A 461,373-nucleotide genomic window follows, 5' to 3' on the forward strand; every position below is an offset into this window, starting at 1 on the left:
ATGTAAAGAAAGATGGCAACGGCCATTGTTGTTCAACGGCAAAAATGGTCACAAAAAAAGCAAAGCCTAATGTATAGGCTGGTGCCATCCACCTTATCTTCGTAGTCAAGCTCCATAAAAAAGTAAAGGCTGCTGTAAAAAGAATCGTCTCAATGGGAATGACTAAACCAGCAACAATAGAAATGAATGACAAGCATAGTCCAATGATCATACCTAGTGGAAGAAGTTGTCGAAGTTCAAAATAAGCATTCTCAGCACGCACATGGAAATTCTTTCTCTCCCGTTTCACACGAGAAACCCCTAATATCGCAGCAATAATAAAATAATAATAAAATAAAGGATGGAGAAAAAGCTTACCTGTCCCTTTTAAAAATTCAATTAACCACTCTTGAGCCACCCTTGTCACCAACCTTACTAAAATGTCTATCAATTTGTATGCTTTTCAACAATTTCAGAAATGTCATACTGCAGTGATTGAAAAAAATTCGATCCCATTTAAATCCAATCATGATCTATTACTCTTTATTCTATCAAAATGTTAGTCCAAATAATATGGCTATGTAATTGAAAAGCAAAAATAGCAGGGAGATTTCTCTCCCTGCTACTAATAGTTATTTTTTAAATGCTGAGTTCTAACTTTTAAATTTGTTAGGTATATACCCTATTGGATAGTTCTTCGAATGGTATTACTTTTTTGTTCAATAGACGAGCTCTATCGGCTGGTTTCCCAGATGAAATCACTTTTTTTGACATTAGCCAATCTCTATCGGCTAGTTTCTACAGATGAAAAAGAAAATCATTCTCAACAAATGAGTACACTTCTCCCCACAACAAGCAGCTTTATCAAGCCCTCGATTTAGCAAGTAAATAGAGAAAATAAGGTGCCCCAATGACCGAAACAACAATCCCTGCTGGAATTTCAGATGGTTGAACGATCCATCGTCCAATCGTGTCCGAAAGTAATAATAGCAACCCACCAGTTAATGCTGCAGCCGGAATGAGAATCTGGTGCTTGCCTCCTACTAATTGACGGGCTAAATGTGGAGCGATGAGACCAATAAAACCAATTCCTCCACTTACAGACACGCTCGCACCTGCTAGTCCTACTGCTGCAGCCAGCAAAATTAACCGCTCCTTTTCAATTGCTACTCCAAGACCTGTTGCAGATATTTCCCCAAGATTCAACGTATTTAAAACACGAGCTTTCGATAACACAATGGGTAATAGTATAAGAAGCCAAGGCAATAAGGAGAGTACAAATTTCCAATTTGATCCCCAAATACTACCCGCTAACCAAACAGCAACAAATTGATAGTTTTCTGGTGACAAACGCAATGTCAAAACAATCATTGCAGCACTAATTCCTGCAGCCACTGCAACACCTGTCAATAATAGCCTTGTTGGTGAAATGCCCTCTCCTCGCTTATAGGCAAACAAATATATAATGACCGCCGTTATTCCCGCTCCTAAAAACGCTAAAAATGGCAGAAAGAAAACCGGGACTGCTGTCGTCGATGGAAAGAAAGAAATAAACAAGATAACCGCCAATCCTGCACCTGCATTAATCCCTAAAATTCCGGGGTCTGCTAAAGCATTCCGAGAAACACCTTGCAAAATGCAGCCTGCCACAGCAAGAGCCATCCCAACTAAAATCGATAAAACAATTCTTGGCAAACGAAACTCAAATAATATTAAACTTTGTTTTTCTGTTCCCATTCCAAACAAAGTATGTAATAATTCCCATGGTGTTAGCCTAATATATCCCGTATTCATGCTAATAATAAATACACCGATAATGAACAAGAAGATGATTAATAAAATCATGTAACGTCTTTGATTGCTTTTTTTATAATGAGCTTCGATATTCTGTTTTTCAATCACAGTTCTTTTCCTCCTTTCCTCGCGAGATAAAGGAAGAAAGGGACGCCGATTAATGAAATAAGTGCGCCGATTGGTGTTTCATATGGGGGATTTACTATCCTTGCTGCAAAATCGGCTAACACAACTAATAAACTTCCGAAAATGGCCGAACATGGAATCACCCAGCGATAATCGTTGCCAACTAAAAATCGTGTTAAATGCGGCACAATTAATCCGACAAACCCGACAGCCCCTACAACTGATACTGCTGTCCCTGCCAAAACGAGTACAATGATTGCACCAAAAAACTTAATTCGTCCTGTATTCTGCCCCAGTCCAGTAGCAACCTCATCTCCAAGACTCAGTAATGTGATTGATTTTGATAGAAAAATAGCACCAATTAAAGCTACCGCTACTAATGGAAACATAATCTCTAAGTTTTCCCACTTTGTACCCGACACACCACCTGCATACCAAAAGGCCAAGTCTTGCCCAATCCGAAAGTAAATGGCAATTCCTTCACTGAGCGCAGCTAACAATGCACTAACAGCTGCTCCTGCTAGCACAAGTCGCATCGGTGTTAAACCACCCTTTGCCATTGATCCTATTCCATATACAAGAATGGCACCAATTGCAGCTCCTACAAATGAAAACAAAATAATATACATATATGGCAAACCTGGGAAAAAGGCAAAACTAATAGCAAGCATAAAAGCTGCTCCTGCATTTAATCCAAGCAAGCCTGAATCGGCTAATGGATTTCGAGTCATTCCTTGCATAATAGAGCCAGCCACCGCAAAGCAAGCACCTACCATTGCAGCACCTAATACCCGGGGCAAGCGTATTTCTTGAATAATTTGATGAGGTGTTAAATCAGCATTAAATGTAAATACTGCCTCCCAAACAGTTTTTAATTCAATATCAGCTGCACCGAAAGAAATAGAGAATCCAATCGACAATATAAGTCCTACCACTCCACTAATAAGAAGGAAGCTTGCCTTAAGATGGCGTAAACTTTTGGAAGTCTTTTGGATGTTTTCTGAGTTGGTTTCTACAACAGTCATCGTTTGTTCTCCTTTACAATGAATCTGCTGATTGTAAACACTCGGATTCTTTTGTTAATTGATAAGAAAGACAGATTGGATTTCTACTAAACGGACAAGCCATTAACTTCGCATTAATATTAAACACGGCTTGTAAATTCTCGCATGTCATCACTTTTTCAGGTGAACCCTTTGTAATAATGCTTCCATCTTTCATCGCAATCATATAATGAGAAAAACGAGAGGCATGGTTTAAATCATGAAGAACCATGACAATGGTTCGCCCTTCAACCTCATTTAATCTTTTAAGGAGTAAAAGAATATCTAATTGATGGGCCAAATCTAAATACGTTGTTGGCTCATCAAGGATTAATATTTCAGTATCCTGGGCTAAAGCCATTGCGATCCATACACGCTGACGTTGTCCACCTGATAATGCTTCAACAGGACGATCTTTTAAATCAGTTAAGCCTGTCACTTCAATTGCCCAATGAATATGATCGAAATCTTCTTTTTTCAAAGTTCCGAACCCTCGTTGATGAGGAAATCTTCCATATGAAACAAGCTCAAAAATCGTCAGGCCTGGCGGTGCTTCCGCAGTCTGTGGCAAAATTGCCATTTTCTTCGCAATCTCTTTCGTATGTAGCTGCTGAATCGCACGACCATCTAAATAAACAGCACCTTTTTGGGTTTTAAGTATTCTCGAGATCGCCTTAAGTAAAGTGGATTTTCCACAACCATTCGGACCAATAATTGTCGTAATTTGCCTTTCAGGAATTGTAACGCTTAACCCGTCAATAATCATTGCATTTGGATAACCTACTGCTACTTGATCAACGGTAAGAATGGACATAATTAGCTTCACCCTTTCACATAAAATGAAATTGATAATCATTATCAATACTAGCCTATTATAGTCCAATATTACCCTTTCAGCAACTACTTTTTCCATTTCCAACACAAACGGTGCCAGGCACCGCCCGTGGACAAAATCGGTGATTTGTCCATGAGTGGTGCCTGGCACCTTGATTTTGGCACCTTGATTTTGGCACCTTGATTTTTAGCGGGATACTATGCGCAGGGCCGTTTGGAGTTGGGTGTCGTTTTCTTCTTTTTTCATTTCGGTGAGAACTGCTTGTTCTAGTGCTATGGCTGTATTTTGATTGATTTCTCCATTTACTTCAAGTCCCGTTTGCTGTTGGAATGCTCTAACGGCGGTCACAGTAGTATCACTGAAATAGCCATCCTCCCTTCCTGGTGAGTATCCGAGGGCTGCTAATGTTTCCTGGGCATTTTTCACCTGCTCATTGTTCATATCCTTCACTAATGCTTCTCCTAGTTGAAGAGGATGCGTATTAAAGATAGCAGCCTGCTTCACTTCTAGCGTTGGCTTAATTCCCTCTCTATGAATCCAATTTCCATTTGGTGTGAGCCATTTAAATAATGTTAACTTTATATTGCTGCCATCCCCCATCGACACCGGCTGCTGAACCGTCCCTTTTCCATATGTTGTCTCGCCAATAATCATATACCCTTGTGCTTCACTCATAGCTCCAGCTAAAATCTCAGAAGCAGATGCACTCCCCTTATCAACAAGTACAACGATCGGATATTCTTTAGCCTTTGTTAAACTTGAAAAATATCGTTTCTTTTCGCCTTTTCGTCCTTCAATTTGGATATATGGTTTATCATTTGTGACAAACTCCTTTAAAATATCTCGGACTGATTCTAAAAATCCTCCTGGGTTCCCACGTACATCAATAATGAGTCCGTCTATTTTCTTTTTTTCTAATGTATTTAATTCTTTCATAAATTCTTTTGCGGTATTTTCGGCAAAGGAAGTAATCTCGATATAGCCAATTTCCTTCCCATTTTGCTTTTTCAAATTAGAATGAACCGTAATTTGCGGAATTTCATCACGTTTCACCTCAATAATTAGAGGGGCGCTTAATCCTTGGCGGGCTATTGCTAATTTAACCTTTGTACCCTTCTTCCCTCTAATTTTTAGAGTGGCTTCAAATAAATCTAAGCCTTCAACACTTTCACCATCAACCATCAATATTCGATCCCGCGGCTTTAAACCAGCTTTTTCAGCAGGCGAATCTTTGAACGGAGAGACAATAATTATTTTCCCGTCCTCCTTGCTGACCTCAGCCCCAATCCCTTCAAATGAAGGCTCTAAAGACTCATTAAATTGTCTTACTGTTTCCTGATCCATATAGACAGAATTAGGATCATCAAGGGTTGCCAGCATCCCTTGAATCGCTCCTTCGATAAGTTGATTTTCCGCCACTTCTTCGACATAGCTATTTAAAATTAAACTATACGCCCTTTGGATTTTCTCTATTTTTTCCTTACTAACTGCGGCTGTCTCTTGCTGATTATTTAATCCTCCAACATCTAATGGCTTGACCTCTTGCTGATTAAACCACTGCAGCCCAAGAAAGGTGCCAAAAGCGCCGGTTAATAACGAGCCAATCATGCAAAGCATGAGCCATTTCTTCTTCAAACCTTATCCCCCTTCCTAACTAAAAAATAGGACTATTTTTTTGTTCGCTACATGCAGCTAGAATCCTCTTTAAAAAATAAAAAACATCCCACAAAGGAAATGGGATGTCTTTGCTAATAAAATATATGAATGAAATGGACGAGTTATGAAGGCAGATTTATAAAAAGTACTAGTTAAAATGAAAATCCTTTCCTTGACATATTTATGTATTTGATCGAATTGCGAAAAGTTCGAACACCTCCACCTTCCTGAACACAGCGAAGGACTCTATCCTCTTCTTCCACAATCAATCCGCTAATAATATCAACGCCCATATCAAATAAGACTGGTGAAAACGGAGTACTCGGACCTATCATAATCGTCACCGCATTTTTCGATAATTCAAGTAGTCTAGGTGCTGTTTTATTAATAAGTGTCGACGAAGTGAGCAGCACTACATCCTGCTCTGGAAGTATGTATTCCGCTGCAGGATCAGGTAAGTCGCCAGCAGTAGGCTTTCTTTCTAATATGGTTAATTCACATTGCTCCGCAAGCTTACCCATATTTCGAAAATGTCCGATAACTGCTACTTTTTTTCCTTTTGCATTTTCAGCAATTAGATCAAAGGCACTTCCTGCAGGTAATTGGCGGAAGCCGCTTTGTTCCATTTTTAAAATATGTTCATCATTGTTTAAAACAGAGTTAATCGCACTCAATCCGATGGAAGCTTCGAAAAACTCCCATGATTTAATCCGTTTTGCTAATTCCTTCACTGTTTTTCCTTGACAGTTTCCTGACAGAGGGGATGGCGATAGCGGTCGGCGCGAGCTCATTGCTAAACCTATTGATTTAGAACGGGCTGCCGTCCAAGCTAATCCGACGATCATTTCAGACACAACTACATCATCTTCAACTTGATCGATGAGTGAATCATATAACTTCCACATATTATCCTCCTATTAAAAAACACAATCAGGCTTAGCGTATTAAGATCTCTCTAAAGGCTTCAGCCTTTAGAGAGATCCAATAAGTCAGCGTTACTAAGTCCTTTGTTTAACACAGCCTCTTTAAAAAAAGCCTCAAAGAGAATAAATCTCTTCAAGGCCACAGCGTTAAAATTGCCTTTATATATATTACACCTTTAAGAACTTCCTAACTGACATTAAACTACCCCAAACTCCTATTAGTGCACCTATTATAATTAGCAAGCCTGATAATTGATAAACAAAAGGGTTAAACTGGAGCAATTCAATATCTATTCCCTTTAACTTGAGTGCCAAGAAATCGAATGTATACCGATAGGATGTGGTGATTAGTACGATCGGCAATACTGCACCGAGAATCCCAAGCCAAAATCCTTCAAGAAAGAAGGGCCACCTAATAAAGGTGTTTGTCGCTCCAACTAATCGCATGATTTCGATTTCTCTTCTTCTAGCCATAATCGTAATTTTGATTGTATTTGAAATTAAAAACATAGCTGTAAACAACAAGCCGACAATGAGCACAAGTCCAATATTTCGGCTTAGCTTAATAAAGGAAAAGAGCTTTTCTATTTTCCCTTGACCATATTTAACTTTTGCTGCGTATTCCAATTTTTCAATTTTTTCGGCAGTTTTTATCGTATCTGTCGGATTTTTCGTTTTTACTACCAATACATCATTCAATGGATTATCCTGTTCAAACAATTTATAGGCTTCTCCATCTTCCCCAAAACTTTTAATTAAATTATCCAGTTCCTCTTCCTTTGGAGAAAAGCGAACTGTTTTTACTTCTGGGATTTTTTCAATCTTTTGTTGTAAACTTTTCTGATCTTGTTCATTTGCCGTAACATCGATGTGAACGCGAATCTCTACTTGCTCCTCGAGATCTACTGCGACTTTATTAAGATTCATCATAATGACGAAAAACACACCTACTAAAATGAGCGTTACAGTGACGGCACTCACAGAGGCAAAGGTCATCCATCCATTTCTAGCAAGGCTTTTGAGACTTTCACGAAAATGACGGCGCAAGGTTCTAGCTTTCATAGCCATATTCCCCTCTCTGCTCATCACGAACGATTTTTCCGCTTTCAATCGCAATAACACGATGTTTAATCGTATTTACGATTTCCTTATTATGTGTGGCCATCACGACTGTCGTTCCCCTTGTGTTAATTTCATCAAAGATGTTCATAATTTCCCATGATGTTTCCGGATCAAGGTTTCCTGTTGGCTCATCGGCAATAACAACCTTTGGTGCGTTTACAATTGAGCGAGCAATTGAAACACGCTGTTGTTCTCCCCCTGACAGCTCTGTTGGCAACATCCGTGCTTTATGCTTCAAATTAACAAGATCTAACGTTTCCATCACTTGTTTTTTAATATATTTCGGTTGTTCTTCTGTCACTTCGAGTGCAAAAGCTACGTTTTCATAGACTGATAAAGTCGGTAGTAATTTAAAATCTTGAAAAACAACGCCAATATTACGACGAAGAAGAGGTACTTTACTATTTTTTAATTTTGCAAGGTTTACACCATTAATCATAATCGTTCCACTTGTTGGCTTTTCTTCTCTGTACATCATTTTGATAAAAGTAGATTTTCCCGCACCACTAGGTCCTACGACATAGACAAATTCTCCTGGTTTAATGTGTACATCAATTCCATTCGCAGCAATTACACCGTTCGGATATTTCTTATATACATCTTGCATTTCGATCATTTATTATACCACCCAATATCTATTGTCTTCATAAATGTTTTAGAAATAACTTAAAGCTAATGTATGATAAATCGAATTATTTTTTCGACAAAATTCTTCTTTCATTCTTGTACATAAATAATTATAACATCATATTTTGTCAAAAACGCTGAAATAATATTACATTTTCTTTTCAAAGAAGCTGTTACATGGCATAATTACCTACCAATGGACTATTTTACCAAAACCACAATGACTATATGGAAATATTTATAAAGGTTGGATTTAATAACTACATCAGTGCCGAAAGACATGTAAATGGGATTCGATGAAGGGCTTTTAGGATTACTCATAAAAACATATGTGGTGCAAATGATCTGAGGGATTTCTACTATATAAAAAATAGGGTGATTCCATAAAAATAAAAGGATGAAACCAATAGATTTCATCCCAAAATGTACTTCAATTTGGTTTATATGTAAATAAAACCAAATTCATTTTTAATTACTTTTTAGCAGCTAACCATTCAGCCACTTGTGATGCTTCATCGCCTTTTAATAGGCCTGCTGGCATTGCACCTTGACCATTAGCAATGATGTTTTCAATATCTTCTTTTGAGTAAGTTGAGCCAGCTTTATCAAGAGCAGGTCCCACACCACCTTCAAGATTTCCGCCGTGGCAGCTAGAACATTTTTGATCATAAAACTTTTGAGCGTCGCCAGCATTAGCTGTTGTTTCGCCGCCAGTCGTTGTACCTGTATCTTTCTCTTTTGAAGTGTCAGTACCGCCACCACAGGCAGCAAGAACAAGAGAAGTACCCATAAGAAATGCTAGAAGCTTTTTCTTCACTGTAAAACCTCCTATTGGAAAAATTACATACTACAGCTACATTATACCAATTTTAAACCCGTTTGAAACCCTCTCCAAGTACCTCGGATGCATCGGTAACAATAACAAATGCTGTAGAATCAATACTCTTGACTAATTGTGTCAATTTCGTGAACTCGGTTTGATCTACGACACACATGAGGATTGGACGTTCATTATCAGTATAACCACCGTATGCTGTTAGTTTTGTCACACCTCTATCAATTTTATGCAAGATTCCATCTCGAACTTCACATTGTTTCTCTGTAATGATAAAAATCAATTTCGAACGGTTGAAACCGACCTGAACAAGATCGATTGTTTTACTCGTAACATAAAGACCAATTAAGGCATAAAGTCCTCTTTCAATATCAAATACAATGGCTGCCGTAAGGACAATTAACCCATCAATTAGCGCGACACAAGTTCCTAAAGTTAATCCCGTATACTTATTAATAATTTGTGCAGCTAGATCTGTCCCTCCTGTCGAGGCTTTTCCTCGAAAAACAATGCCAATTCCAATCCCAACTCCGATTCCGCCAAATAGGGCAGCTAGCAACGGCTCATGTGTCCAGGCTCCAAATCCCTTTGTTAAATAAACAATAAACGGCAAAAAAACAGTTCCAACAAGCGTTTTTGCACCAAATTGTTTCCCTAATAGAACGACACCTGCTATAAAAAGCGGAATATTAAAAGCCCATTGTACATAAGCAGGCTCCCAATTCACGACAGCAGCTAATATAGTACTAATTCCACTTACTCCACCTGAAGCAATTTGATTCGGAAGCAAGAACACATTAAACGTAATCCCTACAATAGTAGAACCAATAAGTACAGATAAGTATTCCTGCAGAGTAAGAAACTTCGAATTATCTACTATATTATTTTTCCCCATATATTATCCCCTTATTTGAGCGTTCATTCCTATTTATGATTGAGGGAAATCTTCTATCATGTGCCTAGTTTCCCCAAAGTTACCAGCGTGAGTATAGCATGGTACCGTTATTGTGTAAATGCCATTGGACTACTGTGTTAAAGGGTAAAAAACTCTTTTCAAGATGATTGAAGGAAACATGTTTAAGTATTATCTTCTAAACAGAACCTATTTACAAATCTGTGCTATAATGTCGAAAAGAGGAGGTGAAATAATGGAGAAGATATTAAATGAAATTTTGTCCCAACTAAAAGATCATACACGAAGATTCGACTCCATTGATGAGCGATTGGATGCAGTTGATAAACGATTTGATGCTATTGACGAGCGATTCATAGCTGTCGATGAACGATTCAATGCTATTGACGAACAATTCATAGCTGTCGATGAACGATTCAATGCTATTGACGAACAATTCATAGCTGTCGATGAACGATTCAATGCTATTGAAGAACAATTCTTGGCTGTCGATGAACAATTCATTGGTATAAATGAAAGACTTTATGTGGTTGAAAATGAAATGACTGAGATAAAAGGAAGACTTTCTGTGATTGAAAATGAGATGACTGAGGTAAAAGAAAGGTTAGGGAATGTCGAGGTCGGACTTCACAACCTTCAAGAAACAGTCGAAAATCATGCCACCGAGTTTAGAAGTCACTTTAAGCATATAGAAACAAAGTTGGAACAACAGGAAAAAACTTTCCGAGTTATAGTAAGAGAATTAATTGGGACAAAAATCGATATTGAATACTTAAGTAGAAAAAGTGGAATCCACGAAACACAAATTAATCAGCTTCAGAAAAAAATCTGCGTCTAAAATTCACCTCGTCCCTACCACATCTTAGGCAAACGCCCATTATTTCAAAATTTAAAAGCCTTTGCCGATTTTCAAATGATCCTCAGCAAAGGCTTTTCTTTATATCATCATACAATTGTTTAACTTAATTTCGAACGAAGGAACGCATCAATGAAGAGGTCAATCTCTCCATCCATGACTGATTGGGTATTCCCAACCTCGGTATTTGTTCGATGATCTTTAACCATTGAATATGGATGGAAAACGTATGAGCGAATTTGACTTCCCCAGCCGATTTCCTTTTGTTCGCCGCGAATGTCTGCTAATTGCTGCTCCTGCTCTTCAATTTTTCTTTGATAAAGCTTCGACTTTAGCATTTTCATTGCGTGTTCACGGTTTTTAATTTGTGAGCGTTCTGTTTGGCATGTTACGACAATCCCGGTGGGCAAGTGTGTAATCCGTACTGCTGAATCTGTCGTATTGACGTGCTGTCCACCTGCACCACTTGAGCGATACGTATCAATTTTCAAGTCCTCTGTGCGAACATCAATATCAATCTCATCATTAAATTCAGGCATCACGTCACATGAAACGAAGGATGTGTGGCGGCGACCCGAAGAATCGAATGGTGAAATTCTTACAAGGCGATGAACTCCTTTTTCCGCTTTTAAATAACCATACGCATTATGACCTTTAATGCTGAGTGTGACGCTTTTTATTCCGGCCTCATCACCAGGTAAATAATCAAGAGTTTCAACTTTAAAGCCTTTCTTTTCAGCCCAGCGGGTATACATCCTTAAGAGCAAGGATCCCCAATCCTGTGATTCAGTTCCACCAGCACCCGGATGAAGTTCTAAAATTGCATTATTTTTATCATATGGCTCACTAAGAAGAAGCTGAAGCTCAAACTCATTGAGGCGTTTCGTCATTTCCTTCAATTCCTGTTGAAGCTCGTCTTGCAGTTCCTTGTCTTCTTCCTCTTTTACAAGCTCATATGTTAATTCCAAATTTTCATATGTTTCATTTAAATCATACAGCTCATTGACTTGATCCTTTAGTCCATTTAATTCACCGATAACAACCTGCGCCTTCTGTTGATCATCCCAAAAGCCAGGTTGAAGCATCGTATCATCGAGCTCTGCAATTCTTGCCTCTTTGTTTTCTAAGTCAAAGAGACCCCCTAAAGTCCGCCAATCGCTTAGCTGTTTTTTCTAATTCATTTCGAATATCTGCTAATTCCATTTCATCACCTCTAAAAAATTTGATGTTAATTATTTATATGGCCTTTTGTTAAACATACCTGCTGATTTCCGCTCCAATCAACAAAATGGCAAAATTACTTTAATACAGCCTTTAGTAATAAAACAATAATAAAAAAACAAAATGAAAGCTGGCTCAGCCAACTTAAACAGCTTTGCCAGCCTTTAAAAGCTAGGTTCTGTCCTAAAAAAATCTTCTCGCTAAAGTTAATTAGCACCACAGCAGTTTTTATATTTTTTCCCGCTTCCACAAATACATGGATCGTTGCGCCCAACATTAATTTGCTTAACAACGGGCTTTTTCTTAACCTTTTCTCCTTCTTCCTTCGGGTTAACAGCTTGACCTTTTGCGACTTCCTGACGCTCAAGGTTATTGCGAATTTCAGCCTTCATAATATATTTAGCAACATCTTCTTCCACAGCTGCAATCATATGCTCAAACATCGCAAAGCCTTCCTGCTGATACTCGCGAAGCGGATCGATTTGGCCATATGCGCGAAGGTGAATACCTTGGCGCAGCTGATCCATCGCATCAATATGATCAATCCATTTTGAATCAACTGCACGAAGAACGATAACCTTTTCGAACTCACGCATTTGTTCAGATTGGAGGATTTCTTCTTTTTCATTATAACGTTCTTTTACTTTCGTAAAAATCATTTCTGTTATTTCTTCTGGATCTTTGCCACGAAGACTATCTAACGTAATGTCTCCTTCATGTAAAAGGTTGCCGTTTACATAATCAATAAGGCCCGGCAAATTCCATTCTTCCTCATCGGTGCCAGCAGAAGCAAATGCTGCGACATTACGTTCAAGCGATGTTGAAATCATCGTTTCGACGATATCACGAAGATTCTCAGATTCTAATACTTCATTACGCTGTGAATAAATAATTTCACGTTGTTGACGAAGTACATCATCGTAAGAAAGAAGCTGTTTACGTGCATCAAAGTTATTGCCTTCCACGCGCTTCTGAGCAGATTCAACCGCTTTTGAAACCATTTTACTTTGAATTGGCTGAGAATCATCCATTCCGAGACGCTCCATCATCGATTTCATGTTGTCAGAGCCGAAACGACGCATTAATTCATCTTCCATTGATAGATAGAATTGCGTAACCCCTGGGTCACCTTGACGTCCAGAACGTCCGCGCAGCTGGTTATCAATCCGTCTGCTCTCATGTCTTTCTGTGCCAATTACAGCTAAACCGCCTAATTCTTTAACTCCCTCACCGAGCTTAATGTCGGTACCACGTCCAGCCATGTTTGTCGCAATCGTTACTGAGCCTTGTTCACCTGCATCAAGTATAATTTCGGCTTCACGCCCATGATTTTTCGCATTCAACACATTATGACGAATTCCCTTTTTCGTTAAATATTTCGAAATCAATTCAGAAGTTTCAATTGCAACTGTCCCTACAAGAACAGGCTGTCCTTTTTTGTTCCTATCTGCAATATCTTCTACAACTGCTCGGAACTTTCCATCGACAGAAGAATAGATTAAATCTGCACGATCATCACGGGTAATCGGACGATTCGTCGGGATGACAACAACATTCATATTATAAATATTGCGGAATTCCTCTTCCTCTGTTTTGGCAGTACCTGTCATACCAGCTAGCTTTTCATACATCCGGAAATAGTTTTGGAATGTAATCGTTGCTAACGTCATACTTTCATTTTGAATTTCAAGCCCTTCTTTTGCCTCAATGGCTTGGTGAAGGCCGTCACTATAACGGCGGCCTTTCATAAGGCGGCCTGTAAACTGGTCTACAATGACGATTTCTCCTTCTTGCACAACATAGTCAACATCAAGATGCATGCTTGAATGAGCTTTCAATGCCTGTGTAATATGATGATTCAATGTTACATGCGAAATATCAAATAAATTCTCAATTCCGAAAGCACGTTCAGCCTTCGTCATTCCTTCTTCAGTCAGCTGAACTCCTTTTGTTTTTTCATCATATGTGTAATCTTCTTCTTTTTTCAACGTACGGACAAACCCATTTGCTTGAATATAAAGAGCCGTCGATTTTTGGGCTGTTCCGGAAATAATTAAAGGTGTACGAGCCTCATCAATTAAAATCGAGTCAACCTCGTCAATGACTGCATAATAAAGTGGACGCTGTACCTTTTGTTCTTTATAAAGGACCATATTGTCACGCAAGTAATCGAAACCAAGCTCATTATTGGTGCTGTACGTAATATCAGCGGCATAGGCTGCTTGTTTCTCTTCTTTTGTAAGACCGTTTAAGTTAAGGCCCACTGTCATTCCTAGAAATTCGTAAAGCTGACCCATTTCATTCGCATCACGACTAGCAAGGTATTCGTTTACTGTCACAACGTGAACACCTTTGCCTGATAAAGCATTTAAATAAACAGGCATCGTTGAAGTTAATGTTTTTCCTTCCCCTGTTTTCATTTCCGAAATATTTCCGTCATGAAGAGAAGCGCCCCCCATTAACTGAACAGGATAAGGATAGAGGCCAAGTACACGTCTCGCCCCTTCACGAACTACGGCGAAAGCCTCGACAAGCAAGTCATCAAGTGTTTCACCTTTTTGATAACGTGCTTTAAATTCCTCCGTCTTTCCACGAAGTTCATCATCAGATAGCTTTTCCATCTCTGAAGCAAGCGCTTCAACCTGCTCAGCGGTTTTCGTAAGTCGTTTAATTTCGCGTTTATTTTGGTCGAATACTTTATTTAAAATCCCAAGCATTTAAAACGCTCCTTTATATTAAATATGAGGTCGATAATCCCCAACTTAGTAATATTTTTTGCAATTAGGTTTGTGCTTCTGAAATGATAACAAGCTCTCCTATTAGAAAAACTTGGCATTCGCCAAGTCCTTTCGGCGAATGCCTTAGCTTTTCTTATGCGGTGTGATTAGCAGTAATTTATTTGAATGTAATCTTACTTTAGCATATTAATAAGCTTAAACTTTCCTACTAGCCGAAAAAAAGATTCGCTTCTATCCAGCAGAATCCTCTCAAGAAAATTCGTATTATTCCTTATTAATATTACCACTTTCAGTTTTGAGTGACAACTAATGCGAGGTTAAGTGTAATATTTAGGAAATTTTTGGGTGGGCAAGCCATGACATGATTTGAAACATTTATATTTTTTTAAGGCTTTTTTGGTTTTATCAGCGACTTTTCGGTTTTATCAGCGACTTTTCGGTTTTATCAGTGACTTCCCATTTTATCTGCTGCTATCATCGTTTATTGCTTTTGTTTTTTCATATGTGCAAGTAAATCTAGATCCATTTTTCCGCGAGTCTGTTCACGTGCTTCGAAATTTTCTTTATGTATATAAGCTGTTAATCCATTCAAGAGTTGTTCTTCATTATAGTCTGATTCTATATATTGTAGACGAATTAATTCTCTAGCAAGCTCTGTTTTCACTTCCCCTTCAATCTGCACGATGTTTTTGGCCTTGGCTGGGGCAAAATAAAGCTGCTGTAGCTGATAAATTCGCATAAGCTCCTTGATTGGCTCAGGATGATCGTCGACACGCAAATCAATATAACGATCATTAAATCCACCATAGCCACCTTTTTCTTTTACAATTAATAAAGCTGAAGATTGTTGGCCTCGACTATCGCCACCAGCCTGTTGGCCTGCATCTAAGGCAGCAAGAAGCCGATCAGCTAAAGCTCCTTTCGAACTTTCAAAGGTTTTGGCCATAGCCTGAACTGTTCGTTCATCAACTAATATATTTCCTTGTGCTGCAAAATAAGGACCCACTATTCCGCCGGCCCACTCATAACAGCTTGCCCCGGTAAAAGTAGCTGGATTGCCGTTTACGTCAATGATACCAACTTGACGCAGCCCTTTCTGCTGATCATCTTTTGTTATGAGCTCCAACGCTTCCTGTGCTGTTTTTCCTTGCTCGATTAACTGGAGCGCCATCGGACCATATGATGTATTGGCAAACGACTGAGTTGCGACTGCACCGACTCCAGCTTTTGCAAACGGAACGACCGCACCGACTCCAAGAAATTTAGACTGGACGGCAATGCCCCATTCTTTTTCATTTGGATCAAACCCAACAATCGAAAACGTCATTTACATTCAGCTCCCTATTTTGATTAAAAACGGGGTCACTCACAATAACCTGAAACTCAAGCCCATTAAATGCGGGATAAAGTAAAAACCCCGCACTCGATGAATACGGGGTTGTCACTTCCATTACTGTGCTTCAATTAAGCCATAACGGCCGTCTTTTCGCTTATATACTACGTTAGTTAAGCTTGTTTCTGCATTTGTAAATACATAGAAGCTATGACCTAACATATTCATTTGTAAAATGGCTTCTTCACTATCCATTGGCTTTAAGTCAAAGCTCTTTTGGCGAACGACTTCAAGCTCATGCTCCTCTTCGATTGGAGTTCTTTCTGATTCATCCAGTGTTACGAACATCGCTGGAATATTCCCTTTTTCACGGAATTTACGGTTTACTTTTGTTTTATGCTTGCGGATTTGACGCTCTAATTTATCAGAAATTAAGTCAATCGCTGCATACATATCATCGTGAATTTCCTCTGCACGAAGAACTAAATTCGGCATTGGAATCGTTACTTCTACTTTAGAAGTCTTATCTTGATACGTTTTTAAGTTTACATGAACAGTTGCTTCAGGAGATTCTGTAAAGTACCGTTCCAACTTCATCACTTTCTTCTCAACGTATTCTCTAATTGCTGGAGTTACCTCAATGTTTTCACCACGAATGTTAAAATTCATATGTGAACTCCTCCTTTTCATTATGCAAATACTGAGCGCCTCTTTCAGGCCTGCCAATGTCGTCTTGGGGGTTCCTTTCCAACAACGCTTAGCCTTAACTTAATAAGACTATATGAATATATTTCTATTTTACCCCATAAATCTCCTGCTAGTACTCGAAAAAAATTTGAGGAATTTGTCGTTTTTGTGTAGGGCTTAACTTAAAGGGATATAGCTAATTATTTCACATAGGCACAATTATCTATTATAAAAATCCAACCGTTACTTTTAGCATAAATGTGGTTCTGAATAAGATAATTCGTTTTACCCATTTTTGCTAATATGCTTTATTTAAGTATATTTATTATTTGGAAAATGGTAAATTTGATGTGGGTATATTTATATAAGTTGGAAATATTTATTCGAAACATACAATTAATAAATGATTATCTTTATATACAGAATGGGAAATTAATTGGAGTGATTTTAATATGGAAAAAGTAAATATATCATTTGATTTAGTAGGTCACCCACTTGGTGAAGACATCTATTCGGAACAAGGAATCCTTTTATTAAAAAAAGGAATCATTTTAAAAGAAATCCATATTCTACTGCTTCAAAGATATCGCTTCGGGACGAAGGTAGCTGTAGATCTTGATACGTTAAGCTCAACCTTCCATTGGAAAAAGTCACCTAGTGTCGAACCTTATAAGTCTTTTCATTCTTTTGTAAAAAATACTTTCGAAGCACTATTAATAGATAAAAATATTGATCTTACACCGTTGAAAAAACGCTATCATAAGCTAATTGATTTATCACTTTGTGACTTATCCATTTTAAAGGTTCTTAAATCGGAAGTAGAAACAGAAGAGAAATTTTATCAACATTGTATTAATGTCGGTATATTTTCGGCCATTATGGGGAAACTGCTTGGCTATAATCGAAAAGACTGCCTTTTACTAGCAGAAATGGGACTATTCCATGATATCGGAATGATACGCTTGACAGACGACGTAAACAGCATGGATTTTGGGCAAAATGATGACGATTTAAAAAGAATTCAAGAGCATACAGAAATGGGTTATCAATTGCTAAAGTCAATCCCTGATTTAGAGCCGATCGTTCCGATCGCTGCTCTGTATCACCATGAACGATTAAATGGAAGCGGATACCCGAGTCAGCTGAAGGAAAAGGATATTCCGTTATTTATCCAAATTATTTCCACTGCTGACTACTTCAATCGGATGAGGATGAAACATCGTACAAGTGAGAAAGATTCGCTTGTTCTCGGTGCATATGAGCTTGTTGACGCAGCCCATAATCATTTATTAAATCCAGGAATTGTCACTCCGTTTGTTAAGTATATCATGAGGCAAAATCTTCTTGAAAAAGTAACATTAAATAATGGAGAAGAAGCCCAAATTCTCTTTATTCACGAAAACGAACCACACCAGCCTTTAATAAAAATTCATGATGAATATTTCGATTTACGGAAGGACTCATCAATACGAATAAAAGGTGTTGCGGGAAGTGAAGATTTTAAAGAGCTTATCCATTAGGAAAATCGAAAAAGTCAATGTTTAATATCTTTTCGAGGGCTCATGTTAAAAATAAACATGAGCCCTCTATCTTGATAGAGAATGAATATAGTGTTTAATGCTCTAGTAGACACCGTGCTGTCTATACTAAAGTTGAAATTCCGTTTGAACATTCCATGAATATCTATAACATAAAGTATTCTTTTCTAATGCATCAAAAAAGAAGCAACCAGTTATGGGTGCTCCTTTAGTTCTACTATAATTTTAAATCAATATTGCCGCCTAAATGTGGCTGTGCTGCATGCTGCAGAGCTTGTACATCTACTTCGGAAAGCATTTTATTAAGCAATTCTGCATTTCCTTCCCCTTGATCCATTGCTTTTTTCAAGATGGAAATAGAGGCTTGCTGCTGGAATTGATTTTGGCTTAAAGCCATTGACATGAGAGCTACATCCATATGAGAACCTCCCTAAAATACATTTACCTTTACACTTGTCCGTCTTAGAATAATCCCATTATCATGAATATATCAGACAACACAAGAGTTCTACTTTTTCTTATCTAAATACATTCCATCAAAGGATATGTCACCATAAGGATCCACATATTTACTTGTTTTCTTCTTCTGTAATTGAAGAATCTGCAAATCTTTTTTTATTTCATTTTGCCGATTTTCCAATAGCGACTGAATTTTCGTCTCAAGCTTAATGAGCTCATCTTTTGAACTATCTTTGAGTGAATGCAAATCTGGCATATGACTAAGCAGCTGCCCTCTTTCATCAAGCAGTTGCTGGACTTTTTCAATATAGGCTTCTCTCTCATCTGTTGAAAATTCAGATTGCAAATGGGCTAGTAGATCCTTCGTTTTCTTAATAAAAGCTACTAAATTTTCCATTAAGCTTGTCCGCTTTCAACTAACTGTGGCTTTTTAGCCAATTGAACAGCCTGCTTCCAAGTATCACGGAATTCAACGACATACCCTTCAACTTCATTTAGAATATCCACACTGTTCTTCGTATTCGCCTCAATTAATCTTCGATACAAGTAATCATACATTTGTAAAAGGCTAGTGGAAAGCTCAACCTTCATATCTAATGTAACCATTAATTCTTGAATAATATCTTGTGCTTTTATGAGATTCGTATTACGCTGCTCTACATTATTTTCATCGATCGCCATTTTTGCAAGCTTAATAAATTTTAAACAGCCATTAAAAAGCAGTACCGTTAACTCTCCTGGTGAAGCCGTATTGACCGAATTTTGCTTATAAGCTTGATATGGTTTATTCGCTACCAATGTTTTCACCCTTTTTCATTTTTTTACGCATGGCTGTGTTGTATGAACTAAATCAGAGTGAATTATTTTTGATTACCCAGTCCTAATTGCGCCAAAAGCTGACTAGATTGGTTATTTAGCTGTTGCATTGCTTTTTCCATTGAGTTAAATTGATTCCAATAGCGTGCTTCCTTCTGTTTTAAGCGCTCTTCCCAAGCAGCAATACTGCTATTCATTCTTAATATATCTTTACCCATTGAATAGTTATGTTCGGTTTTGAATGTATTACCAGCTTTTTCTTCTATTTTCTTCATTGTATCAGAAATCGAATCACGAAGTCTACGGGCAAGCCCTTTTTCACTATGCTTGTCAGATCCCTCTGCCATAAACAGCTGGTATACAGCATCAGGATTATCCTCTATTGCTGCTTTTAATTTCGTTTCATCAATTTCTAATTTACCGCGTTCGAGATAATCTTTTGTCGTTTTAATCCCAATTTCCGTTAACTGGTTGTATTTATTATCTGTTAACGTTCTTTCATTGGCGGTTACTTCGGCATATAGGTCTGTCCGCATTTTTGAAAGACCGGAAGATAAAAGTGAATCACGGCGAAGTAAGCCACTCTTCGCTTTTTCCTCCCACTTATCAATGTCTTTCTCATTCATTGCCGCTTTTTGCTCATCCGTTAAAGGTGAAAATGCACGGTAGCGCTCTTCTGTTAATTTTCCATTTATTTTTCCAATAACCTCATTATATTTGTCAACGAACTCTTTAATTGTTTTATAGATTGCCTCTGTGTCAGTTTTGACGTTAATAGAGGAGGATTCATCACCAACTGAATTCTTTTTTAGTATAAATGTTACATCATTCATTGTGAAGGTGTTGGATTTACGAGTTGTTTCTAGACCGTTAATCGTAAATTTAGCATCTGTTCCATGGCTTTGTGCTGATAGTTGTAAAACATCCGTGAAAAATGAAGCCGAATCTCCCGTAAAGTTAATGGACTTATTATCTTTCACTAGTTCTCCAGTTTCTTTACGCTGGGCAACAACTCTATCAGAGCCGCTATCATAAAACATGTTAACGCCAACATTCGATTTATTTATTTCGTTAAATACACTATTTAAAGATGTTGTAGCTGAATATTTAAAATTAGATTCACGTTTATTTACAGAACCATCTTCGTTATATGTTTCAATATTAAATTCTAAATAATTTTGCTTAAAGGATATATCGAAAGTCTTCTCTTCTTCTAATTTTTCTCCAAAAGAAACTCTTCCAGTTTCATCGTTAATGAATACTTCATTAGCTTGAAGATCTTCAGGCTTTGCATTGCCTACTCGAACAGTGTAATCCTTACCATCAACAGTAATCGTCGAAGGTAAATCGGAAATGGCTCCTAAAGTTAATTGAAACTCAGTAGTTCCACCTTTTGGGACTGTGAATTTATTTACTAATTCTTCACTTTGTTTAAAATCTAAACCAGTCAATTTATCTCTTTGTGACCATAAACTCTTTGTTGGATCAATTTTTCCTTTATCATTGCTAATCACATTTGTACTTTGTACTCTTGCAGCTGTTGCCAGCTGCACATTTTTAATATCATACGATACATTCCCAGCATCAGCCCCAGCTGTTGCAGACACAAAGTCTGAGTTGGAGCTTGTCACCGCTCTTGTCAACATTTTTGATTGACGATAAATTCCATCAAAAATAAAATCATGAAATTCTTTTAGCAATTTATTCATGTCTCGAAAATCGTCACGCTGCCATTCCAATACTTGCTTTTGTTGTTTAACTCGATCTAACGGCATTCGCTCTGCTCTCATCATCGAATCAACGATCTCTTGCGTATTCATACCACTAGCCAAACCTGTAAAACGAATTGATTCCATTATTTAAACACTCCTCACTTATAGCTTCTTGTCAATAAACAATCCTAAAAACTCTGTCATTTTTGCATACATATCTAATAACTCTTTAGAGGGAATTTCCCTAACCACTTTTTGTGTATCTTGGTCAACGACTTCAACATAGTAGCGTTCCAATTCCTCGTGCATTTTGAACTTTAACGATGTAAACTTTGGTTTTAAAAATTCATTCATGCCGTTCACAACGTGCTCGGCTTCTTCTTTCGTTAATTCTTTTTTCTTTTCATTATTGTTTTGTGCACTTAGCTGCTTATCTTGTTGTTCTTTAATTGTTGCTCCTTCTATTTTGTTTACGTCCGCGTGAATCGAACTTGAAACATAACCTGCGGAACGAGTAGAAGTAGACAAACCTTCAACTTTCATCATGAACAACTCCCTATACCAATAGATATCCTAATGTTTATATCGGCTAGATATGGAAAGATGTTAAATAAAAGGAAGGGAGTTTTTAAAAAACTCCCTTCCTTTTGAGAAAAGTTAACTTATTATTCTATTTTTACTATTGTTCAGAAAAATAAAGCTTAGTTCTCTATTACTACCATTGTTATATATATTTGGATGTCCCGGCCACATAAGCTCGTAATCTTTTGCCATAGATATTCACCTTTTCAATTCCTCAAAATTAAGGGAACGTCTTTAATATTTCACCGAAGATGATATTAATAGATTTTGTCCCAAAACTCACTTTAAATAAAATTCTATCACCTTTTTAACACCGGCCACTACGGATTCAACATCATCATTACTCATCTTTGGAAAGAGAGGAATCGTTATCGCAGCTTCATACCAACTTTCCGCAATGGAACATAAACCTTTTTTATAACCTAGATTTTGATAGTATGGATGCAGATAAACAGGAATGTAATGAACTTGGACTCCGATGTTTTCTGCACGCAGAGCCTCGAAAATCTCTCTTCTGCCGACATTAAGCTTGTCTAGCTCTAATGACAGGGAATAAAGATGCCAGCTTGAATCTGTAGTTATAAGCTGAGAAGGGATTTTCACACCTTCTAAGTCAGAGAATGCTTGATTATAATATTGTGCAATTTCTCTTCTTTTCTTAATGAAGCCCTCTAATTTCTTCATCTGTGAAATGCCTAATGATGCTTGCAAATCAGTTATCCGATAGTTATACCCTAGAGTCACCATCTCATGATACCATGGCCCTTCATCTTTTGATAAATGCTCATGTGTGATCCCATGGGAGCGAAATAAGCGCAGCTTTTCTGCATATTCATCTGAATCTGTAACGATCATTCCACCTTCTGCGGTCGTAATATGTTTGACAGGGTGAAAACTGAACATCGTCATATGTGCTTGCGTTCCAATCCTTTTCCCGTTGAAAGTAGCCCCTAAAGAATGAGCAGCATCTTCAATGATGACTAAATGATGTTTATCAGCAATTTTGCGAATTTCCTCCATATCAGCCGGCTGACCAGTAAAATCAACTGGAATAATAGCTTTCGTCTTAGATGTTATGGCTTTCTTAATCTCTTCTGGATCAATATTGTACGTTTCAGCATGAATATCAGCAAATACAGGTGTTCCACCACAATATAAAATACAATTCCCACTTGCAGCAAACGTAATAGGAGACGTAATAACTTCGTCACCACTGCTAATCCCTGCAGCAAAGGCCGCTCCATGCAATGCAGCTGTTCCATTCGCAAATGCCACCGCATGCTTTGCACCGACAAATTTGGCTATCGATCCTTCAAATTCATCAATTGTTGAACCTTGCGTAATAAAGGGACTTTTCAAAGTTTCAACAACAGCTTGAATATCTTCTTCATCAATCCATTGCTGGCCATATGATATATATGTATCACGTACTGGTTTTCCGCCTAAAATCGCTAGTGTCATGATGTTCCCTCCAAAAAGTCATGTTATCCGATTCACCATAGAGAATTTGCACCCAGATTTTCAATGAACAAATTGATCATTTCTCCCAAAAATCTAATGCATTCTTCTGGAGGCTTTAATTTCATTTCGTCAGATTTCGTCCACTTTAGAAATATACAACTCGTCATATATCAGAACGCTTCCATTATATGAGGTGACTCGTTTTAATCCATTCTTCCGTTCTACTAATACCCTCCTCCAAAGTTACCTTTGGCTCCCAACCTAAAAGACGTTTCGCCTTATCATAATTGCATAATAGTTTTTGAATTTCACTTTGTGGATGTATATGCTCCACATGCTTAATTCGCTTTTGATCGCCAACAATAAGATTCGCTAAATCATTAACAGAAATATCTCGCCCTAACCCTGCGTTTACAATTTCACCGTTCACTTGATCAGAATAACCAGCTTGCACAACAAAGCTTGCACAATCATCTACGAATAGAAGATCGCGTGTTTGAGTACCATCACCATAAATGTTTAAATCTTTACCCGCAAGTTTATTTTTAATAAAAATGGCAACGACTCCGCCTTCTCCACCTGTTTTTTGATATGGACCATACGTATTAAACGGACGGATGACAACGGTTGGTAGGCCATAAGCATAGTAGTAAGATAAAACCATATTTTCTGCAGCAATTTTCGAACCTGCATAAGGGGATGCTGGTTTAATTGGATGTAACTCCGTAATCCCTGTTTCATCCGTACAGCGATCATAAACCATACATGTACTCATAAAAACGACCTTCACATTATGCTTGCGACATTGTTCAAGAAGATAAAATGTCCCAAGCGTATCATTATTAAAGGTTGTTCTAGGATCATCTATTGAATCTTGAACATTGATAGAAGCACCTAAATGATAGCAAATATCAAATCTTGTATGTTCAAACTGCTTTTCTAGCAAAGTTTCATCCTTTATATCACCTATTATAAAGTCTTGAAGCCCCATCCTAAACTCTGCGATATTCTCTTCTCTGCCATTTGATAGATCATCTAATATCCAAACCTTATGTCCATCTGAAAGCAGTCTTTTTGCAACAGCACGACCTATGAAGCCTGCTCCACCTGTTAATAATATATTCATTGTGCACCTACCCATTAAGGTTTAATAATCTATAATAACTCCCAAGATAATGGAGTACCTTTTTTAATTTCTTTTTTTGCAACCTTTCCTAAAACACTTTTCAGATGTTTAGGAGGCAAACCAAAGCCCGGCCGGATTGCCCGAATGTTTTCCTTCGTGAAAGCTTCACCTGCTTTAATATCTTCAGCAACATATAAAGATCTCCGGTCTTTTAATGAAGGAAGTTCCGCTTTCGTTGGGCCGTAGCTAATTTTCCCTAAACTTTGCCATGCTCTTTCTGTTTCTACAACAAGAGCTTTCATTTCGTCAGGCTCCATCGAAAAAGCAGCATCCGTACCCCCTTCTGCTCTTGATAATGTAAAATGTTTTTCAATTACGGTTGCACCTAAAACAACACTTGCTACACTAACCCCAGTTCCCATCGTATGATCAGACAAGCCCACCTCACATTGGAACATATCACGCATATGTGGCAATGTTAGTAGATTTGTATTCTCTGGAGAAGCTGGATAAGTGCTCGTACATTTTAAGAGAATAATATCCTTGCAGCCCGCATTCCTTGCCGCTCTAATCGTCTCATCCAATTCTGCAACAGATGCCATCCCAGTTGAAATAATTAATGGCTTGCCTGTTGACGCTGCTTTCTCAATCAAAGGAATATCTGTATTCTCAAAAGATGCAATCTTATAGCAAGGAACATCAAGACTTTCTAAAAAATCAATCGCTGTTTCATCAAATGGGGAACTAAACGCAATTAATCCAAGTTCCTTACATCTTTTAAAAATCGGTTCATGCCATTCCCAAGGCGTATATGCCTCTTGATAAAGTTCATAGTATGATTGACCCTTCCAAAGACTGTCAGGATTATTAATAAAAAACTCGCCTTCATTTATATTTAAAGTCATTGTATCAGCGGTATATGTTTGTAGCTTTAATGCGTCTACTCCTGCTTTAGCCGCAGCTTCTACAATTTGCAATGCTCGCTCCAATGACTGATTGTGGTTGCCAGACATTTCTGCGATAATAAACGGCTTATGATTTTGGCCGATTAGCCTCCCTGCAATATTAACCGTGTTCATTGTCATGTTAAAACCTCCATAATTGCTTCTACAACAGGATGTGTTTGCAGCTTTTCCTCAGATTGCATTAACAGCTTTGCTTTCTGTCCAATTTCCGCCAATTTTTCAGGGTGTGCTAATGCTCCATTCATAATATCGACAAGTTTCGCTATATTTACATGCTCATGCCAGCCCATATTCCAAACGGCTCCAAACTCAGCAGCAGCTTCTGTTGAACCCAATTGATTATCAGCTACGATAGTGACAATTGATGGCAATCCGAGAAAACAACGCTCCCACATTGTTACACCGCCTGCCCCAAGAGCTAAATCTGCACGTGCCATAAGTTGGGCAAGATAATCGATCTGTATGTAAAAATGATAATTGTTTTTTTGACAAATTTTTTCTATATGCTGATGATTTACATTCGATAAGCCAACAACAACATGAATATTCAGTTTCGAAGTATCGATGTAGTCAAGAGCTTTTAATGCTTTCATTGTTTCATTTGTTGGATCTGATCCGCCATAGAAAATGAGAATATCCATTCTTTCTGTCAAATCATTTTCAACTTTGCTCGTTTTATAAAACTCCGGTCGTAGTAAAAGATATTTCGGTCCAAGAAGTTTTTTGCAATGAACTGGAACTAAAGCATTATAGCGGTTTTCAAATTCTTTAAAATAGTTTTGATCTAGAAGCACATCACAATCATGTTCTCTATTTGCCAAATCATCAACGATTAGAAGTTTTATCTGATTAATTGATTCTTTTATTGCCCTTTCCCATCGTGCATCAATTTTGTAGTGATCAACTATGACCAAGTCAACTTTATTTTTTTGTAAAATAGCAATTGTCAATTCTGCATCCTCTATAAAGTCACTAAATTCGAGAATTGGATAAACATTAAACTCCTTCTCTCGAATATATTCAATTAAATTTCCACTTACCTCAGTACAAATAAAGGAAATCTCAGCCCCTTTTTCCTTTAGAAAATGGGCGAGCGTAATACAACGCATAACATGGCCTGTACCTATTTCCGTTGAGGCATCAACTCTAAAAATAATATTCATAATGTGGCACATCCTAACCCACTAGTAAATGTTTTTTTAACGAAAAACTCCTCCTACGCCTATTATAACCGAAAGTGAGTAGAAGGAGATTATCCATGATATAATGATTTTTGCAAAAACAGTAAACAGCTAACAACATACTAACTATTCTACTGGCTTCTGCTCAATATGGGCATTAATAGCAGCAATCTTAGGATTATCAAGTAAAAAACGCACCACTTCACGACTTGTAATAAATAGATCACCTACAAAATGATCGGCAATTTTCTTACATAGATCGTAATCCTCTACAGTGTCTAATGTTATCCGTAGCTCCGGAAAAGTAATTGCTGCACTTGCTTTAATTGTTGACCATGAAAATTCCGTTGGGTATTCATAGGCATAATACGTGACATGCTCAAGATGACGTGACTCATGTCCACGCTCAGCAATTTTTAATAAAGCCTCTCGCGTAAAAAGTTCTACAGCAAGTCCTCTTGGAAGTGCCCCATCGATTTTCATAAAATCAGCTGGAACCATTTTCATCATTGAAATCATCTCGCTAGCCAGCTCGTAATCAACAAAAGGACAATCTGCCGTTACACGAATAACGTAATCAGCATGAAAAGGCTTTGCCGCCTGTACATAACGGTCAAGTACATCCTCTTCAGAACCTCGATAATAAGCAACACTTCTCTCCTTGCACCATTCCTCAACAACATCATCCTGAGGCGATGACGAAGTTGCGACAATAACTTCATCGACATCAACAATCTTTCTACAGCGCTCAACAACATATGTTAATACATCTGCATTCCCAAGTGCCTTCAAAATCTTTCCTCGAAGGCGAGAGGAACCGATGCGAGCTTGGATTATTAGAATGGGTTTCATTTAAACAACTCCAATGTATTAATATTCTTTTCTAATTATTTTCCTGATTTCAGGAAAAAGCGAATGAAAAGTGTTACTTTTTTAAACTTCATTCAAAAGACAATGGAGGTTTATCTACAACTCTAAAAAAGTAAAGAATCGCTTTTACAATTCTATTTGATGCAAATCCATCTCCGTAAGGATTGGAGGCTCTAGCCATTGATAAATATTTTTTTCGATCATTAAGCAACTCATTTGCTAATTGAAAAATTGTTTCTTCATCAGTACCTGCTAGCTTCAGTGTACCTGCTTCGACTCCTTCTGGTCTTTCGGTTGTATCTCGCAAAACTAATACTGGTTTTCCAAGTGATGGAGCTTCCTCTTGCACTCCTCCGGAATCAGTTAGTATTAAATAAGACTTTGCAATAAAATTGTGGAAATCTACTACACCTAAAGGCTCTATTAAATGAATCCTAGGATTATTACCTAATATTTCAATAGCAGCTTCTTGTACAACCGGGTTTAAATGAACCGGATAGACAACTTGAACATCTTTATTTACTTCTAATAATTTTCTTATAGCATTGAACATATTTCTAATTGGTAAACCTAAATTCTCTCTACGATGAGCAGTCAGTAATATCATACGATCATGACCGATTTTTTCTAGCACTTCATGATGGTACGAACTTTTGATAGTCGTTTTTAATGCATCAATTGCAGTATTCCCAGTAATAAAAATAGATTCTATATTTTTGTTTTCCTTTAATAGATTGTTGCATGATTTTTTAGTAGGTGTGAAATGTAAATCGGCTATTACACCTGTTAATAGTCGATTCATTTCTTCAGGATAAGGAGAAAACTTATTCATTGTTCTCAAGCCCGCTTCAACATGTCCTACTGCAGCCTGATTGTAAAATGCCACTAGACTTGCTGCAAAAGTGGTACTCGTGTCACCGTGAACTAGTACTAAGTCTGGTTTCACCTTTTTTATTATATTATCAAGACCTTCTAGCACTTTTGTTGTAATATCTACTAAAGTTTGGCTTTCTTTCATAATATTTAAGTCATAATCTGGAGTAATATTGAATGCTGAAAGTACTTGATCTAGCATTTCCCTATGTTGAGCAGTCACAGTTACAATTGAATCAATTTGCTCTGGATATTTTTGAAGCTCCAAAATTAATGGTGCCATTTTTATGGCTTCTGGTCGGGTGCCAAATATCGTCATTACTTTAATTTTATTAATCATAGCAATGCCCCCCATTTTATTTACCTAACTATTTCAAATTCATTATATGGCAAAATATAAATACCTTTATATTCCTTTTTAATTTCATTTAATGGTACTTTTTTTAATTGATTAATTGGGTTAATAATTTTTGTTAAATAATAATGATAACCTAGATCACTTCCCCAACTTTTCTTATATTTAAAGATTGGAGAGCCGATTTTATCACATGACTGCCAGTTATAATATAATAGCTCGTTTTCTCTTGCATATTGGATACTCCAATAATCAAGCAATACACCAGCCTTTGTATCCATATACTCGGTCCCAATCACCCTCATAAAATTATCCAGTGACTGCATTTGTTTTAGAAAGAATCCAGCCCCAATAATTTTATTATTTTGAAAAGCATATTGAATTATAACCCTATTACTACCAAAATTACTTCGTAATTCATTGAAAACTGGGAATGGATAAATTGTGCAGTTCGTTTCTGTCATTCTTGGTATATAGATTGTCTCATACCAGAATTCAAGTATAGACTTATCATAATTCTCATTTAAATAAATGCCATTATCCTCAGCCCTTTTTAGATTTCTTTTTAGATTATTTCTATTCTTACTAGTCATAACCGAAAATGGATCTATTGTTAAATCAATATATTGATAAAAATTTTCGTATATAAAATCTGGTTCCATTATATTTTTGTAAATATTCCCCTCTATAAAAGGTGGTGTACAAATCGTGACAAGTAATACATTGGATTGTTTAGCGAAGTCGTATAATTCATCAACCATTGATTTCAAAATTCGCAAGTCATTATTTAAAAAGCTTGCCCCTCCATAACCGACGAAAGGCATTGAATGTATTACATCTCCTAAATAAGAGTGATAATGGATAAATGGGAGTACTCCAATAATTTGATTTGAAGCTGATTTACAGCATATGTATTTAAACTCAAACTTTTCACCTATAGTTGCATACAAATGTTTCAATTCAATCGAATGTTGCACCAATCCAAAATTTCTTACAAAATCAATCACCTGGAAATTTTTATTGTGAATAATTTTTGAATAGATCATGAAATCACCTTATTTACTTTAAAAATTTGCTCATTAAAAATAAATCAAAAAATTCCCCATTTCGATATACTTCTTGTTTTAGACAACCTTCTTCTACATAACCATTTTTTCGAAAAAGTGACAACGAAGGATGATTAAAACTTAAAATTTGTACAGTCACCTTTCTGATATTAAACTCATTTACTAATAATCCTTCTATTAATTGTAGTGCCTGAGAGGCTAAGCCCTTTCCCCTATATTCACACTCTCCCATCACGATTGATAACATCGCTTTCTGATTACGATAATCTAAATTTGAAAATGATACAACGCCTATCGGAGATAATGTTTGAATATACTCAATGATAAAGATTCTACTATTGGAGTCAGTAAGTTTGTTAACGTACCAACGCTTCTCTTCCTCAAGATTACGCGGAATGAATGAAGTCAAAGTTGTATTTTTTGTCGTTTCATAATCATTATGCCATTTTTGAATATAGTGAACGTCTTGCTCTTCTATCGTTCTTAATCTAATTATCTTATTATCAAGCATTTTCTGATCACCATCTTTATTAATTTTGATAGTTTAATAATTGTTTGCGCAGTTCTATACTTGTAAAATGACAATTTAAATCATTATGTTTTGATGTCTCAAGATTATAGTGTGCATCTAAATAATTTGAACGATAAAATAGTGCTTTTTCGAAGCAAATATGTGCTAAACTAAATTTCCTTAACATCATTAAGCAGCAGCCCATATTATTATGAGCTTCAGCCAAACTTTGGTCTATTTCGATTGCATTATCATAATATTTATAAGCATTTTCATATTCCTGCCTCAAAAATGCTAGGTTACCTAAATAAAAAAAGACATATGGATTATCTATATGGACTAATGAATGAAATAGCTCTCGAGCTTGTTCGTATTCCTCTATTTTTATTAAAATTTTCGCCAACATCATTACTTGTTCATCTTCATGGTATGAAGATGAATAGACAATACATTTAATTTGGTCAATACCGATTTTCTTAACAATTTTCTTTTCAGCCGTTACTTGCTTCATATGGTTATTTGTTAAATTCTTGTCATGTCTTCTACAAATATAATATGAACCACTTTCATACCCAAATGTGAAGTTTTTTGCTAAATTAATTAGAAAATCATAGTCTTCAGCATGGATTAGTTCTTCATTATACTGAACTTGCTCAAAACATTTTTTTCTGAGCATCATACTGGCAGGTGCAGGAACTATTTGGCGAAAAAATAGATTTGTTAAAAATGTTTCTTTGTCAGAAAAATTCCCAATCGATTGAAGAACATTTAACTTTTTCAGTTGAGCATCAACAACTTGCACATCATTATACACAATATCTACTTCTGGATTATGTTCTAAAAACTCTACTTGGCATTTAACTTTATCTAAATAATACAAGTCATCAGCATCAAGAAAAGCAATGTATTTTCCCTTTGCTTTCTCAACCCCAAAATTTCTTGCAGCTGATGGACCACGATTTTCTTGAAAATAATAATAATAAGTAGGTATAGTTCCTTTTATTTCAATAAATTTCCTTTCTATTATTTCTCTTGATCGATCTGAAGAAGCGTCATCTACAACTATTAATTCAATATTCTTATATGATTGCCGAAATACACTGTCTATTGCTTCTTCAATAAATTTTTCTGTGTTATAAACTGGTATGATTATTGAAACTAAAGGGTTCTTAACTATCTCCATGAATTTTTTTATCCCTCTAATACACTGTAGTATAAATTTTTTAATTTATTCTTCTGATTTCTCCAAGAATAGAAATCTTCTGCTTTATAAAAATGTTCGTCTTTAAAAAAATTATTTTCTATTTTTTTTACAATATCATTAGCGATTTCTTCTTGTCTCATACCAATTGGATAAACAGCGCCTATATTATATTGCTTTACATATTTCGAAAAGGCAAATCCATCAAATGTAAAAAATGGAATACGAGAAAAAATAGCATCAAACAGTTTATTAGGTATAGTATATAAATAGTTTTTCATAAGATTTTCACCATAGTGCTCAGGAAAATAAAAGTAAGCATCACTAGCATGGATGTATTTTATTAACGTTTGGTATTCCTGTCTTCCTAAGAAAATTATTTTATTTGTTTTTAACTGATCATTAGTCACAGCGTTCGATGATAATCCATCACCAATAATAATAAGTCGATAGTTTTTAGGCATTATATTTACTAGGTTTATAATATTTTCAATTCCACGATCTGGCATAACATTCCCAGCAAACACCATATATTTTATGTTTTCTTCCAATCCTAACTTATTTCTAAGTATTTGTTTATTTATCTTTATTATGTCCGTCTCAAAACGAGTATTGAAAATTACTGTACGAGGACAATTTAATTGATATTCACTACTTAATGCTCCTAAAGTTTCTTCACTGACAGCTATAACCCCATCTGCGTAGCGAAAATAGCTTCCTCGATTTTTAGACAAAAGAACTGTGGTTTCATATTTTACTATATCATCCCCATAATATTTCTTTTCTATATAATCCAGAAAAAATTCATGACTATCTGCAATCCATTTAGCATTTTGTAGTTTTGCTAAAGTATATCCTATCGGCCAAGTTTCAGGATCGTGACAATGAAAAACATCAAAATTGCTATTCTCGTGATTGATAGCGTCATATAGATGGAAATGTGCCATCAAATATTTATCGATCAGTACAGTTGTCCCTAGTTTATAATCAAAAACCCTTTTGACATGTACTCCATCTTTGTATTCATATTCTTGTTCATGAGGTTCCTTCTGACAAAACAAATTGACCTCATAACCTAATTCTGCCATAGTTATTGCTGTTCTCCAAATACGAGGATTGCTTCCATCAGGATGATCGGAAAGCATTGCAATCTTTTTCATTTAATTTCCACCTCGTTTTTATTTAATCTAATTTACGCTAACAAAGATAAAATCAATATTTTCTGAAAGCCCAAAGGATTTTAAAGTTTTTATTACTTCGTCCTTACATGTTGATATTGTTATTATTATTTTTCCTTTATATATAGGTTCTTTGACTACTATACCGTCAATTTTGATTCCCTGCTTGTTTGTATCTGAGTCGTAAAAGCACTCAATATCATACCCTTCTTTTTTCATCCAAGTATAAACGATTTTTCCTAATTCTCCTGCGCCCCATATTACTATTTTTTGCCCAATATTATTATTGATAAATTCACGAATATTTTCCTTAGGATCATTTTGTAATTTTTTTTCACTAGATGAGTTTTCCTTTAAAATAGTTTTTATCGCTGTTACCGCACGTTTAGGAGCTAGTTCATCAACATAACTATATAAATCATTTATTAATTTTTCATATGGTAGATTTTTATTATTTAACTCTCTTTTTAGCAACTCTACAATTTCATTAGGAGTAGGTGCATGTGGAAGTATCTCTCTTATCAATAAATCTAAACTTTCTTGTGTTTTGCTTCCTTTGGAATCTAGCGAATCTATCAATATTATTGGTTTTCTGAACAACATTGCGTCGAAAATTGCACCACTATAATCACTTAAAACAAGATCACAATGATACAACAAATCAAACAAATCAGTAAACTCATCAAAAATAAATAAATTATTAGATTTTTTTATTGAATTGAGTTCAAAATTATTATCTATCATTATACTTCCATGGTGAAGCTTAACTACAACAACAAAATTTTCAGTAAAGATTGATAAATTTTCTATAAAATGATCCAAAGAGGATAATTCTTCCCAAGTTGGACAGTAAAGTAATATCGGCTTTCCAAACTCTCGCGGGAAATATTTTCCATTTAAATCAATTAATTGATTTTTATATGTGCTCTTTATCCGAGGGTGCCCAATATTTATTATCTTTGAATATTTTTGTAGTTTATTTTCAGCATAAGGTCCATAACTCAGCACTATGTCAAACTTTTTGTTCCATTCAGCATAATTCCAATAATCTTTTGCATATCCATATAACATTCTTACTAATTTTATCTTAGGATTAATAAAAGAAAATGCTGGCATAAAAAAAGGAGAGAGTATGGCTTCGAACTTTTCAGTTTCCACTAATAATTGTTCAAGTTTACAATGTTTCAAATTTTTACACTTAAAAAAATTTAAAAGTTCCTCATAACTACTTTTGTTCAAATTATTAATTGGAATACAAATAATATACTTTACGCTAAATCCGTTATTTTCGAGTTCTTGAGCAATATGCCGAAAATGTATATAATGAAAAATACTTGTACAAGCTATACCAATTTGGTGCATTTTAGATCCCCTTATCTTATACTCAAATCTTTTTTGATCTTTGAAGAAGATATTTCTTTTGTCCTAGGGAGATAAATTACTTTACAATAAGGATTTAAAAAGTCAAATTCCCCTTTCCAATCATCTCCCATGACAAACATTGATATCTCTTCTCTAATCACATCAGCAATTTTTTGTTCCCAGTTACACTCAGGAATAACTTTATCTACATATTTTAAAGACTCGAGTAAATATTTTCTATGTTCGTAAGAATGGTAAGCTTTTTTTCTTTTTAGTTTATTAAAATCATCTGTAGATAAGGCAACCGTTAAATGATCTCCAAATCCTCTTGCCCTTTCCAATAATCTTACATGTCCCCAATGTAATAGGTCGAACGTCCCGTAAGTAATAACTTTTTTCATTTTATTCATCCCTTATTCCATCAAGTGATTTTTTATTCAGTAGTTTTTCTATATTTTAAAACAATTATTTCTTATAATCCTAATATATTGTTAGGCCTTTAAAAGTTTTAGAAAAGTTCAATATCTAGTATTCCAATTTTACTATAAATAATGGAAAGACATTTATAATTGAATTATCGGCTATTTCCACAAAAACTTCAGTTCTAGCCTTATACCATTATTTCATTATTCTATGGAAAACCTAGAGGATAAAATAAATGTTACATATTATTTTTGGTATGGTGTATACTTTTAGAAGTAATTTGGATAGAGGTGTGATAAAGAGTTGAAATATTTTATACTAGGCAGCTGTGTAACTAGAGATATCTTTCGTTTCATTTCGACTGACTATCATGTTTCAGACTACTACGCTAGGACATCTTTAAGAAGTATTGTTTCTGAACCATTAATCTATAAAGAGAATGATGTTAAATTAACTTCTAGTTTCCAAAAGCGAACAGTTATTAAAGATTTAGAGAAAACTTTTTTTTATGATATACAGAATACCGACTTTGATTATTTATTAATTGATCTTATTGATGAGCGTTTTGAACTTTTACAAGTTGGTAATTCTATTGTTACACGCTCTACTGAGTTTATAAATTCAGGTTTAGATAGTTCACTTAATGGTACAGGTATTGTTAAAGTAATTGATGATTGGAAAAAAGATTGTTATATCTTTGCAAACCGACTACTCTCCATCGTTCCATCAGAAAAAATAATTATTCATGAAGCATATTGGGCAAAGCAATATTTTGAGGATGGAGTTCTTAAAGATTATCGGAATCAGGAAAAAATTGATGCAAACAACAACATTTTGAAAGAATATTATAATGAATTATACCAATTCACTTCAGCAAAGATGGTAAGGATTGAAAACAGATTTGGAGATTCTAAGCATATGTGGGGACTAGCACCTTTTCATTACACTAAGGAGTACTATAAAGAAGTGTATAAACTAATCATAGAAAAAAAGTATGGGACGGCTAAATAGTTTTATCCAGCCGAATGGAAAAATTAACGAAAAATCTTACAAATCCAGATATAAGGGGCTTATGGAAGCAGCTCATATTTGGCTTTGTAAGATAAAGAAGAGAGAGTCTGTTCCTTATAGAACAGATTTCTGTGGTTTGAAATATTTTGTAAAATATACCCATAAGTAAGGTATCTATTTGGTTTCAATCTCAAAAAGTAAAAAAAGTCGCATATATATAAGGGCTTGTCAACTAAAGTGTGTAAGTTATTCTAAATACTTTAACACACGATCTTTGAGATGGTCATGAAGGAGTAGTTGATTCATCACCATAGCCCACTGTTGAATATGGCCACCATTCCATTTATTTTCTAATTCTTTTGTCCGTAAATATAAGACTTTTAGTAGGGCATTCTCATGGGGGAATGCCCCTTTTTTGGTCACTTTCCGAAAGCTTGAGTGAATGCTTTCAACGGCATTGGTTGTGTACATGATTTTACGTATGTTACTACCATAATCATATAGTTGTTCCACGTGATGAAAGTTTCGTTTCCACACGTCTACAGCACCGGAGTATGTGGACCACTGCTTTTCAAAGGATTCGAACGCACTGTGACATGCTTTAAGGCTTGGGGCTCCATACACTTTTCTTAAGGCAGATGTAAAAGGCTTGTAGTCTTTACTCGGTATATACTTTATGGAATTTCGAATCAAGTGAACCATACAACGTTGAACAATCAGGGAAAATCGCACGTGCTCCTTCTTCCAAACCGCTAACGCCATCCATCGAAATAAAGAAGATATCTTCTACACCACGTGATTTGATTTCATCAAAAATTTGCATCCATTTATGCTTGCTTTCCGTTTCATTTAACCACAGACCAAGAATCTCCTTCTTGCCTTCCATTGTATAACCTAAAATCGTATAGACAGCGTATTTCTTTACTTCATAGTCGTTACGAATCGTTGTATAAAGACAATCTACAAACACAAAAGGATAACAGTTGCTTAACGGACGACTTTGCCATTCTTCTAATTCAGGAAGAACTGTATCCGTAATATCAGAAACCATTTCATGAGACACGGAGAAACCATAGATCTCTTCTATAGTTGAAGAAATATCTCGCTGGGACATTCCTCTGGCATACATAGAAATAACCTTATCCTCAATCGCGGATACGTCTCTTTTACGCTTTGGAATAAGTTGCGGTTCGAAAGAACCATCACGATCACGTGGTACAGTAATTTCAACTTCTCCTGTAGTGGTTTTAACTGATTTTCTCCCATACCCATTTCTTCTATTGCTTGTTTCTTTTTCTCCCTTATCATTTGATTCATAGCCTAAATGATGGTTCAACTCACCTTTTATCATCGACTCAAACATAGGACCAAATATGTCTTTTAATGCATTCTGCATATCCTCTACAGATTTAGGTTGATACTGTTCAATAATCTTGTTAGCTAATTCTATGGAGTTAGGATCTCTTTTCAATTTCCCCATCAAGAAACACTCCTTTAGATTTATACTTATTATTCTATCAAATAAAAAACTGTGTGAGTAAGGAACCGTACGCATTCCTTACTTACACAGTTTATATTACACTCCCATATATAATCATAATAGCCTGTATTTCTTCGCATTCTCAAGTTCTTCAATTGTTCCGATATCAAACCAATATCCACTTAACTCATATAGAGATACTTTATTACCTATCGAAAGACTGTCATTAATTAGCATTGGTATATCTTTTTTTTCATTTACATTCAATAATTGAAGTACTTCTCGATTTATCACATATATCCCTGAACTAACTAGATGCTCATAACTTGGTTTTTCGATAATTCCTTCTAGATGTAAGTTTTCATGTTGTAATACCCCAAAAGGCACGTTTATAATATACTTCCTAGCACAAACAGTGATACTTGCCTTATTATTTAAATGATATTTTAATAACGCAATAAAATCTACTTGCGCTAATATATCTCCATTCATAACGATAAACTGACTACATTTCGATAAACTACTATCCATCAAAGAAAGCGAGCCCGCCGTTCCTAAAGGTATCTCTTCTTCTATGTAATCAATAGTTGCACCAAAATCCCTGCCATCCTTAAAATAATCCATAATTATTTCTTTTTTATAATTTACAGATAAAATTATTTGGGTGAACCCTTGACTGACTAAATTTTGAATAATTTCTTCAAGAATTGGCTTTTTCCCAACTTTAATCATTGGTTTAGGTATTTCTTTTGTAAGTGGATATAATCTTCTTCCTAAACCTCCGACCATTAACACGACAGGAGTTTTTTGAGTTTCAAAATCATTAAGGAGTAATATATCAACTAATTTCTTACCCGATAATACAGGTAAATGCCTCTTCCTATTTGTAATGAGAATGCGTTTACCTTCTTCAAGAGGTATGTTGTTTTGGATTGAAATAAAGTTCTTATTCATCCATTTTCCAACAGGATCTGTTAAAATGCCACCATTTATGATCGCTCTTCTAAAATCCCCGTCTGTAAATATTCCTTTTAAGATCTTTCCATTATCCACTATACAAACCATTCCATGCCCATTTTGATTCATTTTTTCTACGACCGATGATAGACATAAATTTTCTTCTATCATAAATTTATCAAGCATATTTTAAAACCACCGTTTCATTACTTAATCAGTAATTTGTATTTTAAAAATGGGCATATTTTTTTTAATATCCTCTGTTGCATAGAAAGTTCCATTCAAGTATTTATTAAAGTAAATACTATCTCTTTCCTCTTCAATTACTTTTAAAACTGTATTTGTTTGTGTAAGCTTCTCACCTTTTAAAATTTTTCTACTAGCTACTAGTTTTTTTTGCCGTTCTCTATATTTTTCTTCATCAGGGAAGAGATTAAAAACATTCGAATCTAGTGTAATTATATTTAATTTTTCTAATTGATTTTTAATAATGAGCATCTTATCCAAACCTACAGCGGCTGAATAATCTATTCTTTCTACACCTTCATCAAGAGTGATATGCTTCTCAAAAACACGTGCACCTAATAAATAAGCATATTCTATCCCTTTAATCGCATCCCTATTATCATATGGTGAATGATCTGCATAACCGATTAAAATATTTGGATATCTATCTATTAGAGCAGAGATTCTTAAAAGTCTAGCATTTATTAAGTCTGTAGGGAAAGCTTGAAAACCATGCATTAATATTTTTAATTGTTCTCCAAAGAATTCGACTGCCTCTTCTATTTCATCCTCAGTTCTTCCACCAATCCCGAGAATAATCGGTTTTTGAGAATCTTTAATTCTCTGTAATAATGGCTGATCATAAAATGAAACAGAGTGTATGTCTATAAAATCGACCAATTCTGAATGCTTGATAACCCAATCTATTGCTAGCATATCCAACGGCATCAAAATCACTTTTAAACCTAGTGATTTAGCAAATCGAATAATCTTTGTCCATTCACTTAGCTTTAGTACCATTTTATTAATGGCATCAAATTGGCTATGATTATCGACCATATATGTGGACAAATCTCCTATAACTTGAAATTTAACACCTTCAAAGTTTCCCTTTTTAGTCAACTCTACTAATTTTAATAAGTAATTTATGTCTCCTTCATGATGAAATGCTGTTTCTGAATAAAGAAAATATGACATCTATTTAACCCCGTTAAAATTAATTATTTGACATTTTTTTAATCTTTCATTCATATCATATCGAAATTCGCTATAACTTATCAGCCTATTTTGTGGTAATTTTACAAATGTTGCTTCCAACATTTCACTATTTTGAATATTATTTTTTAGAACACAATCGATAATGCCTTCTGTAGAAATAAATTTATTTTTTGTATAATATAATATTTCCCGAGTTCTCTGTAAATCTATTGGGGTATCTACTGTTAGTGAGTATTTATTTAACTGTTTTCTTTCATCATATAAAATGACTCCTGCTTTATATAAATCTGGGTTATATAAATACAGCATCATATACTCACTTTCATTTTGGTTAATTCTACTAGCACAATCTATTAGAGTTTCTATGTTTATTACTTCAGCAGTACTTCCAACTGGTAGCCCTTCAATTCGTGAGTACTCCCATTCATGCTCCAAATGCAACTTAATCTGATAATCTAATAAATTTTGATCTGTAAAAACATTATCTCCTGTTATACGTACTAAATGAGTAGCTTTCTCAAGCGTACCAATCTCAATCATTCTTGAGATTACATTTTCTGCAGATCCTCTATATATTTTTATTTTATGGTCTGATGCGAAATCTTCTAAGATATCATCAACACTTTCATTAGAAGTTGCAATATATATATCATCTATACAAGATACAGTCTTCATTCTTTCTATTAATACATCTAGTATTACTTCTTTTTCAAGTACTCTTCTCAGAATTTTATGAGGAAGTCTTGTTGAAGTTGTCCTAGCAATAATACACCCTACGACTTTGCTCATTTAACTTCTATCCTTTCTATTTCGCAGGAATACCTTTTACTACTGTATTAGGTGCTACATTCTTCACAACAACCGCTCCAGCACCAACAATTGAATTCTTACCAACAATCAATTTAGTCCCTAAAGATTTACCTTGAAGAATTGTTGAGCCAGTTCCAATATAACACCCTTCACTAAGTTTCACATTTCCCGAGATATTTGCACCAGGGGATATTGTTACAAAATCTTCAATAATACAATCGTGCCCCACTGTAACATTTAAGTTGAATATACAAAAATTACCTATTTTAATATTATTAGTAAACCTAGACCCTGCACAAAATACATTCCCAATTTTATACTTTAATTTTTCTCTTTGTTTATAACCAAATGTTACTGAAGGATGAATTAAGTTAACATAATTTAAATCTAGAAACTTTCGATAGATTTTTTCCCTTATATTAGCTTCGCCAACACCGATTAAAAAATCAATTTCTTCATGTTTTATTTGTTTTAATTTTTCTTCAGAAATAATTTCTAATCCACTGACCGAGTCTACTGCATCGAAGTTATCTATTAAAAATATTGTTTCATAGCCTACTTCATGGGCAATGTCGGCAAATTCTCTTGCTAATCCTGAAGAACCAAATATCCCTAAAGTTTTCATAATAGAATATCCCTTTCATTTTAAAAATCTTCATGGGTTAAAAGTTGATCATATACTATGTGTCTCTTTGCCTTTTTTCCAACTATAAAATTTATGTATTTAGGTTCTATACCTGTTCCCGGTCTTTTAAAATCTAAATCATCAATTTCGATAATTTTATCTTTCAGAATATCTTTAGCCGCTACAATGCTTCTTCTAAATGCTGGAATTTTTTCCTCATCATATTTTGTTAAGTGACGTCTATAGCTTCCTAATGCTTCACTTATTCTTTGACTACCCTCAACTATTTGTACTAAATCATTATAATCTGCTGATACCTTATGATCCCAGCCAAACATTTCCTTATCAAGAGTAAAGTGTTTTTCAATAATCGAGGCGCCTAAAGCGACAGAAGCTAATGGTATTTCAACCCCGATTGTATGATCAGAAAAACCAACACTATATGGTTTATAATAGTCTTGAAGCATAGTTATATTTCGCAAATTAACATCTTCATCTCTTGGTGGGTAGTTAGAAACACAGTGCAATAACACGATTTTATTATGATATTTTTCAATACAGCGGATTGCTTCATCAATTTCTGATATCTCAGATAGACCAGTAGCTAATACAATTGGAACTTCTTTAGCTGCAAGATACTCTAGAAAAGGGTAATTATTCAAGTCCATTGATGCAACTTTAATAAATGGAATTTTCAATTCATCTACAAGAAAATTTGCTTCCTCTTTCGAAAAAGGTGTACAACCAAAATCTATATTTTTCTCATCACAATATTGTTTTAATTTTTTAAAATCATCCTTGTCAAAACTAAATTCTTCAACTATTTCTTCTAATGTATAATCATTCCTATTACGATAATCATCTCCTAAAAAATAATTATCTTCGTAAACTTTCTTAGAAAACACACTATCTTTCGTCCAAGATTGAAACTTCGCGCAATTTGCCCCCGCACTAACAGCCTGATCTATTAATTTTTTTGCTAAATTTAAATCTCCATTGTGATTAGCTCCGATTTCAGCGATTATATACGGTTTACTGAAATTCTTAATATCTTCAAAAATAAATCTCACTTTCTAGCTCCTCACTATTTTTTATTTGTGTCCACCATGGATAGTATATTTTTTTTTGTTTATTCATATATGATTGAAAGCGTTTTGCAACCCTCAAATCATTTTCAATGTTTAATTTGAGCTTTTCCAGTCTTTTAAGTTCTTTTGAATACCATGCATCGAAATCTGTAATGTGCGAATACTGGATTATTTTTGTATCTAATATAAACATATAAGTCTCAATAGAATCCTCATCATTTAATCCAATATTATTCTCATGTAGAACATAGTTTGTAAACGTTCTATTTTCAAAGAACGCATTAGTATCTATTAATAGGTAACTTGCAAATAGCCAATCAACAATTTTTAGGTTTTCATCAATATAAATATTTCTAAGGACATTTAAGGTTTTTTTATGAACTGCCAAATGAGAGAATCCAATTAAATTACATTCCCTAATCATTGATTTATTTATGACCTTTTTTTTATATAAATATGTCTCCACAAGGTTTCTTTGGATTACTTTATTTTTATGATTAATCAAGTGTAATTCGTTTATTACTATAGGATGTTTTTTCAAGGTCTCCATCAACACTTCTACTCTATTATGTGCGAATGTATCATCTATATCACCAAATATAATGAAATCGTAATTACTTTCATATAACCAATCTATCGCTTTAAGTCTATTTTGCGCAATACTTGAACAATTGTTCTCTTCAATATGAATATCTAAGCCTGATAGGTGAAATAATTTAAGTTCCTCTGTAGAGCAGCCATCATTAAAAAGTATTAACTTAAATTTTTTTACTGATTGAGACTCAATAGATTTAATAAAATTATTAAAAAACCTCTTTGCTCTAGGGTAAACAAATGTAACGAATGCGCTATTCATTTTCTTCAACCGTTATAGGAGTACTTGGTATGTTTAAAGTTTTTTTATATAGTGACTCACACACTGATAAATCTGATTTAGGACAATCCTTGTACATTGGTAAATGGTGCAACGGAGTCCAAATAGGACGACTCATAATACCTTGCTCGTTTAAAAATTCAAGTACTTTTTCTAACTCATACTGTTCATCAATTATTATTGTCTGTAGCCAATAATTACTTCTGGAGTGTAAAGGCTCCTTAAATAATTTTACACCTGTGAGTTGCTTTACAAGTTTTTCATATATATCTGCTAATCCGCGTTTTTGTTCAATAAAATGTGGTAGCTGTTCCATTTGTGCACAACCAAGAGCCGCATTAATATTTGGCATTCGATAATTGTAGCCAATTTCGTCGTGCTCATATTGCCAACGATGATGTAATTTAGCGGTAGTAGTTAAGTGTTTAGCGTAATCTGCAAGTTCATCATCATTAGTTACAATTGCTCCACCGCCACCGGTAGTTATAATTTTATTGCCATTAAAACTGATAGCATTTATTTTTCCGAAACTAGCCGTATGCTTACCTTTATAATATGTTCCAAGCGACTCCGCTGCATCTTCAATTAACATTAAGTTATATCTGTCACAGACATTAAGAATGCCATCTATATCCATTGAATGTCCAAATGTATGCATCGGCACGACTGCTGAAATATGACGTCCAGTTAGTTTGTTAAATAAATGGCCACCATGCATTTCTCCGATTTTTTTAAGATGATCATCAAGTTTTAAAGGATCAATTCCCATTGTTTCATTAGATACATCAATAAAATGAGGTATTGCATTTAAGTATGAAACTGCATTAGCGGTTGCAACAAAAGTAAGTGAAGGTATCAGTACTTCGTCATTTGCCTTTACCCCTGCCACTTTCAGTGCAATATGAAGGGCTGCTGTACCATTTACAACTGCAACTGCACGTTTTACACCAATAAACTTTGCTAACTCTTCTTCAAACTTGTTAACGTAAGAGCCTACTGAAGAAACCCAGCCAGACTCAATACAATCTGTAACATATTCAATCTCCTTGTGATTGAATGTAGGTTCATGTAGAGGTATAAATTTACTATCATAAATTATCTTTATTTTTTTTACAAATTGAAGCCATTCTTCTTGATTCATATATTATATACATCTACCTTATATTGAGATAAATTAACTGGATTTGTAAACCAATCTACTGTTTCTTTTAAACCAAGCTTAAATCCATCAATGCCACCATATGATGGCTCCCAACCAATCAATTTTTTTGCCTTTTGGTTATCTGCCCAAAGTCGTTCTACTTCACTTTTTTCTGGACGGAGACGAATTTCATCAGTTTCAATTTCAATTTTTTTTCCCATAACCTCAGCTATTGCATTTGCTGTGTCACCAATCGAAATTTCATAATTGCTGCCGATATTTATTACTTCTCCGATTGCTTTCTCGCTATTCATAATTGAAATAAATCCACTCACAGTATCTTTTACATAGTTAAAATCTCTCGTCGGACTTAACGCACCTAATTTAATTTTTTCTTTCCCTGACGCCAGTTGTGTAATAATCGTCGGAATTACTGCTCGCGCTGATTGGCGTGGTCCATATGTATTAAATGGACGAATTACAGTCACTGGTGTTTCAAAGGAACGATAAAAAGACAGAGCCATTTGATCGGCACCAATTTTCGATGCAGAATAAGGAGACTGGCCATGTAGTGGATGTTCTTCGTTTATAGGAACATATTGTGCCGTACCGTATACTTCGCTTGTGGATGTATGAACAACTTTCGAAACACCCAAATCACGAGCTGCTTGTAATACGTTTAATGTGCCTTTAATATTTGTTTCCACATATGTATCTGGAGAATGATATGAATATGGGATCGCAATTAGAGAAGCTAAATGAAGAACAGTATCGAAGCCTCTCATCGCTTCTCTCACACCATGCGGGTCACGAATATCTCCCACAAATATATCTAAGTTTTCTTTAATTTCTTTCGGTGAGTGATCTAACCAACCCCATGAATTAAATGAATTATAGTAAGCAAATGCTCGAACAGTGTAACCTTTCCGGATTAATGCTTCTGTTAAATGTGAGCCGATGAAACCATCAGCACCTGTTATTAAAATTTTCATCATATATCCCCTCCTCTAATCGACTTATTAGAAGATATTGGTTATTTATAATACTATCTAATAATTGTTTTACTGGTTTTTCTTTTAGTAGAACATCTAATGTAGATTTACTCCAAACGTGAACATCTTTGAACCAGTGCCCAAATGTCGAACTCGTTTCATTTAACATCGTTAAAACGAAATAAACTTTAGCCTTTTCTATTTCTTTATTCTTTAAAGATTTATTAGTAGATAGTCCCTTTTTTATTAACGTAAAGTATTCATCTTTAGAATTAGCTTTTTTTACAAATCCAGAATCAGAATAGTAGACATTATTTTTTACAATCACTTGTTTTCCAATCATTGCTGCTTCAATACCGACAGTAGATGTGTTAGGTAGAACTAATTGTGCATTTTTTATGATACTATAAGTACTAAAATCTGAATCAGCTTCAATAAATCTAAATAAAGGTGAGTGACCGAAGCTACTAATTAATAATTCAGCCAAATCTTTTCCAGTACCAAATCTCCGCTCGTAGGGATGTTGACGAACATATACATTTACCTTACATTTATTAATTAAGAAATTTATTGTTTCCAAGAGCCATTCATCAAAATAAATAAAACAATCTTCGTCGGAAAAGGAGGCACTATCCCAAAAAACATTTAATGGGATTACCACTAGTGGCTTATTTAATTTATCCTCAGTCTTCTGAGAAAAGTACGTTTCAATATGTGTTTCTGCAATTCTCAAAAGCTTATTTTCCTGTGTCTCGTTTAGATTTGTTGCAACTAATTTAATATCCCTTTGGTAAATAGTAGGTCCTTCTATTGAATAAGAATATCCTGAACGAATGTATTCTGAGGAATAAACTTTTATTTTTAGAGACTTTGCTAAAACATACAATGACGCCCAATCACCATGGACTCCAGTCCAAGTGTATACTTTTTCAAAATTATTTTTTTGCAAGAAACCTTTTATCAATTTTGCATTTTCTAACCATTGCGATTTTCTAATATTCAATTTCTCATCATTTTTATCTAAAATGACATTCCTAGAATACCAAACCTGGTTATAATAAATATACTGGTGGATATTCCTTTTTTCCTCTTCCGATAATTCAATAGCTCTTTGTTCACTAATTTTTTCAAATTCTATACCATATTTTTCAGATACCTTACTTAATAAATTTTCTATTAGTATATTTTGAATTTTAGTAAAGCCTGCTCCCTTGCTTAAATCTCCATCATTCGATAAATCATTAAATAAAAACTCTACATACATACCCTTCAATCGAAGTAGTACTCCAAGTGTTATGAAATAATAAGGGTGTGGTTGACCTACTCTTTCTCCCACCATAATGGCAATTGAGCTAACTTTTTTCTCAGAAATGATCATATTCGTGTTCAAAAGCAGATTTTGAATATCTTTATTAGTTGATAAAATTGGGGTTTCCTCCCAATCAATTACCCAACTAAAGTCCTCATAAGGAACATAAAATAGGTCACTATTTAATACATCTGTACAAATCACTTTTTTTATACTATTCCAAGCACTCGTACAAACTAATACTATCGCATGCTTATTTATAGGAAATTGACTCAAGAATCCATCTGCATTAATCACATTTTTCCCTTCAAAAGATTCTTTTTCACCAGCACTCTCCACAAAAAATAAAACATCTTCTTTAACATTAATTTCAAAGAAATCTTTTAATTTCCTGTATAATCCTCCAGTTCCCCATACAATAATTTTTTTATCAGCAACCTTTTCTCTAAACTCTTTTCTCAATTGAGATTTAAAGACACTTATATTCATAGAGAGATTTTCCCTTCCTGTCATTATATAAGAATTACTGGTCTAAACCCCCATAGTTTATCCTGCTCATTACTAGCCACCTCAACATATTTGTTAATATTTAATTCTCCAGTTTTTAATTGATGGAATTTACTATAAACAATTGCTTTACTGTTATCGCAGTGAACAAAACTGTATAATCCCTGTCTACTTTCTGTAATTCTATGATGATTCCACACAAATTCATCATCAGGGTTTACCGTTTCATTTAAATCTGAGTTCGCAATATATTCTAGCCATTCATCTTTGTTTTTTTCTCTGTTTAACTGTAACAAACCTACATTCACATCAGAAATTCCACCAATTTCAAATTGGTTCTTTAAACCTTTAACTAAATTTGTAAAACTAATATAGTTTTGTATATTTCTATCTGCAATTAGCTTTTTATGATTATCAATTTTATCAACCATAATAAAATAAAAATCCCCATCAGGATTTCCTTCTGATTCAAGATGTATAAAGTTCTTTGTCTCTGTTCCTAAACCACTTATAAAACCAACTTTATTTATATTAGCTTGATAGTGACAACGGATTCTTTTTCCTTTTTCTAGTTCTTCTAAACTTAACACTTCATCAATATGCAGTAACCTGCCACTTTCTTCAATTTCAATACCGTAAAATAAAAAAGAAGAATTATTCATTAACAGGATTTCTACTATGTGTTCACATTCAGACAATCCTTCTACTTCATAAATAATTGATCCTAAGTTACGTGATTTATTTACACTTTTTTTAATTTCTCCATCAATAATAACCTTAAATATATTAAAATTATCCACTATCTGCCCAATTACTTTGAACTTAGTACCTGTAAATCTAAATGAAACTGAAGTTGTTTCATCAACTGTTTGATTTTTACTAATAAAAAAGCATATTTCTTTTTCTATTAATTTTCTATTCCAACTACCTCGAAAACTAAATGCCCCGCAAGTACTTGAATAAAATTTATAATGTCTATTATTTATCAATCTTTCAAAATCAAAATGAATCTTAAAAACTATGGCAGCTATTTCTTCCATTATAGATTTACATCTTTGTAAGTATGGAACAAATGAATCGATAATGTATTTTGCTCTCTCAATTTCATTCGTTTGTCTACGTATATTTGCGGTTCTAATACTTAATGCTTGAAATTCAGAACGATTAATAGGCTGTACGAAAGAAGAATAACTCTCATTTGTAATTATTTTCCTTATTATTTTGTCAAATTTCAATACTAACTTCGAAAGTTTATTTATGTTTTTTAGTGAAATATTCTTATTCATTGCGTCAATTAATGAGCGTATTTCCTTGTACAAACTCCAAAAGTCGAATATAGACTTCTCTGTTCGTTCAATTCTATTTAGTAAACTCTTTTTATCATACTGATTATTTTTTTGTAAATACCAATCATCATCAACAACAGGTTTCGTAAGACTTTCATGAATCAGTTGCTCAAGCATTTTAAATGTAGTTCCAGATATTGCTGCTCCACCTTTTGTTGAATTAATTGTCTCAATGTGAGGGAATTTTTTTATTTGAATTTCAAGAAATATACGCATGTTATTAAAGGAATGATTTGTTTCAACTGCATTTCCTACTACATCTTCTACTAACAAAACTTCTTTTTTATCTTCAGCGTTCAAATCTATTGGACGGTTTGTTTTTTTGTAATTAACATCTTTTGCATAAAATTGTTCATTTTTAAACGCTAAGTTCTGCCCTACAAATATTATAGGATTACATCCTAATTTAGCAGCCAATTGAAATGTTACCGCAGCAATTGTTGGAGCGTCATCAACAAAATCAAGCTTACTTCCATCAACATTCTTTAAGTAATAGGGTGAAATTGTATCTTGGCTAGTAATCATATGTAGTTTTGGCCCAGGATACATATTTAAGGTTTCATAGCCTACACTCGTTCCATAAATCATTGGTACAGTTTTAATTCCTTGTTCTATTATAGTAGCAAAGACATTATAATTATAATCCTGAGGGTCATATGTGCAAACTGCATCAGGCATTATATTTTTAGCGATTAAAGCCTTATTTGCTGATCCAACTGCAAAAATATAAGCCAGCTTATTCTCCTTTATATTTCTTAAATTATCATATTCTTCTTCTAAAGATGGTCCAGCCGATACGATAATTAACGGCCTATCTTTAAAATATTCTTTATATTTCCCATTCAATATATTCGGAGTTTGTATCGTCTTAGGAAAATTAATTAAGCTATTTAATGTCCACCGGACACTAAATGCTCGATCAACATAATATTCTTTTCTTTTACTAGCAACTGCCTCTTTAAAATCTTCAAAAAATGCCCGATATTCCTCTTTAAATATTTGTTTATAGCTTGGTAAAACAATTAATAATACTCTCTCTTGAATCTCATGAATAAAACGATTGAGAAACCTCTTTCCCTGTTCACGTGATTGTTCAACAACAAGATCCTTCAATCGGTGAACTGGGAATTGATTTATACTACTCGTATTCGTAAACATTTGAAATATTTCTATTTTGGGCTCATATATTGAAAAAAGATACTCTGGATGGCGCTTCATAAATTCTTCAATATGGTAACCAAGACCAATACCATAAAACAAAACGTGTTCATAGTTTTTTACTTCTTCAGAAAAACTATCAATAAACTTTATTGCTTCCTTCTCTGGATCGTATTTACTATGAACTAGTAGTGCTCCTCCCTCAATATAATATTGAATAGTTGATTGTCCAGTTTTAGATTCTATTAGTTTAACATGCAAAGTATCTACATTATTTTCTATTAGCGACTGATATAAATTAGGAAAGTTTCGCTTTAAATATATTTCATTTTCAAGAATCATATATATCCCTCTTTTAAGTTGTTAATCAATTAATCGTTCGTTGAGAAACCAATCGTACAACGTCTCTTTATTAATCGCCAATTTTTCAGTTACAACTGGTGGTTCTTTTATTGGATTTGCATCTCTATATCGTCTATTCTGAGCATAAGAAGGTAGTATAATATACATGTTTTCTCGTTCCAAAGCGATGCGAATTTCATCCTCTGTCATTAACTCTTCAAACATTTTTTCTCCAGGACGGAGCCCAATTTCTTTTATTTTAATTGGATTTTGTATAGCTCGTTTTTTAGTTACTTGTTCAACTAACACTTCAACTAATTCACTTAGCCTGATAATTGGCATTTTCAGAACAAACACTTCACCACCTCTAGCTAATTCGTTTGCTTCAAGCATTAACGAGATCGCTTGTGATGGAGTCATCATGTAACGAAGCATATGCTTATCTGTTACAGTAACTACATTTTTCTCCATAATTTGTTTCTTGAAAAGCGGAATAACAGAACCTCTCGATCCCATAACATTACCAAATCGTACAGAACTAAAAATCGTCTGTTTCGGACCTTTTTGATAGTCTGCTGCTGAAATAAGTCTTTCAGCTGTTAGCTTTGTTGCTCCATAAGTATTTGTTGGTGAGATTGCTTTATCTGTACTTGTAAACAATACCTTTTTTACTTTAGCCGATAGTGCACATTGAATCACATTCTGTGTCCCAATAACATTCGTTTGAACCGCTTCGAACGGATTATATTCACAAGAAGGGACATGCTTCATAGCGGCAAGATGAAATACATAATCAATATCCTCCATTGCACGCAACAAGCGTTTTTCATCACGAACATCTCCGATTAAATATCTAATATTTCTGTATTCGGAATATTCTTGTTGCATTTCGAATTGCTTATATTCATCTCTACTGAAAATTCTGATTACACTTGGATTGTATAGAAGAAGCTCTTCTAATAAGTAACGCCCTATCGTTCCTGTTCCACCAATAATTAGGATCTTTTTCTCTGAATACATACTTACCCTCATTGCCATTACCTACTTAGCTGAATTTTGTTGTTGAAAAAGTTTTTCTGTCCCTTTGTGAATGACTTGAAATTGCGGTAAAATTTCATATTGAATAATATCTGCAATTAGAATAGAATCTTTATTTTCAAGCGCTTCTAATAAATTGGGCAATTCCACTTCAAAAGTTGCTACAATTTTAATAAACTCATCCCAACCATTAATCTCTTGTTGAGCATTATCAATACCTTTAATCGTTTCATAAATCCAATTGATTCCATCCAATAGCTGATGTAGTGTTAGCCAGCTTTGCTCAGTAGGATTTTGATAAAATTCATTGATGAGACGTTCAATTTCAGGAATCGCTCGCTGTGTATATGTATTTAAAGAAACTAATAGATTGCCAATAAATTCTTCAATAGTTTGTACGACCACTTTAATATCTTTTACATTATCAATATGAGCTAATATATACTCCTCGTGGTCTTCAAAAACCTCTACCCCATCAATAACTAAATGACTAAAAAAGCGACTTTCAGTTGAAAGCTCACTATTAATTTTTTCAATTAATGCCTGAATACCTAGTTGGTTACGATCAAATGAATATGTTTTATCCAATAGAGTTAGGTTCATGCCGTTATTCCTCCGAACTAAATGATATACCTATTTTATCGACAAAATTCAGCAAAACTTAAGAAATTTCACCAAGGGAATAATTGGAAGAGGATATAAAAGAACCCTAGCAACAGCCAGGGTTCTAAAATATAAATTATTGAAGTAATTGTAATACTGATTGTGGACGTTGGTTAGCTTGAGCAAGCATAGCTTGAGAAGCTTGAGAAAGGATATTGTTCTTCGTGAACGCCATCATTTCGTTAGCCATGTCTACGTCACGGATACGAGATTCAGCTGCTTGTAGGTTCTCAGAAGAGTTGCCTAAGTTACTGATTGTGTGCTCTAAGCGGTTTTGGAACGCACCCATCTTAGAACGCTCTGCAGATACTTGGTTAATAGCTGCATCGATAACAGAGATTGCTGCAGTAGCTGCTTTATGAGATGTAATATCTAATGCGTGAACTGTGGAGCCACCAGCATTACCTACATCTGTCATAGCATTATTACTACCCTTTGCAAATGAAGCTCCAGAAGATTTAGCCACAAGTTCAGCTGATACTACAGTACCATTTTCTGTTGTAAACTCGTTTCCATCTTTCTTTAAGGATCCATCAGCTGCAAAGTATTCTTTATCATCTGTATCTGTAAGTGATGCATTTTTGATTCCAGTTGCGCCTTCTTTTGCATAAGATGCAGAACCTACTTGAGCACTAGTACCACCTGAACCAGCTATTCCTAATGCTTCTGCACGCATATCAAAAATATCTACTGTGAAGTTTTGTGCAGAGTTAGCTCCCACTTGCATTTTTAATCCGCCACCGCTTGTTGTACCCGCTTTGGAAACAAAACCATCATCTAAACGTTGTGAACCATTCAACAATTTCTTCTGGTTAAACTCAGTATTGTTACCAATACGGTTGATTTCAGAAGTTAATTGAGTAAGTTCTTTTTGCAATTCTGCACGGTCTTGATCTGTGTTTGTATCATTAGAAGCTTGATTAGCTAGTTCACGCATACGTTGAAGGATTGCGTGTGTTTCGTTTAATGCACCTTCAGCTGTTTGAATTAAAGAAATAGCGTCTTGAGAGTTACGTTGAGCTTGGTTTAAGCCACGTACTTGTCCACGCATTTTTTCAGAGATTGCTAGGCCAGCTGCGTCATCCCCAGCACGGTTAATACGAAGTCCTGAAGAAAGCTTCTCCATAGATTTTGTGCCGCCAAGTTGGTTTGCACCCATTTGACGGTAAGCGTTCATAGCTGGTAAGTTGTGATTGATAATCATTGATTGTTTCCTCCTTGAAATATGTTTGTCCCACATCCATGTGGTTTTAGTTATAAAAAGAAACTCTACTAGGTCGGCCGCCCTAGTTTGAATTTCTAGTATACGTTTTTAATATCGGCAATGGCTTATAGTTGTTTAGCATTTTTCAAATAAAAAAATTTATTTTTTTATTTGAGTATTGAATTTCGTTAATAGGTCTAAAGATACAGTTGTTGCTTTTGTGTTTTCTTCTTGGATGGCGAGATAAATTTCTTTTCGATAGATGTCAATATTTTTGGGCGCTTCAATGCCGATTTTGATTTGTTCGCCCTCTATAGCCAGAATTTTGATTTCAATATTATCCCCGATTTGAAGAGCTTGGTTTAGCTTTCTAGTTAATACGAGCATTTCTACTCCTCCTTGCCTTGAGAGGATTGGCGTTGCAGCAATAAATGCTTTGTTTGATATGGCGAGTCGCTTAAAATAACTTGCTTTCCAAATTTTTTTGCTTCATTAATGACGATTGGTCCTTGCAAATTGGCTGTTGTATTCTGGAATGGCTCAGCAATCGTTAATATGGCAAAGACGACAACATCTTCCTGTTTTTCAATTTCTAAAGCCTCTATAATTGGATCAGATAGATTAATGGAATAGTTCTGGAAGAAATCAAATGGACTAACAACAACAAATGCAAGTGCTGGTGTTTTCACCGATTGCATTATAAAGAATGAGCTGTCATCCGCAAACGGCATGATGTAAAATTGTTGTTCATCTAAGAAGCTTGGAATTCCCTGAGGGAAATGGACAATTTCTGTTTCATTAATTTCTACTTCCCCATGATATTTCGTTTTGATTTTCATTAAATTCACCACGATTATTGTAATTTTTTTGTTGAATGGTAGTTCGGTACTATTGATAGAGTTTAAAAACTGTTCATTTTAGCACAGCAATTTTTCAAATTAATTGATTAAAATACTTGGTCAACCGTTGCACCAACGGCTTGAATTTGTAAGTTTGCCTTTTGTTTTAAATAGATTTGCAAATCACCTTGATTGAACTTAATGATTGGCTTATGAGGTTTTACTCGTAATTTAAAGTTTTCTAGATTCACATCTATTTTATTATCTGATGGTTTGTAATGAATTTTCACTTTGGACATTGATGATGGCACAAATCCGATATTGAATTCTTTTTGTGATGGTTCGCTTTTGTTTTTGGCAATTTGCGGGATAACACTTGAGTTTTGATTTTCGATTTTCATTAACTGATCGCCTTCAGCCGCTTTAGCTGCAAGTGCTTGTAGCACCTTCTGCTTCGATTTAAAAAACTGCTCCTTCGTCATTCGAAATGGATGCTTTAACCCTGCATCTGCAAAGGCCTCCGTTTGATCAATGGTTAATTTACCTTTTGTTTTATGCACTTTCACTTCTGGCTGTGGTTGATTATAAGTTAGTTCCGCCTGCGGCTGCCTAATTTGAATCGTCGCATTTCGTTTTTCAATTCCAAGTTTTGCAAATGTATTATGTAATTCTAGGCGAGGTAGCTGCATCTTATTAAGTCGCCTCCCTTCTCAACAGAATATTTATTTATCTATTAATCAGTATATATGTGTAGATTAACTGCATACGGATCGAATGTGTTGTGAATCGATCATACACTTGTCTTACTTTTCTCATCGACATCAAATGAGGAATTTTAATGGGTGATAATATTAAATTTATATTAGCCCAATTCATTCTTTATTTTATCGAAGTTGCTAGAAGCAAACAAATAATTCTATGCTTATCATCGTGAAAGAATAAAAAAACAGCCAACTATTCGTTCAGTTAGCTGCCTTTCCAACATCCAATTCTATTTTTAATTCCGATTAATTAATGCTTCAACCTATCTTAAGAAATCCATTAATGTTGGCTGAATAATTTTAGCACCGGTTGCTAAGGAAGCACGATGTAAGCTTTCCTGTGTCTTGAGATCGATAATGACTCTTTCAAAATCGATGTTTTCATTATCAGACATTGTTTTGGTGGCGATCACTTCTTGTTGAAGAAGACGATTCTCAACCATTTCCATCCTGTTTACTTGAGCACCGAGTTCAGCCCGAGTAGAGACGATATCGTCTAAAAATCCGCCGATTAAATCAATGGCCTTTGTAATTTCGGCACCTTTAGCATTCGGATCATTTAATAGCTTTTTAACAGATTCTAAGCCTGAAAACAACTCAACCGAAAAGGCGTTTGACGATTTTGTATTAATTGGGATAGTAACACCTTTCATTATCTCAATCTTTACATCCTGTGTATTTGAAGAGACAGCCGTTTTCTTAGAAAGAACGAGATTATTCACATCTGTTAATTCCTTCTTCATTTCCCGCTTTTCTCCGTCACGATCATTAAATGTCTCTAACTTCATATATTCAATGTTCCCATTTGCATTGATTGTAATGCTTTCACTTGGACTATTAAGAAATTCTGGTGATGTAGGATTTGCTGGATCATAGTCAGGATTTTTGTAATTAACGATCGGCTTTACTACGAATGAACCAAAATTCGAATCATATACATATGACTGTCCTTTATAACCGATTACATATCCTTCTGGATCAACAGGTGGTGTTGCATTTAAGTCCGCGATAAATTTATTAATATCCATATCGACTTCACTTAAGTTAATCGGTGGATTCGTTGTGTCTGTTCCATTAAAAATATAGTTATCGCCAACTTTCGTATTCGCTAAAGCAACAATATGCTCTTGAAGTCTTTCGATCTCTTTCGCAATATTTTGGCGTTCACCTTCTCCATAGTTATCAGTCGATGCTTGCACCGATAGCTCGCGAATACGCTGCAACACTTGTCCAGCTTCCTCTAAAGCGGCGTCTGAGTTTTCCATCCAGTTAAACCCTTCATTTAAGTTGCGCTGGAATTGTTTAACTTCAATTACCTCTGTGCGATAACGCATACCTTTCATTGCCACAACTGGATCATCAGATGGTCTTGTGATTTTCTTCCCCGAATTGATTTGATCCATAATTTTTGAATAGCGGTTATAGTTTTGATTAATATAATTCATATTGCTGTTTGTCAGCATTGTTTGAGTTACACGCATATTTTCACCTACTCCTATCTACCGACAATACCCATGCCATTAATGATTTTATCAAGCATTTCATCAATCATTGTAATATTTCTTGCAGAAGCATTATAAGCATGCTGGAATTTAACTAGATTTGTCATTTCTTCATCAAGTGATACATTACTAATGGACATTCTTCGGAATTCGACCGAATCCCTCATAATCGTCGCAGTATCCTCCATGCGAATTGCTTCAGACGTGTTATCCCCTAGTTTTCCAATAACCCCTTGATAGAAAGAATGAACATTTGTCATATTTCCACCATAGCTTAGAATAGCGTCTTTCACTTCAGCAAGCTTTAAAGCATTCGAGCCATTTCCGATAAAAGCTTCGTCACTTGCAGACATTCCGTTTGCAGAGAAAGTTGTAGTCCAAGTGTCTCCGGCAGATTGCTTAGAGACATTGGAATAGTCTAGCTTCACCCCAAGTATTGTCTCAGGATTCTCTGTAAATTCAGTATACCCTGTCGCTGGGACACTAGAGATATCATTCCCATCCTTATCTTTCGCTGTTAACTTATACTGCCACTTTCCATTTGTATATTGAATGCTTACTTCAATGTCCTTTGCATCTTTCCATTCCTGTGGAGCGTTTTCTTTATCATAAATTCCAGTAAATATCGGATTCCCTAATGTCTCCTTGTTAACTGAAGAGTTGCGATTAAATGTACCTGAAAGAACATTACCTTCCGCAGCAGCGGCAATATTTTGGACATCCTTTAAAATTTCGTCAGACACTTTGATTTTTCCAGCAATTCCTTTGAAGTTAGTGTCTGTTGCATCTGGTAATGTAAAGAAATCAAGGGCTTTATTTTCTCCATCACGAATTTCATTTAAGCTCCATCCCGCACTATGGACAAGGTTGAAATGTGTAGCAAATGTATAAACCATTTGGTCCAAATCAGCTAACATATCATTATATGTACCTTTTAGATTGCCATCCTTGTCTTTGTAACCATAGCCATCGATAAAGCCCTTTAGACGCCCATTTGTATTAAATGAAGTAAAATTATCAAGCTCGTATCTGACTGCTGATGTATTGTTATCAGCTTCTGTATTTGTACCTACTCCTTTAAAGCCTGTGCCATTTTCATTTAGTTCAAAAAACTTAATTCCTGTTACAGGACTGTCTAATTCTAATCGACTTTCGTATTGAATATGAATCCCGACTGCGGTATGTGTTTGAGAATCAATTAGCTTGATTGGTCTTCCATTTACGTCTTTTAGAACATCGCCTTGAGGAGTCGTTATGTATATATCGACTAAGCCCTCTGCTTCTGAAGAAGCCATGCCACCACTTGTTCTTCTTTCGACTTTAATATTCATGGTACTAGACAGTTCATCAATTAATTTATCTCGCTGATCGTATAAATCATTAGGCAGATAGCCATGGGGTTCGATCGAACCAATTTGTTTATTTATTTGATTAATTTGTCTTAATATCGAATTTGCGCGCTGCTGGGTAACATCAATTTCATTTCGATAATCCTTTTGTACAGATTGCAGCGAGTCGTATATATAATTAAACGTATTTGCTAAAGCAATCCCACGTTCACGAACAACCCGTCTTGCACCATCATTTTGTGGCTGAACAGATAAATCTTGCAGGGCATTCCAAAACTCATCCATTGTGTGGGCCAAACCTGTATCAGTTGGCTCATTCATAATATTTTCTACTTGAGTAAGGACTTCGGATTTAGCCTGCCAATAGCCTAATTTGCTGCTTTCAGACCGGTATTGTGTATCAATGAAACTATCACGCAGTCTTTGGATACTTTTTGCCATAACCCCAGTTCCCAGCTGGCCCGGAATTTGTGGTCGATTGATCCCAGGTGTTGGAAATGGATTTGTTTGGGCAAAATTAACACGCTGTCTAGAATACCCTGGTGTATTCACATTCGAAATATTGTGCCCTGTTACATATAGAGCAGCTTGCTGGGTCTGCATTCCACGTCTGGCAACCTCTAGCCCATGAAAAGTTGAAATCATAATTCGTACCTCCGTTAAGCTTTTGAGTCGAAAAGAGAATGAATTTCTTTCTGTTCATCCTGTACTGTTGGATTGTAATTGAAGGATTCCATATCCGGAATTAACAAATCTAATGATAAATTTACAAATTGCAAGGATTGTTCAAGCATATCTTGATTCAATTGGTTACGCTGCTGCAAACTCAATAATTGAGCTGCCAAGCTTTCCTTTAATTCATAAAGGCACTCTCTTTGTTCATTAGGGAAATACTCAATCATTGTAGATAATGTAAGATTTGCATCAATGATCCCTTTTTTCTCTGAAATTTCTTTGCCTAATTTAAAAATTTCAGCTTCAAGTTTTTGAATAATCTGGATATGCTTATTCTCTTGCTTTAAGATTGTTTGAAGTGTTTCTATATCATTTCTAATAATAATATCCGTCTTCTCAACGGCAATTTTATATAAATCTTTTTGGTGTTCAATGAGTTTTTCTAAATTTCGTTTCATTTTTTCAAGAGGCATTTAGTTCCCTCCTAAAACTCGTTATTCCAAAAAGAATACATTTTCTCTGCAATCTTTTTTGGTTCAATTTCGTACTGGCCAGAATCAACTTTATTTTTCAATTCTTCGACGAATTGTTTCCGTTCTAGTTCAATTGGATTGCCTTTTTGCAATTCTTTCGCTTCTGTTGAAATTTCAAGTTTATCACGCTTACTAGCTTTCGCAATGCCTTCCATTTTTTCCATTTGTCTATTATATGGATTTAAATTGACTTGTCCGATATTATTTATTTTCATCTTTATGTCACCCCTTTTTTCGAGTATCTTTCAAGTTCATATTCTGAGGTAGATGAATACATGTTGTTTATTATGAAATAGAATTTTGTCATTTGATCGATTTATATTTGCAACTAAAAAAAACGATTGTATTCAACATGACTTCTTAGTTGGAGTCTGTCTTTTATATCGGTTATTTAATGCAATTGTTAAAGGGTTTTGCATATTTATTTTAATCGTAGGCTCTGTTAACATTGGCTGTTGATTTCCACTCCAGGTTGCTCGCTTTCCGCGGGCGGTCCGGAAGCCTCCTCGGTGCTATCACACCTACGGGGTCTTCCCTGTCCCTTCCTCCCGCAGGAGTCTCGCACCTTCCGCTCCAATCAACAGGTGCATAAATCAACAATTCCCTTTAACAGAGCCTAATCGTAAAAAAACTATTAGCAGACTCACTAATAGTTTTTTACGTGTAAATATTAATAAGTAAACCTTTTATCTCTCCAACCATACTTAAAATGTCCATTGACTTTTTCTCTTTATCAAGAACTGTATTTGTTAAGTCAATTAATTTTTTATCGACTTCTTTAACAATTTTATAAATCTTTGTCCGGCCACGGCGGTTGAATCCTCGTTGTTCTTCGAGCTGTAATCCATTTTGTACCGCTTCTTCCATAAAGCCTTTAATCATTTTTTTGTATTTACGCAGTTGGTCAACAGTACGGTTTTCGACAAGGACCTTTCCTTGTTCTTCAATCTCCTGCACCATTTTTGTCATCTTATCATAAACGGTTTGCTGTCGGTTTTTTGACATAACCTCTTGAAAAGTGACACTTTCAGCTGGTATATTATTTTTTCCTTGAACTTTACTTACATCGATTTTACCTACTTTTTGGACTTCCATCTGCTAGCCGCCCCTTTTTATAACAATAATCAAGTTCTCATAGACGTATTTTACCATAAAGATATTATTCAATCAGTGGAAAACTGTAAATTATAGAAGCTTGCTACCAATTGAAAAATTAAGTTCCAAGTAAACTAGCCTCTCTTACACTATTGAATCGGTAATGTTCCTTGAACCAGATACTCATCTAACTCAAAATATTATACTTTATCATTAAACAAAGGCAAGCCCTGAATAATAGGACTTGCCTCTTCTGTTTAAATTATCCTTGAAGCAATTGAAGAACTCCTTGTGGCAATTGGTTTGCTTGCGCAAGCATCGCTTGAGCTGCTTGGTTAAGAATGTTATTCTTTGTGAACTCTGTCATTTCAAGCGCCATATCTGCATCACGAATGCGAGATTCAGCAGAGCTTAAGTTTTCGTGAGTCACTTGTAGGTTGTTAATAGAGTGCTCTAAGCGGTTTTGAGTCGCCCCTAATTTCGCACGTGTTGATGAAATTTGGTTAATTGCTTTTTCTAATCTGAAAAGAGCATCATTTGCATCTTTATGGTTAAGTAGGCTGATTGTATTAATTCCAAGCTTGACCGTACTTAGTTGTGGAACATCTATATTTAAAGTTTGGTTCGTATTTGCACCAATTTGGAATGTAAGAGCTTTATTCGTTAAATCAAATTTTGTTGTACCATTTTTAACATCTGTTCCAAACTTCATTTCCATTCCACCATGTTTCACAACGCCATTGCTTGTTGTAATTTCCTTTGAGAATGTAATTGGAACAGTACCACCGCTGCTGTTTTGCATGGAAACAGAAACTGTTAGCTTTTTCTCTACTTGAATCTTAGCTGTACCATCACCATTAATTTCCTTTGTATTAATGGATATTTGATTCGGTTCTTGTCCAATTTTTACTGTTGAACCTGATGACTGTCCTACCTTGAATGCACTTGAGCCAAGACTGAATCCATTTGGATCAAAGATTTCAATTGTAGCATTTCCATTTACACCATCACCTTGATAGTTTGTAACTACAATAGAATACTCTCCAAGTGGTAACTTTTGATCATTACCTATAGATAAAACATCACTATTGCTAATACCAGCACCTGGCTGATTGATCGTATACACTTCTTCAACTTTTTCAACATCAATTTGATATTTACCTGTTACTAATGTTGGGTCTGTTACAGTCGGTACTTGTAGCATATTCGTAGCTGAATTTGTTCCAGAAAGGAATTGTGTATCCACTGCACTTGAACCATCTAATAATTTACGTGTGTTAAACTCTGTTTTATTAGCGATGCTATCAATTTCTTTAAGTAATTGGTCAATTTCCAATTGAATAGCTTCACGATCAGAAGTCGTATTCGTATCATTCGCTGCTTGTACAGCAAGCTCACGCATACGTTGTAACATAGAGTGTACTTCTGTCATTGCGCCTTCAGCTACTTGCATTAAAGACACGCCGTCAAGCGAGTTTCTTTCCGCTTGCTTTAAGCCGCGGATTTGAGAGCGCATTTTTTCAGAGATGGCTAGACCTGCTGCATCATCAGCAGCACGGTTAATGCGTAGACCAGAAGATAATCTCTCTAGGTTTTTTGATGTATTAAATTGGTTTTGGTAAAGATTGCGGTAAGCATTTAGCGCTTGAATATTATTATTAATTCTCATTTTTTCTTACTCCTTTGAAGTTGAATTTCTATTATAAATTAATTTAGTTATCTTCCATAAAGACGTTTTTTTCATAGGCTAAAGCTTTTTGCCTAATAGCTGCTTTAGGGTCTGCATGTTTGTTCTGCATGGCTTGATTCCATGAAGATGAAAGATCCTCTACTATTTGGAGAACTTCTTTAATGATTGAGACATCTTTATGTAAATTAGCCTCAACTACTTTATCAGCCATATAATTGTAAAGTACATCTAGCTGGTCTGCGATAATGCCTGCTTCATAGTTAAGACCGGCACCAAGGCGATGAAGAATGTCGTTTGCTTTTTGTAATTTCTTATTGGCAAAAACATAGTCTTTGTTCGTAATATCTTCGATGGCTTCCTCTAAGTTTGTTAAACAGGCTTCATAAAGCAGCGCTGTAATTTCTTGAGGTGATTTCTGATGGATGGCTGACTCTGTGAAAATACCAGTCACGTATTTGCACCTCCAAATTGGTTATCTGTTACTTTTATCGACAGTTTTTTCAAGTGTTTAATAGTTTTTTTCCATTTCTTCAATTAGGACTAGAATTTCTGCCATAACCGAGTAAAGCTGAGGGGGAATATTATCCCCCAAGTCCATATCTAATAGGTTTGCGACGAGTGAAGAGTCTTCTTGCATATGGATATTATTTTGACGAGCTAACGCGATAATTTGCTGGGCAACCTGGCCTTTTCCTTGAGCAACGACGATAGGTGATTTTCCGGTTTCTTCATCATACTTAATAACAGCAGCCGACGGACCGTTGATTTCTCTTCGCTTTTTTTGGTTATAAAAATGGGAAACTCTCATATTTTAAAATCCATTCCCTTCTCAGTGAAGACAGGTCTTGTCGGTTTCACTTCATGATCTTGCTTTTCATGAGAGACCGGCTTGCTCGGAGCCGCATTCATTCTAGTAAAATGAATACTATTTACGTTGTAGCCAACTTCTTGAAGCTTCTCCTTTGTTAAAGCAGCAAGCGGCTCCATCCGCTCTTTAAACCTTGGCATGTCATTTTTTATCGTGATGGATAAATTTCGGTCTGTTGAATTCAGAAGTATCCCGACATCGCCAAGTTTTCTTGTTTCTAGTAAAAAGTAAAGATTACAGTTTTCCCAATCAACCTGCTGTCCTTCATTTTTAGAATTAATAAAAACTTGGAGGTTTTCCGGCTTCCCACCTAATAGCATTGGCAGGTTAAAGAACATACTTTGTAAAGTGCCGCTGGCATCAGACTTACTTAACAGCTGCTGTCCAGTAAGATTCGTGAGCGCCTGTTCTGCTTGCTGGGCAACTTTTGAGTTTGCTTCTTCCCCTTGCGTTAATTTCAATAAAGCCGCTTTTAAATTTTGTTGTTGGTGCTGCTCCTGCTGTGACTCCCCGTTTTTCTGGAAAACAAGTGAATTCGCAATATCACTATCATGGTTTAATCCTAACGAGCGAACCATTTCGAACATTTGTCGTGCTGACGGCTCTTGATTCGCTGTTGCCTGTCCATATTGAGCTAGTAAATTTTGCGATGGCGAACGGTTTTCGAGTGCCATACTTTCTTTATTTACGAAGTGCATGATTTTTTGCTCTGTCGGTTTGAAAATAAGTTTATCAACCAATGTTTTCACTTCGTTAATTATTTTATTCGCTTGAGTGTGGTCTCCTTTAGCAAGAAGTTTTTTTGCTTCTGCTAATTGAGAACTTGCTTGCATAAGCTGTTTTTCCGTTTTCATATCGGTAAAAAGCATCATTTCACTTTTTAAAATCGCATTATCCAGCTTGCTAATCGCCGTTTCCAGCATTTGTTTCGCCTGTGGATAGGCATTGTTTTTAAAAGTATCAACAAGACGATTGACATTGTCTAAGTTTCTTACGATTTCTCGCTTTAATTCACGGAAATCATGTGTTGCCTGTGCTAGTTTTTGCGTTACTTTTGTAACTAGAATGTCCTTTGATTGAATTTGCATCGATTGCAGTTGCTCATTTATATCGTACTGATCTTGAGTTAGTGGTTGCTGTTGAGTTTGTTTCGGCTCTGTTTTTACAAGTTCCTGTTGGATTTCCGTTAATTCTTTTGAAAGATGTTGACGTGCAGCAATTTCCCTGCCCTTGTCATGGAGCTGGGTCGCATGCTGAAGTGCTTTTTCAGCTTTGTCGATTGTTTTCATATCGATATTCGGGTTGCTCGTAATTTCTTTTCTCATCTGGTTTAATGCCTGTTCAAGATTTGACTCTTTTTGTAATTGCTGTAAAGCCTGTTTGATCGTTTCAGAAGGTTTCGTTTCAGCTAGCTTTACTTGCTGCTCTAACGTTTCATCGGCATCTAGGGCGCTGTTTTGCTGCTGATTTGCTAATGCTTGTTGTTCTTTTGTATTCGTGCTTGAACTCGATTCAGTTATTTTTGCTTGTGCATTTTGCTTCAATGCTGATTCTACTTGCTGCAGCATTTTAATGAGCCGCTCTCGACCTGCTTGGTCAAGTTGGTTCGCCTGGTTGGCAAGACGTTCAATATTGCGCGAAACTTCTGGATCGATGTTTTTATTATTAACGATATGTTCCTGAACTTTTTGAAGGACCTTTTTCGGGTCAGGCTCAGTTTGAAGCTGCTCACGTATTTGTTTAAGAGAGTCTTTTAATTCGGATTCTTTCGTTGCAAGCTGGGCGTCTGCCTTTACGACCTCGCTTTTATGTTCGATTGTACCTCGATCAAGTTGTGATCCTTGTGTCGATTGAACTGGCTGCCTTGGTGGCTCAGACGGAGTTGATGGTTGACGGGCTTCTATTTGCTTCAGTTCCACTTCCGCTTTCGCTAATGCTTGCTGCAACCGCTCTCGACCTGCTGATTCTTCACCTATTTGCTTTAGTTGAGCTGTTTCTCTTAACGCTTGTTCAATTTTTTGGGCAACTTCTCGATCTATTTTTGAATGGTTGACAACTTGGTCACGCACTTTTTCGATTGCTCGCTCAAGATTTGGTTCTCGCTGAATATCTGCTTTCACTTCTTTTACAACTTCACTTAAGCGTGCTTCTACTGGCTGTCGATTTGCTTGTGATTCAATTTTGCCGTTGCTTGCCGTTTCACTTGGGCGTTGGTCAATCGCATTACGATCTGGTTGTGGCGCTTGTGATCCTTGTGTCGATTGAGCTGGCTGCCTTGGTGGCTCAGTCGGTGTTGATGGTTGACGCGCTTCTACTTGCTTCAGCTCCACTTCCGCTTTCGCTAATGCTTGCTGCAACCGCTCTCGACCTGCTGATTCTTGGCCCATTTGCTTTAATTGAGCTGTTTCTCTTAACGCTTGTTCGATTTTTTGGGCGACTTCTCGCTCGATTTTTGGATGATTGACAACTTGGTCACGCACTTTTTCGATTGCTCGCTCAAGATTTGGTTCTCGCTGAATCTCTGCTTTTACTTCTTTCACAATTTCACTTAAACGTACCTCTACTGGCTGACGGTTTGCTTGTGATTCAATTTTACCGCTATTTGCCGTTTCACTTGGGCGTTGATCATTCGCATTTCGATCTGGTTGTGGCGCTTGTGAGCCTTGTGTCGATTGAGCTGGTTGCCTCGGTGGCTCAGTCGGTGTTGATGGTTGACGCGCTTCTACTTGCTTCAGCTCCACTTCCGCTTTCGCTAATGCTTGCTGCAACCGCTCTCGACCTGCTGATTCTTGGCCCATTTGCTTAAGCTGTGCTGTTTCTCTTAACGCTTGTTCAATTTTTTGGGCAACTTCTTGAGTGATTTTTGGATTGTTTACAATTTGATCGCGCACTTTTTCGATTGCTCTTTCAAGATTTGGTTCTTGCTGTACCTGAGCTTTAACTTCACGCACAAAATCACTCATGCGAACTTCTGCTTGCGCACGATTTGCTTCCATTGCCTGCACAGGTTGGGATGTCTGCACCCGCTGACTAGACTCTGTCATGCCGCCAATTGGCTGAGCTGGCTGCTGTCCTCTTCCTTCTACTTTCTCAACTTCAGCTTGAACTTCAGATAAAGCACTCGTTAAAACATCTTTTCCTGCTGTCATTCGACCTTGTCTCGCTAAAGCAGTTGCTTCTTCTATCGCCCGACTTACCTTTTCAACAACCTCTTTAGGAAAACGAGAATTCTCGCTCATTTGATTTCTTATCTTTTCTATTGACCGCAAAATATTTGGGTCCTTTGAAACTTCTGTTTGCAATCCTTTTACGAGATTAGCTAACGAGCCTTCTTGATTACTGACTGTAGCCGTTCCCCTTGTTTGATTCGTTCCTATATTTGATTGTGCTGAAGTCAGTTCTTTTTTCAAAAATTGAGCTTCGACCTCTTTTAATGCTTGAAGAAGACGTTCCTTTCCAATCGATTGCAGCTTCTCGGCTTCAGCAGCCACCTTTTCAATTTGCTGTGCGAGCTCGCGATCGATTTTAGGATTATTAACAACAGCCTCTCTAATTTGCTGAATTGCTTTTTTTAAGTCAGGCTCATTCTCAATTAATTCTCTGCTTTTTCGAACAAGCTCACTCGCTTCATTCGCCGTTTTCGCTTGTTGAATTTGTTTAGTTCCTTCATTTGCGATGGTTTCTTTACTATTTATATTTTGTTGTTCAACTATTTTAACCGTTTCTGTTTCCTTCGAAGGCATTTTAGGAACTGCTTGCTCTTGTTGTCTTCCAGAAACCCGTTCATTGCTTTCAAGCTTAAATTCGGGATCAATTTCTTTTGCTAAATCGGTTAGTACTTCATTTAATGGTTTCCCATGCAAAGCTTCATGAATGGCTCGGAGTTGATTATGAGTAGCTTCTAATCGTTTATTCGCAAGTGCTTTCACTGTTTCAATTTTTGATTCTAACGGTCCTTCTGCTTGATCGATAAATGCCTTCAAATCATTTACAATTTCTTTTGATAATGGCGAACCTTTATCTAATAAAATTTGGACAGCCTGCTTTAAGCCTGCGCTCTCTTTTCCAGTTAATCCAACACTTTTTAAGATTTTTTCTTCGCTTGAAATTTGGGTCTCTAATTTGGCATTTTCCGTTGCAATTGTTTTAACTTGGACAACTTGATCCTTTTGTCCATTAACTTGAACCGTTACACGATTTTCGGATGGCACTCCATCCTCAAACATCGCAACCTGATCTCTTCCGCGAATTTGGATCATTGCTTCGTTTTCAGATAATTTTTCTTTTATCGTAGCTTGATAGACTTCCCCTTGCCTTAACTCAATGGATTGATCTGAAATCGGTATTTGATTATAAGTAGGATAATTGCTGACTTGCATATGTTCCACTCCCGTACAAATACTTTCTGTAAAATTAATATCGGTGGAAACGGAATATTATTAAATTCAATCTAACTTTGGAGTAAAAGAAAAATGGTTGAAAATTAATAAATGGTTTTCTTTTTTTTGCTGGCCGCTAAGCGAAAACACAATAAAAAATCTTTATCTACTTTCTTTAACATGCATTTATTTTATAGCCCGATAGAAATGAGCTATTGACCACTCATATATTGCGCTTTTTAATAGACTATTGGCCATTTTTCTCCTTTTGCAACCATTCATTGGCTGATAGAAATGGCTTATTGACAATATTTATGTATTTTCTCGCGCTTTTTGACCGATAGAAGCACTCTATCGACCATTTTCTTCCTCATCCATCCTTTCTTTAGTCGTTAGAAGCAAGCTTTTGACCTTTTTCAAGTAAAATCTCTTCATTTTTGTCCAATAAAAAAAGAATATCCAGTTGGATATCCTTTAATTCCCTCGTCTTCTGAATTTCTCATCGACCGCAAAATAGGTTGTATGTTTCTCTCTTTTTTCGATTTCTTTTCTTCTCTCTTCTTCCATCGTGTGTGTACTAAGATCTTTGCGAAATTCATCTGTGCATGAAGCGCAAAGTTTGCCTTCACGAATGTTCGTTCCACATTTGTCGCAAGGATAACCTAAGTTCGGGAATTGGGCTAATTTTAGGCGGCCACTTTTAATGAATTTTAGCAATAATGCTTCTTCAACCTCAGTTGCCTCAACGACTTGAGCCATTGTCGCGGTTCTATTTTCACGTTTACGAATGAATTGATATACTCTCTCATACGATTTTTCTTCTTCCTTCCAGCAATTCTGGCAAATATCGCGAAACTGATTTCGCACGAAAATCTCTCCACAATTTGGGCAATTTGTCAGTTCAGCCAATTTCTGCTCCCCCTTAAGATCAATTCACCTTGACGAATAGGCAGGCACATTCCTTGAAAAAATAGGAAGTATTCGCCAAAGGCATTACTTTATTCAGTTCGTTTTCAAACGTTTTGGGTAGATCTCACAATTCAAACTGGATACTCTCTTATTTTCTTCATTATATCGCTAGTTACCTAATTTAAAAATGACAGATTACTGAAAATTTTTCAACCGCGGGCAAATGTCAGCGAACTAACGGAGTGTACTCCGGCTTCCTTCAGAACTTTTGCCGCATGTCTAAGAGTTGAACCAGTTGTATAAATATCATCGATAAGCAGAATATGTCCTGCACGAATGTCTCCTTCCGTCTGAAAAACTTGCGGAAGACGAATCCGCTCAGAACGGGATTTCTTCGATTGCTTCTCAGCGTGTGTCCTTTTAAGGAACATACTCGGTTTATGGCCGCAAGCAAGAATGATGGCTTCTGACTGGTTAAAGCTACGTTCATAAAGGCGATTTTCACTTAATGGAATAGGACAGATAGCATCAAATTCAATTGTATTGAGCTTTTCTTTAATAAAAAAGGCAAGGACATTAGCAAGAATATAATCTCCGCGGTATTTATATCTTGCGATCACCTCTTGGGCAAAATCATTGTATATGACAGAAGAATAATTTTTTACCAAAATTCCAGCCCACTTTCGATCCTCTTCCCAACGAATGCAATCTAAACAATGACCATTCTTTTTAAATTTGTCATTTACGTTTGTGAATGGTCTGTCACATTTTTTGCATGTTTCTCCGCTAATTTTAGAGAATCGCCCTTCACATATGGCACATAATGGCTTAGGCGTTTTTTTCAAAAATACTGCTGACCAACCAACTTGAGGGATTAACTCGTTAAAACAAAAAAGACAAAGTTCAATTATCTATCATCCCTTTCTTTCTTGCTTCTATATTCATCCTAATAATTTGTTTTTTAGCTGAAAGCATTGCCTCTGTTTTTCCATAATGAAAAAAGACAATATCTCCTCCTGGAGCCTGTGCACTTCTCCCTACTCGACCTGCTATTTGCACAAGTGCACTTTCAGTAAATATCCGATCCTCTGCCCCGAGAACAGCCACATCTAGATTAGGAAATGTAACACCCCTTTCTAAAATGGTAGTCGTGATGAGCAATCGAATTTCCTTATTTCGCATTGCAAGGACCTTTTGTTTACGGTTCGGATCTTCCGCGTGGACCGCTTCTATATTTGGATGAAGCTTGCGGAGAATAGGAAGCATTTTTTCCATTTTTTTAATTTTTGGAACGAATAAGAGACATTGTTTTTTGGCGGCAAGACGAAGTTTTATCCATTGAAGAATATTGCGAGGGAGCTGATTTTTTTGGAGTGCCTTTTCCCAATTGCCACACCAGCGAAGCTCAGGCACTGGAAGGGGGTGACGGTGAAAACGTGCAGGAATCGTAATAAACTTTCTCCTGCCAATACGGCATTCAGCCTGCCATTTAGGATTTGGTGTTGCCGTAAGATAAATGATGGAAGATTTCGACTTTCTCGCTTGCTGAACAGCATATTGAAGAGATTCATCGACTGAATAAGGAAAGGCATCAACTTCATCAACAATAATCGTATCGAAAGCTTGATAGAAACGAAGAAGCTGATGAGTAGTCGAAATCGTCAATGGAGTATTAAGAAAGCGATCCTCACTGCCACCGTACAATGAAGCTACTTTTATGTTCGGAAAAACCTTTTGAAGTCGTGGGGTAAGCTCAAGCACAACGTCTGTCCTTGGTGTTGCAATACAAACCCTTTTACCGGAAGTAAGGGCTTCATCAATTCCCTCGAAAAGCACTTCTGTTTTACCAGCTCCACACACAGCCCAAACTAAAAACTCCTCATTCTGATTAATAGCTGCTACTACTTGTTCCGACGCTATGTTTTGGCCTTTTGAGAGAGTACCATTCCAAGTAAGATAGGAATTACAATTCTTTTCTTTAGTTGATAGGCTTTCTTTCAAAAAAGGCCACGGACCCGTCCAACTTAATAATGGGGAACAAGAGCTTATCCTTCCCATCATAATACATTTGCGACAATATAAGCATTCTTCCTCCCCACATTTTGCACAAGGAAATTTAGCAAAATAACGCTTGTCTTTATTACCACACCTTACACAGGACGGTTTGTTTTTTTTATAAGCAATCCCTTTTCTGTAAATGAGATACCCGTTTTCATAATGTAATTGGATGTCAGCTATAGGACAGTGCAAATCATCTAGAAGAAGCTGTCTTCCTGATAATTGTTGTTGAAGTTCTTGATTATATTGAAAATCAAGGTTTAATGGCTGCAAAGGGATCTGTTCAATCGAACTAATAGGGGATGTTTTTACAGGGGATAGTAGGAGTTTATTTGGAACAAGTTTTGTTTGATGGACGGCAAATCGCAAACAATCACCTCCTTATGATTTCATTAGACAGATGTAATGCGAACATAATACATCAACTTGGTTAGTAAAGTAGAATTAAACACACCCTTTCATCTGAATTTTCAATACTTGCAGAACCGTATAAGCATTTTGATTCCCAAGCACATAGCCATTCAGTTGGCTTGGGAATCATTTGCATTGTTTAAGATACTATAGCGGAAACAATGGCAGCTAATATCATAATAGATTTTTATTTTTGTACCCACCCGAGCCCCATTGAACCCTCACCAAGATGAGTGCCAATTACTGGGCCGAAATAGCTGATCATAAACTCAACATACGGGAATTGGACTTGGAGTTCGTCTCTCCATTCTAAAGCTTCTTGTTCGCGGTTTGCATGAATAATGACCGCTTTATAACACTCTCCAGATTTAACTTCCTCGCCAAGCAATTCGACAATTCTCTTCATTGCCTTTTTTCGTGTACGAATTTTTTCAAATGGAACGATTTTTTTATCTTGAAAATGGAGGAGTGGTTTAACTTGTAGAAGGCTGCCGATTAATGCCTGCGCACTTGATAGGCGACCACCTCTTTGTAAATGCGACAAATCATCTGCCATAAAATAAGCGCATAACGTTTGCTTCATTTCTTCAAAACGGGAAATAATTTCTTGCGGCGTTTTTCCAGCTAAGGCCATTTCAGCTGCTTCGATTACATAAAACCCTTGTACCATACAGCTTATTTCGGAATCAAACGGGTAGACTTTAATACCTTCAACCATACTACCTGCAGATACAGCCCCCTGATAAGTACCACTAATCCCACTCGAAAGATGAATACTTATGACCGCGTCATAATCCTTTGCTAAACTTTCAAAGAGCTCGACAAATTGTCCGACTGATGGCTGAGATGTAGTTGGAAGCTCTTTATGTTTTATTTGTTCATAAAAATCGACCGTACTAATCTCAACTTCTTCCTCATATGTTTCATTTCCGAAAATTACGTTGAGTGGAATCATATGTATATTTAGTTTTTTCCGTATTTCTATCGGGATATAGGCTGTACTATCCGTAACAACTGCCGTTTTCATCATTAAATTACCTTCCTTATTCTTCTACTAATATCTAGCTTCCATTCTATATGAATTCAAATAGGAATGCATTAAATTTGGTGGAAAAGAAGGGGTTAATAATATAGGGGAAAATTTACAAAATGGAAATTAGAAGGATATAGACATTAACAGAAGAAAGTACACTAGATTTATTACTTCTTGTACAAGGGGGCAAGTAAAGCTGCTGAAATAGATAGTGATTCACCTATATTTTCGTAGAGTAGAAGATTATAACTAGATTACGATTAAATCTTACATGCCCTGTATTTATATGTTACTGAATTTTCAATATGGATATTCCTTCTTCTTCAATAACTTCAATACCTCGTCTTTGAAGTTCATTCAAAAGAATATTAATAAAACTAGAATCAAGTTCGATGTTAATCGCCTTTTCATATGCTTCAATAAGTAGTGGATCAGGCAAAATGGTTAGACTAGACATTTCTTCACCTCCCATAATACCTATTTTGAGCTAAAATGTTTAATTTTGTAAATAGTTTATCATCAAATGTCACTATTTTTACATTTTCGACAAAATTAGAGGTTTTTCTATGAGCAATTTTTCACAATACTTCTAGTATATGGGCCTTAAGAAGGAATCATTTTTTTCATGAAAAAGGTAAAATATTATAGTGCCTGTATATTTACGGTTTAATTATTTTTATATTGGCTATCTTCATATTTATTAATTTGCTTATGATGAAAAAGATTATTTTAGGAGGGGAGTAATCATTAAAAATAGTAAAACTGTTTCAATTGCAAATATGCGAATGCTTAACGCTGAAACAGCTCATGAAATAGTATCAAGACAATTAACAAACGAATTAAAGCGAATTAAACGAATTAAAGTTCCAAATATTGATTATTCTATTTCCGGAGAAGAATTAGCTGATTGGCTCATCGACATTTCAACGCCAGAAGAAATTGAAGAAACTTTATTGATGATTCAAAATGCAAAGAAGAGGGGATCAAATATTAATTCTCTTTTACAAACCATTGCTGTGGCATTGTTGTATTGATTGCTTGCATTCGATATTATCACGTTGTTTTCGAAAGCCTACACCATCTAAGCAAATTTTTTTCAAGCCAAATTAATGAATCCTCAAGAAATCGCAGTCTCCGGATATTTCCGCAAAAGTAAAATTTGGATGATTGACAAATCTTATCCCCTCAAATTAATCTGCGATAAAGTGAAACTTAAATCAGTGGGAAGCCTTTACCCCACTGGTTTTTAGTTGAGCCAATCACGCTCAAAGAGCCATGTCCTGTGGCTTCGCACCTGGGCTAGGACATCCTGTCCATCGTCGGGCCTTAACGGGCTGTTAAATCCACCCTCTTGAATTTTATATTCCCTACTTCTTAATATGGGGGTTCTACAGCCCGTTAACCTGCGAAAAAAAGGGAATATGCCATAGCTCGATTACTCGAGGATGACACATTCCCTTTTCTAATCATCAAATTTTACTATCTTACTTCAACCCAGCCATTTTTAATAGCTACGACAACCGCTTGTGTGCGATCATTAACATTCATTTTCTGTAAAATATTACTTACGTGATTCTTAACTGTCTTTTCACTAATAAAAATCGCTTCTCCAATGCCACGATTACTTTTTCCATCTGCTAGAAGCTGTAATACTTCGCATTCGCGGCGAGTAAGTAAATGTAATGGACGGCGAATTTCAACCTGCTGTGTATATCCCTGACCAGATTCCTCAGCAGCAAGGCGGCGATATTCGTTAACAAGATTATGGGTTACTTTCGGATGTAAATAAGAGCCGCCGTCTGCAACAACCTTGACAGCCTCAACTAAAGCATCCGCATCCATTTCTTTTAACAGATAGCCGCTAGCACCTGTTTTTAGTGCATGTGAAACATAGTTTTCATCGTCATGAATGGATAAAATAATGACCTTTGATTCCGGATATTTCTCGATTAATTGGCGTGTCGCCTCAACACCGTTAATATTCGGCATATTAATATCCATAATAATGACATCAGGGTGATGTTCCTCTACAAGTGAAATCGCTTCACTTCCGTCATCCCCTTCTGCAACAACAGCAAATGATTTTTCAAAATCTAATATCCTTTTTACACCTTCTCTAAATAATTGGTGATCATCAATTATGACAATCTTTGTAGTCAATTGCTTCCCCTCCGATATGATCGATATTTTTTCACTATATTATGTAATACTACTTAAATCATGGTTCACTACAAATTTAAAGGTATTTGTATAATGACAACTGTTCCTTTTCCAACCTTTGAATCAACAATTAATTGTCCCTCTAACATTTCTACCCTTTCTCTCATGCCGATAAGACCAAACGAATCTTTTTTCTTTTCTTGAATATCAAAGCCAACTCCATCATCTTTAATAACAGCAATAACCTTCGAATGATCAATTTCCAATTTAACGATTATCTCTGCTGCATCAGCATGTTTTAATGCATTTTGGACAGATTCTTGGATAAGGCGGAAGAGAGCAACTTCGTATTTTGTTTGAAGACGTTTTTCCTCCTTTAAATTCAGGAAATGAATTTTTATCGTTTTGTGATATTCTTCGGTTGTTTGCAAGTATTTTTTGAGGGTCGGAACTAACCCTAAATCATCAAGAGCCATCGGACGCAGGTCATAAATAATCCTTCTAACCTCATAAAGGGCATTCCGGACCATTTTTTTCAAATCCCGAATTTCCTTTATCGCTTCTACTCCGCCTTGCTCATTAAAGACACGTTCTATTAAATCTGAACGCATCATGACATTTGCCATCATTTGGGCTGGACCATCATGAATTTCGCGTGAAAGCCTTTTCCTTTCTTCTTCCTGTGCCTCAATTATTTTCAACCCAAATTCCTGCTTCATCCTTGCGTCTTCGAGCATCTCCCCTACTTGCTGAAGATCGCTCATTAAATAATTCATCACAATGGTAATTTGGGAGATGAGATGTTCTGCTCGTTCGATAGTTTCGTGAAGCCCAACAAGCCTTCTTTCAATATCATCACGCCTGTCACGAAGTTGTTTCTCCAATTGCATATTCATCGAATATTCCATTTGCAGTCGATGTGCTTTCTCATATGCTTCACGAACTTCAGCTTCTGTATGATCATTGAAATGTGCGCTAACTTCAGAAAGGCGATTTCTAGCCAACCGTGTTTGGCTTTCCAGCTTGTCTCCTACGATAATAGATTTCTTGACAAGCTCCTTTACTTCCTTCAATTCATCACTTAAAGTTAAATGATCCTTTCGACATTGTTCGCCAATACGAAATATTTCATCCTTGCTAGTTCCAACTGTATCAATCATCTTTGATAAAATAAGATCAAGCGATTTCGTATTTAATTTTTTTTTGTTCATAAAGAAATCCTCCAAAAGGAAAAGCAGAGGCGGCTTTCTCGGGGCCGCCGAAGCTAAACTTTGAAAAACGGAAGGCACCCACACATAATATGGAATCATTCATCACGCTCAATACACCACGTCCTGTGGCTTCGCCTAACTAGGACATCATGTCCGTCGTCGAGGATTTACGGGCCATTTGATTCCTCACTTCCATTTTTAGTTCTCTCAAACTTGAAACGAGGATTAGACAGCACGTTAATCAGCGGTAATTTGTCCTATGACTTTTACAATTCTTTGCCTATCATTATTTTAGCTTGAAACGGCTAGATATACCATCTCTGACGTATGTTAATTATGCCCAAATAGCTAAAATTCCGTAAAAAGGCACAGAATTAGGTTGCTCATATAAGTCTTATCGCCTATATTATGAACATGTATTATTACTTTTTCCTATTTCCTTTTTAATAACACATTTGCACCAAATGAGTTTTCACCATCTAAATATTGTTATTATATCACGGACATCAATTACAAATATTAAAGTTTGGTTACATTTAGAAAAGCGCAAGCGCCTTGGTCAGCGACGTACGAACTGGACTGCCCCCGATGAGATAAAGGAAACACGACGAGTGGAACGAGTCGATGTTGACTTATCGTAGGGAGGGGAAAGGAAGTTCGCTAGGCGCTAGGCGCTGGAGCTAGACAGTTCTCTAACTTCAAAAATTTTAAACTTTAGCGCATGTACCATTACACTCAACAAAGCAGGACAAACCTCACTAAGATGTTCTGCACCTTTCTAGGAGGATTGGCTTGAGACATTGAGACGATGGCATTTGAAGCAAATAAAATATTTTTCGATAATATTGCTACATATAGAGTAAGTGAAGGAAATCCAATGACAGCTAGACACTTATCTAAATTGAAAATCTCTTCTTCTCTTATTAACATTTGCGAGATGTTTCAATGTCGAATTATAATGTATAAAGACGATTTTGCTGAAGTAATTAAATTTGCCTAGTTTAAGTTACGTGTACGAAGGCGTTTACTAATTTCAACGTTTTATCTTATGACGAAAGGAGCGATTGCATGCTACCCCGTTACTATACGGTTAAAGGTTACGGAGAACATGAAATTGTCATCCAAAAATCCCGTTTCATCTCCTATGTTTCAAGAGCAGAATCTGAAGCAGAAGCACAGGAATTTATCCAGCTTATCAAAAAGAAACATTGGGATGCGACTCATAACTGTTCAGCTTATATGATTGGAGAAAACGACCAAATTCAGAAAGCGAATGATGATGGTGAACCAAGTGGTACGGCTGGCGTTCCCATTCTTGAAGTTTTGAAAAAAAAGCACTTAAAAGATACTGTTGTGGTCATTACGAGATACTTCGGCGGCATAAAATTAGGAGCAGGTGGCCTTATTCGAGCTTACGGGAAAGCAACCTCTGACGGCATTAATGCAACTGGTATTGTCGAACGTAAATTAATGAAAGTCATGCACACTAAAATGGACTACACATGGCTCGGAAAAGTCGAAAATGAACTCCGCTCATCCATTTACAACATAAAAGACATCCACTATTTAGACCTCGTCGAAATTGAAACTTTCGTTGAAGAAGAGCAATCTCAAAACTTTTCCTCTTGGATGACCGAGCTTACAAATGGGCAAGGCATCATTTCAGAAGGAGAATTGCTGTATTTGGAGGAGGTAGTGTAGAACTGCTAAAAATATGTTGTTTACGATTAGGTGTAAATTCGTTAAAATAAACTATTGATTGCACATTTAAAAAACTTTTGAAAAAAGTAGGGATAGAATGGCAAAATCAAGAGAAATTAGGAGGAAAAGTAAGAAAAAACGTTTTTGGCGTAATTTTGTACTTGTTTTCTTCCTTTTATTAATAGGTGGCGGAACGTATTTTGCTTTTAATCTTGTCTATCAGGCCAAAATGGCTACAGATAATATTTACCAAGAAATAGATCGCAATAAAGTGAAAGACCATCGGACCGAAGAAATAAAAATTACAAAAGATGCTTTTAATATATTATTATTAGGAATTGAGGAACAAGGTGGAGGCCAACGATCAGATGTCGTTATGCTATTAACCGTTAACCCTCAAACCGAAGAAGTATTATGGTTAAGTATTCCTCGGGATACAAGGACATATGTACCTGCTGCTGGCAGAGAAATAAAATTGACAGAATCCTTCAGCTACGGAGGGGTCGAATCAACAATTGAAGCTGTTAATAAGCTGCTTGATGTTCCGATTGATTATTATATTACAACGAACTTTGAAGGTTTTGAGGATATCGTCGATACACTTGACGGCGTACAAGTAAACGTTCCGTTCACATTTAAATCACAATTAACAGGAAGCCTTAAATGGAAAACGTTCCAGGAAGGACCTATGTATTTAAATGGGAATGAAGCACTTGCCTATGTTAGAATGCGCAAGGGAGATCCCCTTGGTGACAAAGGAAGAAATGATCGTCAAAAAGAAGTCCTGAAAGCCATCGTTGATAAAGGCACCTCACTCGGAGCGATTTCAAAAATTGATGATATTATGAGGGATTTAGGTGAAAATGTAAAAACGAATATTCCACCTTCACAATTCGTAAGTTTTATTAAACTTTATTCAAAAATAAAAGATTCAACATTTGAAAACTTAACATTAGAAGGCGACGATCAATACATTAATAGTATATATTTCTATATACCAAGAAAAGAATCTATTACAGAAATAAGCACAATCTTAAATAATACTTTAGATGGTTCTCAACAAACCTATACTTCAGATAATCAAACCTCTCAAACGAACCAAGATGAGTCGAATGATAATAAATGGTAATATTCCATTTATATAAGGAATACGTATTTCCAGTTAGATTGATAGTTTATCATAATAATAACGAAAGAGCAGCTGCTTACATTGGCTGCTCTTTTTCTTCGTAATAAAAAGGAATTTGGACAGTGCATAAATCCGACAGTTATTTACATTTTTGGTTGAGTTTAAACACTCATCATTTTTTTTCTAATAATAATGTCCTATATTTACTCTTACGGGTTGGAACATTTGACATTATTCGCTAGAATAAGAGAAGTGAACTATATTTATGTCGATGGAGGGAAAAATATGAAAAAACTTATCGCTTCCTCAGTTTTAGCAACTGCTGCCCTCTTTCCTACCTTCGCACAAGCTGAAGGCTTAAATCCTCCAGCAAGTATGATATTAGAACAAAAAGTGGAGATTGGAAAAGAAGCTGTTATTACAGGAAGCTTGGTAAATGTTCGTAAAGGAGCTACTACTTCTTATGATGTAGTCGTCAAACTATCTAATGGAAAAGTCGTCAAGGTGATTGATAGTTTTAAAAATAGTATTGGGGAAATTTGGTATCGGATTGAAACAGGATCCATTCGAGGATGGGTCATTCAAGATTATTTAAAATCTAATGCAACGATTAATCCTCCACCACCTATTACAGAAGTAAAAACGATTCAAGTGGATAAGACTCCTGTTCGAAAAGGAGCGACTGACTCTTATGCGATCGTTACGTATGTGAACAAGAGTCAAAAGATTACAATTATTGATAAATTTACAAATGCTAAAGGTGAAATTTGGTATCGAGCTGACTTAGGAAAAATTAAAGGATGGATACATGAGAAAGCTTTTGAGGCAACAACAAATCTACCTAGTCCACCTTCTACTACTGATCCTTCAACCTTACCAGAGGTAAACAGCTATGTTTATAGCTATCAAAATGGGTTAGATGTTAGAAAAGGGGCAACTGAGTCTTATGCTTCAGTTTCTAAGCTTTCAGTCAACCAAAAAGTGAGAGTCCTTGACCATTTTACTCCATCAAATGGTGCACCATGGCTACGAGTTGAAGTAAACTCCTCATTAATGGGCTGGGTGCCAGCGAGCAGTGTAGGCTCCACTCAAGCTTTAGGCAATTTATTATATGTAAATGTCGATGTAGCTAACTTAAGAAGCGGTCCGTCTTTAAATGATGCAGTCGTTGATCAAGCTTCTAAAGGAGCTCGGTTAACTGCTATTACAAGTGAATATGATTCGAATGGTGATCTATGGTACAAAGCACTGACAAATACTAATAAAATTGTATGGATAAGTTCATCTGTCGTAACAGATAAGCCAACTAATACTGAAACGACACAATATGTTGGAACAAAAAATGCTGTCATATATGCTGAAGCCTCCTTCCAATCCGCAATAATTGAACGACTTACATACAACAGCAAAGTAACCGTATTAGATGAAAATCCTAACGTGAATGGGCTTCATTGGGTACAAATTAAAAGTGCTTCCGGAAAAACAGGCTGGACCCCTAATTATGAAGTGACGGTCTCTCAAAGTGCTTACACCTATGTTAGTGCTAATAAAGGGGCTGTTATCCGAAAAGGAGCAGGAACAAACTATGCAGTCACGGTTAATCTTACTGCAAATGAATCATTAAAAGTGCTTAACACTCTTAATGGATGGCTAAATGTTGAAAATAGTAGTGGAAAAAGAGGATGGGTGCTAGAATCTCAAACGACGAAGCAGGCACCGAAACAACTAATTGCTCCAACGTTCACTACTGTGCAAAATGATCATTTTTTAAATTGGGAAAAGACAAGCAAATTTTCAATCTCCTATACAACATTATCATCAAATCGCTTAAAGCTTACTGGAGGATTAACTGATATTGAAATTCCATCGGGAAAAATCCAAGGAATTCAATCGATTGAAACATTTGCAACTGGTGCAGATAAATCTGTTGTTATTACTTTTGAGCCAGGCTATTCTTTTACATTAAGAGATTACACAGACAAGGTGTCTATTAAAGTTGTCCAATATGGACTTAGTGGCAAACGTATTATTATCGATCCTGGCCATGGCGGAAAAGATGCTGGTACTGTTGGTCCGACTGGATTGCGAGAAAAAGATGTAAATTTAGGAACTGCATTGCTGCTAAAAGAAGAACTTGAGCGCTATGGTGCGATTGTTACTTTAACAAGAAGCACAGATATTTTCCTTGAACTATATGAAAGAACGGATATTGCTAATGCCTCAACAGCTGATGCTTTTATTAGTATTCATGGGGATTCCTTCTCCGCTACGTCTAATGGAACGACTACATACTATAATTCAACTGTTAATTTTAACGGTCCAAGAAGCAAAACATTAGGAAATGCGATCCAAAAAAGCTTAATTTCTTCTTTAGGCACCTATAATAGAGGGGTAAAAGAACAAGAGTTTTATGTGAATCGGATGAATGAGCTTCCTAGTGTGTTAGTTGAGCTAGCGTTCTTATCAAATCCGAAGGAAGAAGCATTGCTGAAAACAACTGAATTCCGTAAAAAAGCAGCAGTAGGTATTACAAAAGGCCTAGAGGAATACTTTAACAATTTTTAAAAACTCTAGCAATCTATTTCCTACTTATAAAAAATATGTTAATCTTCTAATTGAAAGTAAAATTGGATATAAACCTATTTATATCCAATTTTTTTCTTTTAGCTAGTAGGAAAATTTAAGTTTATTAACGTCCAAAAGTAAAATAAGCTCAAATACTATTAGCGTTTATAATACCGCGTAAGGAAAGCTAGGACATTCGCCGATAGGACTTGGCGAACGCCAAGTTTTTCTAAAAAAATACATAGGGGGCATTTAAAAAATGAACCGTTCTAAAAAACTAATTGCTGCTGGAGCACTGACACTTAGCATAGGAGTAGGCGCTGTTATCGCAACTCCCCAAGCAATGAAAGCTTCTAGCAATGTTGTTCTAGCAAGTGTCGATTGGGTCACTTCCCAGTTAAACCCAATGAAAACGAAATTAACTGAGCTCGAAACGAAAATTGCAGCACAGCAACAAGAAATTAATAGTTTAAAAGCTCAAATTTCTCAAGGCGGCACACCACCAGTTACTCCACCACCGACAACAACTCAACCACCAACAAACGGTGAACTTCCTTCTGCTGTATATGCAAAAGGAACAGTAAACATTCGTTCAGGTGCATCAAAAGATTATAAAGTGGTTGCGACTCGAACAAATGGAACTTCATTAAAAGTAATTGATTCCTTCAAAGCTGCTACTGGTCTCTGGTATCGAGTAGATTTATCTGCGACATTAAAAGGCTGGGTATTTTCAGGTGATGTGACAGCAGAAAAATCAGGAGAAACGGCAGCAAAACAAGTTGTGACAACTGGTGAAGTCTATTTACGAAAAGGGGCAACAACAGACTATGCTGTTTTACAAACCCTTCCGAAAGGAACATCATTAAAATATATCTCAACATTCACGAATGCTAAAAATGAAGTTTGGTACAATGTTGAAACATCCGCTGGAGTTAGAGGATGGGTATCTGCTACTCTTAGCGAGGTGAAGTAACTTGAAAAAGCTTTTTTCACTTATTAGTAGTTTAATCATTATATTTACTTGTTTACCTGCAAGCACAAAAGCTGCTGAACTAGTAAATTATCCAAATATGGTAAATGTATCTATCCAACTAGCGAACAGTGTCACGATGACTTTAAACGGAAGCTATCAGCTTAGCAATAAAGATACCGGAGCCGTAACACCTCTTGCTCAAGGTACAGCTATTTCTGTAAAAAAAGATAGTTCAGGTGTTGTCGTCAGCTATAATGGTACTAGTGTAAATTCCGTTAAAGGCTTTGATTTACAGGAGCTAGCATCTGGAAGTGTATCTCTCGTTCGCTCAAGCAATGGTGTCACCTATCGAGGAAGCTTCTTTTTAAAGCCGAATGGTAGCCAAATTGAAGTCATAAACTTTCTTGATATAGAGGAATATTTAAAAGGTGTTATCCCGAGTGAAATGCCTGCTTCATTTCCTAAGGAAGCATTAAAGGCACAAGCCATTGCCTCTAGAAGCTATGCAACAAGATATATGGTGCTTGCAAGTACAACAGCAAGCCAAGTTTATCGAGGGTATTCAGCTGAAGATTCAAGAACAAATGCTGCGATAAAGGAAACAGAAGGAATTTTAGTTAAATATAACGGCAGGCCTATCGATGCTGTTTTCTTTTCAACAAGTGGTGGTCGTACAGCAAATGTAAGCGATGTATGGAATTCAAAGCAATCAGATTTTCCATATTTAGTATCTGTAGATGATCCATATGAAAAATCACCATACAGCAATTGGAGTGAAACTTTCCCAGCAGCGACCTTGCTGAAATCATTTGGTATTACCGATTTAAATGCACAAATCTATGATATTTCTATCGAAAAAACAGGTGCAAATGGAGAAGTTCGTGGGGCAACCATTAAAACCTCTGCTGGGGATAAAACAGTAACTGGAGTTGGATCGGTCATCCAAAAGCTCTTCCCACTTAATAATCCTTCCGTTTACAACCAATTATATTCAAATTGGTTTGATATTCAGAAGAATGGTACAGTGAAGCAAGATCTGTCTGTGCAAACACCAAGCGGTACTACTGCTGTTGGGGATATGAAGGGACAAAAAGTGCTGACAGCAAGTGGAGAAGTGACGCTTACCGATTCTAAAGTTTCAATCCAAACGGCAAATGGTGTTATTAGCAACGAAGGAGAAGGTAGTGTAACTACTGTTACGGTTACTGGAAAAGGCTGGGGACACCGAATTGGGATGAGCCAATATGGTGCAAAAGGATTTGCCGAGAACGGCTGGACTGCCGAACAAATACTGACGCATTACTATCAAGGAACGACTGTATCGAGATAAGGGAAATTTTATCGTGAGAAATCGGCTAAATTAGCCGGTTTCTTTTATGTTTATAAAAAACAGTCGTAAGCATTGCTCTCAATCCTCAATGTAAAATGTCGTCGGTTTCATTTCACTGCGCTTGGCGACTACTTCGTTCACGTCGAGGCTTGCTCAATGAATCCGACGACGATTTTGTTTTAACACAGAAAAAAGCTAATTCGCTTAAGAATTAGCTTTCTCCTTTTGCTTCACATCAATATTAATAAGAATTTCATCAACAATGCTTTTCCACGAATATTGCTCAATGGCCAGCTTTCTGCCATTTTCACTCATCATTTTATATTGTTCTTCTGATACGCTCATTAATTCGCTAATCGCATTCGCAATCCCTTCAGGATTTTCTGGAGGTGCAATTTTGCCACATTGATATTCCTCGAGAATGGCTGCACTTTCTCCATCCCCACAATATAAAACGGGTACACCTGAAGAAATCGCAGGAAAGATTTTCGAAGGTCTTGCTCCCTTGAAAAGCTCTATATTTCTTAATGATACGACACTATAATCAGCAATTGAGAACATCTTCGGCATTTCTGCTACTGGTACTGCCCCATAAAACGTAACATTATCCAATTTCATATCCTCTTTCATGGTTAGCAGCTTCTCCCGCTCCTGCCCATCTCCAACAAAGAGAAAATGCACATCTGGAAGCTTGTCCTTTAATAGCTGTGCCGCTTCAAGAACAGAATCAAGCCCTTGGGCATAGCCTAGCGCCCCAGCATACATAAATACTTTTTTCCCCTGAATGCCAATTTGTTTTAATAGCTCTTCATTTTTTGGAATTGGTTTGAATGTATCGGTATTTACTCCATTCGGAAGAAGAAAAACATCTTCCTTCTTCTTTCCTTTTCGCACCATATAATCCAAGATTCCTTCCGTAGCAGTCGCAATTTTCCATGACTTTTTATAAAGAAACTTCTCCAACCATTCTGCTAAACGAATAAAGGATTTATTCTTTACAATGCCTAATTCGACTGCTGACTCTGGCCAAATATCAGCGACATTGAATACAAACTTAGCCCGCTTCATTTTCGCACCAATATAACCAGTAATTCCTAGAAAAAGCGGTGGTGAATTACAAATGATTACATCAGTTGGTTTCGACTTGATAATGGAATAGAATGCACTGAAGGTAAAGGAAAAGTAAGAAGCTAGCCGCTTCCAAAAGCTCCCCTTTGGAGATGGATAAATCCAAGAACGATGAACGGGAATCCCATCCCAGTTTTCAAACATATAAAATCTTCCTCGATACTCCTCTGGAATAATCCCATGAGGATGATGAGGAAACGCAGTAATTACTTCCACCTGATGTCCTCTGCTCATTAGCTCTTTACTTACTTCGTACACACGAATTTGCGGAGCACCTGTTTCAGGGGGAAAATGCTGGCATAAATAAATCACTCTCATTTTCCCATCTCCAATTAGTTCACTTTTATTTGTTTAATATACGCTTCTAGCTTGTCTTTTAAATCTGGTCGCTTCAAAGCATAATCGATTGAAGCTTGTAAAAAACCAAATTTATCTCCTACATCATAACGATTTCCCTTAATAATATAAGAATAAATCGATTCTCTGCCTAATAAACGATCAATTGCATCAGTAAGCTGAATTTCACCTTTTTTGTCAGGTGCAACTTCTTCAAGCAGCTCAAAAATCGCAGGTGATAAAATATATCGTCCCACAATGGCCTGAGTAGATGGAGCCTCTTCAATCTCTGGCTTTTCAACAAGGCTATCCACTTTAAAAAGCTCACCTGTTTTTTCTGAATAATTCACAATTCCATACTTATTCACTTCTGAACGTGGTACTTCATTACAGCCTAATATGCTTGATTGAACATGATTATATTGATCAATCATTTGTTTTAGCGCTGGTACTTCACTATCTACAATATCATCACCTAATAAAACAGCGAATGGCTCATTGCCAATGAATTTTTTAGCACATAATACGGCATGGCCTAATCCTAATGGTTCTTTTTGACGCACATAGTGAATATCAACGAGATTCGAAATATTCTCAACGATTTCGAGCATTTCATGCTTTCCCGTTCTTTCAAGCAGCATTTCTAATTCAACCGATTTATCAAAATGATCCTCGATTGCCCGTTTGCTTCTTCCCGTTACAATGATGATATCCTCAATTCCAGACTGTACTGCTTCTTCAATAATATATTGAATCGTGGGCTTATCGACAATCGGGAGCATTTCCTTCGGCTGTGCTTTCGTAGCAGGCAAAAATCTTGTCCCCAAACCAGCAGCAGGAATAACCGCCTTTTTTATCATGATTTCATCCCCTCTTTCAAAGTCTGTTCATAAAGAGCTAGCATGCCATTCGCATTATCGATCCAATTATAATTGGCTTTCACATGCTCGATACCAGCTAGCCCCATTTCTTTACTCTTTGCTTTGTTTTCAATTAAGCTTTGAATGGCTTTCGCTAATTCTTGCGGGCTTTCTTTCGGAATAACATACCCTGTCTTTCCTTCTAATACAACCTCTGGCAAGCCGCCTACATTAGAAACAACGACTGGAACTCCACAAGCCATTGATTCAACTGCAGCGACACCAAAGCTTTCACTATCTTCTGTAGACGGAACCCCAAACACATCCATTTTATTGATGTATTCTGGAACTAAATCATTGGGAACCCTACCTGTAAAAGTCGTCACATCATCTATATTTAATTCTCGCGTTAACTGCTCATACTCTTGTCTTTGCTTTCCATCACCAACAATGAGAAGCTGCGAGTTTTTATTTGTAGAATGAATAGACGCAAACGCATGAATTAAATCTGCAATCCCATACTTATCTTCTAATGCCTTTACTGTTCCAATTGTAATATGGTCTTTTGATTTTACATTCGGAATCGGTTTAAATTTAGTCATATCCACACCAAATGGTGTAACAAATACTCGTTTACTCGTATACTTATTCGTCTCTTTAGCCATGATATGACTTGTAGAACATATAACATCTGCTTTCGATAGTGTAAATTCAACGATTTTCCGATTAACGCTACCTTGCTGAGGAAATTGAAAAATATCTCTCCCCCATACCGAAACATAAAAGGGCTGATAATTTGCTAACGCCCCAATAAAACCATAGCTCGAAACGTAGTGGGCGTGAAGAATATCAGGCTGAAATTGCTTTAAAATTTTCTTTAAAGCAAAAACACTTGATATATACGATAATTTCCCTGGTAAAAGTTTCGGAAGAGTAATCGTATCAATTTCCTTCGCATTTTCAGGTGAAAAATGGTCGGAAAATGTCACAACTTTAACATCGATCCCTTTATCTTTATAAAACAAGGCCCACTTATGTGTATGAATGGATTTGCTTGGAGCCAAAATTAAAACTTTCATTTCTTCAACCTCATTTTTTGTCCTTTAGCTATGTTAAATTTGACTGTTGATTTCCGCTCCAGGTTGCTCGCTTTCCGCGGATGGTCCGGGAGCCTCCTCAGTGCTAGCGCACCTGCGGGGTCTCTCCCTTGTCCCTTCCTCCCGCAGGAGTCTCGCACCTTTCGCTCCAATCAACAGGTGCAAAAATCAACAATTCCCTTTAACAAAGCCTATTCGTTATTAAGGCTTCCTTAACTTTTTCAACTCTTGCTAGCCATGAATGCTTCTGTACAAAAGTTTTTTGAATGTTTTCTCGATATGTTATTGAATTGTGAGCCATTCCTTCTATTGCACGTGCCATACTTTCTGGCTTATCCTCACATATTATTCCATATCCATCTGCTTCTATTATTTCTTTTTGCGCCTGACAATATGTCGCAATAACAGGCAACTCATTTGATAGATACTCAACAAGCTTGACAGGGACAGCAAAATCATTGTACGTACTTCTGAATCGCGGAATAAAGGCAAAGTCCATTCTACGATAAAGCTCATTCAGCGCTTCACCACTTACATGCTTTACAGAAACATTCATCTCGTTTAGGCGAGCCCTTTTCTCTTCGGACAACTGTTTAAACTCATCCTCACGACAAACAACTGTCAGCTCGCAAACTCGTTCATTTTTATTGGCCAATTCCAATGCATCAAGAAGCAGAAATAAACCATAATCCTCGTTATTAATGCCACCTACATAAAGACCTTGTGGGGTTTTAGACTGATTTTCTGCCCGAACAATATCCATCTTTTTTCCGCCTGGTGGAAGGGAAACCATTGTCTGCTGAATGTCAACATATTTCCCCATCGCATCACTTGGTAAAAAAATGACATGACAATATTTATTGTAAAACTTTTCTTCCATCCGATAAATCGTTTTCATGATCGTTTTCTTCATCCCTTTTAGAGGATAAAGCTCTTCAAATTTCCAATATACGTCACGATAGAAAACGCCAACTGGTATGTTGCGGCTCTTTAGAAATTTCATCACCTTTTGATCTACAAACGGCTTCTTAGGAATATGCCCCTTATCTGTCAGCCAAAACGGAATCGTCTGGTTCTCCATATAGCAAAACCATAAGTTCTCTAGCTTTCCTTCCGCTTTCCACTGTTCAAAAAGCGAATCCCTCTCAGTTGAGCTTCCTGAAAGCAAAAGAATGTCCACATTTTCATGGCTTCCCCATTCTTGAAAAGCTTTATATATTTCCTTTGGACGAAGCTTCGATCCACTATTCGCATTCTCAGCTATTTCAAACGGATAATAAAGCAAAACTGATTTCATTCTATTTTCTCCTTTTGTCCAGCTTTTCCCCTATTCATTACTTAACAGCTTTCTTTTTGAGAAAGTAAGAAAACAGATCAATGCGAAAACGAATGAATAAGAGAATTCCAGCGAACAAGCAAGTAATAAAAATCCACACAGGGTTAAAGAGAAAATCAGTAAACCCACCTACTAATGTCCGTGGAATATTGATAGCAAAATAAACGAACAAGCACAAAAATACTGGGTTTTTTGGCAGTCTAATAAAAATAATATAAATGAGCTGCACGAGAACTCCAACATACATCGTGCCTAAAATAATTCCTAAATAACCGAAGTTCGCATATGCTTCCGCAATAAACAATGTATTTAAAACCCCACCTGTTCCATCCTCAATTCGATTCGGAAAGGCATTCGCCATCACAAGTCTTGCTGAACGAACTTGATCGATATCAAACCAGCGAGTAATAATCGACGGGAGACTACTTCCATCTAAGAACGGAAGTGCATTCCCAAATATATCTAAATGCAAGAACGTAGGCGAAATTTGTGCAAGGATTATCCGTCCTATCGGTCCTGAGTTATAAGAGAAAAACGCACCAAGGTCTTTCACATCTTGGATGAAAACATACATCAACACAATCGCTGCAACACCAGCTATCGATAAAGCAGTGATTTTCCTGCCATTTAACACTGTCTTCCCAATATAAATTCGTACAAAAATAAACATAATAATGTAGAAGAATATTGGCGATTTTGACAAATCATAAATACTAATCACGATAGAACAGCCAAATAAAGCTAAAAATAAGAAAAACCATTTTAATTGCTTTGTTTTAACTGTATACACATACGCTATTAGTGATAGTAAAGGTGTTAATGCAAGCGCAAAGATATTTCTAATGATCACTTTTCCACCAAAGTTCCTAGCTGCTTCAATTCTCATCTTCCCGATTTCAGAAAAATTCCCTTTCAAAAGTTCAAAAATCGGTACATGGTGAGTCTTCAAAAGTGTATAGGCAACAGCAAGCATACACACAAGGGAAAGACCAAGAAATAAAAAGTAAAATTCACTTCTCTGTTCAAACGCCTTTTCAACTGGCTTCTGCAAATAAGCATTATATTCTTTTTTCGCATCAAAGCCTGCTAATTTGCTTACACCTAACATCGTAAGCGGCAAAACGACCATCACAAATGAAACAGCAGCAAAGCCGATGTAACGATAGATTTCATGGTCAAGCTTATTAATCATATAATAATGATCAATATTGAGCGCAATTAATAAGCTGCCAATAAAGCTTGAAACGAGCAAGGAATAATAAAAGACTAAAGAAACTAAATTCGGTCTAAATAGTGAAAGACTACCTGAAACACTTTTAAAAAGCTTAACCGAAATGATTAGCACAATCACCCAAACAATTATAGCCAACATATGTCAGCACCTACTTTTTAGCGAATATTATTATTTAAACTACTTCTTTATCAATTCAACAATCTTTTCTGAAGCATGTCCATCCCCAAATACTTCTTTGTATTGCGGATTTACCTCTTTTTGTACGGCAGCTAGAATTTTCTCGGCATCTGTACCTGTTAATATATTTGCTTCACCTTCTAGTGTCTCAACCCATTCTGTTTGCTCACGAATGGTTACACATGGCACCTTCATAAAATAGGCTTCTTTCTGAACACCACCCGAATCAGTAACAATTTTCTTCGCATTAGCCTCAAGTGTCAGCATATCTAAATAACCAACAGGATCAATCACCTTTAAATTGGGAACATCATCAAGATTTAGCCCATAATCTGCTAGCTTATGCTTCGTTCTTGGATGAATAGGCCAAACCTTCGTCTCTTCTATTTTTGAAAAAGCTTCAAGAATATTTTTCATCTTTTCAACATCATCCGTATTTTCAGCGCGGTGAATCGTAATTAAATGATAGTCTTTCGGTGTTAAGCCAGTATCTTGCAAAATGGTTGACTTTTCTTTTGCAAGCTCACGATTATAAAGAACGGCATCATACATTACATCACCAATATTAAACACATTGTTTGTAATATTCTCATTCGTTAAATTCGTGATAGCTGTATCGGTTGGACAAAATAAATACTCAGAAACGTGATCTGTCATAATCCGATTAATTTCTTCAGGCATTTTTTTATTAAAGCTTCTTAAACCCGCTTCAATATGGATGACTGGAACATGAAGCTTAGCTGCTACAAGAGCACCTGCTAACGTTGAATTCGTATCACCATATACCATTAAATAATCAGGCTGCTCACTTAAAACGATGTCTTCAATCTTAGCCATCATTTCACCTGTTTGCTTCCCATGACTTCCTGACCCGACACCAAGATGGTAATCTGGCTTAGGAATATGGAGCTCCTCGAAGAAAATATCTGACATATTTGCATCATAATGCTGGCCTGTATGAATAATTTTTTCATCTATATGTTTTCTTAACACTCTTGAAACAGGTGCTGCTTTAATAAATTGAGGTCTCGCCCCAATGATCGTTACTATTTTCATTCATCATTCACCTTCCAAGCTTTTGAATATAGTCTTTTGCTAAAAATGAATTAATATTATATGGCTGCTTATACTTCAAACGATCATACTTAAAAGAAAGTGCCTTTAAATACTCAGGATAGCTTTTGTAAATTCCATACCATTCCATTGGCTCTGTATAATATTGCTGATACAGTTTCTTCTTATTATAAAGCTTCTTCGCAGTCTTATAAAAAACCCCATATTTTTCTTTTAACGAAGCTTCTTTCGCTACCGGTTTTTCAGGCTTCGTGAAAAACTCAGGATACATCTCGTGTAAGGTATAATCATATAAATATTTTTTGAAACGCAGCTCAACAGGGACGGTTTTGAAAAATTCCATTAATCGATCATCCCAAAGCGGAATTTCCCAGCCTTTTTCATAAAATTCATATACGCGGATCGAGTTAATAATAAATTTCGCTTGTCTTTCTCGCCAATCCCAATACTCAAATAATGCACTAGCCTGTTCATTTGTCGTAAATGGCAAGTCCCCAAATGATCGCCGGATTTCTTCCAGTACATCTTCACCAGATACATAAATTCCCTCTTCTATTTCCCATAGCTTATGATGTTTTTGAAGCGTAAAATCAACGACATCATCTACCGTAAACTCCCGGTCAACTGTTATCTCATAGGCTAAATGGCTTCCGGCCACGAAATCACCTGAATGACCAGGAATAAAGACATAATCCTTATTTTGCTTTGCAATAATCTCACGAACAGCTGGCCAATCCTGAATATGTGCCATGGAAGAGCCATTCACAGCATAGTTTACATATTCTTTCCATTCATTTGAATGGTACCAGCGATGCCAGTCATCCTTCTTATATTCAATGAAATCCCAATGTAATCCGAGTCGATTCGCAATATCTTGACTAATTAAAGCTTCTCGATTTTCCTTTTTCCCATATGTAAAAGCAAAAATATCTTCTACCCCATACTCTTTTAATAATAAGGCAATAATACGGGAATCGTAGCCACCACTGAGAGGAATGATTGGAGTTTTGTTTTTTAATCTTTTTATGAGATCTTCAAATACAGCGATGAATACTGACTTCAGCTCTGCACTAAATTGCTCAACATCCTTTTCAACAGGGTGATGATAAAATTGAAAATACTCATTATTTATCACTTTCCCATCTTCAAGAATCCGAACATATGAAGCAGCTTCAACCTGATAGACACCTTCATAAAGTGTCTTTTCATTTGCAGTAAAGCCCGTCAGTAAAAACTCTTTTGCTGCCGTCTGATTAACTTTCTTATCAGTCATATGGGGAATTTTATCTGTAACAATCCAGCGAGATCCCTCTTTATAGTAAAAAAGAGGAATACTTCGCTTCCGATCGACAATCGCGGTAATTTCATTCTTCGTTACCTTTATTACGGCAAACTCACCAATTAATTCATCTAAATGGTTTTCAAAAAAACCTTCCTGATAAATTTCTTGAAGATTGTCCGCACAATAATGCTTTCCATTATAAATCATATAGCCACTAAAAAAGAGTTGGCCCAATGGAACATTAATTTCTTTTACGAGTCTGCTGTCTTTAATTCGTACTTCATTCATTAACAAACATATCACCTATTTTACGATAAAGTGCTTTTTTGGCTTTTCTTCAATAGATCTTTGTCGATCCGTGATAATAGGACAATAACGATATAGCCTAACCAAGCAAAAAGAATGTTGTAATTTGGAATGCTGCTCTCTTGAATATAAACGATTACACTTACAGCTAGCAAAGAGGATAGGAATATTAATGTCATTTTTCCAAATGATACAGGTACATGGTAAAGCTTTTGGCTTTTAAAGAAAATATACGTTATGGCCACGATATAAGAGATCAAATATGCAACAACACTTCCCCAAATCGCAAATGGAGGGATTAACAGCACATTTAAAATAATGTTAACAACGGCTGCCATACCAAACGCATACGAAATAATCTTTGTTTGCTTCGAGAAAAAGATTCCTACTGAAATAATCATATAGAAAAAATTCAAGAAGGTAACCGCTGATAAAATCGCAATATATTGGTAAGCTTCATGATAACCTTTGCCTAAAATCGGAATAATCCACGGCATGATCGTAGCGACCATTAATATACCTAACGTTCCTATTAATAGAATACCATAATACAGCTTTGCAAATAAATTATGGCTATCCTTTTTATCCTTTAGTGACATAGAGAAAGGTCTCCATGCCATTTGTACACCGCTTGTAAGGAGGGTAATTAGCGAGGCAAACTTTACAGCTACTCCATAAATGCCTACTTCGTGTAAAGAAGTAAATATTTTTAAGAGAAATGAGTTAGCATTAACAATTACCCAAAAGGCCAATGATGCAGGTACTAATGGAATGGCATATGACAAAATTTCCTTTAATAGCGTTTTATTAAAGGTAAATTTAATGTATTTCAATAAAGGCTTAATTAAGAGTAATGCTACAATAACAACACTTATTAGCCTACCATACAAAATGCTATCAATAGTTGGGGCAATATAGGCTAAAAATCCGTAAGAAAAAACAGCAATTAAGAACATTTTTAAAATAGTAAAAGTTACGACCTTTTTTGTAAAAAAATCATAACGAAGAACCGTTAAGATCATGGCGATGATTGTATCCAAGGCCAAAACCCCAATGGCAACATAGAATAAATAGTATAGCTTTGCATCATCTAACAAGAGCTGGGTCAACCATTGACCACCGATAAGAAAGATGATGGCAATAATTAAAACAATTAGCAATCTAAAAGTCATGACCGAACGGACATAATCAAGCCTTTTCTTCTTATCTTCAGTATCGAAGTAGTAAAAGGCAAGAGCTGAGTCAGTTCCAAAAATAACAACAAAGGTGAGCATTGATGTATAACGATCTAAAAGATCTATTACCCCATATTGCTCAGGATCAGGAAGAAAAGATGTATATATCGGAAGCATGATAAACGCTATCAGCTTCGTACCAACGTTCATAAATGCGTAAAGGAGCGAATCCGCTCCTAAACGCTTAATTTGGGCGAACACACCCTATAACAGTTCCCGCTCGTCAACCATTTTGACAAATTTAGCAGGAACCCCTTTAACTAACGTCTTTTGTTCTGTATCCTTTGTGACTAAAGCACCTGCAGCAACAAAGGTTTCTTCCTCAATGGTTATCCCAGGAAGAATGATAGAAGCGCCGCCAACACGTGCTCCTTTTTTAACATACGCTCCTTTAATCTTATCGAAGCGCTCTTCTGTTCTACCCATGAAATTATCATTCGTCGTTGTGACACATGGAGCGATAAATACATGATCCTCAAGCGTCGTATAAGCCGTAATATACGAATTGGATTGGATTTTTGTCCGTTCTCCAATTTTTACATAGTTTTCAACAGTCACACCGCGGCCAACAATAACATAGTCGCCAATCTCAACGTTTTCTCGTACACTTGCTAAGTCAGCAATTAATGTATTCGAGCCGATTTTTGCGCCTCGATAAATCACACAGTTCGCACCAATGGTAACATCTGCACCGATTTCCAATGCTGGAATTGAATCGGACAGCTTAACTGTGCTTGTTTTTGCTGGCTTCGGTGGCTTTCCTACAACAGCACCATCGGCAATTGTTGTATGATCCCCAATAATTGTTCCTTCTTGAATGGTTACTCGGTTGCCAATCACAACATTTTTGCCAATTCGCGCATCCTTTTCAATAACAGAAAAATAGCCTATTTTCGCGGTTGAATCTACTTGAGCAGAAGGATCAATATAATTCATATATGAAAATCTCCCTTTATTTAAAAATGATATGTCTCACCAATTTGATTGAATTGATCAATTTCGTTTTACTGGCTGAAATATATTTAAACTGACCGATATATTGCGAAATTGACCGATATATCTGGTATTTGGCCGATATATTGCGAAACTGACTGATATATCTGGTATTTGGCCGATATATTGCGAAACTGACCGATATATCTAGTATTTGGCCGATATATTGCGAAATTGACCGATATATCTGGTATTTGACCGATATATTGCGTAATTGACCGATATATCTGGTATTTGGCCGATATACAGCGAAACTGACCGATATATCTAGTTTTAGGCCGATATATTGCGAAACTGACCGATATATCTGGTATTTGGCCGATATATGACAAGACTGACCGATATATTTAAATATGTGCTCGACATTTACCGAAAAATAATCGATCGAGTTAAAAATATCCCGTAATGTCTTATTCGCAACTACAATTTAATATATTTATTTGGTTTTTCAACGTCTTTAAGGGCGTTGCGTGTATCAAAAATTAATTGGCTTTCTTTCGCGATCATTTCATAATCAAAGTCAGTATGATCGGTTGTTACTAATACAAGGTCTGCTTCATGAATAAGCTCTTTCGTTAATTCAACAGTCTCGATTACTCGGTCACAAGATCTAAAAGAAGCTACATATGGATCAACGACTTTAAAATCAGCTCCATGGTGATCTAATAGTTCAACAATTTTAAGTACTGGGGATTCGCGAACATCATCAATATCTTTTTTATAAGCGACACCTAGAACAGCAATTTTTGCGCCACGAAGTGCTTTACCATCTTCATTTAATACTTGCATAGAGCGAGTGATGACATATTCTGGCATGCTGTTGTTAATTTCGCCAGCTAACTCAATTAACTTCGTATGATAATTGTATTCACGCGCTTTCCAAGTTAAGTAGAAAGGATCGATCGGAATACAGTGACCTCCAAGACCTGGCCCTGGATAGAAGGCCATGAATCCGTATGGCTTTGTTTTAGCAGCATCAATGACTTCCCAAACATCAATGCCCATTTTGTCGCATAAAATCGCCATTTCATTTGCTAATGCAATGTTAATGTGACGGAATGTGTTTTCAAAGATTTTTTCCATTTCCGCAACTGCTGGAGAAGATACTTCAAATACATTTCCTTCAAGAACGTTTCGGTAAAGTGCAGCTGCAACCTTCGTACACTTTTCAGAAATCCCACCGACAACCTTTGGTGTATTTTTCGTTTTGAATTGTTTATTACCTGGGTCAACACGTTCAGGTGAATAAGCGATAAAGACTGTTTCCCCTGTTTTTAGACCTTTTTCTTCAAGAGCCGGCTTAACGATTTCTTCAGTTGTGCCTGGGTAAGTTGTTGATTCTAAAACAACGAGCATCCCTTCATGAGCATATTTCGCAATTTCTTGTGAAGAACTTTTCACATATGAAGTGTCAGGTTGTTGATATATATCAAGTGGTGTTGGAACACAAATAGCTACTGCATCAACTTCTGCAATTCTTGCATAATCAGTTGTAGCTTCTAAATGTCCTTCCTTTATCATGTCGGCTAAATCCTGGTCGACAACATCACCAATATAATTGATTCCCATATTTACTTGTTCAACACGAGAAGCCTGTACATCAAAGCCGATTACTTTATAACCAGCTTTTGCTTTTTCAACTGCTAACGGTAGACCAACATAGCCTAGTCCTACAACACCAATGACAGCTTCTTTATTTTCAATTTTATTGATTAATGATGTATATACGTCCATCTTTGTTTTCTCCTTTTTATCATTAAATTCGCCTTTTGATTTCCATTACACGCACTAGATTTCTGTAAGGCTCACCAAAGGCTTTAACTTCGTTCAGTAGAAAAATCTATTGAATTAAGTTAACTTTTTTTCCTGTTTCGGCAGATTCTAAAATGGCCAGTATCAATTTTACAGGAGCAATCCCATCTTCGCCAGTTACAATTGGATTACGATTTTCTTGGATGGCTTGAACCATATCCTCGATAATACATTGATGCCCCGGCTTTCCGAATGGATCTTCTTTTATTTCATTTTTTAGTTTGTCCGCTTCATCTTCAGAAACACCTTCAATATCCCATGTTTCAATGAAATTTGCATTTCTTCCGCTAATTTTCACAGAAGCTGTTTCGCCAAATATGGCAATGGATTCCTCAAGATTTTTCGGGTAAATTGTTGTAGCCGCCTCAATGACTCCAAGTGCGCCATTTTGAAATTGAACAACAGCTGCTGCAACATCTTCCGTTTCAATCTTCCGCAGGCGTGTTGCTGCCATTGCTTGAACCGATTCAACAGGGCCCATTAACCAAAGCATTAAATCAAGATCATGAATCGCTTGGTTCATTAAGACGCCACCATCAAATTCCTTCGTTCCTCTCCATTCAGCCTGATCATAATAAGCTTGATTTCGATTCCAACGAACAGTAGCATTTGCATGGCTTAGCTTTCCAAAAGCCCCTTTATCCATTTGTTCTTTTAATTTTTGAACTGCTGGACGGAAGCGGTTCGGGTGAACAACAGCTAATTTCACATTATTTTCTTTCGCATAGCGCATCATTTCTTCAGCTTCTTGAAGCTTTAATGACATCGGCTTTTCAACAATAATGTGACGACCATGCTCTGCAACGATTTTTGTTAATGGTGCATGTAGACCTGACGGTACACAAATATTTACAACATGTATATCAGGATTTTCTTTTAACATATTATGAAGGTCTGTATATTTTTTCACATTTGGATTATCAATTTCTAATCTCGCAGGGTTTGTATCACAAATGGCATATACATTTGCATTTTCAGCCTTATCTATCGCTTCTATATGTTTATTTGCAATATGGCCCATGCCAACAATCGCAAAATTAATCATGTGAGTTGTACCTCCTAGCTTCATTTACATATTTCCAAAGCATTAAAATGAGGAATGCTGCAAAGACTCCAAAAATAAGTCCTGCTGCTGTCAGTTCTGTTTTATATGTGCTAACAACATTCACATCTTGACGATTAACGGAAGGCTTTTCAAAAAAAGCTAAATCGCCTTTCACTCTGGAAATTCTCGCTTCAGTATCGGCAATTTCCATTTCTGTCCACTCTATTGTACTTACTATATCTTTCGTTTCTTCAATCCCTAATTTACCATTTTCAAGCTTATCAACAGCCGTATTCAATACATTATGTAATGCCTCTAATTTTGATTCTGCTGTCTTTACTTGATCTGTTGTAATTTCAAATCTTAAACCATAATTATCAAGTAAACTCTTCTCAACTGCTGAAGCCATTTTCTCCAGATCTTTTTCTAATTGTTCTTTATTGTCATTGTATATCTTCAGCTTCACATAACTTTCACTTGTTACTGTTGCATCAATTTCTCCATTAATATCAGTGCCAAATTGGGCAATAATATTAGATGGATTCGTTAGTGCCTTTAATTTAATTGAGCCCGTAAAAATCGTTGCATTTCCAACATACTTTCCATCCTTTGGAACTAAATAAGATGCGCCAAAGCCTAATAATGCGAAAATAAGTGGAATGATAAGAAAGAATACTTTCTTCTTCCAAAAGAAAACTAAATATTCATAAAGAACAAACTTTTTCGTTTCTGCCAACAAGACCACCATACCTTTAACTTTTTTCTTCTCTTTAAAAACTTCATTTTACTTTTGCATACTACTTTTCTATTAGCTTAGAAAAACTAGTCGTTCGCCAAGTTCTTTCGGCAAATAACCTTAGCTTTTCTTATGCGATATTGCTTTAGTACCTTAATAAAAGTAAACTTCCCTACAAGCCAAGTAAAGAAACGCCCCCTTGCGGCGACGTTCCGTTCAGTTTTTTACTTATTGTAAAACTCTTTGATTTTTGCGACTACATATTCCTGTTGCTCTTGTTTAAGCTCAGGGAACATCGGTAATGACAATGCTTCTTTAGCCGCCTTTTCAGATTCAGGAAGATCTCCCTCTTTATAGCCTAAATCTTTAAATACAGGCTGAATATGAAGAGGAAGCGGATAGTAAATCATTGTTTGTACTCCCTGCTCTTTTAAATAAGCTTGAAGCTCGTCACGCTTTTCGACACGAATTGTATATTGGTGGAATACGTGATAATTTCCCTCTTTTTCGATAGGAGTTTTTACTAAATCCCCTAATTGCTCATGAAGAAGCTTCGTGTATAAAGCAGCTTTTTCTCTTCTTAGTTCACCCCATTTATTTAAATGAGGAAACTTTACATTCAGAACAGCGGCTTGCATCTCATCTAGTCGACTATTATAACCTAGTACATGATGATAATATTTTGGCTTACTTCCATGAACACGGATAACACGGCTGTTTTCTGCAACTTGATCATCATTTGTCACGACCATTCCTGCATCACCATATGCTCCTAAGTTCTTTGTTGGAAAGAAGCTATATGTTGCTGCAGTTCCATATTCTGCAACTGTTTTGCCATGATGCTTCGCACCGATTGCCTGTGCAGCATCCCCGATCACGGCTAATTGATGTTTATCAGCAATTCGGCAAATCTCATCCATATCAGCTGTTTGACCGTATAGATGAACTGGAATAATCGCTTTTGTTTTATCTGTTATGGCCTCTTCTATTTTCGAAGGATCAATATTAAATGTTACAGGATCGATATCTACATATACAGGTGTTGCTCCTGCTCGAACAATGGAACCTCCAGTAGCGAAAAATGTAAAAGGAGTTGTAATAACCTCATCTCCAGAACCTACACCAGCAGCTTGTAAAGCAATATGTATGGCATCACTACCATTTCCACAACCAATTCCATGAGCAACATTACTATACTTGGCTACATCTGTTTCAAGTTTTTTTACGTTATCTCCCAGAATAAAATGGGAAGAACTCATTACTTGATCTAAAGCAATCAGCATTTCGTCCTTTAGTGCTTGATACTGTTCACTTAAATCTAACATTGGAATTTTCATGCTAATTCCCTCCAACTTTTCAGATGAAATACTCAATTATTTTAACATAAAAAAAGCGATTTATAGACTAAATTTCATTTCTTATTCATGACACTTTCAAAAACTTTACCGTAAAAAAACAATATTTCTCACATTATACTTTCAAAAAAGTCGTTTGCGTAACATCCACAAACGACCATATTAGGCGCTTATCTTATCCTTATTGTTTTCCAGTTACTTTCCTGTATATTTTTAACACAGGCTGATATTTCTCATGAACTAATCCGATCGTCTCCGCTAATATTTCAAGAATTAATAGGAGCCCAAAGATGATAAAAATACTCACCCATAGTGTTGCTGTTGAGAATAGTATGGCACTAATGCTAAAAACAATTCCAAAGCCATAAATGCATAGTACTGTTTTCCGATGTGACAAACCTAGCGCAAGAAGTCGATGATGCAAATGCGATTTATCAGGAGCTGAAATCGGCTTTTTATTTACAATCCTTCTAATTATGGCATAAGTTGTGTCAAAAACAGGAACACCTAATATGATAATTGGAACGATAAAACTAAATAGCGTCACACTCTTATACAAGCCGAGTAATGAAAGTATGGAAATTGAATATCCTAAAAACAAAGCACCAGTATCACCCATAAATATTTTCGCCGGATAAAAATTGTGGAATAGAAAGCCTAAAGTACTTCCTAATAAGATTAACGAAATCATTAATATGAGCGGTTTTCCAGCTACTCCAGCCATAAAAGCAATGGTTGCAATCACAATCGCTGATATTCCAGCCGATAGACCGTCAAGACCATCAATTAAATTAATCGCATTTGTAATCGCTACAATCCAAAACACTGTTACAGGATATGTCCATAAACCAAGATCGAATGTACCAACAAATGGAATAGTCAAATGGTCAACTGTTAAACCACTACCTACAACAGCAGCAGCAGCGAGAAGCTGTCCCAATAGTTTATATTTTGCCGACAACTCATATTTATCATCTAGAATACCTGTAATGATAATAATAATCGCCCCGACGGAAATGCCGGTAATTTTTTCATTATAAAGACCGCCAACAAAGTATCCAGCAAGCACACCGATAAAAATGGCCAAACCGCCAAGTCTCGGCATTACTTTCGAATGCACTTTTCTTGCGTTCGGCTTATCAACAGCACCAAACTTAATGGCAAACTTTATAACAAGGGGCGTTATCAGCAAGGATGTAACTAAAGCAGCAATAAATGCCACTAACAATTTTATATCCAATAGTATCACCTTAGATTTTTGTATTTAACGTAATCAGATCAATCCTAACATAAGTTAGAAAGAATTCAATTAATTTCATTTTTGTAAAAATTTTTTTATTGTGTTGTGGCATACGAAGACCCGTTCAACAGATCCAGTGCTGAACAGTTGCCTCAGCATCTAATAGTATCACCTCTTTTTGCAAAAAGTCTTTATAATAATTCGACCTTAAATGGTAGTATCCTCTAAAATTGACGTTTATTATCGAAAAAGGTTTCAAGAAGTTACAAAGATTAATAGATTTTGTAAAAAATTAACTGCATTTAACCACACAAAATATATTATACTACATTATATGTTATAATTTAGCTAGAAAAAAAGTTTTAGGAGAGAACAACATGCTATCTTTGATGAAGCGGATATTTAATGAGGATTCGGCAGAACTAAAACGTCTATATAAACATGTAGAAAATATGAATGAATTGGAAGAAAAAGTATCAGCCTTAAGTGATCAAGAGCTTAAAGACTCTACACCATATTTTAAAGAGAAGCTTGCAGAAGGAGCTTCCATTTTTGATTTAAAAGAGGAAGCATTTGCTATTGTGAGGGAAGCTTCGAAACGGGTACTTGGTCTTCGCCACTACGATGTTCAATTAATCGGTGGACTTACCCTACTAGAAGGTGGAATTGCCCAAATGCAAACGGGCGAAGGAAAAACGCTTGTTGCTACCCTTCCGAGCTACTTAAAAGCATTAGAAGGAAAAGGTGTACATATTATTACCGCGAATGAATATTTAGCTAAACGGGACTTTGAGCAAATGGGACAAGTATTCCAGTTTCTCGGTCTAAATGTCGGCTTAAATATTTCACAAATCTCCGAACAGGAGAAAAAAGACGCCTATAATGCAGATATTACGTATGGAACCGGTACCGAATTTGGGTTTGATTATTTGCGCGATAATATGGTCATGCAAACTGAAGACCAAGTTCAAAGACCACTGCATTATGCCATTGTCGATGAAATAGATAGTATTTTAATAGATGAAGCAAGAACACCACTGATTATTGCTAGTAAATCGGATATCGCAACAGAACTTTTCCAAATTACTTCTGAAATTGTGAAAGATTTTAAAGATGACGAGCATTATGAGTTTTTCCCTGAAACGAAGCAAATTGTATTAGCCGAGAATGGGGCAGTTGAGTTTGAGAAGGCTTTCGGACTTGCCAATCTTTATGATGCGGAGCATCGGGAGCTTCTCCATAATATTATGCAATCATTAAGAGCTCATGTCGTCATGCGCAAAGATGTTGATTATATCGTAAAAAAAGATGCCATTATGCTTGTTGATCAATTTACAGGAAGAATTATGGAAGGCCGTACATTTAGTGACGGACTTCATCAAGCCATCGAAGCTAAAGAAGGCGTAACAATAAAAGAAGAAAATCAAACACAAGCATCGATTACCGTGCAGAATTATTTCAGAATGTACAAAACACTTTCAGGGATGACAGGTAGTGCTCTTCCTGCTAAACAAGAATTTTGGGAAACGTATAATTTAAGAGTCGTCGCCATTCCGACAAACAAGCCTAATGCTAGATTGGATGAAGAACCTCTTGTTTACCAAGACTATGAGTCTAAAGTGAAGAAAATTGTTGCGGAAGTTAGTAAGCTGAATAAAATGGGGCGACCCGTTTTAATTGGAACGACATCAATTGAACAATCAGAGCGTCTATCAACTTATTTAACAAAAGCTGACATTACCCATCAAATTCTTAATGCAAAAACAGAAGAAGATGAAGCACTCATCATATCTCAAGCAGGCCAAAAAAATAAGGTGATGCTATCCACTAATATGGCTGGCCGTGGCACAGACATTTTATTAGGCGATGGTGTACCAGAACTAGGCGGCTTGCAAATAATCGGCACAGAATTACATGAAAGTGCGCGAATTGATATGCAGCTTAAAGGGCGTTCTGGCAGACAAGGCGACCCTGGTTCAACTCAATTTATTATTTCTATTAAAGATGATATTTTCAATAGTTATGATAAAGAAGAGATGGATAAATGGAAGAAAAAAATGAAAGTGGATGAAGATGGCTTAATTACAGCTCCAAACCCAGTTAAGTTCGTCAAAAAAGTCCAAGAAATTGTTGAAGGCGCTCATTTTTCTTCTCGCAACCATCTATTAAAGCTAGATGACATTGCTGATCAGCAAAGAAAAATTATTTATAAAAAACGCAATGAGCTTCTGATCACTACGAATTTTAATGAGCTGTTAAAAGAAGCATTAAGCAAGCATTTACAAAAGTTGCTTGAAGTGTATTGTCCTGAGAATGTACTAATGGAGGATTGGCCAACTGATAGTCTTTGTGAAGAGTTGACATTAATTTTTGGTGCTCTTCCTTTCACAGGTAAAGATTTAAAAGGGGCTGACTTAAAAGTCATTCAAGAAAAAATCGATGAGCTTCATAATAAACACTTGCTTCATTTAGAAACGCTAGAAGAAAATGAAGACTTTCAACATCAAATAAGAAATATGTATTTACAAACGCTTGATCATTCTTGGGTTGTCCATATGGATTTATTATTCCAAATGAGAGAAGGAATTGGCATTCGAGGCTATGGGCAAGAAGATCCTTATCGTTTATACGAGCGTGAAGCGTTTGACGAATTTGTGCATTTTCTAGCTGAGCTAGATGCGCAAATTTGTAAGCAAGTTAAAACATATATTCAGTATTTCTTAGCAAATTAACGACTACTTTAACAAAGGTGGCTTTCTTAATGAGTAATAAAAATGGAATGAAAGAAAAAGGCATAAAGACGATCCTATCCTATCATCCGGATTGGGATTTATCTGCTCAGGAAAAATATGTATTTCAGTATAATCACCAAAAACTTCCACTACTTCAACCGAATCAGATTCAAGTTAACGGGATTAAGTTGTACGAATATGATGATGGATTCGTTATAACAGCGTTTTTAAGAAGCTCTTTGCCGCAAGCAATTAATTTCGAAGTCATCGATCTTTTACTAGTCGACTCTGAAAATAAGCCGTTAGCTAGAAAAAGCTTTGAAATGGATCTTTTCGGAGAGCTTCCTTCTAAAGGATGTAGACCTTGGCGGTTTCTTTTTGAAAATGAGCATAAACTCGTTGAGGAGCTTCCGAAAAAAGGCTGGCAGCTTGTATTTGAAATGAAGAAAAAGACGTTTGACCAACTTCCACTTGATTTAGAGGAAAGCTGGAAAGAGTCTTTAACTGAAGAACAGTTAATACATCTTGAAAATATCGTAAAAAATCTCCCGCCACTAAGTGAGGGCGAAGTTAACTTCATGGGATTAGAAGCTAATTTAGTAGAAGGAAAAGGTTTAGCAGCAACACTATTAATCCGTAATGCGAGCGACCGCAGCATCTTTATTGAAAATCTTCCACTCGTGTTTGAAGATGCTTCAGGGGAAATTATTGCTCAAGGAGGTTTTCAGTTAGATAATCTTGAAATTAAAAGCCAAACATGCAAGCCTTGGACTTTTGTCTTCCCAGAAACAACCATTACAAAGGAACAGGTTGATCTATCAAAATGGAAGACGTATGTTCCGCAATCAGCAAATGTTGATGTGAAACAATCATAGGTTTCTACTAAAAAAACAGGGGTGCTCAAGGTCATTTATTTGACTAAGAGGCACCCCTGTTATATTGAAAGAAAGATGATAAAAAACGAAGCACTCCGAAAGGAATTGGTGAATGCTTCGTTTATCTTTTACGACATTTCTAGCTTGAATCTAACAAAACAAAAAACGGGACCTTTAAAAAGTCCCGTTTTGTTTTGAATAGATTATTTACTAGCAACATTTTCTAGTGTATGAAAAGCAATATGTGTTTTCATATTCGTAATATAAAGGCCGGCTCCTAAACCGTATTGGCCGCCATGATCTGAATCATATGTATAAACTCGATATTTTTCTCCTGGATTGAGAACTCTTTCTACAACTAAATTATTGTTACTATCACGTTTCCAAAGATTAATAGATTTAGTAACTTCAATGACACCTAATTGTCCTTCTTTTACATCAAGTCCATGGAATGTACCTTCTTCTTCTATAGGAGCATCGATGTAACGTTTAGCACCGTAATAGGCATTTTTCCAATAACGATCTTCTTCTATACTATTAATCTTTACACCCTGCGTTGAATCTGAATGGATAAACTTATGATCGCCGATGTAAATGCCTGAATGAGATATTCGGCCATTACCTGCTGTGATAAAAAAGACAAGATCTCCTGGAAGTAATTCTCCCTTTTCAACCGCTTTTCCGCCTGCAGTATATTGATCCGATGAAATTCTAGCCACATCAATATTAAACTTATCATACACATATTTTACAAACCCTGAGCAATCAAATCCACTTGGCGTATTCCCTCCACCAAGATAAGGAGTTCCAATTAATGTTCGACTAAAATCAATCATATCATTATGTATACTTGAAGCACTTGCTTTGTCCGCCCCGAAAAAAGCTGGTAATAACAATGAAGCAGTTAGGACAACTTTCGCTATTCTCTTCATTCTTTACCTCCTGAAAATAAAAAGATTGTCATAATTTATCAGTATAGAAGTAATTTTACATTATTTTCAGGTAATTTTTCATTTCAATTTGATTAAATCGGACTAGTAATATTACAGGAGTGTTACAAAAGAACCAATTCATGACTCCAGTTATACTTTTATTTATGGAAAGTTACACCATTTGTTAAAAAACAAAAAACCTGTAAGGTATGCACTTAGAATGTAATCCAGTAAATGGTTTCACAAACTAATCACATAGCTCACAGGCAATGTAAAGGTTAAGAAAAGTCCGGCCAATTTTTTTGGAATTGGTCTCCTTTAATTTTTCCTAGTGTTCTGTATCGAAATGGCATTAAGTCATTCGCTTCTTTATCAATGAACTCTAGAGCTAACTCTAAAGGAATAAGATTAAATTGATCTTGCGTTTCCGAAAGGAAAAACGCATCTTTAATTTTCCCACTTTTCTTCGTATCAATTAATAAAAATGCCGGATAATAACTACCATCATTTGCTTCAAGAATAGCCTTCGCAGTTACAAATCCTTTTGGCTCTTGCTCAATATCAGCATTTTCTATTTTATCCAAAGTCTTTTGAGCCCAGCCTTGTCTTTTATAGCCTCCAATAATTTTTGGGGGTTCTTTTTCAAACTGTTTCTTAATATGATCGAATTTCGAACTAAATGACATTCTTTTCCCTCCAACGAAAAGGGTCTCATAATTTCAAAATAATAGGCACTTTCATAAATCAGCTTTTTATAGCGTACCATATCAGAAATGACAAATCAAACCAATAGTTATAACAATTTTTAGCATTTTAAAAAGAACAAGGGTCAAGTTCCCCATTTTTTGCAGGGAATTGCCCCTTCCATTAACGATAAAATATGAACAATCTATTTAAGTTACTAAACGAACTTATCTGAAAATAAGTCTTACATCTAGGCTTGCGAATCCCTTACGTTGCTGATGTAAGGAAGCTCCTTCAAATAATTATTTCACTTCACGATCAATTTTGATTTTAATATACAGCTTGAATTTGATCGATGTAAATCTCGCCACTGTTCTTATTAGAATCATTTGTCTCCATATAACGAACTGGCGCTTCAATTCTTAGTGGAGTTGTCACGCTTTCTGGTACAACTGCCTCCACATACTTCCATCCAGTCCAATTCAAATTCTTCGTGAAATCAAGCTGGATCTCTGTGTTTTTTCCGTCTTTGAGCTGCATTCTTAGCCAATGTCCTTGACCATCACCATAAACCCACATCCCGATTTTCTTCGGCTTGCCTTTAATCGCGATCGGATTAACTGCATCTACATAAGCACCTGAAGTTCCAGCTGTACCAGTGAAATCATACGCAAGCTTAATTGACTTTTTACCTGTTTTACTAACTGTACTGCTTTCTTCAATTTTCACATTTTTATATCTTGCACCTGAAGCCTTGTAATTAGCAATACCATTTTCAAAGCCTTCAAGTAAGATAGGAGCTGGCGTACCAACCGTTACATTAATAGTTGTTGATACTTTTCCATGAGAGACTGTGATCGTACCTGTTCCTTTAGAAGCACCAGCTTTAAATTCACCTTTATTATTAATCGTTCCAATATTAGGGGTTACACTCCATTTAAATAATGTAGGATCCGAAATGACTGTTTTTCCTTTATAAATTCCTTTTGGTTGAATTTTGTAAATCGTATTATTCTCAACAATAATGTCTTTCTCGTCGATTTGAATACTTTCAAGCGTGTTAATGACATTCAGTTTAATCTTACTAGAAATATTCCCAGAAGAAACAACAATTTCACCATTGCTTACGTTCGTTGCTACTGTATAGCTTCCATCTGCATTCTTCTTTAGAGCAGGGGAGCTGAAAGCAATCGGCTGAGAAACTGGAACCGCATTATAGAACGCATCCATGCCTTTAACCGTGATACCTAAATCCTTATATGTAGCTCCTGCAAAAAGGGTTACTTCCGCTGGATTTACAACCAACTGATGAAGAGGTCCTTTCATCCAATGGCTAATAAATAATAATGCGTTTGCAACAGAACGTTCACTACCATCTGATGGTCGGTTAATTAAAGAAGGATTTTCATCCCCATGATTTCTTGTAACCATCGCTGACGAGCCCCCGCCATCAAATGTGAAGGCTTGAACAGCACCTAAATCCTTCATAACGGTTGCCATCTCCGCTAACGTTACACCAACACTAGTCGAATTATTACGGCCATCTACGACAACGGTAATAATTCCACCGTCTGCTTTTATCCCAATTGCCGATCTCGGATGCACACCTGCGACATCTTGTTTCACAATGGAACCATTTCTTACTAAATGATAGCGACCACTAATAGCTTCGACGACTTGATTCCAATCTGCTGAAGTAAATTCAGCTTTAACTTCTACTTTATCGCCTTCATTTACAGTCTGTAAAAAGTCGCTTGCGAAATGGTGACCAGATAGAATAAACTCACCACTATTTAATTTCTCATCTCCAGCATTTTTGACCACTCTTACTACTGTACCCGTTAGTACACTATGTCCATTTAACTGGCCAGAATCGATCTTTACAACGACTTCCGTACCAAGTTCATTTGTCCTTGTAGAGCTTGCAAATGCAGGAGTGTAAAGCACAAGATGATTGCCTGCTCTCGAACGATTGACTGAATTAATCGCATATGGATTTTGACCGTTTATTTGTACAGATAATTTCAGCTCTGGGCTGCCAATTATCGGCTTGCCATCTTTTGTTATTCCAAAAACCGCTAGTTGATTTAATGGGGTCTGGCTTGTAGAAACAATATTCCCTTTTTGAATCATTAAATCAATAGGTTGACCATTTTTATCAAAATAATCACCATTAATTCCAGCAACAACATGGTTGTCAGAAGTTTGTGCATTTTTTGCTTGACTTGTTACGGTTTCAAAACCGAATAACTGTCCTTTTGCTAAAGCAGTTTCTAAACTTATTTTATCTGTTTTTCCATCGTATTCTACTGTATAAATCTTCTGTTTCCCTCGATTGCTATCAACAGAAAGCTGCCTCTCCGTAACTCCAGGTGCTAATTGCTTAGATTGCTGCTGTGTTACTTTTCCAATTGTAAGATTGCCAACTGGTTTTGCTGGACTGCCGCCGCCACCAGCATATGCAGCTTCAAGCTCAGCAAGCTTTTTCTTCGAAGGGGTGCGATAATCTACATAGCCTGCCATTTTCGTAATATAATAGCCGCCACCTAGTCCATACTGTCCCCCGTGTAAATTATCATATCGATACACTCGATATTGTTCACCTGGTTTTAGAACTCTCGTAAAAATAAGTTTATCCCCGTCTCTTTTCCAAAGATTAATCGGTTTAATTACTTTTATTTTTCCGACTTGTCCTTTAACCATCAAGAGGCCATCCCAATATACTTTTGGCTCACTCGCTTGAGCCGGTGTGTTCAATCCCAAAATCAAAGCTGCAATAACTACTAAATTAACAATCCACTTTTTCCGCATTTGTCCTCTCCTTCATTATACTATTCTATTATTATATGACACTTTCACTATAATTTGGACAATTTACTTCATAAAACGACTATTGGACTAATAGAATTTACATGATCTAGTAAATTTCTATTTTTATTTAAAAAAACTTGGCATACTTAGTCCTTTAAATGTCAGTAAGGGGCTTCAACGAGGCAGGAGCTTTCAAGTGGTGCTGACCATTAGAGTCGAATTTTTTTTACATTTTACTTTAGTACGTTCAATTGCTTGAACTTTTCGATTAGCCATAAAAAAAAGCTGTCCCTTTATCGGAAATCCGACTGAAAGGACAGCTCCTTTTTTATTTAATGCTTTCAATAAACTGATATGTTAAGGGTGCTAATTTTTTCAATCTATTTCGTGATTCCTGATCACGGTAATACAGGGCAAATGCTTCAGCAAAATACTCCTCGGAATAACGGAGAAAATAGGATTCTCCCGAAAACAGCTTTTCTTTTTCACTATTCCAAATGGTTTGAAAAGCAGCTGAGGTTGATACATGGTTTTTTATAATCCCGTCGATGGAATGGGCAAGTTCATGTAATTCTAAATTAACAGAGCCATGCCCTTTTCCTTTCTCACTATAACCAATTCGAACGACAACTGACTTACTACCACCAATACCAGGAACATCATCCCACGTTTTATTCGTACCCTCCCAGCCCCTTGGAACTGCCCCTTTTAAATAGGAAAATTCCTCAACACCGGTAATCGGACCATTCACTAAAATCAGCTGGATTTTATGATTTATAATCTCAACCAATAAAGATTCAGGCAGCGATTTTAAACGCTCTTTTATTTCATTTGTATTGTCTACATCATATTTTTCTTGAGGTAAAATCAGCATCATTTCAACTAAACAATTTTGATCACAATCGAGCAGTTTTCGTTTTGAAACGGATGGAGTCTCATAGATTACATAATCACTCATATTCGTAATATAGTAATTTCCTCCAACCCCAAATTGACCTCCATAAAGATCATCCATCCGGTAAACTCTAAATCTTTCACCTTCTTGAAGTAATCTTTCAAATTGAAGACCACTTTCAGTTCTCTTCCATAAATTAACTGGCTTCGTTATTGTTACACGCCCAATTTGGCCCTTTTTTAGCTCAACCCCGTCCCAATAAACGGTGGCAGCTTTTGATTTCTCTGGGGTCATGGATAGAAATAGAATAAATGCTATCATCATAAATAAATATTTTTTCAACGTGATTCCCCCTTAATATCAATATATTACCATTAATTATTGTGTTTTGGGGATAGTATAGGGGTTGCGATTGGAGATTTTCTTAGGGGGATACTGTCGATTTTGGTGTTTGGCGTTGCTAATGGCGATATTTTTGGGGATAGAATAGATTATGGTCGTTTGGGGGGACTTCTATCGGATTAATTCGCCTCTGATTTCAGTGATTGTGGTTATTAGTGGATTGCTATCGGGCTTTTTCTATTGCCATTCCACAGATTATGGTCATTAGATGATTCCTATCGACCTATTTGCTTGAGATTCCACAGATTTTGGCATTAGAGGAATCCTATTGGACTTATTTTACTGAGATTCCACCAATTGTGGTCATTAGAAGATTGCTATTGGGCTTTTTCTATTGCTATTTCATCAATTATCGCCATTAGATGATTGCTATCGGACTGATTTTCTTGCAATTCCACCGATTTTGGTCATTAGATGATTGCAATCGTAGAATACATAGACCTTTTCTAATCTCCAATAATGAGCAAATTTTTTATAAAAAAAGTCACCATTTCAAACCGTAAAAATATTGTTAAATCAATGTTTTCACAAAGCAAAAAAGGGCTATCTCTGCCGATAAATCGACAGATAAGATAGCCCTTTTCAAGAAAAATTTATTTATAAACGTTTAATGTGTATGGCTCTAAAGTGGAATTACCATTAATATCTCGAACTTTAATATGATAGGTTCCTTTCGTTAAATCAAATGGGAGAATCTCACTGTCACCATTTAAGTAATAGTCAGCGGTTGCAATGTGTTTTCCGTCTTTGTATAAAGAAATGACCCCATCTACTTCAATACCTGTTTGGAGCTCGATTTTTCCTTTCGTATTTTTGTCGAGCTTCAGCACATACCAATCCTCATCACCATATGGCACACCAGCATTTAAATGACCTACTGCTTGTAAATGATTAGCTGATTTTGTTTTTAGTGTAAGTGGTTTTGATGGAATATTATTTTTGACAACTGAGTTTTTATCTTCATCCACTTTATTTACTGGCTTAACCGTTAATTTAAACGGTAAGAGAGAAAATGAATTTGGCCATTCAAAATTTGCTGAAACAATAATAATATAGTTTTTATTTTTCTCCATTTTATAGGAGCCAAATGTTTTACCCATCTCTCCGCCTCTATAAATAGAATGGATATTTCTCATTTCTTCCGTATCGAGCTTACGGTTTTTATTTTTATCCTCGACAATGACGACTTCTCCACTGAAATTACTTAGCAGTTCTTTCGGATATTGAGATTTAAATTGATCACTAACTTGCTTTCTCTCTAGCGTTATTCCATAAAGGTCGTCTTGTTTATTTTCATAATAGAAGACTTTAGGAGAATTAGGCATAGCAAAATTGCCTTCAATGACATTAGCAGGGAGGTTTTTAATCCCCTCTAATTTATCATAATCTATATATTTATCATGTGGATTTTTGACAAATAATTTAGAAGTAAATTTATAAGGATCAAATGAAATATTTCCATTATAATAGTTTGTATTTAATTTAATGTAATATGTTTCATCTTTCTTAAGTCCTACATAAACGACTTCTTGGAATTCTCCAGTTTGCCAAAATGAAAATTGATTTGAAGCAAGTTCCTCAAAATAAGTATAGGTTTTTTCTTCTGAATTTGAATCTGTATTTTTCTCTTCTTTCACTTGGTAAATACTAAACATCGGAACTGTCGCTTCATTTTTCGAAAGGGTAAATTGATAAATCCCCATTTCCTTCGGTGTTACCGCAAACCAATCCTCATCATCCAATGTTTGTAAATAACCTGTCGCAGATTCACCAATTCCATAAGGAAGGGAGCCATCCTTCACCAATTGGACGTAATCAAGTTCTTCCTCTTCTGTCTCTTGTAAAAGAAGTTCTTTTTTCTTGTCAACATCGCTCATTTCCTCATCATCTATTCGAGAGAAAACTGGCAAGGAATCTTCATCTGGAGGAAGTACTTTTCCTTGAACACTAAGTTGATAAGGGATAGCAGAGGATTCTGGCTTCTGCTCGTCCTCCATTAAGCCCATATTAAAGAAAAAGTCAAAAATCCCAAAATAATTTCCATCTTTATTCGAAACTTTAATTAAATACTCAACCTCAGGCTGTGCAATAAAGGTTAATAGTTCTCCTTCGCTCTTCCCTTTATTATTTGCGTAATATAACGGAGAAAGATCTTCTTCTTTTAAGACTAGCTCTTCCATTGTACTATAATCGCCTGTTTCCCCATCTTCTAATGGTGGCATCACATATTTCTCGTAAACACTTAAGCTCGTATCAACCCCTGGAATACCAGAAAGCTCTACCTTTACTGCTTGCTCATCATCTACTGTAAAACTGAAATAATCATCGTCTCCTTCTTCGCCAATTAATCGATATTCTTCCTTCGACTTATATGGAAGCTCAATTTTAACCGGCTCTTCGAAAGTTGACTCATCCTTAGGAAGATCAACGTATTTTTTTACCGAAAGTGTATATTTTGATAATTGTTTTTTCGAATCATCATAGTTTCCATTTACATCTTTCACACCAAATGCTAGTTTCCCAGTGTATGGGGCTTTATAAAGCTTGCCTTCCACTTGACCAGCCAACACTTTATTAATATCCAGTTTATCCTTTCCTTCTGGAGATTGAAGATTAAGCATTAATTTATAGTCAAATTGTGCTGAACCTTCAAGAGCAAACTGAACATACTCTCCTTTTTTCACATCTGCATAATACCATTTCTCTTCAAATGGTTTTGTAATTGAACCTTTAACCTCTGACGTTTTTGCTAAATCTACTACTTGGGCTTTTTCAGCAATCTCCGCATCCGTCCAAGGCTTACTTGTTAAAGCCGGAAGCTTCTTCACATCAAACTTGAGCGCGGCTACTGGATTGACAAGCCCGTTTCCATACTTAATATCATAGCCTGGTTCACCAAGATCATCTGCAGTATGCTCCAAAATATACTCAATTTGGGATGGTGTTAAATTCGGGTGTTTTGATAAAAGTAAGGAGGCAACCCCAGCAACCATCGGAGAAGCCATCGATGTACCACTCATCTCTAGGAAGCTTGATTTCTGCCCATATTGATAGAAAGTGCTATACACATCGACACCTGGTGCAACGATATCTATCGACGGTCCGTATGTAGAATCAACGGCTAGTTTTTTATTTTTATCGACAGAACCGACACTGATTACACCTTCGTAAGCAGCTGGATAACCTGTTGTCTGATCTCCAGTATTACCTGCAGCAGCAACGACTGTAATATTTTTCTCTAAAGCCTTTTTCACTGCATCTTCGATTAATGGTGATTTCATTGGACCAGTGAGACTCATATTAATCACTTTAGCGTTTTTCTCGATTGCGTGTAAAATCCCTTGTGCGATTGAATAGTCAAAAGCACCCCAGCTTTGATCAAAAACATCAATTGGGAGAATTTTTACATTAGGATTTACTCCAAAGCCACCAATTCCATTGTTTTTGTTACCTGCAATAATTCCAGCAACATGTGTTCCATGGAAATCAGGTGTACCTTGGTTCATAGGATTTACGGCATTATAACTTGGTAAAAGCTTTCCTTTAAGCTCTGGGTGATTTCCATCTACTCCCTGATCAATGACAGCAACAGTAACTGTATTTTTACCAGCAAGCTTATGTGCATCATTTAGTTTAAGCATATCAATAAAGTATTGTTCCTTTACTTTCGGATCTGATAGATTACTTGAAGGCTTATAAAGGGCACTTGGGTTAACTGAGTTTACATGCTTAAAACCTTTGTAATTGCTCATCACCTTTTGAAAATCTTTTTTGTTTTTAACTTTAACAACTGCATATTTAAGATCTGGAAAATTTGTTATTACGGTGCCACCCGCTCTATTATGCTCTGCCTGTGTCAAAGGCTTCACATATTTAATAACAAGTGTGTCTTCACTTAAAGACTTCTCATTTAATTGCTCCAACTTTTTCTGCAGCTGAGGCTGTTTTACATCTGTTACAGAAACATTCTGCAAATTTTTAAATGAACTTGCTGATACTGACATGGAAGGACTTAAATTACTAGCTACTAAACCAAGTCCAACTGTTACCGCCAACGCACTCCTAACCCATTTCTTCATAATATCCTCCTTTTACATTTTACATTTGGCTCAGCCATTCGGATGTATCCCTTTAGGCGGTGCCTGGCACCGCTCGTGGACAGTTTAATCAATTTTGTATTCCTCACATGGACATTATAGTAAATTTATGTATGTTCCTAACCAAACCAACTACTTGTCCACTCCAAAAATACAAATCTATATACTTTGTCCACGAATAGTGCCAGGCACCGCATGTCTTTATCTTATTAATATTCCTTTGAGTATATCTTTCGAAATTTGCTTTTTTCTCATTTGTTTTAGTTCAGAGATTTCTAGTTTTGCAAAATTTAGAGGTGAAATAAAAGTTGGCCCCTCACCTTTTTGAATAGATTTCGGTTCACTGACGATAAGCTCGTTTTTTTCTGCACCTGATTTTATTTGCACTTTCCCTTTAGATGATAGCCCCGTTTTGATTTCTCTTTTTTCAAGCAAACCACTTTCTGTTATAACCCAAATAAAGGAATCTTTCTTTTTTTTCACTATCGTTTCCTTCGGAACCATTAAAGCACCATCAATCTCTTTTGTAATAAATGAAAGTTCAACATGAGTACCGTTAAGCAGCTCCGTTTCTACCTCGTCATCCATTTGCACAATAAATGAATATTCGCTCCCATTTTGAGCATTTTCTGAATGTGAATTGGATGGTAGTTTGCTAACACTCTGAAGGGTGCCGGTTAATTTTTTCTTTATATGCTTAGATGAGATAACCACACTAATTCCATCCTCGATCTGATAACGTTCATCTTCATTAAAATGTCCTGTTATAACTGGAATGGTTGAGCTAATCGTAATAAGCGGACTTCCTAAGTTTTCATTCACATTTTTTACGATTCCATCGAAATCGCTAATGACTGTCAGCTTATTTTCTCGAGTACTCATCATTTGTAGTTGTTGCTCATATTTTTCTGCTTCCTGTCTTAACATGTCAACTTGCAATTCATTATGATAAATATCTCTTTCAACGCTATGTATGATCGAACGTTCTGTGTGCTTCTCCTCCTCAGCAAAAGATAATGAATTTTTATAGAGAGTAAGCTCTTTAATATGATCTTGTAAAGCGATAATTTGGTTTTCGATCTTTTCTTTCTCAGCTTCTACTCTCGCAACCTCCGACTCTATTTCAGTAGAGAAATACTCATATAAAGGGGTTCCACCGACCACATCCTCTCCTTCTTTAACAAGAAACTGTTTAAAAGCACCGTTTTGAGGATCGTAATAATAATGATAATCCTCTTCGGGAGCAACTATTCCATTTTTATGAAGAGTTTTCTTAATATTCTCTTCGGTAATGTTTGTCCATTCTTTAACATATGCGGAGCGATTAATTTTTGAACCATCTTTCAAAATTAAATATAGATTCCCAGCGACAAAAATAACACTTACTGTAAATATGATGAGCTTGACCCATTTCTTCATCCTTTTCACCTGCCTTTAGATTAACCTTTCAATTTTTAGATAGGATAATAATGCAGACGTAAGCCAAAAGAATAGATTCACTAAAATAATTAGTAGTAAAACCAATTTTGGGTTTCTATCACTTAACCCTTTCAGCCCTTTATATTGAAAAAAAATCGCCCCAATTTTAAAAATAGAAGCTTGTGAAAAAATATAAATGATAATCGAATTTGTCGTTACATATTGAGCGATTACACCCAGTGAAAATGGGGAGGATTCAGGTCCAATTCCAAATGAAACTCGTATCGGTAGTAAAATCGCTTTTTCTACTAATAAAATGCTTAAAACAAACAATTGAATGACGACAATTTTCATATATGGCATGTCTAATATTGCCCATAGAACTAGCGCCATTCCGAAAATAACGAGCGCTGCATAAGCAAAGCCCCAAATCATCTGTCCAATCCAAATTAATAGCTTTTTCGTTTCAAATGCTTGATTACTAATTTCCGCTATTTCTTTTGTCAAAAAATCTGTTCCAAGTCCAAAAAAACTGCTTAATGAAAACAATAGAACACTTAGAAAAACTAAGAAAGCGGCTCTCTTCCATAGCCCCCGAATCTCCTCCGCCTTTCCTAATTGGAAGAATAAAATATGAGGGGCAACAAATCCTCTAACTAGATGCATGTAGTATACCATAAGCCACCTCCAAATATAGCCTACATTATCATTTTAACTCATTGATAGAAATATTTACCACTATTACCCTATAGAATAAAAAAATTAGGTACTATTTCTTATTACCTCTTATGGTGCCATCTTCTGGTGCCAGGCACCATGCGTGGACATTTCAGGGGTTTTGTCTTTTTCGGGTGCCAGGCACCGCTTGTGGACATTTTGATGGGTTTTGTATTTCTATGGTGGACAGATTTCTTGATTTGCGAAAATAAAAAAGAGATTAAGGTGTTTATGATACCTAAATCTCTTTTTAGTTATTCTTTTTCTATAAACTAATTAATTTTATGAAATTGTCCTTCATATACGAACAAAACTGGGCATTTGTCCACGGAAGGTGCCAGGCACAACTTTATGGTATCTCTTTAGTTGTTGCTATAGCTTTGTTTTGTTTTATCATAGTTTACGTAGAAGCCGCCACCAAGGTCGAGCTGGTTACCCTTTATAGCATAAACTCTGAATGTTTGACCCTTTTTCAATGTTTTAGACACATTGCCATTTGAATCGTATAAAGGACTGTCTCCAATTATTTGGATATTTCCTTTATAAAAAGAAACATCTCCACTGCGTTGAATATAATAGCCTCCACCTACATAGTAAGCATTTCCATCAAAACTAAAAACACGTACAAGATCACCTTGCGCTAGTTTCCGATGAACTTTCCCATCAAGTCGATAGAGATTAAGATCTTTACTTTTTATATGTAGTCTACCAATATATACACTCATCTTGCTGCTATTAGCGGCAATGTAATAGTTTCCACCCATATTATAATTATTGCCTATCGTTCCAAACACTTTGTATGAATACCCTTTTTTCAGTACTTTCGTAACCTTCCCATCGGGGCTTATCAATGGCATATCCGCTTTTAAATGTACAGCAGCTGCTGGCAGCTTTGATGACCAATCACTGCTTACATTTGGAATCGCCAAATTTATTGCCTTCATCTCTGAAAAAATAGCTAATATCCGCTCACCGTAATTTTCTCCCGGCACAGCCCAACGATTGTTTAAATCTGTCCAATTAGGGGCGATGCCACGCTTCACATAATCAAATCGAGGATCTATTTTTTCTGTAACTAGTGGCTCATAATTCGCATAAGCCTTCAAATGCTGAATTTGCGCTCGTACTCCCTCTTCAGGTGTATTAAAATAAGCTCCTTGAGCTCCACCACCTACAGCACCGATACCAGAATAATTATTCTGCTCTGGCAGAACATCCTTCCCATATTGAAAATATCCTGTTTCTAATATTGCCTGTGCAAAAGCAATATCCCCTCGAATTCCTTCCTGTCTGCCTAATGACAAATATAAATCTGCCAATCTATAAATATCGACAGTTGTTAATTTCGGATCTGGATACTTTAATAAAACAAAGTCCCCCATCTGTTTAGCACTCAAAATCGAACTTCCCTCAATTCTTTCATCTGAGGCCTTCACCGTCGTTAAAGTCACAAAGCTTAAACAAAAAGCAAAAACAATCACAAATAATTTCCTCATCATCTTCTCCCTTTAAAACTAGCTTTTTTAGTCTACTTTTCTATTTTACATAGTTGCGACGATTTACGGAAGGATTGTCTTGCTTTTCATAAAAAAAGAAGAGCCCATCAGGACTCTCCTTCTTATAGCACTTCTATTTGTTCAACTCCGCCAATTTTTTCTTAGACGGTGTTTCATATTTAATGTAATCCTTTATGTTTGTTACGTAATAACCGCCACCAACTCCATATTGACCTGAGTGGAGATTATCGTAAAGATAAACGCGGTATTTTTCACCAGGATTTAATACGCGTACAAATGTAAGTTTATTGTTTGCATCGCGCTTCCATAGATTAATAGGCTTTTCGATAATGACACGGCCGATTTGGCCTTTTTTCATTAGTAAGCCATCCCAATAAACAGCTGGTGTAGGTTTAACTTCTTCTTTCGGCTCTTCTTTAGGATCTTCTTTTGGCACTTCTTTTTCAATTGGTTTCGCAACAATGCGATCTTCTACTTTCACATTGACAGTACCAATTTTTTGAATATAAGCAATTAGTGCCTCTTCTAAAGCAGGGAACTCATTAACGATTGGGCTATCTTCAAATGAAGTATATTCATCTCCACCTGCAGCCATAAAATCATTTGTTGCAACTAAGTATTCCTTCTTCATATCAACTGGCTGTCCTTTAATTTTCATTGAATGAACACGATTTCCTACTTTTTGAGCAGTATCAATCGCAAAGGTTAAACCAGAAACATGTGGGAAAGCCCCTTTTGATTCGGGATAGGAATTAACTCCATTTTCCAATCCTGCTTTAATTTGAGCACCCGTTAACTTTTTCGTAACGATATAGTTGCCGAATGGTAATACGGTTATGACATTACCTTTTGTAATATCACCTTCATTAATAGATGCACGAATACCGCCGCCATTTGTAACAGCCATGTCTGCTCCTGTCATATCAACCATCGCATCCGTAATAAGGTTTCCGAGATTCGTTTCCCCTACACGAACTTGTTCACGTTCTCCATCTAATTTTACTCCTGTTTTTCCAATTACTTCTTTTAAAATTTTCTCTTGTGCAGTTTGAATATCTTTAATTACCTTTTCGACTTCCGCGTCAGGCTTTACATCAGCAGTCTCACTTTTCTTGATTAATCTTGCTGTTTTTTTCGTTAATTTCTTATCTTCAAAAGTTAACTCAACAACACCAAGATTTTTCGTATATTCACCAGAGCTTACGATTAATGTATCATTTTCACCTTTTAACCCTTCAACTAGAGTAGAGTGACTATGTCCATCAACGATAAGGTCGATACCTGGTGCACCCTTTGCTACTTTAATCGATGTCTCTGTACTAGATTCATCAATTCCAAGGTGAGTAACCGCAATGATCATATCAACATTTTGAGCCTTTAATTCTTTTACCATTGCTTGCGCTTCTTTTACAGGGTCCGTAAACGTTAATCCTTCTACATTTTTCGGATGTGTTTTGTAATGTGTCTCAGGAGTTGATAAGCCAAAGATGCCAAGTTTAAGTCCGTCTACTTCCTTAATAAAATAAGGCTTTAATAAAAGTGAGTTGTCCTGTTGACGAACATTTGCACTTAATACTGGGAATTGAGTCTTTTTTTCCAGCTCAAGCAGTCTTTCATACCCATAGTTAAAATCATGGTTGCCAGCTGCCATTCCGTCATAGCCGACTTTGTTCATGACTTCAACGATACTATCACCTTTGCTAACTGTGGCAAAAGTTGTTCCATGGAATGTATCTCCAGCATCTAATAGTAAAGTATTAGGGTTTTCAGCTTGAAATTGCTTCACTAAAGTTGATAGTTTCGCAAATCCCATTCCATCATTTTGACTTTCTTCAATTCGACCATGTGAATCGTTTGTGTGCAAAATAGTAATCTTTTTCGTTCCTGTACTTGCTGTAGTACTTTCGGCTTGGACTGAGAAATGCCCACCAAAACCTGACCATACTATTACTGTTGAGACGAGTGCAATAAAACTCTTCTTAAACAATTGCATGGCTGACCTCCTAGTATTTTTTACTATAACATCCATATTATATAGTAAATATCTTTCACTTTGGTAAATAAATTGTAAATTTTCAATTAATAGTGAGTTATAACCACTTTTATAACAAAAAAAGTAAATATTCAATAGTCACTTTAATTGTATCCCCCAACTGTCCGCCCCATATGTACAGAATGACCTAATCTGTCCACAAGCGGTGCCAGGCACCGAAAAAGAAATGCTTCTATTATTATTCCACTTTCCACAATTCATCTTTATTCGTGAAGTAAATAACCCCATCGGCTCCCTTTGTTAGCCTGTTTGCGCCGCTATCTCTCAATTTTTCCAATTTAAATGTGCCAGAATGAACTCTAAATAATGTACCTTCGACTGTCCCGTAAATATATTTGTCATTTCCGATAACTAAGGACCCGTTTTGGAAACGGCCGCTCGTATTTTTGACGACATTGACCGATTGTGTTTTTTTCGTATGTGGATCATAGGCAAAGAAATTCCCATCAGATAAGCCATAAACTTTTCCTTTGTCGTCGGCAGTTAAAGCATGGATCATCCGGGGCTTGCTAACTCCTAATGGAAGAATTTCAATTTTTCCATTAGGTGCTGTGCCTTTTATTCTGAAAAAGACAGCATTTTGTTTACCTTCGATATTTTTCCCACTAAATATCGATGTTCCTCCGTACACATAGCCTTGATGGGTTGTAAGTGAAATAATGCTTTGATCCTTCACAATATTTCTTCTTACGGAATGAGTCTTTTTAGCCGTATCATAAATGGTTAAACTGCCACCGATTTCACCATTTTTAGGATGAGTACCAATGAATAATTGATTCGTCCCTTTTACGCCAGTCATGGCAACTGGTCGATCTTGTCCATTCCCAATCTTAAAAAGTTCTTGCACATAAGGACTCTTATAAGAAAAATTCATTTCAGAAACGATACCACCAGGATAAATGCCTAAATAGAAACGATTATTGGCGACAGCAAATCCTTCAACTTGTCCAACTTTCTCAACTGTCGAGAATGTCTCTGTTGCTGGATGATAGACACCCATTTTTTCTGAAACATAGCTGCTAATGTAAATATTACCGTCTGGTCCTGTTCCTAAATTATAAATAGGTACTCCTAAAGCAGGAAGAGGAAAACGATCGACTAGTAAATCTTCAGTTGCGACATCATAGGTAAAAAATGTCCCTGTATTGCCTAACAAACCTGTTAAATATGTCTTTCCTTCATGCTGAATAAAATCAAGTGATACCGCTTCAGTTCCTTGCAATGCTTTTTTGGTAGGCGTCACTTTTCCAGTTTGTATTTCTAGTTTTTGCAATTGGAAATCAGTCGTAAAGTACACGTCTTTTCCATTTGGAGCTAGCTTAGAAACGCCTCTTGATTTTGCCTTTATCTCACCTTTAAATTTATAAGTTGCCGCATCAAACATGAGAATCGTATTGTGTTTTTCTAGCTTTGCAAACAATACGCCACCAGCTTGATCTAAGTCATAAACAGAAGTCATATTTTTTTTATATTTTTCTGGCAAAATCGATTTCTTCACGTTCGTTTTCAAATTCCAAGCAATTAAATCCGCATTGGCTCCAACACCGATAAACATCGTATTTGTCTTTGGCTCATAAGCTAAGCTCCGCCCAATCGTTTTCCCTTTTGAGGCCTGTCCTAAGTTTTGGAACTTACCATTACTATACTTAAAAAGCCCACCTTCATATGATGTGCTTCCATAAATATTCCCGTCCTTATCCACTTCAATATCATGGATAGAGGTGCTTCCACTTGTCGCTTTGCCGCGATCTGTCAGCTTCTTTTGATCGGGGTTATAGTGGTATAGCTTATTAGATGGAGTGCCTCCGATCCAAACCTCCCTTTTATGATCTAACTTAATTGCCCAACCACTTGAAGATCCTGCTAATGCTTTTTGATCAACAATTGTCTTTTTAAAAATATCATAAACAACAAGCTGGGCAGGCTCACCTTGTAAAATAATATACATATACGCATTTCCTTTTGAATCATTGCCTGAAGTGGCTGTAATGGCCGTGCTATTTGTAATTGGTTTTCCGATTTTCGAAATTTTATTAGTACTTGCAGAAGCTATTCCATTTTGGTTATAAATGATGATCAGAAAAAAACAGAGAATAAAACTTAACACTCGAGACCTTTTCACTACTAACACCCCACAAAATTATAATTGATGGTCTTATTTTACTGTAATTATTTCCGCATTTGGGCTATTTTTCCCAAAAATTAAAATACTCTTTATCTCGTTAAAAAAAGGAGACATTTCCACTTTTTCGGGCAATTTTTAAAACCTTTTTCATCTTTCATCCGTCTCATTTTAGAGAAGAAAATCATACGAATTAAAGGAGATTTTTACATGAAAAAATTAATAAGTTTGTTAGTGGTAGCGGTGCTTATTATCTTCCTTCAGCCTAATCCATCAGCACATGCAAGTGTCATGTGGGGAAAAACAGAGCTGAAAAAAGGGCAAATTGGAAAGGTAACATTATTACAAAATTCTCAGCTATGGAAATTAAGTGAGGACAACAAAAGTTTAGTAGAGGTTCGAAAGTTAAAACAAGGGGAAGAATATCGCGTTTACACATACAAAAATCAGTTCGGCGGTCTGTATGGAGTTGGTGGAGGAGCATTTATTAAGAAGTCTGCAGCCATCAATTACCAAACTCCAGCAAAATCAAAACTTCAGACACTTGGGGTAAAAATTGTAGATTCTAAATATAAAGATACATTTAACTACCCACAGGTAGAAGGTTTAATTAACAATACAGCCCAAAAGAAAATAAATGAAGTATTACAAAAGCACATTGCTTCATCTTATACAAACGCATTAGAACTTAAAAAACTAGAAGCCGAGCATGGGGCTCCACAAAATCAATATACCCATGAAGTTAAATATGAAATTAAATATAATCAAAACAATTTATTAAGCATACTTTTCTTTGATTACGAATATACTGGCGGTGCTCATGGAATGACAGCCGCTACTTCTTATAACTTTGATGCTAACACTGGAAATGAAATTTCTCTAACGAAAGTAGTCGAAAATAATAACGCTGTTACGAAAGTAAAAAAATTCGCAAAAATAGACTTATTGAATCAAGGCAATAAGCTTGGGATGACATATGTGAGTGATCCGGCTAGTATAACAATTAATGATAACCGCCCTTTTTACTTTTATGATAAAGGAATCGTCCTTAAATTCCAGCAATACGAAGTTGCACCATATGCAGCAGGTATGCCAGAGGTTATCATTCCCTACTCTGTATTTAAGTAATGAAGCATTTTTCTAAATAAAACCCAAAAAATAAATTTACTAATCTTATAAATTAGCTACTCCCCTTTTTATTTTTAGTACAATTAATCGATTGATTAAAGGAAATTCCATTTTCGTTAATCAATCGATTGATTGAACAAATGAAATGCTAATGAACTTTCATTTCTTAATCCAAGATTCCTTTACCAACACATATTCCAGTTTTGAGATTAATACACTTCAATGTCCATCTCACACGCACAAAACCATCAAAAATGTCCACGACCGGTGCCTGGCACCGTAAAAAGACAGAGGCACTGATCTGTCCACGGATGGTGCCTGGCACCCTTTGGGCGCTCCTTTTGGCACCGCTTTTTACGCCAATACTCATGCCTTTTGTTCTATTTAATTCCTTAGTATAATCTTTTAAAATAAAAATATCTGTATGCTATTTATTCCCATATATTCCAGCTGTTTAATGGAGAGGAGATTTTTTATGCGTAAAAAGAAAGCAATTAAGATCTTAAGTACCTTTGCAATTGCCGGTTCTGCATTTGTCGCAGGTAGTCCATCTGAAGCTGCTTCTGTAAGTGAAGTCGAAAAACTTTTGAAGGACGCAAAAGAAGCTGGAACAGTATTAAAATGGGCCATTTCGATCGAAGGCACTGCTGATGGAAAGACGCGTCCATGGGCTGCCTACAATCAAGCCAAAACTGCCTATGATCAAGCAGTGAAGGCCGTCAATACATTGCCTACTGCTCAAAGGAATCGATACTTAGCTGAACTTGATGAACATGTTAAGCTTCACATCTCTCGTACGATGCATTACATCGATGCGATAACCGCTGGAGAAAAAATAAAAGTGAAGCAGCAAGCATTAACTACTCAACTAAATCGAAACTTAATCAATGATGACACTGAGAAAGCCTATCATGAGCTTTCAAGGGAAATTCGCAAGCAAACCATTATGTTAGACCGAGTTTACGGGAAGTCGACACGCGATCTCATCCGCTCCCATTACAAACAAGCTTCAGAAAGAGTTCGGGATAGTGCCTTATACGCTGTTACTGTAAAAATCGAACTGGATTTAGCACAACGAGCAATTGCCGTAAACAATTTTGCTAAAGCTGAAACACATCTATCTGAAGCGCGAAAATACCTTATATATGTAGATAACGCTGCTATTAAGAAAGTATTAACTGACCGCTTGCAAGCAATTGGCGCAAACTTCTTTCCTAAAGTTAATAAAGTCAGTGCAGCTGAACCGAAACGCGTTAAAGTAGAATTTAGTAAAGCGATGTTAGCTGGAAGCAATACAAACTGTGCCGAAAACATCGCAAATTACGCTGTCTCTAGCCGCACAATAAAAAGCGTGGCCTTGTCCTCCGACAAAAAGATGGCCATTATCGAACTTTACGATTCCCTTAGTCAAAACACCACTTACACTGTTACAGTGAAAAGAAATATTCAAACAGCTAATTACGAAACATTAGGCAATAATGATTATGTCTCATCCTTCACTTTTTCAGATAATATTAAGCCAACTGTTACGGCTGTCCAAACAAACCGAAATGGAAATGTAGAAATTAGTTTTTCTGAGCTCATCGACAGAAATTCACCAATTGCTGTCACGATTGATGGAAAATCGGTTAAAATCAGCCCATTAAACAGTGACTCAGACAAGGTAGTTGTTCTAAAATCTGAGCTTGATCGGATTGGATTACGGAAAGGAAGATCTTATTCCATTGTTCTATCCGGAGCTCGGGATTTAGTTGATTATAATCCTAATATAATGAACACTTATCGTAGCAATTTTGTTTATAATCCAGCAGCAGATACGATTGCGCCAGAAGTAAAATCCCTTCAAGTCAAAGATGAGAGAACGATTACGATTGATTTTAGTGAAACTTTAGCTAGTTTTACTGCCTCCAGTAATCTTTCCATCACAAAAGGAAACACGACAGTTCACCCAACATCTGTGAAAGATATTTCAGATGGCAGCAAAACAAAATTTGAGATCGTGCTACCTACATCCGTTTATAGCTCTAATGAAGTCACTGCTCGCTTGAATGTACAAGTAAAGAACTACAAAGACCTTGAAGGGAATACCGGTCGAACGACAGATAGAACCGTTACAATTAATAAAGACGTAACCCCTCCTCGTTTTGTAAATGCTAGCTATCATCTAAACACGAATGAAATTCAAATTACCTTTGATAAGCCATTAAAAGTTGCTCAACCTGATAGAAATAAAATTGCACTCTACTATCAAGGAAACGCGATTACTCCGAGCTTAAAATCAACTGTAGATAATAAATTAATTATTAATGCGAATGGTTTAAAGGATGGGCTTTATACGATTGAAGTGGCTGCAGGAGCCGTACAAGATCGCAGCATTTCGGAGAATAAAAATTCAAAATTCACCACCTCAGTCACGAAAAAAGCTGATAATGTGAAACCAACCGTTTCATTTCGCGAAACAAATGAAAATGGCCAGTTTATAGCTTTGTTTAGTAAAGAAGTCACTCTTGAATCTGCAACGGCTCCAGCAAACTATTTTATTAATGGGCGGGCCATACCAAGAGATTCAGTATTATCAATTGACAATAACCGAAAAATTGTCACCATTACATTACCTGAAGGAACAATTCAAACTACTCAGAGATACACAATAACAGCACAAAGAGTAAAGGATCTGTCCGACAACATCATGGACACCTACAGTAATGCAATTACACTGACAGACAATACACAGCCTATCCTAGATTGGGCTGGTGTGGAAGGAAATAATCTTAAACTCATTTTCTCTGAAAATATTTATTTGCTAAATGATGAATATTCCAATTTCACGATTGAAGTAAACGGCAAAAATCTAACCTCTAATCAATACCGCATTGAAACGAAAGCAAATACTAAAGAATTAACCATCATTCCACTGGATGACATTACCTTTACATCAGGAAAAATTTCAATTACAACGAGGGACAAAGCAACCATTCATGATGGGGCTGGGAATATTCTTAAAGCCGGGACAAAGATTACTGTGAGGTAGAGTTCGTTTTTAAGGTTACTATATTTTTTTGAGGGAAATCTCTGAGTAGAAAACTTATTCAAGAGATTTTCCCTTTTTAATTTAATTCCGCAAATTTCTTCAAACAATTTATCGTTTTGAAAAAATCCATCTGTCAAAAATATTTATATGCACTCTATTTAATGCCATTAGAAGCTTGCCATCAACCATTATGACCTGAATACTCATGAATTTTGACCATTAGCTGAATGCTATCGACCGCTTTCAACTATCCTTCTGCATTTTTTGACCGATAGAAACGTTCTATTGACTAAAATCACCTAGGAGTAGATAGTTTTTAGTTATTAGAAGAGTGCTATTGGTCTATGTCACTTATATTTTCGTATTTTTTTACCGTTAGAAACATTCTATTGACTAAAAACTAGCTGATCACACATTGTTTTAGTCTTTAGGAAAGGACTATCTGTCAAAAGCAACTGTCCACTCACATCTTTTAGCAATAGAAATATTCTTTCCTCTAAAATTATCCTAAACAAAGTAACCTTATCTAATTATACAAATTTATAACTTCAATTTATTTTATAAAATGATAAAATGGGCCTGAAAGGAGAATATTGATAAGGAGATGTTATCATTGAAGATTATGAAACCACGCTTTGAGCCAGATGAATTGAAAATTTTTAGAATTTTAAACGTAAGAATGAGTTTATCAGATAGGGACAAAAAGAAATATGAAAATCTTGAGAAAGGATTTAGAGGAGAACAAGCTTTTGATGAATGGCTACTGGCGCTTACTTGTGATTGCATTATTCTAAATAATTTATTACTCGAAGCGAATAACACTGTTTTTCAAATTGATAGCTTGCTCATTACGAGAGAGAAAATTTACTTGTTTGAAGTAAAAAATTACGAAGGTGATCTTTATATTAGAACAACAAATGGTACACAATATCTAGTAAAAAAATTAATAGTCCGCTTCTGCAATTAGAACGATGTGATTCACTTTTCCAACAATTTATGGAGAATGTAAGCTTCAACCTTCCTCTTGAAAGTTACCTCGTCTTTGTAAATCCGGAGTTCAGCCTATATCAAGCCTCATTAAATTTACCCATTATTTTTCCAACTCAACTGAATCGATTTATGAAAAAATTAGCGATTCATTCCGCAAAGCTTAGTGATACCCATAAAAGTTTAGCTAAACAAACATTATCACTACATTTGGAAAAATCACCTTTTAAACGTTTTCCTAACTATTCATACGAACAGCTTAAAAAAGGAATAATTTGTCTATCCTGCTTATCATTTAAGAATTATATTTATCGTGGGAATATAATTTGTCAAAAATGTAGCCATAGTGAGAAGGTCGTAGACGCCATTCTACGTAGTATTTATGAATATAAAATTCTCTTTCCTGAGCACAAAATTATAACAAGCACCATTTATCAATGACGTCATTAAGAATGAAAGGAAAATCAGAAATGTTCTTTTAAAGCACTTTAAAAGTGTCGGTACTAGAAGGCATCGTTATTATGTCGACTTGTGTTTGGGGGAAAATTTGATTGATGAGGAGGTAAAAAGTTAAAAGCTTGGTTCGTAGAAAGTGAGTGGAACGAATACCTCGTACCACTCATATTTTATTCAACCGTTCTAAAAACATTTTCATAATTTCGTTTGCTAAAATAGCGATTAAGCAATTGATGAATGAATTCCGATATAAGACATAAACTCTCAACGATTTTTTAGCAATCGATTTACAATATCAATCTTAAAATCCTCATAACGCTGCATCTTACCCCATTCAACACTATGTTTATAGTCTGGATGATTCGGATTAGCTACTATTTCAAGAAATTCCTCATAGCCATGAATTCCTCCAACATCCTCTGGCGGTGTAATCCCCTCACCTTCAACGCAAATTGGATGATTAGAAGGATAATCACTAATCACTTTTTCAATTTCAATATCATGCTGCCAATTATCGCCAAGATCATAAATATACTTCATTTTCCAATAACTCGGGATATATTCTGACAGCAATACTTTTGTATCAAGCTTCATTTCAACATCATTTCGATAAGAGAAGGCTTCCTCGTCACAGACGAGATTCATAATTGGTTTGTGCTCTCTTTTATTTTTAGCAGTAAGATTATTGGGTATGTCAAGTTCAGTTGCTGCAACATCATAAATGTAAAACTCATGCAAATGATTATTTTCCCATCCGAATACAGCCTGGAGAATTTCATGCAGCTCGTCAAATGTCCTATTAAGCGGAACCACGACCCGACGCCAGACATCATGCTTACCAAGTTTCAGCTTAGCTTTAAGTTGAACAGCTTTCACACTAAAAATAGGTTCACCCGCAAAAGCCTCGAGATTTTTATACATCTCCTCATTCGGTCGAATATAATCATTCTTCCCATTACCTACTAAAAACTGGCCAACTTTTGCACTTAACTTTGTATTAAAAATTGTATCAGCATTTAATAGATCACCATAAAAATAAACATTTTCACAAGCCTTATTCATTCTCGCCACTGAAATCCGATCCTTTGTTTTTGTAAAGGAGATATCACCAACTCCAAGGAGGAATTTCTCAATCACCTCATCCTTTATCCCCTCTTGTCTGAAAGTCTCCCGAATTCCTTGTAAAAATAGTTCGTCTATTTTTTTGAAATCTTTTGCTTTCAGTCCGTACAGCACAATCACATACCGATTTTGGTCATTCATAAACACTACCGTTTTTCTACGATTCATCATGATCAAATGGGCATGCCAAGAAAAGATTGGTTCTGTTTCAATTCGTGGTTCCAGCTTAACATCTAGTAGTTCTAAAAGTTTTTTTGTACATTGAATGAGCATATTTTTATAGTTCCTTTTCATTCGTCGTTAGTTTGTTAGCTTAATTTTGTTTGCTTGAACTGTTCTATTGATAGTGACTTTCAAGAGTTACTGTTTGTGTCCATTATAATCATTCTATCAAACAGATGATACGATGATTGAAACATTTTTAGCTATTAGAACCTTTTTATCGTATGGGTAATATGATGCTTGCAAGATTATTTTGCCATTAGAAATCTTCTATCAGACAGATTACATCATGATTGCAAGATTTTTTGCCATTAGAAATCTTCTATCGGACTGATTACTTGATGATCGCAAAGTTTTTCGCCATTAGAAACCTTCTATCGGACAGATGATAAGGAAATTGCACATTTTTTAGCCGATGGAAACACTCCGTAGTTCAAGCTTTTTCATCAATCGATTGATGAAAACGGTAAATACTATTCCTTTCTCAAGAATCCCCTAAACGTTGTCTCGCTTCGAAAATCCCCTTTTTATTCCTTGATCATTTCTCCCCATTAACTAAATATTTGTTCCATTCAACCGTTCGCCATCATTGCACATTCTCGCTATGTTAAAGATACCCGGGAATACAATGGCAAGCGCGCTTTCCTAAAAGGGATTAATAGAATGGAGAGCTTTGAGCAATTAGTAAAACAGTATGAAAATATGATTCACAAAATTATGCATACGCTTCATATTTACAAAAATCAAGAGGAGTTTTTTCAGCTCGGATTGATAGCGTTATGGGAGGCAAATGAACGATTTGATCCAGAAAAAGGCATCTTCTCAAACTTTGCTTATTCCTATATAAAGGGAAGATTCATGTCTGAAATGACGAAAAATAACAAGGATAAGGAGCGGATCGTATACAAAACGGAAGAATTTTGGAATGTCATTGAAGACCCTTCAATTGAACAGCCATTTGAAGTGAAGTTCTTACTATCTTATTGTGAAGCATTAACAGACAAGCAAACAAAATGGGTTTTGTACACTTGTATCGATGATTTATCTGTAGCAGAAATTGCTGGAAAGGAAGGAGTATCCATTTCTGCAGTGAAAGCCTGGCGAAAAGGAGCGAAAGATAAGCTTAAGGGGATTTTAGACATTCACGATTAGTTACATGAACACTTAAAACAAATATGATTCTATTTAATCAAACGATTGATTTAAAACGTTAATCAATCGTTTGATTCCGTTAAAAGTAAACATCGTCTATTTTTCAACACATAAAACGAATTCTGAATCATGTCAAAAACCCAATTACCTATTATTAACAAAATATCCATAATATTATAAGTAAAGTGACATATTAGTTTGTTATATTAATAGTAGTTCTTAATGACTACTTCTATTGACCTTGTACATAATTTGTCTTTTTCATAGATGAACCAATATTAAATGATAATGGGGTGGGAGACATTTTTATCGTTCAGAGTCATATCGTTAATCAGGGCACGATTATGTTAATGGGAGAGTATGCATTCGGAGGAAAGCTGTGCACAAGGTTTATGGAAAAGGAGGCTTGTTTTCTCGTTGATAAGTCACCTTTACTCGTTTTAGATGAGTCTATTCATTATTACGGGTTTAATTTAATGGGGGCAATGAAAAGTTCGAGGTTAGCTCTAGGAAAAAAAAGCATGGTTCCAATCATGATAAATCCAGCTCAAAAGGTTTGCGTTTTCCCAACTAAATCACCTTTTAAACACGACTGCATATGGTTCAATCCTGAACATATTGTAAACACAACTTCCGATGGCAATAAAACGATCGTACACTTTAACAATCGCTGCAATATTGCTGTTGATATGAGATTATTTACGTTTAATAATAAATTGCAGATTGCGAGACAGCAGTGTGACCTCTTTTCAGGCAGGGCACTCAATACAATAACTTCACTTTCCTCCAAACCGATAATGAATCGACAAATTATTAAAGAAAAATCAGGGAAGTATAATTTTGACATCTTAATAAAGGATAAGGATGAATTGTAAAAGTGAAGCTGCCCATAATCCAGTAAAAAGAAATTATGGGCAGCATTTTTGTTAATCACTAAAAGTCATGGTTGTTCTGGTCATGGAGGTCGGTTCACTTCATCTTTCATTCTAGCCTCGTTATTACCATCCGTATCCCCTTGTTGCTCCTCATTTCCAGTTTCCTCTTTTTGCATATCATCCTGAGACTCTGTATTGTCTTGTTTTGTATTTTCCTGTTGCTGCGTATTAGCTTCTTGCCCGCAGTAATCGCGTCGATGTAAGCGACTGCTCTTCCCACTTTGCCTTGTGACATACTTAAATAGAGCGCCACTCGTTCATCTAATCTCGCTTCATAGATACTTCTCTCATAGGAAGATAAAAATATTTTTTTATGACTCGAATAGGGAGGATATTTTTTACAATCTATATATTTTTCCATAAAGCTTATAAAATCGCTAGTCAAAGCCATTCTTTCAGATAACAATATTACTTTAAAAAACAAAAAAGCCCTGCAGAGATTTCATATCTCCACAGAGCTTTCCTCATCCTGTATAAATCTATCAAAAACTTTAAAAGTGATGTTTAAGTCACTATTAGCGAGTAGCTGTTACAAAAGTACCTGTTGTAAGAACGTTCGCATCACTATCAGCTGCAGTTGCAGTCGCATTAACTTTTACAGTAATCGTTCCTGTTGCAAAGCTGTATCCAGCAGGAGCTGTGATAGTGTATTCACCAGGCTTACCTGCAACAGCAACAGCCGTATAGCCTGTAATTACTGTTCCATTAATCGCTACTTCAAGATCAGTAGTTGCTACAGGAGCAGCAGCTAATCCTTCGCTAAACTTAACATTTAGAACATTAGAAGCATCTACTTTTGCAGATTGAAGAACTGGAGCAGTATCATCTACAAATGTTTCTGCGCGTGTCACTTCATCCATATCGACGCCATTCGTACCAGAAATACCTTTTACAGTTAATAATTTAACACCAGATGTAGCAACAGAGCCAGCTGGTAATTTAATTGTCAATTGTTGTTTAGTAGCATCAAGATATAATGAGCTAGTTGATGGAATAACGACGCCATTAATTGAATAGTTTGCGTAGTTAGTAGCAGAACCAGCAACATTTCCACCCTTTAATGGTGTATTGAAGTTCAGAACAATTTGCCCTTTCGAGATAACAGCACTTTGAACTTCTGGTTTTGTAGTAGCTACACTATCCGTTACAGAGAAGTTCACATTTGCAACTTTATTTTTATTTTGTGCAATTGCTTGGTCAGTGAATGTATCTCCTAAAACAGTAAGTGTATAAGTACCGTTTGGAAGCTCAGATGTGTTTAGTGTTAAAGTATCAGTACCAGCAGCAATATCAGAAACTGTTAATACTTCAACTTTAGCAGGATCATTTGTAGTTGATACATTATAACGCACACCATTGCTGTCTGTTACATACAGATTTGGAGCGTATGTTGCAGCTGTAACGGCTGAAAGTGTTTCATCAAACTTAACTGTTAATCTATCAGCTGCTGCATCATATTTCGTTTCTTTAACTGCAGGAGCAACTACATCTTTAGTAAGAGAAACATTTTGAACAAATTTAGTACCCACATGACCTTCTGGATCTTTATATCCTTCTAAAGTAATGGCTACATTAACTGAAGTTTCACCAGTTTCATAGATAGAAGCTGGAAGTGCAACTTCAAATTTGTTATTGCCGTCAACCGCAGTCACGACACCTGTTACCGTATTTCCATTTTTAGTTACCTTTACAGTTGTTCCATCTACTAATGCAGTAGAAAGATCTTCACTAAATTGAACAACTAATGTTTTTTCACCTTTAGCTGTTACAGATTTAACGACTGGTGCTTCACTTACTACACTGTACACAAATGTTCCAGAGTATAAGCTCATCACATTCGGAGTAGATGCGATATCTTGTGCACCTGTCACGATAATTTGATAGGAAGATCCTTTTGTTAATGTAAGATCTGATGGATCAACCGTTGCAAATAGACCGCTTGCATCAACAGTAATCTTTCCAGCTACAATTGCTGTACCATTAATCACGACAGATGGTTTAGTAGCTGTATCAATTCTTTCAGAGAATTTAACTTTAACTTTTCCATTTTCTAATGTTTCTATACTAGAAACAGTTGGCTTCACTGTATCGTTAAAATAAATAGTTTGTGAAAATTCAGCTACAGTTTTAGCTGTATCTTTTGCATCTCGGATTAAATCCTTTTTAACTTTTAACGTGTATGATTGACCATTAACAAGACCAGCATGCTCAATAATGACAGACTTCTTATCAGATTGTAATGTTACAGTTGTTGGAGCAGCTAAATCAGAGCCTTGTAATTGATATGAAGTTAAAGTCTCAGCTGTCGTTTTATCAACTTCTTTATTGAAAGTTACAAGAATTTCTTTTGCATTTACTGCACTTACAGACTTAACCTGTGGAGTTAGTTGTGCTTCTAATTCAACCAACACTTTAGATAAAGTTGCTTTCATTGCTTCATTTTTTACTTCTTTCATATACTTCGCTGCTTCAGCAAGGTGTTTTTCAACATCTGCTGTGTTGTTATCAGCTAACGCTTTTTTCGCTAAATCTAGCTCGATTTTCACTGTAACTTCGTATTTTACGCTATCACGTACAGTTTCAGCTGATTGCTTGTAAGCTTTACGGATTTCGTCACGAGTTGATTTACCATATACACGATCTAAAAGGATCGCTTGCTTGCGAATTTCTGTTGATAGTGCATGGTATGCAGCTTCTGTATTATCGTCAATTAGATTACTAGCAATTTGCTTTTCAAGTGCTTCTTTTTTAACTTTAATTTTTTCTCCAGCTGTAATCGCATCAATGTAAGCCATTGTACGGTTAATATGTAGGGTTACGTTTTGCTCGATGTCAGCAAGATAACCTGCTTTTTGAGCTGCTGGTAATTTATTTACTGCTGCTACGGCTTTATCGCGTGCCGCTTTTGCTGCATTGTATTGTGCCCATGGACGAGTTGTACCATCAGCTGAACCTTCTGTTGAAATAGCCCATTTAAGGACAGTACCTGCTTGTTTCGCTTTTTGAACTAGGCTCGCTGCATCATTGTTCGTAGATGCTGCTTGAGCTGGTGAAGTAGCTACAAATACAGATGCTGCAATCGCTGTTGCACTAAGTAATTTTACTGCTCTTTTTTTATCCACTATGAAATCCTCCTTAGATGTTATTAGTATGTTGTAGTAATAGAGGATTATTATGTTATCCTCTATACTTTATGGTAATAGAGTCGTAGATTTTATGAAACGCTTAAAATATTCCAATGGGATTGTATATTGGATCGAATGGCAAAATTTCTTAGTAAAAAACTAGTATTTTCCTATATATAAAGATAAAGATTATTTTTTACATAGAAAAAAGGCTGACCATTTGGTCAACCCTTTATTCTTCATTATTTTCGAAAAAATGGTATTTATAGAGAGTCGCTTCATTCCGGAAATAAAGATCCCCGTTTGCATCTTGAGCAATTTCATTTGCTCCCTTTTCTACTAATATTTGAATTTCCATTGTTTTGGGATCAGCTTTGAAAAGTCTGCCTTCAACTGTTCCATAAATATTGCCATCAATCCCCATTAGAATCTTGGCATTACGGAATCGACCAGAAATCAACTCCATGATTTGAGCTTCTTTGATTTCCTTTGTTTCTGGATGATAGGAGAACAATTTTCCGTCTGCCATTCCCCAAATAGCTCCATCTTTATCAGCAATCAAACTTGTAATCATGCTTGCACTAAATGGAAGATGCAAATATTCCTTTTCCTCAGGATAATCAGGTTTAAATCGGAAAAATCTTGCTCCGCGCTCATTTACATTATAGTTTGCATGGATTGATGTTCCTCCATATATAAAATCACCATGATGTAAAAATGAAACAAGGCTCTGATTGTAAATATAATTCTCATATACTTCTGACTTATTTTCCTTTAAATCATATATAGCAAGTGCTCCCCCACCAATGCTTGTTTCAGGATATGTTCCGACAAACACTTTATTCAGCTTCGGAATTGCCGCAATCGCTGTAGAACGCTCTTGACCATACTCTCCTAATCTCATAATTTCTCTAGGATTCGTCTCACTCCATGGAAGTGTTAAATCAAGCTCAAGCACCCTTGCTCTTGGATATGCCCCAATATAGAGTTTATTTCCAATGATTGTCATCGATTCAATTTGACTAATTCTCTGATGAAGCGTCGTTTGCTGAGTCTCCATATTGTAAATGGCTAACCCGCCTGACATATATCCATTTATATAAAGGTTTTCTCTTTTTTCATCTTGAATCATCGTATATAGTGTGACAGGCTGACCAGGCAATTCCATCAACGTAATTTCATGATTGCCAGTCTCTAAGTTGTATTTAAAGACATTCCCAGCATTGTCAATTAATCCGACAAGTGTATATCCAGGATAATTCTCATCTTCTAGTTGAACAAAATCTGCTGTAAGCAACTCTGTTCCCTTTAATAATGGAATATCTAAACTTATTTCCTCATTTGTATTGAGATCATATTTATAAAGTGTATTATCTTTAGAATAATAGATTACTTCTTCAGTTGGAGATTTTAGTGATACAGTTCTAGAATTTAATTCGATTTCACCGATTTGCTCTAATGTGTCTTTATCAAAAATAGCTAATTGATTTGAAGGCTCCATTCGAGCGAATAGCTTATTTTCTATGATTCTAAGATCACGCACATATTTATCATTTTTATATTCATCGGGAAGAAATTCTGTTTTCCTTTTTGTTTTCAAATCAAATTTAACTAAATCTGCCTTTGAACCAACCCCAACAAATAAAGAATCACTTTCTTCATCATAGATGAGTGATTTAGCAAATTCTTTTTTATAAGAAACTTGGCCATAATTTACTAATTCTTCTGTTATCGAATCATACTTGAATACAGAGCCACCATATGCTGTTGAACCATAAATGATTCCATTTACAGCATCTAAATCTTGAATCGCTGTGTCCTTTGGCAATGTTAACTTATTCCCGTGGTCACGAAATTCCTCTGTATTCGGGTTATAGCTATACACATTTCCGTCCGTCGTACCACCAACCCATACAGTCCCATCTTCATCCACATCTAAACCCCAAGCACTCGTAGAATTAGACAAAGTATATGTATTTTTCAATTCATTCGTATTTAAATCAATAATCGCTAAAGCAGATGGTGTCCCATGCATAACGAAATACATATAGGCATTGCCTTGTTCGTCAGCTCCTGTTGCAGCGGTTAAAGCAGATACTTGAAAAACCTGCGGTCCGACAATACTTACACCGCCTTTAGCAACTTCTACACTTTCTCCTTCGCTGCCATTTTCACCCTCAGCAAATCCTCTTGTTTGTCCAAATGATAAAAATAGAGGAAGGATTAGTAATAACATAAAAATCTTTCTTTTCATCCAATCTTCTCCTTTCCTTTTTTATTATAGCAAATTTTTCACATATAGGTATTGATTTCCTCGAACCTTTTGTTCAACGATTGTATAATGGGAAAATAGTCATCTATTAAATAATCATTTCCTATTTCACATTTTCTCAATAATCTTTTAAAATAGGATTATGAAAAAAATGAAAAACATTACCTATTATTCCACTTATTAGACAAAGAGGAGGATATTTTGTGAGTAAACAGAAAATGTTAAAAATTATTAGTGCTTCCGCTATTGCGGCATCTGCTTTCGTTGTTACGACTCCGAGTGAAGCAGCTACTGTCAGCCAAGCAGACAAACTTGTCCAGACAGCTAAAGCTACAGGGAATATTTTAAAATGGGCCATTTCAATTGAAGGTACTGCTGATGGTACGACTCGTCCATGGACGGCGTATAACAATGCTAAAAAAGCGTATGATGAAGCTGTCAAAGCTGTTAATACGCTGCCTGCTGCTCAAAAAAATAAATATTTGGCTGAGCTTGATCAGCATGTAAAGCTTCATATTAACCGGACAATGGCTTATATTGATGCGATTACCGCTGGAGAAAATATTCGTTCAAAACAAAGAGCTTTAACCTACCAGATGGATTTAAATGTAATTAATGATGAAACTGAAAAAGCCTATCATGAGCTATCAAAGGAGATACGCAAGCAAGCCATTTTGTTAGATCGTGTTTACGGGCAATCGACAAGAGATCTCATCCGCTCTCAATATAAGCAATCTGCAGAAAAGGTTAGAGATAATGCGATTTATCCTGTAACAGTAAAAATTGAACTTGACCTAGCTCAAAAGGCATTAGCTGCAAAAAACGCTGCTCAGGCAGAAAAGCATATTGCTGAAGCAAAAAAATATTTGAGATATGTAGACAATTCAACGATGAAAAATGCCTTGAACAATCGTTTAACGACAATGGAAACGACATATGTTGCAAAAGTAGAGAAAATAAGCGCGGCTGAGCCTAAACGGATTAAAGTTGACTTTAATAAAGCCATGCTTTCTGGTTCTGGAACAAACGGTGCAGAAAACACTGCTAATTATGCTGTATCAAGTCGTTCCATTAAAAGTGTCAAACTTTCTGATGACAAAAAATCAGCAATAATTGAACTGTATGACTCACTTTACACGAATACTACCTACACTGTAACAGTGAAGAAAAATATTCAAACTGCCAATTATGAAACACTGGCTCAGACAGACTATACATCTTCCTTTACTTTTAATGATACGACAAAGCCAACAGTTAGCTTTGTAACAACCGATTCTAATGGTAATTTAGAGATTAAGTTCTCGGAAATGATAGATTCAAGCTCACCATTGAATGTAACACTCAACGGAAAATCCGTTAGCATCAATTCATATTATTATGATTCAGATACGATAACTGTTTCGAAGTCTGAGCTTGATCGAATCGGTCTGCAAAAAGGGAAATATTATTCTATCGTTGTCACTGGCGCTAGAGATCTTGTTGTGAACTACCCAAATACAATGAATACATACAACGGCACATTCTTCTATAATTCTTTAGCAGACACTTCTGCTCCATTCGTTCGAAATGTACAAAGAAGTGGTGAAAGGACTTTTACAATTGAATTTAGTGAGACATTAATTGATCTTACTGCTAGTCATCTTGTGATTACGAAAGGAAGCACATCCATTCGCCCTCAAACTGTAAAAGATATTTCTGGTAATAAAACAAAGTTTGAAGTCGAACTACCAACTAGCGTCTACGGAACAAATGAAAGTTCTGTTTATTTAACTATTCAAATGAAAAATTATCGGGATCTTGCTAATAATGTAGCACAAACGACGAATCACTCAGTAACCATTACGAAGGATGTTTCTCCACTAACATTCACTAGCTCTACCTTTAATATTGCTAATAATGAGTTTCAATTCACATTTAATAAAACATTGAGTACGGGAACTCCAGTTGCAAGTAAAATTACTATTTATGGTCCAGATAATTCATTAATTACACCAACTTTTAAAACCAATAGTGGCAACAAAATGATTATTGATGCAAGAAAACTATCAGATGGAATGTATACTTTTATTGTCGAAGAGGGGGCAGTTACTGATAATACTGCATCCAAAAATCAAAATAAGTTTTTCTCCGAAACAATCATGAAGAAAATGGATATTACTCTACCTGAAGCTAATGTAATTACTTCAAATGTAAAAGGGCAAATTAAAGTAACTTTTAGTAAACCAGTAACTGACACTGCACTTTTACATGAAAATTATAAATTCGAGGGAAGCGAACTTTCCGAAGATACTTCGATTGAATTGTCTAGTGATAAAAAGCTTGTGACTATTACATTTCCTGAAGGTAAAATTACCGAAACGAAGGAATATACTATTACCGTAAGAAACATTACAGATCTATCTGATAACGTAATGAAAACGTTTAATAAAAAGGTGAAAATAATTGCAAATCCCGCTCCATAAGAATAGGTTATAGGAAGGATTAAGTTCTTTTATTTCACATTTTATCTATATGTTTTGTCTTTGACAGACAAAGGAGAGTCAACTGGATCATATAGTTGACTCTCCTTTAATTTCGTTAACTTCTTTATTTACAGTTTTAAAGTTTGTTCTTCCCCTATCATTCCCCACCATAACTAATCAAGTTTGTAAAGATGCGGTAACCACCAGGAACTTGACCTTGAATTTGACGGTAAAATACGAGATTCGTATAAAGATAGGTTCCTTTTCCATGCTTAGCCATCAGGATGCCGCCATCAAATGGCTCTTCATTTGGATCTGCCATACTTACGAATGTTTCGTATTTACTATCCCACTTCATTGGGTAGTACAGTCCTCTTTCTTGCACCCAATTGTCCCAATCACTGTCGGTAATTTTGTTTGGATAGCTGAATAAAGTTGAAGCTGGATTTAGGACCGTTACTTTGGCATTTTCATCTGTGACTCTCCACTTAATCGATGGATTTCCAATGGTTAATGGATATGGGGCTGTCTTTTCTGCATCCCAACCATCATTTGGTTTATGATACTGAACGACTAAATGACCGCCATCTTCAACATATTTATGGAGTCGAGCATTATTGGCAACAAGGTCTTTCCTTGATAAGTATGCACGGATCCCGACAACGATTGTATCATATTTGTTAAGATCTCCTGTTGCTAAATCATTCTCTGAAAGCTTCGTAATGTTTAGTCCTGCATTCGTTAAATAGTCAGCGACTTTATCAAAGCCACTATCAATATAACCAATTTTCAAGTTGTCATTTTTTAATAATTCAAATGCAACGCCATTCACTTCTGCTGGATACAAGTAATAGAACGTTCCAATATGATCATAATTAATTTCTTGAACAGTTGATGTAAAGGTTTGGCCGTTTGCAACAGCTTTCGCCCCAATCGTAAATTGACCAGCTTTAATGTCGGATGGTGGTGTCAGCTTAAAAGCAACCTCTTTTTCCTCTGACAGATTAGTGAAATTCACTTCTTGTTTACTCGGGGAAATGCCCCATCCGTTAGGAGCTTCTAATGAAACTGTCGTCGCATTTTTCCCATTAAAATAGTTTTTAACTTTTACCGTAACAGGAATTTCTTCTTGAATATCTGCTGTATTTACGACAATATCTTCAGGAGACAATGTAAGCCCGATATCTGGCAATACGGCGATTGTTCGATCTAATTCAAAAGTTTGACTCGTTTGTGTACCCTCTTGTTCATATTGAACTCGCGTCTTGATCACTGAATCAACATATGCATGATAATACTCAGACTTTTTCGGTACTTGTACTTCAAACTTAAGTTCAGCTTTTTGCCCTGGATTTATATCTTTCAATGACCCTTTACCCGTTACCTTCCAATCCTTTGGTACAACTAATTGAACCGCTGTTTTCTTTAGTTTCTGTTTTCCATTGTTTTGTAATTTTACTGTAACAGTTGTCTTTTGTCCGTTTGTAAGAATATTTGTGTCTGCGATCGTTTCAACCATTAATTGTGATGATTCAAAGCTGACTTCTTGTAATTGCTCTTCCTTTAAGGAAAGCTTATGAAGTAGATCAGACTTCAATTGTGCATCAAGCTTCGCTTTTTCTACTTTCTTTTGAATTTGCCGAACATCCTTAAGAGCTTTTTGTGTCTGTTCAAACACTTTATCATGGTTCGGATAAGCAGCAATAATAGAGTTTAATGTCTCTTGTAGCTTTGTGAATTGAACTTGAAGATCATTTTCCTGTTTTGGCAGTTTTTTTGCCCATTCTTTAAAATCATATGGGACACCTGCAAAAAGATCATGGCTGCCTTTCGTATCAACAGCACTGTCTAGCAATTCTAGGTGAACTTGCCTTGGCTCAGCTGGGATATCATTTCCCATCCCTTGGCTTTTATGCATATAGCGAGACTCTTCACCTAATTGTGGATACGTCATTTTATAAATGGGATCATACATTCCAATTTCAATAGAGGTCGTAGCTTTATCCTTTGAATCGGCTGGTAAATATAGCTTCTTAATTTGCCAAACAGATAAGCCTTCTTTTAGTTGCTCTGGAAAAATCTTTGGATTTGCCGCATCTTTAAATGCCCTTTCACTTAAAATTTCCATTGCCCGATGATGACCATGCTGGGTATCGACATTTCTGAACGAAGGCATGACGATGTCAGGCTGGTACGTACGAATAAAGCGAATTAAACGCTCATATGTGACATTTTCTCCCCATTTCTCTAACGTTTCATCAGGGCTTTTCGAAAAACCGAAGTCATAAATGAGATCAGAGGTTGTCTCACTAAGATGGTATGCTTTCACACCTGTAATCTTTGCCGCCTCAATCATTTCCCTTGAACGGATAATCCCAAGACCATTGTCTAGTTCATTACCAATTTCATTTTGTCCACCTTCACCTCTGTTCGCAATTAAACTTGAGGTCTTTACACCAAGTCCCCTTGATAAATAGGCAAGGAAATCACTTCTTTCATCATCTGGATGTGCCCCTGTATTAACAAAGGTAACAGTCGTTTCTAAAGGCTTAAGTACATTCCAAAGACTGACATTAGGTTCCTTTTCTCCAGTCGCGTGACTCGCAATTGGCAGAAGGGAGAAAATGAGTAGAAAAGTAAGTAACCAACTAACATGCTTCTTCAAATTTGAAACCCCTTTCATTTTTGATTTAAGGACCAAAGTAAAAACATCCTCCTCTATTTTTTAAATAAGGTTAGCATTCAAGGGCCTTTTTAAAAATCCAGTTAGTTAATCAACCTAACTAACTTCCTGCATAACCTTAACTAATTCTATCTATTTTAAATATTCTTGTAAATATCTATATTTTCAAAAAATTAAAAATGTAATTTTAGAACTATAGATAATATCCGACTAATTATTCAAATCCAAGGTCGTTTTTTAAAATTATAAAATATATATTGTAAAACCGCCTACACTGTTGTATATTTTTAGTTAATTAAGAAAACTTACTAACCATAACGATTAAGGTCGTGATGCCATGCACAGTAGAAAAGGAATTGCCTCACCGAAAACTACGAATAAAAAAACGGTACTACAATGTATTAAGGAATATCAGCCTATATCCCGTGCAGAAATTGCAGTTAAGACACATATAAGCAAGCCAACTGTTTCTTTAATTGTAGATGAATTAGTACAGGAAAACTGGGTACTTGAGAAAGGGATTGGCGTTGCCTCCTCCCAAGGTGGAAGACGGCCCATTCAGCTATGCTTTAATGAAAAAGCTGGGTTTGTGATTGGGACAGATATTGGCGGAACAAAGGTTAGAACCGTCATTTGCGATTTAGATGGTACTATTATTTGTTCAAGTAGCTTCAAAACCATTCAGTATTTACAATCAGGATTACTACGGCAAATTCATAAAGAAATCAGCACGATGATTCAAACTCATCAGCTTGATTCAAAGAAAATTTTAGGAATGGGTGTTGGAGTACCTGGAATTACTGAACCAACGAAAGGAATTGTCGTTGAGGCGCCAAGTTTAAATTGGATTCGCTATCCATTTATTACAGAAGCAAAGCGCTACTTTACATTTCCAATCTTTGTAGATAACGATGTGAATGTTGCTGCTTTAGGTGAGCAGTGGCTTGGAAGTGCAAAATCGAAAGAAAACATCCTTTTCATTGCTGTCGGAACAGGCATCGGCAGTGGCATCATTATCCATAATCAGCTTTATCGTGGTACCTCCTGTGCTGCCGGGGAAATGGGCTATATGGTCACTGATAAAAACGATATGAAGAATGAATTTAAACCTGTCTTCCATCGGTATGGTTATTTAGAAAGTGTTGCTGGTGGGAAAGCGATTGGAGAAAAATATACAAGATTAGTTAAACAAAAACCGAATCACCCTTTATTTGAGGAAGCAAAGACTTCCGAGCTTACCGGAGAAACTGCATTTTCTTTGGCAAATACTGGGGATGAAGTCGCCCAATTAGTCGTTGAAGATGCCATTGAGCATTTAGCTTATGGAATTATCAATGCAGCTAGCCTGTTAAATCCTGAGGCTATTATTTTAGGAGGCGGCGTGTTTAAATCTTCCGATTACATCTTGCCTAAAATGCAAGAAATTGTGTATCAATACCTCCCTAGCACAGTAGAATTGAATATTTCACAATTAGGTGAAAATGCTGAGGTGTTAGGTGCCGTCTCCTTATTTTTAAGAGAATATGAAAGCGTTTTAAACTAAATTTCTGTTAAAGGGAAGTGTTTCATATTAATAACCTGTTGATTGAAGCGGAAGGCGGCGACTCCAGCGGGAAAAGCGTGTCCATGTGAGACCCCGCAGGCGCAAAGCGACGAGGAGGCCCACGGACTGCCCGCGGAAAGCGTCCGCCTTAAGTGGAAATCAACAGCCAAATTTAACAGAACTTCAACTAAAGAAAGCTTAACTTGGTTCTAAAGCGGGTTATACAACTATGTCAATCTATCTCTAGAAAAACTCTAGGCTCGCTTTAAGGATAAATAAATTACATTATTTAAGGGGGTTTACCATGTTTAGAAAGAAACCATTTTTTATCCTTTTCATTGCATCAATCATGCTGATTATGTCAGCATGCAGCAGTTCTACAGGTGGAGACAAAGGAAATAATTCAAGTAATGGCAAAACAGAAGAGAACAATGGAGAAACAGCTAGTAACAGCGGAAAGCTCGTTATTTACACAGCTCGTGACCAAACCGTTGTTGATGAAGTGATTGGGATGTTTAATGAAAAGTACCCAGATATTCAAGTAGATGTCCTAACAATGGGTGCACAACAAGTTCTAGAACGTATTCGTGGAGAAAAATCAAACCCTCAAGCTGATTTTTGGTGGGGTGGAACACAATCTGCCTTTATGACAGGCGCAGCTGAAGATTTATTAGAATCATTTAAACCAAGCTTTGATGCTAGCATTCTACCAGAGCATAAAGACGCTGAAGGACGCTGGTATGGTGAAATGTTATTGCCAGAAGTTATCATGATTAACTCAGATAAGCTTTCTAAAGAAGAAGCACCACAGGATTGGGATGACTTGTTAGATCCAAAATGGAAAGATCAAATTATCATTCGCGGTGTCCTTGCTTCAGGAACGATGAGAACAATTTATTCAGCTATGATTCATGAACAGGGCTCAGATAATCCTGAGGCTGGCTATGAATGGTTACGCAAGCTTGACGCCAATACGAAAGAATATGCGCAAGATCCGACGAATCTTTATTTAAAATTAGCTCGTCAAGAAGGAACCATTTCTCTCTGGAATTTACAGGACATTCTTTTGCAAAAAAATGAACATAACCAACCATTTGACTATGTTTATCCAAAAAGTGGCGCTCCGATTCTTGTAGATGCAGTTGGTCTTGTTAAAGGGGCAAAGAACATGGACAATGCAAAATTGTTTTATGAGTTCCTCTTTGATCCTGAAATTCGTGCAACTTTAGCGGAGGATTTATACCAAATTCCGACCCGTACAGATATGGACAAGGAGCAAATGCCTGAATGGTTCAAAGACATGGATCTTAAATCATTAGATATTGACTGGGCTGTAATGGCTGAAAAAGAGGCCGAGTGGATGCAGCATTGGGATGAAAATATTAAAGGGAAAAACAAATAAAAGAAACATCGGGTTTGTGGGGGCAGTCCGAAAACAAAGAGCCTGGCACCTCCAACACTTTATATAGATAAAAAAACAGTTAAAGCTACTCTATATATTGTGTTGTGAGGAGAGAGCCAGGCACTTATCGGCCAGCCCCCTTCTTTATCTACTGCGAGGTGATTACTAGTGAAAAGTGTTCGATTAGATCATGTAAGTAAAATGTTTGGAACTGCAAAGGGTGTAGAAGACGTTGCAATTGATATACAACCTGGGGAGTTTTTCACTTTTTTAGGTCCTTCTGGATGTGGGAAAACAACGACACTCCGCATGATTGCAGGTTTTTACTATCCTACAAGTGGAAAAGTCTTTTTTGATAATCGAGATGTAACAACCCTTCAGCCGAATAAAAGAAACATTGGAATGGTCTTCCAAAACTACGCTCTCTTCCCCCATATGACAGTATTCGAAAATATTGCTTTTGGGCTTGAAGTGCGGAAATTATCGAAATCAGTCATTAAAGAAAAAGTAGAAAGGGCACAAAAGCTTGTCCATCTCGAAAAATACGGAACTCGAAAAATTAATGAGCTTTCCGGTGGTCAGCAACAGCGGGTTGCACTAGCAAGAGCTCTCGTGATCGAGCCAGATATTTTGCTGCTTGATGAGCCTTTATCCAATTTAGATGCAAAATTACGCGAAGAAACAAGACTAGAAATTAAACGGCTTCAAGTTGAACTAGGAGTAACGACGATTTATGTTACCCATGATCAAACAGAAGCAATGACAATGTCTGATCGCATTATGGTTATGAAAGAAGGAGTGGTTCAACAAATTGGGACGCCACAGGAAATTTACAATAAGCCTGTGAATCATTTTGTTGCTTCCTTTATTGGAGAATCAAATATTCTAGAAGGCGAAATTACGGAAATAAACGGAGAAACTGTAAAGGTAAAAGTAGATAATGATCTGCATTTAACAGGAAATATCCACATTTCTTCCGATGAAACAAAGCTGAAAGTTGGCCGGAAAGTAAAAGTTTCCGTACGTCCAGAAGCCATCTTTGAAGGTCAAGGCCCTAATCTAGTAAATGGAATCATTCAGTTTGTTGAATTTACGGGAGTAAGTATCAATTACGTCGTTAAAGTTGGTTCAAGCATTCTAAAGGTCATGATTATTAATAAAGGGAATCAGATTCTTACACGCGGTGATTCGATTTCCCTGTATGTACCGGAAAAGGGTATTTATTTTATAAGCGAATAGAAGGTGAAAATATGAAGACTAAACAAATTGCCCTTCAGCAAGAGAGCTGGTGGTCAAGACTTACACAATCAAAGTATTTCATTTATGTATTAATCTCCCCGCTCTTTTTAGTGCTCTTAGCTTATGTCATTTATCCTTTTTATCAAACTTTCATTCAAAGTGTGATTGGATCTGAAGGTGCGGGATTCGATAACTACAAACGTTTCTTTAGCTTGCAGAGTACCGCTAATCTTGAAGCATTATGGACGAGTGTCTATATTTCAGTTATTAGTGTCATTACTTGTGCCATTGTAGGCGTAACGATGGCGTTCTTAATTGAAAGATATGAGTTCCCAGGTAGAAAAATTCTGTCTATCCTCATTCTTGTTCCAATGGCTTTGCCTCCTTTAGTTGGTGTTCTCTCCTTTACCTTTTTATACGGAGAAAGTGGAATTATTCCAAGAGCTCTTCAGGCTTTATTCCATCTTGATGCCGTTCCATTTTCATTAAAAGGAGTAGCAGGAGTTATTGTCGTCCATACATTTACAATGTATACATATTTTTACTTAACTGCATCTGCCGCGATTAAAGGACTTGATCCTTCTTTAGAGGAAGCTGCGACAAGCCTCGGATCTGGAAGAATCCGTATATGGATAAAAGTGATCCTTCCTATGCTTACACCGGCAATGGTCGCTTCATCACTACTTGTCTTTATGATTGCGATGGCTTCCTATACAGCACCTTTAATGTTTGGTGTTGATCGGACGATGACGATGCAAATCTATCTTTCACGAACGAATGGAAATTTAGATATGGCGGCAACTCAATCTACGATTCTTTCGATCGTGTCTATTTCATTTTTAATTTTAATGAGATGGTATCAAGGGAGAAGAAACTTCCAAAATCAGAGTAAAGGGATAAGTGTTCATCGAACTGAGCTTCGAACACCTTTTATGAAATATTTTTCAATGGTTCTTTCATTTATTGGGGTTATTATTCTCATGTTGCCGATACTTGTGCTGATTCTTATTTCTTTCTCTGTAGATGGAGATTGGACCATCCAAATTATTCCACCAACATACACACTCGATCATTATATTGCGTTATTTACCGATGAACGTACGTGGCGTCCAATTTGGAATAGTTTACAAATGAGCTTTGTTGCTACAGTTGGAAACATCATCTTCGGGGTTGCGGCTGCCTATGCCATGATTCGCACTAAATTTAAAGGAAAGGCGCTCCTCGATATTTTAATTATGATTCCTTGGGCCCTTCCAGGAACTGTCGTCGCGGTTAATTTAATCGCTGCTTTCAGTGAACCAACTGTATTTAGCTTTAACCAAGTATTAATTGGGACGTTTTGGATTTTACCATTAGCCTATTTCGTGCGCCATCTGCCACTTATTTTCCGATCGACTTCTGCAGCACTTATGCAGATGGATCAATCGGTCGAAGAAGCAGCAAGAAGCTTAGGAGCTAACTGGTGGTATACATTTAGAAGAGTGGTTGTGCCAATGGCCTTTTCAGGTATTTTAGCAGGGACATTATTAGCAATCGTGCAGGGACTTGGTGAATTCGTCGCCTCCATTCTTATCTATAGCACATCAACGATGCCATTATCTGTCGCCATCTTCCAAAAAATGTACGCTTTCCAATTTGGTACTGCCTGCGCATATGGAGTGCTGCAAATTTTATTAATTATTTTTGTTTTATTTGTTTCTCAGAAATTAACAGATGGGAAGACAAGTGCTGTCATGTAAGCTCCTTCCCTCTAGGAAGACATTCGAGAATAAAGTCATGGCTAACTATGTTAAAGGGAGGGAATTTCATTGAAGGCTTACGAAATCCATGGAAGAGATTTGAACGTATTGGGAAATGCCAAATTTGCTGTTATACCATTAGGCAGCTTTGAATATCATGGCTCTCACTCCCCTTTAGGAACCGATATTATTTTAGCGGATGGATTTGCAGAACAAATTGATGAGAGCTTAGGGGGAATCGTTTTTCCTACTATCCCTTACACCGCTTGTCCAGGAAAAACATCTAAATATTCAGGAACCATTTCGATTAGACCCACTATCATTCAGGAATATTTAATTGATGTAGTTTTAGGGATTATCAATCAAGGAATCGATCATATTGTGCTTCTAAATGCACACGATGGAAATATGGGTATGGCAAGAACGGTTGCAGAGTATGTAACTGGCCTTCATCACAATAGCAGCTTCTTGCTCATTAATTGGTGGCAAATGGTAGACATCGGGGCAGCTAGTGAAATTGGTTTTAAGAATACGAAGGGAAGAGGACATGGAGGCCCCTATGAAATGTCAGCTGTTAAAGCATTCCGTACCGATCTAGTACATGTGGAGCCCATTGATGTGGAATATAAAGAAACACCCCCTCTTTCGAGCTATCCTTACATTCTCGTAGAGGGCACACCGAAATCATGGGATGGCTATACAGGATGCATTCAACAAACTTCAGTGGAAAAAGGAAAAAGGATTGTTGAACAAGCAACTAAAAACATGAATGAATTAATCAAAAGCTGGTTAGAGCAGTAAGTGTAGATAAGTTAGTAGATGACTAACCTCTGCATGGGCATTAAATTTGCAAGAAAGGATTGATTGCAATTGAAAACTTCACTTAAAGAAAAAATTATCGAGAAGGAAGGTTTACACTTCCCCTCAAAAACGTATACATCTATGGTGCTAGAACCTGCATATAACGAGGCAAAGCAAAATTTTCTTGACTCCATGGTTGACATTCATTTTGCCCATTTAATTATGCTCGTTGAAGAAGGGTTAGTTGAGAAAAACGAAGCTAAAAAAATTGCGAAAGCAGTTGCCAACTTAAATGTTGAAGAATTAAAAACGGGTAACTATAATCCTCAATTTGAAGATTTATTTTTTCAAGTTGAACATAACTTAATTGCGGATGCTGGTGATATAGCTGGGAATTTGCATATTGCCCGCAGTCGAAATGATATGGGCATTGCCATTTATCGAATGACGCTTCGCAGAAGAATTTTAACTCTATTAAATAAAGCATTAAAGTTAAGAGAGGCTCTTATTGCGCTTTCTGATGAACATAAAGAGACCATCATGATTGGTTATACCCATACACAACAAGCACAGCCAACGACATTAGCACATTATTTCAATGCTATGACAGATATGCTTTCGCGCGATATTCAGCGACTACAAGCTGCATACAAAACGGTTAATCGCAGCAGTATGGGAGCTGCAGCACTTACAACTTCAGGTTTTGCCATCAATCGGGAACGTGTAAAGGAACTGTTAGGATTTGAAGGAATGATTGACAATGCTTGGGATGCCGTTGCGGGAGCTGATTATATAGCTGAGGTTGCTACCGCTGTCCAGCTATCAGCCATAAATTTAGGGCGCTCCATCCAAGACTTTCTATTATGGGGTACACAGGAATTCGGAGCCTTTATCCTTTCTGCCCCTTATGTACAAATTAGCTCCATCATGCCACAAAAAAGAAACCCTGTTTCAATTGAACATATGCGTGCGCTTTTATCGAGTGTCACGGGTAATTGCCAAACCGTTCTTCTAATGGTACATAACACCCCATTTGGAGATATCGTCGATACTGAGGATGATATGCAGCCATATATTTGGAAGGCGATGGAAACATTAGGTGGTGTCTATGACCTCCTTTCCTCTGTGTTATTAACGATGGAAGTAGATAAAGAGAACCTGTTGAAACGCGCGAAAGAAAGCTTTGCAAATGTAACAGAGCTAGCTGATACGATCGTAAGAGTAGATAAGCTTTCGTTCCGCCAAGCCCATCATGTTGTAAGCTCTACCGTTAAGGAGCTTATGAGAAGCGGAAATAAATCTTTAGAGGCGCTAACACTCGATCTATTAAACAAGCAGTCAGAACAAATTGTTGGAAAAGCTTCATCTTTAACAGAAGCAGAACTAAAGGAATGTCTAAGTCCAGAATACTTTATTCGCATCCGCTCCATCCAAGGTGGCCCAAGTCCATGTAGAATAACAGAAACCATTCAAGATCGTCTTCATGAACAGTCAGACTTGATTAATTGGGTAGATGATAAACAGCTAGTTTTGCGCTCAGCAAAGGAACAAGTAGCGACTATCATTGAAGATTGGACGATCGGCGATGACTAATCAGTCTTTTCATCTTCTTGCTATTGACGGTGGAGGGACGAAGACACAAGCAGTCATTACAGATCAAGAAGGTCTATTAATCGGAGAAGGAAGAGCGGGTGCTTCGAATTATCAAGTTGTTGGGAGAGAAACGGCTGTAGCGACACTTGTTGCTTCGATACGTGAAGCGCTATTGAATACGGGCGTTTTTACAAAAGAGACGGATGATTTGTTTGATAAGACTTTAGCGAATGATAAGCCCATCCATTTCAAAAAAATAGTTTTTGCCCTTGCCGGGATTGATACAACTAATGACGAATCCGTCGTACGTGAGATAGTTATCAAAACTCTTGCTGAGATCGGAATAACATATGAAACACTATTAGTTGAGAATGATTGCTTGTCTGCTTTACTAGGTGCTACCCAAAATAAAGCAGGTGCCCTATTAATCTCTGGAACAGGATCGATCGTTTTTGCACATGATGGCGAAGGGAATTTCTTCCGAACAGGTGGATGGGGCTATCGGGTTGGCGATGAAGGCAGTGGTTATTGGATTGGAAAAGAAGCGATCCGTTCTGTTTTGAAAATGAAGGATGGACGAGAAAAAGAAACGATTTTATTAGCGTTAATCTTGAAGAAATTTGGTTTTGAAAAGGTTGATGATCTTTATAGCTGGGTATATAGTCCAGCCTATAGTGTTGACGATGTAAGCGCCCTAACAACTTCAGTTGAGGAAGCTTATAAAATGGGCGATGAAGTTTGTAAAACCATTTTAGATAGAGCCGCAGCTGAGCTCACCCTTCTATTGGAAGCAACGATTGAGAAGGCTGGAATTGCGCAGAAGGAATTTCAACTCCTCCTTCAGGGCGGGGTCCTTCAAAATAATCACTATGTGAAAGAGAAAGTATTGGATTGCTTACAGAAAGAAGTCGATAAAGTGAGCATTTTACATACTGATGAAAAGCCCATTCGATTTATTATTAAGCGGGGGCTGGCATTGTAAAGGGACGTTACGGTCAGGTTTCTTGTCCAAGTTTAGGTACGTGGAACTTGATCCTTCGTCCCTTCATTTAATTGATCGTTACTCGATCTGAGTTCAGCTTCAGCAATTCCTTCAGCTCATTATAATTATTTCTACTACTTGAACTTCAACCGCTTATGGCGATGATGGGAGGTTTTGGGTCGATTTGGTCATAATGAAATTCCAGTATTGACTTCCACGTTTTTAAAAGATATGATAAAAATAATTTCATAATTGCTAATCTTCTTATCAAGAGAGGTGGAGGGACTGACCCTGTGAAGCCTCGGCAACCAGCATATATTTTGCACGGTGCCAATTTCAGAGGAATATTCAATATTCCGAAGATGAGAAGGTGGAACGGATTCTTTCTTTCATGCTCCTTCCCCTTCTGTCTTTCATGCAGAGGGGGTTTTTGTTTTTCGTTTGGCTCTGTTAAACATGGCTGTTGATTTCCGCTCCAATCAACAGGTGCAAAAATCAACATTATTCTTTAACAAAGCCTTTCGTTAAATACTGTGTTTGCTATAAAAATGCACAGTCCGGTTCATAACCCGCTCTGCACAAGTGGATCATCCATTTATTTTATAGACAAAAAAACAGGAGGAATGAAAAAATGTCAGCCATTCATATTGCATTATTAGGTTACGGAACAGTTGGGAAAGGTGTATATCGTACGATTCAGTCACATCAGGAAAAGCTTCAAGCTCTTTTTGGAAAAGAAGTGAAGGTCGTTGGAATTCTCGTGAAAAATTTAGAAAAGCATCAGCAACCTGATCCAAATGTTCTGTTAACTGATGACTTCGAGAAAATTATTACACTCGAAAAGCTTGATGTTGTTATTGATGCGATTGTCGGCAAAATGCCTTGTTTTACATATTTGACGCAGGCAATAATAAGAGGCTGCCATGTCATAACGGCGAACAAGGAGATGTTTGCCCATTACGGGAAGAACTTGAAGCAATTAGCCGTTGCTCATGGTGTTTCTCTTAGTTTTGAGGCGACGGTTGCGGGCGGAATACCTGTCATCCAGACGCTCAAGCAATTATTAAATGTGAATAATATCGAGAAAATTCAAGGAATCCTTAATGGAACTTCAAATTTTATTTTGACGAAGATGAGAGAAGAAAATGTATCATTTTCGGCAGCCTTAAAGCTGGCACAGGAAAAAGGTTATGCGGAAGCAGACCCGACGAATGATGTGGAAGGCTATGATGCTTTCTATAAAGCGGTCATTTTAAGTGAGGTTGCTTTCGGATTAACCCCAGACTGGGATCAATCTATTAGAGAAGGTATACGAGGAATTACGATTGAGCAAATCGAGGTCTTTACTTCTTTAGGATTTCGCTTTAAACATGTCGCATCGATTGAACGGACGGTTAACGGCATACGTTGCAGTGTGAAACCTGTGCTTGTAAGTGAACAGCATCCTTTTTACCATGTTGAGGGTGTTCAAAATGCTGTTTCCATCGATGGAGATATAGTCGGCAATATTAGTCTTCAAGGGCCGGGAGCAGGCATGTTCCCAACTGCAAGTGCCATTATTGAGGATTTTGTTCATATAAACAGAGATTGTATACCTCCAACCTACCCTGAGCAAAAAATAGTAGAGAACGAAACATCTAGTGTGTCTTATTGGGCGATTGGAGGAGAAGTGAATGCTTCTGTTCTGCCTACTCCCATTGAAGTAATTGAAAGAATACATCCGAACGTTTTAATCGTTCGAGCACCGGAAGAAACTTTGTATGCAGTGCATTTACCGAATGTGCAGGTATATCAAATTGTTGGGGACATTTCTAATTCGCCTCGAGCTTTATTAAAGGCTTAAATGATCGGTAACCTTTCAAGATGATGAAGGGCATCCAGAAATACGCTGAAAGCAAGAACAACGTTAACAATCAGATAATAGGAAGAAGAGCCAATCAACTAAAATCAATTGGCTCTTCCATCTTTTTCGTAACTTATTCTTGATCCATCTCAGTCATTTCTCTTTCATCGGTATTATATTCTTCTTGTTCGTTACTCTCTTCCCCAAGTTCATTTGATTTCTCTGACCCCTTGTTTTCTCGTTCTTTTTCTTTTTCCTTCTCACGCTGCTTTATTTCTTCATCGATCCTGATTTCCTCTTCTAGCTTTCTTAGTTCTTCCATTAATTTTTCATGTTCTTCTAGCTTTTTCTTTTCCTCAGCAATCCGAATTTGTTCTGCTAAATCTTCAATTAATTGATCAATTGAAGCTATCTGGTTCATTAGTCCACTTATTTGTCCTGCAAGGCTCTCATTTTCAGACTGAATACTTGTAATGCTAACTTTCATTGCGGTTACTTGATCGGAAAACTTCTGGATTTGTTCTGTTAATTGGGCGTGTTCTTCTTCAAGCTTCTGTAGAAGATTTTCAGTTACTTGCTTATTAAAATCCATTTGGGCTAGTCTTTCCGAGAAAAATAGTGGATCGTAATTACATTCTTCCATTGCACGGTCCTTTATTTCTTCAATATATTGAATAAGTTCGAGAATTTCCTCTAGCTTTTGATCAACTTGCATCTTAACGGCTTGAATATCATTTTCAATTACATTTTCTATAGCGGATATTAAGCTTTCCAGCTCTGTAATCGCGTTCTCTAAATCAGAAATTCTTTGTTCATTGGCTGTAATGGTGCTTTCGATTGCAGATATTTCAGCTTGTAGAGCACTTTGTAAAGCTCGAAGACCTTCAATTGTTGAAGAATCTATCTGGTTTTCACCACTCGAATCAGGAATATGAGTTTCGTTTGAGGATTTCTCCAATTCCTCCATTCTCTCGTTCATTTCCGTTATTTCTAGCTCTGATATTTTCCCTATTAGTTCATCCATTAAATCCTCGGCTTCCCACCGAAGCTTATCTGTTTGCTCCTTATGTTCCTCAATAGTTTTTGGAAAAATAAAGCAGGCTTGAACGTCTATTTTATCCTCTTGAGGAGAAAAAAATCGTCCATATGCAGGGGTAATCAGGTTAATTCCGCTAATAATTAACACTGCAACAACTATACCGTAAATAAAAGTTTTCAGTCTGTTCTGTCTCTTCGGGCCCTCACCATTTCTAAAAGGTGATGATTCCACATCGTCATCCTCCTTTTTTCAGTTTCACTTCACTAGTTTTTTAAAATTAAATAGTCGAGTGTTTCTTTCCAATACTTCATAGTATTTTGCTTAGAAGAATTTATACTAAATTTCCCCCTTATTATTTATGTAGGCTTTGAATTATCCATTCTTAGTAAGAAATTGTTCTTTTTTAAGAACATTAAAGATATTATAATTCTATATAAAGAAATATACAAGAGTTTAATAGTTTTTTTGTTCGTTATATATTAAACCCAAATTGGGATTTAGTATTGATAGAGGAAAATGATGCCCACACCATTTCATATATTAGAGTTAAATGTGAAATGACTTATAGTATTACACCTTGCAGTCAGTTCCAATGACAAAACAAAAGTAAAGCTTGCCGGCATTAATTGATTGTTAGACCCTTTGCTTCTTGTTCGAGCAAATCACTCAGTTCGTGAAATTTAATCCTACTAAGTGGGAGTACTGAAATCAAATAAATTGTAGGAAAATGACAATTCAGACTCTACAGTTGTTGCTTTTTGGTCATTAGACTCATTCTATCGGATAGATGATATGATTATCGAAGCTTTTTTAGTCATTAGGAGTGCGCTATCGGTTAATGGATTCGGTGATTGATACTTTTTTGGCCATTAGAGTCATTCTATCGAACAATAGATATGGTGATTGGATCCTTTTTGGTCATTAGAACTATTCTACTAAACTGGCTACTCTCATAAGAACTTAATATACTTTCGAAGTTAGAAAAATCCGCCAGAAAACCAAGCTAATTAACAGTTTCCGATATAAAAAATTGGCGATAGTGCAAAAAATGGCACCCTTTTTATATTTATTGTTACAAATTTTTTCGTGAGGATATGAGATAGGTACTCCTTTTCAAGCAACGAGCTAGGTTACATATCGTTTGATAAGTTGCAGAGTTATTATTCTCACACCTCTCTTTACGTGCTGGAAGGGCATCTACAATAATAACTAGTAACCTGTCATTTGACCGCTGGGAGGAAGTTTTCTATGATCCAGTTTTAACAGCTGCATTAACTGATCGTTTGACACACAGAGCACATGTGATAAATATGGTGGGCAATTCCTATCGTATTTATGAAACGAAAGAAATGATTGAAAAAGGCCAATTATAAGTGAAAAAATTTTTAATTACTAAATGGATCCATTTTCACTTGCGAAATACATACTATCACAAACTCAAAATCACCCTCCTCCTACCTCAAGCACCAATAATTCCCTCCTTTTATGAACCTTTCCCAACCCTCAACCGTATTAGAGATAAGTGCTGCTTTTATAAGCATGAGAAAAAATACATAGGAGGAATGAAGATGGCGAAAAAAGCAATTAAATCTATTAGTAAGCTAATGTTAGCCAGTACTATAGGTCTAACAGGAATAGCTGGGAGTCTAGCGGTCTCTGAACATTATGTTTCAGCCCAAGAAGTTTCGAAAGAAATAAACTATGAAAATAGTGCTAAGGATTTTTTAGAGTATACGAAAACAAAAAATTGGGATGCTGCCTATAATCTATTAAGCCTCAATCTTCAAGCTACCCTATCGAAGGAACTCCTTCCAACCCTTTGGGCACAACTAACAACTCCGTTTGGTGAAAGTAAAGAATCTACTTTGGAAGGATTAAAGAATGACGGAGTGCATACGAGGGTAACCTTTATTGTAAAAGCAGAAAAAGGAGCTTTTAAGCAAATTCTCAAGTTTAATCGTGATGGAAAGGTTGATGACTTTCTATTTGATACGATTACACCACCTGAAAGCTTCTTAAATCCTTCTTACAATCATTCAGAAAACTACACAGAAAAACAAGTCGTGATTGGAGAGGGAAAATTTGCTTTGCCAGGGGTGTTAACTGTTCCTAAAGGAGAAGGACCATTCCCTGTCGTTGTTCTTGTCCATGGTTCAGGTCCGAACGATATGGATGAAACGTTTTCCATTTTTAAGCCTTTCCGAGATATGGCAGTAGGACTTGCAAATGATGGCATTGCCGTTCTGCGATACGATAAACGTACGAGAGCCCACACGGTTAAAACAAGTTTAGAGCCTAGGTTCTCTATTCAAGAGGAAACCGTCGTGGATGCAAATCTTGCTGTTAATAAACTAAAGTCTCTCCCTGAAATTGATTCTAATAAAATATTTGTTCTTGGTCATAGCCAAGGTGCATTTGCACTTCCGCTAATTGTGGAAAATGATAAGAATAAGGATATTAAAGGTGTGATTGGTGTTGCTGGGCCAGCTGGAAAATTCCATGACTTAATGCTTTGGCAAGTGGAAGCGCAGCTAAAGCTTGCAGAAAAAATGCAAGCACCGAAAGAACAAATTACTGCTTTAAAAGAAACCATTTCGTTTTATCAAAATCAATTCGGGTTATTGAAGGAACCACAAAATACGAAGGATAACATTCCGGCTAATTTCCAATTACAACCTAGTTATTGGTGGTTTGATTTACGTGACTATGTCCCTACTGAACTAGCAAAAAAACAAAACATTCCAACCCTTCTTTTACAAGGGGAAAAAGATTTGCAAGTTCCCGTCTCCGAATTTGAGGCATGGAAAACAGCTTTGAAAAATCGCGACAATGTTGAGTACAAATTATACCCAAATATGTTCCACACACTTGTAGATTATCCAGGTGAGCCAAACTGGATGACCGAATACGTAACACCAGGAAATGTTCCACAATCTTTCCTTTCTGACATCGCGCAATGGGTAACAACTGGAAGCATTCATTCCACAGAAGTTAAACCCGAGCCAAAACCAGGGGAGCAAAACCCAACACAAAAAGTATACTGGGACGGTTTATTAATGAAAAAGGGACAAATCGGCAAATTAGAAATTGTAAAACCGATTAATCTATGGAAACGCAATGGAGATAAGCTTGAATTTATAAGAGTGCTTAAACCAGGTGAACAATATCGAGTATACAAATATGATGATAAATTCGGTGGACAATACGGGCTTGGGGACAATCATTATGTGACGAAAATAGAGGGATTTGTGAGCTACAAGACTCCTGCGAAGGGTAAGTTGAGGGAATTAAACTAAAGAGTGTTATGTAAAGAAAGAATAAGCTTCGTAAAGATAAAATCTTCGCGGAGCTTTACCTTTCTATGTATGCTTTCTCTAAGATTATGGTACTACTGATACCTAAATTAAAACTGAGCGATTTCTATATTTTGCAGTTATGTTAACCCTCCCTCTTGTAGCTTCCACTGAGTTTGTAATTAATCCATCCTCACTTGCTGTTCCTCTTTTTAGATTACTTAACTACTCCCATCCGAATAATGTACTGTAATTTCTAATTATTGTGTGCCACTAGGTTCTAGTGTTATTTTCATTGAATCCTCAATAATTTTCGTTAATACTTGCTTTACTATTACTCTGATGTTATATCTTTACCTAGGTATTTAGCAACTAACTTGTAAGTACCCTTTTCTTCGCTAGTTAAAGCTTTTAATGTCCCATCGGCTACAATGATTTGACCTGTGACAACTTCGCCTAATGCATTATGAATTTCATATTCTGTAAACGCGTTATATCTCTACTTGTGCCATCTCGTAAGTTTTTATCATTAAACGATCTGTTAGATAATTATTATCAACTTAATCTCAAATTCAATATATAAGTCTAAAAATAATGGTTAGGGCTTATTTTTAGTCAGACAAAATCGCAATAGATTCCCATCAGCTTATGGGAACGGTAATATCTCGGCTAAGTATGGCAATTGTTCGGTAGATAAGTTCATATGATAATAATTATATTTTTGCAATAAGGATTAAATGCCTTTAAATTTTTTAGAAATCTCTAATAAACTGATGGACTATTATTATTTTGCAATATATTGTTTTTTGATATTTCGTCATATTTATACTCCTTTCTTTAACCCAGTATATATCATCTCAATAATCAGCGTCATTCTATATATGTAATAATTAAAAAAAAGGAAAAGTCCTGTAAAGATTTCTCATCACAAGACCTTTCCAATTTTTCTATTTTTTTCAGGAAACCACACTATCTTTTTATTAAAATGGCTTTCCTAAATATTAGTTCTTAATTACCTTAAGAGCTTTAGATAATTTAGTAGCATCAAGTGGCATGCTATCTTGGTTTGTAACACCAGAGAATGATACAACTTCTAGTCCAGAAGCACTATCATACTTGCCAGTTGTAGAATCAGGAGAACCTAAAGTAATTGTTACTTCGTTAGTTTTGTTATCTTTAATATCAGAAGAAGAGATAGTATAAGTAGCTCTTACTCCATTTGCATCTGCAAGTACTAATTTTGCATTATTAGCAACTGTAGCCTTATCCTTCCAGTAGAAAGTTCCATCAGCAGCATCTGCATCACTTCCAAAAGTAAATGTTAAGGTACTACCAGGCTTTAATGCCTCACCAGCAGTTGCTGAAGATTTTACTTCAGTAAAGGCAAATGCTCCTTCTTTGATTTCATATAAATCAGTAGGATTTCCAGGTACTGGTGTATTACTATCTTGATAGTATTGAACAACTTTAAATTTATTTAGTTGAGCTTTGTTTAGATCAACAGTTTTATTCCAAGAACTTCCGCTAATTGTGAAAGCAGCGATTTGTCTAGTTGCTTCGTTATTAGCATACTCAGTTGCATCCTTTGGAACAAAAATTCTTACAGTGTTTCCACTAGAACCAGTTCCTCTGAAATTAAAGTCTTTATCACTAACACGTACTACCCCTTTAGCTGGGTTAGTTACAGTTAAAGAGTTTACATTCAAGTTTTGAGTTATGTTAAATACACTCTTTGCTCCATCAGAGCCTTTATAATAATCGATGTCAAGTCCATCATGAGTTGAAAGTTGCTTTTTAAATTCATCTAGAGATACAATAATGCCCTCTACTTGATAAATAGCAGACTTATTCATTTTAAATTTAAGCTCTGGATTTCCAGTTCCTGGTTCAGTAGCAGTGAAATAATCATTTGCAGCATCTACGTACTGAACTACAACACCTTGATTATCTCTTTCAAGTGCATTTGTTGTTACATAGTGTTTACTATCAGATTCAACTAAGAATTTTGTAATTCCACCTTTTTGAACATCACCAGTTGCACCTTTTGTTACAATAGGTTGAACATCCTTAGTATCTGTAATAGATGTTCCTTTTATGATAAGAGAAACTTTACCATCTCTAGCATAGCCTTCCCACTTTACTTTACCTGTAGCAACTCCATCAGTAGAACCATTCACCGTGTAAATTTCAGCCGCTGGTGTTGCAGTTGAATCATTTGGATCCACCAATTCTATAGTTACTGAACCACTGTAGTTTTCTCCAGCACGGCGATCAACATTAAATGTATATGTGCGAGTAGTCTCAGCATCTTGTCTTACTAAATCAGTTGGGCCAGTAATAGGACCTGTTGCTGCTTTAGGAGATGTATACGATTTTGTTGCCTCACCTTTATAGTACAATGTATATGTTGTATCAGCTTTTTCACCAGATACAGTAAGTGTTACAGTCTTTTTATCATCACTTAATTTTGTTGTAGTCACATTCACATCTTTATCAAATGAAAAATGAGAAACTGGTGCAGAATCAAGTGCTTTAGTAAATTTAACTTCAATTGTAGTTGAATTTATACGAGATACAGATGTAACCATTAAAGGTAAAGCATCCACAACATCATTTAAATTCTTTGTCAACTCAGTTTTGAATTGTTTAACATCTTTTAATGCGTATTCAGCTTTAGCTACATGGTCTACAGCTTTATCGTAAGCTTTTTCTTTAGTGTATTTATCAACTAGAGCAACATGATCTAGAACAGTTACTTCGTTAACTACACTTCTGTATAGCTTTTCAGCTGGATCTTTGAATTTCTTTAAGATACCATCACGAGTTGATTGTCCGTAAACTCGGTAAAGTAATTCAGCTTGCTTACGGATTTCAGCTGTTAAAGTATGATAGCTTGATTGAACATTTTTTAAGTCAGTAGCATTGATCGCCTTTTGTAAGTTAGCTTGTTTTTCAACAATTTTCTCTCCAGAAGTAAGAGCATCAATATAAGCTTGAGCACGCTTAATTTGAAGATCAGAATCTAAAAGACGTGCTTCGTAAACTGCCTTGTCAGCACCTTTCAATTTTGCAACTTCTGCTTTAGCTGCTTTGTTAGCTGCTTTAGCTGCATTATATTCAGTGTAAGGACGAGTTACGAAATCTGCAGTTCCCTCAGTTGAGATTGACCATTGTAAAACCTTTGCAGTAGCCTCTGCTGCTTTAACTAATTGGTCTACGTTCACAGCTGCATCAGCTTTGTTCACTGGTGCGCCAGCAACGAATGCTGAAGCTGCGATAGCAGTAGATGTTGCTAATTTAATAGCTTTCTTCTTCATAAACTTGTATTCTCCCTTCATGCTATGTAGTGCATTTTTTATTTGTTAGCAATGAATAAACCAATGGTTGTGTTTTCCTCTATATCCACTGCTTACCTAACTAGTAAAAAAGTATATCAAACTATCGCATTTTATGCAATAGTTACCAATATATATTTTTTTGAGGAAAGCGTGGACGAGTCCCCCAACAATGGTTTATATTTCATATGATAATATAAAACTTGCTAAATTTCTACATTATTTATCATATTTTTATTAATTTTGTAATATATTTACTGTTCCTTCATAAAATGTACATACTTTATCAGTCTATTCAGAAATTTATTAGATATTCCTTATAAAATAAAATTTTGGCTATATTAGCAAATTTTACATGTCTTTTTCCGAAAAATTTGGTAAGATAGGATTATGAAGGTTTTCTCCCAAAACCGATGCTTTCTTTAACTTGTATTAGTACGCATGTACTAACCTTCGCTTCAACGTCCGAAGGGGCCGCCAATTATGGCGGCTTTTTCCTTTTCTAAAGAAATATTTCGATTATTTAATTGGGAAGCTACTCTAGTACGGAATACTAATAGGCATAGTTAAGAAAACGTTGCCTTCGCTAAGACCTTTCGGTGAAGGCTACGTTTTTAGACATGATTTAAAATCTTTCTATTAATTAATTGAAGTGTGAAGGCGGCGACTCCTGCGGGAAAAGAGTGTTCAGGTGAGACCACGCAGGAGTAAGTCGACAAGGAAGTTCACGGACCACCCGTGGAAATCATCCTTTTTAAGCGAAAATCAACAGTCAAATCTCACAAAGCCATTAGTTAAAACACACCTTACATATATATGTAAGGTTGGTGGAAAATGCCCCTATTAGTTTTATATGGAGAAATGTCGAATTTCGTTGTATATTAATGATAAGCATCATTTTATGAAGGTGGTTAGGACGATGAGAAAAGGAAATGTTATTGGAGTTGTTATTATATTACTCCTTTCGATTTTAGTACCTGCTGTAAATCATTCAGCGAAAGCAGCTAGTTACCCGGAAATTATTAAAACCTTTCCAGCTGCTGGTGATCAAAATGTACCGATTGATACTGATATTCGCATTCAATTTAATAGCAATATTCTTAAAGTATCGGCTAATTATATTAAACTATTTGTTAAGCAAAATGGAACGTATATTGATTTGCCGATTAAAACAACTCGCATAGACAGAGATGTATTAAATATTGTTCCTGAAAAATCGCTCGAATTTAATAAAGAGTATCTTGTTCAGGTTAATGGACCTGCGATTGAGCTAGTGAACGGTGTATATAGCCAATCTCTTTCCTATCCATTCCAAACAAACTATATTGACTTTTATGAATTAATGGTTATTAATCAAGCACGTCTCTCCACTTTGCTTACACAATACACACCGAGAGAAATTAAAGCATTTGCACCGAAAAGATATATTAATGATATTAATATTATTCATAAAAAGCCTGGCTCTTTAAAGGAAGACCAAACTTCGATTAGTGGCATGACGAATATTGATATTACAACGAAGAGTGAGGATGTAAGCTCTGTACATATTGATATTATGAAAAACGGCAAAACGTTGCAAAAGGGCTTTGCCAATGAGATCAGAGATGCAAAGGGTCAAAAAAATGCATTGAAATTCGATATTGGCTTTTCCAATATGCCTGATTTCTTTGATGTAAAAGTAACTGCTTTAGATCGCGCTCAAAAAGTGATTGATTCTAAAATTATTAAATTTGCAACTGAAGAAGGAAAAATGATTAATACGTTTAAGGAAGCCTATAAATATAAGACTGAAGGAAAAAGCTATACTTTACATGACCTGCTTTCTAAGGAAACACTTTTCTCTGATTTTCTTGCTGAAAGCCAGCTAGCAGACATTAAAGTTCAAGTTGAGGACAGGTAAGATGCGAAAAAATTTACTTCTTCTTATGATGCTGCTTTTCATTGTTGCTTTTTCCGGTGTTTTGACTGGAGAAGCAGCCCTTGAAAAGGTTCAGCTTGAAGAACGAACGATTCAAGATCCAATGAAAAGCTGGTCGATTACCTTTACCGAAGCTGTAAATGAAGGAACGATTAAAAAACAGAACTTCTATATAATAGATGCAAGACAGAAAAAGGTGAAGGCTAAGCTCCAACTCTCTGATGATGGCAGTAAAGTGACGATTACACCGGAAGCTCCTTATAAAGAAGGCGTTCAGTATTATTTGTATATTAAGGGAAATGTGAAATCTGGAAGCAATGAGTTTCTGAATGAGCATACGATTTTACCATTTAAACTGGCAGGTCGTTCGAGTACGGGTAAAGGGGTAGACTCGAAAACCGGGAAAGAAAACCAGAATGTTTCAAAAGGTACGAATTCGGGATCTCAAGGTAATACTGGATCCAGTTCTGGGACTGGCTCTAGCTCTAGTTCCAGTTCAAATGCTAATAATGGAAAGAAACCGGCAAAGAGGATATTGAATGTTCAAGCAAATCGTCACGCTCACTTTGTTGAAATTAGTGTTGAAGTGAGTGAGCATGTGGTTAAAGTAAAGGCTGGAAATGACGAGTTTGAGTATAAAGGCAATAATCAATTTACCCTTTATAAACCAAGTTTGAAATCAGGAGAAAAGCTTAGCATTAAAGGATATAGTCCATCCAATAAGGTGCTAGAAACAAAGGAGATTGTGATTCCATAAATGGTTAAGAAAGCGATTATGAGCACTGTCATTTTCACACTCATTATCATCAATCTGATTATGTGGCCTACTCTTTTTTCTGATTTCAAACAAGGATCTGGAGAAGTGAATGGTGTTCAAGAAGATGGATTACAGAATGAGGAGTCTGCTGGGCAGGAAGTGACTTCGACGGATGATGATGCAGAGGCAGATTTAGCAGAAGAGAACGTTGATGACGTTTCTGTTGATGTTGACAATGGTAATGTTACTTCAGAAAATTCATCCAAGCAAAAACTTTTTAAAATTCTTCGGATTGAATGAAACTTTTTTGCGAGCTGTTACGTCTTATAGATGGACACTGGCAACGGATCTTTCCAATGGCTAGTGCTTACCTAACTGAGGCAGCGTAGCTGCCTACTATTTTGTCAGTATCCGGAAAGCGGGATGCTGGCTTTTTTTGTTGATTAAGAAAAGCGTAAAGTTCGCTAGGCGCTGGAATTAGATACTCAAAAATTTATTTCTTATATTAAAAAAAACTTGGATTTCCTCCAAGTTTCTTTTTTATTTATTTAACTGTCACCTCAAGGTAAATACCATTTTGCATATGTTTCGCATCTTTACTCATCCATTTCGGATGGATAAGGAGTATGTATTTGCCTTTTGATTGCAGATTTTCTTTTGGCTTAATGGTCATTTTGCGAATGTCTTCGCCCTTCACATCAACTGCGACTTCTTTTCCACCTAATTGAATAAGCTGTACATCCTGTGGACTCAGCGCTGCCCAATCCATGTCCATGCTCATTTCAACCGTAAACGTTTTTGTCACTGGAACATCCTTGAGAGTTGGAAGCTTTTGATAACCATTGAACTTCGCGATTAGTTGGTCGCGGTGAGATGTTGTTACCTCTTCACCTTTCGCTGTTTCAATATTCGGCTTGACGCCTACCTCGTGAACCGGAACTCCCTTTGGTGAAAAGAAATGAGCGGTTGTTAATTTCAGTAAGCTGCTGTCGCTTAATGGAAATAATGTCTGCATCGACCCTTTTCCGAAGGATGTTTGCCCGTATAAAGTAGCGCCCTTCTGCTCTTTTACCGAAACTGCTACCATTTCGGAAGCACTTGCACTATACTCATTAATTAAAATATGAGTTGGATTTGTGAATTTCACTTTTTGCGGAATGGCGGCGTAAATTTCGGGACGTTCTGTTTTATATCTTAGCTGGAAAGCGTCTTTCACGTTCGGGAATAACCCCGCAATTTCTTGAGCTGAGGTTACGTAGCCCCCTCCATTATTCCGTAAGTCGAATATCCACCCTTTTGCACTTGATAATTTTCCAATGGCACTTATCATTTCTTTCGTCGCATCATGGGAGAAGCTGTTTAAGCGAATATATCCAATCTCTCCGCCAAGCATTTGGTACTCAACATTTGGTATCTTAATATGCTCTCTTGTTATGGTTTTCGTAACATTTTGATTTGTTTCGCCTGAAATATAAGTTAATGTTACCGATGTATTGGCATCGCCACTAATAAGGGATACTGCTTTTTGGACGGATTGCCCGACAAGGCTAACACCGTTAGCAGTGACGATAATATCGCCTGCCTTCATCCCTGCCCGCTCAGCTGGACCACCTGGAATAACAGAAATAATTTTAATCCCCTTCACATCTTCATCGAGGACAATCCCAACGCCATATAGCTTTTGTTCAATTCCGTTCGTGAACTGAGCAAATTCTTTTGGTGTCATATAAACAGAATAGGGATCAAGATGTTTCGTAATATCTTTTGCTGTTCGCTGTGACAAAACAGAAGCAGGAACATCTCCTATGTAATGTTTCTTGATTAAATCGCGAATCTCCTCAATTGGTTCAGCAGCCGAAACAGCCGTCACATTCGACAAAAGCAATAAAACTAACAAAAAACTAAAAATCCTTTTCACATTAAACATGGGGATAAGGCCTCCTATTGATGTGTTTCTTTGCCGTTTTATAGTGCCATTTCATAGTGCCAGGCACCATCGGTGGACACTTTTGGTGGATTTGTCTTTCTGTGGTGCCTGGCACCGGTCGTGGACACTTATGATGTTTTTGTACGCGTGTAGTGGACAGTTGTGTGAAATATAGTTAGATAATTCTATTTTAGTATATTTATAGGGGAGTTGACAGAGTTTTTTAGGGTTTATCAATTAAGCTGAATAATGTGTCATAGGGCAAAAGAAAAAGCCCCTATGTTTCTGTGTATTTCAAAAGAACCGGAGCTAAGTAGTCGACCATTGGGGATTTTTCATTTTTGATAAAGGTTTGAATCGCTTCTTTTTCTAAAGGAAGAAATAAAAGATCTGCGAATTCTGGCCTTTCACCCCTTTCTATTAGTTGTTGATTATGGGATAGAAACAAAGTGTGTAGTCCTTGTACGGTGTAATCAACCGTTATTTCATAAATGACTGCCCAAAAATCATGTGATCCTTTATGCTTAATAAATTTTGGATGAAAGGAAATGACGGACGAAGAGTAGATATCCAATCCCATTTCTTCCTTGATTTCCGTGGAGATGTTTTTTTCTAAAGTGAATTTTTCACCATCGAAATCGGATTCTTCTAGTCCCCCGCCAGTAAATTGCAAGCGATCTGGGGTTGAGGTTAATGGATTCATTCGCCCAATTACAATATGTTGATCATTCGTAATGACTGCTGCACATGTGTAGAGCACTTGGCATGGATAGGCACAATCGGCATGCCGTAGTGTATATAAATAGTGTTTGTAGTCAGTTTTTGTAACGGTTATAACTAATTTCTCTGGTGTGTGCTCAATTTCTGTAATTGCAAAAGAATCGCCATTGTGTAAAGTTGGGTTATTTTTTATCTGCTCCTCCCAATAAAGATTATGCTGATTACGAATTTCTGTTGGTAAAATAACAGGCTTATTGCTCATTTTAACTATTATATGATTTGGAGCATTTTCTAACACAATTGGCTTCATAGAAATCTACCTTTCTTCTTCGTACGTTTATTCATCTTGTTCTTCATAAATTTGAAGAACCCCTTCCTCATTCACTTTATCAAAAAGCCGATTATAGCTAAAAATACACTACTATAATTTATTCAACTTGATTTGGTTAATTTCCTTTAATTCGTTCATTCCACGAGTACAAAAGGTCAAAAAAGTCCCCGAGCGGTGCCTGGCACCGCTCGTGAACACCGCCCGTAGACTTTATATTTTACTTACAATATCCCCTCTAATAATAATCTGTTTTTCTAATTCTAGATTAAATAGATAGTCCATTAGTTCAGTTTTGGTCAGGTTTAGGTGTGTGAAAAGCTGGTGAATAGTTTTGGGATTTTCGGAAAGTCTTTGTAAAATCGCAGTTTCAATTGTTGTAAATTTCTGAGCTTGAGATGAAATAGGTGTTAACAACGGGACAGCATTTATAGAAAATGATTTACTTGCAACTCTGTCATTGCTTTTCATTTTTTCTTTTACAGATTGAAGGCTTTCGACTCCTAGGTAAGGCGGTATTCCTTGGGATAGCAGTCGATTTGTTCCTACCCCTTCTTGAGCATCAATCCGATTTGGAACAGCATATACAGATTTATTATTTTTGACAGCAAAGTCAGCCGTTGTTAGTGCCCCGCTCTGTTCCCCTGCTTCCACAATGACAAGCTCTGTGGACCAAGCACTTATTAGGGCATTTCTTGCGATAAAGTATTTTGGCATAGGTGGGGTTCCAGGTGGATATTGCGAGATAAATGCACCGCCACATTCAAGGATTTGATGATAAAGCTGGTTTTGTTCATTCGGGTAACAGACATCTGGGCCACAACCGAGAAATGAGATTGTGTAGCCTCCATTTCTAATGCAGGCAGCTTGTGAGTAGCTGTCAATTCCTTTGGCAAAACCACTAATGACGGGGATTTTTAACGAAGCAAGATCATGTCCTAATTGTTCAGCGATCTTTTTCCCGTATGACGAGCACCTCCTAGCACCGATTACTCCAACAGTTGTTTTAAATGGTTGTAGTTCCCCACGATAATACAGCACAATAGGAGATTCTTTACTTTCCTTCGCAAAATTTGGATAGCGACCGCTATTAAATGGAAGTAGTGTAACTCCAATAGTATCTAAACGAGTCTGGATAACTTCTGCTTCTTTTAAAGAACGGCTTTTAATGAGTGAATGAATGGCGTTTTTCGTTATTTTCGGCACTTCTAAAAGCTCATCCTCTTTCGCTTCATAAACTGCCTCTGGGGATTGAAAATGGGTGATTAGTTCTTTTTGTAAAACTGGTCCAACATATTTCACTCTACTTAGCCAAATCCAATAAGTGTCCATATTTACCTCCTTAACTACTCGAATATAATTTTTCCGCCTACGTCTACGTCATAAGAGTCGAATACTTTCATCATAAATTAAATTTCCCCCTATAAATCTGTCCACTCCACATGGACAAATAGGCTGTAAATGTCCATGGATGGTGCCAGGCACCTAACCTGGCACCTAACCTAAAAAGATAGAGTCCTTCTCTATATCTCTACACAGAAGACTTTTTTTCAAGTGATAAGTTTCAATTTGTTCCTTTCCTTCTAAATCTGCTACTGTTCGAGCCACTTTAATAAACTTATGCAGGGAGCGACCACTATATTGAAAGCGATGATAGGCTTGCTGGAGTAATTCATTACTTTCGCTATTAAGATGGCAAAATTTTTTTATTAAAGACGGGGTTAGCTGGGCATTACAATTAATTTCCGAAAAACCGCTGTATCTTTTCTGCTGAATTATTCGTGCTTGTTCAACTTGTTCACGGATCACAGCAGAACTAATACCTTCATCTTCTTTATTGAAAAAATCGACTATGCCAACATATTTTTGGATGTCTATTCGATCCATAATTGGTCCAGATAGCTTGTGCCGGTATTTCATAATTTCATAATCTGTACATCTACATTTCGGTTGTCCGTAATACCCACATGGACAAGGGTTCATCGCTCCGACAAGCATAAAATGGGCTGGATATGTATTGGCCCCCCATACTCTTGATATCGTTACTGTGTGATCCTCAAGAGGCTGTCTCATTGCCTCTAGTGCTTTTCTACTAAATTCAGCCATTTCATCTAAAAATAACACACCATGATGAGCTAGGGAGATTTCACCTGGAGATGCAAAAGTACCGCCGCCAATAAGGGAGTTGATCGAGGCGTTATGGTGAGGTGATCTAAATGGGCGTTCAGTCATAAGACTACCCTTATTTTTTAAAAGATTGGCGACACTATATATTTTCATCACTTCGAGTGATTCGTCTTCTGTCATTTTCGGAAGAATGGTGGGAATTCTTTTGGCAATCATTGATTTTCCACATCCTGGTGGACCAACCATTAGAAAGTTATGCCCACCTGCGGCAGCAATACTAATGTATTCAACGAGGGAATGAAGACCCTTCACATCTTTGAAATCGACGGTATGGGGGTTTTTTTCAAGAGTTGGTGCAATTTTTATCGGACTGATCCTATTTATTTGTTTCCCTTCAATAACATCAATGGCATCTTTCAATGTTTCACAGCCAATAATCTTAATTCCTTTTACAAGCTCAGCCTCTTGAACATTTTCCTTCGCCATGATTAGCGTAGATATTCCAAGCTCTTTCGCTTTAATAACCATTGGGAGAAGGCCTGAAATAGGGCGAATGAAGGAGTTGAGAGAAAGTTCTCCGATTAATCCAATTTGCTTAGAGTACCTTGGGGTGATTTGTTTTGTTTTCATTAAAAGACCGATTGCCATTGCTAAGTCAAAGTGTGTACCAGTCTTTTTCATGTCTGATGGAGCGAGATTAAAGACGATTTTTTGAGGTGGGAATTGGTAATGTGCGTTTTTAATCGCTGCTTCTAAACGTTCTTTTGCTTCCCTTACCGCTTTATCACCTAATCCTACTATTAGTACAGATGGCAGCCCGATAAGTGTGTCCGTTTCTACTTCGACAAGATGGCCTTGGATGCCGGTTAGTGTAAAGCTATAAACAGTTGAAGCCATTTTGACACTCCTTTTTTTAAAATTTTTGAAAGGTAAGATTAAAACATTAAGAAGGATGACATCCCCCGCTCCTTTTTCACAAGCCTTCCCTTTTCACAATTTCAGGGTCATAAAAGCCCGAATTTACATATTTCTCGTATTCTTTTCGTTGTGGGATAGGAAAGTAGGATAGGATTTGTTCAGTCGTAATAAGGGGATTTTTTTCTTGGAGAATGTAAGATCGATAGCTACTCCAGCGATAGTCTTCTAATTTCGTGACCATGTTCGCTTCAAGAGGGTTTAAATGGATATATTTACTTACATCGAGTTCATATGCCGCACTGTCAATCCACTGGGCATCATAACGATTTTCGAAAACATGGCCTGTAAATTCATAGCGCTTATTGAAATATTTTGCGTATTTGTTGTGAAGATGCTGCATGATTACGCCAGTAGGGGTTGTTATTGTTTCAAGCTGGAGATGAATGTGGTTTGTCATTAAACAATATGTGTGTAAGAAAAAGGGATGGCGACGTTTTGTTTCTGCTAGTAAATCAAGGTAATGCTCTCGATCTGCGTCATCGTGAAAGAGAGCAGATCTTCTAATACCTCTACTTGTTATATGATATTTCGCACCGAGAAACCATTCACGGCGTTTTCGAGCCAAATCGATCACTCCTATACTAATTTTTCGAGAAAGATAGAAATGTTTGAGAGAATTTAAGTGGTAGGAAATTGGACTAGTGAGGTAAAGCTAATTATCTTGTGTTTCTAACGATTTGAGGAATTTTCATAAGAATGTGGTAGAATGAGGAGGTTTCAGATGTACTAAATGAATTTTATCCACCTTTAAGTCCGCGCCCTTTTATCCATTATACATAAATTAGTTAATAATTCCTATAAAAATAGGAAAATATCATTATAATCCAGAAAAAGCACCGACATAAGCAGTAATAAAAAGTAAATTAATCCTAATTTGTACGCCTGATAAGTACACAATGGTAATAAATGTCCACGAGTGGTGCCTGGCACCCAGAATGTGGTCTATGATTTTTGGAGGAGGTATGGTAGAATCATGGCATAAATATAGTGTTTTTTTAGGAGGGAAGAATGAAAAATGAAGAAAAAAGTCGCAACTTTAGCTACAGCTGCTATTCTGTCAACTTCCATTTCTACTAGTGCTTTCGCCTCTAATTATACGGTGCAAAAAGGTGACACACTATCAAGCATTGCCAAAAGATATCAAGTTTCTATTAATGAGATAAAATCTTATAATAACTTAAAATCGGATGCTCTGTTTATTAACCAGCAGCTTAAATTGACAGCTTCTTCCTCCACAGCTAAGAAGAATACTACGTCACCGCCCGCTCCTGCTAAACAAGTTACTCATACATATTCGGTCGTAAAAGGTGATAGCCTGATTAAAATAGCTAACAAGCATGGCATTACTCTTGCTGAGCTGAAGGTTTGGAATAACTTAACGAAAGACATGATTTACGTTGGACAAACATTAATTGTTTCGGGTAAAAACGCAACTACTCCAAAGCAAGAAGCAAATGGAACGGCAACGAAGCCTACACAAAATGGCACACCTACAAAGCCCGCTCCATCTACCCAAATGCCTCCGCCAACAACTGATGTGAAGCCTTCTCAAAGTGTTTCTTCAACTAACAATGGTGAATACATTGTAAAAAGCGGCGATAGTTTATCAAAAATAGCAGCACAGCTAGGGTTAACAGTAGATCTCTTAAAAAGCTTAAACCAATTAAGCTCTGATTTAATTTTTGTTGGACAAAAATTAAACATTGGGGACAAGACAAAAGATCCACAAATGAATGGTACAGAGCAAAACTCTAGTAGTGTACAGAAGCCTGGAAATGATCAGAAAACAGAAACAGAACAAACACTTAACTCTCAATTAGAGAATCTCGTTAACGAAATTTTGCAAAACGTGGATAATTCTCTAATTCACGAAGCATTACGGCTTGTAGGTACGCCTTATAAATTCGGTGGCTCAACAACAGAGGCTTTTGATTGTAGTGGCTTTATTCATTATGTTTTTAGTAAAACAGGGAAATCCATCAATCGCCTTTCATCTGAAGGGTATTACGCACGAGCCTATTATATCGATACTCCACAGCCTGGGGATTTAGTTTTCTTTCAGAATACATACAAGCCTGGAATTTCACATATGGGCATTTACGTTGGAAATAATAAGTTTATTCACGCTAGTGAGTCTAACGGTGTGGAAATTACAGACTTAAGCAACGCATACTATCAAAAGCATTTTGACGGGTTTAAAAGGTTTTATTAATAGTAAAGGATGCCCTAGTAATTTTAGGGCATCCTATTATTTTCTGCATTAAGTGGTGATTGATCAAATCTATCAAGTATTTAAGCCTATTAGAATACCCTAATGTATGGTAAACACTTAACTTCAATCACTTAAAATATTTATCCTCAAGCGATGCCTAAATTAAATTACTAACCTTCTCCATCAATCGATTGATGGAAATTGTTTACACCGCTCTAACACTCATCTTTTTGCTTTTTTCCTCTGTCATTCCTCTAGCAGAGCATTGCTTGGCCACATCTTTAATACGTCTCTGGCAAGGAGATTATCCAATTAATCCAATTCATGACAGTGGAAGCCCGTCTATTATACGTACTGTCAGAATTGATATTATACAAACTGCACCTCTTCATTATTTCGACTACGTTCTCCTTCATTGGCGCTTTGCCAGTTCGGAAATGTTCAGCGAGAACGAGCTTGAATGGCTCATGAGCAAGAATGAGACTAGCAAGCCGCAAATATTTATCTTTCGTTTTGAGCTTCATCGTTTCTCTTCCTATTTCCGTAAGAGCGAACATAACTTGTTTAAACTCGTCCGTATAGCGTTCAATTAAGCCTAAATACATGCCTGCAGTTGTATAATAGTTTGTTTGACGTTCATCAAAATCATAGTTTAGCGTAATAGTCGTCTTGCTTAAGTCATTTTCCACTAGCAACCCGAGTAAATCAACAATTCTTTGGAATGAGTCTGCCTGTGGAAATGGAATGGCTGGCTCCGGCTTTATGTGAACAGTTTGGAAAATTCTTTGAAGATCATCACGTTTTATTTTCTCATGAGAAATAATATAATCCCGTTGTTCGATAAGCTTTATAGAATCGTATCGATAAAGATTCGTAAACTCATAAATAAAAAAGCTAAATATATCATTCGAATAGGTGAAAAAGACAGGCTTCACCTGTTTAGGCGTTTGTTCCTTCCATAAACGATAAGGATAATAAATTTGTCTCGCGAGGAAATCATCGACTTTCGAATTTTTTGCTTCTACTAACATGAATTGATTTTGGCTTTCATAACCACCATCAATTTCAACTTGTGAGTTTTTAATTTTCACATTATGGTCAGTCCCGCTCCTCATGCGAATGTGGAAATCAAATTCCTTTGAAGACATTCTGCCAGAGATGGTCTGGAAGGATGGCTCTCCAAGCACATCCTCCATCATGCCGGTAACATGAGCACAGTGCAGTGCAGAGCTTTCAGAATAAAGGTTTGATGGATCGATCGTTGTTAAATAACTTGGAAAATCAACATGAATCGGTTTTAATTTTTCATTATACGTAACTTTCTCATATACATTGAATTCGCCAATAATATAACTTGAACGTGAGTTAGGAAGGATGGATAGACCATGATCCTTGAAGAGCTTTGGCAGATTGCTATAATGGTCAAACTTCGCCATTAATCTTGGCTCACGTTCCTTCTTTATATCTTTTGCTAAAATTTCATAAAAGCCATTTTTGCGGATTTCATTCAAAATGTGATGGCGATGAAACAATGTTTCCCATGCTTTATCTGTTTGGCTCATAATTCATCACCAGCACTTCATCAATCTTCCCTCTTCCAGAAGCTTTTGCATTGATGTGTCGACTTGCTGAAACGATTTCGATATGATAATCCTCGTACAATTCTTTAATAAAATCAGTCGCTGAGTTACTTAAAAGCACATTGCAGCCGCGCCTATCTAGTTCTACAAATAGATTTTTTAAGCGCTGCTGATCTTCTCTGTTAAAGCCATCTAAACTGTAGCTCGTAAAGGAGGATGTGGAGGAAACTGGATCATATGGAGGATCCAAGTAAATAAAGTCTCCCTCTTTCGCTCCTTCTACGACTTTTTCAAAATCCGTGTTCAAGATTTGAACATCATTCGTGCTAAGGTAGCTATGTACAGCTCTTATGACATGCTCATTTACGATTTGGGGGTTTTTATATTTTCCAAATGGGACATTAAATTGTCCTTTGCTGTTTACGCGAAAAAGCCCGTTGAAACAAGTTTTATTTAAATAAATAATTCTTGAGGCCCGCTCGATTGGTGAAAGCTCCATATATGCTGGCGTTCGATCTAGATTACGAATTTCGTAAAAATATTCTTGATCATTTTCGTGTTTTTTCAAGTCCTCAATTAGCTCATCCGCATTGCTTTTAATAACTTGATATACATTTACAAGTTCAATATTAATATCATTAATAACCGCTTTCTCTGGTTGAATATCAAATAATACAGCACCCGCCCCAATGAATGGCTCATAGTACGTATTTATTTTTGTAGGGATATATTTACGAATTTCCGGAAGGAGCTGCCTCTTTCCCCCAGCCCACTTCAAGAACGGTTGTACTTGCGTTATTTCAACTGTCTTTTTCAAAATAGTTCCTCTCCTCATACGGTAACACGAACATAAAGCGAACCTTCAATCAGAGGGGGTTTTCGACGCACAGGATGTGCTAATGCAGATGCTGCGACGGGACGTCGCGTATTTAGTCTGCCCTCATCCCCTTCTGATTGTTAGTTGAGCTAATCGGGTATTTACGGGCTTTTGAGTCCCCCTCTTAGAAACTTGTTTTCCTCAATATCTTGTGGTAGGGGTCTTACAGCCCGTTAATCTGCGATAAATTCTAATTTCTATCTTAACATTTTCACTAACACAATGAAATTAGCAAAATTGGGTATGAGTCGAATGATTCAATCTCGAAGATCCACTTTGTCATATCTTCAACTCCTTCAATCTATGCTCCCCTCTTCAACCACCTCTCAGTAAATGTTATAATAAAGGAATGGATATTTTAGGGAGACTGGGACTGACTAAATAGAAGAAGAAAATTGGGAATAGTGTGGGGAGCAGGATAAGGGAAATGTCGACACATGAGCGGTGCCAGGCACCGCTCGTGGACAGATCATACCATTTTGTCCTTTTGTGGTGCCTGGCACCACAAAAAGATGGCACTACAAAAGTGGCACCACAAAAGAAGGAGGTTTAGATGATGATTCCGGAACGGTTTGTTGAGCCTTTACAGTTTGCGGCGAAAGAGTTGATGGGGCAGCTAAGGCCATATAATGAAGAGGATGAGCGGCTTGTTCAGAAGGGGCTTTTGCTGTTTCGACAAAGGCTCGTTTACCAGCTTCGTTTTGAAAGTGATAAAATTAGTGCTACCGTACAAGATGTAACACCAGCGAAGGTTGTGCTTGACCTAGATTTTATCCATTTAAGTGAATGCTCATGCCCAGTCGAGGGCTTTTGCCGTCACAAGCTTGCCGTCTTCTTCCAGCTGCTATCTCACGCAAGAAGTGTCTCGACATGGGTAGAGGAATGGAGACAGCCATTAAAAGAGAAAAAAACCGCGAAACAATTAGGCTTGCAGACAGCGAAGGATTTATTAAGAACACAAGGTCGTCTAAAGCCTGACTATGATACATGGATTGCTGCATTTAATGAAAGCTTCGACACCATACTAGAAGGACAAGGTGAACCGAAGCCATATATTATGACAGAGCTTTATCAGGTGTATGAGCGACGCTGGAAAGCAGGTGCTCCTTTCGAGCAGGAATGGAAGCTTCTTTACTCGCTTATTGGCTATGTCTTTTCTTTTCAAAAGCTAATGAAGCTAAGTGTAAAGCTTGACCATCCTAGTGAAATGATTAACCGTTATTATATTCATCTTTTTCATGACACGACAGACGAGATTGCTCATCTCATTGATAAGCTGTCCATCCATTCCCTCCCATTTGCTTTTGATGAATTTATTGAAAAATTAAAGCAAGATTCAACTGCTCTTGTAACAGTGAATTTTCCTTTTGAATATGAACGGACTTATTTATACCGGTTATTATGGACAAAATTTTTCAAAAAGAAGGCTTGGTACGAGGAAGAAATCCGTAAATTGCAAGCATATAAAGAGACAAATCTTCCTATCATTGTAGGGATTATTCACCTTCATATCCTTGCCAAAGAAGATGAAACAGCCTTAGAGGTTTTAGCGAAGACAGATAAGTCGATGACTCCCTATATGCTTTATTGGATCGAGCAATTTACTCATCAGAAGGATTGGCAGCGGATGGGGCCATTCATAGAAACATACATCAATCGATTGAATGAATATCTTCTTACATCGAAAAACTTTTATGAAAAAACAAATTATACGAAGCTCGCTATTAAAGCCATTGCACCGTATTGTGAGCAAACAGAGAAAGCCGATTTATACGAAAAAGCACTCATTGAAACATTGCCCTACTGTTTTAGTGAATATGAATCCTTTCTGTTTGAACGTAAAGCATTTACGAAATGGCTCGATTTACATGGCTACACAAACATGGGCATTGTGACAATTCCGAAGGAACGTCTTAAAATTCTTGAAAAAGAAGAGCCTGCCTGCCTTCTACCACTGTATCATCATGCTGTACAAGATCATATAGCACGAAAAGGCAGAGACAATTACCGGGATGCCGTTCGAAAAATGAAAAAGCTTCGCACCTTATATAAGAAATTGAAACGTCAAGATGAATGGGAATTTTTCCTCGAAACATTGCTAGAAAAAACGAAAAGGCTCCGCGCCTTTCAGGAAGAATGCCAAAGGGGTAAGCTAATCGATGCTTAAAACGAGAGGTTTAAAAATACTTATTCAACAAATAGATGCTGACCAATATCATGTTACTGCTCAAAATGATGATGATCGTCTTATCCATACAGATGACTGGGTAAGGGTTCTTTTTAACCATCATGAAGAAAGCTTTTATGGGACGATATTCGCTTTGAAGCCTACAAATGACGGAGCATATCTACCAATTAACAGCTGGGAGCTCGTAACACTTTTTGCAAAAGAGCAGTTCAATCAATTAATTGAATGGGATTGGGATGAAATGGCCCAAATCATTTTGGCGTCCTCCCTTCCCATCTATGAGGCAATCATCGAAAAAGAATGGCTCCCTGATTTTGCGGCATGGGAAAATGATCAATTCCGTTGGGCGCTGCCTGATCGAGTTTTAACCGAATTTAGCCCCGATTTTTGGGAGCAAATGATAACGGACAAATCTGTGAAGACCTTTGTCGAGGATTTATTCCACTATGCGTTGGACGGTCATTTAAATCGCAACAACAAGCTGAAAGAAGCTTTTGGGGATAAACTGAAGAAACTGCGGAATGATGAGCTTTCCCCACGCGACTTAGCTGCCTATTTTGATGAAGCAAGCTTTCAAGAATGGATTGGCCTTAAGGAAAATGACATCCCTTTTACGATTGGACTTAAGCTGGAGGAACCTGCGGATATTGATGGCACCTGGGATCTAAGCATTTTTCTCCGTGGAAAAAAACAGCCTGATTTACTCGTCGATCAGCATGATGAGGCAAATTATCCACGAGGTTGGAAAAAGTATGTTGATGCCATTGAAATTGAGCAGCAACGATGGCTGAACGTCTTTCCATGGCTTGCTGGGAAAAAAGGGATTGCAAGTCAGCTTACAGAGGATGAAGCATGGACGTTTTTAACAGAGGCGAGTGAAACTTTGCTTTCGCTTGGCATTGAAATTTTGCTGCCATCATGGTGGCTCGCTATGAAAAATGCCAGCCTTAAAGTAAAAGCACGAGTAAAAGGCCAATCACAAAGCCATCGTCCCTCCTTCGTTGGTTTGCAGGCAATGCTCGATTATGACTGGCGTATTTCGATGAATGGTGTTGAATTATCCGAAGAAGAGTTCCGCGGGATGGTTGAGGAAAAAAGACGGCTTGTCTATATTCGTGGCCGTTGGATTAAGCTTGACCCTCATTTCGTTCGGCAAATTCAAGATTTAATGAAAAAAGCAGAAAAAGAAGGCTTGCATGTTCGCGATTTAATTGAACAAGAACTATTGGCGGAAGAGCAGGACCAAGAGGATGAGCTAGATAATCCGAAGGCATTTGCCCGCATCCAGATTGAGTTAAACCGCCAGTGGAAGCAAATGATGAAGCAGCTTAGAGATATTAAAGATATACCGCTTGAGGAAGCACCTGCAAATTTCCATGGTGAGCTTCGTCCTTATCAAAAGCAAGGCATGAGCTGGATGCTCTTTTTACGAAAGTATGGATTTGGAGCTTGCTTGGCAGATGACATGGGGCTTGGAAAAACGATTCAGCTCTTAACATATCTTTTAAAAGTGAAGGAGCAGGAAAAAAACAGCGGACCAGCACTTATTATTTGCCCAACATCGGTTTTAGGGAACTGGCAAAAGGAAATGGAGCGGTTTGCACCTGATTTGAGTGTATATTTACATTATGGAACGAATCGTCTTAAAGGTGACGTGTTTGTCGAAAAGGTTGCTGTGACTGATGTTGTTCTCACTTCTTACGGTTTGACACATTTAGACGTGGACGATTTCGAAAAAATCACTTGGGGTTCAATTAGTATTGATGAGGCGCAAAATATTAAAAATGCCCAAACAAAGCAGTCCAAAGCTGTGCGGAAATTAAAGGGTAAGCAACATATTGCCTTGACAGGTACACCAATGGAAAATCGGTTATCTGAGCTTTGGTCGATTTTTGATTTTACGAATCATGGTTATCTGGGCAGTATGGGGCAATTCCAAAAGCGCTTCGTCCTTCCAATTGAAAAAGATAATGATAAGGATAAAATTGGGCAGCTTCAAGCGTTTATTCGCCCCTTCCTGCTCCGTCGGACAAAGCAGGATGAAGAGGTTGCACTCAATCTGCCTGATAAACTGGAGCAAAAAGAATACTGTCCACTGACCGTTGAGCAAGCAACTTTGTATGAACAGTTAATTCAAGACACCTTTGCGGAAATTGATAAATTATCTGCCTTCGAACGGAGAGGTTTAGTTCTGCAAATGCTTGGTCGACTAAAGCAGCTATGCAATCACCCCGCTCTTTATTTGAAGGAAGAGAAGCCATTGCATGCGATGGAGCGCTCAACAAAGCTTGAGAAGCTGAATGAGCTAGTTGAAACGATTCTTGAACAGGAAGAAAGCTGTTTAATTTTTACCCAGTACATTGAAATGGGGAATATCATTCGCAAGATGATGAAGAAGAAATTCGACCTTGATGTTCCATTTTTGAATGGTAGTGTGCCAAAGCAGGAACGCGATCGAATGATTGAGAAGTTCCAGAATCACCAATTTCCGATTTTTTTATTATCGTTGAAAGCAGGCGGAACTGGCTTAAACTTAACGGCTGCCAACCATGTCATTCATTATGATCGTTGGTGGAACCCTGCCGTTGAAAACCAAGCAACCGACCGGGCTTACCGTATTGGGCAAAAACGCTTCGTTCATGTTCATAAATTAATCTGTACAGGCACACTCGAAGAAAAAATCGATGCCATGCTTGAAAAAAAGCAATCACTAAATGACCAAATCATTCAAAGCGATAGCTGGATAACCGAACTATCCACAGACGAACTGCGCGAACTCGTCCACCTATCTTGATTGATGGTGTTATTGATTGGTGTCAGGCACCACTCGTGGACACTTTTAATGGTTTTGTCCTTTTGTGGTGCCTGGCACCGCTCGTGGACATTTCCGTTAGTTTGTCCTTCTGAGGAGGACACCTTAAGTATTTGGTTTACATCCCAAATTACAATTAGTAGAAAAGCAAAAGAGCAATCGAAGATTCCAGCGATTGCTCTTTTGCTTTTTGATGACAGGGGATTTTCGTTTACCAATCTTCAATTCTTTTTATTTCAAGAATATTAATCAGTTGGTTTTTAATTTTTTCCATTTCTGGACAGTTTGGATGGTGAGACATGTACATGACTCGATTCCCATCCTTTAATAAAAAGTGAGAAAGAACATGATGGTCTGCTTGATTATTAGCTTCTTTAATATAGATAAAGTCGTTTTTTAAATCGAATCTTAAATAGACAGTCTTTTTCATACTGTTCTCCATGTATTGGAAAATGAATGAAGTATTAGTACCTAGAGGAATTTTAGGATATGGCTTAGTTGTTTGTGACTTTATCAATTGGAGAGCATCGGAAAAGCTCGGCAGCTGATGAATTTTGAGGCGGTTTAATTTCTTCTGTTCTCCGTTAAAATATAATTTCCGTTTGGATTCGCTTCCTTCTTCTTTCATCTACTTTGTTCACTCCCTTACAACACAATATTTGGAATTTAGTTTCCAATTTTTATATTCAACAAAAAAGAGGTAATTCCTCCTAGTTCTTAATACTCAATTAAATAATTACCGTAATATTAATAATTCTGTCAAATTCTGTAATAATAGAAAAATTGTTGCTCGTCCGAATCCTTTCAATACGCTAGTTTCTTATGCAATTTGAAAATCTCTTTTTACTTTAGTACGTTAATTTGTTTAGTCTGTCTAACAGCTAAAAAAACCGACGCAAAAGCGTCGGAAATGGGGGATAAACGAGGATTCCATTGATTTTCTATAATGGGGCTAAATTAGGAAGGGAAAAAAGGATGTGGATTTTTATCGAGCTTAGAGTAGGTTAACTTATTTTCATATTTTTTAATGGAGGATCGATTAAATTATAATCACAAATATTGGATTCCTTAATGATTAACTCTAATTGAGTTATCCGCTTATTCATGTCACAGAGCCGTTCATTAGTCTTTCCAAGCATTTTAATGAGCTCCTCAACAAGGGTTTCTAATCCCTTTTCTTTTTCAAGAGATTTATTCAACAACCATCGCCTCCCTTTCTCCCTCACTTACTTCTACGTGTTTCTTGTGTTCAAGAAATTTTACTGAGTCTGCTAACACTTCCGTCACATACACCCGTTTTCCCTCTTGATTGTCATAATGTCTCGTTTGAATTCTCCCTGTTATACCAATTAAGGAACCTTTGCGGCAATACCGGCTCGTATTTTCAGCAGTTTTTTTCCAAAGTGTGCATTGCACAAAGTCGGCATCAATTTCTCCCTGCTGGTTGCGATATTGGCGATTGACGGCAAGTGTCACATTCGTAACAGGCGTGCCTTCTGATGTCCTTTTTAACTCGGGATTCTTCGTCAATCTGCCAACAAGTGTCACTTGGTTTATCATTTTATGAACTCCCTTCTTTTAGATGGTTCTATCATAAAGGCTTTCCCTTCAAAAAGTAAAAAGCCGAAAATGTCATTTTGAAGGGTAAAAGGGAGTGAAAATCCAATTTTCAATAGGAAAATAGACATATTCCACTATAAAATAGCTTTAAAAATGCAATTTTACATGTTTCTACAATATTTTTCGACACGAGCCTTATTTCCAATTACTTCTTTGCATATGTTATACTTTAGTAAGATAAATTTGTAAAAAAGATGCTGAGGACGGGAGGAATAGGATGAAAACATTCAAGCTAGTCTCGTTACAGGTTGTCGAAGAGGATCAATTAGTTAATATTGAGCTTGTAGATGGTTTAATTATTAGTCAGGAAAACGATGAAAGCCTTTGGATGATTGAAGCATATATAAATAAATCTTATTATGATTATTTCCAACAGTTAGCTAATCGTGGGAGAGACTTAATCGTTCAAGTTGTCATTACGAAGAAAGCGAACAGCCCTGCTGCCTTTCAAACAAAAATTGTTACGATTAAACAGTTAGACAGCCATGTCAGCATTCTCCTCCAAGGAAAGATTAAAAAAACGAATAATGATTATGCCGTCATCGTTTTAAAAAAATTGATTGATCAAGATTTAATGGGTGAAGATCTCCTCAATGAATTTGAAAAGATTATGCGGAATAAGCCTGCATTAACTTTAGCTCGGAATGAATAGCATATAAAAAATAGTAGGACAGGTCATGTATACCCTGTCCTTTCTTTATGTGTACTATTTATCCCTTATCAGTGTCTTTCCTATCCAACCTATTCTCAGTCGCCTCTTCGTTCCTCTGTTACTATCTATTGTTTTTTCTGTTCATATCTGTATTAATGTTGTTATCATTTAAATCTGGGGTTCTGTTATCGTTATTTCTATTTAAATCATTGTTTCTGTCCAAATTATTATTATCATTAACACCAGGAGTTTCAACATTGTTATTATTCGTGGCCGGCGGCGGTGGATTTTGATTATTTGTTGCACACCCTGCTAACAGCATTGCAGATAGGACCGAACCCCCAATAATCGTTAACAACTTCTTATTCATGAGACATCTTCCTTTCTTTTGTTTGATTTTTTTGACCTATTTCTAGTTGGTCTCCTGTTATGTTTCCCAAAATTGATAACAACTTGCATAAAAAAAATCGGCATTTAGTTTGCCGATTCGAAATTTTTATAGGTATTAAGAAATTCTATTTAAAATGCTGATCATTTTTACTTTAAAGCGAACATAATCTCGGTTTCACAAACAAGTTCTCCATCAACAGTCGCGATCCCTTTCCCTTTTCCAATTGGTCCTTTAACCCGAATGATTTCAACCTCTAAACGCAATTGGTCACCAGGTATTACTTGTTTCTTGAACCGGCAATTATCAATTCCTGTGAAAAAAGCTAGTCGTCCACGGTTTTCTTCTTTCTTTAACATGGCAACTGCACCGACCTGAGCTAATGCCTCTACAATAAGCACTCCTGGCATAACAGGATAGTCTGGGAAATGGCCGTTAAAAAACTCTTCATTTGCTGTTACATTTTTTAGACCAACTGCTTTCTGTCCCTCTTCAACCTCAATAATCTTATCAATTAATAAAAATGGATAACGATGCGGAATAATCTCCTTAATTTGTTTAATATCCAACATATTAGTACCTCCTCCTAATAATAGGTTATATCTTACTTTCATTGTACAAGAAAAAGCATCTTACGGAAAGTAATTAAGTTTTACAATAAAAAAACAAATTCAAATAAAGACAGTGTCCACTCCATATGAACAAAACAGCAAAATCTGTCCACGAGCGGTGCCTGGCACCGTAAAATGGCACCGCAAAAAGACGCCGCAAAAAAAGAGGAGCATAGAGCCCCTCTTTTTTTTGCGGTTGGATTTAATCTTTTTCAATTAGGTCAATTATATGTGTCCAAGTGGATTTTTGGAAAATATCTTTTGTTTTGCCTCCGCCGATTATTCCGTATCCAACGGCAGCTCCACAAATGACACTAAGGGAAATTAATACAGCAACAATGATAATCCGCAGCCAAATCGGAATGATGCGCACACGAATTCGTTTCCGACGTGCTTTTGCTTCTGCTTGCTTATTGCGTTCTTCTTTTACTTGTTCCCGCGTTTTCGCTGCAGCTTGATGATTGTTGTTTAATGTCATAATTACTTTCCCCTTTTAGCGAATTCCGTTAACGAGACCCATCATTTGATCAGCTATTGAAATAGACCTTGATTGGAATTGATAAGAACGCTGAAGATTCATCAATTCTGTCATCTCTTTAGACATCTCAACATTTGATTGTTCTAAAGCACGTTGCTGCATGGTAATTTGCTCTCGTAACGGACCATTTAGTTCAGTTAAAATTTCATTTTCCGCAACATTTAAGTCAGCAAAATTCTCAGGCAAGCCGAGAAGATTGTCACCTTTCTGCTCAAGAAATTGCGGCTTTTTAACAAGTACAACGCCAAGGTTAAATTCACTCGTTGTACCGTTTTCCATCATGGCAATAAAACGGCCATTCTCCGTCACTTGATATTCTTTCACAGGAACTCTAATCGTAATCGGATTATTATTTTCGTCTAATACAGGATACCCTTTCCCTGTTACAAGCATGACTTCATCTGCAGATAACGGTGTAATATAGAAAGCGCCGTCTCTCGTGTAGCGCACATTTGTACCATTCTCTCCTTGCTCAAGCACACGAAAATATTGACCTTCCCCTGTAAAAGCAAGATCAAGTGGGCGATCCGTCTGTTTAATGCTTCCTTGCGTCATAACGATTTGCGACTGGGCAAGTTTTGCACCTACACCTTGACGTATGCCATTCGGAGTTAAACGATTCACTTCAGCATTTGCATTGCGTTGGTTATTAAATTGTTGAAAAAGCAGATCAGTAAAGCTTGCTTCTCTACGCTTAAAGCCAGTTGTATCAATATTCGCCATATTATGGCTGACAATATCCATTTGCTTCTGCAATTGTGTAAGCGTGTTTGTCGCCGTAATCATTGTTCTGTTCATAGCTCTCATCCTTATTGGAATTTATCTATTTCAATGAGTATATTTTGACTTAAATGAATTTCAACGTCCTAGATTAGCCAATTCGGCCAATTTCATTCGCGGCTTTATCCATGCTGCGGTCATATGCCTGAAGTACCTTTTGATTTGCTTCAAACGCTCGGTATGCCGACAGCATTTCGGTCATCGTTCTTCCCGCATCAACATTTGAACGCTCGATATGGCCTTGCTGCAGTTTAAATAGGGCATTCTCGACGTTATAGGCATTCGCTAAAGCATTTCCATCCTCTGTTCGATAAAGGCCGTCTCCGAGCTTAATTAGGCGGTTTGCATTCTCTGCGAAGCCAATGCCAATTCTCGCAGTTTCCCCACCTTCACCAACCACGACACCATTTTCATCTATTGTGAATTGATCACTTGAAAGCTGAATGCGATTTCCTGTATCACTTAATACGTATAAGCCGCTTGCCGTTGTCAAAAAGCCTTGCCCATCAAGAGAGAAATTCCCATTTCTCGTATACTGTGTATTCCCATTCGTGCCTTCTATCGTATAGAAAACCGAAGCATTTTCGGGCAGTGCAATATCGATTAATGCCACATCTGTATCTAAGCCTGTTTCTTTAATATCCCCTTGCTTGAAAAAAGGCATCGCCTCTTGCATATACACACCTGTGCTAAGAGAACCAATTTGTTTATTAAAAGGTAAATTCAAGCCTTTTTCAGTCGGAATTTTCTGTTTATCAAACCGTTGCAACAGCATTTCTGGAAATGCGCGCAATGAAGTTTGGTCTGCTTTAAATCCTGGTGTATTCACATTGGACATATTATTTGTTAACATTTCCGTTCTTCTTTGTTGAGCGAGCATCCCAGATGCTACTGTGTAAAAACCTCTAAACATGAAATTCACCTCATTGAGTAATCAATTGATATATGTATGAAGGAAATACGCTATTTCTTTTTTCCGGAATGATGATGTATCATCTTATTTTAACACTTACTCTCTATTATAAGAAAAATTAACGAAAGAAACATTATAAATTTAAAGAAAAATGTGCAAAATAACCTTTTTTTACAATATCAATCTTATTTGTTGCATATGAACAGGTCGCAAGTCCTACTTTTAACAGAAATAAGCATGAACTAATTCGATGTGATGATGTTAAAGCTAATAATTGGTCAGGAGTAATTCCCAAAAGATGAATTCACACGATAAGGAAAAAGCCTGCCATCAGCAGGCAGACTTTTATTGGCTAGTAGGGAGGTTTAAATTTATTAGCCAAGTTTGCGACTTGGAAGCTTATCAATATTGTCTAGCATAATTCCAGTGCCAACAGCAACACAATCCATTGGATTTTCAGCGATTAGAACAGGAACCTTCAATTCTTCAGCAAGAAGGGTATCAATGCCATGCAGCAATGCACCACCGCCTGTTAAAATAACACCTCGATCAATAATATCTGCCGATAATTCAGGAGGAGTTCGTTCTAATACACTTTTTGCTGCTTGCACAATGACAGAAACAGATTCCCTTAATGCAAGTTCAATTTCTTCTGATCGAACGGTAATCGTTCTCGGTAGGCCTGAAACCATATCGCGTCCACGGATGTCCATTTCCTCATTTCGTGAGCCTGGGAAAACAGTTCCGATTCCTGTTTTTATATTTTCTGCTGTTCTTTCCCCAATTAAAAGCTTGTATTCGCGCTTAATATATTGAAGAATTTCACTATCAAAAGCATCTCCAGCCATTTTAATCGATGAAGAAGTTACAATATCACCCATTGATAATACAGCAACATCTGTTGTCCCACCGCCAATATCAACAACCATATTCCCGCTCGGTTGGAAAATATCCATACCAGCTCCAATTGCTGCCACTTTCGGCTCTTCTTCTAAATATATTTTCTTGCCGCCGCTTTTTTCAGCAGCTTCTTTAATTGCTTTCTGCTCAACACTTGTCACATTTGTAGGACAACAAATTAAAATGCGTGGCTTCGATAAAAAACCTTTCACATTTAATTTATTTATAAAATGCTTTAGCATCGCTTCAGTAACATCAAAGTCAGCGATAACACCGTCTTTTAACGGACGGATTGCCGCGATATTTCCCGGAGTACGCCCAACCATGCGACGTGCTTCCTCACCAACTGCTAAAACTTTATTCGTATTTTTGTCAATTGCAACTACAGAAGGTTCATTCAATACAATTCCTCGACCTTTTACGTGGATTAGCACGTTAGCTGTACCTAAATCAATCCCTATATCCCTTGCAAACATTATTCTCTCTTTCCTCCTTGTAAAAATTGGCCTGCACTGTCCGCCATCATCGGCGCGTGACATAATCCACTGCTCTACACATTGGTTTATGCTTATCAGCTATATGAAGCGAACTTCGCTTTTGTTCAACGATTCAAGATCTATCCTAATTTTATATTCTACCATACTCTAGTGAAATTAAATAATCTTTTGTCAAAATTTGTGGGCATTTAGGCAGATTTTTGTCGAGAAAAAAGAATAAGGTGAGGTTAAGCATGAAAATGGGTAACGAACGTTAAATAAATAAAAGCAATCAGCTAATTGGCCAATCGCTTTTACTTACAATTAGGAAAGTTTCCTCTTCGCCAGATCCTTTCAGCGAATGCGATGTAATGATCGAATATTTTGTCCTTACGGATAGTTACTTTAGTACGTTTAACTTAAAGCCTAAACGATCATTTTATGGGCTCTCCCTCTATTTCTTCTTTTTTATATTTCATTTTTGTTGCTTCTCCTCCACGCAAATGGCGGATTGATTTATGGTAATCTAGGATTTCTTTTACCTCGCTAGCCAGTTCAGGATTAATTTCAGGAAGTCTTTCTGTTAAGTCTTTATGGACTGTACTTTTGGATACGCCAAACTCCTTCGCAATGACGCGAACCGTTTTTCTCGTCTCCACGATATACTTTCCAATCTTGATAGTTCTCTCTTTGATGTAATCGTGCACACCACTCGCCCTCCCTAAATTGGATGTGAGAAGTGTGAAATGAGACTCGCTTTTCGAAAATGACCAATACATCAATCCGCATGATAATGTTCATTAAACTTATTTTCCTTTCATGCGGCAGAAAGCAATTGATACTTTCTGATCTTGCAATGAATAAACATGTCCTAAGGCACAATCAATTTTAGCTTCAAAACGACTCTTCACCTCAAACACTCTCTTTGTAAGGTTTGTAACAGTGTATTAGCTTGGTTGCTGATATATGCACGAAATACATAATAGGGACAAGGTGTGAGTAGAGTTTTTTGAAAAGAATGCAACTTGACTACTTATTTTCGTTAAATTTCCTATTTTCGAGTGAGCATTCACGAGTGCTCAAAAAAAAGAATTTTTCAACTGTATAATTCACCAGAACAGAATACCTATTTTTTCATAAAATAACATGACTGAATAAGTCTAATTCCCTGATAATTCGTCAGTATTGAATGATTGAAAAATATAATGCATTTGTTTTAAACCTTTTTATTTGAATAAAAGGGTTCATATTTTTGTGTATTTATTCATTTTTTTTTCATATAAATAGTTCTTCATTCGTACATCCTCTTATAAAAATAGGTGATAGGGTAGAGCCAAAAAGTGACATCGTTCATGTGTTTCTCCCTATTGTCGACAGGATTTTAATGAAATAAAATGAGGACTGATTGAGCATTCATTTTATGGGTATTTACCTAATTTTATCCAAATTAATTATCAGAAAGATCTTTGGAAGGGGAAGACAATGGTAACTTTAACACGGAAAGAAAGAATTTTAGCAGAAAAGAAGGAAAGAATTAAAAAGCGCCGCATTAAATTAGTTTATGCGACATTAGCGGCAACCATCACATCATCAACAATTTTCTACTTCTCATCAAAGGATGTAAAAGCATTTAGCGAAACATACATTGTCCAGGAAGGAGATTCATTATACCGAATTTCAAAGAATAATGGGATTTCTCTCCAAGAACTGAAAAGCATTAATAAGCTCACCTCTGACAAAATTTATATTGGACAAACATTGGAGCTTCCAGTAAACCTTCATACGCCTGGGGATTCCTTGCAAGCCGCTGCTGTTTATACTGTAGTACCTGGTGATACGCTATGGGGAGTTGCGAATCGCTTCGGCATTTCAGTCGAGGATCTCAAAACACAAAATAATTTAACAAAAGATATGGTGCTTATTAATCAAAAGCTAATTATTATGGACAATATTAATTATAAAAAAGTGAAGGTTGTTGGAGCTGTTGACACATTTACAGTTGAATTTGTGGCAAATAAACAAGCCTTTACCTTGAAAGTCCCATACGGTACAGCTTCAACTTATCAAAAGCTAGCTGGGAAAGAGGTTATCATTTCCTATAAAAATGGTGCTTTAATTCAGGTTCAATCGTAACTTGCTCATTTACAGAAATAGTCATGATCTATTATTTACTTAATCTTATATATGAATTTCATACTATCCTTTATTTAAATAAGTAGAGTCAGAATGAGTCATGATCTGACTCTATTTTTTTGTTTATTTACATATAATTATCTTAATAAAACATTAATTAAGTTCGACAAAATTTGACAAATGTCTTGATATACCGCTTATATTGCAAGTATTATAAGTTTAAGATTTACATAAATTTCATGATAATTTACAGACTTTTCTGAATATGATCGGAGGTTGGTTATCTGCAAGACGGTGCGACTAGAAAAAGATAGCCCTTATTAACTAAAGAAGCAATAAACAAGCACAGAATGTGGGAAGGTGGACATAAAAATGAGATGGTCAATCCGGAAAAAGATAATTATTATTTTTGGAGCAATGTTATTATTGATTGGGATTATTAGCTCCTCTTCTTTTTTTACATCTAGTAGATTAAATGATAATGCGGAACAAATTAGCTCTACTATTATCCCGAGGATTAAACAAATCGCTGATTTAGATTATTATACAGAGCATTATTTAGCAACGACACAAAAGCTTTTTTTATCAAAGGATAAACAATTTCTCGATGAGTATAATCAACAATTAGTTGAGCAGGAAAAAACAATTGAGGACAGTTTAAATAAATATGAAGCGTTGCTGAACAATCCTGAAGCAATTGCTGTTTTGCCTGAGCTACAAAAAAACTGGGAAAATTATTTAGCTATGGCCAAGGATGCGGAAGCATTAAAAAATCAAAATCGTACAGACGAAGCCATTTCAAAATCATATGAGGGTGAAATCGCCTTTAATGCGATGCAGGAAAACTTAGATCATTTAATTGCTATCCATGAAAAAGAAGCGGAAGCAATCGAAAATGAAGGCCAGCGGCTGTTTACAACGAATAATTTAATTTTGATTGGCCTTGGAATTGTCTCCATTATATTTGTGATTGCCATGACTTTTTTCTTCATGCATCTCATTCAAAGACCTATCGTCGCAGTGGCTAAAAAGTTTAGCCTTATGGCGACAGGAGATTTAACAGTTGGAGAGCTGCAAATCAAAAACCATGATGAAATTGGAGATATGGCTCAAAGCTTCAATCAAATGCTTAATAGTTTAAAAAGTATTGTTCATAGTATTGATAACAACGTAGCTTTAGTTGCCTCAACTTCTGAGCAATTAGCTGCGAGCACAGAAGAATCAGCGAAGGCACTCGTTCAAGTAACAGAATCTATTATGGGGATTGCCGAAGGCTCCTCTTCCCAATTAGAAGGGGCGAACACAAGCAGGGAAGTGATACATGAGATTGCTAGGGGAATGAACCAAGCCTCCCAATCTGTTAGTCATGTTGCAAATTTAGCTACCTCTACGACAGAAGCGACAGTTTCTGGTACATCGATAATGGACGAGACGATGAGTAAAATGACTGATATTCAGCATTCATCCAAAACGACAGCACAAATCGTCACCTCTCTTGAGCATAAGTCAAAAGAGATTGAACGGATCGTTACACTCATTACTGCGATTACCGATCAAACAAACTTGCTGGCACTAAATGCTGCCATTGAGGCTGCAAGGGCTGGGGAGCATGGAAAAGGATTTGCGGTTGTAGCTGATGAGGTGCGTAAATTAGCAGAGCAGTCAAATGGTGCTGCTAGTGAAATACGTAGTTTAATTGAGGAAATTCGTACTGAAGTGATGGAAGCAAATCAGGCGATGGACGAATCGCTACAAAATGTTGAAACTGGTATTGAAATGACGAAATCAACACAAGCTAGTTTCCTAGATATCGCTCGAATGGTGAGTGATGTTTCCGCTCAAACAGAGGAAATTTCAGCTGTCATTGAGCAAGTAAATGCCAGCACGCAAAACATGCAAAATACAATTGAACTTGTTGCTCAGCTATCAACAGAAGCGAATGAGCAGTCGCAAAGTGTTGCTGCAGCTGCTGAGGAGCAAAATGCCACGATGGAGGAAATCTCCTCTTCTACAGCCGTTTTAAGCAAAATGGCGGATGAATTAAAAGCGATTGCTGATCAGTTCAAAGTTGACTAAGGTTTGGAGTGAAATCCAAAGAAAAAAACCCGCCTCGGCGGGTTTTTACCTATTTATTAATAGCATTAGGGTTTGTGTTTTAAAAGATAAGAAAGTATAAAATTTTTTGTAGCTGAAAGAACTATCTAGCTCCCACGTATAACACTTACACTTTTCTTATACATCTGAGGATTCAGTTGATTGTTCCTTTGATTCCTCATCAGACTTTTCGTTGTCCTTTGAGTCTTTTTCTTCATCAGACTTTTTATTATCCTTTGAATCCTTTTCCTCATCGGTTACATTGCCTTCATCTTTTGACTCATTATCGGAAGCTTTCTCTTCATTTTTGTTTTCTTCATTTTTGTTTTCTTCATTTTTGTTTTCTTCCTTATTTACTTCCTGTAATGCACTTAAAGGCTTTTGAAAGTATTCATGCGGATTCAGTGGTACTCCATCTTTACGAATTTCAAAGTGGACGTGAACACCCGCCTCTTCATCAAACAAACTTTCCCCAGCTTTTGCAAGGACTTGTCCTTGTTTAACTTCATCGCCAACCTTCACACCGATCTCAGTAATGGATTGATACTTTGTCACAATTCCTTTGTCATGTTCAATTTCAATGACATTTCCTAGTAACACATCATCAGCTACATTTGTAACTGTTCCACTTAGCGCTGCTACAACGTCGAATGTTTCGCCATCCTTGTTCGCAATATCAATTCCTGTGTTTTGATGATAGCGATTGTTGTAAAAAACAAGTGCTGCTTCTTGATCTTCTGCTTTCGCATTCTGATCATAGAATTGTCTTTTAATAACTGCCGAATCGGCATCCTTCACAGGCATCATGAAATTTTCCATATTACGGTTAACCTCAATAGCTGGTTCATTAAACTTTTTGCCTGGAACATCAGTAGCTTTATAGTCAAATTCATTTTGCTTTGTTGTACTATTGATGTTTTGATACCAAAGGACCGCGGTTAAAATAATTGCTGCACTTGCAATGTAGATTGCCGGATATACCCAACGTTTCTTGAAAAAGCGCTTTAAGCCTGAATTTTGAGAAGATCGTTTCTTTTCTTCCTCTCTCATTTATCATCACCTCAGCAATCATTTTGAACAGATTGCTGGAAATATATACATTATTTAAAAAATATTTTTTTAGATTAGTTTTCGACAATTTTCCGGGAAATATTCATAGATTTAAAAAATTCCTCAGAAAAACAAAAAAGTTGCGATTCAAACAACTCGCAGCTTACCTCATTAAACAATGTCCATCCCCCACACACAAAAACACCAAAACTGTCCTTCTATGGTGCCTGGCACCATAAAAGGACAAAAATAGGTGATCTGTCCATAAGCGGTGCCTGGCACCTATTATTCCTATTATTTTTGGGCGATGATTTTGGTGAGGATGGTTTCGGAGTTGGTGATTTCAACTCCTTTGTAATAGTGGTAGATGATGTCTTTATATGTTTTGCCTTCTGCCGCCATGCCGTTCGCACCGTACTGGCTCATTCCTACGCCATGTCCGTATCCTTTTGTATTGATGATAATTTTATCACCCTTACGCTCCCATATGAAGTCCGTAGATTTAAGCCCCAGCTTTTCACGGATATCCTTGCCATCAAATACTTTCCCATTTATTTCTACTTTGCCAACACGTTTTCCAGCTGTTCTTTCTGTCACTTTTCCGACCGTTTCATCGTTAGGCAACTTCACACCTAGTTTTTCCTCGAATTCCGAGATGGTTACTATTTTTTGTCCGCCAAACTTTGGTGATTGTAAATCCCATGGGCTTTCGACGCTTTTTAAATATGGTAAGGCACTTATCCAAATAGCCTCAGAATTTTCCGTAAACCCGTTGCTTGTTGAAAAGAAACTTGCCTCGATCGGTGACCCATCATACGTAATAATTTGTCCCCTCGTCTCATTTACTGCTTCCGTTATCTTTTTTATCGCCCACTTATAATCCATTCCAAATATTTTTTTCAATTCCTCATCACTTTTATAAACTTGGTGATTCTCAGTATCTGTAACGATTGCTCCACCAGGTAACTCAGTTTTATTTTCCTTGAGCATTTGATTAACGATATAGGTTCGCGCTGTTAAGGCTTGAGCTTTTAACGCCTCTTTTTCAAAATCCCTTGGCATCTCTGAGGCAACAACTCCAACAACATATTTCTCAAGTGGAAGCTTTTCAATTTCCTTCTTTTCCATTCGGAAAACGGCTACATCAACTGCTGGACCTGCCGCTGCTTCTATCGTCTCTACCTGCCTATTCTCCCCTTTTAAATGTTCTCCCAGCTTTCCGCTTGCCGTATCCTTAGTAAAAGGAAGAACGAGTAAAGATGGAATCATTAACGTAATCATAAATAGGAGTGTAACTAGAAGGATAAGTGGTTTGATTTTTAGTTTTGATATTGGTGTCATAATTTAGCCTCCATAAATTGTCATCTGGGATTTGCACTAGAAAAGCGCAAGCGCCTTGGTCAGCGACGTACGAACTGAACTGACTCCGACGAGATAAAGGAAACACGACGAGTGAAACGAGACGATGTTGACTTATCGTAGGAGGGGGAAGGAAGTTCGCTAGGCGCTAGGCGCTGGAGCTAGACAGTTCTCTAACTTCAAAAATTTTTATACTTTCTTTTAAAAACCCCGTCTCATTTCATTCTTATGGGCTTGGACTGGCTATTATGACAAAAAACTTCGTGTAAAAATTCGTCTCTCTTCTACTTTTTATCGTCATTAAAAAAACTTGGCATTGTCGCCAAGTTTTTTTAAAAAGGGCTGTTCCACTTTGCTTAAGTAGCATAGAGAGAAGCCTTTTTAGCATCAAAAAAACGCAAAACCCACTTATCAAATATCTGACTAGGAGATTTTACGTTTTCGCTCATTATGAAGCTGCTTTTAGTTCATATCCGAAATAAATGATTGTTTTGCAATTGCTGATTCTTCCACTTCCGTAATACGTTCAATGTCAGCACCTAAGCCAGCAAGCTTTTGATGGAAATTAACATATCCCCTGTCTAAATGCTTTAATTCCGTTACACGAGTAAGACCATCTGCAACTAAACCGGTTAAAATTAACGCAGCCGCAGCACGAAGATCAGTTGCTGCTACTTCAGCACCTTGCAGGTCTGACGGTCCACTCATGATAACAGAGCGGCCTTCAATTTTGATTTCAGCATTCATCCGACGGAATTCCTCAACATGCATAAAACGGTTTTCAAATACGGTTTCCGTTATGACACTAGTGCCGTTCGCATGAAGCAATAATGCCATCATTTGCGACTGCATATCAGTTGGGAATCCAGGATGTGGCATCGTCTTAATGTCAACGGCTTTCAATTTCTCTGGGCCGATTACTCGAATTCCTTCAGCTTCTTCAATAAAAACAACACCCATTTCTTCCATTTTTGCAATCAAGGAAGTTGAATGTTCAGGAACAGCACCTTTAATTAGGACATTTCCTGCTGTAATTGCGGCTGCAACCATGAAGGTACCTGCTTCAATCCGATCAGGAATAATTTGATGATCCGCTCCAAATAATGCATCTACACCTTCAATTCGTATCGTACCTGTTCCTGCTCCTCTTACTTTCGCTCCCATTTTATTAAGGAAGTTAGCTAGATCGACAATCTCTGGTTCCTTCGCAACGTTTTCAAGAATAGTTGTTCCTTTTGCAAGTGTTGCAGCCATCATAATATTTTCCGTAGCTCCTACGCTTGGAAAATCAAGATAAATTTTTGCTCCTTGTAAACGGCCGCCTGCTGCTTCTGCTTCGATAAAACCATTTCCGACTTTAACAGAAGCACCCATCGCTTCAAAGCCTTTTAAATGTTGATCTATTGGACGAGAACCGATCGCACAACCTCCAGGCAGTGCTACACGAGCACGGCCGTTTCGTCCTAGTAATGAACCCATAACTAATACGGAAGCTCGCATTTTTCGAACATATTCAAAAGGCGCTTCTTCCTTTAACTCTCGAGATGCATTTACGGTGACCTTATTATCGTCAAACGTCACTTCTGCATTTAAATAGCGTAAAACTTCATTGATAGTGTATACATCGGAGAGTGTTGGTACATCACGAATTACGCTAGTACCATCACTTGCTAACAGTGTTGCGGCGATAACCGGTAAGACAGCGTTTTTTGCTCCTTCAACTTGAACAGTACCGCTTAGCCTATTTCCGCCGCGGACGATGATTTTTTCCAAAGTGTATTCCCCTCCGCGTCCAAATTCTCTATATTAATATTCAACCGTTATGATGGGTGTGCCTACTACAAGAGTAGTGTTAGCATCGTCCCCAGCTTTTCGCATTCCTAGTTGTAAATTCATGTATTTACCATCTTTTGTTTCAATTGTTTTTTGAAATTTTGTCGAATAAGAAGATACTGACATAAAACTATTTTCTTTCAAAGACTCAATTTCTGTCGCTTGAAAAGCAGCTAAAATTTTTTCCATTTTATTAGGCAAAGTCTTATTCATCTTATCATTGAATTCGCCTTTTATACAAGAGAAAATTGTTGGTTTTCCTCGAAATATCGCAGAAAATCTGTTTTCCATTTCTTGTGCTAATTTATTCTCTATTTGTTCATTCCAACCTTGCCCTACCACCTCATAAATGATATACGTTTTTGCGTCGTGATTTTTGGGGGTTGAAATTTTTATCTTTTCTGTTTTGGTTCCATCTTTGAAAATAGCCATTGTTTCCTGATGGTTTTTAAAGGTTTTCTGCGTCCATTTCCAATCAGGAAATTCTTGCCTTAAATGATCTATTTTCTTTAGCACATCATTCTTTTGAGCGCTTTCTTCCATCATTTCTCTTGCATGTAAAGACCATTCACGGATGAAAATATTCTCGTCCAATAAAACAGATGCAATGATTCCAAGGTCTAACTCACCTTTACCCTTAACTACATTCAAATAAACTGAGTTTGTTAAGATTAAAAAGCTAACCAAGTTCATGATTAAAAAAGTGACTTTTTTTCTTTTTCCCATGCCGAACCCCTCCCCTTATTATCATTGTTACCAAGTGGATAAGGAGCATACTTCGGAAAACTCGTCACTTTTTGACAAAAAAAATTAACAGCTTTTTATTTTATTATATTCACAAAAAATGGAATTGTTTTTAAGTAACAATCGAACATGCGAAATAAACTGATTTTATTTTTGTAAAATCAAACACAACAAATCAAATTGTACTTAATAATTTTACAAAAGAAAACATGTACGAAGACCTAATTATATTATTGAAACATCAAAGGTAGCTGCTGCGACCAGAGCAAATAATCTAGGAAAAAATTACTTACTGACGAACCAATGACAATGGATAATAATATGTACAATACTCTCACTTGAAACACACGGTTCGGGCGCAATATTTGGTCAAAGCGGAGAGCTTGCAGCGCCCACCAAGCAATCGCTATAAAAACGATATGAACAATAATACTAAGCAAAGCCTGTTGACCAAAACCTGGTACCATCAAAAAAACTCCTTTTTGCTATTTTTGCACCTCTTTCATTTTAACACTATTCGTTTAAGGTTAATAGCGTTCTGATCCGGATGAGCAACAATTATTTTCTAAATGCAAAAAGAGAAGGAGACCCCCATCTCCTTCTCTATCATTACCCCTATATTTTCCCATTGTTCGTATTTAAAACTTATTGAAAAAAATCTCTAAATTGATTGAAATTTTCTTGTAGGAAATCGAGCGCAATATTTGGGAAAATTCCGAACAAGATTGTGGCAAATGCACAAATCCCAATGACAATTCCTACTGTACTTGGCAGCTTAAATTTCACGTCATTAACTGCAGGTCTAAAGAACATTTGCACCATTATGCCGAAGTAGTAAACATACGATACTACTGTCGTAGCAATCAAAATAGACGCTAGTACGTAATGGGCAGGCTCAACAGCAAGCGCCCCCATGAAAATGTTTAGCTTCCCGATAAAACCGGCAGTTCCAGGTATCCCCGCTAATGAAAGGATAAACACTGCCATCATGATGGCCAAAAGTGGTGCCTTTCGATATAGCCCTGCAAACTGACTAATATCCTCTGAACCTGTTTTCTGCGTTACAAGCTGAATAATCGCAAACGCACCAAGATTCATGAATAAATATGCGCCTAAATAAAACCAAAGTGTATCAAACAGGAATGGCGACAATGTTGCGACAACTACAAGTAAATATCCTGCCTGAGCAATACTTGAATAAGCAAATAGTCGCTTTATATTGCGCTGTCTCAGTGCAACTACGTTTCCGATAATCATCGTTGCCGCTGCTAAGAAGGCAATATAATCTTGAATTTTTAAGAGGAGCGGAATGGTTGAGAAGCCGTCCGGTCCCTCTGCCGGAATAGTAAGGAATACAGAAACCAAAATCCGAATCATAATAATAAAACCTGCTGTTTTTGAAACAACACTAAGGAATGCTGTAACAGGCGTTGGTGCACCTTGATAAACATCTGGTGCCCACATATGAAACGGCGCTGTTGCCAGTTTAAATGATAGACCGACAAACACCATGAAGAAAGCAAGGCCTAATAAATATACATGCTGTGTATCTGATACCATCTTTAAATATTCTGACATATCAATCAAGTTTGTCGTTCCAGTTAGACCGTACACATAGCTCAACCCGAAAATCGTGATAGCTGTTGAAATTCCGCCATTAATGACATATTTCATCGCCGATTCGTTTGACGCGATATTTGTCTTTCTCATTCCAGCAAGGACATATGATGAAATAGAAAGCAATTCAAGTCCGATAAATAACGTAATTAAATCACCACTCGAAGACATCATCATCGTTCCAAGCAAGGCAGCCAGGAATAAATAATAGAACTCTCCTCGATACTCCTTCATGCCTTCCTTCGGCTCATAGCTTAGCGCAATAAGGAAGACAAACGCAGCTCCAATTAAGAGCAGCAATTTAAATGCTTTTGCAAATGAATCAAGACGGAATGTATCAAAAAGAATGGAATCCGTTCCTGCACCTATTAAGCTAATTGAGGAAACGAGTGCAGCTAATATACCAGCTAAGCCAAGCCAACCGAGAAGCTTTCGATTCACCATCTTTGGCATAAACAAGTCTAATAAAGATAGAATAGTTGCTGCGCCGAGGATGATGAACTCAGGTGTCATGAGGCTCCATTTATATGATAGTAATGTTTCGATATCCATCCTTCATCACCCTCCAATCCCGAGCATAATCGTTTCTAATGTAGATGTGAGAGACTCGCTTAGTACACTTGGATAAACACCAATTAAGACAATCACTCCTAGTAAAACTAATGCAGGTACCCACTCAGCTTTCTGAATATCAGTAATGCCAACAAATTCTCGATGTGCTTTTCCATACGTAATCCCAAGAACTGCACGCAGTAGATAAACAGCTGTTAAAATAATTCCGATCGCCCCAATAGCAGCTAAAATCGGCATCACCTTAAACAATCCGAGAAAGGCCATAAATTCGCTCACAAATCCTGACATCCCAGGCATTCCGAGTGAAGCCATCCCTGCCGCAAGCAAGAACCCAGCCGTTATTGGCATCCCCTTTGCCAATCCGCCGAGATTTGTAATGTTTGATGTTCCTAAACGCTCATACAATGCACCAACTAAGAAGAATAATAGAGCGGCAATTAATCCGTGTGAAACAACTTGGAAAATGGCTCCTTGTATTCCTGCTTCATTTAGTGCACCTAAGCCAATTAAGACGATTCCCATATGTGAAATGGATGAGTAAGCCAGCACCATTTTGAAATCCGTTTGAATAAGAGCAAGGAAAGCTCCATACAACAGATTTATCACCCCAAGAACGGCTATTATTACAGCCAAATCTTGGAATTGTTCTGGGAAAATCCCCAGCCCGAATCGAATAATTCCGTATGCACCAATTTTCAATAAGATCCCAGCGTGAAGCATAACGATTGGTGGAGCCGCTTGAACGTGAACACGCACCATCCAGCTGTGCAATGGGAAAATTGGCAGCTTAACGCCAAAGGCAATTAACATCGCAATGAGCAAACCCATTTTTGTACCTGCTGACATCCCTTGATTATGAATATCTGCGGCCATCATGGATTTCAGCATATCAATATTAGATGTTCCTGTTTTGGAGAACAGCACCATAATGACAATTAACAGAACAGCCGATCCTAAGCCATTGTATATTAAAAAACTAAAAGCAGCTTTTTCTTTTTCAAAATAACCCCATTTTCCAATCAGGAAGAAAGTTGGAATAAGTGTAATTTCGAAGAAGATAAAGAATAAAATTAAGTTTTCAGCTGCAAACACGCCGAGCATTCCTACTTCTAAAAGAAGAAACAACATGAAAAAACCCTTCCATTCCTTCTTAATATAAATAGAAGCAATCGCTGCAAGTGTGGCTAAAAGAGCCGTTAGCACAATCATTACGAGTGAGAAGCCATCTACCCCTAGCTCATAATCAATGGTAAAAGCACCTCTATATAGGTTTTGATCACCAAACTTAATCCAGCTCACTTTTTCACTTAAATTTTCCAAGGAAGCACCTGCCCGGTACTGAAAAAAGGCAATTAAAGCCAATATCAGTGCAGGAAGAGTGGCTAAAAAGCCAATAAGTTTAATAAGTGACTCGTTCACTTTTGGCACAAATGATAGAACAATGACACCAAGCAGAGGGGAGAAAACTAAGATGGATAGAAAATATGCTATATTCATTTCAAATACCCCCCTGTTACAGCAAATACGACAATTAAAATCGCCAAGCCGACAAATGCAACTGCCCCATATCTTTGTACTTGACCACTTTGGAATTTAGAACCTGCTCTACCAAGTCCAGCAACCGTTCCGGCCACCCCTTTAACAATCCCTTCAACAAGGAATACTTCAATAAAGTGAAGGAACAAGCTCAATCCTTTTGTTATTTTTAAAACTGTCAGCTCATAAAACTCATCGATATAATATTTGTTATATAAAACGTTATATAATGTTGGTGCACTGCTTGAAAGCCAATCTCGTGACAATGAACGCTTGCTGTACATTAAATATGCTAGGAAAATTCCTGCCAATGAAACAACTGTCGCCACAATCATAATCCAAGCTGGACCTTCAATATGCCCTTGTCCAAGAGCTGCATTTCCTTCTGTTAACCAATCTCCAAGAAATGTACCGAACCAAGGTGTATTGACATACCCAGCTACGACTGCAAGGATAGCAAGTACGACCATTGGCAATGTCATCACACTTGGCGATTCTTTTACATGCTTCATGTCGCTGCGAGATTCCCCTGCAAACACCATGAAGAAAAGACGGAACATATAGAATGCTGTAAAGAAAGCGGCAATTACGGCTAACCAGAATAACACTGTGTTTCCGTGTGCCCATGCAGCGATCAGAATTTCATCTTTGCTGAAAAACCCTGAAAATAACGGAACACCACTAATAGCTAATGTGCCAATCAAGAAAAGTGGACCTGTTACCCGAAGCTTCTTCCATAATCCACCCATTTTCTCAATGTCCTGTGTATGAACAGCATGGATGACACTTCCCGCTGCAAGGAATAGCAATGCTTTAAAGAAAGCATGTGTCATTAAATGGAAGACACCTGCTACATAACCGGCAGAACCGAGGGCAAGCATCATATAGCCTAGTTGGCTGACGGTTGAATAAGCTAGTACTCTTTTAATATCTTTTTGCACTAGTCCGATGCTTGCTGCGAAAATAGCTGTAATCGCACCAATTACCGCCACCGTTAAGAGCGCTGTCTCGCTCGCTGTAAATAGTGGGAATAATGCTGCCACTAAATATACCCCTGCAGCAACCATCGTTGCGGCGTGGATTAAAGCAGAGACAGGTGTAGGACCTTCCATCGCATCTGGAAGCCATGTATGCAGTGGGAACTGACCAGACTTTCCAATTGCACCTACAAAAATAAGGATGGCCGTTAATGTAATCATCGTTGTAGAAACGGCTCCGGCTTCAACAGCTGCAAAAATTTCATCATATTCAAAGCTGCCAACTTGCCAGAATAAGAGAATCATTCCGATCAAAAGGCCAACATCCCCAATACGCGTCATAATAAACGCTTTTTTTGCAGCCTTTTTTGCCTCTTCTTTGTAAAAATAGAAACCAATTAATAGGAATGAGCCTAATCCAACAAGCTCCCAGAAAATATACGTTTGCAGCAGGTTTGGTGAAAGAACAAGACCTAGCATGGCAAAAGTAAATAAGCCTAAATAAGCGTAATAAACAGGAAACCGCTCATCGCCTTGCATATATCCTTTTGAATAAGTATGTACTAGGAAACTTACAAGCGATACGATTACCAACATTAATGCATTTAATTGATTGACTTCAAAACCCGCTGTTATTTGTGTATCCCCTATCGTAAGCCAAACAGCCTCCGACTTAAATGTTGGTGATGAAAATCTTTCAAACAGCACCAACAACGAGTAGACGAAAGAGGCAAGCGTTAACAAAATCCCTACATAGGCACTTGCATCTTTTAGCCGTTTACCGAAAAAGATAAGGAATAAGAATGATAATAGCGGGAAAAGCGGTATGATCCATGCATTCTCCATCAATATCACAATCCCCTTTTTTAAACACGTTGTCTACTCATTGATCTTTGGCAGAATCAACGTGTTAGTTTGAGATCTACCTCTAATTTAATAGTATGTCTAGCTTCGGCTTCTAGCCACTCGAGACACAAGCTAATCCTCTCTGTGACAATACGTCACGCCGAGGCTTATCTTATGCTAGCGGCCCACAGGATGTGGGTCATGCAGACGTTGCCACAGGACGTGGCGACCTTAGTCTGCGCTCCTCAATTGGGCAGTCACCTCAGTTTTTCAGTGTATTCATTTCATCAATGTTTACTGTTTTGCGATTGCGGTATAGGGCAATCAAAATTGCTAAACCAACAGCTACTTCTGCAGCAGCAACAGTCATCGTGAATAATGCAAAAACTTGACCCGTAATCGATGGCATAACACCAAGTTTACTAAATGCGACTAAGTTAATATTTGCTGCATTCAGCATCAATTCGATTGAAATTAATACAATCACTGTATTACGCTTCGTTAATGCCCCATAAAGACCAATACAGAATAAAATTAATGCTAATGCCAAGTAGGCTGAAATGGGAACTGAACTCATTCCTGCTCCGCCTCCTTCTCATCATCTTTCTTCGACAGGATAATTGCCCCGAATAGAGCTGCAAGTAGTAAAACAGAGGTCAGCTCAAACGGAATGATGTATTTTGAATAAAGAGCAACTCCAATTTGTTCTGTATTTTTTTCATGTAACGTACTCGGTAATTGGCCTAAGTCAAGATTATAAATCCCAATATAAAAGGCAAATGCAAACCCGAGTACCCCTAAGAAAACGAGCAGCTTCCGCACTTTCCCTGCCTTTGCTTCGCTCCTATCATTATGGCGTGTTAACATGATTCCGAATAACATGATGATGGTAATAGCACCAGAATAAAGGAGAATTTGTGCGACAGCAATGAATTCTGCAGATAGAAGCACATAAATCCCAGCAATACTAATAAAAGTAAAAACCATCGCGACGACCATATGCACAACATTGGAAAGATTTAATAACAGCACACCGCCCATGATCGCAACAACAGCGAGTGAAAGAAACGCTAGAAATTCACCTGAAAACGTCATGCTTTATTCACCTTCCGTATATTCTCATCATTTTCGTCTAGCCATTCAAGGTTTTTAAAAAGATCATCCCGACTGAATTCGGCTAATTCAAAGTTGTTCGTCATAATAATCGCTTCTGTCGGACAAACCTCTGTACATAAATCACATAAAATACAAATTTCAAAATTTATATCATATGTGTCAATAATTTTCCCCTTTTTACTTGGGTCAGGATGCTTTTTACCTGTTAAGTTAATACATTCAGTAGGACAAATATTCATGCATTGATTACATACGATACATTTTTCCGGATAGAACTTTTGAATTCCACGAAATCTGTCTGGAAGTGGCAGCGGTTCATTCGGATAATCATAAGTGACCTTTTTGCGCGTCAAGTTTTTTAGGGTATATGATAAACCTTTAGCTAATCCAAACACGTTTTTTCACCCCTAGTATCTCAAGTTTTTTCTAAACAATTGCACCTTAATATTAAAGATTAAATAATTCCTTTAAGAGTGCTGTTAAGAAAATATTTGCTAATGCGATTGGCAACAGAACCTTCCAGCCAAATTCCATTAGTTGGTCGGCACGAACCCTTGGGAATGTCGAGCGGAACCACGCTAAAATAAAGACAATGATTGTAAATTTAATGGCGAACCATACTGCACCTGGAATAAATCCTAAGAACGGAAGCGGTAGCCAGCCACCCAAAAATAAGACAGTAATGAGAGCAGCCATTGCAAAGAAGTATACATATTCTGCAAGCATGAAGAACGCCCAGCGGAAACCTGAGTATTCAATATGGAATCCAGCAATTAGCTCAGATTCTGCTTCCGGTAAGTCAAACGGTACGCGGCTTAATTCCGCCACCGCCGAGATAAAGAAAACGATAAAAGCGATTGGCTGCCATAAAATGAACCAGCCGTTTTTTTGCGCCTCAACAATATCATTTAAATTCATGCTTCCAGATAAAAGTATGACCCCTACAGCAGACATAACAAGCGGGATTTCATATGAAATCATTTGTGCTGCTGCACGCATTCCTCCAAGGAGGGCATATTTATTATTTGAAGCCCATGAGCCTGTGACAATACCAACAACTGTCATCCCCGAAACAGCTACATAATAGAGGACGCCCACTCCAAGATCAGCAAACTGAAACTTATCTGTAAATGGAATGGTTGCCAATACCATAAATGCCGGAGCAAATGCAATGACCGGAGCTAATATAAATAACGGCCGATCTGCGAGTTTTGGGATCGTATCCTCTTTTAATAAAAGCTTTAAAACGTCTGCGACAGTTTGTAATAACCCCCAGCGACCCCCAACTTGATTGGGACCGTGCCTCAGCTGCATAAAACCCATTACTTTCCGCTCAGCTAAAATGGCATATGTGACGAAGCCTAACACAACTAAAAGTAATACGACGGCAAGCAAGAAGAAAATTCCAAAATTAAGCCAACCAGGACTTGAATGCAATAAATCTTCTACCATTAACCGTCCACCTCCCCGAGGACAATATCAATTCCTCCTAGAATCGCAATCATATTTGCTAAACTCTCTCCTTCTAGCAGCTTCGGAAGAATTTGCAAATTGTAGAATGACGGTCTTCTAAATTTCAAGCGATACGGTTCTTTCTTCCCGTCACTCGCAATGTAACAACCAATTTCCCCACGAGGAGATTCAATTCTAACAAATGCTTCACCTTTTGGAGCTTTAATGATCTTAGGCACTTTTGCTAAAATTTCGCCTTCGGCAGGAAACTGTTCAACAGCCTGTTCAAGAATTTTTAGAGATTCCTCAATTTCTTCCAAGCGAACATGATAGCGAGCCAATGCGTCACCTTCTTCACGAGTAACCACATTAAAATTAAAACGATCATAAATGGAATATGGTTCATCTTTGCGAAGGTCCCATTTTACCCCAGTACATCGAAGTGTCGGCCCACTTAAAGAATAATTGATCGCATCTTCTTTAGAATAAACCCCGATGCCTTTTACGCGGTTCATAAAAATTTCATTACCGGTAACGAGCTGATGGTAGCCAACTAATTGCTCACGCATATAGGGAATAAATTCTTTTACTTTTTCAATCCAGCCCTCTGGTGCATCCCACTTCACACCGCCAACACGCATATAGTTAAACGTTAGTCGAGCTCCGGAAAGTTCATTCAGCATATTAATAATCATTTCACGATCTCTAAACGCGTAAATAAATGGGCTAGTTGCACCAAGGTCTAAAATAAATGTACCCCAAGATACTAAATGACTAGCAATCCGACCAAGCTCCATTGCCATTACTCGTAAATATTCCGCACGTTCTGGGATTTCTAAGCCCATCATTGTTTCGACAGCATGGCAGATGACATAGTTATTGGTCATCGCTGACAAATAGTCCATTCTGTCCGTGTAAGGGATAATTTGTGTGTATTGGAGATTTTCAGCGAGTTTTTCTGTTCCTCGATGTAAATAGCCAATTACTGGTTTAGCCTCTTTAATAATTTCTCCGTCAATTTTGACGACGAGCCGAAATACACCGTGTGTACTTGGATGCTGAGGCCCAACATTAAGGAGCATTTCTTCCATTCGTATCATTGGTTACACCTCCACATCATACGGTTCGTAATCTTTTCTTAATGGATGACCAATCCAATCTTCTCCAAGTAAGATTCGGTGTAAGTTCGGATGTCCATTAAAACGAATCCCTAATAAATCAAATGCCTCACACTCCGGCCAGTTTGCCCCAGCCCATAATGGCACGAGTGACTCGATAATAGGTTCATTACGATCAATTTTTACTTTTAAAGCAACGGATTGACGGTTTTTGTATGAGAATAAATGCACATACACTTCCATATGTGTTTCAAAATCAGTCCCGTGAAGCTCCGATAAGTAATCAAATCCTAATTGTTCATTGTATTTCAGAAATTCCGCCAACTTAAAATAGGAATCTCTTTTCGCGATTAAAGTAGGTACATCTTTCGAAAGATTATTAATATACGACTCTTCTAATACATCATTTCCAAGATGTTCTTCAATCACCTTGACATATTTATCTAAGTACGGCTGATTTGCTGAAGGCTTCTTTTCTTCTACAGGCTCAAGTTTCCCACTTGTACCAGTAGCCTTTGCCTTGGCAGCAGCGGCAGCAGCAGCTTTTGCTTTCGCAGCAGCAATTGCCTTCGCCTTTTCATCATCACCTGATCCTCCGCCAGCCTTTGCTGAAGCAGCGGCTTTTGCTTTTGCAGCGGCAGCAGCCTTTGCTTTTGCGGCTGCAAGCGCTTTCTCTTTATCATCAGATCCATCGGCATTCGCTTGCTTTGCTAGTGCGGCAGCCTTTGCTTTCGCGGCGGCAGCAGCTTTTGCCTTTGCCACAGCAGCGGCTTTCTGCTTCGCTACGTCGGTACTTTCTGATTCAGCTGGTGATGTTGCTTCGGCTGATTCTCCTTGTTCCTTCGCCTTCATTTTGGCTAGTGCAGCAGCTTTTGCCTTTGCAGCGGCAGCAGCTTTTTGCTTCGCGATATCGACACTTTCTGATTCAGCTGGTGATGACGCTTCGGTTGGTTCTTCTTGTTCCTTCGCCTTCATTTTGGCTAATGCAGCAGCTTTTGCCTTTGCAGCGGCAGCAGCTTTTTGCTTCGCGATATCGACATTCTCTGATTCAGCTGGTGATGACGCTTCGGCCGATTCTCCTTGTTCTTTCGCCTTCATTTTAGCTAGTGCAGCAGCTTTTGCCTTTGCGGCTGCTTCCTTTTTCAATTGCTCCAGATCTTTTTCCCCGCTCATCGGTTACATCACCTTCTTCCCCGTTTTAGCCTCATAGCGGATTTTTTCCTTTAATTTATTGATTCCATAAATTAATGCTGCTGGGTTCGGAGGGCAGCCTGGTATGTAAACATCAACGGGTACGATCTGATCGACCCCTTTGACTACCGCATACGATTTCACATATGGACCACCTGCAGTAGCACATGAACCCATAGCAATGACCCACTTCGGTTCAGGCATTTGATCATAAAGACGGCGAACAATAGGAGCCATTTTTTTCGTAACCGTACCAGATACGATCATGACATCTGACTGTCTTGGCGAAGTTCGAAAAAACGATCCAAAACGGTCTAAATCATAGTTAGCTCCGCCGACACCCATCATTTCAATGGCACAACAAGCAAGCCCGAAGGTCATTGGCCATAATGAGTTACTCCGCGCCCAAGCTTTTATTTGTTCTAATGTCGCAATAAAAACATTTCTTTGTAGCTCTTCCATTTCCTCCGGTGAAATATCCTCTAATTTTAAGTCCATTTTAACACCTTCTTTTTCCATGCATATACAAGACCAATAACAAGCATGAACACAAAAATGAGCATTTCAATTAATGCAAAGAGCCCCAATTTATCGTACGCAACTGCCCAAGGATATAGAAACACCGTTTCCACATCGAAAATAACAAACATAAGAGCAAAAATATAATAGCGCACATTAAATTGGACCCTTGAATCATGAAATGGCTCAATTCCACTTTCATATGTGGTGTACTTAGACTCATAAGGTTTAAAAGGCCGCAAAAGCTTCCCTAAAAACAAAGCCACCACAGGTAACAAAACCCCTAGACATAGGAATACAAAAACAATCAAATAATTATTTTGATATAAATTTAGCATCTCCATGTCCATCCCCTCCAATGTTGTAGAATTTTCATAACATTTATATTTGTAACCGTAATCATTATAGCACTGTTACAAATTTGTGTCGACAAGCCTCAGACCATAAAATAGAAATTCTCTCGCCCACAGCCCAAAGCTTTTACAGCGATTGAGAGCTCGCTCTCAAAAAGCGAAAAAAGCTTTGGGCTGTGGTGCTTTTGCGAAGCAAAAGCTAGCGGTGCGACAGCACCGCGTAGCGAGAGGATTTCTATTTTATTGCACACCCCATTGTCGACACACATCCCCTCCCCCTGAGTATTTGCGACATCGCCTGAATAAACTTCTTTGAATAACCCCAAGATGGCGCAAATACGAACTGCAATGCTTTTTTCTATTAAATTTTATTTTTAGTACGGGTACGGAAGTACCTATCAACAATTTTTTCCATACTCTTTGCCCTCTGCAAAAAACATTATTACGTAAAGCTTTTGCGAAGCAAAAGCTAGCGGTGCGACAGCACCGCGTAGCGAGAGGATTTCTATTTTATTGCACACCCCTTTGTCGACACACATCCCCTCCCCCTGAGTATTTGCGACATCGCCTGAATAAACTTCTTTGAATAACCCCAAGATGGCGCAAATACGAACTGCAATGCTTTTTTCTATTAAATTTTATTTTTAGTACGGGTACGGAAGTACCTATCAACAATTTTTTCCGTACTCTTTGCCCTCTGCAAAAAACATTATTACGTAAAGCTTTTGCGAAGCAAAAGCTAGTAGCGGCAGCACCGAGTAGCGAGGGAATTTCTATTTTATTGCACACCCCATGTCAACACACATCCCCTCCCCCTGAGTATTTGCGACATCGCCTGAATAAACTCCTTTGAACAACCCCAAGATGGCGCAAATACGAACTGTTATGTTTTTTTCTATTAAATTTTATTTTTAGTACGGGTACGGAAGTACCTATCAACAATTTTTTCCGTACTCTTTGCCCTCTGAAAAAAACATTATTACGTAAAGCTTTTGCGAAGCAAAAGCTAGCGGTGCGACAGCATCGCGTAGCGAGTGGATTTCTATTTTATTGCACACCCCATTGTCAACACACACCCCTCTCCCCTATGTAATTGCGACATCGCCTGAATAAGCTTCCTCGAACATCCCCAAGATGGCGCAAATACGAACTGTTACATATTCTATTATTTACTTCAATACAATATGAAAATATTCAAGTTAACTGCAATTTACATATCACCATAACAGTTCAGAAAACACCTAGAAAATATTAAATTAATATTCTGTTCTCTAGAGCTTTTACTTTTTTTATTCGAGGAAACCTTATTTTATTTAAGTGTTATTCCTCTGGAACTACTTTTTTATGAAAAACGATTATTGACTTCCCTTGTGGTAAACTTTTCTGGCTTATTTTAAAACAAACTTTGCTCACTTTCCCGGTTTTTACCCCTCCTGATTTTTCAGGAATCAAGTTGGGGAACCTTTTCCCGGTTCTTTGCTCCTTCTCATTTTTCGGGAATCAAGTTGAAATACCTTTTCCCGTTTTGTTACTTCTTCTAATTTTTCAGGAATCAAGTTAGGAAACCTCTTTCTAATTTAGTACTCCTCCTAACTTCTCGGGAATCAACATTCAATTCTAATCTTTCTATTTGGATTCCATCAAAAGCTTTATGCAAAACAATAGTGAATATGATATTTTACGAAAACAAAGGAACTACCACATGTTAAATTTTTTTACTCTCCTCCTATTAAAAAAGCAACTCCCCAAATAAAGAGAAGTCGCTTCTTTTTATTTGGGGAGTTGCACTTTCGTTTAGATTTAACAAATACACGTTTTCTTCTTTACACCAATTTTCCCTCTGTCAACGATTTTTTGGATATAGTCTGGAGCGAAAGGTACCTTACATGCAGTGTTTCCAACATTGACGTGAACTTTTCCAATATGTTCTGCAACCTCAACTGAGTAGTCATGCAATTCAGAAACATATGCAGCAACTGAAATGACAAATGTATTCATCGTATAACGAACACGATTTTTTTCCTCATGAATTGTTGCTTTGACTTGATGAAGTAAGCTACGAATTTCATCTAAATCCAACAGATCGTCAGCTGTGATTGAAACGTAATTGGCATATGTACTCCAGCCGCAAGTTGCCACCATTTCATCAGCTGATTGAATCCATTCTTTTGCTAATTCAGCAGCAAAATAACTTTCAGCAGCTGCTCCTGCAACCGTGTATTCAGCAATGGCATGCCATTCTGCCTTCTTTACCCAGTCCTGCAACATCTCCTTCTCCATCAATTTCGGATTGACTGAAAGACCTGCCAAGTACATAGCATCTGAGTTTCCTGAACGATATAAAGCTAACACAAGCTCCTGATCTTTTTTTACATCTTTAACAAGTTTTTTTAAGTCTCCTATTTTCACACCGAAAAAGGGCTCTTTTGCTCCGTGGCGCAAAAATGTCTTCTTTGTTTGCTCCGTCCCTAAATCTTGTAACTTATTCATCACTTCGTCAAAAGTTAACATAGCCCCATCTCCTTCTTCCCATCCATCATACCCTTTAGTTAGTTTATTCACGCCATACATGTTTAACAATATGGATATATTAAAAATATCGTTCTATTTACTGACATTCTAATTTATTGGATGATGAAATGCTACTTAAATAAAGTGAAGCTCAATCATTGGGGGTTCCTTCATCCCACAATGATTATTAGTTGAACTAATCGGGCATTTTTTACGAGCTGTTTGATCCCGACTTGAATTTTTGGCTTTGCTCAACTTCTTGAAGTGGGGATCTTACTGCCCGTTAATACGGGATAAAACAACTTTCATAAGGACCTAATTGAAAAAACCAGTCCGAGGGAGGGACTGGTTTTTTCAGAGGGGTTTTATAAATTCTATTCATGTATTTATTTAAACGCCTTGGGAGATCGGCGATAAATAACGCTAACACCTTGTGAAAATATTCACAAGATAACGTAAAAAAAATAAACGTATTACTTTCAATAATCATCACAAATATAGATTACCATAAATAATGAATAATAGTTTGTGAAATATTGAACAATCTGTGAATTTTCATATTTTTACAAACCTCCTACTTACTGTCAGTCTTTGGACCTATACAACAGTCGTGACAATCATTAATTTTCATTATTTTCTCCAGTTCGTTAGTAACTTTAATTTTTCCGCTCACTATAATAAAAAACATCCCCCAGCAATGATTACTGAAGGATGTTTGAGAATAAGAAATTATATTCGACAAAAGAATATTATCGATTTGCTCGATGAATTCCCTTGAATGTGTTTAAAAATGTTTTTCCGAAACATTGATACGATTTAATGCACGTTGAAGAGCAAGTTCTGCTCGTTTGAAATCGACGTTATCGCGTTTATGGTCTTGCAAACGTTTTTCTGCTCGATCTTTGGCACGCTCAGCACGTTCAATATCAATTTCATCAGATTGTTCTGCAGACTGCGCTAAAATCGTTACTTGATCCGGACGAACTTCAACAAATCCGCCACTCACTGCGACTAATTCTGTTTTTCCGCCGTTTTTCAATCGGACGGCTCCAATTTGCAACGGTGCAACCATTGGAATGTGACCAGGTAAAATTCCTAGTTCCCCACTTTGGGCTTTCGTACTTACCATTTCCACATCTGATTCATACACCGGGCCATCGGGAGTAACAACACTGACTTTAATCGTCTTCATTTTTTACCCTCCTGGTCCGAAATTAGACCTCTACGCCCATTTTCTTAGCATTCTCAATAACGTCTTCAATTCTACCTACAAGACGGAATGCATCTTCTGGAAGGTGGTCATATTTGCCTTCAAGAATTTCTTTGAAACCTTTAACAGTTTCTTTAACTGGAACGTATGAACCTGGCTGACCAGTAAACTGTTCAGCAACGTGGAAGTTTTGTGATAAGAAGTTTTGGATACGACGAGCACGTTGAACAATAAGCTTATCATCGTCAGAAAGCTCATCCATCCCTAACATCGCGATAATATCTTGTAATTCTTTATAACGCTGTAATGTTTGCTGTACTTGACGAGCAACCTCATAATGCTCTTCACCAACAACTTCTGGTGATAATGCACGAGAAGTTGAAGCAAGTGGATCCACCGCAGGGTAAATACCCATTTCAGAAAGTTTACGTTCTAGGTTAGTTGTAGCATCTAAGTGAGCGAAAGTTGTTGCAGGAGCCGGATCCGTATAGTCATCGGCAGGAACATAAATTGCTTGAATAGATGTAACAGAACCAACGTTTGTAGATGTAATACGCTCTTGTAGTTTACCCATTTCAGTAGCAAGTGTCGGTTGATAACCAACGGCAGAAGGCATGCGGCCTAAAAGTGCAGATACCTCAGAACCTGCTTGCGTAAAACGGAAGATATTATCCATGAAGAAAAGAACGTCTTGCCCCTGCTCATCACGGAAATATTCAGCCATTGTTAAACCTGTTAAGGCAACACGCATACGTGCTCCAGGCGGTTCATTCATTTGACCGAATACCATCGCTGTTTTCTTAATAACACCTGAATCAGTCATTTCCCAATAAAGGTCATTACCTTCACGGGTACGCTCCCCAACACCGGCGAAAACGGAAATACCACCGTGCTCTTGAGCAATGTTGTTGATTAATTCCTGGATTAAAACGGTTTTACCAACACCGGCTCCACCGAATAGACCAATTTTTCCACCTTTAATATATGGAGCAAGTAGGTCTACTACTTTAATTCCAGTTTCAAGAATCTCAACTTCTGTAGAAAGTTGTTCAAATTTTGGTGCTTCACGATGTATCGAATCACGACGAGCATCTGCAGGAAGTGGTTCATCTAGATCGATCGAATCACCTAATACGTTAAATACACGTCCAAGTGTTACGTCACCTACTGGTACAGAAATTGGTGCACCTGTATCTGTAACTTCAAGGCCACGCATTACACCGTCAGTAGAAGACATTGCTATGGCACGAACTGTATCATCACCTAAATGAAGGGCAACTTCAAGGGTTAAGTTGATGTCAACTTCAGATTCGTTACGCGCTTTAGTTGCAATTGTCAATGCATTATAGATCTCAGGAAGTTGGCCGCTTTCGAACTTTACGTCAACAACTGGACCCATAACTTGAAGAACGCGTCCTTTGTTCATCTTTTTCCCTCCTAATATTGAAATGCGATAGCGCCTCGTTCACCCCGACATGCATAAGACAAGCCAGCGAGAAAGTCGTTCTTTACCTTCTTGATGGATTGGCATGATCCTAGAGGTCGACAAAATTGCGATATCCTCAAAGAAAGCTTACTTTTCGTCGTGGTAGGCGCTGAAGCTGGACAATACTAACTCCAAAAATTTCATTTTTATTAAAAAGAACATTATTCTAAAGCGGCTGCGCCGCCTACGATTTCGGTAATTTCTTGCGTAATTGCCGCTTGTCTAGCACGGTTAAAGCTTAGGCTAAGAGCACTAATAAGCTCGTTAGCATTATCCGTTGCACTCTTCATGGCAGTCATCCTTGCAGAATGCTCACTTGCCTTACTGTCTAATAGTGCACCGTAAATTAAGCTTTCAGCATACTGAGGCAACAATACTTTCAAGATTTCTTCAGCAGACGGTTCAAATTCATAAGACGTAAGCTTCGTAGATGTTGCAATATCCGTAAGTGGAAGCACCTTCTTCTCTGTTACATCTTGTTGAATGACGCTGACATAGTGATTGTAGTACATATATAATTCATCAAATGTTTCGTCTGCGAACAAGCCAACCACTTTACTTGTGATATCGTTAATATCAGCAAATTCTGGCTGGTCAGGTACACCGACAATATCAAGAATAACGTTCATTCCGCGTTTCTTGAAAAAGTCAGCTCCCATTCGACCAATCGCAATGATTACGTATTCATCACTTGATTTATGGCGTTTTTGGATCGATTGGTGCACTTGTCTAATAACGTTACTATTAAACGCACCTGCAAGTCCACGGTCAGAAGTAATCACTAAGTAACCAGTCCTTTTCACTGGGCGATGCGTTAACATTGGATGAGATACATCCGAACTACCAAGTGCAATCGAAGCCGTTACTTCTTGAATTTTATCCATATAAGGAACAAATGCTCTCGCATTTGCTTCTGCACGGTTCATTTTTGAAGCCGATACCATTTGCATTGCTTTCGTTATTTGTCCCGTTTTCTTCGTTGAATTAATCCGGGATTTTATATCGCGTAATGATGCCACAGGTTCTCACCACCCTTTATCAAAGAATATCAAGCGGAGTGCGTAGCACTGCCGCTTTTCTTATTGTTAGGCCCGAAAATGCAAAACTTAATTTTACTTATCGGATACTGCGAAAGTTTTCTTAAAGTCGTTAATCGCAGCAGCCATATCGTCATCAGCAGGAAGCTCTTTCGTAGTGGCGATATGATCTAACAACTCTTTGCGGTTATGGTCTAACCAAGTATGGAACTCAGCTTCGAAGCGACGAACATCCTGAACAGGAATATCATCTAAGAAACCACGAGTTAATGCATATAGAATAGCAACTTGCTTCTCAACCTTTAACGGTTTGTTAAGATCCTGTTTTAGAACCTCTACAGTACGAGCACCACGGTTCAGCTTTGCTTCTGTTGCTTTATCAAGGTCTGAACTAAATTGTGCAAATGACTCAAGCTCACGGTATGAAGCAAGGTCTAGACGTAATGTACCTGCAACCTTTTTCATCGCCTTAATTTGAGCAGATCCACCAACACGTGATACAGAAAGACCCGCATTAATCGCCGGACGTACACCGGAGAAGAATAGGTCAGACTGTAGGAAAATTTGTCCATCTGTGATAGAGATAACGTTCGTTGGAATATACGCAGAAACGTCACCAGCTTGTGTTTCAATAAATGGTAATGCAGTAATTGAACCTGCGCCTTTTGCGTCGCTCAACTTAGCAGCACGCTCTAATAGACGGCTGTGCAAGTAGAAGACATCCCCTGGATATGCTTCACGACCTGGAGGACGGCGTAATAGTAATGATAATTCACGGTACGCTGCCGCTTGCTTTGTTAAATCATCATAAACAACAAGAACATGCTTGCCATTGTACATGAATTCTTCAGCCATTGTTACTCCAGCATAAGGAGCTAGGAATAATAGTGGAGCAGGCTGTGATGCAGAAGCGGTTACAACGATTGTGTAATCTAATGCACCATTTCTACGTAGCATTTCGACTGCATTACGAACAGTTGATTCTTTCTGTCCGATTGCAACATAAATACAAATCATATCTTGATCTCTTTGGTTCAAGATTGTATCGATAGCTACTGATGTTTTACCAGTTTGACGGTCACCGATAATTAATTCACGTTGTCCACGTCCGATTGGCACTAATGCGTCAATCGCTTTAATTCCTGTTTGAAGCGGCTCATGTACAGATTTACGATCCATAACTCCAGGAGCTACTGCTTCAATTGGACGAGTTTTTGTTGTGCTAATTGGACCCATGCCATCTACAGGCTGTCCAAGTGAATTCACGACACGTCCGATTAACTCTTCTCCAACCGGAACCTCCATGATGCGTCCTGTACGGCGTACTTCATCGCCTTCACGAATTTCTGTATATGGTCCTAAAATAATGATACCGACGTTATTTTCTTCCAGGTTTTGCGCCATACCCATAACGCCGTTTGAAAATTCAACAAGTTCTCCAGCCATGACATTGTCGAGGCCATGAGCACGAGCGATACCGTCACCAATTTGGATAACCGTACCTACATCACTCACTTGAATTTCCGACTGATAGTTTTCAATTTGCTTTTTTATCAGCGCACTAATTTCTTCAGCTTTGATGCTCATGAGTTTCACCCCTATCCGCGAAATCTTATCCTAATAACTGACGTTCTAAACGTTCTAGCTTACCCCGCAAGCTACCATCGAAAATCCGGTTTCCGATACGGAGCTTAATGCCACCGAGCAAACTAGAATCAACAATATTATCAATACGAAGTGAGCTTTTTCCAACTTTAGCGGCAAATGTTCCAGATAAAGCTTCCCGCTCCACATCTGTTAATGGACGGATTGAATAAACCTTAGCTTCAGCAATACCTCTTTCATCATTTGCCAAGTGAATAAATTGATCAGCCACATCGGAAATTTCATTCTCACGGTGACGTTCTACTAATATCAATAATGTGTTTAGTACATACGTATTTACTGCTCCAAATGTGTCCTTTAAAATCTCTTTTTTCTTTGCAATTGAAAGCCTTGGAGATTTAAGTACAGCATTTAATTCTGTATTCTGATTCACTACTTCTTTTACTACACGAAGCTCTTCTTCCATTTCGTTAAGAAGCTGGTGTTCATTTGCAAGCTGGAAAAGAGCCAACGCATAGCGCTTTGCAACTGTAGAGCCTGTCATCGGCCTTCTCCTACCTCTTGAATATATTCGTTAATAAGCTTTTCTTGATCTTCCGCACTTAATTCCTTCTCAATAACCTTCGATGCAATTAAAACTGATAGAGAAGCAACTTGTTCGCGAATCGCTGCAACCGCTTTTTCCTTTTGCTGCTCAATTTCAAGCTTAGCAGATTCTTTAATGCGTTCTGATTCAGTACGCGCAGCAACGATAATTTCTTCACGCTGCACATCGCCATGTTTTCTAGCATTTTCAATTAATGTTTGTGCTTCATTGCGAGCTTCTTTTAATAGATTTCTTTGTTCCTCTAAAAGGTTTTTCGCTTCAATACGACTTTGCTCTGCCGCATCAATTTCATTCGCAATATGTTCTTCGCGCTGCTTCATAACGCCCATTAATGGACCCCAAGCAAACTTTTTTAGAAGAAGTAATAATATGATAAAAGCTACAAGCTGGTATATCATATCTCCACCGTTAAAATCACTTAGTGATACACCTAAAACTAAACTGTTCGATAACATCCACGATTCACTCCCTTCAAAAGTCATTCACTTTAAGGAAAAACAAAGTATTTATATAGTAAACTAAACAATTTTATTTTATAGCACATAAATGAATGGCGAAGGTTCTCAAGGAATTATCTTCGCCATTTTAAGATTGTTTATCAAGGAATTACTGTCCAACTACCATGAATGCAATAACTACCGCGATAATTGGTAATACCTCAACTAAACCTACACCAATAAACATCGTTGTTTGAAGCATACCGCGAGCTTCCGGCTGACGAGCCATACCTTCAACTGTTTTTGAAATGATAAGACCGTTACCGATACCAGCTCCTAGTGCCGCTAAACCAACTGCAATTGCTGCTGCTAATACACCCATACCCATTCTTAATTTCCTCCTTGAATTGTATAATAAATTTTTTAATTTGTGATTTGTTCAATTAATGAACATTTATATATTAATGGTCTCGGCTCACTTTATGCGCCATATAAACCATAGATAACATACAGAAGATAAATGCTTGAATTGAACCGATAAAGATAGAGAATCCTTGCCATGCCATCGTAGGAAGAATTGCTGAAATTTTACCTATCCATCCACTTCCAGCAAGGTTTACAACTAATAATGAGAGAAGTATCTCCCCCGCATAAATATTTCCATAAAGACGCAAGCCTAATGTTAGAGCATTTGCAAATTCCTCAATGATCTTAATAGGCGACATGATCCAAAATGGCTTCAAGAATTCACGCCCATAAGCGCCTGCCCCTTTTGCTTTAATACCATAAAAATGAGTTAATGCTACAACCATGACTGATAATGTCAAGGTTATTGCTGGATCAGCAGTTGGCGATTTCCACCACAATTCATGCTTATATGTTATTGAAAATGGAAGACCAAGCATATTGGAAACAAAGATATACATGATTAAAGTTAAACCAAGTATGTGAAACCTACCACCATCTTTCCAATCCATAGCACTATTAATAATATTTTTAACAAAGTCCATTACCCATTCAAAAAAGTTTTGCATACCCGTTGGCTTCAAAGCAAGACGACGAGTAGAAAGAACAGCAATGATGAACACAATCATACTTGCAATCGTTATCATCAAAATATTCCCCAAGTTAAAGGTTAAGCCCATAAACTCACGTAAAGGAGCTTCGTGTTGCATATTTTTCACCTCTCTTCCTACTATCTACGTAATAATGTCTGAAGAAAAAAATCTATCATAATGACGATAAAAGTTGTCATTAATCCAATAACTACACTGATGAGATGAAAATGTTCTGGAAATTTCATAGCAATTATAATAGCCAATATTGCTGTTGCCATCCTAGAAGCAGTTCCTAGAGAACGTACCTTTCTCCCCTTATTAACAGCTTCCCCAAATTGCCCTATCTTTCTTTGCATTAACCATAAGTTATAAAGACTCATAACTGTTCCTAATATTAACCCTAAAAAAATAGATTGGTAAGACGTAAAGCCCCAGCCGAGAACATAAAAAGACAACAACAAAAATATGTACTTGCGTTGTCGAATATACATTATTTTAAATTCCGGCATTTTTGATTAGTCTCCTATAAAGAAATTTTAGAAAGAGAATGATAGAAGGTTTTGGAGCGCTATTAACTAATATTAGCAACGTGCAGACGTGGCAATGATGACTGCAAAAATTATTGAAAACCCTATCATTTACATCCTTTGTAAGCATACAATAGGCACTTGTCAATGTCAATGTGTTTGCAGTGAAAAAATACACGATCAAAAAGGCCATTTTATGCTGTTCACAAAGTATTCACATTTTAGTTTTTATTTCATTTTCCTTTAGCGTTGTCGTCAAGTCAATTTGACCATTTTGTGAAATATGCAAATAAGACTCAAGTGAGTCTTCCTTTCCAGCTTTTTTCGCAAATACTTTTATTTTATATAACCCAGGGAGTGGAAGCTTTTCCTTTTTAATCTCCTCAAGTATTTGGCCTTTGCCTATATTTCTTCTCCAATCTAAAAAACCAATAAATCGAAGGCTATCTATGTCAAACATGGCAATCCCAAACTCTTCTGCTCCACCTGGAAGATATACTTCATACCGATATGTTTCGTGAGTATCTCCCTTACCAAAACTAAAGCCCATCACTCTCGGATAATCAGGTTCCTCAAGTACATATAAATATGGTAGCTTAATTTCTTCAGAGCCAGTATGAAGATCAAGTGTCCCATCGTACACTTTCTTCGTAAACAGAGTAGGATCAACTGATAACTTTATTTCAATTCTTTTCTTTTCACCTTGTTCTAAATAGAAGGATAAAGGAAGGTGCCAGCTAATCCCCTTTTCTGCAGAAGGTAGAGAAAAGGAATACTTTTGAGACTGATTACTTATATTTTCAACTGTAATAAACCCACTATGCTCATGCATGCGGTCAGCAAGCTGAAATTTACCGAATTGAAGGGATGATGGCATAACAAGTGTGCTCGTCTTTATTGCCTTTTCCATCTGAATTCTACCGGCTCCTTGTTCATATGTGCGATACAATTCACCTTTACGATTCACGAGCGGCTTTGCTGTATTCATTAATGCAGCTTTTATTTGTTCTGGACCCCAATCAGGATGTGCCTGTTTAAGAAGCGCACATGCTCCTGCAACATGGGGAGCAGCCATACTCGTTCCTTGCAAAGATAAATAGCCGCCAGGAACCGTGCTATTGATCGCTACTCCTGGAGCAACGACATCTGGTTTAATCTCCCATGTCGATGTGACTGGACCTCTTGAGCTAAAATCAGCAATAATATCCTTTTCTTCTATTAAAAATGTCCGCGCAAATACCTTTTCACTTGCAATTTTTTTCTTCAGCTTTTCCCCATCTGCTTTTGATAAAGATGTTACAGGAATCGTCACATTCGCATCCAAATTTCCGAAAAATGTCCCCTTCGTATTATTATAAATAATAGCCCCTGCTGCACCTGCTTCGAAGGCATTCCTTCCTTTCTCAGTAAAAGAAAGATCTCCTCTTTCGATTAAAACGATTTTCCCTGAGGCATTCTTTAATTCTTGTTTACTACCAATACCAGCAAATATTACTTCATGTGATTTAGTTAAATCCCAATCAACAGAGCCTTGGAGCAGTTCAAGTCGGAGCCTACTGCCATCTACTTCAAGAAAAGGAATTTGTAGCTTAGGGGTCGAAGCCCCAACTGATATTGCCTTCGAAGCAGTTCCAGGCGATCCAACTGTCCAATTATTCGGGCCTGAGTTTCCAGACGAAGTAACAGCTGTTATCCCTTGCTCTACAGCCTTATTTAAAGCCATACTAATCGGCAAATCTGGGCCATTCACATTGTTGCCAAGCGATAAATTTAAAATATCTACCTTATCCTTTATAGCTTGCTCGATAGCCGCAATAACCTGCTCAGTCGTCCCGCTGCCACCAGGTCCTAGTGCCCGATAAGCAATGATCGTAGCATCAGGCGCAACCCCTTGAACCTTTCCATTCGCTCCAATAATTCCAGCTACATGTGTGCCATGAAGGGTGCTTGTGCCTTGCTCAGGCTTCGTTTCCATCGGGTCTCGGTCCTCGTCTACAAAGTCAAATCCACCACCATAATTTTTTCTTAAATCCGGATGGTTGTAATCAATGCCCGTATCAATGACACCCACTGTCACTCCCTTACCTGTTAATCGTTCATTTTTATGGTCAAAATACCCTCTCACTTCTTGCCCGCCAATCATTTTGATGCTTTCTTCCGCATGTACATGATACGTATTAACAGGTGATACGATCGAATGACTAACTAGTTTCTTAAGTTCCTCAATATCCTTTGCCTTTCCTTTTACTGAAAAACCATTTAATGCGTATTTGTAAATTTGTCTTAACTGTAAACTAGGTATTTTACGAAGCAATTGATGAATGTCCTGCTCACTTTTTTCTTCCTCTAATATAACAATCGCAACCTTTTCTGTTGTTGGAGATTCTAACGGAATAGGAGGATGAATAAGCGTACTTGCTTCAACAAATGAAGTGGACAAAAAAATGAGGACAACGGTTGAAATAATTTTTTTCATAAAATACCCCCTTTTTTAGCTCGGTTAGAGGGAAAAGCAACAACCAACTTAACAGAGCCGTTTTTATAGGTTTTTCTTACTAGAAGGGAATTATACAAAAAAAGCTAGTCAACGATTGACTAGCTTTTTTTGTATAATTATTGCTATTTCGTACCAAATAAACGGTCTCCGGCATCACCTAAACCAGGGACAATATAACCGTGATCATTTAATTTTTCATCTAAAGCCGCAATATAAATATCAACATCTGGGTGAGCCTTCTGCAATGCTTCAACACCTTCTGGAGCAGCTACTAAACACATGAATTTAATATGCTTACCCCCACGTTTTTTCAAGGAGTTAATTGCTTCTACCGCAGATCCACCTGTTGCTAGCATCGGATCAATGACGATGAAATCTCTTTCTTCTATATCGCTTGGGAATTTAACATAATATTCTACTGGCTTCAATGTTTCCGGATCACGATATAAACCGATGTGGCCAACCTTTGCCGCAGGAATTAATTTCAAAATTCCATCGACCATGCCAATACCTGCACGCAGGATCGGGATGATGCCGATTTTTTTACCAGATAATACTTTAGATTTCGTAAGACTAACCGGTGTTTCGATTTCTACATCTTCCAACGTCATATCTCTTGTTATTTCAAATGCCATTAAAGTGGCTACTTCATCGACAAGCTCACGAAAATCCTTCGTTCCCGTTTCCTTATCACGAATGTATGTAAGTTTATGCTGAATAAGTGGATGGTCAAAAACATATACCTTTGCCATAAAAACCTCTCCTTTTCAATAGAAAAATATGTGTAACAATCACGCTTCTCTTTATTATTCACAATCATGCTACTGTTCAAGCTTCCACATTTTTTCTTCTTGCACTTCGTCTAATTTTACAGAAAAAGTTTTATCAGGGCAACAACGAATCTAAATTGTCATAGAAACTTTTAAATCACTCAGTAAATGTCTTTAACACGTGATTCTAAGTAAACGCTCCTATGAGGCAAAAAAAAGGCGTCTCCTAGTCAAAATTCACACTAGGAAACAGCCCTTATATCTTAATTTTCAGGATAAAGAGTGAATTTCTTTGTTAAAGCTTCAACACGATCACTTGCTTCTGCAAGCTTTTCTTCATCTTCATGATTTTTAAGAGTAAATGAAATAATCGAAGCAATTTCTTCCATTTCTTCTTTGCCAAAGCCACGGGAAGTAACAGCAGCTGTTCCAATTCGAACTCCGCTTGTTACGAATGGGCTTTCTGGATCAAATGGAATTGTATTTTTGTTCACTGTAATGCCAACTTCATCCAATACTTTTTCAGCAATTTTACCTGTTAAGCCTAGAGAGCGTACATCAACAAGAAGAAGATGGTTTTCTGTCCCTCCAGAAACAAGGTTAATCCCTTCTTTTTTCAAGGATTCAGCTAAGTGATTGGCATTTGAAATGACATTTTGTGCGTATTCTTTAAAAGAATCTTGAAGCACTTCACCAAGGGCAACCGCTTTTGCAGCAATAACGTGCATCAATGGACCACCTTGAACTCCAGGGAAGATCGATTTATCAATTTGCTTCGCAAACTCTTCTTTACAAAGAATCATTCCGCCACGAGGGCCACGAAGCGTTTTATGTGTTGTTGTCGTAACAAAGTGAGAGTAAGGAACTGGGTTTTGGTGTAGACCCGCAGCAACAAGACCAGCAATATGAGCCATGTCAACTAATAAGTAGGCACCGACTTCATCAGCAATTTCACGGAAACGTTTAAAGTCAATGGCGCGAGGATATGCACTTGCACCAGCAACGATTAGCTTTGGTTTGTGCTCACGAGCTTTTTCAAGAACATCATCATAATCAAGCAGCTGAGTTTTTTCATCGACACCATAATCGACAAAATTATATAAAACCCCACTGAAGTTTACTGGGCTTCCATGTGTTAAGTGGCCACCATGAGAAAGATTCATCCCTAGCACAGTATCGCCTGGCTCAAGAATTGTAAAGTAAACCGCCATGTTCGCTTGAGCACCTGAATGTGGCTGTACATTTACATGCTCAGCCCCAAAAATTTCTTTTGCCCGATCGCGAGCTAAATTTTCAACAACATCAACATGCTCACAGCCGCCATAATAGCGTCTGCCAGGGTAGCCTTCAGCATATTTATTTGTTAATACAGAGCCTTGTGCTTCCATAACCGCTTCACTAACAAAGTTTTCAGAAGCAATTAATTCAATTTTTGTTCTTTGACGATTTAATTCATCTTGAATGGATTTGAAAACTAGTTCATCCTGTTGTGCTAAATGCTTCATTAAAGTAATCCTCCCTTTTTCAACTAAACTATTTCCAATAGATTTGTAACTCTTTTTTGAAAATTCTATTACATATTATCATGTTTTGCTAAAAAAAAGATATAAGATCAAATTTACTAAGGCTGTTTTATTGTATTAATGAAGTTTTTTTAGAAGTTTTATCTTCCATAACAGATTAATACTCACACTTATAGCCCTCGTTTACTTCAGCATGATTCATTCACAAACGTTCGTTCATACACTGCTCTCGCACCACCAATTAGCTTTGGACGAGTCGTTGCTAGAGTGACATGTGCCTCTCCGACAGATTTCCGAGTCGTTCTAATCGGAACGGCCACATGCTTTAAATGCATACCAATGAATGTGTCACCAATATCAATTCCAGCGTCAGCTTTAATATGTTCAACTACAACAGGATCTCCAAAATGATTGAAAGCATAGGTCGCCATCGCACCGCCAGCATTTCTAACAGGGATCACACTTACTTCCGAAAGCTCCTTTTCCTCTAGTGTTTTTCGTTCAATAACGAGCGCTCGATTCAAATGCTCACAGCATTGAAAGGCAAGTGCTGTACCTGTTTTATCTTGAAGCTTCTTTAATTCGCTAAAAATCATTTCAGCAACTTCTTCCGTTCCCGCGGTACCGATTTTCTGTCCACTCACTTCGCTTGTACTGCAGCCAACTACAAGAATATGTTTATTTGTCAATGCTACTGCTTCATTGAACTCATTCATAATCGAGCTAAGCTCATTTTTCCAAGTTTCTATTGAATTTTTCATAAAACCCACCTCTTTCAGAAGCTTCAAGTTTTATTTTCATATTGGCTTGCGCTTTTATTTATTTTCGTAATCTTTAATTTTTTTAACTCGATTTTCGTGGCGTCCGCCTTCGTATTCCGTTGTCAACCAGACCTTTGCAATTTCGCGTGCAAGACCAGGCCCAATTACACGTTCACCCATTGCAATTATATTACTATCATTATGCTCACGAGTAGCCTTCGCACTGAAAAGGTCATGAACGAGTGCACAGCGAATACCCTTTACTTTATTGGCCGCGATACTCATGCCGATGCCTGTTCCACAAATAAGAATACCTTTATCAAATTCACCGTTCGCCACTTTTTCCGCAACCGGCAATGCATAATCAGGATAATCAACAGATGTCTCGCATTCACAGCCAAAATCCTCAAACTCAATGCCCATATCTGTCATTAATTGTTTAATTTCTTCACGAATATTTACTCCACCATGGTCAGATGCAATTGCTACCTTCATTAAAAAATCCTCCTATCCGATCATTAAATTCGTATGGCTTATGCTGTTATTGTGGCATATTAATTTAAAAATATTAGAAAAAAGCTCAACATCATTATAGCATGTTTAGAAGGAGAAATTTCCTCTCCTATTGAAAGAAACCTTCGAAAAATCGAAGGCTTCTTTTTCAAAAGTTTAGCTCTTTAGCTTTGTTAAACATGGCTGTTGATTTCCGCTGCAGCGCTTTTCCTGCTTCCACATATCTAAATTACAATTGGAATCTCGTAATTGTATTTTTTAGTTTTTCCGCTTGTTCCTTTAGTTCAGATGCTAAGTTTTCTACATTTTCCATCACTTTTGTTTGCTGTTCGGTTGATGTTGCCACTTCTTGTGCACCAGCAGATGTTTCCTCCGCAATCGCAGCAACTTCCTCTGATTGAGATGATGTAGCTTGGATGCTCTTCATCTGGCGGTTGACTAATTCTGTAATGGTCGCAACAGAAAGAGCCATTTCATTGACTGTTTTCGTCATTTCCTCAATAACTTCATTTGTTTCTGTGCCCTTTTTAGCTTCATGATTGGCTGTCTCGACTTGCTTTGTAATTTGTGTGACTACATTTCGGACTTCTTCCTGAATATTGGCAATCAATTCTGAGATGCCTTGAACAGCGTTAGCGCTTTCATCTGCAAGCTTCCTTACTTCTTCTGCAACAACCGCAAAGCCTTTTCCATGCTCCCCTGCTCGAGCAGCTTCTATCGAAGCATTTAACGCTAACAAATTTGTCTGTGCTGCAATATCGCCTACAAGCTGAATAATTTGTTCAACTTTGGCAGCGTTTTCTTCTAATTGTTTAACCGTTTGCAATGATTTTTGATTATCGCTTGCGAGTCTTTCAATTCCCGTAACGAGTGAATGAATAATTTCCTTAGAATCATGTAAATCTTGAACCATCTCTCTCGACACTAATTCTGAAGCCTTCGCTTTTTGTTGAACTTCATTTGCAATTTGAATAACATCTTCAATAGATTCAGCAGTCGATTGGATGGATATGGCTGAATTGTCAGCTCCAATTGAAATCTCATTTATCGTTCTAGATATTGCTTCTGCTTGCTCTGCTGCAAAAGTAGATTCCTTTGAAATAGCAATTACTTTGTCATTTGTCTCACGGAAATTATCATCAATTTGATGAACCATACCTCTTAAGTTGGAAAGCATTTCGTTGAACGCTACTCCTAATGAACGAATTTCGTCATCTGTTTTCGCTAATTCAACGTCATCTTTAATATTGCCTTGTGCCGCCTTTAAGGCCATATTTTCAAGCTTCTGAAGTGGTTTTATAATAAATCCGGCAGCAAAAAACGCTAATATTCCTGACCAAATAATCCCTAAACTTAAGGTGATAATTGTAAACGGAACTTCTTTTATCGGAATAATGTCTTTTATGAATGAATATAGAAAATAAATAAAAAAAGCACTTGTTGAGTAAGTTATGATTGCCAATACTGAAATAAAAAGGACAAGCTTTTTCCTTAAACCGAATTTATACCTTCTTTTTTCCTCCATCATTCTCCCCCTAGTTTTTCTTTTCACTTTGTAAGCGATGTATCATTTTCAAAATCGTTTCGTTCATTTCATTAAAGGTATTTCTGTAAACCTCAATCGGCCCCCCAAAAGGATCAGTAATATCACTATTGCCAATTACCCCTGCAAACTCTTTCATCGTAAACGTTTTTCCAACAGCATTTGGGAACGTGCCGATAATAATGTCTTTGTGGCTTTTTGTCATTGTTAAAATATAGCTCGTCCAATCGACTAAGCTTTCATTTAATAATGTCGCCTGATGATTTTGTAACAACCCTTGCTCTTTTAGGACTCTTTTTGTATTTTCTGACGCATCATTACCATCTAATGCGTAAACACCCGCTGACTTCACTTCAATACCGGGTATTTCTTTACTTCTCAATATGGCTTCAGCCATCGGGCTCCGACATGTATTTCCCGTACATACAAATAAAACATGAGTCATAGCTGTGCCTCCTTTCCCTCATTATATGACAAAATTACTAGATGCAACAATCTTATCTTAAGAAAAATAGTGAATTATTCACCCTTAGAAAAACTAGATGTCCAACCTATCCTTTCAGTGTACACTTTCATTTTTCTATTGCAATAAATTTTGAGATAACTTGATAGCAGCTTTCATCGTTAATAATCGTAAACTTGCCGAGTAGATAAAAAAAATCCACGAGTGATCATACCACTCGCGGACAATTATTATCGTAGATTAATAGACTTTTAACTCTTCATTTTATCCTATTAATAATTTTAATCCAAAAATAAGGAGGATGCTACCTCCAAGAGCTTCACTGTATGTACCAAGCCAGCCTTGTACTTTTCGACCGATTAATAAACCGAGCCATGTTAGAATGGTTGCAGTTATCCCGAAGCAAGATAATACAAGTAATGTTTTTGCTCCATAAATGCCGAGTGTTAAACTTGCCGAAAAACTATCAAGACTAACGGTAAAACCGAAGAGAAACAATCCCATTCCCACAGGAGTAATAAGACTGTTTTTTTCTTTTTTGACCCCTGTCCAAATCATCTGCACCCCAAGTACTAACAGCAAACCGCCACCAATATATGTAGCAATTTCACCGAATCTTTCTGACAACAGCTTCCCTGTAATAATGCCGAGCAAAGGCATCCAAACATGGAATAGACCAATCGTGAGGCCAATTTTAAAAATTTGTCTTAGACGAAGCTTGAACATACCCATCCCAAGGCCAACGGAAAAGGCATCCATCGCTAACGCAAATGCCATAATCGTAAGTGTAATAATTTCTGCGATTGTGTCTGACATACATTCTCCCCCTAAGACTTGCTATTTCAACATATGCATGTCCTATAGGTTTTAGAATGGAGCTTTACGTTTATTCAGAAAAAATCGCCTTGTCTTCGATATGTTAGTTAAATACAAACAAATTATTCGTTTTCATTTATGACGCGATGCGCAGCAGCTTTCATAAGTCGGTTCATGATGGCAAGTCCGACACCTTCATTGAAAAACATTTCACTATAAATGATATCCACATCTGTACGATTAAAAAACCGTAAAGCTTCATATAAAGAACTTGCCACTGTCGGGAGATCATTACGCTTTCCACAGGCATAGACATAATCGCCTTCATAATATTGCTTATTCTCTTCTGTTGTTAAAATCCCAACAATATGACCTTCCATTCTTTTCTCATTTACTAGCTTCTGGAGAAATTCTTTTGTTCCATCTACTAAATAGAGAGGAGCATTTGGTGCATAATGACGATATTTCATCCCAGGTGACTTCGGTGCTTTTCCATTATCAACAAGTGCAGGATCTACATTTACAGCGCCAATAACAGATTCCAACTGTTCCTTCGTTATGCCCCCAGGTCGTAATATTGTCGGAACATTTGCTGTGCAGTCCAATACGGTCGATTCTACTCCAACACCTGTAGGACCGCCATCAATTATTCCCGCAATCTTTCCATTGAGATCCTCCCACACATGTTCGGCTGTCGTTGGACTTGGCCTCCCTGAACGATTGGCGCTAGGAGCAGCGATTGGGATGCCCGATTGTTTAATAATCGCAAGAGCGACAGGATCGGCAGGCATTCGAACAGCTACTGTGGATAAACCAGCTGTCGCCTTGTTGGAAAGCTTGCCCGCTTTTTTTTGAAAAATAATCGTTAATGGACCAGGCCAGAACTTATCCATTAGTTTTTTCGCCTTCTCAGGTACATGAGCGACAAAGTCATGAAGCTTGGCAATATCAGCAATGTGGATAATTAGTGGATTATCACTCGGTCTACCTTTTGCAGCAAATATTTTTGCGACCGCTTCATCATTTTCGGCATTTCCACCTAATCCATATACTGTCTCTGTTGGAAATGCAACGACTTCATTCTTTTTTAAAAGCTCTGCAGCCTGTATAATTTGTGGATAACTTTCATATTCATCCACATATTTATCCACTGACCATCGATTTGTGTTCATTTTGTTCCACCTTTATTAACTACAATTTCAACAATTTTTAACCCTTTATTTCCGTCATATTTATCCTTATTACCTTTGAAAGTATAAAAGAAGTTCGTCAATTACTCAAGTATTATCCACAATTTGTGGATAGAAACACCTTAATTGTGAATAACTTTATGGAGATATCCACATTCCAGGAGAAAAAAACCCCAATAAAGCCGTTTATCCACAAAAGAAGGTTAACCAAAGATTTTCTCCCACAGTTCTTTGAAGAAAAACTTTACTTTTACTTCTTCCTCTTCTTCCTCTACATACATAGGCTGCTTTTCTTTCGCGGCCTCTCCCTTGTTTTCGTTTTCCTTCACTTTGTCTTTCTCAGCTTCCTTATTCTCTGCCTTTTCAGCTGTATCATTTTCGAATCCGTCACTTACAGCTACACCATTTGAAAAATCAAGGAAGCATAACGGTGGGAATAATACACACCACCAATTCGCCCCTTTCCCTTCACCAAGAGAAATCAATATCGCTTCATATTCTCCGGCAGGATAGAGAAACTGACCATATAACTTAGTCGGAAATTCAATTTTCCCAAAGTTAACTGTTACTTTTTGTGCTGACTTTTCCCTATCCATAACATTTTCAGCAATTTTTTGTATCTCCGGAAGCTTCGACTGAATTAACCTTCTTGCCTCTTCAATTGACGTTAACTCTGCCACCCATTCCGTAATCGCTTCATTTATATCATCTCTTACAAGCCTCTTTAATGCTTGATCATTTTCACTATCACTATTAGCTAGAATCCGAAGTCTAATAGCTTCATTTGGAATAACTAATGGTTCATCTGCCATTACTTCACTCTTTGGTATATACAAATTTAAAATAGTACCGATACATAAAAATATTACATATATTCCTGCAAGTGTTTTTGTCTTCATTTTCTGTCCACCCCTTTACTAACACATTGTGGACAAGATCTTCTATTTTTAACCTATTAAAAATAAAATAAATCTAGCTTTTTTAATAGCTTTCCATTAGATTAATAGCTGAATACGAACATAATATTTATTCGGGAAGGGTAATTAATATAATGAATTTAAATAAATATAAAAATCTTTTATTTAAAAAAATAAAGGTTCAAATAACAGATTGGTTTGAAAGCGGATCTCCCCAAGCAATATTAAACGAAGATGTTATCCGCTTCCTTCATTCGATTAAAGGGACGGCAGGTACTTTACAGCTAAGCGGACTACAGCATATCGCTTCAAACTTATTAGAAGCTGTGGAAAAAGACGATGGCCGCATGTGGACAGCTGAAGAACTGAGGAACTTTCTTTATGACTTAATTGAGCTAAGCTATGAATATGAACATTTTCAGCAAATAGATGAAAAAAACGTTCGACCACGGGAAGGCGATATTCCCCTTATTCAATTAATTGATTCAAATTTACGAAAAAAAATTCGTTTGGCTTTTGCCTGTTATTGAAAAAGTTATTGACAATCTACAAATTCAATCAAGAAATCATCGAATTGAATTAACTCAAGCTAGCAGCAATGATTTAGTATTAGGGGAACGCTCAAAATTAGAACATGTCTTCACGAATTTAATTAATAACGCGATTAAATATTCCCCAGCCGGCGGCAAAATTCACATTCATATGTACCGAAAAGACGACAAGCTTTTGGTTGATGTGGCTGATAACGGATTAGGCATTCCCGCTGACGCATTAAATAAGATATTTACAAAGTTTTTCCGGGTCGACAATTCAGATAGAAGAACGATTGGTGGTACAGGTTTAGGGTTAGCCATCGTGAAAGAAATGATGAAAGCGCATGATGGGGATATTATTGTTCACTCGGAGTACGGAAAAGGCAGCACTTTTACATTAGCATTTCCAGCTGTAGAGGGAGAACTCCAGCTAACATCAGAGAATCTGCCAACTTTGCAAGATATGGAGTACAGTGTGATGTTGATAGAAGATGATCAAAGCCTATCAGAACTGATCCACAACGAGTTATCTGAAAGTGGGTTTAAAGTTGTTCGTTTCGAAAAAGGTGAGCAAGCACTTAAATTTATTGAAACAAGCACACCAGATGCGATTGTATTAGATATTATGCTTGAGGAAGAACTAGATGGTTGGCACATCATGAAAACTCTTAAGGAAAGTGAACGGTTGAAAAATATACCAGTAATCATTTCAACGGCACTCGACGAGAAAGAAAAAGGCATTTCCCTCGGTGCCAATGACTACTTAATTAAACCATATAATCCAAGTCAATTATCAAGAGCCCTCATGCAAACACTATTAAAAATCGGCAAAGTCGGACAAATATTAGTCCCTGAAAATGAATAATAAAAATGTCCATTTACGGTGCCAGGCACCGTAAATGGGCACCGTAAATGGACATTTTTATTTGTTTTGTGCGCCTACAGTGGACACTTTCTCTTTATTTGGATTTATTCAAAACCAATTTCAGCAAATACCATCCGATCTTTTCCGTTAATATCATGGACAATTTCAATTTTTGCCTTAGGAAAAGCCTTCTTAAGCAGTTGAGACACTGCGGCACTTTGACCTACTCCCACCTCTAAACCGACTAGGGCCCTTTCTTTCAGAACAGCAGGCAGCTGCAGTGAAAGCTTCTTATAAATATCTAGGCCATCATTGCCTGCAAACAAAGCACGATGTGGTTCATAGTCCTTCACTACGTCAGACATCCAAGCAATATCTCCAGCAGGAATATATGGAGGATTGGAAATGATAATATCGAATTTTTTCCTGGCAGCCATGAATGGCAGCAACAAGTCACCTTGAATAAATTGAATATCAGCCTTAAGTCGCCTTGCATTTTCTTCTGCTAAAAGAAGCGTCGGTTCATAAATATCAGTCGCAGTCACATTTAATTCATGTTTCTCTAACTTTAATGTAATCGCGATAGCTCCACTTCCTGTTCCTAAATCTACAAGTTCAAGGCTGTTTTCCTCATTAAATAGTCGATTAATTCGCTGTAAAGCTCCATATACTAATTCCTCAGTCTCAGGACGAGGAATTAATACATTCTCATTAACCTTAAAACAGCGACCGTAAAACTCCTCAGAGCCAATTATATATTGGATCGGCTTCCCCTCTACATGAAGGAAGACTGCTTTTTTAAACATCTCAATAATTTCAGGTTCCACACTATCTCGCATACTAGCAAGCAGCTGTGAACGATTCAATCCCATATAGTGCTGTAACAATAGTTCTCCCGCATTTTCATCACGATTTTTTACCTTTAAAAAAGAAGAAGCCCACTGCAGGGCTTCATACACTTTCATAGATTGATTACTCATTTGATGCGCTTTCCAGCTTCGCAGATTGTTCCTCAAGAATTAAAGCATCAATGACTTCATCGATTTTTCCTTGAAGAATTTGGTCAAGCTTTTGAATCGTTAAACCAATTCGGTGATCTGTCACGCGGTTTTGCGGGAAATTATACGTACGAATTCGTTCCGAACGGTCGCCTGTACCAACAGCTGATTTACGTACTTGATCATATTCAGCCTGTGCCTCTTGCTGAAATTTATCATATACACGAGCACGCAATACCTTCATTGCCTTTTCTTTATTCTTAATTTGCGATTTTTCATCTTGGCAAGATACAACTGTACCAGTAGGCAAGTGGGTTAAACGAACGGCAGACATCGTTGTGTTTACACTCTGTCCACCAGGCCCGCTTGAAGCAAATGTATCAACGCGAATATCTTTCTCATGGATTTCAACCTCTACTTCTTCTGCTTCAGGAAGAACAGCAACCGTTGCTGTAGACGTATGAATACGTCCGCCTGACTCCGTCTCTGGAACACGCTGAACACGGTGGGCACCATTCTCATATTTTAATTTTGAAAAAGCACCAGTTCCATTAATCATAAAAATAATTTCCTTATAGCCGCCTACACCGGTTGAGTGTACTTCAATGACATCCGTCTTCCAACCCTGTGCATCAGCAAAACGGCTGTACATCCGATATAAATCACCGGCAAATAGTGCAGCCTCATCACCGCCAGCAGCACCACGAATTTCCATAATAACGTTTTTATCATCATTCGGATCTTTTGGAATAAGAAGAATCTTTAATCGATCTTCAAGCTCCTCCATCTTATCTTCAAGCTCATGAAGCTCTTCTTTAACCATTTCGCGCATGTCTGCATCTAATTTTTCATCAAGCATTGCCTTCGCATCTTGAAGCTGTTCACGAACAACTTTATATTCACGATATGCGTCAACTGTTTCTTGTATATCAGATTGTTCCTTAGAATATTCACGCAGTTTTTTCGGATCATTTACGATATCAGGATCACTTAATAGCTCATTTAATCTTTCATATCGATCTTCGACAGATTGAAGACGATCAAACACAGCATTCACCTCAATTTTCCATTACACCTCGGATTATTATTTCCGAGCCATATATATAAAATACATAATACGTTTACGAGCAGATCTATAACATTATAATTATAGTATAGAGTGAGAGTGCAGTCAAAACTAATTCTTAAGATTCTAATGTGACATTGCAATTTATCCAATCATTGACTTCTCTTAAAAAAAAATAATCCACCATACTATGTAAAATTAAAGATAAGTGAATGTATGTTTTCGTTATAAGAACAGCAACTTATCTTTAATGTCACACTTTATATGATAATTAGTACATCACTTATATAAGTGGTGTACTTTTTTATTTATTTGACCTCTTAAATGACCTCATTTACTACTACAACACAAGGTAAATTTTACATGTAGATACCACGATATATCGTGGTAAAATTAAGAACATACATTCTGAGAACGAACATCCTTTTAAGGTGGGTTAAAAATTGAAAAAATACACTGTTAAAGAGGTAGCTGACCTCTTAGGCAAACATGAGGAAACCATTAAACGTTGGATTCGAGCAGGGAAATTACCTAACTCATATAGAAATAGCGATAAAGAAGGTTGGAGAATACTTGAATCGGATTTATTAACGCTAAACAATGTTATTTCGATTAACAGTACAGAACAACAGGAAGATGAAATAAATTCGAGTTCTGATGAAACGGAGTTAGTTAAATTAGCCTATGAGGCTGTCACTCTTACTTCCCCTACTGATGAAATGCTATCTATTTTATCTGTTGTAGGAATTAAAAGAACTTTAGAGATCCTTTTGATCATGCAACAATCAGCAACAAAGGTAAAGAATCCCGATGGGTTCATTCGTAAAGCAATTCGTGAGAATTGGAGTCCGACTTCTATTCCTATAAAAATGCCAAGAAAGCAAAGCAAAAGGGCTTACGAGTTATCCCAAAATGAATATCAAGAACAATTTAATACAGTAGAAAACCAACAACCCAAAATCCCTTTCTATAATTGGCTTGAAGATTAACTTAATTAAAGTAGGTGTTATTCTCATGTCTAAATATTGGTACGATTATTGCCCTGATGGTGTGGAAAGTCGTTTTGAATTATTAGTTTTTGATCGACAAAATCATCCTTTTCTTCCGTTAACGGAACATTATCACGATTGTATCGGAAGAATTAGTAAAAGTTCAGCTCTTTCGTATCTTCAATGCCTTCTTCCCTTTTTCACATGGTTAGATCAATTTAGCAACTTCAAGGAAACCGAGTGAATTGGGATGATTCGCCAGACATCATACGAATAGCCATAGAAGATTACCTTATGACCGAAATGGCTTGTAAAGTAAAAGAAAAAGATACTTTTCGATTTGTTAATCGAACAAATAAAAGTCCTAATACAGTTAATCGTTTCCTATCGGCATTAAAGTCATTCTATAATTCTCTAATTCACTTAAAGCAATATAAATATTCAAATCCCCTCATAGATTCATATGCAATTTTAAATGACTATAAAAGTAATACTGAAGGTGTGAGGCAGGATAAACCTCGCTTCTTCAACTAACGGGGCAGGTTAGTGGGATAAGTGGATGATAGTCCACCTCTGTTTGTAAACCAACTTACATCCATTTGGGGAATATAGCTGGCAAAAGAATCATATAAAATTATGAAAAGGAGGCGAGCCATAAAATGCAGATATTAAACAACTATTTTCGTTCGCGTACGAGTATGGTGTACATGATGACCAATAATGAAGTAATGAATCAAGTCATTGCCTTTTACAGGGACATGAATGGAATGCTCACCATTGCGGGTGCCTATCCAACTTATGGTAGAGGTACTGGTACAAAGGAAGTCTCCCCTGCAAATGTACAGGATGGTGTCGATCCCCTTGCGTCACAAGGAGCCCTAACTTTGTCCCGTGATGGACGTTTCCTGCTTGCAGTGAACGCAGGCAGCCATAGTATCAGCAGTTTTATCATTACTGACAGCGGTGCACCCGTTCTCGTGGATGTGAAGCCATCAGGAGGTGCTCAGCCCAATACCGTAGATGTGTTTGGTAATCTTGTCTATGTTGCCAATGTAGGGAATGTGGCTAACAATTTTGCCTCCAATATCACTGGTTTTCGCATAGATAATAACGGACGACTTACTCCTATTCCCGGATCCACCCATTCTCTCAGTACTTTCAATGCTCAACCCGCTCAGGTTCTCTTCACTCGTGATGGTAGTAAAATCCTTGTATCCGAGTATACTTCAAACCATCTCAGTGTATTCCCTGTAAATAAAGATGGTACGGTTACAGGACCAATCGTTAATGATTCTTACGGTCAAGGACCATTTGGCGTTTACTTTCTATCGTCTGGAATTCTCTTAGTTACGGAAGAAGTATCAAATGCACTTTCATCTTATTCAATGAGCAACGACGGTATCCTTCATGTGATTAGCGGCTCTGTACCAACCGGATATCAAGCTGCTTGTTGGGTTGTAACTACGAGAGATGAACGTTTTGCATACATTACCAACACCTTAAGCGGTACCATCTCCACCTACCGAATAGATCCCAATGGAGCACTGTCGGTAGTAAGGCATATTACCAGTACACCGCCAGGCACAGCACCAGGTCTTCCGATGGATGTTGGAGTGAGTAAAGATGGACGGCATTTTTACACCCTTAACGGAAATCAGGGTACAGTGTCAGTATTTAATATCCAAGATGATGGTAGTCTAGTAAGATTGCAGGTTGTTGCCTGGACTAACTTTCCCTACCTTGGGTCGCAAGGTTTAGCTGTTCTTTGATTCTATTGGGTTCACCATACTGTGTGGGAATAGAAAAATACAGGAGTTGCTAAAAACAAGGCTGCCGACATACTGGTGGCTTTTGTTATGGGAAAACATAATTGCCAGCAAGATTGTGAAGAAATGTACTTAAACAAAACCAGCCAATAGTTGTCAACATTTTTTAATAAAAAAATTAAAAATATCATGTTATACTAAATTCGTGTATACCAAATAACCGTCCAAATACTGTGTTTGGAAAGTTCCGGTTAACTCGGTTAAATTGTTAAATCAAGCTAAATCTTGGAAAGAAGTTTTGCTTTTTAAAAGTGCATAAATCCAATGTAGGAGTTTGTTTGCACAAGCTATCACAGCTACTCTAAAAGGTTTTCCTTCTTCCCGTTTTTTATCATAAAACGCTCGTAATCTCTTATTACGAGGAAGGATTTCATCCGTTGTTTTCTGTTTGCGACAGTCACGAATAGCACATTTAACAGCCATATACAAAGCTTGACGTAGTCTGCTAGAGCCTCTTTTGGTAATTCGATTGTAAGTACCTTTGAATGTGCCAGATTCAAAGACACTTGGATCAAGACCGGCAAATGCGACTAGTTTCTTAGGATGATTAAACCTTTCAATTTCCCCAACTTCAGAAATAATCGTGGCTGCGATTTTTTCACCGATACCGGGAATTGATCGGATAATCTTAGATTCTTCAATACTTTTTGCTAAAACATCTATCTCATTTTCAAGCATGGATAGATGTTTTTTGTATTCAAAGAGCATATTAATAAACATATCTAAGCTCAGGGCAAGACTAGAGTATAAAACCTTCTGAAAAGGGTTTTGAGCTGCGGCAGTCATTAGCTTTTCAGCCTGTTTGTTTGCCCATTGTAGTGAACGAGTATTACAGAATTCTTTTATTTTAGTTGTTAATGTTTCAGTATCACCTTTCAAGACATCTTCTGAAGTAGGAAATGCTTGTAATGTCTTTAAAGAAACGTCCGAATATAAATCTCCAAAAACCTTACTATATCCAGGAAAAACTTGATCCAAAACTGCTTGAAATTGTAGTTTGGTTTGTACAAACATGCCTGTGATATTATCGTGCTGTCTCGTAAGATGACGTAAGTTCATAAGTTGGATACCACGCTTTTTATAAGGCTCTAAATCCTCTTTATAATACAGCTCGCAGAGGTGATTGGCATCAATGATATCTGTTTTTACCTTTCGCAAACTAGAACTTTTTGCTTTATAGGAGATGAGTGGATTTACAATAATAATTAAATAGCCTTTGTCCTCAAAATATTGAACAACCGGTGTATGATAATGACCCGTTGATTCCATTACAAGAGGGGGACGTTCTCCTGAAATATCTTCTATCTCTTTAATAAAATCTAATAAACTAGCTAACCCATCAAGATCATGTTTTACTTTGAAACTTTTTTTGTAGGGTTTCTTTCTCTCCAAGTATGCTTGAATCTGACTTTCACCTTTTGCCACATCCAGACCAATGACTGGATTCATTATAAACTTCCTCCTCCAAATATAATTACCGGTACCCCTAATCCTTCTTGTAGTGTCATAGCTTCGCTTGTTATACGAGATCATTGTCCCAACCAGCCTCAAACATGTTTCTACAAGTAGGGGGCGAACTGTTTTGCGGACGGGGTCTTAGCCCCACGGGCGCGAACGTTCTACCCCGGCTACCGTTATCATATATCGATATAAAAAATGGTCAACCAGAAATATTTTCTGGCTGACCTAATAATACGAAACGGTTGCGATAGTTGAACAACAAACAACACCGTTGTTGTGGTAAATGGGGTCATATGTTGTACAAAATAGGATAGATGAACACAGGTGTTTTAGTCCTGTTCATCTATCCTCTCTTTTTCCACATAAAATGTGTGACATTATATCCAGTTATCTAATTCTAAATGATTTTAAACATTTTCTTGACTTTTAATAAAATTCCTACAGTGGATTACCTTCCTTCTTTACTCTCCATCACCGATTAAAATTCTTCCTAAACTCAGCCAATTTTCTTCAATTAATGTACTTGCCAAGATTGCATCTTTCGACCGACAGGCCGCAATAATTCCATTATGCTGTTCAATGGAATGTCTTGCATTTAATGAACTGAACTTTGAAAATTCTAATCTTCTGATCTTCGACATCACGCGGTCTAATGCGAATTCGATTTCAGGATTACCTGAAGCTTTTAATAAAATGTTGTGAAAGCTGTCATCTGCTTCTACTGCTCGAATAACGTCCTTTCGATCAATGGCGTTTTGTAATCGGACATTGCTTTCTTCCATTTGAATGATTTCTTCCTCGGAAAGTAACGGAACTGCAAGCCATGCCGCTAAACGGTGTAAAGCAGCAACAACTGTAAATGCATTTTTCGCCTCCTCTAAAAAAATAGGTGTGATTCGTGTTTGTGAGCCTGGCATAGATTCAACAAGCCCCTCATCTTCAAGCCGTTTTAACGCCTCTCTAACTGGTGTCCGGCTCACCCCAAATTGGGCTGCTAAATCCTTATCCATTATTCGTTCTCCAGGCTCTAGCTCGAGTGTAATAATCGCTTTCTTCAAGGATTCATATACTTGATCTCGTAAAGCTGGCCGGTCAATCATTTTAATATTTTTCATAAAACCAATATATCAATCTGGAATTTAGATGTCAATTTTGCTGAAATGAAATTCACTCGTTCGATTCATTATCCGTTAGAAAGTTCAGCTACATGCAGTTAGCTTGATTTATATGTGACAGCAGCCAACTTAACTGGTTTTTCTCGATGGGAAACAGAGCTGTGCAAAACCATTCCAATCATAACAAGAGCCATTCCGAGCCAAGATATAGATGAAGGGAGTGGCGAAGCAAGCAATATTATTTCTCCAACTACCGCAAATAAAACTTCAATGGACTGTGTCGCTTCCACTGCAGCTAATTTCTTCATATTTCCTTTCACTAAATCGGTTGCTTGGAAAAATAGAACCGTTGCAATGACGCCAGAAAAAATGGCAACAAGAAGCGCTTGGAGCGACTGTTCTTTGCTAGGTAAACCAACTGTAGCGAGTCCATACAAAGATAAAAGAAGCCAAAGTGGAAGGCTTGCAATCGTCATTCCTAATACACGCTGATAGGCATCAAGCCTGCCTTCACATACTTCCATCATTTTACGATTTCCTAAAGGATAGGCAACCGAAGCAATCATGACTGGCAAGACGCCTAATAATAATTCCTTCGCAGATAAATGGTTCGCTTGCTCAACTTGCATAAGAGCGACACCAAGTAAAATGATCATTGACATTGCAAGACCGATAAACGGGATTTTTCCTCTTACCTTCAAAGGACCATTAGCTGTTTGTTTCATTTCGACAAATAAAGGGGCAAGAAGTGAACCAGAAATAATCGTCACCTGCCATGTACCAGCGATTAGCCAGCCTGGACCATATGCCGCAGCAAAGCTTAACGGGGCATAAAAAAAGCCGAAACCGATTATGCTCCATAATAGCCAAGCTAAATATTTCTTTCTCATCTCTTGTAAAAGTGGCTTCATTCCTTTCCTACCGATAACGATGATTAGCAGAAACGGCACCATAAAAAAATACCTGAGAGAGGCACTCCAGATCCAGCTGCCTCCAGAAACCGCCATCGACCGATTCAAAATAAACGTAAAGGCAAAAAAGAATGCTGCTAAAACCCCTAGTACAATCGGTCGCATTTTCAATTCACTCCTCACATTAATATTTTTTATAAAAGCCCAATTTTTATATAACTAATATATCGCATTTTGGTTTTAAATCAACATATTTCTTTAACAGAGCTATTAACAAAAAACACCTTGCTCTCGCAAGGTGCCTTTACGTACGGTCTTCTTGAATTTTTACTTGAATATGATAGCGTGGTAAACCTTTTAATAATTTCTTTCGGAGTGCAGAAGCATCTTTAACTCTTTGCTGATTTTTAATCATTCCCCTTTTGTAAGCAGTCACCCACATATCATCACCATTTATCCAAATCGGACCTGCTCGAAACTCACCAGTTGCCTCAATAATTTGTCGTGCTTTATCAATGTCAGCTCCGTTATTTACACGATTCCCATCTGTATTAGGGAAATTAGGATTTTGAGCATCCATTGACCAATCTCTTGTATTATATTCTTGGCGATCTAATCGATTTGAAATAAAAGTAGTACCGTCCCTTACTTCATTCTCGCCATACAAATTCTCAGCTCCTTGATTTTGACCACAGGCAGCTAGAAAGATAAGTACTAAAATGAAAAAAAGATAATTCTTCATCTCTTACACCTCCTTTTCATAGCATGTCCGTAAATAAAGGAAGAATGTACCGCCAATTTCAACCATACAATACTACCCTTTTTAAAATCGATCTTGTTTTAACATTTGAGGCGCTAATTTCTCTCGCTTTTTTCCATATAAAAAACGAGGCTGGGACAAAACCCACCTCTAAGATGAAAAAGCCGGTGAAATTTTACGACGAGTAAAATTTCACCGGCTTTGATTATTTTGTAATAAAATAAGGACAACTTCTGATAAAATTAAGTTACCACACCAAATCAAATCAGAAAGAAGTGTCCTTATGTTTAAACATTATAACATGAATCAAATCGTTTTGCCCTTAGATTTAGAAGTAAAATTACAAAATAATGATATTGCCCTCCATGTTCATCATTTAGTTGAAAGTATCCCTCATGAAGCCTTTGAACCATTTCTTCGAAATGAGGGCTGCCCTGCCTATCATCCACGCATGATGCTTAAAATTATCCTATGTGCCTACACGCAATCTGTCTTCTCAGGGCGCAAAATTGAAGCCCTATTAAAAGACAGTATCCGTATGATGTGGCTAGCTCAAGGATATGAACCAAGCTACCGAACTATCAACCGATTCCGTGTACAACCGGAGGTAAAAGAATTAATCCGCCAATGCTTCGTTCAATTCCGCTGCCAGTTAGTACAAGAAAATCTGATTGACCAAGAAGCGATTTTTATTGATGGTACAAAAATTGAAGCAAATGCGAATAAATTTACGTTTGTCTGGAAAAAATCAATTGAGAAATATCATCAAAGTTTAATTGAAAAGTCAAACCAGCTATACGATGAACTCCTTAAGAACGAAATCATCCCTGAACTTGAACGTGAAAGCGATGAACAGTTATCAATGGATGAGCTCACTCAAATGGTTCAAAAAGTGAACGATGTCGTAACCGATTATAATAAACAAATTGAAGCATCATCAGACATTCCAGAGCGAAAAACTCTAAGAAGTGAACGTAAATACCCGAAACAAGTGCAAAAACAGTTGATTGATTTTGTCTTACGAAAACGGAAATATCAACGAGACTTTGAAATCTTTGGCTCACGTAATAGCTATTCTAAAACAGACCCGGATGCGACATTTATGCGGATGAAAGATGATTATATGCAAAACGGACAATTAAAAGCTGGTTACAATGTACAAGTCGCAACGGAAGGACAGTACGCACTTGCCTATAGTTTATTTTCAGATCCAACAGACACACGAACGTTAATTCCGTTCCTAGATGAGATCGAGCGACGTTATTTTGAATTACCGAAACACATTGTGGCAGATGCAGGTTATGGCAGTGAACAAAATTATGATGATATCCTTTCAAATCGTAAACGAGAAGCGCTAATTACGTATAATATGTACTTGAAAGAGCAAAAGAAAAAATATAAACAAAACGAATTCAATCCAGATAACTGGCAGTATGATGAAGAAAACGAAGCGTACATTTGTCCGAACCAGCAACGCCTTTTATATAAATATCATTCTGTACGTACGGATAAAACAGGCTTCAAACGAGAGTTTAAAATCTATGAATGTGAAGACTGTTCGGACTGCCCATTCCGTTCTTCATGTACGAAAGCAAAAGAAGGTAATAATCGAAAGTTAATGGTGAATGAAAAGTGGGAACAACAAAAAGAATATGTGCGAGCAAAGCTTTCAGAAGAGAAAACAAGTGCCATCTATCGTAAACGTAAAATCGATGTGGAACCAGTTTTTGGATTCTTGAAGGCTAATTTGCGTTTCGCTCGATTTTCTGTACGAGGAAAATCGAAGGTAGAAAACGAAATGGGCTTTGCGTTAATGGCAGTGAATTTAAGAAAATTCACTGCCATTAACTAAGGGAATAGAAGAATTTATATGCAAAAATAGAGAAAGGTGAATTTGAGGATCCTCAAATTCACCTTTCTCGCTATTTGAAGCTAGTTATGTCCCAGCCTCAGCGTAAGTATTTTTTATTAGCATAAATAACTATGATAAGGTCTCAGTCGTTTTTACTCCACCTTTAATGGTTGGAGATTTCGGCACTTCATGATGATGACGGCAACGTGCTTCATAAGCTTCTGAAGCACCGACTAAAATAATTGGATCATCATATGAAGCAGGCTTGCCATTAATTAATCGCTGTGTTCGACTTGCTGGTGAACCACAAATTGTACAAACAGCTTGCAGCTTTGTCACTGATTCAGCAATGGCCATCAATTCTGGCATTTGACCAAATGGTTCTCCGCGAAAGTCTTGATCAAGACCAGCTGCAATCACACGGTATCCACTATCTGCTAGGTGCTGGATCACCCGTACGATTTCTGAGTCAAAAAACTGAACTTCATCAATAGCAATCACGTCAGTATCCGTTTGAATATATTTAAAAATATCTGTCGATTGGGAAATCGGAATGGCTGTATAGGAGGTGCCATTATGAGAAACAACTGCCTCATCACTATAGCGGTTATCAATTTGCGGCTTAAATACTACAATTTGCTGCTTTGCAAATTGTACTCTTCTTACGCGACGGATAAGTTCTTCAGATTTACCCGAAAACATACTTCCACAAATGACCTCTACCCATCCTTTGTGATTCATAACATACATGGATGACCTCTCCTTCTTCAAAAAGCGCTGACCGACAAAAAGTACCACATCTTTTTGCAACATCAATATCTACGTGATTGTTTTCTTGATGCTTTATCCTTTTGAAAACAATTACGCTTGCGTGCGAAGTACGTCTTGTCCGTCAGAGCTAGACCGTTCTCTAGTTTTAAAAATTTGGTAAAAGAGAAATAAAAAACAGGCAAGAAAAGAAGCTTGCCTGTTTTGATTGTGTTATTGTTGTTGCTTAATGCCGTATTTTTTGTTGAAACGGTCAACACGTCCGCCAGCTTCAGCGAATTTTTGACGTCCTGTGTAGAATGGATGGCATTCAGAACAAGTTTCTACGCGAATTTCTTGTTTAACAGAACCTGTTTCAAATTCATTACCACATGCACATCTTACTAATGCTTTCGTATAGTTTGGATGAATTCCTGCTTTCATTCTTTTCATCTCCTTCCGCCCTGAATCATACTGAGACAGAGTATATATTACCGGGAATCAAATGATTTCCGTATAATTCAAAAACACACTGGAATTATTATAACAAGGACAAATCTATTTTGCAATAATGGATTTCCGCAAATTAATTAGAACGTTTTGCTTTCATTTCTTCTCCTAAATTAGCAAAAAACTCTTCATTTGATTTTGTTTGTCTTAATTTACGCAAAAACTTCTCTGCAAAATCAGGTGAATCAGACATAGACTTGCGAATCGCCCATAATTTATCGAGATGGTCTTTTTGAATAAGCAATTCTTCTTTACGCGTACCAGAGCGGCGAATATCGATGGCAGGGAAAATTCTTCTTTCAGCAAGAGAACGATCAAGATGAAGCTCCATATTCCCTGTTCCTTTGAACTCCTCATAAATAACGTCATCCATCCGTGAACCCGTATCAACTAATGCGGTTGCTAAAATAGTTAAGCTTCCGCCCTCCTCGATATTTCGGGCAGCACCGAAGAATCGCTTCGGTCTGTGGAATGCAGCAGGATCAATCCCTCCTGATAATGTTCTTCCACTCGGCGGGATGACAAGGTTATATGCTCTTGCCAGCCTTGTAATACTGTCCATTAAAATAACAACATCACGTTTATGCTCAACTAAACGCATCGCACGCTCAAGAACGAGCTCAGCGACCTTAATATGATTTTCAGGAACCTCATCAAATGTCGAACTAACAACATCACCTGCTACAGAACGTTCAATATCTGTAACTTCCTCAGGACGCTCGTCAATTAGGAGAACAATTAATTCCACTTCAGGGTGATTTGTTGTAATGCTGTTGGCAATTTCTTTTAACAGCATTGTTTTACCGGCCTTAGGAGGAGCCACAATAAGTCCACGCTGACCAAAACCAACAGGTGCAAGTACATCCATAATCCTTGTTGATAAATGTTTTGGCGTTGTTTCAAGCTTCATGTGGTTATCAGGATATAAAGGAGTCAAAGCTGGGAAGTGAACACGTTCTTTAGCAGACTCTGGGTCATCTCCATTCACCAACTCGACTTGCAGCAAACCAAAATAACGCTCATTTTCCTTCGGAGGACGGACCTTTCCGGAAACTTTGTCTCCATTTCTTAAATCAAAACGACGAATTTGGGATGCTGATATGTAAATATCCTCAGAGCTTGGTGAATAGTTAATTGGACGTAAAAATCCAAAACCTTCAGATTGGATGATTTCAAGGACACCCTCCATAAAGAAGTAGCCTTCCTTTTCAGCCCGTGCTTTTAAAATAGCAAAGATTAATTCTTTTTTTGTTAATTTGCTGTAATAAGAAACTTTATATTCGCGGGCAAGCTCATAAAGTTCTTTTAATTTCATATTTTCTAAACTTGAAATATTTAATCCCATATTGACACCACACTTTTGAATTTTCAATCTTTTTCCTCATATATAATTGGACAAAACTGACTATAATTTTTTCTTCATTCTTTTTAAATAAGAGAATATGCTTTTTGAGGTAAAGGAAATTGAATTTACAATCAAATACACCTTACGAATTTACGCCTAGATTTTTTACCTTCGCTTGTAATCTGAAGGCTAACTTGAGGCATTAACTTTATTCATTCTAAAATTAAGGACATATTTGCATTCATCATACCGCTAAAAGAAGTGGGAGACTCTTGCTGAATGAAGTTAAACATGAAATCTCTAATACCGAGGGTTTGTTCGGAAAGCGCCATTTTATGGCTATTATTGAGGTTTCCTCTTTTTTATAAAACAATCTCTATTTTACCCCTTTATTAGAGATTTAATCAACTAAATTTTGAAAATCATTCAATTAAATAAGGATAATTATCTAGTTAGGAAGGAAATGCGATGATAGATCTCCCTTTTTGGGCCTGAAGTTTCAAATTATGCGGTCCAAGTTACGTATTTAGTAAATGTTGAACCGCATACTATTTCTCTCTCTATTTTTAGCCGATTACGAGGTTTGGCTTTTTCTTTAAGCTATGACGACCTTCAATAAAGCGGACTGTACCAGATTTCGCACGCATAACAATCGAATGAGTAGAACCATAAAAACCTTTATATTGTACGCCGCGAAGCAGCTCCCCATCTGTTACACCTGTAGCTGCAAAAATCGCGTCATCACCCTTTACTAAGTCTTCCATGCGAAGAATCTTATTAAGGTCGAGACCCATTTTCTTGCACCGTTCTACTTCAGCATCATTTTGAGGAACAAGCTTTCCTTGAATTTCTCCACCTAAACATTTAAGAGCAACAGCAGCAATAACACCTTCTGGTGCACCACCTAGTCCAAATAGGATATCTACACCTGTATGGTCAAATGCAGTATTAATTGCTCCTGCTACATCCCCATCATTAATTAATTTAATTCTTGCCCCTGCTTCTCGAAGCTGGCTAATAATATGTTCGTGTCTTGGACGGTTAAGAACCGTTGCAACAACATCAGCTATATCTTTATTTTTTGCCTTTGCAACAGCCTTTAAGTTATCTATAACGGAGGCATTAATATCTATTTGTCCAACAGCTTCAGGCCCAACTGCAATTTTATCCATATACATATCTGGTGCATGCAATAAGTTTCCATGGTCAGCAACAGCTAGAACAGCTAGAGCGTTCCATCCACCTGAAGCAACAATATTCGTTCCTTCAAGAGGATCTACTGCAATATCCACTTGTGGGCCTTGATTCGTTCCTAGCTTCTCACCAATATATAACATCGGGGCTTCATCCATTTCACCTTCTCCGATGACTACTACTCCTTGCATTGGCACTGTATCGAATACATTCCGCATAGCAGTTGTCGCTGCATCATCTGCTTCGTTCTTTAATCCTCTTCCCATCCAACGAGCAGATGCTAAGGCTGCAGCCTCTGTTACTCGAACTAGTTCCATCGATAAACTTCGTTCCATCCAAATTTCCTCCTCATAAGAAAAGCGCAGCGCCTTGGTCAGCGTCGTACGAACTAACCCTGTGGCAATGCCTGCATAAGTGTTTTCTTTGGGCTTTAGCCTAGAAAATACAATCAGGCTTAGCGTGACTAGCACGTCCTATGCATCGGAAGTTCGCAAGGCGCTAGGCGCTGGAGCTAGACAATTCTCTAACTTCAAAAATTATATTTTTTTTAAAACAAACTTAATTTAAGCATTTTTCATTTGTTCCTGCTCTTCTTTTGTTAAGCTTTCACGCCAAACAGTCGCACCAAGCCCATTAAGCTTTTCTACGAGATGACTGTACCCGCGATCAATATGCTCAAGTCCAGTTACTTCTGTTACTCCTTCAGCAATTAGACCTGCAATAACGAGCGCTGCACCCGCTCTTAAATCACTTGCTTTCACTTTTGCACCTTGAAGCTGAACTGGCCCATGAATAATGGCTGAACGCCCTTCAACTTTAATATTAGCGTTCATTCTTCTTAATTCATCAATATGCTTAAAGCGAGCTCCATAAATCGTATCCGTTACCATGCTTGTCCCTTCTGCTTTTGTTAAAAGCGAAGTAAGCGGCTGTTGAAGATCCGTTGGGAATCCAGGATAAACAAGTGTTTTAATATCAATTGCCTTCAAATTATTTACTGGACCAATGAATACTTGATCATCTCCAGCTTCAACTTCAACGTCCATTTCTCTTAGCTTTGCAATTAAGGATTCAAGATGCTGTGGGATTACATTATCAATTAAGATCCCCTCACCAACAGCCGCACCTAATATCATATATGTACCTGCCTCAATTCGGTCAGGAATAATGGTATGCTGACAGCCATGAAGGTGCTCAACCCCATCTATTCGAATGACATCTGTCCCAGCACCTTTAATTTTTGCACCCATATTTGTAAGCAATGTGGCAACATCAATGATTTCCGGCTCTTTAGCCGCATTTTCAATAATGGTTCGGCCTTTTGCTCTAACGGCTGCGAGCATAATATTAATCGTGGCACCTACACTAACTACATCAAGATAAATACGGGCACCATGAAGCTCGTCAGCACGCAAATAAATGGCACCTTGTTCATTTGTTACATTTGCTCCAAGTGCTTCGAAGCCTTTTATATGTTGGTCAATCGGTCTTGGACCGAGGTGGCAACCACCTGGAAGACCAATTACTGCTTTTTTGAATCTTCCGAGCATCGCACCCATTAAATAATAAGAAGCTCGAAGTTTTTTTACTTTCCCATTCGGCAAAGGCATGGAAATCATAGAGGAAGGGTCGACAATCATATCATTATTAGAGAAATTGACTGTTCCTCCCAGTTCTTCTAGCAGTCCTTTTAAAATTTGAACATCCGAAATATCTGGCAGCCCTTCTATTGTGACAGGTGAATCCGCTAGAATTGTAGCTGGAATCAGTGCAACTGCACTATTTTTCGCCCCGCTAATTCGAACCGTTCCTTTTAAAGGGTAACCGCCTGCAATCATTAGCTTTTCCATTGTTGACTCCTTTCTACGCCGGTTTATACTTGGCTAGTAAGAAAGTATAAGTTTATTATCGTTCTAAAGCCAAATAGTATTACTACTATAACATCGCAATAGAAAAACTAGGGCATTCGCCGGAAAGACTTGACGAACACCAAGTTTTTCTAATCCTAAGTCATCCAAAGCGTAATCCGAAAATATCCTTATCATCTAGTTTACACGAAAAATAAATTCTCATGTATCGATATTCGAAAAAGTTAAAAATAGCTAAAAAGACCTAGGAAAGCGGAAGCCCTGTATAACAATTAAGAGCGTGAATTCCAGTCAGCTAGAAATGCTTCAATCCCCTTATCTGTTAAAGGATGATTGAACAATTGCATAATTACCTTGTAAGGAACTGTAGCAATATGGGCGCCTCTTAATGCAGCATCCGTAACATGCTGTGGATGTCTAATAGAAGCTGCAATAATTTCTGTTTTAATATCATGAATAGCAAAAATTTCAGCAATGGTTGAAATTAAATCAAGACCATTATGACCAATATCATCTAGTCTTCCTAAAAATGGTGAAACATATGTCGCACCAGCTCTTGCAGCTAACAAAGCTTGGTTAGCGCTAAAAATTAGCGTAACGTTTGTTTTAATGCCTTCTTTAGAGAAAACATGAACAGCTTTTAAGCCTTCCGGTGTCATCGGAACTTTAACGGTAATATTTGGAGCGATCGCTGCAAGCTCTCTTCCTTCTTTAATCATCCCTTCTGCATCTAGTGCGATGACCTCTGCACTTACAGAACCAGGAACAAGCTCAGTAATCTCACGAAGACGTTCTGGAAATGAGACATTTTTTTCTTTTGCAACTAGTGAAGGATTAGTTGTTACTCCTGCAACCACACCAAGTGAGTAAGCTTCTTTAATTTCTTCCATATTCGCTGTATCAATAAAAAATTTCATTCTTATTCCCTCCAATGAACGGAAACCGCCTCTTTAATGAAAGGCGGTTTCCAATTTATATAATAGCTAGCTTATAGAAAAGCGTAATAGCAATCTTAAGCTTTACCTGACGAACCAAATTCACGCATTTTGCCAATGACTGTTTCTTTAATTGTCTCTCGTGCTGGTCCTAAATATTTACGTGGATCATACATTTCTGGATTTGCTGCCAATACTTCACGCACACGTTTTGCAGAAGCAATTTGGTTCTCAGTATTAACATTAATTTTTGCTGTTCCTAAAGAAATCGCCTTTTGGATATCCTTTGTAGGAATTCCTGTACCACCGTGAAGAACAAGTGGCACTCCTGTAATATTCCCGATTTCCTCCATTTCAGCAAAACCTAATTTTGGTTCTCCTTTATATGGTCCATGAACTGAACCTAATGCAGGTGCAAGACAATCAATTTTTGTGCGCTTTACAAGCTCTTCACATTCTTTCGCATCTGCATAAATGACACCATCTGCTATCGTATCATCTTCTTGCCCGCCAACAGTTCCTAATTCAGCTTCAACTGAAACACCTTTTGCATGTGCATATTCAACGACCTTTAGAGTAGTCTCCACATTTTCTTCAAATGGGTCATGCGATGCATCAATCATGACAGAAGTGAAGCCAGCATCAACTGCTTCTTTACACTTTTCGAAGCTTGAGCCGTGGTCTAAATGAATCGCAACCGGTACCGTTATTTTATAATCTTCAAGCAATCCCTCTACCATTTTGACAACTGTTTTAAAGCCACCCATATAACGAGCAGCTCCTTCAGAAACACCAAGAATAACAGGGGACTTTTCTTCCTCTGCTGCTTGAAGAATTGCTTGAGTAAATTCAAGGTTATTTAAGTTAAATTGCCCAACTGCATAGCCTTCTGCTTTCCCTTTGTTAAGCATCTCAGTCATTGAAACTAAAGGCATTTTTCTTCCTCCTTATTCATAATCGATCGTTTCTTTTTCGCAGAATAAAGCAGGCTCTTTCTATCAGCTAATTTGCGATAATCCTTTAAAGTCTTTCCTTTAAATGAAACACATATGTATAGCATAATCCTGCTAAAAAGAAAAACCGATTCGATAGAATTCACTTGTATCATATCAAAACTGAAAAAAAATTGCTATTAATCCAATGACTTTCTCTAATCTGTCATCAGATTGCAACAAACAGAAATATTCATTTAAAAAGCCTGTTGGGTATGCACTTAAAACGGTTCTATTAAACAAATGAATCATTTATTCGCATTCCCTACAGGCAATGCATTTCTGCAAAAATACACTAAAGGGATTCAGGAACCGGAAGATATTTCTTGACTGCTGCACGAATATCATCAATATCAAAAGGCTTAGCAAAATGAGTCATAGCACCTAACTCCTTCGCCTCCTGAATCATATCCAATTCACCATAAGCAGTCATAATAATAACTCGAATATCTCTATCGATTACTTTCAACCTTTTTAAAATCTCAATTCCGTCCATCCCAGGTATTTTCATATCGAGCAGAACTAAATCAGGAGCATGCTTCGTGACAATTTCAAGCGCCTGAACACCATTTGCGGCTTGATAAGTATCGTACCCTTCTTTTTGTAAAACTTCATTGAGCAAAATACGAATTCCAAATTGATCGTCAACTATTAATATTTTCCCCTTCATTAAGTCACCTCTTCTCTTATGTTCAAACGCGTAATTCTTTCCACCTAGTGATGACATTGTTAAATATATACATTATTTCTCCCCTAGTAAATCTTCTCTATTCTACTGGAAAAATCCTTCTCCCTTTTACCATTGTGAGTGTTATTTTACCTTTTTCTTTGAATTCAATATAATTATGATCATAAAAGGAAAATGGCGGTGTCACAATATGCTAAAAATGTTTTCAACTCAAGTTTTAGGCGTCTTTAATAGACTTTATGAAAAAGAAGCAGAAATGATTGAGGATAGTGCACGTTTGCTTGCACAAGCGATTATCAGCAACGGAAAAGTATTTATTTTTGCGACAAAAGAAATGAAGGCGGTCGCTTTTGAAGCAACAGAAAGCCAAGAGCCACTATATAATGCCTTAAATGCCTTTCAATGGACAGAAAATCTTCATGAAATCTCTGAAACAGACAGATTTTTAATTATTACTAGATATTCAACGGATGCGGAAGCAATTAAAATAGGTAAATTTCTCACTGAAAAGGGAATTCCTTTCGCAGCTATCTCAACTGATAATTCTAACGGCAATGAAAGCATAGTTGATTTAGCCGATGCGCATATTGATTTAAAGCTGACGAAAGGACTTCTACCTGATGAAAATGGCAATCGATTCGGATATCCCGCAACGATTGCTGCATTATATGTATATTACGGCATTAAGTTTATTATGGATGAAATATTGGCTGAATATGAATAAGAAAAGCGGAAGCGCCTTGCTTAGCGACGTATAAACTGGACTGACCTTGACTGAGATAAAGGAAACACGACGAGTGAAGCGAGTCGATGTTGACTTATCGTAGGGAGAGGGAGGGAAGTTTACTAGTCGCTAGGCGCTGGAGCTAGACAGTTCTCTAACTTCAAAAATTTAATACTTTATTATCTTTTTAGAAAAGCGGAAGCGCCTTGCTTAGCGACGTATAAACTGGACTGACCTTGACTGAGATAAAGGAAACACGACGAGTGAAGCGAGTCGATGTTGACTTATCGTAGGGAGAGGGAGGGAAGTTTACTAGTCGCTAGGCGCTGGAGCTAGACAGTTCTCTAACTTCAAAAATTTAATACTTTATTATCTTTTTAGAAAAGCGGAAGCGCCTTGCTTAGCGACGTATAAACTGGACTGACCTCGACTGAGATAAAAGGGCAATCCCATAAGGATTTCTTATGAGACTGCCCCATTTTTTATTTACTTTCCACTGTTTTTTAAAGATGCTCCTACAAAATCACGGAATAACGGCTGTGGACGCGTTGGTCTTGAAATAAATTCTGGATGGAATTGTGATGCGACAAACCATGGATGATCTTTAACTTCAATAATTTCTACGAGACGACCATCTGGGCTTGTACCAGAGAACACAAAACCTTTTTCCTCCATTTCTTGACGATAGTGATTATTAAACTCGTAGCGATGGCGATGACGCTCATAGACGACTTCATCTTGATAAGCTTCATAAGCGTTCGTACCTTCAACTAATTTACATGCTTGAATGCCTAATCTTAGTGTTCCGCCTAAATCTTCGATATCCTTCTGTTCTGGAAGTAGATCAATGATCGGATGTTCTGTATTCGGATCAATTTCAGCTGAGTGGGCACCTTTTAAGTTAAGAACATTACGTGCAAACTCAACTGATGCTAATTGCATGCCAAGGCAAATGCCAAGGAATGGTTTTTTCTGTTCACGAGCATATTGAACGGCAAAAATTTTCCCTTCGATCCCACGGTCACCAAATCCTCCAGGAACAAGAACTCCATCTACTTCATGAAGAAGACTTGCAACGTTATCTTCTGTTACTTCTTCTGCATTAATCCAGTCAATTTCAATTTCTGAATCATGTGCATAACCAGCGTGCTTCAATGCCTCGACTACTGAAATATACGCATCTTGAAGCTCTACATATTTACCAACAAGCGCTATTTTTGTTGTCTTTGAAAGACTTTGCACTTTATCTACAAGCTGCTTCCATTCTGTCATATCTGCTTCACCACAAATAAGCTTTAAATGAGTGCAAACGATATTATCGAGATTTTGTTCTTGCAAAGCTAACGGAATGGAATATAAAGTTTCCGCATCTTGGCATTCAATTACAGCTTCTTTATCAATATCACAAAATAGTGCAAGCTTATCCTTCATCTCTTGTGAAATTGGCATTTCTGTACGAACGACAATCACATTCGGTTGAATGCCTAAGCTTCTTAATTCCTTTACACTATGTTGTGTCGGCTTTGTCTTCATTTCTCCTGCCGCTTTAATATAAGGCACTAGCGTACAATGGATATACATAACATTGTCACGGCCGATATCACTTTTTATTTGACGAATGGCTTCTAAAAACGGAAGTGATTCAATATCTCCTACTGTTCCACCGATTTCTGTAATGACGACATCTGAATTCGTTTCATGGCCAGCACGAAAGACGCGATCTTTAATTTCATTTGTAATATGTGGAATAACTTGAACTGTGCCCCCGTTATATTCTCCCCGACGTTCTTTTCGAAGAACCGTTGAATAAATCTTTCCTGTCGTTACACTGCTATATTTCGTTAAGTTTATATCAACGAATCGTTCGTAATGACCTAAGTCAAGATCTGTCTCTGCTCCATCACCCGTTACATAAACTTCTCCATGCTGGTACGGGCTCATAGTGCCTGGGTCCACATTAATATAAGGATCGAATTTTTGAATTGTCACACTCAGGCCTCGATTTTTCAAAAGTCGTCCAAGTGAGGCTGCCACAATCCCCTTACCTAGTGACGATACAACGCCACCTGTTACAAAAATATACTTCGTCATTTTTCATTCCCCCTTATTGGTAGTTTGTACATATGAGCCTTTATTTAAAGACTTAATTAGAAATTCATACATCACCGAATCTCCGGCTGTAATCGTTCATATAGGGGTTAAAAAAACAAAAAACGCTCCTCTTACTTATAAAAAGTAAGGGAGCGCTATTACGCGTCTAATGAATCGTTCCTTTTTTAAGGAGCCCAAAAATGATTCTACAAGCCTCGACTAAAAAAGTCAAGAGCCTTAAGATCAATCCTCATCAAGTTCGTCTTCTTCTTCAATCTCCTCATCTTCATCACTAAGATCAAATTCATCATCTTTGTCTAGAAGGTCATCATCAAGCTCATCTTCATCGAGTAAATCGTCATCCTCTTCATCGTCAAGATCATCGTCTTCAAGGATCTCGTCGTCATCCTCTTCATAATCATCTATTTCATCATAATCGATTTCTTCTTCATCAAGTTCATCGAAATCATCAACTTCGATATCCTCGTCCTCAGTAGCTTTCTTCGCCTTTTTCTTCTTAACCTTTATAGGCGTCACAACTTCCTCTTCTACTTGTTCAATCGGATACCATACACGAAGACCCCAACGATTTTCTCCTAAACCAAGGAATCTTCCATCAATATTTAAATCCGTATAAAATTGAGCTATTTTTGCTTTAACTTCCGCGTCAGATAACTCTAATAGATTTGAGATTTCAGCCATAAGTTCGTTAAATGCAATCGCTTCTTTTTTGCTTTTGAATATTTCGTATGCTATTTCAATTAAAGACATTTCTTGTAATTGATCTTTTGAGTATGCGTGTAAACTCAAACTAGACACTTCCTTTCCCTATGTAAATACCTCTATAAATACATATTCTTCATTATAAACAAAATTTTTGGGTTTATGCTAGCTATATTTATCGTTTCCATTTCCTTTTTCGTCGCCAACGTTTTCTTTGTTTTTTTTCGAGAGCTGGTTATAAGCTTGAATAAAGAAATAAATCGATAATAATAAGAACGGAATGGCACCTAATTGCCTTTGATAAAGATAATAAGTCCCGATCATAACAGCTATTACACTTGCAATAATAAAAATGCGTCTCACTTTTTCCCACACATCCTGCATTTTATTTCAATGAAGTAAACGATTCGCTCTCTATTATTCGATTATATAAGATTTGGAATTAGATGTATATTATCCGGCAATAAGAAAAGCGTGAGCCTCTGCTCACAATCCTCTATCTAAATGTCGTCGGCTTCATTTCACTGCGCTTTACGACTACTTCGTTCACGTCGAGGCTTACTCAATTAATCCGACGACGATTTTTTACATAGAAAAATGTGATGATCATTGACTAACCTTGACTTTGCTAATAAAGCATTCAAGGCTTGCAGCTATGCCGCAAGCCTCGCTTGAAAATTAATGTATCATTACATATTTCGACGATATTGTCCGCCCACTTCATAAAGGGCTTGTGTAATTTGCCCGAGACTCGCTACTTTAACGGTTTCCATTAATTCCGCAAAAATATTTCCTCCACTGACCGCTGTTTGCTTCAACTGCTTGAGCGCTTCTTCTGATACATCTTTATTTCTTTCTTGGAAGCTGCGTAAGTTATAAATTTGCGTTTCCTTCTCTTCTTTCGTCGCTCTCGCAAGCTCCATATTATTCATTTCCTCCTCAGAAGGAGGGTTTGGATTCAAATACGTATTCACACCAATAATTGGCAGCTCACCAGAATGCTTTCTCATTTCATAGTACATTGATTCATCTTGAATTTTTCCACGCTGGTATTGTGTTTCCATCGCACCGAGCACACCGCCGCGATCATTAATGCGCTCAAATTCCTGCAGTACTTGCTCTTCAACGAGATCTGTTAATTCATCAATAATAAATGCACCTTGGAGAGGATTTTCATTTTTCGTTAAGCCATGTTCTTTCGTAATAATCATCTGAATCGCCATAGCCCTGCGAACTGATTCCTCAGTCGGTGTCGTAATGGCCTCATCATATGCATTCGTATGCAAAGAGTTACAATTATCATGAAGGGCCATTAACGCCTGCAAAGTAGTACGAATATCATTGAAATCAATTTCTTGTGCATGTAGTGAACGACCAGATGTTTGGATATGATATTTCAGCTTTTGACTTCTTTCATTAGCACCATATTTATCTCTCATAACGGTCGACCAAATACGGCGCGCTACACGACCAAGCACTGTATATTCTGGATCTAATCCATTTGAGAAAAAGAAAGATAAGTTCGGAGCAAAATCATCAATTTTCATTCCTCTACTTAAATAATACTCCACATATGTAAAGCCATTTGCGAGAGTAAAAGCAAGCTGAGAAATAGGATTAGCTCCAGCTTCGGCGATATGATAGCCTGAAATGGAGACGGAATAATAATTACGGACTTTTTCGTCAATAAAATATTGCTGGATATCCCCCATCATACGGAGTGCAAATTCAGTTGAGAAAATACATGTATTTTGTCCTTGATCTTCTTTCAAAATATCTGCCTGTACCGTTCCTCTTACATTTTGCAAAGTATGGTCACGAACATGGGCAAGTTCTTCTTCAGTTAATTTACGGTCAAGCTCCTTTTCCTTTACTTCCATTTGCTGTTCAATCGCTGTATTCATAAACATCGCCAAAATAATAGGTGCAGGACCATTTATCGTCATCGATACTGATGTTGATGGATGGCAGAGGTCAAATCCTGCATATAGTTTTTTCATATCATCTAACGTACAAATGCTAACACCACTCTCGCCAACTTTCCCATAAATATCAGGGCGATAGTCTGGATCTTCTCCGTAAAGTGTAACGGAATCAAATGCCGTGCTTAAGCGCTTTGCTGAATCATCCTTTGATAAATAGTGAAAACGGCGATTCGTTCTTTCTGGAGTCCCTTCACCTGCAAACTGTCTTTTCGGATCTTCTCCTTCACGCTTGAACGGAAATACCCCGGCAGTAAATGGAAACGAACCTGGGACATTTTCACGATAAACCCAGCGAATAATCTCGCCATAATCCTTATATTTAGGAAGAGCCACTTTTGGAATGCTTAAACCCGCCAAACTTTTTGTTTTCAAAATGGTGATGATTTCTTTATCTCGAATTTTCGTTACAAACTGCTCACCAGCATATTTTTTCTGTAAATCCTCCCAGCCAGCGAGAATTTTTTTCGTTTCATTTGTCAGATTAGACTCTGTTTTTTCCTTTATTAATCGTAAGGAAGCAACAACTTCTTCTTCTGCTCCATTTTCTTTAACAGCTGCGATAGCACCTTCAATTTGAAATAGCTTGCGAGCGTGATTTGCTTGTTCCTCAGCCTTCCGATGATATTTGCGTACCGCTTCTGAAACTTCCCTTAAATAATAGCGCTGTTCATTAGGTATAATAATATTTTGTTTTTCAACAATCGTATGTTTTGAAAAACTAGTATGCCAATCTAAACTAGCTTTTTCATTTAATTTTTCAATTATAGCTGCAAACACAGCATTTGTTCCTGGGTCATTAAATTGGCTAGCAATTGTTCCATATACAGGCATTTCATCGAATTCTTTTTCAAATAGCATATGACTTCTTTGGTACTGCTTCTGAACTTGCCGTTTTGCATCCTCAGAGCCTTTCCGTTCAAATTTATTGATGACGATTAAATCTGCATAATCAATCATATCAATTTTTTCAAGCTGTGTTGGGGCACCAAACTCACTTGTCATCACATACATAGAAACGTCACAAATTTCAGTAATTTCAGCGTCCCCTTGCCCAATGCCGCTCGTTTCTACGACGACGAGATCAAAACCAGCTGCTTTTACAACCGAAATGGCATCTTTAATCGCAAGAGAAAGTTCTGTTCTTGAATGTCTAGTCGCAAGACTGCGCATATAAATGCGCGGATTGAAGATGGCATTCATCCGAATGCGATCACCAAGCAGAGCGCCTCCTGTTTTTTGCTTTGTCGGATCAATAGATAATATCGCTACTTTTTTCTCGGGAATTTCATTAATAAAACGACGAATTAATTCATCTGTTAAGGAACTCTTTCCCGCACCGCCTGTACCCGTAATCCCTAATACCGGCACTGACTTTTCAAGGGATTTTATTTTTTCCATCACTGAATCAAGTGCAGCTGCAGCTTCCTTATCAACACTTACATGATGCTCAGCGAGCGTAATTAGCTTGGCAATGGCATTAATTTGTCCATCTTGAAGCTTCTCAATCTGTTCCGTTGCTTCAGCACGAAAGGTTGGAAAATCACATTCCTCGATCATTAGGTTGATCATGCCTTGAAGACCAGCCGTACGACCATCTTCAGGAGAAAAAATCCTCGCGATTCCGTAATCGTGGAGCTCCTTAATTTCCTTAGGAATAATGACTCCACCACCACCGCCATAGATCCGAATATGTGAAGCTCCTCGTTCTTTTAACAGGTCATACATATATTTGAAGTATTCAACATGCCCTCCTTGATAGGACGAAATCGCAATCCCTTGAACGTCTTCCTGGATAGCTGCATTGACTATTTCTTCCACTGAGCGATTATGCCCTAGATGGATGACCTCTGCTCCACTTGCTTGAATTATTCTTCGCATGATGTTTATCGAGGCATCATGCCCATCGAATAAGCTTGAGGCTGTCACAAAACGAACATGATTCTTTGGCTTATAAATGATACTCATTGCTCTCCCCCTCAATGATTTACAATGAACGAACCCATTGACCAGCTTCCTTGAAATGTCAGCAATTATCTTGTTGACTCTTCACAAGTAATGGATGTTGAAAATACCCCTTCTTCATTCCTTATGATTGATTGCTCAATTCCTTGAAAAAGCAAATCAGTTTGCAGCTTTATATAATCTTCAATCGAGTACATTTTTTTCAATGTCCAGCGGCGAAAAGCCCACATTTGGCCCTGGACAAAAATATTATGGGCCATAATGTTAATTTTTTCATCAGGTAATGCTAGTTCACCGGTTTCAACACAGCGGCGAATACAATGCTCAAACATGCCAACCATTTCAATTTCCTTTTTCAGTACATATGGAAGCGCATCCTTTGATAAAGACTTAACCTCTTGGTACATAACAAGAACCTCGTCTTGCATCTCATCAACTACTCTGAAATAATCAGCAATACCTAGACGCAAACTTTCAAGTGTCCCTTCATTCGGATCGAGATCCTTTTGGAGACGTTCGCTTACTTGATCATAAATACTGTCACAAACAAGATAAAGAACATCCTCCTTCGTCCGAATATATTCATAAAGCGTACCGATGCTAAAACCAGACGCTTTCGCAATCTCCCTCGTTGTCGTCCGGTGAAACCCTTTTTGAATAAATAGAGTTACCGCCCCTTTAATCATTTGGTCCCGCCTTTTCTTAACAAGGCGTTCATCCTTAACGGAAGCTAAAACTTCACGTTTTTTCATCTTATCTACCGCCTTTTCGGGACATGGGGACAGGTTCCCTGTCCCATTTATCTATTGGGCCTGTAAGACCAGCCTACTGTTTCAAAAACTAGACCTTTGCCCTTCTATTTTGTCAGCATCCGTGAAATGACAAGGCGCTGAATCTCTTGTGTTCCTTCATAAATTTGTGTGATTTTCGCATCACGCATATAGCGTTCAACTGGATAGTCCTTCGTATAGCCATAGCCACCAAATATTTGTACAGCTTCAGTCGTTACCTTCATTGCAGTATCCCCAGCCATTAATTTTGACATAGCTGATTCTTTTCCGTATGGAAGTCCAACAGATTCCAACCATGCTGCTTGATAAGTTAATAGTCTTGAAGCTTCAACACTTGTAGCCATATCAGCTAGCTTAAAGCCAATGCCTTGCTGAGCAGCGATCGGTTTGCCAAATTGATGGCGTTCCTTCGCATATTCAATCGAAGCATCTAAAGCACCTTGAGCAATTCCTACAGCTTGGGCTGCAATACCATTACGGCCGCCATCAAGGGTCATCATGGCAATTTTGAAGCCTTCGCCTATCTTTCCTAATACATTTTCCACTGGCACTTTGCAATTATCAAAAATAATTTCAGTCGTTGGTGACGAACGAATGCCAAGCTTTTTCTCTTTTTTCCCGACGGAAAAGCCTTCAAAATCAGCCTCGACAATAAATGCAGTTGTCCCTCTTTGTTTTTCTGCAGGATCTGTTAAAGCAAAGACAACATAAATATCAGCAATCCCGCCATTTGTAATGAAAATTTTTGAACCGTTTAGTATATAATGGTCGCCATCAAGACGAGCAGTTGTTTTCATTCCACCTGCATCTGACCCGCTCCCTGGCTCTGTTAAACCGTATGCACCCATTTTTTCCCCTTGTGCCATCGGACGTAAATATTTTTGCTTTTGTTCTTCACTACCAAACTTATAAATAGGCCATCCAGCTAGAGATGTGTGTGCAGAGAGTGTAACACCTGTTGAAGCACATACTCTTGAGAGCTCTTCTACAGCAATACAATAGGCTAAATAATCGCTCCCGATGCCACCATATTCCTCTGGCCATGGAATCCCTGTCAGTCCTAGCTCCGCCATTTTATCAAAAATCTCACGATCAAAGCGTTCTTCTTCATCACGCTCTGCCGCAGTTGGGGCTACTTCATTTTTCGCAAAATCTCGTACCATTTTTCTAATCATTTCATGTTCTTCAGTTAATTGAAAATTCATGTGTACATCCCCCATTATTTTGATTTTATTGTTCGTCTATAGCTGTTTACTAATCACAATTCGCTGAATTTCACTCGTACCTTCATATATTTCAGTAATTTTTGCGTCTCGGAAATAACGTTCGACTGGATAGTCTTCTGTATAGCCATAGCCGCCAAAGACTTGAATAGCTTCAGTTGTCACATCAACAGCTGTTTTTGATGCAAAAAGCTTTGCCATTGAGGCTTCTTTTCCACACTTTCGTCCTTGTTGACGTAAATGAGTAGCCCGATATATTAATAGTCTTGCTGCTTCGACAGCAGTTGCCATATCAGCTATTTTAAAGCCAATTCCTTGTTGCAGCGCGATTGGTTTCCCAAATTGAATGCGTTCCTTTGCATAAGCGGTTGCCGCTTCAAGTGCCGCTTCCGCAATTCCGAGTGCTTGAGCAGCGATGCCAATTCGACCGACATCAAGATTTGCCATAGCAATAATAAAGCCTTGTCCTTCTTCACCTAGTAGGTTTTCTGCTGATACACGCATATCCTCGAAGCTCAGCTGAACCGTTCTTGAGCCATGTAACCCCATTTTATGTTCATCTTTTCCGATCACTAAGCCTGGCGTATCCTTTTCAACAATAAAGGCTGATATTCCTTTGCTTCCAAGGGTTGGATTTGTTAAGGCAAAAACAATATAAATATCTGCTTCCCCACCGTTAGTAATAAAGACTTTTGAGCCGTTAATAATATATTCGTCCCCGTCTTTCACCGCTTTTGACTTAAGACTGCCTGCATCGGAACCAGCACTCGGTTCAGTTAAGCAAAATGCACCGAGGTATTGTCCTGAGGCTAGCTTTGGAATATATTTCTGTTTCTGTTCTTCTGTGCCGAAATACAAAATCGGGTTCGTTCCTACTGAAGTATGAACAGAAAGAATGACACCAATAGTTGCACTTACTTTTGATAGTTCATGAATCGCGATGATATAGGAGGTGAAATCCATTTCTGAACCGCCATACTGTTCAGGAATGGGAATTCCCATTAAGCCAAGCTCACCCATCTTTCGCAATATTTCTCTCGGAAACTCACCCTTTTCCATTTTTTCGACAAAAGGGCTGATTTCAGTTTGAGCGAAGTCCCGTACCATTTTCCGCATCATGATCTGTTCTTCTGTAAAATTCAAATTCATTTGCTACCCCTCCGCTTTACTCTTAGCTGAATTTGTTTACTTCATGTTATTCGTATACATAGAAGCCTCTACCCGATTTCCGTCCGAGCCAGCCTGCTTTCACATACTTTCTTAACAGCGGGCATGGACGATATTTGTCATCACCGAAGCCCTCATGTAATGTTTCCATAATATAAAGACACGTATCTAGTCCGATAAAATCTGCTAATGTCAGTGGCCCCATTGGGTGATTCATGCCGAGCTTCATAACTTCATCAATCGCTTCTTTCGTCGCAACTCCCTCATATAAGGTAAAAATCGCCTCATTGATCATCGGCATGAGGATTCGATTCGAAACGAATCCAGGGAAATCATTCACTTCGACTGGAACCTTTTTCAATGTCTTCGTCATCTCTTCAATTAGTTGGTACACTTCATCTGCTGTAGCAATACCGCGAATAATTTCTACTAGTTTCATAACAGGAACGGGATTCATAAAGTGCATCCCGATTACCTTTTCTGGGCGATTAGTTGCAGCAGCAATTTCAGTTATCGGAAGAGAAGATGTATTGCTTGCTAAAATCGTATGTTGCGGCGTAATTTTGTCTAGCTGACTGAAAATCTTCGTTTTTATTTCCATATTTTCAACAGCTGCTTCAATAACGAGATCAACATCATCTGCATCGTTTAGATCAGTGGATGGATGAAGATGGCTTAACACCTCTTCCATTTGCAAATCGGACATCCGCTCTTTTTCTACTTGTCGCACGAGATTTTTTTTAATAACGGAAAGCCCACGCTCAACAAATTCTAATTTTAGGTCATTTAATAACACATGATATCCTGCTTGCGCACACACTTGGGCAATCCCCGAGCCCATTTGGCCTGCGCCAATAACCATGACTTTTTTTACGTTCATCTTGTATCCCCCGTTCTTTATCAATGAAATATTGTTCGTCCGTTTAAATATATAGAAGCGGCTGATCTAACTACTATTTTTTGAAGACGTAACTGTGCGTTCTTCAACCAGTTAATTTCTTGGAACTTCAATCATAACAGCGTCGCCTTGGCCGCCGCCGCTGCAGATCGCTGCGATCCCAAGGCCGCCCCCTCTTCGCTTTAGTTCGTACATCAATGTAAGGATAATTCTAGCTCCGCTCGCTCCAATTGGATGTCCAAGTGCAACCGCTCCACCATTGACATTGATTTTGTTTTCATCAAGATTCGCAATTTTTCCACTTGCTAATGCAACAGCAGAGAAGGCTTCGTTTATTTCAAATAAATCAATTTCTGCTAGCGATTTTCCGGTCTTACGTAGAAGCTCGTTTATAACGAGCCCAGGTGTTTTCGGAAAGTCTTTCGCCTCAACAGCAATTGCGGCATGCCCTAAAATGACAGCTTCCGGTTTTCTTCCTTCTCGTTCAGCCCTTTCCTCGCTCATAAGGACTAATGCGGCTGCCCCATCATTCACACCTGGTGCATTGCCTGCTGTAATCGTTCCATCTGCACTAAATACAGAGCGTAGCTTTGCCAATTTTTCTATAGAAGTGTCTTTTCGCGGCGACTCGTCTTCAGAAATCATGACTGGATCCCCTTTTCTTTGTGGTACCGAAACAGAGACAATTTCCTCTTGAAGCTTCCCTGCTTCCATTGCTGCAATTGTTCGCTCATGGCTTCTAAGCGCCCACCGATCTTGCTCTTCCCTGCTAATCTCCATTTCGTCTGCTACATCATTTCCGTAAGTACCCATATGAACACCCGTAAAGCTGCAACTTAGCCCATCATGTGTCATTAGATCTACAACTTGCGAATTCCCCATCCGCAATCCCCATCGTGCATTTGGCAATACATAAGGAGCATTGCTCATCGACTCCATGCCACCAGCAACAATAATTTCTTCATCACCAAGGCGAATAATCTGATCACCAAGCGTCACACTGCGCATGCCAGATGCACAAACCTTGTTAACCGTTTCTGTTTTTATCTCCCATGGCAAGCCTGCTTTTCTTGCTGCTTGACGAGAAGGGATCTGGCCTTGGCCCCCTTGAAGAACTGTTCCTAAAATGACTTCATCAACCTCCTCATGCTTCACATTCGCACGATTTAGCGCCTCTTTCATGGCAATCGCACCAAGATCAGACGCAGATAAGCTGCTTAATCCACCCGCAAATTTACCGAAAGGGGTTCTCGCTCCTCCTACAATTACCGTTCTTCCCATTTGAATCACTCCTTTTTTATTATTAAACAAATTCGCTCCGAGTAGATGACTGAACGCTCGCTCGATATAAGAAAAGCGTAAGATATAAATTCTGATATTAGGACCCAAAAATGTAAGCCTTTACAATCGGATTTTCTTTCATACTTACGAATATACTTTTATTCTATTTTACTTTAAAAATAGTAATAATTGAAACACTTTACTAAAAATTCATAAAAATCATTCATCGGCAGCTAAAACGCGATTAGCTGCCGCGAATGATTCTGACATGCGGTTTATAAACATACTACTTATATGAAACTAATGCTTGCTGCCAATGACTGCTTTTTCTAAAATTTCGGCAATATCATAAGTATGAACGGTTTCCTCAACTTCCTTCGCCTTCGTACCGTCAGAAAGCATCGTTAAGCAATATGGACAGCCAGAGCTAATAATAGATGGTTTAACAGCTAATGCCTGTTCTGTCCTCGATACATTAATGCGATGACCTGTTTCTTCCTCCATCCACATTAATCCGCCGCCCGCTCCACAACACATTCCTGTATCACGGTTTCTTTCCATTTCCACAAGCTTGACACCCGGAATCGCCTTTAAAATTTCCCGTGGTTGATCATACACCTCGTTATAGCGACCTAAATAACAGGAATCATGGAACGTAATCGTTTCGTTCACTTCATGCTGCGGAACTAAAATTCCATCCTTTACAAGATTGTAAAGTACTTCTGTATGGTGATATACCTCTGCCTTTAACCCAAAATCAGGGTATTCATTTTTGAAAATATTATATGCATGTGGATCGATCGTAACGATCTTCTTCACTTCATTTTTCTCAAATTCCTCAATATTTTTCGTTGCGAGCTCTTGGAATAAAAATTCATTTCCAAGTCGGCGTGGTGTATCGCCAGAATTCTTTTCTTTATTTCCAAGAATGGCAAATTTAACGCCAGCTTCATTCATTAATCTAGCAAACGAAAGCGCAATTTTTTGGCTGCGATTATCAAACGAGCCCATCGATCCAACCCAGAATAAATATTCGAATTCTTCGCCAGCTTTTTTTGCTTCTTTTACGGTTGGAATATAAACATCTTCACGTGCTTCGCGCCAATTTTCTTTTTCCTTGCGATTTAATCCCCAAGGGTTTCCTTGACGTTCAATGTTTGTCATGGCCCTTTGAGCGTCTGCATCCATTTTCCCTTCGGTTAAGACGAGATAACGGCGAAGATCAATTATTTTCTCCACATGCTCGTTCATAACTGGACATTGGTCTTCACAATTTCGGCAAGTCGTACATGCCCAAATTTCCTCTTCCGTAATGACATCACCAATTAAGCTTGGGCTATAAGCAAGTCCGGCAGCCGCTTCCTCCGCTGCTTTTCCAGAAGCAGATAAAGCAAGCTGATTGCCGAGCGTATTAGAAAAAGCAAAGGTCGGTACCCATGGCTGCTTGGAGGTTACGGAAGCACCGTGGTTTGTTAAATGGTCACGCAGCTTCAAAATCAAATCCATAGGTGATAGCATTTTTCCTGTTCCAGTTGCTGGGCACATATTTGTACAGCGTCCACATTCTACACAAGCATAGAAATCGATCATTTGCAGTTGCGTAAAATCTTCTATTTTTCCAACACCAAAAGATTCTTGTGTTTCATCTTCAAAATCAATTTTTGTTAGCTTTCCCGGATTATCTAAACGATTGTAATATACGTTTATCGGGCCAGCAATTAAGTGTGCATGTTTCCCTTGTGGAACATAAACAAGGAACATTAATAAAAATAGTAGGTGAATCCACCATGCAATATAAAAAACAACGATAGAAGCCGTTTCTCCTATCCAAGAAAAAGCAATTGCAATGAGCGAAGCAACTGGCTCACTCCATACAGCCTGCTCCCCATGCCAAATCATACTCATTCCATTACCAAGTAAGACAGAAAGCATTAATCCACCGATAAAAATGAGGACAATTCCTGATTTAAAGCCTCTTTTTAGCCGGACTAGCTTTTCTATATAACGACGATAAAAGGCCCAAATGACAGCAACTAATATTGTTAGCGTTACAATTTCTTGAAAGAATGTGAAGCCTGGATATAGCGGGCCGAACGGCAAATGCGCCCCTGGTTTAATCCCCTTAATAATAAAATCAATCGCCCCAAATTGAACAAGAATGAATCCGTAGAAAAACATTATGTGAATGATGCCGCTCTTCTTATCCTTTAATAGCTTTTTCTGGCCAAAAACATTGACCCAAATTTTATTTAGTCGCTCTTTCACATTTTTATCAAACTCTACCTTTTTTCCGAGTTTAATATATTCCATTCTCGTTTTTACAACATAAACAAATAAACTGACTGCATATGCAGTTACAAGGAGAAATGCGACTAAATTAATCCATAATAATCCGTTCATTATGTCTAGCGCTCCTTTCGTGAAATCGTAAATTCCCCATCCAATTAGTCGAAAATTTTTAATACAATATAATTTTCAGAAATCATTCTTGATTCTATTATATTATGAATGAGCATTCAGTCAACTAATTTTTAAAAATTTCAAACGAATTCATCATAGAAATGAATAGAAAGGAGATAGTAAAAGTATCTTGCTATAATTCGGGGAGCAATCAACTTTGACTACTTTAATCATAACGACTGTTTTAATTGTTATCATTCTCTGGCTGACGCTTGATTTCAAACTCGGGAAAAAAAAGCACTTAAAAAAACAGAAACGAAAGCCTCACCCTTTTCGGCAGAGTGATTTTTCTATTTTTGATTCTGGACCAGAATTGTTTAAAGATTATTTTTCAGAATTAAAAAAAGCAAAGCATCATATCCATATTCTATTCTATATTGTTAAGGATGATGAAATTAGCACGGAATTTTTGACGATTTTGAAGAACAAAGCGAATGAAGGGATTGAAGTCCGTCTCCTACTTGACTGGCTTGGGAGCCACTCAGTAAAAAAAGAGACAATTCAATCTTTGAAAAAGCACGGGATAGAATTCTCTTTCGCTCAAAAGCTGAAGCTGCCGTTTCTCTTTTTTTCCACCCAAGTTCGAAACCACCGAAAAATTTCGGTCATTGATGGGAAAATTGGCTATATTGGCGGATTTAATGTTGGGAAGGAATATATAAATTTAGACTCAAAACTAAGTCCGTGGCGTGATTACCATTTGAAAATAACAGGTGAAGGTGTGGAAGATTTACAAAAGCAATTTTTAGAGGATTGGCATGAGGAAACAAAAATAAATTTGCTGGCAAATAGGAAGTTTTTCCCCCTTTTGCCAAAAGGGGGCATCCACCATCAAATCATCCCCTCAAAAGGAATATTTTTGGAGGATACATACTCTGGCTTAATTCGGAGGGCCAAAAAAAGTATTGTGATCGGGACACCTTACTTTATTCCGAGCAGCAAATTAGTAGCTGATATGCTTTCAGCACTAAATAGAGGGATTTCTTTGACCATTCTCGTACCAAATACGGCCGATCATATTCTTGTAAAGGAAGCGTCCTTTCCCTATTTAAGAACTTTGCTAAAGCAAGGAGCGCATGTTTATCAATTTCTGAACGGCTTCTACCATGCGAAAGTATTAATAATTGATGATGACATTTGCGACATCGGAACGGCTAATTTTGACGAGCGCAGCCTTTTTCTTAATTGTGAAATAAATTGTTATATTCATGATCGCCACTTCGTAGAAAAAATTAAAAAAATTGTTTATGACGATATTCGGGATTCAGAAGCATTAACATTAAACCAGCTTAAGCAGCCTAATCTATTGCGGACAAGCAAGGAATTCATTGCCCGTTTGGCAGCACCTTTTCTGTAGAAATTAATTCATATACGCGCTACATTCATCGGCTGTAATCCAGTTTTTATTTTTTTATCAGCGAGATTCAGCTATTTACCGGCCAAGTTCATGTATTTATCAGCCGATTATGCTACTTTATCAGCCAACGCATCCACAAACTGTAAAAAAAGCTTGCGAAAAATGATTTTCCGCAAGCTTTCTATTTTCTATCATTACATTTTCTCTGGAGCTGAAACGCCAATTAAAGTTAATGCGTTTTTCAGCGTTATTTGTACAGCTTTAATTAAACCAAGGCGTGCTACTGTTCTTTCAGGATATTCAGCATCTAATACCTTTTCGGCATTATAGAAGCTATGGAAGGTAGAAGCCAATTCAAAAATATAATTCGTAATGCGGTGTGGCAATCGCTTTTGTGCTGCTTCAGCAACAGCAAGCGGGAATTCACCGAGCTTCTTAAGCACGTCCATTTCTTTTTCTGCAGAAATAAGGGAGAAATCAGCGCTGTTATCTGCCAGCATCCCTTGTTCTTCTCCTTGACGAAGGATGCTTGAAATCCGAGCATGTGCATATTGGGCATAATAAACTGGATTTTCGTTCGACTGTGAAACGGCTAAATCTAAGTCAAAGTCTAAATGTGTGTCAGCACTTCTCATCGCAAAGAAATAACGAGTGGCATCTAAGCCAACTTCCTCCACAAGCTCACGCATCGTAACTGCTTTCCCTGTCCGCTTGCTCATCTTCATTTTTTCACCATTTTTATATAAATGAACGAGCTGAATAATTTCAACTTCTAGCGCATCTCGATCATAACCAAGCGCCTCAATGGCCGCCTTCATTCTTGGAATATAGCCATGGTGATCGGCTCCCCAAATATTAATAAGCTTCTCAAAGCCGCGCTCTAGTTTGTCTTTATGATACGCGATATCAGGTGTTAAGTACGTATAAGTTCCATCATTCTTAATTAAAACACGATCCTTATCATCCCCAAAAGGAGTGGAACGGAGCCAAGTAGCACCATCTTCCTCATAAATATGGCCATTATCCTTTAATGCTTGAAGAGCGGTGTCAATTTTCCCATTATGGTATAAAGAGGTTTCTGAATACCAAACATCAAATGGTACACGGAACTCTTCTAAGTCTGTTTTCAATTTTGCCATTTCAACCTTTAGTCCGTATTCACGGAAGAAATCGAAGCGCTCTTTTTCATCAATATGAACATATTTATCGCCATACTCTTCCGCAAGCTGTTTGCCAATTTCAATAATATCTTGACCATGATAACCATCTTCTGGCATGTCTTTTTCCAACCCTAAAGCTTGAAAATAGCGAGCCTCTACAGAGATTGCCAAGTTGTTAATTTGATTCCCCGCATCGTTTATATAATATTCGCGTGAAACATCATAGCCCGCTTTAGCAAGAATATTACATAAAGAATCACCAACTGCTGCACCACGAGCATGTCCAAGGTGAAGATCGCCTGTTGGGTTTGCAGATACAAATTCAACTTGTATTTTTTGTTTTCCCCCAACCGTTGTTTCCCCGTATTTCTCACCTGCTTCAAGAATGGTTGGAATTAAATTTGTTAAGTAATGATTGTCCATATAAAAATTAATAAAGCCTGGGCCTGCAATTTCAATCTTTTTAATTGAAGCTTTATTATGATCGAAATTAGCAATAAGCTCTTCCGCAATCATTCTCGGTGCCTTCTTTGCAACACGAGCAAGCTGCATTGCCATATTCGTCGAATAATCACCATGTGCCTTTTCCTTTGGTGTTTCTAAAATAACAGCAGGAATTTGTTCCTCCTCTGCCAATTTCGCTTTTAGAACAGCGGCTTTAATTTCTTCTTTTAAGTTCGCCTGCATTTGTTCTACACTATTCATCATTCTTCCTCCTTATCTAGCTTCAGCAGCTCGGCTTTAAATAGTCATGCACACTTCGCACCAGGATGCATTCCTCAATCCACCTTACCGCTTCAGCATTCCTCTTTAAAGTTAACCGTTAAATGATATGTACCTGACTGAGCACCTTGCATCTTTAAATCGTATAAAACTTCAAACGCTCCTTCACCTGTTTCGTCATTGAACTGATGATGAAGCCGCTTTGTTGAAGTGATTAATTCAAAATCACCGTATGGCGTTGTATAGCTTCCCCTAAGTCTTTTATTCATTTTAAAAGGCAGTCTCATTTTGACCGCTCCACTACGTAAGATAAGTCCATCCTCACCAGACATCTTTATAGTCGTTTTAACAGGTGGAAGCTCTTCTTCCATTACCTCATCGTATTGTAAGTAGCAGGCATTTTCTTTTTGATAGTATCGGCCAAATGCAATTAATTCAAAAGTCTCCTTTCGATCTCCATCGCGAATGTCCGTTTTCACAGTTAGTTTTACCGATATTTGTTCTTTCCGTATCGTTGACAATGATCGCCCACATCCTTTTCATTTAGGATCTGTTAATCTTGCCTGTTGATTTCCGTTCTGGGCATTCGCTTTCTGTGAGGTCTCCTAGACTCGGTTTCCCTCAGAGATCTTGCGCCAACAACTTAGTGAAAAAATCAACATAGCCTTCATTTATTATAGTTTAAATGGATGACAGGTTCTACTTTATTTGAAAAGCTATTCAATTATTGATTATCCGCCACAATTCTTAATGAAGACAAGTTTTTTGGAAAAAAGGAATGGGGGTGAGGCATTTAAGAGATTGGATGATAAGAGCAAAAAATAAGGAAAAATCCTCTAATGTAACGCATAACCATCACGTCACATCAGAGGCTTTTTGAAAGGAAAGGCGCTCATCCTTTATGTTAAAACTAGAGCAATTCCATCTATTTATCGCAAATAAAGCAACCACTTTGGTTTTTCTTATTTCACCCAACCTAATATCATTTCACGGATAAGCTTACTTGCAGTGTTCGCCGTTTGTTCAGACGAATCGTAAATAGGTGCTACTTCTACTAAATCAGCACCGACTACTTTCACTTCTGAACGAGCGATTTCATGAATGGAAGCTAATAATTCTTTCGATGTAATGCCACCCGCATCTACCGTTCCTGTTCCAGGAGCATGGGCAGGATCAAGCACATCGATATCGATCGTCACGTATACTGGACGACCAGCGAGCTTTGGAAGCACTTCTTTTAATGGTTCTAACACTTCAAATTTAGAAATATGCATCCCAACCTCTCTCGCCCATTGGAATTCTTCTTTCATCCCTGAACGAATTCCAAACGAATAAACATTCTGTGGACCGATTAAATCACACACTTTGCGAATGGGTGTTGAATGGGACAACGGCTCCCCTTCATAATTCTCACGCAAGTCTGTATGAGCATCCATATGAATAATGGCTAGATTAGGATATTTCTTGTACATCGCCTTCATAACTGGCCAAGAAACTAAATGCTCTCCACCCATTCCTAGAGGAATTTTCCCATCTGCTAAAAGCGTATCAATAAATTCCTCGATTAAATCAAGGCTTTTGTGCGCATTACCAAATGGCAGTGGAATATCGCCTGCATCATAGTATTTTACTTCATCCAACTCTCGGTCTAAATATGGACTATATTCCTCAAGGCCAATCGATACTTCACGAATCCGTGTAGGACCAAAACGGGAGCCTGGACGGTAGCTAACAGTCCAGTCCATTGGCATGCCATAGATGACTGCTTCACTTTCTTCATAACTTGGATGGCTTTTTATAAACACATTGCCTGAATATGCCTCATCAAATCGCACCATGAACAATCCTCGCTTTTCTTTGTCTAGACGCGGCCCCTGTACAAGGCGCCTCCGCTTTTCTTTTTATTTTACTAAGTCTTGAACGAATTTTGGCAATACGAAAGCGGCTTTGTGAAGCTCTTTCGTGTAATATTTCGTCTCGATTTCATGGAAGCGATCTTCGCTAACTTCTAATGGGTCATATTTCTTTGAGCCAAGTGTGAATGCCCACATCCCACTAGGATATGTGGGGATATTTGCAACATAAAGACGTGTAATTGGGAAAATTTCCTTTACATCCCTTTGTACGTCACGAATTAAGTCTGCTTTAAACCATGGATTGTCTGATTGGGCAACGAAAATACCATCATTCTTTAAGGCTTTCGAAATTCCCGCATAAAAACCTTTCGTGAATAAATTAACGGCAGGGCCGACTGGCTCTGTAGAGTCAACCATAATCACATCGTATTCATTTTCACTTTCAGCAATATGCATGAAACCATCGCCGACTTTAACATCAACACGTGCATCATCAAGCATTCCTGCAATTTCAGGTAGATATTGTTTTGAATATTCGATAACTTTGCCATCAATATCAACAAGCGTTGCTTTTTTTACACTTGGATGCTTTAGAACCTCGCGAATAACGCCACCGTCTCCACCACCAACTACTAATACATGTTCTGGGTTTGGGTGAGTAAATAGTGGAATGTGCGCAACCATTTCATGGTATACAAACTCATCCTTCACTGACGTCATGACCATTCCATCAAGCAAAAGCATGTTACCCCATTCTTCTGTCTCGACCATTTCAAGCATTTGAAAGTCTGTCTGTTCTGTATGTAAAGTACGTTTCACTTTCATCGTAATTCCAAAATTATCAGTCTGTTTTTCAGTAAACCAAAGTCCTCCCATTATGGATCAACCCTTTCTTAAAAAATCTTTATTTAAAGGCTCTGTTAAATGTAATAAGTGGTTGTTGATTTCCGCTCCAGGTTGCTCGCTTTCCACAGGCGGTCCGGGAGCCTCCTCGGCACTATCGCGCCTGCGGGGTCTCCCTAGTCCCTTCCTTCTGCAGGAGTCTCGCAACCTTCTGCTCCAATCAACAGGTGCTAGATCAACATTGTTCTTTAACAGATCCTATTTAAATAATGTCATTTTCTTTTTTATACTTCCCAAATGGAAATAATACAAACACGAGGAAAAGTATAGAGGAATCTAGCAAAAATGCAAGAAAAATTTGTGTTTGCTCTATATAAATGTTTAAAACCATCCTATTTTTTCAATACTAGGAAAAAGAAGTTTCCCGAAAGGAGGAGGCTACATAGATGGAGATTATGACAGACCAGCGATTCAGAAAAGCAAAAAAATATTTTCGTGCCCTCTTTTTTATGAGCTTAATCGGATTTATCGTAGCAGCTGTTTTCATTATCGGGATTTTGGTATATGCAAAAATACTTGGGCCTCCACCGTTATCTGTCTCGCAATCAACCTTATTTTATGCAGAAGACGGGAAAGTAATTGGAGAGAGTCATGACGGACAAAAACGATATTGGGCACAACTCGATGATATAAGTCCCCAATTAATTGATGCGACAATTTCAATTGAAGATAGGAAATTTTATTCACACAATGGCTTTGATTTTATAAGAATTGGAGGCGCCATCCTAGCAGATTTTAAGGCGATGGCAAAAGTGCAAGGGGCAAGTACAATTAGTCAGCAATATGCACGGAATTTATTTTTAGCTCACGAAAAAACGTGGAAACGTAAATTAATTGAAGCCTTTTATACGATTCGTTTAGAAATGCACTATTCAAAACAAACCATTTTAGAAGGCTATTTAAATACGATTTATTATGGCAATGGCGCATATGGTGCGGAAGCAGCAAGTCAGTTTTACTATGGTAAAAGCGCTCACGATCTCACTCTTGCTGAAGCTTCCTTACTAGCTGGCATTCCTAAAGGAGTAGGTCTCTATTCCCCTCTCAACTCGCTTGACAATGCAAAGAAGCGACAAAAGATTATTTTGCAAACAATGGTTACGAACGGATATATTAATAAAAAAACAGCTGAAGCTGCTGCAAATAAGCCGCTGCAATTTGTCGGCAAGCACCTTTACACGAAAACAACGATCGCACCATATTTTCAAGATGCGGTTCGGCAAGCTTTAAAGACGGAGTTAAAATTAGACGACCGCACAATCGCATTAGGCGGCTTAAAAGTTTATACAACCCTTAATTTAGAACAGCAGGAATTAGCAGAACAAATAGTAGAAGGCCTATTTCCAAAGCAGTCTGAAATCCAAGTTGGCTTTATTGCCATGAATCCTAAAAACGGTCAAGTTACCGCTATGGTCGGTGGAAGGAACTATGAAGAGAGTCCATTTAATCGTGCGGTCCAAGCAGTACGCCAGCCTGGTTCAACAATGAAGCCACTGCTATATTATGCTGCTCTTGAGCATGGCTTTACTCCTGCAACGATGATGCGCAGTGAGCAAACAACCTTTCGCTTTGAGGACGGAAGCACTGATTATTCACCGAAAAACTATAATAATCAATACGCGAATGGAGATATAACGATGGCACAGGCCCTCGCCCTTTCCGATAATATTTACGCGGTAAAAACACATTTATTTCTAGGTGAAGATGTGCTTGTTGAAACAGCGAAAAAATTCGGCATTCATACACGTATGAATAAAGTTCCTTCCTTAGCACTTGGGACTTCTGGCGTAAAAGTCATTGAAATGGCAAATGCGTACAGTATGTTAGCAAATGGTGGGGAAAAGATCGCACCGATCTTAATTAAACGAATTGAAAATTATCATGGCGAGGTTATTTACGAACATAAAAAAGAAGCCATTCCCGTATTGCGGCCTGAACTAGCTTATGTCACGACTAATATGTTGACAGGAATATTTGATCCGAATCTAAATGGGTATACAAGTGTCACTGGTATATCCATTTTGGATAAAATGACCCGCCCTTATGCAGGAAAATCAGGTTCAACCGACACGGACAGCTGGATGATTGGTTACTCGCCTCAACTTGTTACAGCGGTTTGGACAGGTTATGATAAAGGGAGAACCATCACTACACAGGTTGATAAATCTTATGCAAAAAATGTGTGGGTTCGCTTTATGGAGGGCGCACATAAAGGAAAACAATTAAAAGAATTTAAGCCTCCTAAAGGGACGATCGGGGTATATATTAATCTTGAAAACGGCAAATTAGCCACTGAACAATGTCCTGTAAAGCGGCTCACATATTTCGCCGAAGGAACGGAACCGACTGAATATTGTACAGACCATTTATCCGACAGCGAAGAAATCCCTAATACGACTGATGGAACGCAGAAAAAACCATGGTATAAAAAATTATTGGATCTTTTTCCGTAAACAAAAAACCTCAGAGAAAAATTCTCTGAGGTTTTTTGTGTCCTAGCTTTACCAGTGTCTTCACACTGATAATTAGTTTACTTTCTTTATTTGATTTGGGCAAGTAGTTAGAAATTTTAGTCGACAAACTGTCACAATTTCGACATAAAGTGAAACTTCAAACAGTGGGGGTTTACCTTCATCCCCCATTGTTTGTTAGTTGAACCAATCGGGCTTTTACGGGCAGTTGATCCCCATTATAGAATGTCCAGTTTTCTTCAGCTTCTTTTAGTGGGGATCTTACTGCCCGTTAATCTGCGATAAAGTGAAACTCAAACAGTGAAAACTGTTTAAGTGGTACATAACTTGCGACACACTTTAATCTTACAATCCATTTCTGTTCAGAAATTTCTTCTTCTGCTTAATTAGCTAGTAAATCATCTTTAAGCTGTTGTACAGAGCGTTCCCACATACCCTCATCATGAGTCTTCAAAAACTGGGCAAGCACTTGTTTGGATTTATCATCCATATGGTCAACAATAATGTGTCTCTTCATCGATTTATCCATTCGATTTACATGTTCTGGCAAAGATTTATAGCCTCTGCGAATCCCTCTGTCTACCGTCATTTCACAAGCAGTAACACCCGCATAATATGGGCCATCTTCCTTTCGATCAATCGTTACCCAAATAAGCCAATAAGGCAATCCGTTTGGAACTTCCTCTTTGCTTTTTAAAAACTTTATGCCTTTTTCAACAGGACTGCGTGCATGCAAGGCACCAACTTCAATCGATGCTTCACCTGCTTGAACATCAATAATAATAGGTGAAACATTATCAAGACTTAATGAGCCTGAACCAAATCCACCATGTCCTTCTGTCGGATCACTTTTAATAATATTAAAGCCTATGTTTTTCTTTTTCTCTTCCAAAATAATTGCCTCCTTCAAAAAAGATGAAAATTCTCCTAGTTCTTAATATCCATTCCAACAATTAGCTAGTATCGATATTTATGTAGTACAAAAAATTTAAAAACAACCATTTATATCTTCATACATTCATTTTTGTGACCAGATAGAAATGAGCTATTGACCACTCTCATGTATAATCATGCGCTATTTTGCCGATAGAAGTAGGCTATCAGCCACTTTTCTCCTCATACATCCTTCATTGTCCAATAGATGCACGCTATCGACCACTGTCCTCCTCATACATCCTTTCTGTAGCCATTAGAAACAAGCTTTTGACCTTTTTCAAGTAAAAGCACTCCATTTTCGGCCAATAAGAAAAGTGCTTTCCTGTTAGCGCTACATAAATAAGCGGGAGAAGAAATCACCTAAACCATTCGACAATACTGGCAGCACCGTACGAAATATCGGCCGGATTGTATATTGATCCAGTGGTGTGATAACAAGAATTAAAAAAATAAGTGCGCCATATGTTTCATATTTCGTTAATTTAGGTCTTATATTCGCAGGTACTAAATCTTCAATAATTCGATAGCCATCCAATGGAGGGAGCGGCAATAAATTAAACACAAATAATACTAAATTAAGGTGTATAAAAATATTAAAAAAATCTTGTATAGCAGAAGACGGTCCTGCAACAACACCAAATTTAAGTAATGTAAACCAAATCACAAATCCGATCATCGCCAAAATTAAATTGCTAATCGGACCAGCAATCGAAACGAGAATGCCTGCCAATCGCGGATTTTTAAAGAAAAATCGATTGACTGGTACTGGTCGAGCCCATCCGAAGCCGGCTATGAAAATGAGAATGGTTCCAATCGGATCAAGATGCTGAATCGGATTTAATGTGATTCTGCCTTGATTCTTTGCAGTCGGATCGCCAAATTTATATGCTACATACGCATGAGAAAATTCATGAACAGTAAAAGCAATCATTAATGTAATGGCAACATAGGGTATTTCCCGTAAAGAAAACGCTAGAAATTGTTCCAAATACTATGACCCCTTTTTGTCAGATTATCTAAAAGTATACACGAATTCAGTCATAAATGGAAAAAGAAGAACCTACATAACGAACTTGCACAAACAATCGAAATATGAAAAACTACAAAAGAAAAGAGTTTATTAGTGAATGCTTAGTAGAGGAGATGAGAAGATGCCATATGTAACAGTAAAAATGCTTGAAGGACGTTCAGAAGAGCAGAAGAAGGCTCTCGTTGAAAAGGTTACGGAAGCTGTTAACGAAACAACGGGTGCTCCAAAGGAAAATATCGTTGTTTTTATCGAAGAGATGACGAAGAATCATTATGCAGTTGGAGGAAAACGCTTAAGCGATCAATAAGAAAAAACCGGTCTTGAGCCAACAAACTCAAGACCGGTTTTTTCATCAATTAACATGTCGGGCAATTCTCATTTTTACGTTTTACGATTAATGGGCAGCCTTTCTCCTCAAGCCTTCAATATATTGATAAGCTTCTTCTACTTCCTCATCTGTATAGCGCTGCTTGCTCTTTAACGTGAATACCTTTTCTTTCACTTCATCTTTCGGCAACGATTCGAAAAACAATACTGTTGAGACTAACTCGAGAAATCGAGCATTCTGATTATTCATATCTGTTAAACAATCTTGAAGATTAGGCATCTCTACTTCGTTTAAACTTAAAAATTCCTTCCCATTCTCTGTTAATGAGTAACGATATTGATAGTATCCGCCCTTTTTTTCCTTTATCTCATTTAGAAAACCCATATTACATAGTTCCTCAACTCTTAATGTTAATTCCTCTGAGTAAGGACCATAGAAGTGAAATTGAAATTTCTCCTGAAAAGGAAAAGCCATTTTTTTTGCGATAAAAACCATCTTCTGCAGCTTTTTCCGCCCAATGATTTCTTCTGAAGCTGCAATAGCTTGAATAATTTTGGCATGATCTTTTAACAAGCTCTTCATCTCCTACTCCATTTATTGCTCGATCTCTAATAGCTTCCGAATTTCCTTTTTGATGCTTGGCTTCGTACTTTTATCATGAAGTAGATCAGCAGGATAATACAGTTTATGATCGGTCCTTCTTTTTCCAGAAATAGCGTCTACAATTTCTGATTCTCGGGAAAGCTCACGAATTTCTCCATTTTTCATAACTAATTGAATAGGCAGGCGCTCCTCCTCTTCCCCTGGACGATAAAAATCATATGGGAGATCTGAGGAAGAATCGACAACTAAATAATAATCTGGATCTATGCCAGCTTTTATAAATAGATTAGATAGCTCAGAAAGCTTCTTATACTCTTTTGCGGGATCAAACTCTGCATGTTTAAATAAATTCCGGTTCATAAAGCGTAAACAAAGGTCTCGAAGAATGAAATCGTCTTCTTCCAGCCACATTTGAAAATAATAAAGGATAATGGCTTCATCTAATTTAATATAGTCTTCAACGGTCATTTCACCATTGAACAATGAATAAAAATGAGTTGGGTAAGATTTAAAGGCGTAGCCTTCCTTATGCAAGCGCTTAGCCCGGTGCAAGATTTTCGTTAAAATTACTTCAGCACTGCGGGTTACAGGGTGAAAATAGACTTGCCAATACATTTGATAACGGCTCATAATATAATCCTCAACCGCATGCATCCCACTTTGCTTTATGACGACCTGATCTTCTCCTGGCCGCATCACACGCAAAATTCGTTCCATATCAAAATGTCCATAGCTTACCCCTGTATAATAGGCATCTCTTTGCAGGTAATCCATACGATCCGCGTCAATTTGGCTTGAAATTAAACTAACGACTAATTTATTTTTCGATGTTTTGGCGATGACTTCTGCTACTTTTGCTGGAAAATCCTTGCTTACTCTAAGCAAAACTTTATTTACTTCTGTTTCTCCAAGGATAATGGCTCTCGTATAGTACTCATGGTCTAAATCAAACACTTTTTCAAACGAATGTGAGAACGGGCCATGCCCTAAATCATGTAGGAGTGCTGCACATAAAGAGAGAAGTCTGTCATCTTCATTCCACTCAGGTCTACCGCGAAAAACATCGTCTGAAATTCGACGAATAATTTCATACACCCCGAGAGAATGGTTAAATCGGCTATGCTCCGCCCCATGAAAAGTTAAATACGTTGTCCCAAGCTGCTTAATTCTTCTAAGCCGTTGAAACTCCTTCGTTCCAATTAAATCCCAAATCACGCGATCACGAACATGAATATAGCGGTGAACAGGATCTTTAAATACTTTTTCTTCACGTAATTTCTCAACCGGATATGCCATCTTTTCCCTCCGATTTACTTACTTCCTCTCATTATAGCTTGAAAAAGAAAGCAATTCACTACAAAATTTCTGAAAAATCGGCGTTACTCGACAGGAAGCTTGTCGAGTAACGAATTGCAGCATCCCGAATTTTTTAGTTCCATTTTTTACTATTTTTTGTGTTTTTTTGGTGTTAGGCACCGTACATGCAGGAATCGGTCAACCTTCTTCATTCCCGAAATATTAAGAGGGCGCATTTTTCAGGAATCGGTCGACCTTCTTCATTCCCGAATTATCGAGAGGGTGCGTTTTTGGGGAATCGGTCGACCATCTTCATTCCCGAATTATCGAGAGGGTGCGTTTTTGGGGAATCGGTCAGCCATCTTCATTCCCAAAATATCGAGAGTGAGCGTTTTTCGGGAATCGGTTAGCCATCTTCATTCCCAAAATATCGAGAGGGTGCATTTTTTGGGAATCGGTCAGCCATCTTCATTCCCAAAATATCGAGAGGGAGCGTTTTTCGGGAATCAGTTAGCCATCTTCATTCCCAAAATATCGAGTGTGAGCGTTTTTCGGGAATCGGTCAGCCATCTTCATTCCCAAAATATCGAGAGGGAGCGTTTTTCGGGAATCGGTTAGCCATCTTCATTCCCAAAATATCGAGTGTGAGCGTTTTTCGGGAATCGGTCATTTTACGGTGCCAGGCACCATAAAATACAAATTTTCAAAATAAAATCACCTTCCCATTGGTGGTAAGGTGACTTTATTTTTTAAGCTTTTTATTTACTTTTTCGATTAATTCTTCTTCTGTTAAGCCGGCTAGCGGACGATTATTCACAAATGCAAATGTTTTCTTTCTGCCTGGTCCACAATACGACTGGCAGCCAATCTCTATTTTCGCCTCTGGATCAATATCCTTTAAACGAGGGATTAATGTCTTTAAATTAACGCCTTGACAATCGTCGCAAACACGAAATTCGTTTGCCATATTCGTTACAACCCTTTCTGCGATCTATCTTAACTATGTAAGAAAGAGAACATATTTAGAGAACTGTTGAACTGAGCGCCTTCGCTCTCCTGATTCTAACTATAACAACTAAAGGCTCTTGCTGTATTTTACAGCTTCTTTCCTCCTAATGCAAGCGGTTGGCCTTTTATCGGCATCATTAAATACCTATCTATTGAAAAAGGATGAAAATGTAATTAATTCTACTATCCTTTTAAACCCATTTGTATAATTTTCTGCAAAAATGTCCATCCTTAAACTATAGAAATAAAATGTATACTAATTTAGGAGTTGAGATTATGAAAGTTCGTCAAGATGCATGGACTGATGAAAATGATTTATTACTAGCAGAAACAGTTTTAAGACATGTACGCGAGGGCAGCACACAATTGAATGCCTTCGAAGAGGTGGGAGATAAGCTAGATAGGACGTCTGCAGCGTGTGGATTCCGCTGGAATGCTGTCGTAAGACATCAATATGAAAAAGCCCTACAGCTCGCAAAGAAACAGCGGAAGCAAAGGCAACGCATTCTTGGAAAAGATCAAGGGGGAAAGAAAAAGCTTCTTTATAGCCCACCTGCTCCAACAGTGAATGATGTTGAAGCAGCAATAGATTTATCTCTTCCAATTGAGGAAAAAGAAAATTCATTCAATAATATGAACATGACAGAATCAATGATAAGTACTGTGAACACTCAACAAGCAAGCTATCATGTAGCATCAGAATTGAATATTGAGCATGTCATCTCATACTTACAAACTTTAAAACATTCAAGTATTCAACTAGATATTTTAAGAAATGAGAATGAAAGATTAAAGCGCGAAAATGCGCAGATTAAGAGCCACAATGATGAATTACAAGGAAAAATAAATCATTTAGAACAAAATTCCGTTTCCATTCAAGAAGATTACGAAACATTAATGAAAATTATGAACAGAGCTCGTAAGCTTGTCCTTTTTGAAGAAGAAGAAAAGCCAACAACAAAATTTAAAATGGATCGAAACGGAAATCTCGAAAAAATGGCTGAGTAAATAAGAAAAGCGCAAGCGCCTTGGTTAGAGACGTATAAACTGGACTGACCTCGACTGAGATAAAGGAAACACGACGAGTGAAGCGAGTCGATGTTGACTTATCGTAGGGGAGAGGGAGGGAAGTTTACTAGTCGCTAGGCGCTGGAGCTAGACACTCATCCAACTTCAAAGATACAAATTCTTATATTATTAGAAAAGCGCAAGCGCCTTGGTTAGCCATTCAGCTACTTCAAAATATTTATTACTTTTTTTAGAAAATAGAACTTCCTTTTTGGGAGAAGGAGAAGGGGCATGGTCCTCGATCAAGAAAAGCCGTAAAGATTTCACTTTACGGCTTTTCGTTAGCTAAAGAAAGTTCCAATTCATTTGCTCGTATGTATATTGCATAAGAAAACCAAAGTTTTTCTAATATAATTCTTCCATTATTTTATCATTTCTCTCGGTAACACGACTGTAGTACGCTTCAAAAAGGCGAGCTTCTTCTGCTGTTAACTCGCCCATATAAATATGATTGCTTTTTCTTTTTAGTACATTTAAAAGGCGCAGCATAACGTCCTGAACAGTTAAATCAATCTGTAATAATTCTGTTAAAGATGCCATGACATTTGGATTAATAATTGGATACTCATATTTTGTATCTGCCTGTTTTTTAGAAATAGAATAAAATTGCTCAATTACTTCCGCACGGGCACTTCCACTGCCATTGACACAAAGATAGATTTGCACAGCAACGCCAAATCGGAGACGCCTTTGTGAAATTCCCGCAAATTTTTTCCCACCAATACTTAAATCATAGCTTCCCGGACAGTAAGAGCCAACTATTTCTCGGGCTTCAATTTCATCAGGGAAATCTGCAAATAGTTCCTTAATCAGCTGCCACATCGCATCATATCCACGATTGATGTCAATTCCTTTTTCTTTTTCCGGAAAAACGAGCGTTATATTTAATACACCCTCATCGAGTACAACAGCAAGACCACCTGAATTTCTAACAATAACTTCATATCCCTGGCTGTTTAAATAGTGTAGACCATCCGCTAAAAACGGTAGCTTCGTATCTTGAATGCCTAGAACAACTGTATTGTGGTGAACCCATGACCTTGCAGTAGGCGGGGCCGTTCCACCTCCGACAGACGCACATAAAGTATCATCCATCCCAAATGAATAAAGTGCATTAAAATGTTTCCCAACTACCGATTGGTCAATTATTCTCCATTGATCTTGCTGTAATAAATCTCCCATTTTATTTCTCCCCAATTAACTTATTCCCGATATTTCCGTCTCTTATTGATTTAATGCTTGTGCAGCTGTAATAATCGCTAATTTATATACATCTTCTTCATTACATCCTCGGGACAAGTCATTAACAGGACGGTTTAATCCTTGCAAAATAGGACCAACCGCTTCAAACTTCCCGAGACGTTGAGCAATTTTATAGCCAATGTTTCCAGCTTCTAAGCTAGGGAAAATAAACACATTCGCATCGCCTTTAATTATTGAATTTGGAGCTTTTTTTTCCGCCACAGATGGAACAACAGCTGCGTCAAATTGAAATTCACCGTCAATCAGTAAATTCGGATTGTGCTTTTTAGCTTCTTCAACAGCAGCCATAACCTTCTCTGTCTCTGGAGATTTCGCGGATCCTTTTGTTGAAAAGCTTAACATGGCAACTCGCGGTTCCATTCCAAACATGTTTGCTGTTTTGGCACTCTCAATAGCAATTTCAGCTAATTCTTTACTATCAGGTGCAATATTAATAGCACAATCGGCAAATATGTATTTTTCTTTATCACGAACCATAATGAAAACGCCTGATGTTTTACTAACTCCTGCCTTCGTCTTTATAATTTGCAAGGCAGGTCGAACGGTATCTGCTGTAGAATGTGCAGCACCACTTACAAGTCCATCAGCCTTATTCGTATAAATCAGCATGGTGCCAAAATAATTTTCATCAAGAACTATTTTTCGAGCTTCATCCACTGTCTCTTTTCCTTTTCGTCTTTCCACAAAAGCGGCTACTAGTTCATCCAGTTTAGCAAAATTGTTAGGATCATGTATAACGATTCCTTCGAGTGAAATACTATTTTCTTTTGCCTTCGCTTCAATAGCTTGAACGTTTCCAATGAGAATAGGAGTCAGAAGCTTTTCAGCAGCTAATCTTCCCGCGGCGGCTAAAATCCGCTCATCCACCCCTTCTGGAAAAACTATTTTTACATTTCGACCTTTAATGCTCTCCTTTAACCCCATAAATAGATCACCCATATAAATCCTCCCTCTTGTTCTCCTTTAGAATACCCAATACTTCTAAAATTTCAAGATGTTTATTCTTCACAATTATGAATCAATTAAGGAGAGTGTATACGTACAAACTGATATGACGTGATAACTTCATTAGAGGGGACTTTACTGACATGAAAACTGTGACAATTTCCACATTTTCGTCAAAAATAGGGACATTCCTTTTTAGTTTATAAGTGTTATTCTGATGTAAATGGGGAAAACTATGATATAGTTATGGTGTAAAAAATAATATTTTTTTAAGTTAGATAGGTGTCTAGCACCAACGCCTGCTCCTTGACGTACAGGACTTCTAGTTACAAAGAGCTTGACTATGGATATAAGCCCTCTTTTAGCAAGGGTTGTCATGTACTTGTCATGGTGAGCATAATGGAGCATGTTGATTTTAATTGTTTCCAAAGGCGCAAGTACATAATAGGAGTGATCGTAAAATGAGTGAAGCAGCAAAAACACTTGAGGGTTGGTATTGTTTACATGACTTCCGAGCAATTGATTGGACGTCTTGGAAAATGTTATCAAGTGATGAACGCCAAGCGGCAATTCATGAGTTTTTAGCCCTTATTGAAAAGTGGAATACGACTCAAAATGAGAAAAAGGGAAGCCATGCACTATACACAATCGTCGGGCAAAAAGCTGATTTTATGATGATGACTTTAAGACCTACATTAGAAGAAATTAATGAAATTGAAAACGAATTCAACAAGACAAAATTAGCAGAATATTGCATTCCGACATCTTCTTATGTATCTATCGTTGAATTAAGTAATTATTTGCCGTCTGATCAAGATCCATACAAAAGCCCAGAAATTCTTGCACGTTTATACCCAATTTTGCCAAAAACAAAACATGTTTGCTTCTATCCGATGGATAAGCGCCGCCAAGGCAATGATAACTGGTATATGCTTCCGATGGAAGATCGCCGCGACATGATGCGCAGCCACGGAATGATCGGTCGTTCATATGCAGGAAAGGTTAAGCAAATTATTACTGGGTCTGTTGGCTTTGACGACTACGAATGGGGCGTTACATTATTCTCTGATGAAGCCCTTCAATTCAAAAAACTTATTTATGAAATGCGCTTTGATGAAGTAAGTGCGCGCTATGGCGAATTCGGTTCTTTCTTCGTTGGTAATATTCTTGAAGAAGATCGAGTAGCTCAACTATTACATGTTAATTAATCCTTTTGCTCCCGGACATTGTACCGGGAGCTTTTCTATTTATACAAAAGGAATGGTTCAATGAATCTAGTGACTATTTATTTTTCATACAAGTAGATGAAAAAGTCATAAACAAACATGCCTTCACATACGAATAAATTAGTGAGTCATTTAATGAAGTAAGAGCTTTACATTTGATATTTTAATAAAAAATTAAAGTGTTTTAAGGAGGGAAACTAGTGAGCGAACCGTACTATAGTCAGTACCCTTATACAGATTACCGAACAACCCCTTATTATGGGTTTCAACAGCCTACGTCTGGAGGTACTGTGCCGCAGTCATTTGGGGGTCAGCCTACTGCCTTTCAACAAGTACCAACAGGCGGTACAGGGCCCATCCCTGGAACAGCAACTACACCAGCAACTCCAGGAGCACATATTCCAGGGATGCTCCCAATTGAACAATCTTATATTGAGAACATTTTGCGGTTAAACAAAGGAAAGCTTGTCACTGTTTTTGCAACGTTTGAGGGGACTCCCCAAAGAACCTTCGATGGTCTTATTGAAGCAGCAGGCAGGGATCACTTAATCCTTAGCGATCCACAAACAGGGAAAAGATATTTAATTCCAATGGTTTACTTAGATTATGTCGTATTCAATGAAGAAGTTGAATATGAGCCACCTTTTGGTACAGTGCCAGGCATGCTCTCACAATACAGTCCTAGATAAGAAAAGCGGAGGCGCTAATCAGGCGCTCTCCGCTTTTCTATTGTCTAGCTCCGAGCGCCATCGGCTCGAGGTCATAAGCCAATCTGTCAAGAAGGTTAAAGGGCAACCTTCCTGCCAGCTCGTCTTATGCTTGTCACCGATAAGCAGCGCTCTCCGCTTTTCTATATCACATATGCTTGACGGCTGCTGTTATTAGTAGTGCCCACGCTACTAAAAAGGCTACTCCGCCAAATGGTGTAATGGCTCCAAGAACACCTATTTTCGTCACTGTCAATACGTACAAGCTGCCGGAGAATAAAATTATCCCGATAAGCATTAACCAGCCTGACCACGTTAAAAGTCCACTGACAGGAAATTTCCCCAACAACACCCCGATAATTAATAAACCTGTAGCATGAAACATTTGATATTGGACACCTGTTTTCCATATCTCCATATACTTGGGCTCAACTATTTTCTCAAGTCCATGAGCTCCAAAGGCTCCTAATGCTACAGATAATAAGGCGTTCAATGCCCCAAGAATAATAAATACTTTCATTGTAACTACCCCTCATTTCTTGACTAATAGGCAAGTACTAAAGTAAACCTTTCCTTTTAGAAATCAAAAATGGAATCCCCATTTGCTTCATCATCCATTTTCAGCCGTTGTGGTTGCTGAATAGAGGATGGTTCTATTTGTTGTTTGGATTGGAGCGTATATGTATTCGTTCGTTCATGCTGCCGGTCTTCATTCTCTACCTCAAGGATAAGCTCACATAATGACTTTATCGTGTGGACTCTTTCTCGCATTCTTTGGAGAGTAGAGCTATCTTTTGCTTCTCCTAATTCCTTTTCCATTTTCTCAAGTAATTGCTGAATAGAAATATTCAATCCTTTCACCTCTACCATTAACCATTCGCTTTTTTCTCAAATCGTAAACATGGTTGGCCTGATGCTCGAAGAACTTCAGCAGAAGGCAACTGAGCTGTCTTAAATTGAAAGGCTTTACATCCCTTCGGATAACGACTATCCCATGTAACATAGAAGTATTTACATTTAAAACAATCAATTCGCTTCTTCATCATTATCATTCCTTGCATTATTCACAACTATTATAACATGAACATAGTGAAATATACGATTAGACTGCGCTCTAAACTTTGTGTTCTCCAAGTCCCTTCGGCCAATGCCGTAGCTATTCTTATTCGATGTTACTAGCAGTATACTTACTTTATCTTATAACAAAAACAAAGGGTGAGGAAAGAATTCGATATCTTTCCCCACCCTTTGCTTTCACTTACTTCTAAGAAAAACTTGGGTAAAAACCAGGCGGCAAAACTGCCCGGTACCGCTCGTGTGAAATATCGCGGATGCGCTTTTTTGGGGAATCGGTTGGCCATTTTCATTTCCGAAACATCGGGGATGCGCTTTTTTCGGGAATCAGTTGACCATCTTCTTTCCCAATATTTCGGTGGTGGGCGCTTTTCGGGAATCGGTTGACCATCTTCTTTCCCGATATTTCGGTGATGGACGCTTTTCGGGAATCGGTCGGCCATCTTCTTTCCCGAAACATCGGGGATGCGCTTTTTTCGGGAATCGGTCGGCCATCTTCTTTCCCGAAACATCGGGATGCGCTTTTTTCGGGAATCGGTCGGCCATCTTCTTTCCCGATATTTCGGTGGTGGGCGCTTTTCGGGAATCGGTTGGCCACTTTCATTCCTGAAACATCGGGATGTACTTTTTTGAGGAATCGGTTGACCATCTTCTTTCCCTAAATATCGAAGATAGACGCTTTTCGGGAATCGGTTGGCCATTTTCATTTCCGAAACATCGGGGATGCGCTTTTTTCGGGAATCAGTTGACCATCTTCTTTCCCAATATTTCGGTGGTGGGCGCTTTTCGGGAATCGGTTGACCATCTTCTTTCCCGATATTTCGGTGATGGACGCTTTTCGGGAATCGGTCGGACGATTGGCGTGACCGCCAAATGTCGTGCTGATGGACAAGCTGAGAGAATGCTTATCTATATCATTTTTTCGAAAGCCAACAGAACTGTTCCTCTCCATAAAAAGAAAATACCACAGTCCAAATGACCATGGTAGACCCTTAATTTTATACTTCTTATTGTTTAAAAATAGTTCATACGTTTATCCGAGAAGACGGTGATAAATTGTTTTCGCCTGTGTTACATCTTTCGTTCCATGTATAAGGGCACGCCCATCATTAAAAATCACGAGTCGTTGGTCATCCATTTCGACTGATAGTAAATATGGATTCCCTTTAACATGATAACCTAGTGATTTCAACTGGGTTGACAATGTACTTAACTGAATTTCCTCCTGCTTAGGCGGACGAATTTGAACCGTGTCTCTTCCACAAAGAACAGCGGTTTTCATCATATTATCGCTATCTAAATATGGATAAGTACGCTCATCTCCACATGACAAACAATGTCTATCTTTTGCTTTCGCTATTTTTATATTCGTATATTGATTATGCCATAAATCAAAGCTAACATAAGAGTCCCGAACTGCATCCCAGTCTTCCACAAGGATTTTTAGCGCCTCAGCAACCTGATGAGAGATAACCATTTGCGCTGCAGGTGCGATAATTCCACCAGTATCACACGTCAACCCTTGAATGGGGATTTTCTTCAATAAGCAATTCAAGCACGGTGTTTTTCCAGGAATAATCGTTAAACTCATGCCATAGCTGCTGACACATGCTCCATAAATCCATGGTATATGATATTTTTGAGAAATATCATTAATCATCATTCTCGTTTCAAAATTATCTGTTGCATCAATGATTAAATCGACGCCTTGAACGAGATCGACGAACTTTTCAGGAGTGGCATCGGCTACCACCGGTTGTAAGTTCACATCCGAGTTAATTTCCCGCAGTCTTTTTACAGCTGCCGCCGCTTTAGGCAATTTCTCTTCAACATCCTTTTCTGTATAAAGCTGCTGACGTTGAAGATTGCTTTCTTCTACATAATCACGGTCAACGATCGTTAAAGTCCCTACTCCCGCTCTTGTGAGCATTTCTGCATTCCCAGAGCCGAGAGCTCCTGCTCCAATTAACAATACATGCTTTGAACGAATTTTCTCCTGCCCCTTTTTGCCTATGGACGGGAACAAAATTTGTCGAGAATATCTTTCGTTCATTGCTCTAAACTTCCTTTCTCGTTCATTAGCCACCACTTACTGGCGGAATAAAGGCAATCATATCGCCTTCATGAATAATCTCTTCATCTGAAGCAAATTCTTCATTAATGGCTGTCATCACATTATCAAGATTTATTGCTTCATATTTTTCGGAAATTAGCTTTTTCAGATCAGTAACTTTTAAGCCCTTTGCATCCCATTCGATTGATTCCCCGCCGACGACATCTCGTAAATGAGCAAAAAACAAAATTTTATTCATTTAAGTCCTTCTCCTCCGGTTTTCCTTTTGGATATGCTACAGTTTCAAGCTGATTTCCAACCCATTCTTCTCCATCTACCCAATGTTCCTTTTTCCAAATCGGAACAATTTCCTTAATCCGCTCTATCGCATAACGATTTGCCTCATATGAGTCTGCACGGTGTGGCGTAGATACGGCGATAACTACAGCAATATCTGTAATATCTAATTTCCCAACGCGATGCGTAATCGCTACCTCCGCACCTTCCCAGCGTTTCTTAATCTCATCACCAATTTGTTCAAGCTTCTTAACAGCCATCGACTCATAAGCTTCATAAATGAGGAAAAGTGTTTTTTTGCCGTGAGTTAATTCGCGGACTGTTCCAATAAAGGTTGTAATTGCTCCAGCTTCACGTTGAACGACCTTATCAATTACTTCCTGAATAATGATTGGTTCCTTCGATATTTGGTAATCCATTTCATCACCTCTTAATTTAGAAAAATTGAAAACACAGGGACTTCACTAACAAGAAACTCTCAATTTTCTGATCTTGGAAAATAAATTGGTTCAGGGTTGACTTCGATTGAGTAGCCGCCAATTTCATCAACACGCTTTTTAAACTCTGCGGATTGAATTATTCCAATTATCGTTTTTCCTTGTTCACTTTCAAAAAATCCCTTTGTCATAAGTAAATCATAATGCTCGTCCGCTACAGGAATAAAATCAAGCCCCATTGATTTAGCAGCTGGATAGATTCCAAGACCTACAGCCTTACTATCTCCTTTCACTTCGGCTGCAACACTTAAATGAGAGAACATTTCACGATCATAACCGTTTATACTTTCTGAATTTAACCCTACTTCTCTTAAGAGCATGTCAAATAAAATTCTTGTTCCCGCACCTTTTTGACGATTAACGAAGTGGGCTTGCTTGTCGCTAATGTCTGTGACATCTTTTATATGAAGTGGGTTGCCCTTTGGCAATAACCAACCTTGCTTTCGTTTCAAAAATGGGTAAAGAACTACTTCTTCGTTAGCTAAAAATTTCTCGATATAAGATAAATTGTATTCCTTTGTTTCAGGGTCAAGAAGATGAATTCCGGCCACATGGGCTTCCCCCTTCTTGATTGCCATAATCCCTGCTAAGCTCCCGACATGAGAGGACATTAGCTTCGATGTTTTTTTCACTTTTTTAAGATGAGAAGATAATAGATCAAGTGTTAAATCGTGGCTTCCAATAAATACAACTGAATCTTTAATTTCCTCTAGTGACTTTAAAAGCTCAATTTCAACCGTTTCCCCTTGCTCATAGCCCAATTGAGTAGGAGGGATGACTAGAAGACCATCTGCTCTCACTAAGGACATTGTTACACCAGCCGCTCTTGAAAGGGGATTCGCTATGAATTCTCCATTCACAAACCCAATATTCATGCGAATAAAATCTTCAGCCCCCATTGTTCCGACAATTCGACGACCTAATTTTACCTTTAATGTTTGTCTAACCGGCTCAGGAATTTGCAAATAATCACAAATAAGTGGTCGAACAAACCACTCAAGCGCTAAATAGGCTGATACTGGATATCCAGGAACGCCTACAATCATTGTATGTCCGATCTTTCCGATGATCACTGGTTTTCCTGGTCTCGTTGCAACCCCATGTGTATAAACTTCACCAATTTCTTCAATGATATGAACCGTATAATCCTTTGAGCCCGCCGAAGAACCTGCATTTATCACAACAATGTCTGATTGTTCTGCCGCTTCCAAAAGAACGGCTTTAATATTTTCTGGTTCATCTTTTACGATCGGATGTAAACGAGACTCTCCACCCCATTCATGAATATAATTCGAAATGACAGAACCGTTAAATTCTACTAGTTTTCCAGTAGCAACTAAACCATCTGCATGAACAAGTTCATTTCCTGTAGGAATAACCGTAACAATTGGCTTTTTCATAACTGGAATTGTTAATACACGCGAGGCAAGCTGGGCCCCGATATCAACAGGTCTAATCATATGCCCTTGAGGAAAGAGCATTTCTTCCTGAACAATGTCTTCTCCAATGGGACGAATATGCTGCCATGGTGAAGCAGGCTCAATGATTTCCACAGTATCCTCATCAAGCTCTTCGACATTTTCAATCATAATAACCGCATCAAACGGCGAACAAACCTCATTCCCTGTATCTACATACATAAAATCCACATTTTGCTTTAGTTGAATTGGATTTTGCTCATGAGCCGCATATGTTGCTTCTGCACATACTGCAATCCCATCCATCGCTGAGGCATGGTAATGCGGCATAGAAGAATTCGCAAAAATGGGTTCCGCTGTTACTCTTCCAAGCGAATTGCTGCTTTCAATCCACTCCGTTTTTCTCTTAGGCTGAAATTGAGAAAGCATTTGTTGTCTAGCCTCGCTGCGGGGCTCATCTTCTAAATAAACTTTCCTTTTATAATGAAAGGCTGCCATTCATATCCACCCCCCTGCTGAATTTGAAAGCCCTTTTACATTCATACCCACTTACAGAAGTGGAAAGACATCATCAATGATTTAAAATAATCGAATGGGAACGAGCTCCCCTTTTTGAATGCCTTCACTCGGTGCTGCAATTTCAATCATTCCGTCACTTTGTACTAGGGTCGAGATTAAGCCAGATTTCCCAAATATCGGTTCTGCAAACCATTGATTATTCTCTTCAAAAAGTCGCACCCTCACATAGTCTGTTCGACCTGTTGCAGATGGAATGTTCTTCGTTGCCTTCGCAAACGTCAGTTGTTTTTCATGAGAACGAATCCCTTGGAGCTGCTCTAAAACTGCTTTTCCAAATAAACGGAAGATAATAGCAGCTGAAGCGGGATGGCCTGGTAAACCAATTATCGGCTTTTCCTTCGCTACTGACAAAATCGTCGGTTTTCCCGGTTTAATTGAAACACCATGAACGAAAACCCCCGGCTCCCCAAGTGATTGAATCACATCCACCGAAAAATCCTTTGTACCAACTGAACTTCCACCAGATACGACTAAACAATCTGATATCTCGAGCAGTTCCCGTGCTTTTCGTTCAAACTCATCACGATTATCCTTCACAATTCCTCCATATTGAAAGGTGAAGCCCCATTCCGATACAAGAGCACCAATGGTTATCCAATTCATATCTCTTATCTCACCAGGTGCAAGCGTTTGCGTTTCAATTGGCACAATTTCATCACCTGATGATAAATAGCCGATTACAGGCTTGCGAAAGACGGAAACTTTTGTAATTCCCTGTGAAGCAAGGGCCCCTAATTCCTGTGAACGAAGCTTCGTTCCTTTTGCTAAAAGAAGATCGTCCTTTTTCATATCTTCCCCTATCGATATGATGTTTTCTCCTGGAGCGGATTGCCGATAAACATTAAGCAAGCCGCTCATGTTCTCACAATGTTCAATCATGACAACAGCATCACTACCTTCAGGGATCATAGCACCTGTAGGAACATACATCGCTTCTGTTGACTGAATGGCTTTTGACGCAGCCTCTCCCATTCGAACCTCTCCGATAAGGGTGAGAAATCCAGGCATGTTTTCTGATGAACCGAATGTATCTTTAGCCTTGACTGCATATCCATCAACAGTGGAACGACGGAAATCAGGGACATTTTCGTTTGTGTATACATCATCAGCCAACACGAAATGAAGCGCTTCAAAAAGTGGTTTCTCAATCTTTTCAGTTAACGGATGAATCTGTTCCCTTATTAACTTGAACGTTTCCTCCACCGATTTAACTTGGAAAAATTTCATTGTTAATCTCTGCTTTCTCTTAGCTTTTTATCATCTTGAACGCCCACATCATTGAAAGCATTCTTGCTTTCATTTTGATCATGATTAAAGTTGCTGAATAATGTTAAAGCTTCTTCAAATTCCTCAGGATGGTTCATATTAAAAAAATGACTAGCCTGGAATGGAAACTTTAACTCATTCAGATCATCTTCAGTAACAATTTTTGCTTGTACATGTTGTAAAAAATATCTTATCCGCAGCTGTTCATTTTGTAAGGAGTTATTAATTTCCTCTTTTACATCCTTACGATATGCCGCAAATAACGGATGAAGCTGACCTGATATTTGTGGCACAGCTGCCTGATAATCGTGTAAATAATTAAGTAAAACTGCTCCTAATTCAGAAGAAATAAAAGGCATATCACAAGCAACAACTAGATTTTTATCCGTTTTTGTTGCGTTTAAGCCTGCATGTATACCTGCAAGCGGTCCCATACCCTTCCATTTATCCTCAACTATCGGAAGGCCGAGAAATTCATATTCACTTGGTGTGTTTGTCACGATAATAATGCTTGAGACAACCTTTTTTAGTTCATCAGCAATTTGCTCAATTACTGTTTTTTCACCAATTTTTAATAATGCTTTATTCGTTCCCATTCTGCTCGATTTGCCGCCAGCATTAATAATTCCTGTCGCCGTCATCATTATCTCACCTACCCATTAATGGGAATTGGACTCTTCCTGAATGCCAAAGCCTTTTTCTTGAGCGATAAAGTCTAAATGAATATTTTTAACATCTAGTAATGTAGGAGATTCCTTTTTAAATAGCTTCCTTATATCAATAACTTTAGTATATCCCTTACATTTATTGCAAGCATGAATCTCAGCTGTTTCTTCTCCTTCAATTTTGAGAACAACTAGATTTCCTTCTGTCCCACAATGCGCACAGCTAATCTTCTTTACATCCCATTGGTGAAGACAGCGTGGACATGTCATCTCTTTACCGCCATTTTTTCCGACTAAGGCAAAACGAGCTGGTTCACCACAAGAAGGACAAGCATGACTGTCTTTTCCACCTTTTAATGGTTCGGCTAATTGTTCAGTTGCCTTTTGAATATACGGACGTGCTGCATGTTCAGCTACAAAAACTGGAAGCCACTCTGGAATGCCATTTTCTTCAGCAAATTTATGAAAATAAAATTGATTTACAGCAATTGTTTCTTTAAACCATTTTTCAAGCAGTTCTGTTGTTAAAAGGACAGTTATTTTCTTTCCTTCATCTTGTAATTCTGATTTATTCTCACCAATCAATTGAAGCAATTCCACAATAAAAGTTCGATACTGTTGAAGATCAATCTTGATTTCTACTTGTGGAATAAGTGGAAACTTTCCTTTGTTTATTTTCTCTAAATTTGAAATAGTCATGTCATTAATTTGTTCAATCCACGTATCATGTAAAGCTTGAATTGCTGTTTGCAATTTCTCATAGTTATTATCAAGAACACTGTTTTTCGCCATAAAAAACACCACTTTCATTTTAAAGTTTTCTATACAACAGATGAAAGGCTACCCTGAATTCAGGGTAGCTCTTTCTCATTGTTATTTCAATGTTCATTTATTAATTTTCGCTTAAGCATGTTTCTTCTTCTTTTTATCTGATTCTTGAAGCTCATCATACCAGCGACCATGGTGATCTTTTGCGTATTCCTCTGTCACATCCCCTTTTGTAATCCCTCTCATCGAAGGACGTGCAAGGACTAAAGACATATAAATATGTGCAATTGCTACAGCTGCGGCAAGACCAAGGCCAATTGCATGAATTGGATATGCCCACATAATAACCCCATAAGGGAAGAAGCCTTTGCCAACCCACATCACAATACCAGAACCAATTAACATTAAAGTTGTAATAATCATTAACCAAGAGTTAATTTTTTCACCGGCATTGAAGAAATCTTGCTTCGGAACGTTTGACTTCAAGCCAAAAAACTCTTTCGGAAATTCCTTAAAAAATAGCAGATCATGCTTTTTCCAGGAAAAGATGTTTTTCATCCAGTTCATAAATCCTTTAAAGTCAAAAATAATCATAATAAACAGTGGCAGCATAAATGCGACAGCAGCAATTCTATGCACTAAACGAGCACCAGCAGGGCCACCAAATACTGGATAGAGCCAGTTAAAAAACTCAGTGTACATTGGAAGGGCAGAAATGTATAGGACGAAAAACGCACCTGCATTTACCCAGTGGGATATGATGAAACCTTTATTAAAACGCTTAACCATTTTCTGAGGTTTACTCATGATCCTGCCCTCCTTCATGATTACCCTTTTCCTTATTAATCGCAGAAGAAATGACTGAAGCAATTACCGCCATTGATGTCGCTCCTAATAATGCCTTGCCAATTGGATGTGCATAATCTTTCCAAACGACTTGAGATAGAGGAACCTTCGGATCTTCAGGAAGCCCGTAAACAGATGGCTTGTCAGCTAGAAGATATACAGTTGTTGTTCCTTTAATCCCTTGTGGATTGTAAATATTCGCATTCGGGAAGCGCTCTTTAATTTTCGCTAAACGTTGCTCAGCTTCAGCTAAAACCTTATCCTTTTCATCATAAACTAAGCAATCTGTATGACAAGCTGTTACACATGCAGGGCGCAAGCCTTCTTCTAAACGATTTGTACAAAGATCACATTTCTGTGCTTTGCGGTATTCTTTTCCTTTATTGTCTAAGTATGTCGCAAGCTGAATAACATCAAACGGACAGTTATTCACACAATATCCACAGCCTACACATTTGTCTGCATCAACAACAACAGAACCAAATTCAGTATGACTAATCGCAAACTCAGGACATGCTTTTTCACATGCAGCTTCTACACAGTGGTGACAAGACTTATGTCTAAACAACCATTCGAAATTACCATTAGCTGTTTCTTGTTCATCATAAGTAATGACATTCCAAGTATTCGCTGTAAGTGTTTTATGGGATTGCACACTTCCTTGAAACTCCTCTGGTTCTGCAGGAAGGTCATTCCAGTTTTTACACGCTACCATACATGCACGGCAGCCATCACATTTCGTTACATCAACAAATTTAATATATTCATAATTTGCCATTATTTTGCCCTCCTAACATCACAAAGGAATGCTTTATATTCAGGAATAGTCGTATTAGCATCTCCAATATTTGGTGTTAAGCGGTTGGCAGTTGCACCTGTTGCAATTCCTTTATAGCCAAAATGCCAAGGCATTCCGATATGGTGCATCGTTTTGTCTTTAAGCTTATATGGCTTAAATCGTTTCGTAATCATCGCATATGCTTCAATTTCACCACGAGCAGATGACACAATAATTCGGTCCTTATTCGCAATGCCTCGTTCTTTAGCCAGCTCTTCACTTATTTCAACATACATATGTGGAACAAGCTCAGCTAACCATGGGACGTTGCGCGTCATGATTCCTGATTGCCAATGTTCAGATACACGATAAGTAGTTGCAATAACCGGGAATTCTGAAACATCACCACGTACATTTATTTCTTTTTCGCCGAACTGAACAGCTGGGTTTAATTGAACACTTGAAAATGCATTAGAAATCGGATTTTCATATGGCTCATAATGCTCTGGGAATGGACCTTCATTAATACCTGCGAATAGTCCACCCTTACCACCTGCAATCATAATAAATGGATCATTGAAAGTTGGATCGTTCGGACCTTTTGTCGCAGCAAAGTCTGGAACATCATTACCTACCCATTTACCTTGAGCTGCATCCCAGTAAATTCCGACGCGATCCTTGCTCCATGGTTTTCCATTCAAGTCTGCACTTGCACGGTTGTATAAATTTCGACGGTTAGCAGGCCAAGCATAAGACCATTTCAAGAAGTTGCTCATACCTTCGTTTGTGTTGTCTCGGCGTTTCGCTAAGTTGTCGTTTTCTGGATAGAAACCGGTGTAAATCCAGCAGCCTGCAGTTGTAGAACCATCATCCTTCAGATCCGCAAAAGCTTTCACTTGCTGCTTCGTTTTCCAATCATATCCGTTGATGTCTCGGCAAACTAAATCAATATCTGGATGATCGGTATTACCGTACTCCCAATGCAAAGATTTAATTGGCTGATCACCAGGCTTCGTACTATTTTTATAAAGCTCTTTTAAGCGGCGTGCCAGCATGTGAGTTATTTCTAAGTCTGCTTTTGATTCGCCCTTTGGTGCAATTGCTTGCCAGCGATATTGCATCCAGCGTCCAGAGTTCGTTATTGAACCTTCTTTTTCATAAGATGAACATGCTGGTAAGAAAATGACTTCCGTTTGGATGGATGCAGGGTCTGAACCAGCTTCTTTCTGCCAGAATGCAGATGTTTCTGTTTCAAATAAATCAATGGCAACCATCCATTTTAAGTTGCTTAACGATTTAATCGCTTGACCAGCATTTGGTCCGCCAACTACAGGGTTTGAACCGAACATAATTAAGCCTTCAAGCTCTTTGCGATACATCGCATCAAATAACCGAATGAAAGAATAGTCTTTTCCAGTTCCGATCTTCGGCATGAAATGATAGCCAAAATCATTTTCCTTCGTTGCACTGTCACCATAGAATGATTTCAGCATACTCGTATAGAATTTCGGCTTATTCGTCCAGAAGCCACCTTTCGGAGTAATCCTTTCTAGGAAGGCTTCATAAGTGACATCCGTATCTGTTGGCACTTCCATATATCCTGGTACGTTATGATATAGGAGACCGAAGTCAGTTGAACCTTGAACGTTTGATTCTCCACGAAGTGCGTTTACACCGCCACCTGCAATTCCAATATTACCTAGTAATAATTGTAGAATCGCATAGGCACGAATATTTTGCGTACCAACTGTATGCTGTGTTCCACCCATCGCATATAAAATCGTTCCTGCCTTACCTACTTCTCCAGTGGAACCATATGTTTTACAAATGTCGATATATGTTTCTTTATCAGTTCCTGTTACACCAGTAACCGTATCAACATCATAGCGGGAATAGTGCTTCTTCAATAATTGGTATACACAACGAGGATCTTTTAATGTTGGATCCTTCATGATCTTGTCTTCTTCGTCCTTTTTAAAGCTCCATTGCTTCTTATCATATTTTCTTGTTTTCTCATCATAGCCATTGAAAATACCATCATTAAATGAATAATTATCATCAACAATATAAGAAGCATTTGTATAATTCAGTACATACTCTTTATGATAAAGCTCATGTTCCAGAACATAATTAATCATACCGCCAATAAAGGCAATATCTGTTCCAGAACGAAGCTGTCCATACATATTTGCCATTTGCGATGTTCTTGTATAGCGCGGGTCTACTGATATTAGCTTCCCGCCTTTTTCGATCGCTTTAGAAATCCATCTAAAGCTAATCGGATGATTCTCAGCAGGGTTCGCACCGATTACCATTAATACATCGGCATACTGAAGATCGTTCCAGTGGTTTGTCATTGCTCCACGACCGAATGAAGGTGCCAGACCGGCAACCGTTGAACTGTGTCATATTCGGGCCTGGTGTTCGATATAGGATAATCCTAAACCTGCACGGAATAATTTATGAAGTAAATGACATTCTTCGTTATCTAGTGCAGCTCCACCTAAATAGGCAATCGCGTCAGTTCTATTAACTGTCACTCCTTTATCCTGATGGACAAATGTTTTATCACGGGTTTCTTTAATATTCTTGGCTACTTTATCTAGTGCAAAGTCCCAATCTACTTCTTCCCATTTGCTACTTCCAGGTGCGCGATACATTGGTTTTGTAATCCGTTTTTCAGATGTAAATACTTGACGAACCGTTGTACCTTTACTGCATAATGTTCCTTCATTAATTGGATGATCAGGATCACCCTCTGTGTAAATAACATCATCACCAGTAGAATAAACTAAAATCCCACAACCAACTGAGCAATATGGGCAAATAGTGGATGTTGGCTTTAGTTCGGCAATTTTGAATTCCTTGGATTTCGCCTTAGCTCCCTTTTCATCGAAGCCAAGCTCGACTACAGCTAAAGTAGCAGCCACGGCACCCGACAATTTCAGAAACTGTCTCCTTGTAAAATCCATGTTTTTTCCCCCTAACTACATGAATAGAATTTATATAAAAAAATCCAAATTAATTTGGATGAACCCCCAAAACTCTGTCTTCAAGATTGTTTATCACTCGACCAAATGAAGTATACGGAACAGCCATTCTCCCTCGTAAATAGCCGACCACTTCAATTTGCAAAAATTTCGCTAGCTGTACAGCCTGCTTTGTTGCCGCAGTCCTTGAACCAATGACTGGAAATCCGAATTTCGCTGCTTTTGAAAGCATTTCATATGAAACCCTCCCAGTCGTTAATAGCAGCAGCTCTTCTGGATTTAAATCATTCCTAAGCGCATGTCCAATTATTTTATCGACTGCATTATGTCTGCCAATATCCTCACGAACAGTTATTTCTCCGTCCGCATTTACAATACAAGCTCCATGCATGCCACCAGTTTCAGCATATAATGGAGAATTCTTGGCAAATTCACTTCGTTTTTTTAATATATAACTCAAAAGATACGTCTTCTCAGACTGCACTTTAGCAAACGTTTTCACGTCCGTCATTGAAAAAAAGGTGACCCCTCTCCCACAACCTGCCGTGTAATGCTTCTTCTTTGAGAACATTACTTCAGGATCAAAGCCCTCTTTCAGTAGTACGTCCAATATTCCAGTTCCCTCATCATAGCTTATAGAGGAAATATCCTCTGAAACCGCTATCATCCCTTCAGAAAATAAGTAGCCATAAACCCAGTCCTCTAAGTCCTCGTTCGTTAACTGGAAAACCGCGACCTCATATCCATTTATTTTAAGAGTAATAGGAAACTCTTCTGGGCATCCTTTTTTATTCATCATGTTTCGCCCCTTTAATGGAGTGTACCCATTGTATTTTATGAAGATAATCATAATCATTCTGTTACAAATATCACATTTATCAGATTAATAGTGATGTAAATGTGAAATATATAGTCATAATAACCTATGAGTTCATATTAGTAGGAAACTAGTATTTTAACAGTAATTATTGTCACATATATAGGAAGAAAAACTACAGAATGAGAAATAGTTCACAAAGCGTTCAAATTTATGTGTGAACACTTTGTGTCTTTGGAGAAAATTCAGAATTTAGACACGAGTATATTAATCAAATCTTAACAATTCGTTTTTATACTGAGGGCGAAATAAATAAGTGCATAAAAGAAAGGAAGATAAGAATGAATAAACCAGTACTTTCATCTATTCTTGCTATCGTCTCAGTATTAATATTAGGCTTTACCATTACTATTTATGTAGTAAAAGACTCTAAACAAAATGTTGCAGAAGATTCACAGGTGGCTGCTGTAGATGACAAGGAAAAAGCAGAAGAAACAGCTAAACACCCTTATGCCCCTCCAAGTATGGATGATGTACCTGACGGGGAAGAAGGGGAATTAATTAAGCTTGGATATAAATATGCCAATGAAACGAGTACACTATTAGACGAATATGTCGGTAATAAATTAACTTGTGCAAGCTGCCATGCAAATGGTGGATATGAAGGTGCACTAGATCTTGTCGGTATTTCTAAAACAAGTCCTTCCTATAATCCTCGTGCAGGTAAAGAAGTGACTCTCGAGGACAGAATCAATGGGTGCTTTAGAAGAAGTATGAACGGAAAACCATTACCGAAAGATTCTCAAGAAATGAAAGCAATGGTTGCTTTCTATGACTATATCTCACAAAATGTTCCAGATGGAACAACCGAAAGGCCTTGGGCAAAATTAAAAAAATCAGAAGCTGATATTGTAAATGTCGATATTGCAAAAGGTGAAGAGCTATACAATAAAGCTTGTATCACTTGCCATGCAAGTGGTTCTGATGCGCCGGCAGGTTTAGCTCTATGGGGTGATGATTCATATAATATTGGTGCCGGAATGGCTAGAAAGCGAACTGCTGCTGGCTTTATTCAAACCTTTATGCCTAAAACTGAAATGGGTGGTTATGCTCCGGGTTCATTAACGGATGAAGAAGCAATGAATCTTGCGGCTTATATTAATGCTCAAGAGCGTCCAGACTTCCCAGATAAGATTTATGACTGGCCAAATGGAGATGCACCAGATGACTCTGCATATGAGACTCTTGCAGGAAAGAAGAAAGATTAATAGGGCAACGCAATTGAATATTTATTCTTTCTAAGAGAAATTTGGGTCTTAAATGTGGTTCATGAGACCACAGTGTGATGAAAGTTGCAGAGGGTGTGGTCTCATGACGCTCTCTGGAGACCATTGTATAGATGAAAATGCAGGGGGAGTGGTCTCATAACGCTCTCTGGAGACCATTGTATAGATGAAAATGCAGGGGGAGTGGTCACATGGCGCTCTTTGGAGACCACTACATAAATGATATTGCGACAGGAGTGGTCCCATAACGCTCTCTGGAGACCATTGTATAGATGAAAATACAGGGGGAGTGGTCTCATGGCGCTCTTTGGAGACTACTACATAAATGAAATTGCGACAGGAGTGGTCTCATAAACCTCTCTTGAGACTACTGCATAAATGAAAATGCGGCAGAAGGGGTCTCATCATACTCTCATAGAGCCACAATGAACACAAAAAAGCGCATCAAATAGTTGCAAAATAGGGAGAAGGAGCTGTCCGAACTATGGATAGCTCCTTCTCCCTATTATCTCTGCCATATTAATGAAAACGTTAATAAAACGTTCGTTTTTGTACGGTCGTTATCGATTGAAAAATATGAGAAAATAATATAGAGGCTTCAAGTTATCTAGGACATCAATATAATTATAGTTTTCACAGCTTTAATTTCAGCATTTTGTAAAAATATAGTGAGATTAGGAGATGCACAAAATGACTAGAAGTAATCTGTCAGGATCTCAAATAAGAATGAACGAACATGAGACATGTTGTCAGAATATAAATGCGGATTACGATCTGATCATTAGATCTTTAAACGGATTAGAGGATTGTTATTTTTCAATCGTTGATGCAACTGGGAAAATTGTTTTTGTATCAGAAGACTTTGAAGACATAGATGGTTACGCAACTTGTGATATATTAGGAAAAAATGTATTAGATGTTTACAAATTAGGTAAAGAAAACAGTGTGCATATTAGAGCAATACTTGAAAAACGAGTATTTAAAAATACAATTTTAAAATATCCTTCCGTCGATGGAAAACCGATTGAGCTTGTTATGGATATTTATCCAGTTTGTTCTGGGAACGAAGTCATTGGCTCCATTGCTATTAGCCGTGACACAAGTAAAATTCAAGCCCTTACAGACACAGTATTACAGCTTCAAAAAGCACTTAATAAACAAGTGCAAAAATCAAATAATAATGGAACCCAATTTTGCTTCGATGACATTATCGGTTCTGGAGATCGTATGAAAAGTGTCATAATAACTGCGAAAAGAATGGCGCGTTCTGAATCTCGAATTATGATTTTAGGAGAAACCGGGACAGGAAAAGAGCTGTTTGCCCAGAGCATTCACAACGAAAGCTCAAGGGCTAAAGAGCCTTTTATTGCCGTAAACTGTTCGGCTATTCCAGAAACATTATTAGAAAGCATCCTTTTTGGGACAAGTAAAGGGGCATTTACCGGAGCAGAAGATAAACCGGGATTATTTGAAGAGGCAAAAAATGGAACCCTTTTCCTTGATGAGCTTAATTCAATGAGTATCGTTCTTCAGTCTAAGCTGCTGAGAGCATTGGAAACGAATCGTATTCGTCGAGTAGGGGGAAACAAAGAAATCCCGATTAACCCACGAATTATAAGTGCGATGAATATTAACCCGATCGAAGCAATCGAGACTGAAAAACTACGAAGTGATTTCTATTATAGATTAGCTGTCGTCACATTAGAATCTCCTCCTTTACGAGAAAGACAAGAGGATATCATTACATTATCATGGTTTTACATTAACAAATATAATAAAATTTTAGGAAGAAAAGTTCGTGAAATGTCACCAGATTTCATTCAAATATTGGAGAGCCATAGCTGGCCAGGAAATGTTCGCGAATTAAGTCATTGTATTGAGCATGCAATGAATATGATTGATCCTACTGACATTTCCTTACTCGCAAAGCATTTACCTGCATTCCTTCAGGAAAAAAACAACCAGTGTCATATTCTTCCTATCGCTATGCCAAAAAGCAATGACTATAAACAAATCATGATCCAAGTTGAAAAGGATTTGCTCATTCAAGCTCTTAAACGCAATAATGGCAATATGAATCAAACTGCAATTGAATTAGGTTTGACTAGACAATGCCTATTCTATAAACTGAAACGACTTGGTATCGATATCCAGCATGATATTCACATTGAATAATCTAAGGTAAAATCAGGGATAAATCAAAAATAACCTTAACACTTCTAGCATATTCTAAGCTAAAGTGTTAAGGTTATTTTTCTCTGTACATCTTTTCATATATTAAGAAAGCCTTCCCTTTTGCATCGCTCTATCCCTGTTTAATATTTTTCCAGAAGCATAGTCGTACTGTGCCAAGGCTTCCATAATTGAAACGATACATTGATCCCTTACTTTTTCTAATTCACGAAGTTCAAGTCCTTTTGATTGTTCATTTGTACCATTTACCATCTTCTCTATCAATTCTTCAGTAAGCTCTGGCGCTTCTAGCTTTGTCCATGGTAATTTTAATGCTGGGCCAAATTGACTCATGAAATGTCTCATGCCTTTTTTACCACCAGCTAGCCAATAAGTTAAGTTCGTTCCCATAAACGCCCATCTTATGCCAGCACCATAAATGATAGCTTGATCTAATTCATCTGTTGTGGCAATATTATCATTCACCATATGTAATATTTCTCGCCAAAGAGCCTCTAGTAATCGATCCGCAATGAAACCATCGATTTCGACTCTTACCTTTAACGGCTTCATCCCGATCATTTCGTAAAATTGGGATGCTGTTTCAATAGCCTCAGCCGAAGTCTTTTCACCTCCTACAACCTCTACTAATGGCAATAAGTAGACAGGGTTAAAGGGGTGAGCAACGACAAATCTTTCTGGATTCATCATTTCTGACTGAAGTCTTGATGGTAAAAGTCCAGAAGTGCTAGAGCCGATTATGGCATTTGGCTTAGCAAATAGTGAGATTTCCTTCAGTAGAGAAATTTTAATTTCCTCAACTTCACGAACACTCTCTTGAATATAATCTGCCTTTTCTACCGCTTCCTTTAAATCAGGTGTAAAAAAGAGCTTACCTTTCTTATCAGCTGGAACAGAAATAATTCTCTCTACAGCTGCCTCTGCGTTAGCTACTACCTCTCTAATCTCTTCCTCAGCCGACTCTCTCGGATTCGTTGCGATTACGTCAATCCCTCTATGAAGCAATCTCGCTGCCCAACCAGCACCAATAACGCCCGTACCAACGATGGCAACGGTTTTTATTTCATTCCCATTAATCAGCATAATAGTTCTCCCACGGAATGTATGATTTTAAAAAGCATTAAATTTTAAATTTACTGATCGCGTTGTGCAAATCTTGCGCCAGATTGGCCAAGCTCTGACTAGCTGTAGACATTTCCTCCATCGATGCCGTCTGTTCCTCAGTTGCCGCTGATATCGTCTGTGTCTCATCAGCCGTTTCCTTACTCACTTCATTAATTTTCTGAACTTCCTCATTAATTTCCTTACTACCATCCAATATTTGTTCAGTTATGAGCTGGATTTTTTCTGCCATTGTTGAAACTTCCGCAATCATCATATCAATATCACTAAATACCTTCTGTGCTTCATGAACAACCTCTGAACCTAAAGCGACTTCTTTCTTCTCTTCTAACATTGAAATGATGACTTTTTCCGTATCCGATTGAATTCTTTCGACCAACTCAGAAATTTGCTTTGCCTCAGTTTGTGACTGTTCTGCGAGTTTCCCTACTTCACTAGCAACGACCGCAAACCCTTTGCCATGCTCTCCAGCACGCGCCGCTTCTATAGCTGCATTTAAAGCTAGTAAATTCGTTTGCCCAGCTATACTCGAGATTGTGTCGACGATCTGACCAATTTCTTTCGAGCGTTCACCAAGACTACTAACTAATTTTGACGATGTCGTCGTACTTTGTTCAATCATTTCCATCTGGGTCATTACCTGACCGACAATGTCTTTTCCTGTTTGGGATTTCTCAGAGGTATGTAAAGTCTTATCAAGAATGACGGACACATTTCCTGACAAATGATCAATATCACTCGTAATTCGTGCAGAAGTATTAACAGCCTGCTGTACCGATTTCATCTGATTATCAGCCCCATATGCTACCGACGTAATTGAATTTGCTATCTGCTCGGCAGCTTGAGATGACTGTTCAGCACTTGCCGTCAGTTCCTCACTTGATGCAGCTAGATGCTCAGCCGACGTATTGACATGAGTTATTAAATGACGAAGCTTCTGTTTCATTTCTTGGAAGGATTGAGCAAGCTTGCCGATTTCATCACGTGATTTGATTATCACTGAAGAATCACCGAAATTACCTTCCGCCATTTCTTGTGATTGTTTCATCATCACCTGCAATGGCTTTATAATCTTCATTGTTGTAGAAATTATGATTACACATAAAATAAGAACAGCAATGAATCCCCCAACAGCTAGCCCATAAGCCATTGTATCAACTTTAGCAAACAATTCAGACTCATCAATCGTTGAGCACAAAAACCACCCTGTATTCCCAATTGGCGCTGAAGAAATTAACTTGTTTACCCCATCTATCTCGACGGTTTCAACAACATTCGGCTCGGTTTGAATCTTTTGATAAAACTCTCCTAAGCTACCATCATAAATATCTTGTATCAACTCATCTGGCTTAAACTCAGGGTGGCTAACTAATTCCCCCTTATTACTTACTACAAAAACATAGCCCGACTCGCCGATTTTAGCTTCTCTTAATTTAAGCAATAAATCATCCAATTTTACATTAGAAGTAACGACACCAATTTTTTCACCGTTTCTAAAAATGGGTGTACCGACAACAGATAAAAGGTAATTTTCTTCAGTTGTGATATCACGATAAACATCAGAATAGATCGGGCCACCAGTAGATCCAAAAATTTGCTGATACCATTCTCTTGTCCGATGATCATAGTCACTTGGAGGTATCCAATTATCACTATCTACATATCTTTGATCCTCGAAGGCAAAAGCCATTGTCGTAATCCCGTTCTCCTCATCTAAAGGATACTTAACAAAATCACGCAGTTCCTCCATAGACATATCTTTCTTAGCTAGAATGTCTGCATAGTTCTGGGTGGTAAATTCATGCTTCACTAAATCTTTATAGATGGATTCACTATAATATTTAGTTGTTAATTGATTGGTTTGAAGAATTTGTTCTCTTAGCGCCTCTTTAGATGTGTTATAAGCATAATAGCTTAAAATACCAATAAATATGGTTACAGGTACTAATAAACCTATTAACATTTTAGATTTTAGATTCATTGCTACTCTCCTTGCCATAATTTCCTAACGCTTAAAATCCAACGAACTTGATTCAGCTAAGGTCAATCCCTTTGTCTCCGGAGCCATCGCTATTGACACAATTAATCCAATGACCGTGATGCCTACTCCTACTAACATCGTTGGTCCGATTCCATATGACCCCATGAAGATAGGCAGGGCATATGTGGACAGGACGGTCCCAATCCGGCTTATTGCCATCGCTGCACCTACTGCTGAGGCGCGAATTTCTGTTGGAAAAAGCTCATTAGGATAAAGCCATTGTAAAATTCCAGGACCACCAGAAAAGAATGCATACATTCCAAAGGCTGCAACAACAACCCATATATTAGCGGAAGGGAAAATACCTAAAATAGCTAAGGAAAAACTCATAACAGCAAAGCTCCAAATAAGCAATGGACGGCGACCGATTGAATTTAACAAAAACATTGCTGGCACACATCCAAGTAAGAAAAACATACTAATAACAATATCACCTAGAATAGCTTGCTTTCCTGCTCCAAATCCAAATGCACCCATGATTTGTGGACCGAATGTGTATAAACCAAACATCGGGACAACTTGACAAGCCCATATCGTTCCGATAAACATCATTCTACTGAAATAACCTTTTGTAAATATCTTTCTATATTGAGTCTTTTCCACTTCTTCAGGCTCTAACTCTACATTTTCACCAAATAATTGATTTACAATAGCTTGAGCCTCAGCAACACGACCTTTGCGTGCCAGCCATCGTGGTGATTCCGGCGTGCCCCACCTTCCGATTAAGAGAATGATACAAGGAATGACAGCGCTTCCTAACATCCACCTCCAGCCGCCTTCTACATCGACCAAATAATACCCTACAATATCCGCCACAGTTGCACCTACATACCAAACTGCAGCAATAAATCCAATCGAAAGTGCTCGATACTTTCGAGGAGTAAATTCTGCTACCAAAGAGGTTGCAATTGGATAATCTGCACCAATAACAATTCCAATCAAAAATCGCATAATAACAAGCTGCATCGGAGTAGAAACAAACATCGTCGCAATAGAAATGATTGCAATTGCAATAATATCGATCGTAAACATTTTTTGTCGCCCTACTAAATCCGTTACATATCCAAATAGAGCAGTACCGATAAAAATCCCTGCTAAGGCAGCGGCTCCAACTAAAGCACTCCAATGTGCATCTAAATTCAATTCGGGTCCTAATTGAGTTAAAGCAACACCAATAATAACGAGAACATACCCATCTAAAAATGGACCGCCACTGGCGAATAAAATCATCTTCTTAAGAAAAGGCGTTAATTCAAAATCATCGAGCGTTTTTTTGGATTGCTTACTCATTATCGTACACCTTCTTTTATTAGTTAAAGCTAAGACATCAATTATCTACAATACATTTAACATTAATTATCTACGTAACATCGATTTATTTTCTCAGCATATTAGGAAGCTGAGCGAAGCAGCTGGAATATAGCAATATTTCTGAAGCATGCTGAAAAATGTATACTCGCTTTCAATATTCCTATTAGAACCCCGCTCCTACTTCCTATCAAAATATTATTATAAAAAGCACTTCTTCTACTTCTATTGAAATAACTCTTTTGTGAAGCTTCTTATTTCCATTCAATAATGCCAAAGTTTAAATAAGGTTTTGCTTGTGTATACGCATCGATTACTCTAAAGTGAACTTTATTTTCACCCATTTTCCACATTTGTGTCTTAAGTGTAGCTCCTGGAAGAAGCGATGCTGTAATACGAGTTTTGAAACGTGTTAATCTTTCAGGCTCTCCTGGAATGAATGTATTAATGAAATGACGACATGCCACTCCTGCAAAGCTTACAGCATGAAGAATCGGCTTCATTTGTCCATTCTCTTTTGCATACTCCCAATCTATATGTTGAGGGTGATAATCCCCTGATAGTCGATAAATTAATGCTTGATTTTCTGGAATTCGCTCTTCAACCTCAAAGTCTGGCTCTCTTTCTGGAATTTCAACAATATCTTTTGGCGGTTTTGGGCCTCCAAAGCCACCATCATAAATTAAGCAATCCCAGCTTTCATTTGTAAATATTTTCGTACCTGTTTCGTCATAAGTATCTCCTACATGCTGTGCTAACAATCCTCTATCTGGTCCACGGTCATATAACCCTTTAAGTAGGACGTGTGTGCTTAATTTGCCAGACAATTTTGTTAGTGGTTGATGAAACTGTAAGTCAAATCCCCAGTGAAGTGATCCTGCATAGTTATAGCCATAATCGATCGTTTTTGTCACTTCACTATCTACAATTGGCATTGCTGCAAACATCGGAAGAATTTTTAAATCCTTTTCATAAACGTATTGAAGATCCGTTTTTCCATCGATACCAGCACCGCAGCCAAGCGCGAAAAGAATTAAATCTTTGAAATCATATTCTGTTACAAAAGGGCCAAATGTTTGTCCAACCATTTCTGTTTTAATTGCCATTTTTATCATCCTCTCTTTACGGTCCATCATTTCTGTAAAAGGTAGTTAATCGTTGATACATACGAATTTTATATATACGAATCTATGATTCTATAACCTAGCTTTCCTTGACCACCCCCTTAATTCCCAATCTAATCTATAAATCCATTTAATTGTGAAGAATTTCACAATTATTAGTACGTTACTCTCTGAATTTCATGATTGTTTAAGCTTTGTTTCTATTTCAATAATTTTTTTTGTACCTTATAAGTGCATGTGCGAGGTAAGTCTTTCCTTATTTCTATAAAGGACGGCACTTTGAATTCAGCCATATGGGTGCTGCAATATTCCAATATTTCCTTCGTACAAAGATCTTTACCGTCTTGTAAGACAATAAAGGCCTTCACTGCCTCATCACGAATCGGATCGGGTACACCGATTACCGCTGCTTCAACAATTTTTGGATGGGACATAAGAATATTTTCAATTTCGGTAGTCGAAATATTTTCTCCAGACCTTTTAATCATATTTACTTTTCGATCAACAAAGTAAAACCAGCCTGCCTCATCAACATAGCCTTTATCCCCAGTGTGTAACCAGCCCTCAGCGTTTAAGACCTTTTCTGTTTCAACAGGATCATTATAATATTCCTTCATTATGGTTCTTCCAGGGACACCTTTTATATAAATCTCGCCGATTGTATTAGGTGGAAGTTCATTGCCTTCTTCATCAATTATTTTTGCTTCATAGGATAAGCCCGGTTTACCAATAGATGGAAAATCCCTTGGTCCACATGGTGAATCCGTTATGATGCCGACGAGCGACTCGCTTAAGCCATAAGAGGTAAAAAGACGAACATTAAAACGTTCTTCAAAAGCGGTTTTTTCCTCCTCGGTAAGTGTAAGATAGAAGAACACTTCTCGAACACAATGATTCCTTTCCCATTCCTGCTGCGGCTTAAGCATCATTGTCCGAATCATCATTGGAATACACTCAGTAATCGTCGCTTTATAGTCGCAGACTTGCTTCCAAAACCTTCTTGCACTATATTTTTCCACAGAAATCATCGTTGCACCGGCAGAAATTACTGGCATTAAGGCACTAAGCTGGAAATCAACATGAAACGCTGGCATGATCGTTAGAAAACGATCATCTGGCCTAATGGAAAGCTGCCAGGCTGTAAAAATTCCTGAATATAATAAATTACAATGTGTTAATACGACACCTTTTGGCTTTGATGTTGTCCCAGATGTAAAGAGAATTTCAACAGCATCATTGCTGCTTAAAGGTCTGATCTCCTTTAATTCCGTTGGCTGCTTTTCTTGATTTGCCGTAAAATTTATTGTCCCTGAAATATCGTTTTCACTTCTTGCCAGTAAAATATTACGGATGCGGTCGTTCAAAAAACCTTCTTCATAAAATGGTAAAAACTCTTCCTCGACTACTACAGTAGCAATATCACATCGCTCAATAATATCTTTACATTCCTCTTGTGAATATTTCGTATTCAAAGGGACCATTATTGCACCGATTTTGGCGAGTCCAAACCAACACATTAAAAATTCTGGGCAGTTATAAAGCTGAATGGCAACCTTGTCATTCTTTTTTATTCCTAAATCAATGAGGAGATTTGCCGTCTTATTAATCTCCTCATTGAATTGTCGATAAGTAAATTCACTTTTCCTGCCGTTGCAGTCATGAAAGATCAAGACTTTTTTTCCACTATCGTTTTGTGCGAGCTCTTCCCATAGATCTCGCAAAGTCTTGTTCCCCACTATATCTGCCATTTTTTCCACCTTCTTAATTTAGTAAATGAGCTGATTTTTCTTCTGCATCATCCGTATCTGAATTCGACACCCATTGTGCCTTCTGGGTAGTCCCATTTTTTGATAACCGTTCCTAAACACAAAATTCTACATGTGCCACATTCTAGACAGCCTGCATAATCAAAAGACAAAGTTTCATTTTCATTCAGCTTGTATAAACCTGCTGGACAAGCATTGACAAGCTTCATTTTTTCTTTTAAATCAGGGTAAGTAGCATCTATCTCGATATGAGCATTCTCTTCATCGACAAAAAATTTATTTACGCCTAATTTTTCTTCAACACTCATACTCATATTGATTTAACCCCCTTTAATCCATCTTTAACTAAATTCATAAGACCGACAGCCTTCACATGCTTCATCGCCTTTTTCCGTAATGGAACGGCCGGCTTCCCGTCGACAATAAACATGTCTGCCATAATATCTGACAACATCTTAGGATATTGGTTGAAGATACGAGGATTTTCCATGAATGAAGGAAAATTTTTATATATTAATAGATCTTTCATGATGAAGCTATTATCTAACATCGTTTTATAGGTTTTGAGAGAGGCTGAACTGAAATCACCTTTTTCTCTTGCTTCAAGAACGGCCTTTGCTGCTAATTCACCTGATGATATCGCAAAATCCATTCCTCTTACCATATAACCAATATTCATACAAAAGCCTGCTGCATCACCGCAGATTAAGAAGCCATCACCGTATAATGTTGAAACCATGGACAAGCCTGCCTCAGGTACAACATGTCCACTTCTTTCTACTAGCTTACCGCCCTTGATTAATGGAGCTACTTCTGGGTGATTAGAAAAGTCGACAAGCATTTCCTCAATAGTTTTATTGCTTTCACCTATATGTCCTAGACCGAGAACTAAACCAATGGAAATGCTTTCTTTATTTGTATACAAAAAGCCTCCGCCAACTAAGTCGTTACTAGGAAAACCAGCATATAAGCAAGCCGCACCTTCATTATCGGTTAAGCCAAAGCGGTCCTCTATCACACTAGCTGGGAGCTCATAAATTTCCTTAACACCTACAGCAACTTGAGATGGTTCAACTCTTTTTCTTAAACCGGCTTTTTCAGCTAATATAGAATTTACACCGTCAGCTAGAATGACTACATTGGCTCTCATTTCTTCCCCACCACAAATCACGCCTACAACTCGATTGTTTTCGACAATTAGTTCATCTACTCTTATTCCCGCTGTCGCCATCGCACCAGCCTCTTCTGCTTTATCGAAAAGCCAGCGGTCAAACTCGCCACGCAAGACTACATATGAATCACTTCCTGTTTGAGCTAAGCGCGGAGAACGGTAATCCATGCTTACCGTATCGTTTTCGGTCATCATAACAATGCGTTCCTTGACAACTCTTCTTTCTATTGGTGCTTCCTCTGCAAAATTCGGAATGATCTTCTCTAAGCTGTGTGCATAGAGACGACCACCAGTCATATTCTTTGAACCACCATAATTTCCTCTTTCAATGAGAAGTACTTCCAAACCTTCCTGCGCCAATATATAAGCTGCAGTAGAGCCAGCTAAACCTCCTCCGACAATAATCGCATCAAATCCTTCGCTCATTGCTTATCACCTCTACAAATGGTTATGCTTGAACACATATCCAAATGGATTCATATTTTTTCACTCCCATATTACCGAGAAGCCATGCCTCTCAGTAATACAGAATTTCATTTTAGTAAGCTTACAGTGCTTTCATTTTTTCAATAATTTGCGGTAAAACATTATAAATGTCTCCAACTAAGCCGATATCAGCCTGTTTGAAAACTGGTGCATTTTTATCTTTATTAATCGCAACCAATGTTTTTGATTGGTTTACCCCAACCATGTGCTGAATTTGACCAGAAATACCGATGGAGATGTAAACATCTGGCTTCAGAACAACACCGGATACACCAATATAGCGCTCCTTGCCCATCCACTTTTCACCTTCAGCGATTGGTCGGCTACATGCCATTTCTGCTCCGACTAAAGCAGCAAGATCCTCCGCCATTTTCAAGTCTTCCTTGCTTGCAAATCCTCTTCCAACGCCAATTACTCGTTTTGCAGCACCTAAGTTAACTACTTCGCCTTGTTTTGGACGAACTTCTACAACGCGAATACCTGTGTTGTCAACATTTGCATTTACTTCCGTTACTTTCCCTTGTCTTGCTTCATCCTTTGCTGTTGCTTCAAAAACACCCGCTCCGACTGTAACAACCACTGTATCTGAAAGTGCCTTTTCAGTTCTAATTGCTGCACCACCGTAAACCATATGCTTTACAATAATGCTGCCATCTTCTACAGCAAACTCAGAAATATTCGATAATGCACTCGTACCTAGCTGGCTCGCAATTTTTCCAGCGATTAGCTTACCACTTGTAGAAGTATTAACCATAACTAAATTTGCTTGCTCTGCACGAAGTAATTCCGCAATCGCTTTTGAATTTGACTCAATTATTCCTGAATTTCCAGGCTGTTCATATAAGAATACTTGATCAGCTCCGAATTTAATTGCTTCCTCTGCATCTTGTTGACTGCCAAATAAAACGACAGAAACTTCCTCGCCAAGTTGACGTCCACCTGCACAAAGTTCACCAACTGTATTTTGATCATCTGTTATTATCCAAACATTTTTTACCGTCATGACATATTCACCTCTAAATGATTGATATTATTTTAATTCTGCGCTAAGCAGCTTTACAAACGCATCGACAACCTCTTCGGAGTCGCCCTCTAAAATGTTTAAACGACGTTCTACCTGCTCTGGTGCTAGCGTGCTTACGATCTCACTGGATGGTTGATTATCTATAACACCGATTTCGGATAAAGAGAATTTTGTTAACGGCTTTTTATTTGCTGCAATAATATCCTTCATCCCTGCGATACGTGGAACATTTATTTCAGATGTAACAGAAAGAACTGCAGGCAATGAAATTTCAAGTACTTGAATCTCATTTTCTAGCACCCGTTCAATGATCACTTTATCTCCTTCAGGCGTAATTTTATTTACTGCATTTACAACTGGTACACCTAATAATTCGCCTAATTGATTACCGACCTGTTGTGCATATATATCAGATGAACCCGCTCCGCATAATACAAGGTCAAAATCACCCATTTTTTTAATCGCAGCTTCTAAAACTTTAGCAGACTGGTAAGTATCCGCTTGTTCCATTCCTTCATCAGCCACTACATATAAATCATCAAGACCCCTTGAAATAATATCCTTTTTCATTTTTGGATTTTCTAAAATTTTTCCACCAGCGCATAAGCCTGATAATTGACCACCAACAGCCTCCACAATTTGCTTTCCTGCTTCGACAGCATTCAAATCATATGAACCAAATTTCCATTCTGCTTTGTCAAATGATACTTGTCTATCTTTTGTAATGACAATATCCTGTTCTTCCGGTACAGCTTTACAACATGCAATTACTCTCATTTCCTACACCTTCTTAGTCATTTTTTTCATGTAAGATGCATGTATCCCTCATCCATGCATCTCACTTCTCTTTTTTTATTTAGGCTCTGTTAACCATGGCTGTTGATTTCCGCTCCAATCAACAGGTGCAAAAATCAACATTGTCCTTTAACAAAGCCTCTATTTAAGCTTAAAACGTTGTTTAAGATTTTTTGATAATCCCTTTTTCACTTAGGTCTTGAATTTGCTCAATTGAGTAACCTAAATTACTTAAGATATCTTCTGTATCCATTCCAAGTGTTGGCATTGGTCTCCATATTTGTCCTGGATTGTTTTTGAACTTAGGAAAAATATTTGGACCTTTAACCTTTTTACCTTCAATTGTTTCCCATTCGATGAATGCTTCACGTGCTAAAAAGTGAGGATGCTCGACAATTTCATCGAAAGTCATTACTTTATTAGCAGCGATTTTGCACTCAGAGAAATCTTTTTCTACATCGTCTACAGGTTGCGTTAAAAGATACTCTTCTAGCTTTTGCTCAATTAGCTCTGCTTTTGGTCCATCAAGCCATAAAGCACTTGTACCTTCTGGATACTCCTCTGTTCCCCAAAGATGGCCCAAACCGATTCTTTCAAGAATAGCTTGATTTTGTTTAGCCCCATAAAGGCATAAGCTTAGGAAGCCATCTTTACACTTATACACGCCGATCCCACATAAGTTCTGGTGTCTTGCACCAGCGCGAGGATATTTAATTCCCTCATTGAGATAATCCATCATGTAGTAAGCACCCATACGAAGCAATACTTCATACATCGCTACATCAACACTCTCCCCAATACCTGTTTTCTGCGCTTTATGAAGAGCTGCCAAGGCTGAGCTAACTACCATTAGTGAAGTAAAGTAGTCACCCGTATAAGGAGAAGCGATCATCGGCTGCTCTTCTGTTCCGTTCTGGCTTAAATATCCACTAAAGGCTTGGGCTGTTTGGTCATAAGCAGCACGGTTTACTCTTTCCTCTACACCATAATGTCCATAGCCTGAAATATGGACTATTACGAGAGATGGATTGTGCTCCCACATTAATTCATCTGTAATCCCTCGTTTTGCAAAAGCAGGACCTTTACTTGACTCAATAAAGATATCCGCATCTTTAATCAGTTTAAAGAAAACTTCCTTCCCTTCATCTGAGAAGATATTCAAGGATAAACTGCGCTGATTGCGACGTTCTAGCTCTTTGACATACGTTGTATCCCGCATCGAATCGCCCGTAAATGTATTCTCAAGCCAAGTAACGTCTGCTCCCCATTCTGCCATTATCTCAGCTGCAACCGGCCCCGCAATTTCAACTGCAGAATATACAACCTTCAATCCTTGTAAGTTACCAAAAGCAGGAATACTTTGTCCTTTTCCCATCATAAACACCCTCCACTTATCGATTAACAAACAGGTTCATGTTCTTCGGTAAATCATCTATTAATTAACGGTATTTTTTAAGAATTTGTCTTCCAGCAGTAAGAATTTGCATTTCATCTGAACCGCCAGATACTCTATCTACACGAAGGTCGCGCCAGAAGCGAGCAATACGGTGGTCACCTGCGATAGCAACACCTGCTAAAATTTGCATTGCATCATCTACTACTTCAAATGCAGCATTTGCACAATAGTATTTACACATAGCAGCATCTCCAGAATTCATTTCGCCATTATCAAATTTCCAAGCTGTTTCGAATAACATGTTGCGCATGTTTTTCACTTTAATGCCCATGTTGCAGAACTTCTCTTGGATTAATTGGAACCGGCCAATTGCTTCACCGAATTGTACACGTTGGTTCGCATATTTAGCAGCATCTTCAAGAGCGCAAAGTGCAGTTGCATAGTTTGTGCAGCCTACTAAGAAACGTTCGAAGTCGAATTCTTCTTTAACACGATTGAAGCCATTGCCTTCTTTACCGAACATATCCTTCTCTTCTAGTTCAACATTATCGAAATAAATTTCACAGCAGCTGTCCATGCGTAAGCCTAATTTTTCTAGTTTTTCAATTTTGATTCCTGGTAAAGTCATATCAACAAACCATTCAGTGAACGTACTATAGTTCTCAGAATCTCTTGCCATTACAACTAAATAAGGAACGCCAGCACCACTTGTGATAAATGTTTTGTGGCCGTTTAAATATACTTTTCCATCTTTACGAGTGTACGTAGTTTGCAGGCTACCTACGTCAGATCCAGCACTTGGCTCTGTGATTGCCGAGTTCCACATTTGTTTTCCCGTACCGTGTAAAGCCATAATCTTCTCAATTTGCTCCTCAGTACCTTCACGTAAAATCGTATTGAATCCTGGAATTTGGTATAAAACATAAGTTGGTGCACCTAATCTTCCAAGCTCTTCCCAAGCAGCCGCAATCGTTACAAGACCTGCATCAAATCCACCATGCTCTTCTGGTAAGAGAATGCTGTCAATTCCTAAGTCTGCTAATTCCTTAACGAATCTTTCTGGGTATTCACTCTTTTTATCACACTCATCGAAATAGACATCCCAGTTTTCACGAGCCATAAGCTCACGAATTCCTTTAACTAACAGTTCCTGCTCATCATTAAGTCTAAAATCCATGATTAAACCCTCCAATTTATTAGTAAAAATTTAATAGATGGATGCTTCTTTGTTTGCTTAAGAAGCAGCTTTGCCTTAACATTCAACATTTTCATAAACTTACAATCAAGTAGTTATTCAGCTTTCGGAATGCTAATCTGTATTAAAATGTTGAGGAAAATAACAAGCATCCTCCTACTATGATTGTTTTTCTACATGAATTTCTTTGTCACGAAAAGCAAACAACTCTTTTTTCAAATTTAGCCACTATTATACAAATCTATTGATTTCCACTTCAGGCACTCGCTTTCCGCGGGCGGCTCGGGAGCCTCCTCGTCTTACGCCTGCGGGGTCTCCCGTATTCCGCTTTTCCCGCAGGAGTCTCGCGCCTTACCTCCAATCAACATTGTCTTTAATAACAAATTACGGAGTTTTTTTGTGAACGATTTCACATATAATCGTTCGCTTTTTCGTCATTCTGACACATTTAGAGAAGTGATCCATTCATGACTAGAAAATTTAAAATCAATTATGAATTCCTTGCGCTTTTTGCTTGCTTCGCTTTGGCGATTTCGTAATCCAATGCCCAATTATCTTTTTTTACTTCTCTGAAGAAAGAAATTGGGATGATAATACAAACAACCATCATAGGTAATCCACCTAATACGGAAGCTGTTTGCAATGGCTTTAGACCACCTAGCATTAAAAGACAAATTGCTAATGAACCAAGAATTAACGCCCAAACAACACGATTTAATCTTGAAGGCTCATCATTTTCCGTAATATTCTTCGTTGTTACCATCGCTAATGTATAAGCAACACCGTTAATAAAAGTGGCTGTTGAGATGAAAGCATAAACTAAGAAAATAGGTAATACGATGCTAGCTAGTGGTAAAGTACCCCAAATCTCAACAATTGCTCGTGCTGGACCAAATTGTTCCATAATCGAACCAATGTTAAGAATTCCATCATAATGCGTTTTCATCGCAAAGTTAGTAAATACTGCAAAGAATACCGTTTGTCCAATTACGATAGATCCTAGTACCCCTAAACAGAATTCGCGCACTGTTCTTCCTTTTGAAATACGTGCAAGATAAATAGCATAAGAGATAACGCAGTTTAAGAACCATGCCCAATAGAAAATTGTCCAGCCTTGCGGGAATCCAGATCCACCGAAAGTATCTGTATAGAAAGTCATTCTAATAATGTTTTGTAGCATTGTTCCAACAGCATCAGTAAATCCATTCAAAATATAGGATGTAGGACCAAATACAGCGACAAAGATTAACACAACAAATGTTAACCAAACTCTTATATCACTTAGAAGTTTAATTCCTTTCTGTATTCCGAAATAAACACTGACTGAGAATAAAATAATCCAAGCGATTAAAATGTAACCATCAAGAGATAAAGTATGTTCAATTCCAAAAATCTTTGAAATTAGTTCAGCTACTAGAGGTGTTCCTAAACCTAAAGAAGTTCCTACCCCTGCAACCATACCGATAATGTAAAGTACATCGATTAGCTTTCCTAATAAACCATCTTTTCGTTTCCCTAAAACTCCACATACACTACTTGGCTTAACAACATCACGCTTTTTAACAAAGAAGCTATAACCAATTGCTACACCAATGACGACATACATGGCGCACGGTATTAATCCCCAGTGATACATCCCATATGCAGATGCCCAGTTAGCTGCTTGAAGCGAAAATGGTTCAGCACCATGTGGAGGAGTTTCTAAATAGTAATACCATTCAATTGTTGCCCAATAAATCAGAGTCGCACTTGATGTAGACGTAAACATCATTCCTAACCAAGTACTAGTCTTAAATTCTGGCTTATCATCTCCTAATCTTTTATCTTTGAATTTACCAAAGATTAAGTACATCGCAATAAAGAAAAGGATAATTACATACCATTCAAACGCCCAACCAAGCTTATCTGTTGTCCAGGCTAGCGCTTTATTTGATACCTCATTTGCTCGCTCAACATCACTGATGATAAATGCGCAAACAATAGCAATTAATATTAATGGCGGCCAAAAAAGTATATGGTCGAGTTTCATTTTCTTTTTTTCCAAAGCAATTCGACTTCCTTCCCTAATCCAATTATGAGTACTGGCCTAATCACTCAATTTGTATATTTAAATGTTTTACTTGCTTAAAAATAATTTTCTAAGCTTCTACCTCCTTCAAATAAATAGTTTTTGTGAAATATTGAACAAGCAAAACGATAATTCCCCCTTGTCGCTAATATATATTGCAAGTACCGTGCCAAAACTTCGAATCATTTCATGTGGAAAAAGGGATTTTTTTTAAAAAAGACTTTGTTAAATGGGGGTTCTGACAGGAATTGATTAGTGAAAAACTAGAGTTATTCTTCTTTTTGTTAAATGCTTTTTACGTGTTAAATATTTTTACCAGTATGTAAGCGTGGTATATCAATATAACTCTTTATAACGTTAAAGTTTTTTTACAAAACTCAACTTTAGATTTAACAATTAAATAAAAAGGATGAAGATAGAAATTTTTTTATGCATTTTTTTATGAAAAACTTTTTTCTCACCCAAAATTCCGGATTTCTTCTATATAATTAAACTAATAGTAAACAGTTAATTTTTCTTTAAATATCTGATAAGGGATTGAGTTCTTTTGAAGGAAAAACTGCGCGGAAAAACAATTTTAATTGTTGAAGATGAAGAGCGAATTCGTAGATTAGTCAAAATGTCATTACAAAAAGTTGGCTTTGAAGTGTTAGAAGCAGACGACGGGTATCAAGCGAAAGAACAGTATGTAAAATATGATCCTTGCTTCATCATTCTAGATATTATGCTTCCTGGTATAAACGGAAAAGAGATTTGTTATTGGCTGCGACATGATTTAAAAAGCAATGTGCCGATAATTATGATTTCTGCTAATCAAGATGAGAAGGATCGTATTGAAGGATTAAAATTAGGTGCAGATGATTATCTGGTCAAGCCTTTTAGTCTGGAAGAATTAATCACTCGTGTTGAAACTGTATTAAGAAGGACTGCAAATCGTTGCAGTAAAATAAGTTATCGAGGACTAACACTTAAACCAATTGTCGGCAAGGCAAGATTTGAAGATACTGTACTTGATTTGACGCTTTTTGAATATAAGCTGCTTTATCTTTTCATGACCCATCCAGATCAAGTATTTTCGAGAGAACAGATTATTTCTCTCATTTACAAAAACGAAGAAAAAGCCATTAATGAACGAACAATTGATGTTCATGTGAAGCATTTGCGAGAAAAAATTGCTGTCTACTCCGATTACCCTTTTATTGAGACGGTTAGAGGAATCGGCTATAAATTTACAACTTGATCGGAAAACTTGAAGATCGCGGGCTCCTCTATGCATATTCCCTATTAGTTGTAAAAAAATGGTCTTCGGATGAAATGGCAAGTCTCAACGTAAACGAAGTGATCGCCAAGTATAGGGAAAGTAAAGCTTTTTTCTTAAATGGGGTTTTAGGGCAGAGATCAAAATTGACACTTGATTCCCGGAAAACACAAAGCTCTCACCGTTCGGGAATCAAAATCACTTACCCTTTCCCGAAAAACACTAGACTCTCACCGTTCGGGAAGCAAACTCTCCTACCCTTTCCCGAAAAGCACAAGACTCTCTCCGTTCGGGAAGCAAACCCACCTACTGATTCCCGTAAAACACTAGACTCTCACCATTCGGGAAGCAAACTCACATACCCTTTCCCGAAAATCACAAGGCTCTCACCATTCGGGAATCAAACCCACCTACTGATTCCCGTAAAACACTAGACTCTCACCATTCGGGAAGCAAACCCACCTACCCTTTCCCGAAAATCACAAGGCTCTCACCATTCGGGAATCAAGCTAGACACTCATCCGACTCCAAAGATATAAATGCTAGAATTATTTAAAAAACTCAACGTTCGCTAAACCCTTCCAGCAAATACCCGAACTTTTCTTATGCGATGTATGAAATGTAATAGGATTTGAATTATTAGAACGTAAACTTAATCACTTAAGCTAGTAAGAAAAGCACAAAACAACCCTCACAGAAAAGTCATCTTTACATCTCTGTGAGGGTTGTTTATTGTCTCGAGCCGATGGGCACCTAAAGCTAAATTGTTTTCCAACTTCAAGGAAGTCAAATTTCTTTCCTTTGAAAATAAGTAAAGCCTGATAGGAAGAACAAAATAAAGCTTCCAAGAATAACGATTAACAGTGTTTCCAATGGAGCATTTAACGCTCCAAAGCTATCTTCTGAGCCCGGTAGCATCAGCAAAAATGGCTGTGCCCAAGGATAATAAGGACCGAACTTTTCAGAATTCACTACTAAAATATTCGGCAGAGTAAAGATGACATTAATCGCTAACGGTGCAGCAAAGCTTGACCAAGCTGTTGAAACAAAAAGCTGAAGTGCAGCAAGCGGCATACAGGCTAGCCATCCCCCTACTATACTCGTTAAAACCATTTTCCACGGAACTTCACCGACAAATCCATGTAGTTTCCCTACAAAAAGTAAACCAATCAAAAATAATAACTGTGTTAAAGCAAGTAACCCTAACACGATGATGAATTTCGCCACATACACATTCCCGCGAGATACCGGCATCGCAAGCAGCTGCTTCCAGCCTCCACCATTATGTTCAAATCGACAAACAAACGCCGAGAAAACCCCTGTTAATAAAGGGAGAAAAAGGAGTGCATGAATAAAAGCCATCGTACCTAATGTCATTTCCCATTTATATGGATTATCCTCTAATGATTGTCCGAACCCCGCCAATGTAGCTAAAAGTGGACTTATAAAAATAAGAAGCCAGATTGAAGATTTCCTAAGCTTTAAAAATTCCGACCTTAATACTTTCCCCATCTATTGCACGTCCTTTCTGCCAAAATCCGCAAGCCCCATCAAGTAAATAATAAATCCTAAACAAAGCCCTGCAAGAGCACAGTAAAGTGGATTGCCCCAGCTTTCTAAATATAGCCAATTCCATGGGAACCAATCAGGAAGTCTATATGATGAAAGTGATAATATCGTACTCAATATTCCGATCGTCAATGAAATAGCTTGGTTTTTCACTGTAATGGAAAGCCAAATTTGAAAGACAATAAAAGGCATAGCTGCAAAAAAAGGATAATAAGCCATTTTTAATAACTCCATAATTGGAAAGTCAAAACCAAACTTTAAACAAATGCCAAGAATAATCACTCCAAGAAATAGGAATGTACTTGAAACAAATAGAAGAATGGCTGCTAATAGAAACTTTCCAGTAAAAACCCGTAATTTCGAGATTGGCAGTGCGAGCAGCTGCTTCCATGCATTCGTCTGATGTTCGATACTAGCGATCATGGATGCAATAATTGTTAATCCAAGCATAAGAGCAGGAATAGCCAAAAATCTCGCTTCTCCAATAAGCCCACCCCATAAATCAGCCTTATATAGCTTTGTCAAATAATCATAACGAAGACCAAAGTTCACTGCTTCTAGTGCAATAACACCAAAAGGACCTAAAAAAATCAGAAACCAAATCATTTTTCGTTTAATTTTAAGTAAATCTGAAGCTAGCGTGCCAAGCATTACAAGCTCGCCTCCCCACCGGTTAGCTCGAGGAATATACCTTCAAGAGATTTTTTCTCCTCCTGTACTCGATAGACAGAGAAATGATTGTTAATTAATTCCGCGATAATAGTGGATACAGCTTCATCTGAAGAATCTGGTAAATACAAATGCTTGTTTTCCATTTCTGCTTGAATACCTTTGGAGAGAAGCATTCGCCATGCTTGCTCTACTTCATTTACTTTAACCTTGATTTTACTAGTCGATCTTTCTCTTAATGCTTCAATTGAATCTTGAAAAATCATTCTTCCTTTTGAAATAATCCCTACTTGTGTTGCCATTTGATCAATTTCTGATAATAAGTGACTTGAAACTAAAATGGTTATGCCATGCTCTTTTGGCATGCTTTTAATTAATTCCCTCATCTCTAATATCCCAGAAGGATCTAGTCCATTCGTTGGTTCATCTAATATAAGCAGTTCAGGATTCCCTAAAAGTGCTGCTGCAATGCCAAGCCTTTGCTTCATTCCAAGGGAAAATCCTTTAACCGGCCTTTTAGCCTCGTTTGAAAGCCGAACGATTTTTAAAACTTCATCGATTCTTGATTTTGGTGCATCTAATAAAATCCGAATGGCTTCTAAATTCTCATATGCTGTTAAATGACCATAATAGGATGGATATTCTACTAAAGAACCAACCTTTTTTAATACAGATAGTTTTTCCTTTCTCATATCCTTGCCAAAAATTCGAATAGAACCATATGTTGGTTTTGCTAGACCGAGAAGCATTCGAATGGTCGTTGTTTTCCCAGCACCGTTTGGACCTAGAAAGCCATATATTTCTCCTTGCTTTATTTTCAGTTCAACACTTTCAACTGCAAATCTGTTTTTAAATTTCTTTGTTAACTTATTTGTTTCAATAATGAATTCACTCATCTTTATCACCTCAAAAACAATCTTAACCACAGTTGGTTAAAACAAAGGGTAGGTGAAGTTTAAAATTTGTTTAAAAAAAGCCCACATCTATCATGTGAGCTCATTAAGCTTTTTTTGTATTCGAATAGTCGTACCGTCTGAACTTGTTACTATATTCCATTCAAGCTTCATATCCTTGAGCATGAGTGACACGATGGAAAGACCGATTCCCGCGCCTTTTCCTGATGATTCTCCACTCATCCCTGATCCACGATCTGAAATTATTATTTGCTGCCTGTCCCCGTCCACCTTTACACCAATATATTTCCCTTCTTTCGCATGACGGTTAATATTTTGATAAAAATTATCTAGCACTCGTTCCATCCATTGTGAATCAATTTCCCAATAAAAGGTTTTATCTGGAAAATCAATCTCCATTTGAAAGCCTAAGTTTTCAAAAACGGGGTACCATGCGGCGAAGCTCGTTTTTACAAGTCGCGTCATGTCAGTCTTTTTTGGACTATATGGATATTTTCCTGATGTTAACAATGTGTAGGAAAGGAGATTTTCAATTAGTTGTCCAAGATAGTTTACTTTATTATCAATTAATTCCAGTGATTCTCTTCCTTTTTCACTTAGCGTTTCTTTGTTCAAGCTGTATGCATGACCTCTTATCGTCGTTAACGGTGTTCGCAGATCATGTGAAAGATTGGCAATTAACTGCCTTCTTAATGTTTCTTCTTCTTTTTCACGCTGACGGCTGCTTTCGAGCTGATAGATCATTTCATTAAATGAGATCTCAAGCTGGCCAATTTCATCTTTTTTCTCTACCGTAATCGGGTCTGGAATCCCTTTTCCTTCAGGACTATACATGGCTTTTTGAAGACGTAATAATCGTTTTCTTATTTTATAGAAGAAAATCCATGAGATAAAAATAAAAATAGCAAGTACCGCTAAAACCGCAACGAATATGAGATAACCATACTTTTCTTGTAAACTTACTCCAGTTGCAACCATCGCGGAACGAGGAACATGTAAAACCATAAATCCCTCATTTTGTTGCTCTCCAATTGGCGCCACTACTGTAAAAGGATCTACATTTAGACCTCGATTTTTTTTCATGAAATCTATTGTATGAGAAGGCGACCATGATGAAGGAACGGAAAGATTCTCTGGCAGTTTAAGCTTTGTTTGTCCAGTCTCATCTACCCAGTACATACTCGCCTCAGGATATTGAGTTTGAAGGGTGATTAACTTTTCATTTATTTGTTCTTCAGATGCACCTGCCAAGCTTCGTGCTTCCTCAAGCCACATATTTTCTAAATTTGTTCCATTTTGATATTTATTTGCAGTCTCATCTTCTGTAAAATAAGTGAAGAAAGAAACGGTTGTCAATAAAAAGGAAATCGGTAAGATCATAATCGCTAAGAGAATAATTAATAAGTATTGATTTAATAATGAATTTCTCAGCTTCATTGCTTCACCCGATAGCCAATCCCTCTAATTGTTTCAATAATTTCCGGTGAACTAGGATTGACTTCAATTTTTTCCCGAAGGTAGCGGATATGGACCATTAATGTTTTATCCCCTTCTATAAACGATTCATCCCACACTGATTCATAAATTTGCTCTTTCGTTAATATTTGATTCGGATGTTTTAAGAAATACATAAAAATCTGATACTGCTTCCCTGTCAAAATAATTTCCTCATCTGTACGGCTGTCCATAATTGTATTTTCAGCAAGATTAACCGTTATATGCTTAAGGTGGATTTCAGTTGTAAGTGATTGCCCAGATCTTCTTAGTAATACTTCAATTCTTGCAGCAAGCTCATCTGGATGGAACGGTTTTGTTAAATAATCATCAGCAAATTGCAAGCCTTGAAGTTTATCGTCCACAGCGGTGCGAGCAGAAAGCATGATTATTGGAATGTTTGGCATCTCTCTTTTTAACCTTTGACCAACCGTAAAGCCATCAAGGCCTGGAAGCATTACATCTAAAATGACAATATCACTGTCGACCACCACTTTTTCCGCACCATCGCCCGACTTCAGCCATATTACTTCAAATCCTCTTTGTTCTAGGTCTTCCTTTACCCAACTGCCTATTTCTAAATCATCTTCTATATATAATATTTTCCTCATCTATCATCACCTATTATTATCATAAAGAATTTCAAATTGAAGTTAAAGTTTATTCTAAATATAATTATTGGTATAATCTTTAAAAAAACTATTTATGAAGCTAAGCTTCAGGGAGGAAACAGGAAATGACGATGAAAAAAGTGTTAACAATCGCTGGATCAGATACGAGCGGAGGAGCTGGTATTCAAGCGGACCTGAAAACATTCCAGGAGCTTGGCGTATACGGAATGACAGCTCTAACAACAGTTGTGACGATGAGTCCGGAAAATTGGAGTCATAATGTCTTTCCAATTGCGATAGAGACATTAAAATCCCAGATCGAGACAGTCCTTTCTATTGGTGTTGATGCGATGAAGACAGGAATGCTTGGTTCTGTTGAAATTATCGATCTTGCTGCTAAAACAATTGATGAAAATAAATGGGAACGAGTTGTTGTGGATCCTGTACTAGTATGTAAAGGGGTTGATGAAGTACTTCATCCCGAAACAGCTGATGCACTTAGAGACATTTTAGTTCCTCGCGCTATGGTCGTAACGCCTAATCTTTTCGAAGCTTGGCAATTAGCAAAGACTGGCCCTATCAAAACAGTCGATGATATGAAGGAAGCAGCAGTGAAAATTCATGAGCTTGGTGCAAAGAATGTTATCATTAAAGGCGGCAGCAAATTAAAGCATGAGAAAGCAATCGATCTCCTTTATGATGGAAAAGACTTCACAGTGTTTGAAAGTGAGCTTATCCATACAACTAATACGCATGGTGCAGGCTGTACATATTCTTCAGCCATTACTGCTGAGCTTTCTAAAGGAAAAACAGTCCTTGAAGCAGTAGGTACAGCGAAGGATTTCATTACAGCTGCAATCAACCATGGCTTTAAACTAAATCAATTTGTCGGGCCAACCATGCATGGAGCCTATCGCCAATTTGGACTAGAACGCTAAACAGAGCCCTTTGGCTCTGTTTTTTTTCGCTCTCGAACATGCGTACTTCTTATTTTTATTTTGATCAGTAAGCGATATTTTCGCATTCAGAACATTTTTTTAGTAAAATGAATAAGTAATTAATGAAAGCGGAATTTAAATCTATTATAATTTCGAAATATATATTTAGAAGAAAATGAGAGGAGGACCCATGATGGAAGTAATTATTAAAGAACATGTACAAAAAGAAATAGATCGTTATGCCAATAAGGATGTTTATATTCATTTAGAGACGACAAACGGAGCATATGCCTCCCATTTCGATAAGTCCTTTTTCTCATCAGGTGCATATATTCGAAATGCTCTTTTACAATATGAGCATGGAAAAATAACCGGAAATGGCCCGTACCGGATCGGACTAAAAATGAATTTTGGTTGGGTGTATGCCGAAGGGATTACCCATTTTGAAATTGATGAACAAGGCCGTCTATTATTAGCCGGACATGATTTCGAAGGTAAGCTTGCGGTTGCCTTGCAAATTAGTGAAAAACCATTTTAGGAAGGAGAATATCAAATGGAAACAGAAAGACATGTACTCGTTGTCTTCCCTCACCCTGATGATGAAGCATTTGGCGTTTCAGGAACGATTGCCTCCTATACACAAAATGGAACTCCTGTTACTTATGCATGCCTAACATTAGGAGAAATGGGACGTAATATGGGCAATCCTCCATTTGCAACAAGGGAATCATTGCCTTATATTCGAAAAAAAGAACTACAAGATGCTGCAGATGTCCTTGATATTAAAGATTTAAGAATGCTTGGCTATCGAGATAAAACAGTAGAATTTGAGGATGAAGCAAAGTTAGCAGCTCATATCAGTTCTATTATTAAAGAATTAAACCCTTCATTAATTATTACATTTTATCCTGGTTATTCTGTTCATCCTGACCATGATGCGACTGGCGCAGCTGTCATTCGTGCTGTGCGGGAAATGCCAGCTGGCAGCCGCCCAAAGGTTCATTGTGTCGCCTTTTCTCATAACTGTGAGGAGGAAATTGGCCAAGCAGATATTGTAAATGATGTAAGTGCGGTTGCAGAACGAAAATTAGCTGCGATTAAAGCGCATAAGTCCCAAACACAGCTTATGGTGAGCCAAATGGCGAAAAATTTAGAAAACCAAGACCCTGCAGTAGTTGCTCGTTTTTATAATGAGCGTTTTTGGACGTATCAGTTCTAGTTTGGGCCATAACATTTAACATGAACATGAGAAAAACGTGCGCAGCCTACCGATTCGGGATGGCAAATGCGCACGTTTCTTCTATGATATGTTTTTTACACCTTGTTGATTAAAATTGATTTATTCTGCTTCAGTTTTCCCTTCTTCAAGCATCTCTTTTAAATAATGAAGCTGATAGCCGTCCTCTCGCTTCATCATGTTCACGATAAAACGTTTTGTCAGCATCATAATGAACCCACTCGTCTTTACGAACGCTTCAAACTCAACTTGGGTCCCTTCTTCAATCTCATGAAACTTATAATGATACTCTGTTATTAAACCGTTGGAATTCGTACTTGTTGAGAAAAGTCTGTCTTGTTCATATTGAACATATTCTACAGGTGCCTGAATTTCCTTACCTCTTACTGATCGTGTTTCGATAAATTTCGTCCCTTTGCCAATCTCGCCATCTGTTATTTTTTCCATTTTCACGACATTCGGCATTAACTCATGCACGTTTTCCATACTAGCCATATACTGAAATACTTCTGATACTGGTTTACGTATAATGACACTTTCTCGAAAATCCGCCATCATTTACACCTCAATTTCAACACATTCAATATAGATATTATAGTACAAATCCATTCATTGCACATTAATGATGACTACGAACTACACGACGATTAAACGGACATAGAAAAAACAGAACTCCATCTACCAGAATTCTGTTTTAGAAAGTTATACTCTTTGGTTAAATAATGAGCAAAATCGACACCAGTCTGTTATGACAATCGTTTTGCTTTTTATTTCAATAATTTCATCTTTTCTTAGCTTGGAAAATACTCTGCTTACACTCTCTCTTGATGTACCAACCATTGTTGAAAATTCCTGAACCGTAATCGGAAGCTCAATATACATTTTATTGCAGCGATTTGCCCCGAATTTTTCTGCAAGACGTTCCAATGTTCGAATGGTTTTCATATAAACATCAAGCAGAGCAAGATCGCGCATCATCGATGTTAGATCACGAAGCTGACTGCTCATATAGCGAATAACCTGAACCGCCATATCTGGGGATAGCATTAACTCCTGCTCAAGATCTTCTGTATTCAAGAAATAAATTTCACCTTCTTGAAGCATTGTAGCAGTCGCGGGATATGTTGTACCAGGCTCGTTAAATAAACATGCCTCCGCAAAAATCTCCCCTTGCTTCTTAATGCAAGTAATAATTTCATTTCCTTGATCATCTTGTTTTGTCAATTTAACAATGCCAGAGTGGACGAAAAATACACCTTGAGCCTCTTCATATTCAGAAATAATTCGGTCGCCTTTTTTAAAGCCTTTTTTAATGATTCGTTTATCAATTAATTGAATGGATTGGACTGGGAGATTTTTAAATATTTCAATTTGATTTAAAAACTCATCTATGTTTGGGTTTTGAACTTCTAGCGAACCGCTCATTATCATTTCCCCCTCATTATAAAATTTCCGATTCTTATACGTATTTTATCGAAGCTCCACTTGGTTGCATGTGATATAGTTCACACTTTTTGCGCCGTTCCAATGTAAAAGCAAGTACTTTTACCTTGAATGATTAATTTTTATAAATGGGGGGTATTAAACATGAATGGGTATCTTTATATTCAAGTGATAAAATTCACCTTCGCTTCACAAAACCTTCACATTGTAGGAGTAAAAGTGTGAAGTGCATCACTAGAAGAAATGATAAATGGAGTTAGGATAAGGTTGTAAAAAATTCAAGGGAGGAACAAAAGTGAAGAATTCAGTGATCATTTTCATCATCACTGCAGTCATCGGCCTTGGTCTAGGATACTTAGTATACGATGTTATTTTGCCTAGTGATTCTGACAAGTCGGAAGTAGCTGTCAATAATGAGAAAGAATCGGATTCCTCTGAAGTAGCAGCTAAACCTGAAGATACTACTGCTGTTGCAGAAGATAATATCTTCCAGACAAAAGGCTGTTTAGGCTGCCACGCTGTATCAAAATTAAACCTTCAAGGGGGAGTAACAGGACCTGATTTATCTGATGCTTATAAGAATGTCGAAGGAAAACACGGCAAACCACTTGATGAGTTTTTGAAGGAACCTACTTCAGCCGTTATGTCTAGTGTTATCGGTGGAAATCCGTTAACAGATGAAGAGATTCAACAAATTGTTGACTCACTTAAATAAGCCTCAGAAAAATCGGAAGTTCCTGAAAAAATTAAATAAAAAGGCGGTGCTAGTGAATGAAAAAATGGCTTCCTGCTGCTACTGGTTTAATAGCTGGTTTCATGGCAGCAACTGTATTTTTTGCAGATTTTTCATCAGGTCCGAGTGGCCAAGCTACAAATGATACGAAAAACAAATCAAATGCTGAAAAAGTTTATGTACCTTTCGGCGAGAAGGATGAGTACTATTTATTTGCATCTGGAGGTCACTCTGGGCAAATGTTTATCTATGGTGTTCCTTCGATGCGCCATATTCGTACAATCCCCGTTTTTTCCCAAGATTCTGCTACTGGATATGGCTGGGATAAACATACGAAGGAAATGATGGGCGGCTATACGTGGGGAGATCTTCACCACCCTGCATTTTCTGAAACAAATGGAGACTATGACGGCAAGTATATGTTTGCGACGGATGTAGGGAATAGTCGTGCAGCAGTGATGAATTTGGAAACGTTTACAGTAAGAGATATTATTAATGTACCTAATACGAGCGGTCCTCACTGTGCAGCTTTTGTTACTCAAAACACTGAATACATGTTCCTTCCTACACGTTTTGCGGTTCCAATCGGAAGTAAATATGAGAGTTTAGATGATTACAGCGAAAAATACCGCGGTGTTATGTCAGCGGTTACATTTGATGAAAAAAATGAAAAATTAAATATTGCCTACCAAGTTGCCCTTCCACCTTGGTCATATGATTTATCAGATGCAGGGAAGAAGATGTCTGCTGACTGGGCAGTAATGACTACGTATAACACAGAAGAAGCAACGACGAATCTTGAAATCAATGCTTCACAAGCAGACCGTGACTATATTGTGTTATTCAACTGGAAAGAACTTGAGAAAAAAATTGCGGATGGCGAGTATGACGAGGTTACTGGCCAAAAAATGATTTTCCCTGAAAAGCATAAAGGTGGCATTTATTTAGTACCTGTTGCCAAGTCACCACATGGAGTTGACGTAACACCTGATGGAACACGTTTTATCGCTTCTGGTAAGCTTGCTCCAGCGATGACAGTATTCTCTTTCGAAAAAGCATTTAAAGCGATTGAAAATAAAGATTTCGATGGAGAAAGAAATGGGATTCCTATTTTAAACTATGAATCTGTTTTGGAAAGAGAAGTTGACCCAGAAAACGCACTTGGCCCACTTCATACTCAATTTGATGATAAAGGTATGGCTTATACAACGATGTTTATCTCTTCAGAAATTGTAAAATGGGATCCAAATACAGGCGAAACTTTAGACCGTGTTCCAGTACAATATTCACCAGGGCATTCAGTTGCTGCTGAAGGTGACACAGTTTCTCCAGATGGAAAATATCTCATTGCTCTTAATAAAATCGCGAAGGATTCATATTTATCTGTTGGCCCTTCTCACCCAGAATCTATGCAGCTTATTGATTTAACTGGCGACAAAATGGAGGTTATCCAATCAGCCCCAGTTAACCCTGAACCACACTATGCACAAATGATTAAAGCTGACAAAATTAAAACCATTACGGTTTATCCAAAAGATGAGAGCAATCCTGATGCTGTCTACAAACAAGAAGATACACGGATTGAAAGAAAGGGCGATGAAGTTCATATTTATGGAATCGCCATGCGTTCTAAGTTCATCTTTGACGCAAAAGCACAACGCCCAGACGTCATTGAAGTAAATGAAGGGGATAAAGTATTTATCCACTTAACGAATATCGATTTTGACCAAGATATTACTCATGGATTTGCCATCAATGGCTATGACTTAAATATTGAGGTTCAGCCTGGTCAAACAAACACAATTGAATTTACAGCTAAAAAAGCGGGAACATGGCCGATATACTGTACTAACTTCTGTTCCGCACTTCACCAAGAAATGACTGGTTACTTCTTAGTAAAACCGAAAAAATAGAAAAGCGGAAGCGCCTTGGTCAGCGACGTACGAACTGGACTGACCCCGACGAGATAAAGAATTCACAATAAAATTCGGCAGGTATAGAATATCACATCCTGCACACCGAAGCTAGATAGCTTTCTAGCTTCAAAGAGATTTATTTTGATATTGAACACAAAAAGTGACAGGGCATCAATCGTTCGTTGATGCCCTCCCTACTTTTAACAAAATTGAGCGTTTAAAGTTAGGTGTGATTACATTGAAAACGAAACGACTTTCTATCATTTCTTCTGGACTTCTCGTATTAGCCGCCTTGATGATCGTTGCTTCACTCTTCTTCCCATGGTGGCGAATGGAGTTTTTTGCTCCACAATATCCTGAAGGTCTTAATATTATCGTTTATCCTAATAAGCTTGAGGGAGAAATTGATATTGTCAATGGACTAAATCATTATATCGGAATGGCTAACTTTAGTGAGGAAAATTTTCCTGAATTACAGTTTCTCTCTTACTTAATTGGTGGTTTAGCCTTTCTCGTTTTGATCGCTGCCTTCATTAGGAAAAAAAGCTTCCTATACTTTATCATTGGCACCTTCGTTGTCGGGGGAATCGTTGGTGTATGGGATTTAAGACGCTGGCTTAAAAACTTTGGCACTGAATTAGATCCAATGGCTCCAATAAAAGTGGATCCGTTTATTCCTCCTATTATTGGTGAGAATACTTTAGCAAACTTCATCACATATAGCCATCTTGGAATAGGTACGTATTTCGTAATAGCTGCATTTATATTAACTTTAATTCCTTTATGGAAGGAACGGCCAAAAAAATGAAAAAAAACATGCTCTTACTCTTCATGATGATGGTAATCGTAATCGCCATTCCCAAACACAGTCTTGCCTCTGAAAATTTACAAGCAATAATTGATGAACTTGATGACGGAGCGGTTATTCACCTTGAAAATAAGACGTATGAAGGAAATATTGTTATTAATAAAGCAATCGAAATCATTGGTGATAAAGAAACCGTTATTAAAGGAGATGGCACGGGCAACGTAATCTCCGTCCGTGCTTCTCATGTAAAATTAAGAAATCTAACTGTTACAAATAGTAGTTTAAGTCGTAATGATTCAGAGGAATATGCAGCGATCAAGGTTTATACCGATCATAATTTAATTGATACTGTAACTATTAAACACTTTTTCCACGGTATTTATCTAAGCCAGGCACATTTCAATACCGTTAGAAATGCTACGATTGAAGGACAAGGAAAAGGGGTCATTGCAAAACAAGGAAATGGTCTGCATATTTATTACGCAAATGATAATGTTTTAGAGAATAATCGAATTACAGGTACGAGAGATGGAATGTATTTTGATTATGCTTATCGTAATCAAATCCTAAACAATAATATAAGTGAGACACGTTATGGATTGCATTATATGTACTCCCATGACAATTACTTCGAAGGAAATACTTTCACTTTTAATACTGGTGGGGCGGCCATCATGCAATCTGACCGAAACGTATTAAAGCACAATGATTTTATTTTCAATTATGGTCATAAATCATTTGGTTTATTATTACTATCAGGAAATGATACGACAATCGAGGATAATACTTTTTTCCTCAATCAACGGGGCTTGTATATTGATCAGTCTACCAATAACGTTATTAAGCACAACCGGATTGTCAAGAACCAAATTGGGGTTGAGCTATGGGCTAGTTCAAATGATCAAATTTTTACATTAAATGATATTGAAGAAAACACCATCCCTGCCGTAACGCTTGGTGGACAAGGAAGAAATTATTGGAGTGAAGACAATAAAGGAAATTATTGGGGTAAATCCTTCCCTGTTCTTGATTTAAATCAGGATGGTGTAGGTGACGGTCCCATTACGTATCAATCATCATTATTTGAGTTAATCGAGGATCAAGAATTAACTTATTTATTTCTGAAAAGCCCAGCCATTGCTGTTTATGAAAAAATGAATCAGTTTTTTGATAAGGATAAAACGATGTTTGAAGATCCATTTCCAATGGTGAAAACAAGCAATTTCCATTATCATTGGCTACTGTATGCATTAGGTGGAATATCTATTATTATTTTAATCATTATATGGAAAGGGAGACATCAGCTGTGCACTATATTTGGAAGGAATGGAAGGAAAACATAAAAGGAAAGGGATTATGGTTATCATTTATCATCATTGTTCTCGTTTCTATCGGGTTGTTAGTAAAGTCTTCCTCTCTTTCTTTTGATCAAGGCTTTTATGTTCTCCTGATCAATTTATTCGATGCGATTGTTTACTTTATCCCGATGCTTTGTTTATTCATTGGTGCTTTTGCTGTTTTTCAAGAAAAAGAGCAAAAAACCCTTATCATGCTATTAACGAGACGTGATGATTTTAAAGGCTTTTTACTGAAAAAGAGTGTGGCTATTCAATCAATCCTTTTAGGCCCCATCATCGGTTGGTTTTTAGTTTACTTATTGCCTTTAAAATTTTTCTTTCAATTAGATTTTAAAAGTTATCTCGCTTTCTTGCTATCCCTTATCTGTTTACTATTAATTTTTACCCAGCTTGGGGTACTCATTGGCAGCATTAGCCGATCAAGAATGCAAATCGTTGGTTTTACTGTTGCTATCTGGTTTTACTTTTTCTTTTTACATGATTTCATCTTATTATCCTTTCTTGCAGACGTAACGTATGACAATGTAAAGGGATTTTCCCTTATTTACTTCTTAAATCCGTTGCAATCAGCAAGAATATTTCTCGAATCTTCATTAGGCGTCTTTTCCTTTGACCATATGTCAAAGCTCTTAAAATCTTTTATGTGGATGAAACCAGAATTATTCTTGTTGGCGAACGTCTCGCTTTTGCTGTTTATTTCCTTTATTTTTGCGGTTATTTTTCATCGCAAGGAGGGGTCAGAATGATTCAAGTTGAACATCTATATCAGTCCTTTGGCAAAAAAGACGTATTAGAAGACGTTAATCTTTTTATTGAAAAAGATGAGGTTTGCGCTTTAGTCGGTAGAAATGGAGCTGGTAAATCAACCTTTATTAATAGTCTGCTAGGAATCCTCCCTGTGAAAAAAGGGAAAATCACTATAAATGGTGTTGTTACCTCTCAGAAAAAAAGGCGACCGAATAATGAAATTGGTTACCTTCCAGAAAAATTTAGGCTCTATCCTTTATTAACAGGAATAGAAAATATGATTTTTTTCGCTAAAGCTGCCTCTGATAAGCTTGATGAAGGACGAATGGAAGACATATTAAGAGCCGTTCACTTATGGGAGGATAGAAATATAGCGATTAACAATTATTCAAAAGGAATGCTACAAAGATTAGGGCTAGCAGTGACTTTATATCAGAATTCCAACATCTTGGTTCTCGATGAGCCAACTAGTGGGCTTGATCCGATTGGAAGGAAAGAAATTTTGGAATCATTAAAGGCTTTGAAAAACAAAACGATTCTCCTTTCCTCCCATCACCTAGATGAAATAAGACAGCTTTGCACACATGTTGCCTTTATTGAAAATCGTAAGATGACAAAATATACAGTTGAAGAATTTCTAGAAATTCAAAGCTTAGGAGAGAATGAGAAATGAAAAAAATTTTAACCGGAAGTATCTTTATTCTCCTTTTATTATTATCAGCCTGCAGCTCAAGTAATAATATCGAAGTCACAATAGAACAGGCTCTTTACTTTCAAAAAGATAAAAAATCGGATTTTGAAATAAAAGTGACCGAAAAAGAAAAGCCACTCGAAGGATTAACGATTAATGCTGAGTTTGCGATGACAAATATGGATCACGGCACTTATGAAGTCACTTTGGAAGAAAAAGGACAAGGGATATATACAAGTGAAGTGGAACTGCCAATGTCAGGAACATGGGAAATTGTCTTCACCATTGAACGCGATGGAAAAGTAATTGAGAAGGTCATTGAATATGAGGTGAAAGAGCCTTCTGGAGTAGCAACGATTAACGGAGAGTGGATTACAAATGAAGATCTTGAATTTTATCGCTTCATTAATGAACTCCACATCGCCATTAATCGTGAGCAAGCCCCTAAAAAATATACGGGGAAAGAGTTAGAAAAGGTTTTAGAAAATTTAGATGATCAAAAAGAAGCCAGCCAAGACAAAAATACGTTATTAACACAAATTATTCGCTTGCACTCCATGGCTTTACTAGGCCAAGAAAAAGGTCATCAAGCGAGCAAAGATGAAATAAATACTGAAATTGAAAATGTTCAAAACCAATATGCTGAGTATGAAATCGCACAAAGTATGATTAAAGAATATGGTGAAGATCGTTTTTGGGCTAAACAGGAAAAACAATATGAACGAATTGTGCTTTCCCAAAAAGTCCAAGCTGACCTCATTCAGAAAATAAAAGAAGAAAACCCGAACGTTAACGAGCAAGAAATCCTTTATTTAGCTCAAAAAAAATACGACGAGCTCCTCGTATCACAAGTAAACTCCTTAAAAATTGAAATATTATAGCGGTACCACTCTAACGGAGTGCCGCTTTTTTTAATGGCACCCTTTTTGGGTGCCAGGCACCGCCCGTGGACATTTTGATGTGTTTTGTACATCTAGCGTGGACATTCCTTTGTATTTTGTAGGAATGATTTTTGGATCGAATGATATACTATGAATAATTTCATCTTTGGCTCCTTTGTCTATGGTTTTATTTAGATAATGAGTGATTACTCACTTTACATTTCTGTTAAACTATTATATATTGTGAATGAGTGATTACTCACTTTGATATAAAGAGGTGAAACTTTTATGGAAGAAAAAGAATCCATTGTTTCTGTTCGAAATGTAAGTAAAGCTTTCGGAAAACATCAAGTATTAACAAATATTAAATTAGACATAGCTCCAGGAGAAATTTTTGGTCTTCTTGGGCCTTCAGGCGCTGGAAAAACGACATTAGTTAAACAGCTTGTCGGCCTTGACCTCCCAACAGACGGTGAGAATTATATTTTTCAAGAAAAAATGCCAAGCCTTCAAGTAATTGAAAAAATTGGCTATATGGCTCAATCAGATGCATTATATAGCGAGCTGTCTGCAAAAGAAAATTTGGAGTTTTTCGCTTCCTTATACGGACTAAAAGGAAAAGAAAGACAACAACGAATGAATGAAGTGATGGACACTGTTTCGCTTGCAGACCACTTAAAAAAGCTTGTCACCAATTACTCAGGTGGAATGAAAAGACGTCTCTCATTAGCCATTGCACTTTTACATGAACCTAAGCTTCTTATTCTTGATGAGCCTACTGTTGGCATTGATCCTGTATTAAGAAAAAGCATTTGGGCGGCCTTTTATGAGCTCAAAAAAAAGGGCACAACCATTATCGTAACGACCCATGTTATGGATGAAGCTGAGAAATGTGATCGGCTTGGCTTGCTTCGTGATGGAAAGCTCATTGCAGTAGGCACCCCTGATGAGCTGAAAAGAAATACGGCCTCCACTAGTATTGAAGAAGCATTCCTTATTTATGGAGGTGCCCAAGCATGAGAATTAAAGCATTAGTTATTCGCATCCTTAGACAAATGATTCGGGATAAACGAACGATGGCCTTGCTTATTTTTGCCCCTATTCTCATTTTATCCATGCTTTACTTAGTGTTTAATGGGGAAGATTATATTCCAAAAGTCGGGATAGTCAATGTTCCTGAAGCCATTCAAGATCAATTAAATTTAGAAACTGCCAAAATATACGAATATGATTCAATTACTGAAGCAGATAGAGCTTTATCAGCTGGTGAGCTGGATGGTTATTTACAATTGGATAATATGGCACCTTCTGTCGTCCTCGAAGGAAGTGATCCAGGTGTAAATGGAGCAGTTATGAAATGGGTTCAAGATGCTTTAAAGCCTCTTTATCAAAATGGGCAACAAAAAGAACTTAAAATAGATTATTTATATGGTTCAGGTGACTTGGGACAGTTTGATTATTTTGGACCTGTTCTGTTAGGGTATTTTGTTTTTTTCTTTGTTTTCCTCATCGCTGGTGTTTCATTTTTGCGTGAGAGAACGACAGGAACACTAGAAAGATTATTATCAAGCCCACTAAGAAAATGGGAAATTGTCACTGGCTATGTTATCGGATTTGGTATTTTCACCTTACTACAAGCAACCATTATTGCTTGGTACTCAATCTATATTTTAGGAATGATGATGGAGGGTGCATTCGGTTATGTCTTACTCATTACATTGCTTGTTTCACTCACAGCATTAACGTTAGGAACTTTGCTTTCATCCTTTGCGAATAATGAATTGCAAATGATGCAATTTATTCCACTAGTTATCGTTCCACAGCTATTCTTTTCTGGATTATTTAACCTTGAAACGATTTCTGAGTGGCTTAGCTGGATCGGGCCATTAACACCACTTTTTTATGCAAGTGAAGCGTTAGGGAATGTCATGATAAAGGGATACGGATGGGATATGATTTACAAAGACTTGCTTATTTTAGCAGGATTTTCTCTACTCTTTATGGTGCTAAATATTGCGGCATTAAGGAAATATCGCAAATTATAAAAAATGCGCGAACCACAGATCAATTAAAGTGCTTCTATCTATGCACCGATGTATAAACGGAAAAGAATTCGACTATGATAATTTCTGTTAGTATGAGAAAGCCTCGTTTATTGCAAAAGCAAATTTTTTGAAAAATCATGTATAATAAGCTTAAGAATATCAAGATAATAAAGGAGTTTATTATGCAAGAGCAGGATTCAATAATTGATCAATTGCTTGATAAAGAAGGATTAACAGATAAACAAAAAAGTATAATTTTGGCTGCAATAGAAACATTTTCAGAAAAGGGCTATGCTTCTACTTCTACGAGTGAAATTGCCAAAAAAGCAGGTGTCGCAGAGGGGACTATTTTCAGACATTATAAAACAAAAAAAGATTTACTTCTTAATATTCTTGCTCCTCTCATCAGTAAAATAATGGCTCCATTTTTAATAAAGGATTTTTATAAAGTGCTTGATCATCACTACGATCATTTTGAGGATTTTTTGCGAGCGATGCTGCAAAATCGCATTACTTTTTTAAAATATAATATGCCGCTCTTCAAAATCCTCATCCAGGAAATCCCTTTCCATCCTGATTTGAAGGAAGAATTTATTGAAAATATCGCCAAGAAAATATTTGAACGCTATCATCAATTAGTGCTTTATTATCAACAGGAGGGACAAATAATTGAGATTCCTCCGTACAGTGTCATAAGAATGACGTTTTCAGTCCTTTTCGGTTATTTAGTTTCAAGATACTTGCTAGTGCCTGAAGCAGACTGGGATGATGAGCAAGAAATTGAAATAACCCTCCAATTTATCATGTATGGGCTAGTGCCTAGATAGAAAAGCGCAAGCGCCTTGGTCAGCGACGTATAAACCATGAACGGTGCCTGGCACCGCTCGTGGACACTTTTTATGTATTTGTACACCTGAGAAAGACAGTGTTACACTTCGAAGTTTGCCTGTCAGTTAATCTACAATTTCGGCCAGTGATATTTTGTATAGCTTATCATCCCCTTCAAGCGGGGTGCCACGACCATCTGTGTTGTTGCTAATGAAATAGAGTGAATCATCCTTTATAAACACATCGCGAATCCGACCTAATCCCGTAATAACCTCTCTCGTTTTTCCAGATTGTAAATTAAACTCTCTCACAGCATTTCCTCTTAACGTTGCAACATAGAGCTTTTCATCATAATAAATCATGCCAGAAGGAGCCCAAGTTGTCTGATCGCCTGAAGTATATAACGGTTCTTCCATTCCGTCCTGTTTTTCTTTTCCTTTAATAATTGGCCAACCGTAATTATGGCCTGGCTGGATTTTGTTAATCTCATCATTTGCGGAAGGACCGTGCTCACTCTCATAACATGAACGGTGCCTGGCACCGCTCGTGGACACTTTTTATGTATTTGTACACCTGAGAAAGACAGTGTTACACTTCGAAGTTTGCCTGTCAATTAATCTACAATTTCGGCCAGTGATATTTTGTATAGCTTATCATCCCCTTCAAGCGGGGTGCCACGACCATCTGTGTTGTTGCTAATGAAATAGAGTGAATCATCCTTTATAAACACATCGCGAATCCGACCTAATCCCGTAATAACCTCTCTCGTTTTTCCAGATTGTAAATTAAACTCTCTCACAGCATTTCCTCTTAACGTTGCAACATAGAGCTTTTCATCATAATAAATCATGCCAGAAGGAGCCCAAGTTGTCTGATCGCCTGAAGTATATAACGGTTCTTCCATTCCGTCCTGTTTTTCTTTTCCTTTAATAATTGGCCAGCCGTAATTATGGCCTGGCTGGATTTTGTTAATCTCATCATTTGCGGAAGGACCGTGCTCACTCTCATAAAGTGTTCCATCTTGTGCCCATGCGAGCCCTTGTGGATTACGATGACCATAACTATAAACATATGAATTTGAAAAAGGATTATCAGAAGGGATAGACCCATCTAGATTCATTCTCATAATTTTTCCTCCTAATGAGGTTAAATCTTGAGCAATTTCTGGTTCTTCCGCTGCATCCCCTGTTGTGGCATATAGCTTTCCATCAGGACCTATCTCAAGCCTCCCTCCATGATGAACGTGGCCGCTCGGGATGTGATCAAGCAGAAGCTGCGACTCTTTCCAATGATTGTCCTCAAACTTCAATACAACAATGCGATTAAACTGACCCGAACTGTCCTCATATGTATAATAAGCAAAGGCCTTATTTGAAGTGATAAAATCAGGTGCAAGCACAAAGCCAAGCAATCCTGCTTCAGCAGCAGAGGACAACGTTTTTTCAAAAATAACTTTTTGGCGCTCCTTTTTTCCTTCTTCAACCTTGACGATGTCACCATTACGCTCAGAAATATAAAAAACATTGTTTGCTTCATCTATTGACCAAGGGATTTCCAGCTTATCTGCCACAACTTGTGGAGCTGTAGACGTGGTGCTGACCTCTTTGCTCTCAATCTTTTCATTTTTTTCGCTTGAACAGCCTGCACCGATAGCCACTACTAATAAAAGCATTCCGACTATCCGAATCATTGTTTCCCCCCTCATTAAAATCATTTTAGGACATCTAATATTGCCTTTGCTACACCACTTTCCTCATTCGTCAATGTAACAATGTCACATTGTGCTTTAATCTGATCACTCGCATTCCCCATTGCAACAGCTCTCCCTACAAGCTTAAACATCGAAAGATCATTGTAATTATCTCCTATTGCCATCGTTTCCTTTAGAGAAATACCTCGCGCTTTTACATATGCCTCAAGGGCGAGTCCTTTCTGAGCATTCACACTGGTGATTTCTAAATTGGATTTTCCGGAAGCGGCTACAGCTATTCCTTCCATTACAAGCAACGCTTCCTCTGCATTTTTCAACGAATCTTTATCAAGAGAAAAGGCTAATAATTTATAAATTTTTTCTTCCTTACTATGAAAAAGCACTTCATAATGATCAATTTTATGTACGAGCCCCTTCGTTAGCCGTTCTTTTGCACCCTTCATAATCTTTTTTGGATCAACATCAGGATTAGCACTCGCGAAAATATCAACAATTATGGAGATCGCTTTTTTCTCATCCGTCGTATAGGATCCTTTATTTGTGTACACTTCAAAATAAACATCGTTTTTATGAAGGATTTCGATGACTGAAGCGACAATCGATTTCTCTAATACATTTACAGTCATAATTTCTTTATTAACCGCACGAACCTCTGCACCATTTACACAAATCATTGGACATTCCAATTCAGTATTCGCTAAAACAAAGCTCGCTTCTTGAAAGGAGCGGCCAGTTGCAATCAAAACCTCCACTCCTTGTGATTGCGCCTTTTTAATTGCCGCAATATTTTCAGCAGTGACTTGTTGTGACGCATTCAATAAAGTTCCATCCATATCAATCGCTATACATTTAATCATGTTCTTCACCCTTTTTCTATTTTGCTAGATGTATTTACTTCCTTCTCGCACACTTAAGCGTGGCAAGGCATTGGATTCAATAAATCCCTTTACCGATTCACGATTCGTTTTGGAATACTCTCTCAATGCCCAACCAATTGCTTTTTGAATAAAAAACTCCTGACTATCTTTATTTAATTGAATATAACGGTATAGAAGCTCTTCATTCGTTCGTTCTTTATACTTTAGCTGGAATAAGAGCGCGGTTCTTCTGAGCCAGAGATGATCGCTCACAGCATAAGCATCGACAACTTCAGAAATAACCTCTGGGTGCTTGGTTGCGATTGCTCCTACTGGTTTCTGGGCAAGCATATCAACCGTATCCCACCATGATTTCGTCGTAATTAGCTGCTCCATTAACGGCAGATGCTGCTTATCCAGTTTTTTTATCGATTTTCCGATATAATCAAGTGCTGCATTCTGATATTCTCTTTCCTCCTTTTCCCATAATTCTTTTACAAAATCTACTTGAAACTCCTGCTTTAAAATTCCACTTTCTTCAAAAAATTGCTTCATAAGATGATTTCTTTCAGGTGTTTTAATTCCAAGAAAGGGAAACTTATTTTTCATATAGTTTTCCATCGGAATAGCCTTTTCTTTATCTTTATTTTGTTCAAATAGGTCAACTAATAATTGAATCAACTGAACTGCTCCCTCATTTATGTGAATTTCAGAAAAAAAGGCACTACTGCAATACGCAGTCATGCCAATCAACTATCATTTAATAAATCGAAATGCTCATAAGCCCTATTAATCGTTTCAACTGCAAATACAAGCTGCTAAATAAACGTTAAAGCGGCCCATTCGTATGGTTATTTCTCAAATTATGCATATAAGATTCAATATATGCTCTTTCCGACTCTGAAACATGCTTTACATTTTCCTCAGGGTCATAATGATTGAGCCCATTCTTTTTATTCCACCAATCAACTAAAAAACCAAACCCAAGTAAACCGATAATCAGAATGAGAAGAAACCACATTGTTCATCACTCCTTTATTTAATTTTAACACTTTTCGGAAAATAATTACAGTGAAACACCAATTTGGTTTGTTAATTTCAAATAAATTAATTGTAAAAAACTACTTTTCACTTGCATCTTCCGTAACGGAAGGTTTTATGATGGAAGTAGCAAAAGGAGGAGATTGTAATGGCAGCGAAATATTCGATTGGGACGTTTTCCAAAAAAACCGGAACAACAATTAGAGCACTTCGCTACTATGATGAAATTGGTTTGTTAAAGCCTACTTTCATTACGGATTCAGGACATCGATATTATTCTGATGATGATATACTCACGCTTCAAAAAATTGTTTCTCTCAAATATTTAGGCTATTCATTAGAAAAAATCAATGAATTCCTTCATTTGAAGGATTGGAATTTGAAAGATTCCCTTTCCTTTTTAAAAGACGAAATGCTACAAAAAAAACTGCACTTAGAAAATGTCATTCGTGCATTAGACCATGCTCTTCATATGATGGACGATCAGGAACAAATTGATTCCTCCATCTTTATATCGTTAATTTATAATATCCAGATGGAAAAAGAGCATAAAGAATGGTTAAAAGGATACATTGCAGAGGAAAAAGTTGAACAACTATTCAATATCCCAGAGGAAAAAATGCTGGACATTAATAAAAGGACGCATATCATTATCGCTCAATTAAAACAGGCTTGCGGACAGGACCCTGCAAGTGAGCATGTCCAAACATTGATTCATAATTATTTAAAACTTGTCGATGAACTAACAGGAAATTATTTAGATATTATTGATGAGTTAAGTGGAAAAGAAATCGATTTTGAACAAGAAGCTCAAAAATTTTATTCTCCTCTTTCAGATGAGGAGGAAAAATGGGCTGGTAAAGCGATAGAGATTTATTTCAAAAAGAAAGGATTGATGAGTGATGAATAATAAAGAGAGTGCGACTCGACCCTCTTCTTCAAACTGGAAGGCGTTTTGGCAGCTACTAAAAGATGCGAACCCTCCGAAGTGGATTTTTATTCTCGCTATTATTTTAAGCTTAATTGAAACTGGTGCGGGCTTAATTGTTCCGCTTTTTACAAGAAATCTCGTTGATCAGCTAGCAGCTTCAGCCCTGGAAACATCTTTAATTATTTTGCTTGCTGCTGCATTTATCATTCAGACAATTTCTTCCGGGTTTTCGTTTTATTTTATGACCTATATCGGGGAATCAATTGTTGCTTCTATTCGAAAAAGGCTTTGGGAGCATGTCCTATTCCTTCCGATCCCATTCTTTGATAAAAATCAATCTGGGGAGACGATGAGTAGGGTAACTCAAGATACGAATATCGTGAAAAATTTAATTACTCAGCATTTAATCACTTTTATTACGGGTTTAATTTCAATTTTTGGCGCGGTTGTTATTCTTCTATTGATTGACTGGAAAATGACGTTAATTATGATTATTGCGATTCCAATTTCGGTTGGGCTTATTATGCCGCTTGGGCAAAAAATGTATAAAATATCATTGTCCACACAAGATGAAATGGCCGATTTTTCGGGGAATCTTGGGCGCGTTCTCTCTGATATCCGTCTTGTGAAAGCCTATCATGCTGAAAATACAGAAAAAGCTCGTGGAGATAAGGGAATCAAACATTTATTCAAGTTTGGGCTAAGAGAGGCAAAAATTCAGGCAGTCATTTCTCCCTTTATGACTTTTGTGATGATGCTTGTCCTTGTCATCTTAATTGGCTATGGCGGCGTTCGGGTCGCCTCAGGTGATTTATCTGCAGGCTCACTTGTAGCCATTATTATTTATATGTTTCAAATAGTTGTTCCTTTTACACAGATGGCATCGTTTTTTACTGCTTTCCAAAAAGCCATTGGCGCAACTGAGCGCATACAAGATATTCTTGGTTTAGATAGAGAACGAACGGATGTAAACAGTAGCGTAAAAAATCCCGCACAAGATTTGACTTTCCAAAGCCTATCTTTTTCTTACAAAGAAAAGCCGATTATTACTAACATGAATCTGGTTCTTCCAGCAGGCAAAACAACTGCATTCGTTGGTCCTAGTGGAAGTGGAAAGACTACTTTGTTTGCCTTGCTTGAGCGCTTTTATCAGCCACTTACAGGAGAAATCAAGCTTGGTAATACGAATATTGCCAATTTTAATCTCCGTTCTTGGCGAAGTCAAATTGGGTATGTTTCTCAAGAAAGCCCACTTATGTCTGGAACAATCAAGGAAAACATCATTTATGGAATTGAGCGCGAGGTTTCGGATGAAGAAATTAAACGAGCGGCTGAACTTGCCCATGCAGCTGAATTTATCCAGCAGTTGCAGGATGGATATGAAACAGAGGTTGGGGAAAGAGGGATTAAACTGTCTGGTGGACAAAGGCAAAGAATTGCGATTGCACGCGCCGTTATCCGTAATCCGAAAATCCTTCTTCTCGATGAAGCCACTTCCAATCTTGATAGTGCATCAGAGCAGCTTGTCCAAAAGGCCCTGAAACAATTAATGGCAGGAAGAACAACATTAATTATCGCCCATCGGCTGTCAACGATTGTGGATGCTGACCAAATTGCTGTTATTGAGAGTGGGCAATTGACTGGAATTGGAACACATTCCGAACTGCTTGAATCTCATTTACTTTATCAAGAACTCGTTAAGCAGCAATTTGAACTGGAAAGAGTTTAAAACACGCAGGGCAGATATTTCTGCCCTTATCTGATAATCCCTTCAGGAAGCCCCTGAAACCCTTCTTGATAAATCCGACTTATAATGGATTCGATGGCAGGCTCCTCAACAGTTAAGTCTTTAATATTATGGGTCTTCGTAATTTGTGTAATGAGCTCTGAAGCAGACACTTCATTGCGATTAAAGCGAATCCAATAACGGCTTCCTTCCTCTTTAAAAACATCGCCGCCTATCACATTAAAAGGATGATGGGATTCCTCTAAATCCACTATAAGTGTGCGTGTCTTCCCGAATTTCTCCTTCACTGTCGCAATTTCGCCATCATATACTTTTATACCGTGATCAATTAGCACCATTCGTTCACAAAGCTTTTCAATATCCTCCATATCATGTGTTGTTAAAATGACGGTTATTTTTCGCTCTTGATTAATTTCCTTTATAAAAGTCCGCATTTTTTCTTTTGCAACTACGTCAAGACCAATTGTCGGCTCATCGAGAAACAAGATCGGGGGATCATGTAATAAAGAGGCGGCAATATCTGCTCTCATTCTTTGCCCAAGAGACAGCTGTCTAACGGGGGTATTTAAAAATTCATCCAATCCTAGAATTTCTGTAAATATTGCCATATTTTTTCGATAACGTTCATCCGATACTTGGTAAATGGCTTTTAATAGTTCAAATGATTCAATCATTGGCAAATCCCACCATAACTGTGTCCTCTGTCCGAAAACAACCCCGATATTTTTCGCGTTTTCCTGTCTATTTTCATATGGGATGAGGCTATTCACTAGGACTTTACCTGAGCTTGGCACTAATATCCCCGTGAGCATTTTTATGGTTGTTGATTTTCCAGCGCCATTCGGTCCAATATAGCCTACAATTTCTCCTTCTGAAATAGAAAAGCTAATATCCTTAACCGCTTCCTTTTTAATATACTCGCGTTTGAGTAAGCTTCTTAATGCACCCTTCATTCCCGTTTCTCTTTTTGTAATATAGAAGTCCTTCTGCAAATTTTCTACTTCAATCATTGGCATTATGCGTCATCCTCCCAAACTATGAACCTGTGCTTTTATAACGGCTTAATCCTAGCATCCAAATGAAGTAGGCGATAATAAAAAATACAAGACCTACTAATGGAGAAAAATAGCCGATATAGGCGGGAAAAAATAATGTTTCTTTTTCTAAAATCACGATGGCTGGAAAGTAGTTCACAAAAGCAAATGGGATGACAAAAGCTGTCAACCATTGAACTATTTTCGGATAAATGACGAGTGGATAGTTAATCAAATTTCTCGCTGGATACATGGCTACCCAGTAAAATCGCTCCGACTTCGTTGTCCAAAATGCAATGGCAGAAATCATGACAAGAAGTCCTCCTTGAATAAGAATGCCGCCAATAATAGAAGCGAGTAAAAACAAGCTTTTTCCTAAAGTCCAATCAATCCCTAATTCAAAGCTAACCCAGATGAAAACTGCAATGCTAAAAATGAACTGACCGAAGGAAGCAACATCAAATTTCATTGCCATAAAGTGAAAAAAAGGATTGATCGGCCTGACTAAAAACCGATCAAACGTACCATTTACGATATATGTATCAAGACTGCGAAAATGGAAAAATAAGATGATACAAAATCCCCAAGAAAGAATAGCAATCGCATATAAAAATAACATTTCATAAAAGTTCCATGATCCAAGCTCTTGAAACTGATACAGCATGACCCACATTGTCACTGCTGTTCCTGTATAAGCAGTAATCATTCCGACAATGCGCATAACAAAGGCAAAACGATATTGCAGCTGCGCCCTTATTCCTGCGCTGACGAGCTTAAAATAGAGGTCGATGTATTTCATAACAGCCATCTTCTATCCTCCCTGCACAACGACTTTTTGTGAAGCTTTATGCCAAACAAATCGTAAAATGAAATAACATATAATTACCCAAAAAAGCTGTAAACCAATCGAAAATAAAATTTCTCCTCCAGCAATTTCCCCGATAAATATCGCATTCGGAATGTAATAGATTCCTTGAAACGGTAGATAGATAGCTATTTTTGCCAGCCAATCTGGAAAAAACCAAAGTGGAATAACGGAGCCTGAGAGCAATGACATTGCAAAATAAAAGATATCTTCAATCCCGCCTGTTTCCACTAGAAAAAAAGCGAGAAAACCAAAGGCCATTTCAATACAATATCGAATTAAAAAACCAATAAATCCAGCAAATATAAACGCTATCCATGTAAGCCAACTCGTTGGCAAAGTGAGATCCATAAAAATAAATAAAACAGTATAGATTGGCAATAGCGCTGTAATGATATAAAAAGCAACGCTTCCAAAATCAGCGAATAAATAGCGAAGCGGCACATCGAAGGGTCGCATGAGCTCTAGCGCAATATCTCCTGTCCGTACCTTTTCTTGCATTTCCCATAAAGGTGTTCCTGCTCCATTTACACCTGTAAGAAATTGACTGACGACAATATAAGTCAGCATCGATTCGAAGCTGACACCTCCAGCTTCTCCCCTCCCTGCATATAAGGCTGTCCATATTGACCCCCACATAAGGAGGAAAATAAGATTCGCTCCGAGTCTAGACCAGACATCAAACCGATAAACTGCTGAACGAAGAAACGCTTTTTTGGCGAAAGTTCTATATACGTGAAATTTTGGCATGGTAACACCTACTTATTTTTTGACTATTTCATATTTTAACATAATTTAGTTCGATAAGATAAGTTTCGCTTCTCTTTCTGGTTATTTCTACCTTTAGCTCATTGACCATGAGCATGGATATAATACATTTCGCCCCAAAATAAAAAGATGGATCGACTAAGCGAATCCATCTTTTTAACTAAATTCGATACAACCAAAACAAAACTAGCTACCAACTGTCCTCCACACACGCACAAAATGATGTGATCTGTCCACAAGCGGTGCCTGGCACCGGTTTAGGCACAAGCGGTGCCTGGCACCGGTTTAGAAGCATTGGAAGTTGCGGATTCTGCGGAGGTCTGTGCCGTAGTAGACCCAACGGAAGTTTCTCCAACGCCAGCCAGCTACAGAGTTTCTACCGACAAATGTTGGGTAGAACCAAAAGCTGCGGCCGGTGTTAAGCCATACAAAAGTAAAACGATGTAAGCATCCTCTAATCGCTCCGGGATCTACCGCAAAAGGAGTGAAGCCTTGCTGTTGTTGCATTTGCGGTGTAAAGGATGGGGGCGGAGTAGATGGCGGACCATCTTGCTGCTGTCCACCCCCTGGCTGGGAGCCAGAAGGCTGGCCACCCGGAAAGCTTGGAAACCCAGATGGTGGCTGGCCTCCTGGAAAGCCTGGTTGCCCACCCCCCATTGCTCCGCCTGGAAACGTTCTACCATCAAAATATTGACTCTCATCATTAAAAGGAAGTAAATATGGGTAATTTCGATAATCCATTCCTATTATCTCCTCTCGTCATACCTTCCTTTTAATGTATGCAAACGCCTAGGATTTTGTTTATTATTTTCTATATTACCGTGTTACCTTTGAGCTAATTCGGCAATTTCCTCTCTAATTGCGTTTTTCAACTGATCGACAACTTTAAAATCCATTGCATGTATATAGATGTCTTCCAGCTCGTCATGCAAAGCCTTCGCCTTCGCTAAATGGGCTGTTCCCTCTTTCATTTTTGCTTTATACTGCTGCCTAAGCTCTTTTATTTGTTTCGCAAAAATTTCATCTGTTCCCGGAATCACAGCCATTTCATACATATCGATAATTTCATCACCAGCCCTATCAGGAAAATACTCATGTGGGGCCGTACTATCGAATATGGCTACACCAAGCTCTCGGAATATAAGCATATCAAGACTGAGAGGATCAAATCCGCAATGATAAATTTCAGTATCAACGCCAGATTTTTCAGCCTCCGCCGCTATTTTTTTCAACATATGAGATTTCCCTGTCCCAGCTCTTCCTTTAATAAAATAACGTTTTTGAATTTGTTCCGTTAAATTTTGTACGAAGTTAACTGCACCATTCGGTGTTGCTCCACCTAAAAAACGATGTTTAATAGTGGGCTTCTTATTCAATTTCATATCTCTAAATAGCTCTTCAATTAACTTATTCGTAAACTGATCTGCTTTTTCGAAGTTCATATTATCGATATATATTTTTTCCCATTTATCATGGATTTCCAGAGCTTCCGCAAATTTGGCATATGCTGCTGTAAATGATCGACTAATCTGCTCATTGAATTGGAGGATTTCCTTCTTTTTACTTGCTAAAGCTTTCGAGTCCCATGCCTCACCGAGATTCACGTATTCTTCGGTAACGCCAGGTGCTTCTGGTTCAATAACATGAGGTGCTGTTCCATCCACAATCCCTACTTTCAGGGCAGGAATAATAACCCCATCAATTGAATCATTGTCAGAAGAGCAATGAATATATTCTAAATCATAGCCTTTACTTACCCATTCTGAGCCGATGGCCTTCATGAGCGATGATTTCCCTGTACCAGGTCCGCCTTTTAAGATAAATATCCGTTCAAGCCCTTGCAAATTAGACTCAAATAAGCTGTAGAAGCCACGGGCAGTATTTCCGCCAGCATAGTAGTTTTTTATCTTTCCAGCCATTGATTTCACGTCCTTCCTAATTTGTGTTCACCTTTACTTTATGCAAATAATAATTGATGGGTGAAAGCCTAGTTGAACAATGAAGGATAATCCATGAAGCGGCTGGTAAAATAAACATTACTTCATAATGTCCACTAATTGCGCATCTGTTACGCCTTTTAAATCTTCGAGTCCAATCTCAAGTTGAATGCCAATTTTCCCACCGCTGACAACCATTTTATCTAATCCCGCTGCCTGTGCCTCAATAAATGTTGGATATTGCTTTTTCATCCCAACAGGGGAACAGCCACCGCGAATATAGCCTGTTAACTTTTGAATATCCTTCACATGGATCATCTCCACTTTCTTCTCACCCGCAGCTTTAGCCGCCTTTTTTAGATCCAGTTCTGCTTCAACAGGAATTATAAACACATATATTTGTTTGCTCTGCCCCTGTGAAACAAGTGTTTTGTACACAAATTTCGGATCCTTATTTATTTTTTGCGCCACTGATATACCGTCAATTTTCCCATCCAAACTATCATATGTAAGTAAATCATATTTTATTTTTTTCGCATCAAGAATGCGCATTGCATTTGTTTTACCTTGTGCCATGACCATACCCCTCATAAAATTTTTCTTCATTTTAGCATTTTATTCATTAGAAAAACTAGGCTTACACTTTAACTAAAAAAAAGACTGTTCTAGCAAAGGAACAGTCCCTACATAAAGGAAGTTTCGAAAATATATTGGATTATTAGTCTTTTTTGGCAAATGTACTAGGCATAACGACCGCAACTACTTCACCAGTTGCACAAACGGTATCGTTAGCAAAAACTTCAACATCCACTTTCCATTTCTTCGGATGGATTTCAGTAATGGTTCCAACCGCATTAAGCGGGACATCTTGTGGTGTCGGCTTAAGAAAGTTAACTTTTAATGAGGCTGTTACAAAACGTGGAGGTAATGTCCCATCCCCAACCTCATGCCCATTTTTCCGATGCAGCGCCAACGCCGCGGAACCAGTTCCATGGCAATCAATTAATGAAGCTATTATTCCTCCATAAACAAAACCTGGAATAGCCATATGTTCTTGTAATGGTGAATAGGTAGTGATTGTTTGTTCCCCTTGCCAGCTTGTCCGAAAATGATGACCATGTTCATTTAAACGGCCACAGCCATAACACCAAGCAAAATCGTCTGGATAAAAGTCTTGAACTGCTTTCTCTTCCATACTAACTCCACCCCTTTTTAGAATATTATAACATATGGAAATAGCGTAATAATGCAGAAAATTATAATGATATAAGCTTGGAATATACTATAAAGGCACTCGCCAAAGTAATTATGCGAATGCCTTCTCCATTTAATTTTTACTATTAAAGCTTGCGACTAATTTTTTATTAATGGCCAAAAACTGCTCCATTTCTTCCTCAGATAATACTTGAAACAATTCTGCCCGCACTTGCTGTCCTTTTTGTTGTGCTTCTAATAAGATACTGGTGCCTTTCTCTGTAATTTCCAAAAAGACATTTCGCCGATCATTTTCATTGTATTTCCGTTTTGCCAAACCATTCTTTACGAGTCGGTTTGAGATATTAGTCATAGCCCCTGGTGTATAGCCAAGATTATTGGCTAAGACGGTTTGTTTCTGAGGACCTTTCTGGTGTAATTCTGAAAGCACAAGAATAGGGGATACACCAATACTATGTTCAAAAGATTTATTCCACCTAATAATGGCCTCATTAGTAAACAGTTCAACAGTGCGAATTAATTGGAAAACATCCGTCTTACTCAATAAAATCTCTCCTCACCACAAATACATATCACTATTTTTAAGTTAATTATCTTAATGGAGTCGCTCCACCGTCAACCATAATCGTTCGGACCTAATTCATTAGCCGTACAAAAGTGTTTCGTAAATATTTTATCATTAAAATATTTAATATAGAAATAAACCTATCTTTATTTCAAAGCTCATCATAAACAAATGAAAAACTTGCGATACTAAAAGAAAATACAACCTTAGTATTCCAATTTCAAAAGAAAGAATATATTATATTAAAAAAGCGTTATGAATTTGAATAAATATCAAAAATTATTAATAATTATTTCCATATTTAATTTTAAACTTTTCTACATTAGAAAAAGTATTATAATAAAATAATAAAGGAGGCAGATTAATGAACACTATAAATAAACAGAAAATTGTGGATAGTGTCCCACAAAAGGGCTTTTTCGGTCACCCGAAAGGATTGTTCACCCTTTTCTTCACAGAGTTTTGGGAACGTTTCTCCTATTATGGCATGAGGGCAATCCTCGTCTACTATATGTATTATGAAGTTTCAAAAGGCGGCTTAGGCTTTGATGAGGCAACTGCGCTTGCCATTATGTCCATCTACGGTTCATTAGTGTACATGTCCGGAATTATTGGAGGCTGGTTAGCTGATCGGATATTCGGAACATCGAAAGCTGTTTTTTATGGCGGAATTTTAATCATGTTTGGACATATCGCCTTGGCCATACCGGGGAATGTGGCATTATTCTTTATTTCCATGGTATTAATTGTCCTCGGTACAGGATTATTAAAACCAAATGTTTCAAGTGTTGTTGGTGAAATCTATAGTGAGGAAGATACACGTCGTGATTCAGGATTTAGTATTTTCTATATGGGTATTAACTTAGGAGGCTTCCTTTCTCCATTAATTGTCGGCAGTGTTATGGATTATAGCTTCCACTTAGGTTTCGGTATTGCCGCTGTCGGTATGTTTTTAGGATTATTGGTCTTTATTTTTACAAAAAAGAAAAACCTCGGCCTTGCTGGGACTATCGTCCACAATCCATTGTCACCAACTGAGAAGAAAAAAGTATTTATGAGATTTGGATTAGCAGCCATAGTGATTGCAATCATTTGTGCGATTGCCATTCCTGCTGGCTATTTAACGATTGATAGCTTTATTGCGTTAGTAGGGATTTTCGGTCTCTTGATCCCAACTGCTTATTTCATTGTTATGTACCGTAGCCCAAAAACAACAAATGTGGAACGTTCACGAATTATTGCTTACATTCCACTATTTATTGCTTCTGTTATGTTCTGGGCTATTCAAGAGCAAGGTTCAACCATCCTTGCCAACTATGCAGACAAGCGAACACAGCTAGATTTTGCAGGCATTCACATTTCACCTGCTTGGTTCCAATCATTGAACCCATTATTTATTATTGTTTTCGCACCAATATTTGCTTGGTTATGGATGAAACTAGGAAAGCGCCAACCATCTATTCCTCAAAAGTTTTCATTAGGCTTATTATTCGCCGGTCTTTCTTTCATCGTCATCTTAGTACCAGCCTACTTTGGTGGGGCAGAATCGTTAGTTAATCCATTGTGGCTCGTTCTTAGCTATTTCATTGTTGTCATTGGCGAACTTTGCTTATCACCAGTTGGGCTTTCAGCAACAACAAAATTAGCACCTGCTGCTTTTTCAGCCCAAACAATGAGTTTATGGTTCCTATCAAATGCAGCGGCACAAGCGATTAACGCACAAATTGTAAAATTTTATTCACCTGCAACGGAAATGATTTACTTCGGGGTCATCGGTGGAGCATCTATTGTCCTTTCCGTTATCCTTTTCATCTTAGCCCCAAAAATCCAAGGCTTTATGAAAGGAATTCGTTAATTCCGAGTTTAAAGTTTAATAACTGCACAAAAATAAGGCATTCACCAAATTTCTTGGCGAATGCCTTTATCTTTTCTATTCATTATTTCGCTTGTTTTGTATACCAGCTAATAAAATTATCTACTACAATATTGAGGAAGGCAATTGTTGGCTCATGTGTAAAATTGCCCTCGGCATCCATTTTTTCGTGAACTTGTCCAATATAGACTTCATTTCCAGGAAGAAGTGGAGATGAGACCCCTGGTGAGAATAGGATATCTCGTAAATGCCCTTGAGCTTTAACAGTTCCTAAATTACCCATGGACGCTCCCATAATCCATGAAGGTTTTCCAACCATGACTTTGTCAACGCGAGATAACCAATCAATTGCATTTTTTAAAACACCTGGAATAGAAGCATTATATTCAGGTACAAGCCAAAGAACAGCATCTGCTGACGCTATATCCTTTTTAAATTGAACAACAATATCATCTGGATTCTCTTCAATATCCTGATTATAAAATGGAAGATCCTTAATATCCAAAACTTCGATTTCCAGCTGATCCTTATATGTTTTTTGTAAATATTTCGCAAGCTTCATGTTATATGAATCTTTTCGATTACTACCAACTACTGCTGCTATTTTCATCTGTGATACCTCCAAAAAGTAATTTGCGATATTCATTTTATACCTTTCCAATTAATAATGAAAATGATTTGCTTTCTCAGTAAAAAATCAAATTATAATGATATTACATTGGAAAAACTTGGGGCCGCCAATAAAGAAAGGCTTTACCAATAGGTTTGCCTTTTCGCAATCTTTTCATTTATTCTTTTTTGGCTTTTTATACTCAGGCTGTTAGTACGCTGACCAATCTGCATCAGTTGTAATCGTATGTCCATTTTCATAAGATGAAATATCTGCAATGGCAACACTTATCCAACCCTTCATTCTTCTTTTATTATTCTAAAATAATAAATCAGATTTCATTATTAGAACTTTTATTGGAAAAATATAATAATTCCCTTCACCCAATATAAGGAAAAACAGGGTTTTATATGTTTTCAATTAAAATATTACCATTAATTACAATAAATATTATATTCTTAATAAATTCCATATACTAATACTGATTTTATCATTTTCACTATTAACATAAGAAGTATGAGCAAAATTAACTATATGAGGATAATTAATATGATATATTATTTAAGAATAATACTAAGGAGGGAATAATTATGGTTATTGATTGGTCTGTAACACAGGTCTACAACACCATCATGTCTGTTGCGACAGGGATTGGTTTGTTGCTATTGATTCGATTTGGATCACATTTAGCAAAAGAAAAGATAGGACAATTAGAAGGGTGGGCCGTCGGATTTGCCATCCCTGGATTTATTTTAACTTTAACCGGTGGGCACATGACACTTACCTGGCCTCTATCTAAAATAGGATTTCCATTTGACGACATTATTTTTGGGGAGCCAACACTTGCTTTCGGAGTCATGTTGCTTGCTGCAGCACTTTTATTATGGAGAAAATCAAACCTATACATGAAACAAGGCATTGACATGAATGATACGAAAGTAGTTTCTAGTCAATTAAGAAAGGAACTTCCATATTTAGTAAAACCATTATCATATTTTGCAGCAGCTATGGGTCTTGCCCTTATTTCCATTGCATTCGCAGGTATTGGATTCCAACTTTTTGCAGCACCACCAGAAGAACCGATTTCTGGAATGTTTGCAGATTATCCAATGATTGAAGCAACTTTCATGTCCTTATTAATAGCTATTACAGGAATCGGCGCTATTCTATTCCCATTCATGTTAAAAGAAACACCAAATGTAAATGTAGTAAAAGCAATCAAATTCTGCTGGACACTTTCAGGTATTATCTTTGTTTTATTCGGTGTCATGAACTATTTCACCCATATCGGATTAATTGTTAATACTATGGGATAATCAAAGAATTAAGCTATTTTAACAAATAAACGGAGCAGTTATAGAAGTGACTAGCACTTCTATAACTGCTCCGTTTATTACTTAATTTTGTTATTTGTAAAAGACTGAAACTGATGATCCCAATACCTAGTTAACTTATTGTTGTAATATTTTACTTACAATGTCTCCCAACACCTTATTTACCATGACATAATAACTATTATTTTGTCGTTTTCAGGAAAAAGTTAAGATGGTTTTGTTAACAAACTTTTAAATCTACTATCATTCATTTTTTTACCTATAAGGGAGCGAACCAACGTCAATTAACGTTTAAATAATAAAACTAAAAATTAAAATTAATTCATTAATTTGTCATAATTATTTCATCTATTTAGGAAAATTAATCCCTTTTACTCATTCCATATTTACTACTAATAGGTCTATTATCAGTTTTAGATTGACAAATTTCTACATAATCCTACAATTATAGTATAAAGATCACAGAATTATTAAAAAAATACTGAATAAGCAATTCGTCCACATATCTTTATGCTTATAGTTGAATAAATTTGCTTTCCGTTAGAACGAAATTGTCTCAGCATTTTAGCATGAATAAAAAACGGCAGGGGATGAAGCTATGACGAAGGATACGAATCAAAAGTCCAAGGGTTGGTTAAAGGGGGTTCTATCAACTCGAAGTCAAGTTGAACAAATGAACAATGAAGATTTGGAAACGACAGAATTTATAGATGAGCAGCCTAATAGTATTGAAGAATACGAGTCAGCTGCTCCATTGAATAATAAACAGTTATTTTCAAAAGACAATCAAGACAAAGTTGCGCTAGATTTGATTCTATCTTTAGAAAATATGTTAAACGACAGACAGCTTATTCAATTCAAAAATAAAGGGCTGAAAGAACAACTTGATTCTTCAAATGAAACGATTAGCCGACTAAAATATGATATTGCCAAAAAAGAGCAGCTTTTACAAGATAAAAGCCTAGAAATAAACACGCTAGAAAGCAATCTGACGAATAAACAGATGAACTATGATCAACTTCTAGAAGATTATAAGGATTATCAATATAATGCTAAAAATGATTTTGATAAAATTTCGAATAAACTAGAAATCGAGATTACGAAATATAATAAGCTGAATGAGGAATATATTCATACTCATCATCAAAATATGTTGAAAATAAAAGAGTTGGAGGAGCGAATTCGAGAGCTTGAAATCGAAAATCATCAATATGCAGATCAATATGCAAGAGTTGTCAACGAAAAGACTGAATTGATGAATACGGTTAATGATTTTGCAGAACGGATGTCTTTCTCTTTTGCACCTAAAACAGCAGCTAACAATTCTTTATCTGGGGAGAAATAAGTATCTTCTTTACTAACTACATAAAGAAAAGGGAATAAACATGTCAACGTATCATAGCAAGCTTCTTGAACTACTAGCGATTGAAAAAAAAGCGAATAAGTCCTATTTACGTACTAGAATATCATTTAATGGAATGATGGAAATCCTTTTGGAGATTGATCATCATACAGCCTCTCATTTATTGGCTTCTACTTCCTTTAAAGAAAAGGACAAGTACCGACTCTCACTCCATCATTTCTGGGACTCAAAAGAAAAGCACTATGTAAGTTATATAACCAAAACATATCTTGATCAAAGTGAGCGAATTCATTTTTCATGCTCAGAAGAATATATTCATCTATTAGATGCTATTAAAAAGCTAAAACATATTGATGAAATACCCGCCCTCCCATTCGTGACAGTTCATTCTGAAATAACGGATGAACCTCAAACTGAGGCGAAACATACGATAGCGTTTGAAGAAATGAAAACCAGAAAAAACATTTTCCGCATTTCTTGGGGGAAATTCGCCTTACTTAGTTTTGCTATTATGATTTTATTTGGTTTTAGATTTTCGGATTTGTCTTATTTAAACAAGAGCGAACAAAGTGAAAAAGTAGTTGTAAATGCTGAAAGTGTCGACAAAAAAAGGAATAAGTCAATAGAGAAAAAGAAGATTCTTAGTGACGTAGAACCTGATTCTTCTTTTGAGACAACAACCCTTCCACCTTTTATCGAACTAAACGAGACGATCTCATATAGTATTCCGAAAGATGCAGTCGCTCTCACTTTCGACGACGGTCCTTCTAAATATTCAAAAGAGATTATCGATATTCTAAAGAAGTATCAAGTAGGCGGCACTTTCTTCTATATTGGTATAAATGTTAAAAACAATCGAGAAGCAGTACAGTATGCTAAAACAAATGGCTATTCCATTGGCAATCATTCGATGACCCACAAGCAGTTAACAACATTAGACCTTGAAAAGCAAAAATACGAAATATTATCCGCAGAACAATTAATAGAAGCAGCAGACACCTTTGAAAATGTAAACTTATTCAGACCACCATATGGGGCATTTAATGACACAACCGTAGAGCTAGCTAATTTAAATAATAATAAACTTGTCCTATGGAATAATGACCCAGAGGATTGGAAAAGCCAAGATCCAGATTCAATCTTTCAGCATATTCTTAACTCTGATACGCCTGGATCGATCATCCTTCTACATGAATCTCAAGCTGTGGTAGATGTTTTGCCACGCGTTATCGAATATTTACAAGAGCAGAATTTGCGAATTGTCAGTTTAAAATAAAGTCTTAGAAAAGTCATTAAGGAATTCTTTACAAAAACGAAATGACTGAAGACTCCCCTGCTTCAATCTTGAATGATGAGCCATATGTCACTATCATTGCCGATGAAACGGCATTAGCAAAGACAAATTAACACTTCAGTGTCTTAGAACTGTTCAATGTGACCGCTACTAGGTGAAAATAAGTATGTCGGTGGTCACAAAGCTTGCCAATGAGACTACTGCTAAGTGAAGACCAGTGCGTCAGTGGTCTCAAAACAAGTCAATGAGACCACTGATACGTGAAAACTAATGCAACAGTGGTTTCAAAGAGTTCTACCAAGACTAATACTAGTCAAAAAATACGATGCAATGGATAAAAGGGATTTTCATTTCATCATTATTCAATGTTCTCTCTTAGTACTCCCTAGCATATCCCTTTAAAAACATCATCATATCATGTACCCCATCTTTTTCGCCTCAAAAGTTAGCTCTTCTCTAAATTTCGGGTGGAAAATGCGAATAAGCTCTTTCGTTCGCTCGCGAATTGTTTTTCCTCGTAATTGAGCAATGCCATATTCTGTTACGACATAATCAATATCATTTTTGGAAGTCGTAACTGGCATTCCGGCGTTTAGCTTCGGTACGATTTTTGAAATAGTATCGCCCTTAGTCGTTGAATGGAGACAAAGTACACCTCTTCCTCCTTCTGTTAAATGGGAAGCTAATTGAAAGTCAGCTTGTCCACCAGTTGAAGACCAATATGTGTCACCAATCATTTCTGAATTGCCTTGCCCTAGAAAGTCTACTTCAACAGTTGCATTAACCGCGACAAGGCTACAGCCTCCTCTGCCGAACTTCGTTTTTCTCGATATATTTGCATATAATTCAATGATCTTCATCCTTGGTTTATGCTTATCACACGTAGATCGCTCTGTTATATCAACCACAACACAACTATATTGTATTATATAACACAATCACATAGGAGGGAGATAAACTAGTTGACATTTAGTGAACACTTACTATTTTAGGAAAATACAGTAGATATTTATCTAGCAAAAAGGAAAGGCATGTACAATTTGTCCATTCCTACCTTCTGTTGTGATCGCTTGTGATAATGAGTTTAATATGGCCTCTTCAGCAGCTTCAGCAGCAGCAGTAAACAATTGATTCATTAGTGGATGATCCTCCCTCAGCTGTGTTCTGACCTCAACATTATCCTCTGTATAGTGAGGAATTTTATGAGCTGTTGAAAAGGCGATAACAATATCCCCGCTCCCATGGCTAAAATGACTTCCCGTTCTGCCAAGTCCAATTCCGCACCGCTTCGCTACTCTTTGTAACTGTCTGCTGCTAAGAGGGGCATCTGTTGCTAAGACAATGATGATGGAACCATCTGTCGTTTTTGATAAAGAGGGGGCCTGTCCTTTTTTATGGGCTGCATATTTCCAATGTTGAAATTCATCTTTCCCACCAAAATTACTTAATACTAAACAGCCAACTGTATATGTATGATTACTATCTTCTGTTTTTATTATTCTTGACGAGGATCCAATCCCACCTTTATATCCGAAGCAAACCATTCCCTTTCCTGCCCCAACAGCTCCTTCAGCAGCGGTTTGATAGGAAGCATTTTTTATTGCCTCTATCGCATGCTTCGGTTCAACTGGCAATCTTCGAATTGAGTTCAAATTACTATCATTGCACTCCCCGACAACTAAATTAATCGTTCCTGTCGTATCGCCAATTTCAGCGTTTTCCGCAAGCATATAGCGTAAAGTTCCTTCTGCAACTGCGGGGACTCCGAATGTGTTTGTGAGCATAATCGGTGATTCGATGATACCTAATTCATTTACTTGGACAAGCCCTGTTGTTTTGCCAAAACCATTTAACACATAGCTTGCAGCTGTTACTTTTTCTTTAAAAAGATTCCCGCTATGTGGCAAAATTGCCGTTACACCTGTACAAGCATAGTCTCCTTCATGATCCTCAAAAGAATAATCAAGTGTCACATGACCGACTCTAACACCATCGACATCTGTTATACAATTTTTCTTCCCTACTGGGAGTTGACCAATCGTGATTCCTCTTTCCCGTAATTTCATCTGTTGACTATTTTTCAAATTAAACCTCTCCTATATTTACATTTTTGAATTTTTATCACTTTTAATTGAACCGCTTTTTTAAAGGAAATATTGATGTTTAAAAAAATAAATGTAAATACATACATATGTCCATTTTAGCAAAAAAAAGCTAAGGCATTCGCCAAATTCTTTCGGCGAGCCTTAGCTACTAACTATTTTCTTCATAAATACTTATTTAGCTAATATGTTCAGCACTGCATCCAAAAGGACATTTACACCTTTCTCACAATCCTCCCATGAAGTTAATTCAATTTCACTATGGCTTTTTCCGTTTATACTTGGGACAAATAACATCGCAGTAGGAACGAAACTCGCGATAAATTGTGCATCATGGCCTGCACCGCTAACCATTCGTTTATACGAATATTCAAGCGACTGCGCAGACTGCTCGAGTGCCTGACAAATTTCCTCATCAAACCAAACTGTATTTCGATCCCACAGCTTTTTTATTTTTATTTCACAGCCCTCATTTAATGATAGGTTCGGGAGCTCACAGATTACTCCTTCAACTTTGCTTATGATCTCAGGATTTTTGTGTCTTGCTTCAAGAGAGAAAATAGCCTTATTCGGAATGACCGTATGAATATTCGGGTAAATATTTAATCTCCCCGTTGTAAAAACTAACTCACTATCAAGTGAACCCAATTTACTGCGAATTTCCGTCAGTACATTATTGACCGCAAAAAGAGCATCCTTTCGCATATCCATTGGTGTTGTGCCTGCATGATCAGACTCACCTGTTACTTCAATTTCATAGCAAACCATTCCAACGACACATTCAACAATCCCTATTGTTATTCCCTCTTTCTCTAGAATTGGTCCTTGTTCAATATGCAATTCTAAGAAAGCTTTTCCCTCTCTCAGTCGGTTCTCTCGATCCCCAGCATATCCACTTGATTGTAATGCTTGCTCAAAGGTAATTCCTTCTGCATCAGCTTTTTGCAGCATTGCGGCTTTTTCGAATCTCCCTGAGAGGACACCAGAAGCCATCATTGAAGGCTCAAATCTTGCCCCTTCTTCATTTGTATAGTTAACGATCGTGATCGGTATTTTTGGCTTTATCCCATTATCAACGAGTGTACGAACAACTTCTAAACCAGCAACAACACCTAATACACCATCAAAGCGACCGCCTTTTTTAACCGAATCTAAATGGGAGCCTATCAAAATCGGTGGTGAATTTTCTATCCCTGCTAATGTTGCATACATACACCCCATATCATCAACCTTAACCGTCATCCCCAAATCTTCACAACAAGTGCGAAAATAATCTCTTACTAAAATGTCTTCCTTCGATAACGATAATCTTGTAACACCATTGTTTTCCGTCCGTCCAAAGTCTGCAAATCTTTCTAGCTCATTCTTCAATCTTTCTCCATTAATTAAGAGTTTTTGTCTTTGCATAAAAAGCCCCCCTTAATATATTTAAATATTCATAATATTTTAATTATATATCATTCTAGCTTTTTTTCATTGGACAAAATATAAAATCCTTCCTCCCTCTTCTCTGATAGTTTGTATGATTCTATTTCTTCTAGTTCACGATCCTTAAATTGCTATTTACAAAAAATACGTTATCTTGTTATTATGATAATATGGTAACGTACTAAAGGATTATATTAAAGGTGGTATATTTCAATATGAAACGTTTAACAACTATAATTCTAGCTCTTACAGTAGCTTTCTCCATTTTAACAGGCTGCTCCTCAAAATCTGGAGGAGCACAAGGAAATACATTAATCATCGGAATCGACGATCAATTTGCTCCTCTTGGCTTTCGAAATGAAAAAAATGAAATTATAGGTTTTGATATTGATTATGCGAAAGCAGCTGCTGAAAAAATGGGCATGAAAGCTAAATTTCAAGTGATTGATTGGTCAGCAAAAGAATCTGAACTAACCAGTGGACGCATTGACCTTATTTGGAATGGTTACACAATTACAGACGAACGAAAAGGAAAAGTGCTTTTTACAAAGCCATATTTAGAAAACGCTCAAGTTGTTGTTACTCTTGCAAAATCAGATTTAACGAAACTGGATGATTTAGCTGGAAAAGTCATCGGCCTTCAAGCACGCTCATCTGCAGCAGAGGCATTAGATAAAAGTCCAATTAAATCTAACGTCAAAAGTGTATCCGAATATAAAGATAATGTTCTTGCATTAAGTGATCTAAAAGCTGGTCGTGTGGACGCCGTTGTCATTGATGAAGTTGTCATTGATTACTATATGTCTAAAGAAGAAGGTACATTTAAGCTCCTTGATGAGTCACTCGCCCCAGAGGAATATGGAATTGGTGTAAAAAAAGGAAATGAAGAATTACTAGAGAAGCTGCAAAAAGCATTAGATGAGATGTATGAAGACGGAACAGCAGCAGAAATCTCAGAAAAATGGTTTGGTGAAAATAAAGTACTAAAGTAATCTTTGATTTCGTATTTAATCATAAGGGGGCTATCTCTTGAGACAGCTCCTTTGCTTTTGGAGGAATTCATATTATGTCAGACTATTTTAATACGATGATTCGGCCAATGTTAGAAGGGGCCCAAATGACCATCCTATTATTTTTGATTGCTATTATCGCCTCAATCCCGTTAGGCTTCTTATTAACATTAGCGGTGAAAAGCAAGATCAAACCTATCTCATGGCTTGCACAAATTTATATTTATGTTATGCGCGGCACCCCACTATTATTACAGCTGCTATTTATTTGCTTCGGTCTCCCCATGCTTCCGATTGTCGGGGAATATTTAGTGTTAGATCGGTTTGTTGCTGCCTGCTTAGGCTTTATTCTAAATTATGCTGCTTATTTTGCAGAAATTTTCCGTGGAGGTCTTCTCGCTATAGATAAAGGACAATATGAAGCTTCTCAAGTTCTGGGCTTAAATAAATGGCAAACAACTTCACGAATTATACTGCCGCAAATGTTTCGCATCGCCCTACCTGCCGTATCTAACGAGTCTATAACATTAGTAAAGGATACTGCACTACTTTATGCAGTTGCTGTACCAGAATTATTGCACTTTGCACAAACAGCGGTGAACCGTGATTTTACGATTGTGCCATTTTTCTGGGCAGGAATCATTTATTTAATGATTACCCTTCTATTAACGATGTTATTTAAATGGCTTGAGCGACGATATAAATTTGAATAAGGAGAATCTATCATAATGGCCATTATCGAAGTAAACAACCTCAAAAAATCATATGGGAAACTAGAAGTTCTAAAGCAAATTTCTTTTGAGATTAACAAAAAGGATGTCATTGCCGTTATCGGTCCCTCTGGCTCTGGGAAAAGTACGATGCTCCGCAGTCTCATTCATCTTGAGAAAATTGATGCAGGTAGCATCTCTATATGTGGAGATGATCTTGTGAAGGATGGAATCTACTCAAAACCGCAGGAAATTAAGCGGATTACGGCAAAAATGGGGATGGTTTTTCAGCATTTTAATCTATTTCCTCATTTAACTGTGATAGAAAACTTGGAAATGGCACCGAAAATGATCAAAAAAGAGGCTTCAACCGTTCTTCGGCAAAAAAGTATGGAACTATTAGAAAAAATCGGACTTAGCAATCATGCTACTGCTTACCCCGGAAATCTCTCCGGTGGTCAAAAACAAAGGGTTGCTATCGCACGAGCACTAATGATGAATCCTGAAATCCTTCTTTTCGATGAGCCGACTTCAGCCCTCGATCCGGAATTAACAGGTGAGGTTTTGCAAGTCATGAAAAATCTAGCTGAAGAGCATATGACAATGATTGTCGTGACACATGAAATGGGCTTTGCAAAAGAAGTGGCGAATAAAGTCCTCTTTATGGACAATGGCGAAATCGTGGAATCTGGTCATCCAGATAGCTTATTTACAAACCCGAAATTGGAGCGGACAAAGGCCTTCTTAAACCGTAGCTTAAAATGAAAAGGTTGTCTCATCTGTCAATTTTGACTCAGAGACAGCTTTTTTATTGTGATGACATTTCATAATAATCTGAATTCTGCTATGATAATGGTAAAAACGGCACTAATCAGATTTCTACTTTGTTCGGAAAGTATCGATTTATATTTCAAATTGGTTTGTTAGGAGGCTTTCAGCATGATTTCAATTGAAGCAAAGCAAAAATTCATCGATATTGTTGGCTTTGAGAATTTCGATGATTCAAAGGCAGGACGACTCGTTTACTCCTTTGATGCCACTCCGCAATTTCAGTCGATGCCAGATGCGGTCATTTCCCCTCGGAATAAAACGGAGATTTCAAAAATTGTCACCATTTGTAATGAACATCAAATCCCGATCGTCCCTCGTGGTTCAGGGACAAATCTATGTGCAGGAACATGTCCAACTGAAGGTGGAATCGTCCTCCTCTTCAAGCATCTAAATCAAATTTTGGAAATCGATGAAGAAAATCTAACAGTCACCATACAACCTGGTGTCATTACGCTCGATCTTACGAAAGCTGTTGAAGCAAAAGGATTATTTTATCCACCTGACCCAAGCTCAATGAAAATCTCAACATTAGGCGGCAATATTAATGAAAATTCAGGAGGGCTGCGGGGCTTAAAATATGGTGTCACACGGGATTACGTTATGGCACTTGAAGTCGTTCTTGCAAATGGGGAAATTATCCGTACTGGCGGAAAGCTTGCGAAGGATGTTGCCGGCTATGATTTAACACGTTTATTTGTTGGTTCAGAAGGTACGCTTGGAATTATAACTGAAGCAACATTAAAGCTCATTCCAATGCCAGAAACGAAAAAAGCACTGTTAGCCCTTTATTCAGACCTTGAAGCAGCTGCTAGAACTGTTTCGAAAATTATTGCGCATAAAATCATCCCGACAACACTCGAATTCCTTGATCAGCCTACTCTTGAGGCGGTAGAGGCATTCGCAAAAATCGGACTTCCAACCGATGCAAAGGCGATTCTCCTAATCGAACAGGATGGTCCAGCTCATATCGTTGAAAGAGATATAGAACTCATTAGCGAAATTTGCAAGTCAGAACATGCTGTTTCAGTTGAAGCAGCCAAAACAGCAGAGGAAGCCGAGGCACTGCGAACCGCACGTCGCGCCGCACTCTCTGCCCTAGCTCGTTTGCGTCCAACGACCATCTTAGAAGATGCGACAGTGCCACGTTCCGAAATCGCTAACATGGTCAAGGCGATCAATGATATTGCTGAAAAATACAATCTCTGGATTTGTACATTTGGCCATGCAGGCGATGGAAACCTGCACCCGACATGCTTAACAGATTCACGAAATAAGGAAGAGATTGAACGGGTTGAAAAAGCGTTTGAAGAAATTTTTGCTAAAGCGATTGAACTAGGTGGAACGATTACTGGTGAGCACGGAGTTGGTGTCATGAAGGCCCCATACTTAGAAATGAAGCTCGGTCATGCCGGGATCGCTGCGATGCAAGCGATTAAATCAAGCTTAGACCCTAACAATATTATGAATCCTGGAAAAATGTTTGCTAAAGATTCGCGGAAGCGTGTGGTGGTTACAAAATGATTAGTAAGAATGAACAGCAACAAATTCAAAAGGAATTTAAGGCAAGAATGGATGAAGATGAGCTTCTAAATTGTATGCGCTGTGGGTTTTGTTTACCTACCTGCCCAACGTATATTGAGTCAGGCTTTCAGGAATCCCATTCCCCTCGAGGCCGAATTGCCTTAATGAAAGCGGTCGTGGACGGGATAATTGAGCCAGACGAGGATGTTGAACGCTCTCTCAATATGTGCCTTGGATGTCGCGCTTGTGAACCGGTTTGTCCTTCTGGAGTCAATTATGGCCATCTCCTTGAAGAAGCGAGAGACATTATAAACCAAAACAAAAAGCATTCATTATCAGCAAAGTTAGTAAGAAATACCGTTTTTAAAAGCTTGTTTCCCTACCAAAATCGCATGCGCTCCCTAACAAGTATATTAAGTGTTTACCAGCGTTCAGGCATGCAGAAGCTTGTGCAAAAAAGCGGAATGATGAAGCTCTTCCCAGACAATTTAGCAACAATGGAAAAAGTACTTCCTCAAGTCCCAACCCGCAAAGAAATGAAGCACCGCCCACAGCATCTTGAACCTATCGGTGCAAAAAAGAAAAGGGTTGCCTTTTTCTCAGGCTGTTTAATGGATACGATGTTCATGAAAACAAACGATGCGACAATAAAGTTGCTACAACTTGCAGGCTGTGAAATCATCATTCCGAAAGCACAAAGCTGTTGCGGGGCATTGCATGCCCATAGCGGCGAGAAACACGCTGCAAAGGAGCTTGCGAAGAAAAATATTACAGCATTCGAAGAAGCTGAAATTGATTATATCATTTCAAATGCTGGTGGCTGTGGTGCCTTTCTCATTGATTATGGATATTTACTAAAAAATGAACCTGAGTGGGCTGAACGGGCTGCTTCTTTCGTGAAAAAACTAAAAGATATTTCCGCTATTTTAGTAGAATTAGAATTTCATAAGCTAGATTTATCATTACCTGAACAAATTATTACATATCAAGATTCATGCCATTTGCGAAATGTCATGAAGACAGAGTCAGAGCCGCGCACCCTTTTGAAAGCAATACAGGGTACGACCTATATCGAGATGAAGCAAGCAGACAGCTGCTGTGGTTCGGCTGGCATTTATAATATTGTAGAATCAGAAATGTCGATGAAAATATTAGATTCGAAAATGGTCCATGTGAAAGAAACATTAGCAAAAACAATAGTAACAGCCAACCCTGGCTGCCTTTTGCAAATGAAACTTGGAATCGAGCGCGAAGGATTAACTAACAAAATGCGAGCAGTTCATATTGTTGATTTACTAGTAGAAGCAGTAAAAAAATAACATCATTAATTTAAGCCTTAGGTAAAATGGAAACCCTAAGGCTCTTCTTTTGTTATGAATTGTTGGTATTTGCACCTGTTGATTGGAGCGGAGCCGAGGAGGCTTCCGAACCACCCGCGATCGCTAAGCAACCTGGAGTGGAAATCAACAGCCAAGGTTAACAGAGCCATTAAATTTAAGCAGCGAATATTGAATATTGCTATGCCTTTTATTTTACTATTGGGGGATGATAAGACAAAATTTGCTTTGCTCGTTTATTGTTTGTTGCAATAATATAGATTGCGGCAACGGCAATTGCTACTGCAATATAGGAACCAAGATTAAATATCCCTTTTTGTGAGTACCAGACAATGGCATATCCGACTGAACCTGCCATTAGGGCATAGTATGTGAAAGGGAATAGCGTCTTTCGAATAACATCTCCTTCTTTTCCAACGAGTCCAACAACAGCTGAAGCGGCAACGACGTTATGAACACAAATCATATTGCCTGCTGCTCCACCAACTGCCTGCAAGGCCACAATCCATGTAGCATCAACACCTATTTGAGCCCCGACATCGTATTGGAATAGAGAGAACATCATATTACTGACTGTGTTGCTCCCAGCAATAAAGGCACCAATCCCACCTATGAAGGTGGAAAATATAGGCCAATACTCACCGGCAAGTGCAGCAACACCATTTGCTAATTCAATGGGCATTCTTTCAAACCCAGCCTCTCCTCCACCAGAATTCAAAAATACTTGAACCATCGGAACAGTAAAAATTAGTGCGGTTGAAGCAGCAATCATCGTTTTCGCAGACTGAGACCACGCCCGCTTATAACTTCTCCCACTCATCCCATGCATAAAAAAAGTAATCAACGAGACGAAGATAAATATTGTTCCTGGTGAATATAGTGGCTGAAAGCTTGCGGTAATCCCTGATCCGAAGATGTTTTCCAGCTTTAGATTCCACGATTGAGCCCAATCCATTATTGGAAGCGCCTTCAATCTTGTCAATACGAGGAAAAGGCCGACTAAAATATACGGTGCCCAAGCTCTTATCATGCTCATACTTCCACTTTTATGTGCGATGTCTTTTATTTCAACTGAACCTGCCCAGTCAGGATCCCATTTGGACCTTTCTTCGAAATCCCAAGCTTCATTTTTTGGTGGCATAAGAAACCCTTTTTTCGCGGCAAATACGACGATAGCTAAGCCAATTAAACCACCGGTCATAGACGGGAATTCTGGTCCTAATGTCAGAGCAACAATTAAATATGGAATGGTCATCGCAAAAGAAGCAAACAAGGCAAACTTCCAAACTTTAATTCCTTCGGTAAAGGACTTATTTTTTCCAAAAAATCGAGTCATTAGGGCAACAACGAATAAAGGAACAAGTGTACCAACAATCATATGTAAAATAGCCACTTTTCCACCGATTAAGGATAAAAAAACTGGTAGATTATCTGTAATAGTTGGATCCGCAGCTATTCCGCTTTGAATCCCGACTAGGATAGGTGTGCCGACCGCACCGAAAGATACAGGAGTACTTTGAATAACCATCCCAGCTACAACAGCCGCCATTGCTGGAAAGCCAAGACCGACTAATAAAGGCACAGCTACTGCGGCAGGCGTTCCGAAACCAGCTGAGCCTTCAATAAATGAACCGAAAAGCCACGCAATAATAATAACTTGAATTCGGCGGTCTGCGGAAATTTCCGTAAACCCTTGTCTAATCGTCCTAATTCCTCCGCTCTCCTGCAAAGTATTTAGCAATAGGATCGCACCAAAAATAATAAATAAAAGGGTTGCAGCTACAACAAGTCCATTGACTGAAGCAGCAGCTACATTCGCTCCAGGTACTTTCCATACGAATAGAGCTAGACCTACAGCTATCAAATATGAAATTGGCATCGCCTTACTTGCGGGCCATCTAAGCCCGACTAAAAAAATTCCAACAGCAATAATCGGTAACAATGCTAAAAAAGACAACATGCCCGTACTCATAAAAAATCTCCCCCCATTGTTTATTAAACAAACAATAATTGCACTTTTGGCGGATGGTAGATTATTATGTTAAATTTCTATTTCGTGTAGGCTTTTACCAGTCCAACAGTAATTATATATTTTAGTTTTCTAAATATCAATAATATTTAGAAAATTTTGTATATTGGTGGTTGTCTCTGTCATTATGAAATTTCAATATTTATTTTACTGAATGTAAGTTTAAGTATAGAGAAAAGATTTTTGCTCCTTTTTTATCTCAACACAACGACCTGGTGTCGGAAATAGCTTCCCTGCATTTAAAAGATTACGAGGATTAAAGACATCTCGGATATTTGTTTGAGCGATAATTTCATCATCATTGAAAACGAAGCGCATTTCTTCACGCTTTTCAATTCCCACTCCATGCTCACCCGTAATGGTCCCTCCTACATCAGCACAAGCTTTTAAACATGCACTTCCAGCTGCCAGCGCCTTATCAATCTCTCCGGGCTTTCTCGCATCAAATAATACGAGAGGATGCAGGTTTCCATCTCCAGCATGAAATATATTAGCAATTCGAAGTCCGGATTGTTCACTTATCTGCTTAATTTGTTGTAATACATCAGGCAGTTTACTTCTCGGAATAACTCCGTCCTGAACTAAGTAATCTGGTGAAATTGCGCCCATTGCCCCAAAGCCTGTTTTCCGATTCGCCCACCATCTTTCTCTTTCCTGATCATCTTTAGCAGCTCTGACTTCACGAACATTTCTTTTTTTGCAAACATCTAATATTTGATTGATTTGTTCATTGATCCCTGCAGCAATTCCATCTACTTCAATGAGTAACACAGCTTCAATATCTTTCGGATGCCCGACAGGGAATGCTGCTGCCTCAACACCTTCAATCGCTGTTTTGTCCATCATTTCAAGTGCAGCAGGTACAATCCCAGCTGAAATAATATCAGATACAGCTTGACTCCCATCTTCAACATGATCGAAATAAGCAAGCACCGTTTGCTTTGCCTCTGGATTTTTCAAGATCCGGACAGTAATTTTTGTGACAATACATAAAGTCCCTTCCGATCCTGTTAAAAGACCGAGCAAGTCATAGCCTGGTTCATCTTGAATCCCATTTTTTCCAATTTCAACAATCTCGCCATTTGGCAACACAACTTCAAGTCCAAGAATGTGGTTCGTTGTCACCCCATATTTAAGGCAATGTGCTCCACCAGCATTTTCCGCAACATTTCCGCCTATTGTGCAGCATGATTGACTTGATGGGTCAGGGGCATAATAATATCCATTATCAGAAATCGAGTTTGTCAGCTTTAAATTGATGAAGCCCGGTTCAACAACCGCTCTCCGGTTTTCAAGATCGACACGAATGAGTTTTTTCATCCGCACCATACTGATAATGATTTCATTATTCAATGGAATAGCTCCACCGCTTAAACCTGTTCCAGCTCCGCGAGCTAAGAAAGGAAGTTCATTTTCAGCACAGTATTTAACAATTTCCGCCACTTCCTCGGTATCCTTCGGGAAAACAACGGCCTTTGGCATATGCTTATGAATAGTAAAGCCATCACAGTCATAAGCGAGCAACTCCTCCTTTTGATAAAGGATAGAACGGGGGTCGCCAACCATTTTTGCTAAATTCATAATATGTATATCATCCGTTTTCAATTTCTTCGCTGCCACTACTTTTCCTCCTTTTGAAAAATTTACTATTGTTTCGTTAACTATCATTGTCTTCCTTCTTGTAAGCCCAATCTAATAGCTGGACTGTATGAACGACTTTTTGATTTCGTCCATACTTTTGCACACCCATCGCCATTTGTAGCATACAGCCAGGATTCCCCATTGATATCATTTCGACATCAGCTGGGATGTTGTCTATTTTACTTTCAAGAACCTTATCAGCCATTTCAGGATTTGTTATATTGTAAATCCCCGCACTTCCACAGCAACGGTCAGCATTCGGCATGTGAACCATTTCAACGCCTGGAATGTGAAGAAGAATCTCTCTTGGCTCCTGCCTCACACCTTGTCCATGTGCTAAATGGCAGGCATCATGATAGGTTATTCTCGTATTTATTTCTGCTTTTGGTTTCTCATAGCCTGTATCGTGCAGGTATTTTGAAATGTCCTCTACTTTTTTAGAAAATTGCTCAGCTCTTTCCTTCCATTCTGGCTCCTCACGGAAGAGCTCTGTATATTCTTGCATCATACAGCCACAACCGGCCGCATTCACAATGACCTTTTCGACATCACGAAAGGCGGTGATATTCTGTTTTGCAAGCTTTCTCCCCATCTCACGGTCACCTGCATGCACATGCAATGCACCACAGCATGTTTGACCTTTAGGAATAATGACATCATTCCCATTCCTCGTAAGGACATTTATCGTTGCTTCATTAATATCACTAAACATGACATCCATAATACAGCCTGTCAAAATAGCTACTTCCTGCTTCGGCTTACCCTTGGCCTTTATGACATCGACCTGTTTATATTTCTTGCGAACAGGCACTTTTACTTCTGGCATAATGGATTCCATATCCACTAAATGCTGTGGCATAATGTTGATAATCTTTGTTTTGCGAACAACTTTTTGAAATCCACTTTTTTGATAAAATTTCAATAAGGCCCCTAACACATTTAGACGGCTATGGTGAGGAAACACACCTCGCAGAAAAAATTTGCTTACCGCTCCTTTAAACCCTTTAATAGGCATCGCCTGACGAATTTGACCTCGAGCTTCTTCTATAAGACCTCCTACATTTACATCAGCCGGACAAGCAGTCGTACAAGCTCGACAGTCTAAACACGCAAATACAGGGTCCATAAATTGTTCATTTACACGAAGCTTTCCTTCTGCAACCGATTTAATTAAATAAACACGTCCACGTGGCGAATGCTGCTCTTGCCCTGTATGTTCATAAGTCGGGCACGACTCGAGACACATGCCACAATGCACACAATCTATCCACTTACTCTCATCTGGTGGATCACTCCATAAATAATTGCTTAAACTCGTCGTGCATGGTGGCTCCTGCTTAACTTTAAATTCCTTTACACTACTCATTTTCTATATCCCTCCCACAAAACGGTTTGGGTTCAAAAGCTTATTCGGATCAACCTTCGCTTTAATGCCTTCAAAGAGAAAATAAGAGGATGGCTTTTCACCCCATACACTTACTTCCTTCCGAAGAAAAAACGGGAGATGCTTTGCGACGGCATAGCCGCCGAGATTCACAGCTAACTCTCTTAACGTCGTTATCGCTGAGACAACATTTTCACTTGCTCCGGTTATATTCACTTGGCATAAACCATGCCCTAATCCACCATGTGCTTCAATCAAAACATTGTAGAGATCTTGAATAGCCTCTGATTCTTGGATGATTTTTATGATATCGAGGTTTACAACACCTAGCTTTAATGCGGCATTTGTTTCGTAGCTTATCAATTCGGAAGCTCCATTTGGGCTTTTTTGATAAAATGTCTCCCAAAACCTTTTTATTTCATCTTTATGAAGGATTGTAAGATTTGCACTTGGCGGTGTTATCTTTCTTATCCACTCCTCTTGGTAGCGGACTGAGCTTTCAACATCTTCAAAGGAAATGACTAATGATGTCTTTTTTTCCCCTGTCATCGCTTTTGACATCGATGAGTTTAATAGCTCTAAACAAACAGGCTCAAGTGATGAATCAAGCACTTCAATCGCAAATCGCCGTATTTCTTCAACACTTCCTTTTGGGAAGGAAAGGAGAAGAAGTGATTCATATTTTGCGATTGGGCGCAGCTTAATTGTCACTTCAGATAGTACCCCAAGCGTACCCATTGACCCGATAAACAACTTATTCATATCGTAGCCAGCTACATTTTTCACAACTTTACCGCCAGCACGGATAATCGTTCCATCTGGATATACTACTTTCAAGCCAATAACTGCATCCCTTGCTGAACCGTAGCCTAATCTTCTTGGCCCACTATCATTCACTGCAATAATTCCGCCAATTGTGGCATGTTGTGGCCAAAATGGATCAAGTGGAATTTTTTGGTTATAAGCAGCCAAACAATCTTGGATGACTTTAAAGGGAGTTCCTGATTTGACCGTTAAGGTCATATCACCAACAGTATGCTCTACAACTCCAGTATATTGTGACATCGACAAAAGAATATCTGCTTTTTCATTTTGGCCGCCAAACCCTCTCTTTGTTCCCCCACCTATGATTGAAACGGTTAATCCATTCCTATTGGCATATTTTAAAATCGCGGCAATTTCCTCCTCTGTATATGGGGATACTTTCACATCCCCACAATTTCCTAGAGGATGACTTATACCGCTTAATTCTTCTAGCCGATCTTCATCAATTAAATTCTTTAAATCTGTCAGTATTTCTGTTGTCTGCAAAATTACACCTCCTATTGTTTCGTAATGGGAAACAGCGTTTACAATTGTTCGCAAAGTACGTTAATTTTAAAAAGAAACGATGCAATTATCTTCCAAATTAATTGCGTTACCAATATTAAAACATTTGCAATAAAATAATTCAAATGATAATTTGTAATTTTATCATTATTCAAATTATTTTAAATTATACCATTTACAGCGCTTTTTCAATCACTATTTGAATAATGAGCGCAATGGTAACAAGGCGAAGGATTGGTTTAACAAACTGTGGCTTGAGCTTTTCTGCCACTCTGACTCCAATTTGCGCTCCTGTAACAGAACCTAACAAAAGTGCAAATGTTAACGGCCAAATGATTTTTCCTGTAGAAATATAAGTTGTTGCAGCTCCAATACAGCTTGAAAAAGTGGCAAGCCGAACTAATCCTACAGCACGAATATAAGAAACTTGTAAATAACCAAACAAATAAAGCATTAATGTTCCTTGCCCCGGACCAAAAATTCCATCATATATTCCAATACAAAATAATCCTGGAACACTTATTTTGTTCATCTTGAAAGGTTCGTTACTTGTGAAATTCCCTTTTCCAATAAATGAAGTAAAAAAAGCAAATAAAAGCAGGATGATTGCCATCATATACATTTTTTCTTCTGTTAATATGGAAGCTATAAAGCCTCCGCTCACCCCACCGAATAAACTTATCGGAATAATCCACAAAGAATCCTTTAATGAAATCTGTTTCCTTTTATATAAGTGTAAAAAACTTGTAAAGGAGCTTATTGTATTCGAAACTTTGTTGGCTCCAATCGCAGAGTGAACAGGGATTCCGATAATAAGCATTACTGGAAGGCTAATTAATCCGCCTCCTCCTGCAAGTGTTCCAAGTGTTGTTGCGCAGATCCCAATGAAAAATATTAATACATATTCCAACATATAAACCTCCTTATTTACTTTGATTATATTTCCGATTTATAAATAAGAAAATTCAATAGTAATGATTAATATCAATAAGAAAAACTTATAGATGTTTTGTACAATCATAAATTACACTTTCCTTAAAATTCTTTAATGATAAACCGATATAAAGATAAAGGAAAATCTTGGTTACATGATTTACTTCTATTAATCTTTCATACATCAGGAAAACTCGCATCTTTGCAGCAAGGAAATTGGAGGAAAGGAGGCATGCTGCTTGTCATAAATGGCTAAAAAACGCCTATGACAATGTGACGTTCAAATGATAATAAATCATAATATTCCAGCTATGCATGCATATCGAATGTACAATAAAGCAATCAACGCCCAAAGCCGGGCAATGGAACGATTAGCAACAGGTTTGCGAATTAATCGGGCGGCTGATGATCCTGCTGGTCTTGCCATATCCGAAAAGATGCGTGCACAAATACGGGGATTAAATCAAGCCTCACGCAATGCACAAGATGCCATCTCGTTAATCCAAACGGGTGAAGGGGCACTTAATGAAACACATGCCATTCTCAGTCGGATGCGGGAGCTTGCAGTGCAAGCTGCTAATGATACGAATACTGAAGCAGAGCGAGACGCCATTCAAAAAGAAATTGACCAATTAACTGAAGCTATTACACAAATTGGCAAAATACAGAATTTAACACGATGAAGCTTCTCAATGGCTCAAAAACATCATTTACCATACAGATCGGTGCTAATACTGGTCAAACGATGACCATTGAGATGTCTGACATGAGAGCAGCCGCAATTGGATTAACCGGCTCAGGAAATGGATTTACAACGAAAGGGACACTTGATATGTCATCCCACGAATCAGCCTCAGAAGCACTCAAAATAATTGATGAAGCCATTAACAAAGTATCTTCTCAACGTTCAAGTCTTGGTGCCTACAGCAATCGTCTTGAATATACAATCAATTACTTAAACAACACTTCCGAAAATTTAGTTGCGGCAGAATCACGAATTCGCGATGCTGATATTGCGAAGGAAATGATGGAATATACAAAGCAGTCCATATTAGCTCAAGTATCATTAGCGATGATGATTCACGCATATAGGCAGCAGAGCATGATTTTGCAATTGCTAGGGATCGATAGCCCAAAACACAACTATAATATTTTTATTTTTAATTAAGACAAATAATAACGGGACAGCCCTCTAAGGACTGTCCCTATTAACATGCTTATTAAATTAAACAATCTTCTTTCGTAAAAAACCAGAAATGATATCAATGATCGTAACCATCACGATAATGCCTAAAAGGATAATCCCTACTCGCTCCCAGTCACGTGAGCTTAGTGCGAATATTAATGGTGTACCAATTCCACCTGCCCCAATGATTCCAAGAATAGCTGCCGAACGAACATTAATTTCAAAACGATACAATGTATAGGATAAAAAGCCTGGCCTCACTTGTGGCAACACTGCAAACCAAAGAATTTGAAACCGATTGGCTCCTGTTGCCATCAGGGCCTCTGTCGGACCTAAATCAACGTTTTCAATTTCCTCTGAAAATAATTTACTGAGCATCCCGATTGAGTGCAAGCCTAAGGCAAGTACCCCTGCAAATGAACCAGGCCCCACAGCTTTAATGAAAAGAATAGCCATTACGATTTCGGGAAAGGTGCGGACAAAGCTAAGAGCAAATTTCCCTGATGAAGAAATCCCTTTCCCTTTACTCATATTATTAGCCGCCCAAAAGGCGAATGGAATACATAAAATCGCAGAAATAAATGTTCCTAAAATAGCGATAGCTAACGTATCAAGCAAGCCGCGCAGTAAATCTTCACCTTCAGGAATATAGACATAATCCCAATCAGGATGAAAAATCCCACTAATAATCGCCTTTGATACTTGACCTGCCGTTTCCTTAAAACCATTAAGCGGCATTCCCGAAAAGGCCCAAATATAAATGAGCGCCAATAAAATGATAATGACATATCTTTGAAGACGTCTTTTCTTTGGCTTCATCATTTTTATAGTCGCATCGGTCATAGCAACTTCTCCCGTAATTTCGTACTAATATAATCAATCAACAAAACAACAACTAGTGTGTAAATAATAATGGTTGAAGTTTTATCATATTCAAGAAATCCTAAAGTTCGATCATAATAAAGGCCGATACCACCTGCTCCTACTAGACCAAGGACTGCAGCAGCCCTAACGTTTACTTCAAACGTATAAAGAACATATGAAGTATAATGAGCTAATACTTGTGGAATGACACCAAAGAATATCCACTGAATCTTATTTGCTCCAACCGCAGTCATTGCTTCAAGTGGGCCAGGATCAATGGCTTCAATAGCTTCGTATGTCAGCTTCGCAACTAAACCGATCGAGAAAATGGTTAAAGCCATTATGCCTGGCAGCGAGCCTAAACCGAATATGGCAACAAAAATAGCAGCTAATAAAAGATCAGGTATTGTACGAATTAAATTCAAAATAAAGCGAACTGGATAGAACAAAAAACGGTTCTTAACAATATTGCTTGCACATAGTGCAGCAATTGGAATCGCAATAATAGAACCAAAGGTCGTTCCGAGAATAGCCATTCTAATCGTTTCAAGCATGGCTGCTGTAATATTATCGAAGTATCCCCAGTTTGGAGGAAACATCTGTTGAAGCAAATCCCACATATTAGGGATTCCAACTATTAATTCTGACAGTGAGGTTTCTGTTTTGACGGCACTTGCCCACAACATTAGGACAATTAAGATTCCAGTAAAATAATGCTTTGTCTTTGAAGGTGGTTTCGGAGGTGTTTTTACATTGGTTTCAGTCATTACCGGTCACTCCCCTAACAGCTCATCCGCATTTATAGGGCGACCATATATTTCTGAGAATTTTTCATCTGTCGCTTCCTCAACAGGCCCATCAAACACAACCTCACCAGCTCTTAACCCAATAATTCTCGTTGCATATTCCCTTGCTAAATCAATAAAATGGAGATTTACGACAGTCGTAATCCCATCTTCTTGATTAATTCGCCTTAAATCATCCATTACTTGCTTCGTTGTGAGTGGATCTAAAGAAGCAACAGGTTCATCCGCTAAAATCACGTGCGCCTCTTGTGCAAGTGCTCTTGCAATTGAAACACGCTGCTGTTGTCCCCCTGAAAGCTCGTCTGCCCTTGCATAAGCTTTTTCAAGAATATTAACGCGCTCTAATGCTTTCATTGCAAGCATGACATCTTCTTGCGGGAAAAGTCCAAAAATGGTTCTGATTGTAGAATGATAACCAACTCTTCCAGATAGGACATTTTTTATAACAGCTGAACGTTTAACGAGATTAAAATTTTGAAAGATCATTCCAATATCTCTTCTAATTCGTAGCAAATCTCTTCCTTTTGCTTTCGTAATAGATTTCCCATCTATTAATATTTCACCTTCAGAAATTTCGTGCAAACGATTGATAGATCTTAATAGTGTCGATTTACCTGCACCAGATAAGCCAACAATTACAACAAATTCACCTTTATTAATTGTTAAGTTAATATTATTTAGTCCTATAGTACCGTTAGGATAAACCTTTTTAACATTTTTGAACTCGATCACTTGCTTACCAACTCTCTTAAGTAAATATAGAACAGCTTCATTAGCAACAATTTTTTAAGGCTCTGTTAAAACATGGCTGTTGATTTCCGCTCCAATCAACAGGTGCATAAATCAACATTGTCCTTTTGCAAAACCATTTTATAAAGAAAAAAATGCTCAACTATTCGACAAATGTCAACATAGTTGGGCGAATATTATCCCGTTCAGATGGCTGTAAACCTTCCTCTTCAATAATTCAATAGAAATGAAGTATGCAAGGAGGAAGCTTTAAGAAAAATCAGTGGGATGCATGCAGATGAGGTACAAGACGTTCTTTCTGTGTGAATACGTCCTATGCACCCAAAAAACCCACTGATTGTCGTTTCTACTCTATCATTATTAAGATCAAGACTATTCTGTTTTTACTTTCTCAGAATAATCACGAACGATATCAAACTTGCTATCATCAGATTTCACATATCCTTCATGTGAATAAATTTCTTTAATAATTTTGTGTCCTTCTTCACTTTTTCCAATGTTTATAAAGGCCTCTTGGAGCTTCTCTTGCCATTCCTTACTCATATCTGTACGAACAGAAATCGTGTCATTAGGAATCTTCTCAGTAAACTCGATAACCTTTGTATCATCGAAAATAGTAGGGTAATCACCTTTTACAATATTACGAGCATCTTGGAATACAACTGCAACGTCCACATCACCATTAATAACAGCTAAAATAGCTTGGTCATGACCCTTTACTGTAACTCCTTGTACATCATTGATTGGATCAATATCATTATCCATTAGCTTTCCTGCTGGCCATACATAGCCTGCTGAAGATGTTACATCTTGAAATGCAACTTTCTTTCCCTTTACATCTTTCACACTTTTAATGTCTGAATCCTTTTTAACGATAAACATAGACTTATAGAAATCAACTAGCTCTTCAGATGGACTTCCATCTTTATCATTTACACCAAAGCGTTGAGCTTGTAAGATAACATCTGCTGCTCCTTTTTCTTTAGCAAGTACATAGGCAGTCGGTGGTAAGAAGCCAACATCAACCTTTTTCGATGCCATCGCTTCAATAATTGTATTGTAGTTTGTAGAAACACTTACCTTAACTGGAATTCCTAGTTCATCTCCAAGTAACTTCTCAAGTGGCTTAGCTTTTGCTTCGAGTGTATCAGCATTTTGTGATGGAACGAATTGAACCGTTAACTCTTTTGGCTCATAGCTACCACCTGTTTCCCCATCCTTACTTGTATTAGAAGATCCGCAACCTGCTAGAATACTCCCGGCTAATGTTAAAGTTAAGCCGAACGCAGCAAATTTTTTAAACATGAGTTAAACCTCCAAATAGTTTGTTTTCTTACAAGAAAAATATAGCATATATTTTTCTTGTAAAAATGTTAATTTATTGTAAAGAACGTAAAGGTTTTGATATTTTTGTTATGATATAGTAAGAAAAGCGCAAGCGCCTTGTTCAGCGACGTATAAAATGGACTGACCTCGACTAATTCTGAAATTAAAAAAGGGGAAAAAACTCATATGAAAAAACTAACAATTCTACACACTAGCGATATTCATGGAAATGTCTATCCTCTTAACTATGGGAATAATGAAGTGGCTTATTTAGGCTTAGGGAAAATAGCGACAATCATTGCTCAAGAGCGCATGATAGATGAGCAATTAATCCTGATTGACAATGGTGATGTAATCCAAGGAACACCTTTAACGTATCACTATGTTCAATTTTTAAAGGATCGACCAAACCCTATGGTGAAAATATTAAATTATTTATCCTATGATGCAGCAGTCATTGGCAACCATGAATTTAATTATGGGATAGACGTATTAAATAAAGCTGTTAGTGAATCTAGTTTCCCTTGGTTGTCAGCTAATACAGTTCATGAGGATTCAGACAAACCATTCTTTGGAAAGCCCTATATTATAAAAGAAATTAACTCTGTAAAAGTAGCTATTTTAGGGGTCACAACCCACTACATTCCTAACTGGGAAAGTGAGGAAAATATTGTTGGGCTTAAATTTAAAGACTGTCTTCAAGAAACGAAAAATTGGGTCGCTTATATTAAAGAATATGAAAAACCTGATGTGTTGATCGTTTCTTATCACGGCGGCTTTGAACGTGATTTAGAAACAGGCGAACCGACGGAAAACTTAACAGGTGAAAACCAAGGATATGCCATGTGTCAAGAGATCGAGGGGATTGATATACTATTGACAGGACATCAGCATCGTTCCCTTACTGGAAATGTAAATGGAGTAGAAATTGTTCAACCTTCCCATAGTGGACAAGCAATTGGTAAAGTATGCTTAACATTAAATAATGAAAATCAGATAATTGATAAAACCTCTTCGTTACTCATAGTCGATGATGTGGAAGCAGATAAGGAAGTTCTTACACTTACTTCTGAATATGAAACGCAAACACAGGCGTGGCTCGATACACCGATCGGAATGATTGAAGGAGATATGCTTATAACGGATCCGTTCTTAATTAGAACAGAGGATAATCCATTGATTGAATTCATCAATAAAGTCCAAATGGAGATTGCAGGAGTGGATATTTCCAATACAGCGCTGTTTAATAATGCATCACCGGGTTTCCGTCCAAATGTAACAATGCGCGATATTGTCTCTAATTATATTTATCCAAATACATTAAAGGTTCTTCAACTTTCGGGGCAAGACATTATGGATGCGCTAGAGCAAAATGCAAGTTATTTCATTTTGAATGAAGAGGGGCAGCTTGATGTAAACCCTGCCTTTCTACTGCCTAAAACCCAGCATTACAATTATGATATGTGGGAAGGAATTGACTATATTTTAGATATTAGAAAACCGGTTGGTGAACGGGTGACGACATTAAACTATCATGGTGCTCCAATCGATCGTAACGGTACATATCATGTCATCATGAATAATTACCGTGCTGGTGGCGGCGGTGACTATACGATGTTTAAGGATAAGCCGGTTGTGAAAGATATTCCGATGGACATGACTGAGCTAATTGCCAATTATATTATGAAAAGAAAAACAATTAAAGCAACCGTGAATCATAATTGGAAAGTCATTTGGAAATAAAGGATGGAGAAAATGACTTTAGGAAAATAAATACGATAAAAAGCTGACACAAAAAGGAATTCATTTAGACTTTTATGTCAGCTTTTTTTCTCAATTATATTCGTTTAACCTACAGACTTTTCCATATCTCTTAAATGATTGATCTTCTCTACTACCTCATTTCGATACCATACATACCCGTCTTTTGTTTGTGAGCTATTCAAAATATTGAATACATTCGCTTTCAAATAATGATAGTCTTGATTATTTTTTACCGCAAAATAAAGTAATTTCTTTAATTCACTAATACTGGTTTAAGATCGACATCTACATTAAAGTTGGGAAAATCAATAGCATTCCCAATAAACCCATCCAAATTGAAGCTTAAGTAAAGGAATTTACTCGACTCATGTACACTGCTATACTTAGTGTAAAGTTGTTTAGATGCATAGATGCATAATCGGGGGAAATCACATGTTACAAACAAAAGATATTATCGAACAATTTGATATATCAAGACAGTCATTATATACGTGGATTAAAACAGGGCAGATTGAAGAGCCAAAGAGAAATTGGAAAGGCTGGCTGCTCTGGACAGAGGAAAATATAAAAGAAATTGCGGCACTCATTGAAAGTAAGCAGGAGAACAAGAAGATTAGTACTACCAAAACATTATCTATCCAAAATAGAAGGTATTTAGGCGGAAAGCATAAGCTCCTTCCTTTTATAGAAAAAGTCATTCAAGACGAGTGTGGAGATTGGAACAGCTTGATCGACATTTTTGCGGGTACAGGTGTTGTTGGCTATCACTTTAATTCTAGCTCTAAGTCCATCATTGTAAATGACTTATTGTATTCGAATTATTTAGCCTATCTTACTTGGTTTGGCCAGGAAAATGTTCGTAAACGGAAAATCACACAGCTTATTAACCACTTTAATGAAAATCTTTCTATTCATGAAAACTATGTTTCTAGCACATTTGGCAATACATTTTTTACAATGGAAAATGCTTTGAAAATTGGCTATGCAAGAGAGAAAATTGACGAGCTTCAATCTGAATTAAATGAAAGGGAGAAAGCGATTTTACTTACTTCCTTAATGTATGCAATGGATAAAGTGGCAAACACTTGTGGACATTACGATGCCTATAGAGAGAAATTAGATACAACACAGACGATAAAATTTCTTGTACCCGATATTCCAACAATAAATACGAATAAAAACAACCTTATCTTTAATGAAAATGCGAATGAATTAATTAAAAAAATATCAGGCGATATTCTCTATATTGATCCGCCTTATAATTCGCGGCAATATGGCGATACATATCATGTTCTAGAGAATATTGCCGAATGGAAAAAACCTGTTGTAACGGGAAAAGCGAAGAAAATGATTGATCGCGCTCATTTAAAAAGTGATTATTGCACTATTCAGGCCCCGAGTGCATTTGACGAGCTTATCGTCCATGCAGATGTAAAATATATTATTGTATCCTTCAATAACATGGCGGAAAAAGGCAATGGACGTTCCAATGCAAAAATCTCGGATGAGGATATTATTTCATCTTTAGAAAAACGTGGAGAGGTAAAGGTCTTTAGCCAAAATTTCAAACATTTTACTACAGGGAAACGCAGCATTGATGATCACCAAGAACGATTATTTTTTTGCAAAGTGAATACTGCGCCAATATTAGGAGGAAGTTTCAGTTGGGCATAACAATGAATAAACTTGAGCTTTCCAAATCCCCAGTCAATTATACGGGTGGAAAATTTAAATTGCTTCCTCAGCTATTGCCTCTCTTTCCCGATAACATTAATACTTGCATCGATTTATTTACGGGGGGCGCTAATGTAGGGGTTAATGTTGACGCCAAAAAAATAATCTGCTTCGATATTGTCGAACCGTTAATATCACTATATAAGACCTTGCAATCGACTGCAGCAGAAAAATCGCTCGAAAAGCTTGAACATATTATTCAAGCATACAACTTAACAAATACTTATCGAAATGGCTATTCCTTTTATCATTGTAATAGCAGGGATGGCGTCGGCAAAGTGAATAAAGCTTCCTACAACCAATTAAAACAAGATTACAATACACAAGCAAACCCAAAAATGGAGGATTACCTTTTTTTTACTTTAATTATTTATGGCTTCAATAATCAAATTCGATTTAATGCTAATGGGGAGTTTAATATCCCAGCAGGAAAAAGAGATTTTAATGCTTCAGTAAGGAAAAATTTACGAAGCTTTATCGAAGCGATTCAAAGAAAAAATATTGATTTTTATGTCAATGATTTTCAAAATATCGATGTGGAATTTTTAGGTGAAAATGATTTCGTCTATGCTGACCCGCCTTATTTAATTAAAACCGCGACTTATAACGAACAAAGCGGCTGGACAGAAAGGGAAGAAACTGATTTATTCATGTTGCTTGATCAATTAAATAAAAGAAAGATTAAATTTGCTCTTTCTAACGTTCTTGAAAGCGGAGAAAAAAAGAATCTTATTCTAGAGGAATGGGCCAAGAGTTATCATGTTCATGATTTAAATTACAGCTATCGCAATTCAAGCTACCAAAAAAAGGACAGGACAGAATCTGACCGAGAAGTGTTAATTACGAATTACTAGAGAGGGTGTCCCAAAAGTATAACTTTTAGGGGCACCCACTTTTTTTTTACGACCTTTTGGGTCAGCATCTCTACTTATCTATAAGGAAACCGCTTTTGGCTTATCTTCTTGTACTGTATGACGCTTAAATCGAATATAGAAATAAGCTGTTAACCCAATTGAGACAACTCCGAAAATAACGACCATTAGCTTGAGTCCGACTACATCTAATAATAATCCCGTTCCTAGTAAAACAACTTGGAACATGACACGTTCTAACATATTACGAAACGAAAAAAAGCGTCCATGATACTCCTTTGGCATTTTCGTTTGAAAGATGGTTGCAGCAGTCGGAAAGAAACAGCCTAATGAAAATCCAACAATCGCAAATGCAGCAACAGCAATCACTTTCGAATCAACAAAGTACAATAATAATTGTGCAAATCCAACGACTAGCGAGAAGAAAAACATGATGCTGTAAGGAGAGAAGCGTTCACTAACTTTTTTCACAGCTAATGCTCCAAGCATAAAGGATATCCCTTCTGCTGCATAAATAATCCCCTTAATTAATTGATCATCATGAATTTCACTTATGTTTATCACCATTAAATTAAAACCACCCAAAAATAAAAGTGGAATTAATGTTAAAATCAATGTCATTAAAACGATTGGCAACCCTTTAAGAACTGGCAATACTTCTTTAAAGCTGCCTCCTCCCTTAGAATTAACCTTGCTTTTCTCCTTAAGTGGTTCATCAATTCTCAAAAATAATGTAAACAAGAATAATAGAAAATAAGCGATAAATGAGGATAAATACAACATAAATAGTGACATCATAACAAGTAAAACCCCTGCTAAGGTCGTACCTAAAATCCGCGCAATTGTGGCTACATTCATATGGACGCCATTCATTCTTAACAAATCTTTCCCTTCCACAATTAACGGAATTGCCGCTTGAAGTGCTGGAAAATAGAAGGCAGCAGCAATTTGAATGGTAATCACAAAGGCGATTAACCAGAAAATCGAATCCATATATAAAGCAAGAAACATAAAGAGAACACTAATCATTCGGCCAAAACCGGCATAGACCATAACGGTCTTTTTCTTTTTTTGATCCGTAATTCTCCCTGCTAGCGGTCCAACCGCGATTCCAGCTAAAAGTCCGATCGCTAAAATAATGGATTTCATAAAATCAGAAGGTACCTTTAATTGCATAAACTCTAGATTTCCGATAATCCCCATCCATAAGCCAAGTCCGGCAATGAGCTCCCCACATAAAATAATCCAAACATTTCGATTCGTCCACATATGTAATGTATCCTCTCATAATTATTTCGATAATCGAAGTATATACGATTATACTAAAAAATACGAAAATTGTATAAACAAATTTTAGAAAAGCGCAACTAGGAGTTTACTAAACTTATATTTCCGATTAGTTAAAAAACCCTTCCGTACTTTGAATATTTGCGGAGGGGTTTTTTAAGATGAATAAGGAGTCTACTTAAGCTAAATCGTCCTTGTTTATTTTTAAAGGCAATGTAAAGGAAAAGCAAGTTCCTTTACCAAATATACTATTTACCGAAAATTCACCTTGATGATAGTCGACTATTTCTTTTGAGATCGGTAAGCCTAGTCCTGAACCGTTATGCGGCTTTCCTTGAATTCTTCCTTTATAAAATCGTTCAAATACATAGGGAAGCTCATTTTCTTGAATACCTTTCCCATTATCCTTAACACGAATCATAACTTTTTCATCATTGATATCAAGCTCTAACATAATAATCCCTTTCTTATCAACAAATCTTTGTGCGTTTTTCAGTAAATTCACCATTACTTGTTCAATCCGTATCGTATCAATTAGCACATAGTACTCCCTTTCTTGCAGCGGAAGTAAATCTTTATATAGGAAGGAAATGTCCTGCTTCTCAGTTTCCAATTTATATTTATTATAGAGCTCGTGCATAAATTTTCTAATATCGACTTTTTCCATGTGAAAAAGAATTTGATTATTCTCCATTTCCGTCATATCTCGTAAATCATTTAGCATCCGCGATAAATATAAGCTTTGATCATACACGAGCTGAAGATAATTTTTATCACTCTTAATTACACCGTCTAGCATTCCTTTCGTGTAAGATCGAATGCTAGTTAAAGGGGAGGCAATCTCATGAGAAATATTGCGCAGCCATTTACTTCTCGATTGATGAGCATCATTTAACTTTTGATTTGCAATTTGTAATTCATGATTAATAAGTTGAAGTTCTTCTGTTCTTTCTTGAATTTGCTGCTCTAATGATGTATTTAGGATCGCTAAATCATTGGAAAGCTTCTCTGTCTCTAAAAAAGACATTGAATATTTTTTTGAGAGAATAATTGCTTGAGCAATCATAAAAAATAGTAAGCCGATTGGAGACAATTCAATCGTACCGATCAAATTATTTGATAATAAAATATCATTCACAACTGCTATTGTTAGCATACTAACAGCTACACCATTTAAAAAAGCCAATGCTCTTTTACGATTTAATACTGTTATATAAACATAAAAGAAATAAAGAAAAGTAAGTAGAGACAAGATTTCTAGAATTATCGTTACTTTTAAAAAGATTATGGATGGCATAAGTAGAATAAATACGCTATAACTTGAAAAAACAATAATAATGATATTGAGAATCTTTCGACTCATATCTTCTTTAAATTGAGTATAAGAAAATAAAGCAAAAAATATAATTCCGAAGGTTGCCCCCAAATATTCTATTTTATCCGCTACTTGCCAACTTAGATTAGGAAAGATAAATAGTGTAAGCCCCCGAAAAACAATCAGGTTACGGATTCCAACTACTATACAGACAATTCCGAAGAAAAGAAATTGGAATTCTTTTTTTCGAAACGCAAATAGGGTCAGGTGATAAATCCCCATAAGCAATAAGCTAGCGATAACAATTGAATCAAAAAATATTCCTTTTTCCTTATATTGAGTAATCGCTTCTGAACTACCTATTAAAATCGGCTCGAAAAGTCCTCCATTTCTTTGAAAAAAATTAGAGGCTTGGATGATGAGTTCTACCTTATTAGATTGAACGATAAATGACACCGTTTGCTGTGAATTCCCCGGCTCCATCGTATGATGACTTTTACCTATTTCTCCGATAGCGGCTTTTTCTTCCCCATCAATCCATAAAATATAAGAGCTAGGTATAGCTGGGATATAAATTGATTTAACCGTTCCAACTTCATGATCTGGAAGCTCAATCATTAAACGATATGTTGCATAGCCTATATTCGACAAAGCCGTTTCTTCTATGTTATAGCTACTCCATGGATTAGGAACGGAGACTGTACTCTTTTTTGTAGGGACAGCATTTTCTGCAAAATCTTGTGGAAAATAAAACATCTGCCAATAGAAGTCCCATTCCCCATTCAATGGAATCGTTTCTTTTTCAGAAAAATGGCTAATTGAAAATGTTCCGTCCATTGCTTTTCTATTTTTATTTGTATTTTCCATCACACTATTAGTATGAAAAAGAACTCCAATAATAAAAACAATGACTACGAAAATACTACTTTTTAGCTTCATCATGCACACCCTTCAGTGAGGTTCATCATACAACCATAATACCATTATTTACTCTTTTTAAAATGTGAACGCTGAGTGAATATTTGGATAATTCATATATGGAAAAATTAGCATTTTTCATAACTCTTTATACTTACGTTTTCACCCAATAGCGGACAAAAATACCACAATATGGTATATTTAGAATAAATAATTATGTGAGAGTTCAAATATTTTAAGGGGGAGGAATTGTGCATTCTATTAAAATAGTAATAGTAGAAGATGATGCTGCTATATCTGAAATTTTAAGTCTCTATTTGAAACAAGAAGGATATACCGTTAATTTAGCCTCCAATGTGGCTACTGGGTTACGATTAATAGAGGAAATTATTCCAGATATTTTATTGCTTGATATTAACCTCCCAGATGGAAATGGTTTTAAGCTTGCCCAAAAGTATCGAGACATATCAAATGGCATTCTTATTTTCATAACCGGTGAAAAAACAACAAGTACCATTATCCAAGGTTTTGATATAGGATGTGATGACTACATAACAAAACCATTTGATCCACCCGAAGTCATTGCCAGAATTAAAGCGAACACAAGAAGGAGTGGGTTAATCACTTCAGATATTTTAAAAATAGGGAATTTATCCATTAACTTTACCGATAAAAGTGTATATAAAAATGGAAAAACAGTTGAGCTTTTTATAAAGGAAAAGCAACTGCTATTTCTTCTAGTTCGCAATCCAAACCAAGTTTTTAGTGCCGAGCAACTATATGACATTATATGGGGAATTGACGCTGAAGCAGATTTAAAAACAGTACAAGTATATTTAAGTACATTAAGAAAAAAAATTGAGGATAATCCCAAAAATCCTGAATACATTAAAACGGTAAGAGGATTTGGCTATAAACTTTCACTATAGCCAAACTAAAAATCTTACAGCCAATTATTATATACCATTATATCTATTAAAAATAGGATAATTATCACATTTTTTCGAATTTTAACTTAGTTTTAACCTTTATTATATACAATATAGTGGTAATAATGGGTGTTTCGGAGTATTTTAGTTTGATCGTAACAATGGCTAATTGATTAAGCAATCATTCGATTAGAATTAATAGGGAGTGGGATGGCAAGCTATGTTAGATCCAGAATGGGTAAAGTTAATTTTAGAAGCAAAGAAATTAGGAGTAACAAAGGAAGAAGTATGGGATTTTTTAAAGAAGGAGTTCGCTAATGAAAGAGCACAAAAGACAGGCTAGCAGATCCGTTCAACTTGAATTAACCCTTAATCTTTCGGATAGAACTTCCTTTTATCTCGTCCCTATTTATAATTCAATCCAGGAAAAAATAAGGGAACTTCTACTTATTAGATAGTTCCCTTTCGTGTTCGATTTATGCCTCATTAAATGAGTTCCATCGCTACTTTATAGATCATATTACGTGAGAGGATAACCGGTTTTGTTGTATGATTTTTAACAATGGTTTTCATGCTTTCGGTATAGCCCATACAATCAAGTACGATCGTATGAATGGATTCTTCATTAAGCCGTTCGACTGCCCGAATAAGCTGTTCTTCATTAAAATCGTATGGGGAGCAGCATTCAACGATCGAGTGGAAGCCTCCATCATTCCATTTCTTCATAATTGTTTGAACTTGAGACTGTAATGGAACAATGACGCCGATTGAACCTTCCCGAAATAGTCCTTCCACAATATAATTCAGCAAATGATCTGGATAAACAAGAGGAATCCCACTTTTAAATAAAGGAAATTTACCGGTACACGCAATAATAATGAGAGAAACCTTCTCATCATTTAATTCATCAATTAATTTTTGGATGATGGGGAGAATTTTTTCTTTTGCCATAATCGCACTTCCTCCATTACGGAGACGGGAAATTAATGTTGTTTGTCCTTTTTCTGGTACGAATTGAAGAAGTTCATAAGACGACTTGCCGTCTAGAACTCCTTTTTCTATGATTCTAGTATCGGGCGGTAACAAACCTTCAATAGCTGGAATCATATCCTCACGAGGCGTTTGCCCTAACGTGATTATTCCGATTGATTTCACCACGTTCTATTCACACCCCTTCGAATAGACTGGACTTCCGTTAATATACGTAGCCAGCACATTTGCCCGAGAATCGAAAGGATCATGTGACCAAATGACAAAATCAGCATCTTTCTCTTCTTCAATAGAACCTACCCGATTAGCAATACCCGCTAGTTTAGCAGCTTCGATCGTTATACTCCTTAAAGCAGCTGTTTTGTTTAAACCATGTTTCACAGCTTCTGCTGCACAAATAATTAAATACTGAATTGGAATAAATGGATGATCCGTCATAATAGCGAACGGAATTCCCGCCTCATAAAATTGCCGTGGGGCAGCAGGAGTTGAATTCCTCGTTTCATATTTTCCCGAAGGCAGCATAAAAGGTCCTAGTGTTACACCTGCCCCACTTTCTTTAATCTGTTCGAGCATGAAATGGCCTTCTGTGCAATGTTCGATATGAAGCTTAACATTAAATTCCTTAGCGATTCGAATGGCTGTAGCAATATCATCAGCTCGATGACAGTGAAGCCTAAGCGGCATCTTTCCTTCCAGTACTTCTATAAATGGGGCAAGCTCTGTTTGTTCTATGAGTGCTCTTTCTCTATCGTTATCTGATAAGTTCAAGCTATTCTGAAAGCCTTCTCGAATTAAATTCGCAATTGCCATTCTTGTAAAGGGTTTCTTTTTCGCATATTGTCCGAACATATTTTTGGGATTTTCACCGAGAGCTCCTTTTAAACCACTTTTTTCAACGAGAATCATTTCCTTTAAAGAGCTTCCGCCTGTTTTTAAAATCGTCCAGATGCCACCAATTGGATTCGCGCTTCCCGCTCCAGTCTGAATGGTCGTCACTCCCCCAAGTCGTGCAGATTCAAAGGAAAAATGGTGAATATTTATGCCATCAATCGCAGACATTAACGGAGTAAACGGGTTGGAGTATTCGCAGGCGTCATTTATTTGTTCTTGAATTTCTCCCCAGATGCCTACGTGGGTATGAATGTCAATAAGTCCTGGCGTAATGATCGTACCGCTTACATTTTCAACAGTCGCATCCACTGGAATATCTGTTTCTACTCCTACCTTTATGATCTTGCCATCTTGAAGCCACATATCAGCATTTCTTACGACCGTATTTTCTTCATCCATCGTATAAATGGTCGCACCTCGAAATATTTTTAGCATTCTCATACCTCCTAATCCAATTTGTCTTGGCTTATTTCCCGCTTAGATTTTTAACGGTTTGTCCGATACATTTCTTGAAAAAATCTGAGTCAGCTGCCGGAGGCTTATTTTCATTGATCTTAAGTTTGAAGCCCTACTAATGTAACTATTTCATGCAGCTCAATAATTATTTGGATACTTTACTTCTATGATGATTCATCACAAGTGATAAACTTGCTGACCTTTAATAAACGTTTTTTCCACTCTTGCTGTTAATTGCAGCGGATGGTCATTCCAGATAACTAAATCGGCGAATAATCCAGCCTTAATCGAGCCGGTGAGATGCTCGATTTTTAATCGTTTCGCTGCTTGCTGAGTTAAGCCATTTAATATTTCTTTTTCTGAAACGCCTGCCTTTACTGCTAATGCTCCTTCCAACTGTAAATGGTTTACCGAACTTACAGGATGATCCGTTGCAAACGTAAATGAACAGTCATGATTTGCAAGCTCTAAAAACAAGGATGGGCTCAAATTGATTAATTCACTTCTTTCAATTGGCTGAAAACATGGACCCGCAATAACTGAGAATTGAGCTTGCTTTGCTTCAGCCGTGAGCTTTGCATATTCTGTTGCATGAACAAGAATGACTTGAAGTCCAAACTCCTCTGAAATACGAATAGCGGTTTCCATATCATCTGCACGATGGCAACGAATGAAGATTGGAGCTTCTTTCAGATTTACATTTGTTGAAAGCTTTTTTAATGTCGAACGAATTTGGAGTGCAATCCCCATCCGAGTAAGTGGTGAATGAGTTTTATCCCAAACTGATTTTTTCGGGACATCCCCCATTGAAAAGGAGTATCCTAGATGATCGATGAGAATCATGTCATCGATCGTTTTTCCATGCGTGTGAATAACAGCTGTTTTTGCCCCGACGACTGATTCTGCTGAAGAAACGATATGTGAAGCTGTTACTCCACCTTCTATTGCTTTTTGAAATGCTTGATCGAAAGGATAAATACCATCTATTACATGAAGGTGTTGGCTATCTTTTTCAAACGGTTCATAGCCATCATGCCCTTCCCAACGGATCCCCATTTCCTTTAAGCCAATTTGTGAACATGTATCAATAAAGCCTGGAGTTACATAGCAGCCTGACGCTTTAATGATTGAATAGCCCTCAAGCTTTTCAGAAGGATGGACAACAGCTTCAATTTTTTCATTATTCATTAACACGGTGGACGGAGAGAATTCGCCCGTTTCATTGTTGTATACTTTGGCATTTGTAATGGCAATCTTTTGCATCGCTAACCCCTCTTTCTGAAAAAATATTACTTGCCGCCTATTTCAATAAGTAATTCGAGATGAATTCGATAATCTTGTTTTGGATATAAGAAAAGTAGAGAAGCTTCTCTACTTTTCTTATACCTTTTTTATTTTGTTAATGAAACGTTTGTTCCGTTCGGATGAACAATTTGGATTGAGAAGTCTGGAGACACGTTAAAACCTTGTACTTTTTTGTTAATACCTGCTGAAGCATCAAGATTATCAAGTTCAATACGTGGTACATCCTTCAAAATAATTTCTAATGCTTGTTGATATAATGCCGCACGTTCATTTTGATCAACTGTTTCAGAAACAGCTCTATCTAATAATGCATCAACTTCAGGGTTTTCATAGCCCTTTCCGTTACCAAGTGCTCCTAATTGATCTTTGTGGAATAATTGGTATAAGAAGAAATACGGATCAGGATACCATGTCCAACCGCCAATTGACATTGGAGCATTTCCTTTTGAAACGGTATCACTATAAGTGCCCCATTCAACTACTTTAAGTTCCACATCAATATTTAAGTTTTCCTTCATTTGGTTTTGGAAAATCGTTCCGTATGGTACACGAGCCTCTGCTAAATAAAGCTCCGTTTTGAACCCATCTGGGTAGCCGGCTTCAGCAAGAAGCTTCTTTGCTGCTTCTGGATCAAATGTTGGTGTAAGCTTCTCTAAATCTTTGCTATAACCCCAAGATTTCTTTGGTAGCGGCATATAAGAAACTTCCGCTCCACCCCACTGATTAACACCCTTTACGATCTCTTCGACATTTGTTGCTTTATAAATCGCTTCACGAACTTTCGGGTCAGCAGTTGGACCTTTTTTATTATTTAAATCAAGATAAGTTAAAGAAAGAGCTGGCTCAGATAATAATTCTAAGTTTGCATCTGCTTTAATAAGCTCACGGTTTTGTCCTTTAATATCAGTTGCGATATCAATATCACCAGAACGTAATGCATTTGTCATCATGTTCGGATCAGCAATAATTTTATAGGTAACACCATCAAGATGTGGCTTTTCACCCCAATATTTATCATGGCGAACAAGCTCAACTTGTTGGTCTTTCTGCCAATTTTTAATTTGGAATGGGCCTGTACCTACAAGATGACTTCCAAATTGGTCGCCCCAACCTTCTACTTCTTCTTTCGGCACAATCATATTCCCAGCATCAGTTAGTACAGCTAATAATGCTGCATTTGGATCTGTTAAATGAACTGCAACCTCAAATTCACCTGTCACTTCTACCTTTTCAACTCCACGTAGACGGTTCATCGCCGAATGCTTTGCGGAACGCTCAAGGCTGTATTGCACATCTTCTGCCGTCATTTGTCTACCATCTTGATATTTTCCAGGTTGAAAATACACATCATTTCTTAATTTAAATGTATAAACCTTCATGTCATCTGACACTTTCCACTCTGTTGCAAGGGATGGAATTACTTCACTTAAATCCTTACTATATACAACTAAAGTATCACCGACAGAACGCATAACTTGAGATTCATAGACACCGGTATATTGAATGGGATCTAATGTTTTTGGATTTGCAGATAAACCTACCTTTAATACACCGCCATCTTGTGGTTCTCCTGCATTTGCAGATGAATCATTGTTATTAGCGGGCGTTTCCTTCGTCCCTCCACCTGAACAAGCACTTAATACTAAAACAACTGAGACAGCTAGCAGCAACCAAACTTTCTTAACTTTGTTCTTCATAATATCCTCCTTTTTGATTCAATATGTGAAACAGTAATTCAGATAGTGAATTTAAAAATAAGTTAACACATCCAAATTAAAGAGTAAATATTTTTTTAATATTTTCAAAAGAAAATTTATTCCATGTTTTTTTTAAATTTATATATTTACAAATTTAAAGTTAAAGTGATAAACTAATTCATAATTCAGATATCGAATCACTGTTTCAAATAGTGAATAATAGAAATGGAGGTATAAAATGGGCAAGTATATAATTAGAAGAATTTTCGATCTGTTACCAACGATTTTCGTCGTCGCTATTATTGTCTTCATCGTTACGAGAATGATACCTGGTGATCCTGCAAGTGTTATGCTCGGACCTCAAGCCAGTGTCGAAGATATAGAAGCACTAAGACAGAAATTAGGTTTAAATGAACCATTGTATATGCAATTTCTTCAATATTTCGGGAATTTACTTCAGGGAAATTTAGGAGTTTCTTACACATATAACGAACCAATTATGAGTCTAATTATGGAACGCTTTCCGAATACGGTCATTCTCGCCATAAGCTCCCTTATTATTGCAGTCATAATCGGGATTCCAGCAGGAATTATTTCTGCTTCAAAACAAAACTCTCTATTAGATTATTCAGTTATGCTTGTCTCATTAATAGGTGTATCCATGCCAATCTTTTGGCTCGGTGTTATGCTCGTTCTCTACTTTAGTGTGAATCTTGGCTGGTTCCCTGCTACGGGAATGGGGACATTAGAAGAAGGCTTCATTCCTTATATTAAACATTTAATCCTGCCAAGTGTTACTCTCGCCACAATTCCGATGGCGACCTTTGCTAGAATTACTCGTTCAAGTATGTTAGAGGTCATTTCACATGATTATATTAAAACAGCTCGCTCGAAAGGATTAAGTGAGTTTTGGGTCATTTGTAAACATGCATTTAAAAACGCATTAACTCCTATCCTGACTGTACTAGGCATGCAAATTTCTATGATGCTTGGTGGAGCCGTTTTGACCGAAACGATCTTCAGTTGGCCTGGGATGGGAAGATTAATTGTTGATGCGATTGATAAACGGGATTTTGTCGTTGTACAAGGGACAGTACTTTTCATTGCTGTCATCTTTGTTGTTGTGAATTTGCTCGTTGATATTTTATATAAAGTTGTCAATCCGAGAGTAAATTATCAGTCTAACAAAGGAGGGATGAAATAATGGAACCTTTAGAAAATGTGAACCCCCATTCGGCTCCAGTAGCAAAACAAAAAAAAGAAGCAAATTTGTTTAAAAAGCTGATTCGAAATCGACTAGCAGCAATTGGTTTATCCATAACTGTTATTATGTCCATTATGGCCATATTTGCCCCATTAATTGCTACTCATCCTCCTAATCAAATGGATGTCGTGAGCTCACTTTTGCCGCCAGGTACGAATGGACATATTCTCGGAACAGATAACTATGGAAGAGATTTGTTTAGCCGTGTTGTTTATGGGGCGCGAATTTCATTAATTGTTGGGGTTTCTGCCGTTGTATTTGGGGCATTTTTCGGTACTTTGCTCGGCCTTGTTTCAGGTTATTTCGGTGGAAGACTTGATTCCATTATTATGCGTACGATGGATGGTCTCTTCGCCTTTCCGTTTATTTTATTAGCAATTACGCTTATGACTGTTCTCGGACAAGGACTTCTAAACGTTATTATCGCGATCGGAGTAGCCAATATACCAGGCTTTGCACGTATCGTCCGTGGGCAAGTGCTTAGTGTAAAAGAAGAAGAATTTATTGAAGTAACACGCTCATTAGGGGCTACCGACAAACGCATTATTTTTCAACATGTCCTCCCTAACTGTTTAGCTCCATTAATTGTTTATGGAACAATGAGCATAGCTGGAGCCATTATTTCTGAAGCAGCATTAAGCTTTCTAGGCTTAGGTGTTCAGCCACCGACTGCTTCTTGGGGAAGTATTTTGAAAGATGGAAAAGACTTTTTAGTATTAAGTCCACATATGGCTACTTTCTCAGGTTTAGCCATTTTATTAACGGTTCTTGGCATCAACTTGTTTGGTGACGGGTTACGTGACGCATTAGATCCAAAAATGAAGGTTTAACTTTATTGAGCAGACGAAGGTATTAATCTGGGCGCAAATACGCCAAGGCGAATTTGATTAAGACATTGATGGAGGTGACACATGTGTCAGATCTTCTTTTGAAGGTTGAAGATTTGGAGGTACATTTTCGTTCTTCCTCTTCAGTAGTGAAGGCTGTAAATGGTGTGAGTTTTACGTTAAATAAAAAAGAAACCCTTGGCATTGTTGGAGAATCAGGCTCAGGGAAAAGTGTCACAGCTACCGCTCTTTTACGGCTTATTCCGAATCCACCCGGAAAAATTGCTGGCGGGAAAATGCTGTTTGAAGGCAAGGACCTTTTGGCTTTATCAGATAAAGAGATGCGTGATGTCAGAGGGAATGAAATTTCAATGATTTTCCAAGATCCGATGACAAGCTTAAATCCAGTGTATAAAGTCGGAAATCAAATTATGGAATCTATTCGTACTCACCAACAAATATCGAAAAAAGAAGCGAGAAAAGCAGCTCTCGATATGCTCAAACTTGTTGGCATTCCAGAGGCAGAAAAACGAATTGATATGTATCCTCATGAGTTTTCGGGGGGGATGAGACAAAGGGTCATGATTGCGATTGCTCTTGCCTGCAATCCGAAGCTATTAATTGCAGATGAACCAACAACCGCACTTGATGTAACGGTTCAAGCACAGATTCTTGATTTGATGAGAAACTTACAAAAAACAATCGGTACCTCGATTATTATGATTACCCATGATCTCGGTGTTGTTTGGGAGCTTTGCGATAAAGTCATCGTCATGTATGCAGGAAATACTGTTGAATCCGGAAATGTGCATGCAATTCATGATAATCCACTACATCCATATACATGGGGATTACTAGATTCTCAGATTACGAGTGACATGACCGATGAAGAGAAGCTGTCTGCTATTCCCGGCAGTCCACCTGATTTACGGGAAGAAATGCCTGGCTGTCATTTCGCAGCCCGCTGTCCATATGCAAAAGAGATTTGCTTCTCGAAAAAACCAGAATCGATTGAAGTCGAGACTGGACATTTCGTTGCCTGTCATTTTCAAACAAAAACAGAGAAATTAATACGAAAGGAGCGGGCTTATCATGAGTGAAGTCATTATTAAAGTCGAAAACTTAAAAAAGCATTTCCCAATTGATGATCCGCTTCCTTTCAAAAAATCCACCCAAAGTGTAAAAGCTGTTGATGGTGTTAGTTTTGAAGTGTTTCGTGGTGAAACGCTTGGGATTGTTGGCGAATCTGGCTGTGGGAAATCAACAATGGCTCGATTAATTAATCAATTAATCCGCCCAACTTCTGGATCAGTTGAATTTAATGGGCAAGATTTAGCAAAGCTTGGGACAGCAGAAATTCGTTCATCAAGAAAGTCAATTCAAATGGTTTTCCAAAACCCTTATGCTTCACTCGATCCTAGAAAGACAATTGAACAATTAATTATGGAACCGTTAATTATACACGGAATAGGGGACAAGACATCCCGCAAAAAACGTGTTCAAGAGCTCCTCGATGTTGTCGGATTAAGCAGTTATCACGGAGAACGCTATCCACATGAATTTTCAGGTGGACAGAGACAGCGTATTAATATTGCGCGAGCTTTAGCATTAAACCCAGATGTCATTATTTGTGATGAACCTGTATCTGCTTTAGATGTTTCCGTTCAAGCACAGGTTATCAATTTATTAAAAGACTTGCAAAAACAGTTCGGTCTAACGTATTTGTTCATCTCCCATGATTTAAATGTTGTCAAATATATGTGTGACCGCATTGCTGTTATGTATCTTGGGAAAATTGTTGAAATGGGAACATATAAGGAAATCTATGAAAAACCTAGTCATCCATATACTCAAGCTTTACTATCAGCCATTCCAAAGGAAGGACCTAACGAAAAGAAGGAACGAATTCTATTAAAAGGAGATGTCCCTAGTCCTGTTAATCCGCCGTCTGGCTGTCATTTTCACCAAAGATGTCCGTATGCCGTTGATATATGTAAAAAAGAACGTCCTGAATTAAATGAAAAATTATGCGGACACAAAGTATCCTGTCATTTAGTTCAGTAAACTTAAGGAGGAATTTAATATGTCGTTAAAATATGTTATGGAAGTTTATGAGTTATTAGATAATATTCATGTTTCAGGTCAGGATGTAAAAGACTACTTAAGAACGATTTCTCAAGATGGGGACATTTCGGTTGAAACAGTCGAAGGAAAAAAAGGATCAACAGATTTTATAAAAGTGAAGATTGCTGGTGAAAATGGGAAATCAAACGGTGGAAATGCTCCTACATTGGGGATTATTGGCCGTTTAGGAGGCATCGGTGCACGTCCTGAAGTAAAAGGTTTTGTTTCCGATGGAGATGGAGCCTTATCATGTATGGCTGCTGCAGCTAAATTACTAGATATGACTAGTAAAGGGGATCGTTTAAATGGGGATATCATTTTGACGACACATATTTGTCCGACCGCTCCTACTTTGCCACATGATCCAGTGCCATTCATGGATTCACCAGTAGATATATTAGCAATGAATCAACATGAAGTAACAGAGGAAATGGATGCGATTCTTTCCATTGATACGACAAAAGGGAATATGATCACTAACCATCGAGGCTTTGCCATTACACCGACCGTTAAGGAAGGCTATATTCTAAAAGTAAGCAGCGACTTGCTTCAAATATATACACAATCAGCAGGGATACTCCCAGTCACATTGCCTATCACAACACAAGATATTACTCCTTACGGAAATGGTGTCTACCATGTTAATAGTATTCTTCAACCAGCTGTTGCCACTTCAAGCCCAGTTGTAGGGGTAGCCATTACGACTGAAACAGCTGTTGCCGGCTGTGGTACAGGTGCAACACACCCAACTGATGTTGAACAAGTAGTGCGTTTTGTTATTGAAGTAGCCAAACTATATGGAGAAAATAAATGTGCCTTTTTTGAAGAAGCTGAATTTAGCCGTTTAGAAGCACTTTATGGGAAGATGACCCATTTACAAACAAAAGGAAATCAGGTGAATGTAGGATGACCGATTTAACATTGTTGAAGCAGAAATTAATTGATGAAGTCGAAGCGCGTCAAGATGAATTAATCGAACTTTGCAGCCAATTAATTAAAATTCCAAGTGAAAATCCACCTGGAGATTCAACAGAAATCAGCCAATTTATTACGGATTATCTTTCCCAATTCGGTTTGGAAACAAATTGGCATGAATCTGCTCATAAAATGTTTAACCTCATTTCAACTATTGGAAATGGAAATGGAAAAGAATTAATCTACTGCGGACATACAGATGTTGTCCCAGCTGGGGATTTATCAAAATGGGATTTCGACCCATTTTCTGGTGAAGTGAAGGATGGCTGGCTTCTCGGAAGAGGGGCTAGCGATATGAAGGCTGGCCTTGGTGGACTTATTTTCGTCTTTGCTCTCTTGAAAAAACTTGAGATTGATTTACCAGGAAAACTTACGTTAGCGATTGTTCCAGACGAAGAAACAGGCGGAGAATTTGGAGTTCCATGGTTATTAGAAAAAGGGATTATTCATGGAGATGGCTGTTTAATTGCTGAACCCTCTTCCCCCTTAAATCCGACAATCGGGCAAAAAGGCTCCTATTGGTTTGAACTTGAAGTATTCGGTGTACCAGGTCATGGTAGTCTTTCACCGATTGCTGGCAACAATGCGATCACCGATGCGATCGCTGCGATTGAAAAAATAAGAAAGCTATGGGAACTTGACATTAAATTGCCTGATGAGGTTCAACCATTAATTGACGTTTCAAAACGTTATATGAGAGAAATTGAAAAGGACCGCGAGAAATTCCAGCCTGTACTTGAAAGAATTACTGTAAATATCGGAACTATTCATGGGGGAACGAAATCAAATGTCATTCCAGAAAGCTGTAAAGTTCAAGTTGACTGCCGACTCCCATTCGGTGTTACCCGTGACGAAGTAACTTCCTTTTTACGAAAAGAATTAGATGAGCTAGGCATTCGATATGAAATTCATCCGTTTGGATTTAGAAGTCATGCTAATTACACATCTGCTGACGATCCAGTATGTAAAGCAATTGTCGACAATATTTCTCATGTAACTGGTAAGGAAGCATACGGGGTTATGCAATGGGCTAGCAGTGATGCCCGTCACTTTAGAGATCATCATATACCTGTCCTTCAATATGGACCAGCCTATTTACCTAGTATTCACGGCTATAATGAAAAAGTTCGAGTTGAAGATATTGTCAGATGTGCTAAAGTTTATATAGCGGCAGTCATTGATTTCTTGAACTCAAATAGGAATTAAGACCTATCATCTTGTCATTACGATCATTTCTATATAACTAGGAAATTCTTCTCACCGATAAAGAGAAACTCAATCAGGGGCACTTGATTGTAAGTTGAAATAATTGAGAAAAACTGCCATTATATATAAAAACTTGGTATTCGCCGACCCTTCAGCGAATGCCTTAGCTTTCCTTACCTAATATTATTTGTCGATAGTTTATTAGCACTCGCTCGTTACTTCAGCACATTCATAAACTTACACTCTTCTATTAGCAAAGAAAAGCGTTGAGAGTCTACTAGAAGCTAGGTTCTAGGCTAGACATTCACCTTAATTAAAGTTTTACTAATCTTTCAAATTTTATCAATTATTCATTATTGGGGGAAGAATTCTTCATGTTAAAGACATTAGATTCATCACTGATGGTTTTACGAATGTTTACGAAAGAAAAACCAGAATGGGGGGGCAGAGAGCTAGCCACAGAGCTTGGCATGAATCATACGAATATATACCGAATCCTGGAAACGTTCGAGAAAAATCGATTTATTTCGAAAGATCCGATAACGAAGAAATATTCATTAGGATATGCAGTATGGGAATTAGGAATGATTATGTACGAAAGCTTGAATATTGCTAGTTTAATCCGTCCTACTTTAAAAAGATTGTCTGATAACACAGGGGAGTCTGTATTCCTGACGGTCTTAGATAAAGATGAAGCAGTCACACTTGATGTGATTGAACCGGAAAATAAAGTAAAATTTTCTGTTTCAGCAGGAAGCCGATCACCATTATATGTTGGTGCTTCTTACCGCTCCATACTTGCTTTTTTACAGGAGGAGATTACTGAAGCAATCATCGAAAAAGGGCTAGTTCAATATACAAACACTACGATGACGGACCCGGAGAAATTGCGAAAAGAATTACAATTAATCCGTGATTTGGGCTGGGCGAAAAGCCAAGGCGAATATACAGAAGATGTCATCGCAATTGCTGTTCCACTATTTGATCGAGATGAAGTGATTGGGTCCATTACTGTATCAGGACCTGTATATCGAATGACCGATGAGAAAACAAATGAATATCTTCCTCTTTTAAAAGAAGCGAGGGATGAGACGGCTAAGACCATTAAGCGATTCCAACTGAAGCTGAAACCTTAATTCATGGGAGGATTAGTATGGAAAAATTAATTGAATTGGCTAAATCTGTTCTGAATCATAATTTATTTATTAAAGAAAATGAGCGTATTTTAATTGTTACAGACCCAAACCTTTTTGAAATTGGTAACATATTTTTTCAAGCGGGATTACAATTAGGAAACGAAACAAATATTATGCAAATGGAAACGACAAGCAAATCTGGTGAGGAACCTCCTTCCACAGTTGCTGACGTAATGAAATTAGTAGACGTTGTTCTTTGTATAACGAAGAACTCACTCAGTCATACGAAAGCTAGAAAAGAAGCATCTGCATCTGGAGCAAGAATTGCAACAATGCCTGGCATTACATTAGATATGCTTCATGAAGGGGCGATTACCGCCAATTATCGTGAAGTAGAAGAGCTAACAGACTATTATGTGAGTTTACTAGATGAAGGTTCATCCGTTGAGATAAAAAAAGATGGCACTCGCCTTACTTTTTCAATTGAAGGAAGAAAAGGGATTCGTAGTACAGGTGTGTTTCGTGAAAAAGGAGAGTCAGGCAATCTTCCTTCTGGTGAAAGCTATATTGCACCAGTTGAAGACTCTGCAAATGGCTCGATTGTTATCGATGGTTCGATCGCAGGAATCGGAATTTTGAAAGATCCCATTGTATTAACGGTTAAAAATGGTCGATTAGTCGATGCAAGTGGAGACGATGGTAAAAAGCTTCTTGAGCTCTTAGGAGAGGAAAACGGCAGAATCATCGCTGAATTTGGCATTGGGACAAATAAAAGTGCACGACTAACTGGGAATGTTCTTGAGGATGAGAAAGTATTCGGAACGGTTCATATCGCATTTGGCAGTAATAAATCGTTCGGAGGGACAAATGAAGCAGGTGTACATATAGACTGCGTCATTAAAGAGCCAACTGTCTGGATTGATCAAAAACAATTAAATCTTACGAAATAAAAAAGCGTAAGGAGGCATCTCCCCTCAAGCAATAGGACAGGGATATGCCTCCTTTATTTTAATCTCAATGCCAGCTTCCTGCTTTATATGGTCCTTTTCTAAATGGTAGCCACCAGTTCCATTTGCCAAATAGTTTCATTAAGCTTGGTACGAGTAATAGACGAATAATTGTTGCATCAATGGCGACCGCAATTGCGATTCCAACACCTATTTGCTTCACTGGCATAACATCTGTAAAAGCAAATGCTCCTGTTAAAACAATCATGATGAGTGCTGCAGAAGTAATAATTTTACTCGTTGTTGCAAGCCCTTCTACTGTCGCTCGATCATTATCCAGGGAATGGGCATATTCCTCTTGCATTCGTGAAATCAGAAATACTTCATAGTCCATACTTAAACCAAATACTAAACTAAAAACGATAACCGGAATAATGAGGGCTATTGTGCCTTCTGGCAAGCCGAAATGACCATATTGGAAAATATAAACGAGAATACCAAACGTGGCAGACAAACCAAAAATATTCATCAAAATCGCTTTAATCGGTATTAATATGGATTGGAAGGCGATCATTAAGATGACGAATGTCGACACAATAATAACAGTAAGCACAAGCCAAATTTTATTCGAAATTTCATCGAAAATTTCTTGATTAAATTTTGGTTGACCTCCAACCATAAGCTGATAATCTGTTTCCTTTTCTGATAAATGGCGAACCCAATCCTGTGCTTCATTTGAATTACCAGACGCTTTAAGGGTCACAGGTATTAACAATTTATCCTCTTGAATGAATGAATTCAATAATGGTTGGAGGGTTGCCTCCATTCCTGGAGCTGCCCATGCCTGCTCCCATTCCTCCGGTGATTGGATTCCGCTTAAAGAAAATATGGTAGATACATGATCAACGAGTGAATCATTTTGGAAATCATCTTCTAAATTCTTTAAATCCTTTAATCCTTCACTATCTTCCCAACCATTTTCACGTGTGGCAATGACATAGACAGACGATTTTTCTCCAAATCCAAACTTTTCATCCATCCACTCATATGCTTGCCGAGATTCATACGACTTCGGCAATGAATCAATCGTTGGAATCGTTAAGTCCATATTTTTCACAGGAATTAACGCAATCCCTAATAAAATTAAGGCAAGGAGCGTGATGATAATTGGCCGCTTAATGACAGCATTAGCAAACATCCGCCAGCGGTCAGTACCGTTCTGTTTTATTTTCAATATTTGCCACTTATCAATCCGATCTCCTAACACAATTAAGATTGAAGGCAAAAGTGTAATAGAACTAATGACAGCCATCGCAACAACTATCATTCCACCAATTGCGATATTTTGAAAAATCTCAACTTTAATAATAAGCATTGCACCAAGACCAATAAAAACACAAAAAGCTGAAAAAATGACTGCTCGTCCTGCCGTTTGAATAGTTGTAACAACAGCTTCATGTAAGCTTGATTTCTTTCGTTCTTCGCGATACCTGCTAATAAATAACAAAGCAAAATCAATACTTAATGCAAGCCCTAGCATCGGGATGATATTGAGAACAAAAATGGACAAATCAACTTGACCACCTACTATTGTTAATACACCAAATGATACAATAACCGTACTAAGTCCAATAATAAGTGGAATAAAGGAAGCAACAACTGTACCAAAAGCAAATAAAAGAACGATAATGGCAATTGGAAGACCGATTGCTTCAGCAATCATTAAATCTCGCTGACTTGCAGCATTAATATCCTTTGAAATGGCAGGTGCTCCTGTTAGAATAATTCCTTTCTCTTCCCCGATGGTTTCCCGAATACCCGTTACAATTTTGGACATATCCGCCTGCTCATCATCAAAATGTAGAAGAGCATAAGAAAGGTCACTTTTATAAAGTGAAGAATCTTCAAGTGGTGAGGTAATATCTGAGGTTACTTTAAGATCGGCAATCTCTTTCAGTGTCGCCTCTATCTTATCATCGCTCACCTTATCAAAGACTAAAAACATGATCTCAACAGGCATATCAAATGTATTAGCAGCAATATCCATGACTTCAGAGTGCTCACTATTCATCCGAAATCCATCACCCTGAAGCATAGATGGGAGGCGGATAGCGAAAAACGCCATTACGACTGCTAACAAAACCCAAATCACAATAATATATTTATAAGCCTTCGTTACAAACCGTCCATATGTACGCATATTGTCTCTCCTTGTTAGAAAAACTCGGCGTTCGCCAAGTCCTTCGGCGAATGCTTAGCTTTTCTTATGCGATATTATTAGTGGGAGTAAAACTTCAATTTCATTTTACTTTATTACGTTAATAAACTTAAACCTTCTTACTAGCTTAGAAAAACTATAACTTCCTTAGTTTAACGGAAAAGATCGTAAATGTCTTTACTAATGGGCCAATAAGTTAAACAGAGAAAAGCCCTATAAAATTACAGGGCTTTTACAGGGCTTTTCACTTTATTTAAGAGGGGGATGAAATTGTCCACCTTTGGGACTCAATATTGACAACTGCTTTTTTATTCCATTAATGTGCCACAATAGTTACAAAATAATACCGACTTATCCAATAAGAATTATTAACTTTATGCAATTTTATCTATCTCTTTCCTATTTGTCAACTACATTTTTAATTGTTTTTTTTAAAATTAAAAATTATTAAAAAGCCCGTATAGCTTCGTTGCCATAAAGACGTAATCCGCCATTTATCGCAGCTTAGCTATACGGGAATATTCAAATACTGGAGATCTTATGCTAAACTCCTTTCCACTCACACGATGGAAAGCTGACCGTCACGATAGTACCTTTCCCTTTTGTACTCGTAATCTCGATTTTCCCATCATATTTTTCAACAGTATTAAAGCAAATCATCATTCCTAAACCAGTGCCCTTACTTTTTAGTGAGTAAAAAGGCGTTCCGAGAAGGCTAATCTCCTCATTTGTCATCCCACATCCAGTATCTTCTACTTTGATTACGATACAATCTAGCTTTTTTTCTGCATGAATGAATACGGTATTCCCTTTGCTAGAGGCTTCAATGGCATTTTTGATAATATTAATGAATAACTGTTTAAACTCGACAAAATTAATGGCAATATAGCAATTATCCAGAACATTAAATTCGATTCGATTAGCATGTAAACAACCATAGGATTTCACTAAATCTGTCACACTTTGAATTGCTTCTTTTACATTAATAGCCTCTATCTTTTTATCTTTATCTGGTTTTGCAATCGTTAAAAAATTTGAAATTACGTGTTCTGCGGCATTTAATTCTTCAATCATTAACGTAAACTTATCCCTTACTTCATGCTTCGTATCATTATCCTGTTCATATAATTGCAAAAATCCTTTCACTACAGTAAGCGGATTTCTAATTTCATGGGCGACGGCAGCAGCTAATTCACCTGTTAGCCGTAAACGCTCAGCCTGCTGAATTTGCTCATAATATATTTGGAGTCTCTTAATTCGCAAAAACGAAAAATAAAAAATTAAATATAAAATAACTTGGCTTCCAAAAAAATTAATGATATTACCAATTATGTCAAACCGCACGTAAGCGAAATAACTTCCTGTATCATACAAAAAAATATAACAATAAAATATCGTCATGAACAGAACGTTCAATACTATTGAAAAATGAAAGAGCTTAGAATCAAACAAAAGAATAGAAATAGCCGGACTAAAACAGACTAGAACAAATGTTGACCATGTTTCAGGGTACAGCAAAAAGAGGGTATACGTATAAGCCATGACAAAGATAATGATGACTGTTCTGAAAATAAATGTTTCATACTTTGGATAGAGTAATATACATATCGTTAGGAGAACAACAAGAATAATATGAATCACTCGTCCTAAATCATACTGAGCAAAATAGGGATTATTAATGATTACTCCTGTTATCATAAACGCTATAATTAATAGCATAAATATATAATATCGTTTTACTTGGATAAAATCCGTAAATTGCTTCATTAGTAACCACCTACAGTACTCATATAACTTCTATTAATAGATTAAAGGCTCTTTTCACATATATTGTTGTTTTGCCTTCAAATTTTGCCCGTTGATTTCTGCTGCGGGTTCTTGCTTTCCGCGGGGAGGAACGTGAGCCTCCATTCCCGCAGGAGTCAAGTACCCTCCGCTCCAATAAACTCAGAGAACTAAATAAAAAAAAGCAACAAACTTTACGAAAACAGCCTAAATTAAATATTCTTTTTTCTTAATTGTCTCAAGATTTACATTCAAATTATATATTTCTATTTTATAGATGTAAAGTTCAGACAAAGCCTATATTATAAGCTTTCAGTAAATGAATTTCATTCATTAATCAAAAAAAACAGATTCCAGCTAATTGGAATCTGTTTTTCTATATTTCTTCTGAAGTTCCTCCATCGCTTTTGGAAAATGTCCGTTATGGTTGTTAAGGATGGAAATAGACGTTTCATAATCAACAGAAAACAAAATCATTAAAATAGCTGCTCTTGTGTTACCATTTGCTTTTTCATTCATCTCTTTAGCAGTTGCTTCATCAACACCCGTCAAGTCGCAAATAATCGAAATGGATCGTTGTCTAAGCTTTTCATTTGTAACTTGAACATTGACCATTAGGTTTTTATATACTTTGCCGAGCTTAATCATGCTTGCAGTTGAGATCATATTTAGGACCATTTTTTGTGCTGTACCAGCTTTCAAGCGTGTAGAACCTGTAACGATTTCTGGACCGACTGGAATTTCAATTGGGTACTTAGAAAGTTTCGTTAGTTCTGAGCCCATATTACAAGAGATTCCAACCGTCGGAATGTTGTTTTCATTTGCTTTTTCCAATGCCCCTAATACGAAAGGAGTTGTGCCACTAGAAGCAATTCCAATGATGATATCATTAGACGTTAACAAACGTTCTACCTCAGCTCTTCCTGCTGCTCGATTATCCTCGGCATTTTCGATTGGAAAACGAACAGCTTTTTCTCCACCAGCAATAATCCCATTCACTAAATCATGTGGTACACCGAAGGTAGGCGGACATTCCGAAGCGTCCAATACTCCAAGACGGCCACTTGTTCCAGCCCCAATATAAAATAACTTTCCACCACGCTCTAATGAACTTACTACCGCATCAATGGCAACACTTATTTGTGGGAGCGCCTTTTCAACAACATCAGGAACTTTTTTATCTTCCTGATTCATTAATTGAATAATCTCAAGCGTTGAGAATTGATGTAAATTCTCAGACCTTTTATTTCTCATTTCCGTTAAGTATGTAGGATTAGTGTGATTCATTTTTCTTCCTCCAAAAATGATCAATGTTTTGTTCCATATTAGCGGTGATCGTTTTCCCACTTTGAATAATGGCGCTCATATATGAACCGACAACTGGAGGATACTTTGGTAAAATAATAGGTAAACTACAGCCTTTTAACCGTAAAGTTTGTTCAAATCCCATTCTAAAGTAGTCTGATTGAAATAATCCCCCAGAGATAACTAATGGATAGTCAAGACTTTCCTTATCCTTATTCATAATCGCAATGACTAAATGGACTAACTGCTCGATTGCGCTTTGTATAATACCCGCTGCATGAGGCTCATCACGTTCAGCCAATGTAATAACATGGTCGGCAATAGAAGCAATTAATTTCCTCGGATACGGATCTTCATATATAAAGGTAATTAATTGTTCAGCTGTTTCGAGCCCCATTTTTTCTAAAATATCCTTCGTAAATGCTTCTCTTTTATCTTCTATTCCATCATATGAACGGGTAATCATTCTTAGCGCCTCATTGCCAATATGGTAGCCGCTGCCTTCATCACCGATTAAATAACCCCAGCCCCCGACACGAATAGGCTTTGACAGTCCATCACTTACCGAATACGCAATAGATCCTGTTCCTGCAATTAAAACAATCCCATTCTGCCCTTTTGTACCAGCGGCTAAAGCGGCTACTGCATCATTGGCAACCGATAGCTTATATGGCTTTATCCCATACTCAACAATCCATTGCTGCCACCGTTTCCGATCTTCCTCTCGATCTCCACCAGCTGTCGATACGAATACACCTTTTATTCGCTCCATTTGGATTTGATCTGATTGAAGCAACTCATCTAATAACTGATAAATAACTTCTTTCACTTTCTCCTCTGGTCTTGACTTTAAGTTTGTCGAAGCACCAATAGCGGAGGCGATAATCCTTCCCTGTGAATCTCCGATGATGCAAATGGTTTTCGTCCCCCCACCATCAAAGCCGATGAACAAATCACTATTTAACAGCACCAGCAGTCAACCCTTCCATAAATTGCTTTGATGCGATGAAGAAGAGGATAATCATTGGCAGTGAGGATAGCGTTAATCCCGCGAATAAAGCTCCCCAATCAGCTGAATATTCTCCGAATAATTTCATCATCCCAACAGGAATAGTTTTCTTCATCTCATCGGAAATAAAGATTAATGGAAAGAAAAAGTCATTCCAAGCATTAATAAAATTAATTATCATCACTGTTCCTAATGCTGGCTTCATTAAAGGTAAAACGACATCCCATAAAATTCGCAAATCACTTGCTCCATCCATTCTTGCAGCCTCTTCAAGCTCCATTGGCATTGTTCGGAAAAATCCTGTTAAAATTAGAATGGACAATGGAATCCCTTGTGCCGTGTACATCATAATAAGTGACCATAAAGAGTTCGTTAACCCTAAGTCCTTCATTAACAAAAACAATGGAACAATTCCTAGCTTAATCGGAATCATCATACCCATTAAGAAGAAGAAAAACAAAATATTATTCCACCAAAATGTATATCTTGCAATATAGAAAGCAGCCAGCGATGTCGTTACTAAAATGAGCAAAACAGAGATCACACTGACAAATACACTATTATAAAAATAGGTCATGAATGGAATTTGGTCCAAAAGATTGCGATACGTTTCGAAGCTAAAGCTTTTTGGCCATGCAAGCGGACTCATAAATATTTCAGCACTCGGTTTAAAAGAGGATAAAATCATTAAGATAATCGGATATAGACTAATCGAGGCAAATAAAAAGGCAATGATATAGTACAGCGGTCGTGTCCAAATAGTATGTTTCACCTTATTTCCCCCTTTCTTTGTCCTGCTATGGCTCCACTTTTTCTTTTTACATCTCAATCTCTTTTTTCTTCATTGCTTTTAATAAAATGGCTGTAAATGTTGATATAAAGATGAATAAAACGACGGCTAAAGCAGAGCCAAGTCCGATTGCCGTTGAATCTCCAGTTGATCCTCCAAATGCTAATCGATAAAAATAGACGGCCAACGTGTCAGTTGAACGATATGGTTCTCCCTGTGACCCTTGCATCGCATAAACAAGCTCAAACGCCTCGAACGATTGGATGAATGTAAGCACCGTAATGATCATGATAGATGGAACCATTAATGGGATCATAATTCGCGTTAAGATGGTAAACCCTTTCGCCCCATCTAAAGTCGCGGCTTCAAGCAATTCCTTTGGAATCGATTGAAAGCCAGCTAAAAAGATTAACACAGAAAAGCCTATCCCAAACCAGCAGTTTACTAGAATAATAGCCATCAATGCCGTCTTTGGATTTCCTAACCAAGCTTCTTGAAGAGACTCTAATCCAAATTTACCTAAAAGTACATTTAACGCTCCAAAGTTCGGATTAAGAATTAACTTCCATAGAAAACCAACAACAATAACAGAAAGCAGCCTCGGCAGGAAATACGCAATTTTAAAAAACTCTGCACCTCGAATTTTTTGATAAATGATAAATGCAAGAAGAAATGCGATTCCATTTTGTACGACCATTTGTACAATAAAATACAATACATTATGCTCGAAGGCATTCCAAAACATGCCGCTAAACGGCTGAAGCGTAAAGAGATTTTTATAGTTTTCTAGCCCGATGAATGCCCCTCTTTTAATTCCCTTCCAATCAAAGAAACTGTAGGTAAGTGCTGCAATTAAAGGATAAACGATAAATAATCCATAAATAACGAGGGCGGGAATAGGGAAAAGATGAATATTCCATCTTTTCCACTTCCTTTGCTTCACTTGTTTTACTTGAACTGGATTTACTTCTGTTTGCATGTATTCACCGCCATCTTATTTTTTTAGAGGCTCTGTTATAAAAAGCTGTTGATTTCCGCTTCAGGTTGCTTAGCGATCGCATGGGTCCAGGAGTCTCCTCGGTGCTATCGCACCTGTGGAGGCTCGCACCTTCCACTCCAATCAACAGGTTTACAAATCAACAATGTCCTTTAACAAAGCTTTTTTTGGAAAACTTAACGCCTTTTTTATTGATATCAGAATTTATATCTTTAAAGCTAGATGAGTGTCTAGCTCCAGCGACTAGCGACTAGTAAACTTCCGACGCACAGGACGTGCTAGTGCAGACGTTGCCACAGGACGTGGCGCACTTAGTCTGCCCTCCCTCTCCCTACGATAAGTCAACATTGCGACGCACAGATGTGCTAGCGCAGGCATTGCCACAGGACGTGGCGATCTTAGCCTGCGATCATATCTTTACTCGTCGTGTTTCCTTTATCTTTAGTCGAGGTCAGTCCAGTTTATACGTCACTGACCAAGGCGCTTGCGCTTTTCTTATTGAAATGGTTTAAACCACGTTTCTGCATTTTCCTGTACTTTCTCAGCTACTCCTTCAGGTGTTTGCTGGCCAAGATACATACCTTGAAGCTCAAGCTCTAACGTAGCTTTTGAAGTTGGATTTCCCCCAGCAAAATGAACCACCATCATATATGGTGTTGAGATGGAAGCAACTGCTTCACTTAAACCATTTACTAATTCATCGTCTGATTTAACAGCTGGGTTTGCACTAATCATTTTAAATTCTTTCGTAAATAGCTCACCAAATTCTGTAGTCGTTAAAAATTGCAGGAATTTTTTTGCCTCTTCTTTATGTTTAGAATTTGCGTTCACAGCAAATGATCCATCAACCCAAGCTGTAATGGTTACATCTTTTCCAACCGCAGATGGCATTGGGAAAAAGCCAAGATCTAAATCAGGGTTCATGCCGCGCAATACTTCAATTTCCCAGCTTCCCATCGGGAACATCGCTGCTTTGCCAGTAAAGAATAATGTTCGAATATCCTCCATCCCAAGACCTTCATAGTTCGCCGGGAAGTAGGCTTTAAGCTCATCCATCGCTTTAATCGAGTTTACAAATTCAGGGCTATTGAAGTCTGTTTCACCTTTTGTTATTTTGTCGACAAATTCATTGCCGCCATAATGAGCTGGTCCGAAAATTCCATGTGCAGCTGATAATAACCAACCTTCTTTACTTCCTAACGCAATTGGGGTAATGCCTTCTGCTTTTATTTTTTCATTAAGTGTAATGAACTCATCCCATGTTTTCGGTTCTTCTAATCCTAAATCTTTAAAAATCTTTTTATTATAGAACATTTGCGTTGTACTCATATTTAGTGGAACACCATATTGCTTACCATCTGATCCTTTAGAAGCTGCTAACGCAGATTCAGGGAATGCACTTAATCCTTCTAGTCCGTCGATTGGCTCAATATAGCCTCCATCTGCTAATGCAATACCTGGTGCATATGGTCGTAAATGAATGATATCCGGACCTTCTCCACTTTGTAATGAAGTGTTTAGAATCGTGTTATATTCTGTGTTTTTTGAAGGCTTGAACTCAACCTTAATGTCTGGATATTGCTTATTAAACGCTTCGATTACTTTTGCATAGCCAGCTGTATCCTCTGTTCTCCAGCTTCCAATTGATAAGGAAACCGTTTCCTTCCCATCTTCTTTTGGTTTGTCTGATTTTCCTTCTTCCTGAGAGCCACCAGTATCTTTAGAACATGCCGCTGAAAATAATAAAATAAATGAAAATAAACTTACTAACCAAATTTTCCCCACTTTTTTCATTACGATTGACCTCCTTGAATCACTTTTATATATAATTAGCTCCGCGATGCTCTACAGCCTTTGTAAAACATGCGCGGAGTAAATTAATGAATGGAGTTTCTTTCTTATGCTTCTTATCATTGTTTGCCTGCCCAAGTGAACCGCATTTGTTAAAAAGACGACGATAAGTTCCTCAGATGGACAAACCCATACACTCGTACCTGTAAACCCTGTATGTCCAAAGGAACCGCTTGGCCAAAGCTCTCCAAGTGAAAGTGCAGCTCCAGATCCACTCCATACTTCAAAGCCGAGACCTCGATTATTATGCCTATGGATGACAGCCTCTCTCATGTATTCCTGAGGAATGACATGTTGTTCCTCAGGATAAAGCCAGCAAGAGGCGAACTTCGCCACATCTTTAGCTGTAGAAAATACCCCTGCACTCCCACTTACACCATTCAGTTGAAATGCCTTTTCATCATGAACTTCCCCTTGAATATAGTGGTCTTTATACCATTCTGTTGAGGCTGCAAGGGGCTTTTTATCATCAGGCAGCAAATAGGTCGTTTCAAATAAGTTCCATGGCTTGAAAACTTCCTTTTTTGTGAAATCACTCAGTGCCATACCTGTTACTTTTTCAATGACCTTTCCTAATAAAATCATTCCTACGTCACTATAAATCGTGTTCGTTCCTGGTGTGTATTCGAGCTTTGTAGCAAAAATATCTTTCATCACATCTCTAGGCTGCATGCGATCCTGAAAGTGAAGATCAGCTGGAAGACCAGACCTGTGCTGTAATAACTGGCCAATCGTAATATCCTTGTATTTGAACTGAGGCAAAAATGAGTAGACTGGGTTATCTATATGTAATTCTTTTTTTGCCGCCAAAAGTAATATAGACGGGAGCGTTGCCATTATTTTTGTTAATGAAGCAACATCAAAAATTGTTGCAGTAGTCATTTGCTGTGTATGATTATTTTTATCAATGAACGATCCTTTTGCATAAAAGCATTTCGTTTCTTTCTTTTTAGAAACATAAAGAACAGCCCCAGGAAGCTCTCGATCATCAATGAGTTGATTCAAATAATGTTTATACATTTTTTTTAGAAGCTTTCACAGCTTTTCTTGTTCTCTCTAATGCCCGGATATTTCTATCTGGATTTGATTTCGTGACCCCAAAAAATAAAATATCAATCACCGTTAACTGGGCAATTCGAGAACTCGTTGCTCCACTGCGGACGTTTCTTTCTAATGATGTCGTATTAAGCTTCACATCAGCTAAAGAGGAAATCGGATTATCCCCTGATTTCGTAAGGGTAATAATACTTGCCCCGTTTTCCTTTGCGACCTTAAGTGATTCAAATACATCCTTCGTTTGTCCACTATAAGAAATTCCGAAAGCGACATCTTGATTTGATAAATTTGCCGAAATGGTTAATTGGGTATCGCCATCAAAAGCAGCTTCACACCAACGATTAATCCGCGTTAATTTTTGCTTAAAATCTTGGGCAATTATAGCTGAAGCTCCTAATCCATAAACCGCAACCATGCGAGCATTGGAAATAAGCGAAACTGCTTTTTCCAATTCTTCCTCTGAAAGGACGAGCAAAGTGTTTTGGATCGACTGGATATTGTTATGAGATATTGTCTGGATAAAGGATTTCATTGAATCGTCGCTAGGAATATCCTCATAGAGACTATTCGTATTTTCGGATTTTGCTAGTTCATACGCGATTTTAAGCTTCAGCTCTTGGAAACCCTTACATTTCAAAGACTTTGACAGTCGGATAATCGTAGCCTCACTAACCTTTGCTTTCTCAGCTACTTTCTGTATCGATTGATTCACGACTTCATCTGGATGCTTTAGAATATATTCTGCCGCTTTTTTCTCAGTAGGTTTAAACGTATGAATACTTTCCTGAATAAAGATAATATCTGCGCTCATTAAAACATCCCCATTTTCTGAACTTTCTTAATTGCGATTATATAAAATAATGTTTCCAAGATCAATATTATTTTGAAACTTTATTTCAACAAAATTCGTGTATGCCTAAAAAAACTAGTAAAACCATGTTGCATCTCCGTATAAATCTAGCAAAAAAAACCATGAATACCATCGGGAATGGTACTCATGGTTTTTTTAAGTTTGAAATTTCATCTAATAACGTTGCTACTTACTAAGTGCTTTAACCTCAACATTCGCTTCTTTAAGCGAATTTCTAATTTGCTTAACTAATTCGACTGCTTCGTCATTATCTCCGTGCACACAAATACTATCCGCTTGGAGCTCAACCTCACCACCTTCTATCGTTGCTACCTTTCCGTTAAGGACCATATTCTGAACTTGGTTAACAGCTGCATCTATATCATGAATGACAGCACCTTTTATTCCACGGGGAGCGAGAGTACCTTCCAAATTATAGGCACGATCACTAAATACTTCGCTCGCAGTACGAAGACCAACATCTTTTCCAGCTCGAATAAGCTCCCCACCTGCTAATCCCATTAGAATTAAGTCACTGTCTACTGCATATACCCCTTCTGCAATGGCCCTCGCTAAATGATAATCTTTAGCTGCCATATTATAAAAAGCCCCATGCGGCTTAACATGCTGCATTTTACCACCTTGTGCCTTTACAAAACCGTTAAGAGCACTTATCTGATAAATAACGTAGGCCTTCGCTTCTGAAGGGCTAACAACCATATTACGCCTTCCAAATCCCATTAAATCTGGAAAACCTGGATGCGCACCGATCTCTACATTATTTTCTAAAGCCATCTTCACGGTCTTTTCCATTACTAAAGGATCACCGGCATGAAAACCGCACGCAATATTTACGGAGGTCACATATTGGATAACTACATCATCATTTCCTATTTTGAAATGACCGAAGCTCTCACCAAGATCACAATTTAGATCGATTTTCATCTTTATTACCTCCATTTTACAAAAAATCAAATCCTAACGGTGTCGCGTTTTACTTAACTATTAGGTTGTTCTTAACAAAAGCAGGGCAAATTCCGATTTAAAATTGAATGACTCAAAACTAGTACTGTATTTATTTTTCAGACTAGTAAAATGATGTTTTTCAGCTTAAAAACAGAAGGGATTACAATACTTGGGCCTTTAGAATCCGAAATGTTTTTTCCTCACCTCGAAGTAGCTCATGACTTTCTTCAATATCGACAACCGCGAAGCTAATAAGATCACCTGGTTTCCCTTGAGCTATTTTCGGCAAATCAACTGAAATAACTGTAGCAATTATTGGGTACCCCCCTGAAGTTTGCCTATCAGCTAACAATACAATTGGATACCCTCCTGGTGGTACTTGAATCGTACCAAACGGAATCGGTTCAGTAATTTGTTCAACATCGTGTTTAACTTCTAATGGTGTACCCAAAAGCCGGTACCCCATCCGATCTGATTGGGAAGTGATTTGAAATTTACTAGTAAGAAATTTTTCATGGCTATTTTTTCGAAAATCATTCCACTGAGGGCTAAGAACCACCCTTAACTGAATATGACTTGAATAACTTGGGATTAAGTTTGCATGTAATCGACGTCTAAGTTTATTAGCTTTACGTTTTTGCCCATCTAGTATATCCAACCTAGATAACTTATCACCAGTTTGTAAAGCTCTTCCTTTATGTCCACCAATACCAGCTCTAAGATAAGTAGATCGACTCCCCATTATTGGTGGAACATCTAGTCCACCTTCAACAGCTAGATACGCACGGCACCCTGTATTAAGTTTACCGAATTGTAGTATTGAACCAGCCACTAAATGAATGCTTGTCCACATTGGTATCAATTGTCCGTTTACTGCTGGTGACAAATCCGCTCCAGTGACAGCAATCGTGCAATCGCTTTCCACAAAAAGCACTGGACCAATAAGCGTCATTTCCAGTGCCGCCTCATGTTCTTCATTTCCTACTAATATATTAGCCATACGAAGAGCATACGTATCCATCGCACCAGAGACAGCCATTCCATACTGCTGATAGCCTTTCCGTCCTAAATCTTGAACACTAGTAAGCATACCTGGTTTTATTACTTTAAATACCTCAAAGTTTTTCATTAACGAGAGGACCCTCCTAGCTCAAGTGAAACTAGATCGTTATTGCTTAATATTACCCTTTATCAGACAATATTCTTCTTCTGTAACAGGAACAAATCGGATAGAATCCCCTGCAGATATGAGAAATGGATTCACTCGATCATCTGGCTGAAATAATGAAATAGGGGTATGCCCAATAATCCTCCATCCACCTGGTGAAGTAAGAGGATATATCCCCGTTTGTTGACCAGCAATTCCTACTGAACCTGCCGGAATCTTAAGCCGGGGGATGTCCAAACGCGGCGTGTGCAAACGTGAGTCTAGACCACCTAAATAAGGAAAGCCCGGTACAAAGCCGATCATGTATACTCTATAGGTAGAACGAGAATGGATATGAATGACATCCTGCACATTTAAGCCATGAAAAGCCGCTACATCCTGCAAATCTGGCCCACATTCTCCCCCGTAAAGAACAGGGATCTCATGTATGATTGATGAAGTTTTCCTCTGACTTGATTCTTCTATATCTAGTTCAACTAATATCTTTACCAACTCAACATAGCCAATCTTTATTGGATTATAGTAAACCATCAGAGCAGCATAAGCGGGAACCCATTCTTCCACGCCATCAATTTGGTTTTTCTCAAGATGGTTGGCTAGTGCGATCACTTTCCAATTCGTCTCCTCTGAAATCTCTTGCTTAAATTGAACTAGAACAGCCCGATCCCCCGCAGAACTACAAGTAAACTCCATCATAGTTGCAGCCCTCCTCTTTCATATAATCTAAGATATTAATAGATTACAAAACATAATGAACGTTCGCAATTTTATTTACTAGACGAGCTAATACTGCATTGTGGATGTCATATTGCTATTTATGTTGCGGGAATCGGTCGACCCGCTTCATTCCCGAGATTCTGAAGGGGCGCGCGTTTCGGGAATCGGTCGGCCATCTTTATTCCCAAAACTTCGAAGGGACGTACATTTCAGGAATCGGTCAGCCATCTTTATTCCCGAAAATTCGACGGGGAGCGCGTTTCGGGAATCGATAAAAGAAAACTATTCACTAAACTTACTTGCTATCAATTCATTTACCTGTTTAATTGCCTTATTAGAAAAAGAAAAAATGGTGTGTGTGTCTTTTACATTCATGATCGTTCCGGAATCCGTACTTATCCAAAGAAAATATGCTTCCTGACCTATTTCTACTTTATATTGCGGGTTTGCCATATCAACAATACCAGGTCGCTTTACTGCACCATTCACTGCGTTTTTTAACATACTTATCACTTCGGAGTCCGTAATTTCAACACTTGAATCTTCTACGATCTCGGAATAATTCTTCATTTTAGAAATCGTAACTTTTTCGATACGTTCAGTGGAACAAGCAGCTAGTAATATAAAAAGGATCATAACGAATAAATGGGGAATACGATCTTTATTCATTCATCCAACACCTCCTTAAAAATGGACGATCAGAAGCTCTATCAAGTTACAAACCTTATATGAACGAGATAAAAAGCGTTCCTACTTAGTTGTAGCAACGCTCTTTTCTCTATCATATTTTTTAATTTTATTGTAATGAAGAGAAGTCCTCAAGACCTTCCTCTATTAAATGGCAGGCAACTTGATGATTTTCTCCTGGAATTGCATGCATGGCTGGCTCTTCCTTTGCACAACGATCGAAAGCATATGGGCATCGCGTATGAAAACGACAACCAGCTGGAGGGTCAATAGGTGAAGGGACATCTCCTTTCAGGATAATCCGTTCTTTTTTCTCTAAAATATTTGTGCTAGGGATTGCGGATAATAATGCCATTGTATAAGGATGCTGCGGATTATTAAACAATGGTTTTTTATCTGCTATTTCTACAATCTTACCAAGGTACATAACGATAATTCGATCAGAGATATGGCGTACAACCCCAAGATCATGTGAAATAAAAAGATAGGTTAGCTTAAACTTTCTTTGTAAATCCTTCAATAGATTTAAAACTTGGGCTTGAATCGATACATCCAATGCTGAGACTGCTTCATCACAAATAATCAGTTTCGGATTAACAGAGATCGCTCGAGCAATTCCAATTCGTTGTCGTTGACCTCCACTAAATTCATGGGGATAGCGATCAATTTGGTGGGAGCCAATCCCAACGGTTTCAAGCAGTTGCACAATTTTTTTCCGTCTCTCTCTAGGAGGAACGACTTTTTGAATTTCTAGTGCTTCCTCTAAAATTTGACTAACGGTTTGACGGGGGTTTAATGATGCGTAAGGATCTTGGAAAATAATTTGCAAATCTTTTCGTTTTTTTCTCATTTGTGACTTACTTAAAGAAAGTAAGTCTTCACCTTGAAAATAAACCTCACCCGAATAAGGATTATCTAGACGCAGTATCGCCCTGCCAGTCGTTGATTTGCCACAGCCTGATTCACCGACAATACTAACTGTCTCTCCTTCTTGAATACTAAAGCTAATGTCATCGACGGCCTTGACATAATTAATCGTCCGCCCGAAAATACCACCTTTTATCGGAAAATACTGCTTAAGTTGTTTAACCTCTACTAAAGCTTGCTCAGCCATGATGATCTGCTACCTCCTCTTGCTTCTCCCATTTATCTGTATATATCCAGCACCGAACTTTATCATTAGCAATTGCAGTATCCAATTCTGGCATTTCAGAATGACAAATTTCTCTTGCATGAGGGCAACGGGGGGCAAACCTACAGCCAAGTGGCAAGTTAAATGGACTTGGAACTTGACCTTGGATAATGGATAAATCTCCTTCTACATCTTCATCATGTTTAGGCACTGAATTTAATAGACCAATTGTATATGGATGTAATGGTTTCGTGAAAATCGTTTCTACATCTGCATATTCCACAACCTTCCCACAATACATAACCGCTACCTTATCACACATTTCAGCCACAACCCCTAAATCATGAGTGATGATCATAAGTGATGTTCCCATCTCTTCCTGCAGCTTCTTGATTAGTTCAAGAATTTGGGCTTGAATGGTTACATCCAAGGCAGTTGTAGGCTCATCCGCAATGAGCAATTCTGGATTACAAGCTAAAGCAATGGCAATCATAACTCGCTGACGCATTCCGCCTGACAATTCGAATGGATATTGCTTAGCTCTTTTTTCGGGTGATGGAATTCCAACTAATCTCAGCATATCAACTGCTTTAATCCATGCTTCTCTTCGATTTAATTTTTGATGAATCCGAATAGATTCAGCAATTTGTTCGCCACAAGTAATCGTCGGGTTCAATGATGTCATCGGCTCTTGAAAAATCATCGAAATATTATTCCCGCGAATATCCATCATTTGCTTTTTCGATTTCGTTAAAAGGTTGTCTCCCTTAAAAAGAACTTCACCACCGACAATTTTTCCAACTGGCTCTTGAAGTAAGCGGAGAATGGAAAGAGAAGTGATACTCTTCCCTGAGCCCGACTCACCAACAATCCCTAGAGTTTTTCCTTTCTCTATTGAAAAATCCACACCATCTACTGCTTTTACTTCTCCTTCATCAGTAAAAAAAGAAGTTCGTAAATCCTTAACTTCTAATATATTATTCGGTATCGCCATAGATTCTCACCAGCCTTTAGTTCAAATCGATTCGCTTATTTATAAAGCGATATGTAATATCTACAAGTGTATTAACTAATACAAACAAAACCGCACACACAAGGATCGTTCCTTGCACCATCGGAAAATCATGTGCTCGTATCGAATCAATAATTAATCGACCTAAGCCATTAATCGCAAAGACCGTTTCTGTAATAACAGCGCCACCTAATAAACTTCCAAACTGGAGACCAACGACGGTAACAACCGGGATTAACGCATTGCGCAAAGCATGCTTATAAATGACAATTCGATCACTAACCCCTTTAGCATGAGCTGTACGAATATAGTCTTGATCAATCACTTCTAGCATACTTGATCGAGTCATTCGAGCAATAATCGCAGCCCCAACCGTACCTAAAGTAATCGCTGGTAAAATCATTTGCTCAACTGTACCCCAACCTGCAACAGGCAATACGCCAAAATGTACCGAAAAGAAATAGATAAGCATGATACCCAATAAAAAGTTTGGCATTGAAAAACCGAATAACGCCACAAGCATAAGTGAAATATCAGCGAATGAGCCCTTTCTAGTTGCTGAAATAATCCCAGCAATTAATCCTCCGACAACAGCTATAATGGTTCCAATAATGGCAAGCTGAACTGTTATCCAAAAACGCGAATCAAAAATTTCCTGAGTTACAGAACGGTTTGTTCGAATGGATGTACCTAAATCGCCTTTAACAGCATTTGCAACATAACGAAAATATTGTGTATAAAGCGGATCATTTAATCCAAGTTTTTCTCGCATCGTCTCAACTTGTTCTTGATTCGCACTCTCCCCCGCCAAAATTTGTGCCGGGTCTCCAGGAATAAGGTGCATCATTAAAAACACAGCAAGCGTAACCCCGAACATAACGGGGATTGTTTGAAATATTCTCCGAATAAGATGTGTAAGCATATTGTTCACTTCCCCTTATTATTTCTTCGACTTCGGATCTAGTGCATCACGGAGTCCATCACCAAATAAATTAAAGCCGACAACAACAAGTAAAATAGCTAAACCAGGAAATAGGGTCACATGAGGAGCCTGTTTTAGATAGGAACGTCCTTGTGCAAGCATTGTTCCCCATTCAGGAGTAGGCGGTTTCGTCCCCATGCCAAGAAATGAAAGGGCACTAGCCGTAATAATAGCTGATGCAATATATAGGGTAGCTTGTACAATAATCGGTGAGAGAATATTCGGAAGTACATGCTTAAAAATAATTCTAAAATCACTTGAACCCATTGCTTTTATCGCATCAATATACTCTAGCTTTTTAACACCTAAAGTTGAACCTCGAACAATACGTGCAAAGGTTGGAACAGCAAAAAACGCAACGGCAATGATGACATTTGTTGTGCTCGCACCTAGGACACTTACGATTGCCAATGCTAGTAATATACCTGGGAAAGCAAGCAAAACATCACAGATTCTCATAATCAGGGAGTCAATCCAGCGACCATAATAGCCCGATATAATCCCCAGCAATATCCCTGCAAAAGCACCAAGAAGAGTAGATACTATCCCAACGATTAACGAAATTCTTGAGCCATATAGAAGACGACTGAAAATATCTCGTCCTTTATCATCTGTTCCAAACCAGTATTCTGAAGAGGGTGGCTGTAGCTTTTTACTAATTGTCATTTGTGTTGGATCATGAGGAGCAATTAAGGGGGCGATAACTGCCAATATAATAAAAATAACAACAATAATGGCTCCACACATGGAAAAAATGATACAGCAACGACAAATGCAACTTCACAAATTTTCGAACGTTTAACAGAGTACGCTGCAGATGGAACTGTTGAACCAGCTTTAGCGACTGAATTTAAAGCGATTGATGATAAAACTTGGGAATTCAAGCTCCGTGAAGGTGTTAAATTCCATGATGGAACAGACTTTACAGCAGAAGCGGTAAAGCTGTCACTCGATCGATTAATCGATCCTGAATTTGCTTCACCACGTGCAGTTGTACTAAACATGATCGAAGAAGTTAAAATCATAGGCGATCATACAGTTCAAATTATTACGCAAGATCCATTTGCACCACTCCCTGCTCATTTAGCACATAATGCGGGCTCCATTATTGCTCCTTCTGCCATTAAAGAAGAAAATGATGGCGGTAAAAAGATTGATGAAAATCCAATTGGGACAGGTCCATTCAAATTTAAAGAATGGAACCGCGGGGCTGAAATTCTTTTTGAAAGAAATGATGATTATTGGGGAGAAAAAACAACACTTGATAGTCTTACTTTCAAAGTTGTGCCAGAGCAAGCTACTCGTGTAGCAATGCTTGAGACTGGTGAAGCTAACGCAATCCTTGTAGGTTCTTCCGATGTTGCTCAAGTTGAGGAAATGGATAATATTGACATTGACCGTGTTCGCGGAACTCGAATGGACTACGTTGGATTCAATATGAACAAAGCACCATATGACAATCTTAAAGTTCGTCAAGCAATAGCAATGGCCATTAATAAGGATGATGTCGTAAATGGAATTCTTGATGGTCAAGGAGTTGCAGCAGTAGGACCACTTGCACCGACTGTTGTTGGAAACGACCAAAACTTGAAGCCGCTTCCATATGATGTTGAAGCAGCAAAGAAATTACTTGCAGAAGCTGGCTTTGCTGACGGTTTCAAAACAACCATTTATGTGAATGAAGGAAGTAAAGAGCGTGCAGACATTGCGGAATTAGTTCAAGCTCAATTAGCTGAACTTAATATTGAAGTAGAAATTGAAATCATCGAGTGGGGAACATTCTTAGATAAAACAGCTGCTGGCGAGCATGAGTTGTTTGTCCTTGGCTGGACGACTGTAACTGGAGATGCAGACTACGGGTTATATGCATTATTCCATTCTTCTATGCATGGAATGCCTGGTAACCGCTCATTCTATACAAATTCAAAAGTAGATGAGCTACTTGACAAGGCTCGTACAAGTACAAATCAAGATGAGCGAAATGCTGCTTATAAGGAAATTTCTGAAATTCTAGTTGAAGAAGCACCTGCTGTTTATTTACAGCACCCTGACTTTGTTCATGCAACGAACGGGGTAGAGTCTGGATTATTCGTTAACTTCAGCGGAACTCCATTCTTTAAAGATATTAAACTAAAATAAGCTTGAACACATAAAGCTTGAGAAAAAAGAATAATCTACAGGGCTGTTTTTAAGTTGGTTGATAACTTAAAAACAGCCCATATTAATGAAAAAAGACAAAATCTGCTCTCGGAAAATAAATCAATCTCTCTATTCCAATAACAGCTCTCTAATATCCTTTTCGGTAAGCCATGCCAACTCACTACCAGTTGATTCAATAATCTCATCGATCATTTCTCGTTTTTTCTCCTGGAGTTCATTCATTTTTTCTTCAATGGTTCCACGTGCAATAAGCTTGATCACTTGAACAACCTTCGTCTGACCGAGCCGATGGGCACGATCTGCCGCCTGCTCCTCGACTGCAGGATTCCACCACAGATCATAAAGGATGACCGTATCAGCACCTGTTAAGTTTAGTCCTGTACCACCTGCCTTCAAAGAGATGAGAAACAAATCACGCTCACCCTCATTAAATCGATTCGTAAGCTCAAGCCTTTCTTCCGATGGTGTTCCACCGTCTAAGTAAAAGAAGGGCAACCCTATATTTGCCAATTTCCTTCCAATAAGTGCAAGCATCTTCGTAAATTGAGAGAAAATGAGCACTCTTCTACCCGATTGCTTCGATTCCTCAATAATCCTTATAAGCTGTTCAAATTTCGCAGAACTACCTGGATAGCCGTCGACAAACAAAGCAGGATGACAGCAAATTTGTCTCAGCCTGGTCAAACCTGCAAGAATTCGAATACGATTTTTTCGCAAAGTATCTTTATTCAAATGCTTAAGTGTATCATGTCGTAGCTTTGCCAAATATGCTGCATAAAGCTTTTTCTGCTCAGGCAATAGTTCCACAGATTCGATCAACTCGAATTTTTCTGGAAGTTCAGCAAGCACATCCTCCTTTAGCCTTCTTAGCAAAAAAGGACGAATTCGCTTAGCAATCGTTTCTCGGGAAAGATGACTATATTCCTTTAATCCAAGTAATAATTCGGGAAAAACAACATGGAAAATAGACCATAGCTCCTCCAATGAATTTTCGATTGGTGTACCAGTAAGGGCAAAACGGTGATCGGCTTGTATCCGTTTTACCGCTCGAGCCGTTTGGGTAATAGGATTTTTAAATGCTTGCGCCTCATCGAAAAATACGGTGTGGAAGCCGATTTTCTCGTACCACTTAATGTCTCTCCTTAGTAAAGGATAGGAAGTTATGACGACATCCATTTCCTTGACATTTCTTTGGAGAAGGGTCCTTTCTGCTTTATCCCCATCAATCACAACAGCTTGGATATCAGGTGCAAATTTTATAAACTCATTAAGCCAGTTATACGTTAAAGAGGATGGACAAACAATTAAAGCAGGACGCCCCTCCTCTCTCATAACTGGAAGAGTAGAGAGAATATAGGCTATGCTTTGCACTGTTTTCCCAAGTCCCATATCATCTGCTAGAATTCCGCCAAAGCTGAAGCTTGCCAGCATTTTCATCCATTTATAGCCGATAATCTGATAATCACGCAAAATCGGTGCAATAGCCTCTGGTACCGCCAATTCCAAACTTCCTGGGTTGCGAAGCTGGTCCATTAACATACGAAAAGATTGTTCGAACGTAAAAGCATGTCGTTCATCCGCATATTCCAGCAAGCGAAGCCCCCTGGCAATCGGAACGTTCAAGCCGCTCTCTAAATCTTCCTTTTGTTCAGGAACGGATCTCAGAAATCGCTGAATCTCTGCAAATTCTCTCGTCTCCAACGAAAGCAAAGCTCCATCACGTAAGCGATAATATTTTCGCTGTTCCTCAAGCGCCAAGAGAATATTTCGAATTTGCTGTTCAGGAATTCCGTCTATTGAGAACTTAAATTCTAACCAATGCGTTCGTTCCTTCTTCACCTTCACCCGGATTTGCGGGTGGACATTTTCTCGAAAAATTCGATTTCTCACAGCTGTCGTAGCGTAAACTTGCACAAGCTTTTGCAGCTTCGGCAAAATATGGTACAAAAACTCATATTCTAATTCTTCATTCTGTAAAAAATAGCCGCCGTCTGTTTTGGCAAAAGCACTTTCCTCCATTAGCTTTAAAATCGCTTCCTCCTTTACTTCATCACGTATAAGAAGTGCACTTGTTCGAGGCTCTCGACTTTCTAATGGATGGATAACGATATTTTCATAGTGAAACTCCAAACCAGCTAAAAGACGATTTTTCAAACGATCTAAATATAGCTTTGCAACTAATGGTGTTTTCATATACTGCTCTGTTATTGTTCGAGAAATATGGACATTCCCAAGCTTTCTTAAGTGAGGTACAACCTTTTCAAGGAAAAAATCAAGCTGTTCCGGCAAAATAGGAATTTGATTCTTGTTAGAGAGTGTAAGCATTTCCTTTAAATTTAATAATCGCTTGCAATCATCTTTATTCAAGCGACTAATTTGGCCATTACATAAAACAGAGCGATAAGAATCAAGTACAACAATGTGGGTCAGTCCTCTAATGATTAACTGATAACCTTTATCCTCGGCTTCCGAGAGAGAGAACTGTAAAGGGAGTGGGTCTTCGGATAAATGAATTCCTTCAAATCTATTTCCGCCATATCGGAGGCTGGCTAAAGGTGCATTTTGTAAAAAAGGAAGAAGCCGCTCCCAAGAGGACGGTGGAATGAATAGCATTTGCTCTCGAATGGACTCATCTTGTTCAACCTTCAATAAATCAGGAAAGAGATTTTCATCATCTAAAACGTGAAGGAGCTGCTGAATAACCCCATCTGTTTCTTGTGAAAAACAATGGAGGCTCAAATCAAAGGTAAAGGAAGTTGAAACATGGCTCGGCTTCCCTTCCTTCAATAGTTGAAGAAAAGGACGGATTTGCTTTACCTGAATGTCAGCAACTTTCATTTCAATTCCAAATAGTTGTTTTCCGTGTGCTGTTGGGACAGCACTGCAAATGAATTCAGTATGAAGCATTTGTCTATTCTCAAAATGAAGCTTACGCCCACTTGAGCGCACAGGCTCTTCATTGAAAAGAGTGAGTAATCCCTCTGCTAATGCTTGATCACCTGTTACGCCTTGCTGATGATTACTTAGAAAAGGTGAAGATGTTTCTTTTCGCTTTTGCTCATAAATAGCAATTAATACAGCAGCAATATGCTGACATTCTGTTTTAATGGAAGCAAGCTTTGGACAGCTACATGACGCACGGATTTCATCTCTCTCATCAACATCAACAGTTACGCGAAAATTCTCTACTCCCGAAACCGTCGCCACATATTGATTAGAACTAAAAAATTCAAATTTGACCTTTTTCGCACGATAAAAAGAGTCCCCTCTCTTAAAGGAGACTATACCACACATTTCTTGGATAATTTTTGGACTTAATTTCATACTCATCAGCCTAGCCCCTTACAAAATCCCAGCTTTACGATTCTCTTCTACGATACAAATCAATTGATTTATACCCATCTGCTAGGATTCCTTTCATTTCCTGCAATCGCTTTTCTTGTGTTTCCTTCCGCTTGGCACTATAAACATAACGAGCCCAGTCTTTCTGGTAGCCAGGAGTTAATTCGTTATACACCTTTAACAGCTCTTCATCTGCGGCCAAAAATTGCCGAATATCTTCAATATGCTGGAAATAGTCGTCCACACGCTGACTCTTTTTCTCTGTTTTGCCATTTTTCGTTTTCTTCCGCTCTGCCTTCAATCCGACTATCGTAAAAACATCATTCAAACTAATCATTCTAGAAAATTTCAGCATACTTCCAAAAACATAACCATCATCATCAGGATTGATTTCAGGAAAAATTTGATCACGCTCTATATACTCTTTATATTGTGGGTTATTCTTTTTCGGATAAGCAAAAAATACATAGCCCTTCTCATTGATGAGTTCTTTTTCTATTACCATTTGTAGATACTTCGAAAAATCTGCTAATTGAAAAATAAAGATAAACACCAAATCATATTTAGCTTGTTTTATTGAAATATCGTACTGCAACTCTTCGAAATCCTTAATATCCTCGGGTTTATGGAGAATGAGCTTTGTCGGATACTTATGTAAATTTAATTTTTCAATCACACTTTTTGCTGAATTCACTTCATCTTCTCCTCCTATTGTCTAATTTCAGGACTCCTAGCTTCTAAAGGGATTTTCACTATTCACTTGTGAAGAATTATAACATAAGGTTAAACACGCCTCCTAGCTTGTAAAGGAAAAAGATGAATATCCGTTTTTGGGGAAGCGATGTTACACAAAATGAGGGAACAGCACGAGGAGTGGTAATCAGATTGCCGTTTGATTCCCGAAATTTGATGTACACCCACCGTTCGGGAATCAAATTGTTCACTTGATTACCGAAATTCGTTGTGGACCCACATTTCGGGAATCAACTTGCTCACTTAATTACCGAAATTTGATGAGCACCTACCGTTCGGGAATCAAATTGCTTACTTGATTACCGAAATTTGATGAACACCCATCGTTCGGGAATCAACTGACTCACTTAATTACCGAAATTCGTTGTGCACCCACATTTCGGGAATCAACTTGCTCACTTAATTATCTTTATGTGAAAATACCTAATTTTCGCCTCCACTTAAAAAGCCCCTATCCAAATGGGTAGGAACTTCAATATCCTTTTATAAATGAATCACTTTAACAACACCCGTCTTTTTCATAAAAATGGTTTTATATTGAGCATGGCTATTTCCATCTTTGAAAAGCAGGATGCGTTTACTGAAGTTATCTTCAACGGTTTGAACGCTATAGCCAGATAAATCTGTTTTAGCTGAAAGTGTTTTATATTCAGGAAGCTGTGTGATCTCATCTGCTACTGATGCATTATAGTTGTAATGATACCCTTCGGAGTAATGAGAAAACGTCGCTTTTTGAGCTGGCGCTTCTACTTGTTCCCCTTTAACTGCATTCATACCTCCTGAAGCTATCAAAACCGCTCCCACTGCTGTAACTAATAGTGCTTTCATCATTCATTCTCTCCTTTATGGGTTGTTTTTTCTTACAAGATTTATCCTAAAGGAGTTTGTTGAGATTTCTCTGAGATAAAAATTAGAAATCCATGAGAAAGTAGGAGGTTCAGGAATAATATTCATTCAGAACCATTAGAAAATGAAAGGCCTTTTGCATTAAGCTCTTGTCGGAGTAACGCCATCGCTTTCCATTCCATGCAGCTGCAAAACTTCTGCTTCTGTAACCTTCGTGAGCTGCTCCAAGCGAATAATCCCAGCTCCTCTCAACGCTCGTTGCGCCGGCTTCGCTAAACCCGATGGTAGAACACTTTCCTTATTTTGTTCCATCCCATATCCTCCTTAAAACTTTCTTCTAATGTAATGAATTACCCTAGTGTATGAATAGTAGACTTCTCATCACTTTTGGACACGCGAATTCTAGCTTTTCGAAAGCCTTGGTATGAATCTAGTACGATGGCGAGCAAGTATAAAAGTATTGGCCAAAGGAAAAGCAATTTTTTTAGCTCAACTATATTTGATAAATGATCTGTTAAATATGCGGCAAAAGCAGGATTAAACAAATCAGGATTGCTAATAATTACGATAAATATAATGAAAGAAAGGATATTAACAATTACATTTAAAACAGCAACTTTATTCGTCCATTGAGCTTTCATCCACTTATAGATCGTTAAAACAACCTCTAATACAATCATAACGACAATTAGTGGCCAATATGAAAGCAGCACATCTTGATTAAACGTTCGTGTAACTAATTCAAGACCATTCTGCCCCTTTTCATAGATGCCAGCAAACCTTTCAGCGTTAAAATAAACCGTGGCCCAAATAGCTATCCAAAAAAAGCTTCCAAACACTTCTCCTTTCGAGATCGCTTTTTTCCTAGGAATATAAGGAATATCCTTTAAATCCTCTGGTGTCCATTCTTTAAAGCTCGCTGTTAAGGGGGTTTGTTTTTTTACATAGTCTGATCGTTCAAGAATCGCGAAAACAAGTGTTACCCAGAAAAATACTTGAATAATCGTACTTATTATGCCAATAATTAGGTCCACAATACTTGTAACAATGAAACTAATAAGCGTAACCTCACCATTGTATGTCAAAATACTTTCACCAATAATTACAAGACATGGTATCATAATGGCAATTAGCAAAATGATTTTTAATAAATTGATATATATATCATAATATCTTGGTCCAATTACATGCATTGGGCGATCTTGATAACGGCTCGCAAGAAGTGCAGGGCTTCCAAGCTTATAAAGAGCAGATTTTACTTCTTGTTCGGAATAATTTTCTGGCAGCATATCCTCAATCGTTGAATGCAGCTCCAACGCAATATCCTCGCGGTCTTTTTCTGGAAGCCTACGTGTTACTTCCTGAATATAAAGCTCAATTAAGTTCATCTTTATCCTCCTTCTATCTAGCTGCAAGCATTGACTTATCATGCGTAAAAATGACAAACCAACATGTCTTAACAGCTGCTTTAGCCTTCCTTATGATTCAATAATTGATACAGCTCTTGTGTCGTCTTCTCCCATTCCTTTTTTAATTGCAGAAAAACCTCAATTCCGTCATCACTTAACACGTAATACTTGCGCGGTCTACTCTCTGTTGTATCCCAGCTACTTGTCACCAATTTTTGCTTTTCCAACCGGCGTAGCAATGGATATAAAGTACTCTGATCAATAGCAATATCACTTTTTTCAAGTAACTGAACAAGTGAATAGCCATATTGCGGTGTGCGCAGCTGACTTAATACAGCTAATGTGAGCGTACCTCTTCTCAGCTCTGTCGATAATGAACTTAGTAAGGCATCCATTCAATCACTTCCTACTTCTCCATACTGTATGTCATACATTATTTTATATACTATGTATCATACACTATTGTGTGAATTAAACCAATTTGAATACTCAAAAATGTTACTAAATCTTGAATTTTTCCGTCATAATGTTGATCAAAATACTTAGCCAATTATGATTATTTTCGTTGTGGCTGATCTTGTTTCCTCAGCTATCTTCCTTGAAAACAAACTCATGTTTAAGGTATTCTAAAACATATAATTCTCCATTAAGGATGTCGAAAACATGCGAATAAATAAATTTATTAGTGAGTCTGGAAAGGCTTCTAGGCGCGGAGCAGATAAATTAATTAGTGAAGGCCAAGTTACGATTAATGGCAAGCTCGCCAAAATCGGTGATCAAGTGGAGCCAGGGGATGAAGTTCTCGTAAACGGAAGCCCGATTCGGATGGAAAAAAATCATGTGTATATCGCTTTAAATAAACCAGTAGGCATTACAAGTACAACTGAAAAGCATGTAAAAGGCAATATTGTTGATTTCGTCAACCATCCATTAAGAATTTTTCATATTGGGCGGCTGGATAAAGACTCAGATGGCTTAATTCTCCTGACGAATGATGGAGATATTGTCAATAAAATTTTACGTGTTGAAAATAAGCATGAAAAGGAATATATTGTTACAGTAGACAAGCCTATCACCCAAGAATTCCTCAAAAAGATGGCAGCAGGGGTAGAAATATTAGATACAAAAACATTGCCTTGTGAAGTTACTCAGCTATCAAAATATGTTTTTCAAATCATTTTAAGGCAAGGCTTAAACCGCCAAATTCGACGGATGTGTTCTGCTCTTGGATACCAAGTTCTCAGATTGCAGCGCACACGAATTATGAATATTCATTTAGGTAATTTACCCATTGGCCAATGGAGAGATTTAACGAAGAAAGAGCGCAACCAATTATTTACCGATTTACACTACGAGCCGAGGGAATGGTAAAAATTTAAAGCTAATAGAAGTAGGAATGTCAGCCGTTGCGATATAAGCAAAAAATATGATTCAAAAAGGAGTTGTCCTCATTAATTGGGCAACTCTTTTTTTAGCTGGTAGGAAAGGAACGCCAAGTTTTTCTAACATAAATCATAATAACCTTTGACATACTGATAAAATAATGTAAAATACCAAATGTACGAACGTTTTAATTTAGTTAAACTTCAATATTCGTATTTAGGGGTGGAATCTATGGAAAACGTATTTGATTATGAAGATATACAATTAATTCCTGCAAAATGCATCGTTACTAGTCGTTCAGAATGTGATACAAGTGTAACATTAGGTGGTCATACATTTAAGTTGCCAGTTGTTCCTGCAAATATGCAGACAATTATAGATGAAAAAATTGCTCTTTATTTAGCGGAAAATGGCTACTTCTACATTATGCACCGATTTGAGCCAGAGAAACGAATCTCGTTTATTAAAGATATGCATGCACGTGGATTAATCGCCTCGATTAGTGTTGGGGTTAAGAGTGAGGAATATAGCTTTATTGAACAATTATCAAAAGAAAATCTAACGCCAGAGTACATTACAATCGATATTGCACACGGACATTCCAATGCCGTTATCGAGATGATTAAGCATATTAAAACACATGTACCTAATAGCTTTGTGATCGCAGGAAATGTAGGAACTCCTGAAGCAGTACGAGAATTAGAAAATGCCGGTGCCGATGCAACAAAGGTTGGAATTGGACCAGGTAAAGTATGTATTACAAAGATTAAAACAGGTTTCGGAACTGGTGGCTGGCAATTAGCTGCTCTACGTTGGTGTGCAAGAGCAGCAAGCAAGCCAATTATTGCTGATGGAGGCATTCGCACTCATGGTGATATCGCGAAATCCGTGCGCTTCGGTGCGTCTATGGTTATGATCGGCTCTTTATTTGCCGGACACGAAGAGTCTCCAGGCGAAACGATTGAAAAAGACGGCAAGCTGTACAAAGAATATTTCGGCTCAGCATCAGAGTTTCAAAAGGGCGAAAAGAAAAATGTCGAAGGCAAAAAAATGTTTGTCGAATTCAAAGGTTCGTTAAAAGATACGTTAATTGAAATGGAGCAAGATCTCCAATCTTCCATTTCCTATGCTGGTGGCAGAAAATTAGAATCCATCCGTAATGTCGATTATGTCATCGTTAAAAACTCAATCTTTAATGGAGACAAAGTATATTAAGATTGATTGATTACAATGAGCTGCTTAAAATAAACGTCTAATTCATCTTGTTTAGAATTAGACGTTTAGCAAGCAGCTCTTTTTAAGATAAATACATTTAATAAAACATCAATCGTGGTTATTTATTATTTCCAATAATCTCAACGAATTTCATTGAAGCCTGTGACAAGGGTACGCTTTTTAAAAAACAGACACCTATACTTCTCTTCGGTATTTCTTCGATCAGCTTTGCTTCATACAATAGTCCTTTATTCAAATAATCGAGTGAGAATTCTCTCGTCACACAGGCGATCCCTAAATTAATTCTCGCAAATTCCAATAATAAATCATGAGAGCCTAATTCAAATTCGGGTGAAATTTGAATCCCTTTCGATAAAAAATAATCCTCCACATATTTCCGAGAATTTGATTTCGGCTCAAAGAAGATTAATGGAAGTTTAACGAGCTTTTGCAGCTTTATCGGTTTCGCTAAAACCTTTCTAAACTTATCACCATACACAAATGTATCTTGTATAGTAAAGCAAGGTCTTACTTCTAACGTGGAATCTTCGATTGGAAGGTTGCAAATAGCAATATCGACCTCCCCAGACTTCAAAAGAGCACAGAGCTCGAAGGTTGTTCCATTTTCAATCTTAAACTTAATATTCGGATATCGATTATGGAAAATTTCTAAATAGGGTAATAAATAATGTCGGGAAATCGTATCTCCTACACCAATCTTTAATTCTCCTGCTGTTAAATTCTTAAATTCTAAAATCTTTTCTTCCCCAACATCTATTAATTTAATAGCTGATTGGGCATATTCAAAAAGAAGATGACCTTCATCTGTTAGAGACACCCCTTTTGGTGTCCGATTAAATAGGCGCGTATCTAATTCTTTTTCCAATTGCATGATTGCTTGACTGACAGCAGGCTGTGTCATATACAGCTCTTTCGCTGCTTTGGAAAAGCTTTTATTTTTCCCCACTACACAAAAAATTTTATATAAATCTAATTTGCTAACCATATAAACACCTCTTATATCCACCATTAGATATATTAATTTTACTTATATCATTAAATCGAGGTATAGTACAAGTAGTGATCAAAATTAACTTGATTAGTTTAAGGAGCGATTATATTGGAAAGAGTCGTTGGAACTGTTGTTAGAGGTCTTCGTTGCCCAATTATCAATCAAGGTGACAATATTGAAGAAATCGTAGTTGATAGTGTGTTAAAGGCATCTGAAGTTGAGGGCTTTCATATTCATGATAAAGATATCGTTACTGTAACAGAATCGATTGTTGCACGTGCGCAAGGAAATTATGCGACAATTGATCATATTGCTCAAGATGTCAAAGCAAAATTCGGCGATGAGACAATTGGCGTCATTTTCCCGATTTTAAGCCGAAATCGATTTGCTATCTGCCTTCGTGGGATTGCAAAAGGAGCTAAGAAAATTGTTCTTATGCTTAGCTATCCATCAGACGAAGTAGGCAACCACTTAGTCGATATTGATGAGCTTGATGAAAAAGGCGTTAATCCTTGGACAGATGTACTATCAGAAAAACAATTCCGCGATCTTTTTGGCTATAATAAGCATACTTTTACGGGTGTTGATTATATCGATTATTATAAATCGTTAGTAGAAGAATATGGGGTTGAATGTGAGGTTATTTTCTCCAATAATCCAAAAACGATTCTAGACTACACGAAAAATGTACTTACATGCGATATTCATACGAGATTTAGAACGAAGCGAATTTTAAAAGCAAATGGCGGCGAAAAAATTTATAGCCTTGATAATATTTTAGCAGAATCGATTGATGGAAGCGGCTGTAATGAAGCATATGGGCTACTCGGTTCTAATAAAGCAACTGAAGATAGTGTGAAGCTTTTCCCACGCAATTGCCAGCCAATCGTTGATAAAATTCAGCAAATGCTTAAAGACAAAACAGGTAAAAATGTTGAGGTTATGGTTTATGGAGACGGCGCATTTAAAGACCCTGTCGGTAAGATTTGGGAGCTTGCTGACCCTGTTGTATCACCTGCTTACACATCAGGTCTTGACGGTACGCCGAATGAAGTAAAATTAAAATATCTTGCTGATAATAATTTTGCCAACTTAAAAGGTGAAGAGCTTAAACAAGCGATTGCTGAATTTATTAATAATAAAGAAGCAGATCTTGTCGGCTCGATGGAAGCACAAGGAACAACACCAAGAAAGCTTACTGACCTTATCGGTTCGCTATCTGATTTAACTTCTGGTAGTGGTGATAAAGGAACACCGATTATCTTTATTCAAGGGTATTTCGATAACTATACGAAATAAATGAACTTTAAGAAAAAAAGGGGAATTTTCATTTGTGGAAATCCCCCTTTTATTTCTCTGTCTATAAAAATGATCGGGCAAAATATTGTTTTTTGAAAAAAACAAAAGTAGACAGACCCATTAGAGCGACCGTAACGACAATTACGAATAAAAATGCGTTTGGCTTATCTTGGAATGGAATCGGTACATTCATCCCGTAAATACTAGCAATTAGCATTGGTACTGACAAAATGATCGTAAATGCCGCAAGTAATTTAAGTACCTGGTTTACGTTATTTTGGATCATATTTCCATATGCATCCATAACATTATTTAAATTGGCCTGGTTGATTTCCGTTACTTCATATGCTTGCTCTAACTCGATAAGTACATCGTCTAAAACATCTGCATCCGCTTCATATCGTTTAATATAGTCCCCGTGCAAGATTTTTTTCATCGTAAATTTCATCTGTTTCAAAGAGGTTACCATATAGATGAGACTTTCATTCAAGTTAAGAAGTGTATACATCTCACGATTACGATATGACTTAGCAAGCTCCGCCTCTGCCCATCCGATCTCACGCTCAATCGTTGCCGAAGAATGAATGTAAGCACGAGCAGTTGTATTTAATATATTTAACGTATTTCGCGTTTTCATATGCGTAGCGGAATCATTCATCTCGCTGTTAAAAAAATCCACCAAAAAAGGTACTTCTTCACCGCAAATGGTTAGCATATGATCTTTCGTATGAATAATGCCCATGGGAATTGTCCGATATTTCACGTCTTGACGAGAACTCTCAATATCTTCACGATCAAAAGGGATATGAATGACCATCATGATCGCCCCATCGCGTTGCTCAATACGCGGCCGTTCTTCATGATCAAGTGAATCAATTATAAAATCCCTTGGGATGGCAAGCTCTTCAACTACATAGTCAATTTCATTTGCTGTTGGCTTAACAAGATGAAGCCAACTGTTATGAGTAATATTTGCTTGCATCTCCATTTTTCCTTCTAATGTACTTTTATAAATAACGAGCATGTTAACACACATCCTTTCTTGTTTACTGCCATCAGTCTATTAAAATCGCAAAAATTTTGTTTTATAAAATACATAGATAAGACCCCCACTGATTGCAGCCATTAACCCCATCACTACTATAAACATGAATGGTTCTTGTTCATAAGGCAAGGGGACGTTCATTGAGAAAATACTTGCAATCATTGTCGGGATCATTAGTACGATTGTAAGCGTCGTTAGGATTTTCAAAACACCGTTGAGATTATTATGAATTATACAAGCGTACGCATCCATCAAACCACTTAAACTGAGGCTGCGCATTTCCGTCACTTCCGCAGCTTGTTCAAGATCAACTAATGCACTGTGAAGCATTTGCGCATCTTCCTCAAATAGATTAATAGTTTTCCCTTTAGAAAGATGCCGAAAAACATTGCGCATAGCACGCAAAGATGTTGAAAAGTAAACGAGACTTTTATTAATGTGAATCAATCCAAATAACTCGCGATTATTATGTGATTTTTTCAATTCTTCCTGTAAGCGGCTGATTTGTGCCGTTATCGTTTTGAGAAAATTGAGATACGACTGTGCAACTGCCTCAAAGAGCAATAATGTCGCCCGTGTCTTCATATGGGTTTGAAAAGAATCATGCTTCCCTGAAATTACATCGTTTATTAATGGAATGTCTTCTTTAGCGACAATCACTAAATGATTTTCCACATGAATGATTCCAAATGGCAGTGTTCGATAAGGCACAGCTTCATACAACCGTTCTTCATCCATCGCAATGGGGGCATTTAGAATGATAAGCGATGATGAATTGGTTTTTTCAATCCTTGGTCTTTCATGAATGTCTAATGATTCATGGAAGAAGGCCTTTGGAATATTAAGTTTATTCGAAACTATAGAAATCTCGACATCTGTCGGGTCTACGAGATAGAGTATCGTATTATGGGCAAAATGGGATACCGTTTGTAATCGGTTAGATTGACCACTTTGAAAAATTGTAAGCATTTGTTTTCCTCGCTTCCCCGTCTAAAATAGACGTTTTTTGTAAAATATCCAGCCCGTCGCTAAAATGATTATTGCTGAGAATGACATAAGAACGGCAAGGATGTACTCCCCATTCTGTTCTGGCAACGGGATGTTCATCCCATATATACTTGCTATTACTAACGGGAACGTAAAAATAACTGTTAAAGCTGTTAATACCTTCACGACAGCACTTAAGTTAATTTCAATCGCAGCCGAATAGGCATCCATCATATTCCCTAAATTTTCGTTGTAGATTTCAGATGTATCAAGAGCTTGCTGCATTTCGATAATGGCAGCTTGCATTAGCTTTTCCACTTCTTCATCCATTTCGAAATTTATCATTCTTGAAAGCTTCTGCATCATCATACGATTGACTTTAAGTGCCTTTGTAAAAAAAACAAGACTCTTTTTTATATTGAATAGAGTATACACTTCACGATTATTTATAGATTTTTGTATCTTCTTTTCCGCTTCGATGATTTTTTGATTAAGATCATCTAACGAATGTAAATAATAATGCGCAGATACAAGCAATATCTGTAAAGTTAAATATGTTTTCCTATTTGTAAAAATCGGCTTTACAAATTGCTTACTAAATTCCTGTAAAATTGGATGATTAATCCGACATATGGAAACAATTACATTGTTCGTTTGAATGATACCGATTGGAACTGTACGGAATGGTTCAGTTCCACCAATTTCTACTTCTAACGGTACATTGATAATAAGCATTAAACCATTTTCATTCTTTTTAATACGGGAGCGTTCATCAGAATCAAGGGAGTCGCGGATAAAGTCATCCGGTATTCCATGGCGGCTTGCGATATACTGTATCTCTTCTTCTGATGGTTCAGTGAGATGTATCCAGCAGCCCTGATAGATCTCAGACTGTTCTTGAAGCAGCCCTTTGTCATCGCTTTGATAAATTTTAAACATCGAAATGTCCTCCTCATCTGCTTGATTGAAACAGATTTAAGTTTTACAAAATTACTATCACAATCGGTTATACTGGGACTATCCATCCTAACCCCCTCCTTTCTTGAGAAAAAATTAAAAGACCCTCCAGGATACCTAGAGGGTCTAAATGAACGCACACAAAAAAGCACTCGTATTTTCACATTTCCCCCTAGTCGAGTTTTAGCACTATACACCGTAAAGAGTGATCCATTCACTCTTAGCCACATTATGAAAAGCCTTAATCCGGCAATTCCTGTTCTACCCATGGGCATCTTTCGATATTTCTGGGCAGTGGCCTATGTTTGCATAGGAGCCTCACCTAACGAGGTTATTTAATTCTCCACGCAATCGTAACGCCCTCCTTTCTATTTGTCAAGGGATAAATTTTTTGGCACAAGTCACCTTATTAGTTGGAAAAAGTAAAGACGAATAATCGATGCCGCCAAAAATTGAAATGTTTAAGTTGATCGACGTACTGCTTTCCTGCTCTGGTTTGCCCTTCCCACAAAAAATCCCCCACCCATTTTGCTACTTTGAAATGAGTGGGGGATTGATTTAACTAAAAAAATAAATTTTAAATAATCCGTACAGTTACCATGCCTTCAGTGTCATTGATTTTCTCCATTAAACTAGGAATAACATCGCCGTTTATTTTTTCATCTAAATCAATAATCGTATAAGCATAGTCTCCTCGACTCCTATTAATCATGTCTGCAATATTTAAATGGTAGTTGGAGATAGCTAGTGTAATCTTGCCGACCATATTTGGTATGTTTTGATGAAAAGCAGTGATTCGACACTTTCCTGTATAAGGTAAAGAGGCGTTAGGAAAGTTCACTGAGTTTTTTATATTTCCAGTTTCCAAAAATTCCTTCACTTGACGACTTGCCATAATAGCACAGTTCTCCTCAGATTCTACGGTAGACGCACCAAGATGTGGGATTGGAACAACATTTTTCATTTTCAATACAGTGTCATTTGGGAAGTCTGTAATATACTTGCCAATTTTCCCATTTTCAAGGGCCTTCGCCATATCCTCTTCATTGACAAGCTCACCGCGAGAAAAATTCAAAATATAAGTGTCAGGCTTCATAATACTAAAGGCATCAGCATTAAACATTCCCCTCGTGTCATCTGTTAGCGGTACATGTACAGTAATATAATCAGCTCTAGCAAACAGTTGATCGATCGTCATTGCCCGCTGGATGTTGCGGGATAAATTCCATGCTGTATCAACTGATATAAATGGGTCAAACCCAATTACCTCCATATCTAAATCAAGCGCATCATTTGCGACGAGTGCACCGATCGCACCTAGACCAATTACACCTAATGTTTTTCCCTTAATTTCTTTTCCGACAAATTGTTTTTTCCCTGCTTCCACGAGCTTAGAAATTTCGGCTCCTTCCCCTTCTAATGACCTTACCCAGCTTACTCCAGCAAAAAGATTACGAGATGAGGCCATTAAGGAAGTTAAAACAAGCTCCTTTACTGCATTTGCATTGGCACCAGGCGTATTGAAAACCACTATTCCTCTTTCTGTGCATGTATCGACTGGAATATTATTAACACCCACTCCTGCCCGTGCTATCGCCTTTAATTGAGTACCTAATTCCATTGCATGCATGTTAAAGCTGCGAACAACGATCGCATCAGGGTTATCGCTCTCATGATCGAGTGTATAATCATTCTTACCGAAAACATTTAACCCGCTTTCTGCAATATTGTTTAACGTTTTAATTGTTTTTATTTTATTTAAAGTCGTTGTGTTCATGTTATTTTCTCCTCTTTATTATCCATGAATTTTAATAATCTAATAAAAAAAGAGATTGGTGGTCTCCAATCCCTTCAGACGTCAAAAATAACAAATGAACATGGTATTTGTTATTCTTCTGTCCTTTTGCCTGAGATTTTGAACCCTTCGGCGCTGCAGATCTCTGCACCCTCTCCAGAAGCTGCTCCTGCTATAGTGTCACCCATAACAATCGTCGCATTTACAATATTTAGTTTTTGGTAAGTGAAATCTCCTCCTTATAGCATAAAGAGGCAAGGGATCATTCCCTTACCTCTGCCCAGGCGATCGGCTCAACGACACTATGTGCTCCCTTACGGTTATCCGTTTTCGCCAGTCACACATAGCCATTTTATTTCCTTTATCTTACCAAATACATTGGGAACGTTCAACCAGAAAATCCCTTTAAAAAAACATTATTATTTCGCTCCCATTAAAAATATTAATTGTATGTATAATATGTCAAAATACCCCGAAAATTGTTGACAGAATCCAATAATAATTCTAAATTATAATATAGTGGTAAATATATCCTATAAATATATATAACTACCAAATTTGGAAAGGGGTGAATAAAATGAATAATGAACAAACTCAAACAGTAATCGTACAAAAAGCAGAAGGTAATGGATTAGCGGTTGCTGGATTAGTTTTAGGTATAATTGGTGTTGTATTAAATCTAATTCCTTTCATTCCTTATATTCTAGGAATATTAGCAATCATTTTTGGTGCGATTGGAATGAAGAGCACAGTAAAAAGAGGGATGTCTATTGCGTCCATTATTTTAGGTGCTGTTTCGATTGGATTAAAATTATTATTTTGGATAGGCGTTGCTTCATTAGGTTCACTTGGCTCATTATAAGTCATTATTTTTATATTTTAACAATTCTTTTTAGGCGACTGAAATTCAGTCGCCCATTTTAATGTATCTTTGTAGGTGAAAAAACTTTTATTCGACTAAAATTACGATTAGCAACTATCCACGTACTTCTAAACTTAACAAGTGTAGCTCGAACTCACTATCCTTCAGAACACTTACTGATTAAACACCCTCTCTTGCTTTCTAAAAAAAAATGTACTACAATATAAATCGTAATCATTACGTTTTATATCAAATGTACTTAACTTAAACGAATTAATACCTCCTAATAAAGTTTCGATATAAATTCATCTTATTTGTATCGTAGTATACTTTTTAAATCGTAATGATTACGTTTAATGAATTGAGGTGAATACATGTTAACCAAATTACCCGTTACCGTTTTAAGTGGATACTTAGGCTCAGGAAAAACAACATTACTAAATCATGTATTATCAAATCGTGAGAATAAAAAAATTGCAGTGATTGTCAATGATATGAGCGAGGTCAATATTGATGCATCTATGATTAAACAAGGCGGCTTCTCTCGGACGGAAGAGAAATTAGTTGAGCTTCAAAACGGCTGCATTTGCTGTACATTAAGAGAGGACTTAATTATTGAAGTACAAAGGCTTGTGCAGGCAGGAGATATTGATTACATCTTAATTGAATCAACTGGCATTTCAGAACCTATTCCTGTCGCTCAAACCTTTACATATGCCGATGATGTCCTTGGAATAAACTTATCTGATTTTTGCAGACTAGACACGATGGTCACAGTCGTTGATGCGAATCGTTTCTGGCATGATTTTGCTTCAGGTGAGAGCCTGCTTGATAGAAAGCAAGCAACAGATGAGATGGATACCCGCGAAGTGGTGGACTTATTAATTGATCAAATTGAATTTGCGAATGTCATCATTTTGAACAAAATTGATTTAGTGGATGAAGAAAGCATTCAAGAACTTAAAGCCGTTTTGCAAAGGCTAAATCCAGATGCAAAATTGATTGAAAGCTCATATGGACAAGTAGCACTTAATGAAATCTTAAATACCCATTTATTTGATTTTGAAGATGCAAGCCAAGGGGCTGGATGGATAAAAGAATTAACAGAAGAACATATACCAGAAACAGAAGAGTATGGGATTTCTTCTTTTGTCTATCGAAGAAGAAGACCTTTCCATCCGGAACGATGGACAAACTGGCTTGATGATTGGCCAGCTGACATTGTTCGTGCGAAAGGATTTTTTTGGCTTGCCACTCGAAATGACATGACTGGATTAATCTCTCAAGCTGGACCATCTATTATATTGCAAGGTGCCGGGGAATGGTTGGCTGCTTATCCTGAAGAGGAAAGAGAACAAATTTTACAAGAAGAACCAGAGCTCTTGGAAAATTGGGATGAAACTGTTGGAGATCGCATGAATGAGCTAGTTTTCATTGGTATCGATATGAACCGAGAGGAGATTGAACATTCATTAGATGCCTGTTTATTAACAGATGAAGAAATGCAAATGGACTGGAGTACATTCATGGATCCGCTCCCACCGTTCTCTGCAGATTAATACCCTGTAAGACCCACCTAACAAAAATTGTCATGAAAGGAGTCAAATAATGAGAGTAAACATCACTTTAGCCTGCACAGAAACAGGCGATCGCAATTATATTACAACTAAGAATAAAAGAAATAATCCCGAACGTATTGAGCTTATGAAATACTCCCCTCGCCTAAAAAAGCACACATTACACAGAGAAACAAAATAAACGTCGAATGGAGAAGTAGCTAGACTAATCTAGCTGCTTTCTTTTTTTATTCGACGAAACTAGCAGCAACCCCTTATAAATTTTAATTTTCTGATAAATCAAAAGGAAAAACTAGACAAATGGCGAACATACCTATTGGATAGAAATATTGTTCTATCATAAGCCCCCTTAACTACACCAGGCAATATCACCAAAAAGCAGTGGGAGATTATTTAATAAAGGAAAAAAGGAGATGTAAACATTGGAACCCAAAGTTATAAAGTTGAATTCATTTCAAGTAATGGGCTATCACTTTGAGGCAAATCTTCAAGAAATTGAAAAAGAAGGACTAGGTAAGAAAACACTATTAAAATTACAAGAAAACGCAGATCAATTTATAAATAAAAGCGGAGATCACATTTATTTAGTGCAAATATACCCTATGAAAGAAAATTTCAATGCTAATGTAGATAAATTCACACAAATTATTGGTTTTGAAGTATCTGATTCAAGTAATATCCCAGAAGGAGCAATCCTCCATACGCTAGAGGAGAATTTATATGTAAAGTATACACATCGAGGGCTCGAAGCAGATTTGCACAAAACATATGATTACCTATACGGCAAATGGTTAATGGACAATGGCTACTTTCCAATTGGGTATGATGCCGAGTTATGGGATGAACGATATAAACCTTTTGATCCAGAAAATGAAATCGATCTGTTCATTCCTGTTAAAAAACAGTAGAGTCATTATGGAATTTTAAGGAGGATGATAAAGAATGAAATTAGAAAAAGTTGATTTTCAAATAATCGGAATAAAGCATACGGCCAATTTTGCTGAGTATCCTACCATCATCCCTGATAAAGTTCAACAAATGCAGAGACGTGAAAATGAATTATCAAATGTAACAACGAAAAGAGTCATTGTGTACGAGCCTAAAAAAGATCGTCATCACGATACGGGTTATTTCTATACAGGAGTAATTGTAAAGGAAGAAAATAAGAACATCCCCGATGATATGGAAGCTCTACATTTAGCGGGTGAATATGCGGTGCTCGAAACGATCTTCGATGGAAATCGAATGGGTGAATTTTACACAAAATTGGATCAATGGATTTTGGAAAATGGCTATCGGCATAAGCAAGATGAGTTAATCATTGAAGTTTACGAAGAAAAGGACGGCGAATTAGCTCTCACTATCTACATGCCTTTTTCACAAATAATACGATCATCTTAAACAGATAAGAAGAAGTAACTGACCCCCCTTCCCTCCAACAAAAAAATAATTGAGATTTCCAGCTCTACAATATAGAAATATTTCCGGTCAAGACTTTCTGGCAGGAGTTAGTGGTCAGTCGGTGCATTTTTTAAAGGTGTGGCTCTGTATTGAACCACACCTTGCCCCTTTTCTCAAAATTTCCATCAATCCTCTGTGCTTCTTATTATCTCATAAACTATCAATTAGAATACACATTCTTCTGCTTCAAATGATCTTGCCTATTTATTTACCCTTCTTGCATACAAAATTTGAATGGCTGGCATCCAGATTTTTTATTTTACCTATCCCATTTTCAGCAGTACACTTAGAAAGGAAAACAACTTAGAAAGGTGAACAGCATGAAGAAATTATTAATCGGATGTACTCAAATTCTCCTATTATGTGGTTTCACTTATGTAATGGGAAAATTATCAGGATTCCTTCATCTTCAAATACCAGGAAGTATAATAGGGTTTATCGTTTTGTTTATTCTTTTACAGACAAAAATCGTTAAATTGAAGTGGATTGAAGTTGGAGGAAGCTGGTTAGTTACTGAACTGCTTCTATTTTTTATTCCATCTGCCGTTGGAATGATTCATTATCGAGAGCTACTATTGGACAACGGTTTAAAAATTATCTTTATCCTTATCGTCAGCTCTTCTGTCGTCATGATTTGCTCTGGTTTAGTAGCTGAAAAAATGACAGCACGAAAGGAGTCAAAAGTAGAAAATGCTGACACTACTTTGTTTCATTCTCACCGTTAGTACTTATTGGGGAGCTAAATGGTGTTACCAAAAAACGAAAAAGGTGTATCTGTCACCATTACTTATCGCACCTCTCGTCATCATACTCATCTTAATACTTTTTAATATAAACTATGAAACATATAATCAAGGGGCTAAGTGGCTTACGATCATTTTACAACCTGCAACCGTCGCATTGGCGATTCCACTGTATCGCTATTATCCGGTACTAAAAAAATATTTCCGTGAAATTTTTGCAAGTGTATTGCTCGGGTCCATAATCGCTATTTTCGTTTCGTTTTTCTTAGCAAAGCTTGTGCATTTAAATCAAGACTTACTTGCAAGTATAATCCCATTTTCCATTACAACGCCGATAGCGATGGAAGTTTCAGATAAAATTGGTGGCATACGTACGATTACAGCTGTTTTTGTCATTATGACTGGTATTATCGGAATGGTACTCGGCCCTTGGATAATACGCCTTTTTCAATTTAAAAATGACATTACAAAAGGCGTATTATTAGGCACTAGCTCACATGGAGCTGGAACGTCAAAAGCATTAGAATTAGGCAGCATGGCAGGCGCTGTTTCAAGTATATGTATGGTATTAGCTGGTATCCTCACCTTTTGGCTCTTACCATGGATTTATTTACATGTATTAAGTTAATAGAAATGACAATAAAACTAAAACACAGTTTAATATGTTTTAGTTTTATTGTTCATCTAATTAGTTATGAAAGCTTGTTCATGCTGAAGAAGCCATTCTTTTCTCCACAAACCGCCAGCATAACCCGTTAATTTTCCATTTGCCCCTATAATTCGGTGACAAGGAATAACAATGCTTAATTTATTTTTCCCATTCGCACTACCGACTGCTCTTACAGCCTTTTCATTCTTAATCGATAAAGCAATATCCTTATAAGATCCTGTTTGGCCGTATTGAATCTTTGTTAATGCATTCCAAACAGACTTTTGAAACGCTGTCCCCTCCAAATTATATGGAATTGTAAATTGATTACGAGTTCCTTTAAAGTACTCATCAAGTTCATTAAAGCAATCTAGTAAAACCTTTGGCAAATCATCTTGAATACGATTGACGATTTTATCCTGATCAGAAAACAGGATAGAACAGATTGCCTCATCTGTACCTACAATTTCTATCACCCCAATTGGTGATTGATAATCTAATCTATACAAACTCATATTAGAACCTCCTTAAGTAAAAAGTTGATTACTTTATATAACCATAATTAAATCTTCGTTATTTAAGTTGATTTTCTTCCCCATTATTATACTTTAAAATAGATTCTTCTGAGTGAGCATTAATAGAAAGCATACATTCCTTTACAACTAAATAAAGGCATTCTGTTCTCCGAAATAAAATTAGAGGATAAACTCATGTTCTATATGTTAAACTTACTATATATTTTAATGAGTAAATATTATAATAGGCTGTGATAACATGTCAAAAGAGAATCAAATACATAATGTCGAAGTAATAATGAAGGAAATGCTTGAAATCCAACAAAAGTCTAAGATGTTCGTAAATTTGCTCTCTGAAGGAGAATCACTTTCACAAAACCAGCTTATTCTTCTCCTCCAGCTGAAAATAAATGGTGGGATGAAAGCGACAGAAATTGCTGATTTTTTCAGTGTGACCCCTGGGGCTGTTACATCAATGTGCGACAAATTAGAAAAATTGGATTTAATGCAGCGTGTAAGAGAAAGTGAAGATCGCCGCGTCGTCAACATGATGCTGACAAATAATGGCGAGGAAAAAGTTAATAAAATATTTTTAAAATTTTCCCATGAAAAATTAGCCGAAATAGCAAAGGTATTAATTGATGTAAATAAGTTAATGAGTACCATTTTTTAGGATTCCATTTAGGAATCCTTTTTTTATTGTTGACAAAGCTATACTGTTTATACTTTAATAAATATATATTTTAGTCGTTAAAATATATATTCATTAAAGTAAGGTGGTGTTTATTTTGATAAATAAACAGAGTCAGACGCTGCGCAAGTTAACGTTAACGAGCGGACATATGAAAGAATTAGCAACAGAATATGATCAATTAAACATACGTGGTTCTGTTGCCATACACAAAGACGTATCTCTCCTAATTATTTCCTCTCACGGGCATAGTACATTTCATTCTCATGTGAAAGCAAATCGTTTAAATGCCTCAGGATCGTGTCTGATGAAAGGCCATTGTGAAGTAAAGGAGATCAGGAGTGCTGGGAATTTAAAAATGAGGTCTGGGCAAGCACAGAACATTATTAGTTCAGGAAAACTTACGATTGAAGAAACTCTACAGGCGGAACACATAGAGATAAACGGCGTCATACATGCAAAAAAGCTACATGCCAAGCACTTGCAGTTAAAATTGGCAGGTGAAAGCAAAATAGAAAAACTTTATACAGATGAAGTACACATCGGAAAGGATAGAAAAACCATTTCCTTCTTAAAGAAAAAACTAATTTGCCATAGTATTAAAGGAAAACGCTTGGAGCTTTCATATACAAATGCAGAGATCGTTGAGGGAGACGTCATCATAATTGGAAACGATTGCGTTATTCAAACACTTTATTATAAAGAGGACTATACAATCTCTCCAAATGCAAAAGTTCAAAAAATCATACGGTGTGAAGTGAAATGAAGAAAATAAAAAAGATAATTCTCGCCTTTTTCATATCACTTTCAATCCCTGTTCTATCTGTCCTATATGTCGGTCTCATTTTAAGCGCCATCATCTCAATCCTTGCCGGCCTCTTACGAACGATTGGTTTTGAGCAAATTGAAATGAGCATTTGGAACGGAATGGAACTCCCTGTTGCTCTAAGTATCCCTTTATCTCTTATCGTTTCTTCCCTATTAATCATCGTCTCAGTCTATATAAAGCGCTCCATTAAATTTTGTGTTTCACATTTTAAATTCTAATTAAACAGGAAAAAGGCTCTCATATGTTCGAGAGCCTTTCAATATATGTTATTGAACTTTTATTTAGTAACATAACACAAACGGGGGGACCTTTTCCCGATAATTAGCTGCCTTCTTTGTTTCGGGAATCAAACAGCGAGACCTTTTCCCGATAGTTGACGCCCTCCTTCGTTTCGGGAATCAAACAGCAAGACCTTTTCCCGATAGTTGACGCCCTCCTTCGTTTCGGGAAGCAAACAGCGAGACCTTTTCCCGATATTTGGCTGCCTCCTTTGTTTCGGGAAGCAAACAGCAAGACCCTTTCCCGATAGTTGACTGCCTCCTTCGTTTCGGGAAGCAAACAGCGAGACCCTTTCCCGATAATCGGCTTCCTCTTTCGTTTCGGGAAGCAAACAGCAAGACCCTTTCCCGATAGTTGACGCCCTCCTTCGTTTCGGGAAGCAAACAGCAAGACCCTTTCCCGATAGTTGACGCCCTCCTTCGTTTCGGGAATCAAACAGCAAGACCCTTTCCCGATAGTTGACGCCCTCCTTCGTTTCGGGAATCAAACAGCAAGACCCTTTCCCGATAGTTGACTGCCACCTTCGTTTCGGGAATCAAACAGCGAGACCCTTTCCCGATAGTTGACGCCCTCCTTCGTTTCGGGAAGCAAACAGCGAGACCCTTTCCCGATAGTTGACGCCCTCCTTCGTTTCGGGAATCAAACAGCAAGACCTTTTCCCGATAGTTGACTGCCACCTTCGTTTCGGGAAGCAAACAGCGAGACCCTTTCCTAATATTTGACGCCCTCCTTCGTTTCGGGAAGCAACTATTCTTTTAAATAGAGTCTTCCTTAGAAATGAAAGCTAAGTATCATTAAATGTGCTTATTGCTCAGCTAAGATAACCGCAATTTTATCTTCAATTTCTCTCCCTTTAGAACCGTCCAACAAATTATTAAGGACAACCGAAAATATAAGTTTTTCTCCGCCCTTCGTATCGACATATCCAGATAATGAGCTAACTGTAGAGATGGATCCCGTCTTCGCGATTACCTTGCCCTCTGCCGCAGTGTCTTTTAGCCGATTGCGGAGAGTTCCACCTACCATTCGATCAGCTGCTCCTGCAACTGGCAATGAATGCAAATACGTTGAGAACCATTCTTTACCTTGTATAACAAACAATAGATTTGTCATTTCATTTGCTGGTATTAAACTGACATGGGACATGCCGGAGCCATCTCTTAGGACAAGTGTCTTCGTATTAACACCAAGTTTGCTTAACTCTGCTTCCATTACTTCTATCCCCTTATCCCAGCTTCCTTCTCCTTTTTTGGCTTTCCCCATCTCCTTAACAAGTGTTTCGGCATGACCGTTATTGCTTAGTTTCATAAATGGAACAAGTAATTCAGATAATGGCTGTGATTGATGAGTAATTAATACCTTCGCTTTTTCAGGTGCGGCTGCCGTTCTCGTTTTCCCATTCAGCTTAATTCCTTGTTCAAGTAGTGATTGTTTAAATAAGTCAAGCGCATAGCCGGATGGTTCCCAAACTGACATCCATTCTCTTGCTCTGCTCGCTTCCAAAGGAATGGTTCCTTCAATTACAATTGTATTTGTACCGTGCTGGCGCTCAATCTGAATATCTCTTTTCCCGTCTTTTGCAACGGTTTTTGCTTTATTTACGATTTTTACATAATCGGTTTTTGGCTCTAATGTGACTAGTGGCACCTGCCCCGTGCTTTTCCCAGGATCGACATTCACGATGACGGTTCCGGCATCATAATCTTCATTCGGGGAAGCGGTTAATGCTGAAACTTGTGCACCATAGTAATACGATTCATTACTCCAAGATAAATCTGTAGAAAGGCGGATATTGTCATACCAAGTATCATCAGCGATTACATCACCTTGAATGTGATTAATGCCTAAATCCTTTAGCTTTTTAGCAAAATGGTCAAAGTCCGTTTTCAGGAGTGTTGGATCTCCCTTCCCTTTTAAAAAGAGATTTCCTTGCAGCATTTTTCCTTTTACAGAACCATCTGTCAAAATATCGGTCGTAAAACGATAATTTCCCCCTAACGTTGACATCGCTGCAGCTGCTGTAAATAGCTTCATGTTCGAGGCAGGTTTCAAGCGAATATCACCAATATGTTCATATAGCAGTTCACCCGTTTCGGCTGATCGAACACTCACTCCAGCAAGTGCCCCCAATAAATCAGGATCATTGTTTAACAGCTGGTTCAATTCCTGAACAAGTGGCTTACCTTCTTCTGTTGCCTGAACAATTGGAGCTTCCAAGTTCATTTGAGGAATGAACGCAAGCACCATAATCAATAAAACTGTTAGACTCATTTTTTTCAATTAAGACAACCTCCCTTCTCTCCTTTATTCTTAATTGAATTCGTCTTTCAAACGTGAAATCCTCCATTTCCAGTATGAGGAAAAAGGAGTGTTTTTCATACAATATTTAATTGTATTTCAGGAAAAAGAATTGGATGATTTAGAGGAGAAATTTTATCGATAAATATTATTCTAATAAGGCGATTTTTCAATAAAAAATTCTGTTTGAACAGGAGTATGGGTTAATATTAAGAACTTATCAATTAGAAAAATAACTATTGTAAACAAGCATTTCAAACTAGTATAAGAATAACCTCTTTCTCTCCTAATAAAATAAGGAAAATCAGCGATTTATGTAAACAGTCGAATATACCTATAATGACTTCCTTGAAAGTAAAAACAAGTTGTCTCATAGATACAAATTTATAAGACAACCTATTCAACAAGATCTATATCTGGATGATACAAATAACGATTTAAATCAATTGTCCCATTTCGCTTGAATTCTACCCCCTCACTTTCTAGCAATAATCTTTGAACCGAATAATACTCATCATCTTTCAGTCCAATTTCTCCTTTCGAGTTTATCACCCGATGCCATGGCAATTGATGTTTTTTACTCATCGAATGGAGAATTCTTACTACTTGTCTCGCTCCTCTAGGACTGCCAGCCAGTTTAGCTATTTGCCCATATGTCATGACCTTTCCTACTGGTATATTTTTAATAATTTCAACAGCTCTTATTGTAAAAGTTTGCACAAAAAATCTTCCTTTATGATTAAAATGAAATTTTTGTAGATTGTATAAGACTAGTTTGCAATTTTTGAGAGAGTTTCTTCCCGAAGAAAGCATCTGCTTTATCCTCTATTTCGGTTAGAATGATATCATTTTCACTGAGGGTTTCACGGATTCTGTCTACAATCTTCATCGCATTTACTCCATTAATTTGTTGAGCGACCCGTTCGAGAAGAACCTTTGTATCAACAGAAAATCTCCGGGCAAAGCTATGACACCTAACCATATTATTCTGGAGAAACTCAGAATATTCAAGTGTAAAAATACGACGGATACACCCTCTCATCCCTGCATAACCATAAGAAACCTCTGAGGCAGCACGATAAAACAGGATCATCCCGTCTGCATGGCTTGACTCGGGATGCAATCTTAACTCTGTAATTAACGAAACTAAGCGCTTCACCACTACTGTTCCTCGCTCGGTTGCCTCCCACCATTCTAATAATCTCTGCTGCTCTTCTTCACTCATATGAACTTTAGATTGATGAGGCATATCCTTTTTTCCTCCTCCGTAGTATATTAAAGGCGCGGAATAGCCTGAACATTTTGGATGCGTTTTAATATTACATTCCATTCCTCTCCAAAAAGAGTTTTGCCATATGTGTTAGCCTCTTTAATTTGTTGAGCTATTTGCCCATTTAAAAACAAACTTTGCTTAATTAAGTCATAGGTTTCAGTTGTCGCTTCTTTTACTACTAGCTCAAAATTGGGTCTCATTTGCTTTTCACTAATCCGCAATGTATCTAGGTCCAAAACAAGCATTTCTTTTCCAAGTGATATCGTTTCCCCGTTTCGAAGCCGCTCAATCGTCCCTCTGACTGCATCAAACCCATAACCGATGTCAGCCACAGTAGCATGATACGGATTTAACCCCGGCGCATTCCGTAACGAAGGAATCATACGAAAACCAGTCGTAATGGAGCAAACAACTTCCTTTGCAGCCATCCCTTTCTCTAAAGCAGCATCAATGGCATCAAAGTAAACATTCCACTCACTTCTCTCCATCATCAATAAGGAATCCTCCCTTTTTATTAAAACTTCCCAAACTCTGTAAATTTGCCTTCAAGGAATCATATTATGTTCTATTCTGTCCTTATGATAATTTAGAGCAACTATAGGAACGCCATTTCAAGAACAGGGATTATTTAATAATGATTGAAACATAACTTTTCTGATAATGGAGAGGATAAGTTGGTAAAGCATTGTGATCAATATGTTGAAGAGGATTGAATTAAAGGAGAGCGTATATGGATTTAGATTGGGTATGGAAAACTCTCATCATCATTGTAGCCGGATTGTTTTTGTTAAGGATTGGCGGCAGAAGGTCTATTGCTCATATGACAGTTCCGCATACAGTGATCATGATTATGATTGGTACATTACTGATTCATCCAGTGAAAAGTAAAGGACTTTGGACAACTATCGCCATTGGAGCCTTATTAATACTAGCTCTTATCATCATTGAATTTATTGAGTTAAAATTTAATCGATTCGAATCTATTGTCTCAGGTAAAGCGATATTAGTAATTGAAAACGGAGAGATCAATGTTAAAAATTTAAAACAACTCAGGTTAACAAGTAAGAAAGTAGAAGCACTTCTACGACAAGTAGGTATCGCAACTGTTAGCGATGTCCAGTATGCGACAATCGAAACTAATGGTCAATTAGGATATTTGCTAAAAAAGGAGAAACAGCCTGCAACGAAAGAAGACATACAAAATCTTATTCACTTAATTCAAACAGGTCAAACCCCAGTCCAAACTAATGAATTACCCGATCATAAAGAGAATATATTTATGAAAGTAGCAAACAGAGATTCTCACGTTTCATCTCCTAAAAAGTTTGAATGAACATCTCATCGTAAGTTCGTAAACCACCCTTGTAATTATACGCCTTAAAGAGAATTGCATGCTGTGTTCCTCCATAACCTTATCTATTATTAATGTGAAGCCGATAAGCCACTTTTGACAATCATGCTAAGGGACCGCCTAAAATTGGCGGTTTCTTTTGTTTATCTTTAGAAAATGGCACAGCTTGGTTTACTACACAATCAAACATTGAAAAACCACATATCTTAAAGCATTATACAAAAGGAGGTGAAAAAATGGTACAAGTTCTTGATTACCAAGCCACTCAACCTCTAAGCCGGTTTAACCCAGCGAAAGCTACTGTAATTCCACAGGCTCCTTTTAAACTTATCTTAGCCACTATTAAAATAAACATCCCGGTCAATGCTTCAAGAAATAATCGCATTGAGCTAATTTCAACCGTGGGTGTGTCAGGAATAACGAATATTTCCCAAATAGTATTTAGAATCTTTCGTAACGGAAGAGAAATATTTAATACTCAGGATGGGGTAGAATCAGCTGGGTCAGAACAAAACTACGTCTTTACTTTCCAAGCCATTGATACTAATTTAAAATCTGGCGCTAACTTCTATCAGCTTACCGTGGAGAATATTACACCTAACACTCAGTCAAACCTTGTTGGACCCCTTTCTTTTAGTGGACTAGCTATAAAAGGATCAAAGTAATAGCTTTTTTGCCATGTACCATTAATTCGTTCACCATTTGATTCAAAAATTGCAAAAAGAGTAACCAATAAAATAATTATGTCCGGCACAAGTTCTTGTGCCGGTTTTTTGTCTGTTTTAGCTTATCCTCTTATTTTTCTGCGTCTACAGGGTTCTACAAAGCAAATGCCATCTTTATTCGTTTAAATATCTCCGTTTCCGTTTGATCTTATTTAATGAAGTGTGCCGGCCATAAAAATCAAGAAAATTCTTAATTAAAATAATAGGTGTATCGTGGAGGCAGGACAAAGAGCTTGTACTCGTTCAATCTAAAACGAACTTTTCTCTCAAGAAGAACCATCTTATTTTTTCTATCATAATTATACAAATAAGAAAATAAAGAAGGTGATTCTAATGGGAGGTTCCATTTATTTAGATGCTTTGTCCAAATTCGGGGTTGGTGGTGCACACCCTGGTGGCCTTAATTTAACAAAGGAAATGTTTAAAGATGTGAAAATGAACAACACATCTCATGTATTAGATGTAGGATGTGGCACCGGCCAAACTGCTGCTTATTTAGCTACTCATTTCGGAGCAAAAGTAACGGGGATAGACATCAATCCGATCATGGTGGAGAAAGCTAGAAATAGAATGGAGCAATCTCAATTACCAGTCGAAATTATTCAAGGATCCATCGAAAATTGCCCATTAATGAATGAAACATTTGATTTTATTATTTCCGAGTCAGTTCTTTCTTTCGTAAATAAGCCTAAGGCTCTTAAAGAAATATACCGATTATTAAAAAAGGGTGGCCTTTTTTTTGCAAACGAGATGACGATTAATAAACCTCTTACAGCAATGGATGAAGCGGAAATCAGACAATTTTATGGCTTAGATTCCATCCTTCAAAAGAAGGAATGGATCGCTTTATTTGAACATTCTGGGTTTATAAATATTAGAACTTACAAGAATAAAACACCAGTTATCCACAACCAATCAATGCCTGACCTACACGTCTCAAAATATATTGAACCTAAGCATTATGCCATATTGAATGAGCACTTTAATATAATAGGAAAATATCAAGCTATTTTAGACTATCGCATTTTTTCCTGTATGAAATAATTGCATCGGATCTCTAAAAAAGAAGACTTGCAGTTAAACATCTTCTGCAAGCCTTCTTTCTTGTTGTTTGTGGCATTTAACATGAAAATTCTTCATATCTCTTTCTACATACACATTATTTGAATTAACATATTGTTGTTGCATTAGGTTTACCACTCACTTCATTTACAAAGTATTCCTTTGTAAAGCATTGTGTCACAGAATTTAGTCATTTTAGAGGAAGTTCACCCAATGGTGATATTCTGCTTTTTTTAAATAATCAAAATGTAGAATTTGCAGATGACGAAAAAATGAACAGTATGTGTTTATTTAACTTCATCAAGAAAGTCAGAGAATTTTCCTTCAGACACTACTTTCAAGCCGTTTCTTTTTAATAATGCGGTTGTAACACCATTTCCAACTATTTTCTTCCCTTTAAATTCTCCATTATAAATCATCTCACTGCCACAGGATGGGCTGTATTCCTTTAAAACGATCACAGTTGCCTTAACCTCTAGAGCTTTTTCTAGCGTCAAATACGCCCCTTTTATATATAATTCCGTTACATCTTTTCCTGACTTCTCAACAACCCTTGCTTTCCCATCAAGAACATCATATCCATTGCCACCAATTATTTCAGCAGGCTCTCGCGGAGTTGAAAAGCCGCCTAATAATTCCGGACATACAGAGATTGCTTTTTTTTCTACCAGAAGCTTCTTTATTCGATTATCTAAACTGTGCGTACCATTATACCGAACTTCTAACCCTGCTAAGCATGAACTCACTAATATCACTAAATTCACTTCACCTTCAAAAGTTCTAATTACTACTTCCATATTACCATTGTTTAAGCTATTAAATTTCTTAACATTGATTCTGCGCTTTTCTATTCTTCTCAATAAAAAAAGAACCTTCAATCTGTAGAAAGATTAAAGATTCATTGTTTGTTTTCCTATATTTAAAGATTTAACTATAGACTAGCTCTTTTTCCCTCTTCTCACTTAGACCGAGCGCTTCTGCTGTTGAAGTATGAATTTCGTGTAGAAGTTCTTCATTTTCCATTAGTGACACGCCATAGGAAGGAATCATTTCTTTAATCTTCGGTTCCCAATCCTCCACATGTTCTGGGAAGCATTTTGATATGACTTCAAGCATGACGTGAACAGCGGTAGAAGCGCCAGGAGAAGCGCCTAGCAATGCTGCGATCGAACCATCAGCAGCCGTTATCACTTCCGTTCCAAATTGAAGCGTTCCTTTACCGCCTGCCTCTGTATCTTTAATAACTTGTACACGTTGGCCCGCCACGACTAAATCCCAATCCTCAAGTCTGGCATTCGGGATAAATTCGCGCAACTCTTCCATGCGCTGTTCTTTCGATAGCAGCACTTGCTGAATCAAATATTTTGTCAATGACATTTCTTTTGCACCTGCCGCCAACATCGTTAAAACATTATTCGGCTTGACAGTAGAAACTAAATCGAACATTGAACCCGTTTTTAAAAATTTTGGTGAGAAGCCAGCGAACGGTCCAAATAGCAATGTCTTTTTGTTGTCAATATAGCGTGTATCAAGATGTGGAACTGACATTGGAGGAGCCCCAACCTTCGCTTTTCCATACACTTTTGCATGATGCTGTTCGACAATATCTGGATTATTACAGACCATAAATATTCCACTTACCGGGAATCCGCCAATATGCTTTGACTCAGGAATACCGGTTTTTTGTAATAAAGGCAGACTTCCTCCTCCACCACCAATAAAGATGAATTTAGCAGTATGGCGTTCAACAGTACCGCTATCAAGATTTTGCACCTTCACTTCCCATAAACCATCGCTTGTACGCTTAATATCATTGACACTATGTTTATAGTTTACGTTGACACCATTATTCTCTAAATGGTCAAACAACATGCGCGTTAAAGCGCCGAAGTTTACATCCGTTCCAGAGTCAATTTTTGTTGCCGCAATGGGTTCATTCACTGTTCGGCCTTCCATAATAACCGGAATCCATTCCAGCAACTTTTCAGGGTCATCGGAAAACTCCATTCCTTGAAATAGTGGATTATTTGAAAGCGCTTCAAAACGTTTTTTCAAAAAGGTTACATTGTTTTCCCCTTGCACTAAACTCATATGAGGGATTGGCATAATAAAATCCTGCGGATTTTGAATTAACTTGCTATTTACTAGATAAGACCAAAACTGCCTTGAAAGCTGAAATTGTTCATTAATTTTTAAAGCTTTGCTAATATCTATCGATCCATCAGCTTTTTCCGATGTATAGTTGAGCTCGCACAATGCTGAATGACCAGTTCCCGCATTATTCCATTCATTGGAGCTTTCTTCCCCTGCACTTGCGAGTTTCTCAAACACTTTGATTTCCCATTCCGGTGCTAATTCCTTTAGTAACGAACCTAAAGTCGCGCTCATGATTCCAGCACCAATTAAGATTACATCTGCTTTTTTCTGTATGTTGCTCATGCTACCCTTCCTTATCCCTATATTTGCAAAAAAAGAATAGGCGCTCCTGCTTAGGTGTCAAAAATAGCAAGGCGTCACATTGGAACAAACCTCTTCTGTTTCATTTATAACTACCATTCTCTATTATAATTATTTATAGATTAAAATATCTACTATTATCTGATAATAACCAACTATTTAATGTTGGTAAAAAGTGAAAAGACCGTTAAATGGCCCTATAAACAACAAAAAATCACGATATTACATTATAAAAATTGTACTTTTGTAATTTTGGAATCGATATAGAAATGCACTATCATGAGGAATCCTATTTTTTACACAAATTGTATGGTTTTTATTGACAATATTGTATACCATTGTATTAGTCGATAGTTACTTTTACCTGTGAATTTGCTGAATGCTACATCATTAATTAAAAGAATTAGTTTTTAAATGAATTAGATCACTCAGCCACAAAAGATTTAGCTTCAACTCACTCAGATTAGCGTTTCAAAAAACTAGAAAGGGTGTGAACAATGCTCTATAAAGTGAGGACAGAATCTGTTGAATTACTTATTCTCAAATTTCTAAACACAAGAATGAGTTTGGCTGAAAAGGAAAAACAGCATTATTATAACCTGAAAAAGGGGTATGAGGGAGAGACTCTATTTGATTCGATGACTGAAAAGCTCGAGTGTGATTGCTTAATCATTAATGATTTATTACTTAAACATCATAACTCCTTCTTCCAAATTGACACACTGATTATTTTGCCTGAAACTGTTTATTTTTTTGAAGTGAAAAATTATGAAGGAGACTATTATTATGAATCAGAGAGACTTTATTTGAAACATCGAATTGAAGTTAATAATCCGCTCAACCAATTGAATCGAAGCGAATCATTATTACGTCAGTTACTTCAAAATCTTAAAATTCATATCTCAATCCATGCTCTGGTGGTCTTTATTAACCCCGAATTTACCTTATACCAAACACCTCTTAACATACCATTTATTTTTCCAACCCAAATTAATCGTTTGTTAAAAGCTTTAAATGCAACTACCTCTAAATTAAATAGAAAGCACAAGTTACTGGCTGAACAGTTAATATCCTTGCATATTCATCATACTCCTTTTAAGTTATTACCTTCATATGATTTTGACCAACTGCAAAAAGGAATTAGTTGCAGTAAATGTTCTTCACTCTCCACTTTTGTTGAGGGGCGTAAATGTGTTTGTAGAGATTGTGGGCATAAGGATTTAGTAGCAACTGCTGTCATGCGCAGCGTAAGAGAATTTAAGCTCCTTTTTCCCGATAAAAAAATAACAACGAATGTTATTCATAAGTGGTGTAAGGTAGTAGAATCCAGAAAGAGAATTAAAAGAATTCTAGAGAAAAATTTTCAAACTGTAGGGGTTAGGCAGTGTGCTTTCTACGAATAAAAGGGCAATCTTACAAAGCGGCTGTTGATAGCTTACTAGCTACTTAGTTTATATAAAAAAGTTCTTCATTAGTGAGATAAGGGACTTTTCTCTTCGTCATTCCTGGAATTTTGTCCTTCAACTTCACTTTGTGGGACATTTTGAATGCCATTCTACGGGGATTTGTCCTTCAACTTCAGTTTGAAGGACAGTTTGACTGCAGCTCCACGGAGTTTTGTCCTTCAACTTCACTTTGAAGGACATTTTACCTGCTATTCCTCGAGGATTTGTCCTTCAACATCTTTTTGAAGGACATTTTAACTGCAGTTCCATGGAGCTTTGTCCTTCTCACAAACATCATCATAAAAGACCCAGCAAATCCACTGGATTTGAACCATTAAATGAACACGCAAAACGAGTTTACGAAAAATGATTGAACAAGGCCAGAAGGACGGATTATTTATCGAGGGAGACCCGATGGAATTAGCGATTTACTACCAATCCCTCAATCAAGGTCTTACACTATGGAATACAAGAGGCTTTTATCCCATTGAAGTTGAAGTTTCTGCTGATAAAGTCATGAGTTTCTTTCTAGCATGATCATGTTGTTGCAAGTATGAGATGGAAAAATAAATAAATAGATAAAGCCTTATCAAAATTTCCTGATAAGGCTTTTAAAAAGGATTTATAGATGAATTTCAATCGTTGTTCCTTGACCAACTTCACTGATCATGATAATCTCCCCGCCATGTGCTTGAATAATATCATTCGCGATAGCCATTCCAAGTCCAGAGCCTTTATGTGCAGCTCCAGTGTTTGTTCCACGATAATAGCGGTCAAAGATCCTTTCTAATTCCTCCTTCTTTATTCCTTTCCCATCATCTTTTATCACGATATGTGTGTATTCTTTCTTTTCGATGCTGACGGCAATTTTTACGTTAGGATCATTATGAACAATAGCATTATAAATTAAATTATTAATCGCTCTTCGAAAGAGAATTTCATCTACTTCTAACGTTATATTCTCTTCATTTACAAGAAATTGAATATCCCGATTGGGGTATTTAGGATCGTTCAATATATCAATCACCATATTGCGCAACAAATACACAATATTCGTCGCTTTTTTATTCAACGATAATTCTTTGTTCTTTAATCTTGTCGATAAATTTAGATCTTCAATTACCTCTTTTATATAAAGGGACTTCGTTTCGATAATCTCCGCATATTCCCTTATTTCATTCAAAGTAAAATCATAATCAGGATCCTTTATCATTTCAGCATAGCCTTGAATCGAGGAAAGTGGCGTTTTCATATCATGTGAAATATTAGCGATCCATTCCTCTTTCATTAAATCTAATTTCTTTCTTTCATTTTCACTTGCTTTCAGTTGGTTTGATAAATGATTTAAATTATAAAAGACACTTTTGTAAAGTCCTTTTGGTTCCGAATAATAAAACTCATGATTTGCCAACTTTTTTATCCCATCAATTAATCTATGTAATGGGACTGTAAGCCTTTTGCTAAAAAAGTATCCAATCAATAAAGCAATAAGAATATCTATCATAAAAATAACCATTCCAACCTTCAATATTTGAAAGATGTCTCGATTATCATAGGAGATAAAATATCTATTTAAATTAGGATTTTCAATTCCAATCAAATAGCTAAACTGACGGTCATTTCCCTTCTTTTCACCAACATAAACAACTGTATCCGCCATTTCTTTATACTTGTACATTTGAATTATTTCTATTGGGGTATGGTTTTTTTTTATTTCTGAAGGAACTTGAAAGCCGAATACCTCTTTGCCATTTTCATCTAAAATTTGTATCCATGCTTTCATTTTTATTAACTCTTCTTGCCCTTTTTCTGTAATTGACACTTGTTCATTATCTGTGACAATTACCTCATTTTGGAACTGTCTCGTAAATTGTTCGGGAGATGTTTCTTTTTCCTGAAAGATTGGTAAATCCAAATTTGCTTGTGCAATTAGCAATGTGATAACAAGGAAAACATTAATGAAGATCACTAGGGCAACAACCAACACAACCGAAAATAAATACCTCCCAGTCAACTTCCATTTCATAAACTATTCATCCTCTATAGCAAGCTTATAGCCCAAGCCCTTTAAGGTAATCAAATATTTTGGCTGAGAAGGCTGGGCTTCAATTTTTTCCCGTAATCTTCGAATATGAACCATGATGGTATTATCCATACCAAAGAATTCCTCGCCCCACACTGCATCATAAAGCTGTTCCTTACTGATTACTCTGTTTTTGTTTTGGAGAAAATATTTCATTAATCCGAGTTCCTTTGGCTTTAAGTCAATGACTTCCCCATTTTTTGTTAATTGTGCCTTTTCTTCATTCAATTCAAATGGGCCAACTTTGATGATCGACTCTTTTACCACGTCTGTCTGCAGGTAATCTGCTCTCCGCAATTGTGCTTTTACTCGATAAGCTACCTCTTTTGGGCTAAATGGTTTTGTAATGTAATCATCGCCGCCTATGGCAAAGCCTAAAATTTTATCAATTTCCTCCGTTTTTGCTGACAAAAATAAAATCGGTACTTTTGAGATATTTCTAATTTGTTTACATACATCATAGCCTTCTCCATCTGGCAGCATAATATCTAATAAAACAAGATCTGGGTTCGTTTTTTGGAATTGCTTGAACCCCTCTTTTACGGTAGCAGCAGTAATCACATTTTCAATTCCCTCTTTTATAAGAACTGTCTTAATCAGTCTTAAAATATCTTCTTCATCATCTATAATTAAAACTTTTTTGTTATTGAATGACATCGTATCTTCCCTCCAGTATTTTATCCCGCATTAACGGGCTGTAAGACCTCATTCCAAGAAATTTTGGAAACACTTCGGAAACCCTCACTGATTGAAGTTTCACTTTATTATTAGTAGAAAAACTTGACGTTCGCAAGTCTTTCCGGCGAATGCCTTCATTTTTAAATCAGATAAAGTACGCAAGAACTTGATCGTCATATCATTTCACCTGTAAAACAAATGAAAATTCCGATTCGCTCAAAAAGGAACCCTTTTTAACAAGGATTCCCTTTGTATTCTCATAAAAATTTACTTGAATTTTCCAGATACCTCCTCTGGCAGCTCTTTTTCTGCTACTTCCTGATAAGACGTAACTCCTTTTTCATCTTTCACAAATAAGATTAAATAAGCATTTTCTCGAAGTTGTTTATTGGAAGTAAAAGTAAATATTTTTTGTTTGCCTTCCTTATCAAAAGCTGGCAGATTATATTCATATCTGACAAATTTCTCCCCATTGTCAAATTTATCATCGATCTTTTTTCCTTCTCCGATAATTTGAGTATAAAATTCATCCGCTCCTAACCTGTTAAAGTTTACCTTTTGTAAGATTACTAGACCACTAAGCAGGATAGCTACGATGATTAGGCAAGATATTATCATTTTTTTCATTATTTGTCCCCTTTTCTATTTATTTGATTTCGTTACAATTTTGTAGTAATTATTCACTGTCAAGAAGTAATAAGCGATGTAGATGCAAGCATACACGCCTATACAGATCATGACAGGAATCACCAAGTTTGTTTGCTGCAGCCTTGACAGTGCGGTCAGGGCAACTGCACAGTGTGCAATACCTGCTATTAATGGCAAAGCAAAAACAAATAATATTTGTCTCGAAATAGATTTCTTCACTTCCTTTTTATTCACACCAATTTTGTGTAATATATCGTAACGATCCTTGTCCAAATTGGCTTCCGTTAGCTGTTTAAAGTAAATAATGCTTCCTGTTGCCGCAAGGAATACTAAACCTAAAAATCCGCCCATAAAAATAAGCAAGCCTGTTGACTCCATTCCTTGCGCATAATCGGTATAAAAGCTTGAGAAATTGGCTTCATCTGGCAACATCGAATCAATGTCTTTCGTTAAGGCTTTTGCAGCATCTTCATCTGTTATTTCGTAAGCCTCCATATTAACTGCGTTTGATCCATTTCCTAATGTGGAAAATAACTCATCACTCACTACAACCGTTATGTTAGACGTATAAAGATTGAGGACATTAAATTTCTTCAATTCCTTAAATGTAATGCTCTCGCTTCGGTCATTCCCCTTTAAGGAAATCGTAGATCCGACATATTCTGGTGATAAGCCTTCGAAATAAGTAGCATCTAATGCAGCTGCCTCGCTTCCTTTCAATGATAGAGATTCATTCCTTTTCTGCACTTTTATCAATTTGTTATAGTTCTCATTTGAAATAATCGTATATTCCACTTCATCAGCTGAAATTTTACTATTCAAATTCGTAATATCCGCATTCAATTGAAGTGCTGGGATGCTCTCATGATAAATAATGTTGTGTTTTTTATCGTGTGAAATTCTGTCTTTTATTTGATCGGATCTATTTTCATCCTGCGAAATAAACATCATGCTATTTGGATTCGCAGTTTCAGCATTATTTCTATTGTTATAATAAAAACTATATGACGCCCCAACCGCCGTTAAAGTTGTCGCACTTAGAACGGCAATAATCGTTAATGTTCGCGCATTTCCTTTTATTCGATAAAGAAGCTGGGATGTGGTAATTAAATGGATTCCCTTCCAGAAGTAATTTTTATTTTTTCTTAAAATCCTTAATAGGAAGACAATACATGAGCTAAACAATAAATAAGTCCCTAAAATAACGGTGACTAATATAACGAGAGGCGTTACCATAAAGCCCATTTTTCTCCATGCATCTGATTCCAATAAATTTTGAAGGGCTAGCCAGTAGCCAATTCCAACTAAAATAACAGACAAAATCGCTATCACGACAGATGCTTTTGGCTCTTTCTCTCCTTCACTCTCTGCCTTAAATAACTCAATTAATTTAAAGCGATAAATTAAGCGATAGCCGTGAATCGAAGTAATAACCGTAATCAGGGTGAACACAATGATTGTGTTGAGAATCGCTGCAGATGAAATAACAAAATTTCCAACCGCATCATAGCCCATGACTTTCATTAAAAGTACAACAAAAAACTTAGACAAGATGGAACCAAGGACAATCCCAATAAAAAGGGCTAAAATCCCCATAATAAAGTTTTCATAAAAGAGCATTCGGCCAATTTGTTTCTTGCGAACACCTAATAATGAGTATAATCCGACTTCCTTTTTGCGTTTCTTTGTAAAGAATGAGTTTGAATACCAGATAAAAACGGCGACAAAGATCATGAGAACTACCGAAGCAGCGTTAAAGACGGAACTGATTTTGGTAGAAGAATCTGTAGTAGCTTGGATCGTTTGATCATATTTTAGTGAGACGAATGTAAAGTAAATGACAATACTAAAAATCATCGATGCAATATACAAGAAATAGTTCGTAAAGTTTTTCCTAATATTTTTCCTAGCAATGCTGAATAACGTCATTTACTGTCCACCTCCAAGTGAAGCGAGGACATCCATTATTTTTTGAAAAAACTCATGGCGAGATTTCTGCATTTTATGGATTTCAGCAAAGATCCTGCCATCTTTAATAAATAATATTCGTTTACAGAAACTTGCAGCAAAGGCATCATGAGTAACCATCAAGATCGTTGATTGATTATGCTCATTTAGTGCTGTTAAGCTTTCAAGCAAGCTTGTGGCAGACTTTGAATCTAGTGCACCAGTTGGCTCGTCCGCTAAAATTAAGCTTGGATTTGCTACAATTGCACGGGATGCGGCCGTTCTCTGTTTCTGACCTCCTGAGATATGATAGGGATATTTATTAAGGATTTCTCGAATTCCAAATGTATCAGCAATTTCCTCGACACGGGCTTTCATCTCTTTTGCTGGTACCTTTGATAAAGCAAGTGGGAGCAAAATATTTTCCTTTACCGTTAATGTATCTAGAAGATTATAATCTTGAAAAATAAACCCTAGTTGATTTCGACGGAAATCAGATAGCTTTTCTTCCTTCATTCTGACAATATTTTGATCCGCAATGATGATATCCCCAGATGTTGGAGTATCGATTGTAGAAAAAATATTTAGCAATGTCGATTTACCCGCTCCCGAAGGTCCCATAATTCCGATAAATTCGCCTTCTTTAATTTCTAAATTTATATCTTCTAATGCTTTATATTGATTTTCTTTTGAACCATATATTTTTTGAACATTTTTTGCTTGTAAGATTGTTTTCATTGAATAATCCTCCTTGTGTACTACAAAAATGATTATAATGACCGAACCTTACAGCATTTTAATATGAACCTTACATGAACCTTAAAAAAATAGGCAAACCCTGTTAAAGGATTTGCCGTGTATAAAGTCATTTTTTTCTTGGTATTAAATCCGCCACATTGTCAAAGTAGAAGACTCTTTTCCCTTTTTTCAGAATGATGATTAATGCATGGATAAATAAAACTGCCCACATCATGAATATGAATACGAAAATAGCCATTGTTATCCATACATGTATTGCATAGAAGGGGGACTCCATTTCTAACGTAACATTACTTATTATTTTTGATGACAAGGATGCCACCCAAGGTATATATAAGGCAATCGTTCTTTTTAGAAAGGACTGCCATGATGGGACGCCATGCTCTTCATTCGTAAATTTAAATCGCATGATATTCGTTCCAACCGTTTTTCCTCCCCATAAGATAGGGACAACAAAATACATCACAATAAAACCAACTGTTGTATAAACAAACTCTGCAAAGCCACTGGATGATAAGAGTCCAATTGTAAGAGACCAACTGAGTTTTATCACGATATAATCTATGAATACAGCCAATAATTGAGACAATGGAGGTACTAAATGGCTTTCCTGTATCTTTTCCTTTTTTGCTAAAAGTCTTTTTCTAGATGGGAACAAAGCAAGAATGATCGGAGCAATAAAAAAACCAAAAAGAGCACCCGTACTGTTCATTAATAGATCGTCAACATCAAATATGCGATATGGGCATTTGTAAATTCCATAAATCCCCGTTAACTGGGTTACTTCATAAAAAAGGGAGAGGATAAAACCGAGTCCTAAAGCCCTCTTCCAATATCGTTTCTCTCGGAAAAAATACCGTACATAGACTCCAAAAGGCAATAATAACAGAAAATTAAATGCAGCCTGCCAAAAGGCCATTTGATTAAATATCCGAATATATGTATGAGGTTTTGACCAAATAACCGAGCTGCTATTGAAAATATCCCAAACAAAAAAGAATGGCTTTAATGAATAATAAACGGTATCCGGTGATTGAAAAGCACATGTATTGCGAGTGGATGGAAGTGGCAAAAGAACTAAAAACAAAGCTGATAGCATATAGAAAATAAAGGAGTAAGTGACGATAGAAGCCCAAATACTTAAAAACCCATATTTTCGATAACTATAAATCAGCCATGGAATGATAAGAAAAAAACCTAATATACTAAACACAATAAATGCAACTTGTATTGGTAGGATATATACTGACATGAATGTCCCTCGTTCTCCCGTTAGTCTGCGATAAAATTAAAATCAGACAAAAATGCTCCTTCTTTGCAACATCTTGTCTGATTTATTATTGTTTTATTTTAAAATATCATGCAAATCGGATTATCATTTTCCCCTTCCATAAGTCATAAACCGCCATACTTTCTCTAATGGGCCCATCTTAAAGAACTTAAACCAAATGACGCTAAAAATAATCTGAATGACAAAAATGAAGATAGAAATGATGACAATATGATTTGGCGAGACAACCTCAAGTCCTAACCATGATATGAAGGCCAGTCCGATAAAGCTTTGTGCACAATAATTCGTTAAAGCCATTTGACCGACCCTTGCAATTGGTTGTAGAAAATTCGCGATACGTTTATTTTCTAAGATTAGAAATAAAGTTGATAAATAAAAGTAAGTGGCCGGTATTGCGCCTAAAGCGATAATCGATTGAATAAGTTGATCATCCCCTTGTGAAGCGACCCATATCCAAATCGAAAAACCAATAAAGAATGGAAATGTTATAATCTGTATCCACCTTATTTGTTTCTTCGAATCGCTTATACGTCTAAGCCAATCTGCTTTAGCTACTAAAAATCCTGATAAAAACATGATGAAAATAGTAAAAGTATCGTTCGCTAGAAGATCCATAACGTTAGAGAATATCCCCATACCAGGAGCGAAAATCCCTATTATAAGAGAAAGAATGTGAATAACAATAACTCCACCTAGCCACTTACTAAGTGTGGACACCTCTGCTCGATAAAAAGGGATAAGAAATAAACCTATAATGGCATACACTGCAAGAATCGATCCCCAAAAAATAAACATATGAACGATGCCAATAAGAAAGAGAGCTAATAAACGTCTGGTAAACCGCCAACGCGGCTTATCACCACGGCTTTCAGCGCGTGAGGCGAAAATATAAAACCCTACGCCAAATAAAAATGAAAAAATGGAAAAGAATTTCTTTTCGATGAATACATCGATTAAAGAGTCAATGATTCCATTCATTCCACTAAGATCTGGCATTGGCCCCCCTTCAATAAGAACTTTGTAGGCCCCTACATTAATAAATAAAATACCAAATAAAGCTAGACCACGGATAATATCTAAGGAAATAATTCTTTCTTTTTGCGTAATGGATGGATTCATTCTTTCCTACCTCTTTAATGAGTATTTAATTTCATGTTGTCAGTATAGTGCTCCATCCTTACACCATTTTAATGTGAACCTTACATAAACCTTAAAACGAAAAATAAAAAACCAGGCAAAACTGCCCGGTCCATTTTTGATTAGCGGATTTCTAAATCTCTATTTTTTGATTTACCTTTTTAAAAGATTTCTCATGTTCAAGCAGCCATTCCTTTCTCCACAGACCGCCTGCATATCCGGTTAATTTCCTATTAGAACCGATTACTCTATGACAAGGAATGACAATACTTAATTTGTTTTTTCCATTTGCACTTCCTACTGCTCTGACAGCTTTTTCATTCCCAATGGAAACAGCGATATCTTTATAAGACCCCGTTTCAGCATAGGGTATTTGCATTAAAGCGTTCCATACTGTTTTTTGGAAGTCTGTCCCTTCAAAATGGTATGGGAATGTAAATTCATAGCGATTTCCTTTAAAATATTCGTCAAGTTGGTGATAGCATTCTACTAAAATGGGGGGAGTTTCAGGCAGTAAAACATTTATCGTTTTATTCGCTTCAGAGAACAGAATCGAAGTAATTACTTCAGTGGTGCCGATTATTACTATCATACCAATCGGGGATTCATAATCTAATTTATATATATTTATCATATAAAGATCTCCAAAGATAAAAGGTAGCGTAAGCCTGCCAACCTTGCCAATTTGCTGCTAGTTGTTCGATCTCTTCTATAGTCGGTTTCCTTTCAAGTCCTAAAAGATTCTTTAATGCATGATGAAGGCCTACATCTGCAATTGGGAAGGAAGAAGGATTGTGCAAGCATTTCATCATCACATAATCTGCCGTCCATGCTCCAATGCCTCTAAGCAACATTAATGATTTATGAACTTGCTGATAATCTTGTTTCTGAAGCAATAATTCTTTTGTTAATTCGCCATTTTTCATAGCTTTAGCAATGCCAATAATATATTCGGCCTTCCTAGCAGTAAATTGCAGCTTCCTTAAATCCTCCACATCGACTGAAGAAATTTTTTCAAATGAAGGGAATAACCAAAACGTTTCCCCTTTGAAGGTTAGACATTCGCCAAATTGTTCAACGAAGCGTTTCTTTAATGTATAAGCAAAGGTTAAATTGATTTGCTGGCCGATAATCGCCCATACTAGCGCTTCAAATAAATCGGGAATGCATATAATCCGTAAACCATCGTATTTATCAACAAGTTTCTTTAAAACTTGATCTTCCCTAGCCATTTGATAAAATCCCACTAAATCCTGATCCAAATCAAACCATTCCCAAATATACTCTGCCACTTTTTTTCGAGAGTGGATAGATGGGCTGCTTATTGGGAAATCAACTTTTAAGCAATTATTGCTGTATTCAACTGTAAAGAGGATCAAAGCTTCATTTACTTTTATTAATTTATAGATAGATTCCTTTTTAATTTGATGAA

At 37.4% G+C, this 461,373-nt stretch carries 396 protein-coding genes, 6 pseudogenes and 4 riboswitches (2 of these 406 running past the window's edge); of the genes and pseudogenes, 110 read left to right on the forward strand and 292 right to left on the reverse strand.

Translation table 11 applies throughout. The features are described 5' to 3' along the window. The 10 genes from KDN24_RS23935 to KDN24_RS23980 all read right to left on the reverse strand — a co-directional run. On the reverse strand, positions 1-397 hold the start of the coding sequence (locus tag KDN24_RS23935) for a PDZ domain-containing protein (protein ID WP_409973333.1). Its footprint begins 797 nt before the window's first position; 397 of the gene's 1,194 nt are visible here — the first part of the coding sequence; the start codon lies at positions 395-397; its stop codon lies off the left edge, out of view. Between the two features lie 446 nt (positions 398-843). After that, complete coding sequence (locus tag KDN24_RS23940; RefSeq protein WP_409973461.1) at positions 844-1,824, reverse strand: FecCD family ABC transporter permease; 981 nt, start codon at positions 1,822-1,824, stop codon at positions 844-846. A gap of 53 nt (positions 1,825-1,877) precedes the next feature. Further along, positions 1,878-2,924 (reverse strand): FecCD family ABC transporter permease, encoded by a 1,047-nt coding sequence (locus tag KDN24_RS23945; protein WP_409973332.1) that lies wholly within the window; start codon positions 2,922-2,924, stop codon positions 1,878-1,880. Positions 2,925-2,937: 13 nt separating this feature from the next. After that, positions 2,938-3,756: an ABC transporter ATP-binding protein gene (locus KDN24_RS23950; protein ID WP_409973331.1), complete on the reverse strand. Its 819-nt coding sequence runs from the start codon at positions 3,754-3,756 to the stop codon at positions 2,938-2,940. Between the two features lie 207 nt (positions 3,757-3,963). Beyond that, complete coding sequence (locus tag KDN24_RS23955) at positions 3,964-5,412, reverse strand: S41 family peptidase (RefSeq protein WP_409973330.1); 1,449 nt, start codon at positions 5,410-5,412, stop codon at positions 3,964-3,966. 173 nt (positions 5,413-5,585) lie between these two features. After that, the gene (locus KDN24_RS23960; RefSeq protein ID WP_409973329.1) at positions 5,586-6,338 is read right to left on the reverse strand and encodes a Rossmann-like domain-containing protein; all 753 of its coding nucleotides are present in this window, start codon (positions 6,336-6,338) and stop codon (positions 5,586-5,588) included. 186 nt (positions 6,339-6,524) lie between these two features. Then, entirely contained in the window at positions 6,525-7,418 is an 894-nt protein-coding gene (gene ftsX, locus KDN24_RS23965; protein WP_409973328.1) for a permease-like cell division protein FtsX, read from the reverse strand. Then, a complete protein-coding gene (gene ftsE / locus KDN24_RS23970) occupies positions 7,408-8,094 on the reverse strand; it encodes a cell division ATP-binding protein FtsE (RefSeq protein ID WP_409973327.1) in 687 nt (228 codons plus the stop codon). Before ftsE ends, ftsX begins: the two co-directional genes overlap by 11 nt. 483 nt (positions 8,095-8,577) lie before the next feature. Then, positions 8,578-8,922, reverse strand: a complete 345-nt coding sequence (cccB, locus tag KDN24_RS23975) for a cytochrome c551 (protein ID WP_409973326.1) — start codon at positions 8,920-8,922, stop codon at positions 8,578-8,580. 52 nt (positions 8,923-8,974) lie between these two features. Next, complete coding sequence (locus KDN24_RS23980) at positions 8,975-9,835, reverse strand: YitT family protein (protein WP_409973325.1); 861 nt, start codon at positions 9,833-9,835, stop codon at positions 8,975-8,977. Positions 9,836-10,088: 253 nt separating this feature from the next. Between KDN24_RS23980 and KDN24_RS23985 the strand changes: the two genes are divergently transcribed. Then, on the forward strand, positions 10,089-10,691 hold the full coding sequence (locus KDN24_RS23985) for a hypothetical protein (protein ID WP_491348201.1): 603 nt from the start codon (positions 10,089-10,091) through the stop codon (positions 10,689-10,691). 119 nt (positions 10,692-10,810) lie between these two features. Here KDN24_RS23985 and prfB read toward each other — a convergent pair. From prfB to hpf, 4 genes are all read right to left on the reverse strand, one after another. Continuing rightward, a protein-coding gene (gene prfB, locus KDN24_RS23990; RefSeq protein ID WP_409973323.1) for a peptide chain release factor 2 occupies positions 10,811-11,912 on the reverse strand; the annotation gives its coding sequence in 2 pieces (ribosomal slippage) (positions 10,811-11,839 and positions 11,841-11,912; 1,101 coding nt in all). A gap of 224 nt (positions 11,913-12,136) precedes the next feature. Beyond that, positions 12,137-14,647: a preprotein translocase subunit SecA gene (secA, locus tag KDN24_RS23995; RefSeq protein ID WP_409973322.1), complete on the reverse strand. Its 2,511-nt coding sequence runs from the start codon at positions 14,645-14,647 to the stop codon at positions 12,137-12,139. Between the two features lie 502 nt (positions 14,648-15,149). Beyond that, positions 15,150-15,995 carry a DUF1028 domain-containing protein gene (locus tag KDN24_RS24000; RefSeq protein WP_409973321.1) on the reverse strand — a complete coding sequence of 282 codons (846 nt, stop codon included), beginning with the start codon at positions 15,993-15,995 and terminating at the stop codon, positions 15,150-15,152. Between the two features lie 123 nt (positions 15,996-16,118). Then, positions 16,119-16,670, reverse strand: a complete 552-nt coding sequence (hpf, locus tag KDN24_RS24005; RefSeq protein ID WP_409973320.1) for a ribosome hibernation-promoting factor, HPF/YfiA family — start codon at positions 16,668-16,670, stop codon at positions 16,119-16,121. Positions 16,671-17,140: 470 nt separating this feature from the next. On the opposite strand from hpf, the gene KDN24_RS24010 reads away from it, so the two are divergent. Beyond that, on the forward strand, positions 17,141-18,208 hold the full coding sequence (locus tag KDN24_RS24010; protein WP_409973319.1) for an HD-GYP domain-containing protein: 1,068 nt from the start codon (positions 17,141-17,143) through the stop codon (positions 18,206-18,208). A 235-nt stretch (positions 18,209-18,443) separates the two neighbouring features. Here the strand turns inward: KDN24_RS24010 and KDN24_RS24015 are convergent, their stop codons facing one another. From KDN24_RS24015 to tagD, 17 genes are all read right to left on the reverse strand, one after another. Continuing rightward, entirely contained in the window at positions 18,444-18,644 is a 201-nt protein-coding gene (locus tag KDN24_RS24015; RefSeq protein WP_409973318.1) for a YjfB family protein, read from the reverse strand. A 90-nt stretch (positions 18,645-18,734) separates the two neighbouring features. Next, positions 18,735-19,082, reverse strand: coding sequence for a flagellar protein FliT (gene fliT / locus KDN24_RS24020; RefSeq protein WP_409973317.1), 348 nt, complete (start codon positions 19,080-19,082; stop codon positions 18,735-18,737). Beyond that, the gene (gene fliS / locus KDN24_RS24025) at positions 19,082-19,483 is read right to left on the reverse strand and encodes a flagellar export chaperone FliS (protein ID WP_409973316.1); all 402 of its coding nucleotides are present in this window, start codon (positions 19,481-19,483) and stop codon (positions 19,082-19,084) included. Before fliS (KDN24_RS24025) ends, fliT begins: the two co-directional genes overlap by 1 nt. Before the next feature lie 62 nt (positions 19,484-19,545). Beyond that, the gene (locus KDN24_RS24030; protein WP_409973315.1) at positions 19,546-21,357 is read right to left on the reverse strand and encodes a flagellar hook-associated protein 2; all 1,812 of its coding nucleotides are present in this window, start codon (positions 21,355-21,357) and stop codon (positions 19,546-19,548) included. Positions 21,358-21,375: 18 nt separating this feature from the next. Beyond that, entirely contained in the window at positions 21,376-21,759 is a 384-nt protein-coding gene (gene flaG / locus KDN24_RS24035; RefSeq protein ID WP_409973314.1) for a flagellar protein FlaG, read from the reverse strand. A gap of 315 nt (positions 21,760-22,074) precedes the next feature. Continuing rightward, positions 22,075-23,256, reverse strand: coding sequence for a UDP-4-amino-4,6-dideoxy-N-acetyl-beta-L-altrosamine transaminase (gene pseC, locus KDN24_RS24040; RefSeq protein WP_409973313.1), 1,182 nt, complete (start codon positions 23,254-23,256; stop codon positions 22,075-22,077). Between the two features lie 184 nt (positions 23,257-23,440). After that, the gene (locus tag KDN24_RS24045; protein ID WP_409973312.1) at positions 23,441-24,382 is read right to left on the reverse strand and encodes a GDP-mannose 4,6-dehydratase; all 942 of its coding nucleotides are present in this window, start codon (positions 24,380-24,382) and stop codon (positions 23,441-23,443) included. Positions 24,383-24,411: 29 nt separating this feature from the next. Next, positions 24,412-25,461, reverse strand: coding sequence for a pseudaminic acid synthase (gene pseI, locus KDN24_RS24050; RefSeq protein ID WP_409973460.1), 1,050 nt, complete (start codon positions 25,459-25,461; stop codon positions 24,412-24,414). Between the two features lie 2 nt (positions 25,462-25,463). Further along, positions 25,464-26,510 (reverse strand): UDP-2,4-diacetamido-2,4,6-trideoxy-beta-L-altropyranose hydrolase, encoded by a 1,047-nt coding sequence (gene pseG / locus KDN24_RS24055; RefSeq protein ID WP_409973311.1) that lies wholly within the window; start codon positions 26,508-26,510, stop codon positions 25,464-25,466. Positions 26,511-26,654: 144 nt separating this feature from the next. Beyond that, positions 26,655-27,380 carry a cytidylyltransferase domain-containing protein gene (locus tag KDN24_RS24060; protein WP_409973310.1) on the reverse strand — a complete coding sequence of 242 codons (726 nt, stop codon included), beginning with the start codon at positions 27,378-27,380 and terminating at the stop codon, positions 26,655-26,657. Between the two features lie 88 nt (positions 27,381-27,468). After that, positions 27,469-28,611: a non-hydrolyzing UDP-N-acetylglucosamine 2-epimerase gene (wecB, locus tag KDN24_RS24065; RefSeq protein ID WP_409973309.1), complete on the reverse strand. Its 1,143-nt coding sequence runs from the start codon at positions 28,609-28,611 to the stop codon at positions 27,469-27,471. Positions 28,612-28,631: 20 nt separating this feature from the next. Beyond that, entirely contained in the window at positions 28,632-29,672 is a 1,041-nt protein-coding gene (locus tag KDN24_RS24070) for a GNAT family N-acetyltransferase (protein ID WP_409973308.1), read from the reverse strand. 13 nt (positions 29,673-29,685) lie between these two features. Beyond that, positions 29,686-30,204 carry a GNAT family N-acetyltransferase gene (locus tag KDN24_RS24075; protein ID WP_409973307.1) on the reverse strand — a complete coding sequence of 173 codons (519 nt, stop codon included), beginning with the start codon at positions 30,202-30,204 and terminating at the stop codon, positions 29,686-29,688. A 19-nt stretch (positions 30,205-30,223) separates the two neighbouring features. Next, positions 30,224-31,387 (reverse strand): glycosyltransferase family 2 protein, encoded by a 1,164-nt coding sequence (locus KDN24_RS24080; protein ID WP_409973306.1) that lies wholly within the window; start codon positions 31,385-31,387, stop codon positions 30,224-30,226. An 8-nt stretch (positions 31,388-31,395) separates the two neighbouring features. Next, a complete protein-coding gene (locus KDN24_RS24085; RefSeq protein ID WP_409973305.1) occupies positions 31,396-32,565 on the reverse strand; it encodes a glycosyltransferase in 1,170 nt (389 codons plus the stop codon). A gap of 27 nt (positions 32,566-32,592) precedes the next feature. Beyond that, entirely contained in the window at positions 32,593-33,945 is a 1,353-nt protein-coding gene (locus KDN24_RS24090; RefSeq protein WP_409973304.1) for a CDP-glycerol glycerophosphotransferase family protein, read from the reverse strand. An 11-nt stretch (positions 33,946-33,956) separates the two neighbouring features. Then, the gene (tagD, locus tag KDN24_RS24095; RefSeq protein ID WP_409973303.1) at positions 33,957-34,346 is read right to left on the reverse strand and encodes a glycerol-3-phosphate cytidylyltransferase; all 390 of its coding nucleotides are present in this window, start codon (positions 34,344-34,346) and stop codon (positions 33,957-33,959) included. A 325-nt stretch (positions 34,347-34,671) separates the two neighbouring features. On the opposite strand from tagD, the gene KDN24_RS24100 reads away from it, so the two are divergent. After that, positions 34,672-35,379 carry a DUF6270 domain-containing protein gene (locus KDN24_RS24100; protein WP_409973302.1) on the forward strand — a complete coding sequence of 236 codons (708 nt, stop codon included), beginning with the start codon at positions 34,672-34,674 and terminating at the stop codon, positions 35,377-35,379. A gap of 246 nt (positions 35,380-35,625) precedes the next feature. Here KDN24_RS24100 and KDN24_RS24105 read toward each other — a convergent pair. The 31 genes and pseudogenes from KDN24_RS24105 to sda all read right to left on the reverse strand — a co-directional run bounded on the left by KDN24_RS24105 (position 35,626) and on the right by sda (position 70,696). Next, a pseudogene (locus tag KDN24_RS24105) lies at positions 35,626-36,859 on the reverse strand (IS256 family transposase). Positions 36,860-36,973: 114 nt separating this feature from the next. Continuing rightward, positions 36,974-38,002: a sugar phosphate nucleotidyltransferase gene (locus tag KDN24_RS24110; protein ID WP_409973301.1), complete on the reverse strand. Its 1,029-nt coding sequence runs from the start codon at positions 38,000-38,002 to the stop codon at positions 36,974-36,976. A 24-nt stretch (positions 38,003-38,026) separates the two neighbouring features. Next, on the reverse strand, positions 38,027-39,019 hold the full coding sequence (locus tag KDN24_RS24115; RefSeq protein ID WP_409973300.1) for an N-acetylneuraminate synthase family protein: 993 nt from the start codon (positions 39,017-39,019) through the stop codon (positions 38,027-38,029). Next, positions 39,020-39,829, reverse strand: a complete 810-nt coding sequence (locus KDN24_RS24120) for a cytidylyltransferase domain-containing protein (RefSeq protein ID WP_409973299.1) — start codon at positions 39,827-39,829, stop codon at positions 39,020-39,022. Between the two features lie 16 nt (positions 39,830-39,845). Beyond that, positions 39,846-40,475 carry an acetyltransferase gene (locus tag KDN24_RS24125; RefSeq protein ID WP_409973298.1) on the reverse strand — a complete coding sequence of 210 codons (630 nt, stop codon included), beginning with the start codon at positions 40,473-40,475 and terminating at the stop codon, positions 39,846-39,848. 20 nt (positions 40,476-40,495) lie between these two features. Continuing rightward, positions 40,496-41,545 carry an N-acetylneuraminate synthase family protein gene (locus KDN24_RS24130; protein WP_409973297.1) on the reverse strand — a complete coding sequence of 350 codons (1,050 nt, stop codon included), beginning with the start codon at positions 41,543-41,545 and terminating at the stop codon, positions 40,496-40,498. Further along, positions 41,529-42,419, reverse strand: a complete 891-nt coding sequence (locus KDN24_RS24135; RefSeq protein WP_409973296.1) for a glycosyltransferase family A protein — start codon at positions 42,417-42,419, stop codon at positions 41,529-41,531. Before KDN24_RS24135 ends, KDN24_RS24130 begins: the two co-directional genes overlap by 17 nt. Next, entirely contained in the window at positions 42,412-43,578 is a 1,167-nt protein-coding gene (locus tag KDN24_RS24140) for a LegC family aminotransferase (RefSeq protein ID WP_491348202.1), read from the reverse strand. Before KDN24_RS24140 ends, KDN24_RS24135 begins: the two co-directional genes overlap by 8 nt. Then, entirely contained in the window at positions 43,575-44,570 is a 996-nt protein-coding gene (locus tag KDN24_RS24145) for an NAD-dependent 4,6-dehydratase LegB (RefSeq protein ID WP_409973459.1), read from the reverse strand. Before KDN24_RS24145 ends, KDN24_RS24140 begins: the two co-directional genes overlap by 4 nt. Then, positions 44,545-46,368, reverse strand: coding sequence for a hypothetical protein (locus tag KDN24_RS24150; protein ID WP_409973294.1), 1,824 nt, complete (start codon positions 46,366-46,368; stop codon positions 44,545-44,547). Before KDN24_RS24150 ends, KDN24_RS24145 begins: the two co-directional genes overlap by 26 nt. Before the next feature lie 23 nt (positions 46,369-46,391). Then, a complete protein-coding gene (locus KDN24_RS24155; RefSeq protein ID WP_409973293.1) occupies positions 46,392-49,232 on the reverse strand; it encodes a 6-hydroxymethylpterin diphosphokinase MptE-like protein in 2,841 nt (946 codons plus the stop codon). Positions 49,233-49,253: 21 nt separating this feature from the next. Then, positions 49,254-50,264: a polysaccharide biosynthesis protein gene (locus KDN24_RS24160; protein ID WP_409973292.1), complete on the reverse strand. Its 1,011-nt coding sequence runs from the start codon at positions 50,262-50,264 to the stop codon at positions 49,254-49,256. A gap of 9 nt (positions 50,265-50,273) precedes the next feature. Beyond that, positions 50,274-50,873 carry a DUF8042 domain-containing protein gene (locus KDN24_RS24165; protein WP_409973291.1) on the reverse strand — a complete coding sequence of 200 codons (600 nt, stop codon included), beginning with the start codon at positions 50,871-50,873 and terminating at the stop codon, positions 50,274-50,276. A gap of 136 nt (positions 50,874-51,009) precedes the next feature. Next, positions 51,010-52,137, reverse strand: coding sequence for a flagellin N-terminal helical domain-containing protein (locus KDN24_RS24170; protein WP_409973290.1), 1,128 nt, complete (start codon positions 52,135-52,137; stop codon positions 51,010-51,012). 159 nt (positions 52,138-52,296) lie between these two features. Then, positions 52,297-52,524 (reverse strand): carbon storage regulator CsrA, encoded by a 228-nt coding sequence (gene csrA, locus KDN24_RS24175; RefSeq protein WP_409973289.1) that lies wholly within the window; start codon positions 52,522-52,524, stop codon positions 52,297-52,299. Positions 52,525-52,526: 2 nt separating this feature from the next. Next, on the reverse strand, positions 52,527-52,976 hold the full coding sequence (fliW, locus tag KDN24_RS24180; protein WP_409973288.1) for a flagellar assembly protein FliW: 450 nt from the start codon (positions 52,974-52,976) through the stop codon (positions 52,527-52,529). A gap of 107 nt (positions 52,977-53,083) precedes the next feature. Further along, entirely contained in the window at positions 53,084-53,665 is a 582-nt protein-coding gene (locus KDN24_RS24185; protein WP_409973287.1) for a DUF6470 family protein, read from the reverse strand. Between the two features lie 335 nt (positions 53,666-54,000). Further along, entirely contained in the window at positions 54,001-55,218 is a 1,218-nt protein-coding gene (gene flgL, locus KDN24_RS24190; protein ID WP_491348203.1) for a flagellar hook-associated protein FlgL, read from the reverse strand. A gap of 14 nt (positions 55,219-55,232) precedes the next feature. Next, on the reverse strand, positions 55,233-57,233 hold the full coding sequence (gene flgK / locus KDN24_RS24195) for a flagellar hook-associated protein FlgK (RefSeq protein ID WP_409973285.1): 2,001 nt from the start codon (positions 57,231-57,233) through the stop codon (positions 55,233-55,235). Positions 57,234-57,247: 14 nt separating this feature from the next. Continuing rightward, positions 57,248-57,736 (reverse strand): flagellar protein FlgN, encoded by a 489-nt coding sequence (flgN, locus tag KDN24_RS24200; protein WP_409973284.1) that lies wholly within the window; start codon positions 57,734-57,736, stop codon positions 57,248-57,250. A gap of 11 nt (positions 57,737-57,747) precedes the next feature. Further along, a complete protein-coding gene (flgM, locus tag KDN24_RS24205; protein ID WP_409973283.1) occupies positions 57,748-58,011 on the reverse strand; it encodes a flagellar biosynthesis anti-sigma factor FlgM in 264 nt (87 codons plus the stop codon). A 442-nt stretch (positions 58,012-58,453) separates the two neighbouring features. Next, positions 58,454-58,891, reverse strand: a complete 438-nt coding sequence (locus KDN24_RS24210; RefSeq protein ID WP_409973282.1) for a YaaR family protein — start codon at positions 58,889-58,891, stop codon at positions 58,454-58,456. Positions 58,892-59,153: 262 nt separating this feature from the next. Next, positions 59,154-60,560 carry a flagellin N-terminal helical domain-containing protein gene (locus tag KDN24_RS26380; protein ID WP_525931258.1) on the reverse strand — a complete coding sequence of 469 codons (1,407 nt, stop codon included), beginning with the start codon at positions 60,558-60,560 and terminating at the stop codon, positions 59,154-59,156. Between the two features lie 43 nt (positions 60,561-60,603). Further along, positions 60,604-61,032, reverse strand: coding sequence for a flagellar export chaperone FliS (fliS, locus tag KDN24_RS24225; RefSeq protein ID WP_409973281.1), 429 nt, complete (start codon positions 61,030-61,032; stop codon positions 60,604-60,606). Positions 61,033-61,089: 57 nt separating this feature from the next. After that, positions 61,090-61,389: an EscU/YscU/HrcU family type III secretion system export apparatus switch protein gene (locus KDN24_RS24230; RefSeq protein WP_409973280.1), complete on the reverse strand. Its 300-nt coding sequence runs from the start codon at positions 61,387-61,389 to the stop codon at positions 61,090-61,092. Then, complete coding sequence (locus tag KDN24_RS24235) at positions 61,386-65,828, reverse strand: hypothetical protein (protein ID WP_491348204.1); 4,443 nt, start codon at positions 65,826-65,828, stop codon at positions 61,386-61,388. Before KDN24_RS24235 ends, KDN24_RS24230 begins: the two co-directional genes overlap by 4 nt. 474 nt (positions 65,829-66,302) lie before the next feature. Beyond that, positions 66,303-66,737, reverse strand: coding sequence for a TIGR03826 family flagellar region protein (locus tag KDN24_RS24240; RefSeq protein ID WP_409973278.1), 435 nt, complete (start codon positions 66,735-66,737; stop codon positions 66,303-66,305). 209 nt (positions 66,738-66,946) lie between these two features. After that, entirely contained in the window at positions 66,947-67,405 is a 459-nt protein-coding gene (locus KDN24_RS24245) for a ComF family protein (RefSeq protein ID WP_409973277.1), read from the reverse strand. 235 nt (positions 67,406-67,640) lie between these two features. After that, complete coding sequence (locus KDN24_RS24250; protein WP_409973276.1) at positions 67,641-69,164, reverse strand: ATP-dependent helicase ComFA; 1,524 nt, start codon at positions 69,162-69,164, stop codon at positions 67,641-67,643. Between the two features lie 229 nt (positions 69,165-69,393). Then, positions 69,394-70,233 carry a fatty acid kinase binding subunit FakB gene (fakB, locus tag KDN24_RS24255; protein WP_409973458.1) on the reverse strand — a complete coding sequence of 280 codons (840 nt, stop codon included), beginning with the start codon at positions 70,231-70,233 and terminating at the stop codon, positions 69,394-69,396. A 295-nt stretch (positions 70,234-70,528) separates the two neighbouring features. Continuing rightward, on the reverse strand, positions 70,529-70,696 hold the full coding sequence (sda, locus tag KDN24_RS24260) for a sporulation histidine kinase inhibitor Sda (protein ID WP_409973275.1): 168 nt from the start codon (positions 70,694-70,696) through the stop codon (positions 70,529-70,531). Between the two features lie 328 nt (positions 70,697-71,024). Here sda and KDN24_RS24265 point away from each other — a divergent pair, with 328 nt between their 5' ends. Continuing rightward, positions 71,025-71,273, forward strand: a complete 249-nt coding sequence (locus tag KDN24_RS24265; RefSeq protein ID WP_409973274.1) for a hypothetical protein — start codon at positions 71,025-71,027, stop codon at positions 71,271-71,273. Between the two features lie 445 nt (positions 71,274-71,718). Here KDN24_RS24265 and KDN24_RS24270 read toward each other — a convergent pair whose 3' ends face one another. After that, entirely contained in the window at positions 71,719-72,399 is a 681-nt protein-coding gene (locus KDN24_RS24270) for a response regulator (protein WP_409973273.1), read from the reverse strand. Between the two features lie 68 nt (positions 72,400-72,467). Beyond that, complete coding sequence (locus KDN24_RS24275; protein ID WP_409973272.1) at positions 72,468-73,610, reverse strand: sensor histidine kinase; 1,143 nt, start codon at positions 73,608-73,610, stop codon at positions 72,468-72,470. A gap of 1,068 nt (positions 73,611-74,678) precedes the next feature. On the opposite strand from KDN24_RS24275, the gene KDN24_RS24280 reads away from it, so the two are divergent. The 5 genes from KDN24_RS24280 to KDN24_RS24300 all read left to right on the forward strand — a co-directional run bounded on the left by KDN24_RS24280 (position 74,679) and on the right by KDN24_RS24300 (position 81,308). Then, positions 74,679-75,311: a YigZ family protein gene (locus KDN24_RS24280; RefSeq protein WP_409973271.1), complete on the forward strand. Its 633-nt coding sequence runs from the start codon at positions 74,679-74,681 to the stop codon at positions 75,309-75,311. Positions 75,312-75,408: 97 nt separating this feature from the next. Further along, positions 75,409-76,440: an LCP family glycopolymer transferase gene (locus KDN24_RS24285; protein ID WP_409973270.1), complete on the forward strand. Its 1,032-nt coding sequence runs from the start codon at positions 75,409-75,411 to the stop codon at positions 76,438-76,440. A gap of 285 nt (positions 76,441-76,725) precedes the next feature. Further along, on the forward strand, positions 76,726-79,005 hold the full coding sequence (locus KDN24_RS24290; protein WP_409973269.1) for an N-acetylmuramoyl-L-alanine amidase: 2,280 nt from the start codon (positions 76,726-76,728) through the stop codon (positions 79,003-79,005). A gap of 259 nt (positions 79,006-79,264) precedes the next feature. Next, complete coding sequence (locus tag KDN24_RS24295) at positions 79,265-79,978, forward strand: SH3 domain-containing protein (RefSeq protein ID WP_409973268.1); 714 nt, start codon at positions 79,265-79,267, stop codon at positions 79,976-79,978. 1 nt (position 79,979) lies between these two features. Then, positions 79,980-81,308, forward strand: coding sequence for a SpoIID/LytB domain-containing protein (locus KDN24_RS24300; protein ID WP_491348205.1), 1,329 nt, complete (start codon positions 79,980-79,982; stop codon positions 81,306-81,308). A gap of 204 nt (positions 81,309-81,512) precedes the next feature. Here KDN24_RS24300 and KDN24_RS24305 read toward each other — a convergent pair whose 3' ends face one another. The 14 genes from KDN24_RS24305 to KDN24_RS24370 all read right to left on the reverse strand — a co-directional run bounded on the left by KDN24_RS24305 (position 81,513) and on the right by KDN24_RS24370 (position 98,554). Continuing rightward, on the reverse strand, positions 81,513-82,754 hold the full coding sequence (locus KDN24_RS24305; RefSeq protein WP_409973266.1) for a glycosyltransferase family 4 protein: 1,242 nt from the start codon (positions 82,752-82,754) through the stop codon (positions 81,513-81,515). Between the two features lie 14 nt (positions 82,755-82,768). After that, the gene (gene galU, locus KDN24_RS24310; protein ID WP_409973265.1) at positions 82,769-83,632 is read right to left on the reverse strand and encodes a UTP--glucose-1-phosphate uridylyltransferase GalU; all 864 of its coding nucleotides are present in this window, start codon (positions 83,630-83,632) and stop codon (positions 82,769-82,771) included. After that, complete coding sequence (locus KDN24_RS24315) at positions 83,629-84,711, reverse strand: glycosyltransferase (RefSeq protein WP_409973264.1); 1,083 nt, start codon at positions 84,709-84,711, stop codon at positions 83,629-83,631. Before KDN24_RS24315 ends, galU begins: the two co-directional genes overlap by 4 nt. A 199-nt stretch (positions 84,712-84,910) precedes the next feature. Further along, a complete protein-coding gene (locus KDN24_RS24320; RefSeq protein WP_409973263.1) occupies positions 84,911-86,026 on the reverse strand; it encodes a glycosyltransferase in 1,116 nt (371 codons plus the stop codon). Between the two features lie 37 nt (positions 86,027-86,063). Next, complete coding sequence (locus KDN24_RS24325) at positions 86,064-87,437, reverse strand: O-antigen polymerase (protein ID WP_409973262.1); 1,374 nt, start codon at positions 87,435-87,437, stop codon at positions 86,064-86,066. A 39-nt stretch (positions 87,438-87,476) separates the two neighbouring features. Beyond that, positions 87,477-88,532, reverse strand: a complete 1,056-nt coding sequence (wecB, locus tag KDN24_RS24330) for a non-hydrolyzing UDP-N-acetylglucosamine 2-epimerase (protein WP_409973261.1) — start codon at positions 88,530-88,532, stop codon at positions 87,477-87,479. A 7-nt stretch (positions 88,533-88,539) separates the two neighbouring features. Further along, on the reverse strand, positions 88,540-90,120 hold the full coding sequence (locus tag KDN24_RS24335; protein WP_409973260.1) for an asparagine synthase-related protein: 1,581 nt from the start codon (positions 90,118-90,120) through the stop codon (positions 88,540-88,542). 20 nt (positions 90,121-90,140) lie between these two features. Continuing rightward, entirely contained in the window at positions 90,141-91,574 is a 1,434-nt protein-coding gene (locus KDN24_RS24340) for a lipopolysaccharide biosynthesis protein (protein ID WP_409973259.1), read from the reverse strand. A gap of 3 nt (positions 91,575-91,577) precedes the next feature. Further along, entirely contained in the window at positions 91,578-92,309 is a 732-nt protein-coding gene (locus KDN24_RS24345; RefSeq protein WP_409973258.1) for an acyltransferase, read from the reverse strand. 477 nt (positions 92,310-92,786) lie between these two features. Further along, positions 92,787-94,100 carry a nucleotide sugar dehydrogenase gene (locus tag KDN24_RS24350; protein ID WP_409973257.1) on the reverse strand — a complete coding sequence of 438 codons (1,314 nt, stop codon included), beginning with the start codon at positions 94,098-94,100 and terminating at the stop codon, positions 92,787-92,789. Between the two features lie 106 nt (positions 94,101-94,206). After that, entirely contained in the window at positions 94,207-95,223 is a 1,017-nt protein-coding gene (locus KDN24_RS24355) for a Gfo/Idh/MocA family protein (protein ID WP_409973256.1), read from the reverse strand. Then, positions 95,216-95,959: a GumC domain-containing protein gene (locus KDN24_RS24360; protein WP_409973255.1), complete on the reverse strand. Its 744-nt coding sequence runs from the start codon at positions 95,957-95,959 to the stop codon at positions 95,216-95,218. The genes KDN24_RS24355 and KDN24_RS24360 overlap by 8 nt, the downstream gene beginning before the upstream one ends. Positions 95,960-96,183: 224 nt before the next feature. Beyond that, the gene (locus KDN24_RS24365; RefSeq protein WP_409973254.1) at positions 96,184-97,296 is read right to left on the reverse strand and encodes a DegT/DnrJ/EryC1/StrS family aminotransferase; all 1,113 of its coding nucleotides are present in this window, start codon (positions 97,294-97,296) and stop codon (positions 96,184-96,186) included. A 199-nt stretch (positions 97,297-97,495) separates the two neighbouring features. Next, entirely contained in the window at positions 97,496-98,554 is a 1,059-nt protein-coding gene (locus tag KDN24_RS24370) for a glycosyltransferase family 4 protein (protein WP_491348206.1), read from the reverse strand. Positions 98,555-98,931: 377 nt separating this feature from the next. Between KDN24_RS24370 and secA2 the strand changes: the two genes are divergently transcribed. Together secA2 and KDN24_RS24380 are read left to right on the forward strand one after the other, a co-directional pair. After that, a complete protein-coding gene (gene secA2, locus KDN24_RS24375; protein ID WP_409973252.1) occupies positions 98,932-101,286 on the forward strand; it encodes an accessory Sec system translocase SecA2 in 2,355 nt (784 codons plus the stop codon). Between the two features lie 29 nt (positions 101,287-101,315). After that, positions 101,316-102,161 carry an accessory Sec system S-layer assembly protein gene (locus tag KDN24_RS24380; protein ID WP_491348207.1) on the forward strand — a complete coding sequence of 282 codons (846 nt, stop codon included), beginning with the start codon at positions 101,316-101,318 and terminating at the stop codon, positions 102,159-102,161. A 203-nt stretch (positions 102,162-102,364) separates the two neighbouring features. Here the strand turns inward: KDN24_RS24380 and KDN24_RS24385 are convergent, their stop codons facing one another. The 10 genes from KDN24_RS24385 to KDN24_RS24430 all read right to left on the reverse strand — a co-directional run bounded on the left by KDN24_RS24385 (position 102,365) and on the right by KDN24_RS24430 (position 119,810). Then, the gene (locus KDN24_RS24385; RefSeq protein ID WP_409973250.1) at positions 102,365-103,093 is read right to left on the reverse strand and encodes a C40 family peptidase; all 729 of its coding nucleotides are present in this window, start codon (positions 103,091-103,093) and stop codon (positions 102,365-102,367) included. 278 nt (positions 103,094-103,371) lie between these two features. Next, the gene (locus KDN24_RS24390) at positions 103,372-103,779 is read right to left on the reverse strand and encodes a hypothetical protein (RefSeq protein ID WP_409973249.1); all 408 of its coding nucleotides are present in this window, start codon (positions 103,777-103,779) and stop codon (positions 103,372-103,374) included. A gap of 328 nt (positions 103,780-104,107) precedes the next feature. Beyond that, on the reverse strand, positions 104,108-106,588 hold the full coding sequence (locus tag KDN24_RS24395; protein ID WP_409973248.1) for a phosphodiester glycosidase family protein: 2,481 nt from the start codon (positions 106,586-106,588) through the stop codon (positions 104,108-104,110). Positions 106,589-106,916: 328 nt separating this feature from the next. Next, on the reverse strand, positions 106,917-107,825 hold the full coding sequence (locus tag KDN24_RS24400) for an anthrax toxin lethal factor-related metalloendopeptidase (protein ID WP_409973247.1): 909 nt from the start codon (positions 107,823-107,825) through the stop codon (positions 106,917-106,919). 653 nt (positions 107,826-108,478) lie between these two features. Then, positions 108,479-111,964 (reverse strand): S8 family peptidase, encoded by a 3,486-nt coding sequence (locus KDN24_RS24405; protein WP_491348208.1) that lies wholly within the window; start codon positions 111,962-111,964, stop codon positions 108,479-108,481. A 219-nt stretch (positions 111,965-112,183) separates the two neighbouring features. After that, positions 112,184-113,401: an efflux RND transporter periplasmic adaptor subunit gene (locus tag KDN24_RS24410; protein WP_409973244.1), complete on the reverse strand. Its 1,218-nt coding sequence runs from the start codon at positions 113,399-113,401 to the stop codon at positions 112,184-112,186. A 15-nt stretch (positions 113,402-113,416) separates the two neighbouring features. Next, positions 113,417-114,079 (reverse strand): hypothetical protein, encoded by a 663-nt coding sequence (locus KDN24_RS24415; RefSeq protein ID WP_409973243.1) that lies wholly within the window; start codon positions 114,077-114,079, stop codon positions 113,417-113,419. Between the two features lie 401 nt (positions 114,080-114,480). Next, the gene (locus tag KDN24_RS24420) at positions 114,481-115,614 is read right to left on the reverse strand and encodes a glucosaminidase domain-containing protein (protein WP_409973242.1); all 1,134 of its coding nucleotides are present in this window, start codon (positions 115,612-115,614) and stop codon (positions 114,481-114,483) included. Between the two features lie 133 nt (positions 115,615-115,747). Further along, the gene (locus tag KDN24_RS24425; RefSeq protein WP_409973241.1) at positions 115,748-117,628 is read right to left on the reverse strand and encodes a bifunctional metallophosphatase/5'-nucleotidase; all 1,881 of its coding nucleotides are present in this window, start codon (positions 117,626-117,628) and stop codon (positions 115,748-115,750) included. Positions 117,629-117,866: 238 nt separating this feature from the next. Beyond that, a complete protein-coding gene (locus KDN24_RS24430; RefSeq protein WP_491348209.1) occupies positions 117,867-119,810 on the reverse strand; it encodes an NHL repeat-containing protein in 1,944 nt (647 codons plus the stop codon). 210 nt (positions 119,811-120,020) lie between these two features. On the opposite strand from KDN24_RS24430, the gene KDN24_RS24435 reads away from it, so the two are divergent. The 3 genes from KDN24_RS24435 (at position 120,021) to KDN24_RS24445 (ending at position 124,936) form a co-directional block, all read left to right on the forward strand. Then, the gene (locus tag KDN24_RS24435; protein WP_409973238.1) at positions 120,021-120,938 is read left to right on the forward strand and encodes a DUF3298 and DUF4163 domain-containing protein; all 918 of its coding nucleotides are present in this window, start codon (positions 120,021-120,023) and stop codon (positions 120,936-120,938) included. A gap of 475 nt (positions 120,939-121,413) precedes the next feature. Beyond that, positions 121,414-123,969 carry an Ig-like domain-containing protein gene (locus KDN24_RS24440; RefSeq protein WP_409973237.1) on the forward strand — a complete coding sequence of 852 codons (2,556 nt, stop codon included), beginning with the start codon at positions 121,414-121,416 and terminating at the stop codon, positions 123,967-123,969. Positions 123,970-124,591: 622 nt separating this feature from the next. Beyond that, positions 124,592-124,936, forward strand: coding sequence for a nuclease-related domain-containing protein (locus KDN24_RS24445; RefSeq protein WP_409973457.1), 345 nt, complete (start codon positions 124,592-124,594; stop codon positions 124,934-124,936). Between the two features lie 740 nt (positions 124,937-125,676). Here KDN24_RS24445 and KDN24_RS24450 read toward each other — a convergent pair. Next, the gene (locus KDN24_RS24450) at positions 125,677-126,807 is read right to left on the reverse strand and encodes a plasmid pRiA4b ORF-3 family protein (protein WP_491348210.1); all 1,131 of its coding nucleotides are present in this window, start codon (positions 126,805-126,807) and stop codon (positions 125,677-125,679) included. A gap of 612 nt (positions 126,808-127,419) precedes the next feature. Between KDN24_RS24450 and KDN24_RS24455 the strand changes: the two genes are divergently transcribed. Both KDN24_RS24455 and KDN24_RS24460 read left to right on the forward strand, forming a co-directional pair. Continuing rightward, positions 127,420-127,908 carry a sigma-70 family RNA polymerase sigma factor gene (locus KDN24_RS24455; protein WP_409973235.1) on the forward strand — a complete coding sequence of 163 codons (489 nt, stop codon included), beginning with the start codon at positions 127,420-127,422 and terminating at the stop codon, positions 127,906-127,908. Positions 127,909-128,201: 293 nt separating this feature from the next. Beyond that, positions 128,202-128,783, forward strand: a complete 582-nt coding sequence (locus KDN24_RS24460; RefSeq protein ID WP_409973234.1) for a competence protein ComK — start codon at positions 128,202-128,204, stop codon at positions 128,781-128,783. A gap of 575 nt (positions 128,784-129,358) precedes the next feature. Here the strand turns inward: KDN24_RS24460 and KDN24_RS24465 are convergent. Both KDN24_RS24465 and KDN24_RS24470 read right to left on the reverse strand, forming a co-directional pair. Continuing rightward, on the reverse strand, positions 129,359-131,965 hold the full coding sequence (locus KDN24_RS24465) for an Ig-like domain-containing protein (RefSeq protein ID WP_409973233.1): 2,607 nt from the start codon (positions 131,963-131,965) through the stop codon (positions 129,359-129,361). Positions 131,966-132,200: 235 nt separating this feature from the next. Next, the gene (locus tag KDN24_RS24470; RefSeq protein WP_409973232.1) at positions 132,201-134,222 is read right to left on the reverse strand and encodes an NHL repeat-containing protein; all 2,022 of its coding nucleotides are present in this window, start codon (positions 134,220-134,222) and stop codon (positions 132,201-132,203) included. Between the two features lie 221 nt (positions 134,223-134,443). Here KDN24_RS24470 and KDN24_RS24475 point away from each other — a divergent pair, with 221 nt between their 5' ends. Beyond that, positions 134,444-136,702, forward strand: a complete 2,259-nt coding sequence (locus KDN24_RS24475) for an Ig-like domain-containing protein (protein ID WP_491348211.1) — start codon at positions 134,444-134,446, stop codon at positions 136,700-136,702. A gap of 157 nt (positions 136,703-136,859) precedes the next feature. Here the strand turns inward: KDN24_RS24475 and KDN24_RS24480 are convergent, their stop codons facing one another. After that, a complete protein-coding gene (locus KDN24_RS24480) occupies positions 136,860-139,367 on the reverse strand; it encodes an NEW3 domain-containing protein (RefSeq protein ID WP_409973230.1) in 2,508 nt (835 codons plus the stop codon). Between the two features lie 355 nt (positions 139,368-139,722). Between KDN24_RS24480 and KDN24_RS24485 the strand changes: the two genes are divergently transcribed. The 8 genes from KDN24_RS24485 to KDN24_RS24520 all read left to right on the forward strand — a co-directional run bounded on the left by KDN24_RS24485 (position 139,723) and on the right by KDN24_RS24520 (position 150,527). Further along, positions 139,723-140,928, forward strand: a complete 1,206-nt coding sequence (locus KDN24_RS24485) for an ROK family transcriptional regulator (RefSeq protein ID WP_409973229.1) — start codon at positions 139,723-139,725, stop codon at positions 140,926-140,928. Between the two features lie 304 nt (positions 140,929-141,232). Further along, positions 141,233-142,330: an extracellular solute-binding protein gene (locus KDN24_RS24490; RefSeq protein WP_409973228.1), complete on the forward strand. Its 1,098-nt coding sequence runs from the start codon at positions 141,233-141,235 to the stop codon at positions 142,328-142,330. 168 nt (positions 142,331-142,498) lie between these two features. Next, positions 142,499-143,569, forward strand: a complete 1,071-nt coding sequence (locus KDN24_RS24495) for an ABC transporter ATP-binding protein (protein ID WP_409973227.1) — start codon at positions 142,499-142,501, stop codon at positions 143,567-143,569. Positions 143,570-143,580: 11 nt separating this feature from the next. Beyond that, positions 143,581-145,308 carry an ABC transporter permease gene (locus tag KDN24_RS24500; protein WP_409973226.1) on the forward strand — a complete coding sequence of 576 codons (1,728 nt, stop codon included), beginning with the start codon at positions 143,581-143,583 and terminating at the stop codon, positions 145,306-145,308. Positions 145,309-145,377: 69 nt separating this feature from the next. Beyond that, positions 145,378-146,109: a creatininase family protein gene (locus tag KDN24_RS24505; RefSeq protein WP_409973225.1), complete on the forward strand. Its 732-nt coding sequence runs from the start codon at positions 145,378-145,380 to the stop codon at positions 146,107-146,109. A 69-nt stretch (positions 146,110-146,178) separates the two neighbouring features. Continuing rightward, entirely contained in the window at positions 146,179-147,702 is a 1,524-nt protein-coding gene (argH, locus tag KDN24_RS24510) for an argininosuccinate lyase (protein WP_409973224.1), read from the forward strand. Beyond that, the gene (locus tag KDN24_RS24515; RefSeq protein ID WP_409973223.1) at positions 147,695-148,684 is read left to right on the forward strand and encodes an N-acetylglucosamine kinase; all 990 of its coding nucleotides are present in this window, start codon (positions 147,695-147,697) and stop codon (positions 148,682-148,684) included. Before argH ends, KDN24_RS24515 begins: the two co-directional genes overlap by 8 nt. Before the next feature lie 261 nt (positions 148,685-148,945). Next, positions 148,946-149,053, forward strand: a riboswitch (SAM riboswitch). Between the two features lie 262 nt (positions 149,054-149,315). Continuing rightward, positions 149,316-150,527, forward strand: coding sequence for a homoserine dehydrogenase family protein (locus KDN24_RS24520; RefSeq protein ID WP_409973222.1), 1,212 nt, complete (start codon positions 149,316-149,318; stop codon positions 150,525-150,527). 133 nt (positions 150,528-150,660) lie between these two features. Here KDN24_RS24520 and KDN24_RS24525 read toward each other — a convergent pair whose 3' ends face one another. Further along, positions 150,661-151,797 (reverse strand): hypothetical protein, encoded by a 1,137-nt coding sequence (locus tag KDN24_RS24525; protein ID WP_409973221.1) that lies wholly within the window; start codon positions 151,795-151,797, stop codon positions 150,661-150,663. A gap of 885 nt (positions 151,798-152,682) precedes the next feature. Between KDN24_RS24525 and KDN24_RS24530 the strand changes: the two are divergent. Together KDN24_RS24530 and KDN24_RS24535 are read left to right on the forward strand one after the other, a co-directional pair. Next, positions 152,683-152,939: pseudogene (locus tag KDN24_RS24530) on the forward strand (ATP-binding protein); the annotation flags it as partial. Positions 152,940-153,134: 195 nt separating this feature from the next. Beyond that, positions 153,135-154,862, forward strand: a complete 1,728-nt coding sequence (locus tag KDN24_RS24535) for an alpha/beta hydrolase (protein WP_409973220.1) — start codon at positions 153,135-153,137, stop codon at positions 154,860-154,862. Between the two features lie 998 nt (positions 154,863-155,860). Here KDN24_RS24535 and KDN24_RS24540 read toward each other — a convergent pair. After that, on the reverse strand, positions 155,861-158,176 hold the full coding sequence (locus KDN24_RS24540; RefSeq protein WP_409973219.1) for a hypothetical protein: 2,316 nt from the start codon (positions 158,174-158,176) through the stop codon (positions 155,861-155,863). A gap of 937 nt (positions 158,177-159,113) precedes the next feature. Between KDN24_RS24540 and KDN24_RS24545 the strand changes: the two genes are divergently transcribed. Genes KDN24_RS24545 through KDN24_RS24555 form a run of 3 tightly spaced genes read left to right on the forward strand, consistent with a single transcriptional unit; the run spans position 159,114 to position 161,169 of the window. Further along, complete coding sequence (locus KDN24_RS24545; protein ID WP_409973218.1) at positions 159,114-160,094, forward strand: Ig-like domain-containing domain; 981 nt, start codon at positions 159,114-159,116, stop codon at positions 160,092-160,094. Between the two features lies 1 nt (position 160,095). After that, positions 160,096-160,869, forward strand: a complete 774-nt coding sequence (locus tag KDN24_RS24550; protein ID WP_409973217.1) for an Ig-like domain-containing domain — start codon at positions 160,096-160,098, stop codon at positions 160,867-160,869. Then, a complete protein-coding gene (locus tag KDN24_RS24555) occupies positions 160,870-161,169 on the forward strand; it encodes a hypothetical protein (RefSeq protein ID WP_409973216.1) in 300 nt (99 codons plus the stop codon). A 244-nt stretch (positions 161,170-161,413) separates the two neighbouring features. Here the strand turns inward: KDN24_RS24555 and KDN24_RS24560 are convergent, their stop codons facing one another. The 5 genes from KDN24_RS24560 to KDN24_RS24580 form a co-directional block, all read right to left on the reverse strand. Beyond that, positions 161,414-162,796 (reverse strand): S41 family peptidase, encoded by a 1,383-nt coding sequence (locus tag KDN24_RS24560; protein WP_409973215.1) that lies wholly within the window; start codon positions 162,794-162,796, stop codon positions 161,414-161,416. 277 nt (positions 162,797-163,073) lie between these two features. After that, positions 163,074-163,826: a hypothetical protein gene (locus tag KDN24_RS24565; protein ID WP_491348212.1), complete on the reverse strand. Its 753-nt coding sequence runs from the start codon at positions 163,824-163,826 to the stop codon at positions 163,074-163,076. 231 nt (positions 163,827-164,057) lie between these two features. Beyond that, entirely contained in the window at positions 164,058-165,176 is a 1,119-nt protein-coding gene (locus tag KDN24_RS24570; protein ID WP_409973213.1) for a DNA-processing protein DprA, read from the reverse strand. A gap of 165 nt (positions 165,177-165,341) precedes the next feature. After that, positions 165,342-166,868, reverse strand: a complete 1,527-nt coding sequence (locus KDN24_RS24575) for a YifB family Mg chelatase-like AAA ATPase (RefSeq protein WP_409973212.1) — start codon at positions 166,866-166,868, stop codon at positions 165,342-165,344. A 76-nt stretch (positions 166,869-166,944) separates the two neighbouring features. Next, positions 166,945-167,514 (reverse strand): transposase, encoded by a 570-nt coding sequence (locus KDN24_RS24580; RefSeq protein ID WP_409973211.1) that lies wholly within the window; start codon positions 167,512-167,514, stop codon positions 166,945-166,947. Between the two features lie 450 nt (positions 167,515-167,964). On the opposite strand from KDN24_RS24580, the gene KDN24_RS24585 reads away from it, so the two are divergent. After that, positions 167,965-169,161, forward strand: a complete 1,197-nt coding sequence (locus KDN24_RS24585; protein ID WP_409973210.1) for a C40 family peptidase — start codon at positions 167,965-167,967, stop codon at positions 169,159-169,161. 281 nt (positions 169,162-169,442) lie between these two features. On the opposite strand, the gene KDN24_RS24590 is transcribed toward KDN24_RS24585, so the two are convergent. Together KDN24_RS24590 and KDN24_RS24595 are read right to left on the reverse strand one after the other, a co-directional pair. Continuing rightward, entirely contained in the window at positions 169,443-170,723 is a 1,281-nt protein-coding gene (locus tag KDN24_RS24590) for a type II restriction enzyme (protein ID WP_409973209.1), read from the reverse strand. Continuing rightward, positions 170,707-171,558: a DNA adenine methylase gene (locus tag KDN24_RS24595; protein WP_491348213.1), complete on the reverse strand. Its 852-nt coding sequence runs from the start codon at positions 171,556-171,558 to the stop codon at positions 170,707-170,709. Before KDN24_RS24595 ends, KDN24_RS24590 begins: the two co-directional genes overlap by 17 nt. A gap of 613 nt (positions 171,559-172,171) precedes the next feature. Here KDN24_RS24595 and KDN24_RS24600 point away from each other — a divergent pair. Both KDN24_RS24600 and KDN24_RS24605 read left to right on the forward strand, forming a co-directional pair. Beyond that, positions 172,172-173,785: an SWIM zinc finger family protein gene (locus KDN24_RS24600; RefSeq protein ID WP_409973207.1), complete on the forward strand. Its 1,614-nt coding sequence runs from the start codon at positions 172,172-172,174 to the stop codon at positions 173,783-173,785. Continuing rightward, the gene (locus KDN24_RS24605) at positions 173,778-176,600 is read left to right on the forward strand and encodes a DEAD/DEAH box helicase (protein ID WP_409973206.1); all 2,823 of its coding nucleotides are present in this window, start codon (positions 173,778-173,780) and stop codon (positions 176,598-176,600) included. The genes KDN24_RS24600 and KDN24_RS24605 overlap by 8 nt, the downstream gene beginning before the upstream one ends. 229 nt (positions 176,601-176,829) lie before the next feature. On the opposite strand, the gene KDN24_RS24610 is transcribed toward KDN24_RS24605, so the two are convergent. The 3 genes from KDN24_RS24610 to KDN24_RS24620 all read right to left on the reverse strand — a co-directional run bounded on the left by KDN24_RS24610 (position 176,830) and on the right by KDN24_RS24620 (position 178,178). Beyond that, positions 176,830-177,246: a hypothetical protein gene (locus KDN24_RS24610; protein WP_409973205.1), complete on the reverse strand. Its 417-nt coding sequence runs from the start codon at positions 177,244-177,246 to the stop codon at positions 176,830-176,832. A 376-nt stretch (positions 177,247-177,622) separates the two neighbouring features. After that, positions 177,623-177,817, reverse strand: a complete 195-nt coding sequence (locus KDN24_RS24615) for a hypothetical protein (RefSeq protein ID WP_409973204.1) — start codon at positions 177,815-177,817, stop codon at positions 177,623-177,625. Next, positions 177,810-178,178, reverse strand: coding sequence for a single-stranded DNA-binding protein (locus KDN24_RS24620; protein WP_409973203.1), 369 nt, complete (start codon positions 178,176-178,178; stop codon positions 177,810-177,812). The genes KDN24_RS24615 and KDN24_RS24620 overlap by 8 nt, the downstream gene beginning before the upstream one ends. A gap of 277 nt (positions 178,179-178,455) precedes the next feature. Between KDN24_RS24620 and KDN24_RS24625 the strand changes: the two genes are divergently transcribed. Then, the gene (locus KDN24_RS24625) at positions 178,456-178,890 is read left to right on the forward strand and encodes a YwpF family protein (protein ID WP_409973202.1); all 435 of its coding nucleotides are present in this window, start codon (positions 178,456-178,458) and stop codon (positions 178,888-178,890) included. A 121-nt stretch (positions 178,891-179,011) separates the two neighbouring features. Here the strand turns inward: KDN24_RS24625 and KDN24_RS24630 are convergent, their stop codons facing one another. The 7 genes from KDN24_RS24630 to spoIIID form a co-directional block, all read right to left on the reverse strand. Next, a complete protein-coding gene (locus KDN24_RS24630; RefSeq protein WP_409973201.1) occupies positions 179,012-179,260 on the reverse strand; it encodes a hypothetical protein in 249 nt (82 codons plus the stop codon). A gap of 167 nt (positions 179,261-179,427) precedes the next feature. Continuing rightward, positions 179,428-179,850 (reverse strand): 3-hydroxyacyl-ACP dehydratase FabZ, encoded by a 423-nt coding sequence (fabZ, locus tag KDN24_RS24635; RefSeq protein ID WP_409973200.1) that lies wholly within the window; start codon positions 179,848-179,850, stop codon positions 179,428-179,430. Positions 179,851-180,091: 241 nt separating this feature from the next. Further along, positions 180,092-180,367: a DNA-directed RNA polymerase subunit beta gene (locus tag KDN24_RS24640; RefSeq protein WP_409973199.1), complete on the reverse strand. Its 276-nt coding sequence runs from the start codon at positions 180,365-180,367 to the stop codon at positions 180,092-180,094. Positions 180,368-180,382: 15 nt separating this feature from the next. After that, positions 180,383-181,225, reverse strand: coding sequence for a flagellar hook-basal body protein (locus KDN24_RS24645; protein WP_409973198.1), 843 nt, complete (start codon positions 181,223-181,225; stop codon positions 180,383-180,385). 73 nt (positions 181,226-181,298) lie between these two features. Continuing rightward, complete coding sequence (locus tag KDN24_RS24650) at positions 181,299-182,120, reverse strand: flagellar hook-basal body protein (RefSeq protein WP_491348214.1); 822 nt, start codon at positions 182,118-182,120, stop codon at positions 181,299-181,301. A gap of 374 nt (positions 182,121-182,494) precedes the next feature. After that, complete coding sequence (gene mbl / locus KDN24_RS24655) at positions 182,495-183,496, reverse strand: cell shape-determining protein Mbl (RefSeq protein ID WP_491348215.1); 1,002 nt, start codon at positions 183,494-183,496, stop codon at positions 182,495-182,497. Between the two features lie 434 nt (positions 183,497-183,930). After that, positions 183,931-184,203 (reverse strand): sporulation transcriptional regulator SpoIIID, encoded by a 273-nt coding sequence (gene spoIIID, locus KDN24_RS24660; RefSeq protein ID WP_409973195.1) that lies wholly within the window; start codon positions 184,201-184,203, stop codon positions 183,931-183,933. A 775-nt stretch (positions 184,204-184,978) separates the two neighbouring features. On the opposite strand from spoIIID, the gene KDN24_RS24665 reads away from it, so the two are divergent. Further along, a complete protein-coding gene (locus tag KDN24_RS24665) occupies positions 184,979-185,629 on the forward strand; it encodes a LysM peptidoglycan-binding domain-containing protein (RefSeq protein ID WP_409973194.1) in 651 nt (216 codons plus the stop codon). A 372-nt stretch (positions 185,630-186,001) separates the two neighbouring features. Next, complete coding sequence (locus KDN24_RS26385) at positions 186,002-187,705, forward strand: methyl-accepting chemotaxis protein (protein WP_525931259.1); 1,704 nt, start codon at positions 186,002-186,004, stop codon at positions 187,703-187,705. Between the two features lie 156 nt (positions 187,706-187,861). Here KDN24_RS26385 and spoIIQ read toward each other — a convergent pair whose 3' ends face one another. The 36 genes from spoIIQ to spoIIR form a co-directional block, all read right to left on the reverse strand. After that, complete coding sequence (spoIIQ, locus tag KDN24_RS24680) at positions 187,862-188,773, reverse strand: stage II sporulation protein SpoIIQ (protein WP_491348216.1); 912 nt, start codon at positions 188,771-188,773, stop codon at positions 187,862-187,864. A 294-nt stretch (positions 188,774-189,067) separates the two neighbouring features. Continuing rightward, positions 189,068-190,114, reverse strand: a complete 1,047-nt coding sequence (spoIID, locus tag KDN24_RS24685; RefSeq protein WP_409973192.1) for a stage II sporulation protein D — start codon at positions 190,112-190,114, stop codon at positions 189,068-189,070. Positions 190,115-190,594: 480 nt separating this feature from the next. Beyond that, positions 190,595-191,905, reverse strand: a complete 1,311-nt coding sequence (gene murA / locus KDN24_RS24690; RefSeq protein WP_409973191.1) for a UDP-N-acetylglucosamine 1-carboxyvinyltransferase — start codon at positions 191,903-191,905, stop codon at positions 190,595-190,597. Between the two features lie 33 nt (positions 191,906-191,938). Next, a complete protein-coding gene (locus KDN24_RS24695; RefSeq protein ID WP_409973190.1) occupies positions 191,939-192,691 on the reverse strand; it encodes a YwmB family TATA-box binding protein in 753 nt (250 codons plus the stop codon). A 248-nt stretch (positions 192,692-192,939) separates the two neighbouring features. Then, a complete protein-coding gene (locus KDN24_RS24700; protein WP_409973189.1) occupies positions 192,940-193,176 on the reverse strand; it encodes a DUF1146 family protein in 237 nt (78 codons plus the stop codon). Positions 193,177-193,354: 178 nt separating this feature from the next. Then, positions 193,355-194,878: an NADH-quinone oxidoreductase subunit NuoN gene (nuoN, locus tag KDN24_RS24705; RefSeq protein ID WP_409973188.1), complete on the reverse strand. Its 1,524-nt coding sequence runs from the start codon at positions 194,876-194,878 to the stop codon at positions 193,355-193,357. A gap of 6 nt (positions 194,879-194,884) precedes the next feature. Continuing rightward, on the reverse strand, positions 194,885-196,396 hold the full coding sequence (locus tag KDN24_RS24710) for a complex I subunit 4 family protein (protein ID WP_409973187.1): 1,512 nt from the start codon (positions 196,394-196,396) through the stop codon (positions 194,885-194,887). After that, complete coding sequence (nuoL, locus tag KDN24_RS24715; RefSeq protein ID WP_409973186.1) at positions 196,393-198,261, reverse strand: NADH-quinone oxidoreductase subunit L; 1,869 nt, start codon at positions 198,259-198,261, stop codon at positions 196,393-196,395. The genes KDN24_RS24710 and nuoL overlap by 4 nt, the downstream gene beginning before the upstream one ends. 259 nt (positions 198,262-198,520) lie before the next feature. Continuing rightward, positions 198,521-198,835, reverse strand: coding sequence for an NADH-quinone oxidoreductase subunit NuoK (gene nuoK / locus KDN24_RS24720; RefSeq protein WP_409973185.1), 315 nt, complete (start codon positions 198,833-198,835; stop codon positions 198,521-198,523). Beyond that, complete coding sequence (locus KDN24_RS24725; RefSeq protein WP_409973184.1) at positions 198,832-199,353, reverse strand: NADH-quinone oxidoreductase subunit J; 522 nt, start codon at positions 199,351-199,353, stop codon at positions 198,832-198,834. The genes nuoK and KDN24_RS24725 overlap by 4 nt, the downstream gene beginning before the upstream one ends. Then, complete coding sequence (gene nuoI / locus KDN24_RS24730) at positions 199,350-199,769, reverse strand: NADH-quinone oxidoreductase subunit NuoI (protein ID WP_409973183.1); 420 nt, start codon at positions 199,767-199,769, stop codon at positions 199,350-199,352. The genes KDN24_RS24725 and nuoI overlap by 4 nt, the downstream gene beginning before the upstream one ends. A gap of 52 nt (positions 199,770-199,821) precedes the next feature. Next, on the reverse strand, positions 199,822-200,826 hold the full coding sequence (gene nuoH, locus KDN24_RS24735; RefSeq protein ID WP_409973182.1) for an NADH-quinone oxidoreductase subunit NuoH: 1,005 nt from the start codon (positions 200,824-200,826) through the stop codon (positions 199,822-199,824). Next, positions 200,826-201,926 (reverse strand): NADH-quinone oxidoreductase subunit D, encoded by a 1,101-nt coding sequence (locus KDN24_RS24740; RefSeq protein WP_409973181.1) that lies wholly within the window; start codon positions 201,924-201,926, stop codon positions 200,826-200,828. Before KDN24_RS24740 ends, nuoH begins: the two co-directional genes overlap by 1 nt. A gap of 3 nt (positions 201,927-201,929) precedes the next feature. Continuing rightward, a complete protein-coding gene (locus KDN24_RS24745; RefSeq protein WP_409973180.1) occupies positions 201,930-203,117 on the reverse strand; it encodes an NADH-quinone oxidoreductase subunit C in 1,188 nt (395 codons plus the stop codon). 3 nt (positions 203,118-203,120) lie between these two features. Further along, positions 203,121-203,633, reverse strand: coding sequence for a NuoB/complex I 20 kDa subunit family protein (locus KDN24_RS24750; RefSeq protein WP_409973179.1), 513 nt, complete (start codon positions 203,631-203,633; stop codon positions 203,121-203,123). Further along, complete coding sequence (locus tag KDN24_RS24755) at positions 203,624-203,998, reverse strand: NADH-quinone oxidoreductase subunit A (protein ID WP_409973178.1); 375 nt, start codon at positions 203,996-203,998, stop codon at positions 203,624-203,626. Before KDN24_RS24755 ends, KDN24_RS24750 begins: the two co-directional genes overlap by 10 nt. Before the next feature lie 1,809 nt (positions 203,999-205,807). Then, positions 205,808-206,518: a DNA alkylation repair protein gene (locus tag KDN24_RS24760; protein ID WP_409973177.1), complete on the reverse strand. Its 711-nt coding sequence runs from the start codon at positions 206,516-206,518 to the stop codon at positions 205,808-205,810. Positions 206,519-207,302: 784 nt separating this feature from the next. Next, positions 207,303-207,710, reverse strand: a complete 408-nt coding sequence (locus KDN24_RS24765; RefSeq protein ID WP_409973176.1) for a F0F1 ATP synthase subunit epsilon — start codon at positions 207,708-207,710, stop codon at positions 207,303-207,305. Positions 207,711-207,732: 22 nt separating this feature from the next. Next, the gene (gene atpD, locus KDN24_RS24770; protein WP_409973175.1) at positions 207,733-209,154 is read right to left on the reverse strand and encodes a F0F1 ATP synthase subunit beta; all 1,422 of its coding nucleotides are present in this window, start codon (positions 209,152-209,154) and stop codon (positions 207,733-207,735) included. A 221-nt stretch (positions 209,155-209,375) separates the two neighbouring features. After that, positions 209,376-210,233 carry a F0F1 ATP synthase subunit gamma gene (locus KDN24_RS24775; protein WP_409973174.1) on the reverse strand — a complete coding sequence of 286 codons (858 nt, stop codon included), beginning with the start codon at positions 210,231-210,233 and terminating at the stop codon, positions 209,376-209,378. 93 nt (positions 210,234-210,326) lie between these two features. Further along, a complete protein-coding gene (gene atpA, locus KDN24_RS24780) occupies positions 210,327-211,838 on the reverse strand; it encodes a F0F1 ATP synthase subunit alpha (RefSeq protein ID WP_409973173.1) in 1,512 nt (503 codons plus the stop codon). 25 nt (positions 211,839-211,863) lie between these two features. Further along, entirely contained in the window at positions 211,864-212,400 is a 537-nt protein-coding gene (locus KDN24_RS24785) for a F0F1 ATP synthase subunit delta (protein ID WP_409973172.1), read from the reverse strand. Continuing rightward, on the reverse strand, positions 212,397-212,918 hold the full coding sequence (locus KDN24_RS24790; RefSeq protein ID WP_409973171.1) for a F0F1 ATP synthase subunit B: 522 nt from the start codon (positions 212,916-212,918) through the stop codon (positions 212,397-212,399). Before KDN24_RS24790 ends, KDN24_RS24785 begins: the two co-directional genes overlap by 4 nt. A 151-nt stretch (positions 212,919-213,069) precedes the next feature. Then, entirely contained in the window at positions 213,070-213,282 is a 213-nt protein-coding gene (atpE, locus tag KDN24_RS24795) for a F0F1 ATP synthase subunit C (RefSeq protein WP_057773197.1), read from the reverse strand. 79 nt (positions 213,283-213,361) lie between these two features. Continuing rightward, the gene (atpB, locus tag KDN24_RS24800; RefSeq protein WP_409973170.1) at positions 213,362-214,075 is read right to left on the reverse strand and encodes a F0F1 ATP synthase subunit A; all 714 of its coding nucleotides are present in this window, start codon (positions 214,073-214,075) and stop codon (positions 213,362-213,364) included. A gap of 20 nt (positions 214,076-214,095) precedes the next feature. Further along, positions 214,096-214,467 (reverse strand): ATP synthase subunit I, encoded by a 372-nt coding sequence (locus tag KDN24_RS24805; protein WP_409973169.1) that lies wholly within the window; start codon positions 214,465-214,467, stop codon positions 214,096-214,098. 232 nt (positions 214,468-214,699) lie between these two features. Beyond that, positions 214,700-216,961 carry a S8 family serine peptidase gene (locus KDN24_RS24810; RefSeq protein ID WP_409973168.1) on the reverse strand — a complete coding sequence of 754 codons (2,262 nt, stop codon included), beginning with the start codon at positions 216,959-216,961 and terminating at the stop codon, positions 214,700-214,702. A 143-nt stretch (positions 216,962-217,104) separates the two neighbouring features. Then, positions 217,105-217,734: a uracil phosphoribosyltransferase gene (upp, locus tag KDN24_RS24815; protein ID WP_491348217.1), complete on the reverse strand. Its 630-nt coding sequence runs from the start codon at positions 217,732-217,734 to the stop codon at positions 217,105-217,107. Between the two features lie 281 nt (positions 217,735-218,015). Then, positions 218,016-219,257, reverse strand: coding sequence for a serine hydroxymethyltransferase (glyA, locus tag KDN24_RS24820; RefSeq protein WP_491348218.1), 1,242 nt, complete (start codon positions 219,255-219,257; stop codon positions 218,016-218,018). Between the two features lie 206 nt (positions 219,258-219,463). Further along, positions 219,464-220,036, reverse strand: coding sequence for a TIGR01440 family protein (locus tag KDN24_RS24825; RefSeq protein ID WP_409973165.1), 573 nt, complete (start codon positions 220,034-220,036; stop codon positions 219,464-219,466). Between the two features lie 54 nt (positions 220,037-220,090). After that, complete coding sequence (rpiB, locus tag KDN24_RS24830; RefSeq protein WP_409973164.1) at positions 220,091-220,531, reverse strand: ribose 5-phosphate isomerase B; 441 nt, start codon at positions 220,529-220,531, stop codon at positions 220,091-220,093. A 247-nt stretch (positions 220,532-220,778) separates the two neighbouring features. Further along, positions 220,779-222,074, reverse strand: coding sequence for a methyl-accepting chemotaxis protein (locus KDN24_RS24835; protein WP_409973163.1), 1,296 nt, complete (start codon positions 222,072-222,074; stop codon positions 220,779-220,781). A 10-nt stretch (positions 222,075-222,084) separates the two neighbouring features. Next, positions 222,085-222,537, reverse strand: coding sequence for a low molecular weight protein arginine phosphatase (locus KDN24_RS24840; RefSeq protein WP_409973162.1), 453 nt, complete (start codon positions 222,535-222,537; stop codon positions 222,085-222,087). A gap of 282 nt (positions 222,538-222,819) precedes the next feature. Further along, entirely contained in the window at positions 222,820-223,371 is a 552-nt protein-coding gene (locus KDN24_RS24845) for a manganese efflux pump MntP (protein ID WP_409973161.1), read from the reverse strand. 122 nt (positions 223,372-223,493) lie between these two features. Beyond that, a complete protein-coding gene (locus KDN24_RS24850) occupies positions 223,494-224,543 on the reverse strand; it encodes an L-threonylcarbamoyladenylate synthase (RefSeq protein ID WP_409973160.1) in 1,050 nt (349 codons plus the stop codon). A 221-nt stretch (positions 224,544-224,764) separates the two neighbouring features. Beyond that, complete coding sequence (spoIIR, locus tag KDN24_RS24855) at positions 224,765-225,460, reverse strand: stage II sporulation protein R (protein WP_409973159.1); 696 nt, start codon at positions 225,458-225,460, stop codon at positions 224,765-224,767. 152 nt (positions 225,461-225,612) lie between these two features. On the opposite strand from spoIIR, the gene KDN24_RS24860 reads away from it, so the two are divergent. Together KDN24_RS24860 and KDN24_RS24865 are read left to right on the forward strand one after the other, a co-directional pair. Further along, a complete protein-coding gene (locus KDN24_RS24860) occupies positions 225,613-226,008 on the forward strand; it encodes an Hpt domain-containing protein (protein WP_409973158.1) in 396 nt (131 codons plus the stop codon). Continuing rightward, positions 225,995-226,876 carry an ATP-binding response regulator gene (locus KDN24_RS24865; RefSeq protein WP_409973157.1) on the forward strand — a complete coding sequence of 294 codons (882 nt, stop codon included), beginning with the start codon at positions 225,995-225,997 and terminating at the stop codon, positions 226,874-226,876. The genes KDN24_RS24860 and KDN24_RS24865 overlap by 14 nt, the downstream gene beginning before the upstream one ends. A gap of 104 nt (positions 226,877-226,980) precedes the next feature. Here the strand turns inward: KDN24_RS24865 and prmC are convergent, their stop codons facing one another. Next, positions 226,981-227,856, reverse strand: a complete 876-nt coding sequence (gene prmC, locus KDN24_RS24870) for a peptide chain release factor N(5)-glutamine methyltransferase (protein ID WP_409973156.1) — start codon at positions 227,854-227,856, stop codon at positions 226,981-226,983. Then, positions 227,849-228,922, reverse strand: a complete 1,074-nt coding sequence (gene prfA / locus KDN24_RS24875; protein ID WP_409973155.1) for a peptide chain release factor 1 — start codon at positions 228,920-228,922, stop codon at positions 227,849-227,851. The genes prmC and prfA overlap by 8 nt, the downstream gene beginning before the upstream one ends. 461 nt (positions 228,923-229,383) lie before the next feature. Between prfA and KDN24_RS24880 the strand changes: the two genes are divergently transcribed. From KDN24_RS24880 to KDN24_RS24895, 4 genes are all read left to right on the forward strand, one after another. Continuing rightward, positions 229,384-229,929, forward strand: a complete 546-nt coding sequence (locus KDN24_RS24880; RefSeq protein ID WP_409973154.1) for a helix-turn-helix domain-containing protein — start codon at positions 229,384-229,386, stop codon at positions 229,927-229,929. Positions 229,930-229,954: 25 nt separating this feature from the next. Further along, the gene (locus KDN24_RS24885) at positions 229,955-230,173 is read left to right on the forward strand and encodes a hypothetical protein (RefSeq protein WP_409973153.1); all 219 of its coding nucleotides are present in this window, start codon (positions 229,955-229,957) and stop codon (positions 230,171-230,173) included. A 59-nt stretch (positions 230,174-230,232) separates the two neighbouring features. After that, a complete protein-coding gene (locus KDN24_RS24890; RefSeq protein ID WP_491348504.1) occupies positions 230,233-230,463 on the forward strand; it encodes a phage integrase in 231 nt (76 codons plus the stop codon). Between the two features lie 125 nt (positions 230,464-230,588). Then, positions 230,589-231,698: a lactonase family protein gene (locus KDN24_RS24895; protein WP_409973152.1), complete on the forward strand. Its 1,110-nt coding sequence runs from the start codon at positions 230,589-230,591 to the stop codon at positions 231,696-231,698. 270 nt (positions 231,699-231,968) lie between these two features. On the opposite strand, the gene KDN24_RS24900 is transcribed toward KDN24_RS24895, so the two are convergent. From KDN24_RS24900 to KDN24_RS24915, 4 genes are all read right to left on the reverse strand, one after another. Beyond that, positions 231,969-233,204, reverse strand: a complete 1,236-nt coding sequence (locus tag KDN24_RS24900; RefSeq protein WP_491348142.1) for an IS110 family RNA-guided transposase — start codon at positions 233,202-233,204, stop codon at positions 231,969-231,971. 473 nt (positions 233,205-233,677) lie between these two features. Next, complete coding sequence (locus KDN24_RS24905; RefSeq protein ID WP_409970511.1) at positions 233,678-234,331, reverse strand: GntR family transcriptional regulator; 654 nt, start codon at positions 234,329-234,331, stop codon at positions 233,678-233,680. 98 nt (positions 234,332-234,429) lie between these two features. Further along, positions 234,430-235,407 (reverse strand): DMT family transporter, encoded by a 978-nt coding sequence (locus KDN24_RS24910; protein ID WP_409970510.1) that lies wholly within the window; start codon positions 235,405-235,407, stop codon positions 234,430-234,432. Between the two features lie 139 nt (positions 235,408-235,546). Further along, the gene (locus tag KDN24_RS24915; protein ID WP_409970509.1) at positions 235,547-235,984 is read right to left on the reverse strand and encodes a hypothetical protein; all 438 of its coding nucleotides are present in this window, start codon (positions 235,982-235,984) and stop codon (positions 235,547-235,549) included. A 301-nt stretch (positions 235,985-236,285) separates the two neighbouring features. On the opposite strand from KDN24_RS24915, the pseudogene KDN24_RS24920 reads away from it, so the two are divergent. After that, positions 236,286-237,845 (forward strand): annotated as a pseudogene (locus KDN24_RS24920) (IS1182 family transposase); the annotation flags it as partial. Between the two features lie 138 nt (positions 237,846-237,983). Here KDN24_RS24920 and KDN24_RS24925 read toward each other — a convergent pair. The 8 genes from KDN24_RS24925 to KDN24_RS24960 all read right to left on the reverse strand — a co-directional run bounded on the left by KDN24_RS24925 (position 237,984) and on the right by KDN24_RS24960 (position 246,115). Then, a complete protein-coding gene (locus tag KDN24_RS24925; protein ID WP_409971034.1) occupies positions 237,984-238,604 on the reverse strand; it encodes a thymidine kinase in 621 nt (206 codons plus the stop codon). 231 nt (positions 238,605-238,835) lie between these two features. After that, complete coding sequence (gene rpmE, locus KDN24_RS24930; RefSeq protein WP_409971033.1) at positions 238,836-239,045, reverse strand: 50S ribosomal protein L31; 210 nt, start codon at positions 239,043-239,045, stop codon at positions 238,836-238,838. A gap of 142 nt (positions 239,046-239,187) precedes the next feature. Beyond that, positions 239,188-240,456, reverse strand: coding sequence for a transcription termination factor Rho (gene rho, locus KDN24_RS24935; protein ID WP_409971040.1), 1,269 nt, complete (start codon positions 240,454-240,456; stop codon positions 239,188-239,190). 566 nt (positions 240,457-241,022) lie between these two features. Further along, on the reverse strand, positions 241,023-241,985 hold the full coding sequence (glpX, locus tag KDN24_RS24940; protein WP_409971032.1) for a class II fructose-bisphosphatase: 963 nt from the start codon (positions 241,983-241,985) through the stop codon (positions 241,023-241,025). Between the two features lie 228 nt (positions 241,986-242,213). Continuing rightward, entirely contained in the window at positions 242,214-243,500 is a 1,287-nt protein-coding gene (gene murA, locus KDN24_RS24945) for a UDP-N-acetylglucosamine 1-carboxyvinyltransferase (protein ID WP_409971031.1), read from the reverse strand. Positions 243,501-243,790: 290 nt separating this feature from the next. Beyond that, a complete protein-coding gene (fsa, locus tag KDN24_RS24950) occupies positions 243,791-244,435 on the reverse strand; it encodes a fructose-6-phosphate aldolase (RefSeq protein WP_409971030.1) in 645 nt (214 codons plus the stop codon). A 95-nt stretch (positions 244,436-244,530) separates the two neighbouring features. After that, the gene (locus KDN24_RS24955; protein ID WP_409971029.1) at positions 244,531-245,388 is read right to left on the reverse strand and encodes a class II fructose-bisphosphate aldolase; all 858 of its coding nucleotides are present in this window, start codon (positions 245,386-245,388) and stop codon (positions 244,531-244,533) included. 352 nt (positions 245,389-245,740) lie between these two features. Next, positions 245,741-246,115, reverse strand: coding sequence for a response regulator (locus KDN24_RS24960; RefSeq protein WP_409971028.1), 375 nt, complete (start codon positions 246,113-246,115; stop codon positions 245,741-245,743). Between the two features lie 208 nt (positions 246,116-246,323). On the opposite strand from KDN24_RS24960, the gene KDN24_RS24965 reads away from it, so the two are divergent. Continuing rightward, positions 246,324-246,857, forward strand: coding sequence for a DUF2529 domain-containing protein (locus tag KDN24_RS24965; protein WP_409971027.1), 534 nt, complete (start codon positions 246,324-246,326; stop codon positions 246,855-246,857). Positions 246,858-247,343: 486 nt separating this feature from the next. On the opposite strand, the gene pyrG is transcribed toward KDN24_RS24965, so the two are convergent. The 10 genes from pyrG to KDN24_RS25015 form a co-directional block, all read right to left on the reverse strand. Continuing rightward, complete coding sequence (pyrG, locus tag KDN24_RS24970) at positions 247,344-248,948, reverse strand: CTP synthase (protein WP_409971026.1); 1,605 nt, start codon at positions 248,946-248,948, stop codon at positions 247,344-247,346. Between the two features lie 243 nt (positions 248,949-249,191). Further along, positions 249,192-249,767 (reverse strand): DNA-directed RNA polymerase subunit delta, encoded by a 576-nt coding sequence (rpoE, locus tag KDN24_RS24975; RefSeq protein ID WP_525931260.1) that lies wholly within the window; start codon positions 249,765-249,767, stop codon positions 249,192-249,194. A 69-nt stretch (positions 249,768-249,836) separates the two neighbouring features. Beyond that, positions 249,837-250,034, reverse strand: a complete 198-nt coding sequence (locus KDN24_RS24980) for a hypothetical protein (RefSeq protein WP_409971024.1) — start codon at positions 250,032-250,034, stop codon at positions 249,837-249,839. Positions 250,035-250,360: 326 nt separating this feature from the next. Continuing rightward, positions 250,361-253,621 carry a fused isobutyryl-CoA mutase/GTPase IcmF gene (gene icmF, locus KDN24_RS24985; RefSeq protein ID WP_409971023.1) on the reverse strand — a complete coding sequence of 1,087 codons (3,261 nt, stop codon included), beginning with the start codon at positions 253,619-253,621 and terminating at the stop codon, positions 250,361-250,363. Between the two features lie 65 nt (positions 253,622-253,686). Next, positions 253,687-254,370: a TetR/AcrR family transcriptional regulator gene (locus KDN24_RS24990; protein WP_409971022.1), complete on the reverse strand. Its 684-nt coding sequence runs from the start codon at positions 254,368-254,370 to the stop codon at positions 253,687-253,689. 104 nt (positions 254,371-254,474) lie between these two features. Then, positions 254,475-255,614: an acyl-CoA dehydrogenase gene (locus KDN24_RS24995; RefSeq protein WP_409971021.1), complete on the reverse strand. Its 1,140-nt coding sequence runs from the start codon at positions 255,612-255,614 to the stop codon at positions 254,475-254,477. Positions 255,615-255,650: 36 nt separating this feature from the next. Continuing rightward, positions 255,651-256,781 carry an acyl-CoA dehydrogenase gene (locus KDN24_RS25000; protein WP_409971020.1) on the reverse strand — a complete coding sequence of 377 codons (1,131 nt, stop codon included), beginning with the start codon at positions 256,779-256,781 and terminating at the stop codon, positions 255,651-255,653. A gap of 46 nt (positions 256,782-256,827) precedes the next feature. Then, positions 256,828-257,679 (reverse strand): 3-hydroxybutyryl-CoA dehydrogenase, encoded by an 852-nt coding sequence (locus KDN24_RS25005; protein WP_409971019.1) that lies wholly within the window; start codon positions 257,677-257,679, stop codon positions 256,828-256,830. 111 nt (positions 257,680-257,790) lie between these two features. After that, positions 257,791-258,978 carry an acetyl-CoA C-acetyltransferase gene (gene mmgA, locus KDN24_RS25010; protein WP_409971018.1) on the reverse strand — a complete coding sequence of 396 codons (1,188 nt, stop codon included), beginning with the start codon at positions 258,976-258,978 and terminating at the stop codon, positions 257,791-257,793. Between the two features lie 300 nt (positions 258,979-259,278). Continuing rightward, positions 259,279-261,378: a (Fe-S)-binding protein gene (locus tag KDN24_RS25015; RefSeq protein ID WP_491348219.1), complete on the reverse strand. Its 2,100-nt coding sequence runs from the start codon at positions 261,376-261,378 to the stop codon at positions 259,279-259,281. Positions 261,379-261,595: 217 nt separating this feature from the next. On the opposite strand from KDN24_RS25015, the gene cls reads away from it, so the two are divergent. After that, positions 261,596-262,795 carry a cardiolipin synthase gene (cls, locus tag KDN24_RS25020; RefSeq protein WP_409971016.1) on the forward strand — a complete coding sequence of 400 codons (1,200 nt, stop codon included), beginning with the start codon at positions 261,596-261,598 and terminating at the stop codon, positions 262,793-262,795. Positions 262,796-262,989: 194 nt separating this feature from the next. Here the strand turns inward: cls and argS are convergent, their stop codons facing one another. The 4 genes from argS to speE all read right to left on the reverse strand — a co-directional run bounded on the left by argS (position 262,990) and on the right by speE (position 267,410). Next, the gene (argS, locus tag KDN24_RS25025; RefSeq protein WP_409971015.1) at positions 262,990-264,660 is read right to left on the reverse strand and encodes an arginine--tRNA ligase; all 1,671 of its coding nucleotides are present in this window, start codon (positions 264,658-264,660) and stop codon (positions 262,990-262,992) included. A gap of 92 nt (positions 264,661-264,752) precedes the next feature. Beyond that, on the reverse strand, positions 264,753-265,199 hold the full coding sequence (locus KDN24_RS25030; RefSeq protein WP_409971014.1) for a YwiB family protein: 447 nt from the start codon (positions 265,197-265,199) through the stop codon (positions 264,753-264,755). A gap of 441 nt (positions 265,200-265,640) precedes the next feature. Further along, a complete protein-coding gene (speB, locus tag KDN24_RS25035) occupies positions 265,641-266,513 on the reverse strand; it encodes an agmatinase (protein ID WP_409971039.1) in 873 nt (290 codons plus the stop codon). 66 nt (positions 266,514-266,579) lie between these two features. Continuing rightward, on the reverse strand, positions 266,580-267,410 hold the full coding sequence (gene speE / locus KDN24_RS25040) for a spermidine synthase (protein ID WP_409971013.1): 831 nt from the start codon (positions 267,408-267,410) through the stop codon (positions 266,580-266,582). A 413-nt stretch (positions 267,411-267,823) separates the two neighbouring features. On the opposite strand from speE, the gene KDN24_RS25045 reads away from it, so the two are divergent. Beyond that, positions 267,824-269,890 (forward strand): transglycosylase domain-containing protein, encoded by a 2,067-nt coding sequence (locus KDN24_RS25045; RefSeq protein WP_409971012.1) that lies wholly within the window; start codon positions 267,824-267,826, stop codon positions 269,888-269,890. A gap of 400 nt (positions 269,891-270,290) precedes the next feature. Here KDN24_RS25045 and KDN24_RS25050 read toward each other — a convergent pair whose 3' ends face one another. Both KDN24_RS25050 and KDN24_RS25055 read right to left on the reverse strand, forming a co-directional pair. Further along, a complete protein-coding gene (locus KDN24_RS25050) occupies positions 270,291-270,800 on the reverse strand; it encodes a YwhD family protein (RefSeq protein WP_525931261.1) in 510 nt (169 codons plus the stop codon). Between the two features lie 375 nt (positions 270,801-271,175). Continuing rightward, complete coding sequence (locus KDN24_RS25055; protein WP_525931262.1) at positions 271,176-271,832, reverse strand: site-2 protease family protein; 657 nt, start codon at positions 271,830-271,832, stop codon at positions 271,176-271,178. 163 nt (positions 271,833-271,995) lie between these two features. On the opposite strand from KDN24_RS25055, the gene thmT reads away from it, so the two are divergent. Further along, positions 271,996-272,181, forward strand: a complete 186-nt coding sequence (gene thmT / locus KDN24_RS25060; protein WP_409971011.1) for a 2-hydroxymuconate tautomerase — start codon at positions 271,996-271,998, stop codon at positions 272,179-272,181. A gap of 87 nt (positions 272,182-272,268) precedes the next feature. On the opposite strand, the gene KDN24_RS25065 is transcribed toward thmT, so the two are convergent. From KDN24_RS25065 to KDN24_RS25075, 3 genes are all read right to left on the reverse strand, one after another. After that, positions 272,269-272,775, reverse strand: a complete 507-nt coding sequence (locus KDN24_RS25065) for a YwgA family protein (RefSeq protein WP_409971010.1) — start codon at positions 272,773-272,775, stop codon at positions 272,269-272,271. A 21-nt stretch (positions 272,776-272,796) separates the two neighbouring features. Further along, positions 272,797-274,101, reverse strand: coding sequence for an HD domain-containing protein (locus KDN24_RS25070; RefSeq protein ID WP_409971009.1), 1,305 nt, complete (start codon positions 274,099-274,101; stop codon positions 272,797-272,799). A 742-nt stretch (positions 274,102-274,843) separates the two neighbouring features. Continuing rightward, positions 274,844-275,068 (reverse strand): YuzB family protein, encoded by a 225-nt coding sequence (locus KDN24_RS25075; RefSeq protein WP_409971008.1) that lies wholly within the window; start codon positions 275,066-275,068, stop codon positions 274,844-274,846. A gap of 314 nt (positions 275,069-275,382) precedes the next feature. Between KDN24_RS25075 and KDN24_RS25080 the strand changes: the two genes are divergently transcribed. Continuing rightward, entirely contained in the window at positions 275,383-276,117 is a 735-nt protein-coding gene (locus KDN24_RS25080) for an RsfA family transcriptional regulator (RefSeq protein ID WP_409971036.1), read from the forward strand. Positions 276,118-276,522: 405 nt separating this feature from the next. Here the strand turns inward: KDN24_RS25080 and lipL are convergent, their stop codons facing one another. Both lipL and pta read right to left on the reverse strand, forming a co-directional pair. Continuing rightward, positions 276,523-277,359 carry an octanoyl-[GcvH]:protein N-octanoyltransferase gene (lipL, locus tag KDN24_RS25085; protein ID WP_409971007.1) on the reverse strand — a complete coding sequence of 279 codons (837 nt, stop codon included), beginning with the start codon at positions 277,357-277,359 and terminating at the stop codon, positions 276,523-276,525. Positions 277,360-277,401: 42 nt separating this feature from the next. Continuing rightward, positions 277,402-278,379, reverse strand: a complete 978-nt coding sequence (gene pta, locus KDN24_RS25090) for a phosphate acetyltransferase (RefSeq protein ID WP_409971006.1) — start codon at positions 278,377-278,379, stop codon at positions 277,402-277,404. Positions 278,380-278,846: 467 nt separating this feature from the next. On the opposite strand from pta, the gene hemQ reads away from it, so the two are divergent. Both hemQ and gerQ read left to right on the forward strand, forming a co-directional pair. Then, positions 278,847-279,593 carry a hydrogen peroxide-dependent heme synthase gene (gene hemQ / locus KDN24_RS25095; protein WP_409971005.1) on the forward strand — a complete coding sequence of 249 codons (747 nt, stop codon included), beginning with the start codon at positions 278,847-278,849 and terminating at the stop codon, positions 279,591-279,593. Between the two features lie 218 nt (positions 279,594-279,811). Next, positions 279,812-280,300 (forward strand): spore coat protein GerQ, encoded by a 489-nt coding sequence (gene gerQ / locus KDN24_RS25100; protein WP_409971004.1) that lies wholly within the window; start codon positions 279,812-279,814, stop codon positions 280,298-280,300. A gap of 166 nt (positions 280,301-280,466) precedes the next feature. Here gerQ and KDN24_RS25105 read toward each other — a convergent pair whose 3' ends face one another. The 15 genes from KDN24_RS25105 to fdhD all read right to left on the reverse strand — a co-directional run bounded on the left by KDN24_RS25105 (position 280,467) and on the right by fdhD (position 294,345). Next, positions 280,467-280,838 carry a DUF423 domain-containing protein gene (locus tag KDN24_RS25105; RefSeq protein WP_409971003.1) on the reverse strand — a complete coding sequence of 124 codons (372 nt, stop codon included), beginning with the start codon at positions 280,836-280,838 and terminating at the stop codon, positions 280,467-280,469. Between the two features lie 56 nt (positions 280,839-280,894). Next, a complete protein-coding gene (locus KDN24_RS25110) occupies positions 280,895-281,170 on the reverse strand; it encodes a YwdI family protein (RefSeq protein WP_409971002.1) in 276 nt (91 codons plus the stop codon). A gap of 17 nt (positions 281,171-281,187) precedes the next feature. After that, positions 281,188-281,361, reverse strand: coding sequence for a uracil-DNA glycosylase (locus KDN24_RS25115; RefSeq protein WP_409971001.1), 174 nt, complete (start codon positions 281,359-281,361; stop codon positions 281,188-281,190). A gap of 144 nt (positions 281,362-281,505) precedes the next feature. After that, positions 281,506-282,099 carry a hypothetical protein gene (locus KDN24_RS25120; protein WP_491348220.1) on the reverse strand — a complete coding sequence of 198 codons (594 nt, stop codon included), beginning with the start codon at positions 282,097-282,099 and terminating at the stop codon, positions 281,506-281,508. A 326-nt stretch (positions 282,100-282,425) separates the two neighbouring features. Further along, on the reverse strand, positions 282,426-283,445 hold the full coding sequence (locus tag KDN24_RS25125) for a thiazole biosynthesis adenylyltransferase ThiF (RefSeq protein ID WP_409970999.1): 1,020 nt from the start codon (positions 283,443-283,445) through the stop codon (positions 282,426-282,428). A 25-nt stretch (positions 283,446-283,470) separates the two neighbouring features. Further along, positions 283,471-283,704 (reverse strand): molybdopterin converting factor subunit 1, encoded by a 234-nt coding sequence (moaD, locus tag KDN24_RS25130; RefSeq protein WP_409970998.1) that lies wholly within the window; start codon positions 283,702-283,704, stop codon positions 283,471-283,473. Further along, complete coding sequence (locus tag KDN24_RS25135) at positions 283,697-284,161, reverse strand: molybdenum cofactor biosynthesis protein MoaE (protein ID WP_409970997.1); 465 nt, start codon at positions 284,159-284,161, stop codon at positions 283,697-283,699. The genes moaD and KDN24_RS25135 overlap by 8 nt, the downstream gene beginning before the upstream one ends. Before the next feature lie 59 nt (positions 284,162-284,220). Continuing rightward, on the reverse strand, positions 284,221-286,155 hold the full coding sequence (locus KDN24_RS25140; protein WP_409970996.1) for a molybdopterin biosynthesis protein: 1,935 nt from the start codon (positions 286,153-286,155) through the stop codon (positions 284,221-284,223). 81 nt (positions 286,156-286,236) lie between these two features. Next, positions 286,237-287,463 carry a molybdopterin molybdotransferase MoeA gene (locus KDN24_RS25145; RefSeq protein WP_409970995.1) on the reverse strand — a complete coding sequence of 409 codons (1,227 nt, stop codon included), beginning with the start codon at positions 287,461-287,463 and terminating at the stop codon, positions 286,237-286,239. A 2-nt stretch (positions 287,464-287,465) separates the two neighbouring features. Further along, the gene (gene mobA / locus KDN24_RS25150) at positions 287,466-288,143 is read right to left on the reverse strand and encodes a molybdenum cofactor guanylyltransferase (RefSeq protein ID WP_409970994.1); all 678 of its coding nucleotides are present in this window, start codon (positions 288,141-288,143) and stop codon (positions 287,466-287,468) included. Between the two features lie 18 nt (positions 288,144-288,161). After that, positions 288,162-288,959: a formate dehydrogenase accessory protein FdhE gene (locus KDN24_RS25155; protein ID WP_409970993.1), complete on the reverse strand. Its 798-nt coding sequence runs from the start codon at positions 288,957-288,959 to the stop codon at positions 288,162-288,164. A 111-nt stretch (positions 288,960-289,070) separates the two neighbouring features. Continuing rightward, positions 289,071-289,742 (reverse strand): formate dehydrogenase subunit gamma, encoded by a 672-nt coding sequence (locus KDN24_RS25160; RefSeq protein ID WP_491348221.1) that lies wholly within the window; start codon positions 289,740-289,742, stop codon positions 289,071-289,073. Next, positions 289,735-290,559 carry a 4Fe-4S dicluster domain-containing protein gene (locus tag KDN24_RS25165; RefSeq protein ID WP_409970992.1) on the reverse strand — a complete coding sequence of 275 codons (825 nt, stop codon included), beginning with the start codon at positions 290,557-290,559 and terminating at the stop codon, positions 289,735-289,737. The genes KDN24_RS25160 and KDN24_RS25165 overlap by 8 nt, the downstream gene beginning before the upstream one ends. Further along, the gene (gene fdnG / locus KDN24_RS25170; protein WP_409970991.1) at positions 290,559-293,531 is read right to left on the reverse strand and encodes a formate dehydrogenase-N subunit alpha; all 2,973 of its coding nucleotides are present in this window, start codon (positions 293,529-293,531) and stop codon (positions 290,559-290,561) included. Before fdnG ends, KDN24_RS25165 begins: the two co-directional genes overlap by 1 nt. Before the next feature lie 49 nt (positions 293,532-293,580). Continuing rightward, complete coding sequence (gene fdhD, locus KDN24_RS25175; RefSeq protein ID WP_409970990.1) at positions 293,581-294,345, reverse strand: formate dehydrogenase accessory sulfurtransferase FdhD; 765 nt, start codon at positions 294,343-294,345, stop codon at positions 293,581-293,583. A 362-nt stretch (positions 294,346-294,707) separates the two neighbouring features. Here fdhD and KDN24_RS25180 point away from each other — a divergent pair, with 362 nt between their 5' ends. Further along, positions 294,708-295,634: a c-type cytochrome gene (locus KDN24_RS25180; RefSeq protein WP_409970989.1), complete on the forward strand. Its 927-nt coding sequence runs from the start codon at positions 294,708-294,710 to the stop codon at positions 295,632-295,634. 708 nt (positions 295,635-296,342) lie between these two features. Continuing rightward, entirely contained in the window at positions 296,343-297,827 is a 1,485-nt protein-coding gene (locus KDN24_RS25185) for a sigma-54 interaction domain-containing protein (RefSeq protein ID WP_409970988.1), read from the forward strand. A 102-nt stretch (positions 297,828-297,929) separates the two neighbouring features. On the opposite strand, the gene KDN24_RS25190 is transcribed toward KDN24_RS25185, so the two are convergent. The 12 genes from KDN24_RS25190 to caiT form a co-directional block, all read right to left on the reverse strand. Next, entirely contained in the window at positions 297,930-298,928 is a 999-nt protein-coding gene (locus KDN24_RS25190; RefSeq protein ID WP_409970987.1) for an L-carnitine dehydrogenase, read from the reverse strand. A 37-nt stretch (positions 298,929-298,965) separates the two neighbouring features. Beyond that, positions 298,966-300,948, reverse strand: a complete 1,983-nt coding sequence (locus KDN24_RS26390) for a methyl-accepting chemotaxis protein (RefSeq protein WP_525931263.1) — start codon at positions 300,946-300,948, stop codon at positions 298,966-298,968. Positions 300,949-300,972: 24 nt separating this feature from the next. After that, positions 300,973-302,298, reverse strand: a complete 1,326-nt coding sequence (locus KDN24_RS25205) for an MFS transporter (RefSeq protein ID WP_491348222.1) — start codon at positions 302,296-302,298, stop codon at positions 300,973-300,975. A 272-nt stretch (positions 302,299-302,570) separates the two neighbouring features. Continuing rightward, positions 302,571-303,422: a MaoC/PaaZ C-terminal domain-containing protein gene (locus tag KDN24_RS25210; protein WP_409970985.1), complete on the reverse strand. Its 852-nt coding sequence runs from the start codon at positions 303,420-303,422 to the stop codon at positions 302,571-302,573. Between the two features lie 218 nt (positions 303,423-303,640). Then, positions 303,641-305,188 (reverse strand): crotonobetaine/carnitine-CoA ligase, encoded by a 1,548-nt coding sequence (caiC, locus tag KDN24_RS25215; RefSeq protein ID WP_409970984.1) that lies wholly within the window; start codon positions 305,186-305,188, stop codon positions 303,641-303,643. Between the two features lie 47 nt (positions 305,189-305,235). Next, entirely contained in the window at positions 305,236-305,520 is a 285-nt protein-coding gene (locus KDN24_RS25220) for a 4Fe-4S dicluster domain-containing protein (RefSeq protein WP_409970983.1), read from the reverse strand. Continuing rightward, positions 305,517-306,803, reverse strand: coding sequence for an FAD-dependent oxidoreductase (locus tag KDN24_RS25225; protein WP_409970982.1), 1,287 nt, complete (start codon positions 306,801-306,803; stop codon positions 305,517-305,519). Before KDN24_RS25225 ends, KDN24_RS25220 begins: the two co-directional genes overlap by 4 nt. A gap of 121 nt (positions 306,804-306,924) precedes the next feature. Continuing rightward, positions 306,925-307,866, reverse strand: a complete 942-nt coding sequence (locus KDN24_RS25230; RefSeq protein WP_409970981.1) for an electron transfer flavoprotein subunit alpha/FixB family protein — start codon at positions 307,864-307,866, stop codon at positions 306,925-306,927. 27 nt (positions 307,867-307,893) lie between these two features. Next, positions 307,894-308,664 carry an electron transfer flavoprotein gene (locus KDN24_RS25235; RefSeq protein ID WP_409970980.1) on the reverse strand — a complete coding sequence of 257 codons (771 nt, stop codon included), beginning with the start codon at positions 308,662-308,664 and terminating at the stop codon, positions 307,894-307,896. Between the two features lie 181 nt (positions 308,665-308,845). Beyond that, positions 308,846-310,060, reverse strand: a complete 1,215-nt coding sequence (gene caiB / locus KDN24_RS25240) for an L-carnitine CoA-transferase (protein ID WP_409970979.1) — start codon at positions 310,058-310,060, stop codon at positions 308,846-308,848. Positions 310,061-310,121: 61 nt separating this feature from the next. Next, the gene (caiA, locus tag KDN24_RS25245; protein WP_409970978.1) at positions 310,122-311,255 is read right to left on the reverse strand and encodes a crotonobetainyl-CoA dehydrogenase; all 1,134 of its coding nucleotides are present in this window, start codon (positions 311,253-311,255) and stop codon (positions 310,122-310,124) included. Between the two features lie 508 nt (positions 311,256-311,763). Further along, positions 311,764-313,317, reverse strand: a complete 1,554-nt coding sequence (caiT, locus tag KDN24_RS25250) for an L-carnitine/gamma-butyrobetaine antiporter (protein ID WP_409970977.1) — start codon at positions 313,315-313,317, stop codon at positions 311,764-311,766. Between the two features lie 571 nt (positions 313,318-313,888). Between caiT and KDN24_RS25255 the strand changes: the two genes are divergently transcribed. Beyond that, entirely contained in the window at positions 313,889-314,581 is a 693-nt protein-coding gene (locus tag KDN24_RS25255) for a response regulator transcription factor (protein ID WP_409970976.1), read from the forward strand. 804 nt (positions 314,582-315,385) lie between these two features. Here KDN24_RS25255 and KDN24_RS25260 read toward each other — a convergent pair. The 5 genes from KDN24_RS25260 to KDN24_RS25280 all read right to left on the reverse strand — a co-directional run bounded on the left by KDN24_RS25260 (position 315,386) and on the right by KDN24_RS25280 (position 319,856). Next, positions 315,386-316,111: an ABC transporter permease gene (locus tag KDN24_RS25260; protein WP_409970975.1), complete on the reverse strand. Its 726-nt coding sequence runs from the start codon at positions 316,109-316,111 to the stop codon at positions 315,386-315,388. Beyond that, on the reverse strand, positions 316,112-316,819 hold the full coding sequence (locus KDN24_RS25265; RefSeq protein ID WP_409970974.1) for an ABC transporter permease: 708 nt from the start codon (positions 316,817-316,819) through the stop codon (positions 316,112-316,114). Next, positions 316,819-317,733: an ABC transporter ATP-binding protein gene (locus KDN24_RS25270; RefSeq protein WP_409970973.1), complete on the reverse strand. Its 915-nt coding sequence runs from the start codon at positions 317,731-317,733 to the stop codon at positions 316,819-316,821. Before KDN24_RS25270 ends, KDN24_RS25265 begins: the two co-directional genes overlap by 1 nt. Positions 317,734-317,823: 90 nt before the next feature. After that, on the reverse strand, positions 317,824-319,188 hold the full coding sequence (locus KDN24_RS25275) for a HAMP domain-containing sensor histidine kinase (RefSeq protein ID WP_409970972.1): 1,365 nt from the start codon (positions 319,186-319,188) through the stop codon (positions 317,824-317,826). Beyond that, complete coding sequence (locus KDN24_RS25280; protein ID WP_409970971.1) at positions 319,185-319,856, reverse strand: response regulator transcription factor; 672 nt, start codon at positions 319,854-319,856, stop codon at positions 319,185-319,187. The genes KDN24_RS25275 and KDN24_RS25280 overlap by 4 nt, the downstream gene beginning before the upstream one ends. Before the next feature lie 125 nt (positions 319,857-319,981). Here KDN24_RS25280 and pdxK point away from each other — a divergent pair, with 125 nt between their 5' ends. The 3 genes from pdxK to bshB2 all read left to right on the forward strand — a co-directional run bounded on the left by pdxK (position 319,982) and on the right by bshB2 (position 322,013). Continuing rightward, positions 319,982-320,794, forward strand: coding sequence for a pyridoxine/pyridoxal/pyridoxamine kinase (gene pdxK, locus KDN24_RS25285; protein ID WP_409970970.1), 813 nt, complete (start codon positions 319,982-319,984; stop codon positions 320,792-320,794). A gap of 193 nt (positions 320,795-320,987) precedes the next feature. Then, positions 320,988-321,332, forward strand: coding sequence for a YojF family protein (locus tag KDN24_RS25290; protein WP_409970969.1), 345 nt, complete (start codon positions 320,988-320,990; stop codon positions 321,330-321,332). Positions 321,333-321,347: 15 nt separating this feature from the next. Then, complete coding sequence (gene bshB2, locus KDN24_RS25295) at positions 321,348-322,013, forward strand: bacillithiol biosynthesis deacetylase BshB2 (RefSeq protein ID WP_409970968.1); 666 nt, start codon at positions 321,348-321,350, stop codon at positions 322,011-322,013. Between the two features lie 120 nt (positions 322,014-322,133). Here bshB2 and KDN24_RS25300 read toward each other — a convergent pair whose 3' ends face one another. Both KDN24_RS25300 and KDN24_RS25305 read right to left on the reverse strand, forming a co-directional pair. Further along, entirely contained in the window at positions 322,134-322,586 is a 453-nt protein-coding gene (locus KDN24_RS25300) for an SRPBCC family protein (protein ID WP_409970967.1), read from the reverse strand. A gap of 147 nt (positions 322,587-322,733) precedes the next feature. Further along, the gene (locus tag KDN24_RS25305) at positions 322,734-323,456 is read right to left on the reverse strand and encodes a Crp/Fnr family transcriptional regulator (RefSeq protein WP_409970966.1); all 723 of its coding nucleotides are present in this window, start codon (positions 323,454-323,456) and stop codon (positions 322,734-322,736) included. Between the two features lie 313 nt (positions 323,457-323,769). Between KDN24_RS25305 and KDN24_RS25310 the strand changes: the two genes are divergently transcribed. The 10 genes from KDN24_RS25310 to KDN24_RS25355 all read left to right on the forward strand — a co-directional run bounded on the left by KDN24_RS25310 (position 323,770) and on the right by KDN24_RS25355 (position 333,480). Then, positions 323,770-324,189 carry a c-type cytochrome gene (locus KDN24_RS25310; protein WP_409970965.1) on the forward strand — a complete coding sequence of 140 codons (420 nt, stop codon included), beginning with the start codon at positions 323,770-323,772 and terminating at the stop codon, positions 324,187-324,189. A 56-nt stretch (positions 324,190-324,245) separates the two neighbouring features. Next, entirely contained in the window at positions 324,246-326,120 is a 1,875-nt protein-coding gene (nosZ, locus tag KDN24_RS25315) for a Sec-dependent nitrous-oxide reductase (protein WP_409970964.1), read from the forward strand. Positions 326,121-326,361: 241 nt separating this feature from the next. Beyond that, positions 326,362-326,931 (forward strand): hypothetical protein, encoded by a 570-nt coding sequence (locus KDN24_RS25320; RefSeq protein ID WP_409970963.1) that lies wholly within the window; start codon positions 326,362-326,364, stop codon positions 326,929-326,931. Beyond that, on the forward strand, positions 326,928-328,274 hold the full coding sequence (gene nosD / locus KDN24_RS25325) for a nitrous oxide reductase family maturation protein NosD (RefSeq protein WP_409970962.1): 1,347 nt from the start codon (positions 326,928-326,930) through the stop codon (positions 328,272-328,274). The genes KDN24_RS25320 and nosD overlap by 4 nt, the downstream gene beginning before the upstream one ends. Next, the gene (locus tag KDN24_RS25330; RefSeq protein ID WP_491348223.1) at positions 328,238-329,035 is read left to right on the forward strand and encodes an ABC transporter permease; all 798 of its coding nucleotides are present in this window, start codon (positions 328,238-328,240) and stop codon (positions 329,033-329,035) included. Before nosD ends, KDN24_RS25330 begins: the two co-directional genes overlap by 37 nt. Continuing rightward, entirely contained in the window at positions 329,032-329,709 is a 678-nt protein-coding gene (locus tag KDN24_RS25335; RefSeq protein WP_409970960.1) for an ABC transporter ATP-binding protein, read from the forward strand. The genes KDN24_RS25330 and KDN24_RS25335 overlap by 4 nt, the downstream gene beginning before the upstream one ends. Continuing rightward, on the forward strand, positions 329,706-330,608 hold the full coding sequence (locus KDN24_RS25340; protein WP_491348224.1) for a FixH family protein: 903 nt from the start codon (positions 329,706-329,708) through the stop codon (positions 330,606-330,608). The genes KDN24_RS25335 and KDN24_RS25340 overlap by 4 nt, the downstream gene beginning before the upstream one ends. 288 nt (positions 330,609-330,896) lie before the next feature. Then, entirely contained in the window at positions 330,897-331,628 is a 732-nt protein-coding gene (locus KDN24_RS25345; RefSeq protein ID WP_409970958.1) for an ABC transporter ATP-binding protein, read from the forward strand. Continuing rightward, on the forward strand, positions 331,625-332,653 hold the full coding sequence (locus KDN24_RS25350) for an ABC transporter permease (protein ID WP_409970957.1): 1,029 nt from the start codon (positions 331,625-331,627) through the stop codon (positions 332,651-332,653). The genes KDN24_RS25345 and KDN24_RS25350 overlap by 4 nt, the downstream gene beginning before the upstream one ends. Before the next feature lie 182 nt (positions 332,654-332,835). Further along, positions 332,836-333,480, forward strand: a complete 645-nt coding sequence (locus KDN24_RS25355; protein ID WP_409970956.1) for a TetR/AcrR family transcriptional regulator — start codon at positions 332,836-332,838, stop codon at positions 333,478-333,480. A 126-nt stretch (positions 333,481-333,606) separates the two neighbouring features. Here KDN24_RS25355 and KDN24_RS25360 read toward each other — a convergent pair. From KDN24_RS25360 to KDN24_RS25380, 5 genes and pseudogenes are all read right to left on the reverse strand, one after another. Next, positions 333,607-334,002: pseudogene (locus tag KDN24_RS25360) on the reverse strand (PQQ-dependent sugar dehydrogenase); the annotation flags it as partial. A gap of 92 nt (positions 334,003-334,094) precedes the next feature. Continuing rightward, positions 334,095-335,171, reverse strand: coding sequence for a PQQ-dependent sugar dehydrogenase (locus KDN24_RS25365; protein WP_491348225.1), 1,077 nt, complete (start codon positions 335,169-335,171; stop codon positions 334,095-334,097). Positions 335,172-335,191: 20 nt separating this feature from the next. Continuing rightward, the gene (locus KDN24_RS25370) at positions 335,192-336,049 is read right to left on the reverse strand and encodes a Cof-type HAD-IIB family hydrolase (RefSeq protein ID WP_409971137.1); all 858 of its coding nucleotides are present in this window, start codon (positions 336,047-336,049) and stop codon (positions 335,192-335,194) included. A gap of 24 nt (positions 336,050-336,073) precedes the next feature. Then, entirely contained in the window at positions 336,074-336,670 is a 597-nt protein-coding gene (locus tag KDN24_RS25375) for a DNA alkylation repair protein (RefSeq protein ID WP_491348506.1), read from the reverse strand. 208 nt (positions 336,671-336,878) lie between these two features. Further along, positions 336,879-337,070: a hypothetical protein gene (locus KDN24_RS25380; RefSeq protein WP_409971139.1), complete on the reverse strand. Its 192-nt coding sequence runs from the start codon at positions 337,068-337,070 to the stop codon at positions 336,879-336,881. A gap of 168 nt (positions 337,071-337,238) precedes the next feature. Between KDN24_RS25380 and KDN24_RS25385 the strand changes: the two genes are divergently transcribed. Together KDN24_RS25385 and KDN24_RS25390 are read left to right on the forward strand one after the other, a co-directional pair. After that, entirely contained in the window at positions 337,239-338,000 is a 762-nt protein-coding gene (locus KDN24_RS25385) for a MerR family transcriptional regulator (protein ID WP_409971140.1), read from the forward strand. Further along, positions 337,993-339,750: an ABC transporter ATP-binding protein gene (locus KDN24_RS25390; protein WP_409971141.1), complete on the forward strand. Its 1,758-nt coding sequence runs from the start codon at positions 337,993-337,995 to the stop codon at positions 339,748-339,750. Before KDN24_RS25385 ends, KDN24_RS25390 begins: the two co-directional genes overlap by 8 nt. Before the next feature lie 26 nt (positions 339,751-339,776). Here KDN24_RS25390 and KDN24_RS25395 read toward each other — a convergent pair whose 3' ends face one another. The 8 genes from KDN24_RS25395 to KDN24_RS25430 form a co-directional block, all read right to left on the reverse strand. Continuing rightward, positions 339,777-340,784, reverse strand: a complete 1,008-nt coding sequence (locus tag KDN24_RS25395; protein WP_409971142.1) for an ABC transporter ATP-binding protein — start codon at positions 340,782-340,784, stop codon at positions 339,777-339,779. A 19-nt stretch (positions 340,785-340,803) separates the two neighbouring features. Then, positions 340,804-341,610: an ABC transporter permease gene (locus tag KDN24_RS25400; RefSeq protein ID WP_409971143.1), complete on the reverse strand. Its 807-nt coding sequence runs from the start codon at positions 341,608-341,610 to the stop codon at positions 340,804-340,806. Between the two features lie 3 nt (positions 341,611-341,613). Next, positions 341,614-342,417, reverse strand: coding sequence for an ABC transporter permease (locus KDN24_RS25405; protein ID WP_409971144.1), 804 nt, complete (start codon positions 342,415-342,417; stop codon positions 341,614-341,616). Between the two features lie 303 nt (positions 342,418-342,720). Then, positions 342,721-343,176, reverse strand: coding sequence for a hypothetical protein (locus KDN24_RS25410; RefSeq protein WP_491348226.1), 456 nt, complete (start codon positions 343,174-343,176; stop codon positions 342,721-342,723). An 83-nt stretch (positions 343,177-343,259) separates the two neighbouring features. Then, positions 343,260-344,354 (reverse strand): PRK06851 family protein, encoded by a 1,095-nt coding sequence (locus KDN24_RS25415; RefSeq protein ID WP_409971146.1) that lies wholly within the window; start codon positions 344,352-344,354, stop codon positions 343,260-343,262. 117 nt (positions 344,355-344,471) lie between these two features. Further along, positions 344,472-344,948 (reverse strand): Cys-tRNA(Pro) deacylase, encoded by a 477-nt coding sequence (gene ybaK / locus KDN24_RS25420; RefSeq protein WP_409971147.1) that lies wholly within the window; start codon positions 344,946-344,948, stop codon positions 344,472-344,474. A gap of 142 nt (positions 344,949-345,090) precedes the next feature. Beyond that, positions 345,091-345,567 (reverse strand): PaaI family thioesterase, encoded by a 477-nt coding sequence (locus tag KDN24_RS25425; protein ID WP_409971148.1) that lies wholly within the window; start codon positions 345,565-345,567, stop codon positions 345,091-345,093. Positions 345,568-345,699: 132 nt separating this feature from the next. After that, positions 345,700-346,131 (reverse strand): MarR family winged helix-turn-helix transcriptional regulator, encoded by a 432-nt coding sequence (locus KDN24_RS25430; RefSeq protein WP_409971149.1) that lies wholly within the window; start codon positions 346,129-346,131, stop codon positions 345,700-345,702. Positions 346,132-346,516: 385 nt separating this feature from the next. Here KDN24_RS25430 and KDN24_RS25435 point away from each other — a divergent pair, with 385 nt between their 5' ends. After that, complete coding sequence (locus KDN24_RS25435) at positions 346,517-348,007, forward strand: peptide MFS transporter (protein WP_409971150.1); 1,491 nt, start codon at positions 346,517-346,519, stop codon at positions 348,005-348,007. Between the two features lie 82 nt (positions 348,008-348,089). Here the strand turns inward: KDN24_RS25435 and KDN24_RS25440 are convergent, their stop codons facing one another. Continuing rightward, entirely contained in the window at positions 348,090-348,635 is a 546-nt protein-coding gene (locus KDN24_RS25440; RefSeq protein ID WP_409971151.1) for an NADPH-dependent FMN reductase, read from the reverse strand. A 590-nt stretch (positions 348,636-349,225) separates the two neighbouring features. On the opposite strand from KDN24_RS25440, the gene KDN24_RS25445 reads away from it, so the two are divergent. The 3 genes from KDN24_RS25445 (at position 349,226) to KDN24_RS25455 (ending at position 352,608) form a co-directional block, all read left to right on the forward strand. Beyond that, a complete protein-coding gene (locus KDN24_RS25445) occupies positions 349,226-349,951 on the forward strand; it encodes a DUF981 family protein (protein ID WP_409971152.1) in 726 nt (241 codons plus the stop codon). Positions 349,952-350,567: 616 nt separating this feature from the next. Then, entirely contained in the window at positions 350,568-351,314 is a 747-nt protein-coding gene (locus KDN24_RS25450) for a hypothetical protein (RefSeq protein ID WP_409971153.1), read from the forward strand. 40 nt (positions 351,315-351,354) lie between these two features. Beyond that, positions 351,355-352,608: a polysaccharide deacetylase family protein gene (locus tag KDN24_RS25455; protein ID WP_409971154.1), complete on the forward strand. Its 1,254-nt coding sequence runs from the start codon at positions 351,355-351,357 to the stop codon at positions 352,606-352,608. A 428-nt stretch (positions 352,609-353,036) separates the two neighbouring features. On the opposite strand, the gene KDN24_RS25460 is transcribed toward KDN24_RS25455, so the two are convergent. The 3 genes from KDN24_RS25460 to KDN24_RS25470 form a co-directional block, all read right to left on the reverse strand. Further along, positions 353,037-353,486 (reverse strand): acetyl-CoA hydrolase/transferase C-terminal domain-containing protein, encoded by a 450-nt coding sequence (locus KDN24_RS25460; protein ID WP_409971155.1) that lies wholly within the window; start codon positions 353,484-353,486, stop codon positions 353,037-353,039. A gap of 153 nt (positions 353,487-353,639) precedes the next feature. Beyond that, positions 353,640-354,692, reverse strand: a complete 1,053-nt coding sequence (locus KDN24_RS25465) for a P1 family peptidase (protein WP_409971229.1) — start codon at positions 354,690-354,692, stop codon at positions 353,640-353,642. A gap of 210 nt (positions 354,693-354,902) precedes the next feature. Then, positions 354,903-356,135: a Zn-dependent hydrolase gene (locus KDN24_RS25470; RefSeq protein WP_409971156.1), complete on the reverse strand. Its 1,233-nt coding sequence runs from the start codon at positions 356,133-356,135 to the stop codon at positions 354,903-354,905. Positions 356,136-356,371: 236 nt separating this feature from the next. Between KDN24_RS25470 and KDN24_RS25475 the strand changes: the two genes are divergently transcribed. The 5 genes from KDN24_RS25475 to KDN24_RS25495 all read left to right on the forward strand — a co-directional run bounded on the left by KDN24_RS25475 (position 356,372) and on the right by KDN24_RS25495 (position 361,547). Next, complete coding sequence (locus tag KDN24_RS25475) at positions 356,372-357,148, forward strand: amino acid ABC transporter substrate-binding protein (RefSeq protein ID WP_409971157.1); 777 nt, start codon at positions 356,372-356,374, stop codon at positions 357,146-357,148. A gap of 74 nt (positions 357,149-357,222) precedes the next feature. Further along, on the forward strand, positions 357,223-357,879 hold the full coding sequence (locus KDN24_RS25480) for an amino acid ABC transporter permease (protein ID WP_409971158.1): 657 nt from the start codon (positions 357,223-357,225) through the stop codon (positions 357,877-357,879). Between the two features lie 15 nt (positions 357,880-357,894). Beyond that, complete coding sequence (locus tag KDN24_RS25485) at positions 357,895-358,641, forward strand: amino acid ABC transporter ATP-binding protein (RefSeq protein WP_409971159.1); 747 nt, start codon at positions 357,895-357,897, stop codon at positions 358,639-358,641. Positions 358,642-358,815: 174 nt separating this feature from the next. Then, a complete protein-coding gene (gene glcD, locus KDN24_RS25490; RefSeq protein WP_409971160.1) occupies positions 358,816-360,228 on the forward strand; it encodes a glycolate oxidase subunit GlcD in 1,413 nt (470 codons plus the stop codon). Next, positions 360,225-361,547, forward strand: a complete 1,323-nt coding sequence (locus KDN24_RS25495; RefSeq protein WP_409971161.1) for a (Fe-S)-binding protein — start codon at positions 360,225-360,227, stop codon at positions 361,545-361,547. Before glcD ends, KDN24_RS25495 begins: the two co-directional genes overlap by 4 nt. Positions 361,548-361,755: 208 nt before the next feature. On the opposite strand, the gene KDN24_RS25500 is transcribed toward KDN24_RS25495, so the two are convergent. The 5 genes from KDN24_RS25500 to KDN24_RS25520 form a co-directional block, all read right to left on the reverse strand. Beyond that, a complete protein-coding gene (locus KDN24_RS25500) occupies positions 361,756-363,537 on the reverse strand; it encodes an L-lactate permease (protein WP_409971162.1) in 1,782 nt (593 codons plus the stop codon). Positions 363,538-363,756: 219 nt separating this feature from the next. Then, a complete protein-coding gene (locus KDN24_RS25505; protein ID WP_409971230.1) occupies positions 363,757-365,175 on the reverse strand; it encodes an FAD-linked oxidase C-terminal domain-containing protein in 1,419 nt (472 codons plus the stop codon). A gap of 76 nt (positions 365,176-365,251) precedes the next feature. Then, the gene (locus KDN24_RS25510; protein WP_409971163.1) at positions 365,252-366,601 is read right to left on the reverse strand and encodes a (Fe-S)-binding protein; all 1,350 of its coding nucleotides are present in this window, start codon (positions 366,599-366,601) and stop codon (positions 365,252-365,254) included. A 3-nt stretch (positions 366,602-366,604) separates the two neighbouring features. Further along, on the reverse strand, positions 366,605-367,930 hold the full coding sequence (locus KDN24_RS25515) for an FAD-binding oxidoreductase (protein WP_409971164.1): 1,326 nt from the start codon (positions 367,928-367,930) through the stop codon (positions 366,605-366,607). A 193-nt stretch (positions 367,931-368,123) separates the two neighbouring features. Beyond that, the gene (locus KDN24_RS25520; RefSeq protein WP_409971165.1) at positions 368,124-368,858 is read right to left on the reverse strand and encodes a sulfite exporter TauE/SafE family protein; all 735 of its coding nucleotides are present in this window, start codon (positions 368,856-368,858) and stop codon (positions 368,124-368,126) included. 307 nt (positions 368,859-369,165) lie between these two features. Between KDN24_RS25520 and KDN24_RS25525 the strand changes: the two are divergent. Further along, positions 369,166-370,049, forward strand: a pseudogene (locus KDN24_RS25525) (flagellin). A gap of 57 nt (positions 370,050-370,106) precedes the next feature. On the opposite strand, the gene phnE (KDN24_RS25530) reads toward KDN24_RS25525, so the two are convergent. The 4 genes from phnE (KDN24_RS25530) to KDN24_RS25545 form a co-directional block, all read right to left on the reverse strand. After that, the gene (phnE, locus tag KDN24_RS25530; protein ID WP_409971166.1) at positions 370,107-370,910 is read right to left on the reverse strand and encodes a phosphonate ABC transporter, permease protein PhnE; all 804 of its coding nucleotides are present in this window, start codon (positions 370,908-370,910) and stop codon (positions 370,107-370,109) included. Then, complete coding sequence (gene phnE, locus KDN24_RS25535) at positions 370,907-371,698, reverse strand: phosphonate ABC transporter, permease protein PhnE (RefSeq protein WP_409971167.1); 792 nt, start codon at positions 371,696-371,698, stop codon at positions 370,907-370,909. Before phnE (KDN24_RS25535) ends, phnE (KDN24_RS25530) begins: the two co-directional genes overlap by 4 nt. Before the next feature lie 6 nt (positions 371,699-371,704). Then, positions 371,705-372,469, reverse strand: coding sequence for a phosphonate ABC transporter ATP-binding protein (gene phnC, locus KDN24_RS25540; RefSeq protein ID WP_409971168.1), 765 nt, complete (start codon positions 372,467-372,469; stop codon positions 371,705-371,707). A 390-nt stretch (positions 372,470-372,859) separates the two neighbouring features. Then, positions 372,860-373,792: a phosphate/phosphite/phosphonate ABC transporter substrate-binding protein gene (locus KDN24_RS25545; RefSeq protein WP_409971169.1), complete on the reverse strand. Its 933-nt coding sequence runs from the start codon at positions 373,790-373,792 to the stop codon at positions 372,860-372,862. A 207-nt stretch (positions 373,793-373,999) separates the two neighbouring features. Here KDN24_RS25545 and KDN24_RS25550 point away from each other — a divergent pair, with 207 nt between their 5' ends. The 3 genes from KDN24_RS25550 (at position 374,000) to KDN24_RS25560 (ending at position 378,165) form a co-directional block, all read left to right on the forward strand. Further along, positions 374,000-375,556 carry a bifunctional metallophosphatase/5'-nucleotidase gene (locus KDN24_RS25550; protein WP_409971170.1) on the forward strand — a complete coding sequence of 519 codons (1,557 nt, stop codon included), beginning with the start codon at positions 374,000-374,002 and terminating at the stop codon, positions 375,554-375,556. A 453-nt stretch (positions 375,557-376,009) separates the two neighbouring features. Continuing rightward, entirely contained in the window at positions 376,010-377,251 is a 1,242-nt protein-coding gene (locus KDN24_RS25555; RefSeq protein WP_409971171.1) for a DNA adenine methylase, read from the forward strand. Beyond that, positions 377,242-378,165, forward strand: a complete 924-nt coding sequence (locus tag KDN24_RS25560) for a Dam family site-specific DNA-(adenine-N6)-methyltransferase (protein WP_409971172.1) — start codon at positions 377,242-377,244, stop codon at positions 378,163-378,165. The genes KDN24_RS25555 and KDN24_RS25560 overlap by 10 nt, the downstream gene beginning before the upstream one ends. A 78-nt stretch (positions 378,166-378,243) precedes the next feature. On the opposite strand, the gene KDN24_RS25565 is transcribed toward KDN24_RS25560, so the two are convergent. Next, positions 378,244-379,452, reverse strand: coding sequence for an MFS transporter (locus tag KDN24_RS25565; protein ID WP_491348227.1), 1,209 nt, complete (start codon positions 379,450-379,452; stop codon positions 378,244-378,246). A gap of 196 nt (positions 379,453-379,648) precedes the next feature. After that, entirely contained in the window at positions 379,649-381,724 is a 2,076-nt protein-coding gene (locus KDN24_RS25570) for a sensor histidine kinase (protein WP_491348228.1), read from the reverse strand. Positions 381,725-381,954: 230 nt separating this feature from the next. On the opposite strand from KDN24_RS25570, the gene KDN24_RS25575 reads away from it, so the two are divergent. Further along, a complete protein-coding gene (locus KDN24_RS25575; RefSeq protein WP_409971174.1) occupies positions 381,955-382,632 on the forward strand; it encodes a response regulator transcription factor in 678 nt (225 codons plus the stop codon). Between the two features lie 220 nt (positions 382,633-382,852). Continuing rightward, positions 382,853-382,975 carry an anti-repressor SinI family protein gene (gene sinI, locus KDN24_RS25580; protein ID WP_409971175.1) on the forward strand — a complete coding sequence of 41 codons (123 nt, stop codon included), beginning with the start codon at positions 382,853-382,855 and terminating at the stop codon, positions 382,973-382,975. Between the two features lie 143 nt (positions 382,976-383,118). On the opposite strand, the gene KDN24_RS25585 is transcribed toward sinI, so the two are convergent. From KDN24_RS25585 to KDN24_RS25600, 4 genes are all read right to left on the reverse strand, one after another. Beyond that, entirely contained in the window at positions 383,119-383,790 is a 672-nt protein-coding gene (locus tag KDN24_RS25585) for an AroM family protein (RefSeq protein WP_491348229.1), read from the reverse strand. A 3-nt stretch (positions 383,791-383,793) separates the two neighbouring features. After that, on the reverse strand, positions 383,794-384,951 hold the full coding sequence (locus KDN24_RS25590) for an amidohydrolase family protein (RefSeq protein WP_491348230.1): 1,158 nt from the start codon (positions 384,949-384,951) through the stop codon (positions 383,794-383,796). Positions 384,952-385,149: 198 nt separating this feature from the next. After that, positions 385,150-386,235, reverse strand: coding sequence for an amidohydrolase family protein (locus tag KDN24_RS25595; protein ID WP_409971178.1), 1,086 nt, complete (start codon positions 386,233-386,235; stop codon positions 385,150-385,152). A gap of 128 nt (positions 386,236-386,363) precedes the next feature. After that, positions 386,364-387,974, reverse strand: coding sequence for an ABC transporter substrate-binding protein (locus KDN24_RS25600; protein WP_409971179.1), 1,611 nt, complete (start codon positions 387,972-387,974; stop codon positions 386,364-386,366). A gap of 238 nt (positions 387,975-388,212) precedes the next feature. Between KDN24_RS25600 and KDN24_RS25605 the strand changes: the two genes are divergently transcribed. From KDN24_RS25605 to KDN24_RS25640, 8 genes are all read left to right on the forward strand, one after another. After that, positions 388,213-389,178, forward strand: a complete 966-nt coding sequence (locus KDN24_RS25605; RefSeq protein WP_409971180.1) for an ABC transporter permease — start codon at positions 388,213-388,215, stop codon at positions 389,176-389,178. Next, complete coding sequence (locus KDN24_RS25610) at positions 389,178-390,068, forward strand: ABC transporter permease (protein WP_409971181.1); 891 nt, start codon at positions 389,178-389,180, stop codon at positions 390,066-390,068. The genes KDN24_RS25605 and KDN24_RS25610 overlap by 1 nt, the downstream gene beginning before the upstream one ends. 83 nt (positions 390,069-390,151) lie before the next feature. Next, on the forward strand, positions 390,152-391,165 hold the full coding sequence (locus KDN24_RS25615) for an ABC transporter ATP-binding protein (RefSeq protein WP_409971182.1): 1,014 nt from the start codon (positions 390,152-390,154) through the stop codon (positions 391,163-391,165). Then, positions 391,158-392,129: an ABC transporter ATP-binding protein gene (locus tag KDN24_RS25620; protein ID WP_409971183.1), complete on the forward strand. Its 972-nt coding sequence runs from the start codon at positions 391,158-391,160 to the stop codon at positions 392,127-392,129. Before KDN24_RS25615 ends, KDN24_RS25620 begins: the two co-directional genes overlap by 8 nt. 19 nt (positions 392,130-392,148) lie before the next feature. Continuing rightward, the gene (locus KDN24_RS25625) at positions 392,149-393,099 is read left to right on the forward strand and encodes a DUF1177 domain-containing protein (RefSeq protein ID WP_409971184.1); all 951 of its coding nucleotides are present in this window, start codon (positions 392,149-392,151) and stop codon (positions 393,097-393,099) included. Further along, positions 393,096-394,370, forward strand: coding sequence for a M20 family metallopeptidase (locus KDN24_RS25630; protein ID WP_409971185.1), 1,275 nt, complete (start codon positions 393,096-393,098; stop codon positions 394,368-394,370). The genes KDN24_RS25625 and KDN24_RS25630 overlap by 4 nt, the downstream gene beginning before the upstream one ends. 374 nt (positions 394,371-394,744) lie before the next feature. Beyond that, positions 394,745-395,506, forward strand: coding sequence for an IclR family transcriptional regulator (locus KDN24_RS25635; protein ID WP_409971186.1), 762 nt, complete (start codon positions 394,745-394,747; stop codon positions 395,504-395,506). A gap of 17 nt (positions 395,507-395,523) precedes the next feature. After that, the gene (locus KDN24_RS25640) at positions 395,524-396,456 is read left to right on the forward strand and encodes an aminopeptidase (RefSeq protein ID WP_409971187.1); all 933 of its coding nucleotides are present in this window, start codon (positions 395,524-395,526) and stop codon (positions 396,454-396,456) included. A gap of 64 nt (positions 396,457-396,520) precedes the next feature. Here the strand turns inward: KDN24_RS25640 and KDN24_RS25645 are convergent, their stop codons facing one another. The 17 genes and pseudogenes from KDN24_RS25645 to nikC form a co-directional block, all read right to left on the reverse strand. Beyond that, the gene (locus KDN24_RS25645) at positions 396,521-398,653 is read right to left on the reverse strand and encodes an MMPL family transporter (RefSeq protein ID WP_491348231.1); all 2,133 of its coding nucleotides are present in this window, start codon (positions 398,651-398,653) and stop codon (positions 396,521-396,523) included. A gap of 561 nt (positions 398,654-399,214) precedes the next feature. Continuing rightward, positions 399,215-400,438 carry an ATP-binding protein gene (locus tag KDN24_RS25650; protein WP_491348232.1) on the reverse strand — a complete coding sequence of 408 codons (1,224 nt, stop codon included), beginning with the start codon at positions 400,436-400,438 and terminating at the stop codon, positions 399,215-399,217. 375 nt (positions 400,439-400,813) lie between these two features. Continuing rightward, on the reverse strand, positions 400,814-401,743 hold the full coding sequence (gene murQ / locus KDN24_RS25655) for an N-acetylmuramic acid 6-phosphate etherase (RefSeq protein WP_409971190.1): 930 nt from the start codon (positions 401,741-401,743) through the stop codon (positions 400,814-400,816). Beyond that, positions 401,730-402,731 carry a BadF/BadG/BcrA/BcrD ATPase family protein gene (locus tag KDN24_RS25660; protein WP_409971191.1) on the reverse strand — a complete coding sequence of 334 codons (1,002 nt, stop codon included), beginning with the start codon at positions 402,729-402,731 and terminating at the stop codon, positions 401,730-401,732. Before KDN24_RS25660 ends, murQ begins: the two co-directional genes overlap by 14 nt. After that, positions 402,718-403,542, reverse strand: a complete 825-nt coding sequence (locus KDN24_RS25665) for a carbohydrate ABC transporter permease (protein ID WP_409971192.1) — start codon at positions 403,540-403,542, stop codon at positions 402,718-402,720. The genes KDN24_RS25660 and KDN24_RS25665 overlap by 14 nt, the downstream gene beginning before the upstream one ends. 46 nt (positions 403,543-403,588) lie before the next feature. Then, a complete protein-coding gene (locus KDN24_RS25670) occupies positions 403,589-404,539 on the reverse strand; it encodes a carbohydrate ABC transporter permease (protein WP_409971193.1) in 951 nt (316 codons plus the stop codon). A 513-nt stretch (positions 404,540-405,052) separates the two neighbouring features. Then, complete coding sequence (locus tag KDN24_RS25675; protein WP_409971194.1) at positions 405,053-406,351, reverse strand: ABC transporter substrate-binding protein; 1,299 nt, start codon at positions 406,349-406,351, stop codon at positions 405,053-405,055. A 51-nt stretch (positions 406,352-406,402) separates the two neighbouring features. Then, the gene (locus KDN24_RS25680; protein ID WP_491348233.1) at positions 406,403-407,413 is read right to left on the reverse strand and encodes a serine hydrolase domain-containing protein; all 1,011 of its coding nucleotides are present in this window, start codon (positions 407,411-407,413) and stop codon (positions 406,403-406,405) included. Positions 407,414-407,420: 7 nt separating this feature from the next. After that, positions 407,421-408,275, reverse strand: coding sequence for a MurR/RpiR family transcriptional regulator (locus tag KDN24_RS25685; protein ID WP_409971196.1), 855 nt, complete (start codon positions 408,273-408,275; stop codon positions 407,421-407,423). 225 nt (positions 408,276-408,500) lie between these two features. Next, positions 408,501-409,259 (reverse strand): LamB/YcsF family protein, encoded by a 759-nt coding sequence (locus KDN24_RS25690; RefSeq protein WP_409971197.1) that lies wholly within the window; start codon positions 409,257-409,259, stop codon positions 408,501-408,503. 181 nt (positions 409,260-409,440) lie between these two features. Next, positions 409,441-410,409, reverse strand: a complete 969-nt coding sequence (locus KDN24_RS25695) for a 5-oxoprolinase subunit C family protein (protein WP_409971198.1) — start codon at positions 410,407-410,409, stop codon at positions 409,441-409,443. 39 nt (positions 410,410-410,448) lie between these two features. Continuing rightward, positions 410,449-411,144, reverse strand: a complete 696-nt coding sequence (gene pxpB, locus KDN24_RS25700) for a 5-oxoprolinase subunit PxpB (RefSeq protein ID WP_409971199.1) — start codon at positions 411,142-411,144, stop codon at positions 410,449-410,451. Between the two features lie 303 nt (positions 411,145-411,447). Further along, positions 411,448-411,834 carry a YhfM domain-containing protein gene (locus KDN24_RS25705; RefSeq protein WP_409971200.1) on the reverse strand — a complete coding sequence of 129 codons (387 nt, stop codon included), beginning with the start codon at positions 411,832-411,834 and terminating at the stop codon, positions 411,448-411,450. A 127-nt stretch (positions 411,835-411,961) separates the two neighbouring features. Then, on the reverse strand, positions 411,962-412,966 hold the full coding sequence (locus KDN24_RS25710) for an ABC transporter ATP-binding protein (protein ID WP_409971201.1): 1,005 nt from the start codon (positions 412,964-412,966) through the stop codon (positions 411,962-411,964). Continuing rightward, the gene (locus KDN24_RS25715) at positions 412,959-413,978 is read right to left on the reverse strand and encodes an ABC transporter ATP-binding protein (RefSeq protein ID WP_409971202.1); all 1,020 of its coding nucleotides are present in this window, start codon (positions 413,976-413,978) and stop codon (positions 412,959-412,961) included. Before KDN24_RS25715 ends, KDN24_RS25710 begins: the two co-directional genes overlap by 8 nt. Before the next feature lie 16 nt (positions 413,979-413,994). Then, positions 413,995-414,918, reverse strand: a complete 924-nt coding sequence (locus KDN24_RS25720) for an ABC transporter permease (RefSeq protein ID WP_409971203.1) — start codon at positions 414,916-414,918, stop codon at positions 413,995-413,997. A gap of 18 nt (positions 414,919-414,936) precedes the next feature. Continuing rightward, positions 414,937-415,719: pseudogene (gene nikC / locus KDN24_RS25725) on the reverse strand (nickel transporter permease); the annotation flags it as partial. 117 nt (positions 415,720-415,836) lie between these two features. Between nikC and KDN24_RS25730 the strand changes: the two are divergent. Further along, positions 415,837-417,117, forward strand: a complete 1,281-nt coding sequence (locus tag KDN24_RS25730; protein ID WP_409971231.1) for a glutathione ABC transporter substrate-binding protein — start codon at positions 415,837-415,839, stop codon at positions 417,115-417,117. A 129-nt stretch (positions 417,118-417,246) separates the two neighbouring features. Here the strand turns inward: KDN24_RS25730 and KDN24_RS25735 are convergent, their stop codons facing one another. The 6 genes from KDN24_RS25735 to KDN24_RS25760 all read right to left on the reverse strand — a co-directional run bounded on the left by KDN24_RS25735 (position 417,247) and on the right by KDN24_RS25760 (position 423,883). Continuing rightward, on the reverse strand, positions 417,247-420,468 hold the full coding sequence (locus KDN24_RS25735) for a DEAD/DEAH box helicase (protein WP_409971204.1): 3,222 nt from the start codon (positions 420,466-420,468) through the stop codon (positions 417,247-417,249). A 28-nt stretch (positions 420,469-420,496) separates the two neighbouring features. After that, positions 420,497-421,174, reverse strand: coding sequence for a YdeI/OmpD-associated family protein (locus tag KDN24_RS25740; protein WP_409971205.1), 678 nt, complete (start codon positions 421,172-421,174; stop codon positions 420,497-420,499). Positions 421,175-421,716: 542 nt separating this feature from the next. Beyond that, the gene (locus tag KDN24_RS25745; protein ID WP_409971206.1) at positions 421,717-422,064 is read right to left on the reverse strand and encodes a hypothetical protein; all 348 of its coding nucleotides are present in this window, start codon (positions 422,062-422,064) and stop codon (positions 421,717-421,719) included. A 156-nt stretch (positions 422,065-422,220) separates the two neighbouring features. Then, positions 422,221-422,391, reverse strand: a complete 171-nt coding sequence (locus tag KDN24_RS25750) for a helix-hairpin-helix domain-containing protein (RefSeq protein ID WP_409971207.1) — start codon at positions 422,389-422,391, stop codon at positions 422,221-422,223. A gap of 38 nt (positions 422,392-422,429) precedes the next feature. After that, positions 422,430-423,467 carry an HAAS signaling domain-containing protein gene (locus KDN24_RS25755; RefSeq protein WP_409971208.1) on the reverse strand — a complete coding sequence of 346 codons (1,038 nt, stop codon included), beginning with the start codon at positions 423,465-423,467 and terminating at the stop codon, positions 422,430-422,432. 80 nt (positions 423,468-423,547) lie between these two features. Beyond that, positions 423,548-423,883 carry a PadR family transcriptional regulator gene (locus KDN24_RS25760; protein ID WP_409971209.1) on the reverse strand — a complete coding sequence of 112 codons (336 nt, stop codon included), beginning with the start codon at positions 423,881-423,883 and terminating at the stop codon, positions 423,548-423,550. A 268-nt stretch (positions 423,884-424,151) separates the two neighbouring features. On the opposite strand from KDN24_RS25760, the gene rluF reads away from it, so the two are divergent. Together rluF and guaC are read left to right on the forward strand one after the other, a co-directional pair. Beyond that, positions 424,152-424,859: a 23S rRNA pseudouridine(2604) synthase RluF gene (rluF, locus tag KDN24_RS25765; RefSeq protein WP_409971210.1), complete on the forward strand. Its 708-nt coding sequence runs from the start codon at positions 424,152-424,154 to the stop codon at positions 424,857-424,859. A gap of 243 nt (positions 424,860-425,102) precedes the next feature. After that, entirely contained in the window at positions 425,103-426,086 is a 984-nt protein-coding gene (gene guaC / locus KDN24_RS25770; protein ID WP_409971211.1) for a GMP reductase, read from the forward strand. Between the two features lie 118 nt (positions 426,087-426,204). Here the strand turns inward: guaC and KDN24_RS25775 are convergent, their stop codons facing one another. Beyond that, a complete protein-coding gene (locus KDN24_RS25775) occupies positions 426,205-427,092 on the reverse strand; it encodes a LysR family transcriptional regulator (RefSeq protein ID WP_409971212.1) in 888 nt (295 codons plus the stop codon). Positions 427,093-427,206: 114 nt separating this feature from the next. On the opposite strand from KDN24_RS25775, the gene KDN24_RS25780 reads away from it, so the two are divergent. Continuing rightward, the gene (locus KDN24_RS25780; RefSeq protein WP_409971213.1) at positions 427,207-428,397 is read left to right on the forward strand and encodes a coenzyme F420-0:L-glutamate ligase; all 1,191 of its coding nucleotides are present in this window, start codon (positions 427,207-427,209) and stop codon (positions 428,395-428,397) included. Between the two features lie 61 nt (positions 428,398-428,458). Here the strand turns inward: KDN24_RS25780 and KDN24_RS25785 are convergent, their stop codons facing one another. The 4 genes from KDN24_RS25785 to KDN24_RS25800 form a co-directional block, all read right to left on the reverse strand. After that, entirely contained in the window at positions 428,459-429,421 is a 963-nt protein-coding gene (locus KDN24_RS25785) for a magnesium transporter CorA family protein (protein WP_491348234.1), read from the reverse strand. Between the two features lie 39 nt (positions 429,422-429,460). After that, positions 429,461-430,411, reverse strand: a complete 951-nt coding sequence (locus tag KDN24_RS25790; protein ID WP_409971215.1) for a magnesium transporter CorA family protein — start codon at positions 430,409-430,411, stop codon at positions 429,461-429,463. Between the two features lie 21 nt (positions 430,412-430,432). Beyond that, complete coding sequence (locus KDN24_RS25795; protein ID WP_409971216.1) at positions 430,433-431,368, reverse strand: magnesium transporter CorA family protein; 936 nt, start codon at positions 431,366-431,368, stop codon at positions 430,433-430,435. A 180-nt stretch (positions 431,369-431,548) separates the two neighbouring features. Continuing rightward, positions 431,549-431,723: riboswitch (M-box (ykoK) riboswitch) on the reverse strand. Positions 431,724-431,963: 240 nt separating this feature from the next. Beyond that, positions 431,964-433,163 (reverse strand): phosphoglycerate dehydrogenase, encoded by a 1,200-nt coding sequence (locus KDN24_RS25800; protein WP_409971217.1) that lies wholly within the window; start codon positions 433,161-433,163, stop codon positions 431,964-431,966. A 108-nt stretch (positions 433,164-433,271) separates the two neighbouring features. Continuing rightward, a riboswitch (glycine riboswitch) is annotated at positions 433,272-433,351 on the reverse strand. A 101-nt stretch (positions 433,352-433,452) separates the two neighbouring features. Then, positions 433,453-433,532, reverse strand: a riboswitch (ZMP/ZTP riboswitch). A gap of 226 nt (positions 433,533-433,758) precedes the next feature. On the opposite strand from KDN24_RS25800, the gene KDN24_RS25805 reads away from it, so the two are divergent. From KDN24_RS25805 to KDN24_RS25835, 7 genes are all read left to right on the forward strand, one after another. Beyond that, the gene (locus tag KDN24_RS25805; protein WP_409971218.1) at positions 433,759-434,043 is read left to right on the forward strand and encodes a DUF4190 domain-containing protein; all 285 of its coding nucleotides are present in this window, start codon (positions 433,759-433,761) and stop codon (positions 434,041-434,043) included. A gap of 374 nt (positions 434,044-434,417) precedes the next feature. Then, complete coding sequence (locus tag KDN24_RS25810) at positions 434,418-435,602, forward strand: GTP-binding protein (protein WP_409971219.1); 1,185 nt, start codon at positions 434,418-434,420, stop codon at positions 435,600-435,602. Positions 435,603-435,651: 49 nt separating this feature from the next. Beyond that, the gene (gene rpmG, locus KDN24_RS25815) at positions 435,652-435,801 is read left to right on the forward strand and encodes a 50S ribosomal protein L33 (protein WP_212925972.1); all 150 of its coding nucleotides are present in this window, start codon (positions 435,652-435,654) and stop codon (positions 435,799-435,801) included. Between the two features lie 241 nt (positions 435,802-436,042). After that, complete coding sequence (locus KDN24_RS25820) at positions 436,043-436,528, forward strand: GyrI-like domain-containing protein (RefSeq protein WP_409971220.1); 486 nt, start codon at positions 436,043-436,045, stop codon at positions 436,526-436,528. A gap of 34 nt (positions 436,529-436,562) precedes the next feature. Beyond that, the gene (locus KDN24_RS25825; protein WP_409971221.1) at positions 436,563-437,021 is read left to right on the forward strand and encodes a GyrI-like domain-containing protein; all 459 of its coding nucleotides are present in this window, start codon (positions 436,563-436,565) and stop codon (positions 437,019-437,021) included. A 380-nt stretch (positions 437,022-437,401) separates the two neighbouring features. Next, a complete protein-coding gene (locus KDN24_RS25830; protein ID WP_409971222.1) occupies positions 437,402-437,806 on the forward strand; it encodes a CidA/LrgA family protein in 405 nt (134 codons plus the stop codon). Next, entirely contained in the window at positions 437,772-438,452 is a 681-nt protein-coding gene (locus KDN24_RS25835; RefSeq protein ID WP_409971223.1) for a CidB/LrgB family autolysis modulator, read from the forward strand. Before KDN24_RS25830 ends, KDN24_RS25835 begins: the two co-directional genes overlap by 35 nt. 56 nt (positions 438,453-438,508) lie before the next feature. On the opposite strand, the gene KDN24_RS25840 is transcribed toward KDN24_RS25835, so the two are convergent. Continuing rightward, positions 438,509-438,988: a methylated-DNA--[protein]-cysteine S-methyltransferase gene (locus KDN24_RS25840; RefSeq protein ID WP_409971224.1), complete on the reverse strand. Its 480-nt coding sequence runs from the start codon at positions 438,986-438,988 to the stop codon at positions 438,509-438,511. Positions 438,989-439,247: 259 nt separating this feature from the next. On the opposite strand from KDN24_RS25840, the gene KDN24_RS25845 reads away from it, so the two are divergent. From KDN24_RS25845 to KDN24_RS25855, 3 genes are all read left to right on the forward strand, one after another. Then, the gene (locus KDN24_RS25845) at positions 439,248-439,661 is read left to right on the forward strand and encodes a MarR family winged helix-turn-helix transcriptional regulator (protein WP_409971225.1); all 414 of its coding nucleotides are present in this window, start codon (positions 439,248-439,250) and stop codon (positions 439,659-439,661) included. Positions 439,662-439,776: 115 nt separating this feature from the next. Next, complete coding sequence (locus KDN24_RS25850; RefSeq protein ID WP_409971226.1) at positions 439,777-440,445, forward strand: hypothetical protein; 669 nt, start codon at positions 439,777-439,779, stop codon at positions 440,443-440,445. Then, a complete protein-coding gene (locus KDN24_RS25855; protein ID WP_409971227.1) occupies positions 440,442-440,726 on the forward strand; it encodes a hypothetical protein in 285 nt (94 codons plus the stop codon). Before KDN24_RS25850 ends, KDN24_RS25855 begins: the two co-directional genes overlap by 4 nt. Before the next feature lie 865 nt (positions 440,727-441,591). On the opposite strand, the gene dacB is transcribed toward KDN24_RS25855, so the two are convergent. The 4 genes from dacB to KDN24_RS25875 form a co-directional block, all read right to left on the reverse strand. Next, positions 441,592-443,058, reverse strand: coding sequence for a D-alanyl-D-alanine carboxypeptidase/D-alanyl-D-alanine endopeptidase (gene dacB / locus KDN24_RS25860; RefSeq protein ID WP_409971130.1), 1,467 nt, complete (start codon positions 443,056-443,058; stop codon positions 441,592-441,594). Positions 443,059-443,481: 423 nt separating this feature from the next. After that, the gene (locus KDN24_RS25865) at positions 443,482-443,745 is read right to left on the reverse strand and encodes an MGMT family protein (RefSeq protein ID WP_491348507.1); all 264 of its coding nucleotides are present in this window, start codon (positions 443,743-443,745) and stop codon (positions 443,482-443,484) included. Positions 443,746-443,824: 79 nt separating this feature from the next. Further along, the gene (locus KDN24_RS25870; RefSeq protein ID WP_409971042.1) at positions 443,825-444,334 is read right to left on the reverse strand and encodes a hypothetical protein; all 510 of its coding nucleotides are present in this window, start codon (positions 444,332-444,334) and stop codon (positions 443,825-443,827) included. A 26-nt stretch (positions 444,335-444,360) separates the two neighbouring features. Next, positions 444,361-444,849 carry a hypothetical protein gene (locus KDN24_RS25875; protein ID WP_409971043.1) on the reverse strand — a complete coding sequence of 163 codons (489 nt, stop codon included), beginning with the start codon at positions 444,847-444,849 and terminating at the stop codon, positions 444,361-444,363. Positions 444,850-445,088: 239 nt separating this feature from the next. On the opposite strand from KDN24_RS25875, the gene KDN24_RS25880 reads away from it, so the two are divergent. From KDN24_RS25880 to KDN24_RS25890, 3 genes are all read left to right on the forward strand, one after another. Then, on the forward strand, positions 445,089-445,691 hold the full coding sequence (locus KDN24_RS25880) for a DUF421 domain-containing protein (RefSeq protein ID WP_409971044.1): 603 nt from the start codon (positions 445,089-445,091) through the stop codon (positions 445,689-445,691). A 254-nt stretch (positions 445,692-445,945) separates the two neighbouring features. After that, complete coding sequence (locus KDN24_RS25885; protein ID WP_409971045.1) at positions 445,946-446,374, forward strand: exosporium protein C; 429 nt, start codon at positions 445,946-445,948, stop codon at positions 446,372-446,374. A gap of 393 nt (positions 446,375-446,767) precedes the next feature. Continuing rightward, entirely contained in the window at positions 446,768-447,478 is a 711-nt protein-coding gene (locus KDN24_RS25890) for a class I SAM-dependent methyltransferase (RefSeq protein ID WP_409971046.1), read from the forward strand. A 305-nt stretch (positions 447,479-447,783) separates the two neighbouring features. Here the strand turns inward: KDN24_RS25890 and KDN24_RS25895 are convergent, their stop codons facing one another. Continuing rightward, positions 447,784-448,251, reverse strand: a complete 468-nt coding sequence (locus KDN24_RS25895) for a 2-thiouracil desulfurase family protein (protein WP_409971131.1) — start codon at positions 448,249-448,251, stop codon at positions 447,784-447,786. A gap of 172 nt (positions 448,252-448,423) precedes the next feature. Further along, positions 448,424-449,935: a malate:quinone oxidoreductase gene (locus tag KDN24_RS25900; protein WP_409971047.1), complete on the reverse strand. Its 1,512-nt coding sequence runs from the start codon at positions 449,933-449,935 to the stop codon at positions 448,424-448,426. Between the two features lie 515 nt (positions 449,936-450,450). On the opposite strand from KDN24_RS25900, the gene KDN24_RS25905 reads away from it, so the two are divergent. Beyond that, positions 450,451-451,356 (forward strand): nuclease-related domain-containing protein, encoded by a 906-nt coding sequence (locus tag KDN24_RS25905; RefSeq protein ID WP_409971048.1) that lies wholly within the window; start codon positions 450,451-450,453, stop codon positions 451,354-451,356. Between the two features lie 408 nt (positions 451,357-451,764). Next, complete coding sequence (locus KDN24_RS25910; RefSeq protein ID WP_409971049.1) at positions 451,765-451,935, forward strand: hypothetical protein; 171 nt, start codon at positions 451,765-451,767, stop codon at positions 451,933-451,935. A gap of 85 nt (positions 451,936-452,020) precedes the next feature. Here KDN24_RS25910 and KDN24_RS25915 read toward each other — a convergent pair whose 3' ends face one another. The 9 genes from KDN24_RS25915 to KDN24_RS25955 all read right to left on the reverse strand — a co-directional run. Then, complete coding sequence (locus KDN24_RS25915; RefSeq protein WP_409971050.1) at positions 452,021-453,424, reverse strand: sensor histidine kinase; 1,404 nt, start codon at positions 453,422-453,424, stop codon at positions 452,021-452,023. Between the two features lie 3 nt (positions 453,425-453,427). Next, positions 453,428-454,138 (reverse strand): response regulator transcription factor, encoded by a 711-nt coding sequence (locus KDN24_RS25920; protein ID WP_409971051.1) that lies wholly within the window; start codon positions 454,136-454,138, stop codon positions 453,428-453,430. A gap of 288 nt (positions 454,139-454,426) precedes the next feature. Continuing rightward, a complete protein-coding gene (locus tag KDN24_RS25925; protein ID WP_409971052.1) occupies positions 454,427-454,786 on the reverse strand; it encodes a YxeA family protein in 360 nt (119 codons plus the stop codon). A 15-nt stretch (positions 454,787-454,801) separates the two neighbouring features. Further along, positions 454,802-456,736, reverse strand: coding sequence for an FtsX-like permease family protein (locus KDN24_RS25930; RefSeq protein WP_409971053.1), 1,935 nt, complete (start codon positions 456,734-456,736; stop codon positions 454,802-454,804). Continuing rightward, positions 456,737-457,492: an ABC transporter ATP-binding protein gene (locus KDN24_RS25935; protein WP_409971054.1), complete on the reverse strand. Its 756-nt coding sequence runs from the start codon at positions 457,490-457,492 to the stop codon at positions 456,737-456,739. Positions 457,493-457,619: 127 nt separating this feature from the next. Then, positions 457,620-458,765 (reverse strand): VanZ family protein, encoded by a 1,146-nt coding sequence (locus KDN24_RS25940; RefSeq protein WP_409971055.1) that lies wholly within the window; start codon positions 458,763-458,765, stop codon positions 457,620-457,622. 123 nt (positions 458,766-458,888) lie between these two features. Continuing rightward, a complete protein-coding gene (locus tag KDN24_RS25945; RefSeq protein ID WP_491348235.1) occupies positions 458,889-459,923 on the reverse strand; it encodes a DUF418 domain-containing protein in 1,035 nt (344 codons plus the stop codon). A gap of 151 nt (positions 459,924-460,074) precedes the next feature. Next, the gene (locus KDN24_RS25950) at positions 460,075-460,575 is read right to left on the reverse strand and encodes a methylated-DNA--[protein]-cysteine S-methyltransferase (RefSeq protein WP_409971058.1); all 501 of its coding nucleotides are present in this window, start codon (positions 460,573-460,575) and stop codon (positions 460,075-460,077) included. Further along, on the reverse strand, positions 460,559-461,373 hold the 3' portion of the coding sequence (locus KDN24_RS25955) for a DNA-3-methyladenine glycosylase family protein (protein ID WP_409971059.1). 103 nt of this gene lie beyond the right edge of the window; 815 of the gene's 918 nt are visible here — the last part of the coding sequence; the start codon falls outside the window, past its right edge; its stop codon occupies positions 460,559-460,561. Before KDN24_RS25955 ends, KDN24_RS25950 begins: the two co-directional genes overlap by 17 nt.

Origin of the sequence: Cytobacillus sp. Bva_UNVM-123, from assembly GCF_046351715.2 — a bacterium.
Taxonomy (GTDB): domain Bacteria; phylum Bacillota; class Bacilli; order Bacillales; family Cytobacillaceae; genus Cytobacillus.

Bases quoted from the DNA above. Each gene is read 5' to 3' on its own strand.
- KDN24_RS25920 (WP_409971051.1), bottom strand. From the start codon at position 454,138: ATGTCATTCAATAACAAAAAAGTTTTAATTATAGATGATGAAGAAGAT.
- KDN24_RS24210 (WP_409973282.1), bottom strand. From the start codon at position 58,891: ATGGAAGTCCAAAAAGTAGGTAAAATCGATGTAAGTAAAGTTCAAGGA.
- KDN24_RS25695 (WP_409971198.1), bottom strand. From the start codon at position 410,409: ATGAAAAACTTTGAGGTATTTAAAGTAATAAAACCAGGTATGCTTACT.
- KDN24_RS24785 (WP_409973172.1), bottom strand. From the start codon at position 212,400: ATGACAGGCTCTACAGTTGCAAAGCGCTATGCGTTGGCTCTTTTCCAG.
- KDN24_RS24070 (WP_409973308.1), bottom strand. From the start codon at position 29,672: ATGATCTATTCAAAAATTATTCACAATAAAAATTTCCAGGTGATTGAT.
- fliW (WP_409973288.1), bottom strand. From the start codon at position 52,976: ATGAAAATCAAAACGAAATATCATGGGGAAGTAGAAATTAATGAAACA.
- KDN24_RS25600 (WP_409971179.1), bottom strand. From the start codon at position 387,974: ATGAAGAACAAAGTTAAGAAAGTTTGGTTGCTGCTAGCTGTCTCAGTT.
- KDN24_RS24155 (WP_409973293.1), bottom strand. From the start codon at position 49,232: ATGATTCTTGAAAATGAAATATATTTAAAGCGAAACTTTCCTAATTTA.
- rho (WP_409971040.1), bottom strand. From the start codon at position 240,456: ATGGGATTAAATATTTCAAGTTTAGAAAATATGAAATTAAAAGAACTT.
- KDN24_RS24110 (WP_409973301.1), bottom strand. From the start codon at position 38,002: ATGCTTGATAAATTTATGATAGAAGAAAATTTATGTCTATCATCGGTC.
- KDN24_RS24835 (WP_409973163.1), bottom strand. From the start codon at position 222,074: ATGGAGGAAAAAAGAAGGTATAAATTCGGTTTAAGGAAAAAGCTTGTC.
- lipL (WP_409971007.1), bottom strand. From the start codon at position 277,359: ATGGGAGATTTATTACAGCAAGATCAATGGAGAATAATTGACCAATCG.
- KDN24_RS24450 (WP_491348210.1), bottom strand. From the start codon at position 126,807: ATGCTCATTCAATGTACAAAAAAACTTTTAGAACTACTAGATGTTAAG.
- KDN24_RS25785 (WP_491348234.1), bottom strand. From the start codon at position 429,421: ATGCTCGTTATTTATAAAAGTACATTAGAAGGAAAAATGGAGATGCAA.
- KDN24_RS24165 (WP_409973291.1), bottom strand. From the start codon at position 50,873: ATGAACCTAACTCTATTGGATAAAACATATTCATTTGATCGTAACCAA.
- KDN24_RS24350 (WP_409973257.1), bottom strand. From the start codon at position 94,100: ATGGACGTATATACATCATTAATCAATAAAATTGAAAATAAAGAAGCT.
- KDN24_RS25485 (WP_409971159.1), top strand. From the start codon at position 357,895: ATGGCCATTATCGAAGTAAACAACCTCAAAAAATCATATGGGAAACTA.
- KDN24_RS25290 (WP_409970969.1), top strand. From the start codon at position 320,988: ATGGAAGTAATTATTAAAGAACATGTACAAAAAGAAATAGATCGTTAT.
- KDN24_RS25205 (WP_491348222.1), bottom strand. From the start codon at position 302,298: ATGAGTAAGCAATCCAAAAAAACGCTCGATGATTTTGAATTAACGCCT.
- galU (WP_409973265.1), bottom strand. From the start codon at position 83,632: ATGATAAAAAAGGCGGTTATTCCTGCTGCTGGTTTGGGGACAAGATTT.
- KDN24_RS24085 (WP_409973305.1), bottom strand. From the start codon at position 32,565: ATGAAAAAGATTGCAATGCTTTCCGATCATCCTGATGGAAGCAATCCT.
- KDN24_RS24160 (WP_409973292.1), bottom strand. From the start codon at position 50,264: ATGAGGGTAAGTATGTATTCAGAGAAAAAGATCCTAATTATTGGTGGA.
- KDN24_RS25400 (WP_409971143.1), bottom strand. From the start codon at position 341,610: ATGGCTGTTATGAAATACATCGACCTCTATTTTAAGCTCGTCAGCGCA.
- KDN24_RS25555 (WP_409971171.1), top strand. From the start codon at position 376,010: ATGTTACAAACAAAAGATATTATCGAACAATTTGATATATCAAGACAG.
- glyA (WP_491348218.1), bottom strand. From the start codon at position 219,257: ATGAAGCATTTAGCACAACAGGATGAACTAGTTTTCAAATCCATTCAA.
- KDN24_RS25015 (WP_491348219.1), bottom strand. From the start codon at position 261,378: ATGAACGGATTATTATGGATTAATTTAGTCGCATTTCTCCTTGTAACT.
- KDN24_RS26385 (WP_525931259.1), top strand. From the start codon at position 186,002: ATGAGATGGTCAATCCGGAAAAAGATAATTATTATTTTTGGAGCAATG.
- KDN24_RS24125 (WP_409973298.1), bottom strand. From the start codon at position 40,475: ATGAAAACTTTAGGGATATTTGGTTCTTCAGGATTAGCAAGAGAATTT.
- KDN24_RS25140 (WP_409970996.1), bottom strand. From the start codon at position 286,155: ATGGCAGCCTTTCATTATAAAAGGAAAGTTTATTTAGAAGATGAGCCC.
- KDN24_RS25125 (WP_409970999.1), bottom strand. From the start codon at position 283,445: ATGAACGAAAGATATTCTCGACAAATTTTGTTCCCGTCCATAGGCAAA.
- KDN24_RS24570 (WP_409973213.1), bottom strand. From the start codon at position 165,176: ATGGACACTTATTGGATTTGGCTAAGTAGAGTGAAATATGTTGGACCA.
- KDN24_RS25845 (WP_409971225.1), top strand. From the start codon at position 439,248: ATGTCAAAAGAGAATCAAATACATAATGTCGAAGTAATAATGAAGGAA.
- KDN24_RS25550 (WP_409971170.1), top strand. From the start codon at position 374,000: ATGAAAAAACTAACAATTCTACACACTAGCGATATTCATGGAAATGTC.
- KDN24_RS24380 (WP_491348207.1), top strand. From the start codon at position 101,316: ATGAGTAATAAAAATGGAATGAAAGAAAAAGGCATAAAGACGATCCTA.
- KDN24_RS25795 (WP_409971216.1), bottom strand. From the start codon at position 431,368: ATGTTTAAAATTTATCAAAGCGATGACAAAGGGCTGCTTCAAGAACAG.
- KDN24_RS24325 (WP_409973262.1), bottom strand. From the start codon at position 87,437: ATGTTGGCTATAATTGTTTGGGTGATTGTGCTAATCATTTCGGTTAAG.
- KDN24_RS25905 (WP_409971048.1), top strand. From the start codon at position 450,451: ATGCTCTATAAAGTGAGGACAGAATCTGTTGAATTACTTATTCTCAAA.
- KDN24_RS24825 (WP_409973165.1), bottom strand. From the start codon at position 220,036: ATGAAAAATTCAATAGAAACTTGGAAAAATGAGCTTAGCTCGATTATG.
- KDN24_RS25595 (WP_409971178.1), bottom strand. From the start codon at position 386,235: ATGCAAAAGATTGCCATTACAAATGCCAAAGTATACAACAATGAAACG.
- KDN24_RS25460 (WP_409971155.1), bottom strand. From the start codon at position 353,486: ATGAAGATCATTGAATTATATGCAAATATATCGAGAAAAACGAAGTTC.
- caiA (WP_409970978.1), bottom strand. From the start codon at position 311,255: ATGGATTTTAGACTTAATGATGAGCAGGAACTGTTAGTTAAAGGAATT.
- KDN24_RS24015 (WP_409973318.1), bottom strand. From the start codon at position 18,644: ATGGATGTAGCTCTCATGTCAATGGCTTTAAGCCAAAATCAATTCCAG.
- KDN24_RS25545 (WP_409971169.1), bottom strand. From the start codon at position 373,792: ATGTTTAAAAAATTTGCTGCGTTCGGCTTAACTTTAACATTAGCCGGG.
- KDN24_RS25355 (WP_409970956.1), top strand. From the start codon at position 332,836: ATGCAAGAGCAGGATTCAATAATTGATCAATTGCTTGATAAAGAAGGA.
- flaG (WP_409973314.1), bottom strand. From the start codon at position 21,759: ATGATGAAAGTTGAAGGTTTGTCTACTTCTACTCGTTCCGCAGGTTAT.
- KDN24_RS25900 (WP_409971047.1), bottom strand. From the start codon at position 449,935: ATGAGCAACATACAGAAAAAAGCAGATGTAATCTTAATTGGTGCTGGA.
- nosD (WP_409970962.1), top strand. From the start codon at position 326,928: ATGAAAAAAAACATGCTCTTACTCTTCATGATGATGGTAATCGTAATC.
- KDN24_RS24520 (WP_409973222.1), top strand. From the start codon at position 149,316: ATGTCAGCCATTCATATTGCATTATTAGGTTACGGAACAGTTGGGAAA.
- secA (WP_409973322.1), bottom strand. From the start codon at position 14,647: ATGCTTGGGATTTTAAATAAAGTATTCGACCAAAATAAACGCGAAATT.
- KDN24_RS24140 (WP_491348202.1), bottom strand. From the start codon at position 43,578: ATGAATCAAGAAGAATGGCTTCAATTTGTAAAAAAAATAAAGATAATT.
- nosZ (WP_409970964.1), top strand. From the start codon at position 324,246: ATGAAAAAATGGCTTCCTGCTGCTACTGGTTTAATAGCTGGTTTCATG.
- spoIIQ (WP_491348216.1), bottom strand. From the start codon at position 188,773: ATGAGAGAGGAAGAAAAGAAACGATCTTCTCAAAATTCAGGCTTAAAG.
- KDN24_RS24700 (WP_409973189.1), bottom strand. From the start codon at position 193,176: ATGGTACCAGGTTTTGGTCAACAGGCTTTGCTTAGTATTATTGTTCAT.
- KDN24_RS24755 (WP_409973178.1), bottom strand. From the start codon at position 203,998: ATGGAGATGCTAAATTTATATCAAAATAATTATTTGATTGTTTTTGTA.
- KDN24_RS24600 (WP_409973207.1), top strand. From the start codon at position 172,172: ATGATGATTCCGGAACGGTTTGTTGAGCCTTTACAGTTTGCGGCGAAA.
- atpB (WP_409973170.1), bottom strand. From the start codon at position 214,075: ATGCAACACGAAGCTCCTTTACGTGAGTTTATGGGCTTAACCTTTAAC.
- KDN24_RS25340 (WP_491348224.1), top strand. From the start codon at position 329,706: ATGAAAAAAATTTTAACCGGAAGTATCTTTATTCTCCTTTTATTATTA.
- pyrG (WP_409971026.1), bottom strand. From the start codon at position 248,948: ATGACGAAGTATATTTTTGTAACAGGTGGCGTTGTATCGTCACTAGGT.
- KDN24_RS24320 (WP_409973263.1), bottom strand. From the start codon at position 86,026: ATGAAATCAGTTTTGCTTTATTATCCGTTTGAAATAGCTGAGAATGCG.
- KDN24_RS24080 (WP_409973306.1), bottom strand. From the start codon at position 31,387: ATGGAGATAGTTAAGAACCCTTTAGTTTCAATAATCATACCAGTTTAT.
- KDN24_RS25775 (WP_409971212.1), bottom strand. From the start codon at position 427,092: ATGGTTAGCAAATTAGATTTATATAAAATTTTTTGTGTAGTGGGGAAA.
- KDN24_RS25385 (WP_409971140.1), top strand. From the start codon at position 337,239: ATGGCAGCGAAATATTCGATTGGGACGTTTTCCAAAAAAACCGGAACA.
- KDN24_RS25265 (WP_409970974.1), bottom strand. From the start codon at position 316,819: ATGCTTGGCACGCTAGCTTCAGATTTACTTAAAATTAAACGAAAAATG.
- KDN24_RS24955 (WP_409971029.1), bottom strand. From the start codon at position 245,388: ATGCCTTTAGTTTCAATGACTGAGATGCTTAACAAAGGGAAAGCAGAA.
- KDN24_RS24030 (WP_409973315.1), bottom strand. From the start codon at position 21,357: ATGGAATCAATTCGTTTTACAGGTTTGGCTAGTGGTATGAATACGCAA.
- KDN24_RS24425 (WP_409973241.1), bottom strand. From the start codon at position 117,628: ATGCAATTGTTTAAGAAGAGTTTTATTGCACTCGTCTCAACAGTAATA.
- flgM (WP_409973283.1), bottom strand. From the start codon at position 58,011: ATGAAAATAAATAATATCGGACAAGTCAATTTAAATCCATATAATAGA.
- KDN24_RS24840 (WP_409973162.1), bottom strand. From the start codon at position 222,537: ATGACTCATGTTTTATTTGTATGTACGGGAAATACATGTCGGAGCCCG.
- KDN24_RS25305 (WP_409970966.1), bottom strand. From the start codon at position 323,456: ATGAGCGGTTCGCTAGAAGTTCAAAACCCAAACATAGATGAGTTTTTA.
- caiB (WP_409970979.1), bottom strand. From the start codon at position 310,060: ATGATGGGAAAAGGACAAAGTATTCCTGCTTTTGGTAACTTACAAGGA.
- KDN24_RS25275 (WP_409970972.1), bottom strand. From the start codon at position 319,188: ATGAAGCTGAGAAATTCATTATTAAATCAATACTTATTAATTATTCTC.
- KDN24_RS24060 (WP_409973310.1), bottom strand. From the start codon at position 27,380: ATGAAACCCATTCTAATAATCCAAGCTCGCATCGGTTCCTCTCGCCTT.
- argS (WP_409971015.1), bottom strand. From the start codon at position 264,660: ATGAATAGTGTAGAACAAATGCAGGCGAACTTAAAAGAAGAAATTAAA.
- KDN24_RS25950 (WP_409971058.1), bottom strand. From the start codon at position 460,575: ATGATAAATATATATAAATTAGATTATGAATCCCCGATTGGTATGATA.
- KDN24_RS25630 (WP_409971185.1), top strand. From the start codon at position 393,096: ATGACCGATTTAACATTGTTGAAGCAGAAATTAATTGATGAAGTCGAA.
- KDN24_RS25650 (WP_491348232.1), bottom strand. From the start codon at position 400,438: ATGAAGCAATTTACGGATTTTATCCAAGTAAAACGATATTATATATTT.
- secA2 (WP_409973252.1), top strand. From the start codon at position 98,932: ATGCTATCTTTGATGAAGCGGATATTTAATGAGGATTCGGCAGAACTA.
- KDN24_RS24315 (WP_409973264.1), bottom strand. From the start codon at position 84,711: ATGAAAGTTTTAATTTTGGCTCCAAGCAAATCCATTCATACACATAAG.
- pta (WP_409971006.1), bottom strand. From the start codon at position 278,379: ATGGGTGATCTATTTATGGGGTTAAAGGAGAGCATTAAAGGTCGAAAT.
- KDN24_RS24590 (WP_409973209.1), bottom strand. From the start codon at position 170,723: ATGAGCCAAACAGATAAAGCATGGGAAACATTGTTTCATCGCCATCAC.
- ftsX (WP_409973328.1), bottom strand. From the start codon at position 7,418: ATGAAAGCTAGAACCTTGCGCCGTCATTTTCGTGAAAGTCTCAAAAGC.
- KDN24_RS24575 (WP_409973212.1), bottom strand. From the start codon at position 166,868: ATGGCTTCAACTGTTTATAGCTTTACACTAACCGGCATCCAAGGCCAT.
- KDN24_RS24010 (WP_409973319.1), top strand. From the start codon at position 17,141: ATGGAAAAAGTAAATATATCATTTGATTTAGTAGGTCACCCACTTGGT.
- KDN24_RS25710 (WP_409971201.1), bottom strand. From the start codon at position 412,966: ATGGCTGAGCAAGCTTTAGTAGAGGTTAAACAACTTAAGCAGTATTTT.
- KDN24_RS24960 (WP_409971028.1), bottom strand. From the start codon at position 246,115: ATGAAGGGGAAAATATTAATAGTTGACGATCAATTTGGAATTCGTATT.
- KDN24_RS24235 (WP_491348204.1), bottom strand. From the start codon at position 65,828: ATGCAAGTCAGCAATTATCCTACTTATAATCAAATACCGATTTCAGAT.
- nuoH (WP_409973182.1), bottom strand. From the start codon at position 200,826: ATGGTAGAAGATTTATTGCATTCAAGTCCTGGTTGGCTTAATTTTGGA.
- spoIID (WP_409973192.1), bottom strand. From the start codon at position 190,114: ATGACACCAATATCAAAACTAAAAATCAAACCACTTATCCTTCTAGTT.
- KDN24_RS25640 (WP_409971187.1), top strand. From the start codon at position 395,524: ATGGAAAAATTAATTGAATTGGCTAAATCTGTTCTGAATCATAATTTA.
- KDN24_RS24640 (WP_409973199.1), bottom strand. From the start codon at position 180,367: ATGACATTAAACAACAATCATCAAGCTGCAGCGAAAACGCGGGAACAA.
- KDN24_RS24585 (WP_409973210.1), top strand. From the start codon at position 167,965: ATGAAGAAAAAAGTCGCAACTTTAGCTACAGCTGCTATTCTGTCAACT.
- KDN24_RS23940 (WP_409973461.1), bottom strand. From the start codon at position 1,824: ATGATTTTATTAATCATCTTCTTGTTCATTATCGGTGTATTTATTATT.
- rpmE (WP_409971033.1), bottom strand. From the start codon at position 239,045: ATGAAAGCAGGAATTCATCCAAACTATACGAAAGCATTAGTAAGATGT.
- rpiB (WP_409973164.1), bottom strand. From the start codon at position 220,531: ATGAAGGTAGCAATTGCATCTGACCATGGTGGAGTAAATATTCGTGAA.
- ybaK (WP_409971147.1), bottom strand. From the start codon at position 344,948: ATGGCACAAGGTAAAACAAATGCAATGCGCATTCTTGATGCGAAAAAA.
- KDN24_RS25500 (WP_409971162.1), bottom strand. From the start codon at position 363,537: ATGAGTACGGGCATGTTGTCTTTTTTAGCATTGTTACCGATTATTGCT.
- KDN24_RS24335 (WP_409973260.1), bottom strand. From the start codon at position 90,120: ATGAATGAAGTACGAATTAAAGACAGCAGACTCGTAAAAGAAATTAAT.
- KDN24_RS24500 (WP_409973226.1), top strand. From the start codon at position 143,581: ATGAAGACTAAACAAATTGCCCTTCAGCAAGAGAGCTGGTGGTCAAGA.
- KDN24_RS24845 (WP_409973161.1), bottom strand. From the start codon at position 223,371: ATGTCAGACACAATCGCAGAAATTATTACACTTACGATTATGGCATTT.
- KDN24_RS24420 (WP_409973242.1), bottom strand. From the start codon at position 115,614: ATGAGGAAATTATTTGTGATTGTTTTTGCTTTTTGTTTAAGCTTTGTG.
- fakB (WP_409973458.1), bottom strand. From the start codon at position 70,233: ATGAAAACGGCAGTTGTTACGGATAGTACAGCCTATATCCCGATAGAA.
- KDN24_RS26390 (WP_525931263.1), bottom strand. From the start codon at position 300,948: ATGAATCTAAAATCTAAAATGTTAATAGGTTTATTAGTACCTGTAACC.
- flgN (WP_409973284.1), bottom strand. From the start codon at position 57,736: ATGCCTCTTGAAAAAATGAAACGAAATTTAGAAAAACTCATTGAACAC.
- KDN24_RS25345 (WP_409970958.1), top strand. From the start codon at position 330,897: ATGGAAGAAAAAGAATCCATTGTTTCTGTTCGAAATGTAAGTAAAGCT.
- KDN24_RS24550 (WP_409973217.1), top strand. From the start codon at position 160,096: ATGCGAAAAAATTTACTTCTTCTTATGATGCTGCTTTTCATTGTTGCT.
- KDN24_RS24665 (WP_409973194.1), top strand. From the start codon at position 184,979: ATGGTAACTTTAACACGGAAAGAAAGAATTTTAGCAGAAAAGAAGGAA.
- KDN24_RS24535 (WP_409973220.1), top strand. From the start codon at position 153,135: ATGGCGAAAAAAGCAATTAAATCTATTAGTAAGCTAATGTTAGCCAGT.
- KDN24_RS25375 (WP_491348506.1), bottom strand. From the start codon at position 336,670: ATGGAAAACTATATGAAAAATAAGTTTCCCTTTCTTGGAATTAAAACA.
- flgL (WP_491348203.1), bottom strand. From the start codon at position 55,218: ATGCGTGTAACTCAAACAATGCTGACAAACAGCAATATGAATTATATT.
- fsa (WP_409971030.1), bottom strand. From the start codon at position 244,435: ATGAAATTTTTTATTGATACAGCGAATATGGAAGAAATTAAAGAAGCT.
- KDN24_RS24150 (WP_409973294.1), bottom strand. From the start codon at position 46,368: ATGAATATAAGTGTCTTTAAATCTCAATTGAGAAAAGAGTTTAGAGAA.
- KDN24_RS25370 (WP_409971137.1), bottom strand. From the start codon at position 336,049: ATGATTAAATGTATAGCGATTGATATGGATGGAACTTTATTGAATGCG.
- KDN24_RS25810 (WP_409971219.1), top strand. From the start codon at position 434,418: ATGTTAACCAAATTACCCGTTACCGTTTTAAGTGGATACTTAGGCTCA.
- KDN24_RS25800 (WP_409971217.1), bottom strand. From the start codon at position 433,163: ATGAACACAACGACTTTAAATAAAATAAAAACAATTAAAACGTTAAAC.
- KDN24_RS24745 (WP_409973180.1), bottom strand. From the start codon at position 203,117: ATGAGCGGGGAAAAAGATCTGGAGCAATTGAAAAAGGAAGCAGCCGCA.
- guaC (WP_409971211.1), top strand. From the start codon at position 425,103: ATGGAAAACGTATTTGATTATGAAGATATACAATTAATTCCTGCAAAA.
- KDN24_RS24445 (WP_409973457.1), top strand. From the start codon at position 124,592: ATGAAACCACGCTTTGAGCCAGATGAATTGAAAATTTTTAGAATTTTA.
- spoIIR (WP_409973159.1), bottom strand. From the start codon at position 225,460: ATGAAGACAAAAACACTTGCAGGAATATATGTAATATTTTTATGTATC.
- KDN24_RS25230 (WP_409970981.1), bottom strand. From the start codon at position 307,866: ATGACGGTAAAAAATGTTTGGATAATAACAGATGATCAAAATACAGTT.
- KDN24_RS25645 (WP_491348231.1), bottom strand. From the start codon at position 398,653: ATGCGTACATATGGACGGTTTGTAACGAAGGCTTATAAATATATTATT.
- KDN24_RS23950 (WP_409973331.1), bottom strand. From the start codon at position 3,756: ATGTCCATTCTTACCGTTGATCAAGTAGCAGTAGGTTATCCAAATGCA.
- thmT (WP_409971011.1), top strand. From the start codon at position 271,996: ATGCCATATGTAACAGTAAAAATGCTTGAAGGACGTTCAGAAGAGCAG.
- KDN24_RS25570 (WP_491348228.1), bottom strand. From the start codon at position 381,724: ATGAAGCTAAAAAGTAGTATTTTCGTAGTCATTGTTTTTATTATTGGA.
- KDN24_RS24090 (WP_409973304.1), bottom strand. From the start codon at position 33,945: ATGCACCAAATTGGTATAGCTTGTACAAGTATTTTTCATTATATACAT.
- KDN24_RS25805 (WP_409971218.1), top strand. From the start codon at position 433,759: ATGAATAATGAACAAACTCAAACAGTAATCGTACAAAAAGCAGAAGGT.
- KDN24_RS25565 (WP_491348227.1), bottom strand. From the start codon at position 379,452: ATGTGGACGAATCGAAATGTTTGGATTATTTTATGTGGGGAGCTCATT.
- rpmG (WP_212925972.1), top strand. From the start codon at position 435,652: ATGAGAGTAAACATCACTTTAGCCTGCACAGAAACAGGCGATCGCAAT.
- KDN24_RS25760 (WP_409971209.1), bottom strand. From the start codon at position 423,883: ATGGATGCCTTACTAAGTTCATTATCGACAGAGCTGAGAAGAGGTACG.
- KDN24_RS25440 (WP_409971151.1), bottom strand. From the start codon at position 348,635: ATGAAAATAGCAGCAGTAGTTGGTAGTAATCGAAAAGATTCATATAAC.
- KDN24_RS25445 (WP_409971152.1), top strand. From the start codon at position 349,226: ATGGTTATTGATTGGTCTGTAACACAGGTCTACAACACCATCATGTCT.
- KDN24_RS25880 (WP_409971044.1), top strand. From the start codon at position 445,089: ATGGATTTAGATTGGGTATGGAAAACTCTCATCATCATTGTAGCCGGA.
- KDN24_RS25910 (WP_409971049.1), top strand. From the start codon at position 451,765: ATGATTGAACAAGGCCAGAAGGACGGATTATTTATCGAGGGAGACCCG.
- KDN24_RS25685 (WP_409971196.1), bottom strand. From the start codon at position 408,275: ATGAGCGCAGATATTATCTTTATTCAGGAAAGTATTCATACGTTTAAA.
- KDN24_RS25410 (WP_491348226.1), bottom strand. From the start codon at position 343,176: ATGGATTATCGAAATTACCCATATTTACTTCCTTTTAATGATGAGAGT.
- KDN24_RS24230 (WP_409973280.1), bottom strand. From the start codon at position 61,389: ATGAGAGTTTCCCATTTTTATAACCAAAAAAAGCGAAGAGAAATCAAC.
- KDN24_RS24000 (WP_409973321.1), bottom strand. From the start codon at position 15,995: ATGACGTTTTCGATTGTTGGGTTTGATCCAAATGAAAAAGAATGGGGC.
- KDN24_RS24915 (WP_409970509.1), bottom strand. From the start codon at position 235,984: ATGAAGAATTATCTTTTTTTCATTTTAGTACTTATCTTTCTAGCTGCC.
- KDN24_RS25735 (WP_409971204.1), bottom strand. From the start codon at position 420,468: ATGAGTATGAAATTAAGTCCAAAAATTATCCAAGAAATGTGTGGTATA.
- KDN24_RS24610 (WP_409973205.1), bottom strand. From the start codon at position 177,246: ATGAAAGAAGAAGGAAGCGAATCCAAACGGAAATTATATTTTAACGGA.
- KDN24_RS24435 (WP_409973238.1), top strand. From the start codon at position 120,021: ATGAAAAAATTAATAAGTTTGTTAGTGGTAGCGGTGCTTATTATCTTC.
- KDN24_RS25450 (WP_409971153.1), top strand. From the start codon at position 350,568: ATGACGAAGGATACGAATCAAAAGTCCAAGGGTTGGTTAAAGGGGGTT.
- pseG (WP_409973311.1), bottom strand. From the start codon at position 26,510: ATGAATATTATTTTTAGAGTTGATGCCTCAACGGAAATAGGTACAGGC.
- KDN24_RS25225 (WP_409970982.1), bottom strand. From the start codon at position 306,803: ATGAGCGAAGGATTTGATGCGATTATTGTCGGAGGAGGTTTAGCTGGC.
- KDN24_RS24120 (WP_409973299.1), bottom strand. From the start codon at position 39,829: ATGAGCAAAGTCGTAGGGTGTATTATTGCTAGGACAACTTCAACAAGA.
- KDN24_RS23960 (WP_409973329.1), bottom strand. From the start codon at position 6,338: ATGTGGAAGTTATATGATTCACTCATCGATCAAGTTGAAGATGATGTA.
- KDN24_RS24285 (WP_409973270.1), top strand. From the start codon at position 75,409: ATGGCAAAATCAAGAGAAATTAGGAGGAAAAGTAAGAAAAAACGTTTT.
- mbl (WP_491348215.1), bottom strand. From the start codon at position 183,496: ATGTTTGCAAGGGATATAGGGATTGATTTAGGTACAGCTAACGTGCTA.
- KDN24_RS25115 (WP_409971001.1), bottom strand. From the start codon at position 281,361: ATGAAGAAGCGAATTGATTGTTTTAAATGTAAATACTTCTATGTTACA.
- nuoK (WP_409973185.1), bottom strand. From the start codon at position 198,835: ATGAGTTCAGTTCCCATTTCAGCCTACTTGGCATTAGCATTAATTTTA.
- KDN24_RS24290 (WP_409973269.1), top strand. From the start codon at position 76,726: ATGAAAAAACTTATCGCTTCCTCAGTTTTAGCAACTGCTGCCCTCTTT.
- KDN24_RS25425 (WP_409971148.1), bottom strand. From the start codon at position 345,567: ATGGAAGAGAAAGCAGTTCAAGACTTTTATCCAGACGATTTTGCTTGG.
- KDN24_RS25470 (WP_409971156.1), bottom strand. From the start codon at position 356,135: ATGCAAAGACAAAAACTCTTAATTAATGGAGAAAGATTGAAGAATGAG.
- KDN24_RS24455 (WP_409973235.1), top strand. From the start codon at position 127,420: ATGGAGAGCTTTGAGCAATTAGTAAAACAGTATGAAAATATGATTCAC.
- KDN24_RS25605 (WP_409971180.1), top strand. From the start codon at position 388,213: ATGGGCAAGTATATAATTAGAAGAATTTTCGATCTGTTACCAACGATT.
- KDN24_RS25465 (WP_409971229.1), bottom strand. From the start codon at position 354,692: ATGAAATTACGGGAAAGAGGAATCACGATTGGTCAACTCCCAGTAGGG.
- tagD (WP_409973303.1), bottom strand. From the start codon at position 34,346: ATGAAAAAAGTTATTACTTACGGGACGTTCGACCTATTACATTGGGGA.
- KDN24_RS25610 (WP_409971181.1), top strand. From the start codon at position 389,178: ATGGAACCTTTAGAAAATGTGAACCCCCATTCGGCTCCAGTAGCAAAA.
- KDN24_RS24185 (WP_409973287.1), bottom strand. From the start codon at position 53,665: ATGCAGCTACCTCGCCTAGAATTACATAATACATTTGCAAAACTTGGA.
- fliT (WP_409973317.1), bottom strand. From the start codon at position 19,082: ATGGAAAATTTAGTAGCTTTTATTAAGAAAACGAAGGATCTACTAGCC.
- KDN24_RS24625 (WP_409973202.1), top strand. From the start codon at position 178,456: ATGAAAACATTCAAGCTAGTCTCGTTACAGGTTGTCGAAGAGGATCAA.
- KDN24_RS25945 (WP_491348235.1), bottom strand. From the start codon at position 459,923: ATGAATCCATCCATTACGCAAAAAGAAAGAATTATTTCCTTAGATATT.
- wecB (WP_409973309.1), bottom strand. From the start codon at position 28,611: ATGATTAATAAAATTAAAGTAATGACGATATTTGGCACCCGACCAGAA.
- KDN24_RS25365 (WP_491348225.1), bottom strand. From the start codon at position 335,171: ATGATTCGGATAGTCGGAATGCTTTTATTAGTAGTGGCTATCGGTGCA.
- KDN24_RS24725 (WP_409973184.1), bottom strand. From the start codon at position 199,353: ATGACGTTTTCAGGTGAATTTCTAGCGTTTCTTTCACTCGCTGTTGTT.
- KDN24_RS25835 (WP_409971223.1), top strand. From the start codon at position 437,772: ATGCTGACACTACTTTGTTTCATTCTCACCGTTAGTACTTATTGGGGA.
- KDN24_RS25105 (WP_409971003.1), bottom strand. From the start codon at position 280,838: ATGAAAGTATTTATTATTCTTGGGGCATTGAACGCCTTATTATCTGTA.
- KDN24_RS24860 (WP_409973158.1), top strand. From the start codon at position 225,613: ATGAATTTAAATAAATATAAAAATCTTTTATTTAAAAAAATAAAGGTT.
- KDN24_RS25825 (WP_409971221.1), top strand. From the start codon at position 436,563: ATGAAATTAGAAAAAGTTGATTTTCAAATAATCGGAATAAAGCATACG.
- fdhD (WP_409970990.1), bottom strand. From the start codon at position 294,345: ATGAATAAAAAAGGATGCCCAGAAGAGTTTCCTATTACTCTTAAAATA.
- KDN24_RS24630 (WP_409973201.1), bottom strand. From the start codon at position 179,260: ATGAATAAGAAGTTGTTAACGATTATTGGGGGTTCGGTCCTATCTGCA.
- KDN24_RS25075 (WP_409971008.1), bottom strand. From the start codon at position 275,068: ATGGCAAACGAATTTCGTGTTTGCGACGATTGTCAAGGCGTTAATTTA.
- KDN24_RS25715 (WP_409971202.1), bottom strand. From the start codon at position 413,978: ATGGCGATACCGAATAATATATTAGAAGTTAAGGATTTACGAACTTCT.
- KDN24_RS24900 (WP_491348142.1), bottom strand. From the start codon at position 233,204: ATGAATCCAGTCATTGGTCTGGATGTGGCAAAAGGTGAAAGTCAGATT.
- KDN24_RS25190 (WP_409970987.1), bottom strand. From the start codon at position 298,928: ATGCTGATTAATGGGAATGAAATAAAAACCGTTGCCATCGTTGGTACG.
- KDN24_RS23980 (WP_409973325.1), bottom strand. From the start codon at position 9,835: ATGGGGAAAAATAATATAGTAGATAATTCGAAGTTTCTTACTCTGCAG.
- atpE (WP_057773197.1), bottom strand. From the start codon at position 213,282: ATGGGTGTATTAGCAGCAGCAATTGCAGTTGGTTTAGCGGCACTAGGA.
- KDN24_RS25830 (WP_409971222.1), top strand. From the start codon at position 437,402: ATGAAGAAATTATTAATCGGATGTACTCAAATTCTCCTATTATGTGGT.
- KDN24_RS24760 (WP_409973177.1), bottom strand. From the start codon at position 206,518: ATGTTAACTTTTGACGAAGTGATGAATAAGTTACAAGATTTAGGGACG.
- KDN24_RS25435 (WP_409971150.1), top strand. From the start codon at position 346,517: ATGAACACTATAAATAAACAGAAAATTGTGGATAGTGTCCCACAAAAG.
- KDN24_RS24135 (WP_409973296.1), bottom strand. From the start codon at position 42,419: ATGAATAGCGCATTCGTTACATTTGTTTACCCTAGAGCAAAGAGGTTT.
- phnE (WP_409971166.1), bottom strand. From the start codon at position 370,910: ATGACCGATGCGACTATAAAAATGATGAAGCCAAAGAAAAGACGTCTT.
- dacB (WP_409971130.1), bottom strand. From the start codon at position 443,058: ATGAGTCTAACAGTTTTATTGATTATGGTGCTTGCGTTCATTCCTCAA.
- KDN24_RS24470 (WP_409973232.1), bottom strand. From the start codon at position 134,222: ATGAAAAGAAAGATTTTTATGTTATTACTAATCCTTCCTCTATTTTTA.
- hpf (WP_409973320.1), bottom strand. From the start codon at position 16,670: ATGAATTTTAACATTCGTGGTGAAAACATTGAGGTAACTCCAGCAATT.
- KDN24_RS25940 (WP_409971055.1), bottom strand. From the start codon at position 458,765: ATGTCAGTATATATCCTACCAATACAAGTTGCATTTATTGTGTTTAGT.
- KDN24_RS25335 (WP_409970960.1), top strand. From the start codon at position 329,032: ATGATTCAAGTTGAACATCTATATCAGTCCTTTGGCAAAAAAGACGTA.
- KDN24_RS24805 (WP_409973169.1), bottom strand. From the start codon at position 214,467: ATGCCGGAATTTAAAATAATGTATATTCGACAACGCAAGTACATATTT.
- KDN24_RS24365 (WP_409973254.1), bottom strand. From the start codon at position 97,296: ATGAAAATTCCAATGTTAGATTTAAGTGAACAGTATCAAGCACTAAAG.
- KDN24_RS24605 (WP_409973206.1), top strand. From the start codon at position 173,778: ATGCTTAAAACGAGAGGTTTAAAAATACTTATTCAACAAATAGATGCT.
- KDN24_RS25380 (WP_409971139.1), bottom strand. From the start codon at position 337,070: ATGTGGTTTCTTCTCATTCTGATTATCGGTTTACTTGGGTTTGGTTTT.
- KDN24_RS24750 (WP_409973179.1), bottom strand. From the start codon at position 203,633: ATGGACTTAAAATTAGAGGATATTTCACCGGAGGAAATGGAAGAGCTA.
- KDN24_RS24385 (WP_409973250.1), bottom strand. From the start codon at position 103,093: ATGAAGAGAATAGCGAAAGTTGTCCTAACTGCTTCATTGTTATTACCA.
- hemQ (WP_409971005.1), top strand. From the start codon at position 278,847: ATGAGTGAAGCAGCAAAAACACTTGAGGGTTGGTATTGTTTACATGAC.
- KDN24_RS24265 (WP_409973274.1), top strand. From the start codon at position 71,025: ATGCTTAACGCTGAAACAGCTCATGAAATAGTATCAAGACAATTAACA.
- KDN24_RS24650 (WP_491348214.1), bottom strand. From the start codon at position 182,120: ATGTTTAGAGGTTTTTACACAGTAGCATCTGGGATGCTCGCTCAACAA.
- KDN24_RS25855 (WP_409971227.1), top strand. From the start codon at position 440,442: ATGAAGAAAATAAAAAAGATAATTCTCGCCTTTTTCATATCACTTTCA.
- KDN24_RS25670 (WP_409971193.1), bottom strand. From the start codon at position 404,539: ATGCAAACAGAAGTAAATCCAGTTCAAGTAAAACAAGTGAAGCAAAGG.
- KDN24_RS24415 (WP_409973243.1), bottom strand. From the start codon at position 114,079: ATGGTATACTACATGCATCTAGTTAGAGGATTTGTTGCCCCTCATATT.
- ftsE (WP_409973327.1), bottom strand. From the start codon at position 8,094: ATGATCGAAATGCAAGATGTATATAAGAAATATCCGAACGGTGTAATT.
- KDN24_RS25390 (WP_409971141.1), top strand. From the start codon at position 337,993: ATGAATAATAAAGAGAGTGCGACTCGACCCTCTTCTTCAAACTGGAAG.
- KDN24_RS24390 (WP_409973249.1), bottom strand. From the start codon at position 103,779: ATGTCATTTAGTTCGAAATTCGATCATATTAAGAAACAGTTTGAAAAA.
- KDN24_RS24765 (WP_409973176.1), bottom strand. From the start codon at position 207,710: ATGAAGACGATTAAAGTCAGTGTTGTTACTCCCGATGGCCCGGTGTAT.
- KDN24_RS25155 (WP_409970993.1), bottom strand. From the start codon at position 288,959: ATGGCGAAAAACAGTGTTCTTGATAATAACTATGAGAAATTGCAAACA.
- KDN24_RS24490 (WP_409973228.1), top strand. From the start codon at position 141,233: ATGTTTAGAAAGAAACCATTTTTTATCCTTTTCATTGCATCAATCATG.
- murA (WP_409971031.1), bottom strand. From the start codon at position 243,500: ATGGAAAAGCTAATGATTGCAGGCGGTTACCCTTTAAAAGGAACGGTT.
- KDN24_RS24395 (WP_409973248.1), bottom strand. From the start codon at position 106,588: ATGCGGAAAAAGTGGATTGTTAATTTAGTAGTTATTGCAGCTTTGATT.
- KDN24_RS24810 (WP_409973168.1), bottom strand. From the start codon at position 216,961: ATGAAAAAAATTATTTCAACCGTTGTCCTCATTTTTTTGTCCACTTCA.
- KDN24_RS24710 (WP_409973187.1), bottom strand. From the start codon at position 196,396: ATGAATATAGCATATTTTCTATCCATCTTAGTTTTCTCCCCTCTGCTT.
- KDN24_RS25720 (WP_409971203.1), bottom strand. From the start codon at position 414,918: ATGCTTACACATCTTATTCGGAGAATATTTCAAACAATCCCCGTTATG.
- KDN24_RS24440 (WP_409973237.1), top strand. From the start codon at position 121,414: ATGCGTAAAAAGAAAGCAATTAAGATCTTAAGTACCTTTGCAATTGCC.
- KDN24_RS25875 (WP_409971043.1), bottom strand. From the start codon at position 444,849: ATGATGGAGAGAAGTGAGTGGAATGTTTACTTTGATGCCATTGATGCT.
- KDN24_RS25045 (WP_409971012.1), top strand. From the start codon at position 267,824: ATGGAGATTATGACAGACCAGCGATTCAGAAAAGCAAAAAAATATTTT.
- KDN24_RS25475 (WP_409971157.1), top strand. From the start codon at position 356,372: ATGAAACGTTTAACAACTATAATTCTAGCTCTTACAGTAGCTTTCTCC.
- KDN24_RS24170 (WP_409973290.1), bottom strand. From the start codon at position 52,137: ATGATTATCAATCACAACTTACCAGCTATGAACGCTTACCGTCAAATG.
- KDN24_RS24910 (WP_409970510.1), bottom strand. From the start codon at position 235,407: ATGCGACCGATTGTACTAGGGGTTTTAGCAGCATTCTTTTTTGCCTTT.
- bshB2 (WP_409970968.1), top strand. From the start codon at position 321,348: ATGGAAACAGAAAGACATGTACTCGTTGTCTTCCCTCACCCTGATGAT.
- KDN24_RS25005 (WP_409971019.1), bottom strand. From the start codon at position 257,679: ATGAACGTAAAAAAAGTCATGGTTATTGGCGCAGGCCAAATGGGCTCG.
- KDN24_RS24560 (WP_409973215.1), bottom strand. From the start codon at position 162,796: ATGTTTAATGTGAAAAGGATTTTTAGTTTTTTGTTAGTTTTATTGCTT.
- KDN24_RS25235 (WP_409970980.1), bottom strand. From the start codon at position 308,664: ATGAGAGTAATTGCATGTTGTAAAGCTGTACCGGAAGAACAGGATATT.
- KDN24_RS25210 (WP_409970985.1), bottom strand. From the start codon at position 303,422: ATGGCAATTAAAACAGAAATGGTTGGACAAACATTTGGCCCTTTTGTA.
- KDN24_RS24565 (WP_491348212.1), bottom strand. From the start codon at position 163,826: ATGAAGCCAATTGTGTTAGAAAATGCTCCAAATCATATAATAGTTAAA.
- pxpB (WP_409971199.1), bottom strand. From the start codon at position 411,144: ATGATGGAGTTTACTTGTAGTTCTGCGGGGGATCGGGCTGTTCTAGTT.
- KDN24_RS25915 (WP_409971050.1), bottom strand. From the start codon at position 453,424: ATGAAATGGAAGTTGACTGGGAGGTATTTATTTTCGGTTGTGTTGGTT.
- KDN24_RS25890 (WP_409971046.1), top strand. From the start codon at position 446,768: ATGGGAGGTTCCATTTATTTAGATGCTTTGTCCAAATTCGGGGTTGGT.
- glcD (WP_409971160.1), top strand. From the start codon at position 358,816: ATGATTTCAATTGAAGCAAAGCAAAAATTCATCGATATTGTTGGCTTT.
- wecB (WP_409973261.1), bottom strand. From the start codon at position 88,532: ATGAAAATAGTAACGATCATTGGGGCGAGACCTCAATTTATTAAAGCA.
- KDN24_RS24355 (WP_409973256.1), bottom strand. From the start codon at position 95,223: ATGATTAATTTTGCGATTGTTGGCATGGGCCATATTGCAAATAAACAT.
- KDN24_RS24145 (WP_409973459.1), bottom strand. From the start codon at position 44,570: ATGAAAATTTTAATAACAGGTGCTGATGGTTTCATCGGCTCACATTTA.
- KDN24_RS24305 (WP_409973266.1), bottom strand. From the start codon at position 82,754: ATGAGAGTGATTTATTTATGCCAGCATTTTCCCCCTGAAACAGGTGCT.
- KDN24_RS25135 (WP_409970997.1), bottom strand. From the start codon at position 284,161: ATGGATTACCAAATATCGAAGGAACCAATCATTATTCAGGAAGTAATT.
- murQ (WP_409971190.1), bottom strand. From the start codon at position 401,743: ATGAATCACACTAATCCTACATACTTAACGGAAATGAGAAATAAAAGG.
- KDN24_RS24075 (WP_409973307.1), bottom strand. From the start codon at position 30,204: ATGCTTGATAATAAGATAATTAGATTAAGAACGATAGAAGAGCAAGAC.
- KDN24_RS25745 (WP_409971206.1), bottom strand. From the start codon at position 422,064: ATGATGAAAGCACTATTAGTTACAGCAGTGGGAGCGGTTTTGATAGCT.
- KDN24_RS24045 (WP_409973312.1), bottom strand. From the start codon at position 24,382: ATGAATATATTATTAACAGGTGGAGCAGGCTTCATAGGTCGTGCTGTT.
- KDN24_RS25160 (WP_491348221.1), bottom strand. From the start codon at position 289,742: ATGAGTAAACCTCAGAAAATGGTTAAGCGTTTTAATAAAGGTTTCATC.
- KDN24_RS25405 (WP_409971144.1), bottom strand. From the start codon at position 342,417: ATGCCAAAATTTCACGTATATAGAACTTTCGCCAAAAAAGCGTTTCTT.
- KDN24_RS24645 (WP_409973198.1), bottom strand. From the start codon at position 181,225: ATGAACAGAACAATGATTACGGCGACAAACACGCTTACACAATTGCAG.
- KDN24_RS24925 (WP_409971034.1), bottom strand. From the start codon at position 238,604: ATGTATGTTATGAATCACAAAGGATGGGTAGAGGTCATTTGTGGAAGT.
- nuoN (WP_409973188.1), bottom strand. From the start codon at position 194,878: ATGGATATCGAAACATTACTATCATATAAATGGAGCCTCATGACACCT.
- KDN24_RS25840 (WP_409971224.1), bottom strand. From the start codon at position 438,988: ATGAGTTTGTATAGATTAGATTATCAATCACCAATTGGGGTGATAGAA.
- pseI (WP_409973460.1), bottom strand. From the start codon at position 25,461: ATGAACACGGTTAATATTGCAGGGAGGCTAATCGGCCAAAATCATAAG.
- KDN24_RS24990 (WP_409971022.1), bottom strand. From the start codon at position 254,370: ATGAAAAAACGTGAAGTTTTAGCTTCCGTTAAGGATGAACGCCTTGTT.
- moaD (WP_409970998.1), bottom strand. From the start codon at position 283,704: ATGAATAAAATTTTGTTTTTTGCTCATTTACGAGATGTCGTCGGCGGG.
- KDN24_RS25220 (WP_409970983.1), bottom strand. From the start codon at position 305,520: ATGAGTATGAGTGTTGAAGAAAAATTAGGCGTAAATAAATTTTTTGTC.
- atpD (WP_409973175.1), bottom strand. From the start codon at position 209,154: ATGAACAAAGGACGCGTTCTTCAAGTTATGGGTCCAGTTGTTGACGTA.
- KDN24_RS24895 (WP_409973152.1), top strand. From the start codon at position 230,589: ATGCAGATATTAAACAACTATTTTCGTTCGCGTACGAGTATGGTGTAC.
- KDN24_RS25590 (WP_491348230.1), bottom strand. From the start codon at position 384,951: ATGCTAAAAATATTTCGAGGTGCGACCATTTATACGATGGATGAAGAA.
- flgK (WP_409973285.1), bottom strand. From the start codon at position 57,233: ATGATTTCAACTTTTCATGGGCTAGAGGTTGCCAGACGTGGAATGCAG.
- KDN24_RS25145 (WP_409970995.1), bottom strand. From the start codon at position 287,463: ATGAAATTTTTCCAAGTTAAATCGGTGGAGGAAACGTTCAAGTTAATA.
- KDN24_RS24850 (WP_409973160.1), bottom strand. From the start codon at position 224,543: ATGAACACAAATCGATGGTCAGTGGATAAATATGTGGATGAATATGAA.
- KDN24_RS24965 (WP_409971027.1), top strand. From the start codon at position 246,324: ATGCTAAAAATGTTTTCAACTCAAGTTTTAGGCGTCTTTAATAGACTT.
- KDN24_RS25180 (WP_409970989.1), top strand. From the start codon at position 294,708: ATGAATAAACCAGTACTTTCATCTATTCTTGCTATCGTCTCAGTATTA.
- KDN24_RS25755 (WP_409971208.1), bottom strand. From the start codon at position 423,467: ATGAACTTAATTGAGCTTTATATTCAGGAAGTAACACGTAGGCTTCCA.
- KDN24_RS25165 (WP_409970992.1), bottom strand. From the start codon at position 290,559: ATGGCAAATTATGAATATATTAAATTTGTTGATGTAACGAAATGTGAT.
- rluF (WP_409971210.1), top strand. From the start codon at position 424,152: ATGCGAATAAATAAATTTATTAGTGAGTCTGGAAAGGCTTCTAGGCGC.
- speE (WP_409971013.1), bottom strand. From the start codon at position 267,410: ATGGGAGGACTTTGGTTTACTGAAAAACAGACTGATAATTTTGGAATT.
- KDN24_RS24790 (WP_409973171.1), bottom strand. From the start codon at position 212,918: ATGTTATCGAACAGTTTAGTTTTAGGTGTATCACTAAGTGATTTTAAC.
- KDN24_RS24885 (WP_409973153.1), top strand. From the start codon at position 229,955: ATGTCTAAATATTGGTACGATTATTGCCCTGATGGTGTGGAAAGTCGT.
- KDN24_RS25260 (WP_409970975.1), bottom strand. From the start codon at position 316,111: ATGGGGAAAGTATTAAGGTCGGAATTTTTAAAGCTTAGGAAATCTTCA.
- pseC (WP_409973313.1), bottom strand. From the start codon at position 23,256: ATGACACTAGCGATTTTAGGCGGAAAACCAGTACGTGATACATATATA.
- KDN24_RS24695 (WP_409973190.1), bottom strand. From the start codon at position 192,691: ATGGGAAAAAGAAAAAAAGTCACTTTTTTAATCATGAACTTGGTTAGC.
- sinI (WP_409971175.1), top strand. From the start codon at position 382,853: ATGTTAGATCCAGAATGGGTAAAGTTAATTTTAGAAGCAAAGAAATTA.
- KDN24_RS24995 (WP_409971021.1), bottom strand. From the start codon at position 255,614: ATGAATTTTCAATTAACTGAAGAACATGAAATGATTAGAAAAATGGTA.
- pdxK (WP_409970970.1), top strand. From the start codon at position 319,982: ATGACGATGAAAAAAGTGTTAACAATCGCTGGATCAGATACGAGCGGA.
- prmC (WP_409973156.1), bottom strand. From the start codon at position 227,856: ATGAGTAATCAATCTATGAAAGTGTATGAAGCCCTGCAGTGGGCTTCT.
- KDN24_RS24295 (WP_409973268.1), top strand. From the start codon at position 79,265: ATGAACCGTTCTAAAAAACTAATTGCTGCTGGAGCACTGACACTTAGC.
- KDN24_RS25070 (WP_409971009.1), bottom strand. From the start codon at position 274,101: ATGGCATATCCGGTTGAGAAATTACGTGAAGAAAAAGTATTTAAAGAT.
- phnE (WP_409971167.1), bottom strand. From the start codon at position 371,698: ATGACTGAAACCAATGTAAAAACACCTCCGAAACCACCTTCAAAGACA.
- fabZ (WP_409973200.1), bottom strand. From the start codon at position 179,850: ATGTTGGATATTAAACAAATTAAGGAGATTATTCCGCATCGTTATCCA.
- KDN24_RS25865 (WP_491348507.1), bottom strand. From the start codon at position 443,745: ATGACATATGGGCAAATAGCTAAACTGGCTGGCAGTCCTAGAGGAGCG.
- caiC (WP_409970984.1), bottom strand. From the start codon at position 305,188: ATGGCAGATATAGTGGGGAACAAGACTTTGCGAGATCTATGGGAAGAG.
- KDN24_RS24620 (WP_409973203.1), bottom strand. From the start codon at position 178,178: ATGATAAACCAAGTGACACTTGTTGGCAGATTGACGAAGAATCCCGAG.
- KDN24_RS25625 (WP_409971184.1), top strand. From the start codon at position 392,149: ATGTCGTTAAAATATGTTATGGAAGTTTATGAGTTATTAGATAATATT.
- KDN24_RS24740 (WP_409973181.1), bottom strand. From the start codon at position 201,926: ATGATACGAATGGAAGAAATGCTCCTTAATGTTGGGCCTCAGCATCCA.
- KDN24_RS24540 (WP_409973219.1), bottom strand. From the start codon at position 158,176: ATGAAGAAGAAAGCTATTAAATTAGCAACATCTACTGCTATCGCAGCT.
- KDN24_RS25675 (WP_409971194.1), bottom strand. From the start codon at position 406,351: ATGAAAAAAGTGGGGAAAATTTGGTTAGTAAGTTTATTTTCATTTATT.
- KDN24_RS23985 (WP_491348201.1), top strand. From the start codon at position 10,089: ATGGAGAAGATATTAAATGAAATTTTGTCCCAACTAAAAGATCATACA.
- KDN24_RS25620 (WP_409971183.1), top strand. From the start codon at position 391,158: ATGAGTGAAGTCATTATTAAAGTCGAAAACTTAAAAAAGCATTTCCCA.
- upp (WP_491348217.1), bottom strand. From the start codon at position 217,734: ATGGCAAAGGTATATGTTTTTGACCATCCACTTATTCAGCATAAACTT.
- KDN24_RS25935 (WP_409971054.1), bottom strand. From the start codon at position 457,492: ATGAAAACAATCTTACAAGCAAAAAATGTTCAAAAAATATATGGTTCA.
- KDN24_RS25495 (WP_409971161.1), top strand. From the start codon at position 360,225: ATGATTAGTAAGAATGAACAGCAACAAATTCAAAAGGAATTTAAGGCA.
- KDN24_RS25925 (WP_409971052.1), bottom strand. From the start codon at position 454,786: ATGAAAAAAATGATAATATCTTGCCTAATCATCGTAGCTATCCTGCTT.
- KDN24_RS24345 (WP_409973258.1), bottom strand. From the start codon at position 92,309: ATGAATTATATTGATCCTTCTGCTCAAGTAGATTCAACCGCGAAAATA.
- KDN24_RS24545 (WP_409973218.1), top strand. From the start codon at position 159,114: ATGAGAAAAGGAAATGTTATTGGAGTTGTTATTATATTACTCCTTTCG.
- KDN24_RS24905 (WP_409970511.1), bottom strand. From the start codon at position 234,331: ATGAAAAATATTAAAATGATTGACCGGCCAGCTTTACGAGATCAAGTA.
- glpX (WP_409971032.1), bottom strand. From the start codon at position 241,985: ATGGAACGAAGTTTATCGATGGAACTAGTTCGAGTAACAGAGGCTGCA.
- KDN24_RS25505 (WP_409971230.1), bottom strand. From the start codon at position 365,175: ATGAATTTAGCAAAAATGGTTGGCGACCCCCGTTCTATCCTTTATCAA.
- icmF (WP_409971023.1), bottom strand. From the start codon at position 253,621: ATGAGTATCATTTATAAGCCAAAGAATCATGTTCGTTTTGTGACAGCC.
- KDN24_RS25930 (WP_409971053.1), bottom strand. From the start codon at position 456,736: ATGACGTTATTCAGCATTGCTAGGAAAAATATTAGGAAAAACTTTACG.
- KDN24_RS25270 (WP_409970973.1), bottom strand. From the start codon at position 317,733: ATGAGTGAATTCATTATTGAAACAAATAAGTTAACAAAGAAATTTAAA.
- KDN24_RS25705 (WP_409971200.1), bottom strand. From the start codon at position 411,834: ATGAATAAAGATCGTATTCCCCATTTATTCGTTATGATCCTTTTTATA.
- sda (WP_409973275.1), bottom strand. From the start codon at position 70,696: ATGTCTAGTCTAACCATTTTGCCTGATCCACTACTTATTGAAGCATAT.
- atpA (WP_409973173.1), bottom strand. From the start codon at position 211,838: ATGAGCATCAAAGCTGAAGAAATTAGTGCGCTGATAAAAAAGCAAATT.
- KDN24_RS25415 (WP_409971146.1), bottom strand. From the start codon at position 344,354: ATGGCTGGAAAGATAAAAAACTACTATGCTGGCGGAAATACTGCCCGT.
- KDN24_RS23945 (WP_409973332.1), bottom strand. From the start codon at position 2,924: ATGACTGTTGTAGAAACCAACTCAGAAAACATCCAAAAGACTTCCAAA.
- KDN24_RS25300 (WP_409970967.1), bottom strand. From the start codon at position 322,586: ATGGCGGATTTTCGAGAAAGTGTCATTATACGTAAACCAGTATCAGAA.
- KDN24_RS25350 (WP_409970957.1), top strand. From the start codon at position 331,625: ATGAGAATTAAAGCATTAGTTATTCGCATCCTTAGACAAATGATTCGG.
- KDN24_RS24410 (WP_409973244.1), bottom strand. From the start codon at position 113,401: ATGAAGAAATGGGTCAAGCTCATCATATTTACAGTAAGTGTTATTTTT.
- KDN24_RS24115 (WP_409973300.1), bottom strand. From the start codon at position 39,019: ATGTCATATTTTCTTTATTCAGAAACAGCATTTCATCATGAAGGAGAC.
- KDN24_RS24890 (WP_491348504.1), top strand. From the start codon at position 230,233: ATGGCTTGTAAAGTAAAAGAAAAAGATACTTTTCGATTTGTTAATCGA.
- KDN24_RS25635 (WP_409971186.1), top strand. From the start codon at position 394,745: ATGTTAAAGACATTAGATTCATCACTGATGGTTTTACGAATGTTTACG.
- KDN24_RS25395 (WP_409971142.1), bottom strand. From the start codon at position 340,784: ATGCCAATGATTGAAGTAGAAAATTTGCAGAAGGACTTCTATATTACA.
- mobA (WP_409970994.1), bottom strand. From the start codon at position 288,143: ATGACGGCGACAGGAATTATTAATGCTGGCGGCAAATCGAGCAGAATG.
- KDN24_RS25510 (WP_409971163.1), bottom strand. From the start codon at position 366,601: ATGAGTAGTGTAAAGGAATTTAAAGTTAAGCAGGAGCCACCATGCACG.
- KDN24_RS25885 (WP_409971045.1), top strand. From the start codon at position 445,946: ATGGTACAAGTTCTTGATTACCAAGCCACTCAACCTCTAAGCCGGTTT.
- KDN24_RS25185 (WP_409970988.1), top strand. From the start codon at position 296,343: ATGACTAGAAGTAATCTGTCAGGATCTCAAATAAGAATGAACGAACAT.
- KDN24_RS24515 (WP_409973223.1), top strand. From the start codon at position 147,695: ATGACTAATCAGTCTTTTCATCTTCTTGCTATTGACGGTGGAGGGACG.
- csrA (WP_409973289.1), bottom strand. From the start codon at position 52,524: ATGCTCGTATTAACTAGAAAGCTAAACCAAGCTCTTCAAATCGGGGAT.
- KDN24_RS24555 (WP_409973216.1), top strand. From the start codon at position 160,870: ATGGTTAAGAAAGCGATTATGAGCACTGTCATTTTCACACTCATTATC.
- KDN24_RS24485 (WP_409973229.1), top strand. From the start codon at position 139,723: ATGCACAGTAGAAAAGGAATTGCCTCACCGAAAACTACGAATAAAAAA.
- KDN24_RS25870 (WP_409971042.1), bottom strand. From the start codon at position 444,334: ATGCCTCATCAATCTAAAGTTCATATGAGTGAAGAAGAGCAGCAGAGA.
- KDN24_RS26380 (WP_525931258.1), bottom strand. From the start codon at position 60,560: ATGAGAATTAATAATAATATTCAAGCGCTAAATGCTTACCGCAATCTT.
- KDN24_RS25000 (WP_409971020.1), bottom strand. From the start codon at position 256,781: ATGAATTTGAATTTTACAGAAGAACAGATCATGATGCGGAAAATGGTA.
- KDN24_RS24280 (WP_409973271.1), top strand. From the start codon at position 74,679: ATGCTACCCCGTTACTATACGGTTAAAGGTTACGGAGAACATGAAATT.
- KDN24_RS25120 (WP_491348220.1), bottom strand. From the start codon at position 282,099: ATGAAAATGGCCAACCGATTCCCGAAAAGCGTCTATCTTCGATATTTA.
- KDN24_RS25480 (WP_409971158.1), top strand. From the start codon at position 357,223: ATGTCAGACTATTTTAATACGATGATTCGGCCAATGTTAGAAGGGGCC.
- mmgA (WP_409971018.1), bottom strand. From the start codon at position 258,978: ATGGGAAGAACGGTAATTGTAGGAGGAGCGAGAACCCCTTTCGGTAAA.
- KDN24_RS25280 (WP_409970971.1), bottom strand. From the start codon at position 319,856: ATGAGGAAAATATTATATATAGAAGATGATTTAGAAATAGGCAGTTGG.
- KDN24_RS25790 (WP_409971215.1), bottom strand. From the start codon at position 430,411: ATGCTTACAATTTTTCAAAGTGGTCAATCTAACCGATTACAAACGGTA.
- KDN24_RS25455 (WP_409971154.1), top strand. From the start codon at position 351,355: ATGTCAACGTATCATAGCAAGCTTCTTGAACTACTAGCGATTGAAAAA.
- KDN24_RS24405 (WP_491348208.1), bottom strand. From the start codon at position 111,964: ATGAAGAAATGGGTTAGGAGTGCGTTGGCGGTAACAGTTGGACTTGGT.
- KDN24_RS25690 (WP_409971197.1), bottom strand. From the start codon at position 409,259: ATGAAAATCGATCTAAATTGTGATCTTGGTGAGAGCTTCGGTCATTTC.
- KDN24_RS24275 (WP_409973272.1), bottom strand. From the start codon at position 73,610: ATGAACAAAAAAAAATTAAATACGAAATCGCTTGATCTTATTTTATCA.
- KDN24_RS25750 (WP_409971207.1), bottom strand. From the start codon at position 422,391: ATGGAACAAAATAAGGAAAGTGTTCTACCATCGGGTTTAGCGAAGCCG.